Origin of the sequence: Bradyrhizobium sp. CCGB20 (genome assembly GCF_024199855.1) — a bacterium.
GTDB lineage: Bacteria > Pseudomonadota > Alphaproteobacteria > Rhizobiales > Xanthobacteraceae > Bradyrhizobium.
Map to the genome: position 1 here is coordinate 5,395,534 of NZ_JANADN010000001.1, position 442,998 is coordinate 5,838,531.

Consider the following 442,998-nt stretch of genomic DNA (forward strand, 5'->3'; position numbering starts at 1 on the left):
AGCCGCACGGCCATCTTCAGACACATCGCGGGTGTTGTTGAACTCCTGCTGCCACGACGAAACGTCGAGGCCCGCATTCGTTACGGCTTCGTTTGCGGCTCGTTCAGCCTCGGTCTGCGAAGTCTGCGCTGCCCCTTCGGCAGGCTGTTCACTGGCACCGTCGCTGGGTTTGCGGAGTTTCGCGAGTTCCTGCTGGGTGCGGGTGAGTTCTGCTCGGGCTTCGTTGCTTGACTTGACGAAGTCTTCGACCGAGTTGAAGTTTTGCGGGAGCCACTCGGGGCGAGCGGGATTGGACCCGTCACCAGTTGCGGCGGGGTTCGTTGCTTGCGCATTGATGTCCTTGCTCGGGTCCGCAGCCGGGGCCGGAGCCTCAGCGCCGGTCGGAGCAGTCTGGAAAGAAACCGAAGCGGTGCTCAAATCAGAGCTCTTCGATCTTGTTGCCGAAGGTGTCGGTCGAGACGGTCTTCGGTTCTGCGATCACGTTGATTGCCGTGGCATCGACAGTGCCCTCCTCGATCTTCACCGAGGGGGCTTCTGCGACGACCTCAGCCTTGGGAGCTGCTTTGGTCATTGTTACCTTGCTGTTGAACTGCGCCCTTCACGACTTCCTTGCCCATGCCTCCGAGTTGCTGGAGGGCTTGCGGGCCGAGGTTCTGGACGAGCGCTTGGAGTTGTGCCATCTGCTCTTCCTGAGCGATGACGGTGTCGGGCTTCACGAGCCCACCTGTGTCGATGCCATAGGCGGCAGCGGCACGCTTGATGTACTCAGTCGGCTGGAGATACCGGAAGGCGATCTCGGGGCCGAGCGTCTGGACGATGTCCGCCGTGAATGCACGGAGGTTGCGGAGATCGATGCCACGGCCGATGGCGGCCATGCCGGTGGTGATCGTCGGCTTGACGACACCCTTGGGCATCTGCGGGACCTGACGGTTCTTCTCCATGCGGTCCTCGAAGAGGAGCACGACAGGGAGCTGAAACTCAGCCGAGAGGAGCGCGTACATGCCACCGAGGGCATCGTCGAGTTCCTGCGCCATGTACTTGATCTCCTCCGCAGTCACCCGCTCAGCCTGCCGCTGGACGGCGGTGTTGAGGAGGAATGCGTAGGCGAGGCGCTGTGCGATCTCCTGCGCTTGCTTCTGCGCGACACCGAGGTCGGCCTGCTTCTGCGCTTGGATCACGGTCACGTCTTCGGCGTTACCGACAGCAACGTCACCGTTCTTCGCCTTACTCACGACCTTCACCGAAGTGACGCCGTTGGGCTTGACGAGGAAGACGATACGGGCTGCTGCTGCCGAGCCTTCGACTAGCGTCTCGGACAAGCCTTCGAGGCTGTCCAGATCACCGAGGAACTCTTCCACGTAGGAACGGCCGTAGTCCTCACCGGGTTGCGTCGCGAGACGCAGGACGAGCCACGGACAGCGGTCTACGGGATACGAGCCCTCGGTGCCGTCAATCTTGACACCGCCGCTCTCTTGGTACACTTCCCAGCCACCTTCGCGGCGGATGATGTGCGTATAGAGTTCGGCGCTCTTGTCCTCCGAGGTGGCACCCCGCTTCTTCGCAGCTTCAGCCTTGATGGCATCGGCGACGACATCGGGGAGCACGGTCGGAGAGACCATCTCCTTCACGACGATCTCAAGGACATTGCCGGAGGCATCGCGCTTGACCACGAACTGGTCGAGACGGAAGCCACGGACGCGGCCCTGAGGTGGCACGTGAACGAGGAAGTTGCCGGACACGAGCAGGTGCTGCATCGCCGTGCTGGCGTTGAGGCGCATCTGCGCACCTTCCATCTCATCGAGCGTGGCGCGTTCGCGTGAGCTGAGCGCCTTCTCGACTTCGCCCCGCATGCCTTCCTTGCCAGTGAGTTTCTGGAGCAGGAAGTCGTCGAGGCTGTACTTGAAGAAGGTGGTGTTCGGCGGGAATAGGCTCAGCAGAAGTTTCGCTGAGAGGGTCCTGATGCCGCGAGCCCCAAGGGACTGGTAAGGCGTCGGCAGGGTCATGCCCGGCGTCAAGCCTTCGGGCGGCATCAGGTATGGGACGGTCAACGTCGCGCAGTCCCGAGCCCGCTGTAGGAACGGGAGGCGCAAGCTCTCAAGCTGTGCGTAGCGCGACTTCGCCGTGCCCTGTACGGGTTCGGCCATTAGGTCGGAATGTTCAGTCCGGTGCCGGACGATGGAACGCTGGTGCCACCCTTGCTGCGCTTGATGCGGAGCGAAGAGACGCCGCGATCAGTGGGGCTGCTATCGGTGGTCTTGTCGTCAACGGTCGTGGTGGTCGGTGCGTTGACAATCGCCGACTGGCCGTTGTTCGGGTTGCCCGCTTCCTGCGACGGGAGCGGAGTGGTTGCTGGCGCGGATGATCCGCCGCCGCCCATACACATGAGCGCTCCTTAGGTTGGGATGTTCAGTCCGCTCCCACCCCCAGGTGCCGAGGCGGTGCCGGAGGCACGCTTGCGCTGACGGGTGATGAGGAGCGATGACTGGGCTGAGGACAGTTCTGGCGAGGTGCCGTTGGTGTCCCCGCTCGGGGTTGTCGGGACGGCTGCGGAGCCTCCCGTTGTTGATGTGGGCGCAGCGCTGCTGCCACTCGGCAAAGCATCTCCGAAGAAAGCCCTCGGGTTTGCTTGGACCGCGCTCATCGCACGGCCGGTGACTGAGCCGCCCCCTCCTCCTCCTCCACTACACATCAGGTGGGGATGTTCAGGCCGCTTTCGCCGCCACTGGAGGATGCCGTGTTGCGCTTGATGAGGAGCGAGCTGCGACCGCGCCGGGAGTTCTCGACGTAGGTCTTCGCGTCCTTCGCATCAGTGTTGCTCTCGTTGTAGACGGGAGCGCTGGGGGTGTCAGCCGGAGGCGGCGGCGGTGGCGCCGGCGTCTGGGCTGGAGGTGGAGATGATCCGCCGCCTAAGCACATTGTTGTCTGTCTCGATCTGATCCTTGGCCCTGATCAGGTGCTCGATGACCTCGCGCCGTCCCCACGCGCGTTCGACCTCACTGTAGGCAGAACCGACAGGAGGAAGCGCATCGGGGAACACCGCGTTCAGGTAATTGATGATGTCGTCGGAGATGTCCGGAACCGGGACCTCGACGGGTTTCGTGGGGCTGTAGTGCAACCTAATTGGGGGAGAGGCCTCTTCGGCCCCTCCACGGTTGATCCGAGCCATTACAGCTCAACCTCACCTTTCAGTTCGTTGATACGCATCTCAGCGTAGCGACGGACCTTCTCCAGATCGGCGATCTCGCTCTCGACCGCGTCCAAGCCGTCGTAGGTCTTGAAGCCAGCGCGGCTCCCGTACTTGACGATGTTGCCCCGCCAGAACTCCATCTTGTTGCGCATGATGAAGGTGATGGGCTCGATGGCCCAGCGGGTGTAGTGGGCAGGCTTCACGACGATGTCGGAGGTTTTGGTGGTCTTGGGTTTGCGGCTCATTGGTCCTTGGTTGGGGTGGGATCGTCGATGTCGTAGGGACATCCGGGGCACCGCTGGATCACCGTGCGGTGGCAGCAGCGCGGGTCGAAGCCGGGGCGCGGGCTGAACGCCTCGCGGAGGTGACGGATGATGTCGGCCTGCATGATTGCAGCGCCTTGCCCCTGCCCGGCTGGGATGGTGCTGCGGGTCGTGGCGACCACGTCGAGCACCTTGGTTAGAAGTTTGGCGTCCAGAGGATCGCTTCCTTTCGCTTGAAGTCATAGTCGTAGTGTCGGAGCATGCGAGCGCAACGCGCTTGCACGAGGGCGTCCTCGATGGAGAACTTCTTCTTTAGGAACGCATCGACCACCGCAGGCCACATCTCGGCCAGCGTCGTCTTGCCCTTCAGTATCTTCTCGGCGTTCACCGGGCCGACACCTTTGCAGCCGGGATAGTTGTCAACCTGATCGCCGACGAGTGTCTGATACATGAACCAGTAGTCGCCCTGCTGTTCACTGACCATGCGCTTCAGATCCTTGTCGGGGTTGAAGTGGCGGCCGGGGATTTGCAGGAGGTCTTTGTCGATGGTGACGCAGACCTTCTTGCCGGGCATCAGCGTCGGGTGCGTCATCAGGATGCCGATCACGTCGTCGGCTTCGATGCCGTCCTTGATCTTCGTCGAATACACCTTGCGCATGTGCTCCTTCACGAACGGGAGCAGCACGGGCTTGGCCTTGGGATCGCGGTTGTTCTTGTAGTCCGCATAGACCTCCTTGCGGAAGTTGCGACCGCTGATCTCTTGCAGCGGCCCGGTGAGGCACACATGCACATCGACGGCAGACTTAGGCGACGCATCGGAGAGGTTCACGACGATGTTGTCGATCAGGCTCTCCACGTCACTCGCGGCTTGCTGGGGGTTGGTCTGAGCGGACACGATCCCGTCGCCGAGATCAATGTCCTCTTGGTTCACGCACGCTGCCTTGTAGGCGAAGATGTCTCCGTCGATGAGGACGACGAGCTTGTCAGTCACCCAGCAACTCTCGGAGACTGTCCGCAGCGAAGCGGTGCGCCTTGGCCGCGTCAGCCCAGCGGGCCGCTTCGTTGAAGTCGTGGCGGGCCAGGTATCGGGCAGCGTGCTGCGCCGCCTGCACCTTGGCCTTGTTGTGGAAGACGATCTTGGCCGTCACCTTCTCTCGCTTCAGCAGCATACGATCACCTGTTCTGCGTTGCACTTGGCGCACTTGCGTTCGAGGATGAACCAGTGCTCGTTGTTGTGGGTGGCCTGCCAGTCGTGCCAGCAGAACAGTTGCTTGAAGAACAGCTTCACTCGTCACCTTCGCTTTCGTCGGCCTCGGGCTGCGCGATCCCGTACTTGTTTCGGAGATCGTTTGACCACTCGCTTCGCTCTTGCTCGCTCATGCTTTCTCTTCTTTCTTCGGGAGATGCGACGCAGCATCGCGCTGGCGTCTTCTGGGTGGACGAAGAACCACTCGGTCTTGCCGACGCGGTGTCCTCGCAGTTGGTCGTGCAGATCGGCCTCGGCCGCCTTCCTGTTGTCGAAGAAGGCAGACGCGATGACCCGGTAGTCGCGGTAAGGCGAGCCCGTCTGATAGACCTTGACGCGGTCCTTCATGACGAGTGCCTTGCCGATCTTGCAGTGGGATGGCCAAGCAGGGTTGGTGATGATGTACACCCACCCTTCCGGGTCAGTGCGTTGCAGCCCAGCTCGTGCCGACATCAGCGTTGCCCTTGAGCGGGCACCTGAACTTGTAGAACTCGCCAGCCTGACGGATGCTCTCGCATGCCGCGTTGCTGACGTGCTCGGTGTGCTCCGGCTTCACGTCGAGCTGCCACTCGTCGTGGTAGTTCAACATGAACTCGTAGTCGTCGCCGGGGATCATCTTGTTTGCGGCCTCGATCCCCTGTGTGCCGATGACGGACGGCTTCACGCCGCACAGCTCGGTGTCGAGGATGATCGCCGCTTCCTTCATGACCACCGCGCCTGCCGACTGGAAGAGCGTGTTCAGGATCGCGTGCGCCGAGCGGACGCGCAGCTTGCGACCGTCGATGCCCTTGATGTAGCCGCACGCCTTGGCCTTGTTGGTCAGAGCCTCCACCAGCGTACCGAGGCCGGGGATGCCCTTCATGACCGCAGCGCGGGCCTTCTTGCCGACAGCTTCCTTCGCCTTCTTGCCGCCCTTGGCGCTGAGGATGTCACCCAGCTTGGGATCGAACGCTCCGTAGATCAGGGCGTAGAAGAAGGTCTTGGCCGTCTCGCGGTGGCAATTCCATTCAGCCAGCGCCGCAGCGGTGCGGCTGTGGTTGTCGGTGCCATCCTTCTTGTTGCCGTAGAGGAGCGACTGGGTGTACGCGCCGCCATCGTAGAAGCCCATGAAGTGGCCCATGACGCGGCCCTCCAAGCTGTCGGCGTCGCAGCCCACTTGCTTCTTCCCCTTGCTGGGGATGAACAGCTCGCGGCACTCCTTGCCGTACAGTTGCTTCTCGCCGGTCTTCTTGTCGATCTCGCCGGGCACGTTCACGACCACGCGGTGGGTCATGCGGCCGGTGACCGCGCCGTTGGTGATCACCTCGGGATGGATGCGCCCGTTCTTCACGTGCTTCATCCAAGCCTGCTTGCCGTTGGCGAGCGCACCGAGCCGCTTGTCGATGACGAAGAACTCCTTCAGCACTTCGGCCTCGGGTATCTTCAGCGTGCTCAGCACCTCATCGTCCACGGTTGGGACGCCGTCCTTGCCATAGGCAATCGGCTCCCAGCCCTTCTCCATCAGCCGCTCAGCGATCTGCTGGCGCGAGCCGGGATTGAACGGGACCACCTGTCGCTTGATGAAGGGCTCGCCTTTGACGTAGCCCATCTTCTTGTTGTTGACCTTCGGGATGAAGACGGTCTCGACGGTCTTGGGCGGGAAGGACTGCTGAAGCTGGTTCTCGAGCCGCTGCCGGTGTCCGACCAACGTGGCGTAGAACTGCACGGCGCGCTCCTCGTCGAAGCCAACGCCGTACTGCTCTTGCCGCGCGATCAGCCAAGCGATCTCGTGCTCCAGCTCAACGCAGTGCTCACCCCAATCGTCGAGCAGCTTCTTCTCGAAGAACTCCCGCAGCTTCGCAGTGACGGCAACGTCCTGCTCGCAGTAGTCCTGCATCGGCTTATTCCACGTGCCCCAGATGAAGCGCGTGATTTCAGCCTTGTCCTTGATGCCGAGCGCCTTGGCTTCGGCCTTGCGGGCGTCGCTGTAGTCGCCCTTCCATTCGCCCAGCCGGTAGCCCCAGCTTTCCAGCGAGTGCTTGCCGATCATGTGCTTCGGGAAGAGATGCGGCGTCCCCTTACGATCCATCTTCTTGGCGAAGGCGAAGTCGTCGTCCTTGATGTCCGCCTTGATGAGACGTGACAGGACTAGCGTGTCGCGCACGAGGCCACGTGGCTTAAACCACGGGTACACCTTCTTCAGCGCAGGGATGTCGAACTTGATGACGTTGTGGCCGCAGGCGAAGTCGGCATGCATCAACGCGCGGACACCTTCGTCAACCTTGGGGTAGTTCGGTTGGTTGGCGAAGGAGTGAACGGTGCCCTTGTCAATATCTCGGAGCACCAACGAGTGGATGACGGTCAGCTCCGGTAGGAGGCCGTCCGTCTCGCAGTCGAAGTCAGCCTTCAATGTGTCCTTACTTGTTGGGTTCTAACGCGAGCCTGAACTCGGCGAGCTTGAAGAACGGAACGGCGAAGCTGAATGCCAGCGTGCCGTCGCCGCGCTTCGCGCTGATGGTGGACACCTCGGTTCGATGGTCATGCTTGACCATGAGATCGAAGGGGCCGCCTGCAACGCGAAGCGGATGGATGTCGTCAGAAGTCAGTGTTGGGCTCCGGTCGGTTGAAGCCGTGGCTGTTGTCAGCTTCGGGCTCTGGGGGTTTGTCCATCGGGACGAGGCGTCCGACCTTGTCGTCGTAGCCGTAGTAGATGCACTCGCCGGTCGCTTGGCCGGTGTAGCGATCCTTGAGGCAGCGGAACGTGGTGACGCCGCGCACGGCGGGGTCGTCAGCCTGCTGGTCACGTTCGAGGCCGAACATGTAGTGAGACCAGAAGCCGATGGCGGATGAACCGTAGAAGTGCCGGATCATCACGCGCCCGCCTTCCTCGTGAGGCTTGCCCTCCTTCGGTCGGCTGAGATGCGAGATGAAGTGGATCACGATCCGCAGCTCTTTCGCGAGCGCGGCCATCTCCGACATGATGCGCTTCAGCGCGGCCAGATCATCGTCCTCCGCAGCGGCGAGCGCCGTGAGGTGGTCGAGATAGAACAGCCGCACACCTTCGCTGTGGGCGAGGAAGCGGATGGTGGACGCGATGATGGGCCAGTCGGTGGCACCGAAGTTGTCGTAAAAGAACACCTTGCCGCTGGCTTCGAGGGTGTCGAGCGTGGAGACCAGCTCCTCCTGCTTCCAGCCAGCCTTGGCGGCCGGGATGTGGAAGCGGTGCCCCGCGTACTTGCCAGCGAGACGCTTGCCGGTTTCGTCGGGCGGCTGCTCCAGAGCGAAGATGCCGATGGGTTCGTTGAGCTTCGTGATGTCGAAGCACATCTGCTCCGTGAACCAGTCGGTCTTGCCCACGCCAGTGCCCGCGCCGAATGCGTAGGTCTCGCCGAGGCGGCGGCCATACGTCAGCTCGGTCAGGCGTTCGTCCCACCACGGCAGGCCCTGCTCCGGTGGAGCGAGGATGCGGTCGCGGAGATCAGCCAGGGTGACGACACCGTCAGGCCGATAGGTCTTGGCCTGCCAGACAGCCGTGATGACTTCGTCGTCACGCCCCGCCACGTGCATGTCGCTGACATCCTTGAGCGGGAGCCGAGCGATCTTGCACTTGCCCGGCTTGAACAGCGTGGCGCACTCGGCCGCAGTGTCTTGGCCGGGATACCACGTTGTGCCGTCAGGCTTGGTGTGCAGCTCGTCGTTGTCGAACATCAGGACGACTTCGTCGAACTTGTCGAGCCACTTGAGCTGCTGCTGGATTTGCTTCTTCGCGCCCTTCACACCCTTGGTGATCGAGACGACAGGCCACTTGTGCTGCTGAATGGCAGAAAGGGTGATGGCGTCTACTTCGCCTTCCGTGATGACGACACGCTTGCCGCCGTCCTTCCACATGTGCTGCATGAAGAACGGATCGTCTTTGGTGTCGCCGAGGTAGCGGAAGTCCTTGTCGGGGAAGCGGACCTTCTGCGCGACCGTCTCGCCGGTTAGGGGGTCCTTGATTGCCGCGATCTGGACGGGGATGCCGTTCAGCTTCGAGACGGAGTAGCCGGTGCGTCGGCAGTCTTCTTCGGTTAGTTTGCGCTTCGACAGCGCGATATACTCTCCGGTGGGGATCAAGCCGGACACTCTCCTTTCAGGTGGGGTGTAGGTGCGTTCCTCACCTTCTGGCGGCTCGTAGTGCTCGCAGCCAAAGCAGTAAGCGTGGCCGTCGGAGTAACGAGCGAGGTTGTCGCGGGAGCCGCAGTTTGGGCACGGCTCCTTCGCGACGAATACGCTGTCGTCGTCACTCACCTAGCTGGCGAACAGCACGTTCGTATTCAGCTTGCCAGTAGGCGTCGAACAGCGTGGTGAGACCCGCGTCGAATAGATCGACAGACAGGTCCCACCACCAGAACCAAGGATTCAGAGGGAGACGCCCACGAAGTGGTAGCGGACGTAGCGCTGGCCGGTCGGGTCAACGCTGTGCTGCTTCGAGAACTTGAAGCCCATGTTCGTCAGATCGACGATGCGACGGCTGAGCGAGCGGATGCGATAGAGCGCCGCGGCTTCAACCGCAGTAATGGACGGGCGCTGCTGGAAGTGGTCGAGCAGCATGTCAACCTGCGGCTTCTCGCCGACGACGCGGAGGTCTTGCTTGTTCATGTGTGATGATCCTTAGAAGGTTACGATGCGAACCAGCCCACTGCGGTGCGCAGCAGGCCGGTGTTGTTGTGGTCACTTCGACTTGAGGACTGCCTTGTTGGCAGCGAGACGCTTCGGACATGCAGGCTCGTTGGCCCATGCCGTTGGGATCAGCAGCTTCGCGTACTGGAAGCCGAGCTGGTCACACCACATCGCGTATGTGGTCTTGGACTTCTTCCCGATCTTGGTGTTCGGGTTCGAGAAGACGAAGCGGATGTCGAGGCCGGGATGGCACTGCTGGATCAGCTTGTGCTTCTTCCGGTCCTCGGTGACGAACCGCCCCTTGGTCTCGATGATGATCCCGTTGGGGAGCACGAAGTCGGGGGTGTACGTGGCGACCCGAGCGGGCACCTCGTAGTTCAGTTTGTACTGCTCGTACTGAGCGGGGAGTTCGAGCGCGTCGAGCTGCGCAGCGACCTTTTCTTCAAGACCGCTGCGGTAGCCTTCGACGAGAGCGCGAACCTTAGAAGTCCGGGTTGCTCTCACCACCCGCCGTGCTGGTGTCGTCGGTCGAGGTCTGATCGTCCTGGCCCTCGCCGTCATTCGACGCCTGAGCCTGCGACGGATCGTACTCGTAACCCTCCTCCTCCTCGCCGAAGCCGTAGGAGTTGGCGTCACGCTGACCTTCGCTGACGAGCTGGAGAACGCGAGCAGCCTGAAGCCGCAGCGTCAGACCAGCAGCGCCGGTCGCCGGGATGAAGTAGCCGGGCAGACCTTCCTTGTTGAGGCCGACCTCGAACGCAACGCGCCCGATGGTGCCACCCCAGATCGACGGAGCGGGCTGCATCTGATTGCCCTTGGCGTCGAAGATCGCCGGACGACGGAACCACTTCTTGCCCGCCTTCGGGCCCGACTTGTAGACGCCGCTGTACTGCATGGCGAACTTGAACTCGACCTTGCCGGTCGGCTCCTCGGTCTCTTCGTCATACAGCTCCGTGTAGAGCGGATTGACGGTGACCTTCTCCAGCTTCTTGCGAGTGGCGACGGGGAGTGACTTGAACTCTTCCTGAGCCCGCTTGATCGCCTCGTCGTGCATCGGCTGCCACTTCGCAATGAACGCCTGCACTTCCTTGTCGGACAGATCGCCGACCAGCTTCACGGAGAACTCGCCGTTCTCCTTCGGGTATTCCTTGGTGCCGTAGTCGGGGTCGTTCAGCTTGGGCCACTTGTAGATGCCCTTGAACGAGGTGCCCTTCGGGGACTGCGGTCGCTTGGTGTTTGCCATTCAGTGTTGTCCTTAGTGCGCGTAACGCGCTTCGAGCCGGGCCACGTCGTAGCCTTCGGCGATCAGTTTGGTTTCGAGGATGAGGGAGATGCGGCGACCCATGCGCCACTGAGCGATTGCGAGGTCGAGGTTACGCACGGGCGATCTCGTACTTGACGTAGTCGCGCAGCGCCTTGAACTCCGCGATGTTCTCTTCGTCCGTCAGCATATTGGTGGTGACGGTGAACAGGTCCTGAGCAGGGACGCGAAGATGCTCGGAGAGCGATAGGAAAGCAGCGCACAGAGCGAGGGGCTGAATGTGCTGCGGGTGGAGCTGCATCCTGTCGAGGATGTCGATGCTGGCGCGAGCGGTGCGCTCTGCGTCGGCGTTGTTGAGCTGGTCACGATTGAGCTTTGGCACTGAGTTCTCGAATGTCCTTGAGAGCTGCACGGATGGTGAAGAATGCAGTGACGCCGCTGCCGATCAGGAGACCGACGAGCAGCGCAACGATGTGGGTGAGGACGGGATCGGGCGTCATGCCTTGCCTCGCATCACGAGGAGGATGACCCAGAGGCCCCTTGCGAACTGGCGCATCAGTTGATGAGCCACAGGAAAAGCAGAAAGCACCCCAAGCCGGGGTGCCCTGCGAAGATGCACAGAAGTCCGATGAGGATCAGGAACATCAGTGCGCCTTCCGGTAGACCTTGCGCACCGAGGACATGAAGGCCCCGTACCAACGCTTGCGGTCTGGGGTGGTCATGGCGCGGAAGTCGAACCGCGTACCGTCAGCGAGGGTGGCATCCCAAGATGCAGCGCCCATGCGGATGATCAGGGAATGTTTGGAGGAAGCTTTCATAGGGACCTTTCAGTGGAAACTTCAGTGGGAACGTTCGGGGGCTGTAGTGCAACCTAATCGTAGATCGTCTATGTTTGGAAGGTGACTAGGCAAAGAAGAACGTGCTGTCGAGCACCTGACGGATGTCCAGTGTTCCGCGCAGTGGGAGCTGGGGACACTCTGCCCTCACCTCCTCCGGCTGGCTGAGGACGAACTCGGCGAGCACGTCATGCTCTTCATACATGTCCACGAAGGCGTGCCTGATGCAGGCCGCGAGCATGTCCATGTCGGCGGCCACCGTGCCGTAGCTGTCGTGGATCATGGCGAACGTGGTGATGCCGTTGTCGAGCGCTAGGTTGATGGTCAGCATCATGGCCGCTGCGTCCATCGAGTGGACGAAGTTGGGTGACACCGAGTTGCGCTGCTTCGCCTTGTCCAGCTTGTCGGTCTCTTCTGATAGGGAGAGATAGACCAGCGAGCCTTGCAGCCGGGTCTTCACCCGACGCGCCTTGCGATCCATGTAACATTGGTAGGCCGGGAAGCCTGACGGGGCAGTCCACGAGATCGCCTGCCCCTTCGCGGTTGCTGCCGAGGCGCACTTCTGGAGCCAGTCCATCGCGTCCCGAGCGGCCACGACAACATCACCAATGCTGTCCCAGACGAAGCGGGCGAGCGCCGTGGATGCCTTGGGCAGCTCATCGCCGAACGGGTTCTCCTTGCCGCCTGCGATCTTCTCGTCAACGGCATCACGGACGTAGCCCATGCAGCTCTTGAACTTGCCGCCGTAGGGCAGCACCATCACGGGCCGCTTGGTGATCTTGCGGTCGATGCCGAAGTCGATCCACCCGCGCGACTGCCAGTTGTCCTGATCCTCCCGCAGCTTCTCCAGCACCCGGTCAGCCACGCGCTGATAGATGTCGGACGGCCGGTCGCCGGGCACGAGGTTGACGGCAGCGCCACCGACCGGGTCGCGGAGCATGGCACTGAAGTGTTGCAGGCCGTTGCACGTGCCGTCGCTGCTCAAAGGCAGGCAGGACACGAAGCCGTAGCCCTCGGCGAGGAAGTCGGCGTACTCGAAGCACCACGCGAGGAAGCGCCACGGTTCGTCCGCATCGGCCCACCAGAGGTCACCGAACGGGTTCTCGGCGGTGTACTTGATCTGCTCCTCGCGCTCCTCCACCCACGCGATGCGCTCGTCGAGGCTGGCCTTGTCGAAGCCGAAGCGGTTGGCCCCGTCGATGGCGAGCCAGCCCGCTGCACGGGCGTCGTTGATCGGCTTGCCCTGCCCTGCGGTCAGGAGGGCCTTCGCATGATCGTTGCCCTGTGGATTGAGCGCCACCGGCACCGCATAGGCGCGGCCCCGGAAGTCGAGCTGGTGCGGGAAGTAGATCGCCTCCTCGCCTGCCAGCTCTTGCGCCGTCTTGATGATCACGCTGATGCCGAGCCGCTTGCCGCGCGACGAGGCATTGCCCTCGTGCACCGCACGGGCCTCCTTCATGTACAGCCGCTTGGCCTCGGGATCGACGTTGGCCCATGCCTCCTCAGAGGTCTCGGCGATGCGGTGGCCGACCGGCTTGTTCGGCAGCTCGCGGTCCTCGCGGTTCGGCATCGCGATCTCCAGCCCGCGCTCCCACACCTCGGTCATCACGTCGAGGACGCGGGTGTTGATCTTCCACGGGGTGCGCTGGATCGCGTTGAGAGCCCGCAGCGTGGGGCCCAGGTCGGCCCGTGCCAGCAGCTCGGCGTGCGCCTTGGTGCAGCCCTTGACCAGCGAGAGGGCCTTGAACGAGGGCGACAGGTAGCCGCCCCCAGTCGTGCCTTCCCAGTCCTTCGGTGGGACCACCATCGGGGCGTAGGCAGGCGTCAGCAGCTCGGCTCGGAGGTTGCGATCCTCCATCCACTTCGCGACCACTTCGGTGGGACGGAGGATGTTCAGCTCCTTGGTCTTCGAGCTGGACTGGCGGATGGTGACCATCTCGCAGAAGCCGGTGCTCTCGATCAGCAGCTCGATCATCTTCATGCCGAGGTGCAGCTTCTCGGTCTTGGTCAGCGTCGGCAGCTCGATGTCGTTCTGGTTGGCCGTGAAGACGAACACCTTGCGCACGTGCCCGGCCTGCGCCCCGCGCTCCTTCAGGCGGCGCATCATGGTGGCGTAGAGGTCCGGCTGCTGATCGTCGAACGACTGCATGCGTAGCTCCTCCTCGACCATGGAGCCGATGGCGATGGCGGCAGACGTGACGGAGGTGCTGTCAACGGCGGCGTGGATCGCCTCGCGCACCGTGAGGTAGGCGAGCACGTCGGCCGGGAGCAGCTCCATCGTGCCGAGGGCGCTGTGGCGGCGACCCGCCTTGCCCGCCTTGGCGGCTGCGATGGCGTCTGCGATGGCCTTGGAGAGCGGCGCGACGGCCCGCTTCATCAGCGCCACCCCGCCCGGCGTGTCAGCCCCGAGGCCCTTCTGCTTGGCCTTCTCGACCAGCTTGCGGACCTTTGCCGCGCCCTTTTCGGCCGCCTGCTTTTCGAGCTGGTGCTCGCGCTCCATCACGGCGGCGCTGGTCGTCGAGCAGTCGGAGGTGACGTTCATGGGCTTCCTTTCGCATGGCTGGTATGTGTTCATCGCGCCACCACCGGGCGGCTGCGATTTCGTCGGGGGTCATGGAGCGGGCGATGGACGCTCCGCTGCCACTGGTCAGGTCGCCTTCGGTGACCCGCTGGCGATACCAGTCGGGGAGCCGGGCGTAGATGCGGAGCAGGAACTGACACTGTTGGTCGTACTGCTCGTCGCTGAGTGGTGCGTTGGCCTCGACCTCGTAGAGGTAACAGGACCAGAGATGCAGCTTGCACTGCCAGTCGTCGATCTCGGCTTCAGTCATAGTCACCTACATATCGTAGATAATTATGATTTGGCAAGTGTCTATTCGTGGCAGTGCAGATTGTCACCTCGAATTGTCACCAAAGGGCGTTGTCACCGCAATCCCCTTCCAATCGTAGAGTGACAGCGCAAAAGAAAAGCCCAGCAAATTCTGGGCTTATCTCAAGGAGTTGCGAGAAGATCGACTATCGTAGAATGACTGGAGGTAGGACCTAAATCCGGCGCGTCTACCAGTTCCGCCACGCCCGCGTGAATTTGCATCAAGACCGGCCGCGATGCCGCGGGCGGCCGGGCTTATAGCATGTGCCTGACTGTTCGCAGCAAAAAAATGGCCGGTTGGAGGCACACTTCAAGTAGGCACGATGGCTGGACTTATCCAGCGCGGCGTGGTCCGCATCGAGCCATGAAAACGTGGAGCTTTGCCCCCAATCGGCGTGAGGTTTTGGCCGGGCTAGGCGCAGGCCTTGGCGCCGGACTTGGAGCCTCAGCCGCCGGGTTGATCGCCGGCGGCGCAGCCCCGGCCGTAACCGCCCAGCTCGCCCTTCAGGCAAGGCCGGCAACCCTGGCGCTCAGGCCGGACCAGCCGCCTGCACCGATCTGGGAGCTGGCCGCCGTAAGCCACATTGGGGACGTCCGCCTGAAGCGCGGGGACCGCTGCGAGGTGGTGTTTCGGAACGACTTGCCTGTGCCGCTTGCGCCGGTCTGGTACGGCCTCAACGGCCCGGCCGCGTCCGATCCGCTCCGGGCGCGCGCGCCGACCGCGCCGGGCGCGACTGAAACGTCAATCATTTCAATGCCAAATGCAGGGACCCTGCTGGCTGACTTCCGCCTCTTCGAGGATGGCCTGAGGCAGCCCGCGCGCCCGCTTCCCGTCATCGCCATCGAGGCCAACCGGGCCGCAGTTGATCGCGACGAGGTCCTGTTGATCGAGGAATGGCGCCTGCGGCCGGATGGGAGCGCGCTCCCGCCAGGCCGCGACCCGAAGGACACGGCGCCGCTCTATACAATCAACGGCAAGACTTCATTCGAACTCTCAGCTGCCGCCGGCGAATGGCTCCGGCTGCGCTTCATCAACGGCTCGCAACGGTCTGTTCTTGCAATCAAATTGGAGAACCATGAGGTCCAGGTGATGGCCCTCGACGGACAGCCGGCCGAGCCGTTCCCGGCACGCAACGGCGCCCTGATTCTCGCCCCCGGCGCCCGCGCCGATGTCTTCGTGGATGCGGCCGCATCGGCCCCTTTCCTGATCCATGACGGCAAGGAAGCGCGTCAGGTCGGGAGGCTCATGATCTCCGGCAAGCTCTCGCGCGCGCCGTTGCCGCCCCCTCAGCCCCTGCCCTTGAACGACCTTCCCGAGAAGCTCGACCTGAAAGGCGCCCTGCGGTTCGATGTCGCGCTCGGCGCACCCGAGGCCGGTTGGACGCGGCCCGCAAGTTTCTCCGTCTCCTCCAACCCCGCCTTCCGCGCCAGGACCGGCCGCACCGTCGTGCTGGCCCTCAAGAACCCCGGACCGGCAACGAGCGTCTTCCATCTCCACGGCCACCATTTCCGCCTGCTCGACAAGCTCGACGACGGCTGGAAGCCCTACTGGCTCGACACGCTCGCAATCGAACCCGGCCAGACCCAGCGCATCGCGTTCGCCGCGACCTCACCCGGCCGCTGGCTGATCGAATCCGTCGTGACCGATTGGGCCGCCCCGCGGCTGGTCCGCTGGTACGTGGTAGAGTGATCTTGCGTAGGATGGGTAGAGCGCAGCGAAACCCGTCCTACCCAACTCAGCGGAACGTTCAGTACTCGATCCCCAGCGCATTGTAGATCCGCCGGTACACCGCCGGCAGCGTCTCGGTCAGGTCCTCCGCGATCAATCCCGGGCCCGCCTCGCTTCCCGCCTCGCCATGCATCCAGACACCGATGCTGGCGGCTTCGAAGGCCGGCACGCCCTGCGCCAGCAGGCCTGCGATGATGCCGGCGAGCACGTCGCCGGCGCCGGCGGTGGCGAGCCAGGGCGGCGCGTTGGCGGCGATGGTGGCGCGGCCGTCGGGCGCGGCGATCGTGGTATCGGGCCCCTTCAAGAGCACGACGGCACCGGCGCGTTCGGCCGCGGCGCGCACGCGCTCCAGCTTCGAGCGGCCCGGATTCTTGTTGCTGAGGTCGGAGAACAGACGCGGAAACTCGCCCTCGTGCGGCGTCAGCACCACCGCATTGTCCCCAGACGACTTGATCGATTCAAACAGGCGCTCTGGGTTCGCGGCAAAGCTGGTCAACGCATCCGCGTCCAGCACCAGATGGCGCTGCGCCGTCAGCGCGGCGTGGACGAGATCGCAGGTGCGATCGCCGACGCCCGCGCCGGGGCCGATCATGCAGGTGTTGTAGCGCTTGTCGGACAGCAGCTCGCCGAACTCGATCGCGCTGTCGCAGACGCGAACCATCACGGCGGTGAGCGCGCTCGCGTTGATCGCGAGCGCATCGCGCGGGGTCGCCAGCGTCACGAGGCCTGCACCGGCGCGCAGCGCCCCGCGCGCGGCGAGCCGCGCCGCGCCGGTCGCGGCGATATCGCCGGAGACCGCCAGCACATGGCCGCGCGCGTATTTGTGGCCGTCGATCCGCGGCACCGGAAAGGCGGCGGCCCAGACATCCGGATCGTTCTCGAAGATCTGCGGCGTGATCTCGTCCAGCACCTGCGGCTCGATGCCGATGTCGGCGACGCGCACCCGGCCACAATGCATCCGCCCCGGCAGAAGCAGATGCGCCGGCTTCTTGCGGAAGAAGGTGACGGTCTCGGTGGCGTTGACCGCGACGCCCATCACGGCCGCGCTGGTGCCGTTGATGCCGCTCGGCAGATCGACCGCGAGCACCACGGCGCCGTTGGCGTTGATCGCCTCGATCATCGCCCGCGCCTCGCCGTCGACGGGACGGCTAAGGCCCGCGCCGAACAGCGCATCGATGATCAGCGCGGGTCTTCCGATCGCCTGCGGATTGAACGGCAGCACCGGATGTTTCCAGCCGCGCGCGGCGGAAGCCGCGTCGCCCTGGAGTTGGTCGCGCTCGCACATCAGGATCACCGAGACGTCGCGGCCCTGGGCGGCGAGCTCGGCGGCCGCGACAAAACCGTCGCCGCCATTGTTGCCGGGGCCGGCCACGATCAGGATCGGCCCCTCCTCGACCAGCGCATTGGCGGCCTCGGCGACCGCCTGGCCCGCGCTGAGCATTAGCTTGAAGCCAGGCGTGCCTGCCGCAATACTGAGCTGGTCAGCGCGCTGCATTTCGGCGGTGGTCAGTACTTCCATGCCACTTCCCTGGTCCTAACGCCTTTTCAACAGGCATCTTCCGTGCCGATCCGGCCAACGGAACGTCGATCTGCACAGATATTGAACTGTTTGCCTATTTCGTAGTCTGCGGTATTTTGAGCCGGTCGGCTCCACCTATCAGAGATGCTCGTTAAAAGGCTGATAACGCTCCAATAATCAGGGCATTTGCAACTTGGCATAGACCCTGCTTTCGAGGAAGCCGCTTCGGCTCGTCGTGCTCACTGGCAATCTATCAGGGTGTGGCCGGCCGTTGTTGCCGGGACTGGTCAGGGATCCCGGCATAGCGAAGACAAGATCGTGCGTTAAGAAAGCGCATCCTGACAAAGACGTTGCTATTTGATCGAAAGGCCGGGAGGCGCGCAGTGAAGAAAATCGAAGCCATCATCAAGCCATTCAAGCTCGACGAGGTGAAGGAAGCGCTTCAGGAAGTCGGCCTCCAGGGCATCACCGTCACCGAAGCCAAGGGCTTTGGCCGGCAGAAGGGGCACGCCGAGCTTTACCGCGGCGCAGAATACATCGTCGACTTCCTGCCCAAGGTGAAGATCGAGATCGTGATCGGCGACGATCTCGTCGAGCGCGCCATCGACGCGATCCGCCGCGCCGCGCAGACCGGGCGCATCGGCGACGGCAAGATTTTCGTCTCCAATATCGAAGAGGCGATCCGCATCCGGACCGGCGAATCCGGGCTGGACGCTATCTGAGCCGGGTGCTATCCCGCATTTTGCGACACTCTGACAAGAAAAAGGCTGCTTCGGCGGCCTGATTTCGTTTGTGCGGTCGCGCGCGAACTCGCCAAAAGCGAGAACAATCTTGCTCACCTGGAAACCGACCCGCAGAGCCAAAAGGGGTATGCATGAAGACCGCCAAAGACGTCCTGAAATCGATCAAGGACAACGACGTCAAATACGTCGACCTGCGCTTCACCGATCCGCGCGGCAAGTGGCAGCACGTCACGTTCGACGTCAGCATGATCGATGACGACATTTTCGCCGAAGGGACGATGTTCGACGGCTCCTCGATTGCCGGCTGGAAGGCGATCAACGAGTCCGACATGTGCCTGATGCCGGATCCGGTGACCGCGACGATCGACCCGTTCTTCGCCGAGACCACCATGGTCATCACCTGCGACGTGCTCGAGCCGACCACCGGCGAGCCCTACAACCGCGACCCCCGCGGCATCGCCAAGAAGGCCGAAGCCATGGTGAAGTCGATGGGCGTGGGCGACAGCGTGTTCGTCGGCCCCGAAGCCGAGTTCTTCGTGTTCGACGACGTGCGCTTCTCCGCCAACCCCTACAGCACCGGCTTCCGTCTCGACTCCTCCGAGCTGCCGACCAACTCCGACACCGAATATGAAGGCGGCAATCTCGGCCACCGCGTCCGCACCAAGGGCGGCTACTTCCCGGTGCCACCGCAGGATTCCGTGCAGGACATGCGCTCCGAAATGCTCGGCGCCATGGCCAAGATGGGCGTCAAGGTCGAGAAGCATCACCACGAAGTCGCTTCCGCCCAGCACGAGCTCGGCATGAAGTTCGACACGCTGACGCTGATGGCCGACCACATGCAGATCTACAAGTACTGCATCCACCAGGTCGCGCACATCTACGGCAAGACTGCCACCTTCATGCCGAAGCCGGTCTATGGCGACAACGGCTCGGGCATGCACGTGCACCAGTCGATCTGGAAGGACGGCAAGCCGGTGTTCGCCGGCAACAAGTACGCCGACCTGTCGGAGACCTGCCTCCACTACATCGGCGGCATCATCAAGCACGCCAAGGCGATCAACGCCTTCACCAACCCGTCGACCAACTCCTACAAGCGTCTGGTCCCGGGCTATGAGGCCCCCGTGCTGCTCGCCTACTCCGCGCGCAACCGCTCGGCCTCCTGCCGCATCCCCTACACCGCTTCGCCGAAGGCCAAGCGTGTCGAGGTGCGCTTCCCCGATCCGCTCGCCAACCCCTATCTCGGCTTCGCCGCGATGCTGATGGCCGGCCTCGACGGCATCAAGAACAAGATCGACCCGGGTCCGGCGATGGACAAGGACCTCTACGACCTGCCCAAGGAAGAGCTGAAGCAGATCCCGACGGTGTGCGGCTCGCTTCGCGAGGCGCTCGAAAACCTCGACAAGGACCGCGGCTTCCTCAAGAACGGCGGCGTGTTCGACGACGACTTCATCGACGCTTACATCGAGCTGAAGATGACCGAAGTCGCCCGCTTCGAGATGACCCCGCACCCGGTCGAGTTCGAAATGTACTATTCGGGCTAAGCGGCCCGAACTCTTTGCGACAAGCAAAAGGCGCTCCGAGGGGAGCGCCTTTTCATTTGGGGAGTCGTAGGATGGGTAGAGCCCTTGCGAAACCCATCATCTCACGCTTGGCGACCATGATGGGTTTCGCTTCGCTCTACCCATCCTACCCGGCCTCGCTCTCCCCATCCTGCAGGCTGCTCGACCCCTACCACGTCGCCGTAAAAGCCTTCTGCAGCTCGGCCGGCGCCGTCACGCCAGCTGCGATCAGCAGCTGGGTGAGGACGCGCGCCTTCTGGGGATTGAGGTCCTCGGACACGACGAAGCCGTTCTTGTCGTCGTCGACCTCGACGTTCCGGGTCACGAAGCCGGATCGAACCCGCGAGGAGCGGACGACGATGATGCCCTTCTTGGCCGCCGCTTCGAGCGCATCGAGGGCCGACTTCGACGTGTTGCCGTCGCCGACGCCGGCCAGCACGATGCCTTTTGCGCCGTGGGAAATGGCGTCCTCGATCGGAACGGCGTCCATGTTGGCGTGCGAGTAGACGATCGCGACGCGCGGCAATTGCTCGCCGGCCGGAAGCCGATAGTTCGCGCGCTTGAAGCCGGGAGCCTGCGCCATGAAGCGGATGCCGCCGGCGGTGTCGACATAGCCGACCGGCCCGTCATTGGCGGAACTGAAGGTCTCGATGCTCGTGGTGTTGGTCTTGGTGACCGAGCGGGCGCCTTGAATCTTGTCGTTCAGCACGGCCATGACGCCCCGCCCGCGGGAGCGCGGATCGGCGGCCACCTGCACCGCTTCGTAGAGATTGCCGGGACCGTCGGCACTGACCGCAGTGGCCGGACGCATCGAACCGACGATCACCACAGGCTTGTCGCCGCGGACCACATTGTCGAGAAAGAACGCGGTCTCCTCGAGCGTGTCGGTGCCATGGGTGATGATGATTCCATCGGCCTCGTTCTTGTCGAAGGCATCCTGGATGCGGCGGGCCAGTGCGAACCAGACCTTGTCGTTCATGTCCTGCGACCCGATCGACGAAATCTGCTCGGCGTTGATCTTGGCGAGCTTGTCGAGGCCCGGCACCGACTGCATCAGCTGCTCGCCCGTGATCTGGCCGGACTTGTACGCCCCCGTCGCGCGCGGGTCGGCCTGGCCTGCGATGGTGCCTCCCGTCGCAAGCACGAGAATGCGCGGCAGGCCGCCGGCCGCCGCGTCCTTGCCCGGCTCTGCGGCCTGCGCGGCTGCGCCCCCGCACGTCCAAATTGTGAGGACGAAGAGGGGAATGGAGAGCATTGAAATCCAGCTTTGGCGGCGACCGGCTGCACTGGCGGTAGGCGTCATCATCGAATTGTCCTCCCGTTCAAGTAGGGATCGACATACGATACGCCCATTAAGGCCGAAGATGGGTCGGCCCGCTGCTTATGGCTAGGGGTTGTCACGCCGCGGCATGAAATGGTCGAGCAAGCCCGTCGGTAGCGGAAAGACGACGGTCGACGACCGCTCGCCGGCGATGTCGTGCAGAGCCGCGAAATAACGCAGCTGCATCGCCTGAGGCTCCTGCGCGAGAATCCGGCCGGCTTCGACGAGCTTTTCGGCAGCCTGCTGCTCGCCCATCGCATTGATCACCTTGGCGCGCCGCAAGCGCTCGGCCTCGGCCTGCTTGGCAATCGCGCGCACCATGGTTTCGTTGATATCGACGTCCTTGATTTCTATGCCGGTGACCTTGATGCCCCAGACGTCGGTCTGCTTGTCGAGGATCTCCTGGATGTCGGCGTTCAACCTGTCGCGTTCGGCCAGCATCTCGTCGAGCTCGTGCTTGCCGAGCACCGAGCGCAACGTGGTCTGGGCGAGCTGGCTGGTGGCCGCCATGTAGTCGCCGACCTTGATGATGGCCCGTTCGGGGTCGACGATGCGGAAGTACAGAACGGCGTTGACCTTGACCGACACGTTGTCCCGCGAAATCACGTCCTGCGGCGGCACGACCTGCACCATCACCCGTAGATCGACCTTGACGAGTTGCTGCACGACCGGAACGAGGAGGATGAGGCCCGGGCCCTTCACGCCGGTAAAGCGGCCGAGCGTGAAGATGACGCCACGTTCGTATTCGCGCAGGATCCGAATGGCCTGGGACAGAAACATGACGACAAGCAGCGCAAGCGCCGCATAGGTCAGATATTCCAGCATCATGATGTACCTCCATCGCCTGTTGGTGCGCGCCGGATCAGCAGCGTCAGGTCGACGACGTTGGCGATTTCGACCGTCTCTCCGGGCTTGAACGTTTCGGCGCCGCGCGCCTGCCAGCGCTCACCATGGGCGAAGACATGACCTTCGCTCCCGTTCCAGTCGAGAACCTCGGCGGGCAAGCCTCGCATGGCCTGCGCGCCGACCCGTTCAGGAGCCTTGGCGGCGCGCCGAAGCGAACCAAGCACGACGAGCGCAAAGCCGATGAACACCGCCGCAGTAATGCCGATCACCCACCACGACAAATGGTAGCCGGGCGCCTCGACCCGGAACAGCATCAGCGCTCCCAGCATGAAAGCGATGATCCCTCCGAGACCGATCACCACGGTCGGATTGAAGGCTTCGACGGTGAGAAGCACGATACCGATCAACATCAGGGCAAGGCCGGCATAATTGATCGGCAGCAGATTGAGGGCATAGAGGCCGATCAGCAGGCAGATCGCGCCGACGACTCCCGGGGCGACGGCACCGGGAGACATGAACTCGAAGATCAGGCCGTAGATGCCGACCATCAGGAGAATGAACGCCACGTTCGGATCGGTGATCACCGCCAGGAAGCGGGATATCGCTCCGGGGTCGGCGGCTTCAACGACCGCATCCTTCGTTGCGAGGCGTTGGGTCCTGCCGCCTGCAACTTCCACCTCGCGGCCATCGAGCCGCCTCAGCAATTCAGCCTGGTCGCGCGCGACGAGATCGATGGCATGCGCCTCCAGCGCGCCGTTGGCGGACAGCGTGGCGGCTTCACGGACCGCCTTCTCCGCCCAGTCCGCATTGCGGTTGCGCAGCTCGGCGAGGCTGCGGATGAAGGCGACGGCATCGTTCGTCACCTTCGCCGTCATCGCGTCCTTCGGCTCATCCTTCTTGTCTTTGCTATCCTTGTCGGGTGTGCCGCTCGGCAGGCCCGGCAGCGGCCCGCCAATCTGCACCGGCGTCGCGGCACCGATATTGGTGCCTGGCGCCATCGCCGCGATGTGGGTCGCATAAAGGATATAGGTCCCCGCGCTCGCCGCGTGGGCGCCGGAGGGCGCGACGTAACCGACGACGGGGATGGGCGAGGCAAGCACATCCGCGATGATCTCGCGCATGCTGGAATTGAGACCGCCGGGAGTGTTCATTCTCAGAAGCACGACTTCGGCGCGCCGTTCGCTTGCCTTGGCCAGGGCCTCCTTGACGTAGCTGGCCGACGCAGGGCCAATGGCCCCGTCGATCGAAACAACCAGTGCAAGACGGCCGCTCTCCTCCGCTGAGCTGGGAAGGAGGCAGCAGATCAAAGCCGCGACGCCAATCGCCGCAACGAGGGCCGCCTTCATGGTCTGCACGGCAGGGCTCCCTTGCAGAGCATATGGTGCGCGTCTCTCGAACCTCAATGTGGGCGCGGGCAGGCCATCGTCGCGATTGTGCGACGCAATGGAAATCGCCCCGCAGATCGGTCGAGCACGTGGCGGTGGCGGACCATGCCCTTGGGACCATGGCTTGGGCCGATCCGCCCGCGCCCCCTGTGCTGCTACGGCCGCGGGGCCCGCACCCCATCCGCGCCGATCGTGCCGAACGTGCTCGCGATGATCTCGCTCGTCGGCTGCATGCCGCCGAGCGACCAGTGCGAGGGCTCCTGCTCCTCGATCCTGACCCAGACGTTGCGGCGGAAGTCCGGATTGCCCTGCCCTTCGACCTCGACCAGGAGGTCGGTGACGCGCTCGAGCAGCGCCTTCTTCTGTGTGGCATCCAGGATGCCGCGGACGGTGGAAATGGTGACGTAAGGCATGTCTCTCTCCAATCATGTCGGGTGACGACGGTTGAGAGATTGAACCGGACCTACCGGAGACGGCAGTGGCGGATAAGACAGAGATCGGGCAATTTCCGCCATAGCGCCCGCGCGCCGATCGGCTAGGATGGCCGTCCCTGCCCGGAGGTCTCATGAAGCTCGCAATTCTGGCGCTGGAAGGTTGCATGCATTCGGCGATCGCGGGGATCGCCGACATCCTCTCGCTCGCCAATCATGTCATGCAGCAGAGCGGCGCGAAAACGCGCTTCGCCTGGCAGACGCTGTCGCTGGACGGCAAAGCCGTGCGCGCCGGCGGCGGCCAGATGGTCGCGGTCGACGGTGCGATCGGCAAACGCGCTCGCTTCGACGCGATCATCGTCCCCGGCAACCTCGTCGATCACGTCACGGCGGAGCGGCTGCGACCGCAATATGCCCGCGCCGGCGCCTGGCTCCGGCAACAGCACGCAGGCGGCCGGCTGATCGGCGCGTTCTGCAGCGGCGTGTTCCTGCTTGCCGGTGCCGGCCTGCTCGACAACCGCCGCGCCACCATCACCTGGTGGCTGCAAAGCGAGCTGCGGCAGCGTCACCCCAGCATCGACCTCGCCGCCGACGCCGTCATCACCGTGGCGGACCGCATCGTCTGCGCGGCCGGACCGATGTCGTGGGTCGACCTCCTGCTCAAGTTGATCGAGACGGTCGAGGGCAAGGAGACCGCAAAACTCTGCGCCGACTACGTCGTGATCGACACGGCGCAGCGCAGCCAATCGATCTTCATGCCCGTCGGCTATCTGCTCTCGCAGGATCCGCTGCTGACCAGGGCCGACCTGCTGGTTCGCCGCACCGGCAAGAGCCCGATGACGGTCAAGCGCCTCGCCGGTGCGCTCGGCCTCAGCGAGCGCACGCTGAACCGGAAGTTCCAGGAGCTCACGCGCGAGCCGCCGCAAGCCTTCATCATGCGCCGCCGCGTCGAGCACGCGCGCACGCTGCTGGAGACGACGACGCAGCCGATCAAGACCATCGCACGCACGGCCGGCTACGAGGACGAGAGCAGCTTCCGCAAGGCCTTCCGCAAGCTCACCCTGATGTCACCGCAGGCCTATCGCGCGCGGCGGATGGAGCGGGCGGCGTGAGGCCGGCCGAACTCCCGCGAATTGCAGACTGAAAAAGCGGCACGAACTTCAGCTGGTCAAAGTCAATCGGCTACTTGTGCCTTCTGAGCTTTCCCTTCGCCACTGTCAGAGCGTCGAGCGGCTCGGTACCTGCCAGGCGATAGGCCGTGACATCGATGGAACAGCTTCGAAAATGCCGCTGCTGTCTCGTAACCGACCCGGCTGGCAATCCGTGCAATGGGCTCATCGCTGGTTTCCAGCAGGAACGCCGCTTCCGCCATGCGGCGCTCGATCACATAGCGATGCATGGACTGGCCGACGAGCTTGGTAAAGCGCGCCGAAAATACCGAGCGGCCGAGTCCCACGCGTTGGCCAAGGTCGCTCAGCGCCCAGGGCCGCTCCGGGTTTTCGTGAATCAACTTGAGGGCCGGGCCGATGTGCGGGTCAGATATGGCCCCGAGCCAGCCACCTTGTCCGGGATTGAGAGACGCGATCCAGCTCCGAAGCACCTCGACGAAGAGCACTTCCGTCAGTCGTGAAAGCGCGACGCTTTGGCCAGGACGTTCGAGCGCGGACTCGCTGACCATGCGGCGCAGGATTGCTTCAAACCAACCACCGTCCGCCGCCGGCTTCAACAGAAGCACGGGCGGAAGCAGCTCCAGCACGCTGCCAAACAACGGCCGCGACACCGTGAAATTGCCGCAGATCATGGTCGAGAGCGGCTTTGCACGGCTACCGTGACGAACGACGCCAAGACGCGGGGACGATCGATCGATGTCCATGATCCGCAAAGGCTTGGTCCGGCGATCCGAATAAAACACATGCGGCTCTCCGCGTGTGATGACGACGAAATCGCCCTCGGTCATCTGGATTTCCTGCCCGTGTTCGAGCGCGAGGGTCGCTGAGCCCTGGCTGAGATAGTGAAACAGAGCGTAGGGACGCTGCGGCAACTCGAGATGCCAGGGATGTCCAAGCTCGAAATGAAAAAGCAGCGTCCCGCCGAGACGCACGCGATCGAGCACCTGGGTGAGGATATCCATGCCACCCAAGCTAATCCGATGGACGATCAGACACAACATCCGGACGATTGATCCCTATCGTCCGGAAGGTCCTCGCAATAGGTCATGCCGCGGCGGGCCGACGTTACGTGCGGCAACCATTTCGCCAACCGCAGATGGAAGAACCGCGACCTCACTGGAAACGCCTGTCCACTCCCCCCGGACTGTGTTCGTCCGACATGCCTACAGGAACATTCAATGCGAAATATTCTCCTCTCAGCTGCCGCTATACTGCTGGCCGGGTCGACATTGGTCGGCCCCGTCGATTCCGCCGAACTGCCCAAGGGAGCAGCCCACAACATCGTGCTCGTGCACGGCGCTTTCGTGGACCAGACGAGCTGGCAGCCCGTTGCCGATATTCTCACAAAGAAAGGCTACAACGTCACGCTCGTCGAAAATCCGCTCACCTCCCTTGCTGCCGATGTTGATGCCACCAAGCAGGCGCTCGCAAAGCAGGACGGCAGAACCGTTCTGGTCGGCCACTCATGGGGCGGCGTGGTGATCACGCAAGCCGGCAACGATCCCAAGGTTTCGGCACTGGTTTATGTTTCCGCCTTTGCGCCGGAGGTCGGTGAATCCTTGGCGGCGCTGGCAAAGGCCGGCCCGCCGACCGAAGGCGGCAACGCGATCCATCCCGACGCGAAGGGCAATTTGTACATCGATCCCAAGGTGTTTCCGTCGGCCGTCGCGGCTGACCTTCCGCCGGAAATCGCCGAGCACCTGGCCAACTCGCAGCTTCCGCTGAATCACGTCGCGTTCGAGGCCCCCGTAACCATTGCGGCCTGGCATGACAAGCCGACGTTCTATGTCATCAGCACGAAGGACAAGGTCCTCGCGCCCGAGGCCCAGAAGTCGTTCGCAGCCAGGATCAAGGCCCAGACGACGGAAGTCGCCGGCAGCCATGCCTCGCTCGTCGTTCATGCGAAGCAAGTCGCTGAAGTCATCGAAAAGGCAGCGCTCACGAAGTGAGGGTGCCGCTCCCGGCGCTTTCGCGCCGGGAGCGCGCCTGCTCGCTCAGCAGAATGCGAAACGGACCGTGATGCGCCGCGGGCCTATCGCGCGCGACGGATGGAGCGGGCGGCGTGAGGCACCTCGAAGCCGTCAGCTTTCGTTCTGCATCTGACTCCACTTCGTTCTCGAAGAACAAATCAGAGCCGCAAAAATTGGCGCGGGCCAATTCCTACTGATTCGTTTATCTCGCCCAGATTTTGGAGTGCACCTTGAATACGTGGCGCAGTCCTCAGCAGCCTTCCCGTCACGAGCGAAGTCGTCGTAGGGCGGATTAGCCGAAGGCGTAATCCGCCGACTGCCAGCGACGATCACGCGCGTTCGCCAAATTTACCGTCCGCGCTGCTATCTCCCGCCCAATCACCGGGAAACAATCCGGCCTGTACGTCTCGGTGGAATGACGAATGCGGCCAATCCAGCACGCGGCTCACATACCCATGTTTCACGGGATTGATGTAGCAATACTCGACATGGCGCGCGTAGTCGGTCTCATCGCGGATGAGATGCTCCCAGAATCGATTCTGCCATACGCCACGCTGATTTCCCGCGATCTGCACCGCAGTTAAAGGCTCGGTCCTCGGCAAGGTCTTCGCGAAGCGCGTCTTGATCAATCTCCATCGCACGGAAAAATCAGCGTCGCCGTCCGGAAGCGTCCAGACTGCGTGGAGGTGGTTCGGAAGAACGACAAACGCATCGATCGTGAAAGGATAATCCCGGCGTGTCTCTGCAACGGCCGCGCGCAGCGCCGCGATGTGCTCGACGAGCAGCCTCTGCTTCCGGTCGAGCAGATTGACCGTGAAGAACCAGCAACCACCCGGAACAAATGCACGGCGATAGTTTGGCATTGAAGCCGCCTAGCCACATCAAGATGGCGGATTACGCCTTCGGCTAATCCGCCCTACGCAACGATGCGCATCGTCACTTGTCGGGAAAGTTCACCCCGATCTCCGTCACCACCGGCGCAAACTTCACCAACGCCGCACTGTCGGAGGCCGCCTTCACGCCGTCACCCGACAACGATTTGGGCGCACTCGCTTTCTTGCCGAAGCGGATCGTGACGGTGCAGCCGCCATCCAGCGGACGGCTGAGCGCGCCGCCTTTCCAGTCGGTGACGAAGCCGCCGTAATCCCACTCAAAGCCGCTGACGAGGAACGGCTTGCCGTTGGCTTTCTGCACGTCGGCCAGGCTCGATCCGATCGTGACTCCATTGACGTTCCAGAGACTGGGCTTGCCAGCGTCGCGCAAGGTCAAGCCGGAGGCGCGTTTGCCCTTGTCCTCGGTGAAGGCGACCTCGATGCGGCGGTCTCTCGCTTTCGGAAACAGCACGATACCCTTGTATTGCTCGCCCTCGGCGCCCGGCAGGTCCTGCACCACGGCGTCCTTGCCGAAGCGCTGCTTCAGGCTTCGTTCGGTGTCGTCAGGCGCCACGGGTGAAGCGCAGGTGATCGGCCCTTCCTGGGGCGGCGCGGTCTGGGCGAGTGCGGGGGATGCGAAAAGGACAAGGAACGTGGCGGCCGAGGCGCGGATCATCGTGTGCAATTCCAATCTCGAAAACAAGCTGGAAGGTACCGCGCGCGGCTGATCCGGCACAACTCGAAAGCGCGACCGTGCCGCCTCCTCGTCATTGCGTGCGCAGCGAAGCAATCCAGACCGTCTCCGCGGAAAGACTCTGGATTGCTTTGCTGCGCTCGCAATGACGGTGGCGAGAGTGTGCCTAAATTGACCGAGCTTGCAGCCGCCTACGCCGCCGCCTTCTGCTTCGCCACCATGGCTTCGCCAAACGCCTCGAACAGCTTGCGGTTGATCGGATTGCGCTGCGGGTCGTATTCGGCGTGCCATTGCACGCCGAGCGCAAAGGTCGGGGCCTCCGCGATGCGGATCGCCTCGATGGTGCCGTCCTCGGCGATGCCTTCGATCAGCACGCGCTTGCCGGGATCGAGGATGCCCTGGCCGTGCAGCGAATTGACCCTGATCTTCTCGCAGCCAAGCAGCGTTGCGAAGGCGCCTCCGGGCGTCAGGTCCACATCGTGGCGGTCGGCGAACACCACGGTCGGATCGGGATGGATCTCGCCGTTCTCGAGCCGGGGCATGCGATGGTTCATGCGGCCTGGAATTTCGCGGATCTCGGGATGCAGCGAGCCGCCGAAGGCGACGTTCATCTCCTGCAGGCCGCGGCAGATGCCGAACAGCGGGATGCCGCGGGCGACGCAGGCGACCGAAAGCGCCAGCGCCACCTCGTCGCGGTGGATGTCGTAGGGCTCGTGCCGCTCACACGGGTCGACATTGAAGCGGGTCGGATGGACGTTGGCGCGGGCGCCGGTGAGCACGATCCCGTCGACCAGGTCGAGAAGCGCACCGATATCGGTGATGTCGGGTGCTCCCGCAAACATCATCGGCAAGCCGCCCGAGACCTCGGCCACGGCGCGCAAATTTCGCTCGCCGACCATCTGGACCTGAAATCGATTTTCGACGCGATGGGCGTTCCCGATCACGCCGACGACCGGCTTTCTCATCTCCCGTTCCGACCTCCCCCGTAAGAAGATTCTCCAAACATGCCCCTCGGATGGAACAAATTCAACAGAAGGGATCGCGGGACGGCAATGCTATTTTCGCGCAAATGCCTCCCTGGCGTCGATGGCGCCCCCGACGGGTAGGCCGGCGGCCTTCAGCGCGGTTGCCGCCGCCTCGCCCGGCGCGGCCAGCCAGGGCAGTTTCGCCTCGATTCCGCGCGTCACGGGCTCGCCGAGCACGCCCCCGAAATCGATTGGCCAGAACCCGTTGGGCACCACCTCGGCGGTAAGGCCGCGGATGGCGTAACCGTCACCCAGCACCGCCTCCGCATGATCTCCAGCGACGAGGCGCGCCGTCGCCGGATCCTTGGGATCGCCAAGGCTCACGAGCACGGGGATCAGCTCCCCCTGCACCGGCACAATGCCGGTCTGCCGGTTGATGTCGTTGAACGAGACGCGATTGCTCCGCGCGGCGCCATAGGCGCGGAGCGCGACATAGTTGATGTCGTCGAGGTCGAGCTTGCCGCCCTGCTGATGCGCCAGCAATGCCACCAGGTTCTTGCCCCGACCAAGGTCGACGAACACGGCCTCCCCGCGCATCGTGGTGCGGCCGCCGCGGTTGTAGTTGCGGTCGGGCACGACGGCCAGAATGCCCGATGCGGTCCTGATCCCGTCAGGCGTCGTCACCTCGACCGTGAGGCGATATTTATGGCCGGGGCGGTTGATCCGGATCTGATCGCCGATCACGAGCACGGCCAGAAGCCCGAGCAGACCGGCCCATTTGCTGATGAAACTCAAGCGCCCCCCACCTGTTTTCTCTCATCGCTCTGCACCGTTCGCGCGGCAGCGTCAAACCAGCGCGTTGACGCGGCCTTGATCGGAAGCGCGTTTGTCGAAAGAGTGCGGCTCGCGGCACGCTGAAAAGGACCCGATGTGAGCATTTCCAGAGATGAACGCCCCCGGACCCGCACCGATCTGGCCTGGTCGATCTCGGTCGGCGGCATCGGCGTCGTGCTGTTCACGGCCGCGCTGGTCTTCACCTGGTATTTTGCCGCCACCCTTCTCCTGATCTTCACCGGCATGCTGCTCGGCGTCGGCCTCAATGCGCTGACCAACGCGCTCGGGAGGCGTGTGCATCTGCCCCATGCGATCCGGCTCGCGATCGTCTGCATCGTGCTTGCGGCGCTGCTCGCCGGCGTCGCTTATCTCGGCGGCGCCACCATCGCCGAGCAGGCCTCGGTGCTGAGCAAGACCATCAAATCGCAGATCAGCAATGTCCGGTCCTTCCTCGAGAACCACGGCATCGACACCAGCGTGTTCGATCTCGGCAACGCATCGCCCGCCACCTCCAGCGAGGACAGCACAGCGCCCGTCCCGAGCCCGGCCCCGCACGGCGGATTGCCGGGCGGCGCAGGCGCGCTCGCCTCGAGCGGCGGGGCGATCGTCAGCCAGACCTTCAAGGTGCTGCTCGGCGCGATCAGCGCCGTCGGCAACATCTTCATCGTGCTGTTCCTGGGGCTCGCCTTCGCCGCCCAGCCAAGCGTCTATCACGACGGCCTGCTGTTCCTCGCGCCGGCGAAGCATCGCAGCCGCGTCACCCTCATCATCGACCGCATCAGCGAAACGCTGGAGCGCTGGCTGATCGCGCAGATCGTCGTGATGATCGCGGTCGGCCTCGTGACCTGGATCGGGCTTGCCATCATCGGCATCCCCGGCTCGTTCATCCTGGGGATCCAGGCGGGCCTGCTCGCCTTCATCCCGACCGTCGGCGCCATCATTGCCGGCGTCGTCGTGGTGCTGGCGAGCCTCGCCTCGGGCTGGGTCGCGGCGCTGTCGGCCTTCCTGCTCTTCATGGGCGTCCACGCCATGGAGAGCTATGTGCTGACGCCGATCCTCCAGCGCCAGGCGCTGGACATCCCGCCGGCGACGCTGTTCGCGTTCCAGATCCTGCTCGGTGTCGTGTTCGGCATCTGGGGCCTGGCGCTGGCGCTGCCACTGGTCGCCATCGCCAAGGTCATGATCGACCATTTCAAGACGTATGAGGCGCCGCCCCTGGCCGAGGCGGCGTAATACATCATGAAGCGGATCAGGTCGTCAGCACGGTCTCGGTGTGCTCGACCTCGGGGGGCGAGGCAAAATACTGGCCGACGAGGCCGCGCCATTCGGTGAAATTCTCCGAGCCGCGGAAATCGACGGTGTGGTTTTCCAGCGTTTCCCATTTCACCATCAGCCGGTAGCGCTGCGGCTTCTCGATCGACTTGTGCAGCTCGAAGCGATGAAAGCCCTTGGAGCGGCCGAAAGCGGCCTTGGCCTTGGCGACGGCGGCCTCAAAGTCCTTCTCGCTGCCCGGCTTGACGTCGATTTGCGCGATCTCGGTGATCATCGGTTTCCACCCTTTTTTTGCTCGATGGGCGTGTCTAGCGCAGCCGCGGACAAAGAAAAAGGCGCCGAAACGGCGCCCTGACCGGTCAAAAATGCGGTCGCTCTCAGGCGAACAGCAGCGCCGTGCCGGCCACGATCAGCGCGCAACCGATGAACAGCGCGAGCGGCCAGTAGTTGCGGCCCTGCGCATAGCGCCCCTGGGCGCGGCGCTCGGTGATCAGCGCGCGCTCGTATTCATCTGCAGTCGAGAACAGGCAGGCGAAGCCGCCGCGTGCCGAGGCCGCAGCGGCTTCAAGCGACATCAGGGCAGCCTGCGGGTTCTGTCGACGGATCGATTCCATGACCGCAATGGTAGGGATCGAATGGTAAACAGAACATTACCGCGAGGCTTCCGATGGCTCAGGCGGTGGCCGGACGCGCCGGCGTCGCGCCGACCCGCGCGGCGCTCTGGCGGCGCCAGTTCTCCAGCGACAGCGGCAGCTCCTCGGCCGCCTCGACGCGGTTACGGCCGCCGCGCTTGGCTTGGTAGAGCGCAGTATCGGCCGAGGCCAGCAACACCTCGAGCTCGGTGCCGGCGGGACCGCCGGCAACGCCGATGCTGACGGTGGTGTCGACCGGACCTTCATCGACCACGACGCCGGAGGTCTCGAACGCTTCGCGCACGCGTTCGGCAACCAGCACACCCTCCTCCAGCGAGCACGGCAGCAGCGCTGCAAATTCCTCGCCGCCGATACGGCCCGACATGTCGGTCATGCGGAGGTTGCTGACGACGACGGTGGAGAAGAGCTTCAGCATCTCGTCGCCAGCAGGATGGCCGAAGCGGTCGTTGATCGACTTGAAATGGTCGATGTCGAAGATCATCACGGTCACGGGACGCCCGGCCTTGGCCTCGCGCTCGATCACGCGTCCACAGGCTTCCGAGAAGCCGCGCCGGTTGAGCATGCCGGTCAGCGGATCGGTGGACGCGGCGGTCCGGTGCGCAGTCACCGTGCGCTCGGACACCAGCATGAAGATCACGAACACGGTGCCGACGGCATAGAGGATCAGCTCGACGGCAAACACCGTGACCCAGATGCTGCCGGAGAAGCCGGCATCGTTGGGACGCAGGAAGCTGCCGAGCAGGATCGGCAGCATCAACACGCAGCCGTGCATCACCGGCACCACGAAGGCCGGCCAGCGTCGTTGCAGGCTCTTGCGACGCTCGACCCAGAGCTCGCTCGCGGTCAGCGCGGCATAGACCGAGACGATGCCGGCGCCGACGATCATGCGCAGCATCGACGCCGCGGGATCGAGCAGCGAGGCGGCAGCGGCCCAGGCGAGCGCGCCGACGAGGAGACCCGGCCAGTTCGGCTTGCGGCCGTGGAAGACGCGCGCCGCATTCCACACCATGCCGCAGGCCACGAAGCCGACCGCGTTCAGCGCAAGGTAAAGATGCGGGCCGAGCTTGTCGCCGGCCGCAGTCCACAGCGCGACCGAAGCCGCACCCAGCAGATACGCGGTGCCCCACCATTTCAGTGCAGGACTGTTTTCCTGCTTGCCGAAAAACACCATCATGGCGCCGAGCAGTGCGGCAACCATGGTGGCAACCAAATAGAGCGTGATGCTATCGAGCGACATCATGTCGGCCCCCTTGAAAACATAGCAGTTACGCGATCGGCCCAGCCGACTTGCGCGCCCTTCCAGATGCGACGCTATGTCCCGCGGGTTCCATTCAGGTTTTCATGCAAGGCCAAGTTTTCCTGAAACACGCCATCAATTTGCATACAAACGAACAACAAAAAGGGCGCTGAAATCAGCGCCCTTTTGCATCTCATTGAAGCCGCTTTCGCAGCGAATGTGACCGAAGCGATTAACGCTTCGAGAACTGGAAGGACCGGCGGGCCTTGGCCTTGCCGTACTTCTTGCGCTCGACCACGCGGGAGTCGCGGGTGAGGAAGCCGCCCTTCTTGAGGACCGTGCGCAGCTCCGGCTCGAAATAGGTGAGCGCCTTGGAGATGCCGTGACGGACCGCGCCGGCCTGGCCGGACAGACCGCCGCCGGCGACGGTGCAGATCACGTCGTACTGGCCGGAACGAGCGGCCACCGAGAACGGCTGCTCGATCATCATGCGCAGCACGGGACGGGCGAAATAGACCTCGACCTCGCGCGAATTGACGGTGACCTTGCCGGCGCCCGGCTTGATCCAGACACGGGCGACCGCGTCCTTGCGCTTGCCGGTGGCATAGGCGCGGTTGAACTTGTCGACCTTCTTCTCGTGCTTGGGCGCGTCGGGCGCCGCCGCCGTCTTGAGCTGCGAGAGCTGGTCGAGCGACTGGATGGATTCGGCCATGATTATGCGGCCCTCGTGTTCTTGCGGTTCAACTTGGCGATATCGATCTTCTCGGGCGTCTGGGCCTCGTGCGGATGATCGGCGCCGCCGTAGACACGGAGGTTGCCCATCTGCACGCGACCGAGCGGACCACGGGGGATCATGCGCTCGACGGCCTTCTCGAGCACGCGCTCGGGATGCTTGCCCTCGAGGATCTGGCGCGCGGTGCGCTCCTTGACGTGGCCGACGTAACCGGTGTGCTTGTAGTAGGTCTTCTGCTCGCGCTTGCGGCCGGTGAGGACCGCATGCTGCGCGTTGATGATGATGACGTTGTCGCCGCAATCAACGTGCGGGGTGTAGGTCGGGAGGTGCTTGCCGCGCAGGCGCATGGCGACGATGGTGGCGAGACGGCCGACGACCAGACCCTTGGCGTCGATCAGCACCCACTTCTTCGTCACCTCAGCCGGCTTTGCCGAAAAGGTTTTCATGTCAGAGTTTCCGTGGACGGGGAGCATCGGCGCGAACACCGCACCGGACTGCGCGGTTTTCTAGAGAAGAGACGCGCAACGGTCAATGCCCGAAAGCGGATTTTAGGCAAGTAAAATCAATGACTTAAAAATATGGTACTAAGATACCTGCAAAAAGCTCAAGCATTTGGAATGGAATAGGTCGAAGTGACATGGGCGATCGGATCGGGCGAGGTGCCGGACAGCAGCTTGACCTCCCCGACCGCCAGGCGTTTGCCGAGCTTGAGAAGCCGGGCCTCCGCCAGCACGTCCTGCCCCGGCTGGCCCTTGCGCAGGAAGTTGATGTTGAGATTGGTGGTGACCGCGAGCCCGATCGGCCCGATCGCGGACAGCAGCACCACGTACATCGCGAAATCGGCGAGCGCCATCAGCGTCGGGCCGGACACGGTTCCACCCGGCCGCAGCATCCTTTCGCTGTAGCGCTGGCGCAAAAGGCAGGTCTGCCCGTCCGCGCTCTCGATCGTGATGTCGTCGCCGCTGAAGGCCTGGGGAAACTCGTCACGGAGAAACTGCTCGACCTCCGCCACGCTCATTTTCGCTAACGCCATGCTTCGCCTCACCCTCGCTTCACGTCCCCTGTTACATTAAGTTATCTGGGTCATCCAATTGCAATAATTCAACCGGAAACGCTTCGATGTCCGCCCAGGCCGCCCGCGCCCCCTCCCCGCAACCGCCGAACCTGCTGCGCGAGACCGTCGGCAGTATCGCGGTCCTGACGCTGAACCGACCGGCCGCGCGCAACAGCCTGTCTGAGGCGATGATCGCAGGCCTGCATGCCGAGCTCGATGCGATCCGCGACGACAAGGCGGTCCGCGGCGTCGTGATCGCCGCCAACGGCCCTGCCTTCTCCGCCGGCCACGACATGAAGGAACTGACCGCGCGCCGCACCGACCCGGATCGCGGCCGCGCCTTCTTCGCCGAGATGATGACCGCCTGCAGCGCGATGATGCAGGCGATCGTGCGCCTGCCGAAGCCCGTGGTCGCCTCCGTCCAGGGCATCGCGACCGCGGCCGGCTGCCAGATCGTGGCAAGCTGCGATCTCGCGATCGCGTCGGAAGCGGCGAGCTTCGCGACGCCCGGCGTCGACATCGGCCTGTTCTGCTCGACACCGATGGTGGCGTTGTCGCGCAACGTGCCGCGCAAGCAGGCGATGGAAATGCTGCTGACGGGCGAGCCGATTCCGGCCGCGCGCGCCCGCGAGATCGGGCTCGTCAATCACGTGGTTGCAGCGGGCACCGAGCGCGCCGCCGCGATCGCGCTGGCCGAAAAGGTCGCGCTGAAGTCGGCCTACGCCGTCAAGCTCGGCAAGGAGGCCTTCTACCGCCAGGCCGAGATGAGCCTTGCGGACGCCTATCGCTATGCGGCAGAGGTGATGACCGAGAACATGATGGCGCGCGACGCCGAGGAAGGCATCGGCGCCTTCATCGAGAAGCGCACGCCGACATGGCGGGACGAGTAATGACGGGATGAGTAGATTGTATTTATGACACCGTCATTCCGGGGCGGCTCGCAGAGCCGAACCCGGAATCTCGAGATTCCGGGTTCGATGCTACGCATCGCCCCGGAATGACGAACGAAAGAAAACGATGAACCACGACGCCTATCCCGACAATTACATCCGCGGCATCCTCAACAGCGTGAAGTCGATCGCAATGGTCGGCGCCTCGCCGGTCAATGTGCGGCCGAGCTATTTTGCGTTCAAATATCTGGCGCAGCGCGGCTATGACATGATCCCGGTCAATCCCGGCCATGTCGGCAAGGACCTGCTCGGAAAGCCGTTTGTGGCCTCGCTCTCCGACATCGGTCATCCCATCGACATGATCGACATCTTTCGCAATTCCAGCCACATCATGCCGGTGGTCGAGGAAGCCCTGACGCTCGATCCGCTGCCGAAGGTGATCTGGATGCAGCTTGGCGCCCGCGATGACGCGGCGGCGGCGAAAGCGGAATCGGTCGGTATCAAGGTCGTCATGAACCGCTGCCCCAAGATCGAATATGGCCGCCTGTCGTCCGAGATCTCCTGGATGGGCGTCAATTCGCGCACCTTGAGCTCCAAGCGCCCGCCGGCGCCGACGCAAGGCATGCGTCTATCCCTCAATCGGATGAGTGTCGGCGGCGGCGACACCGCGGCCTCCGACCGCGCTGCCAAAAACAAGACCGAGCAAAGCTGACGCAATCGCGAAGGATTCATTTCGCCGACGCGACAATGCGCAGCACGATCGTTCCGATGTGACGCGGCGCCTTGACGGCGGGCGCGGCGCCGATCAGCATGCCGCGCGATTTCAGACAAACGAGAACAGGACGCCTCAATGAGCGATCGCCTTCCGGGATTTTCAACCCTCGCCGTGCATGCCGGTGCACAGCCCGATCCCACCACCGGTGCGCGCGCGACTCCGATTTATCAAACCACGTCTTTCGTCTTCAACGACGCCGACCACGCCGCCTCGCTGTTCGGCCTGCAGGCGTTCGGCAACATCTATACCCGCATCGGCAATCCCACCAACGCCGTGCTTGAAGAGCGCGTTGCCGCGCTCGAAGGTGGCACCGCCGCGCTTGCGGTCGCCTCGGGCCACGCCGCGCAGGTCGTGATATTGCAGCAATTGCTCCAGCCCGGCGACGAGTTCATCGCCGCGCGCAAGCTCTACGGCGGCTCGATCAACCAGTTCACGCATGCGTTCAAGAGCTTTGGCTGGAACGTGGTGTGGGCCGATCCCGACGACATCGCAAGCTTCGAGCGCGCGGTGACGCCGCGCACGAAGGCCATCTTCATCGAGTCGATCGCCAATCCCGGCGGCAGCATCACCGACATCGAGGCGATCTCGACGGTCGCGCGCAAGGCGGGCGTGCCGCTGATCGTCGACAACACGCTGGCCTCGCCCTATCTGATCCGCCCGATCGATCATGGCGCCGACATCGTCGTGCACTCGCTGACGAAATTCCTGGGCGGCCACGGCAATTCGCTCGGCGGCATCATCGTCGATGCCGGCACCTTCGACTGGTCCACCGGCGGCAAATACCCGATGCTCTCGGAGCCGCGGCCCGAATATCACGGCATCCGCCTGCAGGAGACCTTTGGCAATTTCGCCTTCGCGATCGCCTGCCGCGTGCTGGGCCTGCGCGACCTCGGACCGGCGCTGTCGCCGTTCAACGCCTTCATGATCCTCACCGGCATCGAGACGCTGCCACTGCGCATGCAGAAGCACTGCGACAACGCGAAAGCGATCGCCGAATTCCTCGCCGGCCATCCGGCGGTGGCCTCGGTGAGCTATGCGGGCCTGCCGAGCGACAAGTACAACCAGCTTGCGCGGAAATACGCCCCGAAGGGCGCAGGCGCCGTGTTCACCTTCAGCCTCAAGGGCGGCTATGACGCCGGCGTCAGCCTGGTGTCGAAACTGCAGCTGTTCTCGCATCTGGCCAATGTCGGCGACACCCGCTCGCTGGTGATCCACCCGGCCTCGACCACGCACAGCCAGCTCGACGACGCCGCGAAGGTCAAGTCCGGCGCCGGCCCCGACGTTGTCCGGCTCTCGATCGGCATCGAGGACAAGGAAGATCTGATCGCCGACCTGGAACAGGCGCTGGGGGCGTAGTTTCCCGTCGTTCCGGGGCGGTGCGAAGCACCGAACCTCAGGTGCGCAATTGCGCACCGGGGAACCTCGATATTGTCTGGTCAGCTCTAGATTCCGGGTTCGGTCCTGCCGGACCGCCCCGGAATGACAGCAGCTGTTTGGGCGGCCGCAATTAACAGTCATTAACCATATCTGCCTCATACATCGTCTCTGGATCACCCCTTGATTCGGAGCCGACGATGCTGCGCTGGATGGTGCCTGCCCTTGCGGCGATGCTGACGGTCTCAGCTGCGGTTGCCGCCGACCTTCCGGCCACGCCGAAGCGGCGGGCCGCTGCGCCGCCGCAGGAGCCGCCACAAGTCTATGTCGAGACCGATCCGGATGCGCTGATCTCGCCGGCCTATGGCATTGGCAGCTACATCCGCAACCTGCCGGGCACACCGCTGCTGCCGGGATCGAACACGCTGCCGGGCTATTACGGCCGCCCCTGGGACTACGACTATCAGGGCCCGTATTACGGCGGACCGCAGGTCGGTTATTTCTGGCGACTGCCCTACGCCTGCGGCATCTACGGCTATTGCTGATCAGCCGGGCTGGCTCACCGGAACCGCGCGCGTCTGCGCTTCCGCCGGCTGCCGCGCAGCCAGCCGCTCCGTCTGCATCACCGCAAGCGCCAGCACCACGATCGCGACCGCCTGATGCGCCAGCGCGAGATCAATCGGCACCTGGTTGAGCAGCGTGAGGATGCCGAGCACAGCCTGCAGGCTCACCGCGCCTAGCACCAACAGCGCGCCGCTTACCGCGGCCCCCGCACGCGAACGCACGGCATCGAACGCATGCAGCGCCGCCAGCACGAAAAGCGCATAGGCCGTCATGCGGTGCTCGAACTGCACGGTCAGCACGTTGTCGAACATGTTGCGCCACCACGGCGTCTCGAACCACAGCCGGTCCGCCGACGGAATGAACGCACCGTCGATCTGCGGCCAGGTGTTGTAGGCGCGCCCGGCGCGCAGGCCGGCGACCAGCGCGCCGAAATAGATCTGGACGAAGGTCACGACAAGCAGCAGCACGCTGGTGAACCGCAGCCGCGCGGGCGCAATGATCTGCGGGCGCCCGGCGAGCCGCCGCACCGTCCAGACGATGCCGCCGAAGATCAGGAGCGCCAGCACCAGATGCGTCGCCAACCGGTATTGCGAGACCTCGACGCGTTCCGTCAGGCCCGAGGCCACCATCCACCAGCCGACAGCGCCCTGGAGACCGCCGAGCGCGAACAGCAGCCACAGCCGCCGCTTCAACTCACCCGACAGGCCGCCGCGCCACAGGAAGAACAGGAACGGCAGGAGATAGGCCACGCCGATGAAACGGCCAAGAAATCGGTGGCTCCACTCCCACCAGAAAATCTCCTTGAACTCCGACAGGCTCATACCCGCATTGAGCTCGCGATATTGAGGGATCTTCTTGTAGGCCTCGAACGCCTCGGTCCACTGGGTCTCCGAGAGCGGCGGAACGCTGCCCGTGACCGGCTTCCATTCGACGATCGAAAGGCCGGATTCCGTCAGCCGCGTCGCACCGCCGACCAGCACCATCAGCGCAATCAGCGCGGCCACGGAGAGCAGCCACCAGCGCACGGCGCGATGCGGCTCGGACGGGGCGGAAATCATTGTCATCTCAGAACAAAACCAGGGCTTGAACCGGACTGCGTGCCCCTTATAGTCCCCCGCTCCCGCCGCGCAAGTTACGCGAAAGCCGCAGTATTCCGCCATGACGATCCGCACTCGCAAGTTCCTCGGTGCCATCCTGCTCCTGGTGCTGGCCACCGTCTGGGCCCTGCTCGGCATGGCGCTGGCGCAGATGCCGTGGATCGCCGAATCCGGCTGGCGGCAGGCGATCTATTACGTGGTGGTCGGGATGGGCTGGGTGCTGCCGGCGATGCCGATCGTGAGTTGGATGCAGCGGCCCGACCGCGCCAAATCTAGTTCGTAGCGCTGCCCGTCGGCTTCACCGGCGCAAAGGCAACACCCGACGCCAGCACGCGCAGCATGCGCAGCGAGCGGACACGGCCGTCCCACGAAATCCGCGGCAGCGCCCGCAGATTGGTGCGCCCCTCCGCATCCACGATGCCCGGGATCGTCGAGACGGCGCTGGCAAAGCCGGCCTCCTCCGCCATCACGACGTGGGCGCGCCGGAACGAAGAGCGATCGCCGAACGGAAAGGCCAGATGCCTGATCTCGCGATCGAAGGCCGCTTCCGCCACCGCCTTGCCCATCGTCATCTCGCGCAGCGCGGCGGGGTCTTTCATGTTGGCGAGAATTGGATAGTTCACGGTCGCACTGCCGATCGTGACGAGCGGATCGGCGGCAAGCCTTGCCAGATCCTCCCAATCCATCGACGCTTCGCGCGAGAGCGCGGCGAGGTCGACCCGGTAGCGCGTGCAGAGATCGGCGATCGCAGCCGACAGCTCCGCCGGCGGCAGGGAACGCAGCCAGCTCTCGAGATGCGAGAATAGCGCCTGCTTCTCGGCATTGCCGGTAACCGTGAAGCGCTGCTCCTTCTCGCCCATCATCAGGCTGATGCGGCTCTCGCGCGCGATCACCTGTTCGAGCCCGAGCCACCAGGCCTCTCCGACTCCGTCGGGAAACGCGGTGGGCACGTAGACCGTGAAGGGCACGGCGTGGCGCGCAAGCACCGGATAGGCAAAGCTGATCAGGTCCTTGTTCGCACCATCGAAGGTGAGCCCCACGAAGCGCCGCTGATCCGGCAGCGTGACCGCGCGCCGGCAAACCTCGTCCATGCCGAGGAATTCATACTGCCACTGCTTCAGCGCGCGGATGGCGCGATCGAGAAATTGCGGACTGATCTCGCTTTCACGCAGTGGCTGGAACGCGCCGCGCCGCTTTGGCCGCACGCGTTGAAAACGCAGGATGGCGCCGGCACCGCGGCTGCGCAGCACGGCCTGGCCGGTGAACCAGGCCAGTTCGAGCCGCAACCGCTCCAGCCATCTGTCGTCGGATGCCAATATCCCACCTTCGCGTTCGCCCTATTGTCATTACCCTTTGTTGACATTTCTTTGCAAAGGTCGGCCACAGGCCGAATTACGCAAATTTTCGTTTCTCGACAGGTTTCGCGAATGACCATGGCTGCGGCGATGCAAAGCCGGACGGCAGAATCGCCAGCGCGGTCGAAAGCGAACCGTATCGCGCATGTCGATATCGTCACCGATCTGGCCGAGGCCGAGGCGGTCTGGCGCGCGTTCGAGGAGAGCGGCCACCTCTTCACGCCATACCAGCGCTTCGATCTGCTCAGCCCGTGGCAACGGCTCGTCGGCAACCATGAAGGCGCCCAGCCCTTCATCGTCATTGCCCGCGACGCCGAGCGCCAGCCGCTCCTGCTGCTGCCGCTTTCGCTGCGCCAGGCCCACGGCGTCCGCACCGCCTGCTTCATGGGCGGCAAGCACACCACCTTCAACATGGGCCTGTGGAACGCCGGGTTCGCGGCGCAGACCACCATCGCCGATCTCGATGCGCTGCTTGCGCCGCTGCGCGAGCATGCCGACGTGCTCTCGCTGACGCAGCAGCCGCTGCGCTGGCACGACCAGAACAACCCGTTCGCGCTACTGCCGCGGCAGAGTGCGATCAACGGCTGCCCGCTTCTGGCCATGGAGCCGGGCGGGCCGCCCACATCGTGGATCAGCAACTCCTTCCGCCGCCGCCTCAAGAGCAAGGAGAAGAAGCTCCAGGCGCTCGCCGGCTATCGCTATCACCGCGCCACGACGGATGCGGACGTCACCCGCCTGCTCGACTGGTTCTTCCGCGTCAAGCCGGCGCGGATGGCCGAACAGAAACTGCCCAACGTCTTTGCCGAGCCCGGCGTCGAAGCGTTCATCCGCAGCGCGTGCCTCGCGCCGCGCGGCGAAGGCCGCGTCATCGACATCCATGCGCTCGAATGCGACGACGAGGTGATCGCGATCTTCGCCGGCGTCGCCGACGGCCAGCGCTTCTCGATGATGTTCAACACCTACACGATGTCCGAGCACGCCCGCTACAGCCCCGGGCTGATCCTGATGCGCTACATCATCGACCGCTGTGCCGAAGGCGGCTACCGCTCGCTCGACCTCGGCATCGGCTCGGACGAGTACAAGCGCATGTTCTGCAAGGACGACGACGACATTTTCGACAGCTTCGTGCCCCTGACCGCGCGCGGAAAACTCGCGGCGATGGCGATGTCCTCGCTGAGCCACGGCAAACGGCTGGTGAAGCAGAACCAGATGCTGTTCGACCTGGCGCGCCGGCTGCGACAGGCGTTCGGGTAGCCCTACAAGCTCTTTAGCTCTCTCTATCCACTTGCGACGCTCTTCCCTTCTCCCCTTGTGGGAGAAGGTGGCGCGAAGCGCCGGATGAGGGGTATTTATCCGCGTGCACTCATGGCGAATGGGACTCGCGGAGAGATACCCCTCACCCGTCTCGCCGCTATGCGGCGAGCCACCCTCTCCCACAAGGGGAGAGGGTAAGAGAGATCACGCCGCCACGACGCGCGGCGGTTCCGCCGCATTCGACGGCTGCACCGGCCTGCTCAGCATGGTCACCTCACTGAAGCCGACCGCCCTCAGCTGCTCGCACATCAGCGCGCGTGCATCTGCCGCCATCGACGCATCGGGCACCACGACGGCGCGGGCATTCGCCGTCAAGAGCTCCGCCGGAAGATCCGAGGCGCTGCCGGCATCCAGCAGCACGTGGTCGTAGGCGCGGAGCAATGCGTCGATCGCGAGCGTCACCCGCGGCGATTGCAGCAGGCTGCGGTCGAAGCCGGGACGGCCGGCCATGACCAGGTGCAGCCGCGAGAGCCTGTCCCGGGTGATGACTTGCGCAAAGGACGCCTCGCCCTGCATCAGCTCGGCAATACCGGGAGCCGAGGCATCGACGGACACCGCGGCAATGGTCGGCGAGGACGCGGCGAGATCGACCACAACGACGCGCGCATCGCGCGCCAGGTGCCGGGCCAGCGTCAGCGTCGACAGCGTGATGGCTTCGCCGGCTGCGGTGCCGAGCACCGTGACCTTCTTGGCCGCTGGTCCCGCAGCGCGCAGGCTGTCGGCCAGACGCTCGATCTCGGAGAATTCGGTAACGTCGACATCGGCCGCCATCTCGGGCTGAAGCGGCGTGAGGTCTTCCACAACCGGGTCCACCATCGGTTCGACGGCCGCTTGAACCGCCGGCTGGACCACCGGCTCGACTATCGGCTCGACTATCGGCTCTTGGCGCGCCGCCGCCCGCGTTTGCACCGGCGTGAACGCAGCCACCGCGCGCGGCGCGGTCTGGCGCAGCAGCTCGCCGGTGACGACCACGCCCGACGAGAGCAGCAGCGTCGCGATCGTTGCGATCAGCACGATCGGCAGCTTCTTCGGATAGGCCGGCGTGTTCGAGACGACGGCGCGCGAGATGATGCGGCCCTCCGTCGGCGCCGTATCGATGCTCTCGCGGGTGCTGGCCTCACGATACTTCCCAAGATAGGTCTCGAGCAGGTCGCGCTGGGCCTTGGCTTCGCGCTCGAGCGCGCGGAGCTGGACGTCCTGACCGTTGGTCGAGGTCGCCTGCTTCTTGAGCTGATCGAGGCTCGCCGTCAGGCCGTCGACCCGGCCACTGGCGATCCGCGCATCGCTTTCGAGCGAGCGCGAGATCTTGGCCGCTTCGTCGCGAATTTGGTTGTCGAGGTCGCCAAGCTGCGCCTTCAGCTCCTTGATCCGCGGGTGATTGCCGAGCAGCGTGGACGACTGTTCGGCAAGCTGCGCCCGCAACGTCACCCGCTGCTCGGACAGCCGCCGCATCAGTTCGGAATTCACCACCTCGGACGCTTCGATCGGCTTGCCGCTCTGGAGCATCTCGCGGATCAACCGGGCCCTGGACTCCGCGTCGGCCTTCATCGAGCGCGCGTTGTTGAGCTGGGTATTGACCTCGCCCATCTGCTGGTTCGACAGCGTGGTGTTGTTGGTGCCGATGAACAGGCTCGATTTGGAACGGAAATCCTCGACCTTGGCTTCGGCGTCGGAAACCTTCTTGCGCAGGCTCTCGATCTCGCCCGCAAGCCACTGGCTGGCGTTCTTGGCCTGCTCCTGGCGTGCGCTCTGCTGGAGCACGAGATAGCCGTCGGCGATCGAATTGGCGACGCGCGCGGCCAGGTCCGGATCGGCAGACTGGAATTCGACCACGATGACGCGCGACTTGTCGACGGCGTAGGCCTGGAGGCGCTCGTAATAGGCGTCCAGCACGCGTTCTTCCGGCGTCATCGAGAACGGATCGCGGCCGATGCCGATCAGCGCCGCCAGTGACTTCAGCGGCGAAATGCCTTGCAGCACCGGATCGAATTCGGGCCGCTCCGCAAGCTTGTTCTTCTTGATGATCTCGCGCGCGAGATCGCGCGACAGCACGAGCTGGACCTGGCTCGTCACAGCCTCGGGGTCGAGCGCCTGCCGTTCCTCGGTGCTGCGGTCGCTGCTCGGCCGCAGGAACACGTTCTCGCGGCCGTCGATCAGGATGCGGGATTCAGACTTGTAGCGCGGCGTGATGAAATTGACGACGGCGATGGAGGCCACGAGCGCGAGCACCGTCGGCACGATGATCCAGCCGCGCTTGCGCGCAAGCGCGCCACCGAGCGCATGAAGATCGATATCGCCGGCTTCAACCGGTGCCTGCTTCGGGGCAACGGGCGCAGGCTTTGCTTCAACCTTGGGAGCAGCCTCAGCCACCTTGGCTTCGGCTTTGGGCTTCGACACCGCCCGCTCGATCACAGCCTTGTCCTTGCCGGCACGCCAGAACGCTAAACGCATCGAACACTCCCGCAGGGCAACGCTGCGACTCTACCTCAACCGGGGCGATTACACTCCATTAAGGTTGCCGCTGGGTTAATCGCGCAGTGCGGCGATCGGCGCACGCGCGCTCGTCACCGTTTGTTAACCACGAGGGCTTCTTAATCCATCTCGATATTTCGAGAATTGTTCGAGCATTCGCCGTCGAGCGCTGGTTCTGATCATGCCCCCCTCTCCCGACCGGCCGCTCCGCATCCTGCACGCCGTGCGCGCGCCCGTCGGTGGCATCTTCCGCCACATCCTCGATCTCGCCAACGGCCAGGTCGATCGCGGTCATCATGTCGGGATTCTCGCCGACAGCCTCACCGGCGGCGAGCGCGCGGACAAGGCGCTGGCCGAGCTCGCGCCGCGGCTGAAGCTCGGCGTGCATCGCCTCGCGATCCGCCGCGAACCCTCGCCTGACGATGTCCTGGTGTGGCTGCGGATGCGGCGCCTGATCGGCGAGCTCAAGCCTGACGTCATGCACGGCCACGGCGCCAAAGCCGGCGCTTTTGTCCGCATGCGGCGGCGCTCCGACGACACCATCCGCATCTACACTCCGCATGGCGGCTCGCTGCACTACCCGCTCAACACGCTCAAGGGCGAGTTCTACGCCCGGCTCGAACGCACTTTGATGGACGCGACGGACCTGTTCCTGTTCGAGAGCGCATTTGCCCGCGACACCTATCAGCGCATCGTCGGAACCCCCAATGGCGTGGTGCACTGCGTCTTCAACGGCGTGACGCCGGAGGAGTTCGAGCCCGTCATCATCGCTGAGGATGCCACCGATCTCGCCTATGTCGGCGAGTTCAGGCACATCAAGGGCGCGGATCTGCTGGTCGATGCGGTGGCGCGCCTGCACGAGGGCGGCAAGAAGGTCACGCTCACGCTCGGCGGCGACGGCGAGGAGACCGCGGCGCTGAAGGCGCAGGTCGAGAAGCTCGGCCTCTCGAACGCGATCCGCTTCATCGGTCACGCCAAGGCACGTTTCGGCTTCTCCAAGGGCCGGCTGCTGGTCGTGCCTTCGCGCGGCGATTCCATGCCCTATGTCGTGATCGAGGCTGGAGCTGCCGGCATTCCCATGATCGCGGCCCGCGTCGGCGGCATCCCAGAGATTTTCGGGCCTGAGAGCCCGGCGCTGTTTGCGGCGAGCAACGCCGAGGCCATGGCAGAAGCGATCGCGGCCGCGCTCGACGATCCGCAAGGCACCGCGCAGCGCGCCGTCTCCCTGCGCGAGCGCATCTCCGCACATTTCTCCCAGCAAGCGATGGTTGACGGCGTGCTCGCGGGTTATCGCGACGCATTTGCCAATCATTAACCATCCTTAAGACCGCTTTAGAGAATCTTCCGATTTGTCCGATAGTCGAGGTGCCAGGGGATGCTCGCCCGGGCGCAATGCTGCGCCGCGGGTTATTTGGAATGGACGTGGACGCCCGTGGAACCGCTCAACGCACGCTCGATGCTGGATGCCGCGACAAGCGCCGCGGCGAAGCCGGCTGACGAACCCTTTGTGGAGCGCCGTCGCCGGCTCTCGCCCGCCGCGCTCGAAGTCGTCAACCAGAAGGTCGCCCGCGCCTATTCGCCGATCGTCATCGCGGGCTTCGTCCGCCTGGCCGATTTCGCGCTGCTGAGCTTCGTCGGCATCGCGCTCTATGTCGGCTATGTCATGCCGCGGGCCGGCGGATTCAGCTGGGTTTACCCCGCGGAAATCGTCGCCGTCGCGGGCGCCGCCGTGGTCTGCTTCCAGGCCGCCGACATGTATCAGGTGCAGCTGTTCCGCGACCAGCTCCGGCAGATGACGCGGATGATCTCGTCCTGGTCGTTCGTCTTCCTGCTGTTCATCGGCGCATCCTTCTTCGCCAAGTTCGGCAGCGAGATGTCGCGGCTGTGGCTTGCCGCCTTCTACTTCCTCGGGCTCGCCGCGCTCATCGCCGAACGTCTGGTGCTGCGCTCGCTGGTGCGCACCTGGGCACGCCAGGGCCGGCTCGACCGCCGCACCATCATCGTCGGCTCCGACAGCAATGGCGAGCAGCTGGTCGAGGCGCTGAACGCCCAGGAGGATTCCGACATCCACGTGCTGGGCGTGTTCGACGACCGCAACGACAGCCGCGCGCTCGATACCTGCGCCGGCGCGCGCAAGCTCGGCAAGGTCGACGACATCGTCGAATTCGCCCGCCGCACCCGGGTCGATCTGGTGCTGTTCGCGCTGCCAATTTCGGCGGAGACGCGCATCCTGGAGATGCTGAAGAAGCTCTGGGTGCTGCCGGTCGACATCCGCCTCTCGGCGCATACCAACAAGCTGCGTTTCCGTCCCCGCTCCTATTCCTATCTCGGCGAGGTGCCGACGCTCGACGTGTTCGAGGCGCCGATCACCGACTGGGACCTCGTGATGAAGTGGCTGTTCGACCGCATCGTCGGCGGCGTTGCGCTGCTCGCAGCCCTGCCGGTGATGGGATTGGTGGCGCTGGCGGTGAAGCTCGACAGCCCCGGCCCCGTGCTGTTCCGCCAAAAGCGTTTCGGCTTCAACAACGAGCGCATCGACGTCTACAAATTCCGTTCGATGTACCACCACCAGGCCGACCCGACCGCCTCCAAGGTCGTGACCAAGAACGATCCGCGCGTCACCCGCGTCGGCCGCTTCATCCGCAAGACCAGCCTCGACGAGCTGCCGCAGCTCTTCAACGTGGTGTTCTCCGGCAACCTGTCCCTGGTCGGCCCGCGTCCGCACGCCGTGCAGGGCAAGCTCCAGAGCCGCCTGTTCGACGAAGCCGTCGACGGCTACTTCGCCCGCCACCGCGTCAAGCCCGGCATCACCGGCTGGGCCCAGATCAACGGCTGGCGCGGTGAGATCGACAATGAAGAGAAGATCCAGAAGCGCGTCGAGTTCGACCTCTATTACATCGAGAACTGGTCGGTGCTGTTTGACCTCGTCATTCTCCTGCAGACGCCGATCTCGCTGCTGACCAAGAACGAGAACGCGTATTGAGTTGAGTTTCTCCGTCATGCCCCGGCTTGACCGGGGCATCCAGTACTCCGCAGCGGCAGCCGTTTTCCGCAACGCGCGCCGCGGAATACTGGATCGCCCGGTCAAGCCGGGCGATGACAGCGGTGTTTGTAGCGTACGAGTAGCGTGAGCGTGTGATGGCGTATGCGGCGACAGCCGGTGGAGTGAACGTTGCCGCGCCGGCTGCGCCCGGCGTGCTGGCCATCCAGCGCGCGCTGGTGTGGCTGGTCGGCGCCTCCGGCGCCATCGTCTTCATCGAACCGAGCCCCTACGAGATTGTGACACTGCTGGCCGCCGTCACCTTCTTCGCGACCGGCCTGCGCCTGCGGCTCGTGCTGATGCCGCTGATCCTGATGCTGGTCCTGCTCAATGTCGGCTACACCATCAGCGCGGTCCCGCTGTTCGAACAGTCCGAGGTGGTGAGCTGGATCGCGACCTCCTGGTACATGGCGATCACCGTGGTTTTCTTCGCCATGGTCACGTCCGAGGACACCGCGGCCCGGCTCGACATGCTCCGCCGCGGTCTCGTGGCCGGCGCGATGGTCGCCTCACTGTCGGCGGTCGCCGGCTACTTCCACCTGGTTCCCGGCGGAAACGACCTGCTCACGCTGTACGGACGCGCGCGCGGCACGTTCAAGGACCCGAACGTGCTCGGCGCCTTCCTGATCCTGCCGGCGCTGTTCGCGCTCCAGAGCGTGGTCTCGGACAAGCTGGCCAAGGCCTTCCGCAACGTCATCGCCTTCGGCATCATGTCGCTGGCAATCCTGCTCGCCTTTTCCCGCGCCGCCTGGGGTGGCCTGGTGCTGACGTCGGCTTTCATGCTGGCGCTGATGGTGCTGACCAGCCGCACCAACGCGCAGCGCTCGCGCATCGTCATCATGGCGATCGTCGCCGCCGTGCTGGGATTGGCGCTGATCGCCGTGCTGCTGTCATTCGATTCCACCGCCGAGATGTTCAAGCAGCGCGCCAGCTTCGACCAGAGCTATGACGAAGGCCGCTTCGGCCGCTTCGGCCGGCACATCCTCGGCGCCGAGATGGCGCTCGACCTGCCGTTCGGGATCGGCCCCTTGCAGTTCCACCGCTACTTCCCCGAGGACACCCACAACTCCTACCTCAACGCCTTCATGTCCGGCGGCTGGCTCTCCGGCATGTGCTATCCCGCGCTGGTCTTCACCACCGTCATCATGGGCTTCCGGCACATCTTCGTCCGCGTGCCCTGGCAGCGCGCCTATCTCGCGATCTTCTCCGCCTTCGTCGGCACCGTCGGCGAAAGTTTCGTGATCGACACCGACCACTGGCGCCACTTCTGGATGATGCTGGGCGCGATGTGGGGCATGATCGCAGCCGCGCAAATCTACAAGACAGACATTACCGTTCCGATGGAATCGGAACGGTAATGTCTGTTTCTTGTTTTGTTTTGACGCGTTTTCTTGACGCGAACCGGTATCCACTTCGCTTGAAAACGCTCTAGCGACGAAGCTTCTTCAGCTTGAGATCGGGACGTTTCTCCGGCGGCGTGTCGAGCAGGCCCTTCAACGCCTCGGTCGCAGCAAGCACCCCCTTGTAGCCCTCGGTCGCAAAGCGCAGCAGCAGGCGCAGCTCCTGGTCGGAATAGGCGCCAAACACCTTCTCCATCGCCTGCTGCATCGGCACGTAGAGCTGGCCGATCTTCATCGCCTGCTCCGGCACGACGGAAATGAAGACCTTGCGGCGGTCTTTCTCGTCCCGCTCGCGGCGCACGAGGCCAGCCTTCTCGAGCCGGTCGATCACGCCGGTGATGGCGCCCGTCGTCAACCCCGTGACCTCGGCAAGCCGGCCCGCGGTGACACGGCCCTCGAGATAGAGGATGTCCATGCATTCGAGGTCGGAATTGGCAATTCCGGCAACGTTCGCAACGGTTTGGCCATAGAGCACGCCCTGCGCCGACGACCTGCGCATCGCCTCTTCCAATTCGCCCAGCAATGCCGTGCGTGCCTTCGTCCTTGACAAGGCTCACCTCATATCTTAGTCGATATATATCTTAGTCACTAAGAGATTTAGCGACCGTAATTTCTCCTAGCACCACGGAAACGTCGGGAGCAAGCCATGTCCTACCGTCCCCGCAAGGCCCTGATCATCGGCGCCGGCATCGCCGGGCCCGTCACCGCGATCCTGCTGCGCCGCGCCGGCATCGAGTCCGCGATCTACGAGGCCTGGCCCTATTCGAAGGGTATCGGCGGCGGTCTTCAGATCGCGCCGAACGGCATGCATGTGCTGGACGAGATCGGTCTTGCGAACGAGTTGATCAGCCGCGGCTCGATCGCGGAGTCCTTCGACTTCTATTCGCAGGGCGGCGAGCGGCTCGGCTCGATCAACCGCGACATGGCGCGGCGCTTCGGCCAGCCGGCCGTCAACGTCTGCCGCGCCACGCTGAATGAGATCCTGATCGACAAGGCCTGGTGCGCCTGCGTCTCGCTCTATTTCGAAAAGCGCCTGATCAAGATCGAGGACCGCGGCGACCAGCAGATCATCGCTTACTTCGCCGACGGCACCACCGCCGAGGGCGACTTCCTGATCGGCGCCGACGGCGTGCACTCGGTCGTGCGCCGCCAGGTCGTGCCGGACGGTCCGCAACCGTTCGACACCGGACTGATCGGGTTCGGCGGTTTCGTGCCGCACGCCGTCCTCGACGGCCGGCCGATCGGCCGGCACGTCGAGACCACGTTCGGCAAGAGCGGCTTCTTCGGCTACGGCTATTGCAGCCCGGATCCGAACGACGGCGTGATGTGGTGGAGCACGCAGCCCGCGCGCGGCATGGACGCGGCGACGTTCCGCGCCCTCGACCACGCGACGCTGAAGCAGCATCTGCGCGGTTTTCATCGCGGCTGGCGCGATCCGATCCCCGATATCATCGAAGCGGCCGAGAACATCGTGGTCACCGACACGCTCGACGTCGCGACCTTGCCGACCTGGTCGCGCAAGCGTTCGCTGCTGATCGGCGATGCCGCGCATGCGACCAGCCCCCACGCGGGCCAGGGCGCTTCGCTCGCGCTCGAGGATGCAATGCGGCTCGCGCGGCTGATACAGGAGGGCCAGGAGCTCGGCGCCACCTTCCAGGCCTTCGAGGCCGAGCGGCGCCCGCGCGCCGAGAAGATCGTCGCCATCGCGCGCCGTAACGGAAACAGCAAGCGCGAATTCAGCGCCACCGGCGCATGGGTCCGCAATCAGATGATGAAATGGCTGTTGCCGCTCGGCGCAAAGGGCATGGATTTCATGTACGCGTATGACGCGCGGGCGGCGTGAGGCAATCTCAGCGTCATCGCCCGCGAAGGCGGGCGATCCAGTACGCCGCGACCTCTCGATTCAACAACGACTGTCTCTGGAATACTGGCTCGCCCGGTCAAGCCGGGCGACGACACCGTCATTTAGACGCGCAAATGCGCCTAGCCTTCCACCTCAAACCTCAGCCCGGCGTGATCGACCAGCCGCTTGATCAGCTTGTGCTGCATCGCTGCACCGGGCGTCCAGAGACCGGCCGGGACATCCGGCGTATCGCGCAACAGGCAGAGTGCGCACTCGGAGATCATCTTCGCCGTTGACGCATATCCGGGATCGAGATCGCCCTTGACCGCCGCGCGAACCTGACGGCCATCGGACGCGATCGCGATATAGAGCAGGTCGTAATGACCGTTATCCCGCTCTTCCTTCGATGGTCCCTCGCCAGGCTTGAGCGCTTCAGGACCAGTCTTTTCGCTGTTGGCGGCCATGACCAGCTTGGCATTGGCGTGCCCTTCGTCCCCAGCCCCCGTCAGCACCATCTCGTCGTAGATGAAATCCCTGCCATAGGGGAATCCCATCAGCATGTTGGAGCGATGGACGTTGCGCGTATTGAGCGTCGCCATCGCGAACGGAGCGGACCAGGACTGCAGGTCCTCCTCGAAAACAGGCTTGTTGCCGCGCGGTTGCTTCGGCCCTTCGAAGCCGGGCGTGAAGGCGAAGGGATCCTTGAGGATCGACACCAGGCTGAGATCCTGCGCAACCGCTGCGAAGGTGACCCTGGCGCTCGCCGAGGTGCCGCCGGAGAACTTCCAACTGAGGTCGCGGACGCGCCCCTTGACGCGCGGCGCCGGCGCCCCGAACACGCGCCGGGCTTCCTCCTGCACGAAGAACGCTCCGAGTTCGAACGGGATTGAATCGAAGCCGCAGGAGAACAGGATGCGCGCGCCGCTCGCCTTGGCGGCCGCCTCATGCCGGTCGATCATCTGCTTCAGCCAGATCGGCTCGCCGCAGAGATCGATGTAGTCGGTGCCAGATGCGACGCAGGCGGCAAGCAGATCGGAGCCATAAAGCTGGTATGGACCGACCGTGGTGACGATCAGCTTCGCCTGATCGACCATCGCGCGTAACGATGCAGGATCGGCGGCGTCCGCAACAATGAGCGGCGTGTCCGCGGGCGCACCTATCGCATCGCGAACGGATGCGAGCTTGTCTCTGCTGCGCCCCGCCATCGCCCATGTCGGCGCACCATCACCGACGTAGTGCGCGGCGAGATACTCGGCGACGAGCTGGCCTGTGTATCCGGTTGCGCCGTAGACGACGATGTCGAACTTCGCGGACACGGATCAGTGGGCCTTATGCTTCCACCGCGAACGTCAACCCCGCATTGTCACGCAGCCGCTTGATCAGCTTGTGCTGCATCGCTGCGCCCGGCGTCCAGAAGCCGGCGGCGACATCCGTCACGTCGCGCAGCATGCAGATCGCGCATTCGGAGATCATCTTCGAGGTCGAGCCGTAGCCGGGATCGCGGTCGCCGGTGACACCGGCGCGGACCGCACGGCCGTCGGGCGCGATCGCGACATAAAGCAGATTGAAGAGCCCGTTCTCCCGCTCTTCCTTCGAGGGCCCCTCGCCCGGCTTCGGCGCGCTCGGGCCGGTCTTTTCGGAGTTGGCCGCCATCACGCGCTTCGCGTTGGCCTCGCCCTTCTCGCCGGGACCGGTCAAAACCATCTCGTCGTAGACGAAGTCCTGGCCGTAGGGAAAGCCCATCAGCATGTTGGAGCGATGGACGTTGCGGGTGTTGATCAGCGCCATCATGAACGGCGCGGCCCAGGATTGCAGGTCCTCCTCGAGCACCGACCTGTTGCCCTTCGGCTGCTTCGGACCAGTGAAGCCCGGCGTCAGCGCGAACGGATCGTTCAGGATCGCTACGAGGCTGATGTCCTTGGCGACCGCATCGAAGGTTGCCTTCGCGCTCGCGGCGGTGCCGCCCGACAGCGTGCCGCGCATGTCGCGCACGCGGCCCTTTACGCGCGCGGCCGGCGCGCCGAACACACGCTTGGCCTCTTCCTGCACGAAGAACGCACCGAGCTCGAACGGCACGGAATCGAAACCACACGAGAACACGATGCGCGCACCGCTCTCCTTGGCCGCGGCCTCGTACTTGTCGATCATCTGCCGCATCCAGATCGGCTCGCCGCAGAGATCGAAATAATCGGTCCCGGTGGCGACGCAGGCCGCAAGCAGTTCCTCGCCGTAGAGCTGATACGGACCGACCGTCGTGATCACCGACATCGTCTGCTCCGCCATCGCCTTCAGCGAGGCCGCGTCGGACGCATCCGCCACGATCAGCGGCGTATTCCCTGGCGCGCCGATCGCATCGCGCACCGCCTTCAGCTTGCCGAGACTACGGCCCGCCATCGCCCATTTGAGCTGTTTGTCGCTCTTGTAATGCGCCGTCAGATACTCGGCGACGAGCTGGCCGGTGAAACCGGTCGCGCCGTAGACAACGATGTCGAATTTCGCAGAGCTCATGGTCGGCCTTTACTTCTTCGCGTAACTCACGCCCATGCCGGCGCGGACGTCGCTTTGAATACCATAGGGCGGGATCGGATAGCGCAGGCCGTTTTTGGCCAGCGCCTTCATGCCCTCGATCGCCTTGGCGAGATGCGAGGGCTTCAAGGCCATCAGCATCTCCTCGTGCGGCACGCCGCCATAGCGCCGTTCGGCATAGCATGGCAAGGACAGGCTGGGCTCCCCGGACTTGAGCGCCCGCCCCCAGGAATCCGCACAGGCGGTCTCACCGACGACGCCCCATTCGAATTTCTTGTAGCCGGTATATTGCAGCCCGTTGATCAGGATGATCATCTGCCCTGGCGTTGCATAGACGAGGCAGATATCGGGCGGATCGAGCCGGCCGCTCGCGAGCGGACTGACCGCAAGCGCCTGATACCGCCCGAACGGAACCACGTCGAGCGCCTCCTGGCGTTTGCGCGCGTCCTCGGCGGTGCCGTGCCAGACCCCGACATAGTTTTCGCCGGCGAGCCATTTTTCATCCTGCGGCGCAAGCCCGATCACCGCGCGGCACTGCGCACCGACAAGATCATCGGCGGTGATGCCGACCGTCCAGCCCAAACGTGCAGCCATGCTGACGATCTGGTCGGTGGTGTGGACCGCGTTCGGGCGCCGGATCTTCGGGATCGCTTCCATGTCGGCGGCATGCGCGAACAGCTTCATGCCGATCACGGTCGTTTTCAGCCGCAGCAGGCTGTTGAGATCGGCGACGAGACCGGCAAGATCGATCCTGTCTGCGCTCTGCTGTTGCATGGCGTCCTCCCGACCGGCGATCGCGCGCCGGTATTGTGTTCTTGTTTTGCGGCTCCCGTTTTAGTCCTTGCCCGGTCCCGGAAGCAACTCGCCGGTTCGCCCCAGGATGCGATACGTCAGGAGGCCGATCCATTCGCGCACCGCAAGGTCGGTCTTGCCGAGACCATCGGCCCCGTTCCGGGTGAAGGCGAAGAGCTCGTCGCGCCCGCCCATCCGCCAATCCACCGGATAGGCTTCGACATCAAATCCGGCCTTGCGAAAAATCCCCATCGAGCGCGGCATGTGGAAAGCCGAGGTGACCAGAAGCCAGCGTTCGCCCGGCTTCGGCGTCACCAGCTGCTTGGTGAAGATCGCGTTCTCCCAGGTGTTGCGGGAGTCGCGCTCGAGGATCAGGCGCTCCTTCGGAATTCCCAGGCTTTCCAGGATCGGCGCGGAATAGTCGGCTTCCCTCGCCTCCGTCGCGACCAGGTTCGCCGTGCCGCCGGTGAAGACGATGCGTGCCTTCGGATAGCGGCGCGCGAGCTCGGCCGGCGCAAACATGCGATCGGCCGCATGCGAGACCACCGGCATGCGGTGCGCTGCCGACAGATCGGTGTCGACGGAGCCGCCGAGCACGATGATGCCGTCGGGCGCCCCCCGCGACGGATCCCACGCCGGAAAGCGCGACTCCAGCGGATAAATCAGGAGATTGCCGAGTGGCGAAAATGCACAAACTGCCAGCAGCACCAGGGTGGTCACGGCAAGCTTGCGACCGAGCGCGGCAAAGCGCGTCGCCATCAGCAGCAGCGACAGGATTCCGAGCTCGACCAGGAGATTGATCGGCAGCAGAGCGGTGCCGAGGGTCTTGGAAAGAACGAAATACAGGGGAGCCTCGCTGGAATGATCGTGCCATGCGCCGGCTTGACCGGCCCGTCCGTCTTCAGAAATCTTCTTGAAAGAGGATCGATCGCCCGGTCAAGCCCGGGCATAACAAGTTCTCATGACGAGTTCTGATCAAACCGAACGGACGCGGCAAATGACCCATCACCACCTGCATTCAAGTCCCGAAACCTGCCATTGGGGCTTCTTCGAAGCCGCGCTCAAGCCCGTCCTCACCATCAAGAGCGGCGACGAGGTGACGGTCGACACCATCAGCGGCGGGCCCGACATGCTGCCCGACCGCGACAAGTTTCACATTCCGCCGGAAATGCACGAGGTTCATGCCAAGAACGAGCGCATGCTGCCCGGCCACATCCTCACCGGCCCGATCGCCGTCGAAGGCGCCGAGCCCGGCGACGTGCTCGCGGTCGAGATCCTCGACGTCCAGCTCCGGCAGGATTGGGGATGGAACATGATCAAGCCGCTGTCGGGTACCCTGCCCGACGATTTCCACGAGACGCGCATCCTCAACATCCCGCTGGACCGGTCGCGGATGGTCGGCCGCATGCCCTGGGGCCTCGATCTGCCGCTAAAACCGTTCTTCGGCGTGATGGGCGTCTCGCCGCCGCCGGCCTGGGGCCGCATCTCCTCGCTCGTTCCGCGCGCGATGGGCGGCAATCTCGACAACAAGGAGTTAGGTGCCGGTGCGACGCTTTATCTGCCCGTGTTCGTCCCTGGCGCGATGTTCTCCTGCGGCGACGGCCATGGCGTGCAGGGCGACGGCGAGGTCTGCGTCACCGCGATCGAGACCGCGCTCCAGGGCCGCTTCCGCCTGACGCTGCGCAAGGACCTCAGGTTCGATTATCCCCGCGCCGAGACGGCGACGCATTACATGACCATGGCCATGGACCCCGACCTCGACCAGTGCGTGGTGCGCGCGCTGCGCGACATGATTGTGCTGCTCGGCGAGACGCGAAACCTGTCGCGCGAGGATGCCTACACGCTGTGCAGCCTGGCGGCCGATCTGCGGGTGACCCAGACCGTCAACGGCTGCAAGGGCATCCATTGCATGATCGAAAAGGCGATCGTGCACGGCTAGCCGGGACGGCCTTTCCCGACCTGTTGACGCCGCAACGCCGCCCGACATTTCGCGCGGCGGGTCGCCGCATGCCCGATTTTCCAAATGATTCCAATGGCCTGCCCCACCGCTTCAATCCGGATTTGACTCCCACCCCCGAACCTAAATAGAGTCTTAATCGTTACTTTTATGTACCTGCGTAAGAGGCTAGCGTTTAGGCATGGCCACCGAAAAAGCCGAGACTGACCGCATTCCCGTAACCTTGGCGCTCTCGACCATCACCTACCTGGAGAAGCTGGTGAGACAGGGCACCCACGGCACCAGCGTTCCCGGCGTCGCTCGCACACTGATCGAGGAAGGCATCCGTCTCGCCATCAAGGACGGGCTTTTGTCGATCCGCGACAATGGCAGGACGTGAGCGCGCGCTGAATGTGAAGCGGATGGATCTCGCTGGCGGATGGCCGACATCTGCAACCTGGGATCGTCACAAATGCCTGTTCTCTCACCGACCTGGACCGACGAACGAATCGAAATTCTGAAGCAGCACTTCGAGGCCGGCCTCACCTGCAGCGAGATCGCTGCCGACATCGGTGTCAGCCGCAACGCGGTGATCGGCAAGCTGTCGCGCCTCAATCTCACGCGCGGCCGGACGCTCGACGATCGCAAGGTTCAGGACAGGGGCCATGCGTCGGCGCGCGCGCGGAGAGCCGTGCCGCGACTGCAATATGAGATGCTCGCCACGATCTACGGCGAGACCGACGGACCGGTGGTCGCAGGTCCCATCGACGACGCCAATCGCTGCTCGCTGCTGGAGCTTGCCGAGAACCGCTGCCGCTGGCCCATCTCGACGCCGGGGGCGGAGGATTTCTGCTTCTGCGGCAATGTTGCGCCCGACGGCCAGTCCTACTGCGCCGGCCACAGCCGCCTCGCCTACCGGCCGAATTCACGCGCCCGCATGATGCGCGGCTGAATTCTTGTTCGACGCGTTTTCTTTACGCGAACCGGTATCCACTTCGCTCGAAAACGCTTTGCAATCCCACAACGAAAAACCTCCGGCAGGGCACTACCGGAGGTTTCTGGAGGCTTAGCATCAAGCTAAGAGCGCTACTTTCGTAACCACTGAAGACTATATAGCTGATTAACTCAGGTAAGTAAATAAATTTGCTGGCGATCGAATCGCATAGCTCGTCTTCGTCGCCTGCACGGGCCTCCGGTTTTTCCGAAAGGCCACTGCCCCAAAGAAAAGCCCCGGCGGTATCCCGCCGGGGCTCTATCAGATCGGAACGTCCTGAAGCTTACCAGTTGCGCTGGGCGCGCAGCAGCAGGCTGTAGGTGTCCTGGTCCTTCAGCTCGTAGGTCGCCGCCGGCTTGGCAACGCCCGTCAGCGCGGCGGTCGTGATCGCGCCCGAGTACTTCTGGTCGAGATGGCTGTAGGTGAAGTCAGCCGAGAAGGTCAGGTTCTTGACCGGCGTCCAGCGGGTGATGACACCGACCTGGCCGATGTTGAAGTCCGGGTTGCAGGTGCCGGTCAGGGTCGCGAACGCGGCGCTGCCGCAGATCAGGCCCTTGGCCGTGCCGCTGTAGTTGACCGCAGCCCACGCGCCGTAGAGCGCCGTGTTCCAGTACGGGCTCCAGTTGTGGGTGTAGGCACCACGGAAGCCGTAGGTCTTGGTCAGCTCGAGACCGCCGCCGGGGCCGAACACCGCATCAGACACGCCGGCAAAGCCGATGCTCTGATACGCGGCGTTCGAGCTGCCGAACATCGAGTAGCTGGTCGCGGCCAGCTCCTGGAAGTTGTAGCGGCTTGCGCCGTCGGTGTAGACGCCCGAGATGTTGATCACGTCGCCGGCGCCGGTCGGGATGTTCTTGATCTGCAGAGCGAGCTGAACGGCCCAGCCCCACTTGTCTTCGGGGTGACCGGTGACTTCGGTCGCACCGTAGTAGCCGACATGGTTGTCGTGCGCGGCGACCGACGCCTGGAAGAGACCCCAGGCCTGGTCGACACGGACCTGACCGACGAGGTCGGGCGCGCGGCTGCCGCCGAGATTGTTCGAGCCGTAGGCACCGCCGAGGACGCCGGTGGTGGACATGCCGGCGGTGTTCCAGAGGGCGGTCTGGAAGACCTGCGTCTGGTCCTGCGCCGAGAACGTCGCCGTGATGCCCTGACCGAAGTCAGCGGTGTAGGTGATCTGGGCGACGCCGTTGGTGGAGCCGCTGCCGCCGACCAGCTGATCGAAGTTGTTGCCGGGATAGTTGATCCAGGGCGCGTCGAACTGCGACACGGCCTTACCCAGGGTGAAGCCGGCGAACTGGATGAAGGCGTAGTAGACGCCGAGCGCACCGCCCGAGATGCCGCCGTCGGTGCCGTTGACCGCGCCGCCGCTCGAGCCGGTGAGGCCGGTGCCGGCCGCGTTGAGGCCGATCGTGCCGCTGTACTGGGTCCCGCCCGTGGCCGAACCGGTGCCGGTATAGTTGCCGGTCGTCCAGGTGAAGACCGCATCGAAGTAGGTGCGGACCACGCCGTACTCGGTCGCGGTGCGCGTGTCGATGTTGAGATCTTCACGAGCGCGCATCGAGTAGTAGTTGGTCAGGCGGTTGTTCGCCGCAAACACGCCGTTGTACTGGGCGCTGTAGTTGCCGCCGGCATTGAGCGCGACTTCAGCACGCAGATAGCCGCCGAGCTTGATGCAGGTGTCGGTGCCGGGGATGTAGTAGAAGCCCGCGCCGTAGAGCGTGCAGATCTTGACGTACTCGACCGCCTTGGCCTTGACCGGAAGATCGGCGGCCTGAGCTCCACCGACGGCGATCAGACCCGCCGCAGTGCCGAGCAAAAGGCTCTTCACCACTTTCATTTAAAAACCTCCAAGTTGCTCATTTTGCGGAGACCGGACCGTGAGGCCCCCCCATCCCCGTCTCTTCAAATCCGCTCGGCCGCTTCGCGCTTTCGGACACACCCGCTTGAGACGCGAGGGACGTGAGCGAACCACCTGCAACGGGACGATCGAGAACCCCCCACCGTCGAGGGTCAATATGCCTGCGCCGTTCGCTAATCAAAATAGTTTATTTGCTCAGCTTTCTCGTTTCCCTGGGCCTGTGCCCCGCGCGCAACACCGCAGGGGTGAGGCAAAATGCTGAGTTGATCATCTTTGTAGTTTTAGTGACAAAATTACCCTGCTCTGCACTTGCGTCAGGGCAGACTTGCGTGGACTATTGCCTTGCAAGACACCGGCCGGAAAGAATCAGATCACGGGAGTGACGCTGTGTCAGCGACGAGGAAAGAAGGGGCGCGCCTCCGCTCCATCGGCAATCTTGATATCATCAGGCGTTTCACCTGGGAGATATCGTCGATCAACATGTATCTGGAGGAGCTGCGTCAGTTCTGGGCGAGAACGCTGGGCATCAGCGGTCCGCAATGGCTGATCCTGATGGCGATCTCCGACCTCGACAAGGACGACGGCGTGCCCGTCAACGTGGTCTCCAAGCTGCTCCACGTCGATCCGTCTTTCGTCACCACCCAGTCCAAGCTGCTGGAGAAGAAGGGCTTGCTGCGCCGGCGGCCCTCGCCGACCGACGCCCGCGTGGTGCGGCTCTCGCTGGTCGAGAAGACGCAGAAGCACATCGCGAGCCTCAACGAGCAGTACAAGACGATTCGCGAATTCGTCTTCCAGGAGTTCGACGAGAACGAGCTGACCGAATTCACCGGCAAGCTCGCGACGCTGAAGACCCGGCTCGAAAAGGCCTGCGTCAGGATCTCGCTCGACTTCTGAGGCTTCCGCTCAGATCCGGCGGCCGGCGGCGCCGAGCTGCGATTCCAGCCAGTCGAAGATGTATTCGTTGGCAAGGCTCGGATTGTCCGCATGAGCCTGCGCCGCGCCGGTCTCGGCCGCGGTGAACACCTTCAGCACGATATCGGAGCTGCCGAGCCGCGACGTCTGCACGATCTGACGCGCCCGGTCGGCCTTGAGCCAGCCCTCCTCGCCGAGCGTGATCAGCACCGGACAGTCGGCGCTGGAGGCCATCAGCGGCGAATGCGGCACCGGGACGATGCTGAGGTCGCTCATCGCAAAGCGGCTGGCGAAGAAGGATCGCTCGTGCAGGTCCCACAGGCCGCCGTCGCAGACGGCCGCAGCGAGCCGCGGCTCCTGCAACACCGCACGCGCGACGAAGGAAGAGCCCCACCCGTCGGCCACGATGGCGACGCGATCGAAATCGACGTCGCCGCGCGTCTCCAGGTAATCCATGGCGCTGGCAATCGAGCTCTCGAGGTCGCGGCGCTGCAAGAGCGTGTCGGTATAATCGTCGCGCTGGTCGCCGAGCAGATCCAGGGCGAGCATCGACAGTCCGCGCTCGCGCGCATGCGGCGCGAGCTTGAACAGGAATTCCTCCTTGCGGTGTCCGGGCTCGCCGATGCAGATCACGGTCGGAGCCCGCTTGCCCGCCGATGGCGCAGGCAGGAAATAGCCCTGCAAGGCGTGCCCGTCGTCGGCCCAGGGAATCGTGATAACCTCGCCGGCCGGACTGCGCGCTGCGAGGAAACGCCGCGCGCATTCCTGCATCGCCAGCACCGCGACCCAGCGCCGCTCGTCCGCCGGGTCCAGCGGCATCGCGGCCGCGCCGTAGTAGTTCAGAGCCCGCAGCCAGTTGCGTTGCGCGGTCGCCATGTGGCCTTCCACGAAGGCCGCCTCGGCACGATGACGGTTGGCCTGCGCCAGCTTCTTCCACTCGCGATGCCAGGACTGCTCGCCGTCCTGCTTGAGCTGGCGCGCGATCATCAGGCATTCTGCGATGGTGGCGCCCCCCTCCTGCGCCGCGGTGAGGAGCCGCGTGAATTCAGCGGAAATGTCCTCTCTCTCCGGGCAGAGGATCCAGTCGTCGGAGAGGCATGCGGGTATCATCGGAGCTACGCTTCATGATGGCGTTACCCCTGTTTGAGTAAACTATTTTGGTTCACCAACCAAGCTGCGGTGCGCCGAATGAGAGCCCTTTAACATCACCATCGCTTGAACATCGCTTGATCGCGGGAATATGTTGCATGCATGACATTCCAATTCGTCATGAGGCGGAAACTGGCAAGAGGTGGCACTGATTATTAGCCGCGCACCTCTTGCCATGATGGCCGTCATACCTATATCGGCGCACGCTCGTTGACAGTCGCAGCCAAACAAATCAGCCGAGCTTCCAGCCGACCTCCTGCGTAAAGCTTTCGTAGAAGGCGCGGTCGTAGGCTTGCTCCGGAGCCGCGCGTACGCGCTCGTCAAGACGCTTTGCGTCCTCACCCACAAGAATGCGCCACCGCTCCGCCCTCACGCCGTCCAGGATGATCTTCGCGGCTTGCGCCGCGGTCGTGGGCGCGTCCTCGAGGAAGCTGCGGGCGCGCTCGGCGAACACCGCCTGGATGTCCTCGTCCGACATCTTGTCGGCGTCCGGCACGCCGGCCGCGACCATGCGCTTGCGGGTCAGCGCGACCTCGTCGGGATTGAGTCGCTCCGACCCGTCGGCGCTCTGCACCTTGCGCGAATTGGAGACGATCGAGGTGCCGATATGGCCGGGCATCACCACCGAGCATTTGACGTGCGGGGCGTGCAGCCGAAGGTCGTTGATCAGCGCTTCGGTAAATCCCTTCACGGCGAACTTCGCCGAGCTGTAGGCGGTGTGCGCCTGCCCCATGCCGATCGAGGCCCAGAAGCCGTTGACGCTGGCGGTGTTGACGATGTGGGCCTCGTCCGCCGCCACCAGCATCGGCAGGAAGGTACGGACGCCGAGATAGACGCCGCCCCAACAGATGTTGAAGGTGCGCTCCCACTGCTCGCGCGTGTTGGTGAACAGGCTGCCGCCGCCCCCGATGCCGGCATTGTTGAACAGCAGATGGATCTTGTCCGTCTTCTGCTGCTCGGCGAGCTCATCGCGAAAACGCTTCAGGTGATCCTCGATCGAGACGTCGGCGACATGCGTCGTGACGCGCAGGCCCTGCGGCAGCTTCTCGACCTCGCAGAGCCGTTTGGTCTCGGCCATCGCGGCCTCCGAGACGTCGCACATCGCGACATTGCAGCCCTCGGCGACGAGCTGCCGCGCGAGCTCGCGTCCCATTCCCGTGCCGCCGCCGGTGATGACGGCGATCTTTCCTGCAAAATCCTTCATGGGACTTTCGGCCCCTCCCCTTGTCGGTATGTTTCTTTCATCGCTGCGCTGTTCGCGCGGGCGCGCGCAAAATGTAGCAGCGCCGCATCCGCAGGTAAAAGCGGATCGGCGCTGCTGTTCGACATCGATTATTTCGGCGCGCGGACTATTCGGCCGCTTCGACGCGTTGACCGCCCAATGCGCCGAGCGCCTCCAGCGCCTTGCGAGTTGCGGCCTGCTGCGCGGGGGTAGCCTCCGGCATCGGCGCGCGCGGATAGGTCTTCGGCAGGCCCTGGAGCGTCTGCGCGTAGCGCGTGCTGGCCGGCAGATTGTCGGCGATAACAGCGTTCCACAGCGTCAGCAGCTTCTTGTGCAGCTCGAGCGCGCGCGGATGGTCGCCCGCCTTCACCGCATCCCACAATGCGACCGAGGCATGCGGGGCCGCCGTCAGGATCGCGGCGATCGAGCCGTGGGCCCCGAGCGTGTAGGACGGATACATCAGGGCATCGACCGCGCTGTAGATCAGCTTGTCCGGCGCCATCATCATGAGATCCGCGAACAGCTTGAGATCGCCCGCGCTCTGCTTGACGCCGATCACCAGCGGCACCTCGGTCATGATCCGCGTCAGCAGCGCCGGCGAGAGGTACGACCACGGCACCACGTTGTAGATGATGATGGGCATGCCGGTCTCATCCGCCATGGCGCGGAAGTGCGCCACCATCGCCTCGTCATCCGGCTTGAACAGGTAGTGCACCGGCGTGACCTGGAGCGCGGCGACATTCATGTCGCGCACCAGCTTGCCGCGTCGAATTGCATCGCGCGTGGAGTCCACGATGATGCCGGCGATCACGGGGATGCGGCCCTTCACCGCCTCGACCGTCGCTTCCATCAGGTCGCGATATTCCTCGTGATCGAGCGTGTGGCCCTCGCCGGTCGAGCCGCCGGCCGCAACGCCATGCGCGCCGGCGCCGATCATCCAGTCGACCTGGGGCGCCACCAGCGTGTAGTCGATCTCGCCGTCTTTGCGGAACGGCGTCGTCATCGGCGGGATCACGCCGGTCGGTCGTACCTTCATGGTCTGCCCTCGCGTTTCCTTTGGTCCTGTGCCGGTCCCGCTCTTTTGACGAGTATCCGCACGCCTCGAAGCGTATCGCCTGTGCAGCCTCTGTGAAGGGCCGTCCGCGCGGCACAGCCCCCACAATCAATCATTCCTGCAGCCATTCCTGCAGTGATTCCTTGTGGGTTCCCCGTATTTGCCCGGCTTCGGTTTATGGGCAATTTTTTTACAATCCGAATCATCAAATGGGGTTGGACGCCGGGTCGAGTCGGCCAGGCCAGCGTGTTGTTTCCGTCACAGGCTCTGGCACTCCGCTTGCATCCTCTTCGTGGTCTGAAACTACCGATGAGGTGACAGGAATGTTCGTGACCGTCGTTGCCGTGCTCTGCCGGCTGAGCGCAGCCAGCTCAGGCAGTTGCATCGAGGAAATCGTGACCGACAGCAACATGACTCCCGAGATATCGATGATGCAGTGCGCGATCGGTGCACAGGCACCGCTTGCAAAATGGATGGGCGAGCATCCGATCTATCACGCCAACTGGCGCCTCGAGCGCTACAAATGCGTGCCGGGTCACTACGAGATCAAGGGCCACGCCTAAGGTCCCGCAAAACTACTGATACCAAGACGACGGATGAGGAAACGCCCGGAGGCCGTCTGGTCTCTCCGCGCGGCACTGCCAGCGCCAGACGCCATTGCGGCGGCGCGCGCCTTGTGACGACGATCACAGCTTCCCCTCAGGCCACCGCACGCAGGATGATCGCACGCGCCTGCCGCCCTTCCGGCGTCGGCATCAGCGCGTAATTGTGCGGCTGGTCACGGCGCAGATGCAGCTCGACCGGCACGCCCACCGCCCTCGCCCGCTCCGCGAGATCGACGCTGTCGGGGTAAAGCAGATCGCGCGTCCCTGCGAAGATCGTCATCGGCGCCAGCGCGCGGAAGGCGCCGTTGAGCGGGCTGACGAAGGGATGGCCGACATCGAGCTCGCCGGCATAGAGCCGCCCCGCCTCGACGATCCCCGGAATGTCCTGGATCGGATCGCGGCCTGCGATCTCGACCTGCTCCGGGCGGCTGACCGACGCATCGGCCGCGGGCGAGATCAGCACCAGCCGGTTCGGCTGCCGATGGCCGCGATCGCGCAGCCATTGGCAGGCGGCGAGCGCAAGCCCCGCACCGGCCGAATTGCCGACCACCGTGACCTTTGCGGGCCCCGCGTCTTCGAGCAGCATCCGCAGCAGCTCGGCCGTCACCGGCACGACGTCCTTCGCAGTGGCGCGCGGCGCGAGCGGATAGATCGGCACCACGCACACGACTCTCGCCTTGCGCGTCATCTGTCCGACGAAGCGCCAATGCGCCGGCACGATCTCGTTGATGTAGCCGCCGCCATGCAGAAACATGACGTGGTTGCAGCCCTCATGGCCCGACGACGGCGCGGTGTAATAGACCGGCCATCCGCCCATCTTGGTCAGCGTCGCCTCGACGCCGCGGCCAAGTCCCGTCGGCTCATACGAGGCTGGCGCCAATGCAAGCTTCTGCACATGCGCCTGCACGGCCTCGGCGGACGCGAGCTGCTGCTTGTAGGGAAGCCGCCGCAGCAGCGCGTTGAAGCATCGGCTTTGCAAGCTCGGCGCGGGATCGGCGGGTGGCCGCATCCCCAACAATCGGCCGCCCGGACAAAACTGAAAGGCCGATGCGATCCTTGCAACGCTCATGTGACGTCTCCGCCAGACCAGGCTCTGCGTGGCGACGAAAAGGCTTGTTCAACCGCCGCCACATGCGGATATAATGCGAGCATTCGCTCGCTTTTCATACTCGCATTCGGATCGCAGATCTCATGGCGCGCAAACCTCCGACAAAACCCCGGAAAAATGCCTCGCAGGCGCGATCCCGCGCCACCGTCGATGCGCTGGTCGAGGCAACTGCTCGCATTCTGGTCCGCGAAGGTTTTGAGAAGACCAGCACCAACCGGATCGCCGAAATCGCCGGCGTCAGCGTCGGCTCGCTCTACCAGTATTTTCCCAGCAAGGAGGCGCTCGTCGCCGCCGTGATCGACCGTCACAACGAGGAGATCATGACGATCGTCCGCGCAGCATTCGTCGAGGTCGCCGATATGCCGATCGAGAAGGCCGTGCGGAAACTCGTCACCGTCGCGATCGAGGCCCATCACATCGACCCGAACCTGCACCGCGTGCTCGCCGAGCAGATCCCGCGTTCGGGCCGGCTCGCCGAGGTCGAAGCCTTCAACCACGAGGTCCACGCCCTCGTGCGCGCCTATCTCGAAAGCCGCCGCAAGGAAATGCGCAAGATCGATCCAGGGCTCGCAGCCTTCATCTGCGTCAGCGCGATCGAAGCCGTCGCGCACAACACAGTGCTGAACCAGGCCGAGATGCTGTCGGAGAAGATGGTGAGGACGCTGGTGGATGAGACGACGCGGATGGTGGTGGGGTATTTGAGGTAACGGCGTAACTGCGGATGGAACGGTATCCTCGAAACCGTTGCAGTTTCGGCACACTGATTCGGTTCCTGCCTCTGCACGCGTGAGTCCGATTGCGTTGATCGCCAATGGCCGCAATGATCAACGGATGCAGCGCAATTCAGAAACGATCAGTGAAGTTGCGAGGTATCTTGCGCTCGCCGAAGATTGCCGCGCGCACGCGTCGGAGGCGCGATGGGCGCCTGATGAGGCAGCTTGGCTGGCCCTTGCGGATGAGTGGCAAGCGCTCGCGCAACAGCTTCCTAATCGCGCTAGTCCTCGCGCCGCATCCGACTGACAGCCACGATCAGGTCGGGCCGTTCAAGAACTTCAACCAACTGATCAAGAATGACGCGCTCGTTGTTGCGCGGCTGAGGCTTCAAATACTCTTCAAGAATCCGCTGCGCATCGCTGACGGCTTGAAGAGCTAGCTGGTCATCTCGCATGCAACTCACCATGACGTGTGACGGACTAGAGACTAGCGTGGATGGATTTTGTTCCAAATGAATTAAAAATGTTTGCATGCGCGGATTGAGAAATGGCGCCTAGTCTTCAAATCGCGCACTTTTACGCATGAACAACGGTGCCAACGCTTGGCATGCCCGCAAAGAAAAGTTGAAAGACTTCAAGTGGAAGGGCCCGTGGACAAATCGACAACCTACGCCGCGCGTAGGTCTGCCGTTGTCGATCGTTATCGCCCATTGGATGGCGACGGAGGGCGCGGGCGCTTAACCGACAGCATTGCTGACTTGATGGGTAGAGCGAACTCGCGAGAGAAATCCGGACGCCCTGAAATCCGGCTGAAAATGGTCGGAGCGAGAGGATTTGAACCTCCGACCTCTAGTCTCCCCGGCGCAGGCAGATCATTGACGTTTCGACAGAACATTGGAAACGGGCCCCGAATCCATGCCCTGTGCTAGCTACGCACAAACCTGAATTGCTGAGTGCCTCGCTCGCTGGGATCCGGGCGTTGCTCGGCGACAAGAAAACCCTGATGAGCCCTTATGAAGGCCTGCTCCGGAATCCAATTCCGCTCGTATTTGACAAGCTTTTCCTTGAGAGCCATCGGCGACCCTGGTCCGTTGTCGCTCAGGTACGATGTTTGGATCTCTCGTCTGCTCTCTTCGCTAATCGGGACGCGGTGCCACATCAACGCTGCCGGTCGAACCGCACACAGCGCTCTCACTGTTTCAAGGGCGTCCGGGACATACTGTATGGCCCCATTCGAATGAACGAGATCGACATTCCCGAGCCATTCGGCGGCCTGCTCGATACGCTCGAAAAACATCAGCTTGTCGGTGGCAAGCTCCTGTGCACGCCGCACCATCGCCGGCGTCTCCACCACCGCCCACCGAACGTCCGGGGATTGCTGGCGGGCAACTCTGTAATGCAGGCCGGCTCCGCCGCCGAAGTCGAGTACCGTGTTTACGCCCACGACTAACGGCCAGTCGCAACTAGGCTTGTAATTGATTGTCTTGCGGAAAATGGTTTCAACCAGCTCCGGGTTCTCGTACCCCTCAATGACCTCCCGCGGCTTAAATAACTTACGTTTCACTCTCTGGACGAAGTTCATAGCGGGTGGGCCCGGCACACTTTTTGATAGGTGTGCTCCCTCTAGCACAATTAGAAACATTCGGAAACAATCGCGGTCTGCACCATTAATTGCGTAGCCGAAAAGGTGCCCCCATGGCCCACCCACTCGCGAAGCCCAATGAAGCGAGTATAGGGCCGGCACGCTGGTGATGCTGACACCGACCGGAAAGGCCTACGCCAAGCGTAACTTGGGACGCGCCTAGTCGTCGGGCGCGTCCCCTAGCCGCAACGCACTGCGCGCTATTTCAACGAGCACTGGCGCGAGGACTGCGACAAGCCCGATGCGATCAATGCCGAGGCGGTCGCCGCCAATCCCGACTTCGTCAATCGCGGCACAGCCGCGACGCTGCTCGCCGAGGCCGGCGCGACTGCGCCGGAGATCGCCGAGGTGCTGACCTGGACTGTCGACAAGGCGCAGAAGGTGATTGATCTCTACCTCGCGCGCCGCGGCGTGCTGGCGGCAAACGCGATTGCAAAATGGTCGGAGCGAGAGGATTTGAACCTCCGACCCCTAGTCTCCCAGGCGAAAAACTGAGAACATTTATAGAACAAAGAGAGACGTGGTAGGATTAACTTCTAGAGTAAATCCAACCACTTAATGCCCCTCAACGTCTCATGACGTACCACCCTATCCCGACAATTCCTTGCCCCGGGGCAAGGATTTTCGCACGGGACTAGGGCGGTAGTTCAAGCAATGTTCACAGATGCCAAAACTCACAGACAGCGCGATCAAAGCAGCGAAGTGCCCTCCCGGAAAAGACCGCATTGAACTCGCCGACAGTTCATGCCCAGGCCTATATCTGAGGGTCACCAAGAACGGCGCGAAGACCTTCGCCTTCAAGTACTGGTCGCCGATCCTCGCCAAGACCGTGACGCTCGTTCTCGGTCAGTATGACGACATCACCCTGACCGACGCCAAGCGCAAGGTTGGGGATCATCGGAAGGAAATCGCTCGCGACGAAGACCCCCGCGCACGGAAGCGCGCAGAACGACGGAAAGCCGCCAATGCGGAGGAGCTGTCGTTTGACCAGCTCGCCGATCAATACATTGAGCAATACGCGAAGCCGAATAAGGACTCATGGAAGAATGATCAGCACTATCTGAAGCGACCCCGGGCGGCCTGGGGACGGTTGCCGGCAGCCACGGTGACCGATGACATGGCGGCCGAGCTGTTGGATGAGATCGCAGAGTCCGCGCCCGTGAGCGCAAACCGAACGCAGTCGGTGCTGCACAAAATGTTCAGTTGGGCAAAGCAACCCGGCCGCAAGCTTGTGCCGACGAACCCACTCGCTGATCTCGACCGCCGCGGCGGTAAGGAGCAGTCACGTGATCGCGTCCTCACCGATGATGAGGTCAGGACGTTGTGGTGGGGACTCGATCATCCGGACCTGCCGGCAGACCGTGAGGTAGCGTTGGCGCCGAAGGCGATCTTGACGACCATGGTGCGACCCTATCAGGCCCGAACTGATCGGGATCGATAGCGATGACGCTCAATACAGCATGCCGCGCCACCGGGTGAAGAAACGCCGGGAGGTAATCGTCCCGCTGTCTGACTTAGCCGTTGAGGTGATCAAGGAAGCCATCAGCGACGATGACCAGACCGTGGTTTTCCCGTCGAAGTTCAGTGATGGTGATGTTCCGGTTGCGCGGGCATCCCTCTCACAGGCCTTGGCCGGTAAGAAGAACGGGAAGAAGGTCGGCGACAAGGCAGAGGACCGCATGGGCATCCGGCAGTTTCTCGGCATGGACCATTTCACCGCGCATGACTTGCGGCGAACTGCGGCGACCATCGCCCGCCGTGCCGGTGCTCCCCGGCCGGACGTGAAAGCGCTGCTGGACCACGTCAACGGCGACGTCACCGAGGTGCACGATAAATACGACATGCTAAAGGAAAAGCGACAGGTCGTGGACCTGCTTGCGCGCGAACTGCGTCGCATCGTTGGCGACGGACCAGCACAAACGAACGACGTGCAGGCTACCGCCGCTTAGCGAATAGGAACCCGGGGCGGGCTCGTCCTGCGTCGCTGACCGACCTATTGACGCTCCGGCCATATGCAGCTATTGAAAAACGCAACATCACCGAAGTGTACAAACCGCCCGGCAATCCGCCCGGCGGTTTTTTTTGCGTCCAAACCATGGAGAAAAACCGAATGGAAAGAAACAAGGGTGGTCGTCCATCCGTGATCGAGAACGGCATCACCACTAGCTTTGTAATGCCGGAGGCACTCAAGTTCGAGATCGACCGGGTCTCGAAGAGTCAGGGACGATCTCGCAGCGACTTCGCCCGAGAGGTTTTAGCAAAGGCCGTTCGCGAAGCGGCGTAGACACCAACCGCCAAGACATCGCCCCCAATGAGAAAGCCCATGGCGTTCGCTGCGCCATGGGCTTCAATCTCGTTCTATTGTTCAACCCGCTGAGATCGAACACTCGAAACATTATGCCTGAAAATCGTGAAAAACACAACGGTAAAAGCAAATTCTACATCTCGCCCACCGATCGGTTGGACCTGCTATCCGCTCTGACAAAGGCTCAGGCAGTGGAGCAAGCCAAGGGCAAGAAGCACAAGAAACTACTGGAGCAGGTTGACCTGTTCGTCATGGTGGCTCTGATCGGCCATCGCAACAATCAAACCGGCCAGTGCGATCCCTCGCACGCGACGATCGCCCGTGAGATCGGGGTTTCGGAGTCTACCGTGAAACGATCGTTCAAACGGCTCATCGCCGCCGGCTTCATCAAGGCCACCGCCAGATCCTTCAAGGGGCGTCAAACAAGTAGCCAAGTCGATATCAACTTCCAGAAGGCCGAGTCGTGGATCACGAAGCCTGATGACGGTAGGTCACGGATAACCGAGCGCCCGGTCACTGATGACCCCACGGTAGGTCACGGGTGCTCGCCACGCTCGGTCACTGATGACCTCGACGGTAGGTCACGGATGACCGACGAACCCAGTGTAGGGAACGCAGAGAAGGAACGCAGTGAAAAGAACCCGAATGCTTCGCGGCAGGATGAGTCGGGTGATTTGGCTTCGCCTCCGGTGAGCGATCGACCGAAGGCCGGTAACGACAACCGACTGGCTGACTGGCCGACGGACTGGCGCGACCAGTTCTGGCGCGCATCGCCGGAACGCAAGTACGTGGAGGAAACGGAAGAGGCGCTGTTTGCCATCGCTAAGACCGGTGTCACGTTCGGGTCTCTCATGAGCGCGGTTCGGCGACGGTCCAAGATGGAGAACCCTGGCTATTACCGTAACCCGGTGAAGTGGCTGGCCGATGAGCCTTGGAAGGACAACGACAAGGCAAGGGATCAGGCGCGGGAGCGGGTCCGCCATACAGAACATCGTATGGCAATCTAGTAACGGGCCTCGACCGGCAGCAGCACACGTCCGCTGCCGGTCACTTTATTTTTCAGCCGGTGCCTGCGTCCCCAGGTCTGCCACCAGCTCACCATCACCCACATTCATCACCATGCCCGGCCGCCTGAGCGTCACCGGCCGAAAGCATTTGCTATGACAGCTACGACCATCAGCCGGCCCACACGACCGGCCAAGACCACCGCGGCCCCTGCGGTAAGAACGATCATCATCTCCCCCGTGAACCGGTACGGCACATTCGCAATCACGCTGGATGACGGCCGGTCGCTTGTACCGTCCCGCCAGCCGCTGTTGGACACCGCCCGCTTACTGCTCAGCGAGGGCGAGAACCCCAACGCCTGGATCGAGATGCGCCGTGCCCGCAATCCGGGAATGCTCGCCGCGTCCGGCCAGATCGGTGTTTGCGCCAAGCTCACGGTTCGAGAGGATCGGAAAATCGGGCCGGTGTTCGTGCCGTATCGACCGTTCCAAAATTTCGACACCGAGGACGGCGCGTAGACAGCCGTTTCCTGACACGCGGTAAGGACCGTGGAGCGAGTTTTAGGACAGGGGAGCTACCTTACAGCCCCCGACAACGCAAAACGCACAGGCGGCCACGAGGCGCGACCGTTTATCGCTGCTCATCGTGAGTGATCGCAAGGCAGCGCTGAGGCGGACGAATTAGAATTACTCGCCAGATTGATTCGAACCGACGTTTCACATGAAGAGCGGGAGGCTGTTCAAGCGTGGCAAACCTGGAGAAGTGGCAGGAAATCCTGAACCTGGAGGCAGCGGCAAAAGGCCTTCCGGCCCCGTACCCGTCAAGTCCTGACGAAGAACCGGCAATCAGGTTCGGGGCGCTGCCGAACCCTGAGGTCTTGGCGCCAAAGACAGTCGACCAGAACATGCAGCAGATTGCCGGAGACGTCCGGGTGGCAAGGAATGTCGGCCTAGCGATCTTAGTCGGCAAAGCAGTCCCGGGTCTTTTCGCCCTCTGGCTGATCTGGATGATCTTCGGCCGCTGATCGTGATTTACCCTCGCGCCTATTTAGGAGAATTGTCAGCCTCGGTCGATTTGGCCCGTTTACCCTTATTTTCTAGGGCGAATCGTTCGTCTGAAAGTCTCTCGAATTTTTTGACATTGGCTCACACAGCAGGGCCATATGAGAGTATGAAAGTGCCTACTATGCGCTAAGGCCGTCTCGGAGGATCACCCCGGACGGCCTTCGCCGTTTCCTCCCCCTCAACACGATCTACAACAGTTGCCTGGACCGCCCAAGCGGTGTGCCGGGCCGATATCTGTTTGTGACAAGGAACCCAACATGATTGATCTAGACAACGCTCGATACGAGCGCACCCGCACGATTGGAGTCGTGCTGCCCGTTTCCATCGCCGATGCCATCGAGGAACAGGCAAAATCCGAATTGATTGCCAAGTCATCTTGGATGCGGCGCGCCCTTGGCCGCGCTTCGCCGGAACGAGGCGTGATGACCGACCTCTTCGAAGAATTGATCGCCTCTGAAGCGGTTCGCCAGGGTTTCACAATGAACTCAGAAGCCATGAGGACTGCGGTTGTTGATCTCTGCGGAAGCAGTCTGACGGAGGATCGGATGTTCCACATGCCCGGCAGAGGCTCCATCTCGATGGCTGACTTCGTTCTCGACTTGCGCGGCCGGATGCCCAACGCATTCGTCAGCCTCGTCGATGAGCGACAGACAGAAGCGACGACGGGCAACTTGACCGAACAGATGCGTCAGGAAGTGGCGGCGAACCGCCGCCAGCGAGCGTTACCCAGTGATTGGCTGGCCCTCCGCTCGAAAGCTACAGGCACCACGGCCGCGCACATGGCCGAACGCGAAAGGAACTGGAAATGACCTATCGACGACTGCGAAGCGCAATCTCAACCAGGGTTGCCATCGAAGCAATCCAACCCGATGCACGGGAGCAACGGGCTCTGCATCTCGTCGCCCGCGAACGAGGCCAGCGATTGGCTGCGGCTCAAGACGAAGTCGCCGCTGCTCAGAAGGTGCACGCAGAAGCCGTAGCGCTTGTGCCAGAGGCCGAAGCTGCTCTAGCAGCCGCTAAGGCACGGCTCGCGGAGATCGAAGCGGAGATCGAAGCGGAGATCGGCGCTGCAACGCTGGCCGCCTGACAGGCAGGCCACTATACATTGAGGCGGGCGAGTAGCGGCCTCTCACTCCCGGAGGCTCGCCCGTTCACGGAGGCGCGGTAGATGATCGATGCTCGAATGGCCCTGCTCGCGGCGCTCGCGGCTCTCTCTACCGTGCCTCCAGCCATCGCCGGACCTTACTGCCAGCCGACCAACGGTGGCGATCAGATCGCCAAGACCGGAAGCGTTTGCCCCGTCGACTATCTGGCGTCGGGGCCGTGCTGCGTCGCGCTTCATGCGGACTCGCCGAGGGCCTTTGCACGTCTGCCCGGTCAATCATGTCCGACCGGGTCATTCGTCAGCAATGGCGACTACTGCGTCAGCCTGCGGTGACTGTCTTACGAGAAAGTCCTAGCATCGACTTGATGGCTGATGGTTTATAGGCAATGCCCGATGGCGTGACCTTGCCACGTGCAGCAAGAGCAGCCGCAACCTTCGACCTTAACGCCAGTGCGGCGCTTCCGCTCGCGAGCACCGCGCAATTTCGCAACGGTCATCGCCTTGTCGAATTGAGCGACTGCACCGAGTATCTGACGGACCAGCACGGCCGTTGGGCTATCATCGGTGAAGCTGTCCGGCTTATCCGCCGCGATCAGGTCGATACCATCGGCGCGTAGCCGGGAATATCCGGCTTCCTGCACCATCAGGTCACGGGCGAAACGGTTCGCCGTTTCCACGATGATCGTCCTGACGCCATTACCGGCGATCTTCTCCAGTGCAGCGGCGAACCCGGGACGACAATCGATAGTGTCATCACCCTGCACCGCGGGGTCATCGAACCAAGCAATGATCTTGTAACCCGCGCGATTGGCATATGCCTGTATCGCCTGACGCTGCCGGGGGACTGAGTCCTTGCCCTCACCAAGATTGGCCGCGGAGCTGGTCCGCGTGTAACCAATTGCAGGCTTCCGTTGGCGTTTCTCTTGCTCTGACATGGAACTGGGAGGGTCAACGAAAATCCTCCAGCAACCGGCCGGCTGGTGCGTCCCTTGTGGCCCTTGTGCCGGGGGCCGCGCCATGGCGAGGCCTGCCGAACCGCGGGGGCCGTGGTTGCTTCGGTCGCCGTCCCTCATGGCTCAGCCGTCGCCAGCGCGTCCCCGCTCGCGTGGATTCACCACGGGCCGGTGACGACATCACCCTTGCATCCCCAGGGTGACTGCCATCCGCTGGGAAACCTCGCTGGCCCGCCACGACCGGCATCCGACGCTGATCGTTCGTCACCTGGATCATCCTGCCCCGCGGTCCCCGTCACCGCGGTAGACCTTGCGTCGCTCCACACCGAGCATGATCGCCATCCCCATCAACGTCCTCGCCCTCGCACGGGCCAGCGAGGTTTCCCAGCGATCGAAAGAGCGGGGAGCCAGTGAAGGGCGAAAGTTTTTGGGCGGCATCGCCCCTGCTGTGACAGAGCCAAGAATACTTCGGATTTCCACAAGGCGACTTGCCCCAGCCTTCGATGACCCCCACCCCGTCAGATATTTTGACGGCACCATTCAAAACCACTTTTTCAGCGCACCGCCCAAAAGGGCCTTCTCTCGCGCTGCCCCACCGAAACCACAAGAGACCCCTGAATGTCCGATGAAACTCTCCACGTCAGCGTAACGCTCTCGGCAAGTGAAACCGCCTCGCCAGTCTTAAAGGGACTCCAGAAAAATCTCGATGCACTTAGAGCTACAGCGAGGAAATTCAACGCTGAGTTTTCTAGCCTCGGCAGATCAGCATTCCAGTCGCTCATGACTCGAGCCAGCAAATCAGCCGCGGATCAGATGCGAGGCCTCAGCAACACCGCAGAGCGTGCGGCATCATCGTACAAGAACGCATGGGCGAAGGCCGACCAGGACCGAGAGAAGTCAGCGCGCCGCATGTACGCCACGATGATGAGCGAGGAGCGCCAGTATCAAGCCCTCGTCGCAAAGCGAAGCTCAGCCGGCACGTCCCCGCGTGGAAACGGCCCCAGCGCCGGCAAGATCGCCGCAGGATCATTCCTCGGCGTCGGTGCTGCATCGGCAGTGCGGCAACACAGTCATGACGTCGTCGCCGCAGAGCGGAGCATCAGCCGTGGTATCGCGTCGGCGCTGCGTGAAAGGCTCAAGATCAGCAAGGCGGAGACAGGGGCTGAGGTGTTCGGAGACCTTTCCAGCGAGGAAATCCGCAAGCTCCGGAAGAACTCCCTCGACCGCCTCGGAATCAAGTTCGGGGCCGGCATCCAGGGAACGTTGAGCGTCGCGACCGAGCTGAGCAAGGCCGGTATCGGCAAGGACGTCCTGGGTGATGCGACCGAGCTAGTGCTCAAGGCTAAAACTGCGATGGACATTTCCGAGAAGGAAACCGCAGAACTGTTTGGCGGTCTCGCGAGCTTCATCGCGTTCGACAAGACCCGATACTCCTCGATCTCAAATTCGATCGCCATCGCCAACAAAGACACCAAGGCGAGCGGCACCGATATCATCGAAGGTATGAAACGCGGTCTCTCCGCGCTCGCGACCGGAGGCAAACTTACCCCGGAACAACTGGCCGGCCTTGTCGGTACAGCAATCGACGTTGGCATTCAGCCAGGTAAGAGCGGCAACTTCATCTCGCATCTCGTCGGGACGGTCGGCTCCGCAGATACCGCACACGGCCAGAAGGCGAAAGACCTTCAAGAGGCTGCGGACTACCTCGGTTTCGGTGGTCGCGACCAGATAGCACAGGCCATACGCAGCAACCCGATGGAGTCGATCTATAAGCTCCTCGACAACCTTGCGAGGCTGCCGGAGGAGATGCGCATCCGCGTGGCGAAAGACCTCGGCGGAGAAATGTGGTTCGACGAGATTTTGTCACTCGTCCTCGCCAAGGATAAGTTGAAGCAGGTTGAAAATGACATCGCGGCGGACAAGGGGTTCCTCGACAAGGCCGCACTCAAATCAATCCGGTCAATGTTCGGCGTGGCTGCCAGTGTCATGGCCACCGCGAAATTGGCCCAAGAGAAAATCGGTGGCGGTTTCGATAAGGCGTTCACACAAATTGCGGATTCGATTCTGCGACACGCCGACAGCTTCGACTTCAGTTCGATCACGACCCACGTCGAAGCGCTTGTAGACGGAATGCGCCAAGGATTCGGCTTGAAGGATTGGGGGCAGGCGATCGACTGGCTGGTAGCTCAGTTCAGCCCTGGCACGATTGAGTCATGGAAGGCTTGGGGACGCGGCTTCGCCGCCGGCATCAAGTCGTGGGGCGAAAGCCTCATGTCGGCCTTCAGCATCGTCAAGCGCTTGACCGGCTCCGGTAATGACCCGGAAAGTACGGGCAAGCTGGTTGCCAATCTCACTGAGCTCGCAACATCTCTGATCGTCGTCAATCCTCTGCTGTTGCTGCTTGCCGGAACCATGGCTCTGATGGCCAGTCCGTTCGCTCGGTTTGTTGCTGCTGTGTATGCAGTGAAGCAGGCGCTCGACGCGGTCGCCGACAAAATCTTTTCGCTGTTCGCGGCGCTGTTGGAAAAGCTCGGCATCAAGGGCGGCTTCAAGAGTGAGACCGACGCGAAAATTGCCGGCCGTGGCTGGTGGCAGGCGTTACAGGACCTATTCACCCCAACCGGCGAAATCCGCAAGCGCTATGAACCGAGTACCGGAGGCGCCAGCGGTTCATGGGATGGATCAGACACCGCGAAGAAAGTTCGCTCGTCATTCACAAACAGCGTTCCGAGCTTCAACGGCAGCGGAGGAGTGGCCGGCAGCCTCGACCGAGCGTCATTCGAGCGCAAGTTCGCTGGAACGGCCTTGGCTGGCAAGTACGATCAGGTCGTGTCAGCCGCAAATGCCAACGGCGTCCCACCCGCATTGCTCGCTGGCGTGATCGCTCATGAGACCGGCAACGGCTCGAACGTTCGCTACAATAACGTCGCAGGGCTGATGAACCCAGAGACCGGTTCACGAACCAAACTCGCGTTTCCGAGTATCGATGCCGACATTGATGCTGCTGGGCGCACCGTCGCCAAGCGCTACCGCGAAGCCGGTGGCGGCCTCGGTAAGATGGGCGCGGTGTATGCGCCCCCAGGTGCCGCTAACGATCCCCGTGGTCAAAATAGCAACTGGGTCGGCGGCGTTCGAAAGCAGATGGGTGCGCTGTCCGGTGGCGTCGGCAGTGCCGGTGCCGGTGACGCTGTCAGCGCTGGTGAAAAGTATCTCGGCATGAACGAGTACAGCGACACCAAGGTACTGGCGTCCAATCTCGGTGCTGATGTGAGGGGCCGGTCAAACGCTTGGTGCAGTCGCTTCGTGAACCGGGCGCTTGCAGATGCCGGCGGCAAGGGCACAGGCAGCGCGGTGGCGAACAGCTTTCAGAAATGGGGCTCCGCGATCAACCCGCCTGACGTCAAGCGCAATGACGTTCTGCTTCAGACGCACGGGCTCGGCTACAATCAGCCCGGTGGCCACGTTGGCCTAGCGACCGGCGAGACCCGCATGCAAAACGGCCGGCTGCAAATCAAGATGCTGGCCGGCAATGATGGTGACGCAGTTAGGGAGCGCTGGATCGACGCGGACAAAAGCTTGATGGTTCGTCGCGGCAATCCCATTGCAGGAGTTCCGTCACCTGCTGACGCAATTAGGGCGGTTCCTGCTGCACCTCAGCCGGGTATCCCGATGCGCGGTGGCTTCGGCGGTCGGGCGGTGGTGCAACGATCAACATCAACGGGAACAGCCACGACCCGGAAGCTCTCGCCACGCTGGTCCAGCGCCGCGTTGACGAGTCGATGAACTGGCGCGCCCACGATAGCGAGTCTGAGTACACCTGACCTTGTCCCGCTAGGTGAGGTCGTGAGAGAGCCAGCCGTTAGCTAGGACGTATGGCAACGGCCGGTCGCCTCGTTTGCTCGATGAGCTGGCGCATTCTCACAACAGCTCGGCCCTACGGGGCCGGGCAATTTTTTCGCCATTTGCGTCAATAAAAATTCCAATGCAAACGCCGATCGATCATGGTCGAGTCGCGATCGACGTTCGGTCGCGTTGAAAGGAAAGCATCACCGTGAAGAGCCATCCAGTAGAGACCGCGATCGAATTAATATTACCAGCCTTGTTTCGAGTTAGTGGAGATGATCGAGAGACGGCGAGATCGGCGGCGGAAACTCTCATGACCTTGATTGATGTCCAGGCGTTTCACGGAGACTCCACCGAGGTGGAGACCTCGAGTCCGGGATTTGCGACGTAGCTCCACCCGCTAGGTCTCTAGCAACGCCCTCAGCCACTCTGGCCGGGGGCGTTTTTGCTTCGTTCCGTGGACTCCCCGAGAACTGATGCCCCACACTGTGCCAGTTGATTTTGTGAGGAGATAAATATGACTGAACTTTCACCAGCGATGCTAGTCGCCATGGCCAACGCAAACAGGACACTGTTGGACGGCACAACGGCACCTGTGCGCCAGATCATCGAAAGCAACGACGTGGTCGTAGCAGTCTGGCAAGACTTTGATCAGCCTCTCGGCATCGGAACGCTGATCATCAAGGGTGCCGCGATGCTTCGCAATATCAGCGCCAACAATACAGGTGTTCGATGCAGAGTGAGCGCCGTTCCTAGCGACAGTTACGAACAAGCGGCGGCTCTGCTGAAAGTGCTCGGTGAAAGAGACCTGCTAAATTAAGGCACCCAGGCCCGCGCCGCTCCCCTCGAACGTGTGACAACGCCCTCAGCTCAGTTCAGCTGGGGCGTTGTTGCTTCGTTCGCGTGGACTGCTCGCGCGTCGATACACCACCCTCTGTATCCAACTCCTTTATCGCAAAGGGAAGCTCGTGAACGACAATAGCCAGGCCCCTCGCAAAATGCTGAACCTGAAGCAGGTGCTCGAAATCGTGCCATTCAGCCGATCGACCATCTATCGGGAGATGGAGGAAGGTCGATTCCCAAAGGCCCGCGAAATCGCGCCTCGTCGCATCGCGTGGTATGAAGATGAGGTGACAGCATGGCAACGCGCGTTGGACCAGTACGCGGCATAAATGTTTGACTCGGAAGGTCCCGCCGCAATTCTAAAAGTAATCCGTCATAAAATCTGAAAGTTCAGATGACTGGTCGAAATCAATCATCGCCGATTGCGCGGCAGCAGGATTGACCGAAGCAAATGCAATTGCCTTCGCCTTTACAGCAGGCATGTTGACGAACTTGCCTTTTGCGATTTCGATGGGGCCGAAGCCATTCCAGTCTGCTCCTCTAACGACCGCCGCAACCAAGCGAAAAGCGTCCTCATCACTCAGGACATCTGCCAACGCACTATCCATGGCAGGCAACGCCTCTGCGAATGGATTCGATACGTCCCATTGAGAGTTTGATGCCTTCTCAAGGTAATGGCCAGTCAGTGACTTCAACAGCGTTGGGGAGGTCTTGAGGGCCCGTATGAACTCCGGGGAATATGGAGCCTTATCGATGACCCAATCAACAAACTGCTTATAGCCAGCCATCATAGACGTCTCACCGAGCACACTGATGCAAGACGCCAATATGCGTGCTGGATTTCGCAACTCAGGATATGGCACTTCAAGGCCCACAGCACTGGCATTCTTGAGCAGCAGGGCCTCGACCCGCATACGGGTCGCCACCGATAATGATCTTAAGATCGATGGATCTGCCGTAACCATCATAGCGATGTTCTGCGCATGTGCGTCATTCGAAGCTTTCGGATCTACAAATCCCTTTACAAGAACAGCGCTAGTGCTCGGATCACGTCGACTCGCAAGCGACAGCAGAAAACGTCTTGCGTTCCGTGTCGCAGTGGCGTCAGCGCCTTCCAGCACTTCCACCAACTTCGCAACCAGTTGAGGCATGCCGGCTGGATCGAGGGTTTGCGTCTCCTGCTCGGTAACCGCGTTGATGTCAGACATCGTCGCGCTTGGAAAGAAGTTTGGACCGGATATCTTAGCGATAATTCCTGACACAACCACAGACGTTTGCCGGATCGGCTGCGATAGAAATTTCTGTATCGCCTCCGAGAATACAAAGCGCGCTTCCTCCGCGGTAACGAAATGGCCGGAAGGATGGGCAGCCTTATTTCGCTGCTTGTTTAGCTGCTCCAGGATATCCGCTTCGAGTTGCGTGATGATTCCAGCGCCTTTCATTTGATGGATCAGTGGAAGCTCGAAGACCTTTTGGCTCGCCGCCAGCGGCTCGATGGCCGCCGAGACAGCTTTTGCAACCGCATTGACGGGCGCAAGGGCAAGCAGCTTCTGGCGTAAGCCATCGAACAGGGCGATATGAGTAAGTACGACACAGCCGCGGTACGCTCCGGCTCCGTAACAGACCAGGGCTTCGCGCAGATAGCTTGCGATGTCCTTCTCTGGGACGGTCGCAACTAGCTCTTCCATGTCAGTGAGTCCAGCCAAGGCAAACCCTCCCAGTGTCTTAGCGTGCCGCGGTTGACGGAAATTAAAAGCTACCTGCCCAGGTGGCATCTGGCTATGCGCCGATAAGCGGCCTAGCCAGCTAAAGCTGGCGCCCCCTCTACGCCCGGCTGCGGGCCAGCTCCTTCTTGCGCGAGCTGCTGCGTTGCCGTCCACCATGGAAGAAGCTCGCCTAGATCGAACGGGAACTGACGCGACGGTCCAAAATTGCGCCCTGCCTCTGTGTCGCGATGGACTTCACGGAACTGCCACTCAGCATATTGCTCCTGTTGAGCGGCTTGGAGTGATCCCAGGAAAATGTCCTCGTTCGAGGTGTGCAGGACTTGCTCCAGCTCGGCGATGGGGCAGACGATCACATTCCGCCGGTCCTCGGCGGCTATGTTTCCCTCCTGGTCGGTTAGGCGCCGTGCTTCCTCGATGATGCTGGCCCGAAGCGAGCGGCTCATCATCGCGAATGGATCGAGGGTAAGCACCATCGCGTAGGTGCTGGGCGCGAGCTGAAGATCGACGATGCCCTGCCGGACATGCGAAAAGAAGCGCCATAGTTGAAAGATGCCCCGCGAAATCTGGTGATACTGCTTCTTCTGAGCCTCAAAGGGGTCTTCCGCGAACTGGGCGAGATACGTCAGCTTTGTTGCTTTGCACTCCGCCACAAGCACCACGCGCCCGGTGTCCTTCACGAGCACGTCAGGGCTATCGATCGGGGCAGCGTGCGGCCCGTAGCGGAAAGCGCGACCAACCTCGAAGCGCGGCATCATAGTTGAGATGTACTGGGTGCAATACTGCTCGAAGCGATCGTTAGCCTCGTTCAGGAGCGCCTGTCCCCCTCCGATGAGATCGTAGTATAGGCCGGAAGTCGCGCGCATGAGGATGATCTCCGGAATGGGCGCGATGAAGAGATTCGGGTTTGCCTGCTGAAAAATGAGCGGCGAGCGTCGCAGCACGCTCGGTAAGTAGGCGGTTGGCACCGGACGTCCGTGCTGCTCGTTGATCCGTGCCACGTCGTCAGCGCTGCGTGCGCGCGCCTCTTCGACTTGTATCGACATCATCGGGAGAGCGCTTTCCAGGATGGCGTGCGTGAGCCCTATCTCAGGAGCTTCAGTGCGGCCGATCCACGGCGTGCGCTGGTAAGACGCGAAGTACGCGAATGCGGCGAGTGCAAATTCAGATGTCGTGAGGCCGTATCGCTCCCGGAAGTACTGTCCGCATTGTCCCTGGCCGTAAACAAACAGATACCGATAGAACTGGGGCAGATTGAGGTAACCGCGCTGCCAGTGGAACTGGCGCTGCGCAATTCGATGCATCTCACTAAAGATATCGAAGACGCCATCTGCAAGATAGAGCCCGGCCTCGACGTTCTCCAGTGAGCGAAGCCGGTTCACGGTTTCCCGGATAGAGGCGAACTTTGAGCAATTGAGGTTGAGGTTCGCGCCCTCGTGAATTTCCTGCTTTGCCGTAAGAAATAGCTGGATGACAAGCGTCTCTAGTTCCCAACGGTGGACCGCAAATGGCGAGCCAATGCTCGAATCGGCGGCCTGCTGGGGATAGCTAATGAACGCGCCCGCCGCTTCCACGCGGTCCGATTGGAGCGCGTCGGTAGCCCAGATAAGCTGGAGGAAGGGGATGTCGCCCGAGCGCGCGAACATTTTGCCCAATTGCTTGGTGTGGTACGCGACTTTCGCGGCACTTAATCTTGGCGCTCGGGGCGCTCTCGCCATGGCGTCACCGGGGGGCATAATGGCTTAGGGATTACGGACTGGTGACAGCATCGGCTGCTACGTCGAGAGCGGGTGGGCGGTGATTAGCCTGGGCGGCTCGCCATCCTTGTGGTCGTTCCAGACGCTCCGAATGCAGTAATCCTTCCCGGACGGAGTCGGCATAAAGCAGTCGATCACCGTCTTCACCCCGTACGGATGCGGAACGACTTCCGCGATCTTGTTGTTCGCAGCGTGCGTTCGCAATGCGGTGGCGAACTCCTCAATCTTCTCCTTGGAAAAGCCAACGCTCTCGAAGAACTTTGCTTTCCCTGCACCTTCAGGATGTTCGGACGACAGAAGATAATCGGTCACTTTCGTCGCCTCCACCCTAAGCAGATGTGGATCGACAAGCCGCGAGCCCTCCTCGCGCAGCGGCTCAGGATTGTTCATTGGCCGGCTCCAAGACATCTTTATCCAACGTCAGTACCAGACCCGGCCTTTCGCGGAACTCAACCTCGTAGGCAATTCCCTCGTCGTAAACATCGACCACGACTCCAATTGTGCCCGCAGGAATGTCGATGCCACCACTCAGCAGCGGTCTCCTAGTTCGCACCAGCTGGTGCTCCGCAAATGGCATGACCGGGTGAACTGAACGATCAGCTTGGGACCTGAGTGCCTCGTACAGCTGTGCGGGCCCCAATAGAATAGACTTGAGGCCTGCCCTCACCTTTGCAGAATCCAGCGCCTGCCGGCTCATGGTTTGATGAGCTTCTAGCGTGTCCATGACAGCATCAAGGAGGGCGTCGTCGAGTGTGGGCGAGCTTGCGAACTGAGCTTTAGTGTTGTTTGCAGCCTGGGTGACCAGCGCCTGCGACTCCAAAAGCTTACCTCTAATCACGTCATTGACGTAGACAAGCTGATCACCTTCGGTCAGGTCGCCGACAAACAGGTCGTTCATCTTTGCGATGATGTCAGCGAGGCGGGCCCTCTCCTTCTCCTGAACCGAACCAGAGCCAGCGTCGCGGACTGGTGGAATCTTCGGGCTATCGCCATCGGCCAGCACAAAAGGTCGCCGTCCGAGACTCTTCACGGTGTGGTGCGTGAGGACCAACTGGGATATGTCGATTGCCTCCCGTTCACGCCCAAACTCCAGCAATCTGGCTAGATGCTTGAAGAACAGAAAGCGCTTCTCGATGTCCGTATTGCCATAGTCGAAAATTTGCGAAAGGAACGTGTAGACGCGCACGAAGCCTGCCATGTCCCCTTTGAAAAGGAGCAGAGCATCCATCTCGCTCTTGGCTGCTTGCGCGATGTTGGTTTCGCCTCTGTCCTGCGCAGCCACCCAGGAAGCCTTTGCCGCACCGTATCGCTTCAGCAACCGGTCAACGGTTGGACCGATCGCAGCGACCAGATCGCCCTGTCTCGACTTAGGATTCATCAGGACTTCTGCGACCCTGTCCACTTCATAGCTGTCATAGTGGCCGGCCGCGTCGAGCTTCGCGCGCATGTCGAAGATGATGTTCGGGTCCGTTACGCTCTCCAGCTCGGCAGTCTCGTAATACGTCTTGAAGGCAGCCAGCACCTCCTCTGAGCTATTCACGAAATCGAGTACGTAGGTCGTGTCCTTCCCAGGATGAGCGCGGTTCAGGCGCGACAACGTCTGCACCGCCTGAATGCCCGCAAGCCTGCGGTCAACATACATCCCACACAGAAGAGGCTGATCAAAACCAGTTTGGAACTTGTTGGCTACTAGGAGGACATGGAAGGTGGGCCCAGCGAACGCATCACGAATATCACGTCCCCGCAGGTCGGGGTTCAAGGTCGGGCTCGCCTCAGTAAAAGGCGCATCACCGGACTCGGGATCGCTTACCTCACCCGAGAAGGCAACCAAGGTCCCAAGTGGATAACCTTGCTCCCTGATGTACTTGTCGATCGCAAGCTTCCAGCGGACTGCCTCTTTCCGGCTCGCCAGTACAACCATAGCCTTGGCTTTGCCTTCGAGCAGCGGCTGCACATTCTCGCGAAAATGCTCGACAACGATCTGCACTTTCTGACTGATGTTGTATGGATGGAGCCGCACCCACCGCATGATGCCGCGAGTCGCGGCGCTGCGTTCTACCTCGGTGTCATCCATCTCCCTCCCGTCTGCTGCAAGTCGGAAGGCCAGTTTGTAAGGAGTGTAGTTCTTCAAGACGTCGAGAATAAAGCCTTCCTCAATAGCTTGGCGCATTGAATAGACATGGAATGGCGCTGGTATACCGTCCGGCCCCGGGCGACCGAAGAGCTGCAGGGTCTTTGCCTTTGGCGTCGCGGTGAACGCAACATAGGTGATACCCTTATCGCTGGCACGCGCTTCCATTTGAGCCGCCAGCAGGTCCTCGGTGTCGATCTCGCCGCCGTCCGTGAGCTGAGCAATTTCTTCCGCGGACAGCACTTCTCTGAGCTTTGCTGCCGCCTCCCCTGTCTGACTCGAATGCGCCTCGTCAGCGATCACGGCAAATTTCTTGCCTTGCGTCGCGGCCAATTCACGCACCGCCGCCAGCGCGGTTGGAAACGATTGAATTGTGCAGACGATTATCTTCTTACCAGCAGCTAATGCTCGGGCCAGCTGTCCCCCTTTTCCGCCCGCTTCGTTTTTGATCGTCTCAACGACGCCCTGGGTACGTTCGAAATCAAAGATGGCGTCCTGAAGCTGTGCGTCAATCACCCGACGGTCGGAAACGACGATCACCGTAGAGAAGAGCTTCTCATCGTTGGCGTCATGCAATTCGGAAAGAAAATGCGCGGACCACGCGATAGAGTTGGTCTTTCCCGATCCAGCCGAGTGCTGGATCAAGAACTTACTACCGGGCCCCTCCGCGAGCACAGCCGCCTGTAACTTTCGCGTCGCGTCAAGCTGGTGATACCGCGGAAAGACGATGCGATTGATGCGCTTCTTCTCGTCCCTTTGGGTGACGAGATATCGTCCGAGAATCTCAAGCCAACTATCCCTCTGCCACACTTCGCCCCACAGATAACTGGTCGGATGACCGAAGGGCGGCGTCGGGTTGCCGGCTCCACCCTCGTCCCCTTGGTTAAACGGCAGGAAGGTAGTAGCCGGACCTTCCAGCTTGGTAGTCATCATAACCTCGCGGTTCGAGACCGCGAAATGCACGAGAGCGCCGGACGGAAACGTCAGCAGAGGCTCAGGTGTCGCGCCCTTCGGCCGCGGGAATCGGTCAAATCGATATTGATCAACGGCATCGCCCACACTTTGGGTAAAATCCGTCTTCAACTCGACCGTCGCGGTCGGGATCCCGTTCAGAAACAAGACAAGATCGATACAGTTCTCGTTCGCCTGCGAGTAGCGAACCTGACGTACCGCCCGCAGTCGATTGGCCTCGTAGCGGGATACGATTTCTGGATTCATCCGCATTGCCGGCATGAATTGGGCCATTATGACGGGAGCGCGAACCCCAATCATCTCCACGCCTGCGCGAAGCACATCTAACGTCCCGCGATCGTCCAGCGACTTTCTCACCCGGTCGAGCAGCGTGGCTTCTGCGGCCGCGCCATGCGCCTTTTTTAGTGCCTCCCAAGCATTCGGCTGAGCTTGCTGCACCCAAGCAATCAGGTCGCTGGGAAACAGCGCACGCGCGCGGTCATAGCCTTGCGCGTCACCGATAGCATACAGCCAGCCCTTAGCGGCCAGAGCGGTGCAGACTTCAGTCTCGAAGTTGACTTCCTCGTGAAGACCGATCACGCAAATAGCCTTCCTCTGGTCGTCTTCGGCTCTCTTCCCTCCGGCACGACAGCATGACGTCGCATCCAACCGAGCCAAATATGCAGCTGCTGGGCAGTGAACTTCTGCCGCTTTTCCGGATGCCAATCATCGAGCACACCGGCAACAATCGCATTATCGCTGGGACTTTGCCCATCTAAGAGGACGTCGTTCCAAACAGCATAAAGGGTGGCGACTGCCTCTACACTCTTCGTGTCCAGTTCTCCCAAATCTGCGATGAGCTTGCGCATTACTTTTGCGCGAGCGCCGAGCGCTCGATCAAGCTGACTCCCAAACCTGTCCGGTCTACCGCAGACCCTGTACGTGACCTGACGTCCATGTCCACCGGGCTGCTCGACTGATACGTGGCCGATCTTCTGAAATTGTCCTTCCATATCCTCGATCAGCCGCGGGTCAAGCGGCCCTGCTGCTTCGCGTTGATACACGCCTGCGAGTTCGCGTACACCCGCGTGGACTTCTGTCAAATAGACAATCTTGTGTGTCTTGGTACGCCCGGAGCTTGGCTTGTTTGCTATAGCCTCGACAATTGCGGCCCCCACCAAAAGGCGGGCCTGCTGGCTATCGAAGACCGATTGCGAGAGAGCACCGATGGCCCGCACGTCGATTTTGCCGGTCACGGCAGCTTCAACAAGTATCATCCGACGTTCTTGAAGGAGTGATACAGCCCTCTTAGCTGCGGCGATCAATTTCTCGAAATTACGCGATTGCGCCTGAACGTATTCGACAATCTGCTTCTGTTCTTCCAATGGAGGCACGCAGACGCGGAACGCTTTGATCTCGCTTTGTGGAAGGTTGTTGGCCATGCCATCCGCTCCGCTGATCGCATTGACAATCTGGCAACGCAACGCATGGGAAGCGAATAACCACACAACAAAATCGGGAAGGACGTCGTCCTTGCAAATGAGACGAAACAACTTGTCAGATAACATGAGCTGCCCGCGTGTTGAGCGAACTCGGGCGACAGAGCCGATCAGATCGGGCGATCCGTTCGCGCGCGACATGATGATATCGCCGGGCCGCACCTCAAGGGTTGGGTCCGGCGCAAGGTTGGCTGGAAGCGCCTTGTTTTCCTCATCCCTATATACGCCACCATTGACACAACCAGCTTTGAGTACGCCCCACTCGCTTCCTTCAGCAGGACGAGAGTCACACTCCGGGCTCCACCCCTGTTCAAACTTACTGATTAGGTGGCGGGCCTGCCGGACACTCCAGTGGGCAGGTATATCGCCGAGCCAATCGACACCCGACGGGTTCACAGGAACGGCAGGATCAAGTCCCTTTGTGACTGCATGAGAGATCACGGCTTGCCGCTTCTCGTCGAGAAGCTGGATTATCTTTTCCTGCTCGTGCACCAGGGCGTCAATTTTCGCTGTCTCGCGGTCGAGAAAGTCGGAGATAATGACCTGCTCCGACCGGCTAGGCATCAATATTGGCAGGCGTTTTACGTCGGAGAATTTCATCCCCTGACGAACCCCACCCCCCATCGAATAAAACACTTTTTGAAGATCGTAAGCTCGCAGCAGGAAGCTGAGGTATCGAGGATTAATGCATATTGGCGTAGTCGCTAGATAAGCGGAGGTGATGATCCCCCTCTCCCCCACCAACGCAGTCCGCAAGCTACGCTTGTCATTCTGCAGATCGGTAAGACGCCAAACCACATCGTTTGACTCAACGATTTGATAAGTCTCGAACGACTCAGGAAGAAGACCATCGTTTTCATTGATGTCTTTCCGGACAATTCGACCATAACTCAGCGAGAGCAGGTTGCTTTCTATCATCCCGCGATTGGACCGATAGCATTCTGAAGCAACCGCAAGAAGAGGCTTGACCTCCCAATGCGCGGGCATAGGTCCTACCCACTCCACACCGCTATCGCGGAAGCGCTCGTAACGTGGAAAGCTCACGCTGCCAGCCCCGCGATCAGAAGTTTAATGCTCTCTGTGACCTGCTTTAGATCTTCGTCGATTGCAGCCAATGACCTAGGCGGATCGAACGTGTAGAATTGCCGATTGAACGGAATTTCATACCCTATTTTCGTTTTGGTTGAATCGATCCAAGCACCTATCGCGTAAGGCTTCACCTCGCGATCGAAGTAGGACTGCACGTCTTCTGTCAGGGGAACATTTTCTGTGTCTCGCAGCGAAACATCCGGCTGCGGCTTACCTTTATTTTTTCCTTTGTCGAACATAACACAACGGCCCTGCTCATCTGTAAGGGGGCGCTCGACCACGATCGTTCGATAACCGAAAGCAGTGTTTGGAAGGATACGGGAGAGAGGTGCAACCTTGCGCTTGCCGCCTTCGGGAGCTTCGGGAGTCTTCTCGCCGTGGTGAACTACTATCCGACTAACCTCTTTACCGCCTGCATCGAACAGAGTGGCGATCTCTGCTGCCTCGAATCGTCCAAACAGGCGAGTGATTTCTGCGATACCCTCATCCGACAACTCCTTGCGCTTCTCGCCGAGCAGCTTTCGTATTTTCTGTCCGAAGCCCGAGGCGTCAATGAGTTGCAGCAGACCTTGCCGGAATGCGGCTTTTCTGTTCGTAACGATCCAGACGTAGGTCGCAATGCCCGTATTGAAGAACATATCCGTGGGCAGCGCGACAATGGCTTCAACCAGATCGTTTTCTAAGAGATATCGCCGAATCTCGCTCTCGCCCGACCCCGCTCCGCCGGTGAATAGAGGCGATCCATTCAGCACAATTGCAAATCGGCAACCACCCTCGACATCCGGACGCATTTTTGAGAGCATATGCAACAGGAATAGTAGCGAGCCATCGGAGACACGGGGAAGCCCCGGGCCAAAACGACCAGCAAATCCCTGTTGTTCATACTCCTCGCGGACCGCTTTCTCGACCTTCTTCCATTCGACTCCGAAGGGAGGATTAGCCAGCATGTAGTCAAAGGTGCGTCCATGGTGACCATCTTCCGACAGAGTATTGCCAAAGACGATATTCGAGACATCCTGACCCTTTATCAGCATGTCGGCTTTGCAGATCGCATACGATTCCGGATTCAACTCCTGACCGAACATTGTGAGCTGAACGTCCTTAGCACCTGATTTCAGATGCTCTTCAGCTACGGAAAGCATGCCGCCAGTACCTGCCGTAGGATCGTAGATCGTCCGCACTATACCCGGCTTGGACAGGGCATCATCGTCCTCGATGAATAGGAGATCGACCATCAGGCGGATAACGTCGCGCGGCGTGAAGTGATCACCTGCAGTCTCATTCGACGCTTCAGCGAATTTCCGGATCAACTCCTCAAACACGAGCCCCATCTGGCTGTTCGAGACTCGGTCAGGATGTAAGTCGACCCCAGCGAACTTTTCCGCGACCTGATAGAGTAGCTTGGCCTTCGACAGCCTCTCCACCTGGTTGGCGAACTCGAACTTCTCAAAGATGTCCCGAACCTCAGCCGAAAAGCCCTGGACATAGGAGAGAAGGTTCGGTCCAACGTGAGCGGCGTCGCCTAACAGCTTTTTGAGATCCATCGGCGAAGTGTTGAAGAAGCTTTGCTTAGCCTTCCGCTTGAGGAACGGCTCGGGATTCAGCCCTGCCTTCTTTCTCTTTTCAAACTCCGCCAGCACGTCATCCTTGGTGGGCGCCAACACGCAGTCCAGCCGCCGCAGTACCGTAAACGGGAGGATCACCTTGCCGTAGTCCGCCGGCTTGTAGTCGCCTCGCAACAGATCGGCGACGGACCAAATGAAGGCCGACAGCGCTTGTTGGTTCATTACAGCTCCCTGGGCGTCACTGACTCACAGCTTCGTTATAGACGGTGGCAATCGTCAATTGTGCATCTTTTAGTATAGAGCATGCGGCAGCAACGCTGCTTCCATTCCCAGACTGTCGCGTCTGCTGCTCAGCGCGGCGCCGATACCCTGGTCGATCCACACGGCCCGTTGCCGCCGCAAGCGCCCCTCTGGCTGATGTCCCAAGCACGCGGAATCGGCGGCGTCCGATATCTCTGCATGAACCGGTCATGCCGGCAGCGTACAAGGCAACGTCATGGCCAGTTTGTCTTTGATGATCGCCACGAGGCCGACTGCCCCTTCGTCTAGCGGGCAAACTCTCCGCTGCGAACCGAAGCCGTGGTGCCTCCAAGGCTTGGCCAGCCGCTTGTTCGGCGCGCCACGAAGCCTACCTACGCCGGTGTGCACCCAACTCATCGAAATAGACTGTGAACACAAGGGGCGATTCGGCGGGCAAATCCCGCAACACTTTTACAGTTCCTTGCCCGGACCGTTTTGTGGGGCAAGCCAAGCGTTCGAACGATCTTTGTAAGAAATTGAACCTGTTGCTGAATTTTGGTCGGAGCGAGAGGATTTGAACCTCCGACCCCTAGTCTCCCAGACTAGTGCGCTAACCGGGCTGCGCCACGCTCCGAACGTCGTTCCATTAGCTAGGATCGCTGCTTTGCGCAAGGCGAGGTCACACCATTTTGGCGCCTCTCCTGAAGAGGGCCGGTGCCGAAAGCACCGGAACTGCCCGCAAAGCCGGCCGATCCGCCCTAACCGTCCTTCATTGCCTGATCCAGCATGTCCCGGCAGGCCACGAGGTCGGCGAGCGCCCGTCCGAGCCGCTCCCGGTCCAGCGCGCTGGGGCCGGCGGGCGCGGCGGGAGTGCCGCCCTTGCGGAAGGTGGTGAGGATGTCCTCGTCGTCGACCTCCGTGAAGCGGAAGTCGATGCCTTCCTCCTCGTCGCCCTGGTAGTCGTCATCGTCGGCATCGGTGATGCCCTTGATGGGCGCCTCGTCGTCGTCGGGCTCCATCAGGCTCGCGCCGATGGCGTCCTCGATGGCTCCGAACGAGACCGCGGCCGCGCCGTCGGCGAGGCCCTGCACCGATTTGACGCCGTGCTCTTTCAGGATCCGCTGCACCCCGCGGATGGTATAGCCCTCCCCGTAGAGCAGGCGGCGGATGCCCTTGAGCAGGTCGACGTCGTCGGGGCGGTAATAGCGGCGGCCGCCGCTGCGCTTCATCGGCTTGATCTGGGAGAATCGGGTCTCCCAGAACCGCAGCACGTGCTGCGGAATGTCGAGTTCCTGCGCTACTTCGCTGATGGTTCGGAACGCATCCGGCGCCTTGTCCAAATGCCAATCCTTTCCGAAGGGCGATTACGCCTCGGGTTGAGCCTTGCTGGCGTCGCCATTGCCGCGATGCTGGGTGTTGATCCGCTGCTTCAGGATCGCCGACGGCTTGAACACCATCACCCGGCGCGGCGAGATCGGCACCTCGGTTCCCGTCTTCGGGTTACGGCCGATACGCTGCCCCTTCTTGCGGACCATGAAGGAGCCGAACGAGGACAATTTCACCGTCTCGCCCTTCTCGAGGCAGTCGGTGATCTCCTTCAGCACGAGTTCCACGAAGGCGGACGATTCCGTCCGCGACAGGCCCACCTTCTGGTAGACGGCCTCGCAGAGATCGACACGCGTTACGGTTTTACTTTGATCGGTCATCGCCCTGCCCCACATCACGGCGAACAATTGTTGTCTGAAATTATGAGGTTACGATACGCGGGTCAACAGCGCTCATCAATGCAGACGCATCGATAATGAGCGCTGATTCCGGCAAAATTTTATCGACTGTGACTACCAGCGCACCAGCGCGGAGCCCCAGGTGAAGCCGCCGCCCATCGCTTCCAGCAGGACCATGTCGCCGCGCTTGATGCGGCCGTCCTTGCGCGCCACCGAGAGCGCCAGCGGGATCGAAGCCGCCGAGGTATTGCCGTGACGGTCCACGGTCAGCACCACCTTCTCCGGCGCGATGTGGAGCTTGTGCGCGGACGCGTCGATGATTCGCTTGTTGGCCTGGTGCGGCACGAACCAGTCGATGCTGTCGGCGTTGAGCCCGGTCGTCTGGAAGGCGTCGACGATCACGTCGGTGATCATGCCGACCGCGTGCTTGAAGACCTCGCGGCCCTCCATGCGCAAATGGCCGACGGTCTGGGTCGAGGACGGACCGCCATCGACGAACAGCTTTGCCTTGTGGCGGCCGTCGGAGCGCAGGTGGGTGGTCACGATGCCACGGTCGGTCGCCGCATTGCCGGGCTGCTCCTGCGCCTCCAGCACCACCGCGCCGGCACCGTCGCCGAACAGCACGCAGGTACCGCGATCATTCCAGTCGAGGATGCGCGAGAAGGTCTCGGCGCCGATCACCAGCGCGCGCTTGTAGGCGCCGGTGCGCAGAAAATTGTCGGCGGTGGCGAGCGCGAACACGAAGCCCGAGCACACCGCCTGCAGATCGAACGCCGCGCCATGGTTGATGCCGAGCGCGTGCTGCACGGCGACCGCGGTTGCGGGGAAGGTGTTATCGGGCGTCGAGGTCGCCAGCACGATCAGCTCGATCGACTGGGCGTCCACGCCGGCGTCGCTGAGGGCAGCCTGCGCCGCCCTGACCGCTAAGTGCGAGGTGAACTCGCCCTCGGCCGCAATATGCCGCTCGCGAATGCCGGTGCGCTGCACGATCCATTCGTCGGACGTGTCGATGCGAGCCGCCAATTGGGCGTTGGTCACCACCTGCTCCGGCAGATAAGAGCCGCAGCCGAGCACGACCGAACGAATTTGAGTCACGAAACAGCCTCCTGCGCGGCCTGCACGGAATTGAGTGCACTACCCTCGCGGTTGAGCATCTGATTGATCTTGTTCAGGAGATCGTAGTGAGCCATCTCATAGCCAACATCGATCGCATAGGCAAAGCCTTCGGCGCTGATTCCGCCGTGGCTTTTGACAACCAGTCCTTTCAGACCCAGGAACACGCCGCCATTGGACTTGTTCGGGTCCATCTTGTCGCGCAGGGCCTGGAAGGCGCTGCGGGCAAAGAGATAGCCGAGCTTGGACAGCCAGCTCCGCTGCATCTCGTTGCGGAGTAATTCCGCCATCTGCCGCGCGGTTCCCTCGGCGGCCTTGAGCGCGATGTTGCCGCTGAAACCTTCGGTGACGATGACGTCGGCCAGCCCCTTGCCGATGCCGTCACCCTCGACGAAACCGATATAGTCGAGTTCCGGCAGGTTCCGCGCCCGCAGGATTTCTCCGGCCTCGCGGATCTCCTCGTGGCCCTTGATCTCTTCGGTTCCGATATTGAGGAGCCCTACCGTGGGCCGCTTCTTGTCGAACAGCACGCTTGCCGTGGCAGCCCCCATGAGCGCCAGCGATACCAGATGGTGCGCGTCACCGCCGATGGTGGCGCCGAGGTCGAGCACGACGGACTCGCCGCGCCTGGTCGGCCATATCCCTGTGATCGCCGGGCGATCGATGCCCGGCAGCGTGCGCAGGTGGAAGCGCGCCATCGCCATCAGCGCGCCGGTATTCCCGGCGGAGATCGCGACGTCCGCCTCGGCCTTCTTCACCGCATCGATGGCGAGCCACATCGAGGAGGTCCTGCGGCCGCGCCGCAGCGCCTGGCTCGGCTTGTCATCCATGCCGACGGCCACATCGGTATGGATGATCTTCGAAGCGGCCTTGAGGGCGGGATGCTTCTCCAGCTCAGGCTCGATCCTGGCGCGGTCCCCGACCAGCAGGAATTCAATCTCGCGATGCCTCTGAAGCGAGATCGCGGCGCCCGGAATGACCACGGCGGGGCCGACATCGCCTCCCATGGCGTCAAGCGCGATGCGCACCTTGCTTAGCATAAGTCCTGGAAACCTGGTCTGGTGCGGTCTTGAACGAGCGGGGCCGCAGAATGGCTTCGCCATGGACATGGCGACCGGCCTAGCGCCACGCCGCGCCCGGACCGGGGCGCGACAATAGCGTTTTGCTATCCCGAAACAACCTCTTGCCCCCAGCCTTTTGCATTCGGGGCGATCCGTGGGCGGCAGCGGAAATTCACAATAAGCACATTGCTATCAACGAGATAGGAGCGCCCTTCAAACCATCCAGACAGGCGGCTCACCCACCTCGCAAAGCGATCCTCACCGGGAATGCCCAGCTATTTGTCTTTCTTCTTGTCCTGGAGCGCCTTCAGCACGGCAAAGGGATGGTCCTCGGGGTCAGGCGCGGTGACCTCGGCCTCGAACACGACGCCCGGCTTGCGCGGATAGGGGTCGATCGCCAGGAACAGCGCATCGGTGGCAATCCGGCCGAGGTCGATGGTGCCGTTCATGATGGCCTCCGGCGGATCGACGACCTCCGGCGGCTCCGCGTCGTCCTGCCCCTCCTCGATCAGGTCGGCGAGCCGCCGCGCCTCGGCCTCAGGCGCGAACATCAGGTCTACCTCCTCCTCGATCTCGTTCTCGATCGGGTCGAGCGTGACCACACAAGTCTGGCCGATCCGGGCGCGAACGAGGCCCGTGACCTCGTAACGGCCGCCGCTTTTCGGCACGATTTCGAGGTCGGCCTGGGCGGAAAGGACCTCGCGGATGCCCGCGAGCTCGGCCATGGCCTGCCGTTCGGCGGCTGATGCCTCAAGCTTGCGATGCAGTCCGGTGTCGGGAATCTGCGCGACGATGACCGGGGACCGCCAGGGATCGGGCTTCGATTCTGCGTTCGGTCGGTTCATGGCGTGATGTCCTCGCTGAGCGCTGGAGGAAACTTGAAGGACGCCCCCAGCAGCGCCGTCTCGTCGGTCCGGTCGAGATCGGCCTCCGTGGCCCGCGCGTAGGCCGCGAGTTGCCGCGCCTGGTCCATGCCGGTCCCATTCAGGATATTCTTGCAGATGGCCGCGGCCAGCGCCTCGCCGCCGCCTTCGATGGCCTGGTCATAGGCCTGGACGCGCCCGTAAAACGCCTCGCCGAAGGCCCGCATCCGCTTCGGCACGGTCTGGTCGCCGATCCCCATCTCGCGCAGATTGTCGTCCATGTCCTCGCAGAAGCGGTCGAACAGCGCCTGGGACAGCTCGGTGGCGCCCTGGACCGTGCGCAGGCGGCGCAGCAGCAGCCAGAGATGCAGCAGCAACAGGTCGAATCGCCCGTTAACCGTATCGGGCACGCCCAAGTCGCGGTAAAACATGGGTTCTCGCGCCTGCGTCACGATCATGCCATAGATGGCTTCAATGGTGCCGCGCGGGGCTTGCCGGGGTTTCCTGAAGTGATTGAACGGCCAAACCATTGTGGGTTCCGCAAGCGGGCGTGCGCGTGTTGCAATTGCAGCCTCCGCCCGGTACTTCAGCGCCTCGCGCGACGCAAGGGGACGGAATCAGTTCCGCTATGACGATAACGAACGAGACCAGCCTGCGCGCGGACAAGCGGCGCGGCATTCATGCACGCTGGCGCGGCCTGCGCATGCTCGCGGCCGTCGCTCTGGTCGGGGCCGCCCTTGCCGGCTGCACCGGCGAGCAGTTCCAGAAGGGTTACATCCTGCCGCCCGGCGCGCTGGAACAGATTCCGATCGGCGCGAGCCAGGACCAGGTGCTGATCGTGATGGGCACGCCCTCCACGGTCGCGACCCTCGACGGTGAGGTGTTTTACTACATCTCGCAACGCTCGGAGCGTATCGTCGCCTTCATGAACCAGAGGGTGGTCGACCAGCGCGTGATCGCCGTCTATTTTGACAAGAACCGGCGCGTGCGCCGGCTGGCGAATTACGGTCTCCAGGACGGCAAGATCTTCGACTTCATCAGCCGCACGACACCGACGTCGGGCCAGGAGATGAGTTACCTCACGCCGATCTTCAAACTGCTCAGCTTTAACTGAGCCTTTAGCCTGCGGCGTCGTGCCGCCTCGCACGGCTTGCCGTTGCGCGTTGGGTTCCCTACGCTCCCTGCAAAACAAGAAGCAGGGAGTGGATTCGTGCCCAATAAATTTCTGTCCCGCCGCCGCGTGCTCGCCGGTGCCGCCGGCCTCTCGGCCGCGGCGATCCTGCCGCGATCGAGCCTGGCGGACTGGAAACCCACCGAAAACGTCCGCATCGTCGTGCCGGCTGCAGCCGGCGGTTCGACCGACGTCATGGGCCGCCTCCTGGCCGCACATCTGCAAACCGCCTGGGGCCAATCGGCCGTCGTGGAAAACCGCTCCGGCGGCGGCGGCACGATCGGAACGGCGGAGGTCGTCCGCGCCAAGCCCGATGGTCACACCATCCTGATCGGCAACCCGGGGCCGAACGCGATCGCCTACAGCATTTTCAAGAACCTCACCTACAAGCCGGACCAGCTCCAGCCTGTTACCAACATGATCCGGATCCCGAACATCGTCTCGGCGCATCCGAAGACCGGCATCAAGTCGGTCGCCGAGCTGATCGCCTATCTGAAGGCCAATCCCGACAAGCTCAGCTACGCCTCGTCCGGCGTCGGCCAGAGCCCTCACCTCACCGGCGCCTGGTTCCTGCAGCTCACCGGGCTGAAGATGACGCACATCCCGTTCCGCGGTGCCGGTCCCGCGCTCCAGGCCGCGCTCGCCGGCGACATCCAGATCCTGTTCGACAACCTCTATCCGAGCCTGCCGCAGGTGCAGAACGGCACGCTCAACGGCCTCTGCGTCACCACGACCGAGCGCAGCGACCTTGCGCCGAACCTGCCAACGATGCGCGAGAGCGCGCCGGAGCTGGCGGCTTTCGACGTGTCGTCCTGGTTCTCGGTGTTCCTGCCCAAGGGCGTTCAGCCCGCCGTGCTCGAGGCGCTCAATCTCCAGGTGAAGGCGATGCTGGAGCGCGACGACGTCAAGAAGAACATCGCCGCCATGGGTGCCCGCGCCGACTACGGCACGCCAGAGCAGTTCTCCGCCTTCGTGGATGCCGAAACGAAGAAGTTCGCCGGCATCATCCAGAAGGAAGGGCTGCAGATGGACGTGCAGTAGGTCGCTGGCTCGCCACATGGCCCGACCGGACCTGCCGACCGCCAACGGCGCCACGCTCGTACAGTCTGGGCCAGAATGTCTCTTGACTTAGAGCGCGCTCAAACTCGTAGTTTCCGCGCGTCGTGATGAGAGACAGGCATGAAGATCGGCGAACTCGCGAAGCGTTCCGGACTGACGGCCCACACGATCCGCTACTACGAGCGGATCGGGCTGTTGCCCTACGCCGACCGGGATCGATCCAGCCGACGTGACTACGACGCCTCGATCCTTGCATGGATCGAGTTTCTCGGCCGCCTGAAGACAACCGGCATGCCGATCCGGGACATGCTGCTTTACGCGGAACTCCGGGATCGAGGCAGCGGCACCGAGGCCGAGCGGCGCGCGCTGCTGGAGCGGCACCGTGAAAGCGTGCGTGCCCACGTCGACGAACTGAATGCCTGTCTTCTCGTCCTCGACACCAAGATCGGCGGTTATGCCGAAACGGAACAGAGGATGAAGTATTATGATGCAACACTTCCCGAACGCCGGCGAAAGCCGGTTGGAGCGCGGTCGCCGCGCGCTCGCTGAGATCGACGGAGAGGCCGGCCATAAGGTCGTGGCGGCGCTTGATGACATCGCCCCAGACTTTGCCACCTATGTCTTCGAGTTTCCATTCGGTGACATCTACTCGCGGCCCGGGCTCGACATCCGGTCGCGCGAAATCGCAACGATCGCAGCGCTCGCGGCCATGGGGAACGCCACACCTCAGCTCAAGGTGCATATCGAGGCTGGCCTGAATGTCGGGCTCGGCCGAGAGGAGATTGTCGAGATCCTCATACAGATGGCCGTCTATGCCGGCTTCCCGGCTGCCCTCAACGGCCTGTTCGCAGCGAAGGAGGTATTTGCGCAAAGAGCCGAGGACGGATCGGAGCCGAAAGCCTGAAGCTCTACGGTCGAACCCTGTTTTGTCGTGCAGCCGGACTGCGCGGCCCCTGACAAAGCCCCGCGGCTCGCGCCGCGGGGCTTTGTCTTGGGGTCGTCGAGGCCGCTCAGTGCGCGAGGATCGCCAGCAGCAAGAGCGCCACGATGTTGGTGATCTTGATCATCGGGTTCACCGCCGGTCCCGCCGTGTCCTTGTAGGGATCGCCGACGGTGTCGCCGGTCACCGCCGACTTGTGGGCGTCAGAGCCCTTGCCGCCGAAGTGACCGTCCTCGATGTACTTCTTCGCGTTGTCCCAGGCGCCGCCGCCCGAGGTCATCGAGATCGCGACGAACAGGCCGGTCACGATCACGCCGAGCAGCATCGCGCCGACCGCCGAGAACGCCGCCGACTTGCCGGCCGCGCCGCCGCCCGCGATCGCGTAGATCAGGAAGTAGACGACGATCGGCGACAGCACCGGGAGCAGCGAGGGGATGATCATCTCCTTGATCGCCGCGCGGGTGAGCAGGTCGACCGCCTTGCCGTAATCCGGCTTGTCGGTGCCCTGCATGATGCCCGGCTTCTCGCGGAACTGGCGCCGCACCTCCTCGACGATCGCGCTGGCCGCACGGCCCACGGCCGTCATGCCCATCGCGCCGAACAAATACGGCAGCAGGCCGCCGAACAACAGGCCAACCACCACATACGGGTTGTTGAGCGAGAAGTCCGGATTGACGCCGGCGAAGTAGGTGTGGCGCGCAGAGTCCGCAACGAAGAACTTGAGGTCCTGGTTGTAGGCTGCGAACAGCACCAGCGCGCCGAGACCGGCGGAGCCGATCGCGTAGCCCTTGGTCACCGCCTTGGTGGTGTTGCCGACCGCGTCGAGCGCGTCGGTCGACTTGCGCACCTCCTTCGGCAGGCCCGCCATCTCGGCGATGCCGCCGGCGTTGTCGGTGACCGGGCCGAAGGCGTCGAGCGCGACGACCATGCCGGCCAGCGCCAGCATGGTGGCGGTCGCGATCGCGATGCCGAACAGGCCGGCCAGGCTGTAGGTGACCAGGATGCCGGCGATGATGACGATCGCGGGCAGCGCGGTCGCTTCCATCGAGACGGCGAGACCCTGGATCACGTTGGTGCCGTGACCGGTCACCGAGGCCTGCGCGATCGACTTCACCGGGCGATAGTCCGTGCCGGTGTAGTACTCGGTGATCCAGATGATCAGCGCGGTGACGATGAGGCCGACCACGCCGCACTCGAACAGCGCCATGCCGGTATAGTCGACGCCGTCGAGCTTGCCGAAGCCGATCAGGGAGTAGATCACCCCGGCGATGCCGACCAGCGACAGGATGCCGGTTGCGATCAGGCCCTTGTAGAGCGCGCCCATGATCGACTGGCTCGGCCCGAGCTTCACGAAGAACGTGCCGATGATCGAGGTGATGATGCAGATGCCGCCGATGGCGAGCGGCAGCGTCATCATGTTGGCGAGGATCGGCGTCTTGGCGAAGAAGATCGCCGCGAGCACCATGGTGGCGACCGCGGTCACCGCATAGGTCTCGAACAGGTCGGCGGCCATGCCGGCGCAGTCGCCGACGTTGTCACCGACGTTGTCGGCGATGGTGGCCGGGTTGCGTGGGTCGTCCTCGGGGATGCCGGCCTCGACCTTGCCGACGAGGTCGCCGCCGACGTCCGCACCCTTGGTGAAGATGCCGCCGCCGAGACGGGCGAAGATCGAGATCAGCGAAGCACCGAAGCCGAGCGCCACCATGGCGTCGACCACGGTTCGGCTATCGGGTGCGAGCTTCAGCGAATGGACCAGGAAGCCGAAATAGAGCGTCACGCCGAGCAGCGCGAGACCCGCCACCAGCATGCCGGTGATCGCGCCCGCCTTGAAGGCGAGCTCGAGGCCGCCGGCCAGCGACGTGGTCGCGGCCTGGGCGGTGCGCACATTGGCCCGGACGGAGACGTTCATGCCGATGAAACCGGCCGCACCCGACAGGATGGCGCCGATGGCGAAACCGATCGCGACATAGAGCCCGAGGAAATAGGCAAGCAGCACGAAGATGACGATGCCGACGATGCCGATCGTGGTGTACTGGCGCCGGAGATACGCCTGTGCGCCTTCACGCACCGCTCCCGCGATCTCCTGCATGCGCGGTGACCCCGCATCCGCACTCAACACCGAAGACGTCGCCCAAATCGCGTAGACGACGGAAAGCACTCCGCAGAGCACTATCAACCATAATGCTGTCATGTGATTTTTGCCTCAGATCCTTGATGTACGTACCCCCGGCGCCTTTTGTTTTTCCGTCATGCGGTGCGGCGCCCTTATGTTGAACAGGGCCGCCCCTCGCGCGAAGGTGTGGCCCTGCTCGGTCACAAGCTTGCCAAAATCAAATTGAGGGTGCAACGCCGGATAAGGCCGAAAAAGCCGATCTCGGCAGGTAATTAGACCTAATCCTGAGCGCTTGGCCGCCGGCTTGGTGCCGCGCCGGGAGACGACCTCCGAACCGGGCGCGGCTTGGTGCCGCGGCCACGCCTAGGCCGCCGACCTCACGGGATGACGGGATGTCGAGGCCATTTCCAAGGTCTGCCCGTCCGCTGTCATGCGCCGGCTGAAGATCTTGACGTCGTAGACGCTGCCATTGGGGCCAGCCTCCAGCGTCACCGAAATAACCTGCTCGGGCTTGAGGACGCCGAGCGGCACATCCTGGTCGGGCAGGATGAGCGTCGCCTGCTCATTGACCAACACCACCACAAGATGGCCTTTCGTCATGTTGGTCTTCGACAACAAGCGCAACTGGCCGTGATAAGGCTCCCGGGTCCATGCCGATGGTTGGCCGGGATCGACCACGGCATGAATGTTGTTGGTTCCAGGGTGCAAGGTCAGCACCATCTTCGACTGATCGGGCTTCCATTGCATCGACATCGACGGCATGGTTTTCCAGAGACAATTGAACGCCGCGCACTCACTGGGCAGGCTGTCGTGGATCGTGCAGCCCCGGCCGGGCTTGCAATGCGAGCACCATTTGCCGGCGGCCTTGCCGAGCTCGACCACGTTGTAAACCTTGCAACAGAGCGTGCAGCTTCCGCACTCCCTGCCTGGAACAGTCTGCGTGTTGCTCACACTCGAAACGGCCGCCGTCATCGAATCGCATCCATTGGCTGCTTTCGCATCAATGGACATCGATACATCCGCTTGCTTTCGCCGAGGTTGCGGCAAGCGGCGGCCGGAAAGACCGGCGGATAGATCAGGTTCGAGGCGGACCTGAATTCAGAAGTGGCTGTAGGACAGGCGCGTCAAGGCCAGTTCCTGGCCCTGCCCGTCCAGAAAGCGCGGCCGCTCATGGCCTGCGACGATCGTGCCGATCGCCGTGACGGCCACGCCTGCCGCCTGACCTGCGGCAATCAGCGCATCGCTCTGTGCTGGCGGCACGGTGCACAGCACCTCGTAGTCGTCGCCCCCGGCGAGCAGCGTCTCAACGCAAACGACGTTGCCCGCGATCAGGCCGGCCGCAGCAGCCGAGAGCGGCACGTTCGCGACGTCGATCGTGCCCGAGACGCCGGACGCTGCACAGAGTTTCGTCAGGTCACCGGCGAGCCCGTCGGAGACATCCATCGCGGCCGACGCATGGTCACGCACGGCCTGCGCCAGCACATTGCGCGGCTGCGGGACGCGATAGCGCGAGACCAGCATCTCCTTTGCTTCCTGCTCGGACGCGAGCGCCCCGGCCACCGCGCCGCCCGTGAGCACGTCGAGGCCGAGCGCGGCATCGCCGATCGTTCCGGTCACCAGGATGCGGTCGCCCGGCCGCGCGCCGGTCCGGCCGACCATCCGTCCCTTCGGCACGCGGCCGAAGGCGGTGATCGAGATCATCTGCGGCCCCGGCGTCGACACCGTGTCGCCGCCGAGCAGCGGGCACGCGAAGGTTTTTGCGTCCTCGCCAAGCGCATCAGCGAACGGCCTGAGCCAGGCATCCTCCTTGCTGCGCAGCGCCAGCGTCAGCACGAAGCCGGCCGGCGTTGCGCCCTTGGCGGCGAGATCGGACAGGTTCACCCGCAGCGCTTTTCGCGCAATCGTGTCGGGCGGGTCGCTGGCAAGATAGTGCACCCCCTCGACGACGGCGTCGGTGGTAACGACGATGTCGTCGCCGGATGCGGACAGAACCGCGGCATCGTCGACCAGCCCGAACGCGCCGGGGTCAGTCGCCAGCGGCTTGAAATAGCGCGCGATGAGGGAGTCTTCGGCGGAGGGGTTGTGCGGGTTTGCCATCAACGCCAGCCTCACCCCTCGCCGTCATCGCCCGGCTTGACCGGGCGATCCAGTATTCCAGAGACAGTCGTTTGAAATCGATAGGTCGCGGCGTACTGGATGCCCCGCCTTCGCGGGGCATGACAGGGGAGCGTGAGGCAGCCGCGTTGCATCACTTCACCGCCCTCGCGAATGTCTACCCTCGCCCGAACTCGTCGCCACGAAACTGGCGGCCGATCTGGTCGAGAACCGCGTTCACCATGCCGGTCTCCTCGCGATCGACGAAGGCGTTGGCGACGTCGACATATTCGGACACGACGACGCGGCCCGGCACGTCCTTGCGATGCTGGAGCTCGTAGGCCCCTGCCCGCAGCACAGCGCGCAGGATGGCCTCGATGCGCTTCAGCGGCCAGCCCGTCGACAGCGCCTCGTCGATCAGGGGATCCAGCTTCTTCTGGTCGCGCACGACGCCCGAGACGACGTCGCGGAAGAACGCGGCTTCCGCCGGCAAATAGGTGTCGCCCTCGACCTCGTTGCCGAGCCAGTGGCTTTCGAACTCCGCAAAGATGTCGTTGATGCCGGCGCCGGCGATGTCCATCTGGTACAGCGCCTGGACGGCCGCGAGCCGCGCCGCACCGCGCCGGTTCGCCTTCTTCTCCGGAGCGCCCGCCGCCGGTTTTTTGTTGTTGTCGGCCATCGCTCAGGCCCGCGCCAGGCGGCGTTTGATGCGCAGCATGGCAAGCGCCGCGCGCGCGGCATCGCCGCCCTTGTTGAGCTCGCTGGCGCGCGCCCGCGCCCAGGCCTGGTCCTCGTTGTTGACGGTGAGGATGCCGTTGCCGAGCGGCAGCTTCCGCGCCACCGCGAGATCCATCAGCGCACGCGAGGATTCCTGCGAGACGATCTCGAAATGGATGGTGTCGCCGCGGATCACGCAGCCGAGCGCGATCACCGCGTCATAGGGCTTGCCGTTTGCGGCAGCCGCGTCGATCGCGATGGCGATCGCCGCCGGGATTTCCAGCGCGCCGGGAACCGTGATGACGTCATGCGTCAGCCCGGCCGCCTTCAGCTCGGTCACCGCGCCGTCCAGAAGCGCATCCTGGAGATCGTCATAGAACCGCGCCTCGACAATCAGCGCGCGTGCGCCGGAAATGTCGGTCTGGTCCTTCAGGGGTGCGCGTCGCGCGTCTGCCATCGTCAAAATCCGTTCTACAGAGGTCGGCGCGTTATGTAGTCGCCGCAGGCTGGTAAGCCAAGTTTTAAACTGTCGTTCCGGCTTCGCCGGTCACTTCATTTCCGTCAGCCGCGCTGCGTAGCGGGCCATCAGGTCGACCTCGATATTGACCTCTGCACCCGCCTTCCAGCCGCCGATCATCGTGACCGTCAGCGTGTGCGGGATGATCAAGACCGAAAAGGTCACGTCCTTCACCGTATTGACGGTCAGCGAGACGCCGTCGAGCGTGATCGAGCCCTTGGTGGCGATGAATCGCGCGAGCTCCCGCGTGGTCGAGAGCTCGAACCGCGCCATATCAGGCAGGTCCTCGCGGCTGACCAGGGTCGCAATGCCGTCGGCGTGGCCGGCGACGATATGGCCGCCGAGCTCGTCGCCTATCTTCAGCGCACGCTCGAGATTGAGCCTGGTCCCGACCTTCCAGTGCCTTGCCGTCGTCAACGCCAGCGTCTCGGCGGCGGCATCGACGTCGAACCAGGTTCTGCCGGCTTCGACGCCGGAAGCGACCACCGTCAGGCAGACGCCGTTGCAGGCGATCGAGGCGCCGTCGGCGATCGTGGTCTGATCGTAGCGGCAGGCGATGCGCAACCGATGCAACTGGCCCTGCGCCGTTGGCGTGAAGCCGACGATCTCGCCGATATCGGTGACAATGCCAGTGAACATTACGAGCGCTCGTAGATGGTGAGAGTATCCCTGTCGAATGTCTCGCTAGCATGAACCTTATAGGCCTGCGACTGCGTGATTTTCGACAGGGGCAATGCATCGAGCGCATCGACGCCGCCGGGGCCGACCTCTTCCGCGCCGCGGAACAGCCAGATCTCGTCGGCGAGGTCGGCCGCGATGAAGGACGCCGCAACGCGGCTGCCGCCTTCGACCAGTAGCCGTGAGATGCCCCTCTCGGCCAGCGTGTGCAGCACGGCCGAAAGATCGAACCCGGAAGCGCTCCCTGGCGGTATGCGGATGATCTGAACGCCCGCCGCCCCGAGCCGCGTCGCGGCCGCGGCTTCCGCAAGCTCGGAGCCGATCACCCAGACCGGCGTCTCCCGCGCGGAACGACCAAGCTGGCTCGCGGCCGGAATACGCAGATTCTGGTCGAGCACGACGCGTACGGGAGAACGTGCTTCCATGCCCGGCAGGCGACAGTTGAGCTGCGGATCATCCGCCAGCACCGTGCCGATGCCGACCAGGATGGCGTCGCTCTGTGCGCGGAGCAAATGCACGCAGTTGCGCACGGCCTCGCCCGTGATCGCAAGCGGCTTGCCGCCAGCGGCACCGATCTTGCCGTCAGGCGAGACCGCGAGCTTCAGGATCACATGCGGGCGCTTGTCGCGGATGCGGCGAAAATGCCCTGCGTGATCGAACGCGGCCTCTGCCGCGCACAGACCCACATCCACCGTGATGCCGGCGGCGCGCAAGCGCGCATGACCCTGGCCCGCGACTTCAGGATTGGGATCCTCGATCGCCGCAACCACCCGCGTGATGCCGGCTGCGATCACCGCGTCTGCGCAAGGCGGCGACTTGCCGAAATGCGAGCATGGCTCGAGCGTGACGTAGAGCGTGGCGCCGCGCGCGGCCTCGCCTGCGCGCCGCAGCGCTTCGGGCTCGCCATGCGGCCGCCCGCCCGGCTGCGTCCAGCCGCGGCCGACGATGACCCCGTCTTTCACGATGACCGCGCCGACGGCGGGATTGGGCCAGGTGCGCCCCTGCCCGCGCCGGCCGAGCGCCAGCGCAAGCTGCATGAAGCGGCGATCGGCGTCTTTGGACTCGCGGGCCTTCTGCGCGAACTGATCCTCCAGGATCCGGAAGATCATTTGCGGATCGCGGCGAGCCGCGCTTCCTCCTCACCGGAGAGCTCGCCGAGCACGTCGGCGAAATCCTTGGCCTCGCGGAAATTGCGGTAGACGGAGGCGAAGCGCACATAGGCGACGTCGTCGAGCGTGCGCAGATGCTCCATCACGGTCTCGCCGATCACCTCGGAGGAGATCTCGGCCTCGCCGCCGGTCTCGAGCTCGCGGACGATGGTGGAGACCATTTTCTCCACCCGCTCCGGCTCGACCTGTCGCTTGCGCAAGCTGATCGACACCGACCGCATCAGCTTGTCGCGGTCGAACGGCACGCGGCGGCCGTTGCGCTTGATCACCGTGAGCTCGCGCAGCTGCACGCGCTCGAAGGTGGTGAAACGGAAATTGCAGGCGACGCACACGCGCCGCCTGCGGATGACGGAAGAATCCTCGGTCGGACGCGAGTCCTTTACCTGCGTATCGAGACTGTTGCAGTTCGGGCAGCGCATCCGTTTACCCTAGACCTTACTGATAGATCGGGAACCGGTCAGTGAGCGCCTTGACCCGTTCCTTGATCGCGGCTTCGACGAGCGGCGCCTTGCCGTCATCGGATTGCGCGATCGCGTTCAGGACCTCGGCGATCATGCCGCCGACCTGCTGGAATTCGGCGACGCCGAAGCCGCGGGTCGTCGCAGCGGGCGTGCCGAGACGCAGGCCCGAGGTGACGAACGGCTTTTCGGGGTCGAACGGAATGCCGTTCTTGTTGCAGGTGATGGCAGCGCGAACCAGCGCCTTCTCCGAGACGTTGCCCTTCAGGCCCTTCGGCCTGAGGTCGACGAGCATCAAATGGTTATCGGTGCCGCCCGAGACAATATCGAAGCCGTGGCTCTTCATCGCCTCCGCCAGCGCCTTGGCGTTCTCGACGACGTTCTTCGCATAGACCTTGAAGTCCGGACGCAGCGCCTCGCCGAAGGCAACCGCCTTCGCCGCGATCACATGCATCAGGGGACCGCCCTGCAGGCCCGGGAAGATCGCCGAGTTGAGCTTCTTGGCGAGCGCCTCGTCGTTGGAGAGGATCAGGCCGCCGCGCGGACCGCGCAGCGACTTGTGCGTCGTGGTGGTGGTGACGTGCGCATACGGCACGGGCGAGGCATGCACGCCGCCGGCGACGAGGCCCGCGAAGTGCGCCATGTCGACCAGGAGATACGCGCCTACGCTGTCAGCGATCTCGCGGAAGCGCTTGAAGTCCCAGGCGCGCGAATAGGCCGAGCCGCCGGCGACGATCAGCTTCGGCTTGACCTCTTCGGCCTGCTTGGCGACCGCGTCCATGTCGATGATCTGGTCCTCGCGGCGCACCGTGTAGTGCGCGGCCTTGAACCATTTGCCGCTCATGTTGACGGGCGAGCCGTGGGTGAGATGGCCGCCGGCCGCGAGGTCGAGACCCATGAAAGTGTCGCCGGGCTGGAGCAGCGCCAGGAACACCGCCTGGTTCATCTGGCTGCCGGAGTTCGGCTGCACGTTGGCGAAGCCGGCACCGAACAGCTTCTTGGCGCGATCGATCGCGAGGTTCTCGGCAACGTCGACCCACTCACAACCGCCATAGTAGCGCGCGCCCGGATAGCCTTCCGCGTATTTGTTGGTCATCACCGAACCCTGCGCTTCCAGCACGGCCCGGCTGACGATGTTCTCGGAGGCGATCAGCTCGACTTCATGGCGCTGCCGGCCGAGCTCGCCCTTGATGGCGGCGGCGATTTCCGGGTCGGCCTGCTCGAGCGAGGCGGTGAAAAACGAATCGGGCGCGGAGGCGGTTTTGGCTGACGTCATCTTGCGAATATCTCCACCGCCGCAGCCTTTTGGCGGGCTACGGGCGGTCTGGTGTGGCGATCGGAAGCGGCGAGCGCGATCTACCACATCGCCCGCCCCCGGCCAAGTATTTGCGGGTCGGGCCTGATATTTATGCAAGATATGGTGGGGGACCGGAGGATCCGGGCGGCAGGACGGCTCTCTGGAACCGTCCGCCCCGATCAGTCCTGAAGGGTCCGATATGGACCTTATAATCCGTGCGGGCGCCGGCCGATCGGGCCCGCCCCTACAGCCCGGTGTACCCCGCCTTCACAGGATCCACGCTGCCGTCGAGCTGGCGCAGATAGGTCAGTCCGCACACCGTCAACCTGTGAGTGTCCTTCTCGCCGGCTTCCATCAACGTGTTGAGGTAATTCGTCACCTTCATGCGCGCCTCCTCGCTCGCCGCAGCGGTGCGGTTGGCGAGCAGGTCATAGGTCTGCATGATGCGGTCGATGGCAGCTTCCATAGCACCCTCTGCTTCTCTGGAAATTTGGGAGTTCTGATCAGGCAACCGCTCTGGCCTCGGACTGCGCCTCGAACCTGGCGATGGCCTTGTTGGCCAGCCTGATCTTGTTGAATTCGCCGTGCTGGATCAGCTTGATGATGATCTCGAGCAGGCTCTCGTTGGTGACGAGCGTGTCGGGGATCGCGCCGGAGCGACGGAGATAATTCGCGGCGATGGCGTAGGCATCGCTCACGAGTTCGACGTTCATTGCCTGAAGCCCGCGCTCGACCAGCATCGCATCCTCCGATCCGAAGAAGTAACTGCGATGCGGGGAACTGGTTCCGAAGGCCGGGTAATTATTTCGCAGTCGCGAAGACGACAAAACGCACCGGTCCGGGCAAGGCCGGGCCGGCGCGCTTGGGGAAGTTAGGCACGTTCGGGAGGCTTGCCGGTCTTGTTGTGGGCCGGCTTGGCCAAGTCCCGTCGAAAAGAACTCAGAGACGATACAGGATCTGGTCGGTCCAGAACCGCTCGAGGCGGTGCAGCGACTTGTTGAGGGTCGAGAACTCCTCGCCCGAGATGCCGCCGACCTGCTCCACCGTCTTGACGTGCTTCTGGTAGAGGGAGTCGACGATGCGGCGGACTTCCTGGCCCTGCGGCGTCAGGCGGATGCGCACCGAGCGGCGATCAACGCGCGAGCGCTGATGATCGAGGAAGCCGAGCTCGACGAGCTTCTTCAGATTGTAGGAGACGTTGGAGCCGAGATAATAACCGCGCGTGCGCAGTTCGCCCGCGGTCAGCTCCTTGTCGCCGATGTTGTAGAGCAGGAGCGCCTGCACCGAGTTGATGTCCGCACGGCCGCGGCGATCGAATTCATCCTTGATGACGTCGAGGAGCCGGCGATGCAGCCGCTCCACCAGAGTCAAAGCTTCCAGATAGAGCGACTGTACCGAACCCTGCTGGCCGGAGACGCGCTCTGCCGTATCGGCCGCAGTTGCGACGGCTTTCATCATGACACTTCCCCTGTTGTCGTTTTTATCGACACTTATTCGACGAAACTTGTGTCCCGTCTGATAGGTGCAACTTAAGGGGCTCGTTTGAAGATCGGCTTAAATAAGAGAATAAAGAGATCATGAATTTAAGACAGTGAATTGCGGATTAAGCCTGTGCCACAAGCACTTTTCGCAACCGTCTGTTGACTCTCGCAAGGTCCTGTTCACCCTCCGTCCGCACCTGATGTCGCATTCCAGAACAGCCCCGCCCCGTTTCGAAACGGCCGCGTAAGAGCTGTGGCGGAACACGCTGGTTAGTGAAAAGTTACGGCAAATCTTACGCAACCATCGGTCAACCAAGTGCGACACTCTCGTGTCCCGGACAGGCGCAGCGAAACGCAGAGCCGAGATGTCCCAAAGCGAGATCGCAACGAAATGGGCCCCGGCCCTGCAACGCATCACGCCGCAAGTGTGGCGCGCTGCATGGCGCCCGGGGCACGAGAGTATTCTTGTCAGCGACGAAGTCGCCTACGGCGGCCGTTCGCGCGCGGCCATCCAGGCGAGCGCCAGATACGCAGCGAGCATGAAGGCTTCGACGCCGACGACGATCAGGCTGCCGCCATAGATGCCCGGGAACATCAGCTCGATCACCGCCATCGACACCACGGTCGTCAGCCACACCACCGCGCCCCAGGGCGTCGCCAGCCAGAGGCCGACCGCGGCAACGAGCTCGATCACGGCGAAGTATACGGTGGCGGCCTGCCAAGCCATCGACTGGTTCTCGAACGCCTCGTCCTCGCCGCCGACGAAGCCGGTGACCTGGGCCCAGTGATAGAGGCCCTTGAGGATCGAGAGCAGCGCCATCACCCGCAGGAACAACACCAGCCGGCGCGTCCAGACATTGTCGTCGGACTCGGGGCGCTCCGACGAGATCGCCGCCACCGACATCGCATTGTCTCTGGCAGCGTCCCTGGCACTGGCGCCGTCGCGGGCCGCATCGCGGGTGGAGATCTCGGACATGGCCCCCTTCTGGCTGTTTCGCCCCGCAAAATCAATCGCCTGCCATCCCTTGCGGCAAGTCAAGCCGCGGTGGCGGGAACCATGCGAGCTGGTATAAGAATAATTCCAGCCGGAGGAAGAATGATGGCCATCAAATACGGACGTCCGATCGAATTGCGCGAAGTTTCGCGCCGGGATGGCACTGCGGCCTCCCCTGCCCTCGATCTGACCGTCCGCCCGCGCCGCAATCGCAAGGCCGAATGGGCCCGGCGCATGGTGCGCGAGAATGTGCTGACGACGGACGATCTGATCTGGCCGCTGTTCCTGATCGACGGCGACAACAAGCGCGAGCAGATCGCCTCGATGCCGGGCGTCGAGCGCCTCAGCGTCGACCAGGCCGTGCGTGAGGCCGAGCGCGCGATGAAGCTCACCATCCCCTGCCTCGCGCTGTTTCCCTACACCGATCCGTCCCTGCGCGACGAGGAAGGCTCGGAAGCGACCAATCCGAACAATCTGGTCTGCCAGGCGGTGCGCGCGATCAAGAAGGAGTTTCCGGAGATCGGCATCCTCTGCGACGTCGCGCTCGATCCCTTCACCAGCCACGGCCATGACGGCCTGATCTCCGACGGCAAGATCTTGAACGACGAGACGGTCGCGGTGCTGGTGCGTCAGGCGCTGGTGCAGGCCGAAGCCGGCTGCGACATCATCGCGCCCTCCGACATGATGGACGGCCGCGTCGCCGCGATCCGCGAGGGGCTGGACCGTTCAGGCCTGCTCGACGTGCAGATCATGGCCTATGCCGCCAAATACGCCTCCGCCTTCTATGGCCCGTTCCGCGATGCCATCGGCTCGGCCAAGACGCTGACGGGCGACAAGCGTACCTACCAGATGGACAGCGCCAACACCGACGAGGCGCTGCGCGAGGTCGAGCTCGACATCGCCGAGGGCGCCGACATGGTGATGGTGAAGCCCGGCATGCCCTATCTCGACGTGGTGCGCCGCGTGAAGGACACCTTCGCAATGCCGACCTTCGCCTACCAGGTCTCCGGCGAATACGCGATGATCGCAGCCGCCGCGAACAACGGCTGGCTCGACGGCGAGCGCGCGATGATGGAGAGCCTGGTCGCCTTCAAGCGCGCCGGCGCCGATGGCGTGCTCAGCTACTTTGCGCCGAAGGTGGCGGAGAAGCTGCGGAGCCAAGCGTAAGGGGTGCCGTAGGGTGGGCAAAGCGTAGCGTGCCCACCATTTTTGAATGGTGACGTGGATCGATGGTGGGCACGGTGCTTCGCACCTTTGCCCACCCTACGCCACCTCACGATCCCGCCCCCGAATCGCCGGAATATTTCGGCTTGTTGACGCCCGTGCGCCCTTGGCACGGGGATGGCCTGTTCCCATGTCCTGCCTTGAGGGTTTCCTCTGGGAGAACGGACCATGTCGTACGACTCGGGTAGTTCAGGCGTCTGGCGCAACGACGGCGGCGCACAGCCGCACGCCTACGACCCTGACCTGCATCCGGAGCTGTTCCGCGGCGTCGCGACGCGGCGGGCGTTCGCCTTCCTGATCGATCTGGTCATCATCTCGGTGCCGGTGATCCTTGGCTATATCTTCATTTTCGTGTTCGGCGTGGTCACCCTCGGCGTCGGCTTTCTTCTGTTCGGGATCGCCTGGCCGGCTTCCGTGGTCTGGGCCATCGTCTATTACGGCGCCTGCATCGGCGGCTCCTCGTCCGCGACGATCGGCATGCGCCTGATGGATCTGGAGCTGCGCACCTGGTACGGCGCGCCCGGCTATTTCGTGCTCGGCGCGACCCATGCCGTGCTGTTCTGGGTGACGGTCTCGTTCCTGACGCCCTTCGTGGTGCTGGTCGGCCCATTCAATGGCCGCCGTCGCCTGCTGCACGATTTCGTGCTGGGAACCGTCGTGATCAACAACTCGGTCCGCGCGCCCGTCCCGCAGGCGGCCAGGACCTGGTGATCAAGGACTTGGTGATCAAGGACCTGTCAACCAGGACCGACTAAGCTGACTGATCTGCCCTGCCGAGTAGACCGATTGACCGGGGGCCTTCGTAGCGCGATGCTGATACCCACTTTGGAGGCCCACGACGTCCCTTGACCCAGCACTCGCGCGACACCCCACAATTTTACCTCACGGCGCCATCCCCCTGCCCGTATCTGCCGGGCCGGCATGAGCGCAAGGTGTTCACGCACCTCGTGGGCGAACGCGCAGGCGACCTCAACGACCTCCTGACCCATGGCGGGTTCCGCCGCAGTCAGTCGATCGCCTACCGGCCGGCCTGTGACCAATGCCGTGCCTGCGTCTCGGTCCGGGTCGTGGCCAATGAGTTCCGCCCCTCCCGCAACTTCCGAAAAGTCATCGCGCGCAACGCCGACATCATCGGCGAGCAGCGCAGCGCGGTGCCGACCTCCGAGCAATATTCGGTGTTCCGCGCCTATCTCGACGCCCGCCATCGCCATGGCGGCATGGCCGACATGACCGTGCTCGACTACGCCATGATGGTTGAGGACAGCCATGTCGAGACCCGCATCATCGAGTACCGCAAGCGTGGCCCCGACAGCGGCATCACCGGCCGCGGCGAGGAGCTGATCGCGGTGGCGCTGACCGACGTGCTCAGCGACGGCCTGTCGATGGTCTACTCGTTCTTCGAGCCGAGCCAGGTCAGCCGCTCGATGGGCACCTTCATGATCCTCGACCACATCGCCCGCGCCCGCCGGCAAGGCCTGCCCTACGTCTATCTCGGGTACTGGATCGAGGGCTCCAAGAAGATGGACTACAAGGCCCGCTTCCTGCCGCAGCAGCGCCTCGCGCCGTCAGGCTGGCTGCGCATCGACGCGCAGGGGGATGCGGCGTCAGAGCCGCAGGATTGATGGTGCGCGCACGCTCTCTCGTCATGCCCCGCGAAGGCGGGGCATCCAGTACGCCGCGGCAGCCGTGGTGAGAGCGAACTCTCCAACTAAGGCCTCTGGGATACGCGATACTGGATCGCCCGCCTTCTGTTTAGTCCGGAGACATAGCTGACACCTGTTCGGACACATCACTGACAGGTTGGGCGTTGGTCAAGTCGATGGATGCGACCTGCCAGCTGGCGAAGAAGATTCCGTAGTGGCCGTCACGATCCAGCGGTCGGATGGCGAGACGTTCGCGTGCGAAAGCCTGGGGAACTTTCCAGAAGCGCCCCTTGAAGGAGATGTAGGGTCTTGTCGATGAGACCCTGCGCACGATCTCGCCGCTGTCATACGCGACGTTCGGAACGCGGGCCGGCATGGCACGGGCACTTGGCCGGAAGCGATCGGCAGGGACGTGCATATCCAGGCCCTCGTGGGGCCGCTCCAGATTGTAGACCGGCCGCCAGGCATCGAAGGCACGCTGGACTTCCGGGAGGGTGCGGAAGCGGCGCATGGCAAAGACCTCGGCCTTCAGGGTGCGATGGAAGCGTTCGTTCTTGCCGCGGGCCTGTGGATGGCACGGCCTGGCATGGACCACCCTGACGCCAAGCTTGAGCAGCCACACCTTCAGTCCGGTCCAACGAATGCCGGACGTGTCGCCCCAGGGTGAGCCGTTGTCGGTGTAGAAGGCCTCCGGCAGGCCATAGCAGCGGAACGTCGCCGTCAGGTGATCCTGCACGGTCAGACGCTGCTCGTCGGCACAGGCCTTCAGGCACAGAACATAGCGCGAGTGATCGTCGACGATTGTGAGCGGATGGCAGCGCGTTCCGTTGGCGAGCGGCAGGTGCCCCTTGAAGTCCATCTGCCACAGCAGGTTGGGAGCTTCCTTCTCGAAGCGGTGCCCCGGATTTGGCGGTGCATTCTCGCTGGGGCTGACCCGGCCGTTCCGGCACAGGATCTGGTGCACCGTTGACGGCACAGGCACCGTCTGCCCGCCCCGCTTCAGGCAATGGGCGATCTTCCGCGCTCCCCAGGCCGGATGCTTGTCGCGCACAGCCAGAACCTGCGTCTCGACCGCGGGCTCACTCCGCCTGGGCATCGCGTGCGGGCGCCGCGAGCGGTCGGCCAGCTCCCGATCACCGGCCTGCCAGCGCGCCAGCCACTTGTAGCCAACATCAGGACTGATGTTGAACCGGCGGCAGAGCTCGCGCCGATTGGCTCCCTCTTGCAAAGCAAGCCGCACAAACTCGTGGCGCTGATCCATTACTGACACCTCATTCCAAGGCATGGACGGCCTCCCGAATCGGACCAATCCAGCCAATGTTGATGTGTCAGCTATGTCTCCGAACACCCGTCAGTGATCTGTCCGGGCTAAACACTTCGCGGGCGATGACAGCAAGTAGGGGTGGCGCGGTCACCCGAACAGCGTATCCGCCAGCAGCTTCAGATTCAAAATCACGATGACGCCCGCGACGATCCATGCCACCGCGGCGACGTACGTGGGTATCGCGAACTTGCCCATCTTGCGGCGGTCCGAGACGAAGCGGACCAGCGGGATGACCGCGAAGGGCAGCTGCATCGACAGCACGACCTGGCTGAAGACCAGGAGATCTGCCGTGCCACGCTCGCCATAGATCGCGGTGACGACGATCACCGGAATGATCGCTATGCCGCGCGTGAGCAGGCGGCGCGCCCAGCTCGGCAGGCGCAGGTCGAGAAAGCCTTCCATCACGATCTGGCCGGCGAGCGTTGCCGTCACGGTCGAGTTGAGGCCGGAGGCGAGCAGCGCCACTGCGAACAGCGTCGATGCGATGCCGAGACCCAGCAAGGGCGAGAGCAGCTCGAAGGCCTGGCCGATCTCGGCGACATCCGAATGGCCGCTGTTGTGGAACGTTGCCGCGGCGACGATGAGGATCGCGGCGTTGATGAACAGCGCCAGCATCAGGGCGATGGTCGAGTCCGTCGTCGCCCATTTGATCGCCTCGCGGCGGCCGATGTCGTTGCGCTCATAGGCACGCGTCTGCACGATCGAGGAGTGCAGATAGAGATTATGCGGCATCACGGTCGCGCCGATGATTCCGATCGCGATGTAGAGCATTTCCGGATTGGTGAAGATCTCGGTCTTCGGCATGAAGCCGCGCAAAACTTCCGCCACCGGCGGCGCGGCGGCCACGACCTGGACCACGAAGCAGACCGCGATCACGACCAGCATCGCGATGACGAACGCTTCGAGGAAGCGAAAGCCGCGGTTCATCAGGAGCAACAGCAGGAACGCATCGAGCGCGGTAAGCAGCGCGCCGCCGATCAGGGGAATGCCGAACAGCAGCTTGAGCGCAATCGCGGTGCCGATGACCTCGGCGAGGTCGCAGGCGATGATCGCCGCCTCGCAGGCGAGCCACAGCATGAAGTTCACCGCGGGCGAATAGGTCGCGCGGCAGGCCTGCGCGAGATCGCGGTCGGTGACGATGCCGAGCCGCGCCGCGAGCGACTGGAGCAGGATCGCCATCAAATTCGAGAGCAGGATGACCGAGAGCAGCGTGTAGCCGAACTTCGACCCGCCAGCGAGGTCGGTCGCCCAGTTGCCGGGGTCCATATAGCCGACCGAGACCAGATAGCCCGGGCCGACAAAGGCAAGTAACCGCCGCCACCATACCCCCGCCGTGGGGATGGCAATGGTGGCGTTCACCTCGGCGAGGCTCTTGGTAGCGGGCGCATCAGCGCGCCAGCCGGCGACATTTGGGGTCAAATCAGGCGATCGAGCATCCATGAGGCGAGAATACCTAAGTCGAGGCTTATTGCAACTCATTTGCAACTGCATCTAGCCGCATGGGTTCCCGGGATGACCGTTGTTCGCCGTCCTGTCGGGAAGCGGGTGGGTTTGGCCGTCCCCGGAGGCGGATATTGGCGCCAGCCCGACTTCGCAGGAAATGAGCCATGTCAAATCCCCCGCGCCTCCCCGACACTTTCAACCGCCTCGCCTGGTCCAACCTCGCAGCCCAGTCGGCCGAGCAGATCGCGCTGGCCGCGGCCCCCATCGTCGCGGTGCTCACGCTGGGCGTTGCGGAAGGCCAGACCGGCCTGCTCCAGACCGCGCTGACCTTGCCCTTCGTCCTGTTCGCCATTCCGGCCGGCCTGCTCGCCGACCGCATCTCGCGCCGCTCGCTGATGGCGGGTGCCGAAGCGCTGCGGGCGGTCGCGCTGGCGGCCATCGTGCTGCTTCTCACGCTCGGCGCACTCAATCTGCCGCTGCTGGCGCTGCTCGGTTCCGCGGCGGTGTGCGGCACCGTCGTCTACAGCGTGGCGGCGCCGGCCCTGGTGCCCTCGCTGGTGAGCGCGGAGCTGTTGCCGTCGGCCAATGCCCGCATCGAGCTCGCCCGCACCATCGCCTTTGCCAGCGGGCCTGCGCTTGGCGGCGCGCTGGTGGGCTGGTGGGGCGCAAGCCCGGCCTTCGGCTTTGCCGCGGCGCTTTCGGCCATCGCCGTCGTGCTGCTCTCCGGCATCTACGAGCCCGCGCGCGCACCGGTGCCTCGGCGCCATCCGTTCCAGGACATCCGCGAGGGCGCAGCCTTCGTGTTCCATCATCCCCTGCTGCGGCCGGTGTTCATCACCCAGTTCATCTTCAACACCGGATGGTTCCTGCAGATCGCGGTGTTCGTACCGTACGCCGTGCGCCATCTCGGCCTCACCGCCGCCGGTGTCGGCACGGTGCTGACGATGTACGGAATCGGCATGGTGATCGGCGCGCTGTTCGCCACCCGCGTGATGAAGCGCATCGCGTTCGGCACCGTGGTCGGCCTCGGCCCGGTCACCGGCTTCGTCGCCGCGGTGGTGATGGCGCTGACGGTGCTGATCCCCTCGCCCTGGCTCGCGGCCCTCAGCTTCTTCCTGCTCGGCGTCGGGCCCATCCTCTGGGTGATCTCGACCACCACCCTGCGCCAGTCCGTGACGCCGCCGCGCCTGCTCGGACGCGTCTCCGCCATCAACATCATGAGCTACGGCGCCCGACCGCTCGGCTCGGCGCTGGGCGCGATCGTCGGCGGCCTATGGAGTGCGGAGGCGTGCCTCTATCTCGCAGCCGCCGTGTTCGGCGTGCAGGCGCTGGTGATCTGGCTGTCGCCGGCCGTGGCACTGGATCGGCAGCCGGCCATGGTGGGAGACGAAGCGGCGGCGCGGTGTTAGCCCAGGATGTCGTCCCCGCGAACGCGGGGACGACATCCTGCTAACCCGCCAGGTACCGCTCGTAGCTGCCCGTCACCGGCTCGCTCGCATCGACCTCCGGATCCAGCGTGTACAGATCCTGTGCACGGCCGATGCCGCGCAGCGCGTAGCGTCCGGTGGAGACGAGGTAGCGGCGGCCGGCGGCATCCAGGCCCTTGTAGAACTCGGACGATGCCAGCAGCTCGCGGTCGACCGAGCGGCTCATCGAGGCGATGCGGCTGACCTCGTTGACGGTCGGGCCGACGACGGTGAAGTCGAGCCGGTCCTCGCTGCCGATGTTGCCGTAAAAGACTTCGCCGACATGCAGGCCGATATAGGCCGACGTGGTGGGACGGCCATCGGCCTCCCGCCGCTTGTTCAGCGCAGCGACGTTCTTGCGGAACACATGCTCGGCGCGCAGCGCGGCGCGCCGCGCATCCGACATGTCCTCGCCCCAGAACATCGCGAGCACGCCATCGCCGATCAGCTTCAGCACGTCGCCGCCGGCATCGTGGATCGCGTCGATCACGGCTTGCGCATAATCGTTGAGGAACGGGATGATCTCGTCGGGGCCGATGCTCTCGCTGATCCCGGTCGAGCCGCGCAAATCCGAATACCACAGCACGGCGTTGATACGCTCGGTGACGCCGCGCGAGATGCGCCCGCGCAGCACCTGCGCGGAGGCATCGCGGCCGAGATAGACGCGGCCGAGCGTTCGCGCGATGTCGACCTGCTGCGCCGACTTGATCGCGAGCCCCAGCACCGGCACGAGATCGCGCAGGTCTTCGAGCTCGGGTTCGGAGAAACCGCTGTCGCGGCGCGTGGTCCAGCAGGAATAGAGACAGTCCATCAGGCCGAGCGCGCCATTCTCGCCGAAGCGATGCACGAAGGCGAGATAGTGCTTGTGGCCCTTCTCGGCGAGCTCGCCGATCTGGGAAAAATCCATCGACGGCGCGTCGGCGAGATCGATCACCATCTCGTCGTGGCCGTGCTCGAGCATATGGAAGAACACAGATTGGCGCCAGCTCTTGGCGGCATCGCCCTCGGCGGTCGAGCCGTATTCGAACATGTCGCTCTCGTTGCTGGCGCGGTCGCTCCAGCGGAAGCCGCGGCCCTCATAGATCGGATGCAGCGTGTCGATGACGACGAGCCCGCGCGAGAGTTCCAGCCCCTCGGCGCGGCAGCGCTCGCAGAAGCCGCGGAGCAGTTCGTTTTCGGGCAGGCCCGTGAGCCCCTGGCCGGTCAGCCAGTTCATCAGCGCGAGGCGGGAGGTCAATTGCATGCGCCATTATGGCGTGCATTCGTGACGAGCGAAAGGCGCAAGCCACGCGCGGTCCGTGCGCAAGGCTCCCGTCCCCTGCAGGTCGAATATGTCGCGGCCGCGGTTGACGCACGCGGCGCGCGAGCGGCAAATGCCGGCGATGATGACTTTGCCGGCCAGAAACGGACGCACGCGCGAATGAGCCAGCGCCAGCTTCCGATCATCCTGGCGCTCGGCACCACGCAGACCCTGGCGTGGGCTTCCAGCTACTATCTGCCGGCGCTGCTCGCCGATCCCATGGCGCGCGACCTCGGCGTCTCCTCCAACTGGATCTTTGGCGCGTTCTCGGCCTCGCTGGTGATCTCGGCGATGCTCGGCCCGCGCATCGGGCGGCAGATCGATCTCGTGGGGGGCCGGCAGGTGCTGTCGGCCTCGAACCTGACGATCGCAGCCGGCCTCGTGCTGCTCGGCTTCTCCCACTCCGTTCCGGTGATGGCGTTCGCCTGGCTCGTGCTCGGCATCGGCATGGCGATGGGCCTCTATGACGCCGCCTTCGCCGCCCTCAGCCGCATCTACGGCACGGAGGCGCGCAGGCCCATCACCGGCATCACGCTGATGGCCGGATTTGCCTCGACCGTGGGCTGGCCCCTCACCGCCTGGGGGCTGTCGCATATCGGCTGGCGCGAGACCTGTTTTGCCTGGGCGGCCGCCAACATCCTGATCGGCCTGCCCCTCAACTTCTTCATGCTGCCGGCGATCAAGGGCGCCAAGCAGGCCGCGGCGACGGCGGCAAAGCCGCATTTGCCGCTCGACCGCACCATGGTGCTGCTCGCCTTCATTTTCGCCGCGGTCTGGACCGTCACCGGCGCCATGGCCGTCCATTTTCCGCGCCTGCTGGAGACGATGGGCGCGACGCATGTCGAGGCGATTGCGGCCGGCGCGCTGATCGGACCGGCGCAGGTGGCCGCGCGCATTCTCGAAGCGGGCTTTCTGAGCCGCTTCCATCCGCTGTGGTCGACGCGCCTTGCCTGCGTCACCCATCCGCTCGGCGCGGCCGTCGTCGCCCTCTTCGGCGCTCCCGCCGCAAGCGCATTTGCACTGCTCTACGGTTCGGGCAACGGCATCCTGACGATCGCACGCGGCACGCTGCCGCTGTCGATCTTCGGCCCGAAGGATTTCGGCTACCGCCTCGGCATCATCGGCGCGCCGGCACGAATGGCGCAGGCCGTGGCGCCTCTGGCCTTCGGCCTGCTCATCGACGTCATGGGGGCCAAGGTGCTGATCGTCTCGTCCGCGCTCAGCCTGTCGGCGCTGGCGGCGCTGTTCCTGGTCCGCCCGGAACGGCGGCCGGATTGACCGGGCCAGAGCTTTCGCGCACAAGCAGGCCATGAGCGACGACACCGGCCCGCCCCGCACGTTCAAAGGCCTTCTGCGTTGGGCGACCACGCCGCCGCAGGCTTGGGGTGTCTATCTCCTCGCCATTATCCTGGTCTGGCTGATCTCCTTCTACGCCGGCACGCTGAAGCCGAAGAAGGCGCCGGAAGGTGGACCGCCACCGGTGACCGCACCGCGGAGCTAGGCAGGCTTCGCCTCGCTGGTCGCGATCCAGATGCCGGCGAACACAGCAACCAGGCCAACCAGCAGATTGGGCGTGATCGGCTCGCCGATCAGCAGCGCCGCCAACAAGGCAGCCGCGATCGGATTGACGGTCATCGTGTTGGCGACCCGCGTCGGCGTCGCCCGCGCCAGCGCCATGACCCACAGGATGAAGGCGAGCGCGCCACCGCCGATGCCGAGATAGACGCCGGCAATCCACTGCCCCGTCGTGAAGTGATCGAGCGCCGCAAAGCTCCCCTTCGCGACCCCCGCCAGCACCAGCACGACGGCGCCCGCGCCCATGCCGACGGTGAGAAAACCGAGCGCGCTGGAGCGCTGCATCAGCGGGCGCGACAGCACGTTGTAGAACGCCATGCAGAACACGGCACCGGTCATGATCAGTTCGCCGCGCCAGGCGCCGGGTGGGCTCTGAGCGAGGCCCGCGGCCAGCGCCGCCGCCACGCCGAGCACGGCGATGCCGACGCCGGTGATCTTGCGCGCCGTCAGCCGCTCGACGCCAAGGATCGCGCCGACCACCATGGTGTGCAGCGGCAGCGTCGCAAGCGCGAGGCTGGCCCGCGCCGCGGTCGTGTAGGACACCGCGATGTTGTACAGGATGAAGAACAGGCCGAAGAAGCAGATGCCGAGCAGCGCCACGGCCGGCCAGTCGGACCGCTGCGGCCAGCGCACGCCGAGCAGAAGCGCACATGGCAGGAGGCAGAGAAAGCCGATCCCCCAGCGCAGGATCGCGAGCATGATCGGATCTGCACCGCCGACGAGATACCGGGTGATCGCCGCCGCGGTGCCGCCGAGGGTGCTCGATGCCAGCGCGATCGCGACCCCGAGCCACTCCCCCACAATCGCCTCCTCTCGTGGAGCTTTGTCGGGGCGCCTAGCACGGTCCTGCTGCCACCATCATGGCAGCAGGAACGACGCGCGACGTTACTCGTAAAACTCCGGCGCCATCTTCTGGCTGTCGCGCTGCGCCTTGTCGTGGTTGATCCAGAGCTGGCCTTTTTCCTTGGCGAGCGTATCGGCGATCTTCTGCATCGAGGCCGCGCTCTGATCCTTGTTGGCGTTCATGCTGGGCACACGGCGGTTGTCCCAATTGTCCTTGAAGTGGACGGCGTCGCCCGACAGTACCACCGCGCCGGTCTTCGGCAGTTTCACCAGCAGCGACTGGTGTCCCGGCGTGTGGCCGGGCGTCGACAGGATGGTCACGCTGCCGTCGCCGAACACGTCCTTGTCGCCCGCCAGCAGTTCGACGGGATGCGAGGGCTTGAAGCGCGGTTCGTTGTTGGCGCCGGGCCAGTCATATTCGGCCTTCTGCACGTAGAGCATGGCCTGCGGGAACAGCTCGACATTGCCGGTATGGTCGGGATGCGTGTGCGAGACCGCCATCGCCTTGACGTCGTCAGGCTTGAGGCCGAGCTGCTCGAGCTGGGCGGCAAGCGTCTTCGGCCGGCGCCAGGTGACGGCCTTGGGATCGGCGGGCACAAGGCCGCTAGGCATCGCCGCGACTGCATCGGCGATGCCGGTGTCCCACAGGAACCAGCCCTTGCTGTGCTTGATGAGATAGCAGCTGTCGACGAAGTCCATCGTCTTGCCCTCGTTCAGGCCGGGGGTCCAGCGCGAGATGTCTCCGGCGGTGCCCTCCCCGCAATTGAGGACGTAGAGCTTTTCGACGCCGGTCTTTTCCGACTGCGCCAGCGCGGCCTGTCCGGACAGAGCGAGCGCGGCGACGGCGAGAGCCAACGTGATCTTCATCATCCTGGGCATCATCCCTCCTTGCAACCTGTTGTATCGGCTGCGACCGGGGATCAACCCCGGCCGCGCCGCCGAATTCCGCTCCCGCCGATCACATCAATGCGGGCAGGCCTCGACCTCGACCGTGACGTGGCTGAGCCCCTTCAGGCCGGCGAGCCGCCGCTTGTAGACGGCCGGCTGCTGCGGCGTGTCCGACACCACCGAGAGCAGCACGGCGCAATGGCCGGGGCCGACCTGCCAGAGATGCAGGTCGGTCACGCGGTCGTCGCCGACCTCCATGCGCGCGCGGATCACCCGCTCCAGCTTCTCGTCCGCGCGCACGTCGAGCAGCACCGCGCCGGATGTCTTGATCAGGCCGAACGCCCAGCTCGCGATCACGGCGCTGCCGATCAGGCCGACAGCCGGATCCGCCCAGACCCATCCCGAATACATCGCGACGACCAACGCTGCGATCGCCAGCACCGAGGTCGCCGCATCCGCCATGACGTGGACGTAGGCAGCACGAAGATTGTTGTCGTGATGATGGTGGTGATGACCGTGATGATCATGGTCGTGATCGTGATCATCGTGCTCGTCATGTGCGTGGCCATGGTCGTGGCCGTGGTGGTGGTGATCATGGCTGCCGCGCAGCAGCCAGGCGCTGGCAAGGTTGACGCAGAGGCCGAGCGCGGCGACCGCGATCGCCTCGCCATAGACGATCGGCACCGGGGTGATCAGCCGCAGCACGCTCTCATAGGCGATCTCGACCGCGATCAATCCCAAAATGATCGCGCTGGAGAAGGCGGCGAGATCGCCGAACTTGCCCGTGCCGAAAGTGAAATGAGAATTCCCCAGGTGCCGGCGCGCGAAGCGGTAGGCAAAGGCGGCAATCCCCAGCGCCGCCGCATGCGTGCCCATGTGCCAGCCGTCGGCAAGCAGCGCCATCGAGCCGAACAGCGAGCCGGCGACGATTTCGCCGACCATCATCACCAGCGTCAGGACGACCACGAACCAGGTACGCCGCTCGTTCTCGTCGTGCTTCTCGCCGAGGAAGGCATGGTCATGGGTCCACTGTTCAATGGAGTGGGAATGCATCGAATTCTCCAGAAGATTCAGGTCTGTTGGCGCGCACTATAGACCGGCGGACAGCAATTTTCTAAGGGCCAATCGCTCTGCGGATTGACACTTCCCCTTAGTTTAGCTGTAATCAGTGCATGGGGATTTGAGCGATCTCCCCACGAGGCGACATGCCCAAGTATCGCGTCCCGTTCGTTTTTTGCGAGGACGCATCATGTCAACGTTCACGACCATATCATCTGACAAATTGGCACGGCTGATCGGCACGGCGAACGCCCCTGCCCTGATCGATGTGCGGACTGAAGAGGATTTTGCCGCCGACCGGCGGCTGATCCCCGGCTCCATCAAGCTCAGCCACGAGTCCGTTGCGGAATGGGGCGGTGAATTTGCCGGCCGCTCCGCCATCGTCTCCTGCTTGCGCGGCGCCAAGCTCGCGCAGGGCACGGCCGCCTGGCTCAGGCAGCTCGGCGCTGAGGCGGAAACCCTGGAAGACGGCTTCGAGGGCTGGAAGGCCGCAAAGCTGCCGTTGCTCGACACCCGCAAGCTGCCGCCGCGCGACGCGAAGGGGCGCACCGTCTGGGTGACCCGGGCACGGCCCAAGGTCGACCGTATCGCCTGCCCCTGGCTGATCCGCCGCTTCGTCGACCCCAATGCGGTGTTCCTGTATGTGGCACCGTCCGAGGTGGTCGCCGTCGGAGAGCGCTTCAATGCCGCCCCCTTCGACATCGAGAACGTGTTCTGGAGCCACCGCGGCGAGCTCTGCACCTTCGACGTCATGATCGAGGAGTTCGGCATCGCCACACCGCCGCTGCTGCGGCTTGCCACGCTGGTCCGCGGCGCCGACACCGCGCGGCCTGATCTGGCACCGGAGGCGCCCGGCCTGCTCGCAGCCTCGCTCGGGCTGTCGCGGATGTATGACGACGACCTCGAACAGCTCGAGGCCGGCATGCTGCTCTATGACGCCTTCTACCGCTGGTGCCGTGACGCCACCACCGAGACCCACAACTGGCCGACCAACAAGGTGAAGGCGTAATGGATACCCGTAACGTTCAAGCAGGAGCTGATGCCGGTCACGGCATCAGCTTCGGTGAAGCATTTCGCGTCTGGCTCCGCGTCGCCTGCTTAAGCTTTGGCGGGCCCGCGGGCCAGATCGCGGTGATGCACCGCATCCTGGTCGAGGAGAAAAACTGGATCTCGGAGGGCCGATTCCTGCATGCGCTGAACTATTGCATGCTGCTGCCGGGGCCGGAGGCGCAACAGCTCGCGACCTATGTGGGCTGGCTGATGCATCGCACGGCCGGCGGGCTGATGGCGGGCGGGCTGTTCATCCTGCCCGGCATCATCGCCATCATGGGGCTCAGCTACATCTATGCCACCTACGGCAATGTCAGCTTCGTCGAGGCGCTGTTCTTCGGCCTGAAGGCCGCCGTCCTCGCCATCGTCGTCGAAGCCGTGGTGCGCGTCGGCAAGCGCGCGCTGAAGAACCGCATCATGATCGCGCTCGCGGCCATCGCCTTCGTCGCGATCTTCTTCTTCGCGGTTCCCTTCCCCATCATCATCATCGCCGCCGGCGTGATCGGATATGTCGGCGCCAAACAGGGCCGTCCGGAATTCGCCCCGGCCGGTCATGGCCATGGCAGCAACAATGCCGCGATCGACAGCATGCTCGGCGAAGCCGTGCCCGAGCATGTGCGTCCCAACACCGCCCGCACGATCCGCGTCGGCGCACTGTGGCTTGCGCTCTGGCTGGTCCCCGTGGTCGCGCTGCTCGCCGCGTTCGGCCAGGCCAACGTCTTCAGCCAGATCGCGCTGTTCTTCTCGAAGATGGCGCTGGTCACTTTCGGCGGTGCTTACGCCGTGCTGGCCTATGTCGCGCAGCAGGCGGTCGAGCATTATCACTGGCTGAAACCGCACGAGATGCTCGACGGGCTCGGCATGGCCGAGACCACGCCGGGCCCGCTGATCATGGTGCTGCAGTTCGTGGGCTTCATGGCGGCCTTCCGCGATCCAGGCGGGTTATCGCCGATGCTCGCGGCGACGCTCGGTGGATTGCTCGCGACCTGGGTCACGTTCACGCCCTGCTTCCTCTGGATCTTCGTCGGCGCCCCCTATATCGAGCGCCTGCGCGGCAATACCGGGCTCGCCGGCGCGCTCAGTGCGATCACGGCCGCGGTCGTCGGCGTGATCCTCAACCTCTCGATCTGGTTCGCGCTGCATACGCTGTTCCGCGAGACCGTGCCGGTGCATGCCTTCCCGCTGAACTTCGACAGGCCGGTCCTGACGAGCGTCGACGTGCCGGCGCTCGTGCTGGCCATCGCGGCCGCGACTGCGATCTTCCGGTTCAAGCTGGGGATGTTGACGGTCCTCGCCGGCAGCTGCGCCGCCGGCGTGGTGTTGCGAATGGCGGGAGTGATTTAACGCATCATCATCCGCGCGATCGCTTCCCCAATCACCACCGTCGTGAAGTGGGTGTTGGCGCGGCAATCGGACGGCATGATCGACGCGTCGGCGACGCGCAGGCCGGAGATTCCTTTCACCGTGCCGTCGGGATTGACCACGCCATCGGGGTCGTTGACCCCAGTCATGCGGCAACTGCCGGCGGCATGCTGGATGTCGCCGGTCTCGCGGCGGAGCAACGCATCGAGCTCATGATCCGGCAATGCGGCTGCCTGCGGCAGCGTCAGGTCGGTGTCGGTCAGCCTGATCCAGTCGGCGATGCCTGATAGCGCCGGCTGCGAGGTGATCACGGCCAGCCGTTTCACCGCATCCATCATCCGCAGCATGTCGCGGGGATCAGCCAGCATGTTCTCCTCGACGATTGGATCGATCGCGGGATCGGTCGAGGCGAGCTTGAGCGTTCCGCGCGAATAGGCGTTGAACAGCCCTGCGCCGATCGCACCGGGCACGCCGATGCCGCGATGGTTGAAGGCGATCAGGATCATGTCGCGCTTGCCGCCATCGGCGAGGCCCGAGGAATAGGTCACGCAGCAATTGGTGTGGCGGGTGTCCGGATCGGTCGGCCTCAGATTTTCCTGGAGCTGGATCGTCGCGCGAAACAGCGGGTGGTCGAAGAAGTGGCGGCCGACCGGCAGGTCGCGCTCGACCGCAATCCCCATCGCCTTCAGCTCATCCGCAGGTCCAATGCCCGAGCGCAGCAGGATCGCGGGGCTGTGGATGGCACCGGCGCAAAGCACGATCTGGCGTGCGCTGATCTCGTGGGTGCCCTGGCCTTCGATGTGAACACGAAGGCCGGTCGCCCGGCTGTCACTGATCAGCACCCGGTCGACCAGCGCGTGCCCGCGGATTTCCAGATTGGCGCGGCCGCGCGCGGGCTCGAGATAGCCCTCATTGGTCGTGATGCGGCGGCTGTCGCGGCTGTTGATGGGATAGCAGGCGACGCCCTCGCCATCCGGGCCGTTGAGGTCGGCGCACCAGGGATAGCCGCTCGCCAGCGCCGCATCGCGCAAGCCGCGATCGATCGGGCCCCATTTTTCCGGCGGCGCGCGATAGACCGGCAACGGTCCGCCGCGCCCATGCCCCTCGACGTCGCCGAATTCCAGATCGTCCTCGATCACCGAGAACAGCGGCATCACCTCTTTCGCCGACCAACCGGTGCAGCCATTGGCGGCCCATTCGTCGAACGCGTCGGCGACGCCGCGGATCGCGATCTGGCCGTTCATCATCGATGAGCCACCGAGCCCCTTGCCGCGCCAGTAGAAGCGCGGCTCCTGCCCGGCCACCCGGCGCGTCAGAAGATCAGGCCACTGCCATTTCTCCTGGTACTCGCGCTTGTGGATGATCGGGATCGGGTTCGGCGTCATCACCTCCCAGGGCGCTTCATCAGCGCGCCAGTCCAGACCCGCTTCGAGCAGCAACACCCGCCGCGCGGGATCTTCCGAAAGCCGTGCCGCAACAGCGGCGCCGGCGGAGCCGCCGCCGACAACAATGACATCGTACATCGCGTTACTTCTCAACGTTCCAGAACACCGGGATGGCGGACGGTATCAGACCGCGCAAGGTGGCGCGATAGGCGGCCGGCTGGGCGAACTGGCCCCACGGGATCGCGGGCGCCTGATCGTACATCACGGTCTGGATCTCGGCTGCGATCTTCTTGCGATCCTCCTCGGCCGGCGCCTTCGCGAAGGCTTCCATCAGCGGCGTGATGCGCGCGTCACACTGCCAGCCGGTGAAGTCGGCGCAATTGAAGGCGACCATGACGTTGGTCAGGGGCGAGCCGAGGTCGAAACCGCCGGCGTGAACGCCGTAAACGCTCCAGCCCTCCTTCTTGGCGCGGCGCGCCAGCACGCTCGCCCAGTCCATCACCTGGAGATCGACGTTGAACCCGGCCTGCTTCAACCGCTCGGCCAGCACCTGCGCCGAGACGCGCGGCGCTTCGAGATCGTTGGCTTCCATGACGACGACGGGCTCGCCGGCATATTTCGTCGCCTTCAGCGCGGCGCGCGCCGCTTCGATCGACGGCTTGTCAGCGGCTTCCGTACCGGCCTTGCTGTCGTAAGTGGTGCCGCAGGTGAAGTACGTCGCGCAAGGCGCGGCGTATTTGGCGTCGAGGCCGAGCGCATCCAGCACCTCGCGCTGATCGACCAGCTTCCACAGCACGCGCCTGATGGCGGGATCGTCGAACGGTTTCGATGCGGCGTTGAGGCGATAGGCGCCCGCGAACATGTTGCCGCCGGTGAAATTGACGAGCTTGACGCGAGAGTTCTTTTCCATGGTCGGCAACAGATCGAACGGCGCGTATTGCATGAAATCGACTTCGTCGGCCTGCAGCGCGGAAGCTGCGGTCGCACCATCGGGAATGACGCGGACCTCGAGCGTGTCGATGTTGACGCGCTTACCGCCGGCGAGAAAATCGGCCGGTTCGGGGCGCGGCACATAATCGGCAAATTTCTTCAGGATCATGCGGTCGCCGGTGCGATGATCGGCCTTGCTGTAGACGAACGGGCCTGAGCCGACGATCTCGGTGATGCGCTGGTCGCCGGGCGTCTTGGCAATGCGCTCAGGCATCATGAAGGCGACGGGACTGACGGGATTGCCGAGCGCGTCGATGACGAGACCGGACGGCTCCTTCAGCGTCAGCACGAAGGTTTTCGTATCGGTCGGCTCGAGCGAGGCCGTGATCGCGAAGATGCGGCGGCCGAGCGCACTGCGGGTGCCCCAGCGGCGCAGCGAGGCCACGCAATCGGCCGCCGTGACCGGCTGGCCGTCATGCCACTTCAGGCCGTCGCGCAGCGTGAAGCTATAGGTCAATCCGTCCGCGGAGACCTTCCAGTCCTGCACCATCTGCGGCTTGATGTCGCCCCTGGAATCCTTCGCGAACAGCGTGTCGAACACCATGTAGCCGAACGTGCGCGAAATATAGGCCGTGGAGAAATGCGGATCGAGCGTGACGATCTCCGCCTCGAGCACCGCAACGAGATTTCCCGCCGCATGCGCCGGGGCCGCGACAATCGCGAGCCCGAACAACGCCGGAATGAAAGCCTTCAGTTTGAACATTGGTGTCTTTTTGCCTTTTGACTGAAACGTTCGCAGTCGCGAGGAAAAAGCAATGTTCGTGCCCGTACGTATGCGCTCGTGGCTAGCTGCCACGCGTTTGCGCGCGACACCTTCGGTGTCATCGCCCGGCTTGACCGGGCGATCCAGTATTCCAGAGACAGCTGTGATTGAATCGATAGGCCGCGGCGTACTGGATGCCCCGCTTTCGCGGAGCATGACACCGATGTTGCGGCAACAGTCGCGCGCCTACCCGATCACCTTGCCGAACTTGTTCGACTTCGGGAATCCCTTCGGCGGCAGGCGGCCGGCATCCGCACGGGTGCCCTGCCACTCCGAAAGCTCTTTCATGGTCGCGGAGAATTCGCGACCAGCAGAGTCCTTCCAGGTCAGGCCTGCCTTGGCCTCGAACACGGCAACGTCCGAGAGGCCGCCGTCCTTGTACTTCTGAAGGCGCACGCCGCGGCCGCGCGCCATCTCCGGCACCTGGTCAAGCGGGAAGATCAGCATCTTGCGGTTCTCGCCGATGACCGCGACGGTATCGCCGATCACCTCGGTGACCGAGCGCGCCTCGTTCGGCATGTCGACGTTGAGGACCTGCTTGCCCTTCTTGGTGGTGCCGACGCAATCGTCCTCGTTGACGACAAAACCCTGGCCCTCGTGGCTCGCGACCAGGAATTTGCGTCCGCCCTTGTTGACGAACAGCGTGACGGGTGCCGCCTCCGGCTCGAGATCGATGAACTGGCGGATCGGCTCGCCATGGCCACGGCCGCCCGGAAGCTTCGCCACGTCGATCGAGAAGAACTTTCCGTTGGTCGCGAACAGCAGGAGCTTCGACGTCGTCTCCGCGAAGAAGGCGATGCCGAGCTTGTCGTCCTGCTTGAAGGCGAGGCCCGAGAGGTCCTCGACGTGCCCCTTCATGGTGCGAATCCAGCCCTTGTCGGAGACGACGACCGTCACCGGCTCGCGCTCGACGAGGGCTTCCTCCATCGCGGCGAGATCGTGCTCGGGCGCGTCGGCAAAGGTGGTGCGGCGCTTGCCCAGCGGCGTCTTCGGTCCGAACATGTCGCGGACCTTGCCGACCTGCTCGCCGACCTTCTTCCACTGCTCGGCTTCCGAGGCGAGCACGCCTTCAATGCCCTTCAGCTCCTTGCGGAGATCCCTGTCCTCGTTGCGGATCTCCATTTCCTCAAGCCTGCGCAGATTGCGCAAACGCATATTGAGGATGGCCTCCGCCTGGATCTCCGTGAGCTTGAACGCCTTGATCAGGGCCGGCTTCGGCTCGTCCTCGGTGCGGATGATCTTGATCACCTTGTCGAGGTTCAGATAGGCGACCAGATGACCGCCGAGGACTTCCAGGCGGTGCTCGATCTGCGCCTTGCGGTAGTTGCTGCGGCGGATCAGCACGTCGCGCAGATGATCGAGCCATTCGCGCAGGCACTCCGCCAGCCCCACCACCTTGGGCACGCGGCCCTTGATCAGCACGTTCAGGTTCAGCGGGATCTTGTTTTCGAGCTCGGTCAGCCGGAACAGCGATTCCATCATCAAAGCGGGATCGACGTTCTTCGATTTCGGCTCGATCACGATGCGGACGTCTTCGGCCGACTCGTCTCTGATGTCGCCGACCAGCGGCAGCTTCTTCTGATCCAGCAGCTCGGCGATCTTCTCGATCAGGCGCGACTTCTGCACCAGGAAGGGGATCTCGGTGACGACGACAACCCAGGTGCCGCGCGCGCCCTCTTCCTGCTGCCATCTGGAGCGGACGCGGAACGAGCCGCGGCCGGTGGTGTAGGCTTCAGCAATCGCCTGCTTGGAATCGACGCAGATGCCGCCAGTCGGGAAATCCGGGCCCTTGACCCATTTCAGCAGCGCCTTGGATTTCGCGTCGGGCTTCTCGATCAGATGCAGCGCGGCGTCGCAGAGCTCGGCGGCGTTGTGCGGCGGGATCGAGGTCGCCATGCCGACCGCGATGCCTTGCGCACCGTTGGCGAGCAGGTTCGGGAAGCCGCCGGGCAGCACGACGGGCTCTTTCGACTGGCCGTCGTAATTGGCGCGGAATTCGACGCCGTCCTCGTCGATGCCGTCGAGCAGAAGCCGCGCGACATCGGTCATGCGCGCTTCGGTGTAGCGGTAGGCGGCGGGATTATCGCCGTCGATGTTGCCAAAGTTGCCCTGGCCGTCGACCAGCGGGTAGCGCGAGGAGAAATCCTGCGCGAGGCGCACCATGGCGTCGTAGATCGCCTGGTCGCCGTGCGGATGGAACGAGCCCATCACGTCGCCGACGATCTTGGCGGACTTCTTGAAACTGGTGCCGGGGTCGAGCCGGAGCAGGCGCATGCCATAGAGGATGCGCCGGTGCACCGGCTTCAGGCCGTCGCGGGCGTCCGGCAGCGCGCGGTGCATGATGGTGGAGAGCGCATAGGCGAGATAGCGCTCTTCCAGCGCCTCACGCAGCGGCACCTCGTGAATTTCGGCCGGTTCCTCCGGCGGAATCAATCGTTTTCCCATGCCGCCCGGTTAAACCGTGGAAGCGAATCGGGCAAGGATCGATTGGTTCCCGGTGGACGGCCTAGTGGCCAGCCCAGCCAGCGGTAACGGTCTCGGTTTTGGCCTGGGCCGGCGCCGGCGTATTGGTCACACAGCGGCGGGCGGCCTCGATCTCGGCCTCCGTCGCACCGTGGGATCGCGCCCATGTCTCTGCGGCTGCAGCAGAATATTTCGCCACATAGTACCGGACGACGGTGCAGGATGCCCGGCGAAACACGCCGGGTTGCGGCTCGCCGGCCATTGCATCAGGCGCAAACGCGAGCAGCGCCGCCGAGAAGGCGAATCCCCTGATCAACATATTTGGCTGTCCCCGTTGTGGAACCCAGCTTGGCCAATGCGACCAACCCGATTTGGTTCCGCGGAACTCCATGTCGAGGGGCAAGGCAGGAGCGCGGTCGGTTCATGGCGTCGGGACGGGTCCGCCTTATGGCGCCGGGAGCGCCGCTTTGGCCTGCTGCCGCGTCAGGGCGTTGATGAAGCCGGCACGCGCGTCGGAATGGCCCTGCCCGCGCGGCTCCAGCACATGGCGCAACAGGAACAGGCCGGTGAGCCGAAAGCCGTCCTGGAGGTCCTGGTCGGTGAGCTCGCGGGCGGCCTCGCCATGACGCAGGAATGGCGGCAGGCGCAACAGCCGATCCCGCCACGGCTCGCCCGCGCCGCGCGACACCGCGCCGCCGGATTTCGGCGAGACATAGATCAGATCCGTGGTCTCGCCGGTGACGGCGCAATTCTCCAGCGCCAGCCCGAAGCCGAGCTCGGCCAGCATCGCCAGCTCGAAATGGATCAGGTGCACGGCGGCGCTGCCGATGTCGTCGAAATCATCGAGCGAATGTTCGAGCAGCGCAAAGATCTCCTCGTGCGGGTCGCGCTCGGGAAGGAGCCGCGCGATCGAGGCCAGATGGGTGACGCCGTAGACCCCGTGGGAGGCTCCTAGCAGCGCCGCCGCACGCAGCTTCAATCCCTCGATGGCATAGGTGCCGAGATGCTCGTCGAGACGCGCCCGCCACACCGCGCTGACACTGTTGCCGGGCTGCAGGAGCGGCCGCAGCCGCGAACTGGCGCCGCCGCGCACGAGGCCGAGATGCCGGCCGTGCGTCCGCGTCAGCAGCTCGACGATGGCGCTGCTCTCGCCATGCCGCCGCACGCCCAGCACGATGCCTTCGTCGGTCCATTCCATGGGGTGAACTGTAGCGGATTCCGCCGTTCATTCGTAGGGCGGATTAGCCGAAGGCGTAATCCGCCAATTGCCCGTGCACGCCAAAATGGTGGATTACGCTTCGCTAATCCACCCTACGGCACCGCGCAAAACGCTACGCGTTGAACCAGCCCTGCGCGTCGCCGGTGAAGGAGAAATACAGCCCCATCGTCGTCAGCACGCAGGAGACGATCTCGATGGCGCTGTCGAGCTCCATGCCCTTCTCGCCGATGATCTGGCCGAGCGAGATCACCGACAGCACGAGGGCTGCCGCCAGCACCCAGCGCGGCCAGTTCTTGCGCCAACGCGCGGCGAGCCAGACGAAGTAGACCAGAAGCAGGATCATGCCGCCGGCGAGCAGGGTCGACGTCATGAGCATCTGCTCGGTCATCTCCGCATTGGGCGTGCGGTCCTGCACCGCGACCGACAGGGCATCCAGCATCAACGAGGCATAGAGCAGCGCTTCGAAGCGCTGGACGTTGCTGGGTACGCTCATCAGTAACCGATCTTTTCTTGGTTATTCTTTGGGGAATTCCAGGCCCATCTCGCGATAGCGATCGGGATCGTCACCCCAATTCTCGCGCACCTTGACGAACAGGAACAGATGCACGGGCACGCCCAGGATCTCGGCGAGTTCCTTGCGCGAGTCCGCGCCGATCGACTTGATGGTGGCGCCGCCCGCGCCGAGCACGATCTTGCGCTGGCTCTCGCGCTCGACGAAGATCGTCTGCTCGATGCGCACCGACTTGTCCTTGCGCTCCTCCCACTTGTCGGTCTCGACCGTGGACTGGTAGGGCAATTCCTGGTGCAGCTTGCGATAGATCTTCTCGCGCGTGATCTCGGCCGCCAGTTGCCGCATCGGCGCGTCCGACATCTGGTCTTCGGGATAGAGGAACGGCCCCGGCGGCACGATCTCGGCCAGCGTATGCCTGAGGTCGTCGACGCCGTCGCCCGAGATCGCGGCGATCATGAAGGTCTTCGCGAACGGCATGCGCTCGTTGGCGGCCTGCGCCAGCGCCAGCAGCTTCTCGCGCTGGACCAGATCGACCTTGTTGATCACCAGGATCTTCTCGTGTTTCACGCTGGCGACCTTGGTGAGGATCGCCTCGGCCTCCTCGTCGATTCCGGCCTTGGCATCGAGCAGCACGCAGACGAGGTCCGCGTCATGCGCCCCGCTCCAGGCGGTCGAGACCATGGCGCGGTCGAGCCGGCGCTTCGGCAGGAAGATGCCGGGCGTATCGACCAGAATCACTTGCGCGTTGTTCTCGATGACGATGCCGCGGATCAGCGCGCGCGTGGTCTGCACCTTGCGCGAGACGATCGTGACCTTTGCCCCGACCAGCGCGTTGACCAGCGTGGATTTTCCGACATTCGGCGCGCCGATCAGCGCAACGAAGCCGCAGCGCGTAGCAGTGGGCGCCTCGCCGCTTGCTTCAGCCGTCATTGCCGCCGCCAACACCTTCTCGTTCGATCATCACTGAAGCCGCCACCTTTTCCGCCGCACGCTTGCTGCCACCGACGCCTTCGGCCGGCGCCAATCCCGGCAGATCCACCGCAACGCGGAACTGCGGATCGTGATGCGGGCCGGTGCGCTCGACCTCGCGGTAGACCGGCGTCGGCAGCCCCTTGCCCTGCGCCCATTCCTGCAGCACGGTCTTGGGATCGCGCAGGGGACGCCGCGGCTTGTGCATGCGTTCGGTCCAGTTGCGCCTGACGAACTCCGCCGCCGCCGCGTAGCCGCCGTCGAGGAAGACGGCACCGATCACGGCCTCGCAGATGTCGCCGAGCACGCTCTTGCGCAGGCGGGCATCGGCGCTCGGCCCGACCGAACCGAGCTTGACGTCGTCGAGCAGACCGAGCGACTTGGCGACGTCGGCGCAGCTCTCCTTGCGCACCAGCTCGGCAAGTCGCTTGGACAGCTCGCCTTCGTCGGCGTTCGGGAAGGCGTGATAGAGCATGTCGGAGACGACGAGCCCGAGCACGTGGTCGCCGAGGAATTCCAGCCGCTGATAGCTGTCGCCGCGCTTGCGCCCGGACTTCAGCGCCGAGACATGCGTGATCGCCTGCATCAGCAGATTCGGATCGGCAAAGCTGTGGCCGATGCGGGCCTCGAGCGCCGCGTTCGCATCCGAGTTCTTGGCCTTGCTGCTCCGCACCCGCTTCTTCTTTGCAGGCGATTTGGTTTCAGACGTCTTGGTTTCGGGCGTCTTGGTTTCGGGCGTCTTGGTCGCAAGTGTCTTGGTCGCAGCTTCGCCGTCGGCGCCCGCCGCAGGCTCGGGCGATTGGATCGGAATGTCCTTGGCTTCGTCTTTCATCGGACAATTTTGAAGAAGCGGTTCCAGCGCACCGCCCACGGCCAGCGCCAGAACATCCAGGCATGCTCGCCTTCGGCGATGGAAAAGAAGATCATCTGGGCGCGGCCGATTAAATTCTCCTGCGGCACGTAGCCGACCTGACCGAGGAAGCGGCTGTCGGTGGAGTTGTCGCGGTTGTCGCCCATCATGAAGAAATGGCCCGGCGGCACGTTGTAGACGTTGGTGTTGTCCATGTAGCCGTTGTCGGCGCAGTCCAGCGTCTCATAGGACACGCCGTTCGGCAGCGTCTCCTTCCACCGCTTCACCCGCGAGATGCCTCCGCCTTCGGAGCCGCAGGGATCCTCGCCGACGAATTCGCTCATGCGCTGCCGCTCGACCGGAGTGTCGTTGATGTAGAGCAGCCCGTCCTTCATCTGGACGCGGTCGCCGGGAAGGCCGATGACGCGCTTGATGTAATCGGTGGAGTCGTCCTTGGGCAGCCGGAACACGACGATGTCGCCGCGGTTCGGGTCCGAGCCCCAGATCCGCCCCGAGAACAGCGGCGGCGAGAACGGGATCGAGTAGTGGCTATAGCCGTAGGAATATTTCGAGACGAACAGATAGTCGCCGACCAGCAGCGTCGCCTTCATCGAACCGGACGGGATGTTGAACGGCTGGAACAGGAACGTGCGGATCACCAGCGCGATCAGGAGAGCGTGGATCACGACCCGGATCGTCTCGCCGACGCCGCTCTCAGTTTTCGTTCCCGAAGTCACGCTCATTGCTCTCTCAATTCCGGCCGGCGATCACAGAGCGCCCTCCTCCCGCGAACAGCCCACCGGTTCGCGGCCCAAGGAGATTGTCCTGATTCTGATAATGAGGGCCAATTCCGGCGTAAAGCCGAATTCGCCCAGCCTGATTTGCGTTCGCGGACTTTTAGACGGTTGTCAGGGGCCACGCAATCAAGGATCGCATCAAAACTGCATAAGGCATTGAATATTAATACGAATTATAAAAACCACCGGATGCCGGTCAGGGCTTGGCCAGCGGCACGGCGGAAATGATGACGAAGGCCTGCGCCAGCGGCCAGTCGTCGGTGATCGACACGTCGATCCTCGCCTCGAACCCCTCGGGGGTCAGGGCCTGGAGCCGGGCCAGCGCTCCGCCCGTCAATTGCATGGTCGGCCGCCCCCCCGGCAGGTTGACCACCCCCATGTCGCGCCACCAGACGCCGCGCCGGATACCGGTGCCGAGCGCCTTCGAGCAGGCCTCCTTGGCGGCGAAGCGCTTGGCGTAGGTCGCGACCACCATCTTCTCGTTCTTGGCGCGCCGCTCCGCCTTGGCCCGCTCGGCCGCGGTGAAGATGCGGTCCAGGAAACGCTCACCGTGGCGCTCGATCACCTTAGCCACGCGGGTGATGTCGATCAGGTCGGAGCCGATGCCGATGATCATGCCCGGCTCCGGCCCCGGTCCATCGCCGCGCGCATGCTGCGCACTGTCTCGGCGAGACCGACGAACAGCGCCTCGCCGATCATGTAGTAGCCGATGTTGAGCTCCATGATCTCCGGCAGCGCGGCGATCGTCTCCGCCGTCGCGTAATCGAGCCCGTGGCCGGCGTGAACTTCCAACCCGGCTTCCTTCGCGAGCTTCACGCCCGCGACGATCCGCTTCCATTCGGCCTCGGCCTTGTCGGTATGACCGTCGGTGACGGCGTCGCACCAGGCGCCGGTGTGGATCTCGATCACGGGCGCCCGCAGCCGCGCCGCCATCTCGATCTGCGCGGGATCGGCGGCGATGAACAGCGAGACCCGGATGCCGGCATCGTTCAGCCGCGCGATGTAGGGCGCGAGCGCATTGTGCTGGCCGACGACGTCGAGCCCGCCTTCGGTCGTCACCTCCTGGCGGCGCTCCGGCACGAGGCACACCGCGTGCGGCCTGGTCGCGAGCGAGATCCGCATCATGTCGTCGGTCGCCGCCATCTCGAAATTGAGCGGCCTGGAGATCTCGGCCTTCAGCCGCGCCATGTCCTCGTCGCGGATGTGCCGGCGATCCTCACGCAGATGCGCGGTGATGCCGTCCGCACCGGCCTCGATCGCGATCAGCGCCGCGCGCACCGGATCGGGATTGCGGCCGCCGCGCGCGTTACGCAGGGTCGCGACATGGTCGACATTGACGCCGAGGCGGAGCGGAGTAGCGGGCATTTCAGGACTCACGAGATCGGGGGACAGGCGAATGCGAGAGGCGTCTATCCATTAACACGTTCGACGCGGGCGACGACCGCCTTCGCGCGCAACTGGGCGAGGATCGCGCTCAAATGCTTCAGATCGTAGACTTCGAGATCGATCGTCGTTTCGGTGAAGTCGGGCGAGCGGCGCTGCATGCTGATGTTGTCGATGTTGCCGTCGTGCTCGGCGATCACGGTCGCGATCTGCGCCAGCGCGCCGGGCTCGTTGACGTTCTCGACCTTGATGCGGGCCGGGAAGCGCTGCGGCGCGGAGTCCTCGATGTCCCAGCGCACGTCGAGCCAGCGCTCCGGCTCCTCCTCGAAATCCTTCAGGGCCGGCGCCTGGATCGGGTAGATCGTGATGCCTTCGCCCGGCGTGACGATGCCGACGATGCGGTCCCCGGGCACGGCGCCGCCGTTCGGCGCGAACTTCACCGGCAGGTCCGAATTGATGCCGCGGATCGGGATCGCGACCGGGCTGCGCGGCGGCTCCGACGACTTCTCCTTGAGCTTGGCGGCGAGCCCCTTCTTGACGCCGTAGCGCGCGATGCGCTCCTCCTTGTAGTCGGGATACATCGCGCGCGCGACGTGGGAGGCCTTGATCTCGCCGCGGCCGACCGCCGCCATGACGTCCTCGATCGAGGTCCGCGCCAGCCGCGGCAGCGCGCCCTTGAGCTTGTCGTCGGCGTATTCGATCTTGGCGCGCTCGAACAGGCGCTCGACGATGCGCCGGCCGAGACCGACATATTGATCGCGCACGGCGGTGCGCGTCGCGCGGCGGATCGCAGCGCGGGCCTTGCCGGTGACCGCGAGCGTCTCCCAGGCGGACGGCGGCGCCGCTTGCGCTTCCGAGGTCAGCACCTCGACTTCGTCGCCGTTCTGGAGCTCCGAGGACAGCGGCGCGAACTGGCCGTTGATCTTGCAGCCCACCGCGCTGTTGCCGACGTCGGTGTGCACGGCATAGGCGAAGTCGATCACATTGGCATGGCGCGGCAGCGCGATCAGCTTGCCCTTCGGGGTGAAACAGAACACCTGGTCGTGGAACAGCTCGAGCTTGGTGTGCTCGAGGAATTCCTCGGGGTTGGCGCTCTCCGAGAGAATGCCGATGGTGTGGCGCAACCAGGCGAACGCCGTGGACTCGCGCTTGAGAAACTCGGTCGGCGAGCCCACGTCTTCCTTGTAGAACACGTGCGCGGCGATGCCGCGCTCGGCGATCTGGTCCATCGCCTCGGTGCGGATCTGGAGCTCGACGCGCTGGTTGCCGGGGCCGATCACGGTGGTGTGGATCGAGCGATAGTCGTTCTGCTTCGGCGTCGAGATGTAGTCCTTGAAACGCCCGGGCACGACCGGCCAGTTGGTGTGGACGATGCCGAGCGCGCGATAGCAGGCCTCGATGTCGTTGACGACGAGGCGGAAGCCGAAGATGTCGGACAATTGCTCGAAGCCGACCGACTTGCGCTCCATCTTGGTCCAGATCGAGAATGGCTTCTTGCGGCGGCCATAGACCCGCGCGCCGAGCCCCCGGTGGCGCAGATTGTTGGAGAGCTGGTCCTCGATCTCGCCGATCAGGTTGCGGTTGCGCTCGGCGAGCGAGTCGAGCCGCTGCATCACCACCGAATAGGCCTCGGGATCGAGGGTGCGGAAGGACAAATCCTCCAGCTCCTCGCGCATTTCCTGCATGCCCATGCGGCCGGCCAGCGGCGCATAGATGTCGAGCGTCTCCTCGGCAATGCGCCGTCGCGACTCCGCCGGCACGAAGTCCAGCGTACGCATGTTGTGCAGGCGGTCGGCGAGCTTGACCAGGAGAACGCGGACATCGTCGGCAATGGCCAGCAACAATTTGCGCAGGTTCTCGGCCTGCTTGGCCTCGCGCGACACCAGCTCCAGCCGCTTCAGCTTGGTCAGCCCCTCGACCAGCGCGCCGATCTCGGCCCCGAAGATCTGGTCGATCTCGGCACGGGTCGCCTCGGTGTCCTCGATCGTGTCGTGCAGCAGCGCGGCCACGATGGTGGCGTCGTCGAGCTTCAGATCGGTGAGAATCGCCGCCACTTCGAGCGGGTGCGAGAAATACGGATCGCCCGAGGCACGGGTCTGCGAGCCGTGCGCCTTCATGGCGTAGACGTAGGCGCGGTTCAGCAGGTCTTCGTTGGTGTTGGGATTGTAGGACCTGACGCGCTCGACGAGGTCATATTGACGCATCATGCGCGCGCGAGGCTTGCCCGAGCGAGCCACCGGCGCAGTCGGGGCCACGGCAACCGATTCGGTTGCGGCCAGCATCTGCGTTGATCTCCGGCGCCGATACACCATGCCATCCTGCCTTCAAACGGACCCTGAGTGGCCCGTTGTATCCATCTTAGCTCCGATCGCGCGTGCGTCCGATCAATTCGGTGACAGCCGCGCAGCGCGATGTAGCAACGCTATGGTAACCACGAAAACGCCAACAAAAGCAAAGGCCCGAACACGGGTTCGGGCCTTTGATAAGATCACAAGAAGTCGACGACTGCGATGGGACGATTTACTCGTCCTCCTCGGGCTGCTCTTCCGGCGGCGCGAGGCCCTCGAGACCCTTCAGGAGCTCCTCTTCGGTCATGCGCTCAACGGCAACTTCGGTATCGTCCGCATCGACGCTGGCGCCGGCGGAACCGATCAGCGGCACCGTATCGGGCTCGGGCTCGTCGACCTCGACGAACTTCTGGAGCGAGTGCACCAGCTCCTCGCGGAGGTCCTCCGGCGAGATGGTCTCGTCGGCAATTTCGCGTAAAGACACAACAGGGTTCTTGTCGTTATCGCGGTCAACCGTTAGTTGTGAACCGGACGAAATCATGCGGGCTCGGTGGGCGGCCAGCAGGACCAGGTCAAACCGGTTGTCGACCTTGTCGATACAATCTTCTACGGTGACGCGAGCCATGGACTGTCGCTCCGTTGTGGGTGGGACGAAATATGTGGATGATCGGGGCTAGTTATAGGGGACAGGGCGATTTCGCAAGGCCAATTTGTGATTTGGCCTCGCCAAACGGCTCTGCTACCCCCACATTGGGGCTGGGATGGGTGATTTGCCGGGCTGCCATTGAGGGCGGCGCCGGGCGTGCGCAGGTCCGTCATAACTATACCTTGATTGCCCCGACTTCTCCGGATTTGCGGTTTCGACGGGTTTGGGCGGCACCATAAGACCGCGCGGCTTGCCGCCGCCGCGCCAACAATAAACGATCAATCACGACCACTACGCGAGCAAACTGAATGTCACCTTCTGCTACCAACAAGATCGCGCTCTTCATCGACGGGGCCAATCTGTACGCGACGGCGAAAACTCTCGGCTTCGACATCGACTACAAGCGCCTGCTGAAGGAGTTTCAGAGCCGCGGGACGCTGTTGCGGGCGTTCTACTACACCGCGATCATCGAGGATCAGGAATACTCCTCGATCCGCCCGCTGATCGACTGGCTCGACTACAACGGCTACACCGTCGTCACCAAGGCGACCAAGGAGTTCATCGACGCCTCCGGCCGCCGCAAGGTCAAGGGCAACATGGACATCGAGCTCGCCGTGGACGCCATGGAGCTCGCCGAGCACATCGACCAGATGGTGCTGTTCTCGGGTGACGGCGACTTCCGCTCCCTGGTCGAGGCCGTCCAGCGCCGTGGCGTTCGGGTCACCGTGATCTCCACCATCGCGAGCCAGCCGCCGATGATCGCCGACGAGTTGCGCCGCCAGGCCGACGTCTTCACCGACCTCGTCGAGCTGCAATCCAAGCTCGGCCGCGACCCGTCCGAACGCCCCGCCCCGCGTGACCGCGGCGAGCGCGGCGAGGGACGCCACCACGCCCCGCAGTTCCTCCAGCGCGCGACCACGATGGCGCCGAGGGGCGATGACGACTTCGAGGAGTGAAGCGGCACGGTCAAGCCGCCAGCCCCCCACCCTCGTTCCCGACCGTGACTGTCCGCTCTGCCCGCGCCTGGTGGCCTTTCGCGAGGCGAACCGCGCGCGCGAGCCGTCGTGGCACAATGCGCCGGTTGCGCCCTTCGGCGACATCAAGGCGCGGCTTCTGATCGTCGGCCTCGCGCCCGGAATGCAGGGCGCCAACCGCACCGGCCGTCCGTTCACCGGCGACTATGCCGGCGACCTGCTCTACGCCACGCTGCTCGAATACGGATTTGCCAGGGGCGTCTACCAGGCGCGGCCGGATGACGGCCTGAAGCTGGTCGACTGCCGGATCGCGAATGGCGTGCACTGCGTGCCGCCGCAGAACAAGCCGCTGCCGATCGAGATCAACACCTGCCGCCAGTTCCTCGCTGCGAATCTCGCGACGATGCCGAACCTGCGCGCCATCGTCGCGCTTGGCCGCATCGCGCACGACACTGTGCTCAAGCCGCTGAACCTGAAGGCCTCGCAAGCCCCCTTCGGCCACGGCGCCGTGCATCAGGCCGGCGCGTTCAGGCTCTACGACAGCTATCATTGCTCGCGCTACAACACGAACACCGGCGTGCTGACGACGGACATGTTCCGGTCCGTATTCGCGAAGGTGAAGGCCGACCTCGACTAGAGCTTGGCCGGATTGGCCCTCAGCCAGTCCAGGACATCGCCGGCGTTCCGGTCGGGCGGAAACACCGGATAGAACACATGCGTGACCCTGGCATCGTCGATGATCAGCGCCAGCCGCTTGATCAAGGTCAGGCCTGCGACCTCCAGGGTCGGCAGATCGAGCGCGCGCGTGAGCGCCAGCTTCTCGTCCGACAGCACGGGGAACGGCAGGTGCAGCCGCGATGCCATCTCGGTCTGGTACGCGTTGCTCTGGGTCGAGAGGCCGTACACCTGGGCGGCGCCGGCGGCTTTCAGCTCGGCGAACAGGTCGCGAAACGCGCAAGTCTGCGGAGTACAACCGCGCGCGCCCGGGATCATGTCCCAATCGTCGACCAGCGCAATCTTGCCGGGCTCGCCGGTGCGGGGATAGGCGAACACCACGGTCCGGCCGCGCAGCGCCGACAGCGTGACCGACGTGTCGTCAGTGGCGAGCAGGGTGATCTCCGGCAGCGTCGTGCCCTTGAGATGCGCGGTGCCGCCGTCATCGGCAGGTGCGGGAATCTTACTCCAATCGACCTCGAGCAGGCTCTTCTGGGTCATCCCAATATCCTTGCCGCTATCCCCTCGCCCGCATCAGGCGGCCCTTCTCCCGGCTCCAGTCGCGCTTCTTCTCGGTCTCGCGCTTGTCGTGCAGCTTCTTGCCCTTTGCAACCGCCAGCTGCAATTTGGCGCGGCCGCGCTCGTTGAAATAGAGCTTGAGCGGGATCAGCGTCATGCCTTCGCGGTCGACCGCGCCCATCAGCTTGTTGATCTGCTTGCGGTGGAGAAGCAGCTTTCGCGGCCGCTTGGGCTCGTGATTGAAGCGGTTGCCCTGGAGATATTCGGGAATGGTGGCGTTGATCAGCCAGATCTCGCCGTCTTTGGAATCGGCGTAGGATTCCGCGATCGTGCTCTTGCCGTTGCGGATCGACTTGACCTCGGTGCCGGTCAGCGCAATGCCCGCCTCGATCGTGTCTTCGATGGCGTAGTTGAAGCGGGCCTTGCGATTCTCCGCCATGACCTTGATAGGACGTTCGTTCTTATCGGCCATGACTTGCAAAACCTGGACAACAAACCTGATCGAGATGCGCGCGTAAGCTAACAGTTTGGTTGAAGCGCGCGCGTCACTTCTTGAGGAGATCGCGGATCTCGGTCAGCAGCTCGACTTCGGCCGACGGCTTCGGAGCCGGTGCGGCCTCCTCCTTACGCTTCAGCGTGTTCATGGCACGGATCACCAGGAACAGCACGAAGGCGACGATGATGAAGTTGATCGTCAGCGTCAGGAAGCTACCGTAAGCAAGTACTGCGCCTTGCTTTTTCGCATCCGCCAAGTTGGTGGCGGTCACCGCCTTCGACAAGGGGGCGAAGTAGTTCGAGAAGTCGAGGCCACCGGTCGCGGCGCCGATGATCGGCATGATGATGTCGCCGACCAGCGAGGTGACGATGGCGCCGAAGGCCGCGCCGATGATGACGCCGACCGCGAGATCGACGACATTGCCCTTCATGGCGAATTCGCGGAACTCCTTGAGCATCTGCCTGCCCTTTTCGTCGGCGCTCATGAACGGCTTCCCCCCGATTTGCTAACGCATCAGTTGATCAGCCCAGCGTGCACCATCGCACTGCGCACGGCAACGCGGGTCGGTTCGGAGACCGGCACCATCGGCAGCCGCAGCGTCTCGTCCAGCTTGCCGAGCAGCGACATCGCGTACTTGATCGGCGCCGGATTGCTCTCGATGAAGAGGTTGTTGTGCAGCGGCATCAGCTTGTCGTGCAGCTTCAGCGCGGTGGCATGATCGCCCTTCGCCCAGGCGGCCTGGAACTCCGAGCACAGGCGCGGCGCGACGTTCGAGGTCACCGAGATACAGCCGTGGCCGCCATGCGCCATGTAGCCGAGGATGGTCGCGTCCTCGCCGGAGAGCTGGTTGAAATCCTCACCCATCGCCGCGCGCTGCTGCGAGACGCGGACCATGCTGGCGGTGGCATCCTTGACGCCGGCGATGTTCTTCAGCTCCCACAGCCGCTTCATGGTGTCGACCGACATGTCGATCACCGAGCGCGGCGGGATGTTGTAGATGATGATCGGGATGCCGATCGCATCGTTGATCGCCTTGAAGTGCTGGTACATCCCTTCCTGGGTCGGCTTGTTGTAATAGGGCGTCACGACCAGCACGGCGTCCGCACCCGCCTTCTCGGCGTGCTGGGCGAGCTCGATCGCCTCCTTCGTCGAGTTGGAGCCGGCACCCGCGACCACCGGCACACGCCCCTTGGCTTCAGCGATGCACCATTCGACGACCTTCTTGTGCTCGTCATGGCTGAGCGTCGGGCTCTCGCCGGTGGTGCCGACCGGGACGAGGCCGTTGGTGCCCTCCGAGATCTGCCAGTTGACCAGGGAGCGGAACGCCGCCTCGTCCAGCGAGCCGTTCTTGAACGGCGTGACCAAGGCGGTGAACGATCCCCGGAATTTCGTCTTGGCTGCCATGGACTTCCTCCGTACGCGGCTATCTTGAGAGCAAGCCGCATTCATATCGGGTCTATCCCACCGGTAAAAGACCCGCTTCCGTGTGACGCACCGTTTAGGCCGCGATTTTGCCGCGGTAATGGTGCAAACCCGGCAAAGGTAAGTAGCTGTTGGTATTTTGCCCGCATATTCAATCAAATACAGCTAGATCTTGGGCCACTTGACTGATTCGGGGCGACGAACGCCGTGATCTCCCTTCCTCGTGCCGCATGGCGATCCACCGGTCTGGTCGTGTGCCTGATGGCAGGGCTGTCGGTCGGCTGCGCCGCCCTGGCGAAGTCCAATGAGACGACCCCGGACGGCGCCAAGGACACCGCGAAACCAGCCGCCAAGGAAGCCGCCAAGGGCTTGGCCAAAGGAACTGGCAAGGAAACGCCGAAGGACGCAGCCAAGGGTGGAAGCAAGGGTGCGGCCAGCGCCCCGCCCAAGGATGCTGCGAAGAAGCCTGCCAAGGACGCTGGAAAGGATGCCGGCAAGAACGCCGGCAAGGAACCTGCGAAGGACAAGCCCAAGCCTGCGGCGGCTGCCTCCGCGCCAAAACCGCACCCGGCCGCCCACGGTTCAGCTCCCAAAGCCGCACCCGCGCCGGCCGTGACGGCCACCGTCAGACCCACCGCCCCGGCGCCCGTCGCCAAACCGGTCGCAGCTCCCGTGCTTGCGCCGGCGACGCGCCAGCACGCCACGCCGCGCAAGCCGGTGACGCCGGCCGCGGTCGCTGCAACCTCCTCGACGTCGCAAGCCGACAAGGACACGCTCGAGACCGTCATCGAGCTCGTGCGCAAGCGCAAGTCGGGCGACGCCACCAATTACGCAGCCTCGATCTCGGATCCCGTCGCACGAAAGCTCGCCGAATGGATCATCCTGCGCAGCGAGGACAATGGCGCGACCGTGGAACGCTACCGCGCCTTCCTCTCCGCCAATCCGAGCTGGCCGTCGCAGACCTTCCTGCGCCGGCGCCTCGAAGCCGCGATGTGGGACGACAGGCGCGACGATTCAGTCGCGTGGTCGTGGTTCGAGAATGAATCCCCGGTTTCCGCCAAGGGCCGCTTCACGCTCGCCAAGGCGATGCTGGCGCGCGGCGACCGCGCCAATGCCGAACGGCTGGTGCGCGAGGCCTGGCGCAGCGATCCGATGTCGGAGGACACCGAGAACAATGCGCTCGACCAGTTCGGCGCACTGCTGACGCCGGGCGATCAGAAGGCGCGGATGGACACGCTGCTCTACGGCAGCGAGAACGAGGCCGCGCTCCGCGCCGCAAAGCGCCTCGGCGCCGGCTATGTTGCGCTTGCCAGGGCCCGCATCGCCTCCGTCAAGAAGGCGCCGAACGCGCGCGCGCTGCTCGACGCCGTACCGCGCGAACTGCACAATGATCCCGGCTTCATCTTCAGCAAGATCCAGCTCCTGCGCCGCGAGGAGAAGTTTGCGGAAGCCGCGCAGCTGATGCTGTCGGCACCGAAGGATCCGAACCGGCTCTACAATCTCGACGAATGGTGGATCGAGCGTCGCCTGCTGGCGCGCAAGATGATCGACACCGAGGAATTCCGCAGCGCCTATCTGATCGCACGCGATGCCGCCCTGCCCTCGCGCGACATCTACAAGACCGAGCAGGAATTCACCGCGGGCTGGATCGCGCTGCGCTTCCTCAATGATCCGGCAGCGGCCACCCAGCACTTCGCCCGCATCGGCGTTGGCAGCGTCAATCCGACCACGCTGGCGCGCGCCGGCTATTGGCAGGGCCGCGCCGCGGAAGCTGCGGGCCGCCAGCAGGAGGCACGCAACGCCTATGCACGGGCCGCCGAGCAATCCACGAGCTATTACGGCCAGCTCGCGCGCGCGAAGCTCGGCCTGCCGCAGATCGAGCTCAACAGCCAGCCGCGCGGCCGCGGCGCCGAACGGCTGGAGATCGTGCGCGCCGCGCACCTGCTTTACGAGCTCGACGAGCGCGAGATGGCCGTGCCCCTGCTCGCCGACATGGGCGAGAACGGCGATCCCGAGGCGCTTGCCGGCCTCGGCGAGCTCAGCCAGCGCTACAGCGACGCACGCGGCATGCTGCTGCTCGGCAAGGCCGCGCTCAACCGCGGCCTGCCGTTCGACTTCTACGCCTACCCCGTCAACGGCATCCCGCAGTTCACGCCGATCGGCCCCGAGGTCGAGCGCAGTATCGTCTATGCCATCGCGCGGCAGGAGAGCGCATTCAATCCCTCCGTGGTCTCGCCGGCGCAGGCCTATGGCCTGATGCAGGTGACGCCGGATGCCGCGCGCTATGTGTGCAAGCGGCACGGCGCGACCTACGATCTGGGGCGACTGAAGAACGATTCAGTCTACAACGCCACGCTCGGCTCGGCCGAACTCGGCGGGCTGCTCGAGGATTACCGCGGCTCCTACATCATGACTTTTGCCGCCTACAACGCCGGCCGCGGCAGCGTGAAGAAGTGGGTCGACCGCTACGGCGATCCGCGCGATCCCAAGGTCGACGCGGTCGACTGGGTCGAGCTGATTCCGTTCTCCGAGACGCGCAACTACGTGCAGCGGATCATGGAGAACCTGCAGGTCTATCGCGCCCGCTTCGGCGGCGGCACGCGCTTGCAGATCGAGGCCGATTTGCGCCGCGGCGCCGGCAGCGTTGAGTAGAGCTCTCCACGCGAGGGAATCTACTGCGACCAATGGCGCCGGCCCTAGACGATCTATTGACGCTCGCTGATCTGCGACAGTCGAGACGCCGGCCAAATATGCCGGTAGAATGAGACATGATCTGATCGTTTTGATGGAAGCCGGACGATATGCTCGAGAAGAAACTCGACAGAGCGATTACGGACCTCATCTGGAACGTCGTCGAAATTCACGCTCAGCTGGAGAACATCCATACGAGCTGGGCCGCACTGCTGGGCGTTACAGAGCCGCAGTGGCTGATCCTGATGGCCATCACCGAACTGGACGAGGGGCAAGGCGTCGCAGGAGTCGACATTGCGGAGAAGCTGCGGGTCCATCCGGCCTTCGTGACCAACCAGACCAAGAGCCTGGAAAAAGCCGGCTTCCTGTCGCGGCGGCCGGGACAGGACGATGCGCGTTTCGTCCTGATGTCGCTGACGACAAAGGCGACAACGGGCATCGAGAAACTGTCCAAGCGAAAGCTCGCCTTGAATTCAACCATGTTCAACGAGCTCGACGAGAAGACCCTGGCTGATCTGAACGCCGCGCTCGCGACAATCGCCAGGAACGCCCGTCTCGCTGCACGCCTGCTGGCGATCGACGTTTCTTGATCTGCGGATCTCAGTCACCCTGAAGTGCTTGAAAGCTGAACTCGCCGGGCTCTGACGGAAGGACTCGGTAGACAAAAGAAAAGCCCCGGCGGTTTCCCGCCGGGGCTCTCTGTCAGGTCGTTAGACCGAACTTACCAGTTGCGCTGAGCGCGGAGCAGCAGGGTCAGCGAGTCCTGATCCTTCAGCTCGTAAGCCGCAGCCGGCTTCGCGATAGCACCAGCACCAGCGCTAGCAACGACGCCAGAGAACTTCTGGTCCAGATGGGTCCAGGTGAAGTCAGCCGAGAACGTCAGGTTCTTGACCGGGGTCCAGCGGGTGATCAAGCCGATCTGACCGATGTTGAAGTCAGGGTTACAACCCGTGACGCCAGCCAGGCCGCCGAGGAAGCCACCGGTACCGGTCGCGCCGCAGATCGCCGTCTTGCCAATCGTGCCGTACTGGAGCCCAGCGTAAGCACCGTAGATTGCGGTGTTCCAGTAGGGATCCCAGTTGTGGGTGTAGGCACCACGGAAGCCCCAAGACTTAACGCTCTCCTGGCCGCTGCCGGTGATGAACACCGTGTCGGGAGCAAAGGCGAAGCCGACGCTCTGGTAGGCAACGCCGGAGCTGCCGAACATCGAGAAGGAGCTGCCCGCCAGGTTCTGGAAGTTGTAGCGGGTGGCACCGTCGGTGTAGACGCCCGAGATGTTGATCACGTCACCCGCACCGGTCGGGATGTTCTTGATCGACAGAGCGAGCTGAACAGCCCAACCCCACTTGTCGTCGGGGTGGCCGGTCGTCTCGGTCGCGCCGTAGTAGGCAACGTGGTTGTCATGCGCAGCAACCGACGCCTGGAAGAGACCCCAAGCCTGGTCGACACGGACCATACCGACGAGGTTCGGAGAGCGCGAACCGCCGATGGCGTTGGTACCGCTGGTGCCGCCGAAGAGGCCGGCCAGAGACGTACCACTGAGGTTGACGTTGCCAGCCTGATAGTAGGCCGTCGCGTCTTCCGCCGAGAACGCCGCCGTCACGCCCTGACCGAAGTCAGCGGTGTAGGTGAACTGGTTGACGCCGGTGACCGTACCGGAGCCGCCGACGAGACCGTCGAAGTTGTTGCCGGGATAGTTGGTCCAGGGCGCGTCGAACTGCGACACGGCCTTACCCATCGTGAAGCCGGCGAACTGGATGAAGGCGTAGTACACGCCGAGCGAGCCGCCCGAGGTACCGCCGTCAGTCGGGTTGACCGTCGAGCCAACGAGGGCCGGGGTGGCACCCGAGGTGTTGAGGGCCAGCGTGCTGCTGTAGGCAGTGCCGCCGAACGCGGAGCCGGTGCCCTGATAGCCGCCGGTGGTCCAGGAGAACGTCGCATCGAAGAAGGTGCGGACGACGCCGTATTCGGTCGCGGTGCGCGTGTCGATGTTGAGATCTTCACGAGCGCGAGCGGTGTAGTAGTTGCTCAGGCGGTTGCGCGCACCGGCCGGGGAGCCGTTCTGAGCGCCGTAGACGCTGTTCGTGTTCAGCGCGACTTCAGCGCGCAGATAACCACCCAGCTTGATGCAGGTATCGGTGCCCGGGATGTAGTAGAAACCCGCGCCGTACAGCGAGCAGATCTTCACGTATTCGACCGCTTTGGCCTTCACGGGGAGATCGGCCGCCTGAGCTCCGCCAACAGCGATGAGACCCGCCGCTGAACCGAGCAAAAGGCTCTTAACCAACTTCATGTTAAACCTCCAAGTTTGCTCTATAGGGAAGGTTCCGGATCCGCTGGGTGAAACACCCTAGGTTGGTTCCCTTGTCCCTTAACTTCACCGCTTAGTCGCTTCGCGCCTTCGGACACACCCGCTGAACGCGAGGGACTTAAGCGAACCACCTAAAACGGGACGACCTCGGGATGCCCCCCTCCGTCGCTCAGTCACAATTACCGAACGTCCTTGCACACACAACAACAGAACGCTCCGTAACGCGCCCATGACGTGTGTTTTCCGAAGGGTGTTGCACAAATAACACGCAGATGTGATCGAAGCGCCCTCGCAACACATTGTTTTCGTTTATGTTTTCTGGACGGTTCCCTTTGCCGTCAAAATTCCCCACCTGAGGCGCCAAGGACGGGAGCTCACCCAGAAGGGACTTTGACGCATTCGAATCGTGGAATCAGAGGGCGACTCGAGAAGATGCTGCAACCGGCTTCGGGCGAGTCTTCACCACGCGCAGACACTCACCACGGCGGCGCTCAGGGCGCACACGACGGACACTCTTTATGGGTCGTGGGGGTTATTGGCACCGGGGCCGGCAGCCCGGTTTGCGGAGACGGAAAGATTCGAAGCCCGGACAGGCCCTCTGTCACGAAAATCGTTGGGAACATTCGAGCGCAAACGCACGGTTACAAATTGACCGGCCCAAGCAAATAGATGCATAAGGCTCGCACCGGAGAGGTGGCCGAGTGGCTGAAGGCAACGCTTTGCTAAAGCGTCATACGGTCTCAAGCTGTATCGAGGGTTCGAATCCCTCCCTCTCCGCCACCCAGCAGCAGAATCAGAGACCTGCGCGTTCTTTCACCTGAAGCGACCGTGGCGCGGCAGCGAAAGCCTGGCGCAAGGATCAGCGCCGCTGGGCTCAGCCCGATTCGCGCTCTCCTTATATAAGTGCGCCCGCATCTCGCGGCGGGATCGCCAGATCCGCCAATGCGGCGCGGAGGGCCGTCCGGGTTCCAGATCGCATTCGTCGGGCGCGACCTGAATCGGCGACCGTTGTTCATTCTTGTCCGGACCGGCCATGCCACGCGATTCCAGCGGCGGCACGACGCAGGAACTTGATTGAATGCAACCAGGCTCAACCCGTGAAACACGGGCGCGGATGCGATTCCCGGCTCAGTGAGCCGAGACCCACGCCCTCGCCTCGCGCTGCGCGGCCGAGATCTCGGCGTCCGACATCTGGCCGGCGACTTCCTGGCGCAGGGTCACGGCGTCCTTGCGGCCCTTCAGGGCGGCGAGGTTGAACCATTTATGCGCGGCGACGAGGTCGACGAGGCCGGAGCGGCCGCTCGCCCAATAGATCCCGCGCTCGAACAGCACGTCCGACAGCGCGCCCGCGTCGATCGGCGTGGCCGTCTCCAGATCGAAAGTACCCTGAAACATAACGCATCCCCTTTTTTCTTATGCCGCCTCGTTCCCCCGAGCGCGGCTCCCGTCCAATCAAGTGTTCAACTCATCCCCGAGTCTTCTTGCCCAAGCCGTTTGCCGGCTTGTTGGAGGGATGATGGCGGGCAAATTTGAATGGCAGTTTAAGTATCGCGATGAAGCAGACGTAAACGCGAGCGCGCGGCGTCTGCGCGCGGAATTCAAGAAGTCCCTGATTTGCAGGCACTTCTGCGATTCGTCAGATTTGGTTTACCGTGGGATTTTGGGACATCGATAACCATCGCGCGCGGTGAGGTGTGTCCTGCGGCTCTATTTGTGGGGAGCGGCGCGTTGTCGTGATCCCACCGCGCGTCGCCTTCGGCGGGCCCGATCACAGGCTCCCGCGGGGGATCCAGGACGCCGCGGTCCGTCGCTTCAGCCACTGTCGCTCGGCGTACCGGATCGCGGGTCAAGCCGGGCGACGACGCCTGAGGATAGGTTCAACAGTCCGGCAGCAGACCTCGCCTGCGGCAAGGCAGAGCGACCACGCCAGCGCGGCCACGTCTCGGTCAGATCAGCAATGTGGGAAATGGGAATGCCGGCAATACCCCGGCCTCAAGAGAACGAGGGCGTCGGCGAACACGTCAGGATCAAATTCCACGTTGGCCCGAAGGCCGGTTGTGAAATTGCGGAGCCCTCAAGAAGGAGAACCGCACCGAACGAAGAAAACTTGTTTCTTCTGCCGGACCGGTCCTTGGCGAGCGAACCCGCGAAAGATGACGATCCGACCGTTGACCTGATGTCTCGCCGACACCCTCTATCGTCGACCAGAACCTTTTAGGAGGCGCTGATGACGTGCCGGCTCTCTAGGAGCCGGCAACTTCAGAAGCGAAGTTACTTCTTCTTGGCGACCTTGCGGGTCTTCTTCGCAGTCTTCTTCACTGCGCTCTTCGCCTTCTTCGCCTTCTTCGCCTTCTTTGCTTTCTTGGCCATGTTGCCCTCCGATGTGTGAGATGGCTTTAATCGCTGCGTGCAGTCGGGGATCGAATGCACTCACCCCGAATACACCAACACGACGAAAAAAACATCTTCTCACTTAAGGAAGTGTTGACGACGCAGCGCGCGTGCGCCAGCCGCGCTTGATTTGCCGACGCGCAGAGACACGCGTCCGCGATTGCAAATGCTTCTCGCAACATCGACGTCGGCAAGTGCAGTGATTGCAAGAAAAGCCTATGCAGCAAGTATTATTCTGTCTGCGCACATCGCGCGTGATCAGAGCGACGACGCGCGCTGCAAAGCGCTCGATCGTCTCGTCGAGGCGAGTCGCGGACTCTGAGTCGCGAATTTTGGCAACGAAATTATTTTCATGCTTAACGGCGGAGGCGCTCGTCGGAGCGCGTGGAAGTCGCCGCTTTGTGCGAATCGCACGACCGCGATTCGCAACTACGCCGTGGCTTGATCGGGATGAAGTTTGCCGTCGAGATGCGCGCGAACGTCGCATCGTGAGCACAGCGCGAGGTGACGATGCCTGTCCGTCACCTCGTTCGAACGCGCGACGTCAGACGCCGAGCTTCGACTTCAAGAGGTCGTTGACGCTCTGCGGGTTGGCCTTGCCGCCCGACGCCTTCATCACCTGGCCGACGAACCAGCCGAGCGACTGCGGCTTGTCCTTCACCTGCGCGGCCTTGTCGGGATTGGCCGCGATGATGTCGTCGACCACCTTCTCGATCGCCGACAGGTCGGTAACCTGCTTCATGCCGCGGCTTTCGACCAGCGCGCGGGGATCGCCGCCCTCCTGCCAGACGATCTCGAACAGATCCTTCGCGATCTTCCCCGAGATCGTACCTTCGCCGATCAGGTCAATGATCGCAGCCAACTGCTCGGCATTGACCGGAGAGCCCGTAATATCCCGTCCTTCCTTGTTGAGACGGCCGAACAGCTCGTTGATCACCCAGTTCGCCGCCATCTTGCCGTCGCGGGCACCGTTGCCGAGCGCGTCCAGCACCGTCTCGTAGAACACCGCGCTCTCGCGCTCGGCCACCAGCACGCTCGCATCGTAAGCCGACAGGCCGAAATTGGCAACGAAGCGCGCCTTCTTCTGGTCCGGCAGCTCCGGCAGCTCCGCCTTCAGCTCATCGACGAAGCTTTGCGAGAACTCGAGCGGCAGCAGGTCGGGGTCGGGGAAGTAGCGGTAGTCGTGCGCCTCTTCCTTGGACCGCATCGATCGCGTCTCGCCCTTGTTGGGGTCGTAGAGCCGCGTTTCCTGCTCGATCGCGCCGCCGTCCTCGAGGATCTCGATCTGGCGCCGCGCCTCATACTCGATCGCCTGGCCGATGAAGGTGATCGAGTTCATGTTCTTGATCTCGCAGCGGGTGCCGAGCGGCGCACCCGGCTTGCGCACGGAGACGTTGACGTCGGCGCGCAAGGATCCCTTCTCCATGTCGCCGTCGCAGGTGCCGAGATAGCGCAGGATCGAGCGCAGCTTGGTCACGTAGGCCTTGGCCTGCTCGGCATCGCGGATGTCGGGCTTGGACACGATCTCCATCAGCGCCACGCCGCAGCGGTTGAGATCGACATAGGACATGGTCGGCGACTGATCGTGCAGCAATTTGCCGGCGTCCTGCTCCAGATGCAGCCGCTCGATCCCGATCGTGGCGGTCTTGCCGCCGTCCAGTTCGACCACGACCTCGCCCTCGCCCACGATCGGCGACTTGTACTGGCTGATCTGGTAGCCCTGCGGCGAGTCCGGATAGAAATAGTTCTTGCGGTCGAACACCGAGCGCAGGTTGATCTGCGCATTGAGGCCGAGCCCGGTGAGCACGGCCTGGCGGACGCACTCTTCATTGATCACGGGCAGCATGCCCGGCATCGCGGCATCGACCAGCGAGACATGGCTGTTCGGCTCGCCGCCGAATTCGGTCGGGGCGCCCGAGAACAATTTTGATTTCGAGGTGACCTGGGCGTGGATCTCCATGCCGATGACCATCTCCCAGTCACCGGTGGCGCCCTTGAGAAGCTTGTGCGTGGCCGTGCTCATGTCTTGCTCCCGAGCAGCGTGGCAGCGATCCGCTCCCACTCTGCCTCCAATGAATCCTTTGCCGTCGGCTGGCCGGCCTGGCGATACCAGTAGCCGGCATTGCCCAGATCGCCTTCGACGCGGTGCAGATAGGCGTGCACCCAGGCGGCGTCGCGGCCGTTGTCGTCCTGGACGATTTTGTGCGCCTGGTCCCAGTCGCCCTTGCCGGCCCACCAGAGACCGGCGAGCGGCGCGTTCAGCTCCGGCGCGGGCGCCGCGCCGTCGAGGCTTGCGATGAACGCGGCGACATTCACCACCACCTCGCGGGCGTGAAGCGGCCGGCGGCCTGCTCGATCACCTCGCCGAGTGAGAACAGCGTCTCCTCGTCGAAGGGACGGCCGATCAGTTGCAGGCCGAGCGGCAGGCCCTGCGCGTCCTTGCCTGCGGGCACCGCGATGCCGGGCAGGCCCGCCATGTTCACGGTCACCGTGAAGATGTCGTTGAGATACATCTCGACCGGGTCGGCACCGCCCTTCTCGCCGATGCCGAAGGCCGCCGACGGCGTCGCCGGCGTCAGGATCGCGTCGACGCCCTTGGCGAAGCAATCCTCAAAGTCCTTCTTGATCAGCGTGCGCACTTTCTGGGCGCGCAGATAGTAGGCGTCGTAATAGCCGGCCGAGAGCACGTAGGTGCCGATCATGACGCGGCGGCGCACCTCTGCGCCAAACCCTTCTGCGCGGGTGTTCTCGTAGAGCTCGTTGATGGTCTTGCCCTGCTCGCGCAGCCCGTAGCGGACGCCGTCATAGCGCGCCAGGTTCGAGGACGCTTCCGCCGGCGCGACGATGTAATAGGCCGGCAGCGCGTATTTGGTGTGCGGCAGCGACACCTCGACGAGCTCGGCGCCCGCCGCCTTCAGCCAGGCCGCGCCCTCGCTCCAGAGTTTCTCGATCTCGGCCGGCATGCCGTCGAGACGATACTCCTTGGGGATGCCGATCCTGAGGCCCTTCACGGACTTGCCGATCGCAGCCTCGTAATCCGGCACGGGAATGTCGACCGAGGTCGTGTCCTTCGGATCGTGCCCGGCCATCGAGCGCAGCAGCATCGCGCTGTCGCGCACGCTGCGCGCGATCGGACCGGCCTGGTCGAGCGAGGAGGCAAAGGCGACGATGCCCCAGCGCGAGCAGCGGCCATAGGTCGGCTTGATGCCGACGGTCGCGGTGAATGCCGCCGGCTGGCGGATCGAGCCGCCGGTGTCGGTCGCCGTCGCGCCCATGCAGAGCAGCGCCGCCACGGCCGAGGCCGAGCCGCCGGACGAGCCGCCCGGCACCAGCGTGGTGTTGGAGCCGTCGCGCCGCCAGGGATTGCCGACGGGACCGAAGCACGAGGTCTCGTTCGCCGAGCCCATCGCGAACTCGTCATTGTTGAGCTTGCCAAGCATCACCGCGCCGTCGCGCCAGAGCTGCGAGGTGATCGTGGACTCGTAGGTTGGCACGAAATTGCCGAGGATTTTCGAGCACGCCGTGGTGCGCACGCCCTTGGTCGCAAAGAGGTCCTTGATGCCGAGCGGAATGCCCGCGAGCGGACCGGCATCGCCCTTGGCGATCTTGCCGTCGGCCTCGCGCGCCATGGCGCGCGCCTGGTCTGGCGTCTCAAGCACGAAGGCGTTGAGCACCCGCGCGGCTTCGATCGCGTTCAGATGCGCGTCGGTCAGCTCGAGCGACGTGAAAGTTTTTGCCGCGAGACCCTTGCGGGCCTCGGCGAGCGTCAGCGATGTCAAATCGGTCATTTATTGATCGGGCTGCAGAAGAACGGAGACAGGGTTTTGTCGTTGGCCGGGTCGTCTTTTTTGGCGGCCGCATTCGCGGCGGCCTCGAGCTCGTCGAGCACGGCATTGACGGCGACATTGGGATCGGCAGCCTTGCCCTGCCGCTCCATCTTGTCGAGATAGTTCATGTAGGCCTGATAGGCCTTCTCATCGTCGCAAAGCATGCACATCGGACGGCGTCCTGAAAGTTACTCGACGACTTTGGGCACAAGAAAGAAGTGACCTTCGGTCGCGGGCGCGTTGGCAACGATATCCTCGGCGATCTCGCCGTCATTGACCAAATCTTGCCGCTTCTTCATCTGCATCGGGGTGACCGAGGTCATCGGCTCCACGCCCTCGACATTGACCTCCGAGAGCTGCTCGACAAAGGCGAGCATGGCGTTGAGCTCGCCCTGCAGATGCGGAACCTCGCCCTCGGAAACCGCAATGCGCGCCAGATGCGCGATGCGGCGGACGGTAGCGGCGTCGACGGACATTATATAAGGCCTCTCACGGCAAAACCTATGTGCCGTATAGCAGAGGCCGGTTTTGCGCCGCAACCGGCGCTTCCCACCTTACCCAGCCAGAGCCTTCATCCGGGCCAGCGCCGATTTGGCAAAATCCCGGGTCAATTCGGCCGCCGGGACCTCGCGGCCCAGGGCCACGGCCTGGCCGGCCCAGAGATTGGTGAAATCGACCCTGCCCTGCTTTTCGGCAGCCGTCTTCAGCGGCCCCAGCGCGGTCGCGGCATGCGGAAACGGCGGCGCATCCGGCGAGACCGGGCCGGCTTCGCGCATCAGGCGGTTCTGGACCCCGCGCGCCGGACGTCCGGTCATGACGTTGGTGATGACGGTGGAATCGTCGCCCGCCTCGGCGAGCGCCTTGCGGCCGCCCGCGCTGACCTTGGATTCCGGACAGCGCAAGTAAGCACTGCCGATCTGCACGCCGGAGGCACCGAGCGCGAAGGCCGCGGCAATGCCGCGCCCGTCGGCGATGCCGCCGGCCGCGATCACCGGCACCTTCACGGCGTCGGCGACCTGCGGCACCAGCGCAAACGTGCCGGGCTGCTCGGAGATCTTGTCGGTCAGGAACATGCCGCGATGGCCGCCAGCCTCGGCGCCTTGCGCGATCACGGCATCGACGCCGTGCTGCTCGAGCCAGATCGCTTCCTTCACGGTCGTGGCAGACGAGATGACGAGGCAGCCGGCCGCCTTGACGCGCTTGAGCAGCGCCGGCTCCGGCAGACCGAAATGAAAGCTGACGACTTCCGGCTTCAGCTCCTCGACGACCTCGCAGAAGGCGGCATCGAACGGCGCGCGGTTCGCCGCATTGATGGGCGCCGCCGGGTCGAGGCCATGCTCCGCATAATAGTCCGTGAGCCGCTGTTTCCAGCGCGCTTCGGCCTCGGCCGTGAGCTCGACCGGCGTGTGGCAGAAGAAGTTCAGGTTCACCGGCGCCTTCACGCGCTGGCGGATGAGGCCGACCTGCTCGCGCGCCTTCTCCGCCGACAGCATCGCACAGGGCAGCGAGCCCAGCGCACCGCCCTGCGCGGCCGCGATCACCAGCTCCGCATCCATCACACCGGCCATCGGCGCCAGCACGATCGGGAATTCGGTCTTGAAGAGGTCGATCAGTCGACGGTCAGGCCACATGGTTTGGTCTCGCTAGTTGTTGTCCTTACCCTCCCCTGGAGGGGGAGGGTCGATCGCGCGAAGCGCGAGCGGGGTGGGGTGACGGTCTCTCCATTGAGACGCTGCCCGCGTGGAGAGATCACCCCACCCCGCTACGCATTGCGCTTCGCTACATGCGCAGCGACCCTCCCCCTCCAGGGGAGGGTGAAGAACTCTGCGCCGCCGTCACCGAATTGCGACGGCCGGCAAGTAACTGCTCAGCCTCGATCGCGATGCGTTCGACGATCTCGGCCGCCGGGGGAATATCATGGATCAGGCCGACGGCCTCGCCGGCAAAGACGGCCGCGACCTCGAAATTGCCTGCGGCTCTCGCCGCGGCATACTCGGCAGCAACCTCGCCTGCGCGCTGCATCAGCTCGACCTCGCGGCCGGTCCAGCTCTTGATATGATCGTTGACCAGCGTTCGCGCCGTGAACGGGGCCGGCCAGAACAGGCTGCGCGACCAGTCGACGATGACGCCGCGCACCGTGTCATTGCTGTCGGCGTCGCGAATGCGCTGCTTGGCCTCGTCCGCGCCATTGGCCTCCACGCTGGCATAGAAGCGCGTGCCGATCAGCACGCCGGATGCACCCAGCATCATCATGGCGGCGAGCCCCCTGCCATCGGCGATACCGCCGGCCGCGACGACCGGTACCCGCCCTGCCGCGAGATCGACGATCGCCGGCACGATATCGACCGTGGTGCGCGATGCGCCATGGCCGCCCGCCTCGGTGCCCTGTGCGATCAAGATCTCCGCCCCGGCGTCGAGCGCCTGCTTCGCCATGTCCTCGCTCTGCACCTGACAGATCAATCGCGCGCCGCGCGTCTTGATCCGCGGCGCGAACCGCGCGGGATCGCCGAATGACAGCATGACGGCCTGCGGCTCGGCGTCGAGCGCGATGTCGAGAAGCTCGGGCTGCTTGGCCAGGCTCCAGGTGATGAAGCCGATACCGAACGGCGCAAAACCCTTCAGCTCCCTGGTCTCGGCCTCCAGCCGCGCCCGGTCGCCGTAGCCACCGCCCAGGATCCCAAATCCGCCCGCTCCGCTGACCGCGCGGGTCAGCCGGCTGCCTGCGATCGTGTCCATCGGCGCCGACAGGATCGGATGCTTGATCCCGAGAAGCTGCGTCAGCGGCGTGGTGATCGGCATGGGTCCTCCCGCTCTGGACAGGAACATTAGGCGCGAATAGCATTCTTCAAAATTGAATTCTAGAGAACGCTGCCATCTCAAAAAACGAAACGACACCATGGAACTCAGCGATATCCAGACCTTTGCCGCGGTCGCTCGCACCGGCGGCATCACCCGCGCCGCCGAAGAGCTCAACACGGTGCAATCCAACGTCACCCAGCGCGTGAAGGCGCTGGAGGCAGAGATCGGCACGCCGCTGTTCGAACGCCACAGCCGCGGCATGACGCTGACCGGCGCCGGCAAACGTCTTTTGCCTTACGCGCAGCGGATGGCCGCATTATCGCGCGAAGCCGTGCTCGCCGCGCGTGACGATGGCGAGCCGAAGGGACCGCTCGCGATCGGCTCGATGGAGACGACGGCCGCCGTGCGGTTGCCGCCCCTCCTCGCCGATTTCCACCGCAACTTCCCCGCCGTCCGGTTGAGCCTGCGCACCGCACCCACCGCCGACCTCGTCGCCGGCGTGCTCGAAGGCGCGCTCGACGGCGCCTTCGTCGCGGGTCCCATCGCACATGCCGAGCTCACCGCGACAAGCGCCTTCCGCGAAGAGCTGGTGCTGGTCAGCGCGCGACGCTGGAGTTCGCTCGCCGAGTTGCGCGCCGGCACGCCGGAATCGGGCCCGACGGCGCTGGCGTTCCGCACCGGCTGCACCTACCGCCAGCGTCTCGAGCAGATCTTTGTCGAATTCGGCTGGCCGTCGGCGGCGCGCTTCGAGCTCGGCACACTCGACGGCATGATCGGCTGCGTAGCCGCCGGCATGGGCGTGACGCTGCTGCCGCGCACTGTCGTCGAACGCAGCGCGATGAGCGGCAGCGTGACCATCCACACGCTGAGCGCCTCGCACGCACGCGTCGAGACGCTCTTCATCCAGCGCCGCGCCGGGCACCAAACCAGCGCACTCGGCGGATTCATCTCCTGCCTTAAGAAAGACGACGACGTCATCGCGGCCTGAGGCGACGCAACGTTCCGCGCGACGAAATTCGTCACAAATCCATCGCGTTCAAACTGCGCTGCGTTCAGTCGACGCGACGCAGTATACGCGCGAAAAACTTTGAAGCGCGCGCCCCTTCTACGTTAGGATGAGCGACTGGCCAGCGCGAAACCATAACGCAACCCAAACATCGGCAAAACATCGGGAGGACGATCGATGCGCAATACGCTCGTGTTGTGCTGCGTCGCCGCGTTTTCGGCGATATCAGGAACTGCAAGCGCTCAGGACTGGACCAAATCGAAATGGGGGCCGAACGACGAGATCGGCGCCGCCAACTACATGACGCCCGAGCTCGTGGTAAAAGCCGCCTCTCTGGTGAAGACCGGAAAGACCTACGCACTCGGCATCCCCGTCACGCCGCAGACGCCCGCCTATCCGCCGCGCACGTTCAAGATCACCATCGTGCAGCCCGGACAGGCCGGCAGCCCGGGCCTCGGCCCCAACAAGGCCACCTACAATGACGACATCCTGGACACCTGGGTCGGCATCGGCAGCCAGCTCGACGGTCTCGGTCATCTCGGCGTCGAGCACGTCTATTACAACGGCAACAAGCTCGCCGACTTCGCCGATCCGAACGGGCTGAAGAAGCTCGGCATCGAGAAGGTGCCGCCGATGGTCACCCGCGGCGTGCTGCTCGACATGGCCGCTTACTTCAAAACCGACGTGGTGAAGGAAGGCACCGCCTTCAACGTCAAGGAGATCGAGGAAGCCGCCAAACAACAGAACGTCGAGATCCGCCAGGGCGACGTCGTCATCTTCCATACCGGCTGGCTCAGCCTGATCGGCAAGGACGACAAGCGCTACTCGGCGGGCGAGCCCGGGCTCGGCGTCGAAGGCGCAAAGTACCTGACCGGCAAAGGCGTCGTCGCGATCGGCGCCGACACCTGGGCGCTCGAGGTACTGCCGTTCGAGTCCAAGAACGTGTTCGAGGTGCACCAGATCCTGCTCGCGATGAACGGGACCTACATCCTCGAGAACATGGACACGGCCGCGCTCGCGCGGGACAAGGGTTATGAATTCCTGTTCGTGCTGGGCCAGCCGCGCTGGACCGGCGGCGTGCAGGCAATGATCAACCCGATCGCGATCCGCTGATCTGATCCACCTGCGGGCGAGGATCCACCTGCCATCCGTCAGGCCCCTCGCCCGAACTATGCCTGTGGTCTCACCTGCCACCGCCGCAGCGCCACGACGGCCCAGATCGCCTCGACGAGGCCGAACGGCCAGGCGCCTTGCAGGAAGCCATAGGCCGAGCCGAGCGCGCAGGACATTGCGAACAGCAGCACGAACCAGTGGCTGCGGTCTTCCAGGGCGTAAGTGACCAGCATCGCCGTGACGGCGAACAAGCCGAATAATGTCAGCGCATCCATTGTTCCGGGTTCACTCCGCAGCGCGACGCATGATATGCGCTAGACCATGCCCGCTCTTATCCTGCCCCTGATCGATGCTGCAACCCATTGGCCCGAACGCGGCGGGTTGGTCGGGCTTGATCTCGGCACCAAGACCATCGGTGTAGCCGTGTCCAATCCGGACCGGCGCCTCGCCACCGGCGTCGAGACCATCCAGCGCAAGGCATTCAAGCAGGACGCGGCGCGGTTGCTGGCGATCGCGGCCGAGCGCAAGGCGGTCGGCTTCGTGCTCGGCCTTCCCATCAACATGGACGGCAGCGAGGGCCCGCGGGCGCAATCCACCCGGGCGTTTGCTCGAAACCTCGCCGGGCTGACGACGCTTCCCATCGGCCTCTGGGACGAGCGCCTGTCGACCGCGGCGGTCGAACGCGAGCTGATCGGCATGGATGTCAGCCGCGCCAAGCGCGCCGAGGTGATCGACGAGCATGCCGCGATCTTCATCCTGCAAGGCGCGCTCGACCGCCTCGCCAATCTTCGCGCCAGCCCGGGGACCGGCTGATCCATGGCGGTCGTGATCGCGGCGCTGCTGCCGGTCTTCATCCTCATCGTGCTCGGCGTGGTGCTCAGGCGCACCCTGATGCGGCTCGACACGCAATGGCACGGGCTGGAGCGGCTGACCTATTTCGTGCTGTTCCCGATGTTGCTGGTCCAGACGCTGGTGAAGGCCGACCTCTCAAGGGTGCCGGTCGCCGGCGTCGGCGGCGCACTGCTGTTGTCGGTGCTCGCGATGTCGCTGCTCTGCCTCGCGCTCCGCCCGGCGCTGGCGCGGCTCGACATCGACGGTCCCGCCTTCACCTCGATCTTCCAGGGCGCGACGCGCTGGCAGACCTATGTCGCGCTCTCCGTCTCCGCCAACATGTTCGGCGATGTCGGGTTGGCGCTGGCCTCGGTGGCGATGGTCGCGATCATTCCGCTGGTCAACGTGTTCAGCGTCGCCGTGCTCGCGCACTATGCATCGCCCGAGAAGCAGTCCGCGCGCGCCATCGTCATGACGGTGGTCCGCAATCCGCTGATCTGGGCCTGCGTGATCGGGCTCGCCATCAACCTGCTGCACCTGCCGTTGCCGAAGATCTGGCATGACGTGGCGGACGCGCTGAGCCGGTCCTCGCTCGCCATCGGCCTGCTCGTCACCGGCGCCGGCCTGCAGCTCGAGGGTTTGCTCCGCCCGAGCGTGAGCGCGACGGTCGGCGTCGCGTTCAAGCTGGTGCTGATGCCCGTGCTCGCGCTGGCGCTCGCCGCCTGGTTCGGACTCTCGGGCGACAGCCTCGCGATCGTCGCAATCTGCGCGGCGGTGCCGACCTCGCCCAGCGCCTATGTGCTGGCCCGCCAAATGGGCGGCGATGCGCCGCTGCTGGCGCAGATCATCACGCTGCAGACGATTTTGGCGGCAATCACGATGCCGATCGCGATCGCGCTGGTGGCCTAGCTCCCCAGCCACATCGTCAGCACCACCGCGGTCAGGTTGTTCAGCGCGTGCAGCACGATGGTGAGCCAGAGCGAATTGGCGCGATAGCGCATGTAGCCGAACCACAGGCCAATGGTGAAGACCTCGGCGAGGAAGTACATGTCGTATTGCAGATGCACGACCGTCCACACCAGCGACGACAGGAGGATCGCGCCGGGCACGCGCAGGAAGCTCGCCGACCAGCCGCGATAGAGGAAGCCGCGCGCCAAAACCTCTTCCGACATCGGCGCGGCCACGCTGAAAGCGAACAGCAGGAACAACGCCGCGCCCTTGTCGCGGCCGGATTTCAACAGCTCGGTCATGAAGCCCGGCGTCGCCTCGCGGCCGAGCGCGCGTGACATCGTCTCCCAGGCGACGACGATCAGGATGAGGCCGACCGCGCCGAACAGCAGTTGCTTCCAGGACGGCCAATTGAGCGCGAGATAGTCGACGAAGGCGGCCTTCTTGATGCGAACGGCCAGCCATACCGCGGCCAGCGTCGCCGGCAGGCCCATCGTCACCGAGAGCGCGAGCGCCGCCGGGTCGCTACCGACGCGCTGCATCGACGCAAGGTCGATGGGATCGCCACGGACCCAGGCCAGATAGACGATGGCACCGACCTGCCCGACGAACATTGCAGCGAAGATGACGATGCCCCAGAGCGACGTACCCCAGAATTTCCAGACGCGTGCATCGACCGCGGGCGTCACGGTGAGCGGCGGGAGTTCGGGATTGAGGGAGTCCATTCAAGCGCTTTCGTTGGGACGGCACCCTCATTCCGGGGCCGTTCGCACGACGATCTACTTCGTCCGTGGCGGAATCGGGAAATCATAGGCCGCCCCGCCCGCCCCCGGCAGGGAAAAATGCCACCACTCCTTCGCATAGTTCACAAAGCCTTGCTTCGCCATCGCGGCCACCAGCCGCCTGCGCCAGGCGCGCTGCTCCGGATTGATCGACGCTGCCCCGGTGTGCCCCTTCGCGTCCGTGCAGTCGTAGCCCGTGCCCATGTCGACGCTGGCCTCCGGCGCCCTCGCCTCGACCGGCGCCGTGCAATCGGCATAGGCTTTCGACGGCTCGTACCTGCCCGAATTGTCGGCCTTGAGATCGACCAAGGTGAGATCGAGCGCCGCGCCCGTGGAATGCTGCGAACGGCTCGCGATGTAGCCGAGGCGGAACAGCTCGGTCTTCGGGATCTTCGGATTGTAGCGCCGCTCGGCGGCCGTCTCGCGGCCGTTCTGCGACCACTTCACCATGTCGAGCGAGGCCCGCGCCGGCCGGTAGCAATCGAACATTTTCAGCGAGAGATTTTGCGCCGCCAGCTCCTGCTGAACCGCTTTCAGCCGCAGCCCGACCTCGCGCTTCACCACGCATTCGCCGGCACCATAGCCGGCGAGCGGACGGCCGACGAAATTGTTCGAGGTGGCGTAGCGGATGTCCTGGATGATGGTCGGGTCGATATCGCGCAGATGGACGAAGCCGCCCGGCAAGGTTTGTGCCCCCGCCGGCGCGAGGATTGATATCGTCAGCAGCACAACGAGCGCTGCACGCGCCACGATCCCCGTACCAGCGGTCATTGCACCGGATCCGAGTTGACCAGAAGCTTTGTGATCGCGGTGTCCGTGTATTTGTTGCCGGCCCAGACGTCGTCGATGATGAATTGCATCCAATAGGCCGAAACCTGCGGCCGCAATGTCAGCAGCTGCGCTGACAGCTTGTCGTCAAGGATGAAGATTTGCGACTCGCCGCCGGAGAATAGCACGCGGATCTGACGAACCCTGTTGTTCTTGGCAAAGATATCGGGGCTCTTCTGGTAGCCGTTCTGCACATGGATCGATTTGACCCGTCTCTGCGTTTCGAATTCGACCGTGATCCATTCGCCGATGCCATTCCCCGGCGCGCCCTCGACCCAGGCCGTTCCTGTCGAGGCGTCGAACAGGTTCGCCGCGCCGTATGAATTGCCGAACTGCGGCTTCAGCATCGAGCTGACGCAATAGGTCTCAAAGCCGCTGCGGGCACAGCTTTCGCCTGCCGCGGACGGACGCAGCGGACGCATGGTCGCGCGCTCAGCAACCGCCGGCTTTGCCTGCGGCTTCACCAGCATGCCGACCACTGGCCGTTCCGACGACAGCGGCGCCCAGAGAAAAATGCGCCCACCCAGCGTCTGGTCGTAATAGGCCGGCGTCTGCTCGTGCGGCGCAGGCTGCCCCGCGCCATCGCTCGCCGTCAGCGCCAGCGCCGCCACTCGCTCGCGCACCTCGACTGCGAGATCGCCGAGATGCAGCTCGGGCCGTTTCAGCTGCTCGACGAAGATGCGAGTGAACACCGAATTATGCGCCGAATCATTGCTGCTGAGCTGATCGAGCGCAGTCTGGCCGATCCCCGCCGAATAGAGCGTGAAGATTCCGCGCGCAGGCCGGGTATCGGCAAGCCCCCGCGTGTTCCCGATCGAGCGGCCAGCGGCGCGCGGAAACGGATTGTCGCGGCAGGCGTCGATCACGATAAAGGCGACCCGCACCGATTTTCCTTGGACCTCGGCGATCACATCGGGCTCGGCGATCGAGGCGCCGCGCACCCTCGCTTCAGCGCCCTCGGTGACGGCAGGTACATCGCTCGGCACGAGGTAGTTCACCCCCGCGATCGCAACGCCATGCCCCGCATAGAACACCGCGGCGGTATCGCCCGGCTCGAGCCGCGCCGTGAAGTCCGCGAGCCGGTCGATCATCCCCTGGCGGCCGAGATTGGTCCCCAGCACGATCTCAAATCCGAGTGACCTCAGCGCATCCGCGATGGTGGTTGCGTCATTGGCCGCCTTCTTCAATTGCCGGTCAGCCGGCAGGTTCGGATAGAGATCATTTCCGATGACGAGCGCCACGCGCTTCTCGGCCAGCGCCGGAGTCACAAGGCCGGCAATGCAAACGGCCGCCAGCGCAGCAACATTGCGCGCCAGTCGATTAAAATACCGCATGCTCGTCATGATCCGGCCCGTGACGCAACGAATGGCACGAGCCTAGCGCAAAGCGGCAGCCCCGAACACAGGCCGGCGGAGCCCCCTCGCCTGCAAAGCGCCGTGGATAACTCCCCGCCCCGGCATTGGCCCTTGCCCCCTCCGCCATCCGCGCCTATAGCTCTCGCTTTAATGACATCGAAATCGACCTTCGTCCTCGGCCACCGGCATTTGCTGGGCATCGAGGGCCTTTCCGCGGCCGACATCACCGGCCTCCTCGACCTGTCCGAAGAATATGTCGAGCTCAACCGCCAGGTTGACAAGAAGCGCACCGTCCTGCGTGGACGGACGCAGGTGAACCTGTTCTTCGAGGCCTCGACCCGGACCCAGTCCTCGTTCGAGCTCGCCGGCAAGCGGCTGGGCGCGGACGTCATGAACATGTCGGTGTCCTCCTCGTCCATCAAGAAGGGCGAGACGCTGGTCGACACCGCGATGACGCTGAACGCCATGCACCCGGACATCCTGGTGGTGCGCCATCACGCCTCCGGCGCGGTGGAACTGCTGGCGCGCAAGGTCGACGGTTCCGTGATCAACGCCGGCGACGGCGCGCACGAGCATCCGACGCAGGCGCTGCTCGACGCGCTGACCATCCGCCGCAACAAGGGCCGGATCGAGGGGCTCGTCATCGCGATCTGCGGCGACGTGCTGCATTCGCGCGTCGCCCGCTCCAACATCATCCTGCTCAACACCATGGGCGCCCGCGTCCGCGTCGTCGCCCCCTCCACGCTGCTGCCGCCCGGTATCGAGCGGATGGGCGTCGAGGTCGCGCGCGACATGCGCGCGGGCCTCGAAGGTGCCGATATCGTGATGATGCTGCGGCTCCAGCGCGAGCGCATGAACGGCTCATTCGTGCCGTCGTCCTCCGAATATTTCCACTATTTCGGGCTCGACCAGAAGAAGCTCGGTTACGCCAAGCCGGACGCACTCGTGATGCATCCCGGCCCCATGAACCGCGGCGTCGAGATCGACACCGCAGTCGCCGACGGCGCGCAGTCCCTGATCCGCGAACAGGTGGAGATGGGCGTGGCCGTGCGTATGGCCGTGCTGGAAGCGCTCGCCCGTAACCTTCCGAACGCGTGATGCCGATGCTGACCGACCGCCGCCCGATCCTGCTCGCCAACGCCCGCGTCGTCGATCCCTCAAGGGATTTCGACGGTGTCGGCGACGTCCTCATCGCCGACGGCACCATCCGCGAGACCCGCCGCGGCATCGGTGCAGCCGGCGTCCCCGAGGGCACCGACATCGTCAACTGCTCCGGCAAGATCGTGGCGCCCGGCCTGGTCGACATGCGCGCCTTTGTCGGCGAGCCAGGCTTCAGCCACCGCGAGACCTTTGCCTCGGCGAGCCAGGCCGCCGCGACCGGCGGCATCACCACCATCATCTGCCAGCCCGACACATCTCCGGTCATCGACAACTCGGCGACCGTCGACTTCGTGATGCGCCGCGCCCGCGACACCGCCATCGTCAACATCCAGCCGATGGCGGCGCTGACCAAGGGCATGCGCGGCGAGGAGATGACCGAGTTCGGCCTGCTGAAGGCCGCCGGCGCGGTCGCCTTCAGCGACGGCGACAGAAGCGTGACCAATGCGCAGGTGATGCGCCGCGCGCTGACCTATGCCCGCGATTTCGACGCGCTCATCGTGCACCACACCGAGGACCCCGACCTGGTCGGCGAAGGCGTGATGAACGAAGGCGAGTTCGCCTCGCGGCTCGGCCTGATGGGCATCCCGAATGCCGCCGAGGCCGTGATGCTCGAACGCGACATGCGCCTCGTCGCGCTGACCGGCGGCCGCTATCATGCGGCTTCGCTGTCCTGCATCGATTCCCTCGACATCCTCGAGCGCGCCCGCGACGCCGGGCTCGCCGTCAGCGCCTCGGTCTCGATCAACCACCTTGCGCTGAACGAGAACGACATCGGTCCCTATCGCTCGTTCCTGAAACTGTCGCCGCCGCTGCGGACCGAGGACAACCGCCGCGCGCTGGTCGCCGCGATGGCCTCCGGCCTCGTCGACGTCATCATGTCCGACCACAATCCGCAGGACGTCGAGGTCAAGCGGCTGCCGTTCGCGGAGGCCGCTCCCGGCGCCGTGGGGCTCGAGACCATGCTGCCAGCGGGCCTGCGCCTCGTGCACAACGGCGAGATGGAACTGAAGACGCTGATCAGGGCGATGTCGACGCGGCCAGCCGAGCTGCTCGGGCTGGCGGGTGGAACCCTGCGCGCCGGCAGCCCGGCCGACGTCATTGTGATCGACCCTGACGTGCCCTGGGTGGTCGATCCCGCCGACCTCAAATCGCCCTGCAAGAACACCCCGTTCGACGAGGCCCGCTTTACAGGCCGCGTGGTGCGCACCATTGTCGGCGGACGGACGGTGTACGAGCATGTCTGACGCGCGGGGTCGTTCGACATGGAGATTCAGCCAAGGAATCTGTAGCCATGGGGCTTGAAGCCTTTCTGCCGGTGGCCTTCGTCATCGGCTACCTCCTCGGCTCGATCCCGTTCGGGCTGATTCTGACCAGGCTCGCCGGCACGCAGGATATCCGCTCGATCGGCTCCGGCAGCATCGGCGCCACCAATGTTCTGCGCACGGGACGCAAGAGCCTTGCCGCAGGCACCCTGCTGTTCGACGCCCTCAAGGGCACCGTCGCGGTGGTGATCGCCGGTTACATCGCGGGGCCCAATGCCGCCATGGTGGCCGGGCTCGGCGCGTTTCTCGGCCATCTCTTCCCGGTCTGGCTCAAGTTCAAGGGCGGCAAGGGCGTCGCCGTCTATATCGGCATCCTGCTCGGCCTGTTCTGGCCTGGCGCCGTCGTGTTCTGCCTGCTCTGGTTAGCTACCGCCTTCACCAGCCGCTACTCCTCGCTGTCTGCGCTGGTGGCCGCGTTCATCACGCCGATGTTCCTCTGGTGGTTCGGCCACCTCGCATTGTCCGCGCTAGCGGCCGTGCTGACGCTGCTGCTGTTCTACGCGCATCGCGAGAACATCAAGCGATTGCAAGCGGGCAAGGAAAGCCGGATCGGCGAAAAGGCTTAGAAGCGTTTTCGAGCGAAGTGGGTACCGGTTCGCGTGAAGAAAACGCGTCAAAACAAAATCTGAAGCCGGAAAAAGTACGGATACCGCCGCAAGGCCTCCGCATTATATGCCAAATCCTGTTCGCAACTCACAGCCGACTTACGGCTTCAGTGGCGAACAGGTTCCATGCCTGTCATCCTGACAGGGGAAATGGCGTTACGCGGTTGCTCAGAATGAGCGAAGAGATAGTCGGCGCGCATGACGGGGGTGGTTCGCACGGTGCTTCCGGCACCGCGGCAAGCCGGCTGCTGTCGATGACCAATATCTGGTCAGATGCGCCCTCGCCGCCTCCGGCGCCAAAGCCTGTCCCCGTTTCTCCGCCGGCGCCGCAGCCCGAGCCAATCGCTCGCGCTCCTGTCGCGGTCGAGGTCGTACCAACGCCCACGCCTGTCGCGCAGCCACGCTCCGACCAATGGCCGCCGCGAAAACTCTCGCTGGCGCTTCAGGGCGGCGGCACTTTCGCGGCCTTCACCTGGGGCGTGCTGGAGCGGCTGCTGGAACACCCGACCATCGAGTTCGACACCATCAGCGGCGCCAGCGCCGGCGCCGTCAATGCGCTGCTGCTCGCCTCCGGCCTCGCCGAAGGCGGACGCGAAGGCGCGCGTTCGCGGTTGAACCGGTTCTGGGCCCGCCTGATGCACGAGGCCTCGTTCCGCTCGCTGATGCTGGTCGGCGGATTCTCGCCGGCGGGAAGCTCGGTCGCATTCGGCCCGACGCTGCGCTCCGGCCAGTTCGATCCGTTCGATCTCGATCCGCTGCGCCAGGCGCTGTCGCGCGACATCGATTTCGCCGCCTTGCGCGATGCGGCCTGTCCAAAACTGCTGATCGCGGCGACCCGCATCCGCGACGGCCAGCAGCAGATCTTCCGCAACGATGCCATCACCGCCGACGTCGCACTGGCCTCGACCTGTCCGCCGCTGGTTCATTGCGCCGTCGAGATCGAGGGCGAGGCCTATTGGGACGGCGGCTTCGGCGGCAATCCACCGCTGGTGCGGCTGGCGCAGGAATCGGCGACCTCCGACCTGCTGCTCGTCCAGGTCACGCCCACGCGCGACAGCTACGTGCCGATCACGCTCGCCGCGATCGACCGCAGGCTCGACCAGATCGCAGCCAACGCCGCCCTCAACGCCGAGATCGCGGCGATCGAATGGGCACAATCACATGCCGCGCCTTCGCTGCGGCTCTGCAGGATCGCGGCCGAAGACTCCGTTGACGGACTTGCGCAGCGCTCGGCCACCGATCTTGGCCGCGGCTTCATTCGCACGCTGCACCGGAGCGGCCGCGAGGCCGCCGAGCGCTGGCTGGGGCAAGGCGCTGTTGGCACCGAAGCCCAACGCGCCCCGCCGCTGGCCGAGCCGGCGCTAGCCTGATTTCGCCAGCGCGTTCTCCAGGAACCATGCGGCCGCAAGCGCGCCGGGATCGTTGCCGAAGCGCGCGATCACCTGCACGCCGATCGGCAGGCCGCCGACCTTCAGCACCGGCACGTTGACGCAAGGATTGCCCATCAGCGTCCACACCCGGTTGTAGCGGGGGTCACCGGTCGAGGCGAGCTCCTTGGCCGGCGGCGTGCCCGGCGCCGAATAGGTCAGCAGCACGTCGAAATTCTCGAACAACTCACCGAGCTCGCGGCGGCCGCGACGGGCGATGCGGCGCGCCTCGTCATAGTCCTTCGGCGTCAGTCCGACGGTCGCATCGAGGCTGGCACGCAGCATCGGTGCGATCTCGTCGTGATGCTCGTCAAACTCCCAGGCGAGTGCACGATGCGCCTCGAAGTCCTGGATGATCGGGTGGATGCGCCAGGCTTCCGCCACCGACTCCGGCGCAGCGATCGTCTGCACGCTGGCGCCGCCACGCTCCGCCGCTTTGATCGCAGCTTGCAACCCCTCTTCGGCGGCCAGTTCGACGGCGCCGGCGAACTCCTGGCGGACCACGCCGATGCGCGGCGCCTTTGCCGGGGCAATGCCGGAGAATTCGGTGCGGCCGGTCATTCCCAGAAGTCCGCGCGCGAGATCTTCCGCACGCGACCCGAACAGGCCGACCGTGTCGAGCGCCCACGAATAGCACTTCACGCCGACCGTCGGCAGCATCCGGAACGACGGCTTGATCGCGGCGGCGCCGCAATAGGCGGCGGGCCGGATCACCGAGCCGCCGGTCTGGGTGCCCAGCGCCAGCGGGACCATGCCGGCGCCGACGGCTGCCGCCGAACCCGAGGACGAGCCGCCCGGCGTATGGCCGAGATTGTGCGGATTGAGCGTCGGGGTCGGATCGCGCGAGGCGAACGCCGTGGTCGTGGTCTTGCCGATGACGGTGGCGCCTGCCCGCTTCAGCATCATCACCACAGGCGCGTCGCTGCGCGGCTGCCAGCCGCGATAGATCTCCGAGCCCATCTCGGTCGGCATATTGGCGGTGTCGATGATGTCCTTGATGCCGACGGCGATGCCGCGCAGCGGGCCGGAGGCCTGCGCCTTCGCGGATTTGTCGTGACGGACGAAGGCGTGGACGTCCTTCTCCCTGGCCTCGATCGCCGCGTGCGACTGGGCGATGGCGTCATCGGGCGAAAGCTCCCCCGCTTCAATGCGGCGCTGGAGGTCGGCGAGTGAGATCATGGCAAAACCCTTCTTATTGGCATCGCTTTTAGCATCGGGGCGAGGCCGTGCAAGCGCACGCCGCTGTTGCCCACGCCCTCAGGTTGTTCCATGCTGCGCCTGCAAGGAGACGCCGTGGACGCCATCAATCCGAGCGTTGAGCTGACCGAGGCTGACAGGATCGACCGCCTGCGGCTGATCCGGTCCGACAATGTCGGGCCGCGCACCTTCCGTTCGCTGGTCGATCATTTCGGCAGCCCGCGCGCGGCGCTGGAGCGCCTGCCCGATCTGGCGCGCCGCGGCGGTGCGCAGCGATCGGGTCGCATCTGCAGCGCGGATGAGGCAAAGGCCGAGCTCGCCGCGAGCCGCAAATTCGGCATCGCCTGGCTAGCGCCCGGCGAGGACGGCTACCCGGCGCGGCTGGCGATGATCGACGATGCGCCGCCCCTGCTCGCGGTACGCGGTGACAGCGCAACCCTGATGCGGCCGATGATCGCCATCGTCGGCTCGCGCAACGCCTCTGGTGCAGGCCTCAAATTCGCCGGCCAGCTCGCACGTGAGCTTGGTGAAGCCGGTTTTGTCGTCATCTCGGGGCTGGCGCGCGGCGTCGACCAGGCTGCGCACCGTGCGAGCGTCGAGAGCGGCACCATCGCGGTGCTCGCCGGCGGACATGATTGCATCTATCCGCCCGAGCATGGCGATCTGCTCGCCTCGCTGCTCGATCACGCGGGCGCGGCGATCTCCGAGATGCCGCTCGGCCATGAGCCGCGCGCCCGCGACTTCCCCCGCCGCAACCGGCTGATCTCGGGCGCCGCGCTCGGCGTCGTCGTGGTGGAGGCGGCGCACCGCTCGGGCTCCCTGATCACCGCCCGCATGGCGGCCGAACAGGGCCGCGAGGTGTTCGCGGTGCCCGGCTCGCCGCTCGATCCGCGCGCCGCCGGCACCAACGACCTGATCAAGCAGGGCGCAACGCTCGTCACCGAAGCCGCCGACATCGTCAACGCAGTTCAGCCGATCATGGAGCGGCCGCTGATGCATCCGGCTGAAGAGCCGGACAGCGAGCCGTTCGAGAGCGACCCGCAAGGGCACGACCGCGACCAGATCACCGGCCTGCTCGGCCCCGCCCCTGTGACGATCGACGATCTCGTGCGGATGTCCGGCGCCCCGCCCGCGATCGTCCGCACGATTTTGCTGGAGCTCGAGCTTGCCGGCCGTCTCGAACGTCACGGCGGCGGACTGGTGTCGCTGCTCTAATTTCTCTGCGGCCATCCTTCGAGACGCCCGCCTTTGGCGGGCCCTCAGGATGAGGACGGAGGGTGTGGCAGCAATTTCAAGGCGCAACGATGCCACTTAGCCTCACCCTGAGGAGACCGCGCAGCGGTCGTCTCGAAGGGCGAGGAGCGCGCTCAGTGTCGCGCCCGGCGAACTGCCCGCCTCAGGTGTCGTTGCGCTTATCGAAATGCGTACGTGCAGCCTCAATCTGCATCAGATGGTCCATGGCCCACTGCCCGAGCGCCTTCACCGGCTGTTGCAGTCCGCGGCCGAGATCGGTCAGCTCGTAATCGACGCGCGGCGGAATGGTCGGAAAGATCGTGCGCGTGACAAGGCCGTCGCGCTCCAGTCCGCGCAGCGTCAAGGTCAGCATCCGCTGCGAGATGCCGCTGATCATGCGCTTCAGCTCATTGAAGCGCTTCGGCCCGTCGCTCAGGTTCATGATGACGAACACGCTCCACTTGTCGCCGACGCGCGACAGGACCGAGGCCACGCCGCGGCAGTCGGCATGGTCCGGATCCGGCAGCCGCGGAGCAGGCAAATCGGTGTGTGCAGGTTTCAATGATGTGCCCATGGCTCAAAAAAGTGCGTTCTTGCGGGGAATTTGACAGTCACTCATGTAGTGCGGGTTACAAATCTATACCATGGGTGACCCCAATGAAACTCCTCCATATCGACTCCAGCGTCCTCGGACCCCACTCCGTCTCCAGGCAGGTTTCGGCCGCCATCGTCGACCGGCTCAGGCAGGCGACGCCCTCCCTCGACCTGATCTATCGTGACCTGACCCAGACGCCGCTCGCCCACCTCTCCGGCTCGCATCTCGCGGCCGCGCAAGGCGCGCCTGCACCGGCGGAACTCGGACCCGACCTTGCCGCGAGCGCGGCGGTGCTGAACGAGTTCCTCGATGCCGACATCGTCGTGATCGGCGCGCCCATGTACAATTTCACGATTCCGAGCCAGCTCAAGGCCTGGATCGACCGCGTCCTCGTGGCGGGGAAGACGTTCAAATACGACGCCAACGGCCCGCAGGGCCTTGCCGGCAACAAGCGCGTGATCATCGCGATCTCGCGCGGCGGCTATTACGGTCCGGGCACGCCGGCCGCCTCGCTCGAGCATCTCGAAACCTATTTGCGCGGCGTGTTCGCCTTCATGGGCGTCACGAGCCCTGAGTTCATCGTCGCAGATGGCATCCAGGTTGGCCCTGAGCATCGCGAGAAGGCGCTGGCCGGCGCGCTTCAGGCCGCCACCAGTCTGCGTGCGGCGTAACGCTTACGCCGACAACAGCCGCTGCCGGACTCCGGCGGCGGCTGACAGATCGACGGAGCTAAAACCAGGCGCCCTGAACGCCAAGGATGACGGCAACGAGTGAAATGAACAGGCCGATGCCGGAGAAAAGAGCCACCCCGATCAGCTCGGACGTGTCGGAGCGCTTGGCGGGAATGGCGGAACGTTCGGTGTAAATACGCGGTGCTGAAATCGACGAAAAAATGCGAACTGCTTTCGGCATTTCGGGCTCCTTTAAAATGAGTCTTTTGACCCCCTGCCCGTAAAAATGTCTGCGCAGCAGATGCGAAGGTTCAACACCTCACGGAAGGTTCAGCGAAACAAGGCTCGCGAGGTGCAGGATCCGGCCGGCGCAACCGCAGCGATCGCGCCGACCGATTCAATTTTCGAAAGAGTTGATCAGCCGCGATAGATCGGCGCGCCGGCCGGCGAAGCCACCGCGCCGCCGTCGACGAAGATCTCCTGGCCCTGCACATGCGCGGAATCATCGGAGGCGAGGAACAGCACCGTCTTCGAGATGTGATCCGGTTCACCAATACGTCCAAGCGGCGTCGACAGCCCGATGCGCTTCTCGAACGCCTTCTCCGCTTCCGGCGTTGCGACCGCCGCGCCCCAGATCGGCGTGCGGATCGCACCGGGCGCAACGACGTTGACGCGGATGCCGCGCGGCGACAGCTCCGAGGCCATGATCCGCGCCATCGCCCGCACGCCCGCTTTCGCCGCGCCATAGGCGGAGTAACCGGGGATGCCGAGCACGGAGATCACCGAGCCGTTGAGGATGATCGAGGAATTGTCGTTGAGATAGGGCAGCGCGGATTGAACGGTGAAAAACACGCCGGTGAGGTTGGTGCTGATCACCTTCTCGAAAACCTCCAGCGTCGCCGAGCCGAGCGGCGTGCCGCCGGGAATGCCGGCATTGGCGAACACGATGTCGTACTTGCCGAATTTTTCGGCGCCCTGCTTGATCGCAGCGTCCGTCGCGGCGATGTCGGTCGCATCCGCGGCGAGCGCGAGCGCGTTCGGGCCAAGCTCCTTGCCGGCAGCCGCCAGCGTCTCCTTGTTACGCCCGGTGATCACCACCTTCGCGCCTTCGGCCACGAACAGCTTTGCCGTCGCAAACCCGATGCCGCTGTTGCCGCCCGTAATCAGTGCCGTCTTGCCTTGAAGTCTCATGCTCGCCTCCAGTGGTTTCATAATGAAACTGAGTTGCCATCTAGGCCACATGGTTTTATGATGCAACCACACAAGCGCGTGATTGATGTCAAAACGCACGGCAAGACGAGACCATCACGATGGTGAAACGAACGAGCTTTGAGGGCGATGCCTGCCCGGTCGCGAGGTCACTGGAAGCGATCGGCGACTGGTGGTCGCTGCTGATCATCCGCGAAGCGCTGTTCGGCGTGCGCCGCTTCGGCGAATTCCAGAGCAAGCTCGGCATGGCCAAGAACATTTTATCTGTGCGGCTGCGATCGCTCGTCGACCATGGCATCCTGACGACAGCCCCCGCCTCCGACGGCAGCGCCTATTCTGAATATGTGCTGACGCCGAAAGGCCGCGGCACCTTCCCGATCCTGGTGGCGCTGCGCCAATGGAGCGAGGAGTTCGACGATCACCCCGAGGAGATCGCGACCATCCTGGTCGATCGCGAGAAAGGCCGCCCGGTGAAGAAGCTCGAAATGCGCGCCGAGGATGGGCGCTTGCTCAGCCCTGCGGACACCATGATGAAGCCGCGACCGGCGCCGCGGCGGCGGTCGGCGTGATAGCGGCACACTGCCACCCCGCCGTCATTGCGAGGAGCCCTTGCGACGAAGCAATCCAGACTGCCACTGCGGAAAGATTCTGGATTGCTTCGCTGCGCTCGCAATGACGGCGTTAGAGCAGCGCGCACCGGCCGCCTCCCCCTGAAGTGGCCGCTTCTTCAGCGGCCCTCAAGGGGCGACAGCCCGGCTGCATCTCGGCCGTTCATGCTTCGAGGCTCACTGCCTTCTCAACCTTCGACTTTTGATCTGACCTCCGACGCAGTACTTGCAGCCGCAAAAGGGACGTTGCCCCTTCGCTTCCGGGTAGAAGCGCCAACCGACGGTCTGAGGGAGTGCACGAATAGCCACAATTTCAGCAGATCCAATCGACCGCGGAATGACAGTTTCAAACCCCATCACCCGCTCGCGTAAAAGCCAATCTGCAGCGACCGCTGCGCAAACCATCTTCTTGCTGTCGGTGTAGCGGCCGCACCAAACAAGTTCGCTATCAGGAATTCGAAAATAGACACCGACAGCAGAACGAAATCCCCGACGCTTCATTTCCCTTAGCCATTGGTGGGTAACAATGAAGTCGCTGGTAACTGGCATAGCGAAGATGCCGAACTTTCGAATATCCGTTTCTGCTATTTTGGAGCGTGAGAGATTGACCCCACTGCGCCGGATCGAATTAGCCATACGCTCGTCGGCGATATGTACAAATATTGGCACGCAGTTTTACTCCGGAGGTATCTTACTGCTCAGGGTGAAGCCTCAAATTCAAACTACCGGGACTCGGCACGCCCATAAGGGGCACGCTGTCTCGTCGTAGGTCGTCCTGGCGAACGCCGGGACTCATTGCCGCCAGAGAGCGGTTTGGCGAAGATTCATTGCCGGGACATCTATCGTGCGCCACGGAGAGATCACGCGATAGGGGTCCTGGCTTTCGCCAGGACGACATTGGGGACGTATCCCGCCAACTCTCTCCCGCCCCCTCACGACAGCTTGCGCTTGCTCCGCAGCCGCAGATGCTCGTCGGCTTCCAGCTTGGTCATCCCTAAGAGATAATGCAGCACGTCGAGCTTGTGGCGCTCGGCGAGCTTGCGCAATGCCCCGACCTGCTCGGCGATGAAGGCGACCGCCTCATCGACGCCGCCCTCTCCCGGTTCCTCGTGGCGCGAGCCTCCCGGCGCGCCTGATGCGGCGCGCGCCCGTTTCCTTCCTGGCTTAGTCACCAGACCCCACCCGAATCCATGCCCCGGGCGACTCTACGCCGACATTGATCGCAACTCCAAGGTGGTATTTTGCAACTTTCTCGATATGAAACTTTTCCCATTCAGGGCGCTTTCAACACCCTTCGATTTGACAGCGAGGGCCTCACCACCCATGTTCGGGTCGAAACGGCCGACCCGAATCTTGTCGAATTCGGCCTAAGATTTCCCCGTAAGTTACTGGAACTACATGAATATCGTCATTGTGGAGTCGCCGGCGAAAGCCAAGACGATCAACAAGTATCTGGGCTCGTCCTACGAGGTTCTGGCCTCGTTCGGCCATGTCCGCGACCTCCCGGCGAAGAACGGTTCCGTCGATCCCGACGCTAATTTCAAGATGATCTGGGAGGTCGACCCCAAGGCGGCCGGCCGGCTCAACGATATCGCAAAATCCCTGAAGGGCGCCGACCGACTGATTCTGGCGACCGACCCTGATCGCGAGGGCGAGGCCATCTCCTGGCACGTGCTGGAGGTGATGAAAGAGAAGCGCGCGCTGAAGGACCAGAAGATCGAGCGCGTGGTGTTCAACGCCATCACCAAGCAGGCGGTCACGGATGCGATGAAGCATCCGCGCGAGATCGACGGCGCTCTGGTCGACGCCTATATGGCGCGCCGTGCCCTCGATTACCTCGTCGGCTTCACCCTCTCCCCCGTGCTGTGGCGCAAGCTGCCGGGCGCCCGCTCGGCCGGCCGCGTGCAGTCGGTGGCGCTGCGCCTCGTCTGCGACCGCGAGCTCGAGATCGAAAAGTTCGTGCCGCGCGAATACTGGTCGCTGATCGCGACCCTGCTGACGCCGCGCGGCGATGCCTTCGAGGCGCGCCTCGTCGGTGCCGACGGCAAGAAGATCCAGCGCCTCGACGTCGGCAGCGGCGCGGAAGCCGAAGACTTCAAGAAGGCGTTGGAAGCAGCCGCCTACGCCGTGACCTCGGTCGATGCCAAGCCGGCCCGGCGCAATCCGCAGGCGCCCTTCACCACCTCGACGCTGCAGCAGGAAGCCAGCCGCAAATACGGCTTTGCGCCGGCGCACACCATGCGCATCGCCCAGCGCCTTTATGAAGGCATCGACATCGGCGGCGAGACCACCGGACTCATTACTTATATGCGTACCGACGGCGTGCAGATCGCGCCCGAGGCGATCACCCAGGCCCGCAAGGTGATCGGCGAGGATTACGGCAACGCCTACGTGCCGGACGCGCCGCGCCAGTACCAGGCCAAGGCCAAGAATGCGCAGGAAGCGCACGAAGCGATCCGTCCGACCGACATGTCGCGCCGCCCCGACAGCATGAGCCGGAAGCTCGATGCCGACCAGGCGCGGCTCTATGAGCTGATCTGGAAGCGCACCATCGCCAGCCAGATGGAATCGGCCGAACTCGAGCGCACCACCGTCGACATCACGGCGAAGGCAGGCTCCCGCACGCTGGAGCTGCGCGCGACGGGCCAGGTCGTCAAGTTCGACGGCTTCCTGGCGCTCTACCAGGAAGGCCGCGACGACGAGGAGGACGAGGACTCCCGCCGCCTCCCCGCGATGAGCCCGAACGACGCCCTGAAGCGGCAGTCGCTCGCCGTCACCCAGCACTTCACCGAGCCGCCGCCGCGCTTCTCGGAGGCCTCGCTAGTCAAGCGCATGGAAGAGCTCGGCATCGGCCGGCCCTCGACCTATGCCTCGATCCTCCAGGTCCTCAAGGACCGCGGCTACGTCAAGCTGGAGAAGAAGCGCCTGCACGGCGAGGACAAGGGCCGCGTTGTGGTCGCCTTCCTCGAAAGCTTCTTTGCCCGCTACGTCGAGTACGATTTCACGGCCTCTCTCGAAGAGCAGCTCGACCGCATCTCCAACAACGAGATCTCCTGGCAGCAGGTGCTGAAGGATTTCTGGACAGGCTTCATCGGCGCCGTCGACGACATCAAGGATCTGCGTGTCGCGCAGGTGCTCGACGTGCTCGACGACATGCTGGGGCAGCACATCTACCCGCCCCGCGCCGATGGCGGCGATATCAGGCAGTGCCCGAGCTGCGGCAACGGCCGGCTGAATCTCAAGGCCGGCAAGTTCGGCGCCTTCGTCGGCTGCTCGAACTATCCGGAGTGCCGCTACACCCGTCAGCTCGCCGCCGACAGCGAGACCACCGCCGACCGTTCGCTCGGCCAGGACCCGGATACGGGTCGCGACGTCTGGGTCAAGGCGGGCCGGTTCGGGCCCTATATCCAGCTCGGCGAGCAGAAGGATTATGAGGAAGGCGAGAAGCCGAAGCGCGCGGGCATTCCGAAGGGCACTTCTCCTGGAGATGTCGAGCTCGAGCTTGCGCTGAAGCTGCTGTCGCTGCCGCGCGAAATTGGAAAGCATCCGGAGACCGGCCAGCCGATCACGGCGGGCCTCGGCCGCTTCGGGCCGTTCGTGAAGCACGAGAAGACCTACGCCAGCCTGGAGGCCGGCGACGAGGTGTTCGACATCGGCCTCAACCGCGCAGTGACGCTGATCGCGGAAAAGGTCGCCAAGGGCCCGAGCCGCCGCTTCGGCGCCGATCCCGGCAAGGCGATCGGCGACCACCCGACGCTCGGCACCGTCACCGTGAAGAGCGGCCGCTACGGCGCCTATGTCACCGCAGGCGGCGTCAACGCGACCATCCCCGCCGAGTTCGAAAAGGACACCGTCACGCTGCCGCAGGCGATCGCGCTGATCGACGAGCGCGCGGCCAAGGGCGGCGGAAAGGCCAAGGCAAAGAAGGCGGCCAAGCCAGCCAAGGCCAAGAAGGCTACGGAGAAGGCTGCGGACGGCGAGGACGCAGCGCCCAAGAAGAAACCGGCCGCGAAGAAAGCCGCGGCCAAATCGAAAACTGAATCAACCAGCAAGGCGCGCGCCGCCGTGTCGTCGTCGGCAAAGACGTCGCCGACCAAGGCAGCCGCCAGCAAGGCTCCGGCCAAGAAGAGTGCCGGCAAGACTTAGAGAAAGAATTAGAGGTTAAGTGAAACGCAAGAATGACCGTGGCTTTCCCGACCGGGCAGCCATCGTCGCCTTCATCAAGGCAAATCCAGGAAAGGTGGGAACTCGCGAAATTGCGCGCGAGTTCGGCCTGAAGAACGCCGATCGCATCGAGCTCAAGCGCATGTTGCGCGAGCTCGCCGACGACGGGACCATCAAGAAAAAGCGCCACAAGGTTTCAGAGCCGGACGCTCTGCCGTCAACGCTGGTCGCCGACATCACCGGCCGCGACCAGGACGGCGAATTGATCGCCTCCCCCACCGAATGGGACGAGGTCGAAGGCGGCGAGCCCCCCAAGATCCGCATCCAGATGCCGCGCCGGCCAAAGCCGGGTACTGTCGCCGGCGTCCGCGACCGCGTGCTGCTGCGCGTCGAGCCGACCAACGAGACCGAAGGCCCGGCCTATCGCGGTCACGTCATCAAGGTCTTCGACAAGACCAGGAGCCGCATCCTCGGCGTGTTCCGCAGCCTGCCCGAAGGCGGCGGACGGCTCGTCCCCGTCGACAAGAAGGCCGCCGACCGCGAGCTCAACATCGCAGCAGCCGATACGTCGGGCGCGCAGGACGGCGACCTCGTCAGTGTCGACATCGTCCGCACGCGCAGCTTTGGCCTCGCCTCCGGCCGCGTGAAGGAGAAGCTCGGCTCGGTCAAGTCGGAGAAGGCGATCAGCCTGATCGCGATCTACGCCCACGACATCCCGCTGCAATTCCCGCCCGCCGCCGAGCGCGAGGCGGAAGCCGCAGAGCCCGCGAACCTGAAGGGGCGCGAGGATTGGCGCGACGTCCCGCTTGTCACCATCGATCCGCCGGATGCCAAGGATCACGACGATGCGGTGCATGCGCAAGCAGACGACGACCCGAACAACAAGGGCGGCTTCATCGTCAACGTCGCCATTGCGGATGTGAGCTTCTACGTCCGGCCGGGCACCGCGCTCGACCGTAGCGCGCTCGACCGCGGCAACTCGGTCTATTTCCCCGACCGCGTCGTGCCGATGCTGCCCGAGCGGATCTCGAACAATCTCTGCTCGCTGGTCCCCGGCGAGCCGCGCGGCGCGCTCGCGGTGCGCATGGTGCTCGGCCCCGACGGCCGCAAGCGCTCGCATACGTTCCACCGCATCCTGATGCGCTCGGCCGCCAAGCTGAGCTACGCGCAGGCGCAGGCCGCGATCGACGGCCGGCCCGACGACACCACCGGCCCGCTGCTCGATCCGATCCTGAGGCCGCTCTATGCCGCCTATGCCTGCGCCAAGCGTGCGCGCGACGAGCGCGATCCGCTCAATCTCGACCTGCCCGAGCGCAAGATCCTCCTGAAGAGCGACGGCACGGTCGACCGCGTCGTGGTGCCCGAGCGCCTCGATGCGCATAAGCTGATCGAGGAGTTCATGATCCTCGCCAACGTCGCGGCAGCGGAGATGCTGGAGAAGAAGTCGCTGCCGCTGATCTATCGCGTGCACGACGAGCCGACGCTGGAGAAGGTCCACGCACTCGCGGAGTTTCTGGAGACGCTGGACGTCCCGTTCGCGAAAGGCGGCGCGCTGCGCCCTGCTCTGTTCAACCGCGTGCTGGCGCAGCTCGAAGGCCACGACCACTTCCCGCTGGTGAGCGAGGTGGTGCTGCGGGCGCAGGCACAGGCAGAATATTCCTCCGAGAATTACGGTCATTTCGGCCTGAACCTGCGCCGCTACGCGCATTTCACCTCGCCGATCCGCCGCTATGCCGACCTCGTCGTGCACCGCGCGCTGGTCCGCGCGCTCGGGCTCGGCGAAGGCGCCCTGCCCGACAGCGAGACGCCGGAGAGCCTGGGCGAGGTCGCAGCCCACATCTCGGTGACCGAGCGGCGCGCGATGAAGGCCGAGCGCGAGACCGTCGACCGCCTGATCGCCCATCACCTCGCCGATCGCATCGGCGCGAGCTTTCAGGGCCGCGTCTCCGGCGTCACGCGCGCCGGCCTGTTCGTCAAGCTGAGCGAGACCGGCGCCGACGGCCTGATCCCGATCCGATCCCTCGGCACGGAATATTTCAACTATGACGAGGGTCGCCATGCCCTCGTCGGCACGCGCAGCCGCACCATGTATCAGCTCGGCGACGTCGTTGACGTCCGTCTGATCGAAGCGGCCCCCATCGCGGGCGCGCTACGGTTCGAGTTGCTGTCGTCGGACAGTGAGACCGCGCCGCGCGACCGCCGGCAATCCGGTCCGCAACGCCGCCCCTCGTTCAAGGCGCATCCCGGCCGCAGTCCGGACAGAAAACGCAAGCCGCCGAAGCCAAAATCCGGCAAGGCGAAGAAGAGCAAGGGAAAGAACAAGGGGAAAGGCGGGGGTCAGAAGGGCAAGGCATGGTGACGACGAGCACGGCCCCGAAAATCTGGACGCGCGAGACTGGTCTGGTCGAGAAGCGCGACGTCTGGGCTGCCATGAAGCGCGGCTTTCGCAGCCGCTGCCCGCGCTGCGGCGAGGGCAAGCTATTCCGCGCCTTCCTGAAGACGGCGGACAATTGTTCCAGATGCGGCCTCGACTTCACGCCGCACCGCGCCGACGATCTGCCGGCCTATCTCGTGATCGTCATCGTCGGCCACATCGTCGTGCCGACCATCTTGTGGATCGAGACTAATTACACGACGCCTGTCTGGCTCAGCTTCGCGGCCTATCTGCCCTTCACCTTCGTCGCCTCGCTCGGGCTGCTGCAGCCGGTGAAGGGAGCCGTGGTCGGGTTGCAATGGGCCCTGCGCATGCACGGCTTTGACGACAACCCTCCGGATGGTATTCCGCCGGTCTAAGCAATAATCAAAAAGCGGTTTGGGTGAGGACATGACGGATACTTCGCAGGCAGCCGAAAAGGCCAAGATCCACGAGGGCAAGGAAGCCGACCACCATCCCTATTTCCGCCCGAGGGATGCGGCGACGCTGATCCTGGTCGATCGCAGCGGCAGCATTCCAAAGGTCCTGGTCGGCAAGCGCCACGACAAGGTGGTGTTCATGCCCGGAAAGTTCGTCTTCCCCGGCGGCCGCGTCGACAAGGACGATTATCGCGTGCCGTGCGCGGCACCGATCACGGCCGAGCTCGAAGCCAATCTCGCCAAGGGCAGTCCGAAGACCCCGGCCTCGCGCGCAAAATCGCTCGCGATTGCCGCGATCCGCGAAGCCTGCGAGGAGACCGGTCTCTGTCTCGGCCGCAAGAGCGAAGGCAAGGCGAAGCTCGAGGGCGCCTGGAAGCCGTTTGCGGATGCGGGCCTGCTGCCCGACCCCTCCAGCCTGTTCCTGATTGCGCGCGCGATCACCCCGCCCGGCCGCGTCAAGCGGTTCGACACGCGCTTCTTCACGGCGGACGCCTCCGCGATCACCCACCGCGTCGAGGGCGTGATCCATGCCGATGCCGAGCTGGTCGAGCTGGTCTGGGTCGAGCTCGGCTCGAAGCCGCTCGCCGATCTGCATCCGATGACGCGCAACGTGCTCAACGAGCTCGACACCCGCCTTGCCACCGGCCCGCTCCGCCACGACGCGCCAGTGCCGTTCTTCCATTTCTACGGCGGCAAGATGCAGAAGGATATTTTGGCCTAACTAATCGTCCGCGTCCGGCTCGGTGCCGACATAATCGCGCGCCGGCAGCTTCAGGACGCGGCCGATCTCGCTGGCGAGCTGGTCCGCCTCCTCGCGCCTGGTGAAGCTCTGAAGCGTGATCGGCTCGGTGCCCCTGTTGCCGCAGAGATTGACGTCGTAGGTCGTCAGATCCGTATCGTAATCATCCGTGATGCTGATGAAGTGATAGTCGGCGAGATCACGCTGACTGCGGATGTTCAGCGGCCCGAACTGCCTGGTGATCACGATCTGGCGCAGCGTCTCGTTGAGCACGACGAAATAGCGGTAGCTGAGCAGGATGATTCCGGGGATGCCGACGAGTAGCCCAAGCCCGGTGAACACCAGCACCGGCACGAGGTCATCGGCGAGCCTTCCGAAGCCGGAAAAATCCTGGCGCAGGCCGAGCGCGACATTCCACACCAGATAGAAGCTCGCCGCCAGCAACGGCAGCGACAGCAGCCGGCCGACCCAGGGCATGGGACGGTCGATGCGGACGGTGCTGCCATCCACGGTCATTGCGCCTGCCATCGGAAGCTCTCCTTAGGGGTCATGGCTTTGTCGACGCGATCGGCGGATCGGTTCGATGGCTCCCTCCTCCGTCATTCCGGGCTCTCTGCTGCGCAGCGGCAGGGAATGACGCGATTGTGCTGGAGGCGTCGCGAAAAACAAAAAATTCTTCCCGCCTGCCCCAATGGCGGAGTTCCCGGGCGTGCCTATGTCTTTCCGAACGACACCCAACATGGAAGCGGGCGCGATGGCACAACGGCAACTCAAGCTTGGCGCGTTCATGCGCCCGATCAGCATCCACACGGGCGCCTGGCGCTATCCCGGGGCCTGGCCCGACGCCAATTTCAATTTCGGGCACATCAAGACGCTGATCCGGAAGCTCGAGGCCGGCAAATTCGACGCCTTCTTCATGGCCGATCACCTCGCCGTCCTGAACATGCCGATCAACGCGCTCAAGCGCAGCCACACCGTGACCTCGTTCGAGCCGTTCACGCTGTTGTCGGCGCTCTCCGCGGTCACCGAGCGGATCGGCCTGATCGCGACGGGCTCGACCACGTTCGACGAGCCCTATCACGTCGCCCGCCGCTTCGCCTCGCTCGACCATCTCAGCGGGGGACGCGCGGGCTGGAACATCGTCACCACCTCGAACCCGGATGCGGCGCTGAATTTCGGCCTCGACGACCACATGGAGCATGCCGAGCGCTACAAGCGCGCCCGCGAGTTCTACGATGTGGTCACCGGCCTCTGGGACTCCTTTGCCGACGACGCCTTCGTGCGCGATGTCGAGAGCGGCCTGTTCGTCGATCCCGCGAAGATGCACACGCTCGACCACAACGGCAAATATCTGAAAGTGCGCGGGCCCCTCAACATCGCCCGCCCCGTGCAGGGCTGGCCGGTGATCGTGCAGGCCGGCGCCTCCGAGGACGGCAGGCAGCTCGCGGCCGAGACCGCGGAAGCCGTGTTCACCGGCGGCGGCAGCCTCGCGGACGGACAGAAACTCTACGCCGACATCAAGGGCCGCATGGAGACGATCGGCCGCGATCCCGAGCACCTCAAGATCCTCCCCGGGGCCTTCGTCGTGGTCGGCGACAGCGTCGATGAAGCCAGGGAGAAGCGCGCCCTGCTCGACAGCCGCGTGCACTATGACAGCGCCATCGCCTCGCTCTCGGTCATCCTCGGCACCGATGCCTCCGGCTTCGATCCGGACGGGCAACTGCCGGAGATACCGGAGACCAACGCCAGCAAGAGCGGCCGGCAGCGCATGGTCGACCTCGCCAGGCGCGACAAGCTCACCGTGCGCCAGCTCGCCCAGCGCGTCGGCGGCTATGGCGGGCTGTCCTTCGTCGGCACCGCAAAAACCATCGCCGACCAGATGGAGGAATGGCTGGTCGGGCGCGGCTCCGACGGCTTCAACATCATGTTCCCGTTCCTGCCCGCCGGCCTCGACGATTTCGTCGACAAGGTCGTCCCGGAGCTCCAGAAGCGCGGGATTTTCCGCAAAGAGTATGAAGGGGCCACTTTGAGGGAGAATCTGGGCCTGCCGCGGCCGAAAAACCGGTTCTTCGAGGCCTGATGGGCCCGATTTGAGTGGTTTCCGGGACCGGAGCCCCATTCGGGGCTCTAGCCTGTTGTTTTTGACGCGTTTTCTTCACGCGAACCGGTGCCCAGTTCGCTCGAAAACGCTCCGAAACCTTGACATCAGGCGGTTTCTGGCTAGGTTGCCGGCCAACGCGGGCCGTTTGGCCGGCTCCAGATTCCCTTCATTCCTGAGGTTCTGAACATGGCCAAAGCGGTCACCATCAAGGTCAAGCTCGTGTCCTCGGCTGACACCGGCTTCTACTACGTCGCCAAGAAGAATTCGCGCACCATGACCGACAAGCTGGTCAAGAAGAAGTACGATCCGGTCGCGCGCAAGCACGTCGAATTCAAGGAAGCCAAGATCAAGTAAGATCGGCGCAGCGTTGAAGAGTTTTGCGGGGCCCTTTCGGGCCCCGTTCTTATTTGTGCCGCCTCTCGTGTCCCGGACGCACTGCGGCGCCCTTGCGCTGCTGGGCTGCGCCCCGGGGCACGAAAGCTGAGCCGGGCGTTTGCGGCGCATTGCACGGCCCGGCGAGCACTCTTCATCCGGTTCGTCGATAGTGGTACCATCATCGGCATCCAAGTGCCGCCCGTAGACAACCACTATGGGGCAATGGCCATGCTATTCCGCTCTCGTTCGCTCACATCCGGGGTCGACGCGTTCGCCGCCGGGAGCGCCAACCTGCTCATTCTGGTCGGCCGCATTCTGCTGGCCTGGGTCTTCGTCGGAAGCGCGTACGGAGCCATCACCAACTTCAGTGGCTCGGTGAGCTATTTCAGGTCGCTGAACGTTCCAGCGCCTGAACTGTTCACGGCGACGACCGTGGCACTGGAAGTAATCATGTCGGCTGGTCTGATACTCGGCTTTGGTACGCGCTACTGCGCAGTCTTGATTTTCCTGTTTGTGTTGATGGCGACTGCGATCGCGCATCGCTACTGGGAATACCCCGTCGGTTCGCAGCAGATTGGGCAATACAATCATTTCTTGAAGAACATCTCGATCATGGGAGGCGCGCTGCTGATCCTGGTCACCGGCGGTGGCCGGTTCTCGCTCGATCGGAAGCTGGCGGGATAGCAGCTTTGTTTTGGCCTCCCGCCCCCTGATATCCGAGCGATGACACCTCTAACTCACGGTGCAAGCATCGTCGGCCCTCTCGCAGATCTGCGAGAGAGTTCAACCGTCCGTCTCGACGCCATCAACGCGCGCGCAGGTCTGCGAGCCTGGCAGCTGCCAAGCCGCGTATCCCGGGGCGTGACTACGTCACTTCGCCTTGAGCCTGAAAGCTCCCTCGAGCAGCCGGCTGACGAATTTTGGGAGCGACTTCAAGCGTTCAGATATGAATCCGAAGAATAGCATCAGCCACGTCGCGAGCGCGGCACACCACAACAGGCTTTCCAATGCCTCGGGCATCATGCCCTCCTGAAATACTACATTGAAATCCGAGTAGTGTTGCCGAACAGAGCCAGCACGACAAGTCCTCCTAAAAGTGGCGGGATGCTGAAACACTCGGAAGAGCCGCTGGCAGTTCTCGCGTGGGGTGTGCTGCAGATCACAAAGGCTCAGCCGCGTTGATGTCCGCTAGAGGATAGGAAACAAACATCGCAACGGCTTTGGGCAAGCGCTCAGCGTTCACTTCGCCGCCATGTCGGTGGCGAGTCATTAGGCAGACATTCCCTCAACCCTCGGTTGCCCAATCCCAAATGTATGTTACCGTGCACTTATCCGGACGGCATTTCCGTCCTGGATTTGGGAGGACTTGCCATGAGATTGTCGTCAAGCCTTGTCGTGCCCTCAGCCGTCGCCCTCTTGTCAACTGCCTTGCTGTCTGGCCCGGCAGTGTCGCAAATCAATGCGGGCTCCGCCGCCACGCTCCCCCCCGTCACGGTCGATGCACCGAAGCAGGTGGCGAGGCCGCAGGTGTCGGAGCGGGGAGCAAACACAACGGCGCCGCGTCGGACTGCGTCAACCGTTCGAACGTCAACCGAGCCCAAGCCTTCGTATGCGCCGGATTCCAACATGGGGAGGCTTGCTAGCCTGGAGGCGCGCGCCAGCAGCTGTAACGGTGGCTGCGCATCAAGCTTCCGACAAGGCAACGAGCCCTGGGTTGGATGTAGCGAGTCGGGCGGCGGCCTGAACTATGGACCGATGTCGCCAACGTGCCGAGACACCATCACCCATACGTCCTTCGTGAATTGCGTCGAGACGAGGGTGTTCCTGGGCGACAATCGAAACAGAGCCCACTGGCTTTGCAGCAGCCTGCAGGCCGGCAACAGGTTCAAGGTCGCAGACCTCAAGCGATCAGGACGTCGCTAGTCGTACCGCCCGCTGGCTCTCAGTCTCAGTTGAACTTGGTCCCCGATGTCGGCCCATGCTTGCGAAGCCGAGATCAAGTAAGATCGTGGGATAGACTGAACTTTTGACGGGGCCTCACGGCCCCGTTTCTATTTTGCCTCGTGCCCAAGGGGTGGCCAGCACGCTCCACGCCGCGATGTCGATGGCGCGTTGATCGACAGGCGTCTCTTCAACCCTCGATTGCTCACCTCCAAATGTATGTTACCGTGTACTGACCGGCACGGCATTTCCGTCCCGGATTAGGAAGGACATGGTCATGAGATTGTCATCAAGCCTTGTCGTGCCTTCAACCATCGCTGCCTTGTCGACTGTCTTGCTGTGCGCCCCGGCAGCATCGCAAATCCCAACCGGCTCCGCCGCCACGCTTCCCCCCATCACGGTCGACGCGCCGAAACAGGCGGCAAAGCCGCACGTGTCGGAGCGGGGAGCAAGCACAACGGCGCCGCGTCGGACTGCGTCAACAGCTGGAACGTCATCCGCGCGCACGCCTACGTACGCGCCGGGCTCACCAATGGCGAGGATTGCCAGCCTGGAGGCACGCGCCAGTAGCTGCAACGGCGGCTGTGCATCAAGCTTCCGACACGGCAACGAGCCCTGGATTGGATGTAGCGAGTCGGGCGGCCAGTTGGACTATGGACCTTTCTCGCCAACGTGCCGAGACACCATCACCCATTCGTCCTACGAAAATTGCGTCGAGACGAAGGTGTTCCTGGCCGAGAATCGAAACAAGGCCCACTGGATTTGCAGCAGCCTGCAGGCAGGCAACAGGTTCAAGGTCGCCGATCTCAAGCGGTCAGGACGTCGCTAGTCGTACGGCCCGCTGGCTCCCTATCTGAATTTGTCCCTGATGTCGGCCCATGCTTGCCGCAGGCAGCCAAAATATCATTCGTCGGTTGGTGCAAGCACGTCCAATCCCGCGAAGCCGAGATCAAGAAAGATCGCGAGATAGACTGAACTTTTTGACGGGGCCTCACGGCCCCGTTTCTATTTTGTCTCGTGGCCCGGGGCGCGCTGCTGCGCAGAGCCGATCTTGAAGTCGGATGGCTCGATGTCAGCGGTGGGCCAGGACCGGTCATGCCGGCTCTGATCGACTTGGAGCGCTACTCCGGCAACCCGGCTTTCCGAAACCCCTCGATCAAGAGCTTCGCCTTTGATTGCCCACCGCGAGCGATGTAGGTGGATATTGTAAAAGAAGGATCGTGCTCGAGTACCCCCGCCGCGGCCTCGCGCGCCTCCATGTCACGTCCGCAATGGGCAAAAGCGGATGCCAGACACCGGTACGATGCCGAATGAGAGGGATTCTGACGAACGGCCTTCCTTGCTGCCACGATGGCCTCGTCAAAGCGGCCGAGTTCAATGAATGCCATTGCCATGCCGATGAAAGAGCGATGCAGGAGCGGATCGACCGGGCTCATGCGCATGGCACGCTCAAAGCTCCTGATCGCTTCTTCCGGCTGCCCCGCTATCCTGTACACCCAGCCTCTGCCATGCCACGCCCAGAATGAATTCGGGTTGAGTGCGACTGCGCGATCCGCCATCTCGATCTCGCTTTCACAATCGCCAACCATGAAGGCCGAGACGGTAGCAGCGTTCGCCAACGCATCGGGATCGCTGTCGTCGATGCTCAGTGCCAGACGAAAAAGTCGGATCGCTTCCCTGCGATCGAAATAGGGATCGGCAGAAAACCCCATGGTCACGTTGAGCGCGTGGCACAGGCTCGCCAAAGCCGCGACGGAGCCGGACCGGGGGTCCAGCTCCAGGGCGCTATGAGCGAGCCTTATCGCTTCAGCGAACCCTTCGCGCGTCGAGGTGTAATATTGCGGCAAAGCCCGGAGGTAGAAATCATAGGCTGTAAGGTTTTCCGGCCGCCGCCGCGTCGCCATCGCAATTTCCGTTTGGAGCAACTTCGGCTCAATGGCCGAAACGACAGCGACTGCGACCTCGTCCTGGAGAGCAAAAACGTCCGTCAGGTCGCGCTCGAACCTGTCGGCCCAGATGTGCGCGCCCGTAACCGCATCTATCAATTGCCCTGCGATGCGAACTTTGCCCGACGACTTGCGCACAGACCCCTCAAGCACATAGCGCACGCCAAGCTGGCGTCCGACCTCCTTGATATCGACCGCCCTGCCCTTGAATGTGAAGCTCGAATTCCGGGCGATGACGAACAGCCATTTGAACCGCGAAAGCGCTGTCGTGATCTCCTCGACCATTCCGTCGGCAAAATACTGCTGCTCTGGATCGCCGCTCATGTTCTCGAACGGCAACACCGCGATCGAGGGCTTGTCGGGAAGCGCCGGTGCGGGCTTCGGCGAAACCACGCACCCGATTGATTCCGACGTGACGGCGGATTGGTGCACCGCGCCGACGAAACGAAAGCCCTTTCGCGGCAGCGTCTTGATCAGGCGTTGTTCGTCGCCGCAATCACCGATCGCGCTTCGGGCAGCGTTGAGACGAGTGGTCAGCGCCACGTCGGACACGATGCGTCCATTCCAGATGGCATTCACGAGGTCGTCTTTGCTGACGACCCGCTCCCTGTTCCGGATCAGGTAATCGAGCAGATCGAAAACCTGCGGTGCAGTGGGGACGACGTTAGAGCCGCGATGCAGCTCGCGCCGGTCGGTGTCGAGAGCGTAGTCCTCGAAGAAATAGCGCATGCTACCCTCCTTGGTTACCTCATTGATCGCCTGACGCGCTCGAGCACCCTTGAATTTCAAAGAATAAGCCGCGGGTAAGGAAAAAGTAAGCCGGATATCAAGCGTCCCCCTCGATGGACTGGCACTATTTCAGTGGGAGGCAGGCAGCGAGGGAGATGTCAAATGGCTACAACCTACAACGCGTCCACCTCACGACAGACGTTCGCGCCGCTTCGGCTCGGCCTGAGCTTTTTTGGCGACCGCTTCGCTGCCCTGCTCGAATGGTACGGACGCCGAGAGATACGAGGCAGGTTGCTTGCCCTGAGTGACAGGGAGCTTCACGATATCGGTATCTCGCGCGGCGAGATCGACTACGTCGCTTCGAACCCGGACATCGATCCGCGTGGTGGCAGCCTCGCAAAATGACCTCCCCTACGACTGGCAACCATGGACGGTTGCAATTGGAGATAACCTACCGCCAAGGTCCGCGTCGTGCATCCTCCGCTCGAAGGTCTTTCGGCAGGTAACCATGTTGTTCTGCGACGCACGGTGTGGGGCTCGGATGCAGATGAACGAGCCTGCGAATGGCGGCGGTGGACCATTCGTCGCGTTCCGCAAACAAACGACTCTTTCTGCATTTGAACGACGAGATCGCGCCAGGTCGCACGTATGGGGTCAAGCGAGCTTGTCCAGCGCGCAATGTCGATCCACATCCCGACGCACCGGCAGCACGACGCACCGGCCGTTATGATGGAGATCGACCATGACTGGACTTAAAGTTCTTGCTGCCGTGGCTTTGTTGTCGGGCCTGACCGCAAGCACTGCCTACGCGCAATCTGGCTTTGCAAGCAGCCATCCGGATACGTACGAGGCCGAGAACCCCAATCGCAACCTGAACGGCACGCTGACGCCGGCCGGCCGGCTGGGCCTCGAGTTGCCGGATGGCGCAGCTCCCGCACAAGGCGTGGACAACGCCCTGGCTCGCGCGGATGGCGCTGTCTCACGTGCTTGCTCGGAGCGCTATCGATCCTACGATCCAGCCACGAGCACCTACATCGGTCGGGACGGCAGGCGTCGTCTTTGCAGGTAACGCAACGCCGCAAATCAACGGATCAAGTGGACATCGGATCGAGACGCCGTCGAGATGGCGTCTCGAATTGTCCAGGGTACGTTGCGCGTCACGCTAACTGGTGACTCTCCCGATCGTCGTTGTTCTGCTGGAGCGTTGCTGCCCAGAACCGGGACCCCAAAAGCAACACGCACGAGCGGAGACATGAGTGGCTCCATGTCAGCCTTGGGGCCAGGCACGGGCTCATGCACCACCGCGATTATCTATTCGATCACTTCGTCGGCGCGGGCAAGCAGCGACATGGGAATGTCGAGACCGAGCGTCTTGGCGGACTTGAGATTGATATTCAAGGTCACTTCCGTCGTCTGCTGGACGGGAAGCTCTGCCGGACGCGCCCCTTTCAGAATGCGATCAACATAGCCTGCGGCGCGTTGCCATAGTTTGAAAAGGTCAGCCGAGTACGACATCAGTCCTCCTCTCTGAGCCGAGTCGCGGAACGGATAGATCGCCGGCATTCGCCGCTCTGCGGTGAGCACGATCAGCCGGGGAACGAGGGGTATCAGCGATGGATCGTCGGTGACGACCAGGCCGTCGAGGCCGCTCTCTCCCAGTGCGGCGAAGCTGCTATCGATGTCCGCGAGCCGCACCGAGAGGGCTGTCAACTCGAGACCGAGCCCGGGTGCCGCTTTTTGCATGAGTTCGAGTTGGTTGGCAGTCGTCGGATTGTCAGGATTCCACAACACGGCGACACGATGAACTTTCGGAGCCGCCTCCTTCAGCAGTTCCAGCCACTTGACGCCGTAATCGCCGGAGAGCTGCGACAGCCCGGTGATATTGCCACCTGGCCGGGCAAGGCTTGCCACAAGACCGGCTCTGACGGGATCCCCGCTCATGAAGACGATAGGCACCGTGGATGTTGCACGTTGCGCAGCTTGTGAAGTGGGTGTGCCTGGGGTCACCAGAACATCTACGTTGAGCGTGAGGAGTTCAGCGATCAGCGCAGGAACGCGCTCCGGTTTTCCCTCGGCGTAGCGTTCTTCGAGCAGCAGGGTGCGTCCCACGACATATCCCAGGTCCGCAAGTCCCTGTCGGAAGCCGGTCTGGTAGTACACGTCCGTCCCGCGAACGCCGCTCCAGACGTAGCCGACCCGGGGCACCGCCGGTTGCTGAGCGTGGGCTGCGAGGCTCAGGGCCATCGCCGCAGCGCCGAGAAGCGTGACCAGAACGCGGCGTTTCATTCAACCACCTCGCGGCGCGCCACCGCTACAATATGCGCGCGCAGCTCGGAATTTTGAAGGGGTCGAGACGGTGGACTTAGTCAGCCGGAGATGATTCCAAAACCGGACCTTGACGACGTGTCCCGCCTACGCCGTCCGCAACACCGGCGCCGGCGGCTGCGACGGCCGGATCAGCGCGAACGCCACCTGCACGATACCCCCGGCAAGTCCGAGCGCGACGCCGATGCGCCAGGCCATGGTGTAGGAGCCGAGCGCGTCGTAGAGCACCCCTCCTCCATACGCACCGAGGAAGCTGCCGATCTGGTGGCTCATGAAGGCGAGGCCCTGGATCATCGCCTGCCAGCGCAGGCCGAACATCTCGGCGACGGCGCCTGCGACCAGCGGGCCGACGCCCATCCAGAGGAAACCCATGATGGCGCCGAACAACAACGTCGAGAACGGCGTCGCCGGCAGCATGAAGTACCAGGCGAGCGCGAGCGAGCGCAGGATGTAGATGCCGCCCAGCAGCGCCAGCTTGTTCCAGCGCTGGCCGGCCCAGCCGAAGAACAGCGAGCCGAGCACGTTGAAGCCGCCGATCATGCCGAGCGTCTGCGCGCTCAGCATCGGATCGAGGCCGCAGATTGCCAGATACGACGGCAGATGCGTGGTGAGGAACACGAGCTGCATGCCGCAGACGAGATAGGCGCAGGTCATCACCACGAAGGGCGCATTGCCGAACGCCGCCTTCGCCACTGACGCCGCCGTGGCATCACCGATGTCGTCGGCAGCAGGCTTGGGCAGCGGCACCTTGTCGATGCGGCCCGCATACCAGGCGGCGGGAATCATCAGCACCGACATGACGACGAAGCCGGCGAGCCCGACGCGCCAGCCAAAGCCCTCATTGAGCATCTGCCCGATCGGCGCCGACAGCAGTGCGCCGAGCGAGCCGGCACCGGAGACGATGCCGAGCACGGTGGAGCGCACCGTTTCCGGGACCGCGCGCGCGGCCACCGACATCGCGATCGCCGCCGCGGTGCAGGCCAGCGACGTGCCGATCAGCACGCCGCCGCCGATCATGATGCTGACGAGCCCGTTCGCACTCGCCATCAGGATTAGGCCCACGATGTACATCAGCGATCCCACGATCATGATCGGCCGAAACCCGTAGCGCACGGTCATCGCGCCGGCGAGCGGCTGGAGAAAGCCCCAGGCGAGGTTCTGCACGGCCAGCGCCAGCGTGAAGTCCGAGATCGAAATGTGGATGTCATGCGTCAGCGGCTGCATGAAGATGCCGAGGCTCTGCCGCAGCCCCATGCTCAGCGTCAGCATGATCGAGGCGCCGATCAGGATGGGCAATGTCGGACGCAGGACCTGCAACAGGGGCATGTTTCTTCTCCCTCGGCGGCGCGGCACGCGTGCCGTCGTCTGCTTTTGCGGTTGATTTTGGTTACACAGACCTGTTTACTTAGGCTATGGAAGGCGCCTGCTGTCAAGCGAAGAGGACGCATCCCGCCGCATGGCTCCCCCGCCCAACCAACAGACGATGAAGGAGCGGATCCTCGAGACCGCCGACAAGCTGTTCTACCTGCAAGGCATTCGCGCCATCGGCGTCGACACCATCGCGGCCGAGGTCGGCATCTCCAAGCGCACGCTCTACAACCACTTCCCCTCCAAGGACGCGCTGATCGCGGCCTATCTGGAGCGCCGCTTCGTGCACGCGCGCCCCTCCGACAAGCCGCCGGCCGAGCAGATTCTCGGCACCTTCGATGCGCTGGAGCGCCGCTTTGCGGCCAAGGATTTTCGCGGCTGCCCGTTCGTGAATGCGGTCGCCGAGCTGGGGCCTGCGGACCGCGCCGTGAAGAAGATCGCAATCGCCTTCAAGGAAAGCCGCCGCCTCTGGTTTCGCGACCGGCTGAACGAGCTCGGCGTTGCCGATGCGGAGGCGCTGGCAACGCAGCTCGTGTTGCTGGTCGACGGCTCCATCGCGCAGGACCTCGTCCGCGACGATCCCGCGATGGCGCGTGCGGCAAAGGAAGCGGCGAAGGTGCTGCTGCGGAATGCGGGGGTGGCTATTCCGGCTGACGCAGTGAAGGCTGCAACGACGCAAGACAAACGCACACCACACTGACCGCCGTGACCGCATCAGACGGTGTCATCACCCGCCTTGTGCGCGATTGCGCACTGGAGCGGGTGATCCAGTATTCCAGAGGCGATTGTAATTGAACCGATGGGCCGCGGCGTACTGGATTCCCCGCCTTCGCGGGGAATGACAGCGGAGCTTGCGGACAAATTCGGAATTATAGAATAATACTCTTGTTTTGCCCGACGAGTCAAACAGCCTTGCGGCCAGCGCAAGCCGTTTTGCCAACCGCATAAGTCCTTGATCCGACTAACGTCGGCTACTGTGCATGGGGTTGTTTTCGCAGTTCTTCTTTTGGTCGGCGAAACTTTCTCCGCTGTCGTCCCTGCGAACGCAGGGACCCATAACCACAGGGAGGAGTTTGGCGAAGACTCGAAATTATCTTCCGGTACAAAGACCGCTCGTCCTCGATGGATCACGCGGTATGGGTCCCTGCGTTCGCAGGGACGACAGCGGAGTGCGAGGCGCGCCCCCTCGCCTCACGCCGCCTGCGACACCACGCGATTGCGGCCGTCGTGCTTGGCGCGATAGAGCGCCGTGTCGGCGCGCTTGAGGACGTCGGCGACGGACTCGCCCTTCTGCTCCAGCGTGGTGAGGCCGATCGAGATCGTGACCTCGATGCGCTTGGCCCCCTTGTGCACGGAGAACGGCTCGCCCGCGATCGAGCGGCGAAGGCGCTCGGCGACCATGCCGGCGACATGCAGATCGGTCTCCGGCATCACGATGACGAACTCCTCGCCGCCGTAGCGGCAGGCAAGGTCGATGCCGCGGATCGATTTGCGCACGCGCACGGCAAATTCGCGCAGCACGTCGTCGCCGGCATCGTGGCCGTAATTGTCGTTGATCGACTTGAAGTAGTCGATGTCCAAAATCATCAGCGCCAGCGGCTTGCCGCGGGTCGAGGCCTGCTCGGCGAGGGTCGCCAGATGGCTCTCCATGTAGCGGCGATTGTGCAGCCCGGTGAGCGCGTCGGTGATCGCCATCTCGATCGAGTTCTGCACGTTGTCGCGCAGATGGTCGGTGTAGCGGCGGCGGCGGATCTGGGTGCGGGCGCGCGCCAGCAGCTCGGTCTTGTCGATCGGGCGCAGCAGATAGTCGTTGACGCCGATCTCGAGGCCGCGGAGCAGCCGCGTCGAGTTCTCGGGGTCCGCGATCGCCAGGATCGGCACGTGGCGGGTGCGCTCCAGCGAGCGCGCCTGGCTGCAGAGCCGCAGGCCGTCGAAATTGTTGAGGTCGAGCGAGACGATCAGGAGATCGTAATTGCCCTCAGCGGCGTGGAACAGCGCCTCCGTCGGGTTCGGCTCGACGTCCACGGTGTGCTCGGCGGCGAGGATCGTCGCGAGCCGCTCATAGGAAGACTGGCGGTCGTCGACCAGCAGGATGCGGCCGCCCTTGCCGGTGTCGGCCACGGCGCTGCGCTCGGGCGCCTGCATGCCGATCTCGAGCGAGGTAATGGCGCGCATGCGCAGCTCATCGGTCATCATCTTCAGCCGCGTCAGCGAGCGCACGCGCGCGATCAGCACGACGTCGGAGACGGGCTTTGTCAGGAAATCGTCGGCGCCGGCTTCCAGCCCGCGGTTGCGGTCGGACGGGCTGTCGAGCGCGGTGACCATCACGACGGGAATGTGGTGCGTGGCCGGATCGGTCTTGAGGCGGCGGCAAACTTCGAAGCCGTCCATGTCGGGCATCATGACGTCGAGCAGGATGATGTCACATTCGGCGCGGGCGCAGATCGCCAGCGCCTCGGTGCCGTTCGAGGCGGTCATCACGTCGAAATATTCGGCTGACAGGCGGGCTTCGAGGAGTTTGACGTTGGCAGGAACGTCATCGACAACCAGGATACGCGCGGACACTGTGAACTCACTTCCTATCCGATAAAACGCCGGACCGTCTCAATGAATTTGCCGACCGAGATCGGCTTGGACAAATAGGCTTCGCAGCCGCCCTCGCGGATGCGCTCTTCGTCGCCCTTCATCGCGAACGCCGTGACCGCGACGACGGGAATGGCACGCAGCTCCGGATCGTCCTTGATCCAGCGCGTGACCTCGAGGCCCGAGACCTGCGGCAATTGGATATCCATCAGCACGAGGTCGGGCCGCATCTTGCGAACGAGGTCGAGCGCCTCATATCCGTTGCTGGTGCCGGAGGTCTGGTAGCCGTGCGCCTCCAACAGGTCGCGGAAGAGCTTCATGTTGAGCTCGTTGTCTTCCACGATCAGGACGGTCTTAGCCATCCCGCCCTCCTGTTTGGTCCTGAAGACCGATGCATGTGACGCCTCAGGCGCCGCTCGCCGGCGCTTCGAAAACTGGATTCAAACTAGCCTCAGATTCGCTTGAGTTTCGTTAAACCCGAGGGTCGACTTTCTGCGATGTGGTTTCCAGTTGCTTGTCGGCGGTCTTGAGACTCGGGCATGATGACTTCAAAGTAGACACCGAAAGTTAACGGAAAGGCAAATCGGACCCTTGAAAAAGCCTGTTCACAACCCTCGCGAAGTCGCTGAAATCGTTGCGATTCAGGCGCTGTCTTTCGTTGCCGGCGACCCTGAGCGGCTGGGCCTGTTCCTGGCTGAGACAGGGGTCGGTCCGGAGACCCTGCGCAACGCCGCCTCCGACCCGAATTTCCTCCTCAGCGTGCTCGACTTCGTGATGCGCGATGACGCCACCGTGAAGGCCTTTGCCAGCACGGTGGAACTGCATCCGACCAACGTTGCCGCGGCGCGGCAGGTCCTGGGCGACGCGCTCGGCGACCCCTCCTGGGAGCGCGACGTGCCGTGAGCACCCTGGAGGCGGCCGGGCCCCGCTGCTTCTGCCGGGATTGTTCGGCCGACCTGGATATGGGCATGCGGCGCTGCTCCGCCTGCGGCTCCCCTCGCCTCATCCGCCACCGCGCGCTGGCGAGCCTGACCATCGCCCATATCGACTGCGACGCCTTCTATGCGACGGTCGAGAAGCGCGACAATCCCGATATCGCCGACAAGCCCGTCATCATCGGCGGGGGCAAGCGCGGCGTAGTGTCGGCCGCCTGCTACATCGCGCGCACCTATGGCGTGCGCTCGGCCATGCCGATGTTCAAGGCGCTGGAGGCGTGCCCCCATGCAACCGTGATCCCGCCGGACATGGCGAAGTACGTCCGCGTCGGCCGCGAGGTGCGGCAGGCCATGCAGGCGCTGACGCCGCTGGTCGAGCCGCTCTCGATCGACGAGGCCTTTCTCGATCTCTCCGGCACCGAGCGGGTTCACGGCATGATCCCGGCCAAAGTGCTCGCGCGGTTCGCGCGCAACATCGAGCGCGACATCGGCATCTCAGTCTCGGTCGGCCTGTCCTGTAACAAGTTCCTGGCCAAGATCGCCTCCGACCTCGACAAGCCGCGTGGCTTCGCCGCGCTCGACCAGGAGGAAGCGTGCTCGATGCTGGCTTCGAGGCCGGTCGGCTTCATCTTCGGCGTCGGCCCGGCCACCCAGGAGCGCTTGGTGCAACGCGGCTTCCGCATCATCGCCGACCTGCAAAAGGCTGACGAGATCGAGATGATGCGGCAGTTTCCGAGCGACGGCCGCAGGCTGTGGCGGCTCGCCCGCGGCATCGACGACCGCCGCGTCGAGCCCGACCGCGGCGCCAAGACGATTTCCAGCGAAACCACGTTCGAGACCGATATCCGCGATTTCGCGGCGCTGGAGAAGATCCTGTGGCGGCTCTGCGAGAAGACGTCGTCGCGGCTGAAGAGCAGCGAGCTGGCCGGCTCGACGGTCACGCTGAAGCTGAAGACCGCCGATTTCCGGCAGCGTACCCGCTCGCAGTCGATCGCAGCCCCAACGCAGCTCGCCGCAAAGATCTTCTCGATCTGCCGCGAGATGCTCGCCAGGGAGATCGACGGCACCGCCTTCCGCCTGATGGGCGCCGGCGTCAGCGCGCTGCGTGACGGCTCGCCCGCCGACGACACCGACATGCTCGACCGCCGTGCCGCCCACGCCGAGCGCGCGGTGGACAGTCTGCGCAAGAAGTTCGGCAAGTCTGCCGTCATTCGCGGCATCGCATATGAGGGACCGGAAACGGGACAGCAGGAGTGATCGAATCCCGCTCGACTTAGTCGCGTTCGAAGATCCGTGCCCCCGGATAGACGCGCCGCGCATACTGGACGACCAACTGCCGATCCTGAGTTTCCAGGAATGGCGTTCGGATCTGGCAAGACCCGACGATGAGGTGCCACAAGCCGTTGAGCTTGCGAATCATGACGTTCATTTGAGCTTCCTCGCAGTGACCCGAGTAGACTCAAATTGTAAGAATCTCCCGCTGTCGCTCAATTGTACCAGCGTAAGATCGGCGTATGAGAAGGATTAGAGGAGATATACAAAGGTATGTTGGCCGTGCCCCCAACGACCTCTGGCGCCGATAGCTTCGCAAGGACTCAAACGATCCCGCCCGCCCAGGGGTTGGCACCGTGACAGGCGAACACGATCTCGACGCGCTGCTGAGAGCCATGAAGCCGGAGCTGCTGGACGGCACCTTCGTGTTTTGCACGCTTGCGCCGAGCGCGACGATTCCCGCCACCATCAGCCCGGTGCTGACGTTCCGCGAACGCGAGGGAACAACGCTGGTGATCTTGCGCGAGCAGGCCGAAGCGGCGGGACTATCTTACGCTTTCCCTGCGCGCCTGATCACCTTGACGGTTCACTCCGCGCTCGATGCGGTGGGCTTTCTGGCGGCCATCACGGCGCGTCTGGCGGAAGCCGGCATCAGCGTGAACGCCGTGTCGGCCTTCCATCACGATCATCTCTTCGTGCCGGCTGACCGAGCCGATGCGGCGATGGCCGTTCTGCAAGAGATGTCCAAAGCGAAGCACGCGTAGCCCGGGATCAAGACCTCAATCCGCAACCGCGACCGCCTCGATCTCGATCAGCCATTCCGGCGCGGCGAGCGCGGAGACGCCGACGAGGGTAGAGGCCGGCGGCTCCATGCCTTCGAAGAAGGCCGAGCGGGCCTTGCCGATGATCGGGCGCAGCTCCGGCTTGTAGTTCACGACGAAGGTCGTGATCTTCACGATGTTGGCGTAGCTCGCGCCGGCCGCCTTCAGCGCGTGCCCGAGATTCTGCATCACCTGCGTGGTCTGCGCGGCAATGTCGCCCTCGCCGACGATCCGCCCCTCCTCGTCCACCGACACCTGGCCGGAGATGTAGATGGTACGCGCGCCGGAAGCGGTCACGACGTGGGAATAGGCCGGATTGTGATGCAGGCCGCTGGGGCGGAGATGGTCGAGCTTGGGCAAGGCGCTTGCCTCCCGGAGGTTTGTGGTTGGGAGGGAGCGTAGCGGGAGACGGTCTTGAGGGCTAGCCTTGCCCCTCAATTGCAGGGCTTGCTGTCCTTCGCGTCGAACTTGCCCATCGCGCCCGAGATCACGAAATCGTTGTAATCGAGCACGAGCTGGCGCGAGACGCCGTTCTCGTAGAGCTCGAACGACATCGCATAGACCGGCGTCTGCTCGCCTTCCTTCTGCTGGGCCTCGCGATCGAAATAGCTGACGGTGACCGGCCAGCGCTTGAGCGACTTCATGTGCTCGTCCGTGGTCGACGGGTCGGACGCGGTGGCCCGCTCGGCGGGGATCGGCTGCCCGATCACGGTCAGCGTGTTGTAGACCTTCTGGCCGTCGTCGGAGCCGTCATAGACGGAGAGCTCGAGCAGCGACTTGCCGTCCCTGGCGGCGGCGATGATGCGCTGGATCTGCTCGGTCGGGAACACGATCTTGCCGTCGAGGGTGAAGCTCTTCGGCGCCGGCAGCTTCAGCTTGACGTTGATGTGGTCGCCGTCTCGCTCGGCCGAGCCGTCGACCCGGCCGGCGTCGGTCTCGTTCATCCGCGTCTCGATCTTGAACCGGTAGCTCTTGCCGGCGGCGTCCTCCCAGGAGTTGGAGCGGAGATCGCTCAGCGTGACCTTGCCCTCGCCGCTGTCGAGCTCGGAGACCTGGCGGAATTCGGAGGTGTAGCCCTCGCACGAGCTTCCGGTGAAATTGTAGAGGATGCGGCCGCGCGCGTTGTTGACCGAATTGGAGCGCGATTTGACGAGGCTCAAATCATAGAGCGCCTGATGCGCGAGGAACGGGCCGCTGGCGGCCTGCGCCCCTGCGCCGGGACCGAAAGCAGCCGCTGCGAGCGCCATTACACCGAGCGAAGTCCGGAAAAGGTGCACCATGTCTCATCCCTGAAAGCGCAGATTCGACAGTTTAGTGACCGTTCCATTGCGTCGCAACTGAGGCCGTTTCACGTAAAGTTGCGCCTCTCCCGCTGAACCTGCTGCCCTGCCTCAACAAAATGCAGTCCCCGCCGGTTGCTTGCATGTGGCGGCACGATGGGCGAAACAGGGCGCGCCCGGCCTTCCATGCCCGGGCCGATGATTTTTTGGACAATGAGGTCGAACATGGCGGGCACGGTCGAGCAGAAACTGGCGGAACAGGGCATCAAGTTGCACGAGGCCCCCACCCCCGTGGCCAATTACGTGCCGTTCGTGCGCACCGGTAATTTGCTGTTCGTCTCCGGCCAGGTCTGCTTCGCCCCTGATGGCAAGCTGATCGCCAAGGGCAAGCTGGGTGCCGGCGTCTCCATCGAGGACGGCGCCGCGGCGGCGCGCGGCTGCGCGGTCAATTTGCTGGCCCAGGTCAAGGCGGCGCTCGGCGACCTCGACAAGGTCGTGCGCGTGGTGCGCCTCGGCGGCTTCATCAACTCGGCGCCCGACTTCCTGGACGGGCCGAAGGTCCTCAACGGCGCCTCCGACCTGATGGTTGCCGCCTTCGGTGACAAGGGCCGCCATGCCCGCACCACCGTCGGCGTCGCCTCGCTGCCCGCGGATGCGGCGGTCGAGGTCGAAGGTGTGTTCGAGGTCGCCTGACGCGAATGCGCGCCCCTGATTGGCTGACAGCCCGGCCGGTCGCCCATCGCGGCCTGCACGACATTTCCCGCGGCATCGTCGAGAACATGCCGGGCGCGGTGCAGGCTGCGGTCGCGGGCAATTTCGCGATCGAGGTCGACATCCAGCTCTCCGCCGACGGCGAGGCGATGATCCATCACGACCATGCGCTCGGCCGCCTCACCGAGGCCACCGGCGAGGTGGTCTCGAAGACGGCCGCAGAGCTGAGAGCCGTCAAGTTCAAGGACACCGCCGAGCGGATGATGTCGCTCGGCGATCTCTGCGCCATGGTCGCCGGCCGCGTGCCGCTGGTGATCGAGGTGAAGAGCCATTTTGGCGGCGACCGCAAGCTGGTGAAGCGGATGGCCGAGGTGCTGTCGTCCTATCAGGGCCCGGCTGTCGGCATGTCCTTCGATCCCGATCAGGTGCTGGCGCTGCGCGAGCTGCTGCCCAACCGCCCGCGCGGCATCGTTGCGCAGCGGACCTATGAGGACGAGTACTGGGCGAAGCTGACGCAGGCGCAACGCGACAGCATGCTGTACCTGCGCCACGGCTTCCAGACCCAGCCGCATTTCGTCGCCTTCAAGGTCGACCACCTGCCGGCCCCCGCCCCCTGGATCGCCCGCAATGTGTTCGGCTGCGCCCTGCTCGGCTGGACCGTGCGCACCCCGGAGCAGCGCATGCGGGTCGGGCAATATGCGGATCAAATGATCTTTGAGGGGTTCGTGCCGTAGGGGCACGAGGGGGTATAGTTCCCGCCTCTTGAAGTCGCTGCTGCAATGCACGATCTTGGGCATGATGGCATCATCTGAAATCACGCTCGAGGCGGTCCCCTCCATTGGCGAGGTGTCCGCAGAGGATTGGGACGCCTGCGCCAATCCCGACAAGGCTTGCAACGGGCATGGCGCTGGAACCTCATCCGCCCTTCCAGGCAATTCCCTCGGCCTCTCAAAGCCCGCTTATAACCCGTTCGTCTCCCACGCATTTCTCTCCGCCGTTGAGAAATCGGGTTCGGCAACGATCCGCACCGGCTGGGGCCCGCGCCATCTCGTGGCCAAGATCGACGGCCGCGTCGCCGGTGTCGTGCCCTGCTATCTGAAATCGCACAGCCAAGGCGAATACGTCTTCGACCGCGGCTGGGCCGACGCCTATGAGCGTGCCGGCGGGCGGTACTATCCGAAACTGCAGGTCTCAGTTCCCTTCACCCCGGCGACGGGCCCGCGGCTGCTGGTCCGCGATGGCGTCGATCGCGAACGCATCACGGAGGCGCTGGCGAGCGGGCTGGTGGCCCTGTGCGGCGTCAGCAAGGCTTCCTCGGTGCACGTCACCTTCGCGCGCGAGACGGAGTGGAAACTGCTCGCCCGGCACGGCTTCCTCCAGCGCACCGATCAGCAGTTCCACTGGCGCAACGAGGGTTTTGCCACCTTCGACGATTTCCTGGCGACGCTGAATTCGCGCCACCGCAAGTCGATCAAGCGTGAGCGCCGCGATGCGCTCGCTGCCGGCGTCAGCATCCACTGGCTCACGGGTAAAGACATCACCGAGGATGCCTGGGACGCCTTCTTCGATTTCTACATGGAGACCGGCTCGCGCAAATGGGGCCGTCCCTACCTCACGCGCGAATTCTTCTCGCTGATCGGCGAGACCATGAGCCGGGACGTGCTGCTGGTGATGGCCCGCCGCAACGGCCGCTGGATCGCGGGCGCCATCAACTTCATCGGCTCGGATACGCTGTTCGGCCGCAACTGGGGCGCGGTCGAGCATCATCCGTTCCTGCATTTCGAGGTCTGCTACTATCAGGCGATCGATTTCGCGATCAAACACGGCCTCGACAATGTGGAGGCCGGCGCGCAGGGCGAGCACAAGATTGCGCGCGGCTACCTGCCGCGGACGACCCATTCGGCCCACTTCATCGCCGATCCCGGACTGCGCCGCGCCATCGACGATTACCTCAAGCGCGAGCGCGCCTATGTCGCGGAAGCCGGCCGCGAGCTCGCCGAGCTCGGCCCGTTCCGCAAAGGCATCGACGAGGCGCCTTGACGGTTCACTGTGGCTGGTGACAGTAAGCGTAAAATCCAGGGAGCCGACATGACCGCCTACGACACCAACAACATCTTCGCAAAAATCCTGCGCGGCGAGCTGCCCTGCCACAAGGTCTATGAGGACGAGCATGTGTTCGCCTTCCTCGACATCATGCCGCGCGTGCCCGGCCACACGCTGGTGATTCCGAAGGCCCCTGCCCGCAACATCCTCGACATCAAGCCTGATGACTATGCCCACGTCGCCCGCGGCGCACACAAGATCGCGGCGGCTGCGATGAAGGCGTTCAAGGCCGATGGCATCACCGTGCAGCAGTTCAACGAGCCCGCCGGCGGACAGGTGGTGTTTCATCTCCACATGCACGTGATGCCGCGCCACGACGGCGTGGCGATGCTGCCGCCCGCCAGCCGCAAGGAAGACGTCAAGGTGCTGGAAGAGAACGCGACCAAGCTGATCGCGGCGCTGAAGGCGGGCTAGCCTGTCATTCCGGGGCGCGCCTCTTGGCCCGAGCTATGATGCGCAATCGCGCATCTGAGAATCCATTTCACAACGATCTCTGCGGCCCGATGGATTCCGGGTTCGACGCTGCGCGTCGCCCCGGAATGACGGACTACTCCGTCTGGAAATCCCCCGGCTGCGGCGCGGCCAGCGGGGTGAACTCGCAGCGGTCCGGCTTGATGTCGATCAGCGGCGTGTTGTCGATGCAGTCGAGCCCGCGCACGAGAATGGCATTGCCCTCGATGCCGACCAGTTTGACGATCGAGGTGCCGATCGGATTGGGCCGGACCGGCGAGCGCAGCGAAAACGTGCCGCGGGTCTTCTCGTTGTTCTTCGGACTTTGCAGGATGATGTCGCGGCGCGACTTGTCGAGCCAGTAGAGCACTTCGAGATTGCTGTAGAAATCGACACCCTTGATGGCCGGCACGAACGGCTCGAAGATCTCGAGCCGGCATATCGGGCCGTCCTGACGCCCCTGTCGCGGCGTCTCCATCCGCGACGTCCAGGGCGTGCGGATGCGGCCGATGAAGACGAGGCCGGCATCTTCCGCGGGCGGCAGCTCGATGGCGATCTCGCCCTCGCGGAGCTCGTTTTCGCGAACCATATTTCCAGTTCCTTGCTGTTCGCCGGCGGTTTTAGCCCAACCACCACGTCCCGGCCAGCATGAAGACTTCGCCTGCTACCACGCCGGCGAAGATCGAGCGGCGAGTCAGCAGGAAGACGACGAGGCCGGCGCCGACCGCGCCGTAGCGCAAGGCGTCAGGCACGCTGGCCAGCGCGCCCGGGGGCTCGACCACGATCTGGGCGATGACGCCGGCGAGGATGGCGGTGGCGACCGCCCGCACCCAGACCAGCAGCTCGGAGCCCTCGTCGATGCCGCCGCCGAACCACAGGCCCAGCATGCGCCAAATCTGGTTGGGAATGACGCCGGCGACGAACAGCACGACGAGCGCATGCCAGTCGCCGATGAGCTGCGCAAAGCTCATGCGCGCACCTCGCGCCACCAATGCACGCCATAGGCGATCGTGCCGGCCGCGAGGCCGCTGACGAGGATGTCCAGGCCGGAATTCATCTTCGCCGCCAGCGGATAGAGCAGAACCCCGAGCACCAGCGCGACGACGTCGGCGACCTCGCGGCTGTTGCGCGCGGTCGAGAACAGGAACGACAGCGGGGTCAGCAGCAGGATCGCCGCTCCAAGCGTCTGCGTCAGGTTCGCTGCGAGAAAATAGCCGACCGTGTTGGCGGTGAGGCACACGGAGACCAGACCGAAGCCAAGTCCGTTGACGAAGGCGATCCGCCGTTCGCGCGGGACTTGCGGCAGGAAGCGATGGCACTCGACCCAGAGCGTCACGGCGGTGAGATGTGCGGCGAAGAACAGCTCGCGCCGCCTGGTCGTCGGCGTGCGCATCAGCGGCAGCACCGACACCACCATCGGGAACAGGCGGATGGCACTGACCGTCACCGCGATCGCCGACTGGATGATGGTGGCGCCCGAGCCGAGCGTGGTGATCAGGATGATCTGCGCCGGGCCCGCCCAGACGAACAGTGTCGAGCAGAGCGCCCAGAGCAGGCTGAAATGAGTATCATGGGCCAGCGCGCCGATGCCGAGATAGGTCGCGAACAGCACGAGAGTGAGGATCGTCTGCGTGATCGAGCGCAGCCCCCACGCAAAGGCGCGCCAGGGACTTTGCCATTGAGGTGAATCGAGCGGAGGAAGCGCCACGGGAGCTTTGGCCGAGGTGAGGAATCGTGCCTGCATAACGGGCAATGCGGTGGCTGGCGTCAAGGAAGCGCGCGGCGGGGCTGGCATGCGTCGCGCCGACACCACCGCCGTCATTCCGGGGCGCGACGACGTCGCGGGCCCGGAATGACGAAGGCATCCTACCCGCTCACACCGCGGTTCTTCAGTACGAAGCACGCACCGCCAGCCTTCCGGATGCGGTTGCAGAGATCGTCCGCCTCGGGTCGGGTGTCGGCGCCGATGCGCACCTGGTAGAACGCGCGCGTACCGCGGCTGCGCATCACCGAGCTCAGCAGGCTTGGATCGCGCTCGCCGATCACCGTGCTCAGCCGCGTGACAGCGCGGGAATACATCGCCAGCGCCCTGTTGCGATCGAAGCCTGCGGCAAGCTGCACGCCCCAGATCTTCGCAGCCGCCAGCTCCACATGCTGTTCGAGCTCGGCGACAAAGGCATTCGGCGCGCGCTTCAGAAGCGCCATCAGATCGCGGCAGCTGGTCGGCGGCGAGCTCCGCGGCCCTTTGCCGGTGCTGCCTGCCTTGGCCCAGGCATCGACGCTGGTGCCGGTAATGGCGAAAACATAGTTGCGCGTCTGCTCCGGCATGCCGCCGGTGCCGGCCAGCCATTCCTGTACCCGCCGCGGCCCGGCATTATAGGCAGCGGCAGCAAGTCCGAGATTGCCGAACTGGTTGCGCAGTTCGTTCAGAAACTCCGCCGACTTCGGCAGCGCCTGCACCGGATTGAAGGGATTGAGCAGCCCGCGCTCGCTCGCGGTGCCCGGCATGAACTGCGCAATCCCCTGCGCATGTTCGCCGCTGCGCGTCATCGGGCCTACCGCGTCGGCCTGGAAACGGCTCTCCTGCCAGATCACGCGCGCGAAGAACTCCAGCGGCAGGTTATTGTCACGCGCGGCGGCCTCGATGATCAGGCAGATCGACTCCCGCGTGTCGCTCTCGCGCGCTTCGGGCTTCTCCGCTGGATGCGCGAGCTCCTCGACGCTCGGGTGCACGAACCGGTTCGGCGCTTCCTGGCCGCGCGCCGGCCACACCGCGAGGGCGAGGCACAGCACAGCAATGACCCGGGCTATCCGCATGGCGTCCACAATACCGGTCAAATCGGACCTTGACTTGAGGGCCCAGCCAACTAGCAACGGGCGACGATATCAACGCCGGTCCCGCCCTGATGGTTACAATCTATTTTGATCTCGACGGCACGCTCACCAACCCGAAGCCCGGGATCACCCGCTCGATCCAGTACGCGCTGGAGCGGCTGAACGTCGCGGTGCCGAGCGAGGACGACCTCGTCTGGTGCATCGGCCCGCCCCTGCATGCGAGCCTCGAAAAGCTCACCGGCAGCCCGGAACTCGCCGACCGCGCGCTGCTGCTCTATCGCGAGCGCTTCAGCGATGTCGGCCTGTTCGAGAACGAAGCCTATCACGGGATCAAGGATACGTTGACCGCGATCGCAGCGACGCATCAGCGCATGTTCGTCGCGACCAGCAAGCCTGCGGTCTATGCCAACCGCATCATCGATCATTTCGGCCTGCGGCCCTATTTCGAGCGCGTGTTCGGCTCCGAGCTCGACGGCACGCGCGTCGACAAGCGCGACCTGTTGCGTTACGCGCTCGACGAGGCGAAGGTCGATCCCGGCAGCGCGATCATGATCGGCGACCGCAGCCACGACGTGATCGGCGCCCGCACCAACGGCATGACCGCGATCGGCGTGCTCTATGGCTATGGCAGCGAGGCCGAACTGCGGGACGCCGGCGCGCATCACATCTGCGCCGCGCATCCCGAGCTGCTCGGACATTGCGCCTAAGCGCTGACGGTCTCGACCGCCGTCAGCATGCCCGTTTTCGGGTGGCAGTTCAGATATTCGAAGAACTGCTCGTCCGCAGCGGCCACCGTGACCTCATGATAAAGCCGCAGCTTGGCTGACGGGCCGAGCGTCGAGAGATATCTCATCGCCGCGCCGAAGATTTTGACGTGGGTCGGATGCGACTCCGCCCAGCGCTCCAGCGCAGCGAGGCTCTTCCACCAGCTCTGGCCGTAGGATTTTTCGTTCACGCTGCCGTCGGCCGAGAGCACCTGCATGTAGCGGTTGGCGTAGCAGCCAATGGCAAGCCCATCGTCGCGCAGAAAATCCATGCCCTCGCGCAGCACCGGCTCGACGTCGTCGAGATAGAGCTTTCGCTCCGACGCCTCGGTATCGCTCCAGTCCTGTCCGGAACGGATCAGGCAGAGATTGTCGTGCGCCTTTACGCGCAGCCGCGCGCCGTCGCGGATCAGCTCGGGTTGGCCGCCCGGCGACATCGGATCGGTCTGCGACAGCGGAATGCGGTCACGCATGCCGCCCCAATAAGCGTGCTCCTGCACCTCGCCGCTCATTCCATCGGCAATTGCGGCGACGCCCTCGGGTCGGTCGAGCGAAGAGAACAACGTCTCGTGCCGCGCGACCGCAGGACGCAGCACCTCGATGAAGGTGCCGATACCCTCGCGCGGCCTTGCGGTCCAGACCTCGCGCGCCGGTGCAAACCAGGTGTCGAAGCGCGCGACGTCGTCCCAGTAGGCCACCGAGACGACGTTCTCGTAGCCGGCCTGGTCGGCGTAGCGGGCGCGGTCCCAATGCGAGGGCCCGCCCTCGGCAGCAAACCGCGCTGCGATCTCAGCGAGTGCCGCCGTCGCAGCGGCCGGCGCTGCGCCGCGATACTGCACACCGAAATGGGCCATCACGACGCGGCTCACGGCCGGCTTGTAGCGCGCCACGAAGGACGGATATGGCGGCTGGTAGTCATCAGGCACGCGCTTGTGGCGCGTACGCGGAGTTTCGAGATGCAGAGGAATTGCGGATTCCATGATCAGGCCCTCCCCTCGATCCCGGCGATCAGCTTGCTGCGGCGTTGATGTCTGTGGGCTCGACAGTATCGACCGGCAGGGCGAACTGCTCGACCCGCTGGTATCGCTTCTTGTTGAGCAGGAGCCGGGTGACGTCGGGCCGCGAATAATGCCCGGCGGGATCGGCCGCGTTCTTGGCAACCCCAATGGCGCCGAGATCGATCTCGGCGATCAGGAGGCCCTCCTGGTCCGGCGCGAGCTTGTCGCCGATCTGGCTGCCGTCGGGGCCGTAGATCGCGGCGAATCCGCCGCCGACATGCAGCAGCGCATTCTTGTCCGGCCGGTCGCAGAGCTCGTCGATCATGGCCTGCGAGACCGTCGCGCAAGGTGCCAGCACGAAGCAGGAGCCCTCCACCGCATAGACGCGCGAGGCGGCATTGTTGACCTCGGCGCCGAGCGCCGGCGCGAAGGGATCGTAGAGCGAGAAGCTCGGCCAGGCCGCGACGTGCACCTGCTCGTTCTGGGCGTACATCGCGTATTTCGACAGCGGCTGGAGATGCTCCCAGCAGCACAGCGCGCCGATGCGGCCGATGTCGGCCCTTGAATGCACGGCGAGATCGCTACCGTCGCCCTCGCCATAGACCGTGCGCTCGGCATGGGTCGGCCGCAGCTTGCGGCGTTTTGCAATCGTCTCGCCATCAGGCCCGATCAGCCATTGCGCCAGATAGAGGCTGCCGCCGTCGCGTTCGGAGAGGCCGAGCACGGCGGTGAGCTTTGCCTTGCGCACGGCGTCGCGCAGGCGCTCGGCCTGCGGGCTGTCATAGGACAGCGAGTTGTCGAAGTAGCGCTGCACGAAGCCGCGGCCGATCGCCCAGGCCGGCGAGTCCATCCAGATGTGCCAGGGGTAGCCGGGAATGAAGGCTTCCGGAAAGGCGATCAGCCTGGCGCCTTTCTCGGCGGCGTCCCTGATCAGCGCGATCGACTTGTCGATCGAGGCCTCGAGATCGAGCCAAGCAGGCGCCGCCTGCACCACCGCAACCTTGTATTTCGGATGTTCGATGCCCATTCCCGCCTCCATTGCCGGTTGATCGGAAGCCACGTCCGATGCAGTCTATTTGGCCAAGCCGGGCGGCCGGGCGCTCGACCGCGGCGGAACAAAAACTCGACTGGAGGGGATCGCCGACCGGTACGGGATTTGCCTCCGGTCGGGCAGGATCTGCGCCAACATGCGGTTTTTCTGGATGTGAAAGGGAGGCTGTCCTGATGCCAATCCAGTTCACGACAGACGGCAGCCCCGGCTACCGGCGGCTGGCGCTGTGGCAGGACATCGTCTGCGACGTCTTCGTCGGGCTCGACTGCAAGTCCGACCTCGGCAGCGCCTTTCGCGGCTCGGTCACGCAGGCGCCGCTCGGCAGGGCCGTGTGCTCCGAGGTCTGCTCCGACCGCCAGCACGTGTTCCGGACGCCGTCCCGCATCGCACGCTCGGATCAGGATTTCGTCCTGGTCGCGCTCGGCAATCGCGGCGACGGCGGAGTGGTGCAGGACGGCCGCGAGACCGTGATCCATCCCGGCGAGTTCGCGCTTTACGACACGACGCGTCCCTATGAGCTGAAGTTCAACGACGCCTTCACGCAGACCATCTTCAAGGTGCCGCGGGAGATGTTGCAGCGCCGGCTCGGCGGTACCGAGACGCTCACGGCGATGTCATTCGGCACTGACGTGCCGCTCGAACGGCTGGCTTACGATTTCATCGTCAGGCTCTGCCAGAGCGCGGACCGGCTTGCTCCGGACCATGCCGCCGCGTTGTCGGAACAGGCCGTCGATCTGCTCGCGATGGCGCTGAGCGAGCGGCTCGGCAAGACGTCGTTGCCGTCCTCGACCCATCGCTCCGCCCTGCTCTACCGGTTGAAAGCGCACATCCGGACGCACCTTGCCGATCCCGACCTCTCGCTGTCAGAGACCGCGGCGTCACTTGGCATCTCGCCGCGCTATGTGAACGATCTCCTCGCCGACGAGGACACCTCGTTCCAGCGTCATGTGCTTGCCGAGCGTCTCGCCCAATGCCGGCGTGACCTCGCCTCGCCCGTGCTGGCCCATCGCCACGTCAGCGAGATCGCCTTCGCCTGGGGGTTCAACGATCTCTCGCATTTCGGCCGCGTCTTCCGCGAGCATTTCGGGATGTCGCCGCGCGACTTCCGGCAGAGCCAGTTGCGGCACTGATCGTCAGCTATCACGCCGAGCCTTCGCTCTGCGCGAAGGCAATGCTCGCCAATTCCAGATTGTCTTGCCTCTCGGCCTGCATCAGGCTGGCGTGCATGAGGACTCACGCCACGATAAGCGGAATGGAGCTGCTGCTGGGTGTGATCGCGATCCGGCTCGCGGTCCTGGTGCTGGTGGGCTGGGGCCTGACGCTCCTGCCGCGGCAGGCGCGTGACGGCGCACCGGTCTGCGTGCCCGCGATCAAGAGCGCAGCTCAATCTTCGGTGAAGACGGTCGGCCCGCGCGTCGCCGATACGGCATTCGACGACATGCGTCTGCACGACTAGGCCATTCCCAAGCAAGGCCGGTATGTGAGCGCGGAGTAGGACGCCGCGCGTGCTTGCATTACCATCGCTGCCCAAGGCCGCACCGATCAACCAGCGGCCAGCCGAGGAGCATATCGATGGAATACCGACGCTTGGGCCGATCAGGCCTCATGGTGCCCGCTTTGAGCCTTGGGACTGGCACCTTCGGCGGCGTCGGCCGCCTTGCTGCATGGGGTACGACGGACGCGACCGAAGCGCGGCGCCTTCTCGATATCTGCCTCGATGCCGGGGTGTCGATGTTCGACACTGCCAACGTCTATTCGCTCGGTGAATCCGAGCGCGTCCTCGGCGAGGCCATCAAGGGCCGCCGCGACAAGGTCTTGATCTCGACCAAGGCAACCTTCCGCTTCGGCGACGGACCCAACGACATCGGCTCGTCGCGGCAGCATCTGCTCGCGGCCATCGACGGTTCGCTGAGCCGGCTCGGCACCGATTACATCGATCTGTTCCAGCTTCACGGCTTCGACGCCTTCACCCCGCCTGAAGAGGTGCTTGCGACCCTCGACGTGCTCGTGCGCGCCGGCAAGATCCGCTATGTCGGCGTTTCGAACTTTTCGGGCTGGCACCTGATGAAGTCGCTCTCCGTCGCCGACAAGCATGGCTTCCCGCGCTATGTCGCCAACCAGACCTACTATTCATTGATCGGGCGCGATTACGAATGGGAGCTGATGCCGCTCGGCGTCGACCAGGGGCTCGGCGCGGTGGTCTGGTCGCCGCTCGGCTGGGGCCGCCTCACCGGCAAGATCCGCCGCGGCCAGCCGAAGCCTGACGTGAGCCGCCTGCCCAAGACGGCCGAGTTCGGCCCGCCCGTGCCGGACGAGCACGTCTATCGCGTCGTCGATGCAATCGACGAGGTCGCCAAGGAGACGGGCAAGAGCGTCTCGCAAATTGCGCTGAACTGGCTGCTCCAGCGTCCGACGGTCTCGACGCTGATCATCGGTGCGCGCAACGAGACGCAGCTGCGCGAAAATCTAGGCGCGGTCGGCTGGACATTGACCAGGGACCAGATCGCAAAGCTCGATGCGGCGAGCAAGGTGACGCTGCCCTATCCCTACTGGCACCAGCGCACCACCTTCACCGACCGCAATCCCCCGGCGGTGTAGGGACCGACCGCTCGGCGCGGCTTGCGAAAGCGCTTGCCGAGCCATGTTTGCCGCGCCCGCAGGACCCCGGAACAGGAACTGTCCGTGTCCCGCCGGGTTGCGATCATTCCTGCAATTTCCTAATCCGGAGGTAAATTACGGCTCGAATCAAGCTTGCCTCCATCATGTCGTCTGCCCCGATCGAGCATGCCGACGGCCTGCCGCAGCCGCAGCGCAACCAGGCTGTGCTGACGATTGCACTCGGCATCATCATGGCGGTCGTGGACAGCGCCATCGCCAACGTGGCGCTGCCGACGATCGCGGCCGACCTCGATGCGAGCCCGGCCTTCTCGATCTGGATCGTCAATGGCTACCAGCTCGCGATCACGATCTCGCTGTTGCCGCTGGCGTCGCTCGGCGAGATCGTCGGCTATCGCCGCGTCTATCTGGCCGGGCTCGTCCTGTTCACGCTCGCATCGGCCTTCTGCGCGCTGGCGCATACGCTGCCGCTGCTGACGATCGCGCGCATTCTTCAGGGCTTTGGCGCGGCCGGCATCATGAGCGTCAACGCGGCCCTGGTGCGCTTCACCTATCCGCGCAGCCAGCTCGGCCGCGGCATCGGGATCAACGCACTCGTCGTCGCCTTCTCGGCCGCCGTCGGGCCGACGCTCGCCGCGGGCATCCTCGCGGTCGGAACCTGGCCCTGGCTGTTCGCCATCAACGTCCCGCTCGGTGCAGTGACGCTGGTGCTCGGCTTGCGCAGCCTGCCGCACACCACGCCCGCGGCCCGTTCCTTCGACTGGCAGAGCGCGGGGCTGTCCGCGATCACCTTCGGTGTCGGAATCGCCGCGGTCGATAGCGTTGGTCATGGCGAGGCCGCCATCACCTGTCTCGTTCAATTCGCCATCGCCATCGTCGCGGGCGCGCTGCTGATCTATCGCGAAACCCACATGACCTCGCCGCTCTTGCCGGTCGACCTGTTGCGCATCCCGGTGTTCGCGCTCTCGATTGCGACCTCGATCGCCTCGTTCTGCGGACAGATGCTGGCCTTCGTCGCGATCCCGTTCTACCTGCAGAGCCGCTTCGGCTATTCGGCGGTGCATATGGGGCTCTTGATCACGCCCTGGCCGATCGCGGTGGCGTTCGCGGCCCCGCTCGCCGGCCGCCTGGTCGAGCATTATCCGGCCGGCCTGCTCGGCGGCATCGGGCTCACGCTGTTTGCCTGCGGCCTCGGCGCGCTCGCCTTCCTGCCCGCAAGCCCGACCCCGCTCGACGTAATCTGGCGCATGGCGCTTGCCGGTGCCGGCTTCGGCCTGTTCCAGACCCCCAACAACCGGACCATGATCGCGGCCGCCCCGCGCGAGCGCGCCGGCGGCGCCAGCGGCATGCTGGGAACGGCGCGCCTGCTCGGCCAGACCACTGGTGCGGCGCTGGTGGCGCTGCTGCTCGGCCGCTATCCGGTAGAGGGAACACGGATAGCGCTCCTCGTCGGGGTGGGATTTGCTCTCTGCGGCGCGGTGCTGAGCATGCTGCGGCTGTCTCCCGCGGGCGCACGCGGCGCCGAGCACGTCCGGGTGCAGGACGACCAGCGCCTGCGCGGCGAATAGCAGGAGCCACGCCCGGGTTTCCGCCGTCCTCCTGAACAACCTGTGCTTGGCTTAACTATCCGGACCAACGACGTATTGCCCTCCCGCCCTGGTTGCGCTTCAGTGGCGCCGGGGAAAAGGGGCATTTCATGCGTTCATTTGGAATTGTGGCGCTCAGCGTCATGCTGGGCGGCTGCGCGTCTGTCACGCGCGGCACGACTGAGAATATCAGCATCTCATCGACACCGTCCGGCGTTGAAGCCGTGGTCAGCGGAATGGAAGTTCCAACCACCTGCACGACACCCTGTTCGGTGGTCGTCAAGCGGAACGCCGACATCTCGATCACCTTCCAAAAGGAAGGTTATGAGCCGCAGATCGTGCCGCTCAGCCGAGACGTACCGACCTCAGGGGCCGCCGGCTTTGCCGGCAATCTTTTGCTGGGCGGCGTCGTCGGCATGGGCGTCGATGCCGCGACCGGGGCGGCAACCGATCACAAGCCGAATCCGGTCATCGTGACGATGCAGCCGTCAGCCCGCGCCCGCCCGCCCGCGCCGAAGAAACCGCGGGCACCGGCTGCGCCCGCGCCTGACACCGGCACCTAGCACTGCGGCACAAACAAAAAGGCCGGCTTTTCAGCCGGCCCTTTCGATTCATATCGCTTGCGATCAAGCCTTGACCAGCGGGCCCTTCGAGGTCGGCCCCTTCGAGCCGCCGGAGCCGCCAGAACCACCGCCCGGCTTGGACTTGCCCGGCGGACGCTTTCGGGTGCCGGGCAGCTTCTCCTGCTTCGGCGTGACCGGGCCGTCGAGGAACTCGAAGCCGATCTTGTCCTTGCTCTCGTCGGCCTCGTCCTTGACGAGGACGACGCGGACGTGGCCGCCGCCCTTCAGCTTCCCGAACAACACCTCGTCGGCCAGCGGCTTCTTGATGTGCTCCTGGATCACGCGGGCCATGGGACGTGCGCCCATCTGCTCGTCGTAACCATGCTGGACCAGCCAGGTCTTGGCGGGCTCGGACAGTTCGATGGTCACGTCGCGATCGCCGAGCTGCGCCTCAAGCTGAAGCACGAACTTCTCGACCACCGTGCCGATCACCTCGACGCTGAGATGGCCGAACGAGACGATGGCGTCGAGACGGTTGCGGAATTCCGGCGCGAACTGCCGGTTGATCGCCTCGTGGTCGTCGCCTTCCCGCTTCGAGCGCGTGAAGCCGAATGCCTGCTTGGCGAGATCCGCCGCGCCTGCATTCGTGGTCATGATCAGGATCACGTTGCGGAAGTTGACCTGCTTGCCGTTATGGTCGGTCAGCCGGCCGTGATCCATGATCTGGAGCAGCACGTTGTAGAGGTCGGGATGCGCCTTCTCGATTTCGTCGAGCAGCACCACGCAATGCGGATGCTGGTCGACGCCGTCGGTGAGCAGGCCGCCCTGGTCGAAGCCGACATAGCCGGGAGGCGCGCCGATCAGGCGCGACACGGTGTGCCGCTCCATGTATTCGGACATGTCGAAGCGCAACAGCTCGACGCCGAGCGTCGCCGCGAGCTGCTTGGCGACCTCGGTCTTGCCGACGCCGGTCGGACCCGAGAACAGGTAGCAGCCGATCGGCTTCTCCGGCTCGCGCAGGCCGGCACGCGCCAGCTTGATCGAGGCGGCGAGCGACTCGATCGCCTTGTCCTGGCCGAACACGGTGCGCTTCAGGGTCTGCTCGAGATGCTTCAGCACCTCGGCGTCGTCCTTCGACACGCTCTTCGGCGGAATCCGCGCCATCGACGCGATCGTGGTCTCGATCTCCTTGATGCCGATGGTCTTCTTGCGCTTATTCTCGGCCACCAGCATCTGCGCTGCGCCGGACTCGTCGATCACGTCGATCGCCTTGTCGGGCAGCTTGCGGTCGTGGATGTAGCGCGAGGAGAGCTGCACCGCGGCCTCGATCGCCTCGTTGGTATACTTCAGCCGGTGGTAATCCTCGAAGTAGGGCTTGAGGCCCTTGAGGATCGCGATCGCGTCCTCGACCGTCGGCTCGTTGATGTCAATCTTCTGGAAGCGCCGCACCAGCGCGCGGTCCTTCTCGAAGTGCTGGCGGTATTCCTTGTAGGTGGTCGAGCCCATGCAGCGGATCGTGCCCGAGGCAAGAGCCGGCTTGAGCAGGTTCGACGCATCCATCGCCCCGCCCGACGTCGCGCCCGCACCGATCACGGTGTGGATCTCGTCGATGAACAGGATGGCGTTGGGATGCGCTTCGAGCTCCTTCAGCACCTGCTTCAGGCGCTCTTCGAAGTCGCCGCGATAGCGCGTGCCGGCGAGCAGCGTGCCCATGTCCAGCGAGAACACGGTCGCGGCCGCCAGAACCTCCGGCACCTCGCTGTCGACGATGCGCTTGGCAAGACCCTCCGCGATCGCGGTCTTGCCGACGCCGGCCTCGCCCACGAACAGCGGATTGTTCTTCTGCCGGCGGCAGAGCACCTGGATCGCGCGGTTGATCTCGGAATTGCGTCCGATCACCGGATCGATCTTGCCGTCGCGCGCCTTCTTGTTGAGGTTGACGCAATAGGTCTCGAGCGCTTCGCCCTTCTTCTTGGCGTCCTCGTTGCCCTTGGCCTCGGTCTCCTCGTCGACGCCGCGAACGGGGCGCGCCTCGGAGACACCGGGCCGCTTGGCGATGCCATGGCTGATGTAGTTGACGGCGTCGTAACGCGTCATGTCCTGCTCTTGCAGGAAGTACGCGGCGTGGCTCTCGCGCTCGGCGAAGATCGCGATCAGCACGTTGGCGCCGGTCACCTCTTCGCGACCGGACGACTGCACGTGAATCACCGCGCGCTGGATCACGCGCTGGAAACCGGCGGTCGGCTTGGCGTCGTCGGCGCCATCCGTCACCAGATTTTCGAATTCGGTCTCAAGATAATTGACGAGGCTCGTGCGGAGCTTGTCGAGATCGACGCTACAGGCGCGCATGACGGCGGCCGCATCGGAATCGTCGATCAGGGAGAGCAAGAGATGCTCGAGCGTCGCGTATTGGTGATGACGCTCGTTTGCGATCGCCAGTGCACGATGCAGGGATTGTTCAAGGCTTTGGGAAAAAGTCGGCATTCGCGTCCTCTATGGCCCCCACCATCATGATCGCCATCGCCCGGTCAGGCAACAACAACCTTTGTCACATATAGTTATACAAGATCGCGGCGAAAGACCGGTTCCGCGACTCGGCGGCGACATGCCTGCCGTATTTTCGATGCAAAACCCGTTCCGAGTTGGGCAGGATCGGCGCGGAGACAGGATTTCGCACGGTGGTCGGCCGGCCCTCACGCGGCGATCACACTGCGACATGCGCAGCGAGCGTCTGCGTCACGCGCCGCGCGGAGGATTATTTCTTCTCCATCACGCATTGCAGCGGATGCTGGTGCTTGCGGGCGAAATCCATCACCTGCGTCACCTTGGTCTCGGCGATCTCGTAGGTGAACACGCCGCACTCGCCGATGCCGTGATGATGGACGTGCAGCATGATCTTGGTCGCGGCCTCGACGTCCTTCTGGAAGAACTTCTCCAGCACGTGGACAACGAATTCCATCGGCGTGTAGTCGTCGTTCAGGATCAGCACACGATACAGGTTCGGCCGTTTGGTCTTCGGTTTGACCTTGGTGATGACAGAGGTATTCGGACCCGTCGGTCCACCCGAACGGTTCTCGTCATTGCTCATGCGAGGAGCGTGGGCAGCGGCTGGCGCGGACAGGTCTAGTCTGGAAGTCAGGTGCGGCATGGCTCAGGCGTTCAAATTCCCCACGGAAGCGAGTGACGGTCAGCCGCACGGCCCCGCCCTTCGGAGCTTTGCACGGGCGCGCCGTCTTGTTGGATCGCCGCTTCCAACCGCTCCGGTCAGGTCCGGATCGATTGTGGGGAATATGGGCCTGCCCCCGGCTCGCCGCAAGCGTGCAACGGTCTGGCCGATATGGCCGGAGCAGTCCCGATTCCCGGTCCGGGCGATCCCGGCCAAGGTTAATCAATCCAGACCGATTTGACAAAAATTTCCGCCTTCACCGTTTAGAACCTCTTGACCAGGAACCCGGCCGTCAAGGCGGCTGCGGCGGCTTCGCGCGCGATACCTCCGGTTTTCTACGGTCCCAGTTACCTGCCGTTCAATCGCGTGGCGTCAAACCGGGCAAAATCACAGATCTCGGGGATCGCCATGTTTCGCCCGCCCGTTGTCAGCCGTATCGGTCGACAGCTCGCCCGCTTTGCCGGCGCCGAGCAAGGCAATATCGCCGTGATCTTCGCCATTGCGCTGGTCCCGGTGCTGGGCTTCGTCGGCGCTGCGATCGATTATGGCCGCGGCGTCAAAGCGCGCAGCTCGCTGCAGGTCGCGCTGGACTCCGCGGCCTTGATGGTTTCCAGAGACCTGACCAACGGCATCATCACGGAAGCCGATATCGAGGCCAAGGCCAAATCCTATTTCAGCGGTCTTTACACCGGTAACACCGGCACGGTGTCGACGGCCGACATCCACGCCACCTACACGGCCAAAGACGCCAACGGAATCTCGAACGTCGTCGTCACCGGCTCCGGCTCCATGCCGACCGATTTCATGAGGGTCGCCGGCTATCCGACGCTAGATTTCAGCGCAAGCTCGACATCGGCATGGGGAAACACCCGCATGCGCGTGGCGATGATCCTGGATAACACGGGATCGATGGCCCAGAATGGCAAGATGGCCGCCATGCAGACCGCGGCCAAGGACATGATCGACACGCTGTCGGGCTACAACAAGCAGACCGGCGACGTCTACATCTCGATCATCCCGTTTTCGAAGGACGTCAACGTCGACACCACCAATGTCGGCGCGTCGTGGATCAACTGGACCGAGTGGGAGGCCGAGCCTCCGATCCTCGTCAACAACAAGTCCAACAACTTCAACTCGGCCGTCGGCGGATCGAACTGTCCCTTCACGAACAGCAACCAGGGCTTCACCTGCATGGACCGGCCCGCAACGTTGAGCGGCGCCAGCAGCGTCAGCACCATACCGTCGACCGGCACCTATGCCGGGTATATCTGCCCCAGTGTGGACAGCGGCCATAAGCTCGCGGGCAAGTCCGGTATCTACTACAACGGCTGCTACACGACCGTCACCGGCTCGAGCGCAAGCTGCGGATCGAACACGAGCTGCACCTGCACGGGCAGCGGCTCGAGCAAGATTTGTCACCTCTGGCGCGGCGACGGCACTGCGGCAATGGCGGCAGCAGCCCCTGGGCACAACACCTGGACCGGCTGCGTCAACGATCGCGATCAGGACTACGACACCAAGAACACTGACCCGGCCTCGGGCAGCGGAACCCCCTCTACGAAATTCTATGCGGAGCAGTGGTCGGGCTGCCTTCCGGCCACCGTCTTTCCGATGAGCAACCAGTGGCAGACGCTGAAGGACCAGATCACCGCGATGGCCCCGAGCGGCAATACCAACCAAGCCGTGGGCCTCGCGTGGGGATGGCAATCCCTCAGTACAACCAACGGACCGATCGCGGCACCGCCCAAAGCCAGCAACTACGTCTACAAGGATTACATCGTGCTGCTGTCCGACGGCTTGAACACCCAGAACCGCTGGAGCACGACCCAGTCCAGCATCGACGACCGCCAGGAAATCCTTTGCCAGAACATCAAGGGCGACACGGCAAACCCGGTCACGATTTTCACGATCCAGGTCAACATCAACAGCAAGGACGCCAAATCGCAGGTGCTGCAGGACTGCGCGACCAATGGCAATTTCCAGATGATCACGAAGTCGTCCGACACGTCCGATGCGTTCAAGAACATCCTCACGCAGATCTCCAAGCTGCGCGTCGCGAAGTAATCCAGACCAGCTCGCACGAACAAAAAAAAGCCCGGCTGCATCAGCCGGGCTTTTTGATTCCAGGACTTCCAGAAAGCGTTAGTTGGCGGCCGGGGTGAACTTCGACACGACGGTCTCGACCGGCTTGAACGCCTGCTTGGCGAGGTCGCTGTAGAGGCCGGCGATCTTCTGCGATTCCGCAACGAAGGTCTCGTAGGCGGAACGGGCGAAGTCGGTCTGCGCTTCCACGGCCTTGTCCAGCGACTTCACGCCGGAAAGCTTCTCGACGAAGGACTTGGTGTCTTCGAACGACTTCTTGGTGTAGTCGCCATACGCGCTGGCGATCGCCTGGAGGCCGTGCTGCATCGAGGTCGCGGAAGCAACGCACTGCTCGAACTGCTCTTTCCCGTAGCTCTGAAAGTCTTCAACCTTGAACATTTCGGAATCCTTTTCCCTGGCTCTCGTCCGGAAGCCCCGGCTCCCTGACTTCGCCCAAAAATAGTGCAACGCACAAAAAAGTCAAGAATTTTGTGCGACGCACAAAATTCGATGCAAATCTCGGAGATTCCCGGGGTTTCCCGCAAGGGTTCCTTAAGCTTTTGGAAACCGCGGACCCCTACCCTGATTCCCTGGACGTGTTCATCTTCCGCGAACGGTCAAAAGCCGTTTGAGAACACCACCTTAGCCAGAACAGCGGCTCAGGCCCAACGTCCCCCGCAGCGAACACCAGCGGAGGGACAGCCTGAGCAGGTAATGATCCCGGGTCCAGTGGGCACAATTTCGCCCCACGAGCCGGTGATCAAGTCAGAAACGGGGACGGGGTTTCATGCTTCGTAAAAACTTGTCTTCCTCGCGCTTGGCGCGGGTTGGCGTTTTCGGGCTTCTTACGGTCACCACCGTAATCATCTTCACGGATGCTGCCGAGGCACGGCGTCACCGCCGCCATTACGCGCACCACCGGGTGCAGCGCGATGTGTCCGAGAGTTCCAGCCCGAAATTCGCATCGATCATCGTCGACGGCAATTCCGGCTCCGTGCTCCAGGCAACGAGCCCCGACGGAATTCGCCACCCCGCCTCGCTGACCAAGATCATGACGCTCTATCTGCTGTTCGAGCGCCTCGAGTCCGGCAAGATGAAGCTCGACACCGAGATGCCGGTGTCGCAGCACGCCGCCGATCAGGATCCGACCAAGCTGAACCTGCGTGCCGGTCAGACCATCCGCGTCGAGGACGCGATCAAGGGTCTCGTCACCCGCTCGGCCAACGACGCGGCCGTTGTGATCGCGGAAGCGATCGCCGGCGACGAGGACGACTTCGCCCAGATGATGACGCGCAAGGCGCGCTCGCTCGGCATGTCGAAGACGGTCTACCGCAACGCCAACGGCCTTCCCAACGACGAGCAGGTCACGACCGCGCGCGACCAGGCCACGCTCGGCCGCGCCATCCAGGAGCGCTTCCCGCGCTACTATCGCTACTTCGCGACCTCGACGTTCAATTGGCGCGGACAGTCGATCCGGAACCACAATCATCTGCTCGGCAGCGTCGAGGGCGTGGACGGCATCAAGACCGGCTACACCCGCGCCTCCGGCTTCAACCTCGTGACCTCGATGCGCCGCGGCAACCGCCATCTGATCGGCGTGGTGCTCGGCGGCCGCAGCGGCGGCTCGCGCGACGCCATCATGCGCAACCTGCTCGCGGAGAACCTCGATAAGGGCGCAACCACCCACACCGTCGTCGCCGTCACCGAGCGCAACGGCGCTGACGCCAATACCGACGTTGCCGATGCATCGGAGACCCCGGCCCGCCCCGCTCCGCAGGTTCAGGCTGCGGCCGCTCCCGAGGCCGCCCCGTCGCGTCTGGCTGCGCGCCTGTCCACCCTTGCCGCTGCGACGGCCGCGATGCCGCCGGCTCAGGCCAAACCTGAAGTTCGGCCGACTGAATCCAAGATCGAGCCCGCGCCGCTCACCAATGGCGTGATCTCGAGCCAGCCGCTCTCCATCATCCCCGGCTCGTCCGAGCCGATGAAGCCGGTCCGGGTGAAGACGGTTCAGGTCAAGGCCGGCGCCGTGAAGGTCGCCTCCGCCGCCCCGGCTCAGGTCGCACCGCAGGTCACCAGCACGATTGCGGCCCGCTCCGACGTCGCGGAAACCTCCGGCGCCGTGGTCGCCCGGGCCGATCTCATCAACAGGCCCGAGACGGCGAGCCAGCCGGACGCGCCGAAGGCCGAGATCGCCCGCACCGAGATGCCCCGTCAGCCGGCGGGCTTCGGCACCGGCAACGGCATCCTGGGCGTGCTGCCGGCCACAACCGCTGCGGCCCCTGCCCCCGCGACTGCGAAGCTCGCTTCGGCCGATCCTGCCCCGCAGCCGATCCAGATGAGTGCCACCACCAAGCCCGTCGTCACCCATAGCGGCTGGATCGTCCAGGTCGGCGCGCTCGAGAGCGAGAACGAGGCTCAGCAGCGTATCGACGCCGCACGCAGCTCGGCCCGCGGCCTGCTCAGCAAGGCCGACCCGTTCACCGAGGTCGTCGCCAAGGACAATCGCAAGCTTTACCGGGCCCGCTTCGCCGGGCTCGAGCGGGACCAGGCCGAGGCCGTCTGCCGCGCCCTCAAGCGCGCCGACATCTCCTGCATCACCGTCCGCAACTGATCTATCGGACCCGCCCCAAACAAAATGCCCGCGCCTTGCGCGGGCATTTTTGTTTTGGGGACGCGGTCAGACAAAGTCAGTTCCGCGACAACTTCTCGTCAACAATTTACGGTTAAATTTTTACTCAAGGGATCGACCACGCCGACAATGGCGGGCATCTGGGCGACGGCAAACAGAGCAAGCGGAGTTCACGCGGTACGGGCGTTTGTAGCGTAGTGCCGGAGTTAGCCGTTATGCGTACGAAGCAGAGTATCCTTGGCCTCGTTCACACGGGCGGCGAGATACGTCGAGCCCCCCTGGTCGGGATGGAGTTTCTTCATCAGGGACTTGTGAGCCCTGCTGATGTCGTCACGTCCCGCGCCCGGCTGCAAGCCAAGGATCTGATAGGCTTCCTCCGCCGTCATTTTGCCGCTCGGCGCCGTGCGGCGCTGCCGCCCTGCCGCATCGCCCTGCGCGTTCTGACGCCAGGCGGGAAACCGGCGGTCCAGATAGCTTTCAAGTAGGGCCACGCTCTCGGCGTCGAACGCCGGAGCCATCGCCAGCAGGCCGGCGAGATCGAACTCGTCGAGATCGCGCCCGGCGTGAGGCCCGGCGACGATCTGGCCTTTGAGCTGGCCGGAATCGTGGTCGAGCCGCATGTCCAGGAATTGCGAGCGCACCCGCGAGGCCTGTCCGGACGCACGCGTTGCGCCGCCGCCGAACAGCCCCCCGATATTGCCGAAGCCGGCGTTCGCCAGCGGCGTCCAGCCGAGGAGCCCGGCGCCGAAAATCCCGAGCGGGATCGCCACCGCCAGTTCGCCCCGCAGGCCCGTGAACGCTGCGACCGCGAGCGCCACCACGCCACCACCGAACTTGATGGTGCGCGCCAGCACCGCCGGATTGGCGGAGCGGAACATCTGCAGCAGCAGATAAAGCGTGATAACGGCGACGGCGCCGGCGATCAGGGTCATGGCCGGATTATAGTCGCCCGATCGTCAAAATGCATGGTGTCCTCGCTCCGCATAGACCGCGCCGATGCTACTTCATCTGGCCGATCAACTTCGCCGCGCCGCTCGCGCTTTGCGCCAATTTCAGCAGCGCCTCGCGACCGCCGGCGGCATAGGCCGCGGCTGCCCGCAACAGCTCACGGAGCTGCGCTGCCGCGCCGGGATCGAACCGGCACCAAGCCCCGCCGGTCAGCCGCGCGATTTCGCGAAAGGCATGCTCGGCCACGGCGTCGCCGCCTTCCTGAAACACGAACACGGGGACCTTGAGCATGCCGAGCTCGCCGGCCTTGGCGCAGAGCTCGTCGACCTGCTCCTCCATGGCATCGCCGACGAAGACGACGGCACGCACGCCCGAAGCGACCGCCTCGCGCCGGACGTCGCTCAGCACCTTGCCGATCTGGGTGTCGCCGCCGCGACAGTTGATCTTGCTCATCAACGTCGCGAGCCTGGTGCTGTCCGAGATCCAGCCCGTGGCGCGGCACTCATTGAAACCGCGATAGTAGACGAGCCGGATGTCGAGACTGCCGATGGCTGCGGCCTCGCGGAACATGTCCGCCTGGAGCGCGCAGGCCATGTCCCAGGTCGGCTGCCGGCTCATCGTCGCATCCAGCGCGAAAATCAGCCGCCCCTTCGCCCCAGGGGCATGCGGCGACAGCGCACGCGCCTTGGCGACGAACGCGGCGATGTCCTCCGAAGTGCTGGCTTGGGGCAGCGCGCCGCCAGCCTCTCTCGAGACGGCATCACGGCCACGCGGTTTGACGGGTTCGCCGGGCATCCCTGCTCGCTTCTTGCATCAGCGACTAATGTGGATAGCGCATGCTGCCCGGTCAATGTGCAAAGCCTCCGCGGGCGATGCCGGCGGAGGCTTTGCGAGTCGTGATGACGATCGGAGCGGCGTCGGGCTCAGCTCTTGGCGGGTTCAGCTCTTGGCGGGCGCCATCAGAGCAACCGGACCAGGCTCCAGGATCTTGGGCGGGGCCGAGCGCGTATCGACAGGCGCCACCGCGCTGTCGGAATCGTTCAGGAACTTGTCGAGCATGCCCTGGATCGAGTTCTTGGCCGCATCCGGACCGGTATCGCGCATGTCGTTGTGCTGGAATTCGGTCTTCACGACCTGGATGCCGGCCTTCTCGCATTCCTCATCGGTCGGGATCACACCGGCGTCGGTCTTGAACTGCGGATCCTGCGAACGGAACGACAGAATCTTGAACTTGCCGGCAGTGACGAAGGGCACCCGCAGATTGTCGAGCGTCACGACCTTCTTGACCTCATCCGGATACTGCTTGGCGAAATACATCGTGATGTCGCCGCCCATGGAGTGGCCGACCATCGTCACCCTGTCGTAGTCGGCGTTGGGCTGAACCTTCTTCATCTCCTGCATGGCCAGATGGATGTTGGCAACGCCGCGCAAGATCTGCGGCAGCCGGCCGACATAGAGCTCGCCGGGCTTGGTCACCATCGGCGGGTCGGTCGGCAAATCATGCTGCGGACTCACGACCATATAGCCGCGCGCCGCGAAAATGTTGGCGAGGAAGCCGTACTCGGTGTTCTTGACAGTGTTGCCGTGATTGATCACGGCGACCGGCAGCGTGATCATGCCGGCATTGGCCTGCATTTCCTTGTCGCGGCGGACCGCGATATCGACAGGCACGGGACGGTTGTCGCGCGAGGCGTCGTAGAAGGTGATGGTCTCGTGCTTGATGGCCCACTTGCTCGCCGTGAAATAGGCGACGCCGCAGAGGGCACTGACCGAAACCAGAACGGCAATTCCACGCTTCATTTTCGTCCTCAGCCTCAGGCTCTTGCGGCCTGAATCCCTGTTGAAAATCGTGTTGTTCCGGGGCTCTTCGGCCCCTGGTCGCCTATTCCCTAATATATGTCACAGCGGCGTGACAGGAAGGCCAAATATTGTGAACTGGCAGCCCTTTCATTGTGCGTCGCACACGTTTGTTGGGCATCCCGTTCTCGGACGGCTACGTGAGGTGCAGGTCACCATCCGACGCAACCGGTCTCGATTGGGTTCAATTTCGCAGTGAATGCAGGGTTAAAACGACCGAACGCCGGCCCGGTTCCCCTGCGAACCGACCGCTCAAGGCGACTGAAAGTAGCTTTATACCGCCTCAGGCGCCGAGGATGTCGTGGACCTCAAGCGGCTTGTCGACCTGGCTGAACCACTCGGCGCGATTTGCCGCACGGCGGCGGCCGCGCTCGTCGAGCGGCAGCTTGAGCTGGCGGAGCAAGCCCGTCACCTCTTCCCGCGCGGTGAGATGGCCGAGATTGGGCCGCATGCCGAGCGTGGCCTCGTCGATCTCGTCGAGCGCGGTCAGGCCGCGTGGAAAAAATTCGCGATAGACGACGCGCTCGGCGAAGCCGTCGACGTAGCGGAAGCCGAGCCGCAGCGACAGATCCTTGAGGCCCTCGGCGACGAGCTGCTTGTTGCGGGAGCCGAGCATCGACAGGCGGTTGCGCACGACGATCCAGTCGGTGCTGGAGCCGTCGAGCTGGCGCCGCTTGCGCCTGACGTCCCGCACCATCTCGGCATAGTGGCTCTCGCCCGTCACCGCGTAGTTGGCGGGATCGACGGTGCCGAGCACGTCGAAATCGAGGAAGCTGTCGTTGATCGGCGTGACCAGCGTGTCGGCCATCGAGTGCGCAAGGCGCATCAGGTAGCTGTCGGTGCCGGGCGTATCGATCACGATGAAGTCGAAACTGCTCTCGACCGCCGAGACCGCCTCCATGAATTGCAGGAACTCGGAGTTCTCGTTCTCGGCGATCTGCATGGTCTCGCCGAGCTTGATGCAGCGATGCACCGGCAGCTCGAGGCCGAGGCCGGTGCGGCGCGCCCAGGCGGACCGGTTGCCGATGTAGCGGGTAAAGCTCTGCTGACGGCAGTCGAGGTCGATGGTGGCGACGCGCTGGCCGGCCTTCAGCAGCGCGACTGCGATGTGCAGGGCGGTGGTCGACTTGCCGGAGCCGCCTTTCTCGTTGCCGAGCACGACGACATGCGCCGCGCCGGATTGGCCTTGGCTAGCCTGCACAAGCATTGCGATCCTCAACACCCCTGACGAATATCTTCGAGTTGGCCGCGTCTGCGGTCAAGTGAAATGCGTGACAGCAAATGCAAATCGCAGCGCGCCAGTTCTTCAACATGAATCGCGGCGCCTTCTCTCGTCCGTGATCCGGCCCACACCGTTGCGACGTCGTGCGCGGCCGCGCGCGGGATGCTGTGCCGCATCCGCATGCATGGCGTCCACGATCGCCGCTTGTTAAGGTTAGCCGGCCGGGCGCCGGGACGCGCCCACCTCCCAATCCAACCCAGTCGAGTCCTGATGTCACGAAGCCCCTTGATCGCCCGCACGGTCCCCACCCTGCGACGCGCCGTCGACAATCTTCGCAAGCGAAAGGCCACGATCGCGCTGGTCCCGACCATGGGGGCGCTCCATGACGGGCATGTGTCGCTGGTGCGCCTCGCCAAGCGCCGCGCGAGTCGCGTCGTGGTGTCGATCTTCGTCAACCCGACGCAGTTCGCCCCGACCGAGGACTTCGGCGCCTATCCACGGACCTGGAAGGCCGACATCGCCAAGCTCGAAGCCGAGGGCGTCGACATCGTCTGGCACCCGGGGGTCGAGGCGATGTATCCGGAGGGCTTTGCGACCCGCATCGTGCCGGAGGGACCGGCGCTGGCCGGCCTGGAGGACCGCTTCAGGCCGCACTTCTTCGGCGGCGTCGCCACCGTCGTCGGCAAGCTGTTCACGCAGTGCCGGCCGGATGTCGCGATCTTCGGCGAGAAGGACTTTCAGCAGCTGCGGGTGGTGACGCAGATGGCGCGCGACCTTGATCTCGGCGTCAAGGTGACCGGCTCCCGCACGGTCCGCGAGCGCGACGGGCTCGCGATGTCCTCGCGCAACGTCTATCTCTCGCCGGAGGAACGGCAGACGGCGACCACGCTTTACCGCGCCATGAAGGACAGCGCCGGGCGCATCCGCGCCGGCGAAGCGATCGCAGCCGCGATGGCGCGCGGCGCCGGGATGATCACAGCCGCCGGCTTCGCGCTGGACTATTTCGAGGCGCGCCATGCCGAGACGCTGGCGCCGGTCACCTCGCGCAAGGACGGCCCCTTGCGGATCCTGGTGGCGGCCAAGCTCGGCACGACCCGGCTGATCGACAATATCGCGGTGTGAACGCCCGCACCGATCTTGCGCGCCCCCTCGCCCGGATGGATGATCGGCACGAGGAAGCGAGCCGACCGGCAGGGCATGTCATCCATCCGCACAATGATCGTGAGCGGCGTGCTGGCGCTCGTCGCCGCCACGGCCGCGCAAGCACAACAGCGCCCGCCGATCGGCCTGTATGGGTCGCCGCCGGACGCGATGATCTTCTATGTCGCCCACGGCCCCACCGGTGCCTGCGGACCGGGCTGCTCTGACTGGATCGCGGCCGAGGGCACGGTGCAATGGGACAGCTACAAGCGGCTGATCGCGATCCTCGATCGCCAAGTCGGTCACAAGCTGCCGCTCGTCATCCACAGCTGGGGCGGCTCCAACCTCAATGTTGCGGTCAGCATGGGCCGCATCCTGCGCGACCGCGGCCTGGATGCCACCGTCGGTGCGACCGAGGTCGAGGCCTGCACCGGCAAGCCGGAAGCAGACTGTTTTACGCTGAAGCGCCCGGGCGGGCCGCTCGACGCCAAGGTGACGTTGCCGGATCCGGCCTGCGATTTCGCATGCGTCCTCATGCTCGCCGGCGGCGTGCATCGCAGTCTCCCGCAAGGTGCCACGGTGGTGCTGACCGGCCGCTCCATCCGCAACCGACGCGCGCCCAACGTGGCGCCCGACCAGCGCGAGAGCCTGACCGTGATCTTTGGCGAGCAGTATCGCAAGTACCTGCTCGAGATGGGCCTCGAGCCCGAGCTGGTCGACATGGTCGACGCCATTGGCGAAGGTGGACGTCCGATCGTGATGCCGCCCGCAGACTGGGCGCGGCTGCACATCGTCACGCCGCCGTAGACGGCCGCGTCAGAGCAGTCCGAGATCGCGCAGCTCGCGCCGCATCGGCTCCGGCATCGCCGCGATCGAGCCGGCGGCCGACTTGCCGAGATCGGACGGCACGGAATCGTCGGTGAGATAGCGCCAGCCCTGGAACGGGCGCATCGGCCGCGGCGATACCATGATCACCTTCGGCTGCATCACGATCCGGCAGCGGCCGATGCCGTCCTTGTCGCGGAACGGCTCGATGCCGATGATCTTTTCACGCGCGGCGATCTCGCCCTTGATCACCCAGTAGAGCGATCCGCCCGACAGGATCTCGGCGTCGCGCTTGGGCACCATGCGGGTGATGTGGATGTGATGTTGCGGCAGACCCTTCTTCTTGGCGGTCTGCATCCGTTCGGCGACCCACCCCTTCAATTCCTTGACGGAGTCGCAGCCGACGGCGAGCTTGATCAGGTGTAGCGGCATGCCCCAGCATTAGCCGGGCGGCCACGCATTTGGAATGCCGAACTATTCGTTATCCGCAGCCGCGGGAGCCGGGGCCGGAGGCGGCGGCGCGAGCGGAACCGGTGCTGCGGCCGGCGCACGCGCGGCCTTCGGCGCAGGCGGCTTCTTCGCAGCCGGCGCCGCTGGAGCTGCGGCCTGCGTTGAGGTCGGAGCGGACGCGCGCGGCGCCGACGCTGCGCCTGGCGCCGCCTGGCGCGCCGACGCCGTGGGCGGCTCCGGATTCATGATGCTCACCGGCGGCGTCGATGAGGCGCTCGGGAACTCAGCATTGGTCGGCTTGCCCGTTGGCATCGACGGCGGCATTCCGGCGAGCGCCGCAGTGGCCGGCATCGCTGGCATCGCCGGTCCCGTTGCGGGCGCGTTCCAGGTCGGCGCATAGCGCGCGACCAGCGTGTCGTAGAGATGGGAATCCATGTTGGCAGCGACCCGCTGCTGATCGGTCAGGGAGCGGAAGGCGGGGCAGTCGAACTGCGTGCAGCCGTCGCGCGCGACCAGCACCTGCGCGACGAGGCCGTAGCGATCATGCTCCAGCGCCTTGCGCAGCACCTTCATGTCCAGCGTCAGGCTCTTCTCGGCGGTCGCGGCATCGCCGAGCGCAGTCAGCCGGTCGATCCGGGCGGCGGTGTAGGAGACGGCCGCAGCCGCCGCGTCAGGCGAGCCGAACAGCGCCTTCTCGCAGCCAATCGCCACGGCGTTGCCGGCGAGATCGTCGAGACAGGACAGCGCCGGCAGGCTGGCGATGACCGCCGTCTGCGTGCGCGCCTCGACCGGGGCGGCCTGCTCCGCCGGACCGTATGCACGCTCGGTGGCGGCCAGCGCGATGGCAATGGCAAGCAGCGCGATGACAGTCAGCGCGCCGTTGGCAACCGACCTTTCGGCGCGCAGCACCGTAACCAGGAGAATCAGTCCGAAGAAGCCGGCGGCGGCCAAGGTCATCCACATCGCAAGGCCCTGCGAATGCCATATCTGGTCGAACGAAGTGGCCGATGCCCAGTTCATGCGCGACGTCCCCTCACGCGAGCAATGCGCGAATGGTCAAAGCTAGCACCGCGACTCGGCAACTGCCCCCGGCTCACCTTGTCGAGGCGAAGGGGGCCTTTTGACGGCGAGCGAAGCAAATTCGTCCGCGATGTCAACGCGCGGCACCGTCATCCGTCAGGATTGAGCGAGCTGGCTTTCCTTGGCGACGCGTTCGAAGGCTTCGGTCGAGCTCTTGATCCGGTACTGGCAGTCGTCGCCGTCCGTCGGCAGCAGGCGGATGATCTCGTATGCGCCACTCGCAGCCGGGCGCGCGACGTTGCTGGCAGTGAACAACACGCGCGTTCCCACGGGGAATTTATGCTTCAACGCCCATCTCCATCACTCAAACAGCGCCGGCCGTGCCCAGGGTCCCACTGCGACGGACCGGCTGAAAACCCGGCCCGCTCTATAGCACGCGATGCGGCGTTTTGGCCAGCGGTATGCAGGCCTGGCTAATGGGCTAATCCCGCAGTGTTTTCAGGACGATAATCGGCGAACCGGCTAGCCGATGATGCCGCCGGAACCGCCCCCTTCAGGCGGTATGAGGCAAATGGCCGTCCGGGCTCGCGTGGTCCACCGCCTTGGGCAGTTCCTGGGCCAGGATCTGACCGAGCTGGTCGACCGGGATGTTATAGCGGGCGGCAAGCTGGCGGACCGTATCGCTGCCGAGCACGGCACGGAGCTGGTCGGCCGAGATCGGCAGGTTCTGGCCGTTGCCGAGCCAAGATTTGACCTGGTCGCCGAAGCCGGACTGCTGGAGCTTGGCAACGATCGCGCTGAGGCCGCCCTGATTATTGCTGCCGAGCACCTCGTTCAGCACGGCCGGCAAGACGGCGGCACCGAGCTGGCCCAGCGCGCTTCGAAGCGCGGGGTTGTTCTCCAGCGAGTCCAGGATTCCCATGGCCGTGCCCTCTTGTTGCCCTTCGCCAAGATTGAGCGCCGCCGGCTTGCTCATCGTCAAGCGGCGCCCGATCACATTCGCGGGTTAGGCGTCCTCGAACTTCGCGATGCGAAGCGTTTCGGCGATCCCGTCGCGCGTCCATTCCTGGAACGCCGGCAGCGCCATCATCGTGTCCATGTAGGCCCTGGTCTCCGGCGTGACCTCGATCGCATAGGTACGGAAACGGTGCACGACCGGGGCGTACATCGCATCCGCCGCACCGAAGCGGCCGAACAGGAACGGCCCCCTGGCACCGTAGCGCGCCCGGCACTCGCGCCAGATCTCCTGCACGCGCGCGATGTTGGCCTTGGCGTCCGCCGACAGCGTCACGGCGCCCACGGGGCGGTGCAGGTTCATGCCGCATTCGTTGCGCAAGGCCATGAAGCCGGAATGCATCTCGGCGCACACCGAACGGGCGTGGGCGCGGGCGGCGATATCATCGGGCCACAGCTTCACTTCCGGGTAGCGCTCGGCGACGTACTCGATGATGCTGAGCGAATCCCACACCGTGATGTCGCCGTCGACCAGCACCGGGACCTTGCCGGCGCGGCTGAAGGACAGGATCTGATCCTTGTCCGCGGGATTATCGGTGTAGAGCGGAATGACGGTCTCGACGAACGGGATGTCGTTGGCGCGCAGTGCGAGCCATGGCCGCATCGACCATGACGAGTAGTTCTTGTTGCCGATCGCGAGCTTGAGCGCTGCCATGTCGCTGGTCCTTCCCTGCGTGCTCTGGATGCGGCTGCTTTTAGCGCCATCACCTGCCCCCAATCAATCGTTGCCGTGCCAATGCATGCGTGGCAATCGTTGCGATCCGCGCGAGGAGAGCGACATGAGCAGGCATTGGGTCGACATCACGGCGGTCGGCTTCTTCATCATCGAATGGCTGGTCTATGCCCTGACGCTGGAGCACTCAGCCTATGGCCGCGACAGCCTGTCGGCGCGCATGAACCGCTATCGCGAGGTCTGGGTCCGCCGCCTGCTCGACCGCGACACCCGCATGGTCGACATGCAGATCATGGCCTCGCTCCAGAACGGCACCGCCTTCTTCGCCTCCACCAGCCTGTTCGCGCTCGGCGGCGCGCTGGCGCTGCTGCACGCGACCAACGACGCGATCGCGATCCTGAGCAAGCTGCCGATCGACCTCAGCCCCACGCCGGCGCTGTGGGAGCTGAAATGCGTCGGCCTCGTGCTGATCTGCGTCTACGCCTTCTTCAAATTCGCCTGGGCCTATCGCCTGTTCAACTATGTCGCGATCCTGTTCGGCGGCATGCCGCCGGCTGACCGGCGCGACACGCCCGAAGCAGAAGCCCATGTCATCCGGACCTCCCGCCTGTTCGAATCCGCCGGCCGCCATTTCAACCGCGGTCAGCGCGCCTTCTTCTTCGCGCTCGGCTATCTCGGCTGGTTCGTCAGCCCCTGGGTGCTGTTCGTGACCACAGCAGCGGTGGTGGTGGTGACTTGGCGACGGCAGTTCGCGTCGAGTGCCTGGGCGGCGATGGCGCCGGAGGCGGTGGATGGTGGTGAGGACAAGAGACGCGGTCATTGATGCGCTCTCACTCTCCTCCTCGTCATTGCGAGCGCAGCGAAGCAATCCAGGATCTTTCCGGTGCGGCGGTCTGGATTGCTTCGCTCCGCTCGCAATGACGGACCAAAATGCATCGCCGTCGTGCGCTCATTCGCGCCTCCACTCGCAGACGCAGCTTCGCGTCCTCGCGGCGCAACAGCGACCCCGGATTGCGCTGCGCTCCATCCGCGCTACGACCCGCCGAAATCCCGTGGGCTGAACGGCAGGTCCAGGATCTTCCATTCGCCGTACAAATTGGCCGGCAGCATCTTGTAGGGCTGGCAGGCCTGGAGCGCGGCCATCGCTGACTTGACGAGGGCCACACCCTTCGCGGATGGCGGGGCTTCGATCAGGATCGGTTCGCGCGCCAGCGTTCCATCGGTGGCGAACAGCGTGCGCAGCTTGATGTTGACGGTGTCGGTCGGGCTGACCCCGGCCGGCAGCCTGGCGCAGCTTCGCAAATGGCGACGAAGCGCGGCAATGACTTCGGCCGGCAGCTTGGCTGCGACTGAATCCTTGGCGTCGCCGCCATCGTCCCTGGGCGCGTCTTTCGGCAGATCCGTCGGCAATTCAGGCGGCAGGCCCAGCATGACGCCGTATTTGACGGTGACGTCCGGCTCCGGTGCCTGATACGCCGGCGGCGGCGCGGCCTGCGGCTGCGGCATCGCTGGTGGCTGCGGCTGCATCGGTGGCTGCGGTGTCGGCGACGGCTGCATCGCCTGAGGCGGCGGTTGCGGCATCGTCTGCGATTGCGGTTGCGGCTGTTGCGACGGCTGCGGTTGTTGAGGCTGCGGCTGGACGTTGGCCTCGCGCTGCTTCGGCGCCTGTGAGGGCTGCGGCTGCTTCTGTTGCGTTGGCTTCTCAGGTTCAGGCGACGCCTGCTGCTTGGCCGCAGGCTTTGACGCCGCTTCCGCCTTGTCCTCGTCGGTGAAATCCAGCTTCGGCAATTTCAGGTCGGGTTTCGGCTCCGGCGGCTTCTCCTTCGCCTCCTCTTGAGCCTTCTCCTCGGCCTTTTCCTCCTCCTGCTTCACCTGCTCCGGCGTGACGATGTCGACCGAAACGGCCTCGGGCGCTGCGGCGTGGAACGGACGGACTTCGCTGATCACGATGATTAGCGCCACCAGCGTCAGATGCGCGATCGCTGACGCTGCAATGTCCGTCCGTATGATCTTCCGCAGTTCCATCGACCGATCTTGGGTTGCCGCCCTGCTGTTAGCATACCGCGGTGCCCCCTCAATCCCATTTCGGCGCGAAGCCGAAATCGGTCAGGCGGCCCTTGGGATTGGCCAGCGCGGCGATCTCGGCCATCTCGTCGTCAGGGAGCTCGAAATCGAAGATGTCGATGTTTTCCGACAGCCGTTCGACGCGCGAGGTGCGCGGGATCGCGGACACATTCTGTTGCACCAGCCAGCGCAGGCAGATTTGCGCCGGCGTCTTGCGATGTGCGCGGCCGATCGCCGCGAGCGTCTGATCTGTCTTGATGCGGCCCTTGGCGATCGGGCTATAGGCGGCCAGCGCGAGGCCGTGCTGGTCGCAGGCCGCCCTCACCTTCGTCTGGTCGAGATAAGGATGATATTCGACCTGGTTGCAGACCAGCGGCTCAGGCGAGAGCGCCACCGCCTGCTCGGTCAGCGCCACGGTGAAGTTGGAAACGCCGATGTGCCGGGTCAGGCCCATGCGTTTGGCATGCGACAGCGCGCCCAACGTCTCCTCCAGCGGCACATGCGAATTGGGCCAGTGCAGGAGCAGGAGATCGACGGACGGGAGCCGCATCCGGGCGAGGCTCTCCTTGACCGAGCGTTCGAGATCGTGCGGTGCGAAATGGTTGGTCCAGACTTTTGTGGTGAGGAAGATGTCGTCGCGGCGCACGCCGGAGCCGCGCAAGCCGTCACCGACCTCGCGCTCATTGTCGTAGACCTGCGCGGTGTCGATGTGGCGATAGCCGAGCCGCAGCGCCTGCTCGACCACGCGGGCGCAGGTGCGCCCGCTCAGCTCCCAGGTCCCGAGCCCGATCGCCGGTATCCTTGCGCCGTTGGCCTCGACGAACAGCATGAGGAATCCTCTCTGTTGCGATCGCCCCAAATCATCATCCAGGCGTCATTATGGACCCCGCCCGTGACACTGCCAACGGACGACGCCGGCCGCCGGGCCGGATCTTCAGGGCAATGCTAACGGGAGGTTCGCGTCAGACCTCGACGTCACCACTTGACGTCAGGCTTTGGCGAGCGCCTGGAACACCGTATCCGGCGCATGCGCGATCACGGCGAGCAGCGCGCGGGCCGGTCCCCGCGGGGCACGCTTGCCCTGCTCCCAGTTGCGGATGGTCTCGACGGGAACGCCAAGCTTGGCGGCGAACTCCAGCTGGGTGAGGCAGGCGCGGCGGCGCAGATCGCGCACCGCGAGCGAGCTGGTGTCGCCCTGCGCGGCATTGGCCGACGGCTGGACCGGAAATTCCTGTCCATCCCGCAACTCGACGACCCGTCCGTCCGCCTTCAGCCGCAACCGCATGTTCATTCCCCCAAGTGGAGCGATGATGCGGCAGGTCGCTTAAGTTCGGATTAAAGATGGCCCCCTTAGCCCGGATGGAGCGAGCCCTACCTCAACCCGAACCACAGCGTCGCGATGCCAAGGAAGGAGAAGAAGCCGACGACGTCGGTCACCGTCGTGACGAACGTGCCGGAGGCCACGGCCGGATCGGCCCTGACACGTTCGAGCGCCATCGGGATCAGGATGCCGCCGAGCGCGCCGGCGATGAGGTTGCACACCATCGCCAGCCCGATGACGATGCCGAGGCCCGGGATCTTGAACCAGGCCACCGCCGCGATGCCCGTGATCACGGCGAAGGCAAGGCCGTTGACGAGCCCGACCATGCCTTCGCGTATCACCACGCGCCAGGCGTTGGAGGAGCCGAGCTCGCGCGTCGCGAGCGCGCGCACCGCGACCGTCATGGTCTGGGTCGCGGCATTGCCGCCCTGGCTTGCGACGATCGGCGCCAGCACCGCGAGCGCGACCATCTTCTCGAGCTGGCCCTCGAACAGGCCGAGCACGGAGGATGCGAGAAAGGCGGTGGCGAGATTGACCAGCAGCCAGTTGAACCGCGCGCGCGCAATCGTGAACACGGTGTCGGAGAGTTCTTCGTCGCTGGTGACGCCGCCGAGCGCCTTGAGGTCTTCGTCCGCCTCCTCCTCGATCACGTCGACGACGTCGTCGACGGTGATGACGCCGACCAGGCGATCCTGGGTGTCGAGCACGGGCGCGGCGACGAGATTGTACTTGCCGAACATGCGCGCCACCTCCTCCTGGTCCTCCAGGACGGAGACGCGGCGGCGATCCTCGTCGGTCAGCTCGGCAAGCGCCACCGGACGACGGGCGCGGAGCAGGACGTCGAGCGAGACCGCGCCCTGCCAATGCTGGTCCCTGTCGACGACATAGATCTCGTAGAAGCGGTCTGGCAGATCCGGCGTCTCGCGCATGTAGTCGATCGCCTGCCCGACGGTGAAATCCTGCGGCACCGCGATGAACTCGGTCTGCATCCGGCGGCCGGCGGAATTTTCGGGATAAAGCAGGCTGCGCTCGAGCGCGACGCGCTCAGGCAACGGCAGCTTCTCGAGGATCTCCTCCTGCTCCGCCTGGTCGAGGGTTTCCAGCAGCTCGACCGCGTCGTCGGATTCGAGCTCGCGGACGCCCTCCGCAACCGTCTCCGGCGGCAGCTCCTCGAGGATCTCCTCGCGCACGCCCTCGTCGAGCTCGTTCAGTGCCGAGAAGTCGAAGTCGCGCCCGGTCAACTCGACCAGGCGAACGCGATGGTCGGGCTCGAGGGCCCCGATCAGATCGCCGAGATCGGCCTCGTGCAGTTCGGCGACGCAGGCGCGCAGCGCGGCGCTGTCGCCGGCCTCGATCGCATGGGCAATCTCCTCGACGAATTCGTGACGAATTTCGCCGTCTTCATTGCGCATCGGAACGTGGTCGAGTACCGAGGCCTCGGCGGATGGGGCACCGTCCATATGTTCATCCATGGCGCGCCTCGCCGTTTGACTAGGTTGGAACGAGTGGTCTGAGCTGACGGTCAGGCAATACCCACAAGCGAACTGCGAGCGCAATGGCAAAGATGCTTCGGCTGAAATGGACGTCGATCTCGGTGAGCGCGGTCTTCGCGGCCCTCGCCGGCATCGCCTCGGCGGATGCCGCGGAGTGCCCGCGCAAGGACGCGCTCGGCACCTCACGCGTTCTGAGCGTTGATGCCAGGACCACGCCGCGCGTCGGGCTGAAGAGCTTTCCGCAGACGCTGCCGCTCGCCGATCACGAGGTCGTGCTGACCTTCGACGACGGCCCGAACCCGCCGACGACATCGAAGGTGCTGGCCGCGCTCGCGCAGGAATGCGTGCGCGCGACCTTCTTCCTGATCGGCCTGCACGCCTCGCAGCAGCCCGAGATGGTCAAGCGCATCGCGCGCGAGGGCCACAGCATCGGCCACCACACATGGTCGCATCCGTTCATGGCGCGGATCCCGTTCGAGAAGGCGAAGAGCGAGATCGACCGCGGCATCGCGGCCGACGAGATGGCCCTCAAGGGCGTGTCGACGACGACGCCTTCGACGCCGTTCTTCCGCTTCCCCTATTTCGAACACACGCAAGCGCAGCTCGACCTGCTCCAGTCGCGCGGCATCGTCGTGTTCGGGGCCGACCTCTGGGCCAGCGACTGGAACGAGATGACGCCGGAGCAGGAATTGAAGCTCGTCACCGAGCGCCTTGCCGCCGCCGGCAAGGGCATCATCCTCTTCCACGACCCCAAGGCGCGCACGGCCGCGATCATGCCGGCCTTCCTGCGGTATCTGAGGGAGAACGGCTATCGGGTGGTTCACGTGGTGCCGGCGGGCACATCACAGAAGAACGCCGACGCGCATTGATGCCGTAATGTCACGGCGTCGCAAAATGGGGTGATTTGAGCCCCATTAACAGTCTGTTCATGCTACCCCATGCAAAGATGCAGGGGGTATTGCGCCTGAACCGTTTCTGGGCATCTCCGACCTACTAAGGCGGCAACCGCGTAAGGAGGAAGACGAGGTTCATGATCGGAAGTAGCGTTGTTCTTCGGACGCGATCGTGGATCGTCCTCTGTCTGGGGCTGTTGGTCGTCGGTTCGCCGGCGGCCCTTGCGGCGGAGTGCCCCGGTCATCCCGACGCGCTCGGAACATCCCGCACCCTCGTGGTCGACCCGCGCGAGCATCCGCGCATCGGCACCATGCAGTACCGCGAGACGCTGCCGCTGAAAGACCATGAAGTCGTCCTGACCTTCGACGATGGTCCGCTGCCGAAATATTCGAACCAGATCCTCCAGATGCTCGCCGACGAGTGCATCAAGGCGACCTTCTTCATCATCGGCGGCCAGGCCAAGGCGAATCCTGAAGGCGTGCGCAAGCTGGTGGCGGCGGGCCACACCGTCGGCACGCACAGCATGAACCATCCGCTGACGTTCGACCGGATGCCGATCGAGAAGGCCGAAGCCGAGATCAACGGCGGCATCGCGTGGACCTCGGCCGCGATGACCGATCCGTCCAAGCTGGCGCCGTTCTTCCGCATTCCCGGCCTGATGCGCGCCGAAGGCGTCGAGAACCTTCTGATCTCGCGCGGCATCCAGGTCTGGAGCGCCGATTTCCCGGCCGACGACTGGCGCCATGTGTCGTCCGACCGCGTCTACCAGCTCGCGATGCAGCGGCTGGAGGCCAAGGGCAAGGGCATCTTGCTGCTGCACGACATCCAGGCCCGCACGGTCGCGGCGCTGCCGAAGATCATCCGCGACCTCAAGGCGCGCGGCTATCGCATCGTGCATGTGGTGCCGGCGACCGCGGACCGGCCGGCGACGCCGACCACGGCGGTGGAATGGCTGCTGCATCCGCCGACCGAGACCGTGCCGATCGCACGCTGGCCCTCCGTGCCCAGCTTCGTGTTCACGCAGACCAAAACGCTGCCGGCGCCCTCGCTGGCCGACCTCAATGCGCAGACCGAGCATCAGCCGCTGCTGCCGCGCCGGACCAAGGCGCAGGTGGACGTCGCATCCTCCCTGCCCGTGCCCGGCCCCGATCTGTTTGCCATTCCCGAGGGCTCGCTCGAAGTCCTGCTGTCGACGACCTTGTCGCGGCGCGCGGCGACGCGGCTGGCGATGGCGTCCGAGACGCCCCGTGCGGCCAAGGGAAAGGCCGGCAAGCCGCACGCTGCCCGCGCCTCGCATGCGGCCCATGGCGCACCGAAGCATACGGCGCAGGCCAAGAGCGCTGCGCCCAAGGGCCCCGCATCGCATTCGACCCGCGTCGCGACCGGCGTGAAGAAGCGCGCCTAAGTCGTCATCACTGCCGCATGATGTTGGCGACGCAGAGCAGCACGATCAGCGCCAGGAAGAACAGGTCCATATAGGACTTCAGCTCGCCGTCGCGGCGCAGCCGGGCAACGTCGGCCACGACCTGCTTGCGCGCGCTCGTTCCGCCCGAACCGTCATTGATCGGAGCCTGCAGGCGCTTGGTCTCCGCCTCCAGCTTCTCGATCTTCTGGAAGAAGTAGAACGCACGCAGCGTCGAGGCCGCACGCATGCCGGCATAGACCAGCACCAGGATCGCGAGGATCGCCCGGTTCTGGTATTTCTCCATGAAGTTCAGGCTGAAATAGACCATCGCCATGAACGCGAAGTTGGTCACGAAACGGTAGACGAAGCTAAGAAAGACCATGCTGGCTCCAGCCCTGAGCGATGCGACCCGGTCTACGCCAACTTAATTTCGACAAAGATACGATCGCCGGGCGCCTTTTAGCCACGCGCGGTCATAATGCAAGGGAGAGCACAGGGGCCTGCGCGTTCCACGTGAACGAGAGGTTGCCAGCAGCTCGATGGAGATTCGTCGGAAGCTACGGTAGATTGGCACAGCCACCGCATGTGGGGTCTGCCGATGCCGAAAAAGGGAATCACCGGCCACGACGACTGGGTTCTGACCGAGGCGCTTGCGACCGCGCTGGTCGCGCTCGAGCAGCTCGAGCCGAAGCACCAGCCGAGCGCGCATATGGACGACATCCGCAAAATGCTGGCGAACGGCAAGGAGCCGTCGGCCGTGAGCCTGCACCTCGCCCAGGCCAAATGTCGCCTGTTTCCGGAGGCAGATCCGCTCGAGATCTACCGGGAATACGGGATCGGCGACGAATACGGCTGAGCGGCCGACGGGGGCCGTTTCGCGAGAGATCAGGATCTTCGAGGCTGGCGCGCTCGGAGGGCGGTCGCATCTGGTGCGATTTCAATGGCTTGCGGAAATGGGTAAAGAGTTAGGTGCGTTCCCACTTATAGGTGCCCTTCCAGCAAGTCGGCCGAGGCTCACATTCCGCTTCGCCGAGTAGAGGTGCGCACCTTTGAAATCTGCCGGCACTAGCTCACCTTCCTCAACGTATTTCGATAGTGGAATCGGCTTGCGGCGCTTCCCCACGAAGCGTAACTTTCAACTACACGTAGCTCATTCGAAAGCAAACTATCGGGTTCGGCCTAGCGGGAGAGAGCGATGGCAGATGTCCCATGGCACCTTTCCGGTGACTATTTCGAAAATTGCAGTTGCAGCATCGTGTGTCCCTGCCTCGTGTCGGCGGCTCCCCCGCTGACCGCGCGACCGACCGAAGGCTTCTGTAACGTACCGCTGATCTTCCACGTCGAAAGCGGCCGCTATGGCGACATCGAGCTCGATGGACTCAATGTCCTGGTTATCCTCCACGCACCTGGGATCATGGCAGACGGAGATTGGTCGGTGGCCGCCTATATCGATCAGCGCGCCAACGATGAGCAGACCGAGGCTCTAGCTGCGATCTTCACCGGCGCCGCCGGTGGTCCGATGGCCGCGTTCACGCCGCTGATCAGCAAGAACCTGGGCGTGCGCAAGGTCCCGATCACGTTCCGGATCAACGGCAAGACACGGTCCGCGGAAATCCCCGGCATCCTGCACATGTCCGTCGATCCCTTACCAACCATGCATCCGAGCGGCGAGATGTGGGCAAACATCGGTCATCCGGTCAGCCCCGACGCCATGGTGATGGCCGTCGGCGCCCCCGGCAATACGTTCAGCGATCACGGCATGCACTGGGATAATTCCGGCAAGAACGGCCTCTATGCGCCGATCCGCTGGTCGAACCAGGCTTGAAGCAACTCCGACCGGTCCTGCGACGAGGCCGGCAACGTCAATCGCAAATGACCGACAGCGCCCTGGAAACCGTGCTCCGGCGCGATCGCTGGGTCGTCGGCGGCGCGATCGGCGTCATGGTCGCGCTGGCATGGAGCTATGTGCTCTGGCTCGCCAACGACATGGACATGGGCGGCATGGACATGACCGGGTTCCGCATGATCCCGGCCGGGATCGGCATCATGCTGCCGGCCAACGAGCCATGGCGAGCGATCGAGTTCGCGTATGTGTTGCTGATGTGGGCCGTGATGATGATCGGAATGATGGCCCCCTCGGCGGCACCCATGATCCTGATGTACGCCCGCGTAGGCCGACAGGGCAAAGCGCAGGGCAAGCCGTTCGCCGCGACCGGCTGGTTTGCGGCCGGTTATCTCCTCGCCTGGTGCGGCTTTTCGCTGGCAGCCACCTTTCTGCAATGGGTGATCGAGCGGGCCGCCTTGCTCGATTCCCGGATGGCGATCGCCAGCAACCTGCTCGGTGCAATCGTGCTGATCGCGGCGGGAGTCTATCAATGGACACCGCTCAAGGACGTCTGTCTCGCCCAATGCCAGTCGCCGTTTCTGTTCCTGATGCGCCACGGCGGCTTTCGCGGCGACCTGCGAGGCTGCCTGCTGCTGGGGCTTCGGCACGGAGGCTATTGTGTCGGCTGCTGCTGGGTTTTGATGGCGCTTTTGTTCGTAGGCGGGGTGATGAACGTGCTTTGGATTGCCCTTTTGGCGCTGCTTGTCCTTTTGGAGAAACTAACGCCGGTCGGACGATGGATCGCGCGTGCTGCCGGCATTGCATGTGTGGCCGCGGGCGCCTCGCTGCTGGTGTTCTTGCCGCAGTGACTGCAGGTCGCGGACGTTTATCGCGACGACGGAGCGCCCCCCGGCCGAGAGATCGAACATCAGGGATCAGCGGGGGCACATTCCAGGATCGGCAGTGCCAACAAGGCGGGCGTCGAAGATCGCGGAAAGATTCTTCGCGCCTCTCTTCCCTTGGTGCGCTCGGAGGGACTCGAACCCCCACGATTTTACTCACTGCCACCTCAAGGCAGCGCGTCTACCAGTTCCGCCACGAGCGCTTAGGGGATGCCGGCTTGAGGCTTGAGGGCCAACCGGATCAACGGCGCCGATCTAACAAATCCATCAGAGGGGTACAAGCCTGCAAAGGCCCCGAATTCCACAAGCTTTGCAGGAAAATTCTGCCGCTCCCCCCGGATCGGCCCTATCGGGTGCCTCAGCCGCAACCGCCTGCCCCGGGCCCTACCGGGTCCCCGGGCCGCTACCGCGTGCCCGCCGTGCGCGGCAGCATCTGCTTGACCTCAACCGCGATCCGGTTGCGGTCGACCAGCACGACGCCGGAGGCCACCGGCAGGTTGTTGGCCAGAACCTTGACCTCGTCGGCCTCGGTTGCGTCCAGTTCGATGATGGCGCCGCGGGAAAGACGTAATACTTGATGGATCGGCATGGTGGTCGTCCCGAGGACGACCATGAGATCCACGGTGACTTTGTCGAGAGTGGGCACTGTCAGGACCGCCGCAACTTGGGACTTAAGCCAAAGGACTTGGCATTTGCGCCTGCGATCATCACCACGTTATGGTTAGCCAATGGTTAATTCGCCTCAAAACCCCCGCCAAGACCTCGATTTGACGTCGTTTTCCACCTCCGGCGGCGAACCCGTCGAATGGCGAATCTCGGACGCGCCCGTGCCCTATCCGGAGGCGGTGGCCGCCATGGAGGCGCGAGTCGCACAGATCGCCGCGGGCGAAGCCCCGGAACTGGTCTGGCTGCTCGAGCACCCCCCGCTCTACACCTCCGGGACCTCCGGCAAGGACTCCGACCTGCTCGATCCGCGATTCCCGACCTTTGCCACCGGGCGCGGCGGGCAGCTGACCTATCACGGGCCGGGCCAGCGGGTGGCCTATGTCATGCTCGACCTCAAGCGCCGCCGGCCGGACGTCCGGGCCTATGTCGCGAGCCTGGAGGAATTGATCCTGCGCACGCTCGCCGCCTTCAACGTCCGCGGCGAGCGGCGCGAGGACCGGGTCGGCGTCTGGGTGAAGCGGCCCGACAAGGGCGTCGGGCACGAGGACAAGATCGCGGCGATCGGCGTCCGGCTGAAGCGCTGGGTCTCGTTCCACGGCATCGCCATCAATGTCGAGCCGGAGCTATCCCATTTCGCAGGCATCGTGCCCTGCGGCGTTGCCGATCCGCGCTATGGCGTCACCTCACTGATCGATCTCGGCCAGCTCGTGACCATGGCCGACGTCGACGTCGCGCTCCGGCAGGCGTTCGAGGAGCTGTTCGGACCGACACGCGCACTGGTGCCCGAAGCGGCCGCCTAGCACCTTTTCTGTTTCAGCCGGACCGCGCGCCTCTCCGCTCGCCGGGGAATCGGCTATGCTTGAGCCAGGTGCCGCCCACGCCTCCCCCCTCCGCCGGGAAAGTACAGTTCATGCCGGGCGATGAGATCATCGGACCGACTGTTCGAGCGCCAGGCATAAGGAGGGATTGCGCTTTCTGCTCGCAATGGGAGGTTCTCTCCATGAAGTTGTCTGCACCGTCTATCATCTGAAGCGCAAGGCGAAGCGCTTGTCGCGCGAGGAAGGCATTCCGCTGCACGATGCGCTCGACCGCATTGCTGCGAGCGAAGGGTTTTCCGCCTGGAGCATGCTGGCGGCAAAGGCCGCCGCGCTGACGCCGGCCAATCGCCTGTTTCCGCAATTCGAGCCGGGCGAACTCGTGCTGGTCGGGGCGCGCCCTGGCCAAGGCAAGACCTTGATGAGCCTCGAACTCGCCGTCGAGGCCATGAAATCAGGTCATCGCGCCGCGTTCTTCTCGCTCGAATACACCGAGAAGGACGTTCTGGACCGCTTGCGTGCGATCGGCGTCGATCCCGCACAGTTCGACAAGCTGTTCGAGGTCGATTGCTCCGACGCGATCTGCGCCGACTACATCGTCAAGCAGATGGCGGCAGCCCCTCGCGGCACGGTCGTGGTGATCGACTATCTGCAACTGCTCGACCAGAGGCGGGAAAACCCTGATCTGACCGTTCAGGTTCGCGCTGAAATCCTTCGCGCGAGACAAGGGGCTGATCGTCGTCTTCATCTCGCAGATCGACCGGTCCTATGATCCCGCCGTCAAGCCCTGCCCTGATCTCGGCGACGTCAGGCTGCCGAATCCGCTGGATCTAAAACTGTTCGACAAGACGTGCTTCCTGAACAATTCCGAGGTTCAGTTCCGCGCGGCGAGCTGACGATCAGGCCGCGGGTGAGATGGCTCACCCGCGGCTTGCCATCTCACGCCGCCTTCAGCGACACCTCGAGCTTGCCGGCGATGTAGCGCCGCTCCTGGGTCAGGCCGCCAAAGCCGTAGGCGTCGCCCTTGACCTCGTCGACATGCAGGTAGGTCTCCGGATGCAGCGGGCCCAGGATCTCGGCCATGCGCTTGAACATCGCGGCGAGATAGGCGGCCTTCTCGTCCTTGGTGTTGGTGCCTTCGCTGACGTGGATGTCGATCCAGTAGCTGGCGAGCTTCTGCTCGGCGAGCGACTTGCCGCCGGCGAACCAGTCATCGGCGTCCACGGACTTGACGATGATGGCGGTCACCTTGGGATCCTTGTGCAGGATTTTTGCAGTGAGCTCGGACACGGCGCTCGCAATGTCGGCCTTCAGCGACGACGACTGGCGGGACGAGGTGTAGGACACGGTGATCAGGGGCATGGTGGTTCTCCTCAAGATGCTGCGCAGGTCTTGCACGGCGTTGGTGAGAAACTAGACCTCCCCTCGTCATTTTGGTATCTTATCTCTATTGATACCAGTGATAAGCATGCGTAATGACACCAATCCTCGACATCGCCACCGTCCAGGCCTTCCTGCTGGTCGCCGACCTTCAGAGCTTTACCCGCGCCGCCGAAGCGCTCGGCACGACGCAGGCGGCGGTCAGCCTAAAGCTACAGCGGCTGGAGACATTGCTCGGCAAGCGCCTCGTCGAGCGCTCGCCACGCGCGGTCCGGCTCACCGCCGAAGGCGCCAGCTTCCTCGATCGCGCCCGCGCGCTGATGACGGCGCATGACCGCGCGCTGTCAGGTGAGGCACCAGCCGCGCAGTCGCTCTCGCTTGGGATCTCCGATCATGCCGCGGGCCCTGAACTGGTGCCGCTGCTCGAACGCCTGCACGCGATGTCGTCGAACCTGACGCTCGCCGTCACCATCGGCTTCTCGCGCGAGATGCAGGATGCCTATGACGCGGGCGAGCTCGATGCGGTGATCGTCCGTCAGGAAGGCAGCCGCCGCGGCGGCGAGAAGCTGACCGAGGACGAGTTCGGCTGGTTCGCATCGCGACGCTTCACGCTGCCGAAAGGTGAAGCGCTGCCGCTCGCGACGCTCGCTCCGCCCTGCGGTGTCCGCGCCGTCGCCGTGCGCGCGCTCGACAAGGCGGGCACCGCCTGGCGCGAGCGCTTTGTCGGCGGTGGCGTGACCGCGGTGGTCGCAGCCGCCCTTGCAGGCCTGGCTGTGGCGCCACTGGCGCGGCGGATTGCTCCGGCAGGACTTATCGACGTCGGACCCGCGCACAAGCTGCCAAAACTCGGCAGCTCGAAGGTGATGCTGCATTCGAAGGTCAGCGATCCCGCAAAACTCGCGGCGCTGCGGGCGGTCGCGGCGACGTTCCGGAGCGTGGCGACGGCTTAGCGCTCAGCCCCCGTGGTCTCTAATCTTCTCCCGCGTACCTGCCCGCCACGCACCAGTAAACGAGCCCCGCCGGACCACCGGCGAGAACAAAGGCCGCGCCGAGCAAACCGATGTCCTTGAAAAGCAACGCGCAGAACGACGCACCGACCACGACGCCGGAGCCTGCATAGAACACCATGGCGCGGGTGCGCAGACGTTCGCCAAGCCAGATCAAGATAGCTGCCGGAACGCTTGTGAGGGCACAGGTCACGAAGAATGTCAGCGGCACGACGACAACCGCCATCGCGAATGTGTCATCTACGACCTGCTTCGGGTTACGCTCAGGCGCGATCAGAGCCAGGACGACAAATATCATCGTGTCCAGCACGGCCGTCGCAGTCAAGCATCCGCGAAACCAGCCGTCGAACGCACGAAGACGAGCAGCGCAGGACATAACATCACCTCATAAAATCGCCTCGAACGCACTGCGCAGCGTCTCGTGCCGAAACACAAAACCGCGGCTCAGCGCCTTGTTCGGCAGCACGCGCTGACCGCCGAGCAGGAGTTCGTCGGCAAAGCCGCCGCCGATCCGGCGCAACAGGCCACCGGGGATGCGAAACACTGCGGGCCGGTGCAGACGGCGGCCGAGTTCCTCGGTGAATTTTGCGTTGGTGACGGGGATCGGCGCGGTGGCGTTGACGGGGCCGGCGAGATCGGGCGTCGCCATCACATAGGCGATCAGCCTGATGAGATCGTCGCGCTCGATCCAGGACATCCACTGCCGCCCGGTGCCGATGGGGCCGCCGAGGCCGAATTCGAACGGCGTCAGCATGCGCGTAATGAAGCCGCCCTCGGTGCCGAGCACGAGGCCGATGCGCAAATTGACGACGCGGACGCCAAGCTCCTCCGCGGCCCGTGCCGCCTGCTCCCAGGCCGCGCAGAGTTCGTGGCTGAAGCAGGCATGAGACTTGGCCGATTCCGTCAGCACCTGATCGGCCCACAGGCCATACCAGCCGATCGCGGAGCCGCTGACCAGCACGTCGGGCTTGCGGTCGAGCCGCGCGATCAGCTTGACGACCTCGCCGGTCATGTCGATGCGCGAGCCGATGATCTTCGCGCGCTTCGCCTCGGTCCAGAGGCCGTTGCCGATCGGCTCGCCGGCGAGATTGACGATGGCGTCTATATGCGTGTCCGCCGCCAGTTGATCGAGGCTCGTGATCAGCGTGACCGGCGGCGGCAACATCTCGGCCTTCGCGGGATTGCGGATCAGCGCGATGACGTGGTGCCCTGCCCCGCTGAGGCTCGCAGCAAGGCGGCTACCGATGAAGCCAGTCGCGCCGGTGATTAGCACGGTCTTGCGACTGGTGAGCTTTTCGACGAGCCCGGCAGCGGGAACGCTACGCATGCGGCCGAGACGGCGCATCGCGGCAAAATCCCTGATGCCGCAGAGCGCAGCACCGACCGCGCAGGCGGTTGCGGCGATGCTGAGCAGGCCTTGATACACGACCGTCACGCCGAAGGGCTGCATCGCCCAGTCGATCAGCACCGGCAGCAGCAGCACCAGGATGGCGCCGTAGTTGATCGCAAGCAGCGTGTGATTGATCCGCTCGCTCGGCGGCAGCTTCCGACTCAAATCCTCCTCGACGAAATCCATCAGCGTGATGACGATCTCGGCGACCAGCACCGCGACGATCAAGAGCGCCAACACGCCGTAAACCTCGAGCCAGCCGAGCAGCAGGAATAGCAGCGCATAGAGCATGTTGCGGGTGCCGTGCAGCTTCAATTCGAAACGCTGCGATGGGCGCCACGCCAGGCGCTCGGTGAATTCGTGGTGATAGAAAGTGTCGAACACACCCATCACGGTCTGGATGGCGATGAGCGTCCACAGTAGCGGGGTCATGACACGGCCTCCCTGAACACGGCGGACTGGTGGATCAGCGCGCCGTAACGCGGATGAATGACGTCGAGAGTGAAGCGAAACGCACCCTCGCCGAGGTCGCGATGCGTCACCGTGAGATCGCCGGGCGTGAGCCATTGCGGCAGTGGGATCCAGAGGCGCCCGAGCTGCAGCCCGTAGCCGGCGCTGCGGAAAGTGAGCGTCTCGCCTTCGACCGCGATGCGGAGCGCCATGGACACGCCGAAGCCGACATATTCCTCCAGCCCGGTCGGACCGGCGAAGCGCTTCGCCGAGTGGATGACCTGCGGAAAGCCACGCTTGCGCGCGCAGATGCGGGTCCAGGTCTGGCCGCCGGTCGCGCCGTCCTCGGTGACGGTTACGATCATGGGCACGCCGGTGTCGCGACCCGTGGGTAGCGGCCCGCCGATCAGCCGCGCGATTTGCGCGAACCACCAGCCGATGTCGCTGAAGGCTAACTCGTCGACCACGCCGACATAGACGACGCTGTCGCCATCGGCGACGCGCTTGGAAAAGCGCCGCCAGGTCGCGAGCGGCAGCCGGCCCCAATCCTCGTCCGACAGCAGCGAACGGAAGCGGCGATCATCGAGCAGTTTGGTGTGAGTGGAGGGAGATGCGCTGGAGCCTGATAATCGAGCCGACGTCATCGTACCCTCCTCAGAACTATTTGGCCTTGCCCAGCGGCAGCAGGTTGGCGATCTTCTCGCCAAGCCGCATCAGGGCGACGAGCCGCGGCCGCGGCACCTTCAGCATCTGCATGAACCAATGGTCGGCGAGCTCGGTGAAGGCGAGCATCTCCTTCAGCCGTTTGCTCGCGACCGGATTGATGGTCGGATCATCGGCGGCATCGGACACGCAGGCCCGGAGCGCCGTGATCGCCGGGTCGAGCTCGCGCTCCTTGCGCCGCGCCGCGATCCTCGCGGCGACCTCCCAGATGTCGGTCTCGGCCTCGTAATGATCGCGGCGGTCGCCGAGGATCGGCACCCGCCGGATCAAGTTCCAGGCGAGCAGCTCCTTCAGCGAATTGGAGACGTTGGAGCGCGCCATGCCGAGCGTGTCGGCGATGTCCTCGGCCGTCATCGGAGCCTCGGCGAGATAGAGCAGCCCGTGGATCTGGCTGACCGAGCGATTGACGCCCCACCCGTCCCCCATGTCGCCCCAATGCAGGATGAAGCGCTCGACGGCGGCAGGCAATTTCTTCTTTCCTGTTATTTCTGTCATAACAGAAATATCTGATGAATGCGACTGACTGTCAAGAGCGCCCCGCCGCTTGCGCCCTGCATACCGTCCGTCATATTTGCCTAAAAACATCCCAGAGAACGGGAACCAAACGCCCATCGGCGCGTTTGCCCCGGTTCCAGGCGGGTTGAGAATGGCGACAAAGTCCAGTCAACAGAGAGACTTGTTCGAAAGCGAGCGCAGTTTTCGGCTGTTGGTGGAAGGAGTCGCGGATTACGCACTCTACATGCTCGATCCCACCGGGATCATCACGAGCTGGAATATCGGCGGCGAGCGGATCAAGGGCTACGCGCCCGAAGAGATCCTCGGCCAGCATTTCTCGCGCTTCTACACCGAGACCGACCGCGCCAACGGCAAGCCCGCGCGTGCCCTCGGCATTGCGCGGGACCACGGCCGCTACGAGGAGGAAGGCTGGCGCGTCCGCAAGGATGGCACGTTCTTCTGGGCGAGCGTCATCATCGATCCGATCTACGAGCACGGTAGCCTGGTCGGCTTCGCCAAGATCACTCGCGACATCACCGAGCGGCGCAATTCGCAGCTCAAGCTCGAAGCGATGCAGAGGCAGCTTGCGGAGTCGCAGAAATTCGATGCGCTCGGACAGCTTACCGGCGGCGTCGCGCACGACTTCAACAACCTGTTGATGATCATCAGCGGCAGCCTTCACATCCTGAAGAAGGGCGACGACGACGAGGCCAAGCTTCAGCGCGCGATGTCAGCGATCGAGACGGCAACCAAGCGTGGCGCCGCACTGACCAGCCAGCTCCTGACCTTCGCGCGGCGGCAGAGCGTCAATCCCCAGGCGATCCGCTTCGGCGACCGCATCGAGGCGATCCGTGAAGTGCTTCAAGCCGGCGTCGGCAGCGCCGTTCATCTCGCCTTCGACATCGACCGCGAGGTCTGGTCGGTCAAGGCCGATGTCTCCGAGCTCGAGACGGGATTGCTCAATCTCGTCATCAACGCTCGCGATGCCATGCCCGACGGCGGCACGGTGACGGTCGGCGCACGCAACGTCGTCCTGGACGATCCGCTCCATAGCGGCGAGTTCGTCGCCATCACGGTCGCCGACACCGGGATTGGCATCCCCTCCGACGTCGTCGACAAGATCTTCGAGCCGTTCTTCACGACCAAACCCGTCGGAAAAGGCACTGGCCTCGGCCTGTCGCAGGTGCACGGCTTCGCGCATCAGGCGGGCGGCACGGTCAAGGTCGCAAGCGAACTCGGCAAGGGCACGACCTTCACCATCCTGCTGCCGCGCGAAACCGGGGCCCCGGCGAGCGAGCCGCCTGAGACAGTTCCCGTTCTCGGCACCGGCACAGTGCTGCTGGTCGAGGACAATCCGGACGTCGCGATCGTCAGCATCGGGCTGCTGGAGCAACTCGGCTATCGCGTGCGCCGGGTTGCCGACGCCGAGTCCGCATTGCGCGAGCTCGAGAAGAACGGCGTCGACTTCGTGTTCACCGACATCGTGATGCCCGGCAAGATGGACGGGCTCGGCCTTGCCCATCATCTGCGCCAAATCCGCCCTGGCCTGCCGATCCTGCTCGCCACCGGCTACAGCGAAGCCGCCGCCGACGTCCGCGGCGTTTTCCCGATCCTGCGCAAGCCCTACGAGATCCACGAACTGAGCGAGGCGATCTCGAAGCTGCCGCGGTGAAGCTGGCTTCTTCGCCACTCCCCGCGTGCGAGAAGAGCGAACGCAGCTCCCCTACACCGTCGGCAACACCGAAAACACATCCCCCGCCCTGCGCAGGTTCAATTCATCCTCACTGGCGGTCTCGCTCGTGACGCTGTCCACGCGCGAGGACGGCGGGCCGTGGCGGCAGAGCGCGACCATGTCGGCGACATGCTTGGGTGCGCCCGCGAACAAAGCCTCCACGCTGCCGTCGCGGCGGTTGCGAACCCAGCCTTCGAGGCCGCTCGCCGTCGCCTGATACTCGACCCAGGCCCGATAGCCGACGCCCTGAACGCGCCCGCGGATCATGACCTGGAGGATAGCCCGACTCATGTTTTCAGTCCGAGAAAGTCGGCGCCGCGCGCCTTGACGTCGGCCTCGCGCATGACGCGCTTGGTCAAGTCAGACGATGGCAGTCCTTTGAGGTTCTTCGGTGGCATGCCCTCACGCAGCGCCTTCTGCGTCTCGTAGACGGCCTGCGTTGCAGCCGCGATCGGCGCGTGGCCCTGGAGCGCGATGCGCACACGCTGGCTGGCGAGATAGTCGGTCGCGTTCAGCTCATCCGGCGCACCGCCGAGCACGATCGGCAGATGCGTAGCGGATACGATCGCCTCGAGCTCCGCGCGCGACTTGATGCCGGTGAAGAACAGCGCATCGACACCGGTCGCCTCATAGGCCCTGGCGCGGCGGATCGCATCCTCGATGGAGGTGACGGAGGCAGCTCCGGTGCGGCCCATGATAACGAGCGAGGGATCGCCGCGGCCATCGAGCGCCGCCTTCATCTTGCCGACGCCCTCTTCCAGCGAGATCAGCTGTGTCTTCGCCTCGCCAAAGGCGGCCGGCAGCAGCGTGTCCTCGATGGTGAGGCCGGCGGCGCCCGCGGTCTCCAGCTCCTGCACCGTGCGGCGCACGTTGAGCGCATTGCCATAGCCGTGATCGGCATCGACCAGCACCGGGAGCGCCGCGGCGCGCGACATCCGCCGCATCTGCTCGGCGAGCTCGGTGAGCGTGATCAGCGTAATATCGGGTTCGCCGAGCACCGCGAGCGAGGCCACCGAGCCGCCGAACATGCCGAGTGGAAAGCCGAGATCCTCGGCGATGCGGATGGAGATCGCGTCATAGACCGAGCCGGGATGAACGCAGGCCGAGCCCGTCAGGATCGATCGCAGTTTTTCGCGGCGGGAACGAAAGGCCATGGTGCCTCACTCTCAATTCCTCATCCTGAGGAGCGCGCTCTTGCGCGCGTCTCGAAGGATGAAGGCCCGACTGGTGGCCTCGCCCTTCGAGACGCCGCGCAGGCGCGGCTCCTCAGGGTGAGGGTCGACTGTTGTGCCCTGGAGCGCTTACGCAAACTCCAGAATCAGCGCGTCTACCGCGAGCGTCGCGCCCGCGCTGGCGTGGACCTTCTTCACGGTGCCGTCCTGCTCGGCGCGCAGTACGTTCTGCATCTTCATGGCTTCGACCACCGCCAGCGTCTCGCCGGCCTTGACCTCCTGCCCTTCGGTCACCGCGATCGAGACCACGAGGCCGGGCATCGGACAAAGCAGCTTCTTGCCGGTGTCGGAAGCCGTGGTCACCGGCATCAGCCGCGCGGAGGTCGCTTCCGTTTCGGTCCAGACATAGACCGGCACTTCTACGCCTTGATGCGCGAGACGGATGCCGTTGGCGACAGGGCGTGCCTGCACCGCGACGAAATGACCGTCGATGGTGCCCTGCCAGACCGGATCGCCCGGCTTCCACGGCGACTGCAACAGATGCGCGGTGCCGGCCTTGCCTTCGGCATCGACGAAGCGGATCGCGATCGCATCGCCCTCGCGTCCGACCTCGAGCAGGATCTCCTGGCGGTCGAGCCAGACCGCGCGGCGGCGCTCGCGCTGCACGACGCGGCCGCCCATCTGGCCCGAGATCTGCCGCTTGCGCTCGCCGAGCACGTGATCGATGGCGGCGCCGACCGCGGCGATCCGCCGCGCGACCTCGCCTTCGGGCACGCGCACCGCAAAGCCCTTGGGGAATTCCTCGGCGATGAAGCCGGTCGAGAGCCGGCCCTCGCGCCAGCGCGGATGGTGCATCAGCGCCGACAGGAACGGGATGTTGTGGCGGATACCCTCGACATAGAACGAGTCCAGCGCGGTGGCCTGCGCCTCGATCGCGGCCGCGCGCGAGGGCGCATGCGTGACGAGCTTGGCGATCATCGGATCGTAATGGATCGAGATCTCGCCGCCCTCCTGCACGCCGGTATCGTTGCGCACGGTGATGCCGTCCTGGCTCGCTTCGGCCGGCGGGCGGTACTTCACGAGGCGCCCGATCGAGGGCAGGAAATTGCGGAACGGGTCTTCGGCGTAGAGACGCGATTCCACCGCCCAGCCGGTCAGCGTGACGTCCTTCTGGCTGATCGCCAGCTTCTCGCCGGCGGCGACGCGGAGCATCTGCTCGACGAGGTCGATGCCGGTGACAAGCTCGGTGACGGGATGCTCGACCTGGAGACGCGTGTTCATCTCCAGGAAGAAGAAGCTCTTGTCCTGGCCCGCGACGAATTCGACAGTGCCGGCGGAATCGTAGTTCACCGCCTTGGCGAGTGCGACTGCCTGCTCGCCCATCTTGCGGCGGGTGGCCTCGTCGAGCAGCGGCGACGGCGCCTCCTCGATGACCTTCTGGTTGCGGCGCTGGATCGAGCATTCGCGCTCGCCGAGATAGATCACGTTGCCGTGCTTGTCGCCCAGCACCTGGATCTCGATGTGGCGGGGGTCGACGATGAACTTCTCGACGAAGACGCGGTCGTCGCCGAACGAGGCCTTGGCCTCGGCCTTGGCGAGGTTGAAGCCCTCGGCAACCTCGGCTTTCGAATGCGCGATGCGCATGCCCTTGCCGCCGCCGCCGGCGGAGGCCTTGATCATCACGGGATAGCCGATCTCGTCGGCGATCCTGACCGCGTGCTTGTCGTCCTCGATGACGCCGAGATAGCCCGGCACGGTCGAGACCTTGGCTTTAGCAGCGGCCTTCTTGGATTCGATCTTGTCGCCCATCGCCGCGATCGCGCCCGGGTTCGGGCCGATGAAGACGATGCCGGCGGCCTCCAGCGCGCGCGGAAACGCCTCGCGCTCGGACAGGAAGCCGTAGCCGGGATGCACGGCCTCGGCGCCGGTCTTGCGGCAAGCCTCCACGATCTTCTCGATCACCAGATAGCTCTCGGCGGCTGCCGGCGGGCCGATCAGCACGGCCTCGTCGGCCATCTCGACATGGAGGGCATCGCGGTCGGCCTCGGAATAGACCGCAACCGTCTGAATTCCCATGCGGCGAGCGGTCTTGATGACCCGGCAGGCGATTTCGCCGCGATTGGCGATCAGAATGCGTTTGAACATGCTTTTCTTGAGTCTCGACCTTGGGCGGGACCCTTCCCCTGGCCGTTGGGGCCTGCGGGGACGGGCCGTGTGGCCCCCGTGGTACATCAAAATGGGCCGGAGGCAACGGTCTAAATCCGCGTCCTCTGGCGTACCAGCGCAAGACCGAAACCGGCCTGGTGAGAGCCCTTGAGCGGACCTACGGCTTCGCGGCCCGGGCCACGTCCCGGACCAGGCCGTGAATGAAGCCCAGCTTGCCGACCACCGCCGGAGACAGGATGAACGGATAGAGGTCGCGCAGCCCCATGGCGCGGTTGACGCTGTTCATGGCGAAGGTGAAGGGCAGCCATGCGTTGACGAGCGCCTCGACGTTCCTCGTCTCATAGGGGTTGAAACGGATGCGCGCCGTCAATTCCCCGTCGCGGTCGACCTTGGGGCGCACCTCCATGCCGAACTCGGAGGCCATCTCCAGGGTATCGACGATGTGGAGGTAGTGCGCCCAGGTCTCGGCGAAGTCTTCCCAGGGATGCGTGGTCGCGTAGGCCGAGACGTAGTTCTGCTGCCAGTCCGGCGGCGCGCCTTCGGCATAATGGAGCTGCAAGGCCTGGCCGTAATCGGCGGAATCATCGCCGAACACCGCGCGGCATTCCTCCAGCCTGTCGCCGTCGCGCACCAGCACATCCCAGAAATAGTGGCCGACCTCGTGGCGGAAATGCCCGAGCAGCGTGCGGTAGGGCTCGCCCATCTCGAGCCTGCGCCGCTCGCGTTCGATGTCGTCGGTCTCGGTCAGCGCGATCGTGATCAGGCCGTTGTCGTGGCCGGTCATGATCCTCTGCCCGCTGTTCGGATCGTCGGCGAGGAAATTGAAGATCAGCCCATGTTCAGGATTGTCCTGCCGCGTCTGGAGCGGCAGCTTCCAGCGGATCAGGGAATAGAACAGCCGGTGTTTCGCCACCTCCAGCTCGCGCCAGCCGGCGAGCTGAACCGGATCGGACAGATCAGGCACGATGCCGTTGTGGCGGCAGGCACGGCAATAGCCGGTGGTATCGCCCGCATCGGTCAGCCAGTTGCAGGCATCGTACTCGGCGTTGCGGCAGAGCATCCGACCCTTGCCCTTGTCGGCAAGCGTGGCCCAGGCCTCGCCATCGGGCTCGATCGCCGACATCGTCTCCTTCTCCGGCAGGAAGGCGACCCGGTGGCCGCAGCGTTCGCAGGCGCGGTTCTCGAAATAGAGGACGTTGCCGCAGTCCTGGCAGACAAAGAGCTTCAAGATTTAGCCTCTTCGGGAAGGGAGTTTTATGAATAAGAGTTGTGGCGCCTCGCAGATACGCGCGCGGAGGGCTCATCGTTCCAATATTCGGAACAAATAGCCAGACCCGGCGTTCGTTCACATCCACACCGGATCGGTGGCGCGTTTCCATCCTTATCCCCTTTTGAGCAATGGCTATCACGCTTTGTCTGTGTGAATATCGGCCCGGCACGTGCGCTCTCGCATCACAACGGCCGACACCTTGAACGATCCTCTGCCCGAGACCACCGCCGCCGAAAGGCTGCGCCAGCACCTCGAAGACATCGCGCGCGAGCGCGACGAGGCCTACCGCGCGCTCCAGGAGCGCGAGGCGGAGCTGGCGCGCATCCAGCGCATCGGCAAGGTCGGCGGCCTCGAGGTCGACTTCCGCCAGGGCTTCAAGAACCGCCGCTCGCCGGAATATCTGATGATCCACGGGCTGCCGGCGGAAGCCGCCGACGAGACGCACGAGGACTGGGTCAACCGCATCCATCCCGAGGACCGCGACGCCGCGGTCAAGCATTTCTTCGATGCGCTGGCCGGCACGAGCGAAGACTATACAGCCGAGTACCGCATTATCCGCCCCAGCGACGGCGAGACCCGCTGGATCCGCGTCGTCGCCAAGCTCGAACGCGACACCGACGGCCGCGCCATCCGCCTCGTGGGCGCCCATATCGACGTCACGGCCCAGGCGCTCGCGCGCGAGACCCTGCGCGAGAGCGAGGAGCGCTTCCGGCTGATCGCCGACAGCGCGCCAGTGCCGATCTGGGTCACAAAACTCGACCGCACGCGTTCCTTCGCCAACCAGGCCTATGTCGACTTCGTCGGCCTGCCCTACGACCAGGCCATCGCCTTCGACTGGCGCAAGGTGCTGCATCCCGACGACCTGCCGCATGTGCTCCAGCAATCGGTCCAGGGCGAGGCGTCGCTGAAACCGTTCGTTCTGGAGGCGCGCTACAAGGACGCATCCGGCCAATGGCGCTGGCTGCGCTCGGAATCGCAACCGCGCTGGGACCCGACCGGCAAGCATATCGGCTTCATAGGCGTCGCCCACGACATCACCGTCGCCAAGCAGGCCGAGATCGAGCTGCGGCAACTCAACGAGACGCTGGAAGAGCGCATCGTGGAGCGCACCGCCCAGCTCGAATCCAACGAGGCCCGGCTGCGCGCCATCCTGGAGACCAGCAACCAGTATCAGGGTCTGGTCAACCTCGAGGGCGAATTGCTTTATGCCAACAAGACCGCGCTCGACGGCATCAAGGCCAGCTCTGCGGACGTGATCGGCAAGCCATTCTGGGACACGCCCTGGTTCACCGGCACCCACGGCATGAGCGCCACCGTGCGCGAGGCCTTCGACACCGTGCTCAGAGGCGAAGCGGTGCGGCTGGAGATGCGCCTGCGCCTGCCCATCGGCGAGCGCGATTTCGACTTCGGCATGCGTCCCGTGCTCGACCGCCACGGTAACATCACCGGCGCGGTACCCGAGGCCGTTGACATCACCGAGCGCCGTCGCGGCGAGGAAGCGCTGCGGCAATCGCAGAAGATGGAGGCGATCGGCCAGCTCACCGGCGGCGTCGCACATGACTTCAACAACCTGCTCACCATCATCCGCTCCGCGACCGACTTCCTGCGCCGCCGCGAGCTGCCGGAAGAACGACGCCGCCGCTATGTCGACGCCATCTCCGACACCGTGGAGCGCGCCTCCAAGCTCACCGCACAGCTTCTGGCCTTTGCACGTAGGCAGCCGCTGAAGCCGCAGATCTTCAACGTCGGCAGCCAGGTCGAGGGCGTGGCGCAACTGATCCGGCCGCTGGTCGGCGGCCGCATCGAGATCGGCGTCGAGGTGAACGATGCCGACTGCTTCACGGTGGCCGACATCGCGCAGTTCGAGAGCGCGCTGATCAACCTCGCCATCAACGCCCGCGACGCCATGGACGGTGAAGGCCGCCTCACCATCGCCGTACGCAAGGTTGCGGGCATCCCCGGCTTGCGCGCGCAGTCGGCGCGTGGCGGCGACTATGTCGCGATCTCGGTCGCGGACACCGGCAGCGGCATCGCGCCTGAGAACATCGACGCCATCTTCGAGCCGTTCTTCACCACCAAGGAAGTCGGCAAGGGTACCGGCCTCGGCCTCAGCCAGGCCTTCGGCTTCGCCAAGCAGTCCGAGGGCGACATCGCGGTGACCAGCATGCACGGCGAAGGCGCGACCTTCACCATCTACCTGCCGCAGGCGCACAGTCCTGCCGCGGAGAAGGACGCTGCGGCACTGACCAGCGAAGCCACGACCACGGGGCGCGGCTATCGCGTGCTCGTGGTCGAGGACAATGACGATGTCGGCCAGTTCTCGACCGAGCTGCTGGAAGACCTCGGCTACGTCGTCCGCCGCGTCGCCAACGCCAATGCGGCGCTCGCCATCCTCGGCGAGAACGAATTCTCCGTCGACCTCGTCTTCTCCGACGTCATCATGCCCGGGATGAACGGCGTCGAGCTCGCCGGCATCATCCGCGAGCGCTATCCGGGCCTGCCCGTCGTGCTCACCTCCGGCTACAGCAACGTCCTCGCGGAAAATGCGCATCGCGGGTTCGAGCTGATCCAGAAGCCGTATTCGGTGGAGTCGCTGTCGCGCATTTTGCGCAAGGCGATCACGGAGAAGCTGTCGGTAGCGCGCTAAAGAGAGACTCCATGAAACCCGCCCTCTTTTCCGCCTGGCAGACCTGGGCGCTCCTCTCCGCCTGCTTCGCGGCGCTGACGGCGATCTTCGCCAAGGTCGGCGTCGAGAACATCAATCCGGATCTCGCCACCTTCATCCGCACCATCGTGGTGCTGCTCGCTTTCTCGGTGCTGCTGTTCTTCACCGGCCAATTCGCCGTCCCGTCGGCGGTCTCGCCGAAGACATGGACGTTCCTGGTGCTGTCGGGGCTTGCGACCGGCGCATCATGGCTCTGTTACTTTCGCGCATTGAAGCTCGGCCCCGCCACGCTGGTTGCGCCGATCGACAAGCTCAGCGTCGTGCTGGTCGCTCTCTTCGCCTTCGCCTTTCTCGGCGAGCGGCCGACCGCGCAAGGCTGGCTTGGCATCGCCATGATCGGCGCCGGCGCGGTGCTGCTCGCCGTAAAATTCTAGGACGGAACAAAGGCTGCGTGAGATCGGTTTCTGTTCCCAGCCATGATCGGGAGAGCGATGTCGAGCGAAAATCCCGATCAGGCAAGGTGTGCCGGCCGCGCGCTGGATGCGGCGAATTTCTTCCTCGCCGACGTCCGCGACGGGCTCGGCCCCTATCTCGCCGTCTATCTCCTCACCGAGCAGCACTGGGACGAGGCGCGCATCGGCCTCGTGATGTCGATCGCGACCATTGCCGGCATCGTGGCGCAGACGCCGGCCGGCGCGCTGGTCGACGCGACCCGGGCGAAGCGGCTGGTGATGGTCATCGCCGCCATCATGGTGACGCTGGCTTCGCTGTCGCTGCCGTTATTCCCAGGCTTCCTGCCGGTCGCGATCTCGCAAGGGATCGCGCAGGCCGCCGCCGTGGTCTTTCCACCGGCGATCGCCGCCGTGTCACTCGGCATCTTCGGCCATGCCGCGTTCACCCGGCGGATCGGCCGCAACGAGACTTTCAATCACGCCGGCAACGCGGTCGCGGCGGCTCTCGCCGGCCTCTCGGCCTACTGGTTCGGCCCCACCGTCGTGTTCTACCTTCTCGGCGCCATGGCGATTGCGAGCCTCGTCAGCATCCTCGCGATCCCCGCCCGCGCCATCGACCATGACCTCGCCCGCGGCCTGCACGAGGCCGATGCGGGCCTTCAGCGCGAGCAGCCCTCGGGTCTCGCGGTGCTGTTGACCTGCCGCCCGCTGCTCGTCTTCGCGATCTGCGTCCTGCTCTTCCATCTTTCCAACGCTGCCATGCTGCCGCTGGTCGGACAAAAGCTCGCGCTCCAGGACAGGAACATGGGCACCAGCCTGATGTCGGCCTGCATCGTCGCAGCGCAAATCGTGATGGTGCCGTTCGCCATGCTGGTCGGGGCCAGGGCCGACCGCTGGGGGCACAAGCGCTTCTTCCTCGCTGCGCTGTTGATCCTGCCGCTTCGGGGGGCGCTCTATACGCTCTCCGACAATCCGTTCTGGCTGGTCGGGGTGCAGCTGCTCGACGGCGTCGGCGCCGGCATCTTTGGTGCGATCTTCCCCGTCATCGTCGCCGACCTCATGCGCAACACCGGCCGCTTCAACGTGGCGCAAGGCGCCGTCATCACCGCGCAGAGCATTGGCGCCGCGCTGTCGACGACACTGGCCGGCCTCGTCGTGGTCGGCGCCGGCTATAGCGCAGCGTTCATGACACTCGGCGCCGTGGCCGCGATCGGCGCCGTCGTCTGCATCGTCGCTTTGCCCGAGACGCGGCAAGGCGACGATGGCGATCCGCGCCCTCGGGGGAAGACAGCGGCGCCGGCTTCCGCTATCGCTGCCGAACAAACCCGTTCCATTTCGAGGACTGAACGTGCCGTCTAACGCCATCTGGGCCTGGAGCATCATCGCCGCCGCGACCGGAGGCGTCATCGTCCGGCCCTTTCGCTTGCCCGAGGCGATCTGGGCCCTGGTCGGCGCCAGCGCCCTGGTGTTGCTCGGCTTCCTGCCGTGGCAGGATGCGCTCGCCGGCATCGAGAAAGGAATCGACGTCTACCTCTTCCTGATCGGCATGATGCTGATCGCCGAGCTCGCCCGGCTCGAAGGCCTGTTCGATTATCTCGCAGCGCTTGCGGTCGAATATGCGGGTGGCTCGCCGCAACGGCTGTTCCTGCTGATCTACATCGTCGGTACGATCGTCACCGTGCTGCTCTCCAACGACGCCACCGCCATCGTGCTCACGCCCGCCGTCTATGCCGCAACGCGCGCGGCCGGCGCGAAGCCGCTGCCCTATCTCTTCGTCTGTGCCTTCATCGCCAACGCCGCAAGCTTCGTGCTGCCGATCTCCAACCCGGCCAATCTCGTCGTGTTCGGCGCGCGCATGCCGCACTTGACGGAATGGCTGCGCCTGTTCGCCCTGCCCTCGGCGGCCTCGATCCTGCTGACCTATATCGTGCTGCGCCTGACCCTGCACCGCGCGCTGAAGGAGGAGACGATCGCGCGCAGCGTGCCGCATCCAGAGCTCGGCCGCGGCGGCAAGCTGACCGCGGTGGGTATCGTGGCGATCGGCGTCGTGCTGGTCACAGCCTCCGCGCTCGACAAGCAGCTGGGCCTGCCGACTTTCATCTGCGGCGTGGTGACGGCCGCCTTCGTCCTGCTGATCAGCCGGCAATCGCCGCTGCCGGTGCTGCGCGGCGTGTCCTGGAGCGTGCTGCCGCTGGTCGGCGGGCTCTTCGTGATGGTGGAAGCGCTGATCAAGACCGGCGTGATCGGCCACCTCAGTGCGCTGCTGCATCAGGCGGTCGCTCAATCCGTGACGAACGCCGCCTGGAGCGTCGGCATTGCCACCGCGATCGCCGACAACATCGCCAACAATTTGCCCGTCGGCCTCGTCGCAGGCTCGGTCGCGGCCAGCGATCACCTGCCCGCCCCCGTCGTCAGCGCCATCCTGATCGGCGTCGATCTCGGGCCCAATCTGTCGGTAACAGGCTCGCTCGCCACCATCCTGTGGCTGGTCGCGCTGCGGCGGGAGAAGATCGAGGTCGGCGCCTGGCCGTTCCTCAAGCTGGGCCTGCTGGTGACGCCACCCGCCTTGATCGGAGCGCTCGCGGCTGCGATCTGGTAATCGCGCGCAATTTGCGGCGCATCAATGTCGTCGGCAAAGCCGGACCTATCCTTCACCTTGTCGCGCGGCCCCATACGGCGCGGCACGGAGGTCCATCATGAAGATTCAGTCCAAGGCATTGCCGCAGAGCTTTTCCCTGCGCCGCTCGTTTCAGGGCTTCAAAGCCCCGGGCGAAGGGCGAGCCGAGGCATCGCACCCGCTGCTGATCTACTCGGCTGTCGTGTTGCTGGCCCTGTTCGCGATCGTGGAGATCGACCTGCACAGCGCCCAGCTTCAGGCGATCGGCCTGCTCGGCCATGGGATCGGGATCGATCCCGTCTTCCTGAGCCCCTAGCCGCTCGTGCGGCCCATCCCAAGGACGGTCCCGGTCGCGGCCAGGATGGCCGCGACCGGATCACGCATCGTCAGTCGTTCTCGTAGCCGTAGACTTCCGGCAGGATGAAGATCGCAGCGAGCAATCCGATCAGCGGGAAGATCGCGACCATGAGCGTAGCGTTCGCTTGGCCGATCGCCGCGAACACCGTCGGGAACAGGAAGATCGCTAGGAACGAGGGCAGCTTCACGAACATGTAGGCGAAGCCGCTGGCGGTGCCGCGATACTTGGGCTTGGCGACCATGGTCGGGATCGTCATGCAGTTCGACGCGTCCCAATAATGGCCCCACAACATCGCGGCGGCCGCGAACGGCAGCAGGATCTTGTTGTCGGTATAGAGCGCGAACGCCGCGACCAGCAGCGACGCCAGCACGATCGAGAAGCCCGCGATCGAAATGCCGCGGTGGCCGATCTTCGGCGTCAGCAGCGGACCGACCCAACCCGACAAGGCGGCGAAGGAGAACAGCGCCATCGTCACCAGATTGATGCCGAGCACGCTCGACACGCCGACCATCACAAAGAGTACCGGCAGATAGAACGCGAAGGTCGAAAACTCGCTGGCTTGCACGAAGCAGGCGATCCAGCCGTAGATCGTCGCACGCCAGCGGATCGGATCCTTCCTGAGATCGGCGAGGAATGCGCGGGTCGAGACCTTCGGCACTTCGACGTCCTGGTCCGGCAACATGTCGAGATTGTCGTTGAACATCTCGCGCGCGACCTGCTTGGCCTCGCGGTAACGGCCCTTCTGCACCAGCCACACCGCCGTCTCCGGCACGTCATGCCGCATGATCAGGATGATCAGCGCCGGCAACGCACCGAGGCCGAGCGTTACACGCCACAGCAGCTCGTGATTCATATCGATCAGGAGGAAGATCACGATGACGCCGATGGTGAGGACCTCGCCGACCGCGAACATGAACTGCCAGCGGTTGCCCATGACCTCGCGCTCACCCTTGGCCATGGATTCCATGATGTAGGTGTAGCCGGTCGAGATGTCCGAGCCGAGCGGAATGCCGAGCAGGAAGCGGATCACGATGAGCCAGGTGATATCAGACACGAAGGCCTGCGCCAGCGCCAGCACGATGAACAGCACCATCGTGGTCAGGAACATGACGCGGCGGCCGATCTTGTCCGAGAGCCAGCCGCCGAGAAGCGCACCGATCAGCGCGCCGCCCTGCGTGCCCGCCGCAGCAAGGCCGAGCATCAGTGCAGTGGGATTGTACTGCTCCTTGATGAAGATCAGCACGAAGGCGATGGAATAGAGGTCCCAGGCTTCGACCAGGAACGAGGCCATCATCAGCCAGCCGACCTTGTTGCCCTTGGGACTGTAGTTCGTGATGAGGTAGCGGACCGCGGCTTCACTCGCGGTCGGTTGTGGCATCGCCATCGTTGACATGTTTGGTCCTCTCTTGAAAACTCTTTACGTGCCGAGCAGCGGCTCGATGCTGCAATCGAGCAGGCGCGGATCGATCCCCGCCTCCATGCCCGTGAACATCGAATCCATGTAGTCGATCAGTGCGTCGCTCGCCTTCACGGCGTCCTCGACGTGGCGTCCGGCAACTGCACTGAGAATGGCGAGATGGTGATCGATCGTGCCTGACAGATCGGCCTGCCCCGGCATGAAGCGATGATGGATGTAGCCGATGCGGCGGTACAGCGTGTGCAGCGGCCGCAACGTATGCACCAGGAAGGGCTCGCCGGCTGCTTCCAGCACCAGTGCGTCGATGCGGCGGTCGATACTGTTGAATTCGTCGAGGGTCAGTGTGGCGCGGCGCTCGCGCAGCAGACGCTCGATGTGCAGCGCCTGATTGCGGTGCGAGAGGCTGGCGCGGTCGGCCGCAAGACGGATCACGAAGCGTTCCATGTCACGGCGCAAGGCCAGCAGCATCCGCTCGCGCGCCAGATCGATCGGCGCAATGTGCAGGCCGTGACGCGGACGGATGATGATGAGCGTATCGGCAGAGAGACGATTGACGGCGTGATGCACCGGCGTGCGCCCGAAGCCGGTGATGTGCTGCAATTCCAGCATCGTCATGAATTGTCCGGGCTTGAGCTCGCAGTGAACCAGGAGCTCTTCGATCTTCTGATAGGCCAGCTCGAAGAAGTTGAGCCGGTTGCGCCGGGAGGGTTTGCCCTCGCCGTCGTCCTCGCTTCTCACCACCTCGAGCGCACGCTTGCGCCGTGCCATGTCGTTCTCTCCCGTCAGCCCGCGCTCTCGTTGAAACGTGGCGCCATATCTGTGGCACCCTTAAAACATGTTGTGATATATTACAAGCAGGCGTAAGACGTCCGCATGGCCCGCACCATGTTGCGGTGCGGAATGACAACAAGACGGGCGCAGCGCGCCTTCTGACGGGAGGATAATTGCCGTGAAGATCACGTCGATCGAGACGCTGCGCACCGAGGAATTCTCCAACGTCATCTGGGTGCGCATTCACACCGACACGGGCGTAATTGGTCTCGGCGAAACCTTCTATGGTGCGGGCGCAGTCGAAGCGCAGATCCACGACACCTTTGCCGGCCGCCTGCTCGGCCGTAATCCCCTGCACATCGAGGCGATCCATCGCGACATGCTCAACTTGCCGATGGCGCAGTCCTCGACCGGCGTCGAGTATCGCGCGGCCTCCGCGATCGACATCGCGCTGTGGGACCTGTTCGGCAAGGTCTGCAATCAGCCGGTGCACCAGATGCTCGGCGGCCTCTGCCGCGACAAGCAGCGCATCTACAACACCTGCGCCGGCACCCAATATGTTCGCTCGACCAATATCAGTCCGGTCGCCAACTGGAATCTCGGGGCGTCCAAAGGTCCCTATGAAGACCTCGATGGCTTCATGAATCACGCCGATGCTCTCGCAGAGAGCCTGCTGGAGAGCGGCATCTCCGCGATGAAGATCTGGCCGTTCGATCCGGCGGCACAGGAGAACAAGGGCCTCTACATCACCGCCGCGCAGATGAAGCAGGCGATCGAGCCGTTCGAGAAGATCCGCAAAGCGGTCGGCGACAAGATGGAGATCATGGTCGAGCTCCATTCGCTCTGGAACCTGCCGACCGCCAAGCAGATTGCGCGCGCGCTCGAGCCCTACAAGCCGACCTGGTATGAAGACCCGATCCGGATGAATTCGCCGCAGGCGCTGGCCGAATATGCGCGTTCGACCGACGTCTGGGTCTGCGCCAGCGAGACGCTGGGCTCGCGCTTCCCCTACAAGGACATGCTCGACCGCGACGCCATGCATGTGGTGATGGCGGACCTGTGCTGGACCGGGGGCCTGACCGAAGGCCGCAAGATCGCGGCGATGGCCGAAACCTATCACCGTCCCTTCGCACCGCATGACTGCATCGGCCCGATCGGCTTCATCGCCGCCATCCACATGTCGTTCAGCCAGCCCAACACGCTGATCCAGGAATCGGTGCGCGCCTTCTACAAGGGCTGGTACAATGAGCTTGTCACCACCATGCCCACGATCAAGGATGGCTTCGTCTATCCGATGGAAGGTCCCGGCCTCGGCGTCGACCTTCTGCCCGCCGTATTCGAGCGCTCCGATCTGACCGTGCGCCGCTCCAACGTTTGAGGACCAGTATGAGCACTTCTCTCTTTGATCTCTCCGGCCGCACCGCGCTCGTGACCGGCTCCTCCCGCGGCCTCGGCCGCGCCATTGCCGAGGGCATGGCCAAGGCCGGCGCCAGGATCATCGTCAACGGCGTCGATCCCAAGCGCGTCGAGCAGGCCGTGGCCGAATTTCGCGCCGCCGGGCACAGGCCGAAGGCGCCGCTTTCAACGTCACCGACGAGCCCGCGATCGTCGCGGCCTTCAACGACTTCGACAAGAAGGGCATTGCGGTCGACATCGTCGTCAACAATGCCGGCATCCAGCACCGCAAGCCGCTGGTGGAATTCACCACCGACGAGTGGCGCAAGGTGATCGAGACCAACCTCACGAGCGCGTTCGTGATCGGCCGCGAGGCAGCGAAGCGCATGATCCCCCGCAAGCACGGCAAGATCATCAATATCGGCTCGCTCGGCAGCGAGCTGGCGCGCCCCACCATTGCGCCCTACACCGCCGCCAAGGGGGGCATCAAGAATCTCACGCGCTCGATGGCGGTGGAATGGGCCCAGCACGGCATCCAGGCCAACGCGATCGGCCCCGGCTACATGCTGACCGACATGAACGAGGCGCTGGTCAACAACACCGACTTCAACAACTGGCTGATGGGCCGTATTCCCTCCAAGCGCTGGGGCAAGCCGGACGAGCTGGTGGGCGCCGCGATCTTCCTGGCGTCCGACGCCTCGACCTACGTCAACGGCCAGATCATCTATGTCGATGGCGGCATGATCGCCGCAATGTGATCTGGGAACGCTGAGGGAGCAAGCCATGCGCGCCGTCGTCATCCACGCCCCGAAAGACCTGCGGATCGACCTCTGTCCCGATCCAGCACCCGGCCCGGGCGAAGTCCGCGTCAAGATCGCCAATGGCGGCATCTGCGGCTCCGACCTGCACTATTACCATCACGGCGGCTTCGGCGTTGTCCGCATTCAGCAGCCGATGGCGCTGGGCCACGAGATCGCGGGCGTGGTCGCGGCCGTCGGTGACGGCGTCACCAATGTGAAGCCGGGCGCGCGCGTCGCGGTCAATCCGAGCAGACCGTGCGGCCAGTGCCTGCATTGCCAGGAAGGCATGCGCAACCAGTGCCTCGACATGCGCTTCCTCGGCAGCGCGATGCGCTTTCCCCATGTGCAGGGCGGTTTTCGCGAGTTCATCACGGTCGATGCCACGCAAGCGGTGCCGATCGCGGACAAGCTGTCCTTGGCAGAAGCCGCGGTCGCCGAGCCTCTCGCGGTGTGCCTGCATGCCGGCAAGCAGGCCGGCCCCCTCCTCGGCAAGCGCGTTCTGATCACCGGCTGCGGCCCGATCGGCGCGCTGATGATCCTGGTCTCGCGCTTCGGCGGCGCGTCCGAGATCGTGGTGACCGATGTCGCCGACGCGCCGCTCGCGGTCGCCAGGAAACTCGGCGCCACGCACGCCATCAATGTCGCGAGCGATGCCGCCGCACTCGATCCCTGGCGCGCCGGCAAAGGCGTGTTCGACACGCTGTTTGAAGCCTCCGGCAACCAGGCGGCGCTCCGCACCGCGCTCGACGTGCTCCGGCCCGGCGCAACGCTGGTGCAACTCGGCCTCGGCGGCGAGATGACGCTGCCGATCAATTCCATCGTCGCCAAGGAATTGCAGCTCCGCGGCACCTTCCGCTTCGATCCCGAATTCGAGCTCGCGGTGCGGCTGATGGGCGAAGGCCTGATTGACGTGAAGCCGCTGATCACGGCAACGATGCCGTTCGAGAACGCGGTCGCGGCATTCGAGCTTGCCAGCGACCGCTCCCGGTCGATGAAGGTGCAGCTGACGTTCTAGGTGCGCCAGGTGCCGAACTACTGGCTCTCGATCAGCCGGTCGCTGACCAGCCGCACGGCGCCCCGTTTCCACGAATAGTCCGCGCCCATGCGCAGGCCGCTGTCGCCACGCGCCAGCACCGCACCGGTCCTGGCGTCGCGGACCTGGAAGCCGAGCGTATACTCGGTGCGGCTGACCCGCCGCACGACGCCGATCAGCGACTGATCGGCGCCGAGCTTTTGTGCGATCGCCGCATCGCAGCCACCGCAATCCCGCAAGGCGCGTGCCTTCACCGCCTCGCCGGCCGCGCTGTCGACGTCGACGATCCGGTAGCGGCCGGATTGGCCGAGGGCGTCGCGTACGCTGCCGGTCACTTCGGCCAGATAGGATGCATCAGCGGCCGCGAGGCCGGCGGCCGGGGCCGCAGTGTTGTCGTCGAGCTCGAATTCAAATACCGCCAGCGCGACCGGCGCGGGTGTGGCGAGCGCGGCCATGACCTCGCGCGACACGAAGATCTCGGCGCGCTCCCATGATTCATCATTGTCGCCGCGGAAGGTATAGAGCTTGTCCATCACGAGCTTTTTGGCACCGACGTCGATCACGGCGACCTTGGCCCATTGCACCAGCGTGCTCGTCTTCTGGATACCGCCGATGACCTTGAACGCCGCACCGTCCTGGGCGGACGGCACGAGCCGGTACCGCCGGTCCGCGCGAATGTCCCGTCTGAGCGCGGCCATGAACGCCGACAGCCGTCGCTCGTGGGCGGCGGTCTGATTCGCCGGCTCGGCCGACGTGTCGGTGTAGCTGAAGTCGTCCATGGCAACGCCAATGGCGTCCTCGGCGTCGGCCGGCGCATGAGCCGCCGGGAGGACGAAGAGGAGGAAAGCAGAGAGGATCAACCAGGGACGGCGCATGCGGGCCTCGTGTGATGGAGCGGCGCCGCAAATCTGGATGGTAGCCGCAGACCATGCAGCCGTAACCGTCCCGGCGAGCACCGGGAAAATTTCACGACGTTGCACTGCGGCAAAGCGGAGCGCTTTCCGCCGCTTGCGTTCTGCCGTTTAATACGCGGGCGACAATTCCGTTCGCGCCAGGTGCACGCCGATGTGGAACCGCCCGAGGTTCGATCTCAAGGTCCGTCTGACGTTGCGCGTGGCCGCCATATCGGCCGCCTGCTTCGCCGCGATCTCCGCTTATTTCCTCATTACGGCCGACCGCACGGCCCATTCGCGCATCGACGATATCGCCGCCATCGTGGCGAAGACGCTGGAGCTGCAGCAGGGCAAGATCCAATGGGTGGCGAGCCCCCGCTCGGACTTTCCCAACCTCGACCCCGTTTCGGCCTATGTGATGACGCCCGGCCTGTGCCTGGGTTTTCGTGGGGTGAACGGTGACATGCTTCAGCGGTTCTGCAGCGGCGCGCCGATCCCGGCGAACCCGCCGCCGCAGGCCTTCGCCACCTTCTATCGCAGCCTGTTCGACCCCGGCCGCGAGGCGGCTCGGCCGGTGATCGTGCGCGGCACCAGGCTCGGCGAGACCGTGGTCACGGTCGATCCAGCCGTGCAGACCGCCGAGGCCTGGCACGAGGCCGGCCGCCTGATGCTCGCGCTTGCGATCGCGCTGCCGCTGCTGTGCGGGCTGGTCTATGCTGCGCTGGCGCGCGCACTGCGCCCCACCCGCATGATCCGCACGGGCCTCGAGCGGATCGCCGATGGCGACCTCACCACGCGGCTGCCACCCTTCGACCTCGCCGAGCTCTCGGCGATCCGCGACGTCTTCAACAATCTCGCCGAAAGCCTCGACACGGCCTTGGCCGAGCGCAGCGAGCTGACGCGAAAGCTGATCGCGCTGCAGGATGAGGAGCGCCGCCATCTCGCGCGCGAGCTGCATGACGAGTTCGGCCAGTCGCTGGCCGCGATCCGTGCGCTGGCCTCCTCCGCCCGCCAGACCGCCGCGCAGGACTGCCCCTCCCTGCTTGGCGAGTGCGACGGCATCGCGCGGACCGCAACCGGCATGATGGAGACGCTGCGCGGCGCGCTGTTCCGGCTGCGCCCGCCCGACGTCGAGGAGCTCGGGCTCGTGGCCAGCCTCGAGGGCCTGGTTGCGGGCTGGAACGGGCGCAGCCGCGGCCAGACGCGGTTTTCGATTCGGTTCGACGGTGCGTTCGCGAGCCTGCCCGCCACGATCAGCGCGAGCCTCTACCGCATCGTGCAGGAGGCGCTCACCAACGCCGCCAAGCATGCCGGTGCCACGCGGGTAAGCCTGGAGTTGGTCATGCGTGCCGACGAGATCGCGCTTGCGATCGACGACGACGGACGTTCGAACGATCCCGTCGCAAAATCCGGCATGGGCCTGCTCGGCATGCGCGAGCGTGTCGCGGCCTTGCGCGGCCAGTTGAGCTTCGAGGCCGCGTCGAACAGCGGCTCCGCGCTGCGCGTGGTCATTCCGCTCGCCGCCGCCGATCGGCAGCCATTGGAGCGCGCGGCATGAGCGCGGCCGATGCGACCATTCTGTTGGTGGACGACCATTCCGTCGTCCGCGAGGGCTATCGCTCCGTGCTCGAGAAGCAGCCGGGGCTTCGCGTCGTCGCCGAAGCCGCCGATGGCGCGGAAGCCTACCGTCTCTTCAAGTCCGAGACACCCGACCTCGTCATCATGGATCTGAGCATGCCCGGCATCGGCGGCATCGAGGCCGTCAGGCGCATCAGGCAATGGGACAAGGCCGCACGAATCCTCGTCTTCACCATGCACGAGAATGCCGGCTTCGCCGTGCAGGCGATCCGCGCCGGCGCGAGGGGCTATGTCACCAAGACCAGCCCGCCCGAGACGCTGGTGCGCGCCGTGATGGACGTGCTCGCCGGCAAGATCGCCATCAGCCCGGACATCGACCACGAGCTTGCGCTGAGCCGCCTCGCCGGGGAAAGCTCCGCCGCCGACGTGCTGACGCCGCGCGAATTCGAGGTGCTGCGGCTGCTACTCGCCGAGAACACGACGGAGGAGATCGCCGAGACGCTGCATGTCAGCCCGAAGACGGTGGCGAACCTGCACTCCCTGATCAAGGACAAGCTCGGCGTCGGCTCCGACATCGAGCTGGTGCGGCTGGCACTTCGTCAGGGGATTTTGACGGAGGTCTGATCGTCTTACGGCTCGAGCTTCGCGCCATCAGGCGCAAACGCTTCGACCGCGTCGCCGATCCTGAACGACATCATGTCGCGGCCGACCAGCAGCGGCCCCTTGTAGGCGGTGCGCGTGCGCAAGATCAGTGGCTCCTCGGGAATGTCGGGCCCGGGCTTCACCGTGCCGAACACGATGTGGGAATAAACCGCGAGCTTTGGCTTGGCGAACGCGAAGATCTGGCCGGCCTCCTCGGGCGAGGTGTGGTGCGCCTGGATATCCTTGTACACGGGATTCTTGACCAGCAGCTCCGGCTCGATCACCGCGACCTCGTGAATCAGAAGATCGGCACCTTCAGCGGCCTTGGCGATACGCTCGTCGTATTTGGTCTCGCCCGAGAGCACGACCTTGTGGCCGCCATATTCGACAACGTAGCCGAACGACGGCTTGATCTTGTCGCCATGATTGACCTCGATCGCGCTGACCTTGACGCCGTTGTTGTCGTAGACAATTCCGGCCTCGATATCCTTCGCGGCGAACTCCACCGCCTTCGGATCGAGATGCTCGTCATCGATGCGAATGCGGATGTCGTCAGTGAATGCCCTGGTCAGGTTCTCCGTCATCGCCACGGTGCCCTTGGGACCATAGAGCTTCATCGGTCCCTTGCGGGAGGCCCAGGGCGTGGCGAGCCATCCGGTCAGCCACATGTCGGGAAGGCCGACGATGTGGTCGGAATGCAGGTGCGTGATGAAATTCGCGGTGATCGCGCCGAGCGGAATCTTGAGCTTGTAGAGCTGCATGGTGGAACCGCGACCGAGATCGAACAGCAGCTTTTCATTCCCCGCCTCCACCAGCGTCGAGGCGCTGAAGCTGGTCGGCCGCGGCGTCGGCACGCCGGTGCCGAGCAGCGTCACCTTGATCGGTTCGGCCGAAGCCGCCGTGCTGAACGCGAGCAGCACGAAGCCTGCCCTCAAGAGGGATTTGAGCATATCGTCCTTTCCTTGGGTATTAGATGATTGCTGCGTGGCCGCGGATCACTCCCGCGCGATCACCTGGTCCAGCCACGCGCAGTTCAGCGGCGGCACGCGCGGGTCAGCGACGCGCACGCCGCGGGCCGCTGCATCGAGCCGCATGTCGCGCAGCCGCTTGCGCTGCTCTTCGGGCATGTAGAGCCGCTCATGGCCCCACAGCGAGGGCCCGTCAAAGGTCTCGTGCGGCTGCCAGGTCGCAGGCTCGATGACGCGCCCGCCCCAGCCATATTCGATGAAGAAGCCAGACGGCGTGTTCACATAGAACGACGTCATGTGGTCATTGGTGTGCCGGCCGAGCGTGTAGGCGATGCGGCCGTCGTCCATCTGCGCGAGGTCGTAGCCCTGCCCGACATCGTCCAGACTGCCGAGTTCCACCATGAAATGATGCAGCGCCTTGCGCCCCGAGCCGACCATCGCAAAGGAGTGGTGACGGCCGTTGACGTGGAAGAAGTAGAGTCCATAGGGCTTGAGGCCGAAATCGGAGACGTGGAAGCCGAGCACGTCGCGATAGAACGGCACCAGCGGCTCGACGTCCTCGACATTGAGCACGACATGCCCCATGCCGAGCGCACCGGTGCGGAAACCCGAGATGGGCCGGCCCGGCTTGAAAGGCTCGCTCGCAAGCTCCGGCTTGCAAAAAGCCTCCAGCCGGTTGCCGGCGGGGTCAGTGAACGCGATCAGCTCGGTCACCTGCCGCTTGTCGGCCAGCGCGCGTGAGCCGCGCGTCACCTTGACGCCATGGCTTTCCAGCCGCCCCGCCAACTGGTCAAGCTCGGCGGTCGACGGAACCTCCCAGCCCATCACCGCCAAACCAGCATCGCTGCTGCCGTCGACGATCAGCCGCTGCTTGCGATCGTCCATGCGGAAAGCCCGCATCTTGCCACCGCGATCGACCTGCTGCATGCCGAGCAGCCCGGTCGCCATCCGGCCCCACTGGTCGAGCTCTGATGAATTGATCCCGATATAGCCGAGCGCGGTGATTTCCATCGAATTCCTCCCGAAGGCATCGCGTTCGCCGCACTGCGGCGAACTTGATACCGGCCGCGCGCGCTCCTACGGTGGCGTCCCGCAATCGCGTCGCGTTCGCAAAGACGATAATCGCGCAGCAGTCGGCCACAAGGGAGGAAATACGAAGTGTCCAAGGAGCGGACGCGGAACGGGCAGCCCCGGCAGTCGGAGGGTGTGCGCGCCTTCAAGCGCGGGCTGGACGTGCTGCAGGAGGTCAACCGCTCCGGAGGCATCCGCGCCGGCGACGTCGCCCGCGCACTCGACCTGCCGCGCCCGACCGTCTATCGCCTGCTCGAGACGCTGGAGGAACTCGGCTATGTCGCCCGCAGCGCCAGCGACGACCGTTTTCGCGTCACCCGGCTCGCCCTGAGCCTCGGCGACGGCTACGATCCCGGCGTGGTGATCTGCCAGGCGGCCGCACCTTATCTCGCAGAACTCAGCAAGACCCTGGTCTGGCCGGTCGACCTCTCGACCTACGAGAACGCCGCGATGGTGGTGCAGGAAACCACCCATTCCCGCAGCCCGCTCTCGATCGACCGCGGCATGATCGGTAAGCGCCTGCCGATGCTGCGGACGTCGGCGGGACGCGCCTATCTCGCCGCCTGCTCCGCGCGCGAACGCGATCTGATCGTTAATCATCTCCGCCGCATCGACGAGGCTGACGACCGCCCTTTCCTCGATGAGGGCCGCCTCGCCCAAATGATCACAGAGACCGCCGCGCGGGGTTACGCGATCCGCAGCGAGGGCGAATACAATCCGAAGACGGCGTCGATCGCCGTCCCCATCGTGCGGAACGGCGCGGTGTTCGGCTGCATCTCCATCATCTGGATCCGCTCGGCGCTGGGCATCGAGGAAGCGGTGGCGCAGTTCGCGAGCCAGCTTCAGGAGACCGCCTCGGCCATTCCGGTCGAGGTCTAGGGGCCGTCCGCTGGGCGGACACTTGGCACGGCGGCGTTGAAGGCGTGGCACCACCTGGGGAAGAGATAGCCCCATGCAAGATAAATCCGCCTTCGAAGAGTTTGACGTCGTGATCGTGGGCCGCGGCCCGGTCGGCGCGACGCTGGCCAATCTGCTCGGCCTGTGCGGCGTGCGGACGCTGGCGCTGGAGCGCGAGGCGCGGACTTATCATCTGCCCCGCGCGGTGCATTTCGACGACGAATGCATGCGCGTATTCCAGACCATCGGCCTTGCCGATGCGATCCTGCCGCAGACCATCCTCAGCCCCGGGATGCTCTTCCTCGACGCCGACGGCAAGATGCTGCTGGACTGGTCGCGGCCGCAGACGCTGACGCCGATGGGCTGGAATCTCAGCTACCGCTTCCACCAGCCCGATCTGGAGGACGTGCTGCTCGGCGGCCTTGCGCGCTGGCCGCACGTCACCTTGCGGAGCCGCTGCGACGTCTTCGCGCTCGATCAGGACGAGACCGGCGTGCGCGTCCGCTACGAGGACCTTTCCAACGGCAGGCTCACCGAGGTCCGCGCTGCTTATGTCGTCGGCTGCGACGGCGCGCGTTCTCTCGTTCGCCGCTTCATCGGCTCCGGCATGGACGATCTCGGCTTCCACGAGCGCTGGCTCGTGATCGACGTTCTGCTCACGCGCGAGCGCGACGACCTCGGCGACTACAGCCTCCAGCACTGCGATCCCCGGCGGCCGGCAACCTATGTCCGCGGCACCGGCGCACGGCGGCGCTGGGAGATCACGGTTCTCCCCGACGAGAATTCGAACGAGGTCGCGGAGCCGGCAAAGGTCTGGGAGCTGCTGTCGCGTTGGGTCACGCCTGACGATGCCGAGCTCGAGCGTGCGGCGGTCTACACTTTCCATTCCGTCATCGCACAGCAGTGGCACAGCGGCCGGCTGCTTCTCGCGGGCGATTCCGCACACCAGACTCCGCCCTTCCTCGGCCAAGGCATGTGCGCCGGCATTCGCGATGCTGCGAACCTCGCCTGGAAGCTTGCTGCGGTTATCCGCGGTGGCGCCGCGGCCGATCTGCTCGACACCTATCAGAGCGAACGCCAGCCGCATGTGCGCGAGTTCATCGAACTCGCCATCCGCCTCGGTGGCGTCATCAACACCAAGGCGATCGAGACGGGCCTCGCCGCCGGGCAAGTGCGCGAGAACGCGCCGGTCAAACTCGAGGTGAAGAAGCCCCTGCTCGGCCCCGGCCTTGCGCTGGGCGACCTGCCTCTCGCCGGGCATCTCGCGCCGCAATTCGAGCTGAAGGACGGCCGCCGCAGCGACGACCGGATCGGCTACAGCCATGCGCTGCTTGTCGAGGCCCCGGCCACGCTCGCCTCACGTCTCGCGCTCTCGCATGCAGGAATCAAAATCCTGACCAGCGACGATGCCGAGGGTATCGGGCCCTGGCTCCACGAGCACGGTATCACCGCCGCGCTCGTCCGCCCCGACCGCTACGTCCTCGGCGCCGCCCGCAACGATGCCGAGCTCGACCGGCTCGTCGCCGCAATCACGCCTCCAACCCACGTGCCGTCCGCGGCCTGACCGAACACCCCTTAAGGACATCTCATGAAGCTGCTCTCTTTCATCGCCAACGGCCGCGCCTCCTTCGGGGCCGTCAAGGACAACGGCGTCGTCGATCTCGGCACGCGCATGGCACCCTGCACCACGCTGCGGCAGTTGCTTGAAGCGGGTCGCGTTGCCGAAGCGGCCAAGCTGGTCGCCTCCACGGCGCCCGATCATCTGTTCGACAAGATCAGCTTCGCACCCGTCATCCCCGATCCCGGCAAGATCATCTGCGTCGGCCTCAACTATCGCGACCACGTCGCCGAAACCGGGCGCACCGTCACCGAGAAGCCGGCCCTGTTCGTGCGCTTCCCCTGCAGCCAGGTCGGCCATCTCCAACCCATCGTAAAACCGAAGGTGAGCGACGATTTCGACTATGAGGGCGAGCTTGCGCTCGTCATCGGCAAGGAAGGCCGCCACATCCCGGCGAGCCGCGCGCTCGACCATATCGCCGGCTATTCCTGCTACAACGAGGGCAGCATCCGCGACTGGCAGCGCCACACCAGCCAGTTCCTCTCCGGCAAGACGTTTGCCGAGAGCGGCAGCTTCGGCCCGTGGCTCGTGACGGCGGACGAGATCCCCGATCCGTCCAGGCTCACCCTGCAGACACGCCTCAACGGCACCGTGGTGCAGGACACCACGACCGATCTGCTGATCACCGCCATTCCCGAGCTGATCGCCTACATCTCGACCATCTGCCCGCTCGTCCCCGGCGACGTCATCGTGACGGGCACGCCGGGCGGCGTCGGCGCCAAGCGCACGCCGCCGTTGTGGATGCGCCCTGGCGACACTGTCGAAGTCGAAATCTCCGACATTGGAGTTTTGCGCAACAAGGTCATCGCCGAGCCGGCGTGACCACCGCTACCGATCAATCAACGATAAAATCAGGAAACGCCATGGCCACAATCCGCACGACGTCCACCGCCATCCTGCTGATCACGCTGGCGCTCGCGGGCACCACTGCGCGCGCCGAGATCAAGGGCGATGCCATCCGCATCGGCGTCCTCACCGACATGAATGGCATTTTCGCGACCGCCATGGGCCCCGGCTCGGTCGAGGCAGCGCGGATGGCGGCGGAGGAATTCGGCGGCAAGATCAACGGCAAGCCGATCGAGATCTTGCAGGCCGACCACCAGAACAAGCCGGACCTTGCGGCCTCGCTCGCCCGCAAATGGTTCAGCGACGGCGTGCAGGCGATCGCGGACGGCGGCAGCTCCGGCGCCGCGCTCGCCGTGCAGGAGCTGGTGCGCGGCAACGGAAAAATCTTCCTCGTCTCCGGCGCGGGCGCCAACCAGCTCGCAGATGAGGCCTGCGCGCCATCGAGCGTGCAGTGGACCCAGGACGCCTATTCCACCGCAACCGCAGTGGTCTCGGGCATCATGCAGACCAGCAAGGAGCCGTGGTTCTTCATCACCGGCGACTATGCCTTCGGCCACTCGATCGAGGCGACCGCGCGCGCCCGCATCACCGAGCTCGGCGGCAAGGTCGCCGGGAGCGTCAAGGCGCAGCTCGGCACGCCCGACTACTCATCGTTCCTGCTCCAGGCGCAGTCTTCGGGCGCAAAGATCCTCGCGATCAATGTCGCTGGCGACAACGCCACCGCGATCAAGCAGGCGGAGGAATTCGGCCTTGCCGACCAGGGCATGAAGATCGTGCCGATGTCGTTCCAGAACGTCGACATCGAGTCGGTCGGCCTGAAGGCCACCCGCGGCGATCTCATCGTCACCTCGTTCTTCGAGGATGTCTCGCCCGCAGCCCGGAAGTTCTCCGATGCCTTCTACGCACGCCGCAAGGCGATGCCCTCGCAAATTCAGGCCGGGGTCTATTCCGCCGTGCGCCACTATCTGCAGGCCGTGAAGGACACCGACTCCGACGACAGCGCGGCCGTGATGGCCAAGATGAAGGCGACACCCGTGTCGGACGCCTACACACCCAATGGCCGCATCCGCGAGGACCAGCGCATGGTGCACGATCTCTATCTGGTACAGGTCAAGACGCCCGAAGAGTCCAAGGGCCCTTGGGATTTCGTCAAGCTGGTCGCGACCATCCCGCCCGACCAGGCCTTCCGCCCGCTCGACCGCAGCAAGTGCAGCCTGGTCGGCAAATAACCAATCAGGCCAGATAACGCGTGAGATAGCCTTCCATCGCGTAGAGCGCGCAGAGCGCGAGGCTCGACCACACGGCGGCGCTGAAATACAGGAACATCCAGGTCAGCTCGCCCTTCCAGTGCGCGATGTCGTGGGTCACCACCCAGCGCGTCGAGACGTCATGCAGGCCCTCGAGGAAGCCGAGAAATTTGTTGCCCTCTTCATGCCCTGCCCGCCAGCGGCTGAGATACATCGGCACGTCGACGGTGACGAGGAAGGCGAGGAAACAGGCGATGCCAACGATGCCTGACATCAGCGCCCAGCGCACCACGCCCTGGAATTCCGGCATCAGCCGGCACAGCGCGATGCCGGCGAGGAAGAAGGTCACCGCCCACAGCGAGTTCTCGATCGCGTTGAAGAGGAAGTTGGTCGTCACCACTGCGTACCAGGAGAAGCACTCCGCGATGATGATGATGGGCACGATCACCAGCGCGATGTTCACCGCGGTCTCCGCGCCCGTCATGCCCCCGAGCTGATGCAGGATGATCGCCCATTGCGCGACGAAGCACAGTTCGGCCACGGTCGCGACCGTGCGGCCGACGAAGACGCTGGAGAGCCAGGTATCGAACAGGCAGATGCGCTGCACGTCGGCGCGCGGCAGGAACGAGCGGAACGCGCAGCCAAACACATAACCCGCGCAGAGCAGGAACATCAGTCCGATATCGGAGCCGCCGCCGACACTGTCGGCGGGCGTCGGATAGAACTCGCGATACAGCATGAACCAGACGAGGATATTGGCGGCACTGACCAGCGTCAGGGACCCCCACCACCACGCGAGGGGATTTGACCGCGCCTGCCACTGCAACATGAATCGCTCCGCCGTAATCGATATGACATCTAGCGGTAGCAATTCTGTCATATTCCGGCAGCACGACGCGACAAAAATCTACGTTATGGCGCTGTCATAATTGGCCTGCGCGCTGTCATATTCGCGAAGGCGACTGCTCTCCCCTGCGTTTTCGAGCTTATTCCGGGGCGCTTCTTCGAGGCCCCCGGAATAACGCGGGGACTCTATTTCTTCATCCCGCCCACATACGCTGCCAGCTTGTCCAGCGTCTGGTAGCCGTACTCGACGGCACCAAAACCGATCATGCCGTCGCGCTGCTCGGTGCTCGAGGCCAGTTGCCGCATCATCAGAACCGTCTTGCCGTTAGCCTGCTCGGCAAAGGTGACGGTGAAGCGAAACATGCCGGGATCGTCATCCTGGTCGGTGCCGTGATCCATCTCCATCAGCGAGGGCCGCTCGATGCGGCGAAAGCGCATGCGGTTCGGATAGACCGTGCCGTCCGGGCCGATCATGTTGAAGCGCCAGACGCCGCCGACGCGCACGTCGATCTCGAAGGTCTCGACCTTGAAGCCCTTCGGCCCGAACCATTGCGGCAGGTGCTTTGGGTCGGACCATGCCTCGAACACCAGATCGCGCGGGGCGTCGATCACGCGCGACATCACGATCTCACGGTCGAGCGACCATTGCGACAGGGCGGCATTGGAATTCGTCATCACTCAGAACCTTTCCGTTTGGTTGTGCGGGACGGTCGCTTGGCGGCCGCGCCTTCCTTCTCTTTCTTCAGTTTCATCACGTAGGCCTCGAACCGGTCGAGCCGCGCCTCCCAGATCGCGCGCTGCTGCTGGAACCAGTCCTCCGCGCCGAGGAGCGCGTCCGGACTGAGGCGGCAGGTGCGCACGCGGCCGGATTTTTCCGACTGAACGAGCCCGCTCGTCTCCAGCACATGGATGTGTTTCATGAAGCTCGGCAGCGCCATCTCGAATGGATCGGCAAGCTCGCCGACCGACGCCTCGCCGGCACAGAGCCGCATCACGATCGCCCGCCGTGTGGGATCGGCAAGGGCGGCGAAGATCTGGTCGAGCCGGGACAATTGGTTAGCCATGAAGCTAACTATACGCCCGCCGCCGTCCGGCGTCAATGATTGTTAGCCGATGAGCTAAGTTATATTTTTCCGACTTGTCGCCCGGATGGAGCGAAGCCGCGACCCGCGATGAGGAACCCACAACGCGCAATCGTGAATTGGGAGGCGCGGCCCTCCCCGCTAAAAGAGATTCGGGGGCGCATCGCATCATGCGTCAGAGCCGTGCCGTCTGTTGTCAACTCATCGCACCTCACCCGGCGGGCCCTCGCCCGGGCTGCGCTTATTCCCCTCGCGACGGCGATCGCCTGGCCACGCTGCGCATCCGCGGATTCCGACATGATCGCGCAGCTGCGCGACATCGTCGCCAACGAGTTGGCGCCGACCGCGACGCCGGACCAGCCGGGCGGCCTCGCCGCCGCGCTCTATGCCGGCCGCTATGTCGAGTTCTTCAGCTACGGCTTTGCCGACGACGCCACGCGCAGACCGGTCACGCCGGATACGCTGTTCAACCTTGGTTCCCTGCGCAAACCGTTCGAGGCGACGCTGGTGGCGCTCGGCTCGCTCAGGAGTGAATTGCGGCCCGACGATCGCCTGCCGAAATATCTGCCCGAGCTCACCGGAGACTATGTCCGCCGCGTCACCGTCGGCCAGCTCGCTACGCACACGTCCGGCATGCTGCTTTCGACCGACCATCCGCCATGGCCGAACGACTCCTTCACGCAGGCGCAGTTCATCGACATGTTCAACGCCTGGAAGCCGCCGGCCGGCGAAGCGCCCGGCAAGCAGCGCGTCTACAGCCATGCCTGTTACGTGCTGCTTCAGCTCGTGCTCGAGCGCTGCTACGGCGCTCCGATCGCAACCCTGCTCGAAGAGCGCATCCTTGCGCCGCTCGGCATGAATGCGACCTCGCTGCCGGAGCGCGGCGAGGACAACCGCGCCATCATGGACGCGGCCTGGATGCAGCGCGTCGCGCAAGGCTATTCGGATCAGGGCGTGGCGATCGGACCGCCCGGCAATCAACAGAGCTATTTCGACTTTCCCGGCACCGGCCAGATGTTTTCGTCCCCGCGGGATCTCGCGACCTTCGTTGCGGCCTGCGTCGACGGCCGCTCGGTCGATCCGCACTTGCGCGAGGCGCTGCGGATGACGCAGCGCGAGACCTTCCGCGTCGACGAGAAATTCGGACAAGGCATGGCCTGGGAGACAGTGCGCCTGCCCGGGGTCACCATCATCGACAAGCCCGGCGGCCTCAACAACGCCTCTGGCTATCTCGGCCTCGTCCCTGCCCGGCAGATTGGCTTCGTCCTGCTCGCAAATCGCGGCGAATACCCGCACGAGATCGTTCGCTACAGGATCCTGCCCACGCTGGCGAAGCTCGTGGCCTCGCACTGAATCCGTCCCTCGAAACAGAAAGCCCCGGCAGAGCCGGGGCTTTCCACGCCAGATCAGGAACGGGATAAAGCTCAGTATCTGGCGACGACAGGTCCGCCGAACTTGTAGTTCACGCCGACGCGCACGATGTTGGATTTGAGGTCGACCGAGTGGGTGTAGACGTTGCTCGGGAACGGCACCGCTCCTCCGAAGCCGACCAGATTGGTGCTGGTCGCCGTGGCGCGTCCGAGATCGACGTAAAGATACTCGGCCTTGAGCGACCAGCCGCCGCCGAAGGCGTACTCGGTGCCGACGCCCGCGGTCCAGCCGAGGCGCGTGTCGCGGATCGCGGCCGACTCCGTCGCCAGCGAGAAGGTGTCGGTGAAGTTGAAATTTCCCTTCACCTCGGCGATCGCCGCGCCGCCCGTGGCATAGAGCAGCCAGGTCGGAGCCGCGAGGAAACCGATGCGGCCGCGGATGGTGGCGAGCCAGTCGGCCGAGACTTGCGAGGACACGGTGAAGGCGGTCGGGGCGCAGCAGGGATAGACCGCCGAACCGGTCGCGCTGCCCTTGAACCCGAAATAGTTGATGTCGCCTTCGAGGCCGAGCACGGCGTGATTGACCTGCCAGTTGTAGCCCGCAGTGAAGCCGCCGGTCACGCTTGAGCTGTTGACGCTCTGGGCGCCGACCGTGTTGATGGCGGGGACGCTGCTGGTGGCGAAATAGCCTGTCGGCGACCAGACCGTCGAGGTGGTCGGATCGGCGCTGCCCCACTGCCCGCCGACATTGCCGCCGACGTAAAAGCCCGTCCAGTTGTAGGCCGGCGCCATCACCGGCGCCTTGGTGTATTGCGCCGCGAGGTCGGCCGCATGCACGGATGCGGTGCCTAACACAATCGAAGCGACCGCCAGAAAAAACTTCTTCATTCCAGTCTCCTTGCCCCACGCGATTGATCTCGCGTTCCGGAATGCGCGCGGACGGGAGGCATCCGGCGCAGCCTGGGAATAGGAGGTGCACTGCCCACTCGTCTCGGTCTGCAGCGCAGTTCGTATGGACTGTGACGCAGTCAGTGACTTATCGCGCAAGACGCGTGGCGAGTGTGACCCGATCGCCACGCATCGCCGCTGCCGCAGCGGCGCGCGAAGCAAGTGAACGTCGCATCACGACAAGTGCGCGAGAGCGGCGACTCGAATCCGCGCGCGATCTCACACCGAGCGCGTCAACCCGCCATCCACGCGGATGTTCTGCCCGGTGATGTAGGCCGCACCGTCCGAGGCGAGGAATGCGACCGTCGCCGCGATCTCCTCGACCTTGCCGTAGCGCTTCATCGGCACGCTGTCGCGCCGCGCGTCGGTCTGCGGCAGGCTGTCGATCCAGCCCGGCAAAACGTTGTTCATGCGGATGTTGTCGGCGGCATGGCCGTCGGTGAAGATCTTCGTGAAGGCGGCAAGGCCCGCGCGGAACACCGCGGAGGTCGGAAACATCGCGCTCGGCTCGAACGCCCAGGCGGTCGAGATGTTGACGATGGCCCCGCTCTTCTGCGCCTGCATCACCGGCGTCACCAGCCGGGTCGGCCGGATCACGTTGAGCAGATAAGTGTCGAGGCCGGTGTGCCATTGCTCGTCGGTGATCTCCGTGATCGGCGCGCGCGGTCCATGGCCCGCGCTGTTGACGAGCACGTCGATGCGCCCCCATTTGGCCATCGCGCCGTCGACGAGCCGCTTCAGATCGTCATTCGACTTGTTGGAGCCGGTGACGCCGAGACCGCCGAGCTCGGCCGCCAGGGCCTCGCCCTTGCCGGAGGACGACAGGATCGCGACGCCAAAGCCGTCTGCCGCGAGCCGCCGCGCCGCCCCTGCCCCCATGCCGCTGCCGCCCGCAGTAACGAGTGCGACCTTCTGTGCTGCCATGACCGTGATCCCTTGCGATGGAGTTGAGGCGAGCCGCCGGCCCGGCCTATCATGAGGCCTTCTACCGCCGGACCTGCCGGCAGGTCCACCGTTGGAAGGCATTCGTCATGAGCGATTTGCAGATCCGCAATTTGCGCCCCGAGGAGATCGCCATCGCCGTCGACTGGGCCGCCGCCGAGGGCTGGAATCCGGGCCTCGGCGATGCCGCCTGTTTCGCGACCCCGGACGCAAAAGGCTTCTTCGTCGGCGAGATCGACGGCGAGCCGGTCGCAACCGTCTCCTGCGTCAACTACGATGATCGCTTCGCCTTCCTCGGCTTCTATATCGTGCGCCGGGGCTTTCGCGGCGCGGGCCATGGCCTGCGCATCTGGAACGCGGCGATCGCACATGCGGGCTCGCGCGTGATCGGCCTCGACGGCGTCGTGGCGCAGCAGGACAATTACAAAAAATCCGGTTTCCAGCTTGCCTACGCCAATATCCGCTACGGCGGCATCGTCGCCGCGCCGCCGAATCCACCTGCCGATATCGTCGCGCTCGACAATATCCCGTTCGCGCTTGTTGAAGCCGACGACGCGACTGTCTTCCCAGCCGCGCGAAGCGCTTTCCTGCGCGCCTGGATCAACACGCCAGGCCATCTCGGCGCAGCGCTGCTGCGTCATGGACAGCTTGCCGCATGGGGCGTGATCCGGCCCTGCCGGACCGGCCACAAGATCGGCCCGCTCGTCGCCGACGACCGCGCAGCGGCAGAAGCGATCGTGCAGGCCCTGCTGGCAAGCGCAGGTGGCGGCGACATCTTCCTCGACGTCCCCGCCGTCAATCGCGAGGCGATTGCGCTCGCGGAATCGTTCGGGCTCAGGCCGGTGTTCGAGACGGCGCGGATGTACACTGGGCCGATCCCGCCGCTGCGGATCGACCGCGTGTTCGGCGTGACCAGTTTTGAGCTGGGCTAGAGCATGATCCGGAAAAGTGTGAAGCGGTTTTCCGAAGAGATCATGCGCAAGAAGCCCAATACGCCGCTCAGTAGCAGCGCATGATGTTGACGGTGTGCTCGCCGCCGCCGCGGCCCGGCACCGTCACCTGCTCCGTCGGGCAGCTCGGCACATAGGGCCGGTCTGACGGCACCACGTTCGGCGGGAAGCGATGGGTCCAATCCCAGGGAACGTCATAGGTGTAGGTGTAGCGCACGTCGGTGGAGGCCGGCTGCCCGGGATCGGCGAAGGGCTGACCGTAGCCTGCGTTGTCGTAAAAGAACCCGCCACCGCCCGGCCAGTAGACCCAGGGCGTGTTACGGCCGCGGAACCTGCCGCCATGCGCCATCGGCGGACGCGCCACCCCGCCGGAAGGCCCGACAGCGAGCCCATGCGCCGCGGTGGCGCCGGGCCGTGCAAAGCTGTCGCTGGGGGCAAGGAGCAGCGCGGCTGCGCTGAGTGAGGCGAATAACGCCCCGTATGATCTGGACATCATGATACGCACCAACTCGTTTGGCTTCGGCGGCTCCCCACCGCACGCTAGGCCGGGCTGTCGCCCACCCGCAAACGTATAATTAATTGTTGGTTAAGGCACGGGATTAACGCGGAACAATGTGCGGCAAGACGCCCGGGATTCCCGCCTCATGTCAGGCACTTCGTTCCGTGGACCGCGACTTCATAACCAGTTGATCGGAGTTGATCGCTTCAGCCGATGACGCCCGGAACGCTCCCGCACTGCGGCCGTTGGCTCCGACCAAAAGCAAGGAGCATCCCGGATGCAGAACAAGTCAAAGGTTCTCAGCCTGATCGCGGCATCCCTTATCGCGGGCACGGCTGCCGCGTCGGCACAGGGCTACGATTGGAACGGACCGCGTGTGGGTTGGGAGCGGAGCGGCCCCGGCTATGAACCGGTTCAGCCGCGCGCGATGTACTATCCCGGCACGGCGGGACCGTATGGCGCGCTCAACGGCACCAACCATCCGACGCCGAGTTCGACGCAGGGCGACGTCGGTCCCGACGGCAACAACAACGGCACGCTGACCGGCAGATATCGCAGCTGGTAGTGCCCGATCGCGTCGAGGCCCACCGTCTTGCGCAGGCGGTGGGCCTTCGTGCGTCAGCGGCCCTGCTGCTTGCGCAGCCAGTCGAGCATGTCCTTCGCATTTCCGGTGCCCTGAGTCACGATGGCGGTGTTGCCGCCGCTGCGACGATAGATCGTGGTGCGCCCCGGCTCCTTGTCGATCCTGACCTCGGCCTGCGCGGGATCGCCGCTTTGCGTGATCGACGCCGTCCCGTTCTCGTCCTGGACCACTGTGGTGTGGCCGTCGCCGGCCCCGGCCGGCGCCATCGCGACGGCGCTGATGATTCCTATTCCGGATGCAAGCAGGAGCAACCGCATGTCACACCTCCATCATCGGCTGAACTGGAAGATCGCCAGCCAATTGAAACGTCCGAACTGCCTCACCGCTCCCGTGTTCATGTCCCCGATCTGGAGCAGGAGCGCGTTGGTGGAATTGCCGATCTGGGTAATATCGGCGGTGTTGCTTAGGCCGGACTGACCGATGGCCGCGTTCGTCGTGCCGCCCACCTGGATCACGTTAGCATAATTGCGCGTGCCGTTCTGGATGATGGTCGCGTCCACCGTACCGGTCCCGCCGATCTGGATCACCCGCGCGATATTGATGCGGCTGTTCTCCTCGATCGTGACCGGCTGTACGTTGTCGCCGAACTGCACGACCGTTTCGATGCTCACGTTCCGGTTCGTCACACTGCGCTGGACGGATCCGGCGCACGCTTGCGTCGCAGTACCGACAGCCGCAAGCAATGCCGCCAGGGCGAACACGCGCCTCAGGACTTGTCTGCCACTTCGCATCGCGTTTCCCCGTTCGCTCTCGACGGCACCGTTCGTGCTCGCCTTACGGACCCGTCTGGACGATCGTCGAGGCATTGACCGCGCCGAACTGCGCCACCGCCCCCGTATTCATGGCGCCGAGCTGGGATATCAGGCTCGTCGCCGACTGGCCGGTCTGACCGACGAAGGCGAAATTGTTCATCCCGGCCTGCCCGATCGACGCGGAGTTCGTCCCCCCGAATTGGAGGACGCCCGTGGCATTGTTGGTGCCGTTCTGCGTCACTGTCGCACCGGTGCTGCCGCCGATCATGAACACACCCGCCATATTGAGCTGGCTGTTCTGGTTCAGCACGACCGGCGGTCCGCCGACTGACACGATGGTTTTGATGTCAGCGGTCTGGGCACCGGCCGATCCGGCACCGGCCGAGCACAGAGCGAACATTGCGGCGCACGCACTTCCCAGGAGACGTTTCAAGAGACGTTTCATGACGGCCTCACGGAGTCTGCTGAAGAATCGTCGAACCGTTCAGGATTCCGAGCTGGCCGACTCCGGCCGCGTTGTTGCCGCCGATCTGGCCGATCAGGCTCGAATTGAAGCCTCCGACCTGGCCGGCCAGCGCCGTGTTGGACGACGTCGCGGTCGTACCGCCCTGCCCGATCACCGAGGTGTTGACGGTGAGGAGCGAGCCCGTCTGCAAGGTGGTCGCGGTATTGGTGACGCCGAATTGCATCGTGGTGGCGCTGTTGTTCGTGCCGCCGCTCTGCGAGATAAAGGAGTTGTTGGTGGTACCGAATTGCAGCACGCTGGCCGAGTTACCGGCCTGGGCATGAACGGTGGTCAGCACGCCGAACGTGACGATTGCCGCGATGAGATATCTGCTTCGCATGTCATTTCCTCCGCCAAAGCCGGCGATCGATGCCTCATTTGGTCGATCCGCCCTATTGCGGTGCTTTCGAGAATGGCACGGACGCGCCGCGTCGTGACGCGTCCGGCCAAACGGGGCTGGTTCAGTGCGCCGTCTGCGAGACGGTGCTCGTGTTGACGCCGAAAACGCTGAGCTGTCCGACGGCGGCGGAATTGTTCTGGAGCACGGCGGGCCCGAACGAATTCTGAGTGATTCCGCTGTTGTTGTTGCCGAAGGCAACCTGGCCGGTGGTCGCCGAGTTCCGCACGCCGATCTGATTTACGGAGCTGACGTTGTTGAGCGAGGCAGAGCTGGTGCCCTGCATGGTGGACGCGCCGTTCAGGATGCCGACCTGCGTGGTCGACGAGCTGTCGTTGGTGAGGCCGTTCTGCGTGACGCTCGAGGAGTTCACGATGCCGAGCTGCACCGTGGTCGAGGTGTTGGCGGCCTGAGCCGCGGAAGACAGAGCGAACACGGCAACCGAAGCAAAAAACAATTTGCGCATGGAGTATCCCTTTCTAACCAACTTGTCTGACTGGGTTCTGATGCCGTTTTGGAGGAGGCCGACATCGTAGGGATGACTCTGAGCCCGTCGTGCGTCGTGCGATAGACTGCAGTTCATGCTAGTCGATACGGACTAGACGTCGCGCGATAACATCGCACCTGGCAGATCTAGACCTGCGGATGTCTGACGTCGAAGCGCTCCGCCTGCAGCCCGATGCTGTCGATCAATCGCACCACCTCGATCGGCGAACGCAGCTCCAGCTTTCGCATCATGCGTGCGCGATGGACCTTCACCGTCACCTCGCTGACACCGAGCTTTGCCGCGATCTGCTTGGCGACAAGCCCTTCCGCCATCAGCAGCATGATCTCGCGCTCCCGCGCTGTCAGCGTCTCCACGCGCTGCCGCGCCTCGCGCACACTGTCCTCGCGCTCAAGCCGCCTGCGATCGCGTTCGATACCGTGCCTGATCGCATCGAGGATCTCCTGTTCGCGGAAGGGTTTTGGCAGAAACTCGATCGCGCCGCGCTTCATGGCCTCGACCGAGACACGCACGTCCGAATGGCCGCTTATGAAGACGATCGGTATCGGCACGCCCGTCTCCGCCAGCTTGCGCTGAAGCTCGAGCCCGGTCGGCGATGTTCCGGGAAAGCGGATGTCGAGCACCAGGCAGGACGGTCGGTTCGTGAGTGTCTCCGCGAGGAATTCGTCGGTTGAGGCAAACAATTTCACCTGGTGCCCCGTCTCCTCGCAGAGGCTTCCGATCGCATTTCGTATCTGAATTTCATCATCAACGACATAAACTGTGGCTTGATTTGAACTCATTCCAACATGCTCCCGGACTTGACGCTCGATGATCCAGCAACGAGGCATCCATTGTGCTTGCAAGCGATAACCAGGTGCTTTGATAACAAGGTGCTTGGAGGCATGCGCGATGACCGAGAGAATCGCATCGATCCGCAGATCCCACGTCTTAGAGCCAACACCCCGTGGAGACGAGTGAAGGCGTTCACATATCGGGCTTCATGATTGAAGGAGTTCGACGCCGCGATGGGCAGCGTCACGGCGAGGTGCCATCCGGAGGGTGCAGCAGTGTAATGCTGCCGTTGCGATTTCGCCCACTGCGTCATGGCGTCGCCGCCCACACGCCGATCGAACATTCATCGCCTGCAAGCCTGACGGGACGTTCAGTCGGCTATCGAATTTTGATAACGCGCGCTCCGGTTGGAATACGCCCGGTATGCACCCGGCGCAAATCACGAAAAGTCGCACCTGCGGATTTTACTTCTGGATCATGAAGCGCACCCGACCGTCGTGCCGAGAACCGCGACATAAAGCCGATAGTTCGATACTGCTTCGACGAAATACAACCATAGCGCGATATTCGACCTTTCCACCAGCAAAGTCATTTTAAGACGGTGGGCTTTTGATATGCGATTTGCACCTGTTGTTGTCTTGTTCGGAGCTGCATGTGGCCTCGCCGCGATCTACGGTGCGCGGCCGAACATCATCACCGGCGCTGCCGGACGCGTCGTGGACGGCGCCGCTAGCGCCTACCAATCGACGACGAAGTTCCTCGCGCCCTCGGGACTGGAAGCTCCGACCCTCGGATCGGATGCGCCCGTGTTCCGCTATGCCGCGATTCAGCGCGGCAGCATCGAGCAGACCGTCACGGTCACTGGCGCCCTGCAACCGGTCAAGACGATCGAGGTGGGTTCCCAACTGTCCGGGCAGCTCGCTCGCGTCTATGTCGATTTCAACGACACCGTCGGCAAGGATCAGCCGCTTGCCCTGATCGATCCGCGCAGCTTTGCGGCCAAGGTCGACGAAGCCAGGGCTTCCCTCGCCGTCGCCAATGCACTGGTCGACATCGCGCGCGCCAAGCTCGATCGCGCGAGGATCGATTTGCAGAACGCCAAGGGCAGCCGGGATGTGCTCGCGGCCAAGCTGGAGAGCGCCCAGGCGGTCAAGAGCTCGGCGCAGAAGACCCTGCAGCGGAAGCAGGCGCTTCAGTCCCAAAACGTGGTGGCGACGACGACGGTCGACGACGCGCAGACTGAGTTCACCGCGCGGCTCGCCCAGGAGCGGGAAGCCGAGATCATGATGTCCCTCAACGCCTACTCCGTAGATGGCGCGCAGGCTGACGTCCGCCGGATCGAGGCGGAGCTGCAACAGGCGAGGATGGCGGTCCCGGAGAAGGCGGCCGTTCTCGCCGCAGCCCAGGCCGATCTCGACCGCACCGTGATCCGTTCGCCGATCGACGGCGTCGTCGTCGGCCGGTTCGTCAACGAAGGCCAGACCCTCGCCGTCGGCCTGGAATCGCGCACCACCTTCGTGGTTGCCCGCCGCCTGGAGGACATGGAGATCCACGCCCAGGTCGACGAAGCCGACATCGGGCGCATCGCCCCCGGCCAGCGCGCCCATTTCACGGTGGATGCCTATCCCGACCGCCGCTTCGAGGCGGTGGTGCGGCAGGTGCGCAAGGCGCCGCAGAACCAGCAGCACGTCGTCACCTACACCGTCGTCCTGGCGACCTCCAATCTCGACGGTGCGCTGCTGCCCGGCATGACCGCCCTGGTGAAGATCGTGATCGAGCGACAGGACGACGTGCTGAAAGTGCCGCTCGCCGCGTTGCGCTTCCAGCCATCCGGCACGCGGCCGGATGCCGCCGCACGCAGCGGCGTGTGGGTGCGCACTGCAAGCGGCTCGCTCCAGCGCATTGCCGTGACGGTCGGCGCGGCCGGCACCGAGCAGGTCGCGCTCAGGAGTGGAGACCTCGTCGAGGGCAGCCAGGTCGCCGTCGGCCAGGCGATCCGTCCGGCAGGCCTGGAGTTCCTCGGAATCAGGTTCGGATCATGACCACTTCCCTGCCCCTCATCAGCCTCCGGTCGGTCAGCAGGACCTATCGCGCTGACGGAGTCGCGGTGGCTGCGGTGCGTAACGTCAGTTTCGACATCGCGCAAGGCGAGATCGTCGCGGTCATGGGACCGTCAGGCTCCGGCAAGTCGACGCTGATGAACATGATCGGGTTGCTCGACCTGCCGACCGAGGGGGCGGTTCTTCTCCAGGGGGCCAATGTCGCCGATCTCACGGAAGATCGTCGGTCGTCGTTGCGCGCCCTCAGCATCGGCTTCGTGTTCCAGTCCTACAATCTGCTCGCCCGCCACAATGCGATCGAGAACGTCGCGCTGCCACTTGTCTATTGCGGCGTCGGCCGCAAGGAGCGGCTGGCGCGCGCCGAGCAGTCCCTGGAGGCCGTCGGCATGCTGCACCGGGCCCATCATTTCCCGCGCCAGCTCTCAGGCGGCGAGCAGCAGCGCGTTGCGATCGCGCGCGCGCTGATCGCCTCCCCGCTGATCGTGCTCGCCGACGAACCGACCGGCGCGCTCGACAGCCGCACCGGCACCGAAATCCTGGCCCTGTTCGCTGCGCTCAACCGCACCGGACAGACCATCGTGATGATCACGCACGATCCAGGCATCGCGACCCAGTGCCGGCGCACCATCCGCCTGCACGACGGCCAGCTCGTCGGCGATGAGACGCAGGCTCCGATCCTGCCGAAACGGAGCACTGCGTCATGACGATGCTCCAGGGCTTTCAGATCGCTCTGCACGCCTTGCGCCTCAATCCACTACGCAGCTTCCTCACCATGCTCGGCATCGTGATCGGCGTCGCCTCGATCGTGACGGTCTTCGCGATCGGATCCGGCGCGCAGCTTCGCCTGCAGGAGCAGATCCGCTCGATCGGCGCCAACGTGCTGATGATCACGCCCGGCGCGGTCTACCAGGGCGGCGTGCGTCTCAAGGACGGCAGCAAGCTGACGATGACCGAGAGCGACGTGCAGGCCATCCTCGAGCAGATCCCGGAAGTCCAGGCCGCAGCCGGCTCGATCGCCGGAACGGCGCAGGTCATCCACGAGAGCAAGAACTGGAATACGACCATCAACGGCACGACGACCGGACACTTCATGGTGCGCGACTGGCAGCTCTCCTCTGGCCGCTATTTCTCCGGCGCCGAGGAGGCCGGCGCGAGCAAGGTCGTGATCCTCGGAAGCACGGTCGCGCGCGAACTGTTTGCACCGGGTGAGGATCCGATCGGCGCGCAGATCAGGATCATGAAGGTGCCGCTCGAAGTGGTCGGCGTTCTCGACCGCAAGGGACCGGCGCAGGATGACGTCGCCTTCGTGCCGCTCACCACGGCCAAGCTGCGCTTCCTCGGCAGCGCGAGCAACATCAACCGGGATTCGGTCGCCTACATCATCGCCAAGGTGGCGGCGGACGGACAGATGCCGGGGGCGCGGTCGGAGATCGAAAGCCTGCTGCGGCAGCGCCACCGTATTCCCGCCGGCCAGGAGGACGACTTCAAGGTCCAGGATCCGGCCGCAGCAATGGAGGCCCAGCAGGGAGCCATCCGCACCGTCGCGCTCCTGCTTGTCGCCATCGCCTCGGTCTCGCTGCTCGTCGGCGGCATCAGCATCATGAACGTCATGATCGTCTCGGTCACCGAGCGTACGCGGGAGATCGGCATCCGCCGCGCGCTCGGCGGAAGGATGCGGGACATCCGCCTGCAGTTTCTCTGTGAGGCACTTGTCCTCTGCCTGCTTGGCGGCGCCATCGGCGTCGCATGCGGAATCACGCTCTCGATGACAGTCGCCCGCATGGCTGGATGGATCACCTCGATCGACGGCCAGGCAATAGGGCTTGCCCTCGCGTTCTCGATCGCGACCGGCATCATCTTTGGTTTCTATCCTGCGCACAAGGCGTCCAAACTCAGTCCAATAGAGGCGCTCAAGACGGAGTGAGATCATGCTGGGGTGGCCATATCAAACCAAGCGTCAGCCAAAGGCCAGGGAGGAGCAAGTCATGAGCCCGGATTTGAAAGAATCGATTACGCCGACGCCGCGCGAGCACGAACTGATGATGCTGATCGCACGGGGAATGCAAAACAAGAACATCGCCTACGAGCTCAAAATCTCGGAGAACACGGTGCGGGCGCATATCGGCAACATCATGCGCAAATACCGCCTCCATAACCGAACCCAGATCGCTATCACCTTCGCGCTGCAGGCGCCGCCGTCGGACCGCCGCGATCTCAGTAATGCCGAAGGCTATTCAGCACCGACGAAACCGGCGCAGGCAATGGCCCAAAATCCGCAGGTGCAGACCGCGCCGGAATGACGAACGGCCCGTCCTGCAGCCGCTCCCGCAAGCGCGGCTCCTGGATCAAGACATTCATTTTATTGACTAATTCTCTTAATTGGAATTCGGGGATTTAGCGTCCAACCCGTTCGATCGGGGAGCGCCTCCAACTGCCGCCGTGGCGCGCTGCTCAATCGCTTCGCTGCGCCCGCAATGACAAATCCGTGGACGCCCGGTCACCTCTCCGGCACTTCGGCACGCCCCTTCGCCCTTGTAACAAAACTGTCATACAGCAAAACTAAACGATGCCCGGGGGCCGCGGTCGCGGCCATCGCCGCCTCACCGCAGGGAGATCTTGATGCGCCGTTCACTGGTGTTGCTGTCCGCCGGACTGACAGTCTTGTCCACCGGACTTTCGGCAGGACTTGCCTCCGCCCAGAACAACACGCCCCGTAACCTGATCCTGTTCATTCCGGATGGTCTGCGCGCGCTGAAGGTCACACCCGAGACGGCGCCGGCGATGGCTGAGGTCCGCGACAAGGGCGTCAATTTCAAGAACCCGCATTCGCTCTTCCCGACGTTCACCATGGCCAACGGCTCGGCGATGTCGACCGGGCATTATCTCGGCGATACCGGCGTGTTCTCCAACACGATCTGGACGAATTACACCTCCGTCCCCGCCGGCGACACCGTGGTCCCCTTCATCGAGAACGACGCCGTGCTCGGCGACATCGACGAGCATTTCAAGGGCGATTATCTCAACGAAGAAACCATCCTGAAGATGGCCCGCGACAAGGGCCTGAGCACGGCGGCGATCGGCAAGGTCGGTCCGACCTACCAGTTCGACCACACCGACAAGCCCGAAAAGCCCGGTCTGCATTCGGTCGTGTTCGACGATTCCACCGGCGGCAAGAACAGCGTGGCGCTGTCGGACGAGGTCAAGGCGGCGCTGACCAAGGCCGGCCTGCCCCTCGCGACGCCGCCGCGCGGCGACAACTCCAAGGCGGGCGATGCCAAGACGCCCGGCACCGTTGTCGCCAACGTCGCGCAGCAGGCCTATTTCGCCGACGTCGCCACCAAGGTCGTGCTGCCGATGTTCAAGGCGCGCAACAAGCCGTTCGTGCTGGTGTTCTGGTCACGCGATCCCGACGGCAGCCAGCACAACACCGGCGACAGCCTCAACCAGATCAAGCCCGGCATCAACGGGCCGACCTCGATGGCCGGCATCAAGAACGCCGACGACAACCTCGCCCAGCTCCGCAAGGCGCTGGACGAGCTCGGGCTGGCCGCCAACACCAACATCATGGTCCAGGCCGACCACGGCTTCTCGACGATCTCCAAGGAAAGCAAGACCAGCCCCTCGGCCAAGGTCAGCTATGACGACACGCCGAAGGACTTCTTGCCGATGGGCTTCCTGGCGCTCGATCTCGCGAAAGCGCTCGACCTGCCGCTGTTCGATCCCAACGACAAGAATGCGAAGGTCGAAGGCAACAAGCACCCCAAGGCCGGCAACGGCGTGCTCGGCAAGGATCCGGAGAAGCCCGATCTCGTCGTCGCCACCAATGGCGGCTCGGACCTGATCTATCTGCCGAACAAGGACAAGAAGCTGGCGGCGAAGACCATCAAGGCGCTGCTCGAGCAGGACTACGTCTCCGGCCTGTTCGTCGAGGATTCGCTCGGCCGCTTCCCCGGCACGCTGCCGCTGTCGAGCATCAACCTGCGCGGCAAGTCGGCGACGCCGACGCCGTCGATCGTCGTCAACTTCCGCTCCTATGCCAGCGATTGCGGCGAGGCGCCGACCAACTGCTCGGTGCAGGTCGCCGACACCGTGCTGCGCCAGGGCCAGGGCATGCATGGCAGCTTCAGCCGGGGCGACACCATGAACTTCATGGCGGCGATCGGCCCTGACTTCAAAGCCGGCTATGTCAGCGAGATCCCGGTCAGCAATGCCGACGTCGGCATGACCGCCGCCCAGCTTCTCGGCCTGCGCGGTTCGCAGAACGGCGGCCTCGTTGGCCGCGTGATGTCGGAGGCCCTGCCCAACGGCATCGTGCCGAAGGCGTTCAAGAGCGTCGAGAGGTCGAAGAAGAAGTCCGAGAACGGTCTGGAGACCGTGCTCAACGTCCAGCGCGTCGGCAGCCAGCGTTATTTCGACGCCGCCGGTTTCCCCGGGCGCACGCTCGGCCTCGAGCCGGACGCCGGCAAACAAAAAACGGCGGGGAAATAACCCCGCCGCTTTCTCTCGCGCCTCGCAAGGGGCGCGAGAACATCTCGGATATCACATGCCGATGTCGAACACGTTCGGCAGTTGGCCCGCCAGAGGCAGCGCGGTGGCGCCGAGGAAGGTCGCCACCATCGCCATCAGGCGACGGTTGTTCTGGCGCTTGCCGCGCATCTGTCCGGCAATCCACTCCAGCATCTCGCTGTTGACCTTGGAGGCGTAGGACGGCGCCCAGCTCTCGATGTCGGACTCGGCCGACAGCGCGACGCTGCGCGGCGGCACCTTCAGGCCCGAGGCGCTCGCGGCGTAATGGGCCACGGCCTTGGCCAGCAAATCGTCGAACCGTCCGCCATCGGTGCGCTCGGTTGCAGCTTCGTTGATCTCGAACAGGACCTCCGCTTCGGCCCGGCTGATCGGCTGATCGTTGACGGCGGTGGTGGTCAGGATGCGCGCGCACCAGGCGGTGTCGTCTGCATCGAGCGAGCGGGAGAAATGGACCCGGCCCTTGGTGGTCGGGCCTTCGCCCGTGATCACACCGTCGCGCACGATGGTCAGTGCATGGGCCGAGGTATCGCGGCAGGACGGTTCGAGGGACGGCGACTCAACAGACTTATGCGCAGCGGCAGACATAGTTCACTTCCAGATTTCTTCTGATCGACCAGCATTTTCATGCGGGCGTAAAGGGGTGGTTAACGATTCGATACGGGGATCGCGACTTTTCTCAATGGTTGCCGATTAGTCGCTACGAGGACCGTTTCGGTTCCGGAGAGCGTCGGGCGGGCGTGATGCGGGTCATAAAAGGCTTTATCGGGGCAATCGAGACCGTGTGGCCCCGGTGGAGATGTTTCGCCGCAGGCGCGGCTGTAACAGAAAAGTGCTAGAAAATCGGCTCTTCAAAGAAGGAATTCACATTTTACTTGAGGCGGTTCACTTGGCGTTCACTTGGGACCGCAGAGACCTTATACTGGCAGTGACGACAGGGACTAATTCTCAAATAAATTCAATGAGATGAGGTAGAACCATGACACTTCCGATCGGCGCCACCGCCCCCGACTTCGAAGCCGAGACCACCGAAGGGAAGATCAAGTTCCACGACTGGATCGGCAATAGCTGGGCGCTCCTGTTCTCGCACCCCAAGGACTTCACGCCGGTTTGTACGACCGAGCTCGGCGCTCTCGCAAAGCTGAAGCCGGAATTCGACAAGCGCGGCGTCAAGCTGATGGGCCTCTCGGTCGACCCCGTCGACCGCCATTCCAAATGGTCGGAGGATATCAAGGAGACGCAAGGCGCGGCTCCGAACTATCCGATGATCGGCGACACCGACTTCAACGTCTCGAAGCTCTACGAGATGCTGCCGGCCTCGACCTCGGGCGATCCCCTCACCCGCACGCCGGCCGACAACCAGACCGTCCGCAACGTCTTCATCATCGGGCCGGACAAGAAGATCAAGCTTGTGCTGGTCTATCCGATGACCACGGGCCGGAACTTCCAGGAGATCCTGCGCGTCATCGACTCGCTCCAGCTCACCGCCAAGCATCGCGTCGCGACGCCGGCCGACTGGTCGCAGGGCGAGGACGTCATCATCGCCGGCTCGGTCTCCAACGATGAGGCCAAGACGATCTATCCGCAGGGCTGGAAGGAACCGAAGCCCTACATCCGCATCGTGCCGCAGCCTAAATAATCAACTGTCATCCCGGGATGGTCCGAAGGACCAGACCCGGGATCTCGAGATTCCGGGTTCGGTCCTACGGACCGCCCCGGAACGACGACATTGAGTTGCAGGTCAGCCCTCAGGCCGCGTGCACGCGGTCGAGGAAGCCGTCGACCTCAGCCTTCAGATGCAGGCTTTCGCCTGACAGCGCCTGGGCGGAGGCAAACATCCGGCTCGACGTCTCGCCGGTCTCGCTCGCGCCCTTGGCGGCATGGCGAACATTCACCGCAACATCAGCCGTGCCCGAGGCCGCAGCGCGAACGCTGGCCGCGATGTTGTGGGTGGCGCTCCGTTGCTGCTCGACCGCCGCCGAGATCGAGCCGGCGATGCCGCTGATGCGCTCGATGGTCTGGCCAATCCCCTTGACCGCCGCGACCGACTCCTCGGTTGCCTGCTGCATGCTCGCGATCTGGTTCGAGATCTCGTCCGTCGCCTTGGCCGTCTGGCCGGCGAGTGTCTTGACCTCCTGAGCCACCACGGCGAAGCCGCGACCGGCATCGCCCGCACGGGCGGCCTCGATGGTCGCGTTCAGCGCCAAAAGGTTGGTCTGCTCGGCGATCGAGGTGATCAGCTTGACGACGTCGCCGATGCGAGCGCCCGCCTCGGAGAGCTGCGCGATGCGCTGGTCGGTCGCCTCGGCCTGCCGCACGGCATAGGCGGAGATCTCGTTCGACTCCTGCACCCGGCGGGTGATCTCGGAAATCGACTGGGACAGCTCGTCGGAGGCCGCGGCCGCCGAGCGGACATGCTCGGAAGCGCTTTCGGATGCCCCTGCGGACTGCGCCGACAAATCGGCGGTGGAGCGTGCGGTGTCGGTCAGCTGTCGCGCCGCCCGTTCGAACTCGCCGGAGGACGTCAGCACCTTGTCGAGGATGCCGCCGACGCTGCCGCGGAACTCTTCGACGAAGTTTCGCAGCTCTGCCTTGCGCTGCTCGGCGGCGGCAGCGGTTGCGGCCGTCTGCTCGCTGCGCAGGCGCGCCCGCTCCAGCGAATTGCTCCTGAACACCGCGACCGTGCGGGCGATCTCGCCGATCTCGTCGGCGCGGTCCTCACACTCGATCTCGACATCGCTCTGGCCGTTGGCGAGCGCAGTCAGCGAGTGCGTGACCGAGCTGAGCGGCTTGGTGACGCGGCGGACGATCAGCAGGGTGAGCGCCAGAACCAGAAGCGCAGCGAGTCCCGCGGCGACCGCCATGCTGGATATCGCCTGGCTGAGCATGCTCTCGAACTGTGCCATGGCGATGCCGACATAGAGGATGCCGACGACCTTGCCGCCGGCGTCCGCGACCGGGAAATAGGCTGTCATGAAGGATTTACCGAACAGCGTGGCCGGGCCCTTGTAGGCCTCGCCGCGGCGCAGGACGGCCTGCCCGGGATGGTCGGCGGCAAGCTGGGTCCCGACGGCGCGGTCGCCATTTTCCTTCTTCACATTGGTCGAGCGGCGCACGAACTGGCCGCTGGCATCATCGAACACGAACAGGGTCGCATTGCCGCCGACATAGGACACCGCGCGATCGACGATGCCGTGATCCCTGAACTCCGGCATCTTCGGGATCTCGATGCGCGCGACCGCGCCATCCCGCATGGTGATTTTGGCGTCGGGAACGATCTCGGCGAAGGCCAGCGCCAGCGTGCGCAGATTGACCTCGATGTCGCGCAGCGCACGATCGTTGAACGCAGAGGTCAGCGACCAGTAGCCGGCACCGACCACCAGCGCCGTATTCACGGCGATCAGCAGCACCGCGCACAGGACGGCCTTGGTACCCAGCTTGAACTGCGGCAGGAACTTCGCCGTGAAAAGGTTTGACATGAATGGAACCACCCCCGGAATTCCTGCATATTCATGCAATCCGCTTACGGCCGCATTAACGACGGTTCACAGCACCTCACCCAGGATGCTTTCCAAATTGTAAACGAGGCTCCCCTGACCACGTCGAGCGCGCCGCCCATCATCGTCTGGTTTCGCGATGACCTTCGCCTGTCCGACCATCCCGCCCTCCATGCTGCCGCCAAGACCGGCGCGCCGGTGATCTGCCTGTATGTGCTGGACGATGCGGCCGGACGCCCCGCTGGCGGCGCGGCGCGCTGGTGGCTGGCGCAGTCGCTGCGCGCGCTCGGCGCCGATATCGCCACGCGCGGCGGATCGCTGATCCTGCGCAAGGGGCCGGCGGCCAGGATCATCGCCGAGGTGGCGCGCGACAGCGGCGCCGGAGCGGTCTACTGGAACGGGATCGCGCAAGCATCGCATCAGGCCGTCGAGAAACAGCTCGAAGCGGCGCTGGCAAAGCTCGGCGTGGACTCGCAAAGCTTCCCCGGCGACCTGCTGGTCCCGCCCTCGGCGACCCGCAACAAGGAGGGCCGCGGCCTTCGCGTGTTCACGCCGTTCTGGCGGCGGGTGCTGTCGCTCGGCGATCCGCCCAAGCCTCTGCCTGCGCCGAGGGAGCTGCGCGCCGCGCCGAAGCTCGCCGGCGACGCGCTGGAGAGCTGGAAGCTCGAGCCGACAAAGCCCGACTGGGCCGGCGGCCTGCGCCAGACCTGGACGCCGGGCGAAGCCGCGGCCCGCGTGCGCCTGCGCGACTTCCTCAGGCACACCGCGCGCTCCTATGTCGGCGATCGCGACCGCCCGGACCGCGAGGGCACGTCAAGCCTGTCGCCTCACTTGAGGTTCGGCGAGCTCAGCCCGCGCCAGGTCTGGCACGCCGCGCGCTTCGCGGCGGCGGAGAATCCCGCGATCGGGTCCGGCGTCGAGAAGTTCCTGAGCGAGCTCGGCTGGCGCGAGTTCTGCCGCCATCTCCTCCACGATCATCCCGACCTCGCCACCGAAAACCTGCAAGCGAATTTCGATGGCTTCCCCTGGAAGGGCGACAAGAAGGCGCTCGCCGCCTGGCAGCGCGGGCGCACGGGCTATCCCATCGTCGATGCCGGCCTGCGCGAGCTCTGGCACACCGGCGTGATGCACAACCGGGTGCGGATGGTGGTGGCGTCGTTCCTGGTCAAGCACCTCCTGATCGACTGGCGCGACGGCGAAAGCTGGTTCTGGGACACGCTGGTCGATGCGGACGCCGGCAGCAATCCGGCCAACTGGCAATGGGTCGCAGGCTGCGGCGCCGACGCCGCGCCCTATTTCCGCGTGTTCAATCCAACTCTGCAGGGCGAGAAGTTCGACCCCGACGGAGCCTATGTCCGGCGCTGGGTGCCGGAGCTGAAGGACGTACCGGCCAAGCTGATCCACCAGCCCTGGCAGGCAACGCCGATCGAGCTTGCGAGCGTCGGCGTCGCGCTCGGCAAGACCTATCCGCAGCCGATCGTCGATCACGCGAAAGGACGCGAGCGCGCGCTCGCCGCCTACGCAAAGATCCGCAAAGGTTGAGCGTTGCTTTGACACAATTTTGAAACCCGCTATCGTCATCGCTCCATACAAACCGTGGGGGACGATATGGACGACGAGAAGCCGATCACCGACCAGGCGATGGAGACGATCACCACAGCCGTGGAAGCGACCAAGGAAGCCGCAGTCATCGCCGTCAAGAAGGTCAGGAAAGCCGCCAAGAAGGTCGCGAAGAAAGTAGCGCCGAAGAAGGCTTCCAAGAAGAAGGCCAAGAAGACTTCGAAGAAGGCCGCCAAGAAGACTTCGAAGAAGGCGGCAAAGAAGTCGTCGAAGAAAGCGGCGAAGAAGGCTGCCAAGAAAGCCACCAAGTCAAAAAAGAAGGCCAAAAAGGCCAAGCGCTGAGGCGCAACGCTCGGAGTCTCCGGGGGCCGGCGTACCCGGAGACTCCTCCCTACCCCCGCCGTTTTGCGGCGCGCCGACCCGGGTGATGCTCGCCTTGCGGATCGCGAAATTCGCTGCGATGACCGCGCCGGTCTTCGGCATTGAACCGCCGCCGCTTCTCGGGTGAGCCGAACTGCTTGATCACCCGCTTGCCGTTGACCTTCTTGATGACGTAGCCGCCCTCGGTCATCGAGAACGGTGCCTTGAGCGATCCCATGTGGTCGAATTTGGTGCCGCGGGGATGCTCGAACGGCTCGAACCAGGACGGATAGACGAAGTTCGACATCGGAAAGCCGTTGACGAGGAAAGCCTCCTCCTCGACGGCGTCGCAGACCTCGTAGGCATATTGGGTGTGCCGGGTCTTGTCGGCCCACAGATTGGCCATGGGATCGAGCACCATCTCGAACAATTCGTGAGACGCAGCCAGGCTGACCGGCTCATCCTCACTCAGCGCCTTGAGGAAGATCTTCGAGATCGGCTGTCCCCGATGCGTCAGCTCATGCCGCCCGAGGAAGTTCTCGTGGGTGGCATCGTCGAAATAGACCAGCTGCCAGTCGGTCGGCTTCGGCCTGCGGGTGACGTCGAGATCGACGGGATAGCCCCATACGGGGAGGAAATGCTCGTCGTAGCATTTCTGCAGCGCGGCGGTGAGCCTCGCCATCTTCCGATCGCTCATCATCTCTTCCGCGTAGTTGATGCAGGCAATCCGGACCGGCTTCAGGGACCTGCCGAGCAGCGCACGTCTGGCCTTCTTCATGAAATCACCGTGTGAAAGGGAAGCTGAAATCAGCCCAGCCTAGCACGAGCGCGCACCGCACGTCAGGGATGCATTCCGGCGCACCACGTGTTGACCTAGAAGCGCCGGTTGACCACGAACACCGCCGCCGCGCACATCGCCATGCCGGCAATCGCCAGCGCATCGAGCTTCTCGCCGAACAGCAGATAGGCCATCAATGCCGTGACGGCGGGCACCAGATAGAACAGGCTCGCAACCGAGGTCGCCGCGGCGTGGCGGATCAGCCAGTACAACAGCCCGATCGACCCGATCGAGAGCGCCACCGCGAGCCATGCAAGCGCGAGCACGAACTCCCGCGTCCAGTGCACCACGCGGTCCTCGAACAGGAAGGCGCCGACCGCGAAGAAGACGGTGACGGCGACATACTGCACGAGATTGCCGGCGCGCCAGTCGATGTGGTTGCAGTAGCGGCGCTGATAGAGCGTGCCGAGCGTGATGCTGATCAGCGAGACCACCGAGGCGAGCCAGCCGAGCCCGGCCTCGCCGGTCATGGGACGGCCGTGCAGGATCAGCACCACGCCGCCGAGGCCAAGCACGAGCCCCGCCCATTGCACCGGCGTCACGCGTTCGCCAAGCCAGCGGTTGGCGATGGTCGAGGTCAGGATCGGCTGAAGGCCCGGAATCAGCGCGGAGAGTCCGGCCGGAATCGAGTGCGCGATCGCAATCGCAGTGCCGCCGAGATAGAAGCCGTGGACGAGAATGCCGGCAACAGCGCTGTGCGCGACGTCGATACGGTCCGGCCATTTTGGTCGCGCCGCGCCAGCAATGATCGCCATCAGGACGACCACGATCGCCATGCGAATGGCGAGATAGGTCAGGGGATCGGCATTGTTGATGACGTATTTGGTGCCGATGAATCCGGTGCTCCAGAGCACGACGAACAGGATCGGCGCGGCGCGGGCGGTCAGGGCTTCTTGATTATGGTTCATTGCCGCCCTCATTGCCCGACCGGGGCCTGTGCGGCAATGCGAATTTCGGCGAGGTGCGACGCGTTTTCGTCGTCGGCGATGCTGCGCTGCGACGGACGACGGCGTTCAGCTCAGCTGCTCACCATTCTTCCGGACAGGGGTCGATGATCTTCCAGAGCTCGACACCGTTCTTGATCTTCTTCATGTCGGTGGTGAGCCCACCATTGCGGCGAATCCAGTCCTTCACCGTGTCCGGGTAGTAGGACATCAGGTCGGACGTCCCCTCCGCGCTGGTGACCTTGATGCCGAAGGTGAAGGCCTTGTCGTAATAGGCCTGGTGGAAGCCGAGGCTCGCGCGCGGCGTCACGCAGATCTTGTTCATCGGCACGATGCCGAGCACCAGGGTGCAGGCCGAGTTGCAGATGCCGTCGATGATGACGCGCTCACCCTTCTCGCGGACCCGCTTGTACTTGGCCTTGTACTCCTCGACATAGCCGCCGTGGTCGCGGGTAATGTGCAGCTCGGCGCGCGCCGGCGTGGCGGCGGCGACGGAGAGCAACAGCAGGCTCAAAAGCGTGATGCGCATGGTGCGTGACGGCAGATGCCTTCAGGAATGGACCGGCCTCGAAGGACCCCCAAAGGGCCGGCAACAGGATTCTTAAGCGAATTCTCTTTGGTCATACTTGTGTGGGGAATTCGTTAAGCATCCCGAAAAGGCCAAAAATGGGCAGCCTTCGGCCCCATATCGGGCAATTCTGTCACACCCACCCGGGAATCTGCGGGATCGCCCCCGATTTCCGGGCGCCGGACGGGTGCCCCGGCGGCCCGAAATGGCTATAAACAGCTGTCCTATTCGCGCGGGTTCCGGAGAATCGAGATGAGCACGTTGAAGCTTGTAGCCGCGGTTGCTGCCCTGTCGGCTGCAATCCTCGCCCCTGCCGTCGCGGAGGCGCGGGGGCACCACCGGTACCACCGCTACTACACCAACCCGCTGCCCTATCCGATCAGCTATCTGCACAATTACGGCCCCGGCATCACCCCCGGCACCTTCGCCCTTTACGACGGCCCGTCGACCAACCATTGCTACCAGGGCTCGGCCACCTACATCGGCCAGGACCGCCGCCGGCACCCCTGCTACTGAGGGGCGCCGCGCGTCCTCTGCGGGTGCAGCTATCCGGCGGCCCCCGACAGCAGCAATTGCTTCTCGATCTCGTAGACCGGCAGCTTGACGAGGTCCTTGCCGACCTCGCCCTGGAGCGCTTTGCGCACGACGTCCGAATAATCGGCACGGATCATGCCGAGCGCGCGTGGTGAGGCCACCATGGTCAGCGCCGAGGTCTCGCCCGCACTGACCGCGGCATCAAGCCGTCCGGCCAGGCTCCGCAGAAAGGCGCGCTCGGCCTCATCGTGCCAATCGGTCTGCTCGACCGAGCTGCGCGCGCCGCCGACGGCGGCATTCAGCCGGCCGGGCGCATCGGTCCCCTGCGCACTGGTCGAGGGATTGGGCTGCTCGTGCACCTCCCGGGTGTGGAGGTTCGGAAACATCTCGTCGCCGAGGTTTTCCAGAATGAGCGCCTTGCGCCCGTCGCACACGACCAGCCAGTCACCCTTGTCTATTCTCATCTTGTCCATTGCGCAGCTCCAGGCAGTTTCGCAAGCCTGCTCTTCGAATTCCTCGAAAGGCTGGCCATAACGGAAAGATTAGAGACGAAGCCCGACCCGTGAATTGCGCAGGATCAAGGATGGCGGCGATGTCTTGCCAAGCAACGCCAACGAAAGCGCAGCATTGGTCACCCGCGCGAACCTGGGATAGTCTGGCGGAGCGAAAGGTCAGGCCTGCGGCGAAACTGGCTGAAGATTTGTTCATCAGCATTACATTTCGGCTCCGCCACAATTTGATCAGAACAACTTCGATATCCTTTATTGCGTAAGCAGAGGAAGACATCATGAATCCTAAGATTGGCCTCGTCGCCGCATCCCTGTTCGGTGCCTTGGTCGGTGCCCTCGCGGCATCGTCGGCGGCCTCCGCCATGCCTATCGCGCCCGCACCTGCGGTGCCGCAGGTCTCCGACGTCGAGCAGGTCCGCATGGTCTGCGACGCTTGGGGACGCTGTTTCTGGCGCCCGAACTACTATGGGTACTACGGGCCGCGGCCGTACTACGGCCCCCGGTATTACGGGTATGGGCCTCGCTACTACGGGCCTCGCTATTACGGGCCACGCTATCGCCGCTGGTGATTTTTGAAGGGGCCTTCGGGCCCCTTCGCATTTGCGAGATTGCAATTTGCGTGGAGCGATTCCAAAACTGATCTAGATCAAAGATGAAATTCGCCGTGCCGTCATTCTACGTCGATGGCGGATTTCATCGTTTTCCGATGCCCCCAGACGGGCATGAATGTGCAGACGCACCTCGAGAAGCAGCCAGGGTTTGAGGGGCGGAGGCCGGAAGGGCGGAGCTTCGAGTCCTTCGCCTGCCCCGCCTGCACGCGGCTCCATTTCATCGACCTCACCTCCGGGCTGCCGATGAGCCGAGACCGTTGACGGTGACATCGATCGAGCCAGCCTCTTGGCATGATGTCCGCAATACTACTGCCCGGAATCCGGTTTACTGAATCATCATGTTTCGCCATTGATGGCGATGTATCGATATTCATTTAATTGTCACATTTCAGCATCCGGCCAGAAGCATGTTCTTCGACGCCCTCGCTCCCTCCTCCGCCCTCCAGTTGGTCCGGTTCACCGATGTCGACGCGTTTCGGCCGGCCGAGTCGATGGAAGATGCCCGCAGCATTCCGCTCGACGTCGCCAATTTCGCAGCAGCCCGCGCGATCGTGAACCTGCCGGGGTGCCGGATCATCGTGGCGAGGTCGTTTGCGCGGATCCTCGATTCCACCTACCGCGCACCGGGCGGCATGGTGATCCTGCCGATGACCGACGATCTGCGGGCGAGCTCGAGCGGGATCGATCTCGACTCGCGCATTTTCATCGCCTTGCGCGGCAATCATCACTGCCATTTCGTCGAGCATCAGACCAATTACCACGCGCTGATCATGTTCTCGCCCACGCTCAAGGATCGCGGCTGGTTCGATCGCGCCGATGCGTTATGGGTTCGCCTGGCGGACCCCGCCGCTCACCTCTATGCGCGGCAGCTCGTGCAAGACATCCTGCGGACCGCGTCGGTCGAGCCGCACATGTTCGAAACCACGGAAGTCGCCGCGCATCTCCAGGAAGGCCTGCTGCTCGCCTTCGACGACCTGTTTCAGATCGACCCGCTGTCGGAGCGCAGCGCCCCGAGTGCAGGCGCGCGATCCGCCAGGCTCGTGCGGCAGATCGACGATTACGTCGCAGCCTATCCGACCGCTCCGATCTACACGGCCAATCTCGCCGGTGAATTCGGCGTCTCGGTCCGGACGCTCGGCGGCGCGGTGAGCAAGGTGTGCGGCATGAGCCTGCATCAATACATCCGGCTGAAGCGGCTGTGGGCCACGCGCTCGCGGCTCCTCAAGGGCGGCGGCGCGACGGTCGCCACATGCGCGCGCGCCCAGGGATTTCATCACCTCGGCGAGTTTGCCGCCGCCTACCGCGCGACCTTCCACGAGGCACCGTCGGACACGCTGGCACGGGCCCGGCATACCAGTTTCTCCGCAAGCTGACATCACGCGCGCAACGCCGATCGCACGGGCCTGCACCCCCGCGTCGGGCCGCGACGGAACCAGTCCCTTCGGACCGCATTAGCAAGTCCGAGAAGTGTGCCGCCAGCCAGCCCCCGGTGGCGCACCGAAGAGCCCCGCGCATCCACGCGCGGGGCTTTTTCTCGCCGTCAACGAAATGGTTCAGGGAAAAGAATGTCCATCAGCCGCAATCTATTGTTTCTGATCATCGGCGCTCTGGCCGTCACGGCAGCGGTGCTCGGCTACAATCTCTATCAGGCGAAAAAGCAGCCCGACGGCCTCCAGATCAATGTCGGCCCCAATGGGCTGAAGATCCAGGGCAAGTAAGGGAACCGGCGGATTGAGGCGGCCGGGCCTCGAGGCTCCGGCCTGACAAGTGGCGCGCTCGGAAGGATTCGAACCTCCGACCCTCGGAATCGAAATCCGATGCTCTATCCAGCTGAGCTACGAGCGCCCCGGCCCGGATCACGGGCGGTCACCAAACGTCACCTGGCGGTGCTGGGCAAGCCAGCACCGGGCCGCGGCGTTCGGATGGGTTCGAATTAGCAGAGAGACTGACCAATAAAAAGCCCTCCCGTCTCGTTTCGAGACGGGTCGGAGGCCGCTCTCACCAGGTGGAGTTGAAGAGACCGAAATGCGGCTGCTGGGCCACCAGCATCATCGGCCGGCCCTGCTGCGGCGCCGGATGGGCCCTCACGACCTTGCGCTTGGGCTGCGCCTGGATCTGCGGAACCTGGGTTTGAGGGAGCTGGGCCTGTGCCTGGACTTGCGGCCTGGCGTCGGTCTTCCTGGCGGCATCGGCCTTCGGGGCCGGCGTGAACTGGGCAAAAGTCTCGCGCACACGCGCCTTGGCCGACATCTCGGCCAGCGCCGGCGACACCGCCTCCGGCGGCTGCGGCGCAACGACCGCGGCTGTCTTCACGGCGGGCGCGGCAATCGTCGGCTGGCTGGTGTCGAGCACGACACGCTCCGGCAAATGGCGATCTGACCGGATCCGGATCAGGGGCTGGTCGTTGCTTGCGGTGGCAACGGCCTGTGCGACCGGTTGCGATGGCAGAACGTAATCTGCCGCGAACAGCAGTGCGAGCAAGGCTCCACCGACGAAAACGAAATACCTGAAAATGGGCATTGGCCGCGCTCCGCCCCCCGCATCCCCGCGTGGGCTCTTCGCCTTCAACAGGCGATCCTTTGATTGGTTCCTGCACCCGGCCCTAGGTTCAAATGGCAACGCCAAGTTTTTCGACCAAGCCCCGGGGACAGTAACTTTTCCGCTACCGGAGGCTGCGGCCCTTACGCGCGCCGTGCCGCGACCACCGAACATTTCGCCTGATCGGCATTAACGTTGATGAAGCCGACAGCGATACGCGCAAAGGTCTTGCGGCTCTTCATCGTTACAGTGTCGGCAAGCACGCGGCTGCGGTCGGTGAGATGACTGCCATCGCGCCGCGTGAACGCGCAGACAATCTCCAGATCCTTTACGGCATAGTCATTGTCGTTTCGCAGCGTGAAGGTCACCAGCGCCTTCGAGCCGAGCCCGCCACGGCGCCAGGTCTGCGATGAAATTCTGAGGCCATCGAGCTCCGCCGCAGCTGGAGCCTGAGCCTGGGTTATGGGCGAGACCACGGCTGCCGCATCGCCAGGGGTGGCAGGTTCGACGGTCGCCACGTCAGACTTCATCGGCTCGGCGCTGTTGCCTTTGGAAAGCGGCAGCAACATCCACACGCCGCAGCCGACGACGATCGCCGCCAGTAGCCAGAGCAGGCCTCGGCCAAACGAGACGCTCGCGATCGTCACGGCCCGCGCGAGGCGCTCGCTGCTCCCGGCGAAACGTCCAAGCCCAATCCGGTCAAACCTGGCTTTCATGGTTGCGCCACCGATCGCGGCCGACGCTCGTACGACAGCCTCGGCCACTGCTTACCCTAATCCAGGAGACGAACTAAGGTTCCCGCAGTTGCGAATCGGCAAGGACGGTGGCGATCACCGGCCGGGGCCGCTAACATGCGCTGCAACATCGAAGACCCCGTTGGGAGAGAATGAAATGCCAGTCGTCGTCACTTGGGATCACGTCCACCTGCGCAGCCCCGATCCGGAGGCCACTGCGGCGTGGCTGCGCGACATCCTCGGCGGCGAGGTCGTGCGCGCGCCGGGACGGATCGACGTGAATCTCGGCGGCGCAAAAATCTTCATCGCGCCGCTCGAGGGTGACAACGAAGTCAACCCGGCGCCGCCGCACCCGCATCAGGGCCTCGACCATTTCGGTCTCACCGTGAAGGACATCGACGCCGTCGCGGCCGAGATCAAGGCCAAGGGCGTCACCTTCACGCGCGAGCCGACCACGATCCGCCCCGGCGTGCGCATCTGCTTCATCCGCGGTCCCGAGGGCATCTCCATCGAGCTGCTCGAGCGCGACAAGAAATACACCTGACGCGGCGCCGCATCTGATGTCGCCGACAAGCCGGGCGTGCGATCGCCCGGCTAAGTCATGCTACCGGGCATAAAGCAGCGGATGGCGACGCCCGCGTAGCCGTAGATCGGCCACACCATGGTGCGCCCGACCCGGTTCGGCTCCGAGATGACGGCCTCCTCCGGCACGTCAACCCAGACGAGCTCCTGCTGCTGGCCGTCGGGCACATGACCCAGGCGCGGGATGCGGACACGATAGTGTCCGTCCTTGCTCTCCCAGTCGCTGTCCGAGAGCGCCGAGCCGTCGGCATCGGAGCAGCAGGGCCCCTTGCCGCTGCGCAGTCCGTCGAACCATGCCTTCAATTCGGCATTGGTGTTGACGAACTGGCCGCGGTCGCGCGCGTGCCCCAAGGGGGCTGCGAGTGCGATCAAGGCCGAGGCGCAAGCGAGGCTCGCCACGCTTCGCCAGCTTGGTGCGCCAGTCTGCCGTTGTGTTTCGCAAATCGTGGGACGCACACTGTACGGACGCGGCTCATCGCCGCCGGAATCGATCCAGTTGCTCACGTTTGTCTTGCTCCAGCACCCCGCGGCCAGTGCAACAATGGTTATGCATTTCGCGGGCCAACTTGATTCGCAACGACTGGCCCCGCGTCATGATCAGACCGTCATGGTGGTGTCACAGACAAGCCGGGACAACTACGGCTCGCGGCGGCAGGATCGCACCGGCGGCCGGCAAACTGCCGCGTTGCGCGCTTGAACGCGCTTTGGCATAAAAGCCCTACCGGTTACGCTATTGGGCGATGCTGGCCGGCCTGTGGGACGTTATGAAGAACGGCCTCTATTCGATTCACGTGAACCTGCTCGATGGTCGAGTCGGCAAGGGCAGCGGCGTAATTCTTTTTCGCGACGGCAAGATTCTTGGCGGCGATGCCTACCTCTATTACACCGGCAGCTACGTGGCGAAGGACAACAACACCTTCAAGGGCGAGGTGCTGGTGCAACGGCACACCTCGCCTCGGGGCAATGACAATCCGCTGTTCGGCGGCCCGGCGCCGGTCGGCATCGGCGTCAGCGGGACCTACACGGATACTCGCGCGGAGATGACGGGAACGGCGCTCGTCGGCAAGGCCAGCCTGATTTTCAACGCCACCCTGCACAAGCTCGCAGAGGCTGACTAGCCTACTCTGCTGCCTGCTCGAGCGGCGCCGTGCGCGGCAGGATGATCTGGATGCGCGTCCCCTCGCCCGGCTCGGAATCGAGATCGAGCCGCCCGCCGAGCCGGTTGGTGACGATGCTGTAGACGATGTGCAGTCCGAGGCCGGTGCCGCCCTGGTCGCGTCTCGTCGTGAAGAACGGGTCAAATGCGCGGCGGCGAACGTCGAGCGACATGCCGCAGCCGTTGTCGGAGAAGATGATCTCGACATTGTCCTTGCCGGACGCCCGCACCTGGATGTCGATGGTCCCCGGCCGGCCGTCCGGGAAGGCATGCGCCACCGAATTGAGAAACAGGTTGGTCAACACCTGGCCGTACGGGCCGGGATAGCTGTTCATGGTCAGCTCCGGCTGGCACTCGACGTTGAGCGTCAGATTGTGCTTGCGCAGGCCCGGCCGCAGGCTCATCACCACCTGCTCGGTGAGGTCGCCGAGATCGAAGCTGCGCTGGTCCGAGTAGTTGCGGTCGGCCGCGACCTGCTTGAACGACTGGATCAGCTCGGCGGCGCGGTTCAGATTGGAGACGAGCTGCGAGGACGCGTCGCGGCTGGTGTTGAGGAAGTCGTTGAGCGTGGAGCGACGGAGCTCGCCGCGCTCGACTTCGGAGGTGAACATCGCGGTCTTGCGCTCCAGCGCGGATGCGACCGTGAGGCTGATGCCGACGGGATTGTTGACTTCATGCGCGACGCCGGCGACGAGCCGTCCGAGCGCGGCGAGCTTCTCCGCCTCGATCAGCGAGGCCTGGGTCTCGCGCAAATTGCGCAACGCCGTCTCGGCGGATTCCTTGGCTTTACGCATCTCCTGCTCGCCGCGCTTGCGCTCGCCGATGTCCAGCGCCACGGTGACGATCCGCTCGATCTCGCCTTCGGCATCGAGCAGCGGCAGCTTGTTGACCAGCCATTGCCGCATGTTGCCGCCGGAATCCTTGTACTCCTCCTCGTAGAACCCGAGACCTTTTCGAAGCTTGAGCACCCTCTTGTCGCTCTCGTCGGACTTGGCCGCGCCGTAGCGGGACATCAGGTCCGCCGTGGTGCGGCCGAGCGCATCGCCGGGCTCGATGCCGAAGATGCCGGCCATGTAACGGTTCATCAGCACATAGCGCAGGTCGCGGTTCTTGACGTTGATGACCGCGGGCACGGTGTCGATGACCTGCTGGAGCAGGCGCCGGCCTTCGGCGATGGCGTCTTCCGCCCGCTTCTGGTCGGTGATGTCGCGCAGCGTACCCTCGTAGCGCACGATGTTGCCCGCCTCGTCCCGCACGCCCGTGGCGCTGTCGGACAGCCACAGGATGTTGCCGCTGCGCTGGCGCACCTGGTACTCGAACTCGCGCACGATGCCGTCGCGCGCCATCAGCCTCTGATATTCGTCGCGCGCCTCGGGATGGACGTAGATGGTGTGGGCGATGTCGTTGATGCTGTCGATGAGCTGCTGCGGGCTGTCATAGCCCATCATCCGCGCCAGCGCCGGATTGGCGTTGAGGAGATCGCCGGCCGGCGTCGTGACATAGATGCCGTCGACCGAACCCTCGAACAGTTTGCGGTAGCTCTCTTCGGCTAGGCGCTGCTCGGTCAGCGCCCGCACCGCGGCTTCGCGCGCGGTGTCCGCCTCCTCCAGCGCACGGCGGAACACTTCGGCCGCGCGCGCGATGTCGCCGATCTCGTTATCGAGGTCGGCCGACGGGATCGAGGTGTTCTTCTCGCCGGCTGCGAGCGCGCGGATCGACCGTGCGATCTGGGCGAGCGGGCGGACCGTCCGCCGCACCACGAAGCCCGCCGCGAGAATGCCGATCAGCACGCCGATGGAGCCGAGCGCGATGCTCTGCCACCGCGCCTCCGTCAGCGTGCGGGCGAAGTCGCGCGACAGCACGTGACCGCGCCTGGCGCTGACCTCGCGCAGGAGTTCCGTGACGCGGCCGATCAGGCGGCCCTCAGTGCCCAGCACCTCGCGGTCGATATCGGCGATCTGCCGTTCGCGGACGGCCACGGCCATGATCGCCTCGGCGTAGTCGTTGACGGCCGACTTCAGCTGGCTGTCTGGGATATCCATCGCCCGCATGCTCTGCGCGGCCTGCTCGGCCGCGGAAGGGTTGCGCGCGAGCAGTCCGAGCGCGATCCGACTCTGCGCCTCCGACAGACGGGAGGCCAGCTCGCGGTCCGCCGTGGCTCCGACGGCCACGTCGAACCGGTCGCGCAGCGGCGGCAGGCCGGCGAGCAGCTGGGCGCGGCGGTCGATCAGGGTCGAGATCCGCTCGAGGCCGTTGCGGTAGGTCGCGAGGCGCTCGGTGACCCCGTCGATCATGTCCTGCTGCTCGGGCGCGAGCTCGATGCGGGTCTTCTTCAGGATGTCGCTGAGCGTCGAGGCCGCCTCGCCCACCTGCTTGAACTGGGTGCCGGCACCGGGGTCGGTAACGAAGTCGCGCGCCGCGAGGCGCAGCTCGTTCATGCGGCGGTCGATGTCCTCGGCGAGGTCGCCGACGCTCTGGAGCCGCTGCAACTCGGCAAAGGTCGTGTCGATGTGCCGGATCGCGATCACGCTCGCCGTCGAGGTGACGATGATCACCGCCAGCACCAGGAGGAAGCTGCCGAAGGTGAGCTGGCCGATGGAGAGCGAGAATGTTCGCTTTTTCTCAGGGGTCGGCGTCAATTCGGCGGACATTTGGCTTTGAGGACCGGGCTACTGGTAGCCCAATATACGACGTATTGCGGCCCCGGGGGAACATGCCTGGGGCCGCCCAATATCCTTAATATTGTGGGCCGACCGCGCTCCTCCCCTCCCGATCATGACGTTTTGACGCTGACGGGCCGCCGGGCCGGGATGGTCATGGCGGCGACGCCGAGGACGACGCAGGCAAGGCCGATCCAGGCGGTCCGGCTCAGGGTCTCGCCGAGGAAGGCGACACTGATGGCGACCCCGATGGGCACGCGCAAGTAAGCCTGCGCGGTGGTGCCGACCGAGCCCAGGGTCTGGATCAGGCGGAAGTAGATCGCGAACGCCGCCGCAGTCGAGAACACGGCCAGCGCGAGCAGCGCCAGCACGGAACTCAGCGAGGGCGACAGCGTCCAGGGCTGTTCGACGATCAGCGAGGCCGGGATCAGCGCTGCCGCGCCCGCCAGCAGCGAGCCGGCCGCGGGCGCCATGGGATCGAGGCCCTTGAAGCTGCGGCCGAAGATCGCGGCACAGGCGTAGCAGATCGTCGCGGCGACAATGGCCGCCTCCGCGACGAGGCCGCTGCCGATGTCGTGGAAGGCATCGACGCCGACGATCAGCAAGATGCCGGCCATCCCGGCGACGACGCCGAACAGTTTTCGCGGGGTCGTCGCCTCGTGCCGGGTCACGACCGCCGTGAGCAGGAAGGTGAAGATCGGCCCAGCCGAATTGAGGATGGTGGCGAGCGCGGCATCGATATGGCGCTCGCCCCAGGCGATCAGCGTCCAGGGGATGACGCTGTTGAGGACGGCCTGGAATGCGAAGCGCTGCCAGGTCGCGACGTCCGTCGGCATCGTGATGCCCCGCGCCCACATGACGACCAGCAGGAGCACACCGGCTATCGTCGTCCGCGCCGCGATCAACGTGATCGGCGGAATGGTGGCGACGCCGAGCTTGATGAAGGTGTAGGAGCCGCCCCAGAGCGTTGCTAACGCGACCAGCAGCGCCAGCTCTACGGCAACGCTGGTATCCTGCCGGTTGTCCATGGCGCGCGCTCCGTTCCGTTGTCAGGGACGGAACCTAGCGCGTCCACGCGCGGCAATACTTCGCTCGATGTCGAAGTGTCCTAGCCGACCGCGCCGACCTCGAACACCTCGCCGTCATAGCCGGCTTCGCGGGGAATGCGGAGCTGTCGGCCGGTGTCGGTCTTGGTCATCACCGGCATCACCGTGACGATCGACATGCCCTTGGCATGGTCGAGCGCGGCCTTCACGCTGCCCTGCTTGGCGAGCCGGATCAGATTGCGCGTGGTCGGGAACGGCAGCTTGAAGCGGCCGCTCTCGCCGCCCTCCACGGCTTCGCGCGCCGACAGCCAGATCGAGTCGGTGGACTCTCGACCGTCGTGAGCACCGAGCTGGTCGGACGGCGCGGCCGCGAGGAAGAACCAGGTGTCGAACCGCTTCGGCATGCCCTCCGGCGTGATCCAGTGCGCGTAAGGCACCAGCGTGTCGAGCGCGAGCTGGAGGCCATTGTCGGCCAAAATGCTCAGGAAGCTGACCTTGTGCTCGTTGAGCGCGACGCGATGGCTATCTGCGATCTCGCCGGCGCGCCTGGCGTCGATCGGCGTGTTCGAGTCCTTCGAGCGCGCCAGCAAAATGCCGCTCTCCTCAAAGGTCTCGCGGATCGCGGCGATCCGAAAACCGCGATCCGCATCACTCAGGCCTTCGCCGCCCGAATACAGGTCGGATCGCTTGACGATCTCCTGATCGCCGGCGTCGACGCTGCCGCCGGGAAACACCAGCGCGCCCGAGTTGAACTCGATCTGATGATGGCGGACCATCATGAAGATCTCGACTTCCTTGGCGCCGTCACGGAGCAGGAGGATCGTCGAGGCCGGGCGTGATGCTGATGTCTCGGGCATTCAGTTAACCTGCAGCGCTGGATTGCGGGCCGAGATTGGCACGCTTGTCGAAACGGGCGACGCGCGACAGCAGATAGTCGACCTCGGCCTTTGCCGTCGCCGTCATCGTTGCGCCGGGCTTGCGCTGGGCGCTGGAGGCGATGATGCCGCGCTTCTGGAGCACGTATTTGCGCACGGTCAGGCCGACGCCCGGCTGCTGCTCGTAGCGGATCAGCGGCAGATGCGCATCGAAGATGTCATGTGCCGCATCGCGCTTGCCGGCCTTGGAGAGGTTCACGACGTCGATCAGAAGCTCCGGGAAGGCGTAGCCGGTCATCGCACCGTCGGCGCCGCGCTCCATCTCGAAATCGAGGAACGTGCCGCCATTGCCGCAGAGGATCGAGAGCGGACGCAGCGAGCCGTCCTTCTGGAAGCCGCGCAGGGTCGAGATCTTCTCGAGGCCCGGCCAATCCTCGTGCTTCAGCATCACGCAGTTCGGATTGTCCATCACGATCTTGCGGATCGCCGCGGGGGTGAAGATCACCGAGAGGGTGAGCGGATAGTCCTGGAGCACCCAGGGAATATCCGGGCCGATCGCCTCGGCTGCCTGCTTGAAATAGCCGATGATCTGGTCGTCGGTGCGGAGCGAGGGCGGCGGCGCGATCATGACGCCGGCCGCGCCCGCGTCCATCGAAGCCTTCGCCAGCGAACGCATGGTGGCAAAGCCCGGCGCGGAGACACCGACGATCACCTGCATCTTCTTGGCGCGCTTGACGTAGCGCACCGCGACCTGCTCGGCCTCGGCGGCATCGAGCTTCGGCGCCTCACCGAGGATGCCCAGCACCGTGACGCCGTCGCAGCCGACCTCCTCGTAGAAATCGGTCAGGCGGTCGATCGAGCGCTCGTCGATCCGGCCATCGTCGTGGAACGGCGTCGGCGCGATTGCGAAGGTGCCCTTGGCGTCGGCGGTAAGTTTCATCAGTCCTTGTATCCTCTGTTTCGTCATTCCGGGGCGGCTCGCAGAGCCGTCCACGGAACGACCATGGCCTAAAACCGCCGCGCCCCCATCTTGATCTGCTCCTCGGAGAAGAAGATCTCCTTGGCATGCTCAACGACGTCCTGGGCCTTCCAGCCCGAATGCGGCGGTTTCCAGCCTTCCATTTCCATCATCCGCATTTCGCGCACGCCGCGGGGCCCGGACACGCCCAGCACCTTGCCGGTCTGGTCGCCCGACAAGTCGCTGACCATGTATAGCACGGCCGGCGCGATGCCGTCCGGCCCCAGCGCCGCGCCGGGGTTCTCCTTATAGCGGGGCAGGTCTGCGGTCATGCGGGTCAGGGCGCCCGGGGCCAGCGTCCAGATCCGGATGTTGTACTTCCGGCCTTCGATCGCCAGCACGTTGGACAGGCCCCAGATGCCGCCCTTGGCGGCGCCGTAATTGGTCTGGCCGAAATTGCCGATCAGCCCTGATGTCGAGGAGGTGTTGACGATGACGCCGCCGCCGTTTTCCCGCATCCAGCGAAACACCGGCATGGTGCAACAAAAGGTACCCTTCAGGTGCACCTTGATCACCTTGTCCCAGTCCGACTCCGAGGCTTTTGCGAAGGTCTGGTCACGGAGGATGCCGGCGTTGTTCACCAGGATATCGGCGCGGCCAAAGTGCTTGATGGCGTCGTCGAACACCGACTGGCCGCCCTCCATGGTGGAGATGTCGGCGCCGTTGGCGACCGCCTTGCCGCCCTCGGCCTTGATCGCGTCCACCACAAGCTGCGCCATCGACTTGTCGGCGCCGGAGCCGTCGCGAGGCCCGCCGAGGTCGTTGACGACGACCGACGCCCCTTCCCGCGCGAACAGCTTTGCGTAGGCCTCACCGAGCCCCCCGCCCGCGCCGGTGATCAGCGCAACCTTGCCGTCGAGTAGTCCCATGGTGGCTTCTCCCTGTTTTATTATTGTCATTCCGGGGCAGCGCGCAGCGCTGAACCCGGAATCCAGAGGTTGTGGCGCGAGATTCTCAGGTGCGCAATTGCGCACCATAGTTCGCGCTTCGCGCGCCTCGGAATGACAGCGGGGGCTAACCCAACACCGACTTGCCGTTCTTGATCACGGTGACGCCCCTCGCCTTCACTTTGGCCTCGAACGAGATCGTGTTGCCGTCCTTCCAGAGGTCCATGGTCACGGTCTCGCCGGGATAGACTGGCGAGGAGAACCGCGCGACGTGCTGGCGGAACGCGCTCGCGTCGTAGTCGGCATAGGTCTGGAGCACGCCGCGACAGGTGATGCCGTAGGTGCACATGCCGTGCAGGATTGGACGCGGGAAGCCGGCCTTCTTGGCGAACTCGGGATCGGAGTGCAGCGGGTTGCGGTCGCCGCAGAGGCGGTAGACCAACGCCTGATCGGGGCGCGTGACGATGTCGATGGTCTTGTCGGGCGCGCGCGAGGGGATCTTGTGCGGATCGGGCTGGGTCAGGTTCGGCCCGCCAAAGCCGCCGTCGCCGCGGGCGAAGCGCGAAGCAACCAGCGTTGCGAGCTTCTCGCCCTTCTCGTTCTTCAGCACGGTCTGATGGCTGATGACGACACCCTTGTCCTTGCCCTTGTCGTAGACCTCGACAACGGAGGAGTCCGCCGTGATGTTGGCCGCGACCGGCAGCGGCTGGTGGAAGGTGATGTCGCGCTCGCCGTCGACCACCATCACGCGGTTGAGGTTCATCTCGCCGGGGCCCGAGCCCCACGCCGCAACCGACGCGAACGTCGGCACCACCTTGAGCGGACGCGGCGTCAGCGTGCCCTCGTTGACGAAGGCGAGCTCCTTCTCGTCCATGGGATCGGCGCCTAGCCCGATGCCATAGGCATAGAGCATCACCTCGCGATCGCCATAAGCGTATTTCTGGCCGATGTTTTTCAGGCCCTTGAGTTCTTCGTATCTGGCGGACATTTTTCTGGTTTCCTCCCGGCATTTCTCTCAGCGAGCAGCGGCGCTCGTTAATGTGCCCACTCCCCTTGTGGGAGAGGGCCGCGAGAGCCGTGCGGCAAACTCGTTTGGGTGAGGGGTTGCCTCCGCAGTGAACAATCTCTCCGCGGAGAGAGACCCCTCATCCGGCGCTTCGCGCCACCTTCTCCCACAAGGGGAGAAGGAAGAAAGCAATCAGGCCGGCGTGAAGAACGGCAGCGGGGCGCCATCGGTCGGCTTGAACACCACCTTCACCTTCTGGCCGATCTTCAGCTTCTCGAGATCGCAGTCGACGAAATTGGTCTGCACCGACGGTCCCTCCTTCAGCGTGACGTAGCCGATGGCATAGGGACCGGTCGGCGACTTCCGCATCAGGCTATACGTGTAGATCGTGCCATCGCCCGAAGCCTCCTCCCACACCGTCTTGTCGGAGTAGCAGAACGGGCAGATCGAACGCGGGAAGTAGTGCGCTTCGCCGCACGCCGTGCAGCGCTTGATCATGAACTTGCCCTGCTTGGCCGCGTCCCAGAACGCCGCGGTTTCCGGATTGGTCACCGGGGCGGGATACTTCTTCGCTTCGCTCATCACACGCGCTCCAGAATGGCCGTCGAGGCGGCGTGGCGAACACCCAAAAGGCCGCCGGTGCCGTGAGCGATGGCGAGATCGCAATTCTTGACCTGCACCTTCGGATGCGCCTCGCCGCGCAACTGCCTGACGGCCTCGATGATCTTGGTCATGCCGCCGCGGTTGACGGGATGGTTGCTGCAGAGGCCGCCGCCGTCGGTGTTGAACGGCAGCTTGCCGACGCCGGAGATCAGGTTGCCGTCGGCGACGAACTTGCCGCCCTCGCCCTTCTTGCAGAAGCCGAGGTCCTCAAGCTGCATCAGCACGGTGATGGTGAAGCTGTCATAGATCGAGGCGTACTTGATATCCTTCGGCGTGATGCCGGCTTCCTCGAAGGCGCGCGGGCCGGACCAGATCCCGGCGGAGTAAGTGAGATCGAGATCCTTGCCGCCGCGCGGGCCCTTCATCGCCTCGCCATGGCCGATCAGCTTGACCAGCGGCTTCTTCAGGCTCTTCGCAATCTCGGGCGTCGTCACGATCAGCGCGCCGCCGCCGTCGGAGACGACGCAGCAATCCATGCGATGCAGCGGATCGGAGATCATCGGCGAGTTCAGGACGTCCTCGACGGTGACGACGTCCTTGAGCATCGCATGCGGATTGTATTGCGCGTGATGCGAGGCCGCGACCTTGATCCAGGCGAGTTGCTCGCTCGTGGTGCCATAGTCGTGCATATGGCGCATGGCACACATGCCATAGGCATTGTGCGTGGTCGCGCCGTAAGCGGACTCGAAATCGACCTCGGCACCCGCTGCGCGCGGCGGCATCACGCCGGTGCGCGGCTTGCCGGCCAGCGTGATCAGCGCGATCGAGCACTTGCCCGCCGCGATGGCCTCGGCCGCATGGCCGAGATGGATGATGTAGGAACAGCCACCGGTCTCGGTGGAATCGACATGACGGAGTTTTTTGGTGTTCAGGCCGAGATAATCGACCATCGGCCAGGCACCGCCGGGCGCGTCGCCCGCGCAGAAATAGCCATCGACATCGTCCTTGCTGATCCCGGCATCCTCGATCGCGCCCTTGGCGACCTCGGCATGGAGCTGGGCGGTGGATTTGTCCGGCGCATGCCGGGTCGGGTGTTCGTAGATCCCGGCAATGTAGGCCTTGCCCTTGATGGTCAAAACAGAGGTCTCCGCTCGCGTTTCTTCTTGGCTCTTTTTTCTGAACCGCGGTGGCCTTGTTGGCAAGCGCGGAAATATTCCGTCGGGCGAGAGAGCAGCGGCTTGGCGCAAGTGGAGCTTGCTCCGCTCCCTCACCGTCATTGCGAGCGAAGCGAAGCAATCCAGAATCCCGCCGCGGCAGCAGACTGGATTGCTTCGCTGCGCTCGCAATGACGGCGTCTAGACGCTGACGTCGGTGGCCGCGACGAACAATATCCTAAAGGTGTTTTGCCCGACGGAACAAGCGGATTTCTTTTTTGACGAAAACAACCCCATGCACAGTAGAGCGGCGGTTGATTTTCAAGGGAAAATCGTAGGGTGGGTTAGCGAGCGGCTGCGCAGAGCGCAGTCCGCTGGCGTAACCCACCTCTTTGGTTTCCACGGACGGAGAAGTGGCTGCAGCCCGGATGAGCGAAGCGACATCGGGGACTTCGCTAACTGTCCCGGGTATCGCTTCGCTCACCCGGGCTACGAAGCTGCCCTACTCCGCCGCGATCTGCCTTGGCGCCGGCGGCGGACTCGCGAGGTCGGCGGCGAGCTGGGCGTAGCGGGCCTTCGCATCGGCTACCGCCTTCTCCTTCACCGGGCCGTAGCCGCGGATACGGTCGGGCAGCGACAGCAATTCTACCGCGGTGTCGATCGTGACCGGCGACAGCAGGCCGAGCACGGTCGAGACGTCCTTCTCGTAGCCGACGATCAGGTCGCGCTCGAGCTTGCGGTCGGCGCTGCGGCCGAAGATGTCGAGCGGCGTGCCGCGCAGGAACTTGAATTTCGCCAGCACGCGGAAGGCCTTCAGCATCCACGGGCCGAAGGCGCGCTTCTTCGGGCGTCCCAGCGCGTCGAGGCCACCGCCGAGGATCGGCGGGGCGAGGTTGAAGCTGAACTTGAAGTCACCCTCGAACTGGTCGCGGAGCTGCTGCTCGAAGGCGCCGTCGCTGTAAAGGCGCGCGACCTCGTATTCATCCTTGTAGGCCAGCAGCTTGGCGTAGTTCACCGCGACCGCGCGCGGCAGTGCATCGTCATAACCGCCCTGCTTCGCGGCATCGCGAACCTGGTCGATCAGCTTGCGATAGCGTTTTGCGAGGCGGCCATTCTGGTAGGCGGCGAGATGCTTGGCGCGATGCTCGATGACCTCGTCGAGCGTCATGGCGTCGAGCGTCTTCGGCGCGACCACCTCGTCCGTCCCCTTCAGCATCTCGGCGAGGCGGGCGGGATCGGCGACCGCGAGGCGGCCGAGGCGGAAGGCTTCCTTGTTCATCTTGATCGAGACGCCGTTGACTTCGATCGCCTGCTCGATCGACTCCGCGGAGAGCGGCAAGAGCCCCTTCTGATAGGCATAACCCATCATCATCATGTTGGTGGCGATGCTGTCGCCGAGCAGCTGCTCGGCCGGCTTGGTGAAGTCGAAGAAGACGGAGTCCTTGTGCAGCGCCGTTTCCAGCAGCCCGTTCAGCTTGCGGGTCTGGAAGTTGAAATCGCGGTTGAGGACGAAGTCGGCGGTCGGAATGACGTGGCTGTTGATGATGCCGCGGGTGCGGCTGGTGTCGCACAGCGAGATCGTGTCCTTGGCGACCGCGACGACCTCGTCGGCGGCGAGCACCACGTCGGCCGTGCCCGTGACGATGCGCGAGCACGTCACCTCGGCGGGATGATCTGATAGCCGCACGTGGCTGAGCACCGCGCCGCCCTTTTGCGCAAGACCGGACATGTCGAGGATCATCGAGGCCTTGCCCTCGATATGGGCGGCCATGCCGAGCAGCGCACCAATAGTGAGCACGCCGGTGCCGCCGACGCCGCCGACGGCGATGTTGTAGGGTTTGTCTAGCGCGGGACGCGAAGCCGGCTCCGCAATCGCGCCGATATCAGAGAGATCGGCCGGCGCGCGGTGGCGCGGCTTGCCGCCGTCCACGGTGACGAAGGACGGGCAGAAACCCTTCACGCAGGAATAGTCCTTGTTGCAGGACGACTGGTTGATGGCGCGCTTGCGGCCGAACTCGCTCTCGAGCGGCTCGACCGAGATGCAGTTCGACTGCACCGAGCAGTCGCCGCAGCCTTCGCAGACGGCCGGATTGATCATGACGCGCCGTGCCGGATCTTCCATCAGGCCGCGCTTGCGGCGGCGGCGCTTCTCGGCGGCGCAGGTCTGCACGAAGACGATGGCGGAAGTGCCCTTGTAGTCGCGGCACATCTTCATCACGTCCTGCAGCTCGTCGCGATGATACAGCTTCACCCCGGGCGCGATGGTGTCGGCCGGATAGGCATCCGGCGCTTCGGAGACCAGGTAGATCTCGCGGATGCCCTCGGCGTGGAGCTGGAAGGTGATCTGCTGCGGCGAGAGATCGCCGTCATGGCGCTGGCCGCCGGTCATGGCGACGGCGTCGTTGTAGAGGATCTTGTAGGTGATGTTGGTCTTGGACGCGACCGCCTGCCGGATCGCGAGAAGACCCGAATGGAAATAGGTACCGTCGCCGAGGTTCGCGAAAATGTGGTTCTCGTTGGTGAACGGCGCGATGCCGACCCACGGCACGCCCTCGCCGCCCATATGCGTAAAGGTCTCGGTCGAGCGGTCCATCCACAGCGCCATGAAGTGGCAGCCGATGCCGGCGAGCGCACGGCTGCCTTCAGGGACCTTGGTCGAGGTGTTGTGGGGACAGCCGGAGCAGAAATACGGGGTGCGGGAGACAGGCGCTGTCGCCTGCATCTGACTGGCCTGACGGCCGTTGAACCAGTCGGCCTTGGCGCGGAGCATCTCCGCGATCTCGGGATTGAGATTAAGTCGAAGCAGGCGCTCGGTGAGCGAGGTCGCAAGCGAGGCAACGCTGAGCTCCGCGGAGAAGGTCAGGAAGCGCTTGTCGTGCTCGTCCATCTTGCCGACGATGCGCGGACGGACGTCGTCGCGCCAGTTGAACAGCTCCTGCTTGACCTGGTTCTCGACGATCTCGCGGCGCTCTTCGATGATGAAGATTTCCTCGAGGCCGACCGCGAACTGGCGCACGCCTTCCGGCTCCAGCGGCCAGGGCATGCCGATCTTGTAGAGGCGCAAGCCGATCTTGGCGGCGACTTCTTCGGTGATGCCGAGCTCGCGCAGCGCCTGCCGCACGTCCTCGTAGCTCTTGCCCGACGCCATGATGCCGAAGCGGGCGTTCGGCGAGTCCATCGTGACGCGGTTGACCTTGTTGGCGCGCGCAAAGGCGATCGCGGCAAAGCCCTTGTAGTCCTGGAGGCGACGGTCCTGCTCGAAGCGGTCGTCGGGCCAGCGGAGATTGAGGCCGCCGGGCGGCAGCTCGAAATCCGGAGGGATGATGAAGGGCTTCATCTCGTCGGTGAGGTCGATCTCGGCGGTGGTCTCCACCGTCTCGGTGATCACCTTCATGCCGACCCAGCAACCCGAGTAGCGCGACATCGCGATGCCGAGCAGGCCCATCTCGATCATCTCGTGGATGCTGGAGGGATAAAGATACGGCATCAGCGCCGACATGAAGGCGTGGTCGGACTGATGCGGGACGGTCGAGGATTTCGCGCCGTGATCGTCGCCAGCGAGGCACAGCACGCCGCCATTCTTGGCGGAGCCGGCGGCATTGCCGTGGCGGAACACGTCGCCGCAGCGGTCGACGCCGGGGCCCTTGCCGTACCAGATGCCGACGACGCCATCATATTTGGCGCCGGGCGAGAGGTTGAGCTGCTGCGAGCCCCACACCGCGGTCGCCGCCAGATCCTCGTTCACGCCGGGCTGGAACTTGATGTTGTACTGCTCGAGATGCTTGCGGGCGGCGAAGAGCTGCTGGTCGTAGCCGCCGAGCGGCGAGCCGCGATAACCGGAAATGAAGCCCGCGGTGTTGAGGCCATTGGCGCGATCGCGCCGGATCTGGGCCATCGGCAACCGAACCAGGGCCTGGATGCCCGTGGTGAAGACGTGTCCGGTTTCCTGGGTGTATTTTTGATCGAGACTGATCGGACCCTGGTTGATGCCCATGTTGTCCTCTTTTCAACGCCCTGTTCAGGTCTTGCCACTTAAGCCGTTGCCAGCCCATTGTTTTTAGCTAGGGCGCGCCGACCACCTGCGCCACTCTATGTCGGATATTTAACGCTCCGCATCACAAATCTGGACCAAAGGAAGCGCCGGGTAAAAATCGCAATTTCGTGGCTGCAAAGGCATCACGCATTTTCAATTTGTGTCACCATACCCCCGCCGTCGCGAAACGACGTGAGGCTCCTATCCGGGCGATTGGTCGCAGGAGAGGCTTTCGATGCGGATGATTCTGGCTGTTGTCGCGTTGTGCAGTGCAGTTGCGAGCGCGGCCCGCGCCGCCGAGCCATCGCCCGAGCTGATCGCCTACGGCAAGACACTGGTCGAAGCCGGCGACTGTGCGGGCTGCCACACCGCCGATCCGGCAAAACCGTTCGCGGGCGGCAAGCGCATCGATACGCCCTTCGGCGCGATCTACGCGCCGAATCTGACGCCGGACCGCGACACCGGGATCGGCGCCTGGACCGACGCCGATTTCACCCGCGCGGTGCGCACCGGCATCGCACCTGACGGCTCGAACTATTACCCGGCCTTCCCCTATCCCTACTTCACGCGGATGACGAAGGACGACACGCTGGCGATCCGGGCCTATCTCGGATCGCTGGCGCCGGTGGCGAGTCGCAACAAGCCGCCGGAACTGCGCTGGCCGTTCGGCTATCGCGGCCTGATGCGGATCTGGAACGCCATGTATTTCAAGCCCGGCCTGTTCGAGCCGGACCAGAGCCAGAGCGCGGCGTGGAACAGAGGCGGCTATCTCGTCACCGGGCTCGGACATTGCGGCGCCTGCCACACGCCGAAGAACTATTTTGGCGCGGACAAACAGGCGCAGGCGCTCTCGGGCAACGCGGTCGGCGGCTGGTTCGCGCCGCGGCTCGACGGCGCCGCGCGGACCGGGCTGAAGTCGTGGAGCGTCGAGGACATCACCGAGTATCTGCAGAGCGGTCGCAACGCCAAGAGCCATGCCGGCGGGCTGATGGCGGAGGTGGTCGTCAACTCGACCTCGAAGATGAGCGATGCCGATGCGCGAGCGATCGCGATCTATCTGAAGAGCCTCCCGTCGTCGCGGCGCGAAACGATCGTGACGCCGCCCGATGATGCCGAGATGAAGGCGGGCCAGGCCGTCTACGCAAAACTCTGCATCGCCTGCCATGAAGCCGATGGCACAGGCAGCCCGCGCATCTATCCGCCGCTGCCCGGCAACGCGCTGCTGCAATCGGTCAATCCGTCCTCCGCCCTGCGCATCATGCTCGACGGCGCCCACACCGTGACGACGCCTCGCGCGCCCAACACCGGCGAGATGCCGCCCTATGCCAAGCAATTGTCCGACGATGAGATCGCCGCCGTGACGAACTACATCCGCAATTCCTGGGGCAACGCCGCGCCGCTGGTGACACCGGCGCAGGTGGCGAAGGCAAGGAAAGAGGAGCCGTAATCGGCCTCCTCTCCGTCATTGCGAGGAGCGCAGCGACGAAGCAATCCAGAATCACTCCGCGGATGATTTCTGGATTGCTTCGCTGCGCTCGCAATGACGACGTGGATGACAGAACCGCTACCTCTCCTCCTCGCCCGTGAACACGAACTTCGGCATCTCCCATTTGTAGCGCACGGCCAGCAAGCGGAAGCTGATGCCGAGGACGAAGGTCAAGATGGTCCAGAGCTCGGCATTGAGCTTGAGGCCGAAGGCGGTGGCGTAGAACAGGCCGGTAACGACCGAGACGCTGGCGTAGAGTTCGGAGCGGAACAGTAGCGGCACGTCGTTGCAGAGCACGTCGCGCAACACGCCGCCCGCGCAGCCCGTGACCATACCGGAGACGATGACGATGGGCAGCGTGGCACCCATCTGCCAGGCGATGTCGCAGCCGGCCATGGTGAAGACGACGAGGCCGATCGCGTCGAGCACGATGAAGGCGACCTTCAGCCGGTGCACGAGTCGCGCGATCAAAATGGTGAGGAAGGCGGCGCCGCCCGCCAGCGCGAGATAGATCGGATTTGCGACCCAGGCCAGCGGATAGTGCCCGAGGAAGAGATCGCGCAAGGTGCCGCCGCCGAGCGCGGTGATGCAGCCGAGGAAGCAGACCCCTAACCAGTCCATGCTGCGGCGGCCGGCCGCGAGCGCGGCGGTCATGCCTTGCGCTGCGACCGCGATCAGCGACAACAGATGCAGCACGCTATCGCTCGGCGGCAAGCTCCACATCGCTTTGTTCCCTTTTCCCCTCGATGGAACCGGCGCACGGTTCCAAGCTGAACAGGTTCCCGATTCCTCGCGTGAGGGCAACATGCGACGAAAGCACTAAAGAGGGCGGAACAGAATCTCGCATCTAAGGGTTGTCCAGCCGCAATAGTCGAGGAGACCCAATCGATGGCTGACGACCGTTTTCCCAACGATCCGTATCGCCCGAATCTCGCCGATGATGAGTATGTCCGTGCGGCGCGACGGGATGCCGAGCTTCAGGCCGATCCCGAGCTTGGCGAAGGCCCCGCCTCCAGTGGCAAGGTAGCGCTGTTCGCTGTTGCCATTGCGGTGGTTCTTGGTGCCGTGTTCTACGGCCTGAACAACACGGGCACCGGCAACCAGGCGAGCAATACGCCTGCGACACAGACCGCCCAGCAGGCTCCACCAGCTAACCCGGCCGCCCCTCCCGGCATGCGTGACGTGACGCCGCGCAACAACACGGGACCCGGCGTGACCACCGGCGCCGCGCCGAGCAAGCCGGCTCCGGATACGCAGACGCCGTCTGACGGCGCGAAGTAAAGATTTGTAACGACGTGCGACTGCGGCGGGACCTCACATCCCGCCGCTTTCGTTTTGCCGCTAGCTGAACATCTTGTTGAGCTCGCCGCCGGGATAGCCACTGCCGAGCTCGGTAAAGGTCCCCTTCTCCGCCATCTCCTTTGCGGCGCGCATGAAGCCGCCCCAGGCGGCGCGGGCAAGCGAGCCGCCGACGCTGATCCGGCGCACGCCGAGATCTTCCGCCTCCTGCAAGGACAGGCCAGAGGCGCCGATCAGCAGGTTGAACGGCTTTGGTGCGACAGCCTTCACCACCGCGGCGATGTCCTCGCGCGTCTTCAGGCCCGGCGCGTAGAGACAGTCCGCGCCGGCGTCGGCGTAAGCGGTGAGCCGGTCGATGACGAGCTTGAGGTCGGTCACGCCCCACAAATACGCCTCGCAGCGGCCGACCAGCAGCGTGCCGCTGTCGCCGATCGCCTTGCGCGAGGCCTTGATACGCTCGACCGCGAGTGCGCGCTCGTAGAGCGGCCTGTCCTTGTCACCGGTGGAATCCTCGATCGACAGGCCGGCGACGCCGGTGCGCACACCGCGCTCGACATTGTCCGCGACCTTGTCCGGCTCGACGGCAAAGCCGCCCTCGAAATCGGCGTTGATGGGGATGTCGACGGCCGAGCACAATGCTGCCAGATGCTGACAGACGTCCTCGACGGTGACGTGGTTGTCGGCCTTGCCGATGGTCCAGGCGAAGCCCGCGCTGGACGAGGCAAGCGCCTTGAAACCGAGATGCTGCAACGCCTTGGCGCTGCCGACATCGACCGGATTGGGCAGGATGAAGCAGCCGCTCTCGTGCATCTTCTTGAACGTCGCGCGCTTGTCGGCGGTCGTCACGTGCATGTTTCTCTCCCTTGTTGGCCGCGCAGAGATGGGGATGCTTCACGCGAGGCGCTAGTGCGCGTCGTGCACGGCGCGGCTGTCCTTCGGCGCCTCGTCCCGATCATTCATGCCGTAGTCGCGGATGACGCTGGCGATGCGCAGATGGTAATCGGCGAAGATTTTTGCCCTGCCCTTCGCCTGCGTGCGCCGGTGCTCCATCGTGTTGCGCCACGCCTGAACCGCCGCCTCGTCGCGCCAGAACGACACCGACAGGATCTTGCCCTTCTCGGTCAGGCTCTCGAAACGCTCGACCGAGATGAAGCCGTCGATGGTTTGGAGGATCGGTTTCAAATCGGCCGCGAGGTCGAAATAATCCTGGCGGTGTTCGGGCTTGGGCCAGACCTCGAAGATCACAGCGATCATGGGCGTCTCCTGTCGTTGATGGCCTACAATACCACTTACAAGGCCACTTGGCGCAGGAACGTGCGCTCTTCCGCGAGGATGAATTTGTGCTCCTCGGCAAAATGGAAGTTGGCCATCCCCTCCGCGTCCTGCCGCAGGCGGGCGCGATAGGCCTCGTAGGCGGCCAGACTCTCGAAAGTGATCAGCGCGAACGCGATGTTGTTGGTGCCCTCATGCGGCATGAAATAGCCGATCAGGTCGCCGCCGCATTTCGGGATGATGGTGAGCCAGCGCTTCGAGTACTCCTCGAACTGCGCACGTTTGAAGGGATCGAGCTGGTAGCGGATGAAGACGGTGACGGACATGATGGGCTCCTGATTTGTATGTGCAACGGGCAAAACGAAACCGTCGCCGCTGAAGCAGTCTGGATTGCTTCGCTTCGCTCGCAATGACGTGTTCGCAGAGACAAGCTACGCGCTTGCCCCACCACAATGCTTCGGCTACCATCGAAGCATGAAATCAGGCCCTGACATCGCCATGGTCGCCTCGCTGGTCGGCGATCCCGCACGCGCCAACATGCTCACCGCGCTGATGAACGGCCGCGCGCTGACCGCGAGCGAGCTGGCGCAGGAGGCTGGCATCACGCCGCAGACCGCGAGCTCGCATCTGGCCAAACTCGAGGCCGGCGGGCTGGTCGAGCCTGAGAAGCAGGGCCGCCACCGCTACTACCGCCTCACCGATGACGACGTCGCCGGCGTGCTCGAAGGGCTTGCGGGGCTTGCCGCGCGGACTGGCCACATGCGCGTGCGCACCGGGCCGAAGGACCCGGCGCTGCGGCGCGCGCGGATCTGCTACGACCACCTCGCCGGCGATCTCGGCGTGCAGATGCTCGACAGCCTGCGCGCGCGAAACCTGGTGCGGCAGAAGAAGCAGGACATCGAGCTGACGGCCGAAGGCGAGCGCTTCCTCGCCAAGCATTTGCAGATCTCGTCCGAGATGCTGACCCATCCTCGCCGCCCGGTGTGCAAGGCCTGCCTCGACTGGAGCGAGCGCCGCCACCATCTCGCCGGCACGCTGGGCGCGGCCATGATGCAGCGCTTCAATGAGCTGAAATGGGCCGCGCGCGACGCCACGCCCGGCAGCCGCGTGGTGAACTTCACCCGCACCGGCGAGAAGCAATTTGCGACGCTGTTCGGGAAAGATTGATCACGCCCGCCGCATGAGATCGCACATTTGCGTGTGAACTCCTGTTGTCGTCATGGCCGGGCTTGACCCGGCCATCCACGTCTTTATTGCGGCTGGCACGTGGATGCCCGGGATGTCTGCGCGAAGACGTGCTTCGCGCTACTGCCCGGGCATGACGGAGACTTTGTCTCGCAGCGCCAATCCTAACCAGAGCCCTTCCCTATGCACCGCCTCCTCCCGGCCGCGCTCGCCGCCGCCCTCCTCGCTTCCCCGCTGACATCCACCCACGCTGCCGACACCGCTCCGCGCGAGCCCTACGGCATCGCGCTCGAAGGCTTTGCCTATCCCTATCCCGTGCATCTGCTGCCGGTTGTCAATGACGGCGAGCAGCTCGCCATGGCCTACATGGACGTCGCGCCTCAGCAGCCGAACGGCCGCACCGTGGTGCTGCTGCACGGGCGCAATTTTCCGTCGAGCTATTGGGCGCCGGTCATCAGGATGCTGAACGAGGCGGGTTATCGCGTCGTGGTGCCGGACCAGATCGGCTTCGGCAAATCCTCCAAACCGACGGGCGAGCTGCATTTCGACAATCTGGCGCGCAACACCATCGCGCTGCTCGATCATCTCAAGATCGACAAGGCCGAGATCGTCGCCCATTCGCTCGGCGGCATGCTGGGGGTGCGCATCGCCCGCGCCTATCCGGACCGCGTCGCCCACCTTGTTCTGACGGCCCCAATCGGGCTGGAAGACTACCGCCTCTACGTGCCGCCGACGCCGACCGAGAAGATCATCGAAAGCGAGGACAAGCTCACCGCCGAGGGCTATCGCAAGCAGCTCCAGACCAACTACGCGATCAAGCTGCCGCCGGACGCGATCACCCCGTTCATCGACGCCCGCTTCAACATCAAGGGCAGCCCCGACTATCCGCGCTGGCTGCGCGCATTCGTCAGCTCCGGCCAGATGATCTACCGCGAGCCGGTGGCGCACGAGGTCGCGCTGATCACCGAGCCGACGCTGTTCATCATGGGCGCCGACGATCACAACGCGCCGGGCCGACCGAACGCACCGGAGGCGCTGCGCGCGAAGATGGGCCAGAACGCCGAGCTCGCCAAGGCGCTTGCCGCGAAGATGCCGAATGCGCGGGCCGAGGTGGTCCCGGACACCGGCCACCTCGTGTTCCTGGAAGCGCCGGAGAAGTACAAGGAGCTGGTGCTGGGCTTTCTCGGCCGCTAGAGCGTCTTCGAACGAAGCGGATCCCAGTTCGCGTCAAGAAAACGCGTCAAAATAGGGAATCTGGAACCCCCTTTCCAATTCTATCGGAACGGGGCTCCAGCGCCATTGGCGTCGCCTGAAGCCGCATGCGGGGAACGTTCATGCCGCATTCAGGTCATGATTGGCAGGTTTGGATCGCGCCGCGTCGACATGTTGCAAAATTTAACATGTCGAATCGTGTGTTTTGATTGATTGTGCGCCGCAAGCGCCGAGCCCCCAAAGACTTGCCCCCAAGGACGAGAAGGAAGATCAAATGAAATATCTGTTCGCCGCCGTCATGCTCGCCAGCGCGGCCGTCGGTTTCAGCGACGCAGCCAGCGCCATGCAGGGGTGCGGCCCTGGCTGGGCTCGTGGTCCCTATGGCGGCTGCCGCCCGATCCGCGGCCCCGTTGTTGTCCGTCCCGCCCCCATCGTGGTCGCCCCGGCGCCGGTCGTCGTGGTGCCGCGCGCCCGCGTCTGCCCCTACGGCTTCCGCTGGTACGCCGGCCGCTGCCGCCCGATCTGATCTCGTCTTTTCGCGTTACAAAGTGGCCGCGCGGGATCAGCCTGCGCGGCCACTTCTTTTTTGAACGCCTGGCGTCTCCTCGTGGAGGGACCGCACCGAATCAAAACGGGGACCGCAATTGCGGTCCCCGTTCAGACAAGGCCGATGCGCGCTTACCAGTGATGGCGGCGGTGCCAGCGCCGGCGATGCCAGCCCCAATGACGGTGGCCCCAGCCCCGGTGGCGGCCATGCCAGTGCACCTGTTCGGGCGTCAGCTTGGAAGCTTCCTCACTGGTGGTGACGGCGGGATGGGCGTCGGGATTGCCTTGCGGCATGCGCGCGGGGTCACCGAGCGGCTGCGGCGCCAACGGCGCAGCTTGTGCGGTCGCAGTCAACGTTGCGGCTCCGGCCGCGACGCCGAATGCGAGTTTCAAAAAGTTCCGACGCTCCATGACATGTCCTCTAGGCTATCGAGCAAGTGATGCAGAGGGAGTGTCGCGGTCACGACATGAACCAAAGCTGAATCGCCCCTTCAGATTCGTGAATAGCGTCGGGGCTACGGAACTCAGGCCGGGCTACGCTCCGGCGTCCTGGCTCGCAAACTCCTGCGCCAGCACCAGCGTCTCGCGCGTGCGCTTCACGTCGGGCCAGTCGCGTTTGAAATCGGCAACGAGTTGCTTGAGCGCATCGCCCTTCAGCATCGCAGTGAGCTTGGCCTCGTCATCGAACTGATACATGGCCTGGTGCAGCGAGGGATCGTCCAAACTCCAGAACCGCCAGGCCTTGCTGACGCCGAACGCCTTCACCGCGTCGGGCACATGTTCCGTCTCGTACCATGTGTCGAAGGCGGCGCGCTTGCTGGCGTCAGTGACGATGGCACGAACGACGAAGTAGGCAGCGGGCATGTGTTTCCTCCTGTTGTTTGGCCGCAGCATAGACGGTTATAGTCGCGGCAACAAAAAGCCCGCGCGACGGACAATGCCGTCGCGCCGATAAGGGAAGGAATGGCCATGCGCAGGATCATCACCGGCCTCGTCGCGATCGCATGCCTGTGGCCGGCCGCCTCAATCGCCGAAATCGTCCGCTTCGACATTCTGGAACGCGTGCCCGCCTTCGCCGGTCGCAGCTTCGGCGATGTCGGCACTTATGAGCGGATCACGGCGCGCGCGACCCTCGCGCTCAACCCGTCCGACGACCGCAACGCCGTCATCACCGATCTCGCGCTCGCGCCGCGTCGCCCCGACGGCAAGGTCGAGGCCACCGCCGACGTCGTGATCCTCAGGCCTACCGATCCCACGCACGGCAACGGCACGCTGCTGCTGGAGGTGCCCAATCGCGGCCGCAAGCTGGCGCCGCAATTGTTCGACGATTCCGCACAGCCGGGCGCCAACATTGCGGACAAGGCCGAGGACGCCGGCATCGGCTTCCTGCATCGCCAGGGTTTTACGATGGTCTGGGTCGGCTGGCAGGGTGACATCCCCTCCAAGCCCGGACAACTCGCGCTGACGGCACCGGTGATCAAGAACATCGCCGGTCCGGCGCGTGAAGAGATCGTCTTCGACACCACGACCAATCCCGCGCGCGCGACGCTGACCTGGCCGGCGGCCGACGCCGCCGCCGACCTCAAGGTCTCCGTGCGCGCGGCCTGGGCCGATGCGCGGCAGACGCCTTCCGGCCTCTCCGCAAAACTCGTCGATGCCAATACGGTTGAGATCACCCGGCCCGACGGCTTTGATGCCGGCGCGCTCTACGAGATCACCTACACCGCGCGCGATCCAGTGCCACTCGGCATGGGCTATGCCGCCGTGCGCGACGTCGTCAGCTTCCTCCGCCACGACGAGACGCCGGCGAATCCGCTGCTGAACGGCCTGCATCCGTCGGTCAGCCGCGCCATCGGCTTCGGCGTCTCGCAATCCGGCCGCTTCCTGCGCGACTTCCTCTATCTCGGCTTCAACGAGGACCTCTCGGGCCGCATGGTGTTCGACGGCTTGATGCCGCATGTCGCGGGTACGCGGCGGATGGCGACAAACGTCCGCTTCGGCCAGCCCGGCCGCAACCCGCGTCATCCGCAGGATCCGGCGTGGCAGGCCGATCTCTTCCCCTTCACCTATGCCAGCCTGAGCGATCCCTATTCCGGCAAGACCGATGGTTTGCTCCGCCGCTGCTCGCTCTCGGCGACTTGCCCGAAGGTGATGCAGACCGACAGCGAGCACGAATGGTGGGCCTCGCATGCCTCGCTGCTGGTCACCGATCTCTCAGGCAACCACCTCGACCTCCCCGACAACGTCCGCGCCTACATGATCACAGGCACACCGCATTTCGCGGAAGCCGCCGACGTGATGAAGAAGGGCGTGCCCGCGATGTCGCTGCCGCAGAACCCGATGCATGCGGGCATGCCGATGCGCGCGCTGCTCACCGACCTCAACGCCTGGATCAGCGACGGCGTAAAACCGCCCGCAAGCCGCGTCCCCATGCGCGCCCACGGCACGCTGGTCACAGCGCAGGGCGCCGTGCCGACCGACATCCCCGGCCTGCCCTATGCCGGCATCCACACGCTCGCCGCCTTCTCCGACCAGAGCGTGCTGCCGCCGAAGGAGATCGGCCGCTATCCCGTGTTCGTGCCCAAGGCGGACACGGACGGCATGGCCATCGCGGGCATCCGCCAGCTTGCGCTCGCGGTGCCGCGCGCGACCTACACCGCGTGGAATCCGCGCGCGCAGGGTTTTGGTCCGACCGCGCTCTATCCGCTGCAGGGCGCGGTGGTGCCGTTCGCGCCGACGGAAGCCGCGCGCAAGGAAGTGCATGATCCCAGGCCGTCGATCGCGGAGCGCTATGCGGATGACGGCGCGTATGTCGCGGCGGTGAAGCGCGAGGCCACGCGGCAGGTGGCGGAGCGGTTGCTGCTGCCGGAAGATGCGGAGCGCGCGGTCGAGGCGGCGAAGCAAGGCCGGCTGGCGAAGCTTGGGCAATAACACCGGTCCGTAGGGCGGATTAGCCCGCGGCTGCGCGAATCGCAGTCCGCTGGCGTAATCCGCCAACGCCTCCATCCGAGGAGACAGACCTTGGTGGATTACGCCTTCGGCTAATCCACCCTACGAAAAAACATCTTACCCCTGTCGGATCGCCCGCCCTTCATCCGTCCTATGCCGGACAGCACGGAGACACCGCATGCCCGACCTCACTCTGACCACCTTCGACTGGGTTCCCCCGCCCCCGCGCGGCTTGGTGCGCGACCTCCGCGTGCGCTGGGCCCTGGAAGAAGCCGCCCTGCCCTATCGCGTCGCAAGCGTGCCGTTCGCCGATCGAAGCCCCGCGCATTTCGCGCACCAGCCCTTCGGCCAGGTGCCGTGGCTGACCGATGGCGACCTCTCGATCTTCGAGAGCGGCGCGATCCTTCTCCACCTGGGCGAACTCAGCGCGAAGCTGATGCCATCAGATCCGCGCGGTCGCGTTGAGGCGACGGAGTGGGTATTCGCCGCGCTCAATTCGGTGGAGATGGCAAGCCTGCCCTGGACGATGTCGAAGTTCATGGGCCATCCGAGCGACACGGCGGCGTGGAAATTCGTCGACGACTTCCTCAAGCTCCGCCTCAAGCACATGGAGACGGTACTGGCAGGACGGGAATGGCTGGCGGGCTCTTTCTCCGTCGCCGACATCCTGATGGCGGACGTGCTGCGCGTCGTCGATAAGTTCGACGGGCTCACGGACAGTCCCGCCTGCCGCGCCTACGCCGCGCGCGCTACGGCTCGCCCGGCATTCGCAAAAGCCCGCGCCGACCAGATGGCGCATTTCGCGGCGGCGGATGCGGCACGCTCGTAGGGCGGATTAGCCCGCGGCTGCGCGAAGCGCAGTCCGCTGGCGTAATCCGCCTCCATCCGCGCAAACAGGCGTTGGTGGATTACGCCTTCGGCTAATCCACCAACGCAGCCTCGCACCTAATGTGACGTGCCGCACATAACTAACCCGGCATCAGCCATACGCTCAGGACCATCGAAACGAAGCAGATGGCCTCAAATTATCAGGGCGGCGGAAGGTGACACATGGCCCGCATCGACTATCTCAAGGACCAGCTTGCCCGCGCCGAGCGTCTCGTAAAGGCGATCCTCGACCAGCAGACCGCGGACCGCCTCCAGGCATTCGCAGCCGAGTGCCGCACGGATTTGCCGGTGCTGGCGCTCAGGACCGCCGCGTAAGGCGGCGCGTCACACCAGCTTCATCGGCGTATCGGCGACCACGCGCAGGTCGAACGTTCCGATCAGCGCCGAGCGCCGCGCCTCCGCAGCACCGATCGCATCGACCGTCTGCCGCAACGTGCTGATGTTCGACCCAAGCGACACGATCCCGCCCAGCACCAGCGCGATCGACCCGAGTGCAGCGGTCTGACCCGTCCCGAACAGGCCGAAGATCGTGATCAACAGCAGCGCGGCCCCGCTGCCGATCGCGATCTTTGACGCGAGAATATACTTCCTGCATCGTTCGGCGATCTCGGCGAGCCGCTCGATCCGGTCTTCGATGTCGGAGATTTCGTCGATCGGATCGTCTTCGGTCATTGGATCGATGCCAAATCAGAAGAAACCAGTAGCCCGCATGAGCAAAGCGACATGCGGGACTTGAGAAAGAACCCGGATGTCGCTGCGCTCATCCGGGCTACGTCCATCTCACAACGGCAAATTGTCGTGCTTCTTCGCCGGCGTCTCCACCTTCTTGTCCTTCAGCATCGCCAGCGCCCGCGCGATGCGCTTGCGCGTCGAGTGCGGCATGATGACGTCGTCGATGTAGCCGCGTTCGGCGGCGATGAAGGGGGACAGGAAGCGGTCTTCGTATTCCTTGGTGCGCGCGGCGATCTTGTCGGGGTCGCCGATGTCTGAGCGGAAGATGATCTCGACCGCGCCCTTGGCGCCCATCACCGCGATCTGGGCGGTCGGCCAGGCGTAGTTCATGTCCGCGCCGATCTCCTTGGAGGCCATGACGTCGAAGGCGCCGCCATAGGCCTTGCGGGTGATGATGGTGACCAGCGGCACAGTGCACTGTGAGTAGGCGAACAAGAGCTTCGCGCCATGCTTGATCAGGCCGCCATATTCCTGCGCGGTGCCCGGCAGGAAGCCCGGCACGTCGACGAAGGTGACGATCGGGATGTTGAAGGCGTCGCAAAAGCGAACGAAACGCGCGGCCTTGCGCGAGGCGTCGCTGTCGAGCACGCCCGCCAGCACCATCGGCTGGTTGGCGACGAAGCCGACGGTGCGGCCGGCGATGCGGCCGAAGCCGGTGACGATGTTCTTGGCGAACATGTCGGCGATCTCGAAGAAATCGCCCTCGTCCACGACCTTCAGGATCAGCTCCTTCATGTCGTAGGGCTTGTTCGGATTGTCGGGGATCAGCGTGTCGAGCGACATGTCGACCCGGCCGATGTCGTCAAAGCTCGGCCATTCCGGCACGCCGTCGGTGTTGTTGGACGGCAGGAAATCGATCAGGCGCCGCATCTGCAGAAGCGTCTCGACGTCGTTCTCGAAGGCGCCGTCGGCGATCGAGGAGCGCGTCGCGTGCACCGAGGCGCCGCCGAGCTCTTCCGCCGTGACGACCTCGTTGGTGACGGTCTTCACCACGTCGGGGCCGGTGACGAACATGTAGCTGGTGTTCTTCACCATGAAGATGAAGTCGGTCATCGCCGGCGAATAGACGTCGCCACCGGCGCAAGGGCCCATGATGACGGAGATCTGCGGGATCACGCCCGAGGCCAGCACGTTGCGGCGGAACACGTAGGAATAGCCGGCGAGCGCGGCGACGCCTTCCTGGATGCGGGCGCCGCCCGCGTCATAGAGGCCGATGATGGGCGCCCGCGCCTTCATCGCCATGTCCTGGAGTTTTGTGATTTTAAGCGCGTGCGTTTCCGAGAGCGACCCGCCGAATACGGTAAAGTCCTTGGCGAACACAAAGGTCTTGCGGCCGTTGACGGTGCCCCAGCCGGTGACGACGCCGTCGCCGGGCACCTTGCTCTTCTCCATGCCGAACTCGGTGGAGCGGTGCTCGACGAACATGTCGAATTCCTCGAACGATCCCTTGTCGAGCAAGAGCTCGATGCGCTCGCGCGCGGTCAGCTTGCCGCGGGCGTGCTGCGCCTCGATGCGCTTCTCCCCGCCGCCGAGCTTTGCGCCGGCGCGACGATCTTCAAGGGCGTCCAGGATATGTTTCATTTGCTCCCGCCAGTTCTTAGCCTAAATGCAATTGCCGGGGGTTCTAACACGGCATTTTGCGGGCCGGGAAGCGGCTTTCGGTGTCGCAGGGCTGCCCTGCCGCAGCGTGAAAGCGCAAGGAATTACAAAGTTTTGCCTGGGAGACGACGATGGATGAGGCAACGGCCGAGACGGGCGCGGCGACCGGCGGCGTCAAGATCCTGCTGCGGCTGGAGGGCCTGACCCTGTTCGCGGGGATGGTGATGCTCTACGCGTCCTGGGACGGCTCGTGGCTGGTATTCGCCCTGCTCTTCTTCGTCCCCGATCTGAGCTTCCTGGCCTACCTTGCCGACGCCAAATTCGGGGCGCTGGTCTACAATGCCGCCCACAGCTACATGGCGCCGGTGACGCTGTTGACGCTGGGCTTCGGCTTCGCCTCCCCCCTCACCCTGTCCATCGCCCTGATCTGGCTCGCCCATATCGGCCTCGACCGGGCGCTCGGCTATGGCCTGAAATATTCGGCCGGGTTCGGCTTCACCCATCTCGGCCGGATCGGGCGGCAGAAGGACGCGTGATCCCGGCGCTCGTGCGGCGGGAGACCGCCATTTTGTCGGCCCTCGCCCGTTGACCGGGCCGGCCGATTCAGGCTTGCTTCAAGCCCAGCGATCAGGCGCCGAATGTTGCGTGGGCTCAGTCGGTACGGCGGCGGTCATCATTTCCGGCTGCAAGCATCACCCCATGTCCGCGACGGTCGTCCCACTGCCGCCGAGCTCATCGTCCGAAACGACCGACTTCCTGCGACGCATGGCCAGCATGGTGTCGGGACGGAATGGCGAGATGCTGCTGCGCGCCGCGAGCCTGATCGAGTCGCTGGCGCATCGGGCGACCTCGGCGGAACGCCTCTATCACCGGGAGCACGAAGAGAATACACGCAACATCGAGCTGCGCGAGGCCGGTGAGATGGCCTCCGATGCCATGGTCAAGCAACTCGATGCGCTGCGCGGCCAGCTTGCCGAGGTCACCGCGGCAGCCGCGGCCGAGCGCACGGCGTTCGACGCCGAGCGCGACAAGCTGCTCGGCCTGATGCAACATGCCGAGAGCCATATCGGCAAGCTCACGACCGAGCTCGAGACGCTGCGCGCTTCCGTCGACAGTTTCAACGAGACCGTGGTCTCCGTGCCGACCGAGATGCTGCGTCTGGCACGCACCCAGTTCGATTTCCTCTCCGCCGGTTTTGCCCGCAAGGGCGACGTGATCTCACAGGCGATGAGCGAGATCGGCGGCTTTGCGATCGACCAGGCGCTGACGGCGAAGAAGATCGACACCGCCTGAGGCTGTGGAAGCTGACGGCGCGAAATTGACACCGCGCAAGCCTGTCGTTCTACTCAACAATAATCATAAGGGAGGATCCGATGCCGACGGCATTCCGCGTCGTTGCGACGCTCATCACGCTTTACGGTTCGGCCCTGTTCACTGGCGCCAACGCACAATCCCTTCCCAAGGAAGTCGCGACCCGCGCCGAGATCTACCCGATCCCCTCGCTCACCCTCTCCGACCAGCAATTCCTGAGCGGCGATGCGGCGGCCGGCAAGCCGGTGACGGTCGCGGGTGAATTCCGCGTGGCGCAGGGCACCGGAAAGCTCCCCGTCGTGGTGCTGATGCACGGCTCGAGCGGCGTCGGCGCAACCACCGAGGCCTGGGTGCACGCGTTCAACGCCATGGGCATCTCGACATTCGTGATCGACGGCTTCACCGGCCGCGGGCTGACGGTGGTCGGGCCGAACCAGGCGCTGCTCGGCCGGCTCAACCTGATCGTCGACATCTACCGTTCGCTGGAGATCCTCGCAAAACATCCGCGTGTCGATCCCGACCGCATCGTGCTGATGGGTTTTTCGCGCGGTGGTCAGGCGACGCTTTATGCGAGCCTGGAGCGCTTCAACAAGCTCTGGAACAAGTCCGGCATCCAGTTCGCCGCCTACATCCCGTTCTATCCGGATTGCTCGACAACGTATCAGAGCGACGCCGAGGTCGCCGCGCGCCCGATCCGCATCTTCCACGGCACGCCGGATGACTACAATCCCGTGAAGAGCTGCAGGGCGTTCGTCGAACGGCTCAAGACGGCCGGCCGCGACGTGGTGCTGACCGAATATGCCGACAGCGCCCACGGTTTTGACAGCGGCCTGCTCGGCGTCAGCACCGTTGCGGTGTCGGCCAATGCGCAAACCGTGCGCAACTGCCGGATCAAGGAAGGCGACGGCGGCGTGCTGATGAATGGCGATACGAACGCGCCCTTCACCTACAAGGATTCCTGCGTCGAGCTGAATCCGCATGTCGGTGGCAATCCCACGACCGCCGTGGAGTCGCGGAAGGCCGTGGAGGATTTCTTGCAGGCGCTGTTCAAGCTGGGATAGTGGGTCCGAGACGAGATGCCGTAGGGTGGGCAAAGCGAAGCGTGCCCACCAAATTGCAGATCACGGAGAGATGGTGGGCACGGCGCTGCGCGCCTTTGCCCACCCTACGGGACCGCAATTTTGTCGCGGGCTCCTCGCAATGACGGGTCGGGAGAGCGAGCCTTACGGCTCGCCCGGCCTGAACGGCTCCTGCTTGTCCGGCGGCACCGTCTCCTCCGCCATCGCCAGCAGCATCGCGACCATCACGTAATTGCCGGCAAGCGCGGTAAGGTCGACGATCTGCTGATCGTTGAACAGCTTCTTCGCACGCGCGTAGGTCTCATCAGAAACCTTCTTGGTCGTGGTGAGCTCGGTGACGAAGTCGTAGACCGCCGTCTCGTCCTCGGCCATCTTCGACGGGCGCTTGTTGGCCTTCAGCTCCGCGATGATATCGGATGACAATCCCGCCTTGGCCGCAAGCGGCGCGTGCGCGAACCATTCCACTTGCGAGCGCCACTGCCGCCCGATGATCAGGATCGCAAACTCGTTGAGTTTTGTCGGGACCGAGGTTTCCCAGCGCAGATAATAGAACAGGTCGAACAGGCGCTGGCCGAGCACGGGGCTGCGGATCATGGGATTGTAGGGCCCGCCGATCCCGACGCTCGACACCTTCATGATCTGCTCGCCGAGCGGCTTCTGCTTGGCATCCAACTGAGCCATGGTGAGCTGCGGAAAGCGCGGCTCCTTGCTGGTGGCGGGCGCGGCAAACATCGTTGCGGCGAGCCAGCCGCCAGCTGCGGCCAGCGTGAGCGACGACAACCAGAGCGGCGTTGAGTTCATTATTATCCTCCCGACCTTTTTTCTTGTTTGGTCGGGACGATGCTAGTCGAGCGCCGCGGGACGCGCCAGCGAGAGTCAGATCGCGCCGATCTCGGCAAGGCAGGCTTGCGTCAGCGGCATGCGCTCGCTGACGAGACGCGGCTCCTTGCAATCCATGTTGAGCGCGAACACGGTGTGGGCCTCGCCCTTCTCGGCCCAGCCCACCATCCAGCCGAGCGACGGCTCGCCGCGCTCGGCGCCCAAGAGCCCGGACTTGGCGCGAATGACGCTATCGCCAACCTTGGTGACCGGCAGGATGTCAGCGACGAGATCCTGGCTGCGCTTGCTGATCGGCAGCGCGCGGCGGCGCAGCCGGTCGACGAAATCGACCTGCTCGACCGGGTCGATGCGCAAATTGCCGGTGAGCCAGAACTGGTCGATGCCGCCGCCGATATCGCGATTGCCGTAGTCGAACAGATCGACGTATTTTTGCATGCGCTCTTGCCCGATCCGGCGCGCGATCTCCTGATAGACCGGCACGGCGCTGACCGCGATCGCGCTGCGCAGCGTGTGATCCTTGTTCCAGACTTCGATCGGACGCTTCACGCCGTCCCACGGGAACACGTCCTTGTCGGGATCGGTGACCACGCCGGTCTCGAGCGCGATCAGCGAGTTCGGGATCTTGAAGGTCGAGGCCGGCAGCTTCGCCTCGCCCGAACGCTCCTTGTCGCTGGCGACGATCAGATAGTCCTCGACCTTGTAGCCGACGAAGGTGCCTGACGTGCCGAGGTCGGTGAAGCGCTTTGCGAGGCTGTCGCGGATCTCGTTGCGCGGCGGCGCGACATGGGCGAACGCACGCTGCGGCAGGATCGCAGTTGCGGCGAGAAGGCCAAGGGTGGAACGGCGGGTGAGCAAGGGCGATGTCCGTTGAGCCATGGGAGTCGGCGCGACCATGCAGCCGCTATCGTGGTGAAACGATGACAGGTAGTTTCTATCGCCCCCGGCCCGACAGCCGCAGCACGAACACCAGCACTTCGGCGACGGCCTTGTAGAGGTCGGGCGGAATCTCCTCGCCGAGCTCGACCTTGGACAGCGCGCCGGCCAAAATCTCGTTCTCCTCGATCGGGATGTCGTTGGCCTTGGCGATCTCGACGATCTTTTCGCCGATCGTGCCCTTGCCCTTGGCGACGACGACGGGGGCATTGGTGCCCTTCTCATAATGCAGCGCGATCGCAAGCTTGGACGGGTCGCTCATGTGGCGCGATCCAGGAAGTGGCCGGCACGGGCCGGTGCCGGCTGCGGCGGCGTGCCGTCGCGCACCAGGATGTCACCGGGCTTGAGCTCGGCCCGCGTCAGCGCCTGGTTGAGCTCGCCGATGCCGGCGCGGAGCTGCTGCGCCGTCGCCGGCCGCTCCGCCCACATCCGCACGAAAGTCTTGTCACCGTTCAGAGTAATCAGGGCGTGCACGGGACCGGCCGGCTCGACATTGAGCGTGAAGCGCGCGCGCCAGGCGCGCGTGGCGGGATCGCCGGATTCGTTGCCGCCGTCGCGCGAGATCTCGAACTGCGCCATCGCGGTGCCCTGCGGCGTTGCGAAGGGAATCTCGAAATTCCACTGCGGCACGGCCGGGTCGATGCGATGGCCACTGGCGTCGACGCGGTCCGGGAGCGAGGCGACCTGGAGCAAGGTCTGCCGCGCGATCGCGGCATCGGTGTCGTCGAGCAGGCGATGCACGGTCGCCGTCAGCGGCGTATCCGGCGCGAGCGATGGCGAGGCGATGGACTGAGGCGCCGGCAATGCGCCGCGGAACGGCGGCGGCGTCGTGCGCGCGGCGGCCTCGAAGATATGTCCGTCAGGCACGGCCTTGTTCGAGCCGGGCACATTGCCCGTCATGCGCGGCAGGTTCTGCGTGATCTCCTGCAATAGGCTCGCCGCCAGGCCGGCGGACATGGTTCGCGGCATCGCGGCCTGCGGGGCGTTGCCGGCGATGTCGGCGAGCACGGCGGCCGCGAGATTGGCGCTGCGTGGCATCTGCGGCTGTTGGGCGATGCCCGGTTCGGTCGACGGCGAAGCGGCCGGCGCGGCGGCGACCTGCGGCGTTGCCGTGGCGCCAGCCGAAATCGCGGCGCCCTGCGGCCCGGCGGTCTCGAGCGTGGCCAGCGTCTGGCGCAGCACCAGCAGTGCCGCCTTCAGGTCAGGCATCGTGCCGGCGGACGGCGTCGTGCCGGCGGCCAGCGAAGCCTCGAGGAACAGGCCGGACTTCTGGAAGGCGGATTCGATGTCGCCGCCATCGAGCCCGGTGTTGAGCGGCGTCTGCTGCGCCAGCACATCCAGGACCGCCTGCTTCAGTCCCGCCGGCAGATCGCTGCCGGTGACGACGGCGGCCAGATTGGCGAACAGCGGCGCCTGGCTGCCCTGTTTTGTGACGGCCTCGGCCGACGCCGTCGTGACGGCGGCCTGCTCCAATGGCGTCAGCGTATTGCGTGCCGCGCGCGCTGACGGCGCAAGCGACGGGCTCTCCACCAGCGCAGCTGCACGCGGTGTCAGCATGATCTGATCGGCAGTCGCCTCGCCCGCTCCGCTCATGACGGCAAGCCGGATGGTGCCGTCGTTCTGAGATACCGCGAGCTGGAGATTTTGCCCTGATGTCAGCGCCACCTCCGACGCCACGTCCATCGTAAGATTGGCGATCGCGATCCGAACCAGATTGTCGGCGAGCACGCTGACGACTTTGGCATCGACGACGCTGCCGGCCTGCAGCACGAGATCGGGCGTCGCCGCATCAGCAACAGGGCTGGCAGCACTGACGGGAATGATCGAGCTTATCGGCGCCGGCATCTGAAGGGGCCCAGGGAACGCTGGCCCCACCCTAAGGCCGCCCTCGTAAACCTCTCGTTAAGGACCTTCGGCCGCTTGCGGCTTCGCCGCTACCAAAACCGTCACGGCGGCCTCGAAATCCCTGAAGCGCGCGGCCCGGCGGCTGGCTGCCTCCTCGTCCACGCCCCATTTCTCGGCGTTCCAGTCCTCGTCGACATGGGCTGCGGCCCAGACCTGGCCGGAATCGCGGACGCCATGGGCGAGCGCCAGCGCCAGCAGGGCCGAGCCGGTCAGGGTCGTGACCACGTGGAGCGCCGCCACCGACCAGGCATCCCCGGGCAGCGCCGCGCGGGCGGCCTGAACCGCCTCCTTCGGCTGCTTCACATGCATGATGCCCTCGGACAGGATGAAATGCGCCCCCAGCGTCTGCGCAGCCCAGAACAGCACGGGATCCCAATGCGCGGCCTCACGGGCGACCAGCCCTTCGGGATGGCCGGCGCGATAGAACAGCAAGTCGGTCTCGAAGTATTTTGCGAGGTCGTCGCTGACGAGCTCGACGCGATCGACGACCCCCTCGACGACGCTGTTGGCGATCCGCGTCAGCGGCATGGTCACGGGATCGATCGTCTCGCCCTGAGCCGCCCATTCCGAGGCGACCGCCTCGGCCAGCGCGCGCGACGGGATCACCACCTGGCGGCCGGACGGCGTGCGGATCGGCTTGCCGTCGAGCGTGATGGCGAAGCCGCCCTCCGCATCAGCGACGCCCGCCTCCTTGTAGAAGCGCCTGCGCTGCGGCGCGCGCGCGGCCTGGCGGACCGATTCCTGCGGATCGAGCGGGGATCGCCCCGCAGCTTCATCGAACAATTCGCGCATCTTGAGTCTTCGGGCTCCGCCGCTGAATGCCGGGGTTCTAAGATAAGTCCGGCTGCCGATAAAGCGAGCGGCAGGTATGAGGGAACTTGCGGCATCTTCCACACCCCGGAGCCGGGGGATAGAGGCGCGCGAGCAGGTCCAGATCCTGCTAGTTGGCGCAACTGCGCGCATAGGTGGCCCGATCGGCGGGACCCAGCCCCGCGGCCGCGGCATCGTCGAGACACCTCGTGACGCGGTCGCTGAATGAATTGCGGGGGAGCGGCCGGTAATTGTAGTTCGGCGGCGCGTCGAACTGCGGGACCTTCGGCACCTCGATCTTCGGCGGCGGTGGGGGTGAAGACGGCGGCAGATTGTACCGCGAGGCGCCCGGCAGCAGATACTGCGCCTGGGCGCCCTGCCCCGCGAGCAGCGCCGTCGCAACCACGAAGAGGATCGAGATCCGTTTCATGGAGCAGATGTTGTGCTTCGGCCGCCTCTGTTCAACCCGGCTATTCTTCGGGCGCGTTCTCGATCGGATCGAACCGGGTTGCGTCGAGCCCGAGCAGATTCCACGATTGCTGCATGTGCGGCGGCAATGGCGCGCTGGCGTCGATTACGCCGCCGCGGGGATGCGGAATGACGATGCGACGTGCGAGCAGATGCAGCCGGTTTTGCAGGCCGCCCGGCAGCTGCCAGTTCTCGATGTTGAAATATTTGGGATCGCCGACGATGGGGTGGCCGATATGTTCCATATGGGCGCGCAGCTGGTGGGTGCGGCCCGTCACGGGCTTGAGCGACACCCAGGTCAGCTTGTTACCGGCGGTCTCGACCACCGCATAGTACGTCACCGCGTGGCTGGCGCCGTCGTCGCCATGCTGGGCGATGCGCATGATGGTGTCGTCCTCGCTCTCCTCTTTCGCAAGGAAAGTCGAGATGCGGCCCTGCTTGGGCTTCGGCAGCCCCGGCACCAGTGCCCAATAGGTCTTTCGTGCGGACCGCGAACGGAACGCACCGGTCAGATGCGAGGCGGCAAAGCGCGTCTTGGCGATCAGGAGGCAGCCCGACGTCTCCCTGTCGATGCGGTGCACGAGCCGCGGCTTCTGGCCCTTGGAATCGCGCATCACCTCCAGCATCTGGTCGATGTGCCGCGTCATGCCCGAGCCGCCCTGCACGGCAAGACCGGCGGGCTTGTTCAGCACGAGGACGTCGTCGTCCTCCCAGATCGTCATCTCCTTGAGCGCGGCCAGCGTCTTCTGCGCGGCTTCCGACAGCGGGCCGGCCGTCTTCGGCGTGTCGAGCTTCAGCGGCGGAATGCGGACGCTCTGGCCCTCCTCCAGGCGGTCCTTGCTGTCGACACGCTTGCCGTCGACGCGCAGCTCGCCTTTGCGCACGACGCGCTGGATGTGGGAGAACGAGAGGCCGGGAAAGCGCGCTTCGAGAAAACGATCGACGCGCATGTTGTTTTCGTCGGCCGTCACTTTGACGGTCTGCACCTTGGTCGGCAGCAAGGCTTCGACGGGCTTCTCCGGCGCAGCCCGTTCCGGCTCGGCTTTGGGCAGCCGCCGCTCGGCACGCTCGCCCGCAAAGCGCGGCGGCTTGCTGCCGGGCTTGCCGCCCGGTCGCGGCCCGGCCGTCTTCGCGCTGCGCGCCTTGAACGGGCGCGATTCCTTGCGCTCGTCGCGCGAACGGGGCTTGGGATCGGTTCTTTTGATGCGGCGGCTCATGGTTGCCTGCCTACCCTAAAAGCCGGCTGCCGTCACGGCGAAATGGCCGTTTCTAGCGTGCGCCGCCCCGCTCCTTCCGCAGCTTTGACCAGTAATCCAGCCGCTTCCTGATCTCGCGCTCGAAACCGCGCTCGGGCGGGTCGTAGAAGGTCTGACGGCCCAAGGCCTCCGGGAAGTAGTCCTGGCCGGAGAAGGCGTCGGGGGCGTCGTGGTCATACTCGTAGGCTGCGCCGTAGCCTTCCGACTTCATCAGCTTGGTCGGGGAATTGAGAATGTGCTTTGGCGGCAGCAGCGAGCCCGCCTGCTTTGCGACCTGCATCGCCGTGCCGAAGGCGGTGTAGACCGCATTCGATTTCGGCGCGGTGGCGAGATAGACCACGGCCTGGGCGATCGCGAGCTCGCCCTCGGGGTGGCCGAGGAAATCGAAGGCGTCCTTGGCGGCGTTGGCGATGACGAGCGCCTGCGGGTCGGCGAGCCCGATGTCCTCGACCGCCATGCGTACCACGCGGCGGGCTAGGAACAGCGGATCCTCGCCGGCGTCGAGCATGCGGGCGAGGTAATACAGCGCGGCATCGGGATCGGAGCCGCGCACCGACTTATGCAGCGCCGAGATCAAATTGTAATGGCCATCGGCCGATTTGTCGTAGATCGGCGCGCGGCGTTGCAAGATGTCCTGCAACTGTGCGGCATTGAAAATCTCGTCCGCCCGCGCCGAACGCCAGACCTCCTCGGCGAGCGTCAGCGACGCGCGGCCATCGCCATCGGCCATGCGCACCAGCACCGCCCTCGCCTCCGCGTCGAGCGGCAGCTTGCGGCCCTCGACCTCCTCGGCATGCGCGAACAGCTTTTCGATCGCGGCCGCGTCGAGCGAGCGAAACACCAGCACGCGCGCGCGGGACAGAAGCGCCGCGTTGAGCTCGAAGGACGGGTTTTCGGTGGTGGCGCCGACCATGACCACCGTGCCGTCCTCCATCACCGGCAGAAACGAATCCTGCTGGGCGCGGTTGAAGCGATGCACCTCGTCGACGAACAAGAGCGTACCCTTGCCCATCTCGCGGCGGGCCCGTGCGGCATCGAACGCCTTCTTCAGATCGGCAACGCCGGAGAACACCGCGGAGATCTGCTCGAAATGCAGGTCCGTCGCATCCGCGAGCAGCCGCGCCACCGTGGTCTTGCCGGTGCCGGGCGGCCCCCAGAACACCAGCGAGCCCAGCGTGCGCGTCTCCAGCATCCGCGTCAGCGCACCGTCGGGGCCGAGGATGTGGTCCTGGCCTACGACCTCCGACAACGCGCGCGGGCGCAGCCGGTCCGGCAGCGGATGCGGAGCCTCGTGGTCGAGCCCCGCCGCGGCGAAGAGAGTTGGCGTCTCCTGTGGTCGCTTCGGGCTCATCCGCCCAGCGTGACGTTGATCTGCTGGCCACCGCGCACCAGCGTGATGCGCCAGATCCGCGGGCGCTCGCCCGCCGCCTTTTCGAGGTCGCCGGTCCTGACGATCTTCTGGTTGTTGACGGCCAGGATGATGTCGCCCTTCTGGAAGCCGACATTCGCCGCCGCGCTGTCGCCGCCGAGATCGGTGACCACGACGCCTTCGGTGTCGGCGTCCAGATGCAGCTCGTCGGCGACCGCCGGCGTGATGGTCGAGATCTTCGCGCCCTGGAACGGCGAACGCGCGGTGATGACGAGCTCGTTGCGGCCGGTGTCGGGCGCGGTCTCGAGCGCGATCGTGACCTTGAGCGGCTTGCCGGCGCGCTGCACGTCGATCTGCGCGGTGCCGCCGAGCGGACGCGTCGCGAAGCGATAATCGAAAGCGTTGGGATCATCCACGGTCTGGCCGTCGATCCCGGTGATGAGATCGGACGACTTCAGACCGGCCTTGGCCGCGGGGCCGCTCGAGACCACGCTCGCGACCAGCGCGCCGGTCGGCGAACGCAGGCCGAGGCTCTCGGCGATCTCGGGCGTCACCGCCTGGAGTTTCGCGCCGAGCCAGGGACGCTTCACCGCCTTGCCGCCGCTCTTGGCGGAGGCGACGACGACGCGCACCATGTTGGCGGGGATCGCAAAGCCGATGCCTTGCGAGCCGCCGGAGCGCGAATAGATCGCGGTGTTGATGCCGGCGAGCTTTCCGCCCATGTCGACCAGCGCGCCGCCGGAATTGCCGGGATTGATCGCCGCATCGGTCTGGATGAAGAACTGGTAGTCGGTGATGCCGACCTGGGTGCGCGCGAGCGCCGAGATGATGCCGTGGGTCACGGTCTGGCCGACGCCGAAGGGATTGCCGATCGCGAGCACGACGTCGCCGACCAGCAGCTCATCGGAATTAGTGAAGTCCAGCGTCGGAAACTTCTCCTTGGTATCCTTCAGGCGCAGCACGGCGAGATCGGTGCGCGTATCCTTCAGCAGGATCTCGGCCTCGAATTCGCGCTTGTCCGACAGCGACACTTTCACCTGGTCCGCGCCCTCGATGACGTGGACATTGGTGACGACGAGGCCCGAGGCATCGACGATGACGCCGGAGCCGAGCGAGCGCTGCATCTGCTCGGGCTGCTGGCCCGGTACGCCGAAGAAGCGGCGGAAGATCGGGTCGTCCAGCAGCGGGTTGCGGTTCTGCACCACCTTGGCCGCGTAGACGTTGACGACGGCCGGCTGCACCCGCTGCACGATCGGTGCATAGGACAGCCGCAGTTCGGCGGGTGAGGACGGAACTCGGCGGTCCTGCGCGGCGGCCGGATTGAAGTGAGCTGAAAACGCAATGCACAACGCCGTGACGACGGCGGTCCGGGTCGATCGAAACATTCCTACCTCTCGGAAAAGACGCCGGAATATAGGCGCGTTCGCCCGCCAATAGAAGGGCGCCAGGCGGCATTTTCAGGCCCCTTCCCGTGTGACCGGCATGCAAGCCCAGCGTGCGAATCGGCAATTTGCCCGAGCGGCCAATTGGCATGATGCGCGTCATCTTGCATGGTGGTGCCGAGCGGATTCGGTTGCGGCGAATTTACATCAGTGGGAACCGCGCAATTGGGCGTAGCGTCGCGGGGCAGTCATCGATCACACCTAGGCTCTCCGCCAGCGACTTGGGGAAGTTCGTCTAACGATGGAGGCGTAACGTGAGTAGAACAAGAATTGCAGCCACGGCGATTGGTCTCGCCGGCGCGCTGGCGGCCTCGCAAGCCCAGGCCCAAACGGCAAGCAGCAGCGACCAGGAGATCGCGCTGCTGAAGCAGCAGCTGAAGATGCTGGAGCAGAAGCTCGACAAGCTCCAGAGCCAGACCGCCGCGAATACGGCGGCCACGGCGAAGGCCAGGGCCGAAGCAAAGGCCGAAGCGAAGGCCGAGGCGCGCTCGGAGGCGAAGGCGGTCGTGGCCAATGCGAACGCGACATTCCCGATCAAGGGCGCTCCGCCAGCACCTGGCGTCATCGTCACGATGCCGAACAACCGGCCGACCATCTGCACTGCCGACCAGGCCAACTGCGTCGCCATCACCGGACGCCTGCATTGGGATGTCGGCGGCTATGACTATCGTCCCAATACCGCAGCCACCGTGCCGCAGAAGCTCGACAGCGGCGAGAACGTCCGGCGCGCGCGCATCGGCGTCGCCGGCAAGTTCTTCAACGACTGGAATTTCGCGCTGGTCTACGACTTCGGCGGTTCCTCCGACGGATTTGGCGGCGCGGCCCCGGGCTCGCTGCCGGGCGGCGGCGTCTCCGGCGTCGAGAATGCCTATCTGAGCTATACCGGCCTGAAGCCGTTCGGCGGCAGGATGGCGATCGAGGCCGGCATCATGGACCTGCCCTACACTCTGGACGAGGCCACGAGCTCCAACGACATCATGTTCATGGAGCGTGCTTCGCCCGGCGTCATCGCCACGAACATCGCCGCCGGTGACTTCCGCTCCGCGGCCGGCACGCGCTGGTACAACGACCAGCTCTGGATCGGCGGCTATGTCACGGGACCGTCGACCGGTGCGATCCATTCCGCCTCGAGCGCGGCACCGGCGGGCACCAGCGAGCAATATGGCGCCGTGGCGCGCATTGCCGGCAATCCGATCAGCGGCAAGGACTATTCGGTGCATATCGGCGTCGATGCGGAATGGCTGATCCAGCCGCCGCGCAATCTGATCGCGAACACACAGACGCTGACGCTGAGCGATCGTCCGGAGCTGCGCATCGATCCGACGACGTTGATCTCGACCGGCGCGATGGCCAATGTCTCGGGCGCGCAGGTCTACAGCGTCGAAGCGGCGGCGACCTACGGTCCGCTCATCGTTCAGGGCGAGTACTTCTGGTACAATATCGACCGCAGTGCGAATACATCGGTGCTACCGACCGGCTTGCCGAGCCTGAAATTCCAGGGCGGCTATGCGCAGGCCGGCTACGTGCTGACCGGCGAAGGCCGGACCTACAACGCAGCGAATGCGGCTTATAACGGCGTCAAGCCGGCACATCCGTTCTCGCTCGACGGCGGCGGCTGGGGCGCTTGGGAGATCGCGGGGCGATTCTCGACGATCGACCTCAACGATCAGCTCGCAACCGCCAACGGCGTCGCCGGCGGACGGCAGACGGTCTACACGCTCGCGCTCAACTGGTACGTCAACGGCAATGTCCGCTTCATGCTCGACTATCTGCATGGCACGGTGTCGAGGCAGGCCTCGCCGGTCTCGACCGCCAATGTCGGCTCGAACTTCGACGCGGTCGCGATGCGCACGCAGTTCGCGTTCTGAGACACAACTGTCGTCCCGGGGCGCGCGAAGCGCGAACCCGGGACCCATAACCACAGGGAGCGCTTTGGCGAAGACTCTTCGTTGGTACTGCGACCAATCACAACCGCAAGATCACGCGGTATGGGTCCCTGCGTTCGCAGGGACGACACGGAGAGGTTGGCAACAGCGTCTCTAAAGTCACGCCGCGCGCTTCGGCTTCTTCGCGACCTCCGGTGCCGGCGCACATGAGAGCCGCTGCTGATGGCTCTCGCCCCAGGCCTTCAAAATATCGATCACCGGCTTGAGGCTCTCGCCCAGCTCGGAGAGGCAATACTCCACGCGCGGCGGCACCTCAGCATAGACCTTGCGGATGACGAGCTTGTCCTCCTCCAGCGCGCGAAGCTGTTTTGTCAGCATGCGCTGGGTGATGCCGGGCATCCGGCGGCGCAATTCGCCGAAGCGCTGGGTGCCGTCCTGGAGGTGATAGAGGATCACGCCCTTCCACTTGCCATCGATCAGATCCAGCGTCGCCTCGACCGAGCAGCCGGGACGACGGGCAAAGTCGCGCCGTTTCATGCGTGTTTTCCCAATAGTATCCAAACAGGGACTATATCCCCGAATTTACAGTACTTGCCAAATCGGAGCTAGAGCGACAGTTAGGACCGCAGGCGAGCACGCCATCTGATGGAGACAAGCCATGAAGGCCGTCGGCTACAAGAAATCGCTTCCGATCGAGGATCAGGACGCGTTGTTCGATTTCGAGACCGCAAAACCCGAGCCCAAAGGGCGCGACATTCGCGTCGCCGTGAAGGCGATCTCGGCCAACCCGGTCGATTACAAGGTGCGCAAGCGCGCCGCGCCGCCCGAGGGCGAGACCAAGATCCTGGGCTATGACGCGGCCGGTGTCGTCGATGCCGTGGGTCCCGAGGTCACGCTGTTCAAGCCGGGCGACGAGGTGTTTTACGCCGGCTCGATCCTGCGCCAGGGCACCAATGCCGAATTCCATCTCGTCGACGAACGCATCGTCGGCAACAAGCCGAAGAGCCTGTCGTTCGCGCAGGCCGCAGCCCTCCCCCTCACCTCCATCACCGCCTGGGAGCTGCTGTTCGATCGTCTCGGCGCGGTGCCGGGCAAGAGTGTCGATCCACGCACGCTCCTGATCACCGGAGGTGCCGGTGGCGTCGGCTCGATCCTGATCCAGCTTGCGCGCCGCCTCACCGGGCTCACGGTGCTCGCGACCGCGACGCGGCCGGAATCGCAGAAGTGGTGCCTCGATCTCGGCGCGCATGCCGTGATCGACCACGGCAAGCCGATGAAGGAGCAGATCGAGAAGCTGAAGCTGCCGCCGGTCGCGCTGGTGGCGAGCCTCACCTTCACCGATCAGCATTACAAGGCGATCGCCGAGTACATGGCGCCGCAGGGCCGGTTCGGCCTGATCGACGATCCCCCGGAATTCGCCATGAGCACGTTCAAAGGCAAGGCGATCTCGGTGCACTGGGAATCGATGTTCACGCGCTCCTCGTTCCAGACATCAGACATGATCGCGCAGCATTATCTGCTCAACGACGTCGCCGATCTCATCGACAAGGGCGTGCTGCGCACCACGCTCGACCAGACCTTTGGCACGATCAGTGCCGCCAACCTCAAGCGCGCGCACGCGCTGCTCGAGAGCGGCAAGTCGCGCGGGAAGATCGTGCTGGAGGGGTGGTAGTTTTCAGCACCCGGCCGCTTCCAAGCGGCCGGCCCTCTCTGTTACGATCGCTCGCCCGCTGAGCCGGGCGACGATTGTGAGGGACGAGCTGAATGAGCTTCTGGGCGAAAAGAACGATTCTTGCGACTGCCTTCGCTGCTGCCGCGATGCTCGACGGAAAGCTGGCTCTTGCCGACGACTATCCCGACAGACCGCTGCAACTGGTCGTGCCGTTTCCGCCTGGAGGCGCCTCCGACGTGGTCGCGCGCATCATCGGCGGCGAGCTAGAGGCCCGGCTCGGCAAGCCCGTCATCGTCATGAACCGTCCGGGCGGCGGCACCACGATCGCGGGCAAGGAGGTCGCGCGCGCCGCCCCCGACGGCTACACCCTGTTCTTCAGCTCCAACTCGACCTTCACCCTGCCGGCGGCCGTCAAGGAAAGCGTGCCTTACGATGCGGCCAAGGATTTCGAGCCGCTGGGGCAAGTCGGCAAGATCACGCTGGTGCTGGTCACCTACAAGGACAATCCGATCAAGGATCTGGCCGCGCTCGTCGCGGAAGCCAAGGCCAATCCGGACAAGCTGTCGCTCGCGTCCTTTGGTGCCGCGACGGTGTCGCACTTCGCAGGCGAGCTGTTCAAGTCGAGCGCAGGCATCAAGATGGTGCATCTGCCATACAAGGGCAGCGCGCCCGCGATGAACGATCTGATCGGCAAGCACATCCAGTATCACGTCGACACCGTGATTGCGGTCAAGCCGCAACTCGACGCCGGCACGGTGCGTGTGCTCGCGGCGTTCTCGGCCAAGCGCACGCCCTTCCTACCTGACGTGCCGACCCTCGCCGAGCTCGGCTATTCCGGCATCGATTTCTCGTCCTGGGGAGCTGTCGTCACGCCGAAGGGGCTTCCGCCGGCCGTGCGGGACAAGTTGACCACCACGTTGGAAGACACCATCAACAACCCCTCCGTGGTCGAGCGTTTCTCCAAGGTCGGCTTCGAGCCGGGCTTCGCGCGCTACAACGACTGGGCCTCGGCGATCAACAAGGAGACCGCGGAGATGAAGCAGATTGCTCAGACCGCGGGGATCAAGGAGGATTAGCCCTCCCCGCACGCTTGCCTAGGACGGCAACACGCCCTCGACGAACAGCAGCCGGCGCTCCAGCGCCGTCTGCCGCAGCTTGAGCGCCTCGGCATATTCCGCCGAGTCGTACCATTCCCGCGCGCGAGCCATCGACGGAAATTCCACGATGACGATGGTCTTCGGCGGCGGGCCGCCCTCCACCACTTCCGCAGCACCGCCGCGCACGAGGTAGCGACCGCCATATTGCGCGATGGTTTGGGCGGCGAGCGTGCGATAGGCCTCCATCGCGGCTTGATCGCGCGCCTCGACCTCGGAGATCACATAGGCCGGCATAGACACAGTCTCAAGCAATCGTATTGACGATACCGCCTTCCGCGCGCAGCGCCGCGCCGTTGGTGGCGGATGCTTCCTTCGAAGCGACATAAACCACCATGTTGGCGATCTCGTCGACGCTGGCGAAGCGTTGGATCAGCGAGCTCGGGCGATGCTGCTTGACGAAATTGGCCGCAGCCTCATCGACCGACTGGCCGTTCTGTTTCGCGAGATCCTTCACAAAGGTCTCGACGCCTTCCGACATGGTCGGGCCCGGCAGCACGGAATTGACGGTGACGCCGGTGCCACGGGTGAGCTGCGCGAGGCCCCGCGCGACCGAGAGCTGCGCCGTCTTGCTCATGCCGTAGTGGATCATCTCGACGGGAATGTTGAGCCCGGACTCCGATGAGATGAAGACGATGCGGCCCCAGTTGCGCTTCAGCATGCCCTTCATATAGGCACGCGACAGCCGCACGCCGCTCATGACGTTGACCTCGAAGAAGCGGCTCCAGTCCTCGTCCGGGATGTCGAAGAAATCCTTCGGCTCGAAGATGCCGGCATTGTTGATGAGGATGTCGACCTCGGGCAGCGCCGCCACGAGCGCCTTGCAGCCCGAAGCGGTCGAAACGTCGGCGGCGATGCCGCGGACCTTGGCGCCCGTCCCTTCCAGCTTGCGCACCGCGGCATCGACCTTGTCCTGGCCGCGACCGTTGATCACGACGCTCGCACCCGAGCCAGCAAGGCCTCTTGCAATGGCGTGGCCGATGCCGGCGGTCGAGCCGGTCACGAGCGCGGTCTTTCCGGAAAGGTCGATCTTCATGAATTATCTCCAATGATGTTGACGGAGATATCGTGCGCTGCACTTGCAGCTTCAATCGTCCCTCACTGATGCGTGAGGATTTAGCTGCGCGGTGGCAGCGTCCTGAGAAAGGCGACGATCGCATCGAGATCCTGGGCCGTCATGCTGGCATAGGCAGCATAAGCCATCGGCGGCTTGAGCTTGTGACCATCGCGCGCGATGCCTTGCGTAATCGCACGTTTGATTTCGTCGTCGCTCCATTCGCCCAGGCCGACCGCTCGATCGGGGGTGATGTTGGGAGAAACCGACTCGCCCCACGGCCCCCTGAACGTCCGGCCGCCCTTGCCGCTCGCCGCGGCGAAATCGTGCACGGCGGACGGGCCTTCCGGCGTATGGCATTCCAGGCAATGGGCGATGGTCAACAGATAACGGCCGCGCGCGAGCTTATCGGACAGCTCCTGCTCGCTCGCCTGCTTGCCGGCATAGGTCGGCACCTCCGGCTTCAGCGCGATCTTGTATTCCGGCGCCGGCATCTCGTGGCGCACGGATGGTACCGAGCGCAAATAAGCCGTGAGCGCGTCGAGATCGCGGCCCGTGAGCACGGTGTAGAACGCGGTCGGCATAATCGGCGCGACCTTGGTGCCATCAGGCCTGATGCCGCTGACGAGGAAACGCTTCAGCTCGGCATCGCTCCACTTGCCGATGCCGGTGTCCTGGTCCGGCGTGATGTTGGAGCCGGAAACCTTGAACGCAGGCTCGTCGAAAACCTGGCTGCCGCCCGACAGCGCACGCGAGAGATCGAGCCCTTGCGGCCCGCGCGGCGTATGGCAGTTGTGGCAGACCATCACGCTGTTGACGAGATAGGCGCCGCGCTCGACCATAGTCTCGCCAAGGGCCGGCGACGTCAGCAGCGCCAGCGCAATCCCAAACACAATCCTCATCGAGAGCTCCCCGGCCGGAACCGCGTCCAACAAAACGATGCGCAGCATGAGATGCCGCCGCGCCATACAAAAAAGCGGCGCCCAGGGGCGCCGCTTTCTGAAAACTCGGTACGGGTCGGCTTACGCCGCCTCGGCTTCCTTCTCCAGCACCGGGCCGGAGTCCTGCCCCTTGGCATCGACGTCGCGATCGACGAACTCGATCACGGCCATCGCGGCGTTGTCGCCGTAGCGGAAGCCGGCCTTGATGATGCGGGTGTAGCCACCCTGGCGATCCTTGTAGCGGGGCGCCAATACATCGAACAGCTTCTTGACCTGGTCCTTGTCGCGCATCTCGGAGATCGCCTGGCGGCGCATGGCCAGCCCACCCTTCTTGCCGAGGGTGACGAGCTTCTCGACGATCGGACGGAGCTCCTTGGCCTTGGGCAGCGTGGTGACGATCTGCTCGTGCTTGATCAGCGCGGCGCACATGTTGGCGAACATCGCGCGGCGATGCTCGGCCGTGCGGTTGAGCTTCCGATGAACCTTGCCGTGACGCATGTGACTATTCCTTAGGTATGAACTGCCGCGACGGTTCGTCGGACCAGTTGCTCAGGTGGGCTTCCTGCGTTCGCCCATAAAAATCGCGGCCGGAATGTCCGGCCGCGACGGTGAAAAGCGGATCAGTAGTGATCCTCGAAGCGCTTGGCGAGCTCGTCGATGTTCTCCGGCGGCCAGCCCGGCACTTCCATGCCGAGGTGCAGACCCATCTGGGCCAGCACTTCCTTGATCTCGTTCAGCGACTTGCGGCCGAAGTTCGGGGTGCGGAGCATTTCCGCTTCGCTCTTCTGCACGAGGTCGCCGATGTAGACGATGTTGTCGTTCTTCAAGCAGTTGGCCGAACGCACCGAGAGCTCGAGCTCGTCCACCTTCTTGAGGAAGGCCGGGTTGAAGGCGAGGTCCGGGATGATCTCCTGGGCGACTTCCTTGCGCGGCTCTTCGAAGTTGACGAACACGTTGAGCTGATCCTGCAGGATGCGCGCGGCGTAAGCCACGGAGTCATCCGGCGAGATCGCGCCGTTGGTCTCGATCGTCATGGTCAGCTTGTCGTAGTCGAGGATCTGGCCCTCGCGGGTGTTCTCGACCTTGTAGGAGACCTTGCGGACCGGCGAGTACAGGCTGTCGACCGGGATCAGGCCGATCGGCGCGTCCTCGGGACGGTTGCGCTCGGCGGGCACGTAGCCCTTGCCGGTGGCGACCGTGAACTCCATGCGGATCTCGGCGCCCTCGTCGAGCGTGCAGATCTGGAGGTCGGGGTTGAGCACGACGACGTCGCCCACGGTCTGGATGTCGCCGGCGGTGACGACGCCCGGGCCCTGCTTCTTCACGACCATGCGCTTGGGGCCTTCGCCCTGCATCTTGATCGAGATGTCCTTGATGTTGAGCACGATGTCGGTGACGTCCTCACGGACGCCCGCGATCGAGGAGAACTCGTGCAGCACGCCGTCGATGTGCACCGACTGCACCGCCGCGCCCTGGAGCGAGGAGAGCAGGATGCGGCGCAGCGCGTTGCCGAGCGTCTGGCCGAAGCCGCGCTCGAGCGGCTCGGCGACGATGGTCGCGAAACGGTTCGAATCGCTGCCGGGCGTGACCTGCAGCTTGTTCGGTCGAATCAGTTCTTGCCAATTTTTCTGGATCGTCACTGTTTCACCCATACAGGCCAGTCAATTTGACAGTTCAAATACTGGCGTTGGAGAAAGGCCGCAGATCATTCCCGCGGCTTCGCAAAAAGTCATTGCGGGCGCCAATGCGCCCGCAATGCCGTATCAAACGCGCCGACGCTTGCGGGGACGGCAACCGTTGTGCGGGATCGTGGTCACGTCGCGGATCGAGGTGACGGTGAAGCCCGCGGCTTGGAGCGCGCGGAGCGCCGACTCGCGGCCCGAACCGGGACCGGCGACTTCGACTTCCAGCGTGCGCATGCCGTGCTCCTGCGCCTTCTTGGACACGTCCTCGGCAGCAACCTGCGCGGCATACGGGGTCGACTTGCGCGAACCCTTGAAGCCCATCGTGCCGGCGGAGGACCAGGCAATCGTGTTGCCCTGCGCGTCGGTGATGGTGATGGTCGTGTTGTTGAACGACGAGTTCACGTGCGCGACGCCGGAGGCGATGTTCTTGCGCTCACGACGACGAACGCGGGTGGCTTCCTTGCCCATAGACTACCTTTCCTGAAGATCTCAAACGCCGCCGTAATGCCAGCGGCTACACCTGTGGAACGAAAGGCGCGCGGCGAACGGGCTATCCCCTGTTCGCCGCACGCCGCGACTGAATTCGAAAACTTACTTCTTCTTGCCGGCGATGGCCTTGGCCGGCCCCTTGCGCGTGCGCGCATTGGTGTGGGTACGCTGGCCGCGCACCGGCAGACCGCGACGATGACGCAGGCCGCGATAGCAGCCGAGGTCCATCAGACGCTTGATGTTGATGCCGACCTCACGACGCAGGTCGCCCTCGACGAGGTAGTCGCGGTCGATCACTTCGCGGATCTGGAGCACTTCGGCATCGCTGAGCTGATTGACGCGGCGATCCTCGGGGATCTTGACCTTCTCCAGGATCTCACCGGCGATCTTCTGACCGATGCCATGGATGTACTGAAGCGCGATCAGCACGCGCTTGTTGGTGGGAATGTTCACGCCGGCAATACGGGCCACGGCCTTCTCTCCTGTCGCCGGTCCTCGTCAGGACCGGGCTTTAAGTGCTTGTGTTCTCGGGCAGGTGTTCACAAACGCGAACACGACGCCCACCCCCGGTCTTCCTGGGGCCCGGCATCGTCTGAAACTATCCGACTTGGATGCGGGGCTTATTAGGGGATTCAGGGGGCTTTCGTCAACCGCTGCTAGCGTTTGGCTCGCTTTTTCGTGACCTTTTTTGGTCCCTTCTTCGAACCTTTTTTGACGGCCTTCTTGGCGGTCTTTTTGACCGCCTTTTTGGCCGTTTTCTTGGCTGTCTTCTTGGCGCCCTTCACGGCCTTCTTGGCGGCCTTTTTGGCAGTTTTGGCCGATTTGGCAGCCTTTTTGGCTGCTTTCGCCGGCTTTTTGGCCGATTTCTTCGCTGACGTCTTGGTTCCCCTGGCCTTCTTGGCCGGCGCCGCCTTGGCCGCGCTCCGGGCGTGCGTCTTGGGCTCGACCGCCCCGAGCGCCAGGAGCTGGCGGTGAATGGCGCGGGTGACCTCGTCGATGGCCATCATGCCGTCGATGGTCGAGAGCTTCCGCCGCTCGGAATAGTAGTGAATCAGCGGTTCCGTCTGGTTGCGGTAGTTGGCTAACCGCTTGGTCAGGACCTCCGGGGTGTCATCGACCCGAACCTCCTCCCCGCGTTCCCGCATCTGGGCGACGCGAGTCTCGACGCGGCTCAGGAGTGCGCTCTCGTTGACGCGGAGCTCGATCACGGCGTCAAGCTTGAGATGCTTGTGCCTGAGCAGCTCATCCAGCGCCTCGGCCTGCGGCACGGTGCGCGGGAAGCCGTCGAGGATGAAGCCGTTCCTGGCGTCCGGCTGGTCGATGCGGTCGGAGATGATTCCCACCACGACTTCGTCAGGCACGAGGCTGCCGCTGGCCATGATCTCCTTGGCCTTCAGACCGACCGGCGTTCCCGCCGCAACAGCCGCGCGCAGCATCTCGCCGGTCGACAGCTGGACGATGCCATAGCGCTGCACCAGCAGCTGCGCCTGGGTCCCCTTGCCCGACCCCGGCGGTCCCAGCAGTATAATTCTCATCGGCGTACGCCCCCCGGATTGGTGAGCGATACGTCGCGCACCTGTGTTTTGATATCAAGCGCGGTGCAAACCACAACGAGCAGCGCACCACCACTGACGACCATACTATAAGGCAGAGCCATCCCGTAAAGCTCGAAGACCTCCGGAATCAACTGCAGCGCAGTCAGGTAGACGGCTCCCACGACCGTCGTCAATGACACGACGCGATCGAGATAGTCGGCCGTCGCCTCGCCAGGCGCTACACCGGGAATTGCGCCGTTACGCTGCGCCAGCGATTTGGCCGTGTATTCGGGATCGACGACATAGGCCGTGTAGACGAACGCGAGCACGAATACGGCGATTGACACGAGGATCATATGCACCGGCTGCCCCAGCTGGAGGTGCTGGTAGGCCGCCGCGACCAGGGGATGATCGCCACCCACAACGAAGCCGGCGAAGGCAAGCGGCAGAAAGAAAATCCACGGCGCCACGGTAACCGGAAGCAAGAACCCGGCGCTGTTGAGCTTGATAGGCAGCATTGCATCGCGCACCGGCAGTTGCCGCGTGCCGACGCTGCGTGCACCGAACTGGACCGGAATATTTCGCCGCGCGCCTTCGACGAGCACGATCACGACGACGGTCACGATCCAGAATACGACGTGGCCGAGGACGAGATTGCCCGAGATCGCTCCCTGCTGGAGAAGTTCCATGATGCCGGCGATGTTGCGCGGAATGGAGACGAGAAAGTTGGCACTCAAGATCAGAGCCAGGCCGTTGCCGATCCCGTAGCGGGTCATCTGCTCGCTGAGCCAAACCAGGACGAAGACGCCGCCAACGATCGACGCGGTCGCGGCGAGGACCGGCCATTCGTCCGGATCAGGGACCAGCGCCGGAATTGTCTGGATGGCCGAGGCGTAGCCGTAGGCCTGGAAGGTGGAAAACACCAGCGTCAGGATCAGCGTATAGCGCGCGATGCTGCGCCGGCCGCGCTCGCCGGATCTTTCGAGCGCATTCAGGCGCCGCCACACCAGCGTGAGCAGCCTAATGACGATCGCTGCGTTCAGATAAGGAAGGATGCCGAGCGCGAAGATCGACAGGCGGACCATCTCGTTGGCCGAGAACGACAGGCTCGGCTGGCCCATCCCGACAAACGGGATCTGCGTGCCGAGCCTGAAAAGGAGCAGCGCGCCAATCGTGAAAGCGATTCGGCGCGCAAGCTCACTGCTCATCTACGGCGACCGCGCAGCTTCGACTTCCGGATCAGGCCCTCATACTGATGGGCCAGCAGATAGCCCTGCACCTGCGCCACCGTGTCCATGGTGACGCTGACGACGATCAGCAGCGAGGTGCCGCCGAAGTAGAACGGCACCGAGGCATAGGAGATCAGGATTTCCGGGATCAAGCAGACGATCGCCAGATAGATCGCACCGAGCACGGTGATGCGCGACAGCACGTAGTCGATATATTCGGCGGTGCGCTCGCCCGGACGGATGCCGGGGATGAAGCCGCCGTGCTTCTTCAGATTGTCCGCGGTCTCGGTCGGGTTGAACACGATCGCGGTGTAGAAGAACGCGAAGAACACGATCAGCGCGAGATACATGATCAGGAACAGCGGACGGCCGTGGCCGAGCTGGGTCGTGATCCACTGGAACCATTCCGGTCCGCTGCCCGCGTTGAAGTTCGCAACCGTGGTCGGCAGCAGCAGCAGCGAGGACGCGAAGATCGGCGGGATCACGCCGGAGGTGTTGAGCTTGAGCGGCAGATGCGAGGACTGGCCCTCGAACATCTTGTTGCCGACCTGGCGCTTCGGATACTGGATCAGCAGCCGGCGCTGGGCGCGTTCCATGAACACGATGAAGGCGATCACGGCGACCGCCATGATGATGACGACCAGGATCAGGCCGGTCGACATCGCGCCCTGACGGCCGAGCTCGAGCATGTTGGCGAGCGCCGCGGGCAGCTCGGCGACGATGCCGGCGAGAATGATCAGCGAGATGCCGTTGCCGATGCCGCGCGAGGTGATCTGCTCACCCAGCCACATCAGGAACATGGTGCCGCCGGTCAGCGTGATCGCCGTGGACAGGCGGAAGAACATGCCGGGGTCGCTGACGACGTTGCCGGCGCCTTCGAGGCCCACCGCGATGCCGTAGGACTGGAACGCGGCCAGGATCACCGTGAGATAGCGGGTGTACTGGTTCAGCAGCTTGCGGCCGGACTCACCTTCCTTCTTCAGCGCCTCGAGCTGCGGCGAGACGGTGGTGAGGAGCTGGATGATGATCGAGGCCGAGATATACGGCATGATGTTCAGCGCGAAGATAGCCATGCGGTGGATGCCGCCGCCGGCGAACATGTTGAACATGCCGAGAATGCCGCCCGCCTGGGAACGGAACACCTGCTCCCAGATGTTGGGATCGATGCCGGGCAGCGGGATGTAGGTCCCGAGCCGATAAACGAGCAGCGCACCCAGGGTGAACCAGATGCGCTTCTTCAGTTCGTCAGCCTTGGCAAACGCACCGAAATTGAGATTGGCTGCCAGTTGTTCCGCTGCAGAGGCCATCTTGGACTTTCTCCCGCCGCCTTTTGCGCCGTTATGCCCGCGGCCGGGCTACTCTAGCGGACGCCGGACATTATCTGGGGCTCGGCTTCGATAAGTCCACGTCCCGCATGCGTAAAGGCCCGCGAGCCGCGGGCCAATGACGCAGTTGTTACGCCGCCTCGCCTTCTTCCTTGGCGGGGGCGAGGATCTTCACCGAGCCGCCGGCCTTCTCGACCGCGGCAATCGCGGTCTTGGTGGCGCCATGCACTTCGATGTTGAGCTTCGACTTGAGCTCGCCGCGGCCGAGCAGCCGCAGGCCGGCCTTGGCGCGGCGCAGCACGCCGCCCTTCACCAGGGCCTCGACGTTCACGACGCTGCCGGCGTCGATCTTCTTGGCATCGACCGCTTCCTGGAGCCGGTCGAGATTGATCTCGGCGAACTCGACGCGGAAGATGTTGTTGAAGCCGCGCTTGGGCAGACGGCGATGCATCGGCATCTGGCCGCCTTCGAAACCCTTGATGCGCACGCCCGAACGCGCGGTCTGGCCCTTGCCGCCGCGGCCGGACTGCTTGCCCTTACCCGAACCGATGCCGCGGCCGACGCGCATACGCTTCTTGCGCGAGCCGGCGTTGTCGGCGATATCGCTGAGCTTCATCGCCCTTCTCCTTGTATCTTGCGCGCGATCTTCACCGAAAACCGATGACCGCTTTTCGGGATCGTGCGCCGCTTCTTACTTCTCGTCGACGATGCGGACGAGATGGTGAACCTTCTCGATCATGCCGCGGACTGCCGGGGTGTCCGGCAGTTCGCTGGTGCGGCCGATCTTGTTGAGCTTGAGCCCGATCAGCGTCGAACGCTGCGAGTGATGGCGGCGGATCGCGCTGCCGGTCTGCTCGAGCTTGATCGTCTTTGCGGCCTTGGCCATGGGAGTCTACTCCGAAAAGCTTCCGTTAGTCGGCAGCCGCCTCGGCGTCACCACCGATACGGCGGGACTGGAGGGTGGACACCTTGATGTTGCGGCGGGCTGCGACCGAGCGCGGCGAATCCTGATGCTTCAGCGCGTCGAAGGTGGCGCGAACCATGTTGTACGGGTTCGACGAGCCGATCGACTTCGCCACCACGTCCTGGACGCCGAGCGTCTCGAACACGGCGCGCATCGGGCCGCCGGCGATGATGCCGGTACCGGCCGGGGCTGCACGCAGGTAGACACGGCCCGCGCCGTGACGGCCGGCGATGTCGTGATGGAGCGTGCGGCCTTCGCGCAGCGAGACGCGGGTCAGGTTGCGCTTGGCGGACTCGGTTGCCTTGCGGATCGCCTCGGGCACTTCGCGCGCCTTGCCGTGACCGAAGCCGGCGCGGCCCTTCTGATCGCCAATCACGACCAGCGCTGCGAAGCCGAAGCGCTTGCCGCCCTTGACGACCTTGGCCACGCGGTTGATGTGGACGAGCTTGTCGACGAACTCGCTGTCGCGCTCCTCGCGCTCCCTGCGTTCACGTCCGCCGCCGCGTTGATCGCGTCCACCACGTTGTTCGCGTTCAGCTGCCATGGTTTTTCCAATCCTTCAGAGGCTTGCGCCTCAATCCTCAAATTCTGTTAGAAGCTCAGCCCGCTCTCACGCGCTGCGTCGGCAAGAGCCTTGACGCGCCCGTGATAGAGGTAGCTGCCGCGATCGAACACGACTTCCTTGACACCCTTCTCGGCGGCGCGCTCGGCCAGCAGCTTGCCGACCGCCTTCGCCGCATCGATGTCGGCGCCGGTCTTGCCGCCGTCGCGCATCGACTTCTCGAGCGACGAGGCAGAGGCCAGCGTCTCGCCCTTCAGGTCGTCGATGACCTGGGCGTAGATGTGCTTGGACGAGCGGAACACCGACAGGCGCGGACGGCCGCCACCGGAGCGGCGCAGCTTCAGCCGCACACTCCGCTTGCGCCGGGCATTCGTAACCTTGGCTTTGGACATGACCGGCTCCGTTACTTCTTCTTGCCTTCCTTGCGGAAGATGAATTCGCCAACATACTTCACGCCCTTGCCCTTGTAGGGCTCCGGCGGGCGATAGGCGCGGATTTCGGCCGCGACCTGGCCGACGCGCTGGATGTCGCTGCCGGTCACCGTGATCTCGGTCGGCTTCGGCACCGTGATCGTGATCCCTTCCGGGATCGCGTAGACCACGTCGTGGCTGTAGCCGAGCGCGAGCTGCAGGTTCTTGCCCTGCATCGCGGCGCGGTAACCGACGCCGGTGATTTCGAGCTTCTTCTCGAAGCCCTTGGTGACGCCTTCGACCAGATTCGCGACCTGGGCGCGAGCGGTACCGTACAGGGCCCGCGCGCGGTTGGTCTCGAGCCGCGGCTTGACCTTGATCTGGCCGCTCTCGAGCTTCACCTCGACGTCGTCATGGACGACGAACTGAAGCTGGCCCTTCGGCCCCTTCATCTTGACGGTCTGCCCATCGACGGTCGCGGTAACACCCGACGGAACCGCCACAGGCCTTTTGCCAACACGTGACATGGATCAAAAATCCTTCTCAGAACACCGTGAAGAGGACTTCACCGCCCACATTCGCGTCGCGCGCGCTGTGGTCGGCCATGATCCCCTTCGGCGTCGACAACACCGAAATGCCGAGCCCGTTGTTGACGCGCGGCAGGTTCTTCACCGAGGCGTAAACGCGGCGCCCGGGCTTGGAGACACGTTCGATCTCGCGGATGACGGGCTCGCCGTCGAAATACTTCAGCTCGATCTCGATCTCGCTGCGGCCCGAGGAGTGCTCGAGCGTGGCGTAGCCGCGGATGTAGCCCTCGGACTTGAGGACCTCCAACACGTTCTCGCGCATCTTCGAACCAGGCGTGGACACCTTGGTCTTCGAGCGCATCTGCGCGTTGCGGATGCGGGTGATCAGATCGCTGATTGGATCGTGCGTAGACATCTAAACGACCCTCCTTACCAGCTCGACTTCACGAGGCCCGGGACCATGCCCTTGGAGCCAAGGTCGCGCAGCGCGATACGGGACAGCTTGTTCTTGCGGTAGTTCGAGCGCGGGCGGCCCGACAGCTCGCAACGCAGACGGATGCGGGTCGCCGACGAATTGCGCGGCATTTCCGCCAGCTTCAGGGTCGCGGCGAACCGCTCCTCCATCGGCAGCGTCTTGTCGGCGATGATCGCCTTCAACCGCTCGCGCTTCGGGGCGGCGTTCTTCACCATCCGCTTGCGCCGGTTGTTCTTCTCGACTGAACTCTTCTTTGCCATGCTTGGCTCCTGGGTATCCGCGTTTGAGAGGCTTTAGGTCAGCGTCTCACTGCCGGAACGGGAAATTGAAAGCGGTCAACAAGGCCCTCGCCTCTTCGTCGGTCTTGGCCGTGGTGCAGACGGTGATGTCCATACCGCGGGCTTCCGTGACCTTGTCGAAGTCGATCTCGGGGAAAATGATGTGCTCCTTGATGCCGAGCGAGTAGTTGCCGCGGCCGTCAAAGCTCTTCGGGTTCAGGCCGCGGAAGTCGCGGACGCGCGGCAGCGCGACCGTCACCAGGCGATCGATGAACTCGTACATGTGGGCCTTGCGCAGCGTGACCTTGCAGCCAATCGGCTGGTTCTCACGCAGCTTGAAGGTCGCGATCGCGATACGCGAGTAGGTCACGATCGCCTTCTGGCCGGCGATCTGGGTCAGCTCGGCAGCGGCGTTCTCGGCCTTCTTGCGGTCGTTGACGGAATCGCCAACGCCCATGTTCAGAACGACCTTGTCCAGGCGCGGAACCTGCATGACGTTCTCATAACCGAACTTCTCGGTCATCGCCGTGCGGATCTTCGCATCGTATTCCGCGCGCAGGCGCGGCGTGTAAGCGGCCTCAGCCATCGATCTCAGCTCCCGAGCTCTTGGCGATGCGGACCTTCTTGCCGTCCGCCAGAATCTTGAATCCGACGCGGGTCGGCTTTCCGTCCTTGCCGACATACGCGATGTTGGACAGTTGGATCGGCGACTCCTTCGAGATGATGCCGCCCTCCTGGGCCTGCGTCTGCTTCTGGTGACGCTTGACCATGTTGATGCCGCGCACGAGCGCCGTGCCGGCGGCGGGACGCACTTCGAACACTTCGCCGGTGCGGCCCTTGTCGCGGCCGGTCAGCACGACGACCTTGTCGCCCTTGCGGATCTTCGCAGCCATCACAGCACCTCCGGCGCGAGCGAGATGATCTTCATGTGGTTCTTGGCGCGCAGCTCGCGCGGCACGGGCCCGAAGATACGGGTGCCGACCGGCTCGGACTGATTGTTGATCAGGACGGCGGCGTTGCGGTCGAAGCGGATGACCGAACCGTCGGCGCGGCGGATGTCCTTGCGGACGCGCACCACGACGGCCTTCATCACGTCGCCCTTCTTCACCTTGCCACGCGGAATCGCTTCCTTGATCGAGACGACGATGATGTCGCCGATCGTGGCGTAGCGGCGCTTGGAGCCCCCGAGCACCTTGATACACATGACACGGCGTGCGCCAGAATTGTCGGCCACGTCGAGGTTGGTCTGCATCTGAATCATTGATGCACCTCGTCCTCTTTCTAATTGCGCCAGCCCAGCCGGCGCTCAACATTTCCCTGAAGTCAGTCGGCTAAAGCCAACAGATCAGGCGCTTTTCTTGTGCTCGCCCCGGATCACGACCCAGCGCTTCAACTTCGAAATCGGCTTCGATTCCTCGATCCACACCATGTCGCCCGGCTTGAACTCGTTGCTCTCGTCGTGCGCGTGATAGTTCTTCGAACGGCGGATCGTCTTCTTGTAGATCGGGTGCGTGAAGCGGCGATCGACGCGCACCACGATGGTCTTGGCTTGCTTGTCGCTGACGACCACGCCCTGCAAAGTACGTTTCGGCATCTTCGTAAGCCTCTTACTTCTTCTTCGCGCGCGTCTGCGCGGCGACGGTCTTGATCCGGGCGATGTCACGGCGGGCCTCGCGCAGGCGCGAGGTGTTCTCGAGCTGCCCGGTGGCGCGCTGGAAGCGCAGGTTGAAGCGCTCCTTCTTCAGGTTCAGGATGGCGTCATCCTGCTGGTCGGGGCTCATCGCGCGGATGTCTTCGATCTTCATCTGTGCCATGGCCATTACTCCGCAATGCGCTCGACGAAGCGCGTCTTGATCGGCAGCTTGGCGGCCGCCAGGGTCAGCGCTTCACGCGCCGTCTGGGTGTTGACGCCGTCGATCTCGAACAGCACCCGGCCCGGCTTGACGCGCGCGACCCACAATTCCGGCGAACCCTTGCCGGAGCCCATTCGGACTTCGGCCGGCTTCTTCGACACCGGAACGTCGGGGAACACGCGGATCCAGACACGGCCGGCGCGCTTCATGTGACGGGTCAGCGCGCGGCGAGCGGCTTCGATCTGGCGCGCGGTAACGCGCTCAGGCTCGGTCGCCTTCAGGCCGAACTGGCCGAACGCCAACGTCGCGCCCGAAGACGCAACGCCGTGGATGCGGCCCTTATGCGCCTTCCGGAACTTCGTTTTCTTAGGTTGCATCATGGCTTTAAGCCCTCAAATTCCTGTGCGGCTTTAGGCTGCAGCCGTATCGCGGCGCTGACGGCCACCACGATCACCACTGCCGCCCGTCTCGCCTTCGGCCATTCTCTTGTCCTGGGCCATCGGATCGTGCTCGAGGATCTCGCCCTTGAAGATCCAGACCTTGACGCCGCAGGTGCCGAAGGTCGTGAACGCGGTCGCAACGCCGTAATCGATGTCCGCGCGCAGCGTGTGCAGCGGCACGCGACCTTCGCGGTACCACTCCATGCGCGCGATTTCCGCACCGCCCAGACGACCCGAGCAGTTGATGCGGATGCCTTCCGCGCCGAGACGCATCGCCGACTGCACGGCGCGCTTCATGGCACGGCGGAACGCCACGCGGCGCTCCAGCTGCTGCGCGATCGACTCGGCCACCAGCGTCGCATCGAGCTCCGGCTTGCGGATCTCGACGATGTTGATGACGACGTCGGACGAGGTGATGTCCGCGACCCGCTTACGCAGCTTGTCGATGTCGGCGCCCTTCTTGCCGATCACCACGCCCGGACGAGCCGAGTGGATGGTGACGCGGCACTTCTTGTGCGGACGCTCGATCACGATGCGGGCGACGGCCGCCTGCTTGAGCTCCTTGTGCAGGATCTCGCGGATCTTGACGTCCTCATGCAGCAGCTTGCCGTATTCCTGCTTGCCGGCGAACCAGCGGGAATCCCAGGTCCGGTTGATGCCGAGACGCAGACCGATCGGATTGATCTTTTGACCCATCGTTTTCTCCTGCGTCCCTTAAGCCGCTGCTTCGGCTTCGACCTGACGAACGATGATCGTCAGCTGCGAAAATGGTTTGTAGACACGGCCCGAGCGGCCACGGCCGCGGGCGGCAAAGCGCTTCATCACGAGGCCGTTGCCGACGAAGGCCTGCGCCACGACGAGATCGTCGACGTCGAGGTCGTGGTTGTTCTCGGCATTGGCGATAGCCGATTCCAGGCACTTCTTCACGTCGACCGCGATCCGCTTGCGCGAAAACTGCAGATCGGCGAGCGCAGCAGCTGCCTTCCGGCCGCGAATGAGCTGGGCGACCAGGTTGAGCTTCTGCGGGCTCACCCGCAGCATCCGGGCGACCGCCTTGGCCTCGTTCTCGGCGAGGCTCCGTTCGCGCTTAGGTTTGCTCATCGTTTAATCCTCAAGCCTTCTTGGCTTTCTTGTCGCCGGAGTGGCCATGGAAGGTCCGGGTCGGCGAGAACTCGCCGAACTTGTGACCGACCATTTCCTCGTTGACGGCCACCGGCACGTGCTTCTGACCGTTGTAGACGCCGAAGGTCAGGCCGACGAACTGCGGCAGGATCGTCGAGCGACGGCTCCAGATCTTGATGACGTCGTGACGGCCGGACGCGCGCGCGGCATCTGCCTTCTTGAGCAGAGAACCCTCGACGAACGGGCCTTTCCAGACTGAACGAACCATGTCCGGCGTTCCTTACTTCTTCCGCTTGTGGCGGCTTAGGAGAATGAATTTGTTGGTCGACTTGTTGGTGCGGGTCTTCTTGCCCTTGGTCGGCTTGCCCCACGGGGTGACCGGGTGGCGGCCGCCCGAGGTACGACCTTCACCACCGCCGTGCGGATGGTCGATCGGGTTCATCGAAACACCGCGGTTGTGCGGCTTGCGGCCCAGCCAACGGTTGCGGCCGGCCTTGCCGATCGAGGTGTTCATGTGATCCGGGTTCGACACCGCGCCGATCGTGCCGCGGCAACGGCCGTGCACCAGGCGCTGCTCGCCCGAGTTCAGGCGGATGATCACGTAGTCCTGGTCGCGGCCGACGAGCTGAGCGTAGGTGCCGGCGGAACGGGCGAGCTGGCCGCCCTTCCCGATCTTGACCTCGATGTTGTGGATGATCGTGCCGACCGGCATGTTGCCGAGCGGCATGACGTTGCCCGGCTTCACGTCGACATAATTGCCGGCAACGACGGAATCACCGACGGCCAAGCGCTGCGGCGCCAGGATATAGGCCTGGGTGCCGTCCTCATACTTGACCAGCGCGATGAACGCGGTGCGGTTCGGATCGTATTCCAGACGCTCGACCGTCGCGGGAGCATCGACCTTGTCGCGCTTGAAGTCGACGGTGCGCAGGGTCTTCTTGTGACCGCCGCCGCGGAAGCGCACGGTGATGCGGCCGGTGTTGTTGCGACCGCCCGAGGAGTGCTTGCCTTCGGTGAGCGCCTTGACCGGCTTGCCCTTGTAGAGGGCCGAACGATCGACCATGACCAGCTGGCGCTGGCCCGGCGTCGTGGGATTGAATGTCTTCAGTGCCATCGTCGTACGACCTTACAGACCGGTGGTCACGTCGATCCGGTGACCCTCTTCGAGAGTCACGATCGCGCGCTTGGAGTTCGACTGCGAGCCGAGATTGCCGCGGAAGACCTTGGTCTTGCCCTTGCGGACCAGCGTGTTGACGCTCTTGACCTTGACGTCGAACAGCTTCTCGATCGCTTCCTTGATCTGCGGCTTGGTCGCCTTCGCAGCCACCTTGAACAGCACCTTGTTGTGCTCCGAGGCGATCGTCGCCTTTTCGGTCACGACCGGCGACAGGATCACGTCGTAGTGGCGAGGCTCGATGTTCTTCGTCATTTGAAGCGCGCCTCCAGCGCATCGATGGCGGCCTTGGTCAGAACGAGCTTCTGACGGCGCAGGATGTCATAGACGTTGATGCCCTGGATCGGCAGCACGTCCATGTTCGGGATGTTGCGGGCCGCAGCGGCAAAGCCGTTGTTGAGCTCGGCGCCGTCGATGATCAGCGCATTGGTCAAGCCGAGGCCCGAGAAGTGACCGAGCAGCGCCTTGGTCTTGGCGGCTTCCAGCGCGGCCTTGTCGATCACCAGCAGATCGCCGTCCTTGGCCTTGGCCGACAGCGCATGCTTGAGAGCGAGCGCGCGGACCTTCTTCGGCAGGTCGGTGGCGTGCGAACGCACCACCGGACCGAAGGCACGGCCACCGCCGCGGAACTGCGGCACGCGGGCCGAGCCGTGACGAGCACCGCCGGTGCCCTTCTGCTTGTACATCTTCTTGCCGGTGCGCCAGATCTCGGCGCGGCCCTTGGCCTTGTGGGTGCCGGCCTGACGCTTGTTGAGCTGCCACTGCACGCAACGCGCAATGATGTCCTGGCGCGGCTCGAGGCCGAAAATGGCGTCGGAAAGCTGGACCGAGCCGGCTTCCTTACCTTCGAGGGTCGTGACCTTCAATTCCATCTCACGCCTCCTGCGCAGCCGGAGCGGCGTCCGCTTCGCCAGCAACCTTGAACTTGCCGGGCTTCGGAGCTTCCTTCGGCAGCGGCTTCTTGACGGCGTCGCGCACGCGGATCCAGCCGCCCTTGGAGCCGGGAACGGCGCCTTCGACGAGGATCAGGCCGCGCTCGACATCGAGCTGAACGACTCGAAGGTTGAGCGTGGTGATGCGATCGACACCCATGTGGCCGGGCATCTTCTTGTTCTTCCAGGTCTTACCGGGGTCCTGACGGCCGCCGGTCGAACCGATCGAGCGGTGCGAGATCGACACACCGTGCGTGGCGCGCAGACCGCCGAAGTTCCAGCGCTTCATGCCGCCGGCGAAGCCCTTACCGACCGAGGTGCCGGTGACGTCGACGAACTGGCCGACGACGAAGTGATCGGCGAGGATCTCGGCGCCAACGGGGATCATGGCATCCGCGGAGACGCGGAATTCCTCGACCCGGCGCTTCGGCTCGACCTTGGCGACCGCGAACTGGCCGCGTTCGGCCTTGGGCATGTAAACGGTCTTGCGGCTGCCAGAACCAAGCTGGAGCGCGACGTAACCGTTCTTCTCTTCGGTGCGGTGGCCTACGACCTGGCAATTGCCGAGCTTCAGCACGGTCACGGGGATATGTTCGCCGGCCTCCGTAAAGACCCGCGTCATCCCGACCTTTTGTGCGATCACTCCGGAGCGCATCGGCTTGCTTCCTGTTCTTTCTGTCCGCTTGCGCGAACGGGATCCAAAAATCTTAGAGCTTGATCTCGACGTCGACACCGGCGGCCAGGTCGAGCTTCATCAAAGCATCGACGGTCTGCGGGGTCGGATCGACGATGTCGAGCAGGCGCTTGTGAGTGCGCATCTCGAACTGCTCGCGGCTCTTCTTGTCGACGTGGGGCGAACGGTTGACGGTGAACTTCTCGATGCGGGTGGGCAGCGGAATGGGTCCGCGGACCTGCGCGCCGGTGCGCTTCGCCGTGTTCACGATCTCGCGGGTCGACGTATCGAGGATACGATGGTCGAACGCCTTGAGACGGATACGAATGTTTTGGCCGTTCATTGCCGTGGTCTCTCTTCAGTGGGTGGCGAATAGCGAATAGCGAATGTCACCATTCGCTACTCGCCGATCCCTATTCTCGTAATTACTCGATGATCGAGGCGACGACGCCGGCGCCGACGGTGCGGCCACCTTCGCGGATCGCGAAGCGGAGCTTCTCTTCCATCGCGATCGGCACGATCAGGTGCACTTCCATCGCGATGTTGTCGCCCGGCATCACCATCTCGGTGCCTTCCGGCAGATGCACGACACCGGTCACGTCGGTGGTGCGGAAGTAGAACTGCGGACGGTAGTTGGTGAAGAACGGGGTGTGGCGACCGCCCTCTTCCTTGGTGAGGATGTAGGCCTCAGCCTTGAACTTCGTGTGCGGCTTGACCGAACCCGGCTTGCACAGCACCTGGCCGCGCTCGACGTCCTCGCGCTTGGTGCCGCGGAGCAGCGCGCCGATGTTGTCGCCGGCCTGGCCCTGATCGAGCAGCTTGCGGAACATTTCGACGCCGGTAACCGTGGTCTTCTGCGTGGCGCGCAGACCGACGATCTCGATTTCCTCGCCGACCTTGACGATGCCGCGCTCGACACGGCCGGTGACGACGGTGCCGCGGCCCGAGATCGAGAACACGTCTTCAACCGGCATCAGGAACGGCTGGTCGACCGGACGCTCCGGCTGCGGGATGTACGAGTCGACGTTCTTCATCAGCTCGATGATGGCCTCGTGGCCGAGCTTCTTGTCAGAATCTTCGAGAGCGGCGAGCGCCGAACCCTTGATGATCGGGATCTTGTCGCCCGGGAAGTCGTACTTCGAGAGCAGCTCGCGGACTTCGAGCTCGACGAGCTCGAGGAGCTCCGGATCGTCGACCATGTCGCACTTGTTGAGGAACACGACGAGCGCGGGCACACCGACCTGGCGGGCGAGCAGGATGTGCTCGCGGGTCTGCGGCATCGGACCATCAGCGGCCGACACGACCAGGATCGCACCGTCCATCTGGGCGGCGCCGGTGATCATGTTCTTCACGTAGTCGGCGTGGCCGGGGCAGTCGACGTGGGCGTAGTGGCGGTTCGGCGTCTCATACTCGACGTGCGCGGTCGAGATGGTGATGCCGCGGGCCTTCTCCTCCGGCGCCTTGTCGATCTGGTCGTACGCGGTGAACGTCGCACCGCCGGCTTCGGCGAGAACCTTGGTGATCGCCGCGGTCAGCGACGTCTTGCCATGGTCGACGTGACCGATGGTGCCGATGTTGCAGTGCGGCTTGTTACGTTCAAACTTTGCTTTGGCCATTTGACTCTCCGTTCAATCGTCAGTTTTCAACCGACGACAATCAGGCAAACTTCTTCTGGACTTCTGCCGACACGTTGGCCGGCGCTTCTGCGTAGTGGTCGAACTGCATGGTGAAGGTCGCGCGACCCTGGCTCATCGAGCGCAGGTTGTTCACGTAACCGAACATGTTCATGAGCGGCACCATCGCGTTGATGACGTTGGCGTTGCCGCGCATGTCCTGACCCTGGATCTGACCGCGCCGGGAATTCAGGTCGCCGATGACCGAGCCGGTGTAGTCTTCCGGGGTCACCACTTCGACCTTCATGATCGGCTCGAGCAGGACGGACTTGCCCTTCTGCAGCGCTTCGCGGAATGCCGCGCGCGATGCGATTTCGAAGGCGAGCGCCGACGAGTCGACGTCGTGATACTTGCCGTCGACGAGCTGAACCTTGACGTCGACCACGGGGAAGCCCGCGACGACACCAGAGCTCATCACGCTGTTGAGGCCCTTTTCGACGCCGGGGATGTATTCCTTCGGAACCGCACCGCCGACGATCTTGGACTCGAACTCGTAGCCCTTGCCGGGCTCGTTCGGCTCGACCACGATCGACACTTCCGCGAACTGACCGGTACCGCCGGTCTGCTTCTTGTGGGTGTACTTGACCTCGGCCTTCTTGGTGACGCGCTCACGGAACGCAACCTGCGGCGCGCCGATGTTGGCGTCGACCTTGTAGGTACGCTTGAGGATGTCGACCTTGATGTCGAGATGGAGTTCGCCCATGCCCTTGAGGATGGTCTGGCCGGACTCCTGGTCGGTCGACACGCGGAAGGACGGATCCTCCGCGGCGAGCTTCGCCAGCGCCACGCCCAGCTTTTCCTGGTCGGCCTTGGACTTCGGCTCGATCGCGATCTCGATGACCGGCTCGGGGAATTCCATCTTCTCCAGGATCACCTGCTTGTCGGGATCGCACAGCGTGTCACCGGTGCGCGCTTCCTTCAGGCCGGCCAGCGCGACGATGTCGCCGGCATAGGCTTCCTTGATGTCTTCGCGGTTGTTCGCATGCATCAGCAGCATGCGCCCGATGCGCTCCTTCTTCTCGCGCGTCGAGTTCACGACGCCGGTGCCGCTCTGCAGGACGCCGGAGTAGATGCGGCAGAAGGTGATGGTGCCGACGAACGGGTCGTCCATGATCTTGAACGCGAGCAGCGCGAGCGGCTCCTTGTCGTCGGCCTTGCGCACGACCTCGTTGCCACGGTCGTCGGTGCCCTTGATCGCGGGCACGTCGATCGGCGACGGCAGATAGTCGACGACGGCGTCGAGCAGCGGCTGCACGCCCTTATTCTTGAAGGCCGAGCCGCACAGCACGGGATAGAACGCGCCGGTCAGCACCGCCTTGCGGATCAGCCGCTTCAGCGTCTCTTCGTCCGGCTCCTTGCCGTCGAGATAGGCGGCCATGGCGTCGTCGTCGAGCTCGACGGCGGCTTCCACCATCTTCTCGCGATATTCCTTGGCCTGCTCGACCAGATCTTCCGGGATGTCGACATAGTCGAACTTCGCGCCGAGCGATTCATCGTTCCAGATGATGCCCTGCATCTTCACGAGGTCGACGAGACCTTTGAAGTTATTCTCGGCACCGATCGGAAGCTGGATCGCGATCGGCTTGGCGCCAAGGCGGTCGACGATGTCGGCCAGGCACTTGAAGAAGTCGGCGCCGGTCTTGTCCATCTTGTTGGCGAAGACGATGCGCGGAACCTTGTACTTGTCGCCCTGGCGCCAGACGGTCTCGGTCTGGGGCTCGACGCCCTGGTTCGAGTCGAGCACGCAGACGGCGCCGTCGAGCACGCGCAGCGAACGCTCGACTTCGATGGTGAAGTCGACGTGGCCGGGAGTGTCGATGATGTTCAGGCGCTTGCCGGCCCAGAATGCGGTGGTCGCAGCCGAGGTGATCGTGATGCCACGCTCCTGCTCCTGCTCCATCCAGTCCATCGTCGCGGCACCTTCGTGCACTTCGCCGATCTTGTGGCTCTTGCCGGTGTAATAGAGGATGCGCTCGGTGGTCGTGGTCTTGCCGGCATCGATATGCGCCATGATACCGAAATTGCGGTAGTTCTCTATGGCATGAACGCGAGGCATGGGCTGTTCCTTAGATTCCGTGTGTCGCCGTTACCAGCGATAGTGCGAGAAGGCGCGGTTGGCTTCGGCCATCCGGTGCACATCTTCACGCTTCTTGACGGCGTTGCCGCGGTTGTTCGAGGCATCCAGCAATTCGGCCGAGAGCCGCTCGGTCATCGTCTTCTCGTTGCGCTCGCGCGCGGCCGAGATCAGCCAGCGGATACCCAGCGCCTGACGGCGGGTCGAACGAACTTCGACCGGAACCTGGTAGGTCGCGCCGCCGACGCGGCGGGAGCGCACTTCGATCGTCGGCATGACGTTCTCGAGCGCCTGCTCGAACACGCCGAGCGGGTTCTGCTTGGTCTTGGTTTCGATGATGCCGAACGCACCATAGACGATACCTTCGGCGACCGACTTCTTGCCGGCGTACATCACCGAGTTCATGAACTTCGTGACGATGATGTTCCCGAACTTCGGATCGGGAAGGACTTCGCGCTTTTCCGCTGAGTGGCGACGAGACATTGAGCTGGTTCCCGCTTACTTCGGACGCTTCGCGCCGTACTTCGAACGACGCTGCTTACGGTTCTTGACGCCCTGGGTATCCAGAACGCCGCGGAGGATGTGATAGCGCACGCCGGGCAAGTCCTTGACGCGGCCGCCGCGGATCATGACCACCGAGTGTTCCTGAAGGTTATGGCCCTCACCCGGGATGTAGCCGATCACCTCGAAGCCGTTGGTCAGGCGCACCTTGGCAACCTTACGAAGCGCCGAGTTCGGCTTCTTCGGGGTCGTGGTGTAGACGCGGGTGCAAACACCACGCTTCTGCGGCGACTGCTGCAGCGCCGGCACCTTCTTGCGCGACTTCTGCACTTCACGCGGTTGAGCGATCAGCTGGTTGATCGTCGGCATCCTGGCCTTACCCTTTGTTCTGTCGCGGGCCCTTCCGGGTCCGCTGTCTTGCCGCGGCCCGTTGCCGGAACCGCAAATTCTTTCGAGCAACCCGCCCGACGGGGTGCCTCGCACGGAACAATCCGCACAAAGCGAAATTGCGCCAACCACTCCATCAACGAGCGGAAAGCGCTTCGACGCCACAGAGGACCGCAGTATCGAGACCGATCAGCGTAAAGCCGCGGCCCGCGCACCGAGGTCATGCATCCGAATTCGACCTCAAGAGAACGGGCTCAAGAGACCTAAAATCGCACTGGCATTGCCTAGCTATGATCGACAGCGTTTGAGCGGCATTCGTCGAGGTTGGTGCCCGTCCTGGTGACCCCAATGGGATCAAACGGGTGGCCCGTTCCGACGCTGGCGATGCTCACCGCCTGTCGTTAAGTGAGGCGCTTTCTATAAGTGAGAATCGGTCAAGTCAAGGCGAAACGACAGTCAGAAAGCGCTTGTGGCATCTGTCAAAATCGCTGTTTGCCCGCTCTCCCCGCGCCCCGCGGATATGGGGATGGGACCTTGGTTCCGCTAGCCCAGGGACGATTATACCCGGGCGAAATATACTTTTATGACTCCTGCTAAGGCTTTTTTTCCTGTTGATGCGTCAATCTGCCGCCTTCGGCAGAGAATTGCGTCATGCGGTACACCGACATTGCCATTATCGGCGGAGGATTATCCGGGGCGGCCGCCGCCGCAATGCTCGGCCGCGCCGGCATTTCGACGGTGCTGATCGATCCGCATGAGAGCTATCCGGCGGACTTTCGGGTCGAAAAACTCAGCGGCCACGTCCAGGTCGAGCGATTCCTGAAGACCGGAATCGGAGAATCGGTGCTCCGCCGCGCGACCTTTGCCGGCGAGAACTGGATCGCCCGCTTCGGCCATTTGCTCGACAAGGCGCCGAGCCGGCAGTTCAACATGCTCTACGATTCCTTCGTCAACGCCATCCGCGACGAAATCCCCGCCGGCGTCGGGCGCATCTGTGCCAAGGCGGTCTCGCTCGAGACCAGCCCGGAGCGGCAAAAGATCACGCTCTCCAACGACGAGACGATCTCGGCCCGACTCGTCGTGCTCGCCAACGGCCTGAATGTCGGCCTGCGCCACCAGCTGGGAATCGCGCGAAGAGTCGTCAGCGCCTGCCATTCGATCTCGATCGGGTTCGACGTGGTGCCGACGGGGCGGAGCTCGTTCGACTTCCCGGCGTTGACCTATTTCTCGGAACGACCGAGCGACCGCATCCCCTACATCACGCTGTTTCCGGTCGGCACGCGGATGCGCGCCAATCTCTTCGTCTATCGCAGCTTCGACGATCCCTGGCTGCACGAGCTGCGCCGCGCACCTAGCGAGACGCTGAATGCCGCCCTGCCCCGGCTCAAGCGCATCACCGGCGCCTTCGACATCCCCGGCGAGATCAAGATCCGCCCGGTCGATCTCTACGTGAATGACGCAGGCGGCCAGCCCGGCCTCGTGCTGGTGGGCGACGCCTTCGCGACCTCCTGCCCCGCCGCCGGCACCGGCTGCGACAAGGTCTTCACCGACGTCGAGCGGCTGTGCAACGTCTACATCCCCGATTGGCTCGCCTCCGACGGGATGGACGCGGCCAAGATCGCCGCGTTCTACGCCGACCCGGTCAAGCGGGCCTGCGACGAATGGTCGGCAGCGAAGGCGTTCGACTTCCGCTCAGTCTCGATTGCGACGAGCCCCTACTGGGCGGCGCAGCGCTGGGCGCGCTTCTTTGCCTGGTCGGTTCAGGGGCTATTGCGGCCGCTGGGAGGAGCCTTCGATCTGGAGCCGAACTTCCTCGGTCATTCCTCCTCGTCGTCTTCGTCCTCTTCATCCTCGTCGAGGTCGTCCTCGTCGTCATCGTCGCTGTCGTCATCGGCCTGAGCCACAGCGCCGTGCGGCTGGTGGATCTGGTCGTTCCAGAGCTTGCGATAGGTGCCGTTCTTGGCGAGCAGCTCGGCATGCGAGCCGCGCTCGATCGCCCTGCCCCCTGAGATCACGATGATCTCGTCCATCTCGACCACCGAGGTCAGGCGATGGGTTGACCAGATCATGGTACGCCCCTTCGCGACCTTCAGCAGCGTGCGGTTGATCGCGGCTTCCGTGGTCTGGTCGAGCGCCGAGGTGGCTTCGTCCAGCAGCAGCACGGACGGGTTACGGATGATGGCGCGCGCGATCGCGATGCGCTGGCGCTGGCCGCCCGACAGGGTGTCGCCGCGCTCGCCGACCGGCGTGTCGTATCGCTGCGGCAGGCTCATGATGTAGCGGTGGATCTCGGCCTTCTTGGCGGCGTCCTCCACCTCCTCGTCGGTCGCGCCTTCCTTGCCGAGCCGGATGTTCTCGCGGATCGACATGTTGAAGAGCATGTTTTCCTGGAACACCACCGCCATGCTCCGGCGCAGCGACTCCAGCGTCACCTTGCGGACGTCGACGCCGTCGATGGTGACGCGCCCCTCGTCGGGTACATAGAGCCGCAGGATCAGATTCAGCAGCGTGCTCTTGCCGGAGCCCGAGGGGCCGACGATGGCGATGCGCTTGCCGACATTGAGCTTGAGGCTGAGATTGTCCAGCACCGGCGTCTGGCTGCCTTCGTACTGGAACGTTACGTGGTCGAAGGTGATGTCGTTGGTGATGCGCGGCAGATCGGGCGCGCCGGGACGATCGGCGCCGCGCGTCGGCTCGTCCAGCAGCTCCTGCATGTGGCGGATCGCGGCGGCCGAGGAGATCGACACCGGGATGAAGTGCATCACGTGGGCGATGTTGTAGGAGACCTCCCAGAACGCGCTCTCGAAGGTGACGAAGGTGCCGATGGTGATCTGGCCCTTGGTCGCGAGATAAGCGCCGATCGCGAGCACGACGAGGTGCAGCAGCAGCACCGAAATGGTGACCGTCCGCTCCACCATGGTCGACAGGAACGCGGCCGAGGCGATCTTGTTGCGCGTCTCGTCGTTGCGGAATCTGAAGAACCCGAACATCTTGCGTTGCAGGCTGAACGCCTTGATCACAGCCTGCGCCGCCACGTTCTCCTGCACCATGCCGAGCAGCGCGCTCTCGTTCTGCTTCTGCTCGTAATTGGCCTGCACCGCCTTCGGGGTGAGGATGCGCGGGCCGATCAGCGTGATCGGGAACACCAGCAGCGCGACCGCGGCGAGCTGCCAGTTCAGGAACACCATCAGGATGATACCGGCGATCAGTTCCAGGAACGGCAGCGCTGCGCTGTTCGCGAAGGTCTTGACCGAGCCCTCGAAGGCCGAAAGATCGACGGAGAAGCGCGACAGGATCTCACCGCGCTTGGTGCGGCCGAAATAGGCCGCCGGCAGGTCCTGGACATGCTCGAACAGGCGCTTGCGGACGTCGGAGATGATGCAGGCGGCCAGCCGCGCGTCCCAGCGCTCGTACCAGACCGCGACGATCGAGGTGAAGATGCCGGCGACCGCGAGCACGCCGAGGATCTTGTAGAGCGCCTGGAAATCCTCCTCGCCGAGCGCGTCGTCGATCAGGTACTTCAGGCTGAGCGGCATGATGACGTTGAACAGCGTCTCGACGAAGACGCCGAACGCCACGAATGACAGCATCCGCTTGTAGTTGGACAGGAAGGGCTTGACGAAACCGAGGATGGTCGCGAGCGCGCCGGCGGCCTCGCGCGCGGTAAAGACGACGAGGTCCTCGTCCTCATCGTCGTCGTCGAGCTCCAGCTCGTCATCCTCCTCGTCTTCGTCGTCCTCGTCGTCTTCGAGGTCCGGCTTGGCGGGGACGAGCTTGTCGTCGAGCTCGGCCGCCTCTTCCACGGCGAGCTTCTGTTTGTCGGGCGGGAGGGGCTTGGACGCCATGAAACCAACCGATGCTGACGGCCGGCATGACCGCGGAGAAAGCAGGACATAGCGGCAACCGCTATCGCACCGATTCTATGCGATCATGATGAATTCGGCAAAGCAATTGGCTAGGCCGGGCCGGTCCGGCCTCTAGTCGTCGTCCTCGTCCTCGACCTTGTCGAAGAAGGAATAGCGCAAGGAATCCGCGTCGGCGTACCACTGGCCCGGGCCCTTGTTGGCGGCAAGCGTCGCCTCCCAGAGCGCATCCGCGCAGTCCTTGCGATGCATCGACAGGTCGAAGCCGTTGCCGAAGAACAGCTCGGACCATTCCCACCAGGTGCCGAGCTTCTTGACGCCGCGCAAAAGGTCGTAGCGGTCGATCACCACCGAAGCCATGTCCGAGGTGATCGAGCCGAACACGAGGCCGGTCCTGACCACACGGTTGAGCTCGCGGATCGCGCGGACCACCTGCTTCGGGGAAACATGGCAGAGGCTGGTCTCGAACACGAAGTCGAAGGCGCCGTCCTTGAACGGCATGTCGGTGATCGAGCCGAGCTTGTTGTATTTCTTCAGCGCCTTCGGCGTCCTGGCGTGGATGGCGCGGTTGTTCTCGATGCCCCAAGCATCGATGCCGCGATCGCGCAGCGCGCCGACCAGCTCGCCGCTGGCGGAGCCCGCGACCAGCAGCTTGGCGCCCTTGGCCTTACCCCAGACGATGCCGATCAGCTTGCTGAGATAATCGGGATCGGTGAAATGCCGCCACGCCTCGCTGTAAGGACCGAGGCCGCGATAGTTCTCGAAATAGTCGCGGTCGATCTTGTCCGAGACCGGCTGGCCCTCGTCCTGGGCACGTTCGCGGCGCAGGCGCATCATCTCGGTCAGGATGATGTCGGTCGCAGCGTCCGAGGAGTCGAGCAGGCCGTTCAGCGTGGAGTCGAACAGATAGTCGCCGACCACCACGATGCCGGGATGCTCCTTCGGCTCCGGCCGGTGGTTGGTCATGACGTCGCGCACGGGCAAACCGCCCGGGATCGCGTTCACCGACGACAGCCAGCGGTGGATCTTGCCTTCCACGAAATGCGAACGCGCATCGCCGAGCGAGGCCGGCAGCGATTTCAGCGCGGCATCGATCAGCTCCTGGTCCGACAGATTGGCGAAGGCCAGCGCGTCGGAGCCCGGGATCAGCCAGTTCAGCACGCCGTGCTTGCCGACGTCGTGGCGCGCGCCCTCGTTGTAGACGCAGCAGCCGCCGAAGGCTTCCGACATGAACCAGGCGCCGGGAATCTTCTCGCCCCAGAACGGCGTGTCGAACAGGATCGAGACGCGCAGATAGTGCGCGGGACGATCGAAATACGAGACGTGCTTGACCATCGACTTGCGCAGCTGCTCGCCTTCCCAGCCGACGGTGGCGAGCCAGGAATGCGGCAGGCAGACCAGCACGAGGTCGAAGTCGCGCGTCTCCGGCCCCTTGCCGTTCATCATCTTCAGCTGGTAGCGGCCGGTCGGCGCCTTGCCGACGGTGAGCACGCGATGGTTGAGCTGGATGTCGGCATTGACCTCCGACTGCAGGCACTCGATCAGCTGCTCATTGCCGTTCTGGATGGAATAGAGGCCGATATAGCCGTCGACATCCATCAGGTAGTTCTTGAGCGCGTTGAGCCCGTTGGTGTTGTGGCTTTCGGTCGCGATGTCGGAGCGCGCCATCACCTTGAAGAAACGCTTTGCGGTTTCGTCCTCGACCTCCTCGTCGAGCACCTGCTCGGCGGTCTTGTAGGCCCAGGGATTCTCGTTGTCGTGCGCGCCGACGCCCTCGTAATATTCGATCGGCGACATCGCCTCGGCACAGCGCTTGCGGAACGCCTCGATCGCCGCCGCGGTCTTGTCGCCGTATTTGCGGCGCATGCCCGGCACGTCGTTGAGGAGCTCGCCGCCGAACTGGACCTGCTCGGCGTCCATCGGAATGGTCTGAAGTCCGAAATGCTGGATCAGCTCGCGCAGCGGATCGGGACCCGTCATCGAGTAGTCGTAGATCTCCGCAACGCCGGCCTCGTACATCGCCGGCGCGGAATCGAATTTGCGCGTGACGATCTTGCCGCCGAGCCGGTCGGAGGCCTCATAGATGGTGACGCGGCAGAGATCACCGAGCTTACGCTTCAGGTACCAGGCGCTCATCAGCCCGCCGGGGCCGCCGCCTACGATTGCGAGATCAAGCATGTGAGTTCCGTGGTCTCCGGCCCTGCCCCCGTCACGGGACCACCGGTCTAAGTTCCCTTAGCAGAAGCGCTTTTGCGGCTGAAGGAAAGATGAACAAAGGTTGATCCCGCAACGCAACAGGGCAAACAAAGCAGCAAAAAGGCCGGCTTTCGCCGGCCTTTTCGTTATCCTCGTATTCTTACGGATGAACCATTATTCCGCAGGCGGCAGCGCGGGAAGCTCAGCTTCCGGTGCGGGCGACACGACGGCCGCCTGCTTCTCGCGCTCGTCCAGGATCAGCTTGTCGCGCTTCATCGCGACTTCGCGGATCTTGGCCATGGAGGCGCCGGTGCCCGCCGGGATCAGCCGGCCGACGATGACGTTCTCCTTGAGGCCTTCCAGCGGATCGACCTTGCCGTTGACCGCCGCTTCCGTGAGGACGCGGGTGGTCTCCTGGAACGAGGCCGCCGAGAAGAAGGAGCGGGTCTGGAGGCTCGCCTTGGTGATGCCGAGCAGAACCGGCGTCCCCGTGGCGATCTTCTTGCCCTCTTCCTTGGCCTTCTCGTTGAGCGCGTCGAACTCGATCTTGTCGACCTGCTCGCCGGAGATCATGTCCGTGTCGCCCTGGTCGGTGACTTCCACCTTCTGGAGCATCTGACGGACAATAACCTCGATGTGCTTGTCGTTGATGAGCACGCCCTGGAGCCGGTAGACCTCCTGGATTTCATTGACCAGATAGGCCGCGAGCTCCTCGATGCCCTTGACCGCGAGGATGTCGTGCGGTGCCGGGTTGCCTTCCACGATGAAGTCGCCCTTTTCGACGACGTCGCCGTCCTGAAGGTGGATATGCTTGCCCTTCGGGATCAGGTACTCGCGCGGCTCGTCGGTCTTGTCCATCGGCTCGATCGAGATGCGACGCTTGTTCTTGTAGTCGCGCCCGAATCGGATGGTGCCCGCGATTTCGGCGATGATCGCCGCATCCTTCGGACGACGTGCCTCGAACAGTTCCGCCACCCGCGGCAGACCGCCGGTGATGTCACGCGTCTTGGCGCTTTCGGTCGAGACACGGGCGAGGATGTCGCCCGGGTTGACCTTTGCTCCGACGTCGACCGAGAGAATGGCGTCGACCGACAGCATGTAGCGGGCATCGCCGCCACGGGCGAGCTTGAGCACCTTGCCGTCCTTGCCCTTGACCACGATGGCCGGACGCAGGTCCGAGCCGCCGCGGGTCGAGCGCCAGTCGATGACCACGCGCTTGGCGATACCGGTGGCCTCGTCGAGCGTTTCCGAGATCGACTGTCCCTCGACCAGATCCTCGAAGCCGATGGTACCTTCGACTTCGGTGAGGAGCGGACGGGTGTAGGGATCCCACTCGACGATCCGCTGGCCGCGCTTGACGTTGTCGCCCTCGTCGACGTGCAGGCGCGAGCCGTACTGGATACGGTGCGTCGCACGCTCGGTGCCGTCGGCATCGACGATTGCCACCACCATGTTGCGCACCATCGCGACCAGGTGACCTTCGCTGTTGCGGGCGATGGCCTTGTTCCGGATCACGATCTTGCCGTCGAAGTTGGATTCGACGAACGACTGCTCGTTGAGCTGCGCCGCACCACCGATGTGGAAGGTGCGCATGGTGAGCTGGGTGCCCGGCTCGCCGATCGACTGCGCCGCGATGACGCCGACGGCTTCACCGTGGTTGACCGGCGTGCCGCGGGCGAGGTCGCGGCCGTAGCACATGCCGCAAATGCCGTTGACGAGTTCGCAGGTCAGAGCCGAGCGGATCTTCACCTCCTGCACGCCACCCTGATGGATGGCATCCAGATGGCTTTCTTCCATCAGCGTACCGCGCTTGATGATCACCTTGCCCGAGCTGTCGCGCACGTCTTCGCAGGCCGTGCGGCCCAGGATACGCGAGCCGAGCGAGGCAACCACGGTGCCGGCATCGACGATGGCGCGCATCTTGATGCCGAGCTTGGTGCCGCAGTCGTTCTGCGTGATGATGCAGTCCTGCGCGACGTCGACGAGACGACGGGTCAGGTAGCCCGAGTTCGCGGTCTTCAACGCGGTGTCCGCGAGGCCCTTGCGGGCGCCGTGGGTCGAGTTGAAGTACTCGAGCACCGAGAGGCCTTCCTTGAAGTTCGAGATGATCGGCGTCTCGATGATCTCACCCGACGGCTTGGCCATCAGGCCGCGCATGCCGGCGAGCTGGCGCATCTGGGCCGGCGAACCGCGGGCACCGGAGTGAGCCATCATGTAGATCGAGTTGATGTCGGCATCGGCTCCGCTCGCCGTCTTCTTGGTGGCGGAGATCTCCTTCATCATCGCCTTGGCGATTTCTTCCGTGGCCTTCGACCAGGCGTCGACGACCTTGTTGTACTTCTCGCCATGGGTGATCAGACCGTCGTTGTACTGCTGCTCGAAATCCTTCGCCAGCGTACGGGTGGTGTCGACGATCTTCCACTTGCCGTGCGGCACGACCATGTCGTCCTTGCCGAACGAAATGCCCGCCTTGAACGCGTTGTAGAAGCCGAGCGCCATGATGCGGTCGCAGAAGATCACCGTCTCCTTCTGACCGCAGTGGCGGTAGACCTGGTCGATGACGCCGGAGATCTCGCGCTTGGTCATCAGCTTGTTGATGATCTCGTACGAAATCCGCGGGTTCTTCGGCAGGAGATTGCCGAGCATGACGCGGCCCGCGGTGGTCTCGATCCATCGCGTCGAGACCTTGCCGGTCTCGTCCATGCCCTGCCACCGGTACTTGATCTTGGTGTGGAGGTGGATGACCCTCGCATGCAGCGCGTGCTCGAGCTCGGCCATGTCGCCGAAGATCTTGCCCTCGCCGGGCAGGCCTTCGCGCATGATCGAGACGTAGTAGAGACCGAGCACGATGTCCTGCGACGGCACGATGATCGGCTGGCCGTTCGCCGGATGCAGGATGTTGTTGGTCGACATCATCAGGACGCGCGCTTCGAGCTGCGCTTCGAGCGACAGCGGAACGTGCACGGCCATCTGGTCGCCGTCGAAGTCGGCGTTGAACGCGGCGCAGACCAGCGGGTGAAGCTGGATCGCCTTGCCCTCGATCAGCACGGGCTCGAACGCCTGGATGCCGAGGCGATGCAGCGTCGGCGCGCGGTTGAGCAGCACGGGATGCTCGCGGATCACCTCGTCCAGGATGTCCCAGACCTCGGGCCGCTCCTTCTCGACCAGCTTCTTCGCCTGCTTCACGGTGGTGGACAGGCCCTTGGCGTCAAGCCGCGAATAGATGAACGGCTTGAACAGCTCGAGCGCCATCTTCTTCGGCAGGCCGCACTGATGCAGGCGCAGCTCGGGACCGACCACGATCACCGAACGGCCCGAATAGTCGACGCGCTTGCCGAGCAGGTTCTGACGGAAGCGGCCCTGCTTGCCCTTGAGCATGTCGGCGAGCGACTTCAGTGGGCGCTTGTTGGCACCCGTGATGACGCGGCCGCGGCGGCCGTTGTCGAACAGCGCATCGACCGCTTCCTGAAGCATGCGCTTCTCGTTGCGGATGATGATGTCGGGCGCGCGCAGCTCCATCAGCCGCTTCAAGCGGTTGTTGCGGTTGATGACGCGGCGGTAGAGATCGTTGAGGTCCGAGGTCGCGAAGCGGCCGCCGTCCAGCGGCACCAGCGGACGCAGGTCCGGCGGAATCACCGGGACCACGGTCATGATCATCCATTCCGGCTTGTTGCCGGAGTGGCGGAACGCTTCCACGATCTTCAGGCGCTTGGCGAGCTTCTTGTGCTTGATGTCGGAGTCGGTCTCCTGCATCTCGAGGCGCAAGGTCGCCTCGAGCTTCTCGAGGTCCATGCCCTTGAGCAGCTCGCGGATCGCTTCGGCGCCGATCATGGCGGTGAAGGAATCCTGGCCGTACTCGTCCTGCGCCTTCAGATACTCGTCTTCCGACAGCAGCTGACGGTCCTTGAGCGCGGTGAGACCCGGCTCCAGCACGACGTAATATTCGAAGTAGAGGATCCGCTCGAGATCCTTCAGCGTCATGTCCAGCAGAAGGCCGATGCGCGAGGGCAGCGACTTCAGGAACCAGATGTGGGCGACGGGGGCTGCGAGCTCGATATGGCCCATGCGCTCGCGCCGGACGCGCGACAGCGTGACCTCGACCGAGCACTTCTCGCAGATGATGCCCTTGTACTTCATGCGCTTGTACTTGCCGCACAAGCACTCGTAGTCCTTGATCGGCCCGAAGATGCGGGCGCAGAACAGGCCATCGCGCTCGGGCTTGAAGGTACGGTAGTTGATGGTCTCCGGCTTCTTGATCTCGCCGTAGGACCAGGACAGAATCTTCTCTGGAGACGCGATCGAGATCCGGATCTGGTCGAAGACCTGAGCCGGCGTCGTCGGGTTGAAGAGATTCATAATTTCTTGGTTCATCGTCTTCTCCTCGCGTGCCGGTCGCCTCCGGCCGCAAATTCGAAAATCACTTAAGCGGGGCGCCCTGCCCTCAAGGCCTCGGGAGGGGCACCAGTGCCCGGCCGTGAAGGCCGGGCATGAAAGGTCGAATTACTCGGCCGCTTCCGACGTCGGCGCCGGACCCATCTTGGAGTTGTGCAGGTCGACGTTGAGGCCGAGCGAGCGCATTTCCTTGACCAGCACGTTGAACGATTCCGGAATACCGGCCTCGAACGTGTCGTCGCCGCGCACGATCGCCTCGTACACCTTGGTGCGGCCGGCGACGTCGTCCGACTTCACCGTCAGCATCTCCTGGAGCGTGTACGCCGCGCCGTAAGCCTCGAGCGCCCACACCTCCATTTCGCCGAAGCGCTGGCCGCCGAACTGCGCCTTGCCGCCCAGCGGCTGCTGGGTGACGAGCGAGTACGGACCGATCGAACGCGCATGGATCTTGTCGTCGACGAGATGGTGCAGCTTGAGCATGTAGATGTAGCCCACCGTCACCTTGCGATCGAACGGATCGCCGGTGCGGCCGTCATAGACGGTCGACTGACCCGAAGCGTCGAGACCGGCAAGCTTCAGCATCTCCTCGATGTCGGCTTCCTTGGCACCGTCGAACACCGGCGTCGCGATCGGCACGCCGCGGCTCAGATTGTGACCGAGCTCGATCAGTTCGTTGTCGTTGAGCGACTTGATCGTCTCGTCCTCGCCGTAGACCTTCTTCAAGGTTTCCTTCAGCGGCTTGATGTCCTGCTTCGACAGGTAGGCATCGACCGTCTGGCCGATACGCTTGCCGAGGCCGGCGCAAGCCCAGCCGAGATGGGTCTCGAGGATCTGTCCGACGTTCATGCGCGAGGGCACGCCCAGCGGATTGAGCACGATGTCGGCATGCGTACCGTCTTCGAGGAACGGCATGTCCTCGATCGGCACGATCTTCGACACCACGCCCTTGTTGCCGTGGCGGCCGGCCATCTTGTCGCCGGGCTGGATCTTGCGCTTCACCGCGACGAAGACCTTGACCATCTTCATCACGCCGGGCGGCAATTCGTCACCGCGCTGAAGCTTCTCGACCTTGTCGAGGAAGCGCTGTTCCAGCCCCTTCTTCGACTCGTCGTACTGCTTCCGCATGGCCTCGATCTCGGCCATCAGCTTGTCGTTCGGCGAGGCGAACAGCCACCACTGCGACTTCGGGTACTCCTCGAGCACCGCACGGGTGATCTTGGTGTCCTTCTTGAAGCCCTTCGGACCGGCAATGCCCTGCCGCCCTTCGAGCAGCTCGGCAAGACGGTTGTAGACGTTGCGGTCCAGGATCGCCTGCTCGTCGTCGCGGTCCTTGGCCAGACGCTCGATCTCTTCCCGCTCGATCGCCAGCGCACGCTCGTCCTTGTCGACGCCGTGGCGGTTGAACACGCGCACTTCCACGATCGTGCCCTGCACGCCCGGAGGAACGCGCAGCGAGGTGTCGCGAACGTCGGAGGCCTTTTCGCCGAAGATGGCGCGCAGCAGCTTTTCTTCCGGCGTCATCGGGCTTTCGCCCTTCGGCGTGATCTTGCCGACCAGGATGTCGCCGGCGCGCACTTCCGCACCGATGTAGACGATACCGGCTTCGTCGAGGTTCTTCAGCGCTTCTTCCGAGACGTTCGGAATGTCGCGGGTGATTTCCTCGGGTCCGAGCTTGGTGTCGCGGGCCATCACCTCGAATTCTTCGATGTGAATCGAGGTGAACACGTCTTCCTTCACGATCCGCTCGGAGAGCAGGATCGAGTCTTCGAAGTTGTAGCCGTTCCACGGCATGAACGCGACGAGCACGTTACGGCCGAGCGCGAGCTCGCCGAGATCGGTCGACGGACCGTCGGCGATGATGTCGCCCTTCTTGACGATGTCGCCGACCTTCACCAGCGGACGCTGGTTGATGCAGGTCGACTGGTTGGAGCGCTGGTACTTCATCAGCCGGTAGATATCGACGCCCGACTTGGTCGGGTCGAGATCTTCCGTGGCGCGGATGACGACGCGGGTCGCGTCGATCTGGTCGATCACGCCCGAGCGGCGCGCCGCGATGGCGGCACCCGAGTCACGCGCGACCACGCCTTCCATGCCGGTGCCGACGAACGGCGCCTCGGCGCGAACCAGCGGCACCGCCTGGCGCTGCATGTTCGAGCCCATCAGCGCGCGGTTGGCGTCGTCGTTCTCGAGGAACGGGATCAGCGCCGCGGCGACCGACACGAGCTGCTTCGGCGACACGTCCATGTAGTCGACCTTGTCCGGCGTCACCGGCAAGACTTCGCCGGCGTGACGGCAGACCACGAGGTCTTCGGTGAAGCGGCCCTTCGGGTCGAGCGGCACGTTGGCCTGCGCGACCGTGTAGCGGCCCTCTTCCATCGCCGAGAGGTAGACGACCTCGTCGGTGACGCGGCCGTCCTTGACCTTGCGGTACGGCGTCTCGACGAAGCCGTACTTGTTCACGCGCGCGAAGGTCGCGAGCGAGTTGATCAGGCCGATGTTCGGACCTTCCGGCGTCTCGATCGGGCAGATGCGGCCGTAATGCGTCGGATGCACGTCGCGCACCTCGAAGCCAGCGCGCTCGCGGGTCAGACCGCCCGGTCCAAGCGCCGACAGGCGGCGCTTGTGGGTGATCTCCGACAGCGGGTTGGTCTGGTCCATGAACTGCGAGAGCTGCGAGGAGCCGAAGAACTCGCGCACGGCGGCAGCCGCCGGCTTGGCGTTGATCAGGTCCTGCGGCATGACCGTGTCGATGTCGACCGAGGACATGCGCTCCTTGATCGCGCGCTCCATGCGCAGCAGGCCGATGCGGTACTGGTTCTCCATGAGCTCGCCGACCGAGCGCACACGGCGGTTGCCGAGATGGTCGATGTCGTCGATCTCGCCCTTGCCGTCGCGCAAATCCACCAGCGTCTTGATGACGGAGAGGATGTCTTCCTTGCGCAGCGTACGCTGGGTGTCGGGCGCATCGAGGTCGAGGCGCATGTTCATCTTGACGCGGCCGACCGCGGACAGGTCATAGCGTTCGGCGTCGAAGAACAGCGACTGGAACATGGCCTGCGCCGAATCCAGCGTCGGCGGCTCGCCCGGACGCATCACGCGGTAGATGTCGAACAGCGCGTCCTCGCGCGTCATGTTCTTGTCGGCCGAGAGCGTGTTGCGGATGTAGGCACCGACATTGACGTGGTCGATGTCGAGCAGCGGCAGCTCCTTGTAGCCCTGCTCGTTGAGGGCCTTCATGGACTTGTCGGTGATCTCTTCACCGGCTTCCGCGTGGATCTCGCCGGTCTTCGGGTTGACGAGGTCCTCGGCGAGGTAGTTGCCGACGAGCTCCTCATCCGACAGGCGCAGCGCCTTCAGGCCCTTCTCCTGCATCTGACGCGCACCGCGCACGGTGAGCTTCTTGCCGGCCTCGAGCACGACCTTGCCGGTGTCGGCGTCGATCAGGTCGTTGATGGTCGAGTAGCCGCGGAAACGGTTGGCGTCGAACGGAACGCGCCAGCCTTCCTTGGTCCGCTTGTAGAGAATCCTCTTGTAGAACGTGGACAGGATCGCCTCGCCGTCGAGGCCGAGGGCGAACATCAGCGACGTCACCGGAATCTTGCGGCGACGGTCGATACGCGCATAGACGATGTCCTTGGCGTCGAACTCGATGTCGAGCCAGGAGCCGCGATACGGGATGACGCGGGCGGCGAACAGCAGCTTGCCCGAGGAATGGGTCTTGCCCTTGTCGTGGTCGAAGAACACGCCCGGCGAACGGTGCATCTGCGAGACGATGACGCGCTCGGTGCCGTTGACGATGAAGGTGCCGTTCATCGTCATGAGCGGGATGTCGCCCATGTAGACGTCCTGCTCCTTGATGTCCTTCACCGACTTCGCGCCGGTTTCCTCGTCGATATCGAACACGATGAGGCGCAGCGTCACCTTGAGGGGTGCCGCGAAGGTCATGCCGCGCTGGCGGCACTCGTCGACGTCGTATTTCGGCGGCTCGAACTCGTAGCGGACGAATTCCAGCATCGAGGTGCCCGAGAAATCCGAGATCGGGAACACCGAGCGGAACACCGCCTGCAAGCCCTCATCGGACCGCCCGCCCTGGGGTTCGTCGACCATCAGGAATTGGTCGTAGGACGCCTTCTGAACCTCGATGAGGTTCGGCATCTCGGCGACTTCCTTGATGTGTCCGAAGAACTTGCGAACGCGTTTGCGACCGGTGAATGTCTGCTGCGCCATCGTGGCCTCTCATTTTCGTCGCCCGCTCTGGGCGCGCCGTCCGGAACGCGGCTGCCACCGCTCCCCGGGTTGAATTTTTCGAACCCGCTTTGGGGGCCGGAGACTCAGTTTCAGGCGGGAATGTCCTGAATCTGCTTCAGACCTTCAAAACGCAAAACGACGCGCGGGGCGCTGGTGCGCGCCCGCCCGTCACAACGATCGTCTTCACGGACTGCAAAAGCCCGAAATAGCCTGCTCTCCCAACGGCTTACAGGGAAATCCGGCATCCCTGCCCACCGCGCTTTCGTGCTGCCGAACCGATATGGGGCGACAATAGTGGAGATTCGAGGGGTAAACCCTCAAATCCCCACACTTTTTCGTGTTCGACCTGCGTCGGGACGTTCCGTCGCACGCCTTTTGCATCTGGCCCACCCCTTCAAGGCGTGGACCGAGACCCCGGTCTCGCTGATGCTTGCCCGGGATCTCGCGCCAGTAAGCGTTGCTTACTTGAGCTCGACCTTCGCGCCAGCCTTCTCGAGCTGGACCTTGATCTTCTCGGCTTCGTCCTTGTTCACGCCTTCCTTGACAGGCTTCGGCGCACCCTCGACGAGGTCCTTTGCTTCCTTCAGGCCCAGGCCGGTGATGGCGCGGACTTCCTTGATGACCTCGATCTTCTTGTCGCCGGCGTTGGCGAGAACGACCGTGAACTCGGTCTTCTCTTCCGCCGGAGCGGCAGCAGCGCCACCACCAGCCGGGCCAGCCACGGCGACAGCCGCGGCAGCCGAAACGCCCCACTTCTCTTCGAGGAGCTTCGCGAGTTCGGCAGCTTCGAGCACGGTGAGGCTCGAGAGGTCGTCAACGATCTTCTGCAAGTCAGCCATTGTTCAGTTTCCTTGAATGTAAGTCTGGTTCGGGTTTGAGTTTTGCGAAGGGCGTCAGGCCGCTTCGCCCTTTGAGGCATGAGCCTGGATGACGCGCGCGAGCTTGCCCGCGGGCGCGTTGGCGAGCTGAGCGAGCTTGGTCGCCGGGGCCACAAGCAGGCCGACGATCTTGCTGCGCAGTTCATCAAGCGACGGCAGCGAGGCAAGCGCCTTCACGCCGTCGACATTCAGGACGGTCTTCCCCATCGAGCCGCCGACGATGACGAACTTTTCGTTCGCCTTGGCGAATTCGATGGCGACCTTTGGCGCCGCCACCGGATCGTTTGAAGTAGCGATCACGGTCGGCCCCTTCAGCATGGGGCCGATGGCAACGACGTCAGTGCCTTCAAGAGCAATTTTGGCGAGACGGTTCTTCGAGACCTTCACCGAGGCGCCAGCCTGCTTCATCTGCGTGCGCAGCTTCTGCATCTGGGCAACGGTGAGGCCGGAATATTGGGCAACGACCGCGACGCTCGTGGTCTTGAAGACCCCATTGAGCTGTTCGACCGCTTCCTTTTTTGCCGCTCGTTCCACAGCAAGCTCTTTCCGGTTGGCGATCATCGCGAAAGCGGGACCGCCGGGTTGCACCCATCGTCCCACCCAAAACCTGAACCTCCGGGCCAAAACCCATCGGACACGCGCCGGGCGAGACGACAATTCAAAGCCTGCCCTCCGGGAGCCCCTGAAGGCCCACGGCGTGTCGAGGTCCGAACCAGACCCGTTTCGCAAGCCAGCCCTTAAAGCTGGGTGCGAAGTGAAATCCGGTCTTCACCCGTCTATGCAGGCCATGCGATTAAGCCGTTGAGAAATCGAATTCTCTCGCGGGCGCCTGCAGTCTTGGACAGGACAAGGTCAGCCGGCGAACCGCCCGACCTCTGCCCGCACCCCACCAACTGACGGGTTTTCCTTCCTTTTCCGGGCAAATCCTCACGGACGTCCTGAAAAGGAATGATCTCCTGTCGTGTCGGGTTTTGGAATGCGTGCACGAACGCGCCAGCCGAGGCCGGCACGTCCGGAAGCGGTTCTTTAACCGCTCGGAGCCCGATTGCCAAGAGCAAAATTCACACCAGTTCCAATCCGTTGCCGACGAGGCTTAAGGCCGCGCGAAGGCGCGTTCCGGCAGAAGGTTAGCGAAGCCTTTTTGCCCGATAGCACATCGGAATGCACGCATTACGGATCAAGCAACGTCTCTCAGCTACAGGTTGAACCCACCTCCTCTGGGGAACAGGTTCGACAGCAATGATCCGGCACGCCGCCACTCTTCTTTTCGGTCTCGTGGCGCTTGCAGGTATCTACGTGTTGTTGCTGAACTTACCGCATTTGATGGGCGGATGGTTCGGACTTTTGGGCGTCTTGGTTCTCGCCGTCATGCCCGGATACCTGAATTTCCCCTGGCTCGTCGCCATCAGCGGGATCGCGATATTCGGGATCTATCGGAAACTTCCGGGCCTGACTGTCGCTCCGCTCCTGTTCTTTGCAGCATGGTACTGCGCTTCGGTCTGGAACCGGCACGAGTTCGCCAGGGATTTGGATCAGTCACTCGCCAGCCGTCCGGTGCCGGCCGAGTTGCGCAGCACGCGGACGCTCACGATCGTGGGTCCGGGACAGCCGTGCTGCGGAAGCATCACGCTCCTCGTTGACCACACCATCGACAGCTTCGTCCACGCTCAGACCGACAAACAGGGCCGCGTAGCTGCAATTCATGCGACACAGCTTGCCGCGACCAAGGATTGCGATGCAGACGAGTTGCTCCGCTCCAGCCAGCTGCGCAGCTCTGGACGCACCAATCAGTGCCTGAAGACCACCATTTTGGCTGCCATTCCGGACGGCCTTGTGATCCGCACCCAGCCCGCGGAGCCGCTTCTCGGCGACGGCTGCTGCAACTCCGGCACCATCAGCATCCGACAGGATGGCGACGAGCGCGTTGCGGCGACGTGGCGCTACGGCCGCCAAACCGTTCTGAGTTACCTGCCGTTTCTTGGCAACAACCCTCACCCAACGCCACTCTGGACGTATGCCTCGGTCGGGCCACGTCAGTCGATTCAAGTGGGGGGACCCGCGTTCTCGGGCGAGGATCTCGCCGCCGCCGTCTATGGAATTGACTGGAAAGCGCCACTGAAATTCGTCGAAACGAGCAATGTCGAGCTCTCCCAGCGCGCACAGCAGCTGGCCCTCACGAAAAATCCGTTCCCCGCGCTCGATATCGCCCTTCAGGTTCAAGGCAGCGGATACGTCGATGACGAGCTCATCGGAGTCGCGGCGCGGTTTGTCCAATGCTGCGATGATCAGAAGCTCTACAAATTCTGGGCGCGGCTCAACCGCGACGAAAAGCGCAAATTCGTCGAAGACATCATTGCGCTCATCAGCAATCCGATCTCCGACGGCAGCGACCACACCCAGGCGCGTTTCCAAATTAGAATGCACCGCGAAGAGCTTACGGCCTACATGCCACAGGCCGAGGCAATCTTTGCCACCCGGCGCGATCTTCAGATATGGCAATACGAAATGGCGTTGCGTCTCGCGCACGACGATCAGCTGCGGCTCGGGTCCGAGAACTATCTCTCCGAGCAGCAGCGGCGTTTCCGCTTGGTCCAGGACGATGCGAGCGACGCGTTCACGCGACGCGCAATCGCATTCAAGAGAGTCTATTTTTTCCGCAGGGATGAGGAACGCGAATTCTTCGCACACCAGCTCGATCGGGTACCCGACAAGCTGCTACATGATTATCTCACTGCCGCGGGCTGGAACCGCAATCCCGACGAGAAATCGGTGACCACGGCGACCAGCCTGCTGCGTCAGCTGGCAGCCGTCCGCATCGCGGCCGTGCCAGACGAGAAGCTGCGACGCGACCTGCAGGAGTGGTTCCGAGAGTTCGCTGGCCGCTAGTCGGCTCTCACGCCGTAGGGCAGCGGCTTGCCCTCGAAGAACGCGGACAGGTTCGCCAGCACGCAGCCTTGCATGGCGACGTGCGATTCCAGGGTGTGGCCGCCGATATGCGGGGCGAACACGACATTGGGCAGCGCCGTCAGCGCGTCGGGCGCGTGCGGTTCCTTCTCGAAGACGTCGAGGCCGGCGCCGGCGATGGTCTTGTCGGAGAGCGCCGCGACCAGGGCCTTCTCGTCGATCACCGAGCCGCGGGAGATGTTGACGACGTAGCCGTGCTCCCCGAGACGCTTGAGGATATCGGCGTTGACGACGTGCTGGGTCTCGGCCCCTGCCCGGACCGCAATCAGCAGCACGCTGCACCAGTCGGCGAGCGCCTCCAGCGTCGGGAAAAATTGATAGGGCAGATCGTATTTGCTGCGGCTGAAATAGCCGACCTCGCTCTCGAACGCGGCGCATCGGGCGGCAATCTTGCGGCCGATCTCGCCCATGCCGTAGATGCCGATGCGGCGGCCGGGCATGCCGGCCTGCGGCCGCATCATCGGCGACTGCTTCGATCCCGCCCAGTCGCCGCTGCGGACATATTGGTCGGCAACCAGGATCCGCCGCGTCGTTGCCAGCATCAGGGTCATTGCGATATCGGCGACCGAGGCCGCATTGGCACCCGGGCTGTGACCGACCGCGATGTTGCGGGCGGCCGCGGCCTTCAGGTCGACGCCGTCATAACCGGTGCCGTAGCAGACGATGGCGCCGAGTTTTGGGAACAGGTCCATCGCCTCGGCGCCCAGCGGCGTACCGCCTGCGGTCAGCATCGCTCGGATGCCGCCGAGCTCATCGGCCGAAAACACCTCGCGTGCGGGCTTGCCGCCGGTGTCGAGCAGTTCGAAACGCTCGGCAAAACGCGCCATCATCGTCTTCGGGAAGCGCGAGTAGATCAGGACCTTGTCAGCCATTGTTCTTGTTTCCCGGTTCTTGCTTCCGATGAACGCCGTCACAAACGACGAGGGGCGGAATCGGTTGCCCAATTCCGCCCCTCGCCTCATGCAATTTCCAAACCTCAGCCGAGAATGGTGCCCGGCTCGACCTTCACGCCCGGGCCCATCGTCGAGGACACCGCAACGCGCTGGATGTAGGTCCCCTTGGAGCCGGCCGGCTTTGCCTTGGTGACAGCGTCAGCCAGGGCCTTGATGTTCTCGACCAGCTTCTCCTCGGTGAACGAGGCCTTGCCGACGCCGGCCTGCAGGATGCCGGCCTTCTCGACGCGGAACTCGACCGAGCCGCCCTTGGCACCCTTCACCGCGCCGGTGACGTCCATGGTCACGGTGCCGATCTTCGGGTTCGGCATCAGGCCGCGCGGGCCCAGCACCTTACCGAGACGGCCGACCAGCGGCATCATGTCGGGAGTGGCGATGCAGCGGTCGAAATCGATCGAGCCGTTCTGCACCTTCTCGACCAGGTCCTCGGCGCCGACGACGTCGGCACCGGCGGCCTTGGCCTCGTCAGCCTTGGCGCCGCGGGCGAACACGCCGACGCGGAGCGTACGGCCGGTGCCGTTCGGCAGGGTAACGACGCCACGGACCATCTGGTCGGCGTGACGCGGATCGACGCCGAGATTGATCGCGACCTCGATGGTCTCGTCGAACTTCGCCTTGGCGCGTTCCTTGACCATCTTGATGGCGTCCGCGAGCGGGTAAAGCTTTTCGCGGTCAACACCTTCGCGGGCTTTGTTCAAACGCTTTCCGATTGCCATGACCGCTTACCCCGCAACTTCCAGACCCATCGAACGGGCGGAGCCCTCGACCATCTTCATGGCCGACTCGATGGAATCGCAATTGAGATCCTTCATCTTCTTCTCGGCGATCTCGCGCACCTGCGCCTTGGTCACCTTGCCGGCCTTGTCACGGCCCGGCGCCTTCGAGCCGGACTGGATCTTGGCAGCCTGCTTGAGGAAGAAGGACATCGGGGGGGTCTTCATCTCGAACGTGAACGAACGATCGGCGTAGATCGTGATCACGACGGGAATCGGGGTGTTCTTCTCTTCCTTCTGGGTCTGGGCGTTGAACGCCTTGCAGAACTCCATGATGTTGAGACCGCGCTGACCGAGCGCGGGACCGATCGGGGGCGAGGGATTCGCCGCACCGGCCGGGACCTGAAGCTTCAGGTATCCGGTCACTTTCTTTGCCATGTATCACTCCTGTTGTGCCGGCCGGGCCGGCGGTTTCAGGTTCGTGGTCTGGGTCGGATGCGGCTGGCAACCGCCCTCTCCCTCCCACGGCCTCTTGTTGCGTGAGACCGAAGTCTCACGCGTTACCCGGTCAGACCTTCTCGACCTGACCGAATTCCAGCTCGACCGGCGTGGCGCGGCCGAAGATCGACACCGCGACCTTCACGCGCGAGCGCGCCTCGTCGATTTCCTCGACCACACCCGAGAACGAGGCGAACGGGCCGTCGGCCACGCGCACGTTCTCGCCAATCTCGAACGACACCGAAGCCTTCGGCCGTTCCACGCCCTCCTGCACCTGATGCAGGATGCGCATGGCCTCGGATTCCGAGATCGGCATCGGCTTGTTCTCGGCGCCGAGGAAGCCCGTGACCTTCGGTGTGTTCTTGATCAGATGGAACGCCTCGTCGGTCAGCTTCATCTTCACCAGCACATAGCCCGGGAAGAACTTGCGCTCGGCGTCGATCTTGCGGCCGCGGCGCACTTCCGTGACCTTCTCGGTCGGAACCAGCACCAGCTCGAACAGCTCCTCGAGCCCGCGCTGCTTGGCCTGCTCGCGGATCGATTCGGCGACCTTCTTCTCGAAGTTCGAATAGGCGTGGACGATGTACCAGCGCTTGTCGGACGATTGGGTTGCAGCGGCTGTTGCCATCAGTGAATGCCCAAAAGGAAGGTGATGAGATAACGGATGATCTGGTCGGCGGCGAAGAAGAAGATCGAGGCCACGGCGACCATCACGAACACCATGATGGTGGTGATCGTGGTCTCACGACGGGTCGGCCAGGTGACCTTGGCGGTCTCCGAGCGCACTTCCTGCAAAAACTTGAACGGGCTGACTGCCATCGTTTGATGTCCAACGTCCGTCGACAGACGCGAATGAATTTCAGGGATCCGAACAGCCGCCGTTGGCCCAGCCCTCTATCTCGAAGGATGAGCCGGAAACCGGGCTCGATTGTTCGGGGATTTCAAAGCCGCGCCGGAGATCCGCGTCTAACGGGCCGGCTGCGAGTGCCGGGTATCTACTGCGGATGGGGCCAAAGGTCAAGGTCTGGCAGGCCGGGCAGCTTGCGGCCCCGCCTTGCGGACCTGATCCGGATCAAGGGCTTACCCGGTCCACATGATCCACGGTCCGAGCTTTCGGCCCGGCGCCGTCCTGCCTGTCGATCCTGATAGTTGCGGATTAGCTGGCAGGAGTGGCAGGGCTCGAACCTGCGACCCCCGGTTTTGGAGACCGGTGCTCTACCAATTGAGCTACACTCCTACGGACCCTCGCGTCGCCGCTCAGGATCAGGGCCGCTTTCAAGCACAGGGGGCGGCCGGATTGCAAGGACGGATTGCAAGGGTGAAGCGCGCTGGCTTCGCTTGTTCGTGCCGCGCCTTCTGGGCCACAGTCCGTTCCCGATAATAAGAGCAACCGGGAGTGCCCATGACTGCGACAGCCTCTGCGACAGCCGCCCTCAATTCTGCAGCCGCGCCAAAAACCCCGCCTCTGCCCGAGGCCAAGCCCGAAACGCTGGGCCTGTCGCGCCCCCGCCTCCAGGCGATGTCGGACGCCTTCAAGCGCGAGATCGACAAGGGAACCGTCCCCGGGGTGACCGTGCTGGTGGCGCGGCGCGGCCAGGTCGGCTGGTTCGAGGCGCTCGGCAAGCAGAGCCCGGCTGTATCAGCGCCGATGGCGCTTGATTCGATCTTCCGGATCTTCTCGATGACCAAGCCGATCGTCTCGGTCGGCATCATGGCGCTGATCGAGGATGGCCACCTCCTGCTCGGCGATCCCGTCGCCAAGTTCATTCCGGAGTTCGCAGACCAGAAAGTCGGACTGGTCAGCGGCGGCAGGCTGGAACTGGTTCCGCCGAGGCGGCCGATGACAGTGCAGGACCTGCTCCGCCACACCTCGGGCCTGACCTATGAGCACCAGGGCGACGGCCCCGTGCACAAGATCTACCAGGACTCCCGGGTGCGCAGCCGCAAGATCACCAATGCGGAGCACGCCGCGCTGGTGGCGAGCTTCCCGCTGGTCTGCCACCCCGGCGACGAGTTCAACTACAGCCGCTCCACCGACATCCTCGGCCGCATCATCGAGGTCGTCAGCGGCAAGTCGCTCGGCACGTTCCTGACGGAGCGCATCCTCGCCCCGCTCCAGATGGCCGAGACCGGCTTCTCGACCAGCGAGGCCAATGCCAGCAGGCTCGCCGAGCCATTCGCGGCCGATCCCTGGACCGGCGACAAGGTCGCGCTGTTCAACATGCTGGAGCAGCCGGTCATGGAATCCGGCGGTGGCGGCCTCGTCTCGACCACGATGGACTATGCCCGCTTCGCGTTGATGCTGCGCAACGGCGGCACGCTCGACGGTGTCAGGATCATCGGGCGCAAGACGCTGGAGCTGATGGCGTCCGATCACCTCGGACCACACGTCGTGACCAACGGCCCGCTGCTATCGCCCGGCCATGGTTTCGGTCTCGGCTTCGCCGTCCGCCGCGAGGCCGGCATCGCGCCCTTCCCCGGCAGCGTCGGCCAGTATTTCTGGAGCGGCATTGCCGGGACGTTCTTCTGGATCGACCCGAAGGAGGATCTGTTCGTCGTGTTTATGTCGCAGGGACCGGGGCAGCGCGATTACACGCGGACGCTGGTGCGGGATCTAGTTTACGCGGCGGTGGATTGACCCGAAGGGTCATTCCGGGGCGATGCAAAGCATCGAGCTCTGGTGCGCAGTTGCGCACCAGAGAATCTCGAGATCCCGGGTTCGCGCTAAGCGCGCCCCGGGATGACGCTCTAACGCCTCAGCTGATCGTCGCGCCGCCGTCGATCACCATGGTCTGGCCGGTCATGAAATCGCCGGCCTTCGATCCCAGGAACACGGCGGCGCCGGCGATCTCGTCGGGGATGCCGATGCGGAGCAGTGGCGAGCGCGAGGTCGACGCCTTCAGGTTTTCCGGATTGTCCCACAGCGCCTTGGCGAAATCGGTCTTGATCAGGCCGGGCGCGATGCAGTTCACGCGGATGTTGTCCTTGCCGTATTCGCAGGCGAGGTTGCGCGCGAGCTGCATGTCGGCGGCCTTGGAGATCGCGTAGGCGCCGAGGATGGTCGAGCCCTTCAATCCGCCGATCGAGGAGACGATGATGATCGAGCCGTCCTTGCGCTCGATCATCTGCGGCACCACCATCGAGATCAGCCAGTTGTTGGCGACGATGTTGTTGTCGAGAATCTTCCTGAACTGATCGTCGGAGATGCCGGCAAGCGGACCGTAATACGGGTTCGACGCGGCGTTGCAGACCAGCACGTCGATCTTGCCGAAGGCACGATTGCTCTCGTCGATGAGGTTTTGCAGATTTTCCTTCGACGAGATGTTGGCGGCGATCGCGACCGCGGTGCCCTTGCCGAACTTGTCGTTGATGCCCTTCGCGACCTGGTCGCAGACGTCGGCCTTGCGCGAGGAGATCACGACCTTGGCGCCGTGCTCGGCCATGCGCTCGGCGATCGCAAGCCCGATGCCGCGCGTCGAGCCGGTGATGACGGCGACTTTCCCCTTCATGTCGAACAAGGTCATGTTTCTCTCCCAGATTGATCTTCGTATTTGATGTCATTCCGGGGCGATGCGAAGCATCGAACCTGGAATCTCGAGATTCCGGGTCTGGTCCTTCGGACCATCCCGGAACGACTATTAACTCAGGCGAGCTTCTTGACTTCCGGTCCCGCCGGCTGATGCATTGCCGCGTGCGCGTCGTCGGCGATCCAGGGCTGCTGGTTCACCATCGGCAGCCGCCACACCGTGCGCTCGGGGCTTGCGAAATAATCGAGCCGCGTGATCGATACATTGTCGATGTCGAACGACAGCGCCCGCTCCACCTGACCGTCGAGTGCCAGGCCAATCGCCGCCTTGATGGTGCCGCCATGCGCGACCGCGATGATGTCCTGACCTGCCGCCTCGCCGTTGATCCGCTCGATGGTACGGCGCGTGCGGTTGTAGAGGTCCATGAAACTTTCGCCGCCGGGCGCGGGCTCGTTGATGTCGGCGAACCAGCTCGTGCCCACGGGACGGCTGGCGATGAACTGGGTGCGGTTCATGCCCTGCCAACGGCCGAGGTTCTGCTCGGCGAGATCCGCTTCCCGTTTCATCGACGCAGGCCTTGGGAAGCCGGCCGCCCAGATCGCTTCCGCGGTCTGGTGTGTGCGCATCAGATTGCTCGAATACCAGACCGCCTTGCGTGGCAGCACCTTGGCAACAGCATTGAACACGTAGGTATCGCTGGTGTCGCAGGCGAGATCGCTCTGGCCGTAGATGTTGCCGCCGTCATTGCGCACCGGCGCGTGACGGACCCACCACCACCGTGTCGTGACCACATTGGACTTGTCTGCGGTTGCCATCGAAACTCTTCCATCCCGTTTGATGTCGCTGTACGTCAGGTGTGAACGTGTCTCAAGACACTTTACCGTTTGAAATCTTGTTTGAAATTCCGTCGCGCGGCAAGCGTCGTGCGGCACACCAAAGGGAGAAACGCATGGGCCGTCTGCAAGGCAAATCCGTCATCATCACCGGCGCCGGCAGCGGCATCGGCCGCGCCGCCGCCCTCCTCTTCACCAAGGAAGGCGCCAAGCTGATCGCGGTCGATCGCACCGAGGCGGTGAAGGAGACCGTCGACGAGGTGAAGAAGGCCGGCGGCGTCGCGGAAGCCATGATGGCGGATGCGGGCTCCGAGAAGGACGTCATCGCCGTCATCGACAAGGCGGTGAAGACGCACGGCCGGCTCGACGTGATCTGGGCCAATGCCGGCGTCTCCGGCGGGCTCGTCCCGCTCGGCGAACAGACCGTGGAACAGTGGCAGGAGGTGCTGCGCGTCAATCTGATCGGGCCGTTCCTTGCAGTGAAGCATGCGATGCCGCACATGGTGAAGCAGCAGTCCGGCGCCATCGTGCTCACCGCGTCCGTCGCAGGCCTCAAGGCCGGCGCGAGCGGTCATCCCTATGCGGCGAGCAAGGCCGGCGTGATCAGCCTGGTGCAGACCACGGCGTATTCGCTCACCGGCACCGGCGTGCGCATCAACGCGGTATGCCCTGGCCTGATTGAGACCGGCATGACGAAACCGATCTTCGACCGCGCCAAGGAGCGCGGCACCCAAGACAAGATCGGCCAGCTCAACCCCCTCAAGCGCCCCGGCCAGCCGCACGAGCTCGCGGCGATGGGATTGTTTCTGGCCAGCGACGAGGCCTCGTATGTCAACGGCCAGGCGTTCCCGGTGGACGGCGGTCTGACGGCGTCGATGCCGTATACAGGCAAGCCGGTTTAGTGGCACTCCCTCGTGTCCCGGACGCGGTGCGGCACGCAGTGACGCTCCGCAGGGCCGGGACACAGCAGGCCGCACAACTCGCTGATACATGGGCCCCGGCTCTGCAGCGCACCGCTGAAGGAGCGCTGCGCTGCGTCCGGGGCACGAGAGCGGGAGTATGGCGCGAAATTCTCTCCACGTCGTCATCGCGAGCGCAGCGAAGCAATCCAGAGTCTTTCCGCGGCGGGCTTCTGGATTGCTTCGCTGCGCTCGCAATGACGGCGCGTGTGGTGATAGCGTCGCTTCTTCATTCGCATCTCTATTGCAGACACAGCTTCGCATCCTCGCGGCTTGTTTCGCCCGAGCTTTGCTTCATCGCCTCACCCCCGATTGAAAGAGGGCGCAGGGAAGACCGGGTGCCGGCCGGGCACCCACGGTCCACTGTGCGAAAGGTGGCAACAAGAAATTGCACAGCGGCATACAGGTGAAGCCTCAGCAACCGGCCTTCCCTGCGCAGTGGTTGGAACGGCGTATGTCGTGCTCTCCCCGGGGAGCGATGCACTATTGCCCCCGTCGCCTTGCGGATGGCGGATGTAAGCGCCCGGTTGGACGACACACATCACCGCAAGACTTGGCGCACAGACCCCGGGCGCCAGGACGACACGATTTGGCCGTACGCCGATCACACCGGTCGTGTACGCGACGGCTTCGCTCACGGTTGCCCGCCCTGCGAAACCCTTCGCGACGATGTGGCCTGCGTCCACCGCCGCCCGGCCCGCGTTCGTGACGATCGCGATACGCCCCTCTTCCTTGGGCCGGGTTGCGGCAACACATACGCCGTTTCCGAATTTCGGTAAAGTGGAATATTTTTAACGGAGTGGATTGCCCCACCGCTCGGGTGTTTTGCCCGACGGGCAACGCACGGTCTTGTAGGGATTCGCGGCATGAGTTGTCCCGGGTGTCGCTCCGCTCACCCGGGCTACAAAGTCTACGAAGTCAGCGCTGCGATACAAAGCGCGGTCGACACCACCGACGCGACCGTCCGTACATGGTTCCAGAACACCCACTCCTTCAGATACGTCGCCCACACCACGCCAGCCTCCGGCGCGGATGGCTGTATCGCGGCGAGTGCGTTGTTGAGCGGGACGTTGAACACCATCGTCACCACGAACATGCCGACGACATAGAGCCCGCCGCCGGCAATCATGTTCACCGCACCCGGCTCGCTGATGCGCAACACGCCCATCACCACCAGCGCGGCACCCGCCACCGTCGTGCCGAGGAACAGCGGCATGAACAGCGAACGCACGATGTCGACGTTGATCGCGTTCATCGCCGCGATGCCGGCGACCTGATCGAGGCGGCCGAGCGCGGTCATGATGAAGGTCGAGAAGGCGAAATAGATTCCGGCCATCAGGCCGCAGCCGATTGCCGAAAACCAGAGAAACCCGGTCGTCAAAACCTGCCGCATGCCACGCCCTCCGTTAAACACGATAACTTCTCGCATTTGATAAATGCGATAAGCTCTCTTATTTGTGGCGTCAGGCGCAGATGGCGGGAACCAGGATGAAGGATCGGACAAGCCGCACGGGCAAAGCGACGCAGGCGTCTGGGCGGCGCCCGCCGCTGGTGCCGACGCAGGAGCGGAGCCGGGAGCGGTTCGACCGCATCCTGATGGCCGCCACCGAGATCCTCGCCGAGAAAGGCGGCGATGCTTTCCGGATGAGCGACATCGTCGAGCGCACCGGAATCGCCTTCGGCTCGCTCTATCAATATTTTCCGGACAAGAGCGCCGTGATCGCAACGCTCGCCGAGCGCTGCAATGCCATCGGCCGCGACTGCGTCCAGCGCGACCTCGCCGAGATGAAGCAGCTCTCCGACCTGCACGCCGCACTGTGCCGCATCACCGACGGCTATGAGCAGATGTTCCGCGAACACCCCGTGGCGCATCACATCTGGCAGGCGACGCAGGCGGACCGAAGCTTGCAGAAGATCGACGAGGAGGATGTCGCCTTTCTCGCCGGCCTGCTCAGCGATGCATTGAAGCGGGTCGCGCCTGCTGTCCCTGCGGCCGCCCTCGCCTCTTTCGCACAATTGACGATGGTGCTGATCGCAGCCGCTGTGCGCCATGCGATCGTCCTGCCGCCTGCCGAAGGCCAGCGGTCGCTCGCGCTGTTCAAGCAGGTTTTGCCGCGCGATCTCGCTGCGGTGGAACAAATCGCGGGCAAGACCGCCAAGCAACGCCCTACCTTGTAGCCCGGATGGAGCGAAGCGTAATCCGGGGGTCCTGCGAGCGGATGCAGTGGTCCCGGATTGCGCTACGCTCCATCCAGGCTACGAACCTGTGTTGATTTGCTCATCAGGGCTCCACGTTGGTATGGTTCGTGCAAACAACATCAGCTTCCGCAATTCCAAACAAAACGTGACAATGCCAAATTCAAGACCCGACCGTATCCGCAAATTGCTCGCCGACCTCGTCGGCTTCGACACCGTCAGCGACCGCACCAACCTGCCCCTGATTGCGCACATCGAAAGCTATCTCGCCGCGCTCGGCGTCAAGAGCGAGCGCATCGTCGACGAGACCGGGCAGAAGGCTTCGCTCTGGGTCACGATCGGGCCCGAGGATCGGCCGGGGATCGTGCTGTCGGGACATACCGACGTCGTGCCTGTTGTCGGCCAGGACTGGAGCCACGATCCGTTCAGGCTGATCGAGCGCGACGGCAAGCTCTACGGCCGCGGCACCACCGACATGAAGGGTTTTGTCGCGGTGTGCCTCGCGATGGTGCCGGAGATGCTGGAGGCGAAACTCAACACGCCAATTCACCTTGCAATCTCCTATGACGAGGAGATCGGCTGCGTCGGCGTGCGCCCGATGCTGCACGAGGTCGCGAAGAAGAGGGTCAAGCCATTAGGCGCCTTCATCGGCGAGCCGACCGAGATGAAAGTCATCATCGGCCACAAGGGCAAGCACGGCGTACGCGCGACGTTCCACGGCCTCGCCCGCCACTCCTCGATCGCGCCCGAAGGCGTCAACGCCATCGAATATGCCGCTGAGCTGATCGTCGAAATCCGCCGCCGCGCCGTCCAGCTCGCAGCCGTACGATCAAACGACAGCCTCTACGACGTTCCGCACTCGACGCTGCTGACCAGCATCGTTCATGGCGGCGCGGCGCTCAACATCGTGCCCGATACCTGCACGGTGGATTTCGAATGCCGCGGCATCGGCATCACCGAGTCGCGCGAGGTGACGGATGCGATCGTCGCCTGGGCCAAAGCCGAGCTCGAGCCCGCAATGAAGGCGCGACATCCGGAGTGCGGCATCGATTTCGAGGAGATCCTCGACTACCCCGCCCTCGACACCAGGGCCGATGCGGCCATCGTCACGCTCGCCAAGAGTCTCGCCGGCCGCAACGACCACGCCAAGGTCGCCTTCGGCACCGAGGCGAGCCTGTTCGCCAGCATGGCCGACATCCCGTCGGTGGTGATCGGCCCCGGCTCGATCGCACAGGCGCATACGCCGGATGAATTTGTGGAGATGGCAGAGCTGGAGAAATGCGCGGGGTTTGTGGAGAAGCTGATCGCGCATTGTGTGAAGGGCTAGACGATATCCGTAACTTGACTGGGTCCCGGCTCTGCGCAGCAACGCTTACGCGTTGCAGCGCGTCCGGGACGCGACACTGCCCCGCTAATCCGCATCTACGGCGAGAGAGATGTGGACACCGGAAAATCCGGTCTCGTGTCCCGGACGCGGTGCGGCACGAAGTGACGCTCCGCAGAGCCGGGACCCAGAGTGCTTGGCGGCGGCATTGAAACATGCAACTTTAGAGCGTATCGCCATCGACACAGTGGCTGCGCAGACATGCCCTTCTTCGTTTACATCCTCGCCAGCAAACGAAACGGTACTCTCTACATCGGAGTGACCAACGACCTCGCCCGTAGAATGACCGAACACAAAGCCAAGCTGATACCCGGCTTCACGCGGCTGTATGACGTCACATTGTTAGTCTATTTCGAAATACTCGAGGCGCGCTCACGCGAACATTCGCTGAAGCGTTGGCGACGCGCGTGGAAGCTTAAGCTCATCGAAGAGCTCAATCCGGATTGGCGCGATCTCACCGATGAACTGAATACTTTGGCGACATGACTGGGTCCCGGCTCTGCGGAGCAGCACTTCGTGCTGCACCGCGTCCGGGACACAAGAGTTTTCGGCGAACCACAAACTAAAAAGCGCGGCCATCAGCCGCGCCCTTGTCTCACCTACACCGCGCCGGCCTTCTGCGCGTATTCCCATGAGGCCTTCGACAGCGGCACGGTGCGCTTGGCGGACTCCAGCGCCTTGGCGTTGGCGGCGGTGCCGTCGCGGACGCGGCCGGCGATTCCTTGCGTGATGCCGGCGAGGCGGAACAGATTGTAGGCGAAGTACCAGTTGAGGTCGGGCACCGTCATCTTGGTGACGTTGCAATAGATCTGCGCCGCCTCCTCCACGCTCGGGATGTTGAGCGCCTTGAGGTCGGCGCCCTCGAGGCCCGGCATGATCCACTGCATCAAGAGATAAGTGAAGTCGGCCATGGGATCGCCAAGCGTCGACAGTTCCCAGTCGAGCACGGCCTGCACGCGCGGTTCCGTCGCGTGGAAAATCATATTGTCGAGGCGATAGTCGCCGTGGACAATCGAGACGCGCGCCTGCTCCGGCACGGTCTTGGGCAGCCATTCGGCCACCTTCTCGAACTCCGGAATGTGCTGGGTCTCGGACGCCCGGTATTGCTTGGTCCAGCGGTCGATCTGCCGTGCAAAGTAGTTGCCGGGCTTGCCGAACTCGCCGAGCCCGATCGCGACGGGATCGTACATGTGGAGTTTTGCCAGCGTCTCGATCTTGCTGGTGAAGATCTTTCGTCGCGCGTCGGCATCCTGGCTCGGCAGCGTCGGATCCCAGAACACCCGGCCGTCCTCCATCGACATGATGTAGAAGGCGGCGCCGATGATGCTGTCGTCCTGGCACAGCGCATAGGCGTGCGCGACCGGAAAGCCCTGCTTTCCAAGGGCCGCAATGACGCGATATTCGCGATCGACCGCGTGGGCCGACGGCAACAATTTGCCGAACGGCTTGCGGCGCATCACGTAGGAGCGGTTCGGCGTGTTGAGCCGGTAGGTCGGGTTCGACTGGCCGCCCTTGAACTGGAGAACGACCAGCGGGCCCTCATAGCCCTCGACGTTGTCGCGCATCCAGGCTTCCAGGCGCAGCTCGTCGAAGCGATGCCGCTCCTCGACCGGCTTGGTGCCCGAGAATTCTTCGTCTTTCCTGACGCCGTCAGCCACAGTGACGCTCCCTCTTCAGTCCTGACCAATTCAGGTCGAGCATGATCCTAATCGGTAACCGCTGACGCACTTGCGTCAAGCGGTCACCCCAATCGGATCAGCCCTGTCGTTTCTTCAGATCGGGAGCGCCTCGACGCTCACGCTCTTAATGACTGGGAGAGTTTGCATACTTCCGAACTTCGAGCCTTGCAATGGCGCGATTGTGCACCTCGTCCGGACCGTCGGCGAGACGCAGCGTGCGGATGTGGGCGTAGTCCTTGGCAAGGCCGGCGTCGTCAGAGACGCCCGCGCCGCCAAACGACTGGATCGCCTCGTCGATGATCTTCAGCGCCATGTTGGGCGCTGCGACCTTGATCATGGCGATCTCGGCCTGCGCGGTCTTGTTGCCGACCTTGTCCATCATGTCGGCAGCCTTGAGGCAGAGCAGACGCGTCATCTCGATGTTGGTGCGGGCATCGCCGATGCGCTGCTCCCACACGCTGTGCTCGACGATCTTCTTGCCGAAGGCGGTGCGCGAGGTGAGCCGCCTCACCATCTTCTCCAGCGCTTCCTCGGCCTTGCCGATGGTGCGCATGCAGTGATGGATGCGGCCGGGACCGAGGCGGCCCTGCGCGATCTCGAAGCCGCGGCCTTCGCCGAGCAGGATATTCTCCTTCGGCACCCGCACGTTCTCGAGCAGCACCTGGGCATGGCCGTGCGGCGCGTCGTCGAAGCCGAACACCGGCAGCATCTTCTCCACCTTGATGCCGGGAGTGTCGAGCGGAACCAGGATCTGCGACTGCTGCTGATGCTTGGCCGCCTTGAAATCGGTCTTGCCCATCAGGATCGCGATCTTGCAGCGGGGATCGCCGACGCCCGACGACCACCATTTGCGGCCGTTGATGACGTAGTGGTCGCCGTCCTTCTCGATGCGGGTCTCGATGTTGGTGGCATCCGACGAGGCCACCGCCGGTTCCGTCATCAGGAAGGCGGAACGGATCTCGCCGTCCATCAGCGGACGCAGCCATTTGCGCTTCTGCTCCTTGGAGCCGTAGCGGATGAACACTTCCATGTTGCCGGTGTCGGGCGCGGAACAGTTGAACACTTCGGAGGCCCAGGTGATGCGGCCCATTTCCTCCGACAGCAGCGCGTATTCGAGATTGGTCAATCCCGCGCCGCGGAATTCATCGTCCTCATGCTCGCTCGGCGGCATGAACATGTTCCAGAGGCCTTCGGCCTTCGCCTTCTTCTTGAGGTCTTCCAGGACCGGAATGACCTTCCAGCGCTCGCCGCTGTGATCCTGCTCGTTGTAGATCGGCACCGCCGGCCGCACGTGCTTGGCCATGAAGGACTGCACGCGGTCGAGCCATTCCTTCTGCTTGGGGGACAGATCGAAATCCATGGGACGCTCCTCGTCTCTCGCTTTGAAAGCCTGTTTTGCGCCGGACTGTCCTCCCGCCGCGCGCGACCCGCAAGCGCCATTCCGGCTGCTCGCAGATACCTGATGGAACCCGCGCCGCGTTTGATGCGGCGCAATTCCATCATGCGGATTGACTTTCTCCGGCCTTCAAACGATAGTTTCATACAAGTGTTTGAATTGCAACTCCCTCCCCTGAGGGCAATCCATGGCCAGCGATCATACGAGATCTTCCATCCTCGCCGCCGCCGAACGGCTCTATGCCGATCGCGGTTTCGGCGACGTCACGCTGCGCGACATCGTCGCGGAGGCCAATGTCAATCTGGCTGCGGTGAACTATCATTTCGGCTCGAAGGACGAGTTGATTGCGGAGCTGTTCGTCTCCCGCTCGATCGCCACCAACCGCGAGCGCCTGCGCGAGTTGAAGGCGGCGGAGGAGCAAGGCGGCGGCCGCGCGCCGATCGAGGTGATCCTGCACGCCCTGGTCGGCCCGACCTTGCGCGGCTGCCTCGGTCCTGAGAACCAACGCTCCACCGCGGCGCGCTTCATGATCCGCGCCTCGATCGAATCCGTGCCGCCGATCCGTCGCATCAAGAACCGCGAGATCGACCATCTGCGGAAATTTGCCGGCGCAATGCGCCGGGCCCTGCCCGACCGCAGCGACGTCGATATCTACTGGGGCCTCAACTTCGCGCTCGCGATGGCGCATCACACCATCCGCGAAAGCGAGCGCCTGACGAAACTGTCGGAAGGCAAATGCGATCTCGACGACGTCGAGGACGTCGTCGCGCGCGTGGTCAGCGTCGCGACGATGGCACTGACGGCGGGACGGAGTGAGGCGAAGGCGCCGGCCCGCGCAATGGCTCGGGACGCGCGCTAGCCCCTCACATCATCGCGATGCAGTCGATCTCGACATCGAAGGGGCCGAACCATTCCGGCGTACAGACGAAGATCCGCGCCGGCGGATCAATCGGGAAGTAGCGCGCATAGACCGCGTTGAACGCGGCGAAGTGCTTTGTCGAGGTGCAGTAGACGTTGCACTTCATGACATTGTCGAGGGAGGCGCCTGCCGTCTCCAGGCACAGCTTCATCTGCGCCATGACGAGTTCGCTCTGCCGCTCGATCGGCACTGCCGCGATCTCGCCCGTCTCGGGGTCGAATGGCGGCAGGCCGGCAACGAAGATCATGTTGCCGGCGCGCGTCACCGGCGAGGTCGGCGCCTTCGCGCGATCGAGGAATGTCGAGATCGGTTCGACGCGGAGCGCTTCGCGTTTCATCGGAGGCCACCTTCGGTTCGAGCAAGACTGGCGCCTGACTACATCATTCTGCAGCCGGCATGCTTCGCTTCTGATCGAAGTGTGGTCTCCCCGGGCGAGGTTACACCCGCTGCGGCATCTCCTCGGCCTCTTCCTTGGCGAGCAGCAGCAGCATCTCGATGCCCATCTCGCCTTCCTGGGGCGAACGGATGAACTTTATTTCGTCGGCGCTTTGCCGCAGCGCGGCAATGATGGCGACGGCCTGGTTGGCCGTTGCTGCCTCGGTCGCCAGCACTGCCTTCTGGTCCTTGGCCTGAAACCCGATCGTGTAGGACATTCGTTCCCTCCCGACTTAAGTGGGGAGGATCGAATCAGAGTCGCGCGCGAAGCGAAAGCCTGTGCGAGTACGGACCGTGTTTATTTGGGGATTTCGCGCAAGCCTCGCACAAGGCCACGCCAGTGTCACACTGCTGCCGCCAAACTATTGCATCAGCCCCAGCATCTCGCGCGCGTCCGCAGCGGTCGCCACCGTCGCCCCCAGGCTCCGCAAGATGCCAGCCGCATGCGCGACCAGTTCGGCATTGGTCTTCGCCAGCACGCCCTTGGACATGAAGAGATTGTCCTCCATGCCGACGCGGACATGGCCACCGAGCAGATACGCCTGCGCCACCATCGGGAATTCGGCACGGCCGATGCCGAAGCCGGACCAGATCGCGCCCGGCGGTAGCAGGCTGCGGGCATAGAACATGGTCTCCGGCGTTGCCGAGAAGCCGTATTTCACGCCGAGCACGAGGGAAAACAGGCCCGGCCCCTTCAGCGTGCCGTCCGCGAACATGTCGCGCGCCAGGTGGCAGTCGCCGGAATCGAACAGCTCGATCTCCGGCAGCACGCCGGCGGCCTTCATCCGCTCGGCCATGATGCGGACGTTGCGCGGGGTGTTGATCACGACCTCGCCGCCGGAATTCATGGTGTTGAGGTCGAGCGTGCAGATGTCGGGCTTGAGCAGCTCGACATGCTCGACGCGCTTCTCGGGAGCAAGCAGCGTGGTGCCGGGACCGGCGACGCGGGGATCCTCGATCGAGGGCACGAAACGCCCGCCGGGACCGGTCGTGAGATTGATGACGAGGCTCTTGTTGCGCGCGCGAATGCGATCTACCACGTCGCGATAGAGATCAATCTCCATCGAGGGCCGGCCGGTCGCGGGATCGCGCACATGGATGTGCGCGATGGCGGCGCCCGCCTCAGCCGCTTCCAGCGCGGATGTCGCGATCTGCTCGGGCGTGATGGGCAGATACGGCGACTGCTCGGGCTTTGTGAGGTTGCCCGTGATGGCGCAGGTGATGACGGTTTTGCCTGATGTCATGTGATGTCATGCCCCAATGTAACGCGCCACAAGCGCCGGCCCTCACCCGTCTTCGCTTCGCGAAGCCACCCTCTCCCACAGGGGGAGAGGGATAGCTCGCGCACTGCTTCGCCGAAGCTAGATGATCCCCTGCTGCTTCAGCGCCTCGATCTTCCCGGCATCATAGCCGAGCTTGCCGCCGAGCACCTCCCGGGTGTGCTCCCCGAGCAGCGGCGGGGCGCGGTAGTCCTTGATCGGAGTCTCCGACAGGGTCAGCGCGTTGCGGATCAGCGAGAGGTCGTGCTCGAACGGATGGTCGACCTTGACCCGCATGCCGCGCGACTGGACGTGCGGATCGGAAAACACCTGCTCGAAATTGTTGATCGGGCCTGACGGCACGCCGGCCTCCTCCAGCTTGTCCAGCCAGTAGGCCACCGGCCGCTTCAGGAACAGCCCGGCGAAGATCGCCATGATCTCCTTGCCGTGCACGACGCGGTCGTTGTTCTTGATGAAGCGCTTGTCGTTGGCGAGCTCCGGCTCGCCGAGCACGGCGCAGGTGCGCTGGAACTGGCCATCATTGCCGACCACCAGCATCAGCTCGCCGTCGGTGCAGCGGAACACGCCGGCCGGCATGCCGCCATTGCCCCAGGTGCCGCGGCGCGGCGGCGTCTTGCCGTTGACGAGGTAGATCTGCAGCCAGTGCGACAGCGATGCGATGACGGTGTCGAACAGGCAGACGTCGATGTGCTGTCCCTTCCCGTCATTGGCGTCGCGATGATAGAGCGCCGAGAGAATGCCGATCGAGGTGTTCATGCCGGTCATGTAGTCGACGATCGACGGGCCGACCTTCATCGGGCCCTCGCCGGGCTCGCCGTCGATATGGCCGGTGACACTCATCAGGCCGCCCATCGCCTGGAGGATGGCGTCATAGCCGGCGCGCGGCGCGTAAGGACCGGTCTGGCCGAATCCAGTCACCGAGCAATAGATGATGCCGGGGTTGATCGCCTTGATCGTCTCGTAGTCGAGGCCGTAGCGCTTGAGATCGCCGACCTTGTAGTTCTCCATGAAGACGTCGACGTCCTTGGCGAGTTCGCGGATGATCGCCTGCCCCTCGGGCTTGGCGATGTTGACGGTGACCGACTTCTTGTTGCGGTTGGCGCAAAGGTAGAACGAGTTGTTGTTGTTGGCCTTGCCCTCGGGATCGGTCAGGTAAGGCGGCCCGAAGGCGCGCGCGTCGTCGCCGGTGCCGGGCCGCTCGATCTTGATCACCTCCGCGCCGAGATCGCCCAGCATCTGGGCCGACAGGGGACCGGCAAGCACGCGGGTGAGGTCAAGGATCTTGATGCCTGAGAGCGGCAGGGCCGACATGTCGATTTCCTCCGGGAACTGGATATTGGCGCGGCGGCGAGATCGCGGGCCGCGCTCCCTGCGGATACACCATTTTGGCGTTCTGAGCACTGCACCTGGGGCATACGGCCATCCCCTGCCCCGCAGCGAGGTTGCCCGCGCCGGCCAATTTCCGCTCTGCGAATATTATCCGGTCAGGTCGCCGCAGCCGCAGCCACCTGCGGCCGCCGCCGGCCGAGCAGGACAAGGATCAGCACCGCTGCGCAGGAGAAGACAAAGGTGAGACCGAGCGCGCCGCGGCTGCCGAACTGGGTGAGCAGGCCGGCAAGGAGCGGCGGCGAGATGGCCGAGGCGAGATTGAGCGGCAGCGCGATCATCGACGACGCCTTGGCGAACTCGGCCTGGTCATAGAACACGAGCGGTATCGTCGCCCGCGCCACCGCCATGGCGCCGCTGCCGGCGCCGTAGAGCAGGATGAAGACCGCGACCGCCCAGGTCGCCCCCTCGCTCAACATCAAGAGCAGCATGGCCACGGGCAGCGCCGTGCCGGCGACAAGCCCCGTCGTGATCCCGTCCCAGCGCCCGCCGCCGAGAAAATCCAGCCCGCGGGCGCTGACCTGGATCACGCCGAGCATCGAGCCGAAGGCGATCGCCTGCGCCGGCGCCAGCCCCTCGGCCCGCAGCAATTCGATGAAAACGGCACTCAGGCCGAAGGTGACGAAGGCATTGAGGGTGATCGCGGCGACGACGAGACCGAACGTGCTCCGCGGAATTGACAGCGCATGGGTTGGCTTTGCGGGCGCGGTGCCCCCCTCCTTCGCGACGGCCCGGCGCGGAGTTGCGAAAGCATAAAGCGGAAGCGAAACGAGAAGCAGCATTGCGGCGTAGACGAGGCAGGTGCCGCGCCAGCCGAAATGGCCGCTCAGGAACGAGGTGGTCGGCCAGAAGATGCTGCCGGACAGTCCCGTCACCAGCATGAGCGCGCCAATCGCGCTCTTGGCCTGTCGGCCTGCGACTTCGTTGAGCATGATATAGGCACCGGTGGACAGCGTCGCGCTGCCGCCAATCCCGAGAATGACCCATGCCACGAAATAGAGCATCGGGTCGTGGGCAACAGACAGAACGACGTAGCCCGGCACGGCCACGACCGTGCCCACCATCATCACCTTGCGTGCCCCGTGCCGCGCAAAGGCCTTGGCGAGCCACGGCGCGCAGAGCCCCATGGTGACATAAAGCGTGGAGGTGCCGGCAAACACCATCGGCAGGCTCATGCCGAGATCGGCTGCGAGATCGCGTCCGACGATGGGCGGAAGCCCGATCGTGCCCCATCCGATGAGTTGGGTGGTCGCAAGCACCAGCAGGACCCCAATGAGCCTGCCGTCAGATTTCAAGAACCGCATTCCGATCGTCGCCCGCCCCAGCTGCATGCCCGCGCACAGGCACCTCATAGCGGGAGTCTTGGCGCAGCGAAACGCTCGCCGCCGAATGGCAGAAGGCGGCCGGGAGCATGTCAGCAGGAGGCAGTAGCCTCTATCCCGCAATCCCGAGCAGGGATCGCGCCTCGGCCGCCGTCGCAACGCGCCGGCCGTGGCGCGCGACGGCCTCGCAGGCGATGGTCACGAGCTCCGCGTTGCTGGCGGCAAGGCGCGTCTTGTCGATCCTGACATTGTCCTCGAGCCCGGTGCGAACCGCGTCGGCGCCCCGCGCGAGCGCCCAGCCCATGACCTCGGCCTGGTGACGCCCGATCCCGGCGGCGGTCCAGGTCGCTTTCGGGATCAGCCGCTTCAGCTCTCCCAGGAGGATGTCGAGGACGTGCTCGTCGGCCGGCATCGCATTCTTGACGCCCATGACGAACTGCACGTGCGGACACGAATCGATGAGCCCCGCCTCGATCAGGCGGCGGGCGCCATGCAGATGTGACAGATCGAAGATCTCGATTTCCGGCCGGATGCCGTTCGTCTTCATGCCGGTGGCGAGCGTCTCGACCAGGGCGGCGCTGTTCTCATAGACGATCGTCGGAAAGTTCACCGACCCCGTCGACAGCGACGCCATGTCGGGCTTCAAATAGAGCGACGACCCGCGCGCCGAGGGATCGCGGCCGCGCCCGCCGGTCGAGAACTGGACGATCATGTCGGGACAATGCTTCTTGATCCCCTCCTGCACCAGCGCGAAACGCTCGGGGTCTGAGGACGGCGTCTCGTCGTCGTTGCGAACGTGGATATGCGCAAGCGTGGCGCCGGCTTCGAAGGCCTCGTGCGTCGAGTCGATCTGCTCGGACGGCAAGATCGGCACCGCGGGATTGTCCTTCTTGCGCGGAACGGAGCCGGTGATAGCGACAGCAACGACGACGGGGTTCATCCTGCAACCTCATGATGATCGCGCTTGCGCGCACAGGAGTTCGACTAGGCAATCACGTAACGCGTGAGCCCTGCCGCTGCAAACATCATCGATCGCAGCGGCATGGCTTCCCTGCGTCCCCGTCAGGTCGGGACTGTGGCAGCGCCGCTCGCCACTCCCGCGCGCTGGCGCTCGTAGTCCGCCCGCGCCATCGGAACGGCATTGGGATTGCCGAGATCGTCGATGCGGATCCGATAGGTTTCCCGGGCCGTGACGGCCGCCAGCGCCGCGATGACCGTGATGCCGAAGGCGATCGCCCCCACCGTCAGGGGAATGTTGGCGGAGCCGGGAGGCGCCACGGTCGCAAACAGGGCCGGAAGCAACGCGGTGATGGTGGTTCCGATGTTCTGCGAGATCGCCATCGCCGACACCCGGGTTCGCGTCGGAAACAGCTCCGGGTAGAAGCTCGGGAAGATCGCGTTGTAGCCCTGGTAGACCACGCCCCACATCAGGAGCGACAGCAGGATCGCGAGCGGCACGTTCCTGATGCTGATGGCGTAGAGATAGCCAAAAGCGAGCAGGCCGGAAAGCAGCGCACCCACGATGATCGGAGGCTTGCGGCCGACCTTGTCGGAGAGATTGCCGACGAAGGGAATGACGAACACGGCCAGCATATTTCCGAGGACCGGGATCCACAGGTAGACGTCCTTGGCAAAGCCGATGCCATAGGCCGGCTGGACCGCGTAGGCCGCACCGAAGATGGTCGCAACGACCGGAATGACATTCATCAAGGCCATGCAGATGACCCTGAGCATGTCGCGCCAGCTCAGCTTGATGGCCTGGACGATGGGCGCCCGCGGCGTTTCTCCGCGCTCGCCCTCTCGGGCAAAGGCAGGAGTTTCGTCGACTTCGCGGCGGATGATGTAGCCCGCGACGATGACGAAGAAGGACAGCAAGAACGGGATGCGCCAGCCCCAGCTATTGAAGGCATCGGTCGGCATATAGGCCGCCAGCGGCAGGAAGACCGCAGCCGCAAGGATCTGTCCGGCCTGCACGCCCTGAAGCGCAAAACTTGCATAGAAGCTGCGCCGGCCGAACGGTGCGTGCTCCAGGATCATCGAGCTCGCGCCGGAGATTTCACCGGCAACGGCAAATCCCTGCACGAGGCGAAGGATGACGAGCAGGATCGGCGCCAGGATGCCGACCTGATGATAGGTCGGCAGGATACCGACCGCCATCGTCGAGATGCCCATCAGGAACATGCAGAGGATGAGAACGGTCTTGCGGCCATGAGTGTCGCCCCAATGTCCGAGCACGAAGGCACCGATCGGCCGGGCCACGTAGCCGACGCCATAGGTCGCCAGCGATGCGACGATGGCGACGGTGGGATTGTCCGACGGGAAGAAGATCTGCGGGAAGATCAGCGACGCGGCGGTCGCATAGATGAAGAAGTCATAATATTCGAGAGCCGACCCGATCCAGCCGCTGGCAGCAGCCTTCCTGGACTGACTCATGTCGTGGATCGCGCGGGTCGTGACCATCTCGGGAATTCCTCCAACCTGGTTTGCTGACGTCGTCCCGTTGGCGGGCTTCGCTCAAAATTGGGCAGCAATCTCCGGGCGCTCTGCGGAGTTTCCGCGCGCTTGTCGCTGCCGATAGGTGTCTGATTGGTCGCGACAATAGGCCTTCGCCGGGCTAACACAATTACCCAGTTATGCGATAAACCTAACATGATGTTATTTGCGCGGGAGCTGCGAGCTCCGAACGGCGGGCAGGCGCGCGGACCGGCTCGACATGCCGGCGCGGGAAATCAATCAGGCGGATTGAAAGTCATCGTGTCGCCGAGCAGCTGCGCGGCGGATCGTGTGCCGGCGCTAGCTTCCCAGCGCGTTCTCGCCTGCCTCGCGGCCGGGCACGCTGACATGGACCTCATGGCCCTGGCGTAACGCCAGCGAGGCCGCGGCCACCGCCGATTCGAATGCGGATTCCTTGGTAGCGTATTTGCCGTTGACGTTGCCGTCGTGCAGCACGCCCCACTCGTCCTGAACCGGCACGATCGCGTATTGAGCAAGACCCATTGTACACTCCTCGATATGTCTAACGCTGCGTGAGCTGCGGATGCGCGGCGGTCACGCGCCACACCGTGTTGCCGCTGTCGTCGGCGACCAGCAGCGCGCCTGATTTGTCGATGGCGACGCCGACGGGACGGCCACGCGCGTGGTTGTCGCTGTTGAGGAAGCCGGTGACGACGTCTTGCGCAGGGCCACTCGGCTTGCCGTCCGCAAATGGCACGAACACGACCTTGTAGCCCTTCAGCACCTGCCGGTTCCAGCTACCGTGCTCACCGACGAAGGCGCCTCCGCGATAAGCCGCCGGCAGGCTCGTGCTGGTGTTGAACGCCATCCCGAGCGGGGCGACATGTGAGCTCAGCGCGTAGTCCGGCACGACGGCCTTGGCGACGAGGTCGGGCCGCTGCGGCTTGACGCGGGGATCGACGTGCTGGCCGTAATAGCTGTAGGGCCAGCCGTAGAAGCCGCCATCCTTCACCAATGTCATGTAGTCGGGAACGAGATCGGGACCGAGTTCGTCGCGCTCGTTCACCACCGTCCACAGCGCACCGGTCTGCGGCTCGAAGCTGAGACCGTTGGGATTGCGCAGGCCGCTTGCAAAAATGCGCCAGCGGCCGCTGGCACGGTCGACCTCGAGGATCGCGGCGCGATTGTGCTCGGCCTCCATGCCGTTCTCGGTGATGTTGCTGTTGGAGCCGACGCCGGCATAGAGCTTTGAGCCGTCAGGGCTCGCGACCAGGCTCTTGGTCCAGTGATGGTCGATCGGCCCGCCCGGCAGCGGCGTCAGCACCGTGCCCGGCGCGGTGATTTTGGTGTCACCCTCGGTGTAGGGATACTTCACGATTGCGTCGGTGTTGGCGACGTAGAGATCGTTGCCGACCAGCGCGACTCCGAACGGCGAGTTGAGGTGGTCGAGGAAGACGCTCTGCATATCAGGCACGCCATCGCCGTTGCTGTCGCGCAACAACGTGATGCGGTTGCTCTCGCCGGTATCGCCGCCGGATGTCGCCCAGGACTCGATGTATCCCATCACGATTTCCTTGGGCCGCTTGATCGCGGCGCTCTTCGGCGCCTTGGATTCCACCACCAGCACGTCGCCGTTCGGAAGCACGTAGATAAAGCGCGGATGCTGCAAGCCGGTTGCAAACGCCTTGGCCTGCAAGCCCTGCGCAACCGTCGGCGTCTCATCCTTCTTCCAACCGACGATGCGCGCGATGTGCATCGGTGGCAGCAGATATTGCTGTATGTCAGGCAGCTTTGGATTGGCGCCAATCTGCGCCCTGGGATCACCGCTGCCGTCATCGCAACCGGCAAGACACAGCAGCGAAGAGCACAGCAACGCGCGGACAAGCAAGGACGTCATCGCGCAACTCCCACGCCATGGCGGTACACCATCGCCCAGCCGAGCCAGCCGGTGACCGGCAGGATCAGGACGGTGATGACCGAGAGAATGAGCCCGGTCGGCCACACCGAGGTCCAGGCATCGCGCGTGTGGATCAGCGCATTGACGATCGCCAGGATCAGCGCCACGGCATTGCCGATCAGATGCGGCCAGGCCGGTGCCTGCGCCCGCACCAGGCGATTGCCGAGGAAATCGGTGAGGCCCGCGATCGCCGCCAGCACGCCGAAGATGACGCCGACGACCAGAAGCCACGCCGAAAAATTTGCCCACATGATCTCGGCGCTGACGACATAGGCGATGTCGGTCAGCAATGCCCCGATGAAGCACGCGATCGGTATCGGCACTAGCATCGGATGAATCGGATGGCCTGCGATTTGCGCGGTGGGGCGCACGCGCACAGCTTCTTGCACGGTTAGCCTCGTGAGACGTTTTGCCCACCCGATCGGCCAACTCGTGCTGGAAGTGATGGTTCCTACTCTCGCGGTGGAACCAGCGCGTCAGTCAGGTACGCTTCGTAGGCGCGCTTCAAGCCATCCTCGAGCGAGGTCGTGGCCCGCCAGCCGAGCCCTTTGAGGCGGCTGACGTCGAGCAGCTTGCGCGGTGTTCCGTCGGGGCGCGAGGTGTCGAAGCCGATCTCGCCGCGGTAGCCGACGATGTCAGCCACGACACGCGCGAACTCGGCGATGGTGATGTCCTCGCCGGTGCCGATGTTGACGAGGCCGGCGCCGGAATAGGTCTTCATCAGGTGCACGCAGGCGTCCGCCATGTCGTCGACATAGAGGAACTCGCGCCGCGGCGTGCCGGTGCCCCACACCGCGACGCGCTGCGCGCCCGCGACCTTCGCCTCGTGGAAGCGGCGGATCAGCGCGGCAACGACGTGGCTCAGTTCCGGATGATAATTGTCGCCGGGGCCATAGAGATTGGTCGGCATCACGCTGATGAAGTCGCTGCCATACTGGCTGCGATAGGCCTCCGCCATCTTGATGCCGGCGATCTTGGCAATGGCATAGGGTTCGTTGGTCGGCTCCAGCGGGCCTGATAGCACCGAATCCTCGCGCAGCGGCTGCGGCGCCAGTTTTGGATAGATGCAGGACGAGCCCAGGAACATCAGCTTCTCGGCGCCGTTCCGATGCGCCGCCTGGATCACGTTCGCCGCGATCGCGATGTTGTCGTAGATGAACTCGGCGCGCAGCGTGTCGTTGGCGACGATGCCGCCGACCTTGGCGGCGGCGAGGAAGATCACCTGCGGCCGCACCTTCGCGAACCAGTCGAACACGGCGGCCTGGTTGCACAGATCGAGCTCGCGCCGGTCGACCGTGACGAGCTGCACGTCCTCCCGCGCCAGCCGGCGCGCAATCGCGCTGCCGACCATGCCGCGATGGCCGGCGACGTAGACGGTCTTGCCCTTCAGCTCAAACGGTGCGCTTGCCACGGCCGGCGTCCCGTTTTGCCTCCGCCAGATCGCTGGCCATCATCTCCTGGACGAGCTCGGCAAAGCTGCGCTTCGGCTTCCAGCCGAGCTTGTCCCGCGCCTTGCTGGCATCGCCGACGAGGAGATCGACCTCGGTCGGACGGAAATAGGTCGGATCGATCCTCACCACCGTCTTGCCGCTCTTCGCATCGACGCCGGTCTCCTCGACGCCCGTCCCGCGCCATTCGATGCGGCGGCCGACATGCGCAAAGGACAGCTCGACCATCTCGCGCACCGAGCGCATCTCGCCGGTGGCGAGCACGAAGTCGTCGGGCGTGTCGGCCTGGAGGATCATGTGCATGCCCTCGACATAGTCCCTGGCATGGCCCCAGTCGCGCTTGGCCGAGAGATTGCCGAGATAGAGCGTGTCCTCGAGCCCGACCTCGATGCGCGCGACGCCGCGCGTGATCTTGCGGGTGACGAAGGTCTCGCCGCGGATCGGGCTCTCATGGTTGAACAGGATGCCGTTGGACGCGAACATGCCGTAGGCTTCGCGGTAGTTCACCGTGATCCAGTAGCCGTAGAGTTTTGCGACGCCGTAGGGCGAGCGCGGATAGAACGGCGTGGTCTCCTTCTGCGGGATCTCCTGCACGAGGCCGTAGAGCTCGGAGGTCGAGGCCTGGTAGAACCGCGTCTCTTTCTCCATGCCGAGGATGCGGATCGCTTCCAGCAGGCGCAACACGCCGATGGCGTCGGCATTGGCGGTGTATTCCGGGCTCTCGAAGCTGACGGCGACGTGGCTCTGGGCGGCCAGGTTGTAGATCTCGGTCGGCCGGATCTGCTGCACCAGGCGGATCAAATTGGTCGAGTCCGTCATGTCGCCATAGTGCATCAGGAACGGCACGTTACCGACATGCGGGTCCTGGTAGAGATGGTCGACCCGCGCGGTGTTGAACGAGGACGAGCGCCGCTTGATGCCGTGCACGACATAGCCGAGCGACAGCAAATATTCGGCGAGATAGGCGCCGTCCTGACCGGTCACGCCGGTGATGAGAGCGATCCGCTCAGCCATTTTATCAACCTGCTCCGCGGCAACTCAACGACGGGCACCGCCTCAAACCCGCCCTTCTTTGACATATCGGCCAAACGGGTCAACCCGGGTACGACCGGGCGCAGGCGAATTCTCCGGGAGCGAGCGCGCAGCTTGCCGCTATTCGATCAGCTCGAGCAACCGCGATGAAACGCGGTCACAGCATACGCGGGTGTAAGGTTTGCAGCGGGGTCGGCGCGTTTATCTGCGCGCGGTGCGGGGATCATTGAGGGCAAGACCCGGCCTCGGCCAGTCTACCGCAATCAGCCGCCCGGTGCCGGACAGCGTGACGAAGGCGGTGCGCATATCCGCGCCGCCGAAGCAGATGTTGGTACAATAGATCTCGTCCGCCTCGTGGAATTCCACGAGGTCGCCGGTCGGCGCGAACACGCTGATTCCGCCGCGCACCAGCGTGGCGACGCAGATATTGCCGCCGTCTTCGACCGCGAGGGAATCGAAGCGCTGGTAGCCGGGCAAGCCGTGCAGCAGCCGGCCGCCATTGGGCGACGGCCAGGGCTGTTTCGCAACCTCGCCTTCGCCGGTGATGGGGTAGCTCCAGATCCGGCTGGTCTCGGTCTCCGAGACGTAGAGTGTGCGTCCATCCGGCGACAGCCCGACGCCGTTCGGCGTCATGATCGGAAAAATCACTTCCCGGATCATGGAGCCGTCGGTGCGCGCATAATACACCGCGCCGCGGTCCATCAACCGGCCATAGGTCTTGCCGAGATCGGTGAACCAGAAACCGCCTTTGGCGTCGAAGACGATGTCGTTCGGCCCCTTGAGGTGGACGCCATCGCAACTGTCGTAGAGCGTTCGAACGGCACCGGAGTCGAGGTCGACCTGCTCGATCCGGCCCGTCGTGTAGTCCTCGGCGCGGCCGGTCGGGCGCGCAAAATTGCTCCTGTCCCTGTGCCAGGAGAAGCCGCCATTGTTGCAGACATAGCATTTGCCGTCCGGACCGATGGCAGCGCCGTTCGGCCCGCCGCCGAGCTGCGCGACCACCTCTTTCCTGCCCGAAGCAAGCACCCGCGTCAGCCGGCCGCCCTCGATCTCGACGACGATGATGCTGCCGTCGGCGAGCGCGATCGGCCCTTCGGGAAAGGCCAGTCCGCTCGCGATCTCTCTGCCCTCGAGACGCATCTCGTCACTCCCTGTGCTCAGGCCGGCGCCGGCTGGCCCGTGCCGAGATAGGCTTCCACGACCTCGGCACGGCTTGCAGCCGTGGCGAGATCGGCCGCGCTGCGATGGCCCACGATCGCGCCATTGCGCAGGAAATAGAGCGCGTCGGCGACCTTCATTGTCATGCGGAAGTTCTGCTCGACCAGCATGATGGCAAGGCCGCTGTCCTGCTTGATCGTCACGAGGCGTTCGAACACGCGCCGGATCAGGAGCGGCGCCAGCCCCAGCGACGGCTCGTCCAGAAGCAGAAGTCGCGGCGCGCTCATCAGGCCGCGCCCGATCGCCAGCATCTGCTGCTCGCCGCCGCTCAGCATCCAGGCCGGTGACTTCAGACGGTTCGCGATCTCGGGAAACAGCTCCAGCATGAGATCGCGCCGTTGTCGCTGCGTGCGCGCATCGAGGAAGAAGCCGCCGAGCAGGAGATTTTCGGCGACCGTGAGCGAGCCGACGATCTGACGCCCCTCGGGGACATAGACGATGCCGCGCCGGACACGCTGCCGTGCGGCGAGCGCACCGATGTCCTCGCCGGCAAAGCGCATCTCGCCTTCCGCCGGCACCAGGCCCGCAATGGCCTTCAGCACCGACGACTTGCCCGCTCCGTTGGCGCCCAACAGCGCCACAACGCCGTTCTCCGGCACGGAGAGATCGACCTTTTCGACGGCGCGTGCCGCGCCGTAGCGAACCGAAAGGCCGCGCGCGGAAAACAGCTCAGTCATCGGCGTCGTCCCCGAGATAGACGCGGATCACGTCGGGATGCGCTCGGATTTCGGCAGGCGAGCCGTTCGCGATCATCCTGCCGAAATCGAGCACATAGATGTGCTCGCAGAGCTCCATGATCAGGTCCATGTCGTGCTCGACGACGAGGAGCACGAGGTCGGGCCGCATCAACCGCTTCAGGGCGCGCATCAGATCTCGCGTCTCGACCGCATTCAGTCCGGCGGCCGGCTCGTCGAGCAGGATCGCCCTCGGCCCGCTGGCAATGGCGCGCGCGATTTCGGCGAGGCGCAGCGTTCCCGGCGGCAGGTCGGACGGCTTGTCGTGAGCCGCGGAAGCAATGCCGAGCTCATTGAGCGCCGCCATGGCGCGGCGTTCGACGTCCTGCTGCTCGGCCCGCTGCGCCGGCGTCGGCACGAAGGCGCTGAACCAGCCCGAGCGCCGCGTCAGGGTGAGACCGACCAGGACATTTTCGAGCAACGACAGATCCGGGCACATCGCCAGATTCTGGAAGCTGCGGGTGATGCCGCATGCGGCGCGCTCGGCCGGCCCCATGCCGTTCAGCGACCGGCCACCAAAACGGCTGTTGCCGCGCTGGCCGTGGTAGAGCCCGGTGAGACAGTTGAACAGGCTGGTCTTGCCCGCGCCATTCGGTCCGATCAGGCCGGTGATGACGCCGGGTCGCAGCGTCAAGGACACGTCACTGAGCACCTGAAGCCCACCGAAGGCGAGCGCGATATTTTCGGCGACGAGCCCGTCGCTGCCGGCCATTGCCGTCATCATCTCCTCCTCCGCGGCAGGAAGCGGCGCAGATCGCCGACATTCGCCACCAGCGTGACGACGACCAGCGCCACGCCATAGAAGATCGGAACCCAGTCGCCGGCTTTCGCGAGATAGGTCGGCACCAGCGTGATGAAGGCACCGCCGACGAGCGCGGCCGGCAACGATAGGCGGTTGAGGCTGACGACCGAGCCGACCAGCAGAAAGACGCCGCTGAAGAAGGTGAAGCTGTTCGGGGAGACGGTCGAGGATGCAAAGCCCGTCAGGGCGCCTGCAAGCGAGGCAAGCGCCGCGCTCACGGTGAAGATCGAGACGCGCGCCCAGCTCCGCGTGATCCCCATGGCCTCGGCCGCACGCGGCTGCGCCTGCGCCATCAGCAGCGCCAGGCCTTGTGCCGATTTGCGGAAATGCATGAGCCCCAGACAGACGACAACCAGAACGACAAGGGCGACGTAGTAGCGCTGCAACGCCTTCGAGACGCCGGGGACCAAGTCCTGTGCGATGTAGAGACCTTCGAAGCCGCCGGTGAACTTCTCGAAGCCGATCAGGATCTCGGGCAGCGCCAGTGCGAGCGCCATGGTGGCCACCGCCAGATAAATTCCGGACAGCCGGCGCGAAGGAAATGCAAAGACGAAGCCCACGCCGGCACCGAGCAGGATCGCGAGCGGCAAGCTCACCGCGATCGACAGGCCGAGCCGGTGCTCGACGATCGCGACCGCATAGGCTCCGAGCGCTACGAAGAAGCTGTGCCCGATCGACACTTCGCCGCCGTACCGTACGAGCATGCTGACGGAGAGAACCCCCAACGCGTTGGCAAAGCACAGCGACAGGCTGTAGAGCAGGAAACCGCCGGCGAGGAGCGGCATCAGGGATAGCACCGCCACCAGGGCGAGCATGGACAGCCGTGCGGCATCGACGTTCCCGCCGCGGGCCGACACTCCGGCCTTGGACCCGTGCGCGAGCTCAGACACGGCCACCGATCGCCCTTTCCAGCAGTCCATTGGGGAAGAAGTTGAGCGTCAACAGGATCACGCCGAGCAGGAAGGTGTTCATGAACTCCGGCGCGACGTAGAACGAGAACAGGTTCATGGCGATCCCGACCAGGATGCCGCCGAGGGCGGCGCCCGGCAGGCTCGAAAAGCCGCCGACCACGGCCGCGGTGAAGGCCTGCAACATGAAGGACGGCACGGTCGTCGAGCTCAGGAATGTCGTCGGCACGATCAGAAGCGCCGCGACGAGACCGAGCACGGCGCCCGCGAACCAGGAGAACAGATGGACCGAGCGCAGGTTCAGCCCGCACACCTCGCAGGCGAACGGATTGGTCGAAACCGCGCGGAACGCGACGCCCAGCTTCGTCCGTTCGATGATCACGAACAGGCCGCCGACGATCGCGAGCGTGACGGCGAGGACCGCGAGATCATAGGCGGAGATGCGGATCGCGCCGATGCTGAAACTAAAGCGCGGCACCGGCAGGTCGAGATTGACGATGTCGGCGCCGAATATGAGTTGCACGGCGCCTTGCAGGATCAGCCCGATGCCGAGCGTTGCAATCGTGGAGGCGAGATCGGACTTGAAGACGATCGGCGCGATCAGGGCATAGCTCATCGCAGCGATCGCGGCCGCGATGCCGAGCGCCAGCGCCACGGCGCTGCCCCAGGACAGGCTGAGCAGGCTGCCGCTGGAGAAGCCGTAGACCACGAAGGCACCGAGGCAGGCGAGATTGCCGTGCGAGAAATTCACGACGCGCGAGCTCTTGAAAACCATGACGAGGCCGAGGGCCCCGACGCCGTAGAGGCAGCCGGAAATGATGCCGGACCACAGCAGCGGCAGGATGTCCCTGATGAATCCCGCCACGCTCACGCCTGCCCTTCACCGGGCGTCCCGCCCTTCTCGATGAATTCGATCACGCCCGGGAAGTAGCGCCCGGACAGACCTTGCCGGCATGCCGCGTCATAATAGCGGCGCGCGAGCTCGGCGACGCCCGGGCGGACGCCGGCATCCGAGGCGAGCTGAAGCACGTAATCGAGGTCCTTCAGCACGTATTCGGGTGGAAACGCCTTTTCCGGAAAATTGCGCGGCAGCATCGCCTTGGTGCCGTGATTGCGCAGCACGAAGCTGTCGCCCGAGCCTTTCGACACCGCGCTCAGCAGCGTCTCGGGCTTCACGCCCGCACGCTCGCCGACCACCATCATTTCGGCCAGCGCCAGCGTGTTCTCGAACACCAGCGCATTGTTGATCAGCTTGACGACCTGGCCGCAGCCGACCTCGCCGCAATGGGTGACATCGGAGCCGATGTAATCGAGCAGCGGCTTGATCCGCGCGAACACGGCCGCCTCGGCGCCGACCATGATGCTGAGCTCGCCACGCTGCGCGGCTTCCCGCGTGCGCGCCACTGGCGCATCAGCGAAGGCGAAGCCCTCGGCCTTCAGCCGCCCGGACACGCTGCGCGCAAGCGCGACGGGCGTGGTGCTGAGATCGACGATCGTCGCCCCCGGCCGTGCCGCCTGCGCAATCGCGGCAGAGACCGCCTCGACCTGCGGCCCGCCGGGCAGCGACAGGAAGATCACGTCGGCGGCGGCCGCAAGCGCTTCGAGCGACGTTGCTGCTTCCGCCCTGGTATCGGACAGTGCCGTCATTGCGGCGGCGTCGCGATCGAGCATCAGCACGCGGCCGGCATGCTTCTTCGCCATGTTCCGGCACATCGGTCCGCCCATGACGCCGAGCCCGATGAAGCCGATGGTTTCCACTGCGCTCATCGGTGTCAATCCATCAACATGCCGCCATTGACGTCGAGCACCGTTCCGGTGATCCAGTTCGACGCCGGCGAACAGAGGAAGAGAATGCTCTGTGCGATATCCTCGGGCTGACCGAACCGTCCCAGCGGCACGTTGCCGTTCGCCGACGGTGCGGCGCGGTCAGTGACGGTTGCCCACATCGGCGTCTCCACCGGGCCCGGCGCGATGATGTTGGCATAGACGCCCTTCCCGGCGCCGTTCTTGGCGACCCATTTCATCAGGCCGTGCACCGCCGATTTCGCCGCGACATAGGCCGGCCCCGACGCGACGCCGCCGATCTTGGCGGCGATCGATCCGAGCGCCACGATCTTGCCGAAGCCGCGCTCGGCCATCACGGGATAGAGCTTGCGAACGGGATTGACCGTGCCCATCAGGTTGACGGCGAGAATCTTCTCCCACTCTTCGTCGGTCGACTGCGGCAACGGCGTGTTGGCGATCGTGCCGGCACACAGCACGAGGATGTCGATCTTGCCGCGCGCCTTCAGCTCCTCGTCGATCAGCTTCTCGGTGGCCGCACGATCCGTCACATCGCAGCGGCGATAGCTTGCCTTCGCCGGAAACGCACCGCCATCGGCCACGATGTCGGTGGCGATGACGTCGGCGCCGGCTTCGCAGAACGCCGCAACCACGGCGCGGCCGATGCCGCCGGCGGCTCCAGTAATGAGCGCAGTTTGTCCGTCGAGACGCGAGGGCCCGCTCAAGGGCGATCCAGCCATGTCGTATTTTCCTTGTTTTTCTTGGTCGTCAACAGGAGCAGCGGGCGATCATGTCCGGCGATCGCCCGGTGAAGGATTGAGTCTCAGGCCGGCTTGGCGTCGAACGCCACCGCAGGATAGGGCTTGAAGTCGCGCACCATGACGAAGGAGCCCTGCGCCTGGAGGATTGCCTCCTGCCGCGTGCCGCGATGATCGGCGCCGGTGAAGGTCACCTTGCGCGCGCCACCAACGGAGGCATTGTTCAACGTGTTGCCTGCCTCGATCAGATTGGCCCGCGTGATCGGCTTGCCGCTGTCGACCAGCGCGCCGAAAATGGCGCCGAACAGTGCGGCGTTGCTCCAGCCGTTCAGGCCGAACACGCCGACCGGATCGTTCGGATAGTATTTGGTCACGGCCTCGCGATAGGCCTTGATCTCGGGCTCGGCGCTATCGACCGGCAGCAGCCACGAGGAGAAGTAGACGCCGTTGAGGAGATCGCCGGTCAGCTTGTAGGTCGCGGGATCCGCGGTGAAGAACGGCGCGAACCAGGTGAGCTTGACGCCCTGCCGGTCGGCCGCCTTCAGCGCGGCCGCGAGATTGGCGTTGGAGCCGAACAGGATCGCCGCCTGGGCCTCGGAATTGGCGACGCGGCGGATGTGCGGCGTGAAGTCGGTGGTCTTCACCTCGAACGGAACCGACTCCGCCGGCGTGAGCTTGTTCGCCTCCATGAAGAGATCGAAGCCGCGCTTTGCCGAGCGGCCGAGTTCGTCGTTCTCCCACAGCAGTGCGATCTTCTTCAGCTTGAGGTCGTTGACCGCGAACTCGGCGTTCGAGGCCGCGGACCAGCCGTAGTCGGGCAGCAGCGGAAAAATGTTCGGCTCGGCGAAGAACGCGCTGGCGCCGCCGATCGGCCCGATCATGGCAAGGCCGCTCTCCTTGGCAAAGGGGATGACCGCGACGTTGGTCGCCGTGCCGACCGCGGCGACCAACCCGAAGATGTGGTTGTCCTCGACGAGGCGGCGAACCGCGGCGACGCTGCGGGCGGGATCGTAACCGTCATCGAGGGTCACATAGTTGATCTTCCAGCCCCTGATGCCGCCGGCCGCGTTGACGCTCTTGAAATAGGCGTCCGCCGCATGGGTCAAGATCGCGTAGAACGGGACCGGCCCCGTGACCGGCGTGAACCCGCCGATGGTGATGGTCTTGGCGGCGGCATCGACACCGATCTCGTCCGCAAGGAGCGAACTGCCGGGATAGGCTGACGCCAACGCAGCCGCGCCCGAGAGTTTTAGAAAATCTCGCCGTTTCATGAGCCCTCCCCGATATCTATTTTTATGCGTCGATCTCTATAGGGAGGAACTGATCAGGTCAAGATAAAATGCATTATGCATTATGTCGCGCCGATATTCCCCAGGATTTGCTCGGCGCGGCGGATGACGGGCGCGTCGATCATCTTGCCGTCGAGCGCCACGGCAGCGCCGCGTCCTCCTTCAGCGGCCGCCATCACACGACGCGCCCAATCGAGCTCCTCGGTCGTCGGCAGGAAGGCTTCGTTGACCAGCTTGATCTGCGCCGGGTGGATGCAGAGCTTGGCGCCGAAGCCCAGCGCCCTGGCCCGGCCGACCGCAGCGCCGAAGGCCACGGGATCCGCCCATGACGTCGTCACGCCGTCGATCGGAGGCGCGAGGCCTGCAAGCCGCGATTCCAGGACGATCTGGAGCCGGACGGGATCGAGCTCCTGTGCGGTCTCGGTCACGCCGGAATCGATTCCGAAATCGAGGTTGCCGAAGGCGAGCTGCGCTACCAGCCCGCTTTTGCCGATACTCCTGAGCTCCGCATAGCCCTTGACGGTCTCGATCAGCGCGATGATCCGGCACGGTCCGTCGAGCGATCCGACGAGGCGGTTGAGCGCTGCGGGCTCGGATTTCGGCAGCATCAGCCTGGTTACGCCGGCGCTGCGTATCATCTCCATATCGGCGGCAAAGAAGGTGCTATCCGCACCATTGACGCGCACGATCGCATCGGCCCGCCCCGACCACTCCATCACGGAGCGGCGCGCAGCCGCTTTGTCGGCGGGCGCGACGCATCCTCGAGATCGAGGATGACCTGATGGGCACCTGACGCGACCGCCTTGTCGAACCGCTCGGGACGGTTCGCCGGGACAAACAGGAAGGACCGAGACAAAAGGCTGGACATTGGGGATTAACCTCGATTATGCATAATGCATTATCGTTTGTACTTCTACCCTCCTCGGTGAGGCGCGTCTATGGTAGTCGCGGGCAAATCGGTCAGGGGCAGCGGCATCCAATGGAATATCGAACGAAAGAGGAGCAGGTCGCCGACTTTCTCCGCGAGGGCATCCTCTCCGGGAGGCTGCCGCGGGGTGCCCGGCTGAAGCAGACCGAAATCGCGCAAGAGCTCAAGATCAGCATCACCCCGGTTCGCGAGGCGCTGAAGCTGCTCGAGGCCGAAGGCTATCTTTCGAGCGACTCCTACCGCGGCGCTACGGTGGCGCCATTCGACGTCGAGGCGTCCACCGAGATTCTGAGACTGAGGATCACGCTCGAGACCCAGCTCGTCGAAAGCGCCGTGCGCAACATCACCGCCGAGGAGATCGCCGAACTGCGCGAACTGGCCCGGCAGTTCGAGCAGGCCGCGCTCGCCGATGACAGCACCGCGGCACGCGGCATCAACTACCGATTCCACCGGCGAATGTATGATTTTGCCCGACTGCCGAAGACGCTGCATTTCGTGCAGGTGCTGTGGGCGCAATATCCGTTCGACGTCATCAACCGCATCGGCGGCCGCGCGGTGCGCGCCGCCAAGGAGCACAACGAGCTCCTGAAGAACGTGATCGAAAGCGACGCCGCAGGCGCGATGCTGACGATGCGGCAGCACATCGAGACCGGCTGGAACGAGCTGCGCAACAGCCTGCCGGCCCGGTCCGAAAATTCCGTCAAATCGAAGAGCTCTGAAAAGGAGACGCTATGAAGGCGATGCTGCTCGTCATGGACATGCTCAATGACCTCGTCCACGAGAACGGCGGCGGGGCCAAGACCTACGTTCCGCTGATGAAGGAGCGTGACGTGCTTGGCCGCACCAGGGCGGTGATCGCGAAAGCGCGTGCCGCCGACGTGCTGATCGGCTATGTCCGCGTCGGCTTCTCGCCCGATTATCGCGAATGCCCGCCCAACTCGCCGATCTTCTCCCGCGCCCGCGGCGCCGGCATGTTCAAGCTCGGCACCTGGGGCACGGAAGTTCATCCCGACCTCAAGCCCGAGGCGAGCGATTTCGACATCGTCAAGCACCGTGTGAGCCCGTTCTACGGCACGTCGCTGGAGCCGATTCTGCGCGCCCATGGCGTCACGGACCTGTTCCTGTCCGGCGTCTCCACCAACGGCGTGGTACACACCGGCGCGCGGGAAGCGCACGACCGCGACTACGCCTGCACGGTGCTCGAGGATTGCTGCGCCGGCGGCACGACCGACGAGCACGACAGCGCCCTGCGCTGCCTCGGCCGCTTCGCCGCGATCAAGAACAGCGCGGATGTGAGCTTCGCTTGAGCTATCCCCTCCCCGCTCCTTGCGGGGAGAGCACTATGTTCCCAGCCAGCGCGGATTGATCGCCTGCTGATAGGTGACACCGCGCACGGCATCGCTGAACTTCAGCTCGAACTCCATATTGTGCGCGAACTGCTGCTCGGACAGCGTCGGCGGCACCGAAACGGTCATGCGCTGATCCGACACAGTGTGCTTGATCAGCTCTAGACTGGTCTGCTGGAAGAAGCGCTCGCGCAAAACCTGTCCAGCCGCATCGGGATCGTTGCGGATCAACGCCGCCCCCCTGGTCATGCCGCGGACCAGCGCCGCAACCGTGTCGGGATTCTTGTCGAGGAAATCCGGCCTGCCGCACAGTACGGTGTAGAGGAAATTCTCGATGCCCGGGACCTCGCCGTGGGATGGGCGCGCGGCCCAGACGGCAAGGCCGTCCTCCACCGCCTGGTTGTTCGCGGGCGCCGTCGTGTTGAAACCGTCGATCTGGCCGGATCGCAGCGCCAGATACATCTTGTCGAGCTTGACTACAGTGAGGCTCACGTCCTTCTCCGGATCGAGCCCGCCCAGCGACAGGAGATAGCGCCAGATCTTGTCGGTACCGCTGCCGCGGCCGGAAATCGCCAGCGTCAGGCCCTTCATGCGGGCCATGCGCTCCTTCAGCGGCATCTGCGGTGCAAGACCGATCTTCTCCGCCGTCTTCCGGCTGATCACGGCATCGCTCGCATATTGCGACATCAGCGGGGCGAAGGCGTTGATCTTCTGCCCCTTGGCGACCGCAAGGATCACGTCGCTCATCACGAGGCCGGCGACGTCGACGCTACCGCCGAGGATGGCCGCCATGCTGTTGGTGCCGCTGCCGGTATCGATCAGGGAGACGTCCAGCCCCTCATCCTTCATGAAACCAGCCGCCGTTGCGGCCAGCAGCGGCAGATAGGCGAATGTGTAGCCGCCGATCGCGATCGTGACCGGCCTGCCGCCCGCACCTTGCGACAGGCTTCGCGTGGCCGAACCGGCCAGCGCGCCTCCGGCAATACCGCCGAGCATCATCCGACGCGTGATCATGATGTCCTCCCTCTTTTCTTCGTTGTGACGACGTCTCCTCAGCGCCAGCGGAAGATCCAGCTCTCCAGCCGTCCGAGCGCTTCGTTCAGGAGGGTGGTGACGACCATCAGCGCGAACAGCGCGGCGAACACGCCGGCAGTATCGAGCTGGCCCGCCGAATTCTGCGTGAGGTAGCCGATGCCGGCATTCGAGGCCATCATCTCGGCCGCGACCGCGCCGACAAATCCGTATGGCAGGCCGAGCTTCAATCCCGTGAACAGCCACGGCAGCGCGGCCGGGAAGATCACCATGCGCTGGATCGCGAATTTGCCCGCACCCATGGTCCGCAGCGCATCGACCATTTTCAGGTCGACCTCGCGCACGCCGCGCAAAGTCGAGAAGAACACCAGGAAGAATACGCTGATCGCGGCGAGCACGATCTTCGGCGCGAGCCCGATGCCGAACCACATGATGAAGAGCGGCGCGAGCGCGACCTTGGGCACGCCATAGACCGCGGTGACGAAGGGATCGACGGTGCGATGCAGGATATCGCCCGCCCCGACCAGCAGCGCAAACAGGATGCCCGCCGTCGCACCCAGCAGGAAGCCGGCGAACGTCTCCTTGAACGTGATGAAGAGGTGATATTCGAGCAGGCCGCTCGCGGTCCACGCCACCAGCGTGTTGAACACGGCGCTCGGGCTGCTCACCCAGAACGGATCGAGCAGCGTTCCCGATGCGGCCTGCCAGGCGGTCAGCACCGCGACCACGAAGAGCGTGCGGTAGAGCCACACGCGGCTGGATGGGCCAAGCGCCGGTTCGGCCCGCGTCTCGGACAGTGCCTGTGTGCTCACGATGGTCGCCTCGCAGGAGGTTCGAGCGCTGCCCAGAGGCGCCGATAGTGCTCTTCAAATGCGGGATGGAAGCGCACTTCGTGCACCTCGCGCGGGCGCGGAATAGCGATCGGCTCATCGAGCCTGATCTGGCAGGGGCGCGCGGAGAAGACCAGGACGCGATCGGCCAGCGTGATCGCTTCGACGATGTCGTGAGTCACGAACACCACTGTCTTGCGCCTTGCCGACCACAGTTCCAAAAGCTCGCCCTGGAGCGCCAGCTTGAGTTGGGCGTCCAGCGGACCGAACGGCTCGTCCATCAGGAGAACCGGCGGATCATAGATCAATGTGCGGGCCAGCATCGCGCGCTTCCGCATGCCGCCGGAGAGCTGGCTCGGATGATGCCGCTCAAAGCCCTGGAGGCCGACCTGCACGATCACGTCGTGCACGCGCGCGGCGATCTCGGCGCGATCGACGTTGCGAAGCTCCAGCGGGACTGCGATGTTTTGCTCCACGGTCCGCCACGGCAGCAGGCTGTCATGCTGAGTGAGGTAGCCGATCCCGGTATTGACCGCCGCAACCGGCGCGCCCTGGCACAGGACCCTACCTGCGGTCGGCTGATCGAGGCCGGCGAGCAGGTTCAGCACCGTCGACTTGCCCGAGCCGCTCGGGCCGACGATGGCGAGGAATTCGCCGTTCTGAAGCGAGAAGTCCAATCCGCAGAGGACGTCGACCCGGCCATTGCGCGAGCTGAAGGTCTTGCCGACGCCGCGCAGCTCGACCGCGGGCACGCGTTGCGCATCGCAACCTTGCGCAGGGACAACAGACAGGTGCGCCGATCTCATCGTCTTGCCTCCCCTGCACGTCTCACGTTTCCGTTCCGCCCCGGCTCGCGCCCTCAGACCTCTGCGGCTGCACGCATCGCGAGCGCGCCGTTGGGGCCGCCGGCCCACAGGTCAAGCGCGCTCGCATCGCCCTTCCCTTCCAGCTTGAACGCCGAACTCACGAACAGCGGCGAGACGCCCCTGAACTCGAAGGACTTGAGCGGCTTGCCGGCGTGCCTTTCCGCAAAGCCTTGCAGCAGCGTCGCCGTCAGCGGTCCGTGCACAACGAGATCGGGATAGTTTTCTTCCGCCCGCGCGTAGGCCTGATCGTAGTGGATGCGATGCCCGTTCGACGTCAGCGACGAATAGCGGAACAGAAGCACGGTATCGGGCCGAAACTCTTCCGACCATGCTCCATCCTGCGGAGCGGGAACGGCCACTGGCGCTGGCGCGCCCGGTGCTGCCGCCTCGCGATAGACGATGTCCTGCTGCTCCGTGATGCACAGCGCGCCGTCGCAGCCAATGCTGTGGCTGACAGTCACGAAGACCAGCTTTCCGGCACGGCCGGACTTGGCCTCGACCTTCACGATGGTGCTCTCGCGCTCAGCTTCCCTGCCGATGGTCAATGGCTTGTGGTAGGTGAGCCGGCCGCCGGCCCACATACGGCGTGGCAGCGACACCGGCGGCAGGAATCCACCGCGCCTGGGATGTCCGTCCGTCCCCAGTTGCTGTCGCGGCACGACGCGGTTGAAGAAGATCCAATGCCATCCCGGCGGCAATGGAGCGCCGGCCGCGCGGTTTCCTTCAAGACCGAGCGTGGCGCCAAGCGCTGCGGCGCGATCCGGCGCGATCAGCTCGTGGATCGTCTCCTTGCGGCCGACCCAGGCCTGCCAGTCTTCCTCGCCCGATACGGTGCTCTCGCTCATGACGGCAAACTCCACTTCAATCGGTCAGTAAATCACCCGCTGGTCGATCAGGCTTTGGCGTTCCTCGCCGCTGAGACCGAGCAGCTCACCGAACACATAGTCCTCGTCTTCGCCGAGACGCGGCGTGCCGCGCGTCATGCCGACGTCGGATCTGGAAAAACGGATCGGCGCCTTCAGTGCGGCGCGGCTGCGGCCCGTCGTATCCTCGACATCGACGATGGTTCCGCGCTCGCGCAGATGCTCGTCGTGCGCGACGTCTTCCATGTCGCAGGACACGTGCGCCGCGATCCCGGCGGCCTGGAGCGATCGCTCGGCTTCGCCGGCCTCGCGCGTCATCGTCCAGTGCTCGATTTCGCCATGTAGCGGCCGCCGGTGCTTGTGTCGGCTCTCCGCGGTCTGAAAACGCGGATCGGTCAGCAGATGCGGTGCATCGATCAACGTCACCAGGCATCGCCATTCCGCCTCGGTGCGGACCGCGATGGTCAGCCAGCGATCCTCCTCACGGGTGCGGTACACGCCGTGCGGCGCCATGCGCAGATGATCATTGCCGATCCGTGTGGGGACCCCTCCGGCGGCGGCGAACAGCAGCGCCTCGCCGACCAGTGAGCAGGCCACCTCGCGAGCGCTGACGTCGACATGTCCGCCACGCCCGGTGCGGCGAAGGCGATACACCGCAGCGACTGCGGCCATCGCCGCGTTCATGCCGACGCTGTGATCCATCACATGCCGCATCTCGACCGGCGGTCCGTCCTCATAACCGGTGAGATAGCCGAGTGCACCCCAGGCACCGAACAGTGGTGCGTAGCCGGCGAAATGCGAATCCGGACCGCTCTGGCCCGACGACGACACGGACACCATCACCACGGACGGCTTCAGCGCGGCCAGCGCGGCATAGCCGAGGCCGAGCCGCTCCATCACGCCAGGCCGAAAGCTCTCGCAGACGAGATCGCTCACGCCAACGAGCTTCCTGGCGAGCGCGATGCCCTTGGCGTCCTTCAGATTGATGCGGATCGAGAGCTTGTTCGATGCGACCTGATCGAAGCTCGCGGGCCCCATCCGGCCATAGACCGGGTGCGGCTTGCGAAAGATGTCCGGGCGCGCCGCGCTCTCGACCTTGATGCACTCCGCGCCGAGCTGCGAGAGGATGTGCGTGCAGAACGGCCCCGCCGCGTGGAGCGTGAAATCGGCGATGCGGAGCCCGGCGAGCGGCTTCATGAGGCCTCCGCGGCGACGAGCGGCTGATTGCGGGTGCGGCTGGCCGTCAGCAGGTGCTGATGTTCGCCAAGCCGCGGCGGCCCGGCTTTCAGGCGTAGTGCCGCACCATCGACATGGAACGGCGCCGACAACAGCGGCAAGGAGCCGCCGCCGGGGATCTCGACCGGCTGAAACAGCTCCCGCGCGCGCTCATGGGCATCGGACAGGACCTCCGCGGGACTTGCATATTTCGCCATGGGGACTCCGAGCGCCTGGGCTCGCGCGACGACGTCCGCCGTCTGCTGTTCGAGCGCCCAGGCGCGAATGGCGCGGTTGATCTCGGCGCCGCGGCGGCTGCGCTCCAGCGAGTCCGCGAGGACAGGATCGAGCATCCATCCGGGGCGTCCCATCAGCTCGATCAGGCCCTGCCACTGCCGCTCCTCGAGCGTCAGCAGCTCGACATAGCCGTCGGCACATTGGAGCACGCCGCCATATTTGAACGACCGCGTGCGGCGATGCTCCAGCGAGCCGTCGCCGAAACGCTGGAGTGCGAACGCACCCACGGCGAGCGCGGCATCCTGCACCGAGACATCGACGCTTTCGGCATCACCTTGCTGACGTCCGATCAACGCGGACAGCGCACCGAGCGCGGCCACCACGCCGCCCTGATATTCGGCAAAATGACCGTAGACCTTCAGCGGCGGACGATCGGGAAAGAGTTCGGCGGCAAGGCCGTTTGGCAAGAGGAAGCCTTCGCCCGATGCGTGGATCAGGTTGATTTCCTCGGCCTGCCAGCCGGCCTTCGGCCCGACCGCGCCGAACGGCAGCACCGAGACATCGATCAGCTTCGGGTAACGCGCCCTGACTGTCCGCTCGTCGACTTCCAGGCGCGCGCATTCGTCGGCCCGCAGATCATGGATGAAGACATCGGCCGCCGCCAGCAGGGTAGACAGCCCGGCTCGCCCGGCCGGGCTTTCGAAATCGCAAGTAACACTCTTCTTCCCCGCAGCCAGGAAGGCGAACAGAGCACTGGCTTCGCGAGCGGGCGGAAGAAACGGCGGCTCGCGGCGCAGCGGATTGCCATCCGGCGGCTCGAGAAGAACCGTCTCGGCGCCGAGGGTGGAGAGCAGCCGGCCGGCGTAGGCCGCCGCAACCCCGCGCGAGATCTCGACGACGGTCACTCCCGCCAACAGCGGCGCTACGGCCCCGTCCATCATGGCAACGTTTCCCCGTCTTGTCATTGGCCGGCTCTTTCCGAAAGCATGACGCGAAGCCGCATCATGCTCTCGGGGCCGTTGTTCGCGTCCGCTCTAGCGGATCGTCGGCAGTTCGAGGTCGAGCTGGCCGCCATCGAAGAACACGCGGTTGTCCACGTTGCGCGACGGCAGCATCACGGTTGCGAGGCCCGGCGTGGTCAATTCACCGCGCTGATTCTCGCCCCAGATCTCGAGATCGACCAGCGCAAAGCCGTCCTTGACGTATTTCCTGCTGACCTTGCCCTTGCACCAGGTGGAATCGCCCATGGTGTTGAAGCGCCGCATCTCGGTGCGCACGCGCTTCAGAAACGCCGCGTCGCCCATCCAGTTCGTGACGAGGCTCGCGAGCCAGGAGGAGCGCTGCGGGCCGTAATCATAGGTACCGGGAACGCCGACCTCCTTGGCGACCGACTCGCGATGGTGCCCGATGCCGGTATATTCGATGCCGCCGCCCGCTTCCGGATTGCGGAAGAAATGGCCGGGATGCTTGACGGCGGACTTCAGCACGATGCCGTGGGTGTGACCGCGGCCGCAGCCGACCAGGAAACCCATCGTGTCCATCAGCGAGAGCGGGCCCCGCACGATCGGCGGCAACTCGTCGCCCACATTGACGTCCTCGAAGTAGCGTACTGCGGTGCCGCGCATCCGCTCGTCTTCCTTCAGGATCGCCTCGTCGAGCGCGGCGAATTCGTCGGCGGTGTACTCATAGGGCTTGACGTCCTTGTACTTGCCGGCATCGCGCGCGGCCTTGCGCTCGTGACGCGTGCAGGTGCCGAGCGCGCGGGCAACGACGTCGCCGCGCTGATTGGAATAGGTCGCCTCGACATATTGCAGCACGAGGCGGCCGGAGAATTTGCTTTCCTTCTCCTCGATACCGACCACGCGCTCGATCGCGGTGATACGGTCGCCCGGACGGATGTGGCGGAACAATTCCCAATCGTTGCCGGCGTAAAAACCGTGCACGCCCGGAAGGCCCCAGCGCGTGCGGCCGATCCAGCCGAACGCCATCGGAAACATGGGATGAGCGACATTGGCGCCGTAACGGCTCTGGCGGCCGTGCTCGGCATCGCGATAGAGCGGGTTGAGATCGCCAATGCCGTTGCAGAAATTGCGGATGGTGTCTTCGGTCGCGTCCTGGAGATACGGCCCTTCGGGACGAAGCTGGAGACCGATCATGCTGCGCGCCTGCGCGATCGCCTCGTCGGTGATCTTTCCTTCCGCCGGTGCGTGACCGACCTCTTTTTCCATCACGTCTGACATTCTCGTCTCCATCCCTGTATGAGTTTACGTTTGCTAGGCTGCGGGTTTCATGGCGCGGGCCAGTGCCGCAGCAGCGGCTGCGGCGAGACCGTCGAGGTCTCGCGCGATTACGACGCCGGCACGATCCAGCGCCTCGACCTTGGCGGCCCAGCTCTCGGCGTAGGAACCGATCATCGCGGCGGCGTGCCCCATCTTTTTGCCGGCGGGCGCGGTGCGGCCGACCAGCAGGGCCGCCGACGGCTTGGCATCCGGACGCCCAGCGTATTCGGCAAGCGCATATTCCTCGGAGCCGCCGATCTCGCCGAGATAGATGATGGCGCGCGTGTCCGGGTCGCCGTGAAACAGCGCGATCGCTTCGGCGGCATTGACGCCGCGCACGGGATCGCCGCCGATGCCGATCACGCTGGTCTGACCGAGGCCGGCCGACGACAGGCGGAAGCAGGCTTCATAGGAGAGCGAGCCGCTGCGCGAGATGACGCCGATCGGTCCCGGCGCGTAGCAGAAGGAGGGCATGAAACCGAGCTTGGCCTTGCCGGGAGAGATCAGGCCGGGCGAGTTCGGGCCGACCAGATGTGCTCCATGCTCCAGCGCAGCTGCACGCATTTCCATCGCGTCCAGCACCGGCAGGCCGTCGCCGGGATAGGCGATCAGCGGGCAGCCTGCCTCGATGGTCTCGAGCACCGCGTCGAGCGCGACCGCGGCCGGCACATAGATCAGCGCCGCATTGGCGTGCGTTTCCTTCATGGCAGCCGCGACGCTGGAAAAGACCGGAACGCCCTCGATCGTCTGACCGCCGCGCCCCGGCGCCACGCCGGCCACGACCCTGGTCTGGCTCTGTGCGAGATCCTTGACTGAAAATGTCCCGAACTTGCCGGTGATGCCGACAATCAGCACGCGCGCATCCGCGTCGAGAAGGATGCTCATGACCGTGCCTCCCCAACCTGCTTCACAATGTCGGTCACGGCCGCTTCCAACGTCGCATGGTTTCGATGGCCGGCGTCGCGCAGGATGGTCGTCGCGAGATCGCTGCGGGTGCCATTCAGCCGCAAAGTCACCGGCTTCGAGGATGTTCGCCTCGCGAGAAGCTCGACGAGGGTTTTGGCCACACGGTCGGTGTGCAGCCCGCCGCCGAACATGCTGACCAGAATGCCCTTCACGTTCGGAGCGCGATCAAGCAGATCAAAGGCAAGCCCGAAGCCTGCGGGCGTCGGATTGCCGCTCACATCGAGGAAGCAGGCCGGCTGCGCGCCGGCGCCGTCGATCGCATCCATCGCAGCCATCGTCATGCCGGCCCCGCCCGAGATCAGGCCGATCTCGCCGTCGAGCCAGACCAGCATCAGGCTGGCCTCTTCGCACAACCGGATCTCACGCTCGGCCCTGTCGCGGGACGCCGCAATGGCCGACGCCGTGGCGGCTTTGCGGAAGGCCGCCGCCTCGTCCAGGACGACCTTGGCGTCCGCTGCGATCAGCGCGCCGCCCCTGGCGACGACCAGCGGATTGATCTCTACCGTCGTGCATTCATTCGCCTGCGCGATATCGAGCAGGCGACGCGCAAGGGAGATCACGCGCTCGCGCACCTTCGGGTCACTCTCGACCGGCGCGAGGAGCGTGCGAAAAGCGTGGGCGCGAAAATTGCGTGCGAGCCCGACCGGATAGCTGAGCGGCGGCGGCCCATCCTCGATGGTGACCCCGCCGCGCGGCGAATAGAGCACGTTGAAGCCGCCGACACGACTATCGATCGCCACAGCGAGATAGAGCTCGCGCTCGATATCCAGCCAGGATTCGACCAGCACGGACGCCGGCGCCTCACCGGCAAACCGCATCCCCATGATCGCATCGAATGCATTTTCCAGCTCGGCGGGCGAATTCGCCTTTCGAATGCCCCCTGCCTTGCCGCGCCCTCCGGCGGCGACTTGCGCCTTGACCGCAACGGGCAGCTCGATGCGACAGCTCCGCGCTTCGTCGAGGGAGCGCAATTCCTGGCTGGACGGTGTGGCGATGGCGGCGGCGCGCAGCAGCGCCTTGCCCTGGGCTTCAGTGACTAACATAAAATGCATAATGCATTCTATTCGGCGGCGGTCAACACCCCGTTTGACAGAAATTCCTGCATCGACGTGGAAACACAGTCGAATTATTAGCGAAATCAGCCTCAGAAGCTCAATCGGAGGAATGCACTCGACTCAGGATAATGCATTTTGTTCACCGGCTGCGCGACGGCGTCGCTCGTCAAAGCGCTTGGCGGGCTTCGCGGAGCTCTCGTCTGCCGGTCGAATATCGCCCGTGCCTGCCGAGGCAGCCCGGCTTTATCGGGAAAAGGAGCTCCGCAGCCGCGCCGGCCACGGAGCTCGAGTCAGGGGAGGAAACGCCCCGAGGGCGATGGCGATCTCATCGACCGCCGTTGTTCTCCGGAGGCAGCGATTGTGTCTCCAGAGATTGCGAGGAGCGGCACGTTCGCACCGCTCTGTTCACGAGACCTCACATCTTCAGAGCAAACGGATCGCGCTCTTCGTTCGAAAAATCGATCATGACGTTCTTGGTCTGCAAGAATTCATCCAGCGCCGCCACGCCGCGCTCTTTGCCAAATCCCGACTCCTTGAACCCACCAAACGGCGCCATCGCACTGGACGCACGATAAGTATTCACCCAGACCGTCCCTGCATGAATGGCCCGCGAGACGCGCAATGCGCGCGACAGGTTCGTCGTCCAAATCCCGGAGGCCAGGCCATATCTGGTATCGTTGGCGATGCCGATCGCCTGCTCCTCCGTATCGAAGGGAATGATCGAGAGCACAGGCCCGAACACCTCCTCCTGGGCAATCGCCATCTTGTTCTCCACGCCGGTAAAGATGGTCGGCTCGATAAACAGGCCTTTCCCCAGACCATCCCCTGTCGCTGGCTTTCCGCCGCAAGCGAGAACCGCACCCTCCCCTTGCGCATCGCCGATGCATTTGAGGATTCGGTCGAACTGCGGCTCGTTCGCCACCGTTCCCATATCCGTCGTCTTTTCCAATGGATTGCCGAGCCTGATCTTCCGGGCGCGGGCGACGAGCCGCTTCACGATCTCATCGTGAACTGAGCGCTGAACGAGGAGCCGCGAGCCGGCAATACATGTTTGCCCCGTTGCGCCGAAAATGCCGGCGAGAGCCCCGACGGTCGCCTTGTCGAGGTCGGCGTCTTCGAAGATGACGTTGGGAGACTTGCCGCCCAGCTCCAGCGTGACCGGGACAAGGGAGCGGCCCGCCTCTGCCGCGATCTGACGGCCGACATTGGGGCTCCCCGTGAAACTGACACGATCGATCCGGCCACTCGTGAGCAGTGCCTGCCCCGTCCTGTAGTCGCCGGTCACGACATTGACGACGCCCGCCGGAAAGCCCGCCTCCCGGACCAGTTCGGCGAATTCCAGCGTCGTCACCGATGCATGCTCGGAAGGCTTGATGACGACGCAATTGCCTGCCGCAAGCGCCGGGGCAAGCTTGTTCGCAAGCAGGCCCATGGGCGAATTCCAGGCCGTGATGAGAACCGCAACGCCGATCGGCTCCCGGCGCGTGAAGTCGAAGACGTCGCGCTGGTCCAGCGGAATGGTATCGCCGAAGATCTTGTCGGCGCAGCCCGCGAAGAACCGATAGGCGCGCGCGGCAAAATGCATCTGACCGTGGGTCTCCCGGATGATCTTTCCGTTGTCGGTGCTCTCCATGATGGCCATGCGCTCGGCTTGCGCATCGAGCAGATCGGCCAGCCTGTTCAGCAACGTCGCGCGGGCGAGCCCGGTGGTCTTGCTCCAGACGGAGTCATAGGCGGTCCTGGCAGCGGCGATCGCATCGGCGACCTGCGAGGGCGTTGCCTGCGGCACCAATGCCCATTCCTCGCGGCTATAGGGGTTTATGGCGGCGAACCATTCCTGGTTCGGCGTGGTCACCGTCTCGTTGGCAATCGCAAGTCCATACTTCCTGGGCATGATCCATCATCTCCGCAATTGGCGAATTGTTGTGTTTCTGATCCGGACAGCGCGTCCTGCGCCGGCCTTCGCTTTTGGCTTGGTGTTTAGGCAGGGCTTCCGCGGGGATCGGCATCCAGTCGCGCGATGCCGTCGAGCCCATCGCGCGCGGCAGGAAACAGCGACAGCACCTGCCGGTCATGCCCCGGGATGATATGGGACGGGCTATCGGCCAGTTTCCGGATGACTGCAAAACCGTTCAGCATCTGCTTCGTATCGAACAACACGGGAAATGGCCGGCTCTGGAGAATGTTGGCGTAGTAGTGCGAAGCGTCCGAGGCGAGCACCACGTAACCTCGTCGCGTCCTGACCCTGACGATCTGAAGTCCCGCGGTGTGACCGCCGAGCCAGTGCAAGGATATTCCGTCGTCGAAATCGGAGTTTGGATCGTGAAGGGTCACGCTTCCTTCGAAGTTCCGTCGGACGATATGGCTGACGTCGTCGGCATTGTAGGCCTTGCTTTGCTGCGCGTCGCACATGCACCGGCCCGTGCAGAAATGCATCTCGCGCTCCTGCACGTGATACCGCGCCCGGGGAAACAAATCGTGGTTGCCGGCATGATCCCAATGCATGTGGGTCAGGATGACGTCCTTGACGTTCTCAGGATCGATATCGATCTGCTTCAGCCCTTCGGCAACCGGTCGCGTGACGGCGTAGTTGCGCGCCCGTCCGGCCTTCTCGTCGAAGCCGGTATCGACGATCACCGTCCGGTCTCGGCTGACCAGCGCCCAGACGAAGAAGTCCATCGGCATCTGCGTATCGGGCGCGTCGTTCTCGATGAAGTTCTCCGACGAGCGCCGGTCATCCTTGCTGGCATAGCGGATCGCATAGATTTCATACTCGGACATGTCGTCGTTCACTGGCGCTCGATGCCAGCTTCCCTCGTTGTCGTGGCCCACAATTCCATGTCGCTCTTGACGTGCTCGCCGAACTCCGCCGGCCCGACCCATTGCGCCTCGAAGCCGATATCGGCGAGCCGGCTGCGAATCTCGGGCTCGGCCAACACCTCGCGCACGCCCTCGGCGAGCTTCGCAACGATCTCCGGCGGCGTGCCCTTGGGCGCGAAGAGCCCGCTCCATGCGGAGATGTTGATGAACTCGAGGCCCCCTTCCTTCATGGTCGGGATCTCGGGGAAGCGCGAGGCGCGGCCGAGGTTTGTGGTGGCGAGCGCGCGTGCCGTGCCGGCCTCGACCTGGGACACCGCGGGGGCCATATCCGTGAACGTCATGGACACGCGTTGCGCGATGATGTCGGTGACGACCTGCGGGCTGTTCCGATAGGGCACGGCAGCAATATCGATGCCCGCCCGCCGCTTGAATGCCTCGCCGGACAGCTGACCAAGCGCGTTGGCGTAACCGAACGTCAGCGAGCCCGGCTTGGTCTTGGCCAGCGCCACGAGATCGGCCACGTTCTTTACGGGTAGGCCCGGATCAATGATCAGAAAATAGGGAAACAGGCCAAACTGCGAGATGGGCGCGAAGTCGGCGACGGGATCGTACTGGATCGATTTCAGCATGCTGGGGTTGGCTGCGTGCGTGGACGTTCCGCCGACCAGCAACGTGTATCCGTCAGGCACTGAACGAGCTGCAGCCGTCGCGCCGAGCGCCCCATTCGCGCCGACGCGGTTATCGATGATGATTGCCGTTTTCAGCAACTCCGACAGCCGCTGAAACACGATGCGCGCAACGCCGTCGGTCCCGCTGCCGGGCGCGAACGGCGCGATCACCGTAATCCGCTGCGAGGGATAGTTTTGCGCCCCTGCCCCGCTCAACTGCGAAAGCAGCAAGGCCATGGTCAACAGCAGCACCCGCACAATACCCTCCCGTTGTCAGTTCTTGCTTTTGATTGAGCCCGAATGGGTCGATCACGACTATTTCGAAGAGCGCGCGATGATCTTCAGGATCACCGGCCAGTAATTCGCCCCAAAGCCGTTCTGCGAGGCTTCCGCCAGAAGACCGGCGCCGAGGGCCGCTTCCCTCGCCTCGATCCCGGCATCCCTGGCCATGTCGAGCGCGTAAGACATGTCCTTGTGCATGTAGTCGGTCGAGAACACCCGTTCGGGAAATTCCTGCGCCGCGACCGCCTTGTAGCCGTGATTTCGCAGCGCAAAGCTGTCGGCGGAACCCTTGGAGAAGGCGTCGAACAAGGTCTCTGTCGATACGCCCGCCGAGTTCGCGATTGCGACGGCTTCGCACAGCGCGGTCACGGTCCCGACCACGACCATGTTGTTGAGGATTTTCACGACCTGACCCGAGCCGACATCGCCGCAATGGGTGACCTCGGAGGCAAAGCAGCGGAGCAGCGGCTCGATGCGGGCGAACACGTCCGCCGTCGCCCCGACCGAGATCGCAAGCGTCCCCGCCTCCGCCGCCGCCCGCGTCCGGGCCACGGGTGCGTCGGCATAGTCGGCGCCCTTTGCCTTGAAGACGCCGGCCAGTTCGCGCGTCAGTTTCAACGGGCTGGTGGAGAGATCGACGATGGTCTGGCCGGCGCGTGCGAACTCGAGCAGCCCTCCGGGCATCTCGCATATCTTCTTGAGGTGCTCGCCGCTCGGCATGGAAATGAAGATCACATCGGCCCTCGCGAGCCCCGAGATCGAGCCAACATCGACCGCACCAGCTTGAACGAGACGCGCCGCGGGCTCGGCATTGATGTCGTGAATCAGCACTTTCTGCTTCGTCTTCTGCACGAGGTGCCGGCACATGGGTTCGCCCATGACGCCCAAACCGATGAAGCCGAAGGTCGAAGATCCAGTCATGTTACAACTCCGGAATTTCCAGACAGACACTTATTCAGATGCCGAGATAGGCGCGCCGCACGTAGTCACTGGCCAGCAGCTCCCTGCCCTTCCCGCTCAGCGCGACGGCGCCGGTTTCGAGCACGAAGGCCTCGTTGCAGAGATTGAGGGCCAGCTTTGCATTCTGCTCGACCAGGATGATCGACATGCCGATATCGCGGTTGATCTCGACGATGATACGCGCGATCTCGTCGACGATGATCGGAGCGAGCCCGAGCGAGGGCTCGTCCAGCAGCAACAGGCGCGGCCTCGCCATGAGCGCGCGGCCAATGGCGACCATCTGCTGTTCGCCGCCCGACAGCGAACCGGCCATCTGGCTTCTTCGCTCCACAAGGCGAGGAAAATATCCGTAGATCTGGTCCAGCGTCTTTTTCTGGTGAGCCTTGTCTCGCTGCGAATAACCACCCACCAGGAGATTGTCGAGCACGCTCATCTGCGGGAAGACACGTCGTCCTTCGGGCGACAGAGCGATGCCGCGCCCGACGCGCTGGGGCGCGGAGGCGCCGTCGATGCGCTCGCCGTCAAAATAGATCTCTCCGCCGCTCACGGGTTTAAGGCCGATGATGGCCTTCATCGTGGTGGTCTTGCCCGCACCGTTTGAACCGATGAGAGAGACAATGGCGCCGTCGGCAACGGACAGGCTCAGATTGCGGATCGCCGTGAGAGGGCCGTAGGCAACGCTGATCCCGCGAACGTCAAGCATGGACAGCCTCCTTGCCGAGATACGCCTCGATGACGACCGGGTTTGATACGACCTCCGCAGGCGTTCCCTGCGCGATCAGCGTGCCGTGGTCCAGCACCACGACGCGATTGCACAGGCCCATGACCGTGCGCATGTGATGCTCGACCATCACCATGGTGACACCGCGCTCCGCCTGCACCCGGCGGAGAACTGACGCGAGCTCAGCCGCTTCCTCGGGATTGAGCCCTGCGACCGGTTCATCGAGCATCAGGAGCCTGGGTTCGCTGGCGAGCGCGATGGCGACGCCGAGGCGCCGCTGCTCGCCATAGGACAGCTCGCGAGCCTTTAAGCCTGCGCGACGGGTCAGCCCGAACAGATCGAGCACATGAAATGCTTTCTCTTCCGCTGCCACCCGCCATTTATCCGAAAGCAACCCACCCCACAGGCCGGACAAGCCCGAAGCCAACGTGCCGCGGGCGGCGTTTTCAATGACCGTCGCCTCCGGGTAGATGGTTGCAGCCTGGAAGGTCCGCGACAGCCCCTGGCGAACCGTCTGATTGGCCGGCTGCCCGGAGATATCGCGGCCCAGAAACCGGACGGTCCCCGCCGACGGCCTCAGAACGCCCGAGATGACGTTGAACAACGTGGTCTTGCCTGCGCCGTTCGGACCGATCAGGCCGAGAAAGTCTCCCTCTTTGACATCAAACGACACGTCCCGAACGGCAACAAGCCCGCCGAAGGAACGCTTCAGGCTATCGACTTCGAGCATGCTCATGGCACTTCCTCGGCGACGCGCGCTGCGTTGATTCCTGCAACCCGTTGGCGCGAACGCCAGGTCTGGACTAGGCTCGCCAGACCGTTCGGAACGAACATCAGGCAAAGCACGAGCACGGCCCCGTAGATGATATGCTGTAGTCCTTCGGTGGATCGCAGCAACTCCGGCAAGGGCGTCAGGACGAGCACGCCGACAACCGGCCCCAGCACCCCGTCACGCCCGCCGACGACCAGCATGGTCAGGTAGGAGACCGACTCCCAGAACGTATATGAATCCGGCGAAATGAACCGGAGATAGTGCGTCGACAATGCGCCCGCAAAACCCGCGATGCCGGATCCGATCGTAAAGGCGATCACCTGGACCCGATGCGTGTCGATGCCGCTCGATTCGGTAAGGCGCTGGTTCTCGGCGGTCGCCGCCATCATCGTGCCGAGCGGCGACCGGTAGAGCAGCCAGGTCAGGAGTAGCGTGGCCAGCGCGCAACCGAGCGCGAAGGGATAGAATTGCGGCTTGGTGCGAAGGACGTAGCCGAAGATCGAGATCGGGGGCACACCGACGAGCCCGTTTGCGCCGCCCGTGACCGAGCTCATGTCGAGCGCCAGCAACACCGCGATCTGGCTGAACGCAAAGGCCACCAGCACGAAATAGACGCCGCGCAAGCGCAGGATGATCCAGCCGAGAGCGGCGGCGATGACGGCCGCAACCAGCCCCGCGATGAACAGGGTCACCAGAGGCGGCCAGCCCCTCATCGACAACAGCGCCGAAACATATCCGCCGACCAGCGCAAAGCCACCATGGCCCATGGATAGCTGCCCCGCCCGGGCAATGATGGCGAGGCCCAGCACGAGCATGAGATTGATGCAGCCGACCGTCGCGAGGTGAATATAGAACTGGTTCGGTGCGAACCAGGGTAGTAGCGCGGCGAGACCGACGGCGGCTGCGACCCCGACATAGGACATCGGCTTGAACTGGGCTGTGCGAGCAATCACGCCTCACGCTCCTTTCGGCCCAGCAGGCCTTGCGGACGCAGCAGTACGACAGCGATGACGACGAGAAACTGGAGGATCTCCGACAGCGAGGCGCTCACGAACGTTCCGGCAAAGCTCTCGATCAGGCCGATGAGCAATCCGCCTGCCACGGCGCCGGGAACGCTGCCAAGCCCGCCGATGACGACGATCACGAAGGCCTTCAGCGTTGGCGCGAGGCCAATGAAGGGCGAGACCGACAGCACAGGAGCCATGAGGACGCCGGCGAAGGCCGCAAGGCTCACGCCCAGCACGAACGCGACCGGAAAGATCACGTCGACGCGAATGCCCTGCACCTGTGCGATCTCGGCGTCCTGGGCGACAGCGCGCATGGCTCTTCCAATTCGCGTATGACCGATCAGCAGGTTGAGCGACACGACGGCGACGATCGCCCCGATGATGACGACCAGCCGCGACCAGGGGAATACCACGCCACCGACGGACAGGACCCCGGATATGACAGGCGGCACGGTACGTGCCGACGCCCCCCACATCAGCAGCGCGCTGTTCTGCAGAATGAGAGCGACGCCGACGGAAGCGATCATCCCGTTCAGCTCGTTGCCGCGAAACTTGCGGAAGACGATCCGCTCCATCAGCAGGCCCAGCAACGCCGTGGCGCCTACGGCCAGCAGAACGCTGATGGAGAACGGCACATCGTTGCTGCCATAGAGGATCGCGAACAGGAACGCGCCGGCCATGTAGAACTCACCATGCGCGAAATTCACGATGCGCATGATGCCGAACACCATGGTGAAGCCGATGGCCATCAACACGTAGATCATGCCGACCATGAGGCCGTTCACGATCGTCTGGGCTAGAATGATTTCCATGCTCACGGGACGACAACTCCAATCGCTTCAGTGAGGCGCGCCAAGCGCGCCTCGCCTGTTCCGGCGGTCGCTTATTTGCAGGCGTTGACGTCGCAGGTGGCCACCTTGGTGACGACACCATCCTTCATCTGCCCCACATAGAACGGAAGGTCGATCTGGTGCTTGATCCCGTACTTCTGCTCGCCGGTCCAGCCCGCCTTGCCCATCGCGGTGGGAACGTCGGACAATCCATCCAGCGTCGTTGCGATCTTCGTGGTGTCGTCGACGGTCCCGGCCTTCTTCATGGCCGTGAACAACATCTGCAGGCCGGCATAGAAGAACGGGCTGAACCCGT

Annotated in this window: 462 protein-coding genes, 5 tRNA genes and 2 pseudogenes (2 of these 469 cut by a window edge); 157 read left to right on the top strand and 312 right to left on the bottom strand. The window is 64.3% G+C overall.

Features of this window, described 5'->3' with window-relative positions; translation table 11 throughout:
* From NLM15_RS25065 to NLM15_RS25155, 21 genes are all read right to left on the bottom strand, one after another.
* Positions 1-417: the start of a hypothetical protein gene (locus NLM15_RS25065; RefSeq protein ID WP_254120118.1), read on the bottom strand. 438 nt of this gene lie to the left of the window's left edge; the window shows 417 of its 855 coding nt (coding positions 1-417); its start codon is at positions 415-417; the stop codon falls past the left edge of the window.
* Position 418: 1 nt separating this feature from the next.
* Entirely contained in the window at positions 419-571 is a 153-nt protein-coding gene (locus NLM15_RS25070) for a hypothetical protein (RefSeq protein WP_254120119.1), read from the bottom strand.
* The gene (locus NLM15_RS25075; protein ID WP_256565487.1) at positions 546-2,144 is read right to left on the bottom strand and encodes a portal protein; all 1,599 of its coding nucleotides are present in this window, start codon (positions 2,142-2,144) and stop codon (positions 546-548) included. Before NLM15_RS25075 ends, NLM15_RS25070 begins: the two co-directional genes overlap by 26 nt.
* Positions 2,144-2,383, bottom strand: coding sequence for a hypothetical protein (locus NLM15_RS25080; RefSeq protein WP_254120123.1), 240 nt, complete (start codon positions 2,381-2,383; stop codon positions 2,144-2,146). Before NLM15_RS25080 ends, NLM15_RS25075 begins: the two co-directional genes overlap by 1 nt.
* Before the next feature lie 462 nt (positions 2,384-2,845).
* Positions 2,846-3,166 carry a hypothetical protein gene (locus NLM15_RS25085; protein WP_254120124.1) on the bottom strand — a complete coding sequence of 107 codons (321 nt, stop codon included), beginning with the start codon at positions 3,164-3,166 and terminating at the stop codon, positions 2,846-2,848.
* Positions 3,166-3,432, bottom strand: coding sequence for a DUF3310 domain-containing protein (locus NLM15_RS25090; protein ID WP_254120125.1), 267 nt, complete (start codon positions 3,430-3,432; stop codon positions 3,166-3,168). Before NLM15_RS25090 ends, NLM15_RS25085 begins: the two co-directional genes overlap by 1 nt.
* Entirely contained in the window at positions 3,429-3,632 is a 204-nt protein-coding gene (locus tag NLM15_RS25095) for a hypothetical protein (RefSeq protein ID WP_254120126.1), read from the bottom strand. Before NLM15_RS25095 ends, NLM15_RS25090 begins: the two co-directional genes overlap by 4 nt.
* Positions 3,633-3,646: 14 nt before the next feature.
* On the bottom strand, positions 3,647-4,441 hold the full coding sequence (locus NLM15_RS25100; protein WP_254120127.1) for a hypothetical protein: 795 nt from the start codon (positions 4,439-4,441) through the stop codon (positions 3,647-3,649).
* Positions 4,434-4,619 (bottom strand): hypothetical protein, encoded by a 186-nt coding sequence (locus NLM15_RS25105; RefSeq protein ID WP_254120128.1) that lies wholly within the window; start codon positions 4,617-4,619, stop codon positions 4,434-4,436. Before NLM15_RS25105 ends, NLM15_RS25100 begins: the two co-directional genes overlap by 8 nt.
* Complete coding sequence (locus NLM15_RS43545; RefSeq protein ID WP_256565488.1) at positions 4,610-4,738, bottom strand: hypothetical protein; 129 nt, start codon at positions 4,736-4,738, stop codon at positions 4,610-4,612. Before NLM15_RS43545 ends, NLM15_RS25105 begins: the two co-directional genes overlap by 10 nt.
* Positions 4,739-4,741: 3 nt before the next feature.
* Positions 4,742-5,104, bottom strand: coding sequence for a GIY-YIG nuclease family protein (locus NLM15_RS25110; protein WP_254120129.1), 363 nt, complete (start codon positions 5,102-5,104; stop codon positions 4,742-4,744).
* Positions 5,105-5,117: 13 nt separating this feature from the next.
* Positions 5,118-7,085, bottom strand: coding sequence for a DNA polymerase (locus NLM15_RS25115; protein ID WP_254120130.1), 1,968 nt, complete (start codon positions 7,083-7,085; stop codon positions 5,118-5,120).
* 185 nt (positions 7,086-7,270) lie between these two features.
* Positions 7,271-8,962, bottom strand: a complete 1,692-nt coding sequence (locus NLM15_RS25120) for a DnaB-like helicase C-terminal domain-containing protein (protein WP_254120131.1) — start codon at positions 8,960-8,962, stop codon at positions 7,271-7,273.
* A 111-nt stretch (positions 8,963-9,073) separates the two neighbouring features.
* Positions 9,074-9,313: a helix-turn-helix domain-containing protein gene (locus NLM15_RS25125; protein ID WP_254120132.1), complete on the bottom strand. Its 240-nt coding sequence runs from the start codon at positions 9,311-9,313 to the stop codon at positions 9,074-9,076.
* A 72-nt stretch (positions 9,314-9,385) separates the two neighbouring features.
* On the bottom strand, positions 9,386-9,838 hold the full coding sequence (locus NLM15_RS25130) for an endodeoxyribonuclease (protein WP_254120133.1): 453 nt from the start codon (positions 9,836-9,838) through the stop codon (positions 9,386-9,388).
* Complete coding sequence (locus NLM15_RS25135; RefSeq protein ID WP_254120134.1) at positions 9,816-10,577, bottom strand: hypothetical protein; 762 nt, start codon at positions 10,575-10,577, stop codon at positions 9,816-9,818. Before NLM15_RS25135 ends, NLM15_RS25130 begins: the two co-directional genes overlap by 23 nt.
* A gap of 12 nt (positions 10,578-10,589) precedes the next feature.
* Entirely contained in the window at positions 10,590-10,715 is a 126-nt protein-coding gene (locus NLM15_RS43550) for a hypothetical protein (RefSeq protein WP_256565491.1), read from the bottom strand.
* Entirely contained in the window at positions 10,708-10,977 is a 270-nt protein-coding gene (locus NLM15_RS25140; protein ID WP_254120135.1) for a hypothetical protein, read from the bottom strand. Before NLM15_RS25140 ends, NLM15_RS43550 begins: the two co-directional genes overlap by 8 nt.
* On the bottom strand, positions 10,958-11,095 hold the full coding sequence (locus NLM15_RS25145) for a hypothetical protein (protein WP_254120136.1): 138 nt from the start codon (positions 11,093-11,095) through the stop codon (positions 10,958-10,960). The genes NLM15_RS25140 and NLM15_RS25145 overlap by 20 nt, the downstream gene beginning before the upstream one ends.
* A gap of 144 nt (positions 11,096-11,239) precedes the next feature.
* A complete protein-coding gene (locus tag NLM15_RS25150) occupies positions 11,240-11,413 on the bottom strand; it encodes a hypothetical protein (RefSeq protein WP_254120137.1) in 174 nt (57 codons plus the stop codon).
* 85 nt (positions 11,414-11,498) lie between these two features.
* Complete coding sequence (locus NLM15_RS25155) at positions 11,499-13,973, bottom strand: DNA-directed RNA polymerase (RefSeq protein WP_254120138.1); 2,475 nt, start codon at positions 13,971-13,973, stop codon at positions 11,499-11,501.
* On the opposite strand from NLM15_RS25155, the gene NLM15_RS25160 reads away from it, so the two are divergent.
* The gene (locus NLM15_RS25160) at positions 13,972-14,385 is read left to right on the top strand and encodes a hypothetical protein (RefSeq protein WP_254120139.1); all 414 of its coding nucleotides are present in this window, start codon (positions 13,972-13,974) and stop codon (positions 14,383-14,385) included. The two genes, NLM15_RS25155 and NLM15_RS25160, sit on opposite strands and share 2 nt — an antisense overlap.
* A 279-nt stretch (positions 14,386-14,664) precedes the next feature.
* Positions 14,665-15,990 carry a multicopper oxidase family protein gene (locus NLM15_RS25165; RefSeq protein ID WP_254124401.1) on the top strand — a complete coding sequence of 442 codons (1,326 nt, stop codon included), beginning with the start codon at positions 14,665-14,667 and terminating at the stop codon, positions 15,988-15,990.
* A 58-nt stretch (positions 15,991-16,048) separates the two neighbouring features.
* On the opposite strand, the gene NLM15_RS25170 is transcribed toward NLM15_RS25165, so the two are convergent.
* Positions 16,049-17,548 carry an NAD(P)H-hydrate dehydratase gene (locus tag NLM15_RS25170; protein ID WP_254120140.1) on the bottom strand — a complete coding sequence of 500 codons (1,500 nt, stop codon included), beginning with the start codon at positions 17,546-17,548 and terminating at the stop codon, positions 16,049-16,051.
* A gap of 383 nt (positions 17,549-17,931) precedes the next feature.
* Here NLM15_RS25170 and NLM15_RS25175 point away from each other — a divergent pair, with 383 nt between their 5' ends.
* Both NLM15_RS25175 and glnA read left to right on the top strand, forming a co-directional pair.
* Positions 17,932-18,270 (top strand): P-II family nitrogen regulator, encoded by a 339-nt coding sequence (locus NLM15_RS25175; protein ID WP_007603495.1) that lies wholly within the window; start codon positions 17,932-17,934, stop codon positions 18,268-18,270.
* Between the two features lie 152 nt (positions 18,271-18,422).
* On the top strand, positions 18,423-19,832 hold the full coding sequence (gene glnA / locus NLM15_RS25180; RefSeq protein ID WP_254120141.1) for a type I glutamate--ammonia ligase: 1,410 nt from the start codon (positions 18,423-18,425) through the stop codon (positions 19,830-19,832).
* A gap of 187 nt (positions 19,833-20,019) precedes the next feature.
* Here the strand turns inward: glnA and NLM15_RS25185 are convergent, their stop codons facing one another.
* The 4 genes from NLM15_RS25185 to NLM15_RS25200 form a co-directional block, all read right to left on the bottom strand.
* Complete coding sequence (locus NLM15_RS25185) at positions 20,020-21,156, bottom strand: asparaginase (protein WP_254120142.1); 1,137 nt, start codon at positions 21,154-21,156, stop codon at positions 20,020-20,022.
* A gap of 81 nt (positions 21,157-21,237) precedes the next feature.
* Positions 21,238-21,999: a slipin family protein gene (locus tag NLM15_RS25190; protein WP_254120143.1), complete on the bottom strand. Its 762-nt coding sequence runs from the start codon at positions 21,997-21,999 to the stop codon at positions 21,238-21,240.
* Positions 21,996-23,372 (bottom strand): nodulation protein NfeD, encoded by a 1,377-nt coding sequence (locus NLM15_RS25195; protein WP_254120144.1) that lies wholly within the window; start codon positions 23,370-23,372, stop codon positions 21,996-21,998. The genes NLM15_RS25190 and NLM15_RS25195 overlap by 4 nt, the downstream gene beginning before the upstream one ends.
* Positions 23,373-23,557: 185 nt before the next feature.
* Positions 23,558-23,815, bottom strand: coding sequence for a tautomerase family protein (locus NLM15_RS25200; RefSeq protein ID WP_254120145.1), 258 nt, complete (start codon positions 23,813-23,815; stop codon positions 23,558-23,560).
* A 152-nt stretch (positions 23,816-23,967) separates the two neighbouring features.
* Here NLM15_RS25200 and NLM15_RS25205 point away from each other — a divergent pair, with 152 nt between their 5' ends.
* Entirely contained in the window at positions 23,968-24,945 is a 978-nt protein-coding gene (locus NLM15_RS25205) for a GlxA family transcriptional regulator (protein ID WP_254120146.1), read from the top strand.
* Between the two features lie 62 nt (positions 24,946-25,007).
* Here NLM15_RS25205 and NLM15_RS25210 read toward each other — a convergent pair whose 3' ends face one another.
* Positions 25,008-25,964 carry an AraC family transcriptional regulator gene (locus NLM15_RS25210; RefSeq protein WP_254120147.1) on the bottom strand — a complete coding sequence of 319 codons (957 nt, stop codon included), beginning with the start codon at positions 25,962-25,964 and terminating at the stop codon, positions 25,008-25,010.
* 216 nt (positions 25,965-26,180) lie between these two features.
* Here NLM15_RS25210 and NLM15_RS25215 point away from each other — a divergent pair, with 216 nt between their 5' ends.
* Positions 26,181-26,951: an alpha/beta fold hydrolase gene (locus NLM15_RS25215; protein WP_254124402.1), complete on the top strand. Its 771-nt coding sequence runs from the start codon at positions 26,181-26,183 to the stop codon at positions 26,949-26,951.
* Positions 26,952-27,301: 350 nt separating this feature from the next.
* On the opposite strand, the gene NLM15_RS25220 is transcribed toward NLM15_RS25215, so the two are convergent.
* From NLM15_RS25220 to NLM15_RS25235, 4 genes are all read right to left on the bottom strand, one after another.
* Positions 27,302-27,835, bottom strand: coding sequence for a transposase (locus NLM15_RS25220; protein WP_254120148.1), 534 nt, complete (start codon positions 27,833-27,835; stop codon positions 27,302-27,304).
* A 73-nt stretch (positions 27,836-27,908) separates the two neighbouring features.
* Positions 27,909-28,520 carry a hypothetical protein gene (locus NLM15_RS25225; protein WP_254120149.1) on the bottom strand — a complete coding sequence of 204 codons (612 nt, stop codon included), beginning with the start codon at positions 28,518-28,520 and terminating at the stop codon, positions 27,909-27,911.
* Positions 28,521-28,729: 209 nt separating this feature from the next.
* Complete coding sequence (locus NLM15_RS25230) at positions 28,730-29,503, bottom strand: gamma-glutamyl-gamma-aminobutyrate hydrolase family protein (protein ID WP_254120150.1); 774 nt, start codon at positions 29,501-29,503, stop codon at positions 28,730-28,732.
* Between the two features lie 90 nt (positions 29,504-29,593).
* A complete protein-coding gene (locus NLM15_RS25235) occupies positions 29,594-30,298 on the bottom strand; it encodes a hypothetical protein (protein ID WP_254120151.1) in 705 nt (234 codons plus the stop codon).
* Between the two features lie 135 nt (positions 30,299-30,433).
* Here NLM15_RS25235 and NLM15_RS25240 point away from each other — a divergent pair, with 135 nt between their 5' ends.
* Positions 30,434-31,570: an AI-2E family transporter gene (locus NLM15_RS25240; RefSeq protein ID WP_254120152.1), complete on the top strand. Its 1,137-nt coding sequence runs from the start codon at positions 30,434-30,436 to the stop codon at positions 31,568-31,570.
* Positions 31,571-31,586: 16 nt separating this feature from the next.
* Here the strand turns inward: NLM15_RS25240 and NLM15_RS25245 are convergent, their stop codons facing one another.
* From NLM15_RS25245 to NLM15_RS25270, 6 genes are all read right to left on the bottom strand, one after another.
* Positions 31,587-31,883: an antibiotic biosynthesis monooxygenase gene (locus tag NLM15_RS25245; protein WP_254120153.1), complete on the bottom strand. Its 297-nt coding sequence runs from the start codon at positions 31,881-31,883 to the stop codon at positions 31,587-31,589.
* 103 nt (positions 31,884-31,986) lie between these two features.
* The gene (locus NLM15_RS25250; RefSeq protein ID WP_254120154.1) at positions 31,987-32,223 is read right to left on the bottom strand and encodes a hypothetical protein; all 237 of its coding nucleotides are present in this window, start codon (positions 32,221-32,223) and stop codon (positions 31,987-31,989) included.
* Positions 32,224-32,281: 58 nt separating this feature from the next.
* On the bottom strand, positions 32,282-33,502 hold the full coding sequence (locus NLM15_RS25255) for a GGDEF domain-containing protein (RefSeq protein WP_254120155.1): 1,221 nt from the start codon (positions 33,500-33,502) through the stop codon (positions 32,282-32,284).
* 229 nt (positions 33,503-33,731) lie between these two features.
* Positions 33,732-34,211, bottom strand: a complete 480-nt coding sequence (gene rpsI, locus NLM15_RS25260) for a 30S ribosomal protein S9 (protein ID WP_007611021.1) — start codon at positions 34,209-34,211, stop codon at positions 33,732-33,734.
* Positions 34,212-34,213: 2 nt separating this feature from the next.
* Positions 34,214-34,678, bottom strand: a complete 465-nt coding sequence (gene rplM, locus NLM15_RS25265; RefSeq protein ID WP_008137961.1) for a 50S ribosomal protein L13 — start codon at positions 34,676-34,678, stop codon at positions 34,214-34,216.
* 158 nt (positions 34,679-34,836) lie between these two features.
* Positions 34,837-35,265: a PaaI family thioesterase gene (locus NLM15_RS25270; protein ID WP_254120156.1), complete on the bottom strand. Its 429-nt coding sequence runs from the start codon at positions 35,263-35,265 to the stop codon at positions 34,837-34,839.
* Between the two features lie 86 nt (positions 35,266-35,351).
* Here NLM15_RS25270 and NLM15_RS25275 point away from each other — a divergent pair, with 86 nt between their 5' ends.
* Both NLM15_RS25275 and NLM15_RS25280 read left to right on the top strand, forming a co-directional pair.
* On the top strand, positions 35,352-36,176 hold the full coding sequence (locus NLM15_RS25275; protein WP_254120157.1) for an enoyl-CoA hydratase: 825 nt from the start codon (positions 35,352-35,354) through the stop codon (positions 36,174-36,176).
* 127 nt (positions 36,177-36,303) lie between these two features.
* Positions 36,304-36,888: a CoA-binding protein gene (locus NLM15_RS25280; protein WP_254120158.1), complete on the top strand. Its 585-nt coding sequence runs from the start codon at positions 36,304-36,306 to the stop codon at positions 36,886-36,888.
* 16 nt (positions 36,889-36,904) lie between these two features.
* Here NLM15_RS25280 and NLM15_RS43555 read toward each other — a convergent pair whose 3' ends face one another.
* A complete protein-coding gene (locus NLM15_RS43555) occupies positions 36,905-37,027 on the bottom strand; it encodes a hypothetical protein (protein ID WP_256565492.1) in 123 nt (40 codons plus the stop codon).
* On the opposite strand from NLM15_RS43555, the gene NLM15_RS25285 reads away from it, so the two are divergent.
* Complete coding sequence (locus NLM15_RS25285) at positions 37,027-38,307, top strand: O-acetylhomoserine aminocarboxypropyltransferase (RefSeq protein ID WP_254120159.1); 1,281 nt, start codon at positions 37,027-37,029, stop codon at positions 38,305-38,307. The genes NLM15_RS43555 and NLM15_RS25285 overlap by 1 nt on opposite strands.
* A gap of 218 nt (positions 38,308-38,525) precedes the next feature.
* Positions 38,526-38,870: a hypothetical protein gene (locus NLM15_RS25290; protein WP_254120160.1), complete on the top strand. Its 345-nt coding sequence runs from the start codon at positions 38,526-38,528 to the stop codon at positions 38,868-38,870.
* Here NLM15_RS25290 and NLM15_RS25295 read toward each other — a convergent pair whose 3' ends face one another.
* A complete protein-coding gene (locus tag NLM15_RS25295; protein WP_254120161.1) occupies positions 38,871-39,953 on the bottom strand; it encodes a COX15/CtaA family protein in 1,083 nt (360 codons plus the stop codon). It abuts the gene before it with no gap.
* Between the two features lie 94 nt (positions 39,954-40,047).
* Between NLM15_RS25295 and NLM15_RS25300 the strand changes: the two genes are divergently transcribed.
* Positions 40,048-40,269: a DUF2842 domain-containing protein gene (locus NLM15_RS25300; RefSeq protein ID WP_027529931.1), complete on the top strand. Its 222-nt coding sequence runs from the start codon at positions 40,048-40,050 to the stop codon at positions 40,267-40,269.
* Here NLM15_RS25300 and NLM15_RS25305 read toward each other — a convergent pair.
* Positions 40,259-41,302: a polysaccharide deacetylase family protein gene (locus tag NLM15_RS25305; protein WP_254120162.1), complete on the bottom strand. Its 1,044-nt coding sequence runs from the start codon at positions 41,300-41,302 to the stop codon at positions 40,259-40,261. The genes NLM15_RS25300 and NLM15_RS25305 overlap by 11 nt on opposite strands.
* 111 nt (positions 41,303-41,413) lie before the next feature.
* Here NLM15_RS25305 and NLM15_RS25310 point away from each other — a divergent pair, with 111 nt between their 5' ends.
* Positions 41,414-42,595 (top strand): GNAT family N-acetyltransferase, encoded by a 1,182-nt coding sequence (locus tag NLM15_RS25310; RefSeq protein WP_254120163.1) that lies wholly within the window; start codon positions 41,414-41,416, stop codon positions 42,593-42,595.
* 204 nt (positions 42,596-42,799) lie between these two features.
* Here the strand turns inward: NLM15_RS25310 and NLM15_RS25315 are convergent, their stop codons facing one another.
* Positions 42,800-45,106: an exopolysaccharide transport family protein gene (locus NLM15_RS25315; protein WP_254120164.1), complete on the bottom strand. Its 2,307-nt coding sequence runs from the start codon at positions 45,104-45,106 to the stop codon at positions 42,800-42,802.
* A 202-nt stretch (positions 45,107-45,308) separates the two neighbouring features.
* Between NLM15_RS25315 and NLM15_RS25320 the strand changes: the two genes are divergently transcribed.
* The 3 genes from NLM15_RS25320 (at position 45,309) to NLM15_RS25330 (ending at position 49,525) form a co-directional block, all read left to right on the top strand.
* Complete coding sequence (locus tag NLM15_RS25320; protein WP_254120165.1) at positions 45,309-46,442, top strand: glycosyltransferase family 4 protein; 1,134 nt, start codon at positions 45,309-45,311, stop codon at positions 46,440-46,442.
* 117 nt (positions 46,443-46,559) lie between these two features.
* Positions 46,560-48,110, top strand: coding sequence for an undecaprenyl-phosphate glucose phosphotransferase (locus tag NLM15_RS25325; RefSeq protein ID WP_254120166.1), 1,551 nt, complete (start codon positions 46,560-46,562; stop codon positions 48,108-48,110).
* Between the two features lie 155 nt (positions 48,111-48,265).
* Positions 48,266-49,525 carry an O-antigen ligase gene (locus NLM15_RS25330; protein WP_254120167.1) on the top strand — a complete coding sequence of 420 codons (1,260 nt, stop codon included), beginning with the start codon at positions 48,266-48,268 and terminating at the stop codon, positions 49,523-49,525.
* A gap of 70 nt (positions 49,526-49,595) precedes the next feature.
* On the opposite strand, the gene NLM15_RS25335 is transcribed toward NLM15_RS25330, so the two are convergent.
* Positions 49,596-50,066, bottom strand: a complete 471-nt coding sequence (locus tag NLM15_RS25335; RefSeq protein WP_254124404.1) for a MarR family transcriptional regulator — start codon at positions 50,064-50,066, stop codon at positions 49,596-49,598.
* A gap of 147 nt (positions 50,067-50,213) precedes the next feature.
* Here NLM15_RS25335 and NLM15_RS25340 point away from each other — a divergent pair, with 147 nt between their 5' ends.
* On the top strand, positions 50,214-51,410 hold the full coding sequence (locus NLM15_RS25340) for an FAD-dependent monooxygenase (protein WP_254120168.1): 1,197 nt from the start codon (positions 50,214-50,216) through the stop codon (positions 51,408-51,410).
* Between the two features lie 140 nt (positions 51,411-51,550).
* Here NLM15_RS25340 and NLM15_RS25345 read toward each other — a convergent pair whose 3' ends face one another.
* The 4 genes from NLM15_RS25345 to NLM15_RS25360 are packed head-to-tail and all read right to left on the bottom strand — an operon-like array spanning position 51,551 to position 55,487.
* A complete protein-coding gene (locus NLM15_RS25345; protein WP_254120169.1) occupies positions 51,551-52,726 on the bottom strand; it encodes a trans-acting enoyl reductase family protein in 1,176 nt (391 codons plus the stop codon).
* Positions 52,727-52,739: 13 nt separating this feature from the next.
* Complete coding sequence (locus tag NLM15_RS25350) at positions 52,740-53,918, bottom strand: trans-acting enoyl reductase family protein (protein WP_254120170.1); 1,179 nt, start codon at positions 53,916-53,918, stop codon at positions 52,740-52,742.
* Between the two features lie 9 nt (positions 53,919-53,927).
* Positions 53,928-54,710 carry a DUF169 domain-containing protein gene (locus NLM15_RS25355; protein ID WP_254120171.1) on the bottom strand — a complete coding sequence of 261 codons (783 nt, stop codon included), beginning with the start codon at positions 54,708-54,710 and terminating at the stop codon, positions 53,928-53,930.
* A gap of 60 nt (positions 54,711-54,770) precedes the next feature.
* Complete coding sequence (locus NLM15_RS25360) at positions 54,771-55,487, bottom strand: YdcF family protein (protein WP_254120172.1); 717 nt, start codon at positions 55,485-55,487, stop codon at positions 54,771-54,773.
* A gap of 238 nt (positions 55,488-55,725) precedes the next feature.
* Here NLM15_RS25360 and NLM15_RS25365 point away from each other — a divergent pair, with 238 nt between their 5' ends.
* From NLM15_RS25365 to NLM15_RS25375, 3 genes are all read left to right on the top strand, one after another.
* On the top strand, positions 55,726-56,667 hold the full coding sequence (locus NLM15_RS25365; RefSeq protein ID WP_254120173.1) for an acetamidase/formamidase family protein: 942 nt from the start codon (positions 55,726-55,728) through the stop codon (positions 56,665-56,667).
* 199 nt (positions 56,668-56,866) lie between these two features.
* Complete coding sequence (locus tag NLM15_RS25370; protein ID WP_007603456.1) at positions 56,867-57,064, top strand: hypothetical protein; 198 nt, start codon at positions 56,867-56,869, stop codon at positions 57,062-57,064.
* Between the two features lie 72 nt (positions 57,065-57,136).
* Positions 57,137-57,616, top strand: a complete 480-nt coding sequence (locus NLM15_RS25375) for a GcrA family cell cycle regulator (protein ID WP_254120174.1) — start codon at positions 57,137-57,139, stop codon at positions 57,614-57,616.
* A gap of 325 nt (positions 57,617-57,941) precedes the next feature.
* Here NLM15_RS25375 and NLM15_RS25380 read toward each other — a convergent pair whose 3' ends face one another.
* Positions 57,942-59,498, bottom strand: a complete 1,557-nt coding sequence (locus NLM15_RS25380; protein ID WP_254120175.1) for a porin — start codon at positions 59,496-59,498, stop codon at positions 57,942-57,944.
* 408 nt (positions 59,499-59,906) lie between these two features.
* On the opposite strand from NLM15_RS25380, the gene NLM15_RS25385 reads away from it, so the two are divergent.
* On the top strand, positions 59,907-60,413 hold the full coding sequence (locus NLM15_RS25385; RefSeq protein WP_254120176.1) for a MarR family transcriptional regulator: 507 nt from the start codon (positions 59,907-59,909) through the stop codon (positions 60,411-60,413).
* Positions 60,414-60,422: 9 nt separating this feature from the next.
* Here the strand turns inward: NLM15_RS25385 and NLM15_RS25390 are convergent, their stop codons facing one another.
* From NLM15_RS25390 to NLM15_RS25400, 3 genes are all read right to left on the bottom strand, one after another.
* The gene (locus NLM15_RS25390) at positions 60,423-61,541 is read right to left on the bottom strand and encodes a dienelactone hydrolase (protein ID WP_254120177.1); all 1,119 of its coding nucleotides are present in this window, start codon (positions 61,539-61,541) and stop codon (positions 60,423-60,425) included.
* Positions 61,542-61,812: 271 nt separating this feature from the next.
* Positions 61,813-62,784 carry an SDR family NAD(P)-dependent oxidoreductase gene (locus NLM15_RS25395; protein ID WP_254120178.1) on the bottom strand — a complete coding sequence of 324 codons (972 nt, stop codon included), beginning with the start codon at positions 62,782-62,784 and terminating at the stop codon, positions 61,813-61,815.
* Between the two features lie 145 nt (positions 62,785-62,929).
* Complete coding sequence (locus NLM15_RS25400) at positions 62,930-63,838, bottom strand: dihydrodipicolinate synthase family protein (RefSeq protein ID WP_254120179.1); 909 nt, start codon at positions 63,836-63,838, stop codon at positions 62,930-62,932.
* A gap of 341 nt (positions 63,839-64,179) precedes the next feature.
* On the opposite strand from NLM15_RS25400, the gene NLM15_RS25405 reads away from it, so the two are divergent.
* Positions 64,180-64,419: a hypothetical protein gene (locus NLM15_RS25405; protein WP_014494790.1), complete on the top strand. Its 240-nt coding sequence runs from the start codon at positions 64,180-64,182 to the stop codon at positions 64,417-64,419.
* Positions 64,420-64,555: 136 nt separating this feature from the next.
* Here NLM15_RS25405 and NLM15_RS25410 read toward each other — a convergent pair whose 3' ends face one another.
* A complete protein-coding gene (locus tag NLM15_RS25410) occupies positions 64,556-65,530 on the bottom strand; it encodes an alpha/beta fold hydrolase (RefSeq protein ID WP_254120180.1) in 975 nt (324 codons plus the stop codon).
* A 122-nt stretch (positions 65,531-65,652) separates the two neighbouring features.
* On the opposite strand from NLM15_RS25410, the gene NLM15_RS25415 reads away from it, so the two are divergent.
* Positions 65,653-66,276: a TetR/AcrR family transcriptional regulator gene (locus tag NLM15_RS25415; RefSeq protein ID WP_254120181.1), complete on the top strand. Its 624-nt coding sequence runs from the start codon at positions 65,653-65,655 to the stop codon at positions 66,274-66,276.
* 287 nt (positions 66,277-66,563) lie between these two features.
* Here the strand turns inward: NLM15_RS25415 and NLM15_RS25420 are convergent, their stop codons facing one another.
* Positions 66,564-66,737, bottom strand: a complete 174-nt coding sequence (locus NLM15_RS25420; protein ID WP_254120182.1) for a hypothetical protein — start codon at positions 66,735-66,737, stop codon at positions 66,564-66,566.
* Between the two features lie 470 nt (positions 66,738-67,207).
* A complete protein-coding gene (locus NLM15_RS25425; RefSeq protein ID WP_254120183.1) occupies positions 67,208-67,864 on the bottom strand; it encodes a hypothetical protein in 657 nt (218 codons plus the stop codon).
* A gap of 408 nt (positions 67,865-68,272) precedes the next feature.
* Here NLM15_RS25425 and NLM15_RS25430 point away from each other — a divergent pair, with 408 nt between their 5' ends.
* From NLM15_RS25430 to NLM15_RS25475, 10 genes are all read left to right on the top strand, one after another.
* On the top strand, positions 68,273-68,419 hold the full coding sequence (locus NLM15_RS25430; RefSeq protein WP_254120184.1) for a hypothetical protein: 147 nt from the start codon (positions 68,273-68,275) through the stop codon (positions 68,417-68,419).
* A 169-nt stretch (positions 68,420-68,588) separates the two neighbouring features.
* Positions 68,589-69,365: an Arm DNA-binding domain-containing protein gene (locus NLM15_RS25435; RefSeq protein WP_254120185.1), complete on the top strand. Its 777-nt coding sequence runs from the start codon at positions 68,589-68,591 to the stop codon at positions 69,363-69,365.
* A gap of 19 nt (positions 69,366-69,384) precedes the next feature.
* Positions 69,385-69,873: a tyrosine-type recombinase/integrase gene (locus tag NLM15_RS25440; protein ID WP_254120186.1), complete on the top strand. Its 489-nt coding sequence runs from the start codon at positions 69,385-69,387 to the stop codon at positions 69,871-69,873.
* Between the two features lie 47 nt (positions 69,874-69,920).
* Positions 69,921-70,208, top strand: coding sequence for a ribbon-helix-helix domain-containing protein (locus NLM15_RS25445; protein WP_254120187.1), 288 nt, complete (start codon positions 69,921-69,923; stop codon positions 70,206-70,208).
* Between the two features lie 56 nt (positions 70,209-70,264).
* The gene (locus NLM15_RS25450) at positions 70,265-71,236 is read left to right on the top strand and encodes a helix-turn-helix domain-containing protein (RefSeq protein ID WP_254120188.1); all 972 of its coding nucleotides are present in this window, start codon (positions 70,265-70,267) and stop codon (positions 71,234-71,236) included.
* A gap of 237 nt (positions 71,237-71,473) precedes the next feature.
* Complete coding sequence (locus NLM15_RS25455; protein ID WP_254120189.1) at positions 71,474-71,752, top strand: hypothetical protein; 279 nt, start codon at positions 71,474-71,476, stop codon at positions 71,750-71,752.
* A 227-nt stretch (positions 71,753-71,979) separates the two neighbouring features.
* Positions 71,980-72,258, top strand: a complete 279-nt coding sequence (locus NLM15_RS25460; protein ID WP_254120190.1) for a hypothetical protein — start codon at positions 71,980-71,982, stop codon at positions 72,256-72,258.
* Positions 72,259-72,555: 297 nt separating this feature from the next.
* Entirely contained in the window at positions 72,556-73,107 is a 552-nt protein-coding gene (locus NLM15_RS25465; protein ID WP_254120191.1) for a hypothetical protein, read from the top strand.
* Positions 73,104-73,385 carry a hypothetical protein gene (locus NLM15_RS25470; RefSeq protein ID WP_254120192.1) on the top strand — a complete coding sequence of 94 codons (282 nt, stop codon included), beginning with the start codon at positions 73,104-73,106 and terminating at the stop codon, positions 73,383-73,385. Before NLM15_RS25465 ends, NLM15_RS25470 begins: the two co-directional genes overlap by 4 nt.
* An 81-nt stretch (positions 73,386-73,466) precedes the next feature.
* The gene (locus tag NLM15_RS25475) at positions 73,467-73,736 is read left to right on the top strand and encodes a hypothetical protein (RefSeq protein WP_254120193.1); all 270 of its coding nucleotides are present in this window, start codon (positions 73,467-73,469) and stop codon (positions 73,734-73,736) included.
* A gap of 44 nt (positions 73,737-73,780) precedes the next feature.
* Here NLM15_RS25475 and NLM15_RS25480 read toward each other — a convergent pair whose 3' ends face one another.
* The gene (locus NLM15_RS25480; protein WP_254120194.1) at positions 73,781-74,338 is read right to left on the bottom strand and encodes a recombinase family protein; all 558 of its coding nucleotides are present in this window, start codon (positions 74,336-74,338) and stop codon (positions 73,781-73,783) included.
* Between the two features lie 636 nt (positions 74,339-74,974).
* Here NLM15_RS25480 and NLM15_RS25485 point away from each other — a divergent pair.
* From NLM15_RS25485 to NLM15_RS25495, 3 genes are all read left to right on the top strand, one after another.
* Positions 74,975-78,139: a phage tail tape measure protein gene (locus NLM15_RS25485; RefSeq protein ID WP_254120195.1), complete on the top strand. Its 3,165-nt coding sequence runs from the start codon at positions 74,975-74,977 to the stop codon at positions 78,137-78,139.
* A gap of 577 nt (positions 78,140-78,716) precedes the next feature.
* Positions 78,717-79,019 carry a hypothetical protein gene (locus NLM15_RS25490; RefSeq protein WP_254120196.1) on the top strand — a complete coding sequence of 101 codons (303 nt, stop codon included), beginning with the start codon at positions 78,717-78,719 and terminating at the stop codon, positions 79,017-79,019.
* A 148-nt stretch (positions 79,020-79,167) separates the two neighbouring features.
* Positions 79,168-79,371, top strand: coding sequence for an AlpA family transcriptional regulator (locus NLM15_RS25495; RefSeq protein WP_254120197.1), 204 nt, complete (start codon positions 79,168-79,170; stop codon positions 79,369-79,371).
* 30 nt (positions 79,372-79,401) lie between these two features.
* On the opposite strand, the gene NLM15_RS25500 is transcribed toward NLM15_RS25495, so the two are convergent.
* The 13 genes from NLM15_RS25500 to NLM15_RS25560 all read right to left on the bottom strand — a co-directional run bounded on the left by NLM15_RS25500 (position 79,402) and on the right by NLM15_RS25560 (position 95,289).
* Positions 79,402-80,730: a hypothetical protein gene (locus NLM15_RS25500; RefSeq protein ID WP_254120198.1), complete on the bottom strand. Its 1,329-nt coding sequence runs from the start codon at positions 80,728-80,730 to the stop codon at positions 79,402-79,404.
* A 110-nt stretch (positions 80,731-80,840) separates the two neighbouring features.
* A complete protein-coding gene (locus NLM15_RS25505; protein WP_254120199.1) occupies positions 80,841-82,412 on the bottom strand; it encodes a hypothetical protein in 1,572 nt (523 codons plus the stop codon).
* Between the two features lie 129 nt (positions 82,413-82,541).
* The gene (locus tag NLM15_RS25510; RefSeq protein ID WP_254120200.1) at positions 82,542-82,913 is read right to left on the bottom strand and encodes a DUF6883 domain-containing protein; all 372 of its coding nucleotides are present in this window, start codon (positions 82,911-82,913) and stop codon (positions 82,542-82,544) included.
* Positions 82,900-86,205, bottom strand: a complete 3,306-nt coding sequence (locus NLM15_RS25515) for a type I restriction endonuclease (protein WP_254120201.1) — start codon at positions 86,203-86,205, stop codon at positions 82,900-82,902. The genes NLM15_RS25510 and NLM15_RS25515 overlap by 14 nt, the downstream gene beginning before the upstream one ends.
* On the bottom strand, positions 86,202-88,148 hold the full coding sequence (locus NLM15_RS43780) for a restriction endonuclease subunit S (protein WP_254120202.1): 1,947 nt from the start codon (positions 88,146-88,148) through the stop codon (positions 86,202-86,204). Before NLM15_RS43780 ends, NLM15_RS25515 begins: the two co-directional genes overlap by 4 nt.
* Positions 88,145-89,980 carry a class I SAM-dependent DNA methyltransferase gene (locus tag NLM15_RS25525; RefSeq protein WP_254120203.1) on the bottom strand — a complete coding sequence of 612 codons (1,836 nt, stop codon included), beginning with the start codon at positions 89,978-89,980 and terminating at the stop codon, positions 88,145-88,147. The genes NLM15_RS43780 and NLM15_RS25525 overlap by 4 nt, the downstream gene beginning before the upstream one ends.
* A gap of 574 nt (positions 89,981-90,554) precedes the next feature.
* Positions 90,555-90,632: transfer RNA gene (locus NLM15_RS25530), tRNA-Pro, on the bottom strand.
* A gap of 124 nt (positions 90,633-90,756) precedes the next feature.
* The gene (locus NLM15_RS25535; RefSeq protein WP_254120204.1) at positions 90,757-91,338 is read right to left on the bottom strand and encodes a MerR family transcriptional regulator; all 582 of its coding nucleotides are present in this window, start codon (positions 91,336-91,338) and stop codon (positions 90,757-90,759) included.
* A gap of 24 nt (positions 91,339-91,362) precedes the next feature.
* Positions 91,363-91,704, bottom strand: coding sequence for an integration host factor subunit alpha (locus NLM15_RS25540; RefSeq protein ID WP_028152484.1), 342 nt, complete (start codon positions 91,702-91,704; stop codon positions 91,363-91,365).
* 132 nt (positions 91,705-91,836) lie between these two features.
* Positions 91,837-92,817 (bottom strand): beta-ketoacyl-ACP synthase III, encoded by a 981-nt coding sequence (locus NLM15_RS25545; protein WP_254120205.1) that lies wholly within the window; start codon positions 92,815-92,817, stop codon positions 91,837-91,839.
* Positions 92,814-93,875: a phosphate acyltransferase PlsX gene (gene plsX, locus NLM15_RS25550; RefSeq protein ID WP_254120206.1), complete on the bottom strand. Its 1,062-nt coding sequence runs from the start codon at positions 93,873-93,875 to the stop codon at positions 92,814-92,816. The genes NLM15_RS25545 and plsX overlap by 4 nt, the downstream gene beginning before the upstream one ends.
* A 296-nt stretch (positions 93,876-94,171) precedes the next feature.
* Positions 94,172-94,741: a DUF177 domain-containing protein gene (locus tag NLM15_RS25555; protein WP_254120207.1), complete on the bottom strand. Its 570-nt coding sequence runs from the start codon at positions 94,739-94,741 to the stop codon at positions 94,172-94,174.
* The gene (locus NLM15_RS25560) at positions 94,738-95,289 is read right to left on the bottom strand and encodes a ubiquinol-cytochrome C chaperone family protein (RefSeq protein ID WP_254120208.1); all 552 of its coding nucleotides are present in this window, start codon (positions 95,287-95,289) and stop codon (positions 94,738-94,740) included. The genes NLM15_RS25555 and NLM15_RS25560 overlap by 4 nt, the downstream gene beginning before the upstream one ends.
* A gap of 98 nt (positions 95,290-95,387) precedes the next feature.
* Here NLM15_RS25560 and NLM15_RS25565 point away from each other — a divergent pair, with 98 nt between their 5' ends.
* The 4 genes from NLM15_RS25565 to NLM15_RS25580 all read left to right on the top strand — a co-directional run bounded on the left by NLM15_RS25565 (position 95,388) and on the right by NLM15_RS25580 (position 97,893).
* Entirely contained in the window at positions 95,388-95,873 is a 486-nt protein-coding gene (locus NLM15_RS25565) for an outer membrane protein assembly factor BamE (protein WP_254120209.1), read from the top strand.
* A gap of 96 nt (positions 95,874-95,969) precedes the next feature.
* Complete coding sequence (locus NLM15_RS25570) at positions 95,970-96,971, top strand: tripartite tricarboxylate transporter substrate binding protein (RefSeq protein WP_254120210.1); 1,002 nt, start codon at positions 95,970-95,972, stop codon at positions 96,969-96,971.
* Positions 96,972-97,109: 138 nt separating this feature from the next.
* Positions 97,110-97,538: a MerR family transcriptional regulator gene (locus NLM15_RS25575; RefSeq protein ID WP_254120211.1), complete on the top strand. Its 429-nt coding sequence runs from the start codon at positions 97,110-97,112 to the stop codon at positions 97,536-97,538.
* The gene (locus tag NLM15_RS25580) at positions 97,477-97,893 is read left to right on the top strand and encodes a carboxymuconolactone decarboxylase family protein (RefSeq protein ID WP_254124406.1); all 417 of its coding nucleotides are present in this window, start codon (positions 97,477-97,479) and stop codon (positions 97,891-97,893) included. Before NLM15_RS25575 ends, NLM15_RS25580 begins: the two co-directional genes overlap by 62 nt.
* Positions 97,894-97,999: 106 nt before the next feature.
* Here NLM15_RS25580 and NLM15_RS25585 read toward each other — a convergent pair whose 3' ends face one another.
* From NLM15_RS25585 to NLM15_RS25645, 13 genes are all read right to left on the bottom strand, one after another.
* Positions 98,000-100,120: a sodium-translocating pyrophosphatase gene (locus NLM15_RS25585; RefSeq protein ID WP_254120212.1), complete on the bottom strand. Its 2,121-nt coding sequence runs from the start codon at positions 100,118-100,120 to the stop codon at positions 98,000-98,002.
* Positions 100,121-100,405: 285 nt separating this feature from the next.
* Positions 100,406-101,053 (bottom strand): hypothetical protein, encoded by a 648-nt coding sequence (locus NLM15_RS25590; RefSeq protein WP_254120213.1) that lies wholly within the window; start codon positions 101,051-101,053, stop codon positions 100,406-100,408.
* 87 nt (positions 101,054-101,140) lie between these two features.
* The gene (gene thiL, locus NLM15_RS25595) at positions 101,141-102,139 is read right to left on the bottom strand and encodes a thiamine-phosphate kinase (RefSeq protein ID WP_254120214.1); all 999 of its coding nucleotides are present in this window, start codon (positions 102,137-102,139) and stop codon (positions 101,141-101,143) included.
* A 175-nt stretch (positions 102,140-102,314) separates the two neighbouring features.
* Positions 102,315-102,815, bottom strand: coding sequence for a transcription antitermination factor NusB (nusB, locus tag NLM15_RS25600; RefSeq protein ID WP_254120215.1), 501 nt, complete (start codon positions 102,813-102,815; stop codon positions 102,315-102,317).
* A gap of 3 nt (positions 102,816-102,818) precedes the next feature.
* On the bottom strand, positions 102,819-103,310 hold the full coding sequence (ribH, locus tag NLM15_RS25605) for a 6,7-dimethyl-8-ribityllumazine synthase (RefSeq protein ID WP_254120216.1): 492 nt from the start codon (positions 103,308-103,310) through the stop codon (positions 102,819-102,821).
* 90 nt (positions 103,311-103,400) lie between these two features.
* Positions 103,401-104,009 (bottom strand): riboflavin synthase, encoded by a 609-nt coding sequence (locus NLM15_RS25610; RefSeq protein WP_254120217.1) that lies wholly within the window; start codon positions 104,007-104,009, stop codon positions 103,401-103,403.
* A complete protein-coding gene (gene ribD, locus NLM15_RS25615; protein ID WP_254120218.1) occupies positions 104,009-105,157 on the bottom strand; it encodes a bifunctional diaminohydroxyphosphoribosylaminopyrimidine deaminase/5-amino-6-(5-phosphoribosylamino)uracil reductase RibD in 1,149 nt (382 codons plus the stop codon). Before ribD ends, NLM15_RS25610 begins: the two co-directional genes overlap by 1 nt.
* Positions 105,154-105,636 carry a transcriptional regulator NrdR gene (gene nrdR, locus NLM15_RS25620; RefSeq protein ID WP_007603426.1) on the bottom strand — a complete coding sequence of 161 codons (483 nt, stop codon included), beginning with the start codon at positions 105,634-105,636 and terminating at the stop codon, positions 105,154-105,156. The genes ribD and nrdR overlap by 4 nt, the downstream gene beginning before the upstream one ends.
* A gap of 16 nt (positions 105,637-105,652) precedes the next feature.
* The gene (gene glyA / locus NLM15_RS25625; RefSeq protein ID WP_254120219.1) at positions 105,653-106,951 is read right to left on the bottom strand and encodes a serine hydroxymethyltransferase; all 1,299 of its coding nucleotides are present in this window, start codon (positions 106,949-106,951) and stop codon (positions 105,653-105,655) included.
* A gap of 265 nt (positions 106,952-107,216) precedes the next feature.
* A complete protein-coding gene (locus tag NLM15_RS25630; protein WP_254120220.1) occupies positions 107,217-107,438 on the bottom strand; it encodes a hypothetical protein in 222 nt (73 codons plus the stop codon).
* A gap of 37 nt (positions 107,439-107,475) precedes the next feature.
* The gene (locus NLM15_RS25635; RefSeq protein ID WP_254120221.1) at positions 107,476-107,712 is read right to left on the bottom strand and encodes a hypothetical protein; all 237 of its coding nucleotides are present in this window, start codon (positions 107,710-107,712) and stop codon (positions 107,476-107,478) included.
* A gap of 199 nt (positions 107,713-107,911) precedes the next feature.
* Entirely contained in the window at positions 107,912-108,430 is a 519-nt protein-coding gene (gene ldtR, locus NLM15_RS25640; RefSeq protein WP_011087797.1) for a transcriptional regulator LdtR, read from the bottom strand.
* Between the two features lie 507 nt (positions 108,431-108,937).
* Positions 108,938-109,429 (bottom strand): DUF6163 family protein, encoded by a 492-nt coding sequence (locus NLM15_RS25645; RefSeq protein WP_166342078.1) that lies wholly within the window; start codon positions 109,427-109,429, stop codon positions 108,938-108,940.
* Positions 109,430-109,552: 123 nt separating this feature from the next.
* Between NLM15_RS25645 and hemB the strand changes: the two genes are divergently transcribed.
* The 3 genes from hemB to NLM15_RS25660 all read left to right on the top strand — a co-directional run bounded on the left by hemB (position 109,553) and on the right by NLM15_RS25660 (position 112,293).
* Entirely contained in the window at positions 109,553-110,614 is a 1,062-nt protein-coding gene (gene hemB / locus NLM15_RS25650) for a porphobilinogen synthase (protein WP_254124408.1), read from the top strand.
* 225 nt (positions 110,615-110,839) lie between these two features.
* On the top strand, positions 110,840-111,382 hold the full coding sequence (locus NLM15_RS25655; RefSeq protein WP_254120222.1) for an RDD family protein: 543 nt from the start codon (positions 110,840-110,842) through the stop codon (positions 111,380-111,382).
* Positions 111,383-111,516: 134 nt separating this feature from the next.
* A complete protein-coding gene (locus NLM15_RS25660) occupies positions 111,517-112,293 on the top strand; it encodes an arginyltransferase (RefSeq protein WP_254120223.1) in 777 nt (258 codons plus the stop codon).
* A gap of 130 nt (positions 112,294-112,423) precedes the next feature.
* Here the strand turns inward: NLM15_RS25660 and NLM15_RS25665 are convergent, their stop codons facing one another.
* Positions 112,424-113,599 carry an IS481 family transposase gene (locus tag NLM15_RS25665; protein WP_254115031.1) on the bottom strand — a complete coding sequence of 392 codons (1,176 nt, stop codon included), beginning with the start codon at positions 113,597-113,599 and terminating at the stop codon, positions 112,424-112,426.
* 126 nt (positions 113,600-113,725) lie between these two features.
* The gene (locus NLM15_RS25670; protein WP_254120224.1) at positions 113,726-115,078 is read right to left on the bottom strand and encodes an Nramp family divalent metal transporter; all 1,353 of its coding nucleotides are present in this window, start codon (positions 115,076-115,078) and stop codon (positions 113,726-113,728) included.
* 167 nt (positions 115,079-115,245) lie between these two features.
* Between NLM15_RS25670 and NLM15_RS25675 the strand changes: the two genes are divergently transcribed.
* The gene (locus NLM15_RS25675) at positions 115,246-116,490 is read left to right on the top strand and encodes an MFS transporter (RefSeq protein WP_254120225.1); all 1,245 of its coding nucleotides are present in this window, start codon (positions 115,246-115,248) and stop codon (positions 116,488-116,490) included.
* Between the two features lie 40 nt (positions 116,491-116,530).
* Here the strand turns inward: NLM15_RS25675 and NLM15_RS25680 are convergent, their stop codons facing one another.
* Positions 116,531-117,790, bottom strand: a complete 1,260-nt coding sequence (locus NLM15_RS25680) for an adenylate/guanylate cyclase domain-containing protein (protein ID WP_254120226.1) — start codon at positions 117,788-117,790, stop codon at positions 116,531-116,533.
* 177 nt (positions 117,791-117,967) lie between these two features.
* Between NLM15_RS25680 and NLM15_RS25685 the strand changes: the two genes are divergently transcribed.
* Both NLM15_RS25685 and NLM15_RS25690 read left to right on the top strand, forming a co-directional pair.
* On the top strand, positions 117,968-119,125 hold the full coding sequence (locus NLM15_RS25685; protein ID WP_254124410.1) for an MFS transporter: 1,158 nt from the start codon (positions 117,968-117,970) through the stop codon (positions 119,123-119,125).
* A 31-nt stretch (positions 119,126-119,156) separates the two neighbouring features.
* Positions 119,157-119,348, top strand: a complete 192-nt coding sequence (locus NLM15_RS25690) for a hypothetical protein (RefSeq protein ID WP_254120227.1) — start codon at positions 119,157-119,159, stop codon at positions 119,346-119,348.
* On the opposite strand, the gene NLM15_RS25695 is transcribed toward NLM15_RS25690, so the two are convergent.
* The 3 genes from NLM15_RS25695 to dmeF form a co-directional block, all read right to left on the bottom strand.
* Positions 119,345-120,223, bottom strand: a complete 879-nt coding sequence (locus tag NLM15_RS25695; RefSeq protein WP_254120228.1) for a DMT family transporter — start codon at positions 120,221-120,223, stop codon at positions 119,345-119,347. The genes NLM15_RS25690 and NLM15_RS25695 overlap by 4 nt on opposite strands.
* A gap of 84 nt (positions 120,224-120,307) precedes the next feature.
* Positions 120,308-121,147 carry an N-acyl homoserine lactonase family protein gene (locus NLM15_RS25700; RefSeq protein ID WP_254120229.1) on the bottom strand — a complete coding sequence of 280 codons (840 nt, stop codon included), beginning with the start codon at positions 121,145-121,147 and terminating at the stop codon, positions 120,308-120,310.
* A gap of 81 nt (positions 121,148-121,228) precedes the next feature.
* Positions 121,229-122,206, bottom strand: a complete 978-nt coding sequence (dmeF, locus tag NLM15_RS25705; RefSeq protein ID WP_254120230.1) for a CDF family Co(II)/Ni(II) efflux transporter DmeF — start codon at positions 122,204-122,206, stop codon at positions 121,229-121,231.
* A 196-nt stretch (positions 122,207-122,402) separates the two neighbouring features.
* Between dmeF and NLM15_RS25710 the strand changes: the two genes are divergently transcribed.
* Both NLM15_RS25710 and chrA read left to right on the top strand, forming a co-directional pair.
* A complete protein-coding gene (locus tag NLM15_RS25710; RefSeq protein ID WP_254120231.1) occupies positions 122,403-123,221 on the top strand; it encodes a chromate resistance protein ChrB domain-containing protein in 819 nt (272 codons plus the stop codon).
* Positions 123,221-124,606 carry a chromate efflux transporter gene (chrA, locus tag NLM15_RS25715; protein WP_254120232.1) on the top strand — a complete coding sequence of 462 codons (1,386 nt, stop codon included), beginning with the start codon at positions 123,221-123,223 and terminating at the stop codon, positions 124,604-124,606. Before NLM15_RS25710 ends, chrA begins: the two co-directional genes overlap by 1 nt.
* Here the strand turns inward: chrA and NLM15_RS25720 are convergent.
* The 13 genes from NLM15_RS25720 to rpoZ all read right to left on the bottom strand — a co-directional run bounded on the left by NLM15_RS25720 (position 124,603) and on the right by rpoZ (position 138,867).
* Positions 124,603-126,147, bottom strand: coding sequence for a GMC family oxidoreductase (locus NLM15_RS25720; RefSeq protein WP_254120233.1), 1,545 nt, complete (start codon positions 126,145-126,147; stop codon positions 124,603-124,605). The two genes, chrA and NLM15_RS25720, sit on opposite strands and share 4 nt — an antisense overlap.
* Before the next feature lie 4 nt (positions 126,148-126,151).
* Positions 126,152-127,702, bottom strand: a complete 1,551-nt coding sequence (locus NLM15_RS25725; protein ID WP_254120234.1) for an ABC transporter substrate-binding protein — start codon at positions 127,700-127,702, stop codon at positions 126,152-126,154.
* Between the two features lie 246 nt (positions 127,703-127,948).
* Complete coding sequence (gene parC, locus NLM15_RS25730; RefSeq protein WP_254120235.1) at positions 127,949-130,207, bottom strand: DNA topoisomerase IV subunit A; 2,259 nt, start codon at positions 130,205-130,207, stop codon at positions 127,949-127,951.
* 61 nt (positions 130,208-130,268) lie between these two features.
* Positions 130,269-130,544, bottom strand: a complete 276-nt coding sequence (locus NLM15_RS25735; RefSeq protein WP_254120236.1) for a hypothetical protein — start codon at positions 130,542-130,544, stop codon at positions 130,269-130,271.
* 126 nt (positions 130,545-130,670) lie between these two features.
* Complete coding sequence (gene recO / locus NLM15_RS25740; RefSeq protein WP_254120237.1) at positions 130,671-131,423, bottom strand: DNA repair protein RecO; 753 nt, start codon at positions 131,421-131,423, stop codon at positions 130,671-130,673.
* Positions 131,424-131,556: 133 nt separating this feature from the next.
* Positions 131,557-131,937, bottom strand: coding sequence for a hypothetical protein (locus tag NLM15_RS25745; protein WP_254120238.1), 381 nt, complete (start codon positions 131,935-131,937; stop codon positions 131,557-131,559).
* Between the two features lie 21 nt (positions 131,938-131,958).
* Positions 131,959-132,885 carry a GTPase Era gene (gene era, locus NLM15_RS25750; RefSeq protein WP_254120239.1) on the bottom strand — a complete coding sequence of 309 codons (927 nt, stop codon included), beginning with the start codon at positions 132,883-132,885 and terminating at the stop codon, positions 131,959-131,961.
* Positions 132,875-133,756: a ribonuclease III gene (gene rnc, locus NLM15_RS25755; RefSeq protein ID WP_254120240.1), complete on the bottom strand. Its 882-nt coding sequence runs from the start codon at positions 133,754-133,756 to the stop codon at positions 132,875-132,877. The genes era and rnc overlap by 11 nt, the downstream gene beginning before the upstream one ends.
* Positions 133,753-134,517, bottom strand: coding sequence for a signal peptidase I (gene lepB / locus NLM15_RS25760; RefSeq protein ID WP_015685654.1), 765 nt, complete (start codon positions 134,515-134,517; stop codon positions 133,753-133,755). Before lepB ends, rnc begins: the two co-directional genes overlap by 4 nt.
* Before the next feature lie 250 nt (positions 134,518-134,767).
* Complete coding sequence (gene acpS, locus NLM15_RS25765) at positions 134,768-135,187, bottom strand: holo-ACP synthase (RefSeq protein ID WP_124157965.1); 420 nt, start codon at positions 135,185-135,187, stop codon at positions 134,768-134,770.
* Complete coding sequence (locus NLM15_RS25770) at positions 135,184-135,936, bottom strand: pyridoxine 5'-phosphate synthase (protein WP_254120241.1); 753 nt, start codon at positions 135,934-135,936, stop codon at positions 135,184-135,186. The genes acpS and NLM15_RS25770 overlap by 4 nt, the downstream gene beginning before the upstream one ends.
* A 44-nt stretch (positions 135,937-135,980) precedes the next feature.
* Entirely contained in the window at positions 135,981-138,266 is a 2,286-nt protein-coding gene (locus NLM15_RS25775) for a bifunctional (p)ppGpp synthetase/guanosine-3',5'-bis(diphosphate) 3'-pyrophosphohydrolase (RefSeq protein ID WP_254120242.1), read from the bottom strand.
* Positions 138,267-138,474: 208 nt separating this feature from the next.
* Positions 138,475-138,867, bottom strand: coding sequence for a DNA-directed RNA polymerase subunit omega (rpoZ, locus tag NLM15_RS25780; RefSeq protein WP_014494742.1), 393 nt, complete (start codon positions 138,865-138,867; stop codon positions 138,475-138,477).
* A 329-nt stretch (positions 138,868-139,196) separates the two neighbouring features.
* On the opposite strand from rpoZ, the gene NLM15_RS25785 reads away from it, so the two are divergent.
* Together NLM15_RS25785 and NLM15_RS25790 are read left to right on the top strand one after the other, a co-directional pair.
* Complete coding sequence (locus NLM15_RS25785; protein WP_014494741.1) at positions 139,197-139,844, top strand: NYN domain-containing protein; 648 nt, start codon at positions 139,197-139,199, stop codon at positions 139,842-139,844.
* Positions 139,825-140,499: a uracil-DNA glycosylase gene (locus NLM15_RS25790; RefSeq protein ID WP_254120243.1), complete on the top strand. Its 675-nt coding sequence runs from the start codon at positions 139,825-139,827 to the stop codon at positions 140,497-140,499. Before NLM15_RS25785 ends, NLM15_RS25790 begins: the two co-directional genes overlap by 20 nt.
* Here the strand turns inward: NLM15_RS25790 and NLM15_RS25795 are convergent.
* The 4 genes from NLM15_RS25795 to dapA form a co-directional block, all read right to left on the bottom strand.
* A complete protein-coding gene (locus NLM15_RS25795; protein ID WP_254120244.1) occupies positions 140,496-141,077 on the bottom strand; it encodes a peroxiredoxin in 582 nt (193 codons plus the stop codon). The two genes, NLM15_RS25790 and NLM15_RS25795, sit on opposite strands and share 4 nt — an antisense overlap.
* 16 nt (positions 141,078-141,093) lie before the next feature.
* Positions 141,094-141,567 (bottom strand): SsrA-binding protein SmpB, encoded by a 474-nt coding sequence (gene smpB / locus NLM15_RS25800; protein WP_094891864.1) that lies wholly within the window; start codon positions 141,565-141,567, stop codon positions 141,094-141,096.
* A 73-nt stretch (positions 141,568-141,640) separates the two neighbouring features.
* A complete protein-coding gene (gene mscL / locus NLM15_RS25805; RefSeq protein ID WP_254124412.1) occupies positions 141,641-142,048 on the bottom strand; it encodes a large conductance mechanosensitive channel protein MscL in 408 nt (135 codons plus the stop codon).
* Positions 142,049-142,104: 56 nt separating this feature from the next.
* Positions 142,105-142,995, bottom strand: a complete 891-nt coding sequence (gene dapA / locus NLM15_RS25810; protein WP_254120245.1) for a 4-hydroxy-tetrahydrodipicolinate synthase — start codon at positions 142,993-142,995, stop codon at positions 142,105-142,107.
* A gap of 279 nt (positions 142,996-143,274) precedes the next feature.
* Between dapA and NLM15_RS25815 the strand changes: the two genes are divergently transcribed.
* Both NLM15_RS25815 and NLM15_RS25820 read left to right on the top strand, forming a co-directional pair.
* On the top strand, positions 143,275-145,665 hold the full coding sequence (locus NLM15_RS25815) for a lytic transglycosylase domain-containing protein (RefSeq protein ID WP_254124414.1): 2,391 nt from the start codon (positions 143,275-143,277) through the stop codon (positions 145,663-145,665).
* A gap of 149 nt (positions 145,666-145,814) precedes the next feature.
* Positions 145,815-146,294 carry a MarR family winged helix-turn-helix transcriptional regulator gene (locus tag NLM15_RS25820; protein WP_254120246.1) on the top strand — a complete coding sequence of 160 codons (480 nt, stop codon included), beginning with the start codon at positions 145,815-145,817 and terminating at the stop codon, positions 146,292-146,294.
* Between the two features lie 131 nt (positions 146,295-146,425).
* Here the strand turns inward: NLM15_RS25820 and NLM15_RS25825 are convergent, their stop codons facing one another.
* Positions 146,426-147,997, bottom strand: coding sequence for a porin (locus NLM15_RS25825; protein ID WP_254120247.1), 1,572 nt, complete (start codon positions 147,995-147,997; stop codon positions 146,426-146,428).
* Positions 147,998-148,702: 705 nt separating this feature from the next.
* On the opposite strand from NLM15_RS25825, the gene NLM15_RS25830 reads away from it, so the two are divergent.
* Positions 148,703-148,795: transfer RNA gene (locus NLM15_RS25830), tRNA-Ser, on the top strand.
* Between the two features lie 348 nt (positions 148,796-149,143).
* On the opposite strand, the gene NLM15_RS25835 is transcribed toward NLM15_RS25830, so the two are convergent.
* The 8 genes from NLM15_RS25835 to NLM15_RS25870 all read right to left on the bottom strand — a co-directional run bounded on the left by NLM15_RS25835 (position 149,144) and on the right by NLM15_RS25870 (position 157,032).
* Positions 149,144-149,410, bottom strand: a complete 267-nt coding sequence (locus NLM15_RS25835) for a hypothetical protein (protein WP_247321777.1) — start codon at positions 149,408-149,410, stop codon at positions 149,144-149,146.
* Between the two features lie 1,540 nt (positions 149,411-150,950).
* Positions 150,951-152,429 carry an Asp-tRNA(Asn)/Glu-tRNA(Gln) amidotransferase subunit GatB gene (gene gatB / locus NLM15_RS25840; RefSeq protein ID WP_254120248.1) on the bottom strand — a complete coding sequence of 493 codons (1,479 nt, stop codon included), beginning with the start codon at positions 152,427-152,429 and terminating at the stop codon, positions 150,951-150,953.
* Positions 152,426-152,728: a hypothetical protein gene (locus NLM15_RS25845; protein ID WP_254120249.1), complete on the bottom strand. Its 303-nt coding sequence runs from the start codon at positions 152,726-152,728 to the stop codon at positions 152,426-152,428. Before NLM15_RS25845 ends, gatB begins: the two co-directional genes overlap by 4 nt.
* Positions 152,719-154,194, bottom strand: coding sequence for an Asp-tRNA(Asn)/Glu-tRNA(Gln) amidotransferase subunit GatA (gene gatA / locus NLM15_RS25850; RefSeq protein ID WP_254120250.1), 1,476 nt, complete (start codon positions 154,192-154,194; stop codon positions 152,719-152,721). Before gatA ends, NLM15_RS25845 begins: the two co-directional genes overlap by 10 nt.
* Positions 154,191-154,403 carry a hypothetical protein gene (locus tag NLM15_RS25855; RefSeq protein ID WP_212301069.1) on the bottom strand — a complete coding sequence of 71 codons (213 nt, stop codon included), beginning with the start codon at positions 154,401-154,403 and terminating at the stop codon, positions 154,191-154,193. The genes gatA and NLM15_RS25855 overlap by 4 nt, the downstream gene beginning before the upstream one ends.
* An 18-nt stretch (positions 154,404-154,421) precedes the next feature.
* Positions 154,422-154,709, bottom strand: coding sequence for an Asp-tRNA(Asn)/Glu-tRNA(Gln) amidotransferase subunit GatC (gene gatC / locus NLM15_RS25860; protein ID WP_254120251.1), 288 nt, complete (start codon positions 154,707-154,709; stop codon positions 154,422-154,424).
* 78 nt (positions 154,710-154,787) lie between these two features.
* Positions 154,788-155,864 (bottom strand): nitronate monooxygenase family protein, encoded by a 1,077-nt coding sequence (locus tag NLM15_RS25865; protein WP_254120252.1) that lies wholly within the window; start codon positions 155,862-155,864, stop codon positions 154,788-154,790.
* A 148-nt stretch (positions 155,865-156,012) separates the two neighbouring features.
* Positions 156,013-157,032: a nitronate monooxygenase family protein gene (locus NLM15_RS25870; protein WP_254120253.1), complete on the bottom strand. Its 1,020-nt coding sequence runs from the start codon at positions 157,030-157,032 to the stop codon at positions 156,013-156,015.
* A gap of 97 nt (positions 157,033-157,129) precedes the next feature.
* Between NLM15_RS25870 and NLM15_RS25875 the strand changes: the two genes are divergently transcribed.
* Complete coding sequence (locus NLM15_RS25875; RefSeq protein ID WP_254120254.1) at positions 157,130-158,020, top strand: LysR family transcriptional regulator; 891 nt, start codon at positions 157,130-157,132, stop codon at positions 158,018-158,020.
* 195 nt (positions 158,021-158,215) lie between these two features.
* Entirely contained in the window at positions 158,216-159,151 is a 936-nt protein-coding gene (locus NLM15_RS25880) for a cyclase family protein (RefSeq protein ID WP_254120255.1), read from the top strand.
* Between the two features lie 56 nt (positions 159,152-159,207).
* Here NLM15_RS25880 and NLM15_RS25885 read toward each other — a convergent pair whose 3' ends face one another.
* Positions 159,208-159,426, bottom strand: coding sequence for a hypothetical protein (locus NLM15_RS25885; protein ID WP_254120256.1), 219 nt, complete (start codon positions 159,424-159,426; stop codon positions 159,208-159,210).
* 46 nt (positions 159,427-159,472) lie between these two features.
* On the opposite strand from NLM15_RS25885, the gene ruvX reads away from it, so the two are divergent.
* Both ruvX and NLM15_RS25895 read left to right on the top strand, forming a co-directional pair.
* A complete protein-coding gene (ruvX, locus tag NLM15_RS25890; RefSeq protein WP_254120257.1) occupies positions 159,473-159,964 on the top strand; it encodes a Holliday junction resolvase RuvX in 492 nt (163 codons plus the stop codon).
* Positions 159,965-159,967: 3 nt separating this feature from the next.
* The gene (locus NLM15_RS25895) at positions 159,968-160,891 is read left to right on the top strand and encodes an AEC family transporter (protein ID WP_254120258.1); all 924 of its coding nucleotides are present in this window, start codon (positions 159,968-159,970) and stop codon (positions 160,889-160,891) included.
* On the opposite strand, the gene NLM15_RS25900 is transcribed toward NLM15_RS25895, so the two are convergent.
* Genes NLM15_RS25900 through NLM15_RS25910 form a run of 3 tightly spaced genes read right to left on the bottom strand, consistent with a single transcriptional unit; the run spans position 160,888 to position 163,874 of the window.
* The gene (locus NLM15_RS25900; RefSeq protein WP_254120259.1) at positions 160,888-161,655 is read right to left on the bottom strand and encodes a CPBP family intramembrane glutamic endopeptidase; all 768 of its coding nucleotides are present in this window, start codon (positions 161,653-161,655) and stop codon (positions 160,888-160,890) included. The genes NLM15_RS25895 and NLM15_RS25900 overlap by 4 nt on opposite strands.
* A gap of 54 nt (positions 161,656-161,709) precedes the next feature.
* Positions 161,710-162,483, bottom strand: a complete 774-nt coding sequence (locus NLM15_RS25905) for a M15 family metallopeptidase (RefSeq protein WP_254120260.1) — start codon at positions 162,481-162,483, stop codon at positions 161,710-161,712.
* On the bottom strand, positions 162,480-163,874 hold the full coding sequence (locus NLM15_RS25910; protein WP_254120261.1) for a caspase domain-containing protein: 1,395 nt from the start codon (positions 163,872-163,874) through the stop codon (positions 162,480-162,482). The genes NLM15_RS25905 and NLM15_RS25910 overlap by 4 nt, the downstream gene beginning before the upstream one ends.
* Before the next feature lie 171 nt (positions 163,875-164,045).
* Between NLM15_RS25910 and NLM15_RS25915 the strand changes: the two genes are divergently transcribed.
* From NLM15_RS25915 to NLM15_RS25930, 4 genes are all read left to right on the top strand, one after another.
* Complete coding sequence (locus NLM15_RS25915) at positions 164,046-164,993, top strand: aspartate carbamoyltransferase catalytic subunit (protein ID WP_254120262.1); 948 nt, start codon at positions 164,046-164,048, stop codon at positions 164,991-164,993.
* A 5-nt stretch (positions 164,994-164,998) separates the two neighbouring features.
* Positions 164,999-166,300: a dihydroorotase gene (locus tag NLM15_RS25920; protein WP_254124416.1), complete on the top strand. Its 1,302-nt coding sequence runs from the start codon at positions 164,999-165,001 to the stop codon at positions 166,298-166,300.
* Positions 166,301-166,347: 47 nt separating this feature from the next.
* Positions 166,348-166,944: a glycerol-3-phosphate 1-O-acyltransferase PlsY gene (gene plsY / locus NLM15_RS25925; RefSeq protein WP_254120263.1), complete on the top strand. Its 597-nt coding sequence runs from the start codon at positions 166,348-166,350 to the stop codon at positions 166,942-166,944.
* Between the two features lie 212 nt (positions 166,945-167,156).
* Entirely contained in the window at positions 167,157-168,353 is a 1,197-nt protein-coding gene (locus NLM15_RS25930; RefSeq protein WP_254120264.1) for a patatin-like phospholipase family protein, read from the top strand.
* Here the strand turns inward: NLM15_RS25930 and NLM15_RS25935 are convergent.
* Entirely contained in the window at positions 168,345-169,589 is a 1,245-nt protein-coding gene (locus NLM15_RS25935) for an amidase (protein ID WP_254120265.1), read from the bottom strand. The two genes, NLM15_RS25930 and NLM15_RS25935, sit on opposite strands and share 9 nt — an antisense overlap.
* Before the next feature lie 90 nt (positions 169,590-169,679).
* Between NLM15_RS25935 and dprA the strand changes: the two genes are divergently transcribed.
* Positions 169,680-170,822 (top strand): DNA-processing protein DprA, encoded by a 1,143-nt coding sequence (gene dprA, locus NLM15_RS25940; RefSeq protein ID WP_254120266.1) that lies wholly within the window; start codon positions 169,680-169,682, stop codon positions 170,820-170,822.
* A gap of 181 nt (positions 170,823-171,003) precedes the next feature.
* Here the strand turns inward: dprA and NLM15_RS25945 are convergent, their stop codons facing one another.
* On the bottom strand, positions 171,004-171,414 hold the full coding sequence (locus NLM15_RS25945) for a helix-turn-helix domain-containing protein (RefSeq protein WP_254120267.1): 411 nt from the start codon (positions 171,412-171,414) through the stop codon (positions 171,004-171,006).
* 83 nt (positions 171,415-171,497) lie between these two features.
* On the opposite strand from NLM15_RS25945, the gene NLM15_RS25950 reads away from it, so the two are divergent.
* Positions 171,498-172,106 (top strand): FMN-dependent NADH-azoreductase, encoded by a 609-nt coding sequence (locus tag NLM15_RS25950; RefSeq protein ID WP_254120268.1) that lies wholly within the window; start codon positions 171,498-171,500, stop codon positions 172,104-172,106.
* A 58-nt stretch (positions 172,107-172,164) separates the two neighbouring features.
* On the opposite strand, the gene NLM15_RS25955 is transcribed toward NLM15_RS25950, so the two are convergent.
* On the bottom strand, positions 172,165-172,347 hold the full coding sequence (locus NLM15_RS25955; protein WP_254120269.1) for a hypothetical protein: 183 nt from the start codon (positions 172,345-172,347) through the stop codon (positions 172,165-172,167).
* Positions 172,348-172,523: 176 nt separating this feature from the next.
* Positions 172,524-173,297, bottom strand: a complete 774-nt coding sequence (locus NLM15_RS25960) for an SDR family oxidoreductase (RefSeq protein WP_254120270.1) — start codon at positions 173,295-173,297, stop codon at positions 172,524-172,526.
* A 119-nt stretch (positions 173,298-173,416) separates the two neighbouring features.
* On the opposite strand from NLM15_RS25960, the gene NLM15_RS25965 reads away from it, so the two are divergent.
* Positions 173,417-173,884: a helix-turn-helix domain-containing protein gene (locus NLM15_RS25965; RefSeq protein WP_254120271.1), complete on the top strand. Its 468-nt coding sequence runs from the start codon at positions 173,417-173,419 to the stop codon at positions 173,882-173,884.
* Positions 173,885-174,100: 216 nt separating this feature from the next.
* Here NLM15_RS25965 and NLM15_RS25970 read toward each other — a convergent pair whose 3' ends face one another.
* Both NLM15_RS25970 and NLM15_RS25975 read right to left on the bottom strand, forming a co-directional pair.
* Positions 174,101-174,592, bottom strand: a complete 492-nt coding sequence (locus NLM15_RS25970) for a hypothetical protein (protein ID WP_254120272.1) — start codon at positions 174,590-174,592, stop codon at positions 174,101-174,103.
* A gap of 263 nt (positions 174,593-174,855) precedes the next feature.
* Positions 174,856-175,095, bottom strand: coding sequence for a hypothetical protein (locus NLM15_RS25975; protein ID WP_254120273.1), 240 nt, complete (start codon positions 175,093-175,095; stop codon positions 174,856-174,858).
* A 226-nt stretch (positions 175,096-175,321) separates the two neighbouring features.
* Between NLM15_RS25975 and topA the strand changes: the two genes are divergently transcribed.
* From topA to NLM15_RS25995, 4 genes are read left to right on the top strand one after another with little or no spacing between them, the layout of a single operon-like run.
* Positions 175,322-178,069, top strand: coding sequence for a type I DNA topoisomerase (gene topA / locus NLM15_RS25980; protein ID WP_254120274.1), 2,748 nt, complete (start codon positions 175,322-175,324; stop codon positions 178,067-178,069).
* Between the two features lie 19 nt (positions 178,070-178,088).
* On the top strand, positions 178,089-180,446 hold the full coding sequence (gene rnr / locus NLM15_RS25985) for a ribonuclease R (RefSeq protein WP_254120275.1): 2,358 nt from the start codon (positions 178,089-178,091) through the stop codon (positions 180,444-180,446).
* Entirely contained in the window at positions 180,440-180,880 is a 441-nt protein-coding gene (locus tag NLM15_RS25990; RefSeq protein ID WP_254120276.1) for a DUF983 domain-containing protein, read from the top strand. Before rnr ends, NLM15_RS25990 begins: the two co-directional genes overlap by 7 nt.
* Positions 180,881-180,911: 31 nt before the next feature.
* Positions 180,912-181,661 carry an NUDIX domain-containing protein gene (locus tag NLM15_RS25995; RefSeq protein WP_254120277.1) on the top strand — a complete coding sequence of 250 codons (750 nt, stop codon included), beginning with the start codon at positions 180,912-180,914 and terminating at the stop codon, positions 181,659-181,661.
* On the opposite strand, the gene NLM15_RS26000 is transcribed toward NLM15_RS25995, so the two are convergent.
* Complete coding sequence (locus NLM15_RS26000; RefSeq protein ID WP_254120278.1) at positions 181,662-182,207, bottom strand: hypothetical protein; 546 nt, start codon at positions 182,205-182,207, stop codon at positions 181,662-181,664.
* 226 nt (positions 182,208-182,433) lie between these two features.
* On the opposite strand from NLM15_RS26000, the gene NLM15_RS26005 reads away from it, so the two are divergent.
* From NLM15_RS26005 to NLM15_RS26015, 3 genes are all read left to right on the top strand, one after another.
* On the top strand, positions 182,434-183,759 hold the full coding sequence (locus tag NLM15_RS26005; protein WP_254120279.1) for an LLM class flavin-dependent oxidoreductase: 1,326 nt from the start codon (positions 182,434-182,436) through the stop codon (positions 183,757-183,759).
* A 207-nt stretch (positions 183,760-183,966) separates the two neighbouring features.
* Positions 183,967-184,134 (top strand): 50S ribosomal protein L33, encoded by a 168-nt coding sequence (rpmG, locus tag NLM15_RS26010; RefSeq protein ID WP_057756569.1) that lies wholly within the window; start codon positions 183,967-183,969, stop codon positions 184,132-184,134.
* A 243-nt stretch (positions 184,135-184,377) separates the two neighbouring features.
* Entirely contained in the window at positions 184,378-184,839 is a 462-nt protein-coding gene (locus tag NLM15_RS26015; protein ID WP_254120280.1) for a DoxX family protein, read from the top strand.
* 186 nt (positions 184,840-185,025) lie between these two features.
* On the opposite strand, the gene NLM15_RS26020 is transcribed toward NLM15_RS26015, so the two are convergent.
* Both NLM15_RS26020 and NLM15_RS26025 read right to left on the bottom strand, forming a co-directional pair.
* Positions 185,026-185,175 carry a hypothetical protein gene (locus NLM15_RS26020; RefSeq protein ID WP_254120281.1) on the bottom strand — a complete coding sequence of 50 codons (150 nt, stop codon included), beginning with the start codon at positions 185,173-185,175 and terminating at the stop codon, positions 185,026-185,028.
* A gap of 2,042 nt (positions 185,176-187,217) precedes the next feature.
* Entirely contained in the window at positions 187,218-188,771 is a 1,554-nt protein-coding gene (locus NLM15_RS26025; RefSeq protein ID WP_254120282.1) for a winged helix-turn-helix domain-containing tetratricopeptide repeat protein, read from the bottom strand.
* Between the two features lie 162 nt (positions 188,772-188,933).
* Here NLM15_RS26025 and NLM15_RS26030 point away from each other — a divergent pair, with 162 nt between their 5' ends.
* Together NLM15_RS26030 and NLM15_RS26035 are read left to right on the top strand one after the other, a co-directional pair.
* Entirely contained in the window at positions 188,934-189,176 is a 243-nt protein-coding gene (locus NLM15_RS26030; protein WP_254120283.1) for a DUF1127 domain-containing protein, read from the top strand.
* A gap of 337 nt (positions 189,177-189,513) precedes the next feature.
* Positions 189,514-189,840, top strand: coding sequence for a BA14K family protein (locus NLM15_RS26035; protein ID WP_254120284.1), 327 nt, complete (start codon positions 189,514-189,516; stop codon positions 189,838-189,840).
* Positions 189,841-190,082: 242 nt separating this feature from the next.
* On the opposite strand, the gene NLM15_RS26040 is transcribed toward NLM15_RS26035, so the two are convergent.
* Both NLM15_RS26040 and NLM15_RS26045 read right to left on the bottom strand, forming a co-directional pair.
* A complete protein-coding gene (locus NLM15_RS26040; RefSeq protein ID WP_254120285.1) occupies positions 190,083-191,057 on the bottom strand; it encodes an ABC transporter substrate-binding protein in 975 nt (324 codons plus the stop codon).
* A 126-nt stretch (positions 191,058-191,183) separates the two neighbouring features.
* Entirely contained in the window at positions 191,184-192,422 is a 1,239-nt protein-coding gene (locus NLM15_RS26045) for an MFS transporter (RefSeq protein ID WP_254120286.1), read from the bottom strand.
* 130 nt (positions 192,423-192,552) lie between these two features.
* Here NLM15_RS26045 and NLM15_RS26050 point away from each other — a divergent pair, with 130 nt between their 5' ends.
* The gene (locus NLM15_RS26050; RefSeq protein WP_254120287.1) at positions 192,553-193,164 is read left to right on the top strand and encodes a TetR/AcrR family transcriptional regulator; all 612 of its coding nucleotides are present in this window, start codon (positions 192,553-192,555) and stop codon (positions 193,162-193,164) included.
* Positions 193,165-193,655: 491 nt separating this feature from the next.
* On the opposite strand, the gene NLM15_RS26055 is transcribed toward NLM15_RS26050, so the two are convergent.
* Together NLM15_RS26055 and NLM15_RS26060 are read right to left on the bottom strand one after the other, a co-directional pair.
* Positions 193,656-195,029, bottom strand: a complete 1,374-nt coding sequence (locus NLM15_RS26055) for a PleD family two-component system response regulator (protein ID WP_254120288.1) — start codon at positions 195,027-195,029, stop codon at positions 193,656-193,658.
* 14 nt (positions 195,030-195,043) lie between these two features.
* Positions 195,044-195,409 carry a response regulator gene (locus tag NLM15_RS26060; RefSeq protein ID WP_008566616.1) on the bottom strand — a complete coding sequence of 122 codons (366 nt, stop codon included), beginning with the start codon at positions 195,407-195,409 and terminating at the stop codon, positions 195,044-195,046.
* A gap of 229 nt (positions 195,410-195,638) precedes the next feature.
* Here NLM15_RS26060 and NLM15_RS26065 point away from each other — a divergent pair, with 229 nt between their 5' ends.
* Both NLM15_RS26065 and NLM15_RS26070 read left to right on the top strand, forming a co-directional pair.
* Positions 195,639-195,950: a DUF3572 domain-containing protein gene (locus NLM15_RS26065; RefSeq protein WP_254120289.1), complete on the top strand. Its 312-nt coding sequence runs from the start codon at positions 195,639-195,641 to the stop codon at positions 195,948-195,950.
* A complete protein-coding gene (locus tag NLM15_RS26070) occupies positions 195,947-197,239 on the top strand; it encodes a DNA polymerase IV (protein ID WP_254120290.1) in 1,293 nt (430 codons plus the stop codon). Before NLM15_RS26065 ends, NLM15_RS26070 begins: the two co-directional genes overlap by 4 nt.
* Positions 197,240-197,255: 16 nt before the next feature.
* Here NLM15_RS26070 and NLM15_RS26075 read toward each other — a convergent pair whose 3' ends face one another.
* Complete coding sequence (locus tag NLM15_RS26075) at positions 197,256-197,411, bottom strand: hypothetical protein (RefSeq protein ID WP_254120291.1); 156 nt, start codon at positions 197,409-197,411, stop codon at positions 197,256-197,258.
* Between the two features lie 199 nt (positions 197,412-197,610).
* On the opposite strand from NLM15_RS26075, the gene NLM15_RS26080 reads away from it, so the two are divergent.
* On the top strand, positions 197,611-198,018 hold the full coding sequence (locus NLM15_RS26080) for an ACT domain-containing protein (protein ID WP_254120292.1): 408 nt from the start codon (positions 197,611-197,613) through the stop codon (positions 198,016-198,018).
* Positions 198,019-198,033: 15 nt separating this feature from the next.
* Here the strand turns inward: NLM15_RS26080 and NLM15_RS26085 are convergent, their stop codons facing one another.
* Positions 198,034-198,435, bottom strand: a complete 402-nt coding sequence (locus NLM15_RS26085; RefSeq protein ID WP_247300752.1) for a RidA family protein — start codon at positions 198,433-198,435, stop codon at positions 198,034-198,036.
* 74 nt (positions 198,436-198,509) lie between these two features.
* Positions 198,510-199,355 (bottom strand): cell envelope integrity EipB family protein, encoded by an 846-nt coding sequence (locus tag NLM15_RS26090; RefSeq protein ID WP_254120293.1) that lies wholly within the window; start codon positions 199,353-199,355, stop codon positions 198,510-198,512.
* A gap of 225 nt (positions 199,356-199,580) precedes the next feature.
* Here NLM15_RS26090 and NLM15_RS26095 point away from each other — a divergent pair, with 225 nt between their 5' ends.
* The 4 genes from NLM15_RS26095 (at position 199,581) to NLM15_RS26110 (ending at position 202,583) form a co-directional block, all read left to right on the top strand.
* Complete coding sequence (locus tag NLM15_RS26095) at positions 199,581-200,048, top strand: RidA family protein (RefSeq protein WP_129272253.1); 468 nt, start codon at positions 199,581-199,583, stop codon at positions 200,046-200,048.
* A 5-nt stretch (positions 200,049-200,053) separates the two neighbouring features.
* Positions 200,054-200,800: a glycerophosphodiester phosphodiesterase gene (locus NLM15_RS26100; RefSeq protein WP_254120294.1), complete on the top strand. Its 747-nt coding sequence runs from the start codon at positions 200,054-200,056 to the stop codon at positions 200,798-200,800.
* Positions 200,801-200,864: 64 nt separating this feature from the next.
* Positions 200,865-202,106: a GNAT family N-acetyltransferase gene (locus tag NLM15_RS26105; RefSeq protein WP_254124418.1), complete on the top strand. Its 1,242-nt coding sequence runs from the start codon at positions 200,865-200,867 to the stop codon at positions 202,104-202,106.
* Positions 202,107-202,154: 48 nt separating this feature from the next.
* The gene (locus NLM15_RS26110) at positions 202,155-202,583 is read left to right on the top strand and encodes an HIT domain-containing protein (protein WP_254120295.1); all 429 of its coding nucleotides are present in this window, start codon (positions 202,155-202,157) and stop codon (positions 202,581-202,583) included.
* 133 nt (positions 202,584-202,716) lie between these two features.
* On the opposite strand, the gene tsaA is transcribed toward NLM15_RS26110, so the two are convergent.
* The 4 genes from tsaA to NLM15_RS26130 all read right to left on the bottom strand — a co-directional run bounded on the left by tsaA (position 202,717) and on the right by NLM15_RS26130 (position 205,436).
* Complete coding sequence (gene tsaA, locus NLM15_RS26115; RefSeq protein WP_254120296.1) at positions 202,717-203,208, bottom strand: tRNA (N6-threonylcarbamoyladenosine(37)-N6)-methyltransferase TrmO; 492 nt, start codon at positions 203,206-203,208, stop codon at positions 202,717-202,719.
* Positions 203,209-203,239: 31 nt separating this feature from the next.
* Positions 203,240-203,590: an AzlD domain-containing protein gene (locus NLM15_RS26120; RefSeq protein ID WP_254120297.1), complete on the bottom strand. Its 351-nt coding sequence runs from the start codon at positions 203,588-203,590 to the stop codon at positions 203,240-203,242.
* Entirely contained in the window at positions 203,587-204,327 is a 741-nt protein-coding gene (locus tag NLM15_RS26125) for an AzlC family ABC transporter permease (RefSeq protein WP_254124420.1), read from the bottom strand. The genes NLM15_RS26120 and NLM15_RS26125 overlap by 4 nt, the downstream gene beginning before the upstream one ends.
* 158 nt (positions 204,328-204,485) lie before the next feature.
* On the bottom strand, positions 204,486-205,436 hold the full coding sequence (locus tag NLM15_RS26130) for a lytic transglycosylase domain-containing protein (RefSeq protein ID WP_254120298.1): 951 nt from the start codon (positions 205,434-205,436) through the stop codon (positions 204,486-204,488).
* 89 nt (positions 205,437-205,525) lie between these two features.
* On the opposite strand from NLM15_RS26130, the gene NLM15_RS26135 reads away from it, so the two are divergent.
* The gene (locus tag NLM15_RS26135) at positions 205,526-206,161 is read left to right on the top strand and encodes an HAD family hydrolase (protein WP_254120299.1); all 636 of its coding nucleotides are present in this window, start codon (positions 205,526-205,528) and stop codon (positions 206,159-206,161) included.
* On the opposite strand, the gene NLM15_RS26140 is transcribed toward NLM15_RS26135, so the two are convergent.
* Positions 206,158-207,198: a phenylacetaldoxime dehydratase family protein gene (locus NLM15_RS26140; RefSeq protein ID WP_254120300.1), complete on the bottom strand. Its 1,041-nt coding sequence runs from the start codon at positions 207,196-207,198 to the stop codon at positions 206,158-206,160. The genes NLM15_RS26135 and NLM15_RS26140 overlap by 4 nt on opposite strands.
* Positions 207,199-207,226: 28 nt before the next feature.
* The gene (locus NLM15_RS26145; RefSeq protein ID WP_254120301.1) at positions 207,227-208,243 is read right to left on the bottom strand and encodes a carbon-nitrogen hydrolase family protein; all 1,017 of its coding nucleotides are present in this window, start codon (positions 208,241-208,243) and stop codon (positions 207,227-207,229) included.
* Positions 208,244-208,440: 197 nt separating this feature from the next.
* On the opposite strand from NLM15_RS26145, the gene NLM15_RS26150 reads away from it, so the two are divergent.
* The 5 genes from NLM15_RS26150 (at position 208,441) to NLM15_RS26170 (ending at position 213,032) form a co-directional block, all read left to right on the top strand.
* Positions 208,441-209,397 carry a helix-turn-helix domain-containing protein gene (locus NLM15_RS26150; protein ID WP_254120302.1) on the top strand — a complete coding sequence of 319 codons (957 nt, stop codon included), beginning with the start codon at positions 208,441-208,443 and terminating at the stop codon, positions 209,395-209,397.
* Between the two features lie 122 nt (positions 209,398-209,519).
* Positions 209,520-209,723, top strand: coding sequence for a hypothetical protein (locus NLM15_RS26155; protein ID WP_254120303.1), 204 nt, complete (start codon positions 209,520-209,522; stop codon positions 209,721-209,723).
* Between the two features lie 116 nt (positions 209,724-209,839).
* On the top strand, positions 209,840-210,865 hold the full coding sequence (locus NLM15_RS26160) for an aldo/keto reductase (RefSeq protein ID WP_254120304.1): 1,026 nt from the start codon (positions 209,840-209,842) through the stop codon (positions 210,863-210,865).
* A gap of 164 nt (positions 210,866-211,029) precedes the next feature.
* On the top strand, positions 211,030-212,451 hold the full coding sequence (locus tag NLM15_RS26165) for an MFS transporter (protein ID WP_254120305.1): 1,422 nt from the start codon (positions 211,030-211,032) through the stop codon (positions 212,449-212,451).
* 128 nt (positions 212,452-212,579) lie between these two features.
* On the top strand, positions 212,580-213,032 hold the full coding sequence (locus tag NLM15_RS26170) for a PEGA domain-containing protein (protein WP_254120306.1): 453 nt from the start codon (positions 212,580-212,582) through the stop codon (positions 213,030-213,032).
* A gap of 63 nt (positions 213,033-213,095) precedes the next feature.
* Here the strand turns inward: NLM15_RS26170 and clpA are convergent, their stop codons facing one another.
* Together clpA and clpS are read right to left on the bottom strand one after the other, a co-directional pair.
* Positions 213,096-215,516, bottom strand: a complete 2,421-nt coding sequence (gene clpA / locus NLM15_RS26175) for an ATP-dependent Clp protease ATP-binding subunit ClpA (protein WP_254120307.1) — start codon at positions 215,514-215,516, stop codon at positions 213,096-213,098.
* 271 nt (positions 215,517-215,787) lie between these two features.
* Complete coding sequence (gene clpS / locus NLM15_RS26180) at positions 215,788-216,120, bottom strand: ATP-dependent Clp protease adapter ClpS (protein WP_015685564.1); 333 nt, start codon at positions 216,118-216,120, stop codon at positions 215,788-215,790.
* A 486-nt stretch (positions 216,121-216,606) separates the two neighbouring features.
* Here clpS and NLM15_RS26185 point away from each other — a divergent pair, with 486 nt between their 5' ends.
* Entirely contained in the window at positions 216,607-218,262 is a 1,656-nt protein-coding gene (locus tag NLM15_RS26185) for a pilus assembly protein (RefSeq protein ID WP_254120308.1), read from the top strand.
* Between the two features lie 78 nt (positions 218,263-218,340).
* Here the strand turns inward: NLM15_RS26185 and NLM15_RS26190 are convergent, their stop codons facing one another.
* Positions 218,341-218,679: a phasin family protein gene (locus NLM15_RS26190; RefSeq protein WP_254120309.1), complete on the bottom strand. Its 339-nt coding sequence runs from the start codon at positions 218,677-218,679 to the stop codon at positions 218,341-218,343.
* Positions 218,680-219,067: 388 nt separating this feature from the next.
* On the opposite strand from NLM15_RS26190, the gene NLM15_RS26195 reads away from it, so the two are divergent.
* Entirely contained in the window at positions 219,068-220,891 is a 1,824-nt protein-coding gene (locus NLM15_RS26195) for a D-alanyl-D-alanine carboxypeptidase (protein WP_254120310.1), read from the top strand.
* 224 nt (positions 220,892-221,115) lie between these two features.
* Here NLM15_RS26195 and NLM15_RS26200 read toward each other — a convergent pair whose 3' ends face one another.
* The 4 genes from NLM15_RS26200 to NLM15_RS26215 all read right to left on the bottom strand — a co-directional run bounded on the left by NLM15_RS26200 (position 221,116) and on the right by NLM15_RS26215 (position 224,921).
* Positions 221,116-221,841, bottom strand: a complete 726-nt coding sequence (locus NLM15_RS26200; RefSeq protein ID WP_254120311.1) for a DnaJ domain-containing protein — start codon at positions 221,839-221,841, stop codon at positions 221,116-221,118.
* Between the two features lie 67 nt (positions 221,842-221,908).
* Positions 221,909-222,652, bottom strand: a complete 744-nt coding sequence (locus NLM15_RS26205; protein ID WP_254120312.1) for a VWA domain-containing protein — start codon at positions 222,650-222,652, stop codon at positions 221,909-221,911.
* Between the two features lie 144 nt (positions 222,653-222,796).
* Complete coding sequence (locus NLM15_RS26210) at positions 222,797-223,657, bottom strand: alpha/beta fold hydrolase (protein WP_254120313.1); 861 nt, start codon at positions 223,655-223,657, stop codon at positions 222,797-222,799.
* 340 nt (positions 223,658-223,997) lie between these two features.
* Entirely contained in the window at positions 223,998-224,921 is a 924-nt protein-coding gene (locus tag NLM15_RS26215) for a division plane positioning ATPase MipZ (RefSeq protein ID WP_254120314.1), read from the bottom strand.
* A 285-nt stretch (positions 224,922-225,206) separates the two neighbouring features.
* On the opposite strand from NLM15_RS26215, the gene panC reads away from it, so the two are divergent.
* Both panC and NLM15_RS26225 read left to right on the top strand, forming a co-directional pair.
* Positions 225,207-226,058 (top strand): pantoate--beta-alanine ligase, encoded by an 852-nt coding sequence (gene panC / locus NLM15_RS26220; RefSeq protein ID WP_254120315.1) that lies wholly within the window; start codon positions 225,207-225,209, stop codon positions 226,056-226,058.
* 75 nt (positions 226,059-226,133) lie between these two features.
* Positions 226,134-226,883, top strand: a complete 750-nt coding sequence (locus tag NLM15_RS26225; protein WP_254120316.1) for a hypothetical protein — start codon at positions 226,134-226,136, stop codon at positions 226,881-226,883.
* Between the two features lie 9 nt (positions 226,884-226,892).
* Here NLM15_RS26225 and NLM15_RS26230 read toward each other — a convergent pair whose 3' ends face one another.
* The 5 genes from NLM15_RS26230 to NLM15_RS26250 all read right to left on the bottom strand — a co-directional run bounded on the left by NLM15_RS26230 (position 226,893) and on the right by NLM15_RS26250 (position 230,040).
* Positions 226,893-227,333: a DUF1489 family protein gene (locus NLM15_RS26230; RefSeq protein ID WP_254120317.1), complete on the bottom strand. Its 441-nt coding sequence runs from the start codon at positions 227,331-227,333 to the stop codon at positions 226,893-226,895.
* Positions 227,334-227,375: 42 nt separating this feature from the next.
* The gene (locus NLM15_RS26235; protein ID WP_254120318.1) at positions 227,376-228,371 is read right to left on the bottom strand and encodes a hypothetical protein; all 996 of its coding nucleotides are present in this window, start codon (positions 228,369-228,371) and stop codon (positions 227,376-227,378) included.
* Positions 228,372-228,527: 156 nt separating this feature from the next.
* Entirely contained in the window at positions 228,528-228,719 is a 192-nt protein-coding gene (locus tag NLM15_RS26240; RefSeq protein ID WP_254120319.1) for a hypothetical protein, read from the bottom strand.
* Positions 228,720-228,924: 205 nt separating this feature from the next.
* Positions 228,925-229,293 carry a YidB family protein gene (locus NLM15_RS26245; RefSeq protein WP_254124422.1) on the bottom strand — a complete coding sequence of 123 codons (369 nt, stop codon included), beginning with the start codon at positions 229,291-229,293 and terminating at the stop codon, positions 228,925-228,927.
* 84 nt (positions 229,294-229,377) lie between these two features.
* Entirely contained in the window at positions 229,378-230,040 is a 663-nt protein-coding gene (locus tag NLM15_RS26250; protein WP_254120320.1) for a glutathione S-transferase family protein, read from the bottom strand.
* Between the two features lie 124 nt (positions 230,041-230,164).
* Between NLM15_RS26250 and NLM15_RS26255 the strand changes: the two genes are divergently transcribed.
* Complete coding sequence (locus NLM15_RS26255; RefSeq protein WP_254120321.1) at positions 230,165-230,881, top strand: DUF599 domain-containing protein; 717 nt, start codon at positions 230,165-230,167, stop codon at positions 230,879-230,881.
* 209 nt (positions 230,882-231,090) lie between these two features.
* Here NLM15_RS26255 and NLM15_RS26260 read toward each other — a convergent pair whose 3' ends face one another.
* The 4 genes from NLM15_RS26260 to mgtE form a co-directional block, all read right to left on the bottom strand.
* The gene (locus tag NLM15_RS26260; RefSeq protein ID WP_254120322.1) at positions 231,091-232,083 is read right to left on the bottom strand and encodes a hypothetical protein; all 993 of its coding nucleotides are present in this window, start codon (positions 232,081-232,083) and stop codon (positions 231,091-231,093) included.
* 49 nt (positions 232,084-232,132) lie between these two features.
* Positions 232,133-232,951, bottom strand: coding sequence for an aldo/keto reductase (locus NLM15_RS26265; RefSeq protein WP_254120323.1), 819 nt, complete (start codon positions 232,949-232,951; stop codon positions 232,133-232,135).
* A 159-nt stretch (positions 232,952-233,110) separates the two neighbouring features.
* Positions 233,111-233,413: a DNA-binding transcriptional regulator gene (locus NLM15_RS26270; RefSeq protein WP_254120324.1), complete on the bottom strand. Its 303-nt coding sequence runs from the start codon at positions 233,411-233,413 to the stop codon at positions 233,111-233,113.
* An 80-nt stretch (positions 233,414-233,493) separates the two neighbouring features.
* Entirely contained in the window at positions 233,494-234,915 is a 1,422-nt protein-coding gene (mgtE, locus tag NLM15_RS26275; protein ID WP_254120325.1) for a magnesium transporter, read from the bottom strand.
* A gap of 83 nt (positions 234,916-234,998) precedes the next feature.
* Between mgtE and NLM15_RS26280 the strand changes: the two genes are divergently transcribed.
* Both NLM15_RS26280 and NLM15_RS26285 read left to right on the top strand, forming a co-directional pair.
* Positions 234,999-235,805: a polysaccharide deacetylase family protein gene (locus tag NLM15_RS26280; protein WP_254120326.1), complete on the top strand. Its 807-nt coding sequence runs from the start codon at positions 234,999-235,001 to the stop codon at positions 235,803-235,805.
* Positions 235,806-235,966: 161 nt separating this feature from the next.
* Positions 235,967-237,235, top strand: coding sequence for a polysaccharide deacetylase family protein (locus tag NLM15_RS26285; RefSeq protein WP_254120327.1), 1,269 nt, complete (start codon positions 235,967-235,969; stop codon positions 237,233-237,235).
* 7 nt (positions 237,236-237,242) lie between these two features.
* Here the strand turns inward: NLM15_RS26285 and NLM15_RS26290 are convergent, their stop codons facing one another.
* Positions 237,243-237,617 carry a hypothetical protein gene (locus NLM15_RS26290; RefSeq protein WP_254120328.1) on the bottom strand — a complete coding sequence of 125 codons (375 nt, stop codon included), beginning with the start codon at positions 237,615-237,617 and terminating at the stop codon, positions 237,243-237,245.
* Between the two features lie 216 nt (positions 237,618-237,833).
* On the opposite strand from NLM15_RS26290, the gene NLM15_RS26295 reads away from it, so the two are divergent.
* From NLM15_RS26295 to NLM15_RS26305, 3 genes are all read left to right on the top strand, one after another.
* Positions 237,834-238,091, top strand: coding sequence for a hypothetical protein (locus tag NLM15_RS26295; protein ID WP_254120329.1), 258 nt, complete (start codon positions 237,834-237,836; stop codon positions 238,089-238,091).
* Between the two features lie 339 nt (positions 238,092-238,430).
* Complete coding sequence (locus NLM15_RS26300) at positions 238,431-239,060, top strand: DUF1326 domain-containing protein (RefSeq protein WP_254120330.1); 630 nt, start codon at positions 238,431-238,433, stop codon at positions 239,058-239,060.
* Positions 239,061-239,107: 47 nt separating this feature from the next.
* A complete protein-coding gene (locus NLM15_RS26305) occupies positions 239,108-239,929 on the top strand; it encodes a DUF2182 domain-containing protein (RefSeq protein ID WP_254120331.1) in 822 nt (273 codons plus the stop codon).
* A gap of 151 nt (positions 239,930-240,080) precedes the next feature.
* Here the strand turns inward: NLM15_RS26305 and NLM15_RS26310 are convergent.
* Together NLM15_RS26310 and NLM15_RS26315 are read right to left on the bottom strand one after the other, a co-directional pair.
* A tRNA-Leu gene (locus tag NLM15_RS26310) sits at positions 240,081-240,165 on the bottom strand.
* 200 nt (positions 240,166-240,365) lie between these two features.
* Positions 240,366-240,608 (bottom strand): FliM/FliN family flagellar motor switch protein, encoded by a 243-nt coding sequence (locus NLM15_RS26315; protein ID WP_035714832.1) that lies wholly within the window; start codon positions 240,606-240,608, stop codon positions 240,366-240,368.
* A gap of 82 nt (positions 240,609-240,690) precedes the next feature.
* Between NLM15_RS26315 and lipB the strand changes: the two genes are divergently transcribed.
* The gene (lipB, locus tag NLM15_RS26320) at positions 240,691-241,428 is read left to right on the top strand and encodes a lipoyl(octanoyl) transferase LipB (protein WP_254120332.1); all 738 of its coding nucleotides are present in this window, start codon (positions 240,691-240,693) and stop codon (positions 241,426-241,428) included.
* Positions 241,429-241,628: 200 nt separating this feature from the next.
* Positions 241,629-242,339 (top strand): annotated as a pseudogene (locus NLM15_RS26325) (DNA helicase).
* A gap of 43 nt (positions 242,340-242,382) precedes the next feature.
* On the opposite strand, the gene NLM15_RS26330 reads toward NLM15_RS26325, so the two are convergent.
* On the bottom strand, positions 242,383-242,805 hold the full coding sequence (locus tag NLM15_RS26330) for a 4-oxalocrotonate tautomerase family protein (RefSeq protein WP_254120333.1): 423 nt from the start codon (positions 242,803-242,805) through the stop codon (positions 242,383-242,385).
* Positions 242,806-242,918: 113 nt separating this feature from the next.
* Here NLM15_RS26330 and NLM15_RS26335 point away from each other — a divergent pair, with 113 nt between their 5' ends.
* Positions 242,919-243,773, top strand: a complete 855-nt coding sequence (locus NLM15_RS26335) for a LysR family transcriptional regulator (RefSeq protein WP_254120334.1) — start codon at positions 242,919-242,921, stop codon at positions 243,771-243,773.
* 19 nt (positions 243,774-243,792) lie between these two features.
* On the opposite strand, the gene NLM15_RS26340 is transcribed toward NLM15_RS26335, so the two are convergent.
* Genes NLM15_RS26340 through NLM15_RS26355 form a run of 4 tightly spaced genes read right to left on the bottom strand, consistent with a single transcriptional unit; the run spans position 243,793 to position 246,888 of the window.
* Entirely contained in the window at positions 243,793-244,206 is a 414-nt protein-coding gene (locus NLM15_RS26340; RefSeq protein WP_254120335.1) for a hypothetical protein, read from the bottom strand.
* A 9-nt stretch (positions 244,207-244,215) separates the two neighbouring features.
* On the bottom strand, positions 244,216-245,652 hold the full coding sequence (locus tag NLM15_RS26345) for a TIGR01777 family oxidoreductase (RefSeq protein ID WP_254120336.1): 1,437 nt from the start codon (positions 245,650-245,652) through the stop codon (positions 244,216-244,218).
* Positions 245,649-246,314: a DUF4166 domain-containing protein gene (locus tag NLM15_RS26350; RefSeq protein WP_254120337.1), complete on the bottom strand. Its 666-nt coding sequence runs from the start codon at positions 246,312-246,314 to the stop codon at positions 245,649-245,651. Before NLM15_RS26350 ends, NLM15_RS26345 begins: the two co-directional genes overlap by 4 nt.
* 16 nt (positions 246,315-246,330) lie before the next feature.
* Positions 246,331-246,888 carry a GbsR/MarR family transcriptional regulator gene (locus tag NLM15_RS26355; protein WP_212486519.1) on the bottom strand — a complete coding sequence of 186 codons (558 nt, stop codon included), beginning with the start codon at positions 246,886-246,888 and terminating at the stop codon, positions 246,331-246,333.
* Between the two features lie 151 nt (positions 246,889-247,039).
* Between NLM15_RS26355 and NLM15_RS26360 the strand changes: the two genes are divergently transcribed.
* Positions 247,040-248,560 carry a PAS domain-containing sensor histidine kinase gene (locus NLM15_RS26360; protein WP_254120338.1) on the top strand — a complete coding sequence of 507 codons (1,521 nt, stop codon included), beginning with the start codon at positions 247,040-247,042 and terminating at the stop codon, positions 248,558-248,560.
* Between the two features lie 51 nt (positions 248,561-248,611).
* Here NLM15_RS26360 and NLM15_RS26365 read toward each other — a convergent pair whose 3' ends face one another.
* The 4 genes from NLM15_RS26365 to NLM15_RS26380 form a co-directional block, all read right to left on the bottom strand.
* Positions 248,612-248,911 carry an acylphosphatase gene (locus tag NLM15_RS26365; protein WP_254120339.1) on the bottom strand — a complete coding sequence of 100 codons (300 nt, stop codon included), beginning with the start codon at positions 248,909-248,911 and terminating at the stop codon, positions 248,612-248,614.
* A complete protein-coding gene (locus NLM15_RS26370) occupies positions 248,908-249,774 on the bottom strand; it encodes an oxaloacetate decarboxylase (RefSeq protein WP_254120340.1) in 867 nt (288 codons plus the stop codon). Before NLM15_RS26370 ends, NLM15_RS26365 begins: the two co-directional genes overlap by 4 nt.
* Positions 249,775-249,921: 147 nt before the next feature.
* Positions 249,922-251,937, bottom strand: a complete 2,016-nt coding sequence (locus NLM15_RS26375) for an acetyl/propionyl/methylcrotonyl-CoA carboxylase subunit alpha (protein ID WP_254120341.1) — start codon at positions 251,935-251,937, stop codon at positions 249,922-249,924.
* A 178-nt stretch (positions 251,938-252,115) separates the two neighbouring features.
* Positions 252,116-253,186, bottom strand: a complete 1,071-nt coding sequence (locus NLM15_RS26380) for a putative zinc-binding metallopeptidase (RefSeq protein ID WP_254120342.1) — start codon at positions 253,184-253,186, stop codon at positions 252,116-252,118.
* Positions 253,187-253,397: 211 nt separating this feature from the next.
* On the opposite strand from NLM15_RS26380, the gene NLM15_RS26385 reads away from it, so the two are divergent.
* From NLM15_RS26385 to NLM15_RS26405, 5 genes are all read left to right on the top strand, one after another.
* Positions 253,398-255,875 carry a PAS domain-containing sensor histidine kinase gene (locus tag NLM15_RS26385; protein WP_254120343.1) on the top strand — a complete coding sequence of 826 codons (2,478 nt, stop codon included), beginning with the start codon at positions 253,398-253,400 and terminating at the stop codon, positions 255,873-255,875.
* Positions 255,876-255,886: 11 nt separating this feature from the next.
* Positions 255,887-256,327, top strand: a complete 441-nt coding sequence (locus NLM15_RS26390; RefSeq protein WP_254120344.1) for an EamA family transporter — start codon at positions 255,887-255,889, stop codon at positions 256,325-256,327.
* Between the two features lie 57 nt (positions 256,328-256,384).
* Complete coding sequence (locus NLM15_RS26395; protein ID WP_254120345.1) at positions 256,385-257,704, top strand: MFS transporter; 1,320 nt, start codon at positions 256,385-256,387, stop codon at positions 257,702-257,704.
* Positions 257,694-258,944, top strand: coding sequence for an arsenic transporter (locus NLM15_RS26400; RefSeq protein WP_254120346.1), 1,251 nt, complete (start codon positions 257,694-257,696; stop codon positions 258,942-258,944). The genes NLM15_RS26395 and NLM15_RS26400 overlap by 11 nt, the downstream gene beginning before the upstream one ends.
* Before the next feature lie 97 nt (positions 258,945-259,041).
* On the top strand, positions 259,042-259,278 hold the full coding sequence (locus NLM15_RS26405; protein WP_254120347.1) for a hypothetical protein: 237 nt from the start codon (positions 259,042-259,044) through the stop codon (positions 259,276-259,278).
* A gap of 70 nt (positions 259,279-259,348) precedes the next feature.
* Here the strand turns inward: NLM15_RS26405 and NLM15_RS26410 are convergent, their stop codons facing one another.
* Together NLM15_RS26410 and NLM15_RS26415 are read right to left on the bottom strand one after the other, a co-directional pair.
* The gene (locus tag NLM15_RS26410; RefSeq protein ID WP_254120348.1) at positions 259,349-260,713 is read right to left on the bottom strand and encodes an MFS transporter; all 1,365 of its coding nucleotides are present in this window, start codon (positions 260,711-260,713) and stop codon (positions 259,349-259,351) included.
* 24 nt (positions 260,714-260,737) lie between these two features.
* Positions 260,738-261,505 carry a GntR family transcriptional regulator gene (locus tag NLM15_RS26415; protein ID WP_254120349.1) on the bottom strand — a complete coding sequence of 256 codons (768 nt, stop codon included), beginning with the start codon at positions 261,503-261,505 and terminating at the stop codon, positions 260,738-260,740.
* Between the two features lie 181 nt (positions 261,506-261,686).
* Between NLM15_RS26415 and NLM15_RS26420 the strand changes: the two genes are divergently transcribed.
* From NLM15_RS26420 to NLM15_RS26430, 3 genes and pseudogenes are all read left to right on the top strand, one after another.
* Positions 261,687-262,886 (top strand): mandelate racemase/muconate lactonizing enzyme family protein, encoded by a 1,200-nt coding sequence (locus tag NLM15_RS26420; protein WP_254120350.1) that lies wholly within the window; start codon positions 261,687-261,689, stop codon positions 262,884-262,886.
* 95 nt (positions 262,887-262,981) lie between these two features.
* Positions 262,982-263,661, top strand: a pseudogene (locus NLM15_RS26425) (SDR family oxidoreductase).
* Between the two features lie 25 nt (positions 263,662-263,686).
* Entirely contained in the window at positions 263,687-264,718 is a 1,032-nt protein-coding gene (locus NLM15_RS26430) for an L-idonate 5-dehydrogenase (RefSeq protein ID WP_254120351.1), read from the top strand.
* A 17-nt stretch (positions 264,719-264,735) separates the two neighbouring features.
* Here NLM15_RS26430 and NLM15_RS26435 read toward each other — a convergent pair whose 3' ends face one another.
* Positions 264,736-265,611: a DUF3280 domain-containing protein gene (locus tag NLM15_RS26435; protein ID WP_254120352.1), complete on the bottom strand. Its 876-nt coding sequence runs from the start codon at positions 265,609-265,611 to the stop codon at positions 264,736-264,738.
* Between the two features lie 190 nt (positions 265,612-265,801).
* On the opposite strand from NLM15_RS26435, the gene NLM15_RS26440 reads away from it, so the two are divergent.
* Both NLM15_RS26440 and NLM15_RS26445 read left to right on the top strand, forming a co-directional pair.
* On the top strand, positions 265,802-267,187 hold the full coding sequence (locus NLM15_RS26440) for a HAMP domain-containing sensor histidine kinase (RefSeq protein WP_254120353.1): 1,386 nt from the start codon (positions 265,802-265,804) through the stop codon (positions 267,185-267,187).
* Positions 267,184-267,831 carry a response regulator transcription factor gene (locus NLM15_RS26445; RefSeq protein ID WP_254120354.1) on the top strand — a complete coding sequence of 216 codons (648 nt, stop codon included), beginning with the start codon at positions 267,184-267,186 and terminating at the stop codon, positions 267,829-267,831. The genes NLM15_RS26440 and NLM15_RS26445 overlap by 4 nt, the downstream gene beginning before the upstream one ends.
* A gap of 5 nt (positions 267,832-267,836) precedes the next feature.
* Here the strand turns inward: NLM15_RS26445 and NLM15_RS26450 are convergent, their stop codons facing one another.
* On the bottom strand, positions 267,837-268,799 hold the full coding sequence (locus NLM15_RS26450) for an MBL fold metallo-hydrolase (RefSeq protein WP_254120355.1): 963 nt from the start codon (positions 268,797-268,799) through the stop codon (positions 267,837-267,839).
* Between the two features lie 45 nt (positions 268,800-268,844).
* A complete protein-coding gene (locus NLM15_RS26455) occupies positions 268,845-269,828 on the bottom strand; it encodes a VOC family protein (RefSeq protein WP_254120356.1) in 984 nt (327 codons plus the stop codon).
* A 147-nt stretch (positions 269,829-269,975) separates the two neighbouring features.
* On the opposite strand from NLM15_RS26455, the gene NLM15_RS26460 reads away from it, so the two are divergent.
* The 4 genes from NLM15_RS26460 to NLM15_RS26475 all read left to right on the top strand — a co-directional run bounded on the left by NLM15_RS26460 (position 269,976) and on the right by NLM15_RS26475 (position 274,478).
* Positions 269,976-270,767 (top strand): DNA-binding transcriptional regulator, encoded by a 792-nt coding sequence (locus NLM15_RS26460; protein ID WP_254120357.1) that lies wholly within the window; start codon positions 269,976-269,978, stop codon positions 270,765-270,767.
* A gap of 73 nt (positions 270,768-270,840) precedes the next feature.
* Positions 270,841-272,349 carry a bifunctional 3-(3-hydroxy-phenyl)propionate/3-hydroxycinnamic acid hydroxylase gene (locus NLM15_RS26465; RefSeq protein WP_254120358.1) on the top strand — a complete coding sequence of 503 codons (1,509 nt, stop codon included), beginning with the start codon at positions 270,841-270,843 and terminating at the stop codon, positions 272,347-272,349.
* A gap of 24 nt (positions 272,350-272,373) precedes the next feature.
* Entirely contained in the window at positions 272,374-273,225 is an 852-nt protein-coding gene (locus NLM15_RS26470) for a fumarylacetoacetate hydrolase family protein (RefSeq protein ID WP_254120359.1), read from the top strand.
* A gap of 41 nt (positions 273,226-273,266) precedes the next feature.
* On the top strand, positions 273,267-274,478 hold the full coding sequence (locus tag NLM15_RS26475) for an ABC transporter substrate-binding protein (RefSeq protein ID WP_254120360.1): 1,212 nt from the start codon (positions 273,267-273,269) through the stop codon (positions 274,476-274,478).
* 4 nt (positions 274,479-274,482) lie between these two features.
* Here NLM15_RS26475 and NLM15_RS26480 read toward each other — a convergent pair whose 3' ends face one another.
* The 3 genes from NLM15_RS26480 to NLM15_RS26490 form a co-directional block, all read right to left on the bottom strand.
* Positions 274,483-275,325, bottom strand: coding sequence for a hypothetical protein (locus NLM15_RS26480; protein WP_254120361.1), 843 nt, complete (start codon positions 275,323-275,325; stop codon positions 274,483-274,485).
* Between the two features lie 203 nt (positions 275,326-275,528).
* On the bottom strand, positions 275,529-276,017 hold the full coding sequence (locus tag NLM15_RS26485; RefSeq protein ID WP_254120362.1) for an SRPBCC family protein: 489 nt from the start codon (positions 276,015-276,017) through the stop codon (positions 275,529-275,531).
* Positions 276,017-276,406: a helix-turn-helix transcriptional regulator gene (locus NLM15_RS26490; protein ID WP_254124424.1), complete on the bottom strand. Its 390-nt coding sequence runs from the start codon at positions 276,404-276,406 to the stop codon at positions 276,017-276,019. Before NLM15_RS26490 ends, NLM15_RS26485 begins: the two co-directional genes overlap by 1 nt.
* 315 nt (positions 276,407-276,721) lie before the next feature.
* Here NLM15_RS26490 and NLM15_RS26495 point away from each other — a divergent pair, with 315 nt between their 5' ends.
* Positions 276,722-277,777, top strand: coding sequence for a serine hydrolase (locus tag NLM15_RS26495; protein ID WP_254120363.1), 1,056 nt, complete (start codon positions 276,722-276,724; stop codon positions 277,775-277,777).
* Between the two features lie 71 nt (positions 277,778-277,848).
* Here the strand turns inward: NLM15_RS26495 and NLM15_RS26500 are convergent, their stop codons facing one another.
* A complete protein-coding gene (locus tag NLM15_RS26500) occupies positions 277,849-278,682 on the bottom strand; it encodes an outer membrane protein (protein WP_254120364.1) in 834 nt (277 codons plus the stop codon).
* Positions 278,683-278,961: 279 nt separating this feature from the next.
* Entirely contained in the window at positions 278,962-279,666 is a 705-nt protein-coding gene (locus NLM15_RS26505; protein WP_254120365.1) for an SDR family oxidoreductase, read from the bottom strand.
* A 107-nt stretch (positions 279,667-279,773) separates the two neighbouring features.
* Here NLM15_RS26505 and NLM15_RS26510 point away from each other — a divergent pair, with 107 nt between their 5' ends.
* The gene (locus NLM15_RS26510) at positions 279,774-280,616 is read left to right on the top strand and encodes a GNAT family N-acetyltransferase (protein WP_254120366.1); all 843 of its coding nucleotides are present in this window, start codon (positions 279,774-279,776) and stop codon (positions 280,614-280,616) included.
* 67 nt (positions 280,617-280,683) lie between these two features.
* On the opposite strand, the gene NLM15_RS26515 is transcribed toward NLM15_RS26510, so the two are convergent.
* A complete protein-coding gene (locus tag NLM15_RS26515; protein WP_254120367.1) occupies positions 280,684-281,130 on the bottom strand; it encodes a hypothetical protein in 447 nt (148 codons plus the stop codon).
* A 280-nt stretch (positions 281,131-281,410) separates the two neighbouring features.
* Between NLM15_RS26515 and NLM15_RS26520 the strand changes: the two genes are divergently transcribed.
* Entirely contained in the window at positions 281,411-281,698 is a 288-nt protein-coding gene (locus NLM15_RS26520) for a hypothetical protein (RefSeq protein WP_254120368.1), read from the top strand.
* 53 nt (positions 281,699-281,751) lie between these two features.
* On the opposite strand, the gene NLM15_RS26525 is transcribed toward NLM15_RS26520, so the two are convergent.
* From NLM15_RS26525 to NLM15_RS26550, 6 genes are all read right to left on the bottom strand, one after another.
* Positions 281,752-282,033 (bottom strand): hypothetical protein, encoded by a 282-nt coding sequence (locus NLM15_RS26525; RefSeq protein WP_254120369.1) that lies wholly within the window; start codon positions 282,031-282,033, stop codon positions 281,752-281,754.
* A gap of 12 nt (positions 282,034-282,045) precedes the next feature.
* Positions 282,046-282,387 carry a curlin gene (locus tag NLM15_RS26530; protein ID WP_254120370.1) on the bottom strand — a complete coding sequence of 114 codons (342 nt, stop codon included), beginning with the start codon at positions 282,385-282,387 and terminating at the stop codon, positions 282,046-282,048.
* 163 nt (positions 282,388-282,550) lie between these two features.
* Positions 282,551-282,973, bottom strand: coding sequence for a curlin (locus NLM15_RS26535; protein WP_254120371.1), 423 nt, complete (start codon positions 282,971-282,973; stop codon positions 282,551-282,553).
* 7 nt (positions 282,974-282,980) lie between these two features.
* Positions 282,981-283,373, bottom strand: a complete 393-nt coding sequence (locus NLM15_RS26540; protein WP_254120372.1) for a curlin — start codon at positions 283,371-283,373, stop codon at positions 282,981-282,983.
* A 121-nt stretch (positions 283,374-283,494) separates the two neighbouring features.
* Positions 283,495-283,896 carry a curlin subunit CsgB gene (locus NLM15_RS26545; RefSeq protein WP_254120373.1) on the bottom strand — a complete coding sequence of 134 codons (402 nt, stop codon included), beginning with the start codon at positions 283,894-283,896 and terminating at the stop codon, positions 283,495-283,497.
* A 167-nt stretch (positions 283,897-284,063) separates the two neighbouring features.
* Complete coding sequence (locus NLM15_RS26550; protein ID WP_254120374.1) at positions 284,064-284,717, bottom strand: response regulator transcription factor; 654 nt, start codon at positions 284,715-284,717, stop codon at positions 284,064-284,066.
* Positions 284,718-285,323: 606 nt separating this feature from the next.
* Between NLM15_RS26550 and NLM15_RS26555 the strand changes: the two genes are divergently transcribed.
* From NLM15_RS26555 to NLM15_RS26575, 5 genes are all read left to right on the top strand, one after another.
* Positions 285,324-286,751 carry an efflux RND transporter periplasmic adaptor subunit gene (locus NLM15_RS26555; protein WP_309144940.1) on the top strand — a complete coding sequence of 476 codons (1,428 nt, stop codon included), beginning with the start codon at positions 285,324-285,326 and terminating at the stop codon, positions 286,749-286,751.
* Complete coding sequence (locus NLM15_RS26560; protein ID WP_254120376.1) at positions 286,748-287,473, top strand: ABC transporter ATP-binding protein; 726 nt, start codon at positions 286,748-286,750, stop codon at positions 287,471-287,473. The genes NLM15_RS26555 and NLM15_RS26560 overlap by 4 nt, the downstream gene beginning before the upstream one ends.
* Complete coding sequence (locus tag NLM15_RS26565; RefSeq protein ID WP_254120377.1) at positions 287,470-288,693, top strand: ABC transporter permease; 1,224 nt, start codon at positions 287,470-287,472, stop codon at positions 288,691-288,693. The genes NLM15_RS26560 and NLM15_RS26565 overlap by 4 nt, the downstream gene beginning before the upstream one ends.
* 61 nt (positions 288,694-288,754) lie before the next feature.
* Positions 288,755-289,069 carry a response regulator transcription factor gene (locus NLM15_RS26570; RefSeq protein WP_254120378.1) on the top strand — a complete coding sequence of 105 codons (315 nt, stop codon included), beginning with the start codon at positions 288,755-288,757 and terminating at the stop codon, positions 289,067-289,069.
* A 319-nt stretch (positions 289,070-289,388) separates the two neighbouring features.
* On the top strand, positions 289,389-291,257 hold the full coding sequence (locus NLM15_RS26575; protein WP_254120379.1) for an alkaline phosphatase family protein: 1,869 nt from the start codon (positions 289,389-289,391) through the stop codon (positions 291,255-291,257).
* A 51-nt stretch (positions 291,258-291,308) separates the two neighbouring features.
* Here the strand turns inward: NLM15_RS26575 and NLM15_RS26580 are convergent, their stop codons facing one another.
* Positions 291,309-291,881, bottom strand: coding sequence for a hypothetical protein (locus NLM15_RS26580; protein WP_254120380.1), 573 nt, complete (start codon positions 291,879-291,881; stop codon positions 291,309-291,311).
* A gap of 391 nt (positions 291,882-292,272) precedes the next feature.
* Between NLM15_RS26580 and NLM15_RS26585 the strand changes: the two genes are divergently transcribed.
* On the top strand, positions 292,273-292,932 hold the full coding sequence (locus tag NLM15_RS26585; RefSeq protein ID WP_061847701.1) for a peroxiredoxin: 660 nt from the start codon (positions 292,273-292,275) through the stop codon (positions 292,930-292,932).
* Between the two features lie 109 nt (positions 292,933-293,041).
* Here NLM15_RS26585 and NLM15_RS26590 read toward each other — a convergent pair whose 3' ends face one another.
* Positions 293,042-294,772 carry a methyl-accepting chemotaxis protein gene (locus tag NLM15_RS26590; RefSeq protein WP_254120381.1) on the bottom strand — a complete coding sequence of 577 codons (1,731 nt, stop codon included), beginning with the start codon at positions 294,770-294,772 and terminating at the stop codon, positions 293,042-293,044.
* A gap of 114 nt (positions 294,773-294,886) precedes the next feature.
* Between NLM15_RS26590 and NLM15_RS26595 the strand changes: the two genes are divergently transcribed.
* Both NLM15_RS26595 and NLM15_RS26600 read left to right on the top strand, forming a co-directional pair.
* Positions 294,887-296,332, top strand: a complete 1,446-nt coding sequence (locus NLM15_RS26595) for a deoxyribodipyrimidine photo-lyase (protein WP_254124426.1) — start codon at positions 294,887-294,889, stop codon at positions 296,330-296,332.
* A 66-nt stretch (positions 296,333-296,398) separates the two neighbouring features.
* Positions 296,399-296,692, top strand: coding sequence for a histone (locus NLM15_RS26600; RefSeq protein WP_254120382.1), 294 nt, complete (start codon positions 296,399-296,401; stop codon positions 296,690-296,692).
* Positions 296,693-296,741: 49 nt separating this feature from the next.
* Here the strand turns inward: NLM15_RS26600 and NLM15_RS26605 are convergent, their stop codons facing one another.
* The 3 genes from NLM15_RS26605 to NLM15_RS26615 all read right to left on the bottom strand — a co-directional run bounded on the left by NLM15_RS26605 (position 296,742) and on the right by NLM15_RS26615 (position 299,021).
* The gene (locus tag NLM15_RS26605; protein WP_254120383.1) at positions 296,742-297,488 is read right to left on the bottom strand and encodes a hypothetical protein; all 747 of its coding nucleotides are present in this window, start codon (positions 297,486-297,488) and stop codon (positions 296,742-296,744) included.
* 95 nt (positions 297,489-297,583) lie between these two features.
* Positions 297,584-298,456 (bottom strand): DMT family transporter, encoded by an 873-nt coding sequence (locus NLM15_RS26610; RefSeq protein ID WP_254120384.1) that lies wholly within the window; start codon positions 298,454-298,456, stop codon positions 297,584-297,586.
* A gap of 118 nt (positions 298,457-298,574) precedes the next feature.
* On the bottom strand, positions 298,575-299,021 hold the full coding sequence (locus tag NLM15_RS26615; RefSeq protein WP_254120385.1) for a hypothetical protein: 447 nt from the start codon (positions 299,019-299,021) through the stop codon (positions 298,575-298,577).
* Positions 299,022-299,312: 291 nt separating this feature from the next.
* On the opposite strand from NLM15_RS26615, the gene NLM15_RS26620 reads away from it, so the two are divergent.
* The gene (locus NLM15_RS26620; protein WP_254120386.1) at positions 299,313-299,576 is read left to right on the top strand and encodes a hypothetical protein; all 264 of its coding nucleotides are present in this window, start codon (positions 299,313-299,315) and stop codon (positions 299,574-299,576) included.
* A 29-nt stretch (positions 299,577-299,605) separates the two neighbouring features.
* On the opposite strand, the gene NLM15_RS26625 is transcribed toward NLM15_RS26620, so the two are convergent.
* The gene (locus NLM15_RS26625) at positions 299,606-300,067 is read right to left on the bottom strand and encodes a host attachment protein (protein WP_254120387.1); all 462 of its coding nucleotides are present in this window, start codon (positions 300,065-300,067) and stop codon (positions 299,606-299,608) included.
* Between the two features lie 314 nt (positions 300,068-300,381).
* On the opposite strand from NLM15_RS26625, the gene NLM15_RS26630 reads away from it, so the two are divergent.
* The 4 genes from NLM15_RS26630 to NLM15_RS26645 all read left to right on the top strand — a co-directional run bounded on the left by NLM15_RS26630 (position 300,382) and on the right by NLM15_RS26645 (position 302,432).
* Entirely contained in the window at positions 300,382-300,672 is a 291-nt protein-coding gene (locus NLM15_RS26630) for a hypothetical protein (protein WP_254120388.1), read from the top strand.
* A gap of 114 nt (positions 300,673-300,786) precedes the next feature.
* Complete coding sequence (locus NLM15_RS26635; protein WP_254120389.1) at positions 300,787-300,975, top strand: hypothetical protein; 189 nt, start codon at positions 300,787-300,789, stop codon at positions 300,973-300,975.
* Between the two features lie 146 nt (positions 300,976-301,121).
* A complete protein-coding gene (locus tag NLM15_RS26640; protein WP_254120390.1) occupies positions 301,122-302,087 on the top strand; it encodes a helix-turn-helix domain-containing protein in 966 nt (321 codons plus the stop codon).
* 192 nt (positions 302,088-302,279) lie between these two features.
* The gene (locus NLM15_RS26645; protein ID WP_254120391.1) at positions 302,280-302,432 is read left to right on the top strand and encodes a hypothetical protein; all 153 of its coding nucleotides are present in this window, start codon (positions 302,280-302,282) and stop codon (positions 302,430-302,432) included.
* 50 nt (positions 302,433-302,482) lie between these two features.
* Here the strand turns inward: NLM15_RS26645 and NLM15_RS26650 are convergent.
* The 3 genes from NLM15_RS26650 to NLM15_RS26660 all read right to left on the bottom strand — a co-directional run bounded on the left by NLM15_RS26650 (position 302,483) and on the right by NLM15_RS26660 (position 303,968).
* Positions 302,483-302,559, bottom strand: a tRNA-Arg gene (locus NLM15_RS26650).
* Positions 302,560-302,712: 153 nt separating this feature from the next.
* Positions 302,713-303,234, bottom strand: coding sequence for a hypothetical protein (locus tag NLM15_RS26655; protein WP_254120392.1), 522 nt, complete (start codon positions 303,232-303,234; stop codon positions 302,713-302,715).
* Between the two features lie 161 nt (positions 303,235-303,395).
* Positions 303,396-303,968 (bottom strand): hypothetical protein, encoded by a 573-nt coding sequence (locus NLM15_RS26660; protein ID WP_254124428.1) that lies wholly within the window; start codon positions 303,966-303,968, stop codon positions 303,396-303,398.
* A gap of 175 nt (positions 303,969-304,143) precedes the next feature.
* Between NLM15_RS26660 and NLM15_RS26665 the strand changes: the two genes are divergently transcribed.
* Positions 304,144-304,530 (top strand): VOC family protein, encoded by a 387-nt coding sequence (locus tag NLM15_RS26665; protein WP_254120393.1) that lies wholly within the window; start codon positions 304,144-304,146, stop codon positions 304,528-304,530.
* A gap of 50 nt (positions 304,531-304,580) precedes the next feature.
* Here NLM15_RS26665 and NLM15_RS26670 read toward each other — a convergent pair whose 3' ends face one another.
* On the bottom strand, positions 304,581-305,072 hold the full coding sequence (locus tag NLM15_RS26670) for a hypothetical protein (RefSeq protein WP_254120394.1): 492 nt from the start codon (positions 305,070-305,072) through the stop codon (positions 304,581-304,583).
* A gap of 260 nt (positions 305,073-305,332) precedes the next feature.
* Here NLM15_RS26670 and NLM15_RS26675 point away from each other — a divergent pair, with 260 nt between their 5' ends.
* A complete protein-coding gene (locus NLM15_RS26675) occupies positions 305,333-305,686 on the top strand; it encodes a GrlR family regulatory protein (protein WP_305887447.1) in 354 nt (117 codons plus the stop codon).
* 1 nt (position 305,687) lies between these two features.
* Here the strand turns inward: NLM15_RS26675 and NLM15_RS26680 are convergent, their stop codons facing one another.
* The 9 genes from NLM15_RS26680 to NLM15_RS26720 form a co-directional block, all read right to left on the bottom strand.
* The gene (locus tag NLM15_RS26680) at positions 305,688-308,375 is read right to left on the bottom strand and encodes a PAS domain S-box protein (RefSeq protein WP_254120396.1); all 2,688 of its coding nucleotides are present in this window, start codon (positions 308,373-308,375) and stop codon (positions 305,688-305,690) included.
* Positions 308,376-308,497: 122 nt separating this feature from the next.
* Positions 308,498-309,412, bottom strand: coding sequence for a DMT family transporter (locus tag NLM15_RS26685; RefSeq protein WP_254120397.1), 915 nt, complete (start codon positions 309,410-309,412; stop codon positions 308,498-308,500).
* An 80-nt stretch (positions 309,413-309,492) separates the two neighbouring features.
* Entirely contained in the window at positions 309,493-310,287 is a 795-nt protein-coding gene (locus tag NLM15_RS26690) for an NUDIX domain-containing protein (RefSeq protein WP_254120398.1), read from the bottom strand.
* A gap of 4 nt (positions 310,288-310,291) precedes the next feature.
* Positions 310,292-311,245 carry a dihydrodipicolinate synthase family protein gene (locus tag NLM15_RS26695; RefSeq protein WP_254120399.1) on the bottom strand — a complete coding sequence of 318 codons (954 nt, stop codon included), beginning with the start codon at positions 311,243-311,245 and terminating at the stop codon, positions 310,292-310,294.
* 68 nt (positions 311,246-311,313) lie between these two features.
* A complete protein-coding gene (locus tag NLM15_RS26700) occupies positions 311,314-312,192 on the bottom strand; it encodes an SDR family oxidoreductase (RefSeq protein WP_254120400.1) in 879 nt (292 codons plus the stop codon).
* A gap of 145 nt (positions 312,193-312,337) precedes the next feature.
* Positions 312,338-313,198 carry a MaoC family dehydratase gene (locus NLM15_RS26705; RefSeq protein ID WP_254120401.1) on the bottom strand — a complete coding sequence of 287 codons (861 nt, stop codon included), beginning with the start codon at positions 313,196-313,198 and terminating at the stop codon, positions 312,338-312,340.
* Positions 313,199-313,408: 210 nt separating this feature from the next.
* Complete coding sequence (locus NLM15_RS26710) at positions 313,409-313,798, bottom strand: Zn-ribbon domain-containing OB-fold protein (protein WP_254120402.1); 390 nt, start codon at positions 313,796-313,798, stop codon at positions 313,409-313,411.
* Entirely contained in the window at positions 313,798-314,955 is a 1,158-nt protein-coding gene (locus tag NLM15_RS26715; protein ID WP_063682799.1) for a thiolase domain-containing protein, read from the bottom strand. The genes NLM15_RS26710 and NLM15_RS26715 overlap by 1 nt, the downstream gene beginning before the upstream one ends.
* 520 nt (positions 314,956-315,475) lie before the next feature.
* Positions 315,476-318,967 (bottom strand): indolepyruvate ferredoxin oxidoreductase family protein, encoded by a 3,492-nt coding sequence (locus NLM15_RS26720; protein WP_254120403.1) that lies wholly within the window; start codon positions 318,965-318,967, stop codon positions 315,476-315,478.
* A 274-nt stretch (positions 318,968-319,241) separates the two neighbouring features.
* Between NLM15_RS26720 and NLM15_RS26725 the strand changes: the two genes are divergently transcribed.
* Positions 319,242-320,453, top strand: a complete 1,212-nt coding sequence (locus NLM15_RS26725; RefSeq protein WP_254120404.1) for a cytochrome c — start codon at positions 319,242-319,244, stop codon at positions 320,451-320,453.
* A gap of 117 nt (positions 320,454-320,570) precedes the next feature.
* Here the strand turns inward: NLM15_RS26725 and NLM15_RS26730 are convergent, their stop codons facing one another.
* A complete protein-coding gene (locus NLM15_RS26730) occupies positions 320,571-321,215 on the bottom strand; it encodes a trimeric intracellular cation channel family protein (protein WP_254120405.1) in 645 nt (214 codons plus the stop codon).
* Positions 321,216-321,380: 165 nt separating this feature from the next.
* Between NLM15_RS26730 and NLM15_RS26735 the strand changes: the two genes are divergently transcribed.
* Positions 321,381-321,773 carry a hypothetical protein gene (locus NLM15_RS26735; protein ID WP_254120406.1) on the top strand — a complete coding sequence of 131 codons (393 nt, stop codon included), beginning with the start codon at positions 321,381-321,383 and terminating at the stop codon, positions 321,771-321,773.
* A 60-nt stretch (positions 321,774-321,833) separates the two neighbouring features.
* On the opposite strand, the gene NLM15_RS26740 is transcribed toward NLM15_RS26735, so the two are convergent.
* The 3 genes from NLM15_RS26740 to NLM15_RS26750 are packed head-to-tail and all read right to left on the bottom strand — an operon-like array spanning position 321,834 to position 323,389.
* A complete protein-coding gene (locus NLM15_RS26740; RefSeq protein ID WP_254120407.1) occupies positions 321,834-322,643 on the bottom strand; it encodes an oxaloacetate decarboxylase in 810 nt (269 codons plus the stop codon).
* Positions 322,644-322,694: 51 nt separating this feature from the next.
* Positions 322,695-323,045 carry an antibiotic biosynthesis monooxygenase gene (locus NLM15_RS26745; protein ID WP_254120408.1) on the bottom strand — a complete coding sequence of 117 codons (351 nt, stop codon included), beginning with the start codon at positions 323,043-323,045 and terminating at the stop codon, positions 322,695-322,697.
* Between the two features lie 35 nt (positions 323,046-323,080).
* The gene (locus NLM15_RS26750; protein ID WP_254120409.1) at positions 323,081-323,389 is read right to left on the bottom strand and encodes an NIPSNAP family protein; all 309 of its coding nucleotides are present in this window, start codon (positions 323,387-323,389) and stop codon (positions 323,081-323,083) included.
* A gap of 148 nt (positions 323,390-323,537) precedes the next feature.
* On the opposite strand from NLM15_RS26750, the gene NLM15_RS26755 reads away from it, so the two are divergent.
* The 3 genes from NLM15_RS26755 (at position 323,538) to NLM15_RS26765 (ending at position 325,986) form a co-directional block, all read left to right on the top strand.
* Complete coding sequence (locus tag NLM15_RS26755) at positions 323,538-324,230, top strand: helix-turn-helix transcriptional regulator (protein ID WP_254120410.1); 693 nt, start codon at positions 323,538-323,540, stop codon at positions 324,228-324,230.
* A 201-nt stretch (positions 324,231-324,431) separates the two neighbouring features.
* A complete protein-coding gene (locus NLM15_RS26760; RefSeq protein ID WP_254120411.1) occupies positions 324,432-325,442 on the top strand; it encodes an alpha/beta fold hydrolase in 1,011 nt (336 codons plus the stop codon).
* Positions 325,443-325,734: 292 nt separating this feature from the next.
* The gene (locus NLM15_RS26765) at positions 325,735-325,986 is read left to right on the top strand and encodes a GCG_CRPN prefix-to-repeats domain-containing protein (protein ID WP_254120412.1); all 252 of its coding nucleotides are present in this window, start codon (positions 325,735-325,737) and stop codon (positions 325,984-325,986) included.
* 152 nt (positions 325,987-326,138) lie between these two features.
* On the opposite strand, the gene NLM15_RS26770 is transcribed toward NLM15_RS26765, so the two are convergent.
* The gene (locus NLM15_RS26770) at positions 326,139-326,417 is read right to left on the bottom strand and encodes a twin-arginine translocation signal domain-containing protein (RefSeq protein WP_254120413.1); all 279 of its coding nucleotides are present in this window, start codon (positions 326,415-326,417) and stop codon (positions 326,139-326,141) included.
* A 123-nt stretch (positions 326,418-326,540) separates the two neighbouring features.
* Positions 326,541-326,870, bottom strand: coding sequence for a hypothetical protein (locus tag NLM15_RS26775; RefSeq protein WP_254120414.1), 330 nt, complete (start codon positions 326,868-326,870; stop codon positions 326,541-326,543).
* Positions 326,871-326,975: 105 nt separating this feature from the next.
* On the opposite strand from NLM15_RS26775, the gene NLM15_RS26780 reads away from it, so the two are divergent.
* The 3 genes from NLM15_RS26780 to NLM15_RS26790 all read left to right on the top strand — a co-directional run bounded on the left by NLM15_RS26780 (position 326,976) and on the right by NLM15_RS26790 (position 330,158).
* Entirely contained in the window at positions 326,976-328,937 is a 1,962-nt protein-coding gene (locus NLM15_RS26780) for an alpha/beta hydrolase domain-containing protein (RefSeq protein ID WP_254120415.1), read from the top strand.
* A 196-nt stretch (positions 328,938-329,133) separates the two neighbouring features.
* Positions 329,134-329,784 carry a glutathione S-transferase family protein gene (locus tag NLM15_RS26785; RefSeq protein WP_254120416.1) on the top strand — a complete coding sequence of 217 codons (651 nt, stop codon included), beginning with the start codon at positions 329,134-329,136 and terminating at the stop codon, positions 329,782-329,784.
* 221 nt (positions 329,785-330,005) lie between these two features.
* Entirely contained in the window at positions 330,006-330,158 is a 153-nt protein-coding gene (locus NLM15_RS26790; RefSeq protein ID WP_254120418.1) for a hypothetical protein, read from the top strand.
* 9 nt (positions 330,159-330,167) lie between these two features.
* Here the strand turns inward: NLM15_RS26790 and NLM15_RS26795 are convergent, their stop codons facing one another.
* The gene (locus tag NLM15_RS26795; RefSeq protein WP_254120420.1) at positions 330,168-330,515 is read right to left on the bottom strand and encodes a hypothetical protein; all 348 of its coding nucleotides are present in this window, start codon (positions 330,513-330,515) and stop codon (positions 330,168-330,170) included.
* A gap of 108 nt (positions 330,516-330,623) precedes the next feature.
* Entirely contained in the window at positions 330,624-332,156 is a 1,533-nt protein-coding gene (locus tag NLM15_RS26800; protein WP_097658763.1) for an acyl-CoA carboxylase subunit beta, read from the bottom strand.
* Between the two features lie 149 nt (positions 332,157-332,305).
* Here NLM15_RS26800 and NLM15_RS26805 point away from each other — a divergent pair, with 149 nt between their 5' ends.
* The 3 genes from NLM15_RS26805 (at position 332,306) to NLM15_RS26815 (ending at position 334,546) form a co-directional block, all read left to right on the top strand.
* A complete protein-coding gene (locus NLM15_RS26805) occupies positions 332,306-332,710 on the top strand; it encodes a DUF4260 domain-containing protein (protein ID WP_254120421.1) in 405 nt (134 codons plus the stop codon).
* A gap of 163 nt (positions 332,711-332,873) precedes the next feature.
* Positions 332,874-333,467 carry a hypothetical protein gene (locus NLM15_RS26810; RefSeq protein ID WP_254120423.1) on the top strand — a complete coding sequence of 198 codons (594 nt, stop codon included), beginning with the start codon at positions 332,874-332,876 and terminating at the stop codon, positions 333,465-333,467.
* 80 nt (positions 333,468-333,547) lie between these two features.
* The gene (locus tag NLM15_RS26815) at positions 333,548-334,546 is read left to right on the top strand and encodes a dienelactone hydrolase family protein (RefSeq protein ID WP_254120425.1); all 999 of its coding nucleotides are present in this window, start codon (positions 333,548-333,550) and stop codon (positions 334,544-334,546) included.
* Positions 334,547-334,708: 162 nt separating this feature from the next.
* Here NLM15_RS26815 and NLM15_RS26820 read toward each other — a convergent pair whose 3' ends face one another.
* The 9 genes from NLM15_RS26820 to NLM15_RS26860 all read right to left on the bottom strand — a co-directional run bounded on the left by NLM15_RS26820 (position 334,709) and on the right by NLM15_RS26860 (position 343,530).
* A complete protein-coding gene (locus NLM15_RS26820) occupies positions 334,709-335,365 on the bottom strand; it encodes a carboxymuconolactone decarboxylase family protein (RefSeq protein WP_254120426.1) in 657 nt (218 codons plus the stop codon).
* Between the two features lie 75 nt (positions 335,366-335,440).
* The gene (gene blaOXA / locus NLM15_RS26825; RefSeq protein WP_375166859.1) at positions 335,441-336,280 is read right to left on the bottom strand and encodes a class D beta-lactamase; all 840 of its coding nucleotides are present in this window, start codon (positions 336,278-336,280) and stop codon (positions 335,441-335,443) included.
* Between the two features lie 55 nt (positions 336,281-336,335).
* Complete coding sequence (locus NLM15_RS26830; RefSeq protein ID WP_038956401.1) at positions 336,336-336,599, bottom strand: EscU/YscU/HrcU family type III secretion system export apparatus switch protein; 264 nt, start codon at positions 336,597-336,599, stop codon at positions 336,336-336,338.
* Complete coding sequence (locus NLM15_RS26835) at positions 336,596-338,182, bottom strand: flagellar hook-length control protein FliK (RefSeq protein ID WP_254120430.1); 1,587 nt, start codon at positions 338,180-338,182, stop codon at positions 336,596-336,598. Before NLM15_RS26835 ends, NLM15_RS26830 begins: the two co-directional genes overlap by 4 nt.
* Positions 338,183-338,239: 57 nt before the next feature.
* The gene (locus NLM15_RS26840; RefSeq protein WP_254120431.1) at positions 338,240-339,034 is read right to left on the bottom strand and encodes an ATP12 family chaperone protein; all 795 of its coding nucleotides are present in this window, start codon (positions 339,032-339,034) and stop codon (positions 338,240-338,242) included.
* A 148-nt stretch (positions 339,035-339,182) separates the two neighbouring features.
* Complete coding sequence (locus NLM15_RS26845; RefSeq protein ID WP_254120433.1) at positions 339,183-339,482, bottom strand: hypothetical protein; 300 nt, start codon at positions 339,480-339,482, stop codon at positions 339,183-339,185.
* A gap of 40 nt (positions 339,483-339,522) precedes the next feature.
* Positions 339,523-340,737, bottom strand: a complete 1,215-nt coding sequence (locus NLM15_RS26850; protein ID WP_254120434.1) for an RluA family pseudouridine synthase — start codon at positions 340,735-340,737, stop codon at positions 339,523-339,525.
* 52 nt (positions 340,738-340,789) lie between these two features.
* A complete protein-coding gene (locus NLM15_RS26855) occupies positions 340,790-342,127 on the bottom strand; it encodes a replication-associated recombination protein A (protein ID WP_254120436.1) in 1,338 nt (445 codons plus the stop codon).
* Positions 342,124-343,530: a DegQ family serine endoprotease gene (locus NLM15_RS26860; RefSeq protein ID WP_254120438.1), complete on the bottom strand. Its 1,407-nt coding sequence runs from the start codon at positions 343,528-343,530 to the stop codon at positions 342,124-342,126. The genes NLM15_RS26855 and NLM15_RS26860 overlap by 4 nt, the downstream gene beginning before the upstream one ends.
* 311 nt (positions 343,531-343,841) lie before the next feature.
* Here NLM15_RS26860 and NLM15_RS26865 point away from each other — a divergent pair, with 311 nt between their 5' ends.
* Positions 343,842-345,455, top strand: coding sequence for an OprO/OprP family phosphate-selective porin (locus tag NLM15_RS26865; protein WP_254120440.1), 1,614 nt, complete (start codon positions 343,842-343,844; stop codon positions 345,453-345,455).
* 177 nt (positions 345,456-345,632) lie between these two features.
* Here NLM15_RS26865 and NLM15_RS26870 read toward each other — a convergent pair whose 3' ends face one another.
* Positions 345,633-346,010, bottom strand: coding sequence for a helix-turn-helix domain-containing protein (locus tag NLM15_RS26870; RefSeq protein ID WP_254120442.1), 378 nt, complete (start codon positions 346,008-346,010; stop codon positions 345,633-345,635).
* Positions 346,011-346,131: 121 nt separating this feature from the next.
* Between NLM15_RS26870 and NLM15_RS26875 the strand changes: the two genes are divergently transcribed.
* Both NLM15_RS26875 and NLM15_RS26880 read left to right on the top strand, forming a co-directional pair.
* Positions 346,132-347,145, top strand: coding sequence for a zinc-binding alcohol dehydrogenase family protein (locus NLM15_RS26875; protein WP_254120444.1), 1,014 nt, complete (start codon positions 346,132-346,134; stop codon positions 347,143-347,145).
* A 92-nt stretch (positions 347,146-347,237) separates the two neighbouring features.
* Positions 347,238-348,221, top strand: coding sequence for a tripartite tricarboxylate transporter substrate binding protein (locus NLM15_RS26880; protein WP_254120446.1), 984 nt, complete (start codon positions 347,238-347,240; stop codon positions 348,219-348,221).
* Positions 348,222-348,239: 18 nt separating this feature from the next.
* Here NLM15_RS26880 and NLM15_RS26885 read toward each other — a convergent pair whose 3' ends face one another.
* The 35 genes from NLM15_RS26885 to rpsL form a co-directional block, all read right to left on the bottom strand.
* Positions 348,240-348,536, bottom strand: coding sequence for a DUF1330 domain-containing protein (locus NLM15_RS26885; RefSeq protein ID WP_254120448.1), 297 nt, complete (start codon positions 348,534-348,536; stop codon positions 348,240-348,242).
* Positions 348,537-348,546: 10 nt separating this feature from the next.
* Entirely contained in the window at positions 348,547-349,335 is a 789-nt protein-coding gene (locus NLM15_RS26890) for an SDR family NAD(P)-dependent oxidoreductase (RefSeq protein ID WP_254120450.1), read from the bottom strand.
* Between the two features lie 80 nt (positions 349,336-349,415).
* Positions 349,416-350,255, bottom strand: coding sequence for a cytochrome c (locus NLM15_RS26895; RefSeq protein WP_254120452.1), 840 nt, complete (start codon positions 350,253-350,255; stop codon positions 349,416-349,418).
* 120 nt (positions 350,256-350,375) lie between these two features.
* Positions 350,376-350,792, bottom strand: coding sequence for a 50S ribosomal protein L17 (rplQ, locus tag NLM15_RS26900; RefSeq protein ID WP_254120454.1), 417 nt, complete (start codon positions 350,790-350,792; stop codon positions 350,376-350,378).
* Positions 350,793-350,914: 122 nt separating this feature from the next.
* Positions 350,915-351,946, bottom strand: a complete 1,032-nt coding sequence (locus tag NLM15_RS26905; protein ID WP_008136316.1) for a DNA-directed RNA polymerase subunit alpha — start codon at positions 351,944-351,946, stop codon at positions 350,915-350,917.
* A gap of 111 nt (positions 351,947-352,057) precedes the next feature.
* On the bottom strand, positions 352,058-352,447 hold the full coding sequence (gene rpsK / locus NLM15_RS26910) for a 30S ribosomal protein S11 (RefSeq protein WP_007603045.1): 390 nt from the start codon (positions 352,445-352,447) through the stop codon (positions 352,058-352,060).
* Between the two features lie 123 nt (positions 352,448-352,570).
* Positions 352,571-352,939 (bottom strand): 30S ribosomal protein S13, encoded by a 369-nt coding sequence (gene rpsM / locus NLM15_RS26915; RefSeq protein WP_014494511.1) that lies wholly within the window; start codon positions 352,937-352,939, stop codon positions 352,571-352,573.
* A 185-nt stretch (positions 352,940-353,124) separates the two neighbouring features.
* Positions 353,125-354,003 (bottom strand): adenylate kinase, encoded by an 879-nt coding sequence (locus NLM15_RS26920; protein WP_254120456.1) that lies wholly within the window; start codon positions 354,001-354,003, stop codon positions 353,125-353,127.
* Positions 354,000-355,124 carry a preprotein translocase subunit SecY gene (locus NLM15_RS26925; RefSeq protein WP_254120458.1) on the bottom strand — a complete coding sequence of 375 codons (1,125 nt, stop codon included), beginning with the start codon at positions 355,122-355,124 and terminating at the stop codon, positions 354,000-354,002. Before NLM15_RS26925 ends, NLM15_RS26920 begins: the two co-directional genes overlap by 4 nt.
* Before the next feature lie 83 nt (positions 355,125-355,207).
* A complete protein-coding gene (gene secY / locus NLM15_RS26930) occupies positions 355,208-356,539 on the bottom strand; it encodes a preprotein translocase subunit SecY (RefSeq protein WP_028152980.1) in 1,332 nt (443 codons plus the stop codon).
* Positions 356,540-356,687: 148 nt separating this feature from the next.
* Positions 356,688-357,173: a 50S ribosomal protein L15 gene (gene rplO / locus NLM15_RS26935; RefSeq protein WP_018322273.1), complete on the bottom strand. Its 486-nt coding sequence runs from the start codon at positions 357,171-357,173 to the stop codon at positions 356,688-356,690.
* 75 nt (positions 357,174-357,248) lie between these two features.
* The gene (gene rpmD, locus NLM15_RS26940) at positions 357,249-357,443 is read right to left on the bottom strand and encodes a 50S ribosomal protein L30 (RefSeq protein ID WP_011088137.1); all 195 of its coding nucleotides are present in this window, start codon (positions 357,441-357,443) and stop codon (positions 357,249-357,251) included.
* Between the two features lie 25 nt (positions 357,444-357,468).
* On the bottom strand, positions 357,469-358,065 hold the full coding sequence (gene rpsE / locus NLM15_RS26945; RefSeq protein ID WP_014494507.1) for a 30S ribosomal protein S5: 597 nt from the start codon (positions 358,063-358,065) through the stop codon (positions 357,469-357,471).
* Between the two features lie 47 nt (positions 358,066-358,112).
* Positions 358,113-358,475 (bottom strand): 50S ribosomal protein L18, encoded by a 363-nt coding sequence (gene rplR / locus NLM15_RS26950; protein ID WP_007603036.1) that lies wholly within the window; start codon positions 358,473-358,475, stop codon positions 358,113-358,115.
* Between the two features lie 11 nt (positions 358,476-358,486).
* Positions 358,487-359,020, bottom strand: a complete 534-nt coding sequence (gene rplF / locus NLM15_RS26955; protein WP_254120459.1) for a 50S ribosomal protein L6 — start codon at positions 359,018-359,020, stop codon at positions 358,487-358,489.
* Positions 359,021-359,036: 16 nt separating this feature from the next.
* Positions 359,037-359,435: a 30S ribosomal protein S8 gene (gene rpsH / locus NLM15_RS26960; protein WP_018322269.1), complete on the bottom strand. Its 399-nt coding sequence runs from the start codon at positions 359,433-359,435 to the stop codon at positions 359,037-359,039.
* 14 nt (positions 359,436-359,449) lie between these two features.
* On the bottom strand, positions 359,450-359,755 hold the full coding sequence (gene rpsN / locus NLM15_RS26965; RefSeq protein ID WP_057745473.1) for a 30S ribosomal protein S14: 306 nt from the start codon (positions 359,753-359,755) through the stop codon (positions 359,450-359,452).
* Between the two features lie 46 nt (positions 359,756-359,801).
* Complete coding sequence (gene rplE / locus NLM15_RS26970; protein WP_254120461.1) at positions 359,802-360,359, bottom strand: 50S ribosomal protein L5; 558 nt, start codon at positions 360,357-360,359, stop codon at positions 359,802-359,804.
* Positions 360,352-360,666, bottom strand: coding sequence for a 50S ribosomal protein L24 (gene rplX, locus NLM15_RS26975; RefSeq protein ID WP_014494502.1), 315 nt, complete (start codon positions 360,664-360,666; stop codon positions 360,352-360,354). The genes rplE and rplX overlap by 8 nt, the downstream gene beginning before the upstream one ends.
* Positions 360,666-361,034 carry a 50S ribosomal protein L14 gene (gene rplN / locus NLM15_RS26980; protein ID WP_007603030.1) on the bottom strand — a complete coding sequence of 123 codons (369 nt, stop codon included), beginning with the start codon at positions 361,032-361,034 and terminating at the stop codon, positions 360,666-360,668. The genes rplX and rplN overlap by 1 nt, the downstream gene beginning before the upstream one ends.
* Before the next feature lie 84 nt (positions 361,035-361,118).
* Positions 361,119-361,367, bottom strand: coding sequence for a 30S ribosomal protein S17 (rpsQ, locus tag NLM15_RS26985; RefSeq protein ID WP_007603028.1), 249 nt, complete (start codon positions 361,365-361,367; stop codon positions 361,119-361,121).
* A 13-nt stretch (positions 361,368-361,380) separates the two neighbouring features.
* Positions 361,381-361,587: a 50S ribosomal protein L29 gene (gene rpmC, locus NLM15_RS26990; protein WP_011088144.1), complete on the bottom strand. Its 207-nt coding sequence runs from the start codon at positions 361,585-361,587 to the stop codon at positions 361,381-361,383.
* A 5-nt stretch (positions 361,588-361,592) separates the two neighbouring features.
* Positions 361,593-362,006, bottom strand: coding sequence for a 50S ribosomal protein L16 (gene rplP / locus NLM15_RS26995; protein ID WP_008136349.1), 414 nt, complete (start codon positions 362,004-362,006; stop codon positions 361,593-361,595).
* A gap of 30 nt (positions 362,007-362,036) precedes the next feature.
* Entirely contained in the window at positions 362,037-362,762 is a 726-nt protein-coding gene (rpsC, locus tag NLM15_RS27000; protein ID WP_018647246.1) for a 30S ribosomal protein S3, read from the bottom strand.
* An 18-nt stretch (positions 362,763-362,780) separates the two neighbouring features.
* Positions 362,781-363,167: a 50S ribosomal protein L22 gene (rplV, locus tag NLM15_RS27005; RefSeq protein ID WP_008136353.1), complete on the bottom strand. Its 387-nt coding sequence runs from the start codon at positions 363,165-363,167 to the stop codon at positions 362,781-362,783.
* A gap of 10 nt (positions 363,168-363,177) precedes the next feature.
* Positions 363,178-363,456 (bottom strand): 30S ribosomal protein S19, encoded by a 279-nt coding sequence (gene rpsS / locus NLM15_RS27010; protein WP_008136357.1) that lies wholly within the window; start codon positions 363,454-363,456, stop codon positions 363,178-363,180.
* Positions 363,457-363,468: 12 nt separating this feature from the next.
* Positions 363,469-364,302 carry a 50S ribosomal protein L2 gene (rplB, locus tag NLM15_RS27015; RefSeq protein ID WP_130212056.1) on the bottom strand — a complete coding sequence of 278 codons (834 nt, stop codon included), beginning with the start codon at positions 364,300-364,302 and terminating at the stop codon, positions 363,469-363,471.
* A gap of 12 nt (positions 364,303-364,314) precedes the next feature.
* Positions 364,315-364,617 (bottom strand): 50S ribosomal protein L23, encoded by a 303-nt coding sequence (locus NLM15_RS27020; RefSeq protein ID WP_008136362.1) that lies wholly within the window; start codon positions 364,615-364,617, stop codon positions 364,315-364,317.
* A complete protein-coding gene (gene rplD, locus NLM15_RS27025) occupies positions 364,614-365,234 on the bottom strand; it encodes a 50S ribosomal protein L4 (protein WP_011088150.1) in 621 nt (206 codons plus the stop codon). Before rplD ends, NLM15_RS27020 begins: the two co-directional genes overlap by 4 nt.
* A gap of 1 nt (position 365,235) precedes the next feature.
* Entirely contained in the window at positions 365,236-365,949 is a 714-nt protein-coding gene (gene rplC, locus NLM15_RS27030) for a 50S ribosomal protein L3 (protein ID WP_254120463.1), read from the bottom strand.
* Positions 365,950-366,001: 52 nt separating this feature from the next.
* The gene (gene rpsJ, locus NLM15_RS27035; RefSeq protein WP_002712302.1) at positions 366,002-366,310 is read right to left on the bottom strand and encodes a 30S ribosomal protein S10; all 309 of its coding nucleotides are present in this window, start codon (positions 366,308-366,310) and stop codon (positions 366,002-366,004) included.
* Positions 366,311-366,392: 82 nt separating this feature from the next.
* Positions 366,393-367,583: an elongation factor Tu gene (gene tuf, locus NLM15_RS27040; RefSeq protein ID WP_254120464.1), complete on the bottom strand. Its 1,191-nt coding sequence runs from the start codon at positions 367,581-367,583 to the stop codon at positions 366,393-366,395.
* A 40-nt stretch (positions 367,584-367,623) separates the two neighbouring features.
* Positions 367,624-369,696 carry an elongation factor G gene (gene fusA / locus NLM15_RS27045; protein ID WP_018322261.1) on the bottom strand — a complete coding sequence of 691 codons (2,073 nt, stop codon included), beginning with the start codon at positions 369,694-369,696 and terminating at the stop codon, positions 367,624-367,626.
* A gap of 30 nt (positions 369,697-369,726) precedes the next feature.
* Entirely contained in the window at positions 369,727-370,197 is a 471-nt protein-coding gene (gene rpsG / locus NLM15_RS27050) for a 30S ribosomal protein S7 (RefSeq protein WP_027520967.1), read from the bottom strand.
* A gap of 15 nt (positions 370,198-370,212) precedes the next feature.
* Positions 370,213-370,584, bottom strand: a complete 372-nt coding sequence (rpsL, locus tag NLM15_RS27055) for a 30S ribosomal protein S12 (RefSeq protein WP_007603006.1) — start codon at positions 370,582-370,584, stop codon at positions 370,213-370,215.
* A 669-nt stretch (positions 370,585-371,253) separates the two neighbouring features.
* Here rpsL and NLM15_RS27060 point away from each other — a divergent pair.
* Positions 371,254-372,501: an FAD-dependent monooxygenase gene (locus tag NLM15_RS27060; RefSeq protein WP_254120466.1), complete on the top strand. Its 1,248-nt coding sequence runs from the start codon at positions 371,254-371,256 to the stop codon at positions 372,499-372,501.
* Here NLM15_RS27060 and NLM15_RS27065 read toward each other — a convergent pair.
* From NLM15_RS27065 to rplJ, 6 genes are all read right to left on the bottom strand, one after another.
* Positions 372,420-374,447, bottom strand: coding sequence for an ABC transporter ATP-binding protein (locus NLM15_RS27065; RefSeq protein WP_254120468.1), 2,028 nt, complete (start codon positions 374,445-374,447; stop codon positions 372,420-372,422). The two genes, NLM15_RS27060 and NLM15_RS27065, sit on opposite strands and share 82 nt — an antisense overlap.
* A 132-nt stretch (positions 374,448-374,579) precedes the next feature.
* Positions 374,580-376,643, bottom strand: coding sequence for an FAD-dependent oxidoreductase (locus NLM15_RS27070; RefSeq protein ID WP_254120470.1), 2,064 nt, complete (start codon positions 376,641-376,643; stop codon positions 374,580-374,582).
* 192 nt (positions 376,644-376,835) lie between these two features.
* The gene (gene rpoC / locus NLM15_RS27075) at positions 376,836-381,032 is read right to left on the bottom strand and encodes a DNA-directed RNA polymerase subunit beta' (RefSeq protein WP_254120472.1); all 4,197 of its coding nucleotides are present in this window, start codon (positions 381,030-381,032) and stop codon (positions 376,836-376,838) included.
* 129 nt (positions 381,033-381,161) lie between these two features.
* Entirely contained in the window at positions 381,162-385,280 is a 4,119-nt protein-coding gene (gene rpoB, locus NLM15_RS27080; RefSeq protein WP_254120474.1) for a DNA-directed RNA polymerase subunit beta, read from the bottom strand.
* Positions 385,281-385,762: 482 nt separating this feature from the next.
* Complete coding sequence (gene rplL, locus NLM15_RS27085; protein WP_254120476.1) at positions 385,763-386,140, bottom strand: 50S ribosomal protein L7/L12; 378 nt, start codon at positions 386,138-386,140, stop codon at positions 385,763-385,765.
* Positions 386,141-386,194: 54 nt separating this feature from the next.
* Positions 386,195-386,713: a 50S ribosomal protein L10 gene (gene rplJ, locus NLM15_RS27090; protein ID WP_254120478.1), complete on the bottom strand. Its 519-nt coding sequence runs from the start codon at positions 386,711-386,713 to the stop codon at positions 386,195-386,197.
* A gap of 705 nt (positions 386,714-387,418) precedes the next feature.
* Here rplJ and NLM15_RS27095 point away from each other — a divergent pair.
* Positions 387,419-389,065 (top strand): hypothetical protein, encoded by a 1,647-nt coding sequence (locus NLM15_RS27095; RefSeq protein WP_254120480.1) that lies wholly within the window; start codon positions 387,419-387,421, stop codon positions 389,063-389,065.
* On the opposite strand, the gene NLM15_RS27100 is transcribed toward NLM15_RS27095, so the two are convergent.
* From NLM15_RS27100 to NLM15_RS27125, 6 genes are all read right to left on the bottom strand, one after another.
* On the bottom strand, positions 389,062-390,015 hold the full coding sequence (locus NLM15_RS27100) for a 2-hydroxyacid dehydrogenase (RefSeq protein WP_254120482.1): 954 nt from the start codon (positions 390,013-390,015) through the stop codon (positions 389,062-389,064). The two genes, NLM15_RS27095 and NLM15_RS27100, sit on opposite strands and share 4 nt — an antisense overlap.
* A gap of 104 nt (positions 390,016-390,119) precedes the next feature.
* Complete coding sequence (rplA, locus tag NLM15_RS27105; protein WP_018322253.1) at positions 390,120-390,812, bottom strand: 50S ribosomal protein L1; 693 nt, start codon at positions 390,810-390,812, stop codon at positions 390,120-390,122.
* A gap of 6 nt (positions 390,813-390,818) precedes the next feature.
* The gene (gene rplK / locus NLM15_RS27110) at positions 390,819-391,247 is read right to left on the bottom strand and encodes a 50S ribosomal protein L11 (RefSeq protein WP_006611824.1); all 429 of its coding nucleotides are present in this window, start codon (positions 391,245-391,247) and stop codon (positions 390,819-390,821) included.
* 130 nt (positions 391,248-391,377) lie between these two features.
* On the bottom strand, positions 391,378-391,935 hold the full coding sequence (gene nusG, locus NLM15_RS27115; RefSeq protein ID WP_015685389.1) for a transcription termination/antitermination protein NusG: 558 nt from the start codon (positions 391,933-391,935) through the stop codon (positions 391,378-391,380).
* The gene (gene secE / locus NLM15_RS27120) at positions 391,935-392,126 is read right to left on the bottom strand and encodes a preprotein translocase subunit SecE (RefSeq protein WP_007611620.1); all 192 of its coding nucleotides are present in this window, start codon (positions 392,124-392,126) and stop codon (positions 391,935-391,937) included. Before secE ends, nusG begins: the two co-directional genes overlap by 1 nt.
* A gap of 342 nt (positions 392,127-392,468) precedes the next feature.
* A tRNA-Trp gene (locus tag NLM15_RS27125) sits at positions 392,469-392,544 on the bottom strand.
* Positions 392,545-392,709: 165 nt separating this feature from the next.
* On the opposite strand from NLM15_RS27125, the gene NLM15_RS27130 reads away from it, so the two are divergent.
* Positions 392,710-393,945 carry a serine hydrolase gene (locus tag NLM15_RS27130; protein ID WP_254120483.1) on the top strand — a complete coding sequence of 412 codons (1,236 nt, stop codon included), beginning with the start codon at positions 392,710-392,712 and terminating at the stop codon, positions 393,943-393,945.
* Between the two features lie 118 nt (positions 393,946-394,063).
* Here NLM15_RS27130 and NLM15_RS27135 read toward each other — a convergent pair whose 3' ends face one another.
* Both NLM15_RS27135 and NLM15_RS27140 read right to left on the bottom strand, forming a co-directional pair.
* A complete protein-coding gene (locus tag NLM15_RS27135; RefSeq protein ID WP_151649639.1) occupies positions 394,064-394,831 on the bottom strand; it encodes an SDR family NAD(P)-dependent oxidoreductase in 768 nt (255 codons plus the stop codon).
* Between the two features lie 119 nt (positions 394,832-394,950).
* Positions 394,951-395,649: a histidine phosphatase family protein gene (locus NLM15_RS27140; protein WP_254120485.1), complete on the bottom strand. Its 699-nt coding sequence runs from the start codon at positions 395,647-395,649 to the stop codon at positions 394,951-394,953.
* 134 nt (positions 395,650-395,783) lie between these two features.
* On the opposite strand from NLM15_RS27140, the gene NLM15_RS27145 reads away from it, so the two are divergent.
* A complete protein-coding gene (locus tag NLM15_RS27145; RefSeq protein ID WP_254120487.1) occupies positions 395,784-396,569 on the top strand; it encodes an SDR family NAD(P)-dependent oxidoreductase in 786 nt (261 codons plus the stop codon).
* Positions 396,570-397,536: 967 nt separating this feature from the next.
* Here NLM15_RS27145 and NLM15_RS27150 read toward each other — a convergent pair.
* Positions 397,537-398,019 (bottom strand): DUF1772 domain-containing protein, encoded by a 483-nt coding sequence (locus NLM15_RS27150; RefSeq protein ID WP_254120489.1) that lies wholly within the window; start codon positions 398,017-398,019, stop codon positions 397,537-397,539.
* Positions 398,020-398,114: 95 nt separating this feature from the next.
* Between NLM15_RS27150 and NLM15_RS27155 the strand changes: the two genes are divergently transcribed.
* From NLM15_RS27155 to NLM15_RS27165, 3 genes are all read left to right on the top strand, one after another.
* Complete coding sequence (locus tag NLM15_RS27155; RefSeq protein WP_254120490.1) at positions 398,115-398,804, top strand: TetR/AcrR family transcriptional regulator; 690 nt, start codon at positions 398,115-398,117, stop codon at positions 398,802-398,804.
* A gap of 172 nt (positions 398,805-398,976) precedes the next feature.
* A complete protein-coding gene (gene argE, locus NLM15_RS27160) occupies positions 398,977-400,149 on the top strand; it encodes an acetylornithine deacetylase (protein WP_254120491.1) in 1,173 nt (390 codons plus the stop codon).
* Between the two features lie 258 nt (positions 400,150-400,407).
* On the top strand, positions 400,408-400,692 hold the full coding sequence (locus tag NLM15_RS27165; protein WP_254120492.1) for a GIY-YIG nuclease family protein: 285 nt from the start codon (positions 400,408-400,410) through the stop codon (positions 400,690-400,692).
* A gap of 113 nt (positions 400,693-400,805) precedes the next feature.
* Here NLM15_RS27165 and NLM15_RS27170 read toward each other — a convergent pair whose 3' ends face one another.
* Positions 400,806-401,864: a phosphotransferase gene (locus tag NLM15_RS27170; protein ID WP_254120493.1), complete on the bottom strand. Its 1,059-nt coding sequence runs from the start codon at positions 401,862-401,864 to the stop codon at positions 400,806-400,808.
* Positions 401,865-402,009: 145 nt separating this feature from the next.
* Positions 402,010-403,245, bottom strand: coding sequence for an acyl-CoA dehydrogenase family protein (locus NLM15_RS27175; protein WP_254120495.1), 1,236 nt, complete (start codon positions 403,243-403,245; stop codon positions 402,010-402,012).
* A gap of 223 nt (positions 403,246-403,468) precedes the next feature.
* On the opposite strand from NLM15_RS27175, the gene NLM15_RS27180 reads away from it, so the two are divergent.
* Entirely contained in the window at positions 403,469-404,140 is a 672-nt protein-coding gene (locus NLM15_RS27180) for a TetR/AcrR family transcriptional regulator (protein ID WP_254120496.1), read from the top strand.
* Between the two features lie 4 nt (positions 404,141-404,144).
* Here the strand turns inward: NLM15_RS27180 and NLM15_RS27185 are convergent, their stop codons facing one another.
* The 22 genes from NLM15_RS27185 to NLM15_RS27290 all read right to left on the bottom strand — a co-directional run bounded on the left by NLM15_RS27185 (position 404,145) and on the right by NLM15_RS27290 (position 423,873).
* Positions 404,145-404,537, bottom strand: coding sequence for a RidA family protein (locus tag NLM15_RS27185; protein WP_254120498.1), 393 nt, complete (start codon positions 404,535-404,537; stop codon positions 404,145-404,147).
* 100 nt (positions 404,538-404,637) lie between these two features.
* Positions 404,638-404,853 (bottom strand): hypothetical protein, encoded by a 216-nt coding sequence (locus NLM15_RS27190; protein ID WP_166342295.1) that lies wholly within the window; start codon positions 404,851-404,853, stop codon positions 404,638-404,640.
* A 144-nt stretch (positions 404,854-404,997) separates the two neighbouring features.
* Positions 404,998-405,879, bottom strand: coding sequence for a 3-keto-5-aminohexanoate cleavage protein (locus NLM15_RS27195; protein ID WP_254120500.1), 882 nt, complete (start codon positions 405,877-405,879; stop codon positions 404,998-405,000).
* Positions 405,880-405,996: 117 nt separating this feature from the next.
* Positions 405,997-407,226 (bottom strand): CaiB/BaiF CoA-transferase family protein, encoded by a 1,230-nt coding sequence (locus NLM15_RS27200; RefSeq protein WP_254120501.1) that lies wholly within the window; start codon positions 407,224-407,226, stop codon positions 405,997-405,999.
* 173 nt (positions 407,227-407,399) lie between these two features.
* Positions 407,400-408,605, bottom strand: a complete 1,206-nt coding sequence (locus tag NLM15_RS27205; protein WP_254120503.1) for an MFS transporter — start codon at positions 408,603-408,605, stop codon at positions 407,400-407,402.
* Positions 408,606-408,735: 130 nt separating this feature from the next.
* Positions 408,736-409,563 (bottom strand): 3-keto-5-aminohexanoate cleavage protein, encoded by an 828-nt coding sequence (locus tag NLM15_RS27210; protein WP_254120505.1) that lies wholly within the window; start codon positions 409,561-409,563, stop codon positions 408,736-408,738.
* 122 nt (positions 409,564-409,685) lie between these two features.
* The gene (locus NLM15_RS27215) at positions 409,686-411,083 is read right to left on the bottom strand and encodes an MFS transporter (protein ID WP_254120507.1); all 1,398 of its coding nucleotides are present in this window, start codon (positions 411,081-411,083) and stop codon (positions 409,686-409,688) included.
* Positions 411,084-411,416: 333 nt separating this feature from the next.
* Complete coding sequence (locus tag NLM15_RS27220) at positions 411,417-411,620, bottom strand: hypothetical protein (RefSeq protein ID WP_041748230.1); 204 nt, start codon at positions 411,618-411,620, stop codon at positions 411,417-411,419.
* Between the two features lie 19 nt (positions 411,621-411,639).
* Complete coding sequence (locus NLM15_RS27225; protein WP_254120509.1) at positions 411,640-412,974, bottom strand: sorbosone dehydrogenase family protein; 1,335 nt, start codon at positions 412,972-412,974, stop codon at positions 411,640-411,642.
* Positions 412,971-413,423, bottom strand: a complete 453-nt coding sequence (locus NLM15_RS27230) for a DUF2231 domain-containing protein (protein WP_254120511.1) — start codon at positions 413,421-413,423, stop codon at positions 412,971-412,973. Before NLM15_RS27230 ends, NLM15_RS27225 begins: the two co-directional genes overlap by 4 nt.
* Positions 413,424-413,485: 62 nt before the next feature.
* Positions 413,486-414,445, bottom strand: a complete 960-nt coding sequence (locus NLM15_RS27235) for a GDP-L-fucose synthase (protein ID WP_309144941.1) — start codon at positions 414,443-414,445, stop codon at positions 413,486-413,488.
* Positions 414,426-415,496: a GDP-mannose 4,6-dehydratase gene (gene gmd, locus NLM15_RS27240; RefSeq protein ID WP_254116778.1), complete on the bottom strand. Its 1,071-nt coding sequence runs from the start codon at positions 415,494-415,496 to the stop codon at positions 414,426-414,428. The genes NLM15_RS27235 and gmd overlap by 20 nt, the downstream gene beginning before the upstream one ends.
* Positions 415,497-415,715: 219 nt before the next feature.
* Positions 415,716-416,654: an SMP-30/gluconolactonase/LRE family protein gene (locus NLM15_RS27245; protein ID WP_254120513.1), complete on the bottom strand. Its 939-nt coding sequence runs from the start codon at positions 416,652-416,654 to the stop codon at positions 415,716-415,718.
* A 17-nt stretch (positions 416,655-416,671) separates the two neighbouring features.
* Positions 416,672-417,409 (bottom strand): ABC transporter ATP-binding protein, encoded by a 738-nt coding sequence (locus NLM15_RS27250; protein WP_254120515.1) that lies wholly within the window; start codon positions 417,407-417,409, stop codon positions 416,672-416,674.
* Complete coding sequence (locus NLM15_RS27255; RefSeq protein ID WP_254120516.1) at positions 417,402-418,190, bottom strand: ABC transporter ATP-binding protein; 789 nt, start codon at positions 418,188-418,190, stop codon at positions 417,402-417,404. Before NLM15_RS27255 ends, NLM15_RS27250 begins: the two co-directional genes overlap by 8 nt.
* Entirely contained in the window at positions 418,187-419,158 is a 972-nt protein-coding gene (locus NLM15_RS27260) for a branched-chain amino acid ABC transporter permease (RefSeq protein ID WP_254120518.1), read from the bottom strand. The genes NLM15_RS27255 and NLM15_RS27260 overlap by 4 nt, the downstream gene beginning before the upstream one ends.
* Positions 419,151-420,047 (bottom strand): branched-chain amino acid ABC transporter permease, encoded by an 897-nt coding sequence (locus tag NLM15_RS27265; protein ID WP_254120519.1) that lies wholly within the window; start codon positions 420,045-420,047, stop codon positions 419,151-419,153. The genes NLM15_RS27260 and NLM15_RS27265 overlap by 8 nt, the downstream gene beginning before the upstream one ends.
* Positions 420,044-420,943 (bottom strand): NAD(P)-dependent oxidoreductase, encoded by a 900-nt coding sequence (locus tag NLM15_RS27270; RefSeq protein ID WP_254120521.1) that lies wholly within the window; start codon positions 420,941-420,943, stop codon positions 420,044-420,046. Before NLM15_RS27270 ends, NLM15_RS27265 begins: the two co-directional genes overlap by 4 nt.
* A 5-nt stretch (positions 420,944-420,948) precedes the next feature.
* Positions 420,949-421,698, bottom strand: a complete 750-nt coding sequence (locus tag NLM15_RS27275; RefSeq protein ID WP_254120523.1) for an SDR family NAD(P)-dependent oxidoreductase — start codon at positions 421,696-421,698, stop codon at positions 420,949-420,951.
* 83 nt (positions 421,699-421,781) lie between these two features.
* On the bottom strand, positions 421,782-422,987 hold the full coding sequence (locus NLM15_RS27280; protein ID WP_254120525.1) for an ABC transporter substrate-binding protein: 1,206 nt from the start codon (positions 422,985-422,987) through the stop codon (positions 421,782-421,784).
* 80 nt (positions 422,988-423,067) lie between these two features.
* Positions 423,068-423,721: a CoA ester lyase gene (locus NLM15_RS27285; RefSeq protein WP_254124432.1), complete on the bottom strand. Its 654-nt coding sequence runs from the start codon at positions 423,719-423,721 to the stop codon at positions 423,068-423,070.
* Complete coding sequence (locus NLM15_RS27290) at positions 423,721-423,873, bottom strand: hypothetical protein (protein ID WP_254120527.1); 153 nt, start codon at positions 423,871-423,873, stop codon at positions 423,721-423,723. The genes NLM15_RS27285 and NLM15_RS27290 overlap by 1 nt, the downstream gene beginning before the upstream one ends.
* Positions 423,874-423,984: 111 nt before the next feature.
* Between NLM15_RS27290 and NLM15_RS27295 the strand changes: the two genes are divergently transcribed.
* Both NLM15_RS27295 and NLM15_RS27300 read left to right on the top strand, forming a co-directional pair.
* Positions 423,985-424,668 carry a GntR family transcriptional regulator gene (locus NLM15_RS27295; protein ID WP_254120529.1) on the top strand — a complete coding sequence of 228 codons (684 nt, stop codon included), beginning with the start codon at positions 423,985-423,987 and terminating at the stop codon, positions 424,666-424,668.
* Positions 424,665-425,240, top strand: coding sequence for a cysteine hydrolase family protein (locus NLM15_RS27300; protein WP_254120531.1), 576 nt, complete (start codon positions 424,665-424,667; stop codon positions 425,238-425,240). Before NLM15_RS27295 ends, NLM15_RS27300 begins: the two co-directional genes overlap by 4 nt.
* A 33-nt stretch (positions 425,241-425,273) precedes the next feature.
* Here the strand turns inward: NLM15_RS27300 and NLM15_RS27305 are convergent, their stop codons facing one another.
* From NLM15_RS27305 to NLM15_RS27390, 18 genes are all read right to left on the bottom strand, one after another.
* Positions 425,274-426,293: an ABC transporter substrate-binding protein gene (locus NLM15_RS27305; protein ID WP_254120533.1), complete on the bottom strand. Its 1,020-nt coding sequence runs from the start codon at positions 426,291-426,293 to the stop codon at positions 425,274-425,276.
* Positions 426,294-426,331: 38 nt separating this feature from the next.
* Positions 426,332-427,123: an ABC transporter permease gene (locus NLM15_RS27310; RefSeq protein WP_254120534.1), complete on the bottom strand. Its 792-nt coding sequence runs from the start codon at positions 427,121-427,123 to the stop codon at positions 426,332-426,334.
* Entirely contained in the window at positions 427,120-427,947 is an 828-nt protein-coding gene (locus NLM15_RS27315; protein WP_254120536.1) for an ABC transporter ATP-binding protein, read from the bottom strand. Before NLM15_RS27315 ends, NLM15_RS27310 begins: the two co-directional genes overlap by 4 nt.
* A 53-nt stretch (positions 427,948-428,000) precedes the next feature.
* The gene (locus NLM15_RS27320; RefSeq protein ID WP_254120538.1) at positions 428,001-428,852 is read right to left on the bottom strand and encodes a MaoC family dehydratase N-terminal domain-containing protein; all 852 of its coding nucleotides are present in this window, start codon (positions 428,850-428,852) and stop codon (positions 428,001-428,003) included.
* Between the two features lie 24 nt (positions 428,853-428,876).
* Positions 428,877-430,067 (bottom strand): CaiB/BaiF CoA-transferase family protein, encoded by a 1,191-nt coding sequence (locus NLM15_RS27325; RefSeq protein WP_254120540.1) that lies wholly within the window; start codon positions 430,065-430,067, stop codon positions 428,877-428,879.
* The gene (locus NLM15_RS27330; RefSeq protein ID WP_254120542.1) at positions 430,064-431,263 is read right to left on the bottom strand and encodes a CaiB/BaiF CoA-transferase family protein; all 1,200 of its coding nucleotides are present in this window, start codon (positions 431,261-431,263) and stop codon (positions 430,064-430,066) included. Before NLM15_RS27330 ends, NLM15_RS27325 begins: the two co-directional genes overlap by 4 nt.
* A gap of 93 nt (positions 431,264-431,356) precedes the next feature.
* Positions 431,357-432,562: a MaoC family dehydratase N-terminal domain-containing protein gene (locus NLM15_RS27335; protein ID WP_254120543.1), complete on the bottom strand. Its 1,206-nt coding sequence runs from the start codon at positions 432,560-432,562 to the stop codon at positions 431,357-431,359.
* A 33-nt stretch (positions 432,563-432,595) separates the two neighbouring features.
* Positions 432,596-433,486 carry a CoA-binding protein gene (locus NLM15_RS27340; protein WP_254120545.1) on the bottom strand — a complete coding sequence of 297 codons (891 nt, stop codon included), beginning with the start codon at positions 433,484-433,486 and terminating at the stop codon, positions 432,596-432,598.
* The gene (locus tag NLM15_RS27345) at positions 433,483-434,619 is read right to left on the bottom strand and encodes an ATP-grasp domain-containing protein (protein ID WP_254120546.1); all 1,137 of its coding nucleotides are present in this window, start codon (positions 434,617-434,619) and stop codon (positions 433,483-433,485) included. Before NLM15_RS27345 ends, NLM15_RS27340 begins: the two co-directional genes overlap by 4 nt.
* Positions 434,620-435,037: 418 nt before the next feature.
* Positions 435,038-436,516, bottom strand: coding sequence for an aldehyde dehydrogenase (locus NLM15_RS27350; RefSeq protein ID WP_254120547.1), 1,479 nt, complete (start codon positions 436,514-436,516; stop codon positions 435,038-435,040).
* Between the two features lie 86 nt (positions 436,517-436,602).
* The gene (locus NLM15_RS27355; RefSeq protein ID WP_254120549.1) at positions 436,603-437,403 is read right to left on the bottom strand and encodes an N-acyl homoserine lactonase family protein; all 801 of its coding nucleotides are present in this window, start codon (positions 437,401-437,403) and stop codon (positions 436,603-436,605) included.
* Between the two features lie 8 nt (positions 437,404-437,411).
* On the bottom strand, positions 437,412-438,368 hold the full coding sequence (locus NLM15_RS27360) for a tripartite tricarboxylate transporter substrate binding protein (protein WP_254120551.1): 957 nt from the start codon (positions 438,366-438,368) through the stop codon (positions 437,412-437,414).
* 57 nt (positions 438,369-438,425) lie between these two features.
* The gene (locus tag NLM15_RS27365; protein ID WP_254120553.1) at positions 438,426-439,313 is read right to left on the bottom strand and encodes an NAD(P)-dependent oxidoreductase; all 888 of its coding nucleotides are present in this window, start codon (positions 439,311-439,313) and stop codon (positions 438,426-438,428) included.
* 34 nt (positions 439,314-439,347) lie between these two features.
* The gene (locus NLM15_RS27370) at positions 439,348-440,055 is read right to left on the bottom strand and encodes an ABC transporter ATP-binding protein (protein ID WP_254120555.1); all 708 of its coding nucleotides are present in this window, start codon (positions 440,053-440,055) and stop codon (positions 439,348-439,350) included.
* Positions 440,048-440,809: an ABC transporter ATP-binding protein gene (locus NLM15_RS27375; RefSeq protein ID WP_254120556.1), complete on the bottom strand. Its 762-nt coding sequence runs from the start codon at positions 440,807-440,809 to the stop codon at positions 440,048-440,050. Before NLM15_RS27375 ends, NLM15_RS27370 begins: the two co-directional genes overlap by 8 nt.
* Complete coding sequence (locus tag NLM15_RS27380; protein ID WP_254120558.1) at positions 440,806-441,798, bottom strand: branched-chain amino acid ABC transporter permease; 993 nt, start codon at positions 441,796-441,798, stop codon at positions 440,806-440,808. Before NLM15_RS27380 ends, NLM15_RS27375 begins: the two co-directional genes overlap by 4 nt.
* On the bottom strand, positions 441,795-442,664 hold the full coding sequence (locus NLM15_RS27385) for a branched-chain amino acid ABC transporter permease (protein ID WP_254124434.1): 870 nt from the start codon (positions 442,662-442,664) through the stop codon (positions 441,795-441,797). The genes NLM15_RS27380 and NLM15_RS27385 overlap by 4 nt, the downstream gene beginning before the upstream one ends.
* 71 nt (positions 442,665-442,735) lie before the next feature.
* On the bottom strand, positions 442,736-442,998 hold the final stretch of the coding sequence (locus tag NLM15_RS27390) for an ABC transporter substrate-binding protein (protein ID WP_254120560.1). 895 nt of this gene lie beyond the right edge of the window; 263 of the gene's 1,158 nt are visible here — the last part of the coding sequence; its start codon lies off the right edge, out of view; the stop codon is at positions 442,736-442,738.

What these genes read in the sequence shown, in the direction of transcription:
- NLM15_RS26665 (WP_254120393.1), top strand. Translation starts at nt 304,144, where the DNA reads ATGCCAGTCGTCGTCACTTGGGATCACGTCCACCTGCGCAGCCCCGAT.
- NLM15_RS27355 (WP_254120549.1), bottom strand. Translation starts at nt 437,403, where the DNA reads ATGTCCGAGTATGAAATCTATGCGATCCGCTATGCCAGCAAGGATGAC.
- NLM15_RS25580 (WP_254124406.1), top strand. Translation starts at nt 97,477, where the DNA reads ATGCAACACTTCCCGAACGCCGGCGAAAGCCGGTTGGAGCGCGGTCGC.
- NLM15_RS25185 (WP_254120142.1), bottom strand. Translation starts at nt 21,156, where the DNA reads ATGATGACGCCTACCGCCAGTGCAGCCGGTCGCCGCCAAAGCTGGATT.
- clpA (WP_254120307.1), bottom strand. Translation starts at nt 215,516, where the DNA reads ATGCCGACTTTTTCCCAAAGCCTTGAACAATCCCTGCATCGTGCACTG.
- NLM15_RS26365 (WP_254120339.1), bottom strand. Translation starts at nt 248,911, where the DNA reads ATGAGTCGGGCTATCCTCCAGGTCATGATCCGCGGGCGCGTTCAGGGC.
- rplK (WP_006611824.1), bottom strand. Translation starts at nt 391,247, where the DNA reads ATGGCAAAGAAAGTGACCGGATACCTGAAGCTTCAGGTCCCGGCCGGT.
- NLM15_RS25900 (WP_254120259.1), bottom strand. Translation starts at nt 161,655, where the DNA reads ATGGACTCCCTCAATCCCGAACTCCCGCCGCTCACCGTGACGCCCGCG.
- NLM15_RS26455 (WP_254120356.1), bottom strand. Translation starts at nt 269,828, where the DNA reads ATGGAAATCACCGCGCTCGGCTATATCGGGATCAATTCATCAGAGCTC.
- NLM15_RS26000 (WP_254120278.1), bottom strand. Translation starts at nt 182,207, where the DNA reads ATGGCAGGCGCAATGACCGTGGATGGCAGCACCGTCCGCATCGACCGT.
- NLM15_RS25210 (WP_254120147.1), bottom strand. Translation starts at nt 25,964, where the DNA reads ATGGATATCCTCACCCAGGTGCTCGATCGCGTGCGTCTCGGCGGGACG.
- NLM15_RS26690 (WP_254120398.1), bottom strand. Translation starts at nt 310,287, where the DNA reads ATGCCCGAGACATCAGCATCACGCCCGGCCTCGACGATCCTCCTGCTC.
- rpmD (WP_011088137.1), bottom strand. Translation starts at nt 357,443, where the DNA reads ATGGCCAAGGCCGCAAAGACGATCAAGCTCGAGCAGACCGGCAGCGCG.
- NLM15_RS27250 (WP_254120515.1), bottom strand. Translation starts at nt 417,409, where the DNA reads ATGACTGAGCTGTTTTCCGCGCGCGGCCTTTCGGTTCGCTACGGCGCG.
- rplX (WP_014494502.1), bottom strand. Translation starts at nt 360,666, where the DNA reads ATGGCTGCGAAGATCCGCAAGGGCGACAAGGTCGTCGTGCTGACCGGC.
- NLM15_RS25270 (WP_254120156.1), bottom strand. Translation starts at nt 35,265, where the DNA reads ATGGCGTTAGCGAAAATGAGCGTGGCGGAGGTCGAGCAGTTTCTCCGT.
- NLM15_RS25645 (WP_166342078.1), bottom strand. Translation starts at nt 109,429, where the DNA reads ATGTCCGAGATCTCCACCCGCGATGCGGCCCGCGACGGCGCCAGTGCC.
- NLM15_RS25080 (WP_254120123.1), bottom strand. Translation starts at nt 2,383, where the DNA reads ATGTGTATGGGCGGCGGCGGATCATCCGCGCCAGCAACCACTCCGCTC.
- NLM15_RS25770 (WP_254120241.1), bottom strand. Translation starts at nt 135,936, where the DNA reads ATGCCCGCTACTCCGCTCCGCCTCGGCGTCAATGTCGACCATGTCGCG.
- NLM15_RS26695 (WP_254120399.1), bottom strand. Translation starts at nt 311,245, where the DNA reads ATGAAACTTACCGCCGACGCCAAGGGCACCTTCGCAATCGCGCCGACG.
- NLM15_RS26445 (WP_254120354.1), top strand. Translation starts at nt 267,184, where the DNA reads ATGAGCGCGGCCGATGCGACCATTCTGTTGGTGGACGACCATTCCGTC.
- rpsJ (WP_002712302.1), bottom strand. Translation starts at nt 366,310, where the DNA reads ATGAACGGCCAAAACATTCGTATCCGTCTCAAGGCGTTCGACCATCGT.
- gatA (WP_254120250.1), bottom strand. Translation starts at nt 154,194, where the DNA reads ATGACCGATTTGACATCGCTGACGCTCGCCGAGGCCCGCAAGGGTCTC.
- mgtE (WP_254120325.1), bottom strand. Translation starts at nt 234,915, where the DNA reads ATGGATGAACATATGGACGGTGCCCCATCCGCCGAGGCCTCGGTACTC.
- NLM15_RS25820 (WP_254120246.1), top strand. Translation starts at nt 145,815, where the DNA reads ATGCTCGAGAAGAAACTCGACAGAGCGATTACGGACCTCATCTGGAAC.
- rplE (WP_254120461.1), bottom strand. Translation starts at nt 360,359, where the DNA reads ATGGCTGAGGCCGCTTACACGCCGCGCCTGCGCGCGGAATACGATGCG.
- NLM15_RS25815 (WP_254124414.1), top strand. Translation starts at nt 143,275, where the DNA reads ATGGCAGGGCTGTCGGTCGGCTGCGCCGCCCTGGCGAAGTCCAATGAG.
- NLM15_RS25350 (WP_254120170.1), bottom strand. Translation starts at nt 53,918, where the DNA reads ATGAGCTCTGCGAAATTCGACATCGTTGTCTACGGCGCGACCGGTTTC.
- NLM15_RS25500 (WP_254120198.1), bottom strand. Translation starts at nt 80,730, where the DNA reads ATGGAAGAGCTAGTTGCGACCGTCCCAGAGAAGGACATCGCAAGCTAT.
- panC (WP_254120315.1), top strand. Translation starts at nt 225,207, where the DNA reads ATGTCACGAAGCCCCTTGATCGCCCGCACGGTCCCCACCCTGCGACGC.
- NLM15_RS27205 (WP_254120503.1), bottom strand. Translation starts at nt 408,605, where the DNA reads ATGCGGTTCTTGAAATCTGACGGCAGGCTCATTGGGGTCCTGCTGGTG.
- NLM15_RS26110 (WP_254120295.1), top strand. Translation starts at nt 202,155, where the DNA reads ATGACCGCCTACGACACCAACAACATCTTCGCAAAAATCCTGCGCGGC.
- NLM15_RS25565 (WP_254120209.1), top strand. Translation starts at nt 95,388, where the DNA reads ATGACGATAACGAACGAGACCAGCCTGCGCGCGGACAAGCGGCGCGGC.
- NLM15_RS27295 (WP_254120529.1), top strand. Translation starts at nt 423,985, where the DNA reads ATGGAATATCGAACGAAAGAGGAGCAGGTCGCCGACTTTCTCCGCGAG.
- NLM15_RS26775 (WP_254120414.1), bottom strand. Translation starts at nt 326,870, where the DNA reads ATGCCCGCTGCCTACTTCGTCGTTCGTGCCATCGTCACTGACGCCAGC.
- rpsC (WP_018647246.1), bottom strand. Translation starts at nt 362,762, where the DNA reads ATGGGTCAAAAGATCAATCCGATCGGTCTGCGTCTCGGCATCAACCGG.
- NLM15_RS25995 (WP_254120277.1), top strand. Translation starts at nt 180,912, where the DNA reads ATGACGGATACTTCGCAGGCAGCCGAAAAGGCCAAGATCCACGAGGGC.
- thiL (WP_254120214.1), bottom strand. Translation starts at nt 102,139, where the DNA reads ATGGCAAACCCGCACAACCCCTCCGCCGAAGACTCCCTCATCGCGCGC.
- NLM15_RS26710 (WP_254120402.1), bottom strand. Translation starts at nt 313,798, where the DNA reads ATGAGCGAAGCGAAGAAGTATCCCGCCCCGGTGACCAATCCGGAAACC.
- NLM15_RS25885 (WP_254120256.1), bottom strand. Translation starts at nt 159,426, where the DNA reads ATGGATGCGCTGACATTATTCGGCTTGTTCGCCGTCACGGCGATGCTG.
- rpmG (WP_057756569.1), top strand. Translation starts at nt 183,967, where the DNA reads ATGGCCAAAGCGGTCACCATCAAGGTCAAGCTCGTGTCCTCGGCTGAC.
- NLM15_RS26700 (WP_254120400.1), bottom strand. Translation starts at nt 312,192, where the DNA reads ATGGGACTACTCGACGGCAAGGTTGCGCTGATCACCGGCGCGGGCGGG.
- NLM15_RS26545 (WP_254120373.1), bottom strand. Translation starts at nt 283,896, where the DNA reads ATGCGCAAATTGTTTTTTGCTTCGGTTGCCGTGTTCGCTCTGTCTTCC.
- NLM15_RS26140 (WP_254120300.1), bottom strand. Translation starts at nt 207,198, where the DNA reads ATGGAATCCGCAATTCCTCTGCATCTCGAAACTCCGCGTACGCGCCAC.
- NLM15_RS26440 (WP_254120353.1), top strand. Translation starts at nt 265,802, where the DNA reads ATGTGGAACCGCCCGAGGTTCGATCTCAAGGTCCGTCTGACGTTGCGC.
- NLM15_RS27385 (WP_254124434.1), bottom strand. Translation starts at nt 442,664, where the DNA reads ATGGAAATCATTCTAGCCCAGACGATCGTGAACGGCCTCATGGTCGGC.
- NLM15_RS26485 (WP_254120362.1), bottom strand. Translation starts at nt 276,017, where the DNA reads ATGACGAATTCCAATGCCGCCCTGTCGCAATGGTCGCTCGACCGTGAG.
- rplF (WP_254120459.1), bottom strand. Translation starts at nt 359,020, where the DNA reads ATGTCACGTGTTGGCAAAAGGCCTGTGGCGGTTCCGTCGGGTGTTACC.
- rpoC (WP_254120472.1), bottom strand. Translation starts at nt 381,032, where the DNA reads ATGAACCAAGAAATTATGAATCTCTTCAACCCGACGACGCCGGCTCAG.
- NLM15_RS27175 (WP_254120495.1), bottom strand. Translation starts at nt 403,245, where the DNA reads ATGGATTTCGATCTGTCCCCCAAGCAGAAGGAATGGCTCGACCGCGTG.
- NLM15_RS26280 (WP_254120326.1), top strand. Translation starts at nt 234,999, where the DNA reads ATGGCAAAGATGCTTCGGCTGAAATGGACGTCGATCTCGGTGAGCGCG.
- NLM15_RS25910 (WP_254120261.1), bottom strand. Translation starts at nt 163,874, where the DNA reads ATGCGGTATTTTAATCGACTGGCGCGCAATGTTGCTGCGCTGGCGGCC.
- NLM15_RS26590 (WP_254120381.1), bottom strand. Translation starts at nt 294,772, where the DNA reads ATGTCAAACCTTTTCACGGCGAAGTTCCTGCCGCAGTTCAAGCTGGGT.
- NLM15_RS26515 (WP_254120367.1), bottom strand. Translation starts at nt 281,130, where the DNA reads ATGATGTCCAGATCATACGGGGCGTTATTCGCCTCACTCAGCGCAGCC.
- NLM15_RS25555 (WP_254120207.1), bottom strand. Translation starts at nt 94,741, where the DNA reads ATGAACCGACCGAACGCAGAATCGAAGCCCGATCCCTGGCGGTCCCCG.
- NLM15_RS27185 (WP_254120498.1), bottom strand. Translation starts at nt 404,537, where the DNA reads ATGAAACGCGAAGCGCTCCGCGTCGAACCGATCTCGACATTCCTCGAT.
- NLM15_RS26870 (WP_254120442.1), bottom strand. Translation starts at nt 346,010, where the DNA reads ATGAAACGGCGCGACTTTGCCCGTCGTCCCGGCTGCTCGGTCGAGGCG.
- NLM15_RS27220 (WP_041748230.1), bottom strand. Translation starts at nt 411,620, where the DNA reads ATGGGTCTTGCTCAATACGCGATCGTGCCGGTTCAGGACGAGTGGGGC.
- NLM15_RS26550 (WP_254120374.1), bottom strand. Translation starts at nt 284,717, where the DNA reads ATGAGTTCAAATCAAGCCACAGTTTATGTCGTTGATGATGAAATTCAG.
- NLM15_RS26410 (WP_254120348.1), bottom strand. Translation starts at nt 260,713, where the DNA reads ATGTCAACGATGGCGATGCCACAACCGACCGCGAGTGAAGCCGCGGTC.
- NLM15_RS25835 (WP_247321777.1), bottom strand. Translation starts at nt 149,410, where the DNA reads ATGTTTCAGGGTACTTTCGATCTGGAGACGGCCACGCCGATCGACGCG.
- NLM15_RS26535 (WP_254120371.1), bottom strand. Translation starts at nt 282,973, where the DNA reads ATGAAACGTCTCTTGAAACGTCTCCTGGGAAGTGCGTGCGCCGCAATG.
- NLM15_RS26730 (WP_254120405.1), bottom strand. Translation starts at nt 321,215, where the DNA reads ATGTGGAGCTTGCCGCCGAGCGATAGCGTGCTGCATCTGTTGTCGCTG.
- NLM15_RS25085 (WP_254120124.1), bottom strand. Translation starts at nt 3,166, where the DNA reads ATGGCTCGGATCAACCGTGGAGGGGCCGAAGAGGCCTCTCCCCCAATT.
- NLM15_RS26890 (WP_254120450.1), bottom strand. Translation starts at nt 349,335, where the DNA reads ATGAAGATCGACCTTTCCGGAAAGACCGCGCTCGTGACCGGCTCGACC.
- NLM15_RS25915 (WP_254120262.1), top strand. Translation starts at nt 164,046, where the DNA reads ATGACATCGAAATCGACCTTCGTCCTCGGCCACCGGCATTTGCTGGGC.
- NLM15_RS26630 (WP_254120388.1), top strand. Translation starts at nt 300,382, where the DNA reads ATGAATCCTAAGATTGGCCTCGTCGCCGCATCCCTGTTCGGTGCCTTG.
- NLM15_RS26860 (WP_254120438.1), bottom strand. Translation starts at nt 343,530, where the DNA reads ATGTTTCGATCGACCCGGACCGCCGTCGTCACGGCGTTGTGCATTGCG.
- NLM15_RS26780 (WP_254120415.1), top strand. Translation starts at nt 326,976, where the DNA reads ATGCGCAGGATCATCACCGGCCTCGTCGCGATCGCATGCCTGTGGCCG.
- NLM15_RS25795 (WP_254120244.1), bottom strand. Translation starts at nt 141,077, where the DNA reads ATGACCCAGAAGAGCCTGCTCGAGGTCGATTGGAGTAAGATTCCCGCA.
- NLM15_RS25935 (WP_254120265.1), bottom strand. Translation starts at nt 169,589, where the DNA reads ATGATCTCACTCGCCGACCTCCAGCGCCGCATTGAAGCGGGGGAGCTT.
- NLM15_RS25485 (WP_254120195.1), top strand. Translation starts at nt 74,975, where the DNA reads ATGTCCGATGAAACTCTCCACGTCAGCGTAACGCTCTCGGCAAGTGAA.
- NLM15_RS25200 (WP_254120145.1), bottom strand. Translation starts at nt 23,815, where the DNA reads ATGCCTTACGTCACCATTTCCACCGTCCGCGGCATCCTGGATGCCACA.
- NLM15_RS26245 (WP_254124422.1), bottom strand. Translation starts at nt 229,293, where the DNA reads ATGGGAATCCTGGACTCGCTGGAGAACAACCCCGCGCTTCGAAGCGCG.
- NLM15_RS27020 (WP_008136362.1), bottom strand. Translation starts at nt 364,617, where the DNA reads ATGACGAAGAACATCGAGCCTCGCCACTACGACGTGATCCTGTCGCCG.
- NLM15_RS26045 (WP_254120286.1), bottom strand. Translation starts at nt 192,422, where the DNA reads ATGCCCCTGTTGCAGGTCCTGCGTCCGACATTGCCCATCCTGATCGGC.
- rplM (WP_008137961.1), bottom strand. Translation starts at nt 34,678, where the DNA reads ATGAAAACCTTTTCGGCAAAGCCGGCTGAGGTGACGAAGAAGTGGGTG.
- NLM15_RS26205 (WP_254120312.1), bottom strand. Translation starts at nt 222,652, where the DNA reads ATGCCCGGCGAACCCGTCAAACCGCGTGGCCGTGATGCCGTCTCGAGA.
- NLM15_RS26190 (WP_254120309.1), bottom strand. Translation starts at nt 218,679, where the DNA reads ATGTTCAAGGTTGAAGACTTTCAGAGCTACGGGAAAGAGCAGTTCGAG.
- NLM15_RS26685 (WP_254120397.1), bottom strand. Translation starts at nt 309,412, where the DNA reads ATGGACAACCGGCAGGATACCAGCGTTGCCGTAGAGCTGGCGCTGCTG.
- rpoZ (WP_014494742.1), bottom strand. Translation starts at nt 138,867, where the DNA reads ATGGCTCGCGTCACCGTAGAAGATTGTATCGACAAGGTCGACAACCGG.
- rplL (WP_254120476.1), bottom strand. Translation starts at nt 386,140, where the DNA reads ATGGCTGACTTGCAGAAGATCGTTGACGACCTCTCGAGCCTCACCGTG.
- hemB (WP_254124408.1), top strand. Translation starts at nt 109,553, where the DNA reads ATGGCCATCAAATACGGACGTCCGATCGAATTGCGCGAAGTTTCGCGC.
- NLM15_RS26895 (WP_254120452.1), bottom strand. Translation starts at nt 350,255, where the DNA reads ATGAGGATTGTGTTTGGGATTGCGCTGGCGCTGCTGACGTCGCCGGCC.
- NLM15_RS25685 (WP_254124410.1), top strand. Translation starts at nt 117,968, where the DNA reads ATGAGCCAGCGCCAGCTTCCGATCATCCTGGCGCTCGGCACCACGCAG.
- NLM15_RS25655 (WP_254120222.1), top strand. Translation starts at nt 110,840, where the DNA reads ATGTCGTACGACTCGGGTAGTTCAGGCGTCTGGCGCAACGACGGCGGC.
- NLM15_RS26725 (WP_254120404.1), top strand. Translation starts at nt 319,242, where the DNA reads ATGCGGATGATTCTGGCTGTTGTCGCGTTGTGCAGTGCAGTTGCGAGC.
- NLM15_RS27225 (WP_254120509.1), bottom strand. Translation starts at nt 412,974, where the DNA reads ATGACGTCCTTGCTTGTCCGCGCGTTGCTGTGCTCTTCGCTGCTGTGT.
- NLM15_RS26610 (WP_254120384.1), bottom strand. Translation starts at nt 298,456, where the DNA reads ATGAACCATAATCAAGAAGCCCTGACCGCCCGCGCCGCGCCGATCCTG.
- NLM15_RS26575 (WP_254120379.1), top strand. Translation starts at nt 289,389, where the DNA reads ATGCGCCGTTCACTGGTGTTGCTGTCCGCCGGACTGACAGTCTTGTCC.
- NLM15_RS26645 (WP_254120391.1), top strand. Translation starts at nt 302,280, where the DNA reads ATGTCCATCAGCCGCAATCTATTGTTTCTGATCATCGGCGCTCTGGCC.
- NLM15_RS26430 (WP_254120351.1), top strand. Translation starts at nt 263,687, where the DNA reads ATGCGCGCCGTCGTCATCCACGCCCCGAAAGACCTGCGGATCGACCTC.
- rpmC (WP_011088144.1), bottom strand. Translation starts at nt 361,587, where the DNA reads ATGGCACAGATGAAGATCGAAGACATCCGCGCGATGAGCCCCGACCAG.
- NLM15_RS26300 (WP_254120330.1), top strand. Translation starts at nt 238,431, where the DNA reads ATGGCAGATGTCCCATGGCACCTTTCCGGTGACTATTTCGAAAATTGC.
- NLM15_RS27210 (WP_254120505.1), bottom strand. Translation starts at nt 409,563, where the DNA reads ATGAACCCCGTCGTCGTTGCTGTCGCTATCACCGGCTCCGTTCCGCGC.
- NLM15_RS27065 (WP_254120468.1), bottom strand. Translation starts at nt 374,447, where the DNA reads ATGGCGTCCAAGCCCCTCCCGCCCGACAAACAGAAGCTCGCCGTGGAA.
- NLM15_RS25250 (WP_254120154.1), bottom strand. Translation starts at nt 32,223, where the DNA reads ATGGAATCGATCCGTCGACAGAACCCGCAGGCTGCCCTGATGTCGCTT.
- NLM15_RS25675 (WP_254120225.1), top strand. Translation starts at nt 115,246, where the DNA reads ATGTCAAATCCCCCGCGCCTCCCCGACACTTTCAACCGCCTCGCCTGG.
- NLM15_RS26185 (WP_254120308.1), top strand. Translation starts at nt 216,607, where the DNA reads ATGTTTCGCCCGCCCGTTGTCAGCCGTATCGGTCGACAGCTCGCCCGC.
- NLM15_RS26635 (WP_254120389.1), top strand. Translation starts at nt 300,787, where the DNA reads ATGGCGGATTTCATCGTTTTCCGATGCCCCCAGACGGGCATGAATGTG.
- NLM15_RS25560 (WP_254120208.1), bottom strand. Translation starts at nt 95,289, where the DNA reads ATGGTTTGGCCGTTCAATCACTTCAGGAAACCCCGGCAAGCCCCGCGC.
- plsY (WP_254120263.1), top strand. Translation starts at nt 166,348, where the DNA reads ATGGGGCTTGAAGCCTTTCTGCCGGTGGCCTTCGTCATCGGCTACCTC.
- NLM15_RS26885 (WP_254120448.1), bottom strand. Translation starts at nt 348,536, where the DNA reads ATGCCGGCCTATGTGATCTCCGAGGTCGAGGCGCGCGATCAAGCCGCG.
- NLM15_RS25280 (WP_254120158.1), top strand. Translation starts at nt 36,304, where the DNA reads ATGAACCACGACGCCTATCCCGACAATTACATCCGCGGCATCCTCAAC.
- rpsH (WP_018322269.1), bottom strand. Translation starts at nt 359,435, where the DNA reads ATGTCTACGCACGATCCAATCAGCGATCTGATCACCCGCATCCGCAAC.
- gatB (WP_254120248.1), bottom strand. Translation starts at nt 152,429, where the DNA reads ATGAGCACGGCCACGCACAAGCTTCTCAAGGGCGCCACCGGTGACTGG.
- NLM15_RS26855 (WP_254120436.1), bottom strand. Translation starts at nt 342,127, where the DNA reads ATGAGCCCGAAGCGACCACAGGAGACGCCAACTCTCTTCGCCGCGGCG.
- NLM15_RS26820 (WP_254120426.1), bottom strand. Translation starts at nt 335,365, where the DNA reads ATGAACTCAACGCCGCTCTGGTTGTCGTCGCTCACGCTGGCCGCAGCT.
- NLM15_RS25490 (WP_254120196.1), top strand. Translation starts at nt 78,717, where the DNA reads ATGACTGAACTTTCACCAGCGATGCTAGTCGCCATGGCCAACGCAAAC.
- recO (WP_254120237.1), bottom strand. Translation starts at nt 131,423, where the DNA reads ATGGAATGGACCGACGAAGGCATCGTGCTGGGCGTGCGGCGGCATGGC.
- NLM15_RS25405 (WP_014494790.1), top strand. Translation starts at nt 64,180, where the DNA reads ATGTTCGTGACCGTCGTTGCCGTGCTCTGCCGGCTGAGCGCAGCCAGC.
- NLM15_RS26720 (WP_254120403.1), bottom strand. Translation starts at nt 318,967, where the DNA reads ATGGGCATCAACCAGGGTCCGATCAGTCTCGATCAAAAATACACCCAG.
- NLM15_RS26510 (WP_254120366.1), top strand. Translation starts at nt 279,774, where the DNA reads ATGAGCGATTTGCAGATCCGCAATTTGCGCCCCGAGGAGATCGCCATC.
- NLM15_RS26040 (WP_254120285.1), bottom strand. Translation starts at nt 191,057, where the DNA reads ATGAAACGCCGCGTTCTGGTCACGCTTCTCGGCGCTGCGGCGATGGCC.
- NLM15_RS25285 (WP_254120159.1), top strand. Translation starts at nt 37,027, where the DNA reads ATGAGCGATCGCCTTCCGGGATTTTCAACCCTCGCCGTGCATGCCGGT.
- NLM15_RS27180 (WP_254120496.1), top strand. Translation starts at nt 403,469, where the DNA reads ATGGCCAGCGATCATACGAGATCTTCCATCCTCGCCGCCGCCGAACGG.
- NLM15_RS26805 (WP_254120421.1), top strand. Translation starts at nt 332,306, where the DNA reads ATGGATGAGGCAACGGCCGAGACGGGCGCGGCGACCGGCGGCGTCAAG.
- glnA (WP_254120141.1), top strand. Translation starts at nt 18,423, where the DNA reads ATGAAGACCGCCAAAGACGTCCTGAAATCGATCAAGGACAACGACGTC.
- NLM15_RS26265 (WP_254120323.1), bottom strand. Translation starts at nt 232,951, where the DNA reads ATGCTGTTCGTCGAGGCCAACGGCGCAAGGATACCGGCGATCGGGCTC.
- ribD (WP_254120218.1), bottom strand. Translation starts at nt 105,157, where the DNA reads ATGATCTTCCGGATCCTGGAGGATCAGTTCGCGCAGAAGGCCCGCGAG.
- NLM15_RS26290 (WP_254120328.1), bottom strand. Translation starts at nt 237,617, where the DNA reads ATGGTCTTTCTTAGCTTCGTCTACCGTTTCGTGACCAACTTCGCGTTC.
- dmeF (WP_254120230.1), bottom strand. Translation starts at nt 122,206, where the DNA reads ATGCATTCCCACTCCATTGAACAGTGGACCCATGACCATGCCTTCCTC.
- NLM15_RS26260 (WP_254120322.1), bottom strand. Translation starts at nt 232,083, where the DNA reads ATGGAACTGCGGAAGATCATACGGACGGACATTGCAGCGTCAGCGATC.
- NLM15_RS26235 (WP_254120318.1), bottom strand. Translation starts at nt 228,371, where the DNA reads ATGAACTGGGCATCGGCCACTTCGTTCGACCAGATATGGCATTCGCAG.
- rpsL (WP_007603006.1), bottom strand. Translation starts at nt 370,584, where the DNA reads ATGCCGACGATCAACCAGCTGATCGCTCAACCGCGTGAAGTGCAGAAG.
- NLM15_RS27060 (WP_254120466.1), top strand. Translation starts at nt 371,254, where the DNA reads ATGCGGTACACCGACATTGCCATTATCGGCGGAGGATTATCCGGGGCG.
- NLM15_RS26495 (WP_254120363.1), top strand. Translation starts at nt 276,722, where the DNA reads ATGATCGCGCAGCTGCGCGACATCGTCGCCAACGAGTTGGCGCCGACC.
- NLM15_RS27330 (WP_254120542.1), bottom strand. Translation starts at nt 431,263, where the DNA reads ATGATGGACGGGGCCGTAGCGCCGCTGTTGGCGGGAGTGACCGTCGTC.
- NLM15_RS26330 (WP_254120333.1), bottom strand. Translation starts at nt 242,805, where the DNA reads ATGCCCCTGATCACCGTGTCCTACACCTCGTCCCGCCAGTCGTCGTCG.
- NLM15_RS26625 (WP_254120387.1), bottom strand. Translation starts at nt 300,067, where the DNA reads ATGGACAAGATGAGAATAGACAAGGGTGACTGGCTGGTCGTGTGCGAC.
- NLM15_RS25950 (WP_254120268.1), top strand. Translation starts at nt 171,498, where the DNA reads ATGAAACTCCTCCATATCGACTCCAGCGTCCTCGGACCCCACTCCGTC.
- tsaA (WP_254120296.1), bottom strand. Translation starts at nt 203,208, where the DNA reads ATGGTTCGCGAAAACGAGCTCCGCGAGGGCGAGATCGCCATCGAGCTG.
- NLM15_RS26270 (WP_254120324.1), bottom strand. Translation starts at nt 233,413, where the DNA reads ATGAACATGCGGTTGCGGCTGAAGGCGGACGGACGGGTCGTCGAGTTG.
- NLM15_RS26405 (WP_254120347.1), top strand. Translation starts at nt 259,042, where the DNA reads ATGAAGATTCAGTCCAAGGCATTGCCGCAGAGCTTTTCCCTGCGCCGC.
- NLM15_RS26560 (WP_254120376.1), top strand. Translation starts at nt 286,748, where the DNA reads ATGACCACTTCCCTGCCCCTCATCAGCCTCCGGTCGGTCAGCAGGACC.
- NLM15_RS26875 (WP_254120444.1), top strand. Translation starts at nt 346,132, where the DNA reads ATGAAGGCCGTCGGCTACAAGAAATCGCTTCCGATCGAGGATCAGGAC.
- NLM15_RS25335 (WP_254124404.1), bottom strand. Translation starts at nt 50,066, where the DNA reads ATGCGCAGGTCGTCGGCGCAGGGCGTGCTCTATGGCCAAACCGTTGCG.
- NLM15_RS26395 (WP_254120345.1), top strand. Translation starts at nt 256,385, where the DNA reads ATGTCGAGCGAAAATCCCGATCAGGCAAGGTGTGCCGGCCGCGCGCTG.
- NLM15_RS25220 (WP_254120148.1), bottom strand. Translation starts at nt 27,835, where the DNA reads ATGCCAAACTATCGCCGTGCATTTGTTCCGGGTGGTTGCTGGTTCTTC.
- NLM15_RS25315 (WP_254120164.1), bottom strand. Translation starts at nt 45,106, where the DNA reads ATGCGTTTAGCGTTCTGGCGTGCCGGCAAGGACAAGGCTGTGATCGAG.
- NLM15_RS25945 (WP_254120267.1), bottom strand. Translation starts at nt 171,414, where the DNA reads ATGGGCACATCATTGAAACCTGCACACACCGATTTGCCTGCTCCGCGG.
- lepB (WP_015685654.1), bottom strand. Translation starts at nt 134,517, where the DNA reads ATGAGCGTGACTTCGGGAACGAAAACTGAGAGCGGCGTCGGCGAGACG.
- NLM15_RS27305 (WP_254120533.1), bottom strand. Translation starts at nt 426,293, where the DNA reads ATGATCACGCGTCGGATGATGCTCGGCGGTATTGCCGGAGGCGCGCTG.
- smpB (WP_094891864.1), bottom strand. Translation starts at nt 141,567, where the DNA reads ATGGCCGATAAGAACGAACGTCCTATCAAGGTCATGGCGGAGAATCGC.
- NLM15_RS26620 (WP_254120386.1), top strand. Translation starts at nt 299,313, where the DNA reads ATGAGCACGTTGAAGCTTGTAGCCGCGGTTGCTGCCCTGTCGGCTGCA.
- NLM15_RS27215 (WP_254120507.1), bottom strand. Translation starts at nt 411,083, where the DNA reads ATGGTCACGACCCGCGCGATCCACGACATGAGTCAGTCCAGGAAGGCT.
- NLM15_RS25390 (WP_254120177.1), bottom strand. Translation starts at nt 61,541, where the DNA reads ATGATACCCGCATGCCTCTCCGACGACTGGATCCTCTGCCCGGAGAGA.
- rpsK (WP_007603045.1), bottom strand. Translation starts at nt 352,447, where the DNA reads ATGGGCAAGGAAGCCACCCGCGTTCGTCGTCGTGAGCGCAAGAACATC.
- NLM15_RS26305 (WP_254120331.1), top strand. Translation starts at nt 239,108, where the DNA reads ATGACCGACAGCGCCCTGGAAACCGTGCTCCGGCGCGATCGCTGGGTC.
- rplQ (WP_254120454.1), bottom strand. Translation starts at nt 350,792, where the DNA reads ATGCGTCACGGCAAGGTTCATCGGAAGCTCAACCGCACGGCCGAGCAT.
- NLM15_RS26230 (WP_254120317.1), bottom strand. Translation starts at nt 227,333, where the DNA reads ATGCCGCTACACCTGATCAAGCTCGCCGTCGGCTGCGACTCCGTCAAG.
- NLM15_RS26565 (WP_254120377.1), top strand. Translation starts at nt 287,470, where the DNA reads ATGACGATGCTCCAGGGCTTTCAGATCGCTCTGCACGCCTTGCGCCTC.
- NLM15_RS26170 (WP_254120306.1), top strand. Translation starts at nt 212,580, where the DNA reads ATGCGTTCATTTGGAATTGTGGCGCTCAGCGTCATGCTGGGCGGCTGC.
- gatC (WP_254120251.1), bottom strand. Translation starts at nt 154,709, where the DNA reads ATGTCCGTCGACGCCGCTACCGTCCGCCGCATCGCGCATCTGGCGCGC.
- plsX (WP_254120206.1), bottom strand. Translation starts at nt 93,875, where the DNA reads ATGCTAAGCAAGGTGCGCATCGCGCTTGACGCCATGGGAGGCGATGTC.
- NLM15_RS26920 (WP_254120456.1), bottom strand. Translation starts at nt 354,003, where the DNA reads ATGAGAATTATACTGCTGGGACCGCCGGGGTCGGGCAAGGGGACCCAG.
- NLM15_RS26850 (WP_254120434.1), bottom strand. Translation starts at nt 340,737, where the DNA reads ATGAGCCGCCGCATCAAAAGAACCGATCCCAAGCCCCGTTCGCGCGAC.
- NLM15_RS26760 (WP_254120411.1), top strand. Translation starts at nt 324,432, where the DNA reads ATGCACCGCCTCCTCCCGGCCGCGCTCGCCGCCGCCCTCCTCGCTTCC.
- NLM15_RS25070 (WP_254120119.1), bottom strand. Translation starts at nt 571, where the DNA reads ATGACCAAAGCAGCTCCCAAGGCTGAGGTCGTCGCAGAAGCCCCCTCG.
- NLM15_RS25425 (WP_254120183.1), bottom strand. Translation starts at nt 67,864, where the DNA reads ATGAACTTCGTCCAGAGAGTGAAACGTAAGTTATTTAAGCCGCGGGAG.
- NLM15_RS27195 (WP_254120500.1), bottom strand. Translation starts at nt 405,879, where the DNA reads ATGACATCAGGCAAAACCGTCATCACCTGCGCCATCACGGGCAACCTC.
- NLM15_RS27140 (WP_254120485.1), bottom strand. Translation starts at nt 395,649, where the DNA reads ATGGCAACCGCAGACAAGTCCAATGTGGTCACGACACGGTGGTGGTGG.
- NLM15_RS26345 (WP_254120336.1), bottom strand. Translation starts at nt 245,652, where the DNA reads ATGACCCCGCTACTGTGGACGCTCATCGCCATCCAGACCGTGATGGGT.
- nrdR (WP_007603426.1), bottom strand. Translation starts at nt 105,636, where the DNA reads ATGCGCTGCCCGAACTGCAACAGTCTCGATACGCAGGTAAAGGACTCG.
- NLM15_RS26130 (WP_254120298.1), bottom strand. Translation starts at nt 205,436, where the DNA reads ATGCGGATAGCCCGGGTCATTGCTGTGCTGTGCCTCGCCCTCGCGGTG.
- NLM15_RS27200 (WP_254120501.1), bottom strand. Translation starts at nt 407,226, where the DNA reads ATGTCGGCCCTGCCGCTCTCAGGCATCAAGATCCTTGACCTCACCCGC.
- NLM15_RS26745 (WP_254120408.1), bottom strand. Translation starts at nt 323,045, where the DNA reads ATGATCGCTGTGATCTTCGAGGTCTGGCCCAAGCCCGAACACCGCCAG.
- NLM15_RS25930 (WP_254120264.1), top strand. Translation starts at nt 167,157, where the DNA reads ATGAGCGAAGAGATAGTCGGCGCGCATGACGGGGGTGGTTCGCACGGT.
- NLM15_RS25090 (WP_254120125.1), bottom strand. Translation starts at nt 3,432, where the DNA reads ATGAGCCGCAAACCCAAGACCACCAAAACCTCCGACATCGTCGTGAAG.
- NLM15_RS25410 (WP_254120180.1), bottom strand. Translation starts at nt 65,530, where the DNA reads ATGAGCGTTGCAAGGATCGCATCGGCCTTTCAGTTTTGTCCGGGCGGC.
- NLM15_RS25585 (WP_254120212.1), bottom strand. Translation starts at nt 100,120, where the DNA reads ATGACAGCATTATGGTTGATAGTGCTCTGCGGAGTGCTTTCCGTCGTC.
- NLM15_RS26765 (WP_254120412.1), top strand. Translation starts at nt 325,735, where the DNA reads ATGAAATATCTGTTCGCCGCCGTCATGCTCGCCAGCGCGGCCGTCGGT.
- NLM15_RS26375 (WP_254120341.1), bottom strand. Translation starts at nt 251,937, where the DNA reads ATGTTCAAACGCATTCTGATCGCCAATCGCGGCGAAATCGCCTGCCGG.
- NLM15_RS25370 (WP_007603456.1), top strand. Translation starts at nt 56,867, where the DNA reads ATGGCCACCGAAAAAGCCGAGACTGACCGCATTCCCGTAACCTTGGCG.
- NLM15_RS26155 (WP_254120303.1), top strand. Translation starts at nt 209,520, where the DNA reads ATGGAGCTGCTGCTGGGTGTGATCGCGATCCGGCTCGCGGTCCTGGTG.
- NLM15_RS26105 (WP_254124418.1), top strand. Translation starts at nt 200,865, where the DNA reads ATGGCATCATCTGAAATCACGCTCGAGGCGGTCCCCTCCATTGGCGAG.
- dapA (WP_254120245.1), bottom strand. Translation starts at nt 142,995, where the DNA reads ATGGCAGCCAAGACGAAATTCCGGGGATCGTTCACCGCCTTGGTCACG.
- NLM15_RS25225 (WP_254120149.1), bottom strand. Translation starts at nt 28,520, where the DNA reads ATGATCCGCGCCTCGGCCGCCACGTTCCTTGTCCTTTTCGCATCCCCC.
- NLM15_RS25905 (WP_254120260.1), bottom strand. Translation starts at nt 162,483, where the DNA reads ATGACCGCTGGTACGGGGATCGTGGCGCGTGCAGCGCTCGTTGTGCTG.
- NLM15_RS26090 (WP_254120293.1), bottom strand. Translation starts at nt 199,355, where the DNA reads ATGGTGCACCTTTTCCGGACTTCGCTCGGTGTAATGGCGCTCGCAGCG.
- NLM15_RS25790 (WP_254120243.1), top strand. Translation starts at nt 139,825, where the DNA reads ATGACGACTTCGAGGAGTGAAGCGGCACGGTCAAGCCGCCAGCCCCCC.
- NLM15_RS25825 (WP_254120247.1), bottom strand. Translation starts at nt 147,997, where the DNA reads ATGAAGTTGGTTAAGAGCCTTTTGCTCGGTTCAGCGGCGGGTCTCATC.
- NLM15_RS26160 (WP_254120304.1), top strand. Translation starts at nt 209,840, where the DNA reads ATGGAATACCGACGCTTGGGCCGATCAGGCCTCATGGTGCCCGCTTTG.
- glyA (WP_254120219.1), bottom strand. Translation starts at nt 106,951, where the DNA reads ATGACGTCAGCCAAAACCGCCTCCGCGCCCGATTCGTTTTTCACCGCC.
- NLM15_RS25170 (WP_254120140.1), bottom strand. Translation starts at nt 17,548, where the DNA reads ATGGAAGTACTGACCACCGCCGAAATGCAGCGCGCTGACCAGCTCAGT.
- NLM15_RS25670 (WP_254120224.1), bottom strand. Translation starts at nt 115,078, where the DNA reads ATGGATGCTCGATCGCCTGATTTGACCCCAAATGTCGCCGGCTGGCGC.
- NLM15_RS26135 (WP_254120299.1), top strand. Translation starts at nt 205,526, where the DNA reads ATGGTTACAATCTATTTTGATCTCGACGGCACGCTCACCAACCCGAAG.
- fusA (WP_018322261.1), bottom strand. Translation starts at nt 369,696, where the DNA reads ATGCCTCGCGTTCATGCCATAGAGAACTACCGCAATTTCGGTATCATG.
- NLM15_RS26615 (WP_254120385.1), bottom strand. Translation starts at nt 299,021, where the DNA reads ATGCGCATCACGCTTTTGAGCCTGCTGTTGCTCTCCGTCGCCGCCGCC.
- NLM15_RS25420 (WP_254120182.1), bottom strand. Translation starts at nt 66,737, where the DNA reads ATGCGAGATGACCAGCTAGCTCTTCAAGCCGTCAGCGATGCGCAGCGG.
- acpS (WP_124157965.1), bottom strand. Translation starts at nt 135,187, where the DNA reads ATGATCATCGGCATCGGCTCCGACCTGATCGACATCACCCGCGTGGCT.
- NLM15_RS25155 (WP_254120138.1), bottom strand. Translation starts at nt 13,973, where the DNA reads ATGAACGTCACCTCCGACTGCTCGACGACCAGCGCCGCCGTGATGGAG.
- NLM15_RS26370 (WP_254120340.1), bottom strand. Translation starts at nt 249,774, where the DNA reads ATGGCCTTTCGTTCCCGCCGCGAAAAACTGCGATCGATCCTGACGGGC.
- NLM15_RS27350 (WP_254120547.1), bottom strand. Translation starts at nt 436,516, where the DNA reads ATGCCCAGGAAGTATGGACTTGCGATTGCCAACGAGACGGTGACCACG.
- NLM15_RS25255 (WP_254120155.1), bottom strand. Translation starts at nt 33,502, where the DNA reads ATGATGTCGCTCGATAGCATCACGCTCTATTTGGTTGCCACCATGGTT.
- NLM15_RS26255 (WP_254120321.1), top strand. Translation starts at nt 230,165, where the DNA reads ATGAGCAGGCATTGGGTCGACATCACGGCGGTCGGCTTCTTCATCATC.
- NLM15_RS26075 (WP_254120291.1), bottom strand. Translation starts at nt 197,411, where the DNA reads ATGAACGTCATGATTCGCAAGCTCAACGGCTTGTGGCACCTCATCGTC.
- NLM15_RS25215 (WP_254124402.1), top strand. Translation starts at nt 26,181, where the DNA reads ATGCGAAATATTCTCCTCTCAGCTGCCGCTATACTGCTGGCCGGGTCG.
- NLM15_RS27155 (WP_254120490.1), top strand. Translation starts at nt 398,115, where the DNA reads ATGAAGGATCGGACAAGCCGCACGGGCAAAGCGACGCAGGCGTCTGGG.
- NLM15_RS26580 (WP_254120380.1), bottom strand. Translation starts at nt 291,881, where the DNA reads ATGTCTGCCGCTGCGCATAAGTCTGTTGAGTCGCCGTCCCTCGAACCG.
- NLM15_RS26350 (WP_254120337.1), bottom strand. Translation starts at nt 246,314, where the DNA reads ATGACGTCGGCTCGATTATCAGGCTCCAGCGCATCTCCCTCCACTCAC.
- NLM15_RS25450 (WP_254120188.1), top strand. Translation starts at nt 70,265, where the DNA reads ATGGGCTTCAATCTCGTTCTATTGTTCAACCCGCTGAGATCGAACACT.
- NLM15_RS26835 (WP_254120430.1), bottom strand. Translation starts at nt 338,182, where the DNA reads ATGCCGGCGCCGATAAGCTCGATCATTCCCGTCAGTGCTGCCAGCCCT.
- NLM15_RS25310 (WP_254120163.1), top strand. Translation starts at nt 41,414, where the DNA reads ATGACCATGGCTGCGGCGATGCAAAGCCGGACGGCAGAATCGCCAGCG.
- NLM15_RS25145 (WP_254120136.1), bottom strand. Translation starts at nt 11,095, where the DNA reads ATGACGCCCGATCCCGTCCTCACCCACATCGTTGCGCTGCTCGTCGGT.
- NLM15_RS26605 (WP_254120383.1), bottom strand. Translation starts at nt 297,488, where the DNA reads ATGAAGAAGGCCAGACGTGCGCTGCTCGGCAGGTCCCTGAAGCCGGTC.
- NLM15_RS26830 (WP_038956401.1), bottom strand. Translation starts at nt 336,599, where the DNA reads ATGAGCGACCCGTCCAAGCTTGCGATCGCGCTGCATTATGAGAAGGGC.
- NLM15_RS27070 (WP_254120470.1), bottom strand. Translation starts at nt 376,643, where the DNA reads ATGCTTGATCTCGCAATCGTAGGCGGCGGCCCCGGCGGGCTGATGAGC.
- NLM15_RS26035 (WP_254120284.1), top strand. Translation starts at nt 189,514, where the DNA reads ATGACTGGACTTAAAGTTCTTGCTGCCGTGGCTTTGTTGTCGGGCCTG.
- NLM15_RS27130 (WP_254120483.1), top strand. Translation starts at nt 392,710, where the DNA reads ATGACTGCGACAGCCTCTGCGACAGCCGCCCTCAATTCTGCAGCCGCG.
- NLM15_RS26415 (WP_254120349.1), bottom strand. Translation starts at nt 261,505, where the DNA reads ATGGCACGGCGCAAGCGTGCGCTCGAGGTGGTGAGAAGCGAGGACGAC.
- NLM15_RS25300 (WP_027529931.1), top strand. Translation starts at nt 40,048, where the DNA reads ATGACGATCCGCACTCGCAAGTTCCTCGGTGCCATCCTGCTCCTGGTG.
- NLM15_RS26145 (WP_254120301.1), bottom strand. Translation starts at nt 208,243, where the DNA reads ATGGGCATCGAACATCCGAAATACAAGGTTGCGGTGGTGCAGGCGGCG.
- NLM15_RS25505 (WP_254120199.1), bottom strand. Translation starts at nt 82,412, where the DNA reads ATGTTCGCGCGCTCGGGCGACATCCCCTTCCTCCAGCTTATCTGGGCT.
- NLM15_RS25630 (WP_254120220.1), bottom strand. Translation starts at nt 107,438, where the DNA reads ATGGAAGCTGCCATCGACCGCATCATGCAGACCTATGACCTGCTCGCC.
- NLM15_RS26785 (WP_254120416.1), top strand. Translation starts at nt 329,134, where the DNA reads ATGCCCGACCTCACTCTGACCACCTTCGACTGGGTTCCCCCGCCCCCG.
- NLM15_RS26015 (WP_254120280.1), top strand. Translation starts at nt 184,378, where the DNA reads ATGGCCATGCTATTCCGCTCTCGTTCGCTCACATCCGGGGTCGACGCG.
- gmd (WP_254116778.1), bottom strand. Translation starts at nt 415,496, where the DNA reads ATGGCTGAGCGGATCGCTCTCATCACCGGCGTGACCGGTCAGGACGGC.
- NLM15_RS25160 (WP_254120139.1), top strand. Translation starts at nt 13,972, where the DNA reads ATGGGCTTCCTTTCGCATGGCTGGTATGTGTTCATCGCGCCACCACCG.
- NLM15_RS25400 (WP_254120179.1), bottom strand. Translation starts at nt 63,838, where the DNA reads ATGAAGGTACGACCGACCGGCGTGATCCCGCCGATGACGACGCCGTTC.
- NLM15_RS25330 (WP_254120167.1), top strand. Translation starts at nt 48,266, where the DNA reads ATGGCGTATGCGGCGACAGCCGGTGGAGTGAACGTTGCCGCGCCGGCT.
- NLM15_RS25735 (WP_254120236.1), bottom strand. Translation starts at nt 130,544, where the DNA reads ATGTTGATCAGGGGATTCGCCTTCTCGGCGGCGCTGCTCGCGTTTGCG.
- NLM15_RS26705 (WP_254120401.1), bottom strand. Translation starts at nt 313,198, where the DNA reads ATGTCCGCCAGATACGAAGAACTCAAGGGCCTGAAAAACATCGGCCAG.
- NLM15_RS27190 (WP_166342295.1), bottom strand. Translation starts at nt 404,853, where the DNA reads ATGTCCTACACGATCGGGTTTCAGGCCAAGGACCAGAAGGCAGTGCTG.
- rpsS (WP_008136357.1), bottom strand. Translation starts at nt 363,456, where the DNA reads ATGGTTCGTTCAGTCTGGAAAGGCCCGTTCGTCGAGGGTTCTCTGCTC.
- NLM15_RS26525 (WP_254120369.1), bottom strand. Translation starts at nt 282,033, where the DNA reads ATGCGGTTGCTCCTGCTTGCATCCGGAATAGGAATCATCAGCGCCGTC.
- NLM15_RS25895 (WP_254120258.1), top strand. Translation starts at nt 159,968, where the DNA reads ATGGCGGTCGTGATCGCGGCGCTGCTGCCGGTCTTCATCCTCATCGTG.
- lipB (WP_254120332.1), top strand. Translation starts at nt 240,691, where the DNA reads ATGGTTAATTCGCCTCAAAACCCCCGCCAAGACCTCGATTTGACGTCG.
- NLM15_RS25855 (WP_212301069.1), bottom strand. Translation starts at nt 154,403, where the DNA reads ATGTGCATGCTTTGCGACGATGAGAAGGCCTATCAGGCCTACATGAAC.
- NLM15_RS26735 (WP_254120406.1), top strand. Translation starts at nt 321,381, where the DNA reads ATGGCTGACGACCGTTTTCCCAACGATCCGTATCGCCCGAATCTCGCC.
- NLM15_RS25365 (WP_254120173.1), top strand. Translation starts at nt 55,726, where the DNA reads ATGACCCATCACCACCTGCATTCAAGTCCCGAAACCTGCCATTGGGGC.
- NLM15_RS25135 (WP_254120134.1), bottom strand. Translation starts at nt 10,577, where the DNA reads ATGGCAAACACCAAGCGACCGCAGTCCCCGAAGGGCACCTCGTTCAAG.
- NLM15_RS26490 (WP_254124424.1), bottom strand. Translation starts at nt 276,406, where the DNA reads ATGGCTAACCAATTGTCCCGGCTCGACCAGATCTTCGCCGCCCTTGCC.
- rplD (WP_011088150.1), bottom strand. Translation starts at nt 365,234, where the DNA reads ATGGAATTGAAGGTCACGACCCTCGAAGGTAAGGAAGCCGGCTCGGTC.
- NLM15_RS25875 (WP_254120254.1), top strand. Translation starts at nt 157,130, where the DNA reads ATGGAACTCAGCGATATCCAGACCTTTGCCGCGGTCGCTCGCACCGGC.
- NLM15_RS25415 (WP_254120181.1), top strand. Translation starts at nt 65,653, where the DNA reads ATGGCGCGCAAACCTCCGACAAAACCCCGGAAAAATGCCTCGCAGGCG.
- NLM15_RS27280 (WP_254120525.1), bottom strand. Translation starts at nt 422,987, where the DNA reads ATGAAACGGCGAGATTTTCTAAAACTCTCGGGCGCGGCTGCGTTGGCG.
- NLM15_RS25435 (WP_254120185.1), top strand. Translation starts at nt 68,589, where the DNA reads ATGCCAAAACTCACAGACAGCGCGATCAAAGCAGCGAAGTGCCCTCCC.
- NLM15_RS26250 (WP_254120320.1), bottom strand. Translation starts at nt 230,040, where the DNA reads ATGGCAGCGCTCAAGCTCGCGATCGGCAACAAGAACTACTCGTCATGG.
- rpsI (WP_007611021.1), bottom strand. Translation starts at nt 34,211, where the DNA reads ATGGCCGAATCCATCCAGTCGCTCGACCAGCTCTCGCAGCTCAAGACG.
- tuf (WP_254120464.1), bottom strand. Translation starts at nt 367,583, where the DNA reads ATGGCCAAAGCAAAGTTTGAACGTAACAAGCCGCACTGCAACATCGGC.
- NLM15_RS26740 (WP_254120407.1), bottom strand. Translation starts at nt 322,643, where the DNA reads ATGCACGTGACGACCGCCGACAAGCGCGCGACGTTCAAGAAGATGCAC.
- NLM15_RS25340 (WP_254120168.1), top strand. Translation starts at nt 50,214, where the DNA reads ATGTCCTACCGTCCCCGCAAGGCCCTGATCATCGGCGCCGGCATCGCC.
- NLM15_RS26790 (WP_254120418.1), top strand. Translation starts at nt 330,006, where the DNA reads ATGGCCCGCATCGACTATCTCAAGGACCAGCTTGCCCGCGCCGAGCGT.
- NLM15_RS25075 (WP_256565487.1), bottom strand. Translation starts at nt 2,144, where the DNA reads ATGGCCGAACCCGTACAGGGCACGGCGAAGTCGCGCTACGCACAGCTT.
- NLM15_RS25480 (WP_254120194.1), bottom strand. Translation starts at nt 74,338, where the DNA reads ATGTCAGAGCAAGAGAAACGCCAACGGAAGCCTGCAATTGGTTACACG.
- NLM15_RS26030 (WP_254120283.1), top strand. Translation starts at nt 188,934, where the DNA reads ATGGCTACAACCTACAACGCGTCCACCTCACGACAGACGTTCGCGCCG.
- NLM15_RS26215 (WP_254120314.1), bottom strand. Translation starts at nt 224,921, where the DNA reads ATGCTTGTGCAGGCTAGCCAAGGCCAATCCGGCGCGGCGCATGTCGTC.
- NLM15_RS26880 (WP_254120446.1), top strand. Translation starts at nt 347,238, where the DNA reads ATGAGCTTCTGGGCGAAAAGAACGATTCTTGCGACTGCCTTCGCTGCT.
- NLM15_RS26050 (WP_254120287.1), top strand. Translation starts at nt 192,553, where the DNA reads ATGGCTCCCCCGCCCAACCAACAGACGATGAAGGAGCGGATCCTCGAG.
- NLM15_RS27285 (WP_254124432.1), bottom strand. Translation starts at nt 423,721, where the DNA reads ATGGAGTGGTCGGGGCGGGCCGATGCGATCGTGCGCGTCAATGGTGCG.
- NLM15_RS26500 (WP_254120364.1), bottom strand. Translation starts at nt 278,682, where the DNA reads ATGAAGAAGTTTTTTCTGGCGGTCGCTTCGATTGTGTTAGGCACCGCA.
- NLM15_RS27335 (WP_254120543.1), bottom strand. Translation starts at nt 432,562, where the DNA reads ATGTCAGACGTGATGGAAAAAGAGGTCGGTCACGCACCGGCGGAAGGA.
- chrA (WP_254120232.1), top strand. Translation starts at nt 123,221, where the DNA reads ATGGATACCCGTAACGTTCAAGCAGGAGCTGATGCCGGTCACGGCATC.
- dprA (WP_254120266.1), top strand. Translation starts at nt 169,680, where the DNA reads ATGCTGCGCCTGCAAGGAGACGCCGTGGACGCCATCAATCCGAGCGTT.
- NLM15_RS25960 (WP_254120270.1), bottom strand. Translation starts at nt 173,297, where the DNA reads ATGAGACTTCAAGGCAAGACGGCACTGATTACGGGCGGCAACAGCGGC.
- NLM15_RS25230 (WP_254120150.1), bottom strand. Translation starts at nt 29,503, where the DNA reads ATGAGAAAGCCGGTCGTCGGCGTGATCGGGAACGCCCATCGCGTCGAA.
- NLM15_RS25375 (WP_254120174.1), top strand. Translation starts at nt 57,137, where the DNA reads ATGCCTGTTCTCTCACCGACCTGGACCGACGAACGAATCGAAATTCTG.
- NLM15_RS26755 (WP_254120410.1), top strand. Translation starts at nt 323,538, where the DNA reads ATGAAATCAGGCCCTGACATCGCCATGGTCGCCTCGCTGGTCGGCGAT.
- NLM15_RS26905 (WP_008136316.1), bottom strand. Translation starts at nt 351,946, where the DNA reads ATGGGTGAAACAGTGACGATCCAGAAAAATTGGCAAGAACTGATTCGA.
- NLM15_RS27275 (WP_254120523.1), bottom strand. Translation starts at nt 421,698, where the DNA reads ATGGCTGGATCGCCCTTGAGCGGGCCCTCGCGTCTCGACGGACAAACT.
- topA (WP_254120274.1), top strand. Translation starts at nt 175,322, where the DNA reads ATGAATATCGTCATTGTGGAGTCGCCGGCGAAAGCCAAGACGATCAAC.
- NLM15_RS26150 (WP_254120302.1), top strand. Translation starts at nt 208,441, where the DNA reads ATGCCAATCCAGTTCACGACAGACGGCAGCCCCGGCTACCGGCGGCTG.
- NLM15_RS25965 (WP_254120271.1), top strand. Translation starts at nt 173,417, where the DNA reads ATGGTGAAACGAACGAGCTTTGAGGGCGATGCCTGCCCGGTCGCGAGG.
- NLM15_RS26800 (WP_097658763.1), bottom strand. Translation starts at nt 332,156, where the DNA reads ATGAAACATATCCTGGACGCCCTTGAAGATCGTCGCGCCGGCGCAAAG.
- NLM15_RS26390 (WP_254120344.1), top strand. Translation starts at nt 255,887, where the DNA reads ATGAAACCCGCCCTCTTTTCCGCCTGGCAGACCTGGGCGCTCCTCTCC.
- NLM15_RS25610 (WP_254120217.1), bottom strand. Translation starts at nt 104,009, where the DNA reads ATGTTCACTGGCATTGTCACCGATATCGGCGAGATCGTCGGCTTCACG.
- NLM15_RS26795 (WP_254120420.1), bottom strand. Translation starts at nt 330,515, where the DNA reads ATGACCGAAGACGATCCGATCGACGAAATCTCCGACATCGAAGACCGG.
- NLM15_RS26540 (WP_254120372.1), bottom strand. Translation starts at nt 283,373, where the DNA reads ATGCGAAGCAGATATCTCATCGCGGCAATCGTCACGTTCGGCGTGCTG.
- NLM15_RS26640 (WP_254120390.1), top strand. Translation starts at nt 301,122, where the DNA reads ATGTTCTTCGACGCCCTCGCTCCCTCCTCCGCCCTCCAGTTGGTCCGG.
- NLM15_RS25955 (WP_254120269.1), bottom strand. Translation starts at nt 172,347, where the DNA reads ATGCCGAAAGCAGTTCGCATTTTTTCGTCGATTTCAGCACCGCGTATT.
- blaOXA (WP_375166859.1), bottom strand. Translation starts at nt 336,280, where the DNA reads ATGGCTCAACGGACATCGCCCTTGCTCACCCGCCGTTCCACCCTTGGC.
- NLM15_RS26020 (WP_254120281.1), bottom strand. Translation starts at nt 185,175, where the DNA reads ATGCCCGAGGCATTGGAAAGCCTGTTGTGGTGTGCCGCGCTCGCGACG.
- NLM15_RS26360 (WP_254120338.1), top strand. Translation starts at nt 247,040, where the DNA reads ATGGCGACAAAGTCCAGTCAACAGAGAGACTTGTTCGAAAGCGAGCGC.
- NLM15_RS25150 (WP_254120137.1), bottom strand. Translation starts at nt 11,413, where the DNA reads ATGAAAGCTTCCTCCAAACATTCCCTGATCATCCGCATGGGCGCTGCA.
- NLM15_RS25205 (WP_254120146.1), top strand. Translation starts at nt 23,968, where the DNA reads ATGAAGCTCGCAATTCTGGCGCTGGAAGGTTGCATGCATTCGGCGATC.
- rpsG (WP_027520967.1), bottom strand. Translation starts at nt 370,197, where the DNA reads ATGTCTCGTCGCCACTCAGCGGAAAAGCGCGAAGTCCTTCCCGATCCG.
- NLM15_RS25590 (WP_254120213.1), bottom strand. Translation starts at nt 101,053, where the DNA reads ATGTCCATTGATGCGAAAGCAGCCAATGGATGCGATTCGATGACGGCG.
- NLM15_RS25745 (WP_254120238.1), bottom strand. Translation starts at nt 131,937, where the DNA reads ATGAGCGTACCCAGCAACGTCCAGCGCTTCGAAGCGCTGCTCTATGCC.
- era (WP_254120239.1), bottom strand. Translation starts at nt 132,885, where the DNA reads ATGACGGCTGAAGCAAGCGGCGAGGCGCCCACTGCTACGCGCTGCGGC.
- mscL (WP_254124412.1), bottom strand. Translation starts at nt 142,048, where the DNA reads ATGCTCAAGGAGTTCCGCGAATTCGCCATGAAGGGCAATGTCGTCGAT.
- rplV (WP_008136353.1), bottom strand. Translation starts at nt 363,167, where the DNA reads ATGAGCAAACCTAAGCGCGAACGGAGCCTCGCCGAGAACGAGGCCAAG.
- NLM15_RS27325 (WP_254120540.1), bottom strand. Translation starts at nt 430,067, where the DNA reads ATGAAGCCGCTCGCCGGGCTCCGCATCGCCGATTTCACGCTCCACGCG.
- NLM15_RS26840 (WP_254120431.1), bottom strand. Translation starts at nt 339,034, where the DNA reads ATGCGCGAATTGTTCGATGAAGCTGCGGGGCGATCCCCGCTCGATCCG.
- NLM15_RS26355 (WP_212486519.1), bottom strand. Translation starts at nt 246,888, where the DNA reads ATGACAGAAATAACAGGAAAGAAGAAATTGCCTGCCGCCGTCGAGCGC.
- NLM15_RS27365 (WP_254120553.1), bottom strand. Translation starts at nt 439,313, where the DNA reads ATGACTGGATCTTCGACCTTCGGCTTCATCGGTTTGGGCGTCATGGGC.
- NLM15_RS27345 (WP_254120546.1), bottom strand. Translation starts at nt 434,619, where the DNA reads ATGCATTTTATGTTAGTCACTGAAGCCCAGGGCAAGGCGCTGCTGCGC.
- NLM15_RS25665 (WP_254115031.1), bottom strand. Translation starts at nt 113,599, where the DNA reads ATGCCTTGGAATGAGGTGTCAGTAATGGATCAGCGCCACGAGTTTGTG.
- NLM15_RS25165 (WP_254124401.1), top strand. Translation starts at nt 14,665, where the DNA reads ATGAAAACGTGGAGCTTTGCCCCCAATCGGCGTGAGGTTTTGGCCGGG.
- NLM15_RS27300 (WP_254120531.1), top strand. Translation starts at nt 424,665, where the DNA reads ATGAAGGCGATGCTGCTCGTCATGGACATGCTCAATGACCTCGTCCAC.
- NLM15_RS25700 (WP_254120229.1), bottom strand. Translation starts at nt 121,147, where the DNA reads ATGATGCCCAGGATGATGAAGATCACGTTGGCTCTCGCCGTCGCCGCG.
- NLM15_RS26655 (WP_254120392.1), bottom strand. Translation starts at nt 303,234, where the DNA reads ATGCCCATTTTCAGGTATTTCGTTTTCGTCGGTGGAGCCTTGCTCGCA.
- NLM15_RS26340 (WP_254120335.1), bottom strand. Translation starts at nt 244,206, where the DNA reads ATGTCCTGCGCTGCTCGTCTTCGTGCGTTCGACGGCTGGTTTCGCGGA.
- argE (WP_254120491.1), top strand. Translation starts at nt 398,977, where the DNA reads ATGCCAAATTCAAGACCCGACCGTATCCGCAAATTGCTCGCCGACCTC.
- NLM15_RS25475 (WP_254120193.1), top strand. Translation starts at nt 73,467, where the DNA reads ATGATCGATGCTCGAATGGCCCTGCTCGCGGCGCTCGCGGCTCTCTCT.
- NLM15_RS25290 (WP_254120160.1), top strand. Translation starts at nt 38,526, where the DNA reads ATGCTGCGCTGGATGGTGCCTGCCCTTGCGGCGATGCTGACGGTCTCA.
- NLM15_RS25275 (WP_254120157.1), top strand. Translation starts at nt 35,352, where the DNA reads ATGTCCGCCCAGGCCGCCCGCGCCCCCTCCCCGCAACCGCCGAACCTG.
- NLM15_RS27165 (WP_254120492.1), top strand. Translation starts at nt 400,408, where the DNA reads ATGCCCTTCTTCGTTTACATCCTCGCCAGCAAACGAAACGGTACTCTC.
- NLM15_RS26195 (WP_254120310.1), top strand. Translation starts at nt 219,068, where the DNA reads ATGCTTCGTAAAAACTTGTCTTCCTCGCGCTTGGCGCGGGTTGGCGTT.
- nusG (WP_015685389.1), bottom strand. Translation starts at nt 391,935, where the DNA reads ATGGCAACAGCCGCTGCAACCCAATCGTCCGACAAGCGCTGGTACATC.
- rpoB (WP_254120474.1), bottom strand. Translation starts at nt 385,280, where the DNA reads ATGGCGCAGCAGACATTCACCGGTCGCAAACGCGTTCGCAAGTTCTTC.
- secY (WP_028152980.1), bottom strand. Translation starts at nt 356,539, where the DNA reads ATGGCCTCTGCAGCGGAACAACTGGCAGCCAATCTCAATTTCGGTGCG.
- rplA (WP_018322253.1), bottom strand. Translation starts at nt 390,812, where the DNA reads ATGGCAATCGGAAAGCGTTTGAACAAAGCCCGCGAAGGTGTTGACCGC.
- NLM15_RS26450 (WP_254120355.1), bottom strand. Translation starts at nt 268,799, where the DNA reads ATGCTCAAATCCCTCTTGAGGGCAGGCTTCGTGCTGCTCGCGTTCAGC.
- NLM15_RS26470 (WP_254120359.1), top strand. Translation starts at nt 272,374, where the DNA reads ATGAAGCTGCTCTCTTTCATCGCCAACGGCCGCGCCTCCTTCGGGGCC.
- NLM15_RS27100 (WP_254120482.1), bottom strand. Translation starts at nt 390,015, where the DNA reads ATGGCTGACAAGGTCCTGATCTACTCGCGCTTCCCGAAGACGATGATG.
- NLM15_RS25395 (WP_254120178.1), bottom strand. Translation starts at nt 62,784, where the DNA reads ATGAAGGATTTTGCAGGAAAGATCGCCGTCATCACCGGCGGCGGCACG.
- NLM15_RS25465 (WP_254120191.1), top strand. Translation starts at nt 72,556, where the DNA reads ATGATTGATCTAGACAACGCTCGATACGAGCGCACCCGCACGATTGGA.
- NLM15_RS25710 (WP_254120231.1), top strand. Translation starts at nt 122,403, where the DNA reads ATGTCAACGTTCACGACCATATCATCTGACAAATTGGCACGGCTGATC.
- NLM15_RS26925 (WP_254120458.1), bottom strand. Translation starts at nt 355,124, where the DNA reads ATGGGCCAGCCGAGCCTGTCGTTCTCGGCCAACGAGATGGTCCGCCTG.
- NLM15_RS26675 (WP_305887447.1), top strand. Translation starts at nt 305,333, where the DNA reads ATGAAGAACGGCCTCTATTCGATTCACGTGAACCTGCTCGATGGTCGA.
- NLM15_RS26660 (WP_254124428.1), bottom strand. Translation starts at nt 303,968, where the DNA reads ATGAAAGCCAGGTTTGACCGGATTGGGCTTGGACGTTTCGCCGGGAGC.
- NLM15_RS27375 (WP_254120556.1), bottom strand. Translation starts at nt 440,809, where the DNA reads ATGAGCATGCTCGAAGTCGATAGCCTGAAGCGTTCCTTCGGCGGGCTT.
- NLM15_RS26750 (WP_254120409.1), bottom strand. Translation starts at nt 323,389, where the DNA reads ATGTCCGTCACCGTCTTCATCCGCTACCAGCTCGATCCCTTCAAACGT.
- NLM15_RS27315 (WP_254120536.1), bottom strand. Translation starts at nt 427,947, where the DNA reads ATGAGATCGGCGCACCTGTCTGTTGTCCCTGCGCAAGGTTGCGATGCG.
- NLM15_RS27135 (WP_151649639.1), bottom strand. Translation starts at nt 394,831, where the DNA reads ATGACCTTGTTCGACATGAAGGGGAAAGTCGCCGTCATCACCGGCTCG.
- NLM15_RS27290 (WP_254120527.1), bottom strand. Translation starts at nt 423,873, where the DNA reads ATGTCCAGCCTTTTGTCTCGGTCCTTCCTGTTTGTCCCGGCGAACCGT.
- rplR (WP_007603036.1), bottom strand. Translation starts at nt 358,475, where the DNA reads ATGTCCAAAGCCAAGGTTACGAATGCCCGGCGCAAGCGGAGTGTGCGG.
- rplB (WP_130212056.1), bottom strand. Translation starts at nt 364,302, where the DNA reads ATGGCACTGAAGACATTCAATCCCACGACGCCGGGCCAGCGCCAGCTG.
- NLM15_RS25355 (WP_254120171.1), bottom strand. Translation starts at nt 54,710, where the DNA reads ATGCAACAGCAGAGCGCAGACAGGATCGATCTTGCCGGTCTCGTCGCC.
- NLM15_RS26025 (WP_254120282.1), bottom strand. Translation starts at nt 188,771, where the DNA reads ATGCGCTATTTCTTCGAGGACTACGCTCTCGACACCGACCGGCGCGAG.
- NLM15_RS26120 (WP_254120297.1), bottom strand. Translation starts at nt 203,590, where the DNA reads ATGAGCTTTGCGCAGCTCATCGGCGACTGGCATGCGCTCGTCGTGCTG.
- NLM15_RS26225 (WP_254120316.1), top strand. Translation starts at nt 226,134, where the DNA reads ATGTCATCCATCCGCACAATGATCGTGAGCGGCGTGCTGGCGCTCGTC.
- NLM15_RS26600 (WP_254120382.1), top strand. Translation starts at nt 296,399, where the DNA reads ATGGACGACGAGAAGCCGATCACCGACCAGGCGATGGAGACGATCACC.
- NLM15_RS26100 (WP_254120294.1), top strand. Translation starts at nt 200,054, where the DNA reads ATGCGCGCCCCTGATTGGCTGACAGCCCGGCCGGTCGCCCATCGCGGC.
- NLM15_RS26680 (WP_254120396.1), bottom strand. Translation starts at nt 308,375, where the DNA reads ATGTCCGCCGAATTGACGCCGACCCCTGAGAAAAAGCGAACATTCTCG.
- NLM15_RS25720 (WP_254120233.1), bottom strand. Translation starts at nt 126,147, where the DNA reads ATGTACGATGTCATTGTTGTCGGCGGCGGCTCCGCCGGCGCCGCTGTT.
- NLM15_RS25990 (WP_254120276.1), top strand. Translation starts at nt 180,440, where the DNA reads ATGGTGACGACGAGCACGGCCCCGAAAATCTGGACGCGCGAGACTGGT.
- NLM15_RS26295 (WP_254120329.1), top strand. Translation starts at nt 237,834, where the DNA reads ATGCCGAAAAAGGGAATCACCGGCCACGACGACTGGGTTCTGACCGAG.
- NLM15_RS25880 (WP_254120255.1), top strand. Translation starts at nt 158,216, where the DNA reads ATGCGCAATACGCTCGTGTTGTGCTGCGTCGCCGCGTTTTCGGCGATA.
- NLM15_RS26200 (WP_254120311.1), bottom strand. Translation starts at nt 221,841, where the DNA reads ATGACCCTGATCGCCGGCGCCGTCGCCGTTATCACGCTTTATCTGCTG.
- NLM15_RS25525 (WP_254120203.1), bottom strand. Translation starts at nt 89,980, where the DNA reads ATGAACCAACAAGCGCTGTCGGCCTTCATTTGGTCCGTCGCCGATCTG.
- NLM15_RS25105 (WP_254120128.1), bottom strand. Translation starts at nt 4,619, where the DNA reads ATGCTGCTGAAGCGAGAGAAGGTGACGGCCAAGATCGTCTTCCACAAC.
- rnc (WP_254120240.1), bottom strand. Translation starts at nt 133,756, where the DNA reads ATGAAAGACGAAGCCAAGGACATTCCGATCCAATCGCCCGAGCCTGCG.
- NLM15_RS26210 (WP_254120313.1), bottom strand. Translation starts at nt 223,657, where the DNA reads ATGAAGCGTGGAATTGCCGTTCTGGTTTCGGTCAGTGCCCTCTGCGGC.
- NLM15_RS26770 (WP_254120413.1), bottom strand. Translation starts at nt 326,417, where the DNA reads ATGGAGCGTCGGAACTTTTTGAAACTCGCATTCGGCGTCGCGGCCGGA.
- NLM15_RS25295 (WP_254120161.1), bottom strand. Translation starts at nt 39,953, where the DNA reads ATGACAATGATTTCCGCCCCGTCCGAGCCGCATCGCGCCGTGCGCTGG.
- NLM15_RS25920 (WP_254124416.1), top strand. Translation starts at nt 164,999, where the DNA reads ATGCTGACCGACCGCCGCCCGATCCTGCTCGCCAACGCCCGCGTCGTC.
- NLM15_RS25125 (WP_254120132.1), bottom strand. Translation starts at nt 9,313, where the DNA reads ATGAACAAGCAAGACCTCCGCGTCGTCGGCGAGAAGCCGCAGGTTGAC.
- NLM15_RS27370 (WP_254120555.1), bottom strand. Translation starts at nt 440,055, where the DNA reads ATGCTTGACGTTCGCGGGATCAGCGTTGCCTACGGCCCTCTCACGGCG.
- NLM15_RS25245 (WP_254120153.1), bottom strand. Translation starts at nt 31,883, where the DNA reads ATGATCACCGAGATCGCGCAAATCGACGTCAAGCCGGGCAGCGAGAAG.
- NLM15_RS25690 (WP_254120227.1), top strand. Translation starts at nt 119,157, where the DNA reads ATGAGCGACGACACCGGCCCGCCCCGCACGTTCAAAGGCCTTCTGCGT.
- NLM15_RS25470 (WP_254120192.1), top strand. Translation starts at nt 73,104, where the DNA reads ATGACCTATCGACGACTGCGAAGCGCAATCTCAACCAGGGTTGCCATC.
- NLM15_RS26165 (WP_254120305.1), top strand. Translation starts at nt 211,030, where the DNA reads ATGTCGTCTGCCCCGATCGAGCATGCCGACGGCCTGCCGCAGCCGCAG.
- ribH (WP_254120216.1), bottom strand. Translation starts at nt 103,310, where the DNA reads ATGGCAGACGCGCGACGCGCACCCCTGAAGGACCAGACCGACATTTCC.
- NLM15_RS26845 (WP_254120433.1), bottom strand. Translation starts at nt 339,482, where the DNA reads ATGAAACGGATCTCGATCCTCTTCGTGGTTGCGACGGCGCTGCTCGCG.
- NLM15_RS26285 (WP_254120327.1), top strand. Translation starts at nt 235,967, where the DNA reads ATGATCGGAAGTAGCGTTGTTCTTCGGACGCGATCGTGGATCGTCCTC.
- NLM15_RS27245 (WP_254120513.1), bottom strand. Translation starts at nt 416,654, where the DNA reads ATGCGTCTCGAGGGCAGAGAGATCGCGAGCGGACTGGCCTTTCCCGAA.
- NLM15_RS26465 (WP_254120358.1), top strand. Translation starts at nt 270,841, where the DNA reads ATGCAAGATAAATCCGCCTTCGAAGAGTTTGACGTCGTGATCGTGGGC.
- NLM15_RS27320 (WP_254120538.1), bottom strand. Translation starts at nt 428,852, where the DNA reads ATGAGCGAGAGCACCGTATCGGGCGAGGAAGACTGGCAGGCCTGGGTC.
- NLM15_RS25540 (WP_028152484.1), bottom strand. Translation starts at nt 91,704, where the DNA reads ATGACCGATCAAAGTAAAACCGTAACGCGTGTCGATCTCTGCGAGGCC.
- NLM15_RS27150 (WP_254120489.1), bottom strand. Translation starts at nt 398,019, where the DNA reads ATGCGGCAGGTTTTGACGACCGGGTTTCTCTGGTTTTCGGCAATCGGC.
- rplO (WP_018322273.1), bottom strand. Translation starts at nt 357,173, where the DNA reads ATGAAGCTCAGCGATATCGCCGACAACGCCGGCTCGCGCAAGAAGCGT.
- NLM15_RS26095 (WP_129272253.1), top strand. Translation starts at nt 199,581, where the DNA reads ATGGCGGGCACGGTCGAGCAGAAACTGGCGGAACAGGGCATCAAGTTG.
- NLM15_RS26810 (WP_254120423.1), top strand. Translation starts at nt 332,874, where the DNA reads ATGTCCGCGACGGTCGTCCCACTGCCGCCGAGCTCATCGTCCGAAACG.
- secE (WP_007611620.1), bottom strand. Translation starts at nt 392,126, where the DNA reads ATGGCAGTCAGCCCGTTCAAGTTTTTGCAGGAAGTGCGCTCGGAGACC.
- NLM15_RS25510 (WP_254120200.1), bottom strand. Translation starts at nt 82,913, where the DNA reads ATGAACAATCCTGAGCCGCTGCGCGAGGAGGGCTCGCGGCTTGTCGAT.
- NLM15_RS25775 (WP_254120242.1), bottom strand. Translation starts at nt 138,266, where the DNA reads ATGGTGTATCGGCGCCGGAGATCAACGCAGATGCTGGCCGCAACCGAA.
- NLM15_RS26815 (WP_254120425.1), top strand. Translation starts at nt 333,548, where the DNA reads ATGCCGACGGCATTCCGCGTCGTTGCGACGCTCATCACGCTTTACGGT.
- NLM15_RS26480 (WP_254120361.1), bottom strand. Translation starts at nt 275,325, where the DNA reads ATGTTGCAGTGGCAGGCGCGGTCAAATCCCCTCGCGTGGTGGTGGGGG.
- NLM15_RS25785 (WP_014494741.1), top strand. Translation starts at nt 139,197, where the DNA reads ATGTCACCTTCTGCTACCAACAAGATCGCGCTCTTCATCGACGGGGCC.
- rpsN (WP_057745473.1), bottom strand. Translation starts at nt 359,755, where the DNA reads ATGGCAAAGAAGAGTTCAGTCGAGAAGAACAACCGGCGCAAGCGGATG.
- clpS (WP_015685564.1), bottom strand. Translation starts at nt 216,120, where the DNA reads ATGAGCAATGACGAGAACCGTTCGGGTGGACCGACGGGTCCGAATACC.
- NLM15_RS25320 (WP_254120165.1), top strand. Translation starts at nt 45,309, where the DNA reads ATGCCCCCCTCTCCCGACCGGCCGCTCCGCATCCTGCACGCCGTGCGC.
- parC (WP_254120235.1), bottom strand. Translation starts at nt 130,207, where the DNA reads ATGGGAAAACGATTGATTCCGCCGGAGGAACCGGCCGAAATTCACGAG.
- NLM15_RS25865 (WP_254120252.1), bottom strand. Translation starts at nt 155,864, where the DNA reads ATGTGGCCTGACCGTCGACTGATCGACCTCTTCAAGACCGAATTCCCG.
- NLM15_RS27340 (WP_254120545.1), bottom strand. Translation starts at nt 433,486, where the DNA reads ATGAGCATCCTTCTCGACGCGGATGCGCGCGTGCTGATTGTCGGCATC.
- NLM15_RS26520 (WP_254120368.1), top strand. Translation starts at nt 281,411, where the DNA reads ATGCAGAACAAGTCAAAGGTTCTCAGCCTGATCGCGGCATCCCTTATC.
- NLM15_RS25575 (WP_254120211.1), top strand. Translation starts at nt 97,110, where the DNA reads ATGAAGATCGGCGAACTCGCGAAGCGTTCCGGACTGACGGCCCACACG.
- NLM15_RS25190 (WP_254120143.1), bottom strand. Translation starts at nt 21,999, where the DNA reads ATGATGCTGGAATATCTGACCTATGCGGCGCTTGCGCTGCTTGTCGTC.
- NLM15_RS25635 (WP_254120221.1), bottom strand. Translation starts at nt 107,712, where the DNA reads ATGCTGGTCGAGCGCGGGCTTCAGGCAATGAACGTCGAACTCGTGAGC.
- NLM15_RS26005 (WP_254120279.1), top strand. Translation starts at nt 182,434, where the DNA reads ATGGCACAACGGCAACTCAAGCTTGGCGCGTTCATGCGCCCGATCAGC.
- ruvX (WP_254120257.1), top strand. Translation starts at nt 159,473, where the DNA reads ATGCCCGCTCTTATCCTGCCCCTGATCGATGCTGCAACCCATTGGCCC.
- NLM15_RS26435 (WP_254120352.1), bottom strand. Translation starts at nt 265,611, where the DNA reads ATGCGCCGTCCCTGGTTGATCCTCTCTGCTTTCCTCCTCTTCGTCCTC.
- NLM15_RS26585 (WP_061847701.1), top strand. Translation starts at nt 292,273, where the DNA reads ATGACACTTCCGATCGGCGCCACCGCCCCCGACTTCGAAGCCGAGACC.
- rplP (WP_008136349.1), bottom strand. Translation starts at nt 362,006, where the DNA reads ATGATGCAACCTAAGAAAACGAAGTTCCGGAAGGCGCATAAGGGCCGC.
- NLM15_RS25725 (WP_254120234.1), bottom strand. Translation starts at nt 127,702, where the DNA reads ATGTTCAAACTGAAGGCTTTCATTCCGGCGTTGTTCGGGCTCGCGATT.
- rpsE (WP_014494507.1), bottom strand. Translation starts at nt 358,065, where the DNA reads ATGGCAGCTGAACGCGAACAACGTGGTGGACGCGATCAACGCGGCGGC.
- NLM15_RS25870 (WP_254120253.1), bottom strand. Translation starts at nt 157,032, where the DNA reads ATGCCGATCACCACGCCGCTGACGCAGCTTCTCGGGATCAAGCATCCG.
- rplC (WP_254120463.1), bottom strand. Translation starts at nt 365,949, where the DNA reads ATGCGCTCCGGAGTGATCGCACAAAAGGTCGGGATGACGCGGGTCTTT.
- rpsQ (WP_007603028.1), bottom strand. Translation starts at nt 361,367, where the DNA reads ATGCCGAAACGTACTTTGCAGGGCGTGGTCGTCAGCGACAAGCAAGCC.
- NLM15_RS25680 (WP_254120226.1), bottom strand. Translation starts at nt 117,790, where the DNA reads ATGCAATTGACCTCCCGCCTCGCGCTGATGAACTGGCTGACCGGCCAG.
- rplN (WP_007603030.1), bottom strand. Translation starts at nt 361,034, where the DNA reads ATGATTCAGATGCAGACCAACCTCGACGTGGCCGACAATTCTGGCGCA.
- NLM15_RS26060 (WP_008566616.1), bottom strand. Translation starts at nt 195,409, where the DNA reads ATGGCTAAGACCGTCCTGATCGTGGAAGACAACGAGCTCAACATGAAG.
- NLM15_RS27255 (WP_254120516.1), bottom strand. Translation starts at nt 418,190, where the DNA reads ATGATGACGGCAATGGCCGGCAGCGACGGGCTCGTCGCCGAAAATATC.
- NLM15_RS26335 (WP_254120334.1), top strand. Translation starts at nt 242,919, where the DNA reads ATGACACCAATCCTCGACATCGCCACCGTCCAGGCCTTCCTGCTGGTC.
- NLM15_RS26555 (WP_309144940.1), top strand. Translation starts at nt 285,324, where the DNA reads ATGCGATTTGCACCTGTTGTTGTCTTGTTCGGAGCTGCATGTGGCCTC.
- NLM15_RS27145 (WP_254120487.1), top strand. Translation starts at nt 395,784, where the DNA reads ATGGGCCGTCTGCAAGGCAAATCCGTCATCATCACCGGCGCCGGCAGC.
- NLM15_RS26505 (WP_254120365.1), bottom strand. Translation starts at nt 279,666, where the DNA reads ATGGCAGCACAGAAGGTCGCACTCGTTACTGCGGGCGGCAGCGGCATG.
- NLM15_RS25360 (WP_254120172.1), bottom strand. Translation starts at nt 55,487, where the DNA reads ATGGCGACGCGCTTTGCCGCGCTCGGTCGCAAGCTTGCCGTGACCACC.
- NLM15_RS27270 (WP_254120521.1), bottom strand. Translation starts at nt 420,943, where the DNA reads ATGAGCGCAGTGGAAACCATCGGCTTCATCGGGCTCGGCGTCATGGGC.
- NLM15_RS27095 (WP_254120480.1), top strand. Translation starts at nt 387,419, where the DNA reads ATGATCCGGCACGCCGCCACTCTTCTTTTCGGTCTCGTGGCGCTTGCA.
- nusB (WP_254120215.1), bottom strand. Translation starts at nt 102,815, where the DNA reads ATGGCCGACAACAACAAAAAACCGGCGGCGGGCGCTCCGGAGAAGAAG.
- NLM15_RS26570 (WP_254120378.1), top strand. Translation starts at nt 288,755, where the DNA reads ATGAGCCCGGATTTGAAAGAATCGATTACGCCGACGCCGCGCGAGCAC.
- ldtR (WP_011087797.1), bottom strand. Translation starts at nt 108,430, where the DNA reads ATGATGAAAGCCGTCGCAACTGCGGCCGATACGGCAGAGCGCGTCTCC.
- NLM15_RS25440 (WP_254120186.1), top strand. Translation starts at nt 69,385, where the DNA reads ATGCCGCGCCACCGGGTGAAGAAACGCCGGGAGGTAATCGTCCCGCTG.
- NLM15_RS26475 (WP_254120360.1), top strand. Translation starts at nt 273,267, where the DNA reads ATGGCCACAATCCGCACGACGTCCACCGCCATCCTGCTGATCACGCTG.
- NLM15_RS25380 (WP_254120175.1), bottom strand. Translation starts at nt 59,498, where the DNA reads ATGAAAGTGGTGAAGAGCCTTTTGCTCGGCACTGCGGCGGGTCTGATC.